Below are 447,459 nucleotides of genomic sequence, written 5' to 3' on the forward strand. Positions count from 1 at the left end.
GCATGGCCGACTGCTGCCCCGAGTACGCGCCGCTGCGCTCGCTGCTGCGTCGCGCGGCGCCTGGTCTCGCATTCGACGCCGAGACAGCCCGCGCGATGCGCGCGCGGTTGCCGCAGTTGCTCGACTCATCGCCGCGCGTCCGCCTCGCGGCCGCACTCGACACGCTCGCCGATCTCGCTGAAGCCGGCGGCGAACCGCTCGCCACCGCCCAGGCCTACGGCCGGCCCGACGCAGCCGCGTCATCGGCCGACTCGGCCGCACCCGAAGCCGAACGCCTCGACCGCGTGCTCGACGCGATCGACCGGCGCTTCCATGAGCCGCTGCGCATCGACGCGCTCGCCGCCGTCGCGCACATGTCCGAACGCACGCTGCAGCGGCTGTTCGTGCGGCACCTCGGCGAAAGTGTCGGCCGCTACGTGCAACGGCTGCGGCTCGCGCATGCGTGCCGCCACCTGGTGGGCACCGACTGGCCGATCGCGACGGTCGCCGCGCGCTGCGGCATTCCGAATGCCGCGAACTTCAACCGCCAGTTCCTCGCCGCGCGCGGGATGACGCCCGGCGCATACCGGCAGTTCTTCGCGCGGCATGGCCACGCTCCCGACGCCGGCGCGCCGCCACCGCTCGACACGCGGCCGCCGTCGCTGGAACGCCATGCCGTTCGGCCGCGCAAATGAAAACACCCCGGCGGGATGACCCACCGGGGTGTCGGGGCGTTGCGATTGCCGGACGCGAGCGGCCTTGCGGCCGTTCGCGCCGCGCACGACTCAACGTGCGTTGAGCGGCTTCGCTTCGCGCGGCGTGTCGCCGATGAACAGCTGACGCGGACGGCCGATCTTCTGTTCCGGATCCGCGATCATTTCGTTCCACTGTGCGATCCAGCCGACCGTACGTGCCATCGCGAAGATACACGTGAACATCGACGTCGGGATGCCCAGCGCGCGCTGAACGATACCCGAGTAGAAGTCGACGTTCGGGTACAGCTTGCGCGACACGAAGTATTCGTCTTCCAGCGCGATCTTCTCGAGCTGCATCGCGAGCTTGAACAGCGGGTCGTCGTGCAGGCCGAGTTCGTTCAGCACTTCGTAGCACGTTTCGCGCATCAGCTTCGCACGCGGGTCGTAGTTCTTGTACACGCGGTGACCGAAGCCCATCAGCTTCACGCCCGAATTCTTGTCCTTCACCTGCTTGATGAATTCGGGGATGTTGTCCGGCGAACCGATCTGCTCGAGCATGTTCAGCGCGGCTTCGTTCGCACCGCCGTGCGCCGGGCCCCACAGACATGCGATACCGGCTGCGATACACGCGAACGGGTTCGCGCCCGACGAGCCGGCCAGACGGACCGTCGACGTCGAAGCGTTCTGCTCGTGGTCGGCGTGCAGGATCAGGATACGGTCGAGTGCGCGGACGAGCACGTCGTTGACCTTGTACTCTTCGCACGGGTTCGAGAACATCATGTGCATGAAGTTCGCGCTGTACGACAGTTCGTTCTTCGGATAAACGAACGGCTGGCCGATGCTGAACTTGTACGCCATCGCGACGAGCGTCGGCAGCTTCGCGATCATGCGGATCGCCGACACTTCGCGGTGACGCGGATCGTTGATGTCGAGCGAGTCGTGATAGAACGCCGACAGCGCGCCGACGGCAGCCACCAGCACTGCCATCGGGTGCGCGTCGCGGCGGAAGCCACGGAAGAAGAAGTGCATCTGCTCGTGCACCATCGTGTGCTTCGTGACGGTGTCGACGAATTCCTTCTTCTGTGCTGCGTTCGGCAGTTCACCCTTCAGCAGCAGGTAGCAGCTTTCGAGGAAGTCCGCGTTTTGCGCGAGATTGTCGATCGGGTAGCCGCGGTACAGCAGTTCGCCCTTGTCGCCGTCGATGTACGTGATCGCCGAATTACAAGCTGCCGTCGACATGAAGCCCGGGTCGTAAGTGAACTTGCCGGTTTGGCCGTACAGCTTGCGGATGTCGATCACGTCCGGGCCCATCGTCCCCTTGTAGATCGGCATTTCGACGCTCGGCGAATTGTCGCTGAACGATAGCGTGGCTTTAACATCAGACGGAGTCATGGCACATCCTCAATCGAAATAAAGAAACGGGATTCGATAACGGGCGTAACGCGTTACACGTTGCGCAGCATCTCCAACAGCCGGTGAACGTCCGGGCTGTCTAGGTCGCCCTCTGGTTCCTTGCGCGCGAGGAGCAAGTCCATCAGGTCGTTGTCGCTCAGATCGAGCAGGCGCGACAACGCGCCTACGTCTGCATCGGTGAGGTCATGCTCGTATCTGCTGAAGAAACGCTCGAATACGATGTCGTTTTCCAGCAGACCCCGCCGCGCGCGCCAGCGGAGGCGCGCGCGACGGTGCGGGTCGGATTGATGCGAATCGTCGCTCATCACAAACTTTAAACCGCGCGACGGACCATCAGTTCCTTGATCTTGCCGATCGCCTTCGTCGGGTTCAGGCCCTTCGGGCAAACGTCGACGCAGTTCATGATCGTGTGGCAACGGAACAGACGGTACGGGTCTTCCAGGTTGTCGAGACGCTCGCCGGTGGCGGTGTCGCGGCTATCGGCGATGAAGCGGTAAGCCTGCAGCAGGCCGGCCGGGCCGACGAACTTGTCCGGGTTCCACCAGAAGCTCGGGCACGACGTCGAGCAGCTCGCGCACAGAATGCACTCATACACGCCGTCGAGCTCGTCGCGTTCTTCCGGCGACTGGAGACGTTCCTTCTCCGGCGGCGGCGCGTCGTTGATCAGGTACGGCTTGATCGAGTGGTACTGGTTGAAGAAGTGCGTCATGTCGACGATCAGGTCGCGCACGACGGGCAGGCCCGGCAGCGGGCGCAGCACGATCTTCTGCGGCAGGTCGTTCAGGTTCGTCAGGCACGCCAGACCGTTCTTGCCGTTGATGTTCATCGCGTCGGAACCGCACACGCCTTCACGGCACGAGCGGCGGAACGACAGCGTCTCGTCCACGGCCTTCAGCTTGACCAGTGCGTCGAGCAGCATGCGCTCATGCTGGATCTCGAGCTCGTACGTCTGCATGCGCGGCGCCGCGTCCTTGTCCGGATCGTAGCGGTAGACTTCAAAAATGCGTTTTGCCATTTCGGATTCCTTTGACTCGGCTTAGAACGTGCGCGGCTTCGGCGGCACGGAGTCGACCGTCAGCGGCTTCATTTGAACCGGCTTGTAGTCGAGGCGATCGCCTTCGCTGTACCACAGCGTGTGGCGCAGCCAGTTGTCGTCGTCGCGATGTTCGAAATCGCTGTGTGCGTGCGCGCCGCGGCTTTCCTTGCGCGCTTCCGCCGACACCATCGTCGCGCGGGCGACTTCGATCAGGTTCTCCAGCTCGAGCGCTTCGACGCGCGCGGTGTTGAACACCTTCGACTTGTCCTTCAGGTGGATGTTTTCCACGCGTGCCTTCAGGCCGGCCATCTGGTCGACGCCTTCCTTCAGCAGTGCCGACGTGCGGAACACGCCTGCGTGCTTCTGCATCGTCGCGCGGATGTCGTTGGCGACGTCCTGCGTGTACTCGCCCGAGGTCGACTTGTCGAGCTTGTTCAGACGCGCCAGCGAGAATTCGCCTGCATCGGCCGGCAGCGGCTTGTGTTCCTTCTGGTTCTTCACGTGCTCGACGATGTGGTTGCCGGCCGCACGGCCGAACACCACGAGGTCCAGCAGCGAGTTCGTGCCGAGGCGGTTCGCGCCGTGCACGGACACGCACGAGCACTCGCCCACTGCGTAGAAGCCGTTGACCGGATCCTTGTGGCCGCGCGACGTGCCGACGACCTGACCATGGATGTTGGTCGGGATGCCGCCCATCTGGTAGTGAATCGTCGGGACGACCGGGATCGGTTCCTTGATCGCATCGACGTTCGCGAACTTCAGCGCGATTTCGCGGATCGACGGCAGACGCTTCATGATCGTCTCGGCGCCGATGTGCGACAGGTCGAGCAGCACGTGGTCCTTGTTCGGACCGACGCCGCGGCCTTCCTTGATTTCCTGGTCCATCGAACGCGACACGAAGTCACGCGGCGCCAGATCCTTCAGCGTCGGTGCGTAGCGTTCCATGAAGCGCTCGCCGTTCGCGTTGCGCAGGATGCCGCCTTCGCCGCGCACGCCTTCGGTGATCAGCACGCCCGCGCCGGCCACGCCGGTCGGGTGGAACTGCCAGAACTCCATGTCCTGCAGCGCGATGCCCGAGCGAGCGGCCATGCCGAGGCCGTCGCCGGTGTTGATGAACGCGTTGGTCGACGCCGCGAAGATCCGGCCTGCGCCGCCCGTCGCGAACAGCGTCGTCTTGCCTTCCATGATGTAGACGTCGCCCGTCTCCATCTCGAGGGCCGTCACGCCGAGCACGTCGCCGTCCGCGTCGCGGATCAGGTCGAGCGCCATCCATTCGACGAAGAATTGCGTCTTCGCTTCGACGTTCTGCTGGTACAGCGTGTGCAGCAGCGCGTGACCGGTACGGTCGGCGGCCGCGCAAGCGCGCTGGACCGGCTTCTCACCGTAGTTCGCGGTATGGCCGCCGAACGGACGCTGGTAGATCGTGCCGTCCGCGTTACGGTCGAACGGCATGCCGAAGTGTTCCAGTTCGTACACGACGTTCGGTGCTTCGCGGCACATGAACTCGATCGCGTCCTGGTCGCCGAGCCAGTCGGAACCCTTGATCGTGTCGTAGAAGTGGAAGTGCCAGTTGTCTTCGCTCATGTTGCCGAGCGACGCGCCGATGCCGCCCTGTGCGGCCACCGTGTGCGAACGGGTCGGGAACACCTTCGACAGCACGCCGACCGACAGGCCCGCGCGCGACAGTTGCAGCGCTGCGCGCAAGCCCGAGCCGCCCGCGCCGACGATCACCACGTCGAACTTGCGGCGCGGCAGGGAAGTTTTGATTGCAGCCATTCTTTACACTCTCCAGAGAATCTGCGCGGCGTAGCCCGCACATGCGAGCAGCCAGACGATGGTCAGCGATTGCAGCAGCAGGCGCACACCGACGGGCTTCACGTAGTCCATCCAGATGTCGCGCACGCCGACCCATGCGTGGTAGAAGAGGGAAAGCAGCGTCACGAAGGTCGCGAGCTTCATCCATTGCGCGGAGAAGATCGATGCCCAGCCTTCGTACGAGAAGTCATGCGCGCCGAAGAACAGGACGAGCAGAATGACCGTGTAGACCGCCATGATCGTGGCGGTGACGCGCTGCGCGAGCCAGTCGCGCAGGCCGTAGTGAGCGCCGACGACGAGGCGCTTCGAGCCGATTCGGTTATTGGCTGCCATTTTCTTAGAATGCTCCGAACAGTTTGAGTGCCATGGCGATCGTCAGGGCGATCGAGACGACAAAGACGACGACGGCCGTCCGCTTGCCGCCTTCCTTCGAGACGGCGTCGTGATTGACGTCCATCAGCAGGTGGCGAATGCCGGCGCAGAAATGGTGGAGGAACGCCCAGGACAACGCGAGGACGATCAGCTTGACGACGATGTTGGAGAGGAAAGCCTTGAAGACTTCGAAGCTGAGCTCGGAGGTGAGGCTCTGATCGAAGAGGAACAGCAGGAACGGCAGGAACAGGAACAGCAGCGCGCCGCTGACTCGATGGAGGATCGACAATATCGCCGCCAAGGGCATGCGATATTTCATCGTGATATCGCCGAATCCGATGTTCCGGTATTCCGGCCTCGGCTTTCTTACTGCGTCAGTCATGCTAGACCCCTACTATGTTGTCACACTAATCCGCGATTTTAGCGCCTTTTTATATCGCGCTGCAGCGAAAGTCTGCTCTGGATCATTACGCGAACGGGAATAAAGGCGGCCCGAAACGTGCTACGCGAACATGGGAAGTGCGCGCGCACGCTGCTTGTGCCGATACGTCGTCAGCTCAAGTCATTCTGATAGTAATACCCGGTTGTGACATACCAGCCGCGTCGCACTTCCACCGGCCGGTCTCCGTATGTATAGGACACACGCTCCACAGACAGCAAAGGAAAACCCGCAGGCACGTGCAGCAGGTCGGCCACCGCCGGCTCCGCCGCCACCGCGCGGATCTTCTCCGTCGCGCGGATCATCCGCGTGCCGAATTCCGTCTCGAACATCGCGTAGAGCGGCCCCTTGTACTCGCTCAGCCGCTCGAACGTGAGCCCGCGGAACATCGCGCCCGGCAGCCAGATCTCGTCCAGCACCGTCACTTCGTTCTCGAACTCGAGCAGGCGGCGCACCTGCACGACCGGGTCGGCCGGCTTCAGGTCGAGCTGCCGCGCGATCTCGGCCGGCGCGCGCAGGCGCCGGCATTCGAGCAGGCGACTCACGTGCGGATGCTCGGCACCGTCGTCGGCCAGCAGACGCAGAAAGCGGAACTGCGCGCGATCTTCGTTGTGCGTTGCGACAAAAGTGCCCTTGCCCTGCCGCCGGACCACCAGGTTTTCGGCGGCCAGTTCGTCGATCGCCTTGCGAACGGTGCCCTGGCTGACCTTGTAACGGGCCGCGAGCTCCACTTCGCTCGGAATGATCTCGCCCGGCTTCCACTCGCCGGATTCCAGGCTTTGCGTGATCAATGACTTGATCTGCTGGTATAACGGACTGAAGGTCGGCGACGGCGAAGCGGCAGGCGCCGGCACGGAATCGGCCGCGCCCGGCTGCCCTGGGCCGCCTGCGCCGGTCGGATTCGCGTTGTTCGCCTGGTTCGATGTCATGGCGCGCATTTCATCACAAACCGCGCTTTTCCGTCCACTCAAATTCCGCAAAACATCTGTCTTATATAAGACATATGATACCGTTTGACTTTGGGTCCATCGGCTCCTACACTCCGGGGCGAGCAAGGGTTCGCGGGTGCAAAATGCGTCCCCGGCTACGTGCCACGGCCGTCTCCAGGTTCACCGCGTCTGCCTTTCGCGAGTCCTCCGCCCTGCTTCAATGCAACGCTACGCGTAACGCGCATAGAATGGCGTTTTGCCTAGCGTCCACCGCTTCACCCGTCCTGGAGATTTTCAATGGCTAAGCCCGCAAAGCGCGTTGCCGTCACCGGCGCCGCAGGTCAAATCGCTTACTCCCTGCTGTTCCGCATCGCGAACGGCGACCTGCTCGGCAAGGACCAGCCGGTCATCCTGCAACTGCTCGACCTCCCGCAAGCCCAAGCCGCCGTCAAAGGCGTCGTGATGGAACTCGACGATTGCGCGTTCCCGCTGCTCGCGGGCGTCGTGATCACCGACGATCCGAAGGTTGCATTCAAGGATGCGGACGTCGCGCTGCTGGTCGGTGCACGTCCGCGCTCGAAGGGCATGGAGCGCAAGGACCTGCTGTCGGCAAACGCCGAGATCTTCACGGTCCAGGGCGCCGCGCTGAACGAAGTCGCGAGCCGCGACGTGAAGGTGCTGGTCGTCGGCAACCCGGCGAACACCAACGCGTACATCGCGATGAAGTCGGCGCCGGATCTGCCGAAGAAGAACTTCACGGCAATGCTGCGCCTCGACCACAACCGCGCGCTGTCGCAGCTCGCGGCGAAGTCGGGCAAGCCGGTCGCATCGATCGAGAAGCTCGCCGTGTGGGGCAACCACTCGCCGACGATGTACCCCGACTTCCGCTTCGCGACCGTCGAAGGCGAGTCGCTGCTGAAGCTGATCAACGACGACGTGTGGAACCGCGACACGTTCATCCCGACCGTCGGCAAGCGCGGCGCGGCGATCATCGAAGCGCGCGGCCTGTCGTCGGCAGCGTCGGCGGCGAACGCGGCGATCGACCACGTGCGTGACTGGGTCCTCGGCACGAACGGCAAGTGGGTCACGATGGGCATCCCGTCGGACGGCTCGTACGGCATCCCCGAAGACATCATCTACGGCGTGCCCGTCACGTGTGAAAACGGCGAGTACAAGCGCGTCGAAGGCCTCGAAATCGACGCATTCTCGCGCGAGAAGATGGACGGCACGCTGGCCGAACTGCTCGAAGAGCGCGACGGCGTCGCTCACCTGCTGAAGAACTAAGCAGACTGCATGGCCGGGCCACCTCCGGGCGGTCCGGTCACGGCACGGGCGGCGGGCCGGCAGCCGGCCCCGCCGCCCGATCCGATCCGGGCACGTTTTGCCGCCCAGGCGCCCCGCGCGCCGGCCCAGAACGCGCCCGAATCCGATTTTCTCCACGTTGCCCGCCTCCTTGACGTAGAAGAGATGTCCGCGCTCACTCCTGCACAAGTGCTGTACGACGGGGCGTCCCCGCCCGCGATCCTGCCCTGCTGCGATCACTACGCGGGCAGCGAGAAGCTGATGCGCAAGTCGCTCGCGCTCCAGGCCGAACTCGGCCCCGTGTTCGACATCACGCTCGACTGCGAGGACGGCGCAGCCGTCGGCCAGGAAGCCGCGCACGCGCAGCTCGTCGCCGAACTTCTCGGCAGCGCCGAAAACCGCTTCGGGCGTGTCGGCGTCCGCATCCACGACTTTTCCCATCCCCACTGGCGCGACGACGTGCGCATCGTACTGCGCGCCGCGCGCGCGCCGGCCTACGTCACGCTGCCGAAGATCGCGAGCGCCGCGGACGCGGCCGAGATGGTCGCGTTCATCGAAGGCACGCGCCGCGAGCTCGGCCTCGCGCAGCCGATCCCGGTCGACGTGCTGGTCGAGACGCACGGCGCGCTCGCGCAGGCGGCCGCCCTCGCCGCGCTGCCGCTGGTCGGCACGCTCAGCTTCGGGCTGATGGACTTCGTGTCCGCGCATCACGGCGCGATTCCCGATGCGGCGATGCGCTCGCCCGGCCAGTTCGACCACCCGCTCGTGCGCCGTGCGAAGCTCGAAATCGCCGCCGCCTGCCACGCGCACGGCAAGACGCCGTCGCACAACGTGACGACGGAGGTGCGCGACATGGCCGTCGTCGCCGGCGACGCGCGTCGCGCGCGCGACGAGTTCGCGTTCACGCGGATGTGGAGCATCCATCCCGCGCAGATCCGCCCGATCGTCGACGCATTCGCGCCGCGCACCGATGAAGTCGCGCTGGCCGCCGAGATCCTGCTGGCCGCGCAGGCCGCCGACTGGGGCCCGACGCGCCACGGCGATACACTGCACGACCGCGCGAGCTACCGCTATTACTGGTCGGTGCTGCGCCGCGCACGGGCGACCGGCCAGCCGGTGCCGGCCGAGGCCGCGCCGCTGTTCGGCCCGGCCGCCGGAGACGCGCGGTGAGCGCGCGCCGACACACGCATTTCATCGAATCACCGGAGCGTGAACCCGAGACAGGTTTGCGAAACGACAAAAAACGTAACGGAGCCCGAAAACCTGAAATATGCGCGGCCAAATAGGTGAAAATAGCGGCCGCTGCGCGCTTCCGGGGCGCGTGCAGTTTCAAACCGGCCGACGGTGTCTGCCGCCGGCCCTTGTCAACTGATTATCGAAAGGTTCTGACTCCATGAAGAAACTCCTGATCGCTACCGCCATCGGCGCGTTGTCCGCCACGATGCTGGTGTCGGCTCCGAGCGCGTTCGCCCAGGATACGGCGACGACCGCGAAGAAGACGGCCAAGCGCCCGGCGCCGGCCAAGCGCATCGTTCCGCGCAGCAAGAAGGCGCAGGCGCGTGCCGCGGCCAAGGTCGATCCGGTACCGGACGGCGCAGTCAAGTGGGCGTGCAAGGACGGCCTGTCGTTCGACCTCGCCGGCGACATGAAGCGTGACCAGGTCGTCACGGTTCACTGGGCGAAGAAGAACTACAAGCTGCCGCGTCAGGCCACGACGACGGGCGCCGACACGTTCTACGATCCGGCCGCGGGCTTCAAGCTGGTCGTGATCCCGAGCAAGGCGATGCTGTTCAGCGACGCCAACGGCGGCGAGCGTCTCGCCGACGAATGCGTGACGCCGGAAATGGCGCAAGGCACGCCGGCTCCGACGCAATCGAACGAACTGAAGCCGGCAACGAACTAAGCGCCCGCGTCTTCACGCTCCCAGGCCCCTCGATGTCCGCCTCGGTCTCCAACGTCCGCCCCGCTCCGGATACGGTACTCGTCGATATCGTCGACTACGTGCTGAACACCGGAATCGACAGCGCGCTCGCGCTGGAGACGGCGCGTCATTGCCTGATCGACACGCTCGGATGCGGACTCGAGGCGCTGTCCTACCCGGCCTGCACCAAGCTGCTCGGCCCCGTCGTGCCCGGCACGATCGTGCCGAACGGCGCGAAGGTGCCCGGCACGTCCTTCCAGCTCGATCCCGTCCAGGCCGCTTTCGACATCGGCGCGATGATCCGCTGGCTGGATTTCAACGACACCTGGCTCGCCGCCGAATGGGGTCATCCGTCCGACAATCTCGGCGGAATCCTGGCGACGGCCGACTGGCTGTCCCGCACGGCCGTCGCGGCCGGCAGGAAGCCGCTTTCCATGCGCGACGTGCTCGTCGCGATGATCCAGGCCCACGAGATCCAGGGCTGCCTCGCACTCGAGAATTCGTTCAACGCGGTCGGGCTCGACCACGTGCTGCTCGTCAAGGTCGCGTCGACGGCCGTCGTCGGCCGCCTGCTCGGCCTCACGCGCGACGAGCTGATCAACGCGGTATCGAACGCATTCGTCGACGGCCAGGCGCTGCGCACGTACCGCCACGCGCCGAACACCGGTTCGCGCAAGTCGTGGGCGGCCGGCGACGCGACGTCCCGCGCGGTGCGCCTCGCGCTGATCGCGAAAACGGGTGAAATGGGCTACCCGTCGGCGCTCACCGCGAAAACCTGGGGCTTCTATGACGTGCTGTTCAACGGGCAGCCGTTCCGCTTCCAGCGCCCGTACGGCACGTACGTGATGGAGAACGTGCTGTTCAAGATCGCGTTCCCCGCCGAATTCCACGCGCAGACGGCCGCCGAGGCTGCGCTGCAACTGCACGCGCAGCTCACCGCGGCGGGCCGCACGACCGACGAGATCAGCCGGATCACGATCCGCACGCACGCGGCCGCGATCCGCATCATCGACAAGCAGGGTCCGCTCGCCAATCCGGCCGACCGCGATCATTGCATCCAGTACATGGTCGCCGTGCCGCTGCTGTTCGGCCGGCTGACCGCGGCCGATTACGAAGATGCGGTCGCCGCCGATCCGCGCATCGACGCGCTGCGCGCGAAAACCGTGTGCGTCGAGGATCCGCAGTTCACGAAGGATTACCATGACCCGGCCAAACGATCGATCGCGAATGCGCTGACGATCGAATTCGCGGACGGGTCGAAGCTTGCCGAAGTGGCGGTCGAATACCCGATCGGCCATCAGCGACGCCGTGCGGACGGCATCCCGCTCCTGGTCGAGAAGTTCAGGACCAACCTCGCCCGTCGCTTCCCGGCAAAGCAGCAACAAGCGATTCTCGACGTGTCGCTGGACCAGGCAAAGCTCGAAGCGATGCCGGTCGATGAGTACGTCGATCTGTACGTGATATAGCCGTCATTTACAGGACTCTTTGTTTCCTAGCCTTAAACCCAGGAAAATCACCATGGCCCACAATCTCCACAAGACCCTCAAGGAATTCGACAGCGGTTCCGGCAAAGGCAAGTTCTACTCGCTGCCGCAGCTCGGCAAGGAACTGAAGACGAAGATCGAACGCCTCCCGGTGTCGATCCGTATCGTGCTCGAGTCCGTGCTGCGCAACTACGACGGCAAGAAGATCACCGAAGAACACATCGAGCAACTCGCGAACTGGAAGCCGACCGCGAAGCGCGTCGACGAGATTCCGTTCGTGGTGTCGCGCGTCGTGCTGCAGGACTTCACGGGCGTGCCGCTGCTCGCCGACATCGCGGCCATGCGCGGTGTGGCAGAGCGTTCGGGCAAGAACCCGAAGAAGATCGAGCCGCTGGTCCCGGTCGATCTCGTCGTCGACCACTCGGTCCAGATCGACTACTTCCGCCAGAAGGACGCGCTCGACCTGAACATGAAGCTGGAATTCCAGCGCAACAACGAGCGCTACCAGTTCATGAAGTGGGGCATGCAGGCGTTCGACACGTTCAAGGTCGTGCCGCCGGGCGTCGGCATCGTCCACCAGGTGAACCTCGAATATCTCGCGCGCGGCGTCCACAAGAAGGCGGACGGCGGCGACACCGTGTACTACCCGGACACGCTCGTCGGCACGGACAGCCACACGACGATGATCAACGGCATCGGCGTGGTCGGCTGGGGCGTGGGCGGCATCGAGGCGGAAGCCGGCATGCTCGGCCAGCCGGTGTACTTCCTGACGCCGGACGTCGTCGGCGTCGAGCTGAAGGGCAAGCTGCGCGAAGGCGTAACGGCCACCGACCTGGTGCTGACGATCACCGAAATGCTGCGCAAGGAGAAGGTCGTCGGCAAGTTCGTCGAGTTCTTCGGCGAAGGCACGAAGTCGCTGTCGCTGCCGGACCGCGCAACGATCGGCAACATGGCGCCGGAATACGGCGCGACGATGGGCTTCTTCCCGGTCGACGAAAAGACGATCGACTACTTCGAAGGCACGGGCCGCACGAAGGCGGAAATCGCCGCGTTCGAAAACTACTTCAAGGCCCAGAAGCTGTTCGGCATTCCGAAGGCCGGCGACATCGACTACACGAAGACGGTGACGCTCGACCTGGCAACGGTCGCCCCGTCGCTGGCCGGCCCGAAGCGCCCGCAGGACCGCATCGAGATCGGCAACGTCAAGTCGACGTTCACCGACCTGTTCTCGAAGCCGGTCGCGGAAAACGGCTTCGCGAAGAAGGCGGACGACCTGAACGCGCAATACACGACGAGCAACGGCGTCGACGTGAAGAACGGCGACGTGCTGATCGCCGCGATCACGTCGTGCACGAACACGTCGAACCCGAGCGTGCTGCTGGCCGCCGGCCTGCTCGCGAAGAAGGCCGTCGAAGCCGGCCTGACCGTCGCGCCGCACATCAAGACGTCGCTCGCGCCGGGATCGCGCATCGTCACCGAATACCTGACGAAGACGGGCCTGCTGCCCTACCTCGCGAAGCTCGGCTTCGAAGTCGCCGCCTACGGCTGCACGACCTGTATCGGCAACGCGGGCGACCTGACGCCGGAACTGAACGAAGCGATCACGAAGAACGACATCGTCGCGGCTGCGGTGCTGTCGGGCAACCGTAACTTCGAAGCGCGCATCCACCCGAACATCCGCGCGAACTTCCTCGCGTCGCCGCCGCTGGTCGTCGCCTACGCGATCGCCGGCAACATCACGCGCGACCTGATGACCGAGCCGGTCGGCAAGGGCAAGGACGGCTACGACATCTACCTCGGCGACATCTGGCCGACCAGCGATGAAATCCACGCGCTGCTCAAGTTCGCGCTCGACCCGAAGAAGTTCGAGGACAACTACTCGAAGCTGACCAAGAAGGGCGACCTCTGGAGCAAGATCGAGGGCGAAACGGGCCAGGTCTACGACTGGCCGAAGTCGACCTACATCGCCGAGCCGCCGTTCTTCGGCAACGACTTCTCGATGGAGCCGGCAGCGTCGATCCCGACGGTCAAGGGCGCGCGCGCACTGGGCATCTTCGGTGACTCGGTCACGACCGACCACATCAGCCCGGCAGGCTCGATCAAGGAAGACTCGCCGGCAGGCAAGTGGCTGAAGGAGAACGGCGTGCAGAAGGCCGACTTCAACAGCTACGGCTCGCGCCGCGGCAACCACGACGTGATGATGCGCGGCACGTTCGCGAACGTGCGGATCAAGAACCTGATGATCCCGGCGAAGGCGGACGGCACGCGCGTCGAAGGCGGCCTGACGATCCACCAGCCGAGCGGCGAACAGCAGTCGATCTACGACGCGGCCATGCAGTACGTCGCGGCCGACACGCCGACCGTCGTGTTCGCAGGCGAAGAGTACGGCACGGGCTCGTCGCGCGACTGGGCCGCGAAGGGCACGCAACTGCTCGGCGTGAAGGCCGTGATCGCACGCAGCTTCGAGCGGATCCACCGCTCGAACCTGGTCGGCATGGGCGTGCTGCCGCTGCAGTTCAAGGGCGCGGACAGCGTCCAGTCGCTCGGCATCACCGGTGAAGAGACGTACGACATCGAGGGCCTCGGCGACGACTTCAAGCCGCAGCAGGACGTCACGCTCGTGATCCACCGCAAGAACGGCGAAGCGACCCGCGTGCCGGTGCTGCTGCGCATCGATACGCCGATCGAAGTCGACTACTACAAGCACGGCGGTATCCTGCCGTTCGTGCTGCGCTCGCTGCTCGCAGCGTAAGCGTCCTGCTTTTGCAGGTGCCGCAGCCGCCTCGCGGCGGTTGCGGCCGATTTGGATGCCCGACCTCGTGTCGGGCTTTTTTTATGCGCGCGCGGCGGGAGCGCGATGTCGGCAGTACGTCATGCGGCCTTGTCGCCGCGTGCCTTGGCCCCCGCCCGCACGTTCTTCTTCAGGTGCGCGCGGTTGTAGTCGATCGCCGCGCGAACGAGGCGCTTCAATGCCCGCTTGTCCAGCTTGTCGCCTTCGAGGAAATCGATCGCGCGCCGCGCATTGCCGTCGAGGCCGGCATTGAACAGCCCGTCGGGATCGGGCAGGTGCGCGCCGTGCATGAACGTGAGCTTCACCTTGCCCTTGTGCGCGTTCGCGACCGCGATCATCCCGTCGCACGACCACACCGGGCTGCCCATCCATTTCCATTCCTCGACGATGCCGTCTTCGGCGGCAAGGATCGTCTCGCGCAGTTCGGCGAAGGTCTTGCCTCGCCAGTCGGCGATTCCCGCGATCAGCGCGTCGATGCGTGCCGACGGCTCCAGGTCCGATGCGCTCATGCCCCGGCCTCCGGTTCTCCATCGGGCCGCGCCAGCACCTGTTCGAGCGATTCGAAGAATCGCACCCACCCGTGCTGCGCCCCGCGATACGCCTGTTCCTGATCCGCGCGGAAGCCGGCCTGCTCCATGCGCAGCAGCGTGCCGGCCGGTGTCGGCGTGAGCGTCCACGTGACGACACTTTCCAGGCCATACGCGGCCCATGTATAGGACAGCACGCGCTGCGGCTCGATCGTCAGCACCGTGCAGTCGACCGAACCCCAGTCGGCGCGGAAGCTGAATGCACGGCCCGCGACGGGTTCGAAGTCGCTCTGCATCAGCCACGCCTCGATCAGGTGCGGTTGCGTGAGCGCACGCCAGATCTTCTCCGGCGGATACGACAGTTCCCGTTCGACGACGACGGTACGCGTTTCGGTAGTGGCCTGGTTCATTGATCCATCCTTTTGAGCAGATCTTCGAGAGCGTCGAACCGGTTCTGCCAGAAGCCGGCCATCTGGCTGGTCCAGTCGATCAACGGCGTCAGCGCCTGCGGCTGCGCGCTGTAGTGCGTCTGCCGGCCTTCGTGACGGTCGCTCACGAGCCCGGCCTGCTTCAGTACGCCCAGATGCTTCGATACCGCCGGCTGCGACACGCCTGCATGGGCCGTAAGCGCGGCGACCGTCAACTCGCCCTCCTCGCACAGCCGCTCGAAGAGCGCGCGGCGCGTCGGATCGGCCAGTGTTCTGAAAAGCAGGTCGTGAGCGTCGTGCATGTTCGAATCAATAACCCGATGGTTATGGGTTGAAGCATAGCCGGCGAACGATACGCGTCAAGGAGGAATTTCGTGCGTGACGTCGTTCGATCCCGCAGTGTGCTCGTTCGCCGGCGCAGGCCGAGCGGCAACGGAACCGCTGGCGACGGACATCCGGCGCGCGCCGAATCGGCGCCATCGTTCGCATTCGAGCATTTCCTCTAATCCGCTCGCCCGACCCGTGAACCGAAAGCACGCTGCAAGACTCGGCAACGCGCTGTTCCACAGTTCGGGAAACGCTCGCGATCGACCGGCCCCGTTTCTGTGCATCCGCGCATCGCGGCATCGTCGCGTTGGCGTCATGGCGACGCTTGACCACATAGTGCAACGCGCGACGCGCCGACGCCCCATCACACGCAATGCGCTTTCGCGGCGATTCGCTCCGCAATCGCGCGCATTCCGATACCGCAACGAACGAGTCGTGCGTGCAAACGTCGTCGACCGCAGCGCGATCGCGTCGCGAACCGGTTCCCTTCGGCGGCACCGATGCCGCGTGCGTCGACGCCGCCGCGCATGCGCGCGAACCCGCCGATGTCAGAACTGACAGCTATGGAAACTGGCAGCTACCTGAACGGCATCGACGCCCTACGCTCGTCACCGCTCGCGGCCCCACAAGGGCCGGGGGCTCCAGCAACGTCGTCTCTCCTAAAAAGGACTCCCGATGAAAAGGAACGCCTGGTTTGCCCTCCCCCTTCCGTCGCCCCGCCGCCTCGCGTGCGCGTGGCCGCTCGTGCTCGCCGCCGGCGCGGCGCATGCGACGACGGACTGGGTCGACACCCACACGAAGGCCTTTCTGACCGGCCCGCAACTGATGGCGCGCAGCGCGGCGCCGTCGCTCGAACTCGCGGCCGGCGAGACGACCGACGTCGTCGTCAGCCTGAAGCTGCGCAACGCCGCGCAGCTCAAGCAGCTCGCGCACGACGTGAACCGGCCCGGCAACGCGCATTACCGCCAGTACCTGACGCACGAGCAGTTCCTCGCCAGCTACGCACCGACCGACGCCCAGGTGAAGTCGGTCGTCGACTATCTGCGCAAGAGCGGCTTCGTGAACATCGAAGTGGCGCCGAACCGGCTGCTGGTATCCGCACGCGGCACGGCCGGCACGGTGAAGACCGCGTTCAACACGTCGCTCGTGCATTTCCAGTACGCGGGCCGCTCGGGCTTCGCAAACGCGTCGACCGCGCAGGTGCCGCGCGCGCTCGGCGACGTCGTCGGCTCGGTGCTCGGGTTGCAGAACGTCGCGCGCGCACGGCCGATGCTGCGCATCGGCAACGTCGCGAAGCCGCAGGCACTCGCGGCCGGCACGGCCACCGGCCACTATCCGAAGGAATTCCCGGGCCTCTACAACGCGACCGGCGTGCCGACCGCGGCCGGCGTGACCGTCGGCATCATCACGATCGGCGGCGTGTCGCAGACGCTGCAGGACCTGAAGCAGTTCACGTCGAGCAACGGTTACGGCACGGTCACGACCCAGACCGTCAAGACCAACGGCACCGGCACGAGCGGCAGCTACAGCGACGACCAGGACGGCCAGGGCGAATGGGATCTCGATAGCCAGTCGATCGTCGGCTCGGCCGGCGGCCAGGTCGGCAAGCTGGTGTTCTACATGGCGGACCTGAACGCCGCCGGCAACACGGGGCTCACGCAGGCATTCAACCGCGCGGTGTCGGACAACACCGCGAAGGTGATCAACGTTTCGCTCGGCTGGTGCGAAACCGACGCGAATGCGGACGGCACGATCGACGCCGAGGAACAGATCTTCACAACGGCTGCCGCGCAGGGCCAGACGTTCTCGGTATCGTCGGGCGACGAAGGCGTCTACGAGTGCAACAACCGCGGCTATCCGGACGGCGCGAACTACACGGTGTCGTGGCCGGCCGCGTCGCCGCACGTGCTCGCGATCGGCGGCACGACGTTGTACACCACGTCGGCGGGCGCATTCTCGAACGAAACGGTGTGGAACGAAGGCCTCGACGGGAACGGCAAGCTGTGGGCCACGGGCGGCGGCGTCAGCACGGTCTTGCCGGCGCCGGCGTGGCAGTCGGGCAGCAATCGTCAGTTGCCCGATGTATCGTTCGACGCCGCGCAAAGCACGGGCGCATACATCTACAACTACGGCCAGTTGCAGCAGATCGGCGGCACGAGCCTCGCCGCGCCGATCTTCACCGGTTTCTGGGCGCGTCTGCTCGCGGCGAACGGTACCGGTCTCGGCTTCCCGGCCGGCAAGTTCTATGCGGACGTTCCGTCGAACCCGTCGCTCGTGCGCTATGACGTCGTGTCGGGGAACAACGGCTATCAGGGGTATGGCTACAACGCGGGCACCGGCTGGGATCTGACGACCGGCTTCGGCAGCCTGAACATCGCGAACCTCAACAAGCTGATCCAGACGGGCGGCTTCTGAGCGTGATGCGAAGGCCGGCGCGCGGCGGTCGTTCGCCGCGCGCCGGCCGGGAAACTCGCGGGCAGCGGGCGCGGACGGAACGCTACTCCGTCGCCGGCTCCTTCGCCGGCGTCGCCGCGACCGATGCGACCGGCGCACCGGCCCGATGCGACGGTGCGAAGAGCCGCAGCCCGCTCGCGACGCTCGCGGCACCGGCAAAGCCCGCACCGAGCATCAGTGCGAGCGTCGGCCCATGACGCCCGGCGATTCCGAACGACAGCGCGACGAGCGCCGCGCCGGTCGCCTGCCCGATCAGCCGCGCGGTCGCGATGATGCCGCTCGCGCCGCCACTGCGCTCGGGCGGCGCGCTCGACATCAACGCCTTCAGGTTCGGCGACTGGAAGAAACCGAAGCCCGCGCCGCACAGCATCATCCGCCAGCCGATGTCGACGACGTTCGGCGCCGCCGGCAGCGCGGCGAGCGACACCATTCCCGCGCTCAGCAGCGCGAGCCCGATCGCCCCCAGCAATCCGGGCGGATAGCGATCCGAAAGCCGGCCCGCGATCGGCGCGGCGAGCGCGACGATCGCCGACCATGGCGTCATCAGGAAGCCGGTCTCCACCGCGTCGCGATGCAGGACGGTTTCGAAGTAGAACGGCAGCGACACGAACGCGAGCCCCTGCGCGGCGAACGCGCACACGGCCGTCAGCGCGGACAGCGTGAACACCGGCCGGCGGAACAGGTCGACCGGCAGCATCGGCGCCGGGTGCCCGGCCTGGCGGCGGATCAACAACGCCCCGAACGCGAGCGCGACCGCGGCAGCCGCGAACACGACGGACAGCGGCCCGCGCTGCGCGAATTCGCCGAGCGCGAAGATCAGCGATGCGAACGTGATCACGTTGAACAGCGCGGCGAGCGGATCGAACGCATGCTTGCCGCGCGCCGTCTGCGGCAGCGACGGAATCGCCACAGCAAGCGCGAGCACGCCGAGCGGCACGTTCACCGCGAACAGCCACGGCCAGGCGGCCACCGACAGGATCAGCGACGCGATCGTCGGCCCCACGGCGAACGACACGCCGACGACCAGTGCGTTGAAGCCGACGCCGCGCCCGAGCCGGTGCGCGGGAAACAGGTTGCGGATCAGCGCGACGTTCACGCTCATGATCGCGCTCGCGCCGAAGCCCTGCACGATCCGCGCCGCCGTCAGCTGCGGCAGCGTCGCCGCGAGCGAGCAGCCGAGCGACGCGAGCGTGAACACCGCGAGGCCCGCGACATACACGCGCTTGTGACCGACGATGTCGCCGAGCGACGCGAACGGCAGCAGCGTCGCGACCATCGCGAGCTGGTAGGCGTTGATGATCCACACCGACGCGGCCGGCGACGCGTGCAGGTCGGTGGCGATCGCGGGCAGCGCGGTGTTCGCGATTGCCGTGTCGAGCGTCGCGAGCGCGACGGCCAGCAGCACGGCGGACATCGCGCGCCAGTTGACGGCCGGCTCCCGGGCGCCGGCAGGGGATGCGAATTCGGACAAGATGAGGCTCGACTGACGAGCGACGCGCAGCGTCGCGGATTGAGCGGCGCGGCACCGGGCGCCCCTGCTGCAAGAACGGAACGCGCGGCACCGCGAGCCGTATTGTTGCAGAGCCGCATCGAACGTGCAGGCGACCGCGTCGTCAGTCAGCGAAACGAAAGCTTCGGCGCGCCGCGTCGAGTGTGAGGCATCGTTGAAAACGCAACGATCGACGGTGCACCGGACGCTGCGCTTCCGGCCGTCACGACACCGCGCGCCGCGCGTTGCGCCCGCGCAGCCATTCGAGCGCGAGCAGCAGGCTCGTCGAGAAAATGATCAGGATCGTCGCGAGCGCGGCGATCGTCGGGCTGATGTTCTCGCGAATGCCGGTGAACATCTGGCGCGGCAGCGTCGTCTGATCCGCGCCCGCGAGGAACAGCGTGACGACGACTTCGTCGAACGACGTCGCGAACGCGAACAGCGCACCCGACATCACGCCCGGCGCGATCACCGGCAGCGTCACGCGGAAGAACGTCGTGACGGGATTCGCGCCGAGCGACAGGCTCGCGCGCACCAGGTTCTGGTTGAAGCCCTGCAGCGTCGCGGCCACCGTCGTCACGACGAACGGCACGCCGAGCGCCGCGTGCGCGGCGATCAGCCCCGTGTAGGTATTCGCGAGCCCGAGCGGCGCGAAGAACAGATACATGCCGACACCGACCACGACCACGGGCACGATCATCGGCGACAGCAGCACGGCCATCAGAAGCCCCTTGCCGCGGAAGTCCGCCTTCGTGAGGCCGATCGCGGCGAGCGTGCCGAGCACGGTCGCGACGACGGTCGCCGACGGCGCGACGATGAAGCTGTTCTTCGCGGCCATCCGCCACTCGTCCGACGCGATCAGGTTCTCGTACCAGCGCATCGAGAAGCCCGGGATCGGATAGACGAGGAACGTGCTCGACGAAAACGACAGCGGCACGATGGCGAGCACCGGCAGGATCAGGTACAGCAGCGTCAGCACGACGAGCACGCGCAGCGCGACGTACCACGCGCGCTCGACGAACGACATGTGCGGCGCGAACAGCGGCCTGGCGAGTTTCATGGTCGGCATCCCCTTCCCGTTTCGTTGTGCGCGGCGCTCAGCCGAGGCTCACGTTGGTGCGCGTGAAGCGCCCATATACCGCATACAGCACCAGCGTCGCCGCGAGCAGCAGCCCGCCGAGCGCGCACGCCATGCCCCAATTGATCGTCACGTTCGTGAAGTACGCGACGTAGTAGCTGACCATCTGGTCGTTCGGCCCGCCGAGCAGCGCAGGCGTGATGTAGTAGCCGATCGCGAGAATGAACACGAGCAGGGCGCCGGCGCCGACGCCCGGATAGGTCTGCGGCACATATACACGCCAGAACGCGGCGAACGGATGGCTGCCGAGCGACACGGCCGCGCGCTGGTAGGTCGGCGGGATCGACTTCATCACGCTGTAGAGCGGCAGGATCATGAACGGCAGCAGGATGTGCGTCATCGAGATGTACACCCCGACGCGGTTGAACAGCAGCGTCAGCGGATGCGAGATCAGCCCGCTGCCGATCAGCGCCGTGTTGATGAGCCCTTCGCTCTGCAGCAGCACGATCCACGCGGCGACGCGCACGAGCACCGAGGTCCAGAACGGAATCAGCACGAGGATCATCACGAGGTTCGCGCGGCGCTCCGACAGCGTCGAGATCCAGTACGCGAGCGGATAGCCGAGCAGCAGCGCGAGCAGCGTGACCGCGACGCCGATTACGAACGTGCGGCCGAAGATCGCGAGATAGATCGACTGATCGGGATCGGCCTGCACGATCCGGCCGAAGCCGTCCTGCTTGTGGTCGAGCGCGGCGAGCAGGTAGAACGGCGACATCTGGCTGCCGTTCTTCGCGATCGACTGCCAGTACGCGACGTCGCCCCAGCGCGAATCGAGATCGATCAATTTCGCGCGCGTTTGCGCGGGCGTCAGCGCCGCGTCGTTGTCGCCTTTCAGCGGCATCGCGCGCGCCGTCTTCGCGACGAGCGAGCGGTAGCCGGGAATCTCGGTGTTCAGGCGCCGCGCGAGTGCGCCCATCGCCTCGCTGTCGGCGACCTTCGTCATGTCGGCCGCGAGCGCGGCATACGCGGCGTCGGCCGGTGGCGCCTTGCGGTCCCAGCCCGACAGCGCGGCGATCGTGTTCGGCAGCGCGGTCGCGATCTCGGGGTTCTGCACCGCGCGCGTGAGCAGCGTGCCGATCGGCACGACGAAGATGAGCAGCAGGAAGATCGCGAGCGGCGCGATCAGCAGCAGCGCCATCGTGCGCTTGCGGGCCTCGGCTGCCTTCAGCTCGCGCTTGAGCGCAGCTGTCGACGGCGAGGAAGGAGCGATCGTCATCGTGTTCAACGGTTCTCTCCGGCCGGGCTCGATCCGGCGGAATGCCGCGCGACGCAGTCGATGCGCCGCGCGGCAGGTTGCATCAGGACACCTGAGTAGCGGTTACTTCGTCGCCCACGCGGCGAAACGCTGCTCGAGCTCGTCGCTGTGGTCGGTCCAGAAGCCGATGTCCTCCAGCACCGCGTTCTTGCCGTTGGCCGGCGAGTTCGGCAGGTTCGCGAGCGTCTTCGCGTCGAGCGACTTGATCGCCGCGATGTTCGCGGGGCCGTACGCGATGTGCTGCGCATACCCTTGCTGCGGCTTCGGCGTCAGCGTGTACGCGATGTACTGCTCGGCCAGCGCCTTGTTCGGCGAGCCCTTCGGAATCGCCCAGTAGTCGAGGTCGTAGATGCTGCCGTTCCACACGACCTTCAGGTTCTTGCCTTCCTTCTGCGCGGCATCGATACGGCCGTTGTACGCGGTCGACATCACGACGTCGCCGGCTACCAGGAACTGCGGCGGCTGCGCGCCCGCTTCCCACCACTGGATGTACGGCTTCAGCTCGTCGAGCTTCTTGAACGCGCGGTCCTGGCCGGCCTTCGTGCCGAGCACCTTGTACACGTCCTTCGTCGCGACGCCGTCGGCCATCAGCGCGAACTCGAGGTTGTAGCGCGCGCCCTTGCGCATGCCGCGCTTGCCGGGGAATTTCTTCACGTTCCAGAAATCGGCCCAGCCGGTCGGCGCGGTCTTCAGCTTGTCCGCGTTGTACGACAGCGCGGTCGACCACACGAAGAAGCCGACGCCGCACACCTGCGGCGATTCGGGAATCAGGTCGGACTTCTTCGCGATCTTCGACCAGTCGAGCTTTTCGTACAGCCCTTCGTCGCAGCCGCGGTTCAGGTCGCCCGATTCGACTTCGACCACGTCCCAGTTGACGTGCTTCGCCTCGACCATCGCCTTCACTTTCGCCTGCTCGCCGTTGTACTCGACGGCCGTGACCTTGTTGCCGGTCGCCTTCTCGAACGGCTGGTTGAATGCGGCCTTTTGCGCGTCGCCATTCGCGCCGCCGAAGTTGACGACCGTGAGTTCGGCCGCCGAGGCCGATGCGCCGACGACGGCGAGCGCCAGTGCGAGCGCGGTGCGACGCGCGGTAGAGCTTGCTCCGTTCATGATGGTTCCTCTCCTCTCGTGGTGGAAGTGGGCAGTTGTTGTTGACGACGTGCTGCGATAAAAGCGGGAAAACCCTGCGTCAGGCGAATACGCGCAGATGCTCGGGCGCGAATGCGAGCGATACCGGCGCGCCGGGCGAGAACGCGTCGAGCGCGCCCGTGCCGAGCGGCACCTTCACGAAGCATTCGTCCTGGCCCGGCAGCGCGCAGCGCATGCGCACGTGATCGCCGAAATAGATGAGACTGCGCGCCTCGCCGTTCACGCGGTTGGCGGTGCCGTTCGCGTGGCCGTTCGCGAGGCTCATGCGTTCGGGCCGGATACATGCGACGGCCGGCGCGCCTTCGGCCGCGTCGCCGATGCGGCGACCGACGAGCTGCGTGCCGTCGTCGAGGCGGAATTCGCAGAATTCGCCGTCGACGCGCGCGATGGTGCCGCGCAGCCGGTTGCTGTCGCCGATGAAGTTCGCGACGAATTCGTTGCACGGCGATTCGTACAGGCGGTCGACGGTATCGAGCTGCTGCACGATGCCCTTGTCGAACACCGCGACGCGATCGGACATCGTCAGCGCCTCGCCCTGGTCGTGCGTCACGTAGACGAAGGTCACGCCGAGCTTCTCGTGCAGCGCCTTCAATTCGTACTGCATGTGTTCGCGCAACTGCTTGTCGAGCGCGCCGAGCGGCTCGTCCATCAGCACGAGCTTGGGCTCGAACACGAGCGCCCGCGCGAGCGCGATGCGCTGCTGCTGGCCGCCCGACAACTGCGCCGGATAGCGTTTCGCGAAACGCTCCATCTGCACCATCTTCAGCGCATGCGCGACGCGCTCCGCGCGCTCGGCCGGCGGCAGCTTGCGCACCGACAGCGGATACGCGACGTTCTGCTCGACGGTCAGGTGCGGAAACAGCGCGTAGTTCTGGAACACCATGCCGATGTTGCGCTTGTGCGGCGGCACGGTGTTCAGCAGTTCGCCGTCGAGGCGGATCTCGCCGCCCGTCGGAAACTCGAAGCCCGCCAGCATCATCAGGCAGGTGGTCTTGCCCGAGCCGGACGGCCCGAGCAGCGTCAGGAATTCCCCTCGGTGGATGTCGAGGTCGAGCGATTTGACGACCAGCGTCTCGCCGTCATAGGTCTTCCGCACGCCGCGAAAGCTGACGATCACATCATCGGACTTCATCGTGGCTGTCCCCTTGCTGCGCGACAAACGTTTTTGAGATGGGCCCACTATACGGTGCGTACGGTTCTACAATAGGGAACCATTTCAATATTCCTAGTAGGACCACTTTGGATACCGTGATCCTGGCCGACTGGCTCTCCGCCCGTCTCGACCGCAGCTCGTCCGAGCCGATGTATCGGCAGTTGCTGCAACTGATGCAGCAAGCCATTCTTACCGGGGAATTAGGGCCAGGGACGAAGCTACCCAGTTCGCGCACCCTCGCGGCAGATCTGTCGATCGCGCGCAATACCGTGCTGCACGTGTACGACCAGTTGACGGCCGAAGGCTATGTGCTAACGACGACCGGCAGCGGCACCTATGTGGCTGACACGCGCCCGGACGCGGCCGCGATCCGCGTGCCGGGCGCCGCGCCGCCGCCGTCCGACGCCGGTGCGGCGGCGCAGCAGGACGCACAAGGCGACCTGTCGATGCGTGGCCGGCAGTTGATCGAGCATGCGGGCGTGTCGCGGCGCCAGTGGGGCGCGTTCATGCCGGGCGTGCCGGATGTGTCGGAATTCCCGAGCCGGACATGGAGCCGCCTGCAGGCGCGCCTGTGGAAAGAGGCGAATCCCGAGTTGCTGACCTATTCGCCGGGTGGTGGCTACCGGCCGCTGCGCCGTGCGCTCGCCGACTACCTGCGCGTCGCGCGCTCGGTCAAATGCTCGCCGGACCAGGTGATCATCACGACCGGCATCCACCAGTCGATCGACCTCGCGGTGCGGCTGCTGTCCGACATCGGCGATCGCGCGTGGGTCGAGGAGCCGTGCTACTGGGGCGTGCGCAGCGTGCTGCAGGCAACCGGCCTCGCGCTCACACCGGTGCCGGTCGATCAGGAAGGCATCGATCCGAGCGCGAGCGACATGCAGCATCCGCCGCGGCTCGTGCTCGTCACGCCGTCGCACCAATATCCGCTCGGAATGGTGATGAGCCTTGCACGGCGCCGGATGCTGCTCGAGTACGCGCGCCAGCACCGCTGCTGGATCATCGAGGACGACTACGACAGCGAATTCCGCTACGGCAGCCGCCCGCTTGCGTCGCTCCAGGGGCTCGACGACGGCGGCCGCGTGATCTACGTCGGCAGCCTCGGCAAGATGCTGTTCCCGGGCCTGCGAATGGGCTACATGGTCGTGCCGGAGCATCTTGTCGACACGTTCCGCACCGGGTTGTCGGAACTGTATCGCGAGGGCCAGCTGATGCAGCAGGCCGTGCTCGCCGAATTCATCATGGACGGGCACCTGACTTCACACGTCAGGCGAATGCGCACGCTGTACGGCGAGCGCCGGCAATTGCTGATCGATGCGATCCACGCGCGCTTCGGCGACGCGCTGCCCGTGATGGGCGACGAGGCCGGCCTGCATCTGGTGCTCGGCCTGCCCGACACGTGCGACGATCGCGCGGTCACGCAAAGCGCATTCGACGCGGGGGTGATCGTGCGTCCGCTGACCAGCTACTACAGCAACCTCGACACCGCGCGGCGCGGGCTGCTGCTCGGCTATGCGTGCGTCGCGCACGAAGGCATTGGCCCCGCGTTCGACACGCTCGCGGCAACCATCGAACAGCATCTGCCGCGGCACTTCACGCGCGCGGCATGACCGCGTGCGTCACTGCGCGGCAGCCGTGCCGCGGTCGAGCGACGCCGCGCGCATCGCTTCGCCGGGCTTCGTGAACATGCGCTGCCGCAGCGCAGCGATCTGCGCGTCGCGATCCTGCGGCGACAATCCGGCCGCGCCGATCTGCGCACGCTGCGCCGCATAGTCGGCGTAGCGGCTCTGCCACGATGCGTCGTCCTGCTGCATCTGCGCGACGCGCGCGGCGGCTTCCGGGCCAAGTGTCTGCGTCAATTGCGCGCGCATTGCGTCCGGCGTCGCCCCGCTCTTCTGCAACTGCGCGATCCGGTCGATCGCGGCCTGCTGCCGATCGGCCTTCTGCTGTGCCGCGCGTTCGTCGGCGGGCATCTGCTGCGCGAGCGCCGCGAGCCGCTCCGCCTTCTGCGCATCCGTCAGCGTGCGGTCCTGCGCAATCTTCAGGCGCGCGAGATCGTAGCGTTGCCGCCACTGCTCCGAGCCGAAGAACGGCTGGCTCCAATCGCCGAGCGTGCGCGACGCGATCGACGCGCGCTGATCGAGCGCGAGCTGCAGCGCACTGAGATCGGACTTGTCGACCGCGCCCGCCTCCGGCAGCTTCGCCAGCGCGTCGAGATACGCGCGATATCGATGCCAGACGTCGAGCGCCTCGGGTTGCGCCGCCGTGCCGTCGAGCTGTGCGGCGATCTCGCGCACGACGAGCGCATCGAGCGCCGCCGCGTTCAGGTCGCTGCGCGCGGTCAGGCAGTAGTCGAAGAAATCGCGCACGGCCCGCGCCTTCGCGAGATGGCCGCCGGCATCGAGCGGCAGCCTCGGCGCACTGGAACCGGCGAGCGGCGGCGGCAGGCCCGCGCTCGCGGGTAATGCGGCCTGCGGCGGTGCGACACGCGTACCGCCGAGCACTGCCGCATCGGCCGCCGCATGCGTCGCGTCGGCGCCGCGATGCGATGCCGTGCCGCTCCAGATCGCGACGCCGGCAATCGCCGCCAGCCCCACCGCGCCATAGACCGCTACGCGCCGCGCGAGCGGCGCGCGTCCTTCACGTGCCGTCATCGATCACACGCCCGCGAGCTTCAGCCGGTTCGCATGCGTGCGGATCACCGCGACCGGATCTTCCGCATTCGCGCCGCGCACGCCGAGCAACTGGTTGATCTCGTCGAGATGGTTCCACTTGTAGCTCGTGCTCAGCACCTTCCCGTACAGCGCACTGCACTTCGACACGAGCCCGTCGTTCTGGCCCGAGGCGCGATTGATCATCACCGTGCCCGTGCCGAACAACGCAAGCGTCGACAGGTCCAGCGCGTTCGCCGGGTCGATCAACGGAATCGTGCTGGTGTCCGTCGCGCCTGTCACGCCGAACGCGGAGACGGTCGGCTGGATCGCCGTGCCGGCCCACGAATACAGCAGGTGCGTATTGCCACCGACGGTTTCCGTCGGCGCACCCGTCTGGCAGCTGCCCGGCGCGCCGAGGCCCGCGCTCGGGTAATTCTGGTTGTACGTGGCGGCCTGGGAAGTCGTCAGCGTCTTCAGTGCGGCGAGCGCGTCCTGGTTGGCGTTGTTGCTGCTGCTCGTCAGGATACCGAACACATTGGCGAACGCCGCGATCACCGACGACGACAATCCGGTCGGATCGTAGGCGAGCACGCCCTGCACGAAGTCGGCGAACTCCGAGCCGCGATGCGGCGTGCCGATCGTCGTCACCGACGCGACGAGATCGGGCGCGACGGCCGCGACGTACCGCGACGTGAGGCCGCCCTGGCTATGACCGACCAGGTTCACCTTGGTCGCACCGGTCGCGGCGAGCACCGTCTTTACGTAAGCGAGCAGTTGTTCGCCGCGCCCGTTCGGCCCGTCGTCGCTCTGGAACCCCGACAGGTTCGCGACGTAGACGGTCGCGCCATGCTGCTGCAGGTCCTCCTGGATGCCGTACCAGTACTCGAGCACGCCCGCGTACTTGTCGGTGCCGGTGAGCCCGTGCACGAGGAGGATCGGATAACGCGTCGCCGCGTAGTCGTCCGCCGGCGCGGTTGCCGCCATCGCCGCGTGCGTCGTTGCGAGCGTCATCAGCGCGGTCGTCCCCGCGAACGGCGCGACGCTCATCGTGCAAGCCACTGCCCCTGCCACCACCCTGGAACGCATCGATCTGGCCATGTATGTTCTCCTGATTATTGTGCTGCCGGTGCGAATGAGATCGGATCGACGCGCACGGCAGGTCGCGAACGGGACGGTCGCGGGCAACGTGTGCGTCGAGTACAGGAGTGAATCACGAGTCGCGAACGTTTGCGCCCTGACTAGATACGGTTCTCTAATCGGTTGACGCGACCCGCCCATTCGGGCGGGGCTGCATTCACGCGTGCGCATGCTGCATCGCACACGCGCGCCGCGCGTTACAGCTTCGCACTCACACGCACCCATGCCGTGCGCCCCGGCTCCATCACCGGCGCGTTCGCCGGATAGCCGAAGCCCGCATTGCCGGCGAGGTTCAGATGCTCGGTGTAGGCCTTGTTCAGCACGTTGTCGATGCCGACCGAGATCTGCACCTTCTTGCTGACGTTGTACTGCACATGCAACGACAGCACGCCGAATCCAGCGCTCGGACCGAAGTCCTTGCCGACCACGTTGCCTTCGTTCAGGGCATAGCGATGCTGCGGTGCAACGACCCGCCACAGGCCGCCGGCCGACCATGCGCCGCGCGTGTATTCGAGCCCGAAGCGCGCCTCGAGCGGCGGCATCTGCGGCAGCGGATCGCCGCTCGTCGCGTTGCGCCCCCACGCATACGCGAGCGACGTCTCGACGCGCAGCGGTGCGACCGGCCGCCACGACACGCCGGCTTCGCCGCCCATGATCTGCGCGTTGACGTTGGTCGCCTGCGTGGTCGGACCCATCATCCCGGCCGCGTAGTTGAACAGGATGTAGTCCTGCACATATCCCGCGTAGGCCGACACCCACGCATCGAACCGGTCGCTCTTGTACTGCGCGCCGATGTCGAGCTGCGTGGTCTTCTCCGGCTGCATCGCCGAGAACGCGTTGATCGAACCGGCCGGCCCGCGCTTCGCGGAGAACAGCTCCCAGTAGTCCGGATAGCGTTCCGCGTGGCCGATCCCCGCGTACCATGTGACCGGTAGCGCGGCGAGATCGCGCTCGTACCGCACGAAGCCGCTCGGCAGCACGCGCGCGCGATCGTCGTCGAAGGTCGGGTTCGGCTTGCTCGACATCATCCCGCGCGTCGTCGCACGCTTGTCGCGCGCGCTCGCGTAGTCGACCCGCGCGCCGCCGATCACGCGCGACGCATCGCTCGCATACCACGTCAGCTCGCCGAACGCGCCGGCGTTCCACATCGTCGCCTGCGCATCCCACGGCTGGTCGCCGTAGTTCTGTCGCCCCATCGCCGAGCGGGCGTCGAGCCGGTTCGACTGCGCATCGACGCCGGTCACGAGCTTGAAATCGTCACCGAATCGGAACGTCGCGGCCGCCCGCGCACCAAGCGTGCGGCGCCGCACCTCGGATGCCATTCGCATCGGCATGCTGCTGGTCGGATCGGGTTGCCGCAGCGTGTAGTTGTCCATCACGTGGTCGGCTTCGTTGTAGTACACGCGCGCTTCGATCCGGTCGAGCACGTCGCCGAGATGCCGCTTGTCGAACGACAGGCCGAACGTCTCGCGGCGGAAATGCGCGCCGTCCATCCCGCGCCCCGCGTAGCGCGCATAACCGTCACCGGTGCCCGCCGTCAGTTCGACGCGCGTGTGATCGTCGGGCGTCCAGCCCAGCGCCGCGTCAGCGTTCCACTTGTCCCATTGCGACGGCACGGTGTTGCCGTTGCCGTCCTCGTAGTCCTGCGCATGCGCATGGTTCGCGATCACGCGGCCGTAGACGTCCGGCGTGCCGGCCGTCACGTCGACGTTCTGATCGTTGCGGCCGAACGATCCGCCGACCACGCTGCCGTCGAAGCGCATGCCGGGCCGCTCGAAGCGCGGCGTCACGCGTTCGAACAGCACGGTGCCGGCCGATGCGCCGGGGCCGTACAGCACCGTCTGCGGGCCCTTCACGACGGTGACCTTGTCATAGCTTTCCGGCGCGATGTACGAGGTCGGCGCATCCATCCGGTTCGGGCACGCGCCGAGCGTCGGCATCCCGTTCGCGAGGATGTTCAGCCGCGACCCGAACATCCCGCGCAGCACGGGGTCGCCGTTGGTCCCGCCGCTGCGGATCGACGTGAAGCCGGGAATCGTCTTCAGGTAGTCGGCACCGTCGCTCGCCGGCAGCGGCTGGCGCGGCGTCTTCGGATCCGTGACGACGACGAGCGGCGTCGTCAGCGGCGACGCTACGACTTCGACGGGCGGCAGCAGCACGGCCGCGTCGTCCGTCGGCGCACCGGCGGCCTGCGCGGATTCGGTCGCGGCCGCGGCGGCGGCCATCGCGCCGACGGCCAGCGCGGGAACGGTGAGTTTCAGCATGCGCGGCACGCGCCTCGCACGGGAATGGCGCGCCGCCCTCGGCGCGCGCAAGGAAAGAATGGTCATGGTCGAAAGCCCGAGTGACGCCCTCCACGCGGCCTCGACGGACCGCACGGATATCGGCGATGAATGGAACGGAAGACAGCGCGTCAGGCGCGCTCGGGCGGTGCGCGTGGGTACGCGCGCGGATAGCAGTCGGCGCGTGCCGCGACCGCATGCGGCGCGGCGGCGGAAACGGCATCAGGGGGGACGAAGGCGAACGATGCGGCGGCCGCGCCGCCGATCGCGTGACTGTGCGCGAAGAAGCCGCAATAGCCGCACGCATCGAGATGCAGTGCATGGTCGTGCGCGCGGCCCGCATCGGGCGCGCGGTGTGCGCCATGCTCTGCACTACAGACGATTGAGTCGGGGGCGGCCGCCTGCGCGATGCGCCACTGCGACACCAGCGGCGCCGCGATCGCGAGCCAGATCGCGAACACGCCGAGCCAGGCGGTCAGGTGACGATGTCGGTGCAGCATGCGCGGCGATGCGTAAGCGGAATGTAAAAGCAGCCGAGATGTTACAGAATGTTCGCCGCGATGGCCAGTCGCGCATCGTGGTAAACGAACCGGGGCGCATGGTTGTCGATACAACCATGCGCCCCCGGCTGCTGCGCGGCTTCAGCGCGCGGCCATCACGGTGCCATGCGTCGCAGCACGTCGTCGCGCCGGATGAAGTGATGGTAAAGCGCGGCCAGCGCATGCAGGCCGATCACGAAGTAGAACGCGTTACCGATCAGTTCGTGCGCTTCCTTGATCGTCGGCCGCAGCGCCTTGTCCGGGCCGAACAGCGTGAACGACACGCCGATCCAGTCGAGCGACACGGGCTTGCCGCCCATATTGACGAGCATGATGCCAAGCAGCGGCTGCGCGATGATGAATACATACAGCGCGAAATGCGCGAGCTTCGACAGCCACTTGAGCAGCGTCGTCTGCGGAATGGCGTCCGGCACGCGGCTGATCATGCGCCACAGCACGCGCAGCACCGACAGCACGAGCACGAAGGTACCTGCCAGCAAGTGCACGTTCATCCAGAACACGCGACTGTCGCTGCCTTTCGGGCCGCGAATCTCGATGGCCAGGTAGGCCAGCGCCACCAGCAGGAAGATGGCCCAGTGGAAGAAGATCGCGGGTGAGCTGTAACGCGTCTGTTTCGCGAGGATGTTTTTCATGCTGTGTCTCGTAATTTCTCGTGTGGTATGCGGGGCCGCCACATGCCGCGGCTGACGGCGCCCCGGCGGTTGCCCCGATTGTAGCCTCACGCGCGACCGGCGTTGTCCGGCCGGATCAAATATCCGAGGAATCCGTGCGGCCCGTCCACTGGCCCGCCATATGGAAAGTCCGAATCGCGCGTGCCCGCCGCTGTGGCAGGATGAAGCTTTGGTGCGACGTTGCGCGGGCATCATGAGCAAAGCGTTCTTCGTTGCGGCCTACCGGCTGATCGCCGCGTTGCTCGCGGTGTCGACCACGCTGCACAGCGTCGCCGGCTACTGGGGCATGCCTGCCTTCCATCTCGGCGACTACTTCAGCTACTTCACGCAACTGAGCAGCCTCTATGCCGCGGCCATGCTGGTCGTGGGGCTGTCGCGTGTCACGCGTCCCGGCTCGGCGCGCTACGAATCGATGCGCGGCGCCGCCGTGCTCTACGTGCTGATCACAGCGATCGTCTACGAACTACTGCTCGCGCGGCTCGATGCGTTGCGCCACGTCACGCCGGCCCTCAACAACTGGGTCCTGCACCGGATCGTGCCGCTCGTGGTGCTGTGCGACTGGCTGTACGTGGAACCGCGCTCGCCGATCGCGTGGCGCAGCGCGTTCGCGTGGCTCGGCTTTCCGGTCGTCTATCTTGGCTATACGCTCGTGCGCGGCGCGCTGGAGAACTGGTATCCCTATCCGTTCGTCGATCCGCGGCCGCACGGGTACGTGCCGGTCGCGATCCAGTGTTCGCTCATCGCGCTCGGCGCGGCGGGACTCGCGCTGGGCATTCGCTGGCTCGGCAATCATGCGAGGCAGTCCGGCACCGCGGAGCTCAAGGAAGGGTGAAGACGGGAACGTGTGCGCCGCGCGGCGCACACGCCTTGACGCAGCACGTCAGCCGCCGTTGCGCGGCAGGAAGTTCATCGGATCGACGACCTTGCCGTTCTGCCGGACTTCGAAGTCGAACGTCGCGCGACCGCTCGCGTCGGTGCCCATCTCGGCGACCGGCTGGCCCGCGCGCACCGCATCGCCTTCGTTGACGAGCAGCTTGCCGTTGTGCCCGTAGGCCGTGATGAGCCCGTTGTCGTGCTTCAGGATCACCAGCGGGCCGTATGCCTTGACGCCGGACCCGGCGTAGACCACTCGCCCGTTTGCCGCGGCCCGCACCGAACGGTCGGGCCCGGTCGCGGCGATCACGATGCCGCGCGTCTTGCCGGCCAGGAATGGCGCGGCGACCATGCCCGTGGCCGGCCAGGCCAGCGAGCCCGGTTGCGCGGCCGCGGCGGGCGCCTGCCCGAGCGAGGTCGCGGCAGGCGGCGGCGCGACGCGCAGCACCTGGCCGGGCGACACGGCGTCATTCGGCGACATGTGGTTCCAGCTGGCCACGTCCTGCACGCGCTGCCCGTAGGCGGCGGCGACGCCGGCAAGCGTGTCGCCCGGATTCACGCGGTAATAGCCGGCGATCACGCCCGGCGTGGCGACCGACGCCGGCGTCGACGGTCGTACCGGCTGCCAGCTGTCGGTCCACGGCGTCATCGTACAGCCCGTCAGCGCGGCGGCCGCGACGACGAGCGCCGCCTGAGGCAACCAGCGCGCAAGCGCATCGTGGATCGGAATCGTTTTTCTCAAGGGTCCTCCCGGATTTGCGTCGTTGCGCCGCCCACCGCCCTCCGGCGTGCGGCGCACGATGTCCGGCCAGAGGCCGGACCAACCAGTATCCGACCGCTCTCGCGGCCGTCAGTTTCCACAGCGGGACGTCGGCGCGAACGGGCTCACCGGCCCCTTTTTCGCGCCATTTTCGCGTCGTCCCGGCCGTCAAAGATACCATCTGTCGTGGTCAGGACCGCGACAGGCGCCCGATCCGGCAACAATCTTGCGGTCTCGCAGACGCGTGTCGGCGGGCCGCGAGCCGCATCGCGTGGGGTGTCCGGAGCGGCTTCAGGCCGCCGTTCCGCAGCCGCCAGCCGTGTCTCGCCGACAACCTCCACCGCGCCTCCGGCCGCCTCCTATACTCGGAGGTGCACCGCAGGTTCCAGCGATAACGAGGAGAAAACCATGAACAATGCGACGTTTCTGTCCGTGCAACTCAACGCCGAGGATTTCGCCGGTTCCAGCGGCCTCGTCGAACTGCTCAACCGGCACCTGCTGTTCGCAACGGACGTCGCCGAAGCCGCGGACGCACTCGTCCAGCTGGCGAGCGTCGCACACCTGAGCGGCGCCACGCGGCACAGCGTCGAGCTGCCGGTACTCGCGATCGAGCGGCTGCGCGACGCGCTCGACACGCTGAGCGGCTACGACGAGGCCTGGCTCCAGGCGCTGGAACCGGCCGACGCGCTGTTCCGGGACATCGGCCGCGGGCCGCGGCCGCTGCATTGACACGGCGGGCGCCCCCAATGAAAACAGCCCGTCGTTCCGTGATGCGGAACGACGGGCTGCGGGTACTGCGTGGGGTCACATCAGGCCGCACGTGCGGCCCGGTGATCGATGCCGATTAACGACCCTTGTAGACCGGTGCGCCATCCGACACGCGCTTGACCTGCCAGCCGGTCTTGGCGGCCGCCGGAGCGCCCGATTCCTGCTGGGCGACCGGTTGCGCACCGTAGCCGCTCGTATCGGCAGCGGCCACGTTTTGTTGCGGGTTCACGCGGGCTTCGGCTGCCTGGATGCCTGCCGGGTAGTCGGTACGGTCGCTGCCCAGCTTGTAGCCGGCCTGTTGCAGCTGGGCCAGTTCGGCCTTCACCTGCGCACGGGTGACGGGGGCGTTCTGTTGGGCGAACGAGACGGCGGGAACAGCGAGGACAGCAGCAGCAGCGAACGTTGCGATCAGCGATTTCATGATTACCTCCGGGATTTTTTTGCTCCGCCGCACACACCATGTCTGCAGCGATGGAACAAAGTTTAGTCCCGAGATCACCTAGGGAAAACCATGAAAGAACGAAAACACTGTTTCCTCGAAGCCAACAATTCCGGCATCCGGGAACGAAAAACCCTACTCAAAGAATAGAATTTCGCAACAATGCCATCCTCGCCCGCCGGTTACGACCAGTTCGCGTGGAAGCTGCCCGGCTTGTCGGTACGCTCGAACGTATGCGCGCCGAAGAAGTCGCGCTGCGCCTGCACAAGGTTCGCCGGCAGCCGCTCGGAACGGTAGCTGTCGAAGTACGCGACCGCCGACGCGAACGCCGGCACCGGCACGCCTGCCTTCACCGCGGCCACCACGACGTCGCGCAGCGCCGTCTGGTAATTCGCGGCGATGTCCTTGAAGTACGGGTCGAGCAGCAGGTTCGCGAGCGCGGGATCCTTCGCGTACGCGTCCGTGATCTTCTGCAGGAAGCGCGCGCGGATGATGCAGCCCGCGCGGAAGATCTTCGCGATCGTCCCGAGATCGAGGTTCCAGCCATACTCTTCGGACGCCGTGCGCAGTTGCGCGAAGCCCTGCGCGTACGAGATCACCTTGCTCAGGTACAGCGCGCGGCGCACCGCTTCGACGAACGCGGCGCGATCGCCGTCGAACGGCGCGGCGGCCGGACCCGACAGGATCTTGCTGGCCGCGACGCGCTCGGTCTTCAGCGACGACAGCACGCGTGCGAACACCGACTCGGTGATCAGCGGCAGCGGCACACCCAGATCCAGCGCGTTCTGGCTCGTCCACTTGCCGGTGCCCTTCTGCGCGGCGCGATCGAGGATCACGTCGACGAGGTGCTTGCCGGTTTCTTCGTCCTTCTTGCCGAAGATCTTCGACGTGATCTCGATCAGGTAGCTGTCGAGCTCGCCCTGGTTCCACTCGGTGTACACCGCACCGAGTTCGTCGTTGGTCAGGCCCGCGACGTCCTTCAGCACGGCATAGCTTTCGGCGATCAGCTGCATGTCGCCGTATTCGATGCCGTTGTGGACCATCTTCACGTAGTGGCCCGCACCGTCCGGCCCCATGTATGCGACACACGGCTCGCCGTCCGACGGGGCCTTCGCGGCGATCTGCTTGAGGATCGGCTCGACCAGGTCGTACGCGTCGCGCTGGCCGCCGGGCATGATCGACGGGCCGCGCAGCGCGCCCTCTTCGCCGCCCGACACGCCGGTGCCGATGAAATGCAGGCCCGATTGCGCGAGTTCCTGGTTGCGGCGGATCGTGTCCGTGAAATGCGTATTCCCGCCGTCGATCAGCACGTCGCCCTTCTCGAGCAGCGGCTTTAGCGATGCGATCGTCGCATCGGTCGCTTCGCCGGCCTTCACCATCATCAGGATCCGGCGCGGCGTCTCGAGCGACGCGACGAACTCTTCGAGCGTATAGGTCGGTACCAGATTACGGCCGGGGAATTCGGCGATCAGTTCGTCGGTTTTCTCGCGGCTGCGGTTGTACACCGACACCGCGTAACCGCGGCTCTCGATATTGAGTGCGAGATTGCGGCCCATCACCGCCAGCCCGATCACACCGATTGCTTGTTTGCCCATTAGTCAATTCTCCGGAAAAAACAGGGCGCGACCCGAACCGGGCCGCGCGCACAGGCGAAAGGATAGTGGAAACCCGGCTGCGATGCGCAGTTGCGTGTCATTGCTCCGCGTGCGGCAGGCGCCGGAACACGACGCTCAGGTTGTTCGCCGGCATCTCGACGACCTCGATGCAGTCGAGCCCGCGGTCGAGGCCGAGCGCGACGACCGCCTCGAGATCGCGCACGCCCCACGACGAGTCGCGGCTGCGCAACTGCTGGTCGAACGCTTCGTTGGACGGCGCGGTGTGCCGGCCTTCGCGACGATACGGGCCGTACAGAAACAGCACGCCGCCCGGACGCAGCACGCGCGACGCGCCGGCGAACAGTGCGTCGGTGCAGGCCCACGGCGAGATGTGGATCATGTTGATGCAGACGATCGCGTCGAATGCCGCGGCCGGCCACGACGCGTCGCGCACGTCGAACGCCAGCGGCTCGGCCAGGTTCGCGAGGCCGGCATGCGCGACCCACGCGGCGATCGAGCGGCGCGCGTGCGCGTCGGGATCGCTCGGCTGCCAGCGCAGCGCCGGCAGCGCCCGCGCGAAATGGACCGCATGCTGCCCGGTGCCGCTCGCGATCTCGAGCACGTCGCCGCTGGCCGGCATCACGCGACGCAGCACCTCGAGGATCGGCTCGCGATTACGCTCGGCCGCCGGCGCCGACAGCCGCGCGGACGGATCGGGCGAGGACGTCGGCCCGGTCACGATGCGTGCTCCGGCGCGTCGCCGGCGACGCCCAGCCGCACGTTCAGCGCGTCGAGCGCGGGCGCGCAACGCGCCTCGACCTTCAGCGTCAGCATCGGATCGGCGCGCGTATGGCCGAGGTTCAACGCGGCAACGGGCTTGTTCTGCGCCTGGGCCCACACGCAGAACCGGTAGCCGGAATACACCATCAGCGACGAGCCGACGACGAGCAGCGCATCGGCCGCATCGAGCGCCTGCGACGCCAGCGCGACGCGTTCGCGCGGCACGTTCTCGCCGAAGAACACCACAGCCGGCTTCAGCAACCCGCCGCAGGCCGGGCAGGCCGGAATGCGGAACGTGTCGAGCGCGGCCCATTCGAGGTGCGCGTCCCCGTCGGCGGCGGGTTCCGCCTGCGCACCGAGCAGCTCGGGGTTGTCCATTTCGAGCAAGGTCTGGATCGTCGCGCGCGCGTGATGCGCGCCGCAATCGAGGCATGTGACGCCGTTGATGCCGCCGTGCAGTTCGATCACGTCGCCGCTGCCGGCACGCTGGTGCAGCCCATCGACGTTCTGCGTGACAAGGCGCTCGATCCGGCCGGTGCCGCCGAGCCGCGCGAGCGCGACGTGCGAGCGGTTCGGCTGCGCACGGCCCACCACGGGCCAGCCGATCATGCTGCGCGCCCAGTAGCGGCGGCGCGCGGTGTCGGAACCGAGGAATTCGTGGAGCTGGATCGGCGGCGAGCGCATCCATTGACCGTTGCGGTCGCGATAGCCGGGAATGCCGGAATCCGTGCTGATGCCCGCACCGGTCAGCACGAGCAGCCGCGGATGGCGCTCGACGAAAGCGTGCAGCGCATCGAGCGCGGCCGGATCGATGCTGGCGGATGAGGGGGTGGGCAAGGCGATGTCGTTCATGTTGGCGGCGCGTGATCGGGCGCGGTGGCAAACCGTGCGGCCAGCGCGCCAGCACATGATACAGAACGCCGCGCGATCGGGCCGGCGATCCGCACGACACCGGCGCGGCAAAAAAAGACGCCCATCGACCACAAGGCGATGGGCGCTCCAACAATTGATCCATCGGGGTAGTGGATCAACTGACAGCACAATGTCGTCAGATCCACCGCGGCGCGGCCGGCGGACCTTTCCCCTGGACTACACCTTCGATTTCCTGATGTCGGGCGGATCGCCACGCGGCACCGCGTGCGGCAGGCACACGCATGCGTCGCGCTCGGCACGCGTGCGTTTCGCGCGCCGGCATGACGATCCGGAACTCATGATTGCCCATCTGCGTGCACGGGCGGTTCATCCCCGACGGCCGACCGGCACCGGTCGGCCTCGTGCGTCATGCATGCACGTCGTCGTTCGGAACGAACCCGAATTGTTCGGATGGAACGAAAGGCCGCACGCTCATGTCACCGCGATTAGCGGCGAAGCGAATTCACGGGCAGGTCGGCGATTCATGTTTGCAACACGACACGTTGCGATTCGGTCTGTTCTCATTCTCTTGTCCCCGTCTTCGATGCGTCCGACCCACTGAAGCGATGGCCGGCCCTTTACCGCGCCGGCGATCGCGCTCACGGCGCACACAGACATGCAAGGAGCGCACCATGCTTCGCGGCGCAAGGCCGCGCGGCCGGTGAAGTGACCCCGATGCAGATCGGGCGGCGACAGAAATACGTGAACGTTTCGAAAGTGAAACGACGGGAAGCGGCGTGCGCGACCGGCGGATGGACGCGACGCCAATGTTGCAGGAATGTGACGTGTGCGCCGGCGAGGCGTTTGCACGTGAACGACGCCGACGATCTGCTTACAATCGCCTGCTCCTGACCACGCATGCGGGATCGAACGCGCAGGTCGAACATGCGTGCGTCCCGGCTGCCGACGCGCCCCGGGCGTCGTCCGCAGTGCGTTCGTGCAGATTGACTGCCCGATGACCGAAGGCGCCGATCATGCCGGAACCGCCGATGCCGCCGCGCATCGCTCGCGGCGCGTCGCAAGCGTCGCGCAAACACGTTAGCATGCGAACACCGTACGGCGCGCCCGCTTCGCCCCGTCTTCAAGGAATGGACATGCCCCTGCCCGCCTCCGGCCGCGCCGACGTCGCGCAACGCGTCTTCTCGCCCGAGCGGCTGTCGATCGGCCTGACGCTGCCGCTGCTGCGTGGCGGCCGGACCGTCGCCGATTTCAACGAGCAGCTCGAACTCGCGGCGCTGGCCGATTCGCTCGGCTTTCGCGCACTGTGGGTTCGCGACGTTCCGCTGAACAGCGCCGACTATCCCGACCCGGTCGGGCACCTCGATCCGTGGGTGCTACTCGGCGCGCTCGCGTCGCGCACGCGCCGGATCGTGCTCGCCAGCGGCGCGATCGTGCTGCCGCTGCGTCATCCGCTGCATATCGCGAAGGGCGCGCTGTCGGTCGCGACGCTGTCCGGCGGACGCTTCGTCCTCGGCCTCGGTTCCGGTGACCGGCCGCCCGAATATGCGGCGTTCGGCGTCGATGCGGAAACGCGGCGCGACCGGTATCGCCGGCATTGGGACATCGTCGCGGCCGCGCTCGGCGTGCCGTCCCGCGTGCTGCCCGACGAAACACCGCCCGACGCGCCCGACTTCACGCTGCTGCCGCGCGGCGACGCCGCGGTGCCGATGCTCGCGGTCGGCTCGGGCGGACAGAGCGTCGACTGGATCGCACGGAACGCGATCGGCTGGATGACGTACCACCGCGATCCGGACACGCAGCGTTCTCGTTATTCGATGTGGCGCGCGGCCGTCGACCGGCTCGCGCAACCGGGCTTCCGCGCGTTCGGCGTGTCGATGCGGCTCGATCTCGATGCGAATCGCGATGCGCCGGCCCGCGCGTTGTCGCTCGGCTACGCGACCGGACGGAACGCGTTGATCGGCATCTTGCGGGACATGCGCGCAGCCGGCACGCACCACGTCACGCTGAATCCGGGCTCGGACCGGCCCGTGCGCGAGGTCATCGAGGAAATCGCCGAGCACGTGCTGCCGATCTTTCACGACGAGCAGGGTTGATTCATCAGGAGTCCGGAGTTCGCTGCAGGTAGCAGCAGTCGTGGTTTGCACCGAATCGATGTGCCCGGGAGCACGTTTCGTTCCTGGCCTGACCGTCACAAGAGTCGACGTGCGCGAACAAGGGCTCGCGAACACCGCCGGCACGCGAAAACAAGCCGCGCCGCCTGCCGCATGCCCGATTCGAATACTCGTCGACGGAACTATTCGGGTCCGTTCGCGATCATGTTAACTTCCGTCCATCGTCCAGACCGGCGGGCCACATTTCGATGTGCGCCCGCATGCCAACCCATGCGACATTTCCTGCTCGGCTGGCTGCTCGCCGCCGTCGTATCGATCGCTCACGCGGCTACCCCTGCACCAGCCGCCGCGTCGGCCGCCTCCGGCGCGGCGCCGACACTGACGCCGCAACAGGCGCAGCGCGCCCTCTCCGTCCTGCAAAATCCGCGCGAGCGCGAACAGGTCGAAACGACGTTGCGCGCGATCGCGGCCGTCGGCGTGCTGAGCACGCCCGTGCTTCCGGCGAGCGCCGCGGCACCAGCCAGCGCGGCATCGGCCGCCACCGCCGCGCTCACGACGAACGGCCTCGCGTCGATGCTCGTCCGGCAGGGAGCACGCTGGGCCGGCGAAATCGGCGGCGCGCTGAACGAATCGCTGCGCTCGCTGCTCGATGTCGGCTCCGTCGGCAGCTGGTGGCACGAGCGGCTGGTGCGCGCCGACGAACGTGCGGACCTCACGCGCGCGCTCCTGGTCATCCTCGCCGTGCTCGTGCCCGCGTTCGTCGTCGAATGGTTCGCGAAGCGGCTGCTGCGGCGCGCGCTGGCCGCCCTGGGCACGCGTCGGGCCGAATCGTCGCGTCTGGCCGAGCCCGAACCCGCCGAGGCGGACGATTCCAGGGCGTCAGCGCCGGCCGACGCCGACGCCAGCGCCAGTGCCGAAGGCACCGCCGCGCCCGATACGTCGTCGCAAGGCCGCGGCCATGCGCGGCGCCACACCACGCTGCTGCGCCGGATGCCGCGCGCGTTGGTCAGCCTCGCGCTGCGCGTGGTGCCGCTGCTGGTGTTCGTCGGCGTCGCGAGCCTGACGATGTCGGTGCTCGACGGCGCCGGCACGCCAACCGAAACAGCACTCGAATCGTTGATTGACATCTATGTGATCTGCCGCCTCGTGACGATCGTCAGCCGGCTGTTCTTCCAGCCCGATGCGCGGCAATTGCGGCTGCTGCACGTCAGCGACGCATGGGCCGCGATCGCGCAGCGCTCGATCGCGCGGATCGTGATCGTCGTCGGCGTCTGCACGGCCGCGGTCGAGATCGCCGCGAGCTTCGGCCTCAGCGACGCCGGTCACGTCGCGCTGCTGAAAGCGGTCGCGCTCGTCGGCCACTTGATGATCTCGGCGCTGATTCTCCGGTGCCGCCAGCCGGTCGCCGCCCGCATCCGCGCGGCCGGCGACGATCGGCCGGCCTTCGCGATGATCGGCAACGCGCTCGCCGATGCGTGGGCGCCCGTGTCGGTGTTCGTCGTGATGGCGCTGTGGTTTGTGTGGGCGCTCGACGTCCACAACGGCTACCGCGTGCTGATCGCGCTCGGCGGCCGCTCGATCGCCGCGATGATCGGCATGCGGATCGTGTCGATCGTCGTGTTCGGTGCGCTCGCGCGACTGTTCCAGCGCCGCGACGACGATCGCACGCTGGTCCACCTGCACGCGTACCGCTACTACCCGCTGGTCCGCCAGATCGTGTCGGCGGCGATCGCCGTCGTGACCGTCGTGCTGCTGCTGCAGATCTGGGGCGTGCCGATCTTCCACGCGTTCCAGACCGGCACGATCGGCCATCGGCTCGCGTCGGCGCTGATCACGATCGCGATTGCGGCCGTCATCGCGCTGATCGTGTGGGAAGCCGCGAACATCGCGATCGAGCGCCGCCTGCAGCAGTGGACGCGCGAGGGCAACCTCGTGCGCGCGGCGCGGTTGCGCACGCTGCTGCCGATGCTGCGTTCGCTGCTGTTCATCATGATCGCGCTCGTCGTCGTGCTGACGGGCCTCAGCGAAATCGGCGTGAACATCGGGCCGCTGCTCGCCGGCGCCAGCATCTTCGGCGTCGCGCTCGGCTTCGGCTCGCAGAAGCTCGTGCAGGATTTCATCACCGGGATCTTCCTGCTGATGGAGAACGCGATGCAGGTGGGCGACTGGGTCACGCTCGCCGGCGTGTCCGGCACGGTCGAATACCTGTCGATCCGCACGGTGCGACTGCGCGCGGGCGACGGGTCGCTGTATACGATCCCGTTCAGCTCGGTGACGACCGTCAACAACACGAATCGCGGGCTCGGCAATGCAGCCGTCAAGGTCAGCATCGCATACGGCCAGGACATCGATCGGGCGATCGCGACGCTGAAGGAGATCGGCGCCGCGTTGCGCGACGATCCGAATTACAAGGACGGCATCCTGTCGGATTTCAGCTACTGGGGTATCGACCAGGTCGACGGCGCGACGATTGCGCTGGCCGGACAGATCCAGTGCAAGGACTCGGCACGCTGGGGCGTGCAGCGCGAATTCAACCGGCGTATCGCGGTGCTGTTCCACGAACGCGGAATCCGGATCGCGAATCCGCAGCGCAGCCTCGTCGCGTATGACGACGGTTCGCGGCCCGTGGCGCCCGAGAACGATGCGAACGGCGCCCCTACCGCCGGCACGCCGGCCGCGGAGCAACCGCCGCCGCCCGCTTCACCAGACCGCAAGCCGGACTGACCGTGCGGATGCCGCAGGCCCGGCCACCGCGTGTCGTGCCGTGCCGTGCCGTGTCGTGCCGTGCCGTGCCGTGCCGTGCCGTGCCTGTGCCATTGAACTACCTATAGCCGCGCGCTGAACGCGCTTCGCCGCGTTCGCCAGCGCTGCCCACTTCGCGTCGGCCACCCGCTCGCCAACTTCACGGTCACAACCATCCCAATCGAAGACGACCGCGGGAGATTCGAATGATTTCTCGAATACCGTTCGTTCATTACGAATCGAATCGCGAATTATTCGGCCGACATATCTGAAATTGCATCCGGTTTCGGGTTTGAAAATTACAAAATACCCCGTGACTTTTCAAAAGCATTTCAGCCTAACCAATTTAACTTTGTTTCATATCATCAGAAAAAGTTTGACACCGAACTTTCGTTCTTGATACCGTCCGATGCAAGCAATCCGACGAATTGCAAACCACGCAAGCGTTCCCGCTCGACGCATCTCGTTTCCGCCGCACCGAAGTTCTCGCCGCCGACAATCGCTTCTTCCGTTGGCGCATGCAACATCCCGATGCACTCATTGGGCAGCCGCCATCCGGCAGCAGTCCGAAGGACCTAACCAGATGAGCAGGACACCGAAACTGTTGCTCTAGCCATCCCGCCTGCATCAGGCCTGCTGGCGCGGCCGGTCCTCATCGCGGCCCAGCGCCTTCTTTACCGAGCTTTCCAGCATTTCGCCCCCGGAGGATCATCACCCGTCCGGGTCGGGCGAAAGGCCCCGTCGCGTCCGCGCTATCCGCGCGAGCGCGACGGATATCGGCGGCGCACGATCCGCGCCGCTGTCGACCGTTGTTGTTCGTGCAGTTCGATGTTCAACCGGAGGGGTAATTCAAAATGAATCAGGTTGCAAACAAGAAACAAAAGCACATCCTCATCGTCAAGCTCGCCTTCGCCGCCGCAGCAGCCGCTTCGTTCGGCATGACGGCCGTCCAAGCCGCACCGGCCGCCGGCTGGACGGAAACGCGCACCAAGGGATTCCTGCCACTCGTCCAGCAAGGTGAAAGCAGCAGTACCGCCGGTGCGCCGGCGGCCAGCACCGCCGCCGCTGCCGCGGCTGCCACCGAGATGGCGCCCGGCGAATCGGTCGACATCGTGCTCGGGCTGAACCTGCGCAACGAGGCGCAACTCGATCAATACCTGCACGACCTGCATACGCCCGGCTCACCGCACTACAAGCAGTTCCTCACGTCGGCACAGTTCGCCGCGCAATACGCGCCGACCGACCAGCAGGTCGCCTCCGTCGTTGCGCACCTGCGCCAGGCCGGCTTCGTCAACATCGTGGTCGCGCCGAACCGCCTGCTCGTGTCCGCGTCGGGCACCGCGGCAACGGTCAAATCGGCGTTCCGCACGACACTCAAGCGCTTCACGCGCAACGGCCGCAACGTCTACGCGAACACCGATGCCGCGCAGGTGCCGAATGCAATCTCCGGCATCGTCGGTGCCGTGCTGGGCCTGCAGAACGTCGAGCTCATGCATACCGGCGCGGGCAGCAAGCCGCAAGGCAACACCAGCAACCTGACGATTCCGGCAGGCGCATCCGCGGTGCCGCACTACCCGACGGAATTCTCGTCGCTCTACGGCGGCGACGGCACGCCGACGGCCTCGCAAACCACCGTCGGCATCATCTCCGAAGGCGATCTGTCGCAGACGGTCAGCGACCTCAACACGTTCGCCGCCAACAACGGCCTCGGCACGATCAGCAGCAGCGTCGTGCCGACGGGCCCATCAGGCAGTTCGTACACCGATACATCCGGCACCGTCGAATGGAACCTCGACAGCCAGTCGATCGTCGGCGCCGCCGGCGGCAGCGTGAAGCAGGTCGTGTTCTACGTGGCGCCGTCGATGACGCTCACCGCGATCACCGCCGCGTACAACAAGGCGGTGAGCGACAACGTCGCGAAGGTCATCAACGTGTCGCTCGGCGTGTGCGAATCGTCCGCGTACAGCACCGGCTCGCAGGCGACCGACGACACCATCTTCAAGCAGGCCGTCGCGCAAGGTCAGACCTTCTCCGTATCGGCCGGCGACCACGGTGCGTACGAATGCGCGAGCGGCACGCCGTCGCGCTCGACCTACACGGTGAGCGAGCCCGCGACGTCGCCGTACGTGATCGCGGTGGGCGGCACGACGCTGTTCACCAACACGTCGACCAACGCATACAACAGTGAAATCGTGTGGAACGATCCGAGCTGGCAGCCGGGCACCGTATGGTCCACGGGCGGTGGCTACAGCAAGTACGAAGCCGCGCCGTCGTGGCAATCGTCGAGCCTCACCGGGTCGACCAAGCGCGCATTGCCGGACGTCGGCTTCGACGCCGACCTGCGCACCGGCGCGATCCTCGTGGTGAACGGCCAGACGTCCGACACGCTGTGGGGCTCCGGGTACCTGAACAACGAAGGCGGCACGAGCCTCGCCGCGCCGATCTTCACCGGTATCTGGGCGCGGCTGCAATCGGCCAACAACAACACGCTCGGCTTCCCGGCGTCGAGCATCTACAAATACTTCCCGAGCAATGCGGCGCTGGTGCACGACGTGACGTCCGGCAACAACGGCAGCGGCACGTACGGCTACAAGGCGAAGGCTGGCTGGGACGCGACGACGGGCTTCGGCAGCGTGAACATCTCGAAGCTGAACACGTTCATCCAGAGCACGTCGGATTTCGCGCGCTGATCGATCGTGCAATGAGCGGTGCGGTTCCGGGCGCGGGTCGTTTTACGCGCCCGGAGCCGTATCTGCGCCGCTGCGCGCGGCGCCTCCAGATTGACGCTGCGCGTCGGCACACACCGCCCGCAGTCGTCGCGGGCCAGCGAAATCACAGCTGCGATTCGATCGGAAACAAGCCGAGAAACCACACTTCCATGCGCCGCGCCGCCGACACTTCCGGTTCGTGATCGAGCTCGGTCACCGTCCCGTCCGCGTCGGTCTGAATCCACTTGAGCCGCCCCTTCCCGGCCGGATCGGTCCGCGATTCGACTCGCCACGCGATTCGATCGAGCCGCGGCTCCAGGTCCGTCGCAACCTCCGACGCAATTGCCGGGCTCTCGCAGTAAACGCCGATCTCGGTATTGAGGTTCAGCGAGCGCGGATCGAGATTCATCGAACCGATGAAGATACTCTTGCGATCGAACACATAAGTCTTCGCATGCAGCGAAGCACGCGACGAGCCGATGATGACCTGCTTCGCGATGCTCTTGTCGCCGGACGGCCGCCGTTCGTAAAGCCGCACGCCGGCTTCCAGCAGCGCACTCCGATAGCGCCGGTAGCCGGCATGCACGGCCGCGACGTCGGTCGATGCGAGCGAGTTGGTCAGGATCGTCACGCGCACGCCGCGTGCCGTGAGCGCGTGCAGCCGTTCGATCATGTCCTTGCCCGGCACGAAATACGGCGACACGATCAGCAGTTCCTGCTCCGGCCGCAACGCAAGTGCGCGCAGTTGCGGCATCAGGTGGCCGTCGCTGTCCTTCGGCGAGCGTGAAATCTTCGCCGGATCGTCGTACAGGACCGTCGCCTGCCCCCAGGACAACTCGGTACCCTGCCCGTGCACGATCTGGTCGAGCCTGTGTCGCGCCTCGAGCACGTACGGATTGTCCTCCATCGCGCGCAAGTAATCGCGCAACCGTTCGCGCTCCCGGTCGAGACCGCCCGGCGCTGCATCGTGCCCGACCAGCGCATCGATCGGATACGCATACGGCGAATTCCAGAACGTATCGAATTCGGTCGAGATGTCGTTCACGACGGGGCCGTGCACGACCACATCGAGATCGCCGAACTCCAGCATCGACGACGCGCCGAAATACTCGTCGCCGATGTTGCGGCCGCCGACGATCGCCGCCTGGTTGTCCGCGATCATCGCCTTGTTGTGCATGCGCCGGTTGACGCGCGAGAACTCGAGCACCGTGCCGATCTTCTTGAAGTGGCGCGTGGCGACCGGGTTGAAGAGCCGGATCTCGATGTTCGGATGCGAACTGATCTCGAGCAGCTTGCGATCGTCCGCGTTCGTCCCGAGATCGTCGAGCAGCGCACGCACGCGAACCCCGCGATCGGCCGCACGGATGATCGCGTCCGCGAGTTCGTGTCCGGTCAGGTCGTCGTGCCAGATGTAGTACTGAAGGTCCAGCGAGCGGTCCGCGCGATCGGCGAGCAGCACGCGCGCATCGAGTGCATCGACGGGATCGCGCAGCAGGTGAAACGCGTCCTGCCCCGGATGGGTGGCGGCCTGCTGGCGGAACGCGATGCCGAGGCGCGTGGTTTCGGTATCGGTGAATGCGTGCGTTGGCGCGCGACCGGCCTGCGGCGGCAGGCTGGCGCACGCGGCAAGCATCAGCAACGACAGAATCGCACTCCACGAACGCAACATGATCATGATGGCCGCCCCCACTGTCGGGCGAAGTCTGTTTGTGTTTGTTCTGGCCGCCGGACGGAACGCGACGCTGGCCTGCGGTTCGCGCGCGCGACGATTCTCGATCGTGCGCGCCGACCGCGCTACAGCATACTTCGATTGATATCGGGACGGCACGCTCCGCGCGTTTCCCCGGTGGCGGCGATGCGACACGCGACGCCGGCGTGAACGTATCCAACACGCTCGACACATTCAGGCAGCGCGCAAAAGAAAAACCCGCGAGGCCTTGCGGCGTCGCGGGTTTCGAGACTTCCCCGGATAACCTGGGAAGCGAATCTGGTGGGCCCCCCGGGAGTCGAACCCGGCACCAACGAATTATGAGTTCGCTGCTCTAACCAAGCATGAGCTAGGGGCCCAGACGAGAAGCAACGTGTGCTACACGCCACGCCGGCAACGAAGCCGGGCCGGCATTGTAACAACAAAGACACCAAAGAGGACAAACGCCACCGGCATCACGCGGATGCCGGCGGCGTTCGCAAGTAAGACGCTGGAAATCAGTTCCCTTCGAGGAACGACTTCAGCTTGTCGGAACGGCTCGGGTGACGCAGCTTGCGCAGCGCCTTCGCCTCGATCTGACGGATCCGCTCGCGGGTAACGTCGAACTGCTTGCCGACTTCCTCGAGCGTGTGATCGGTGCTCATCTCGATACCGAAACGCATCCGCAGCACCTTCGCCTCGCGCGGCGTCAGCGAATCGAGCACGTCCTTCACGACGTCGCGCATGCTTGCATGCAGCGCGGCATCCGCCGGCGCGACCGTGTTGTTGTCCTCGATGAAGTCGCCGAGATGGGAATCGTCGTCGTCGCCGATCGGCGTTTCCATCGAGATCGGCTCCTTCGCGATCTTCATGATCTTGCGGATCTTGTCTTCCGGCATCTCCATCTTCTCGGCGAGCGTTGCCGGATCCGGCTCGAGACCGGTTTCCTGCAGGATCTGCCGCGAGATGCGGTTCATCTTGTTGATCGTTTCGATCATGTGAACCGGAATACGGATCGTGCGCGCCTGGTCCGCGATCGAACGCGTGATGGCCTGGCGGATCCACCACGTCGCGTAGGTCGAGAACTTGTAGCCGCGACGGTATTCGAACTTGTCCACCGCCTTCATCAGGCCGATGTTGCCTTCCTGGATCAGGTCGAGGAACTGCAGGCCGCGGTTCGTGTACTTCTTCGCGATCGAGATCACGAGACGCAGGTTCGCCTCGGTCATTTCACGCTTCGCCTGACGCGCCTTCAGTTCGCCGGCCGCCATCTGGCGGTTGGTTTCCTTCAGGTCCTTCAGCGGCAGCACGACGCGCGCCTGCAGGTCGATCAGACGCTGCTGCTGTTCGCGGATCGCCGGAACGTTACGCGACAGGACCGCGCTGTACGGATGGCCTTCGGCCGTGATCTTCTCGGCCCAGTCGAGATCCGTCTCGCTGCCCGGGAAGCGCGCGATGAATTCCGAACGCGGCATGCCGCACTTGTCGACGACGATGTGCAGGATCTGACGCTCGACCTGACGCACTTCGTCCACTTGCGCACGCAGCGTGTCGCACAGACGCTCGACGGTACGCGCGGTGAAGCGGATCGTCATCAGCTCGGTCTGGATCGTTTCCTGCGCCTTCAGGTAGGACTTCGACTTGTAGCCTTCCTTCTCGAACGCGCGGCGCATCTTGTCGAACCACTCGCTGATCTGCGAGAACTTGTCGAGCGATGCACGCTTGAGGGCTTCGAGTTGAGCGGCGTTGGCCGACGCCTGAGCGGCACCGTCATCCTCCTCCTCTTCCTCTTCTTCCTCTTCCTCTTCGGCTTCCTCGTCCTCGTTCTCGATGGCTTCGGCTTCCTTCGCGGAGAAACCGTCCGTATCGGCGGAGTCCGAAGCATTCGGATCGAGCAGGCCGTCGACGAGTTCGTCGACGCGGATCTCTTCGTTCGCGACGCGCTCGGCCATCGCGAGGATGTCGGCGATCGTCGTCGGGCACGCGGAAATCGCCATCACCATGTGGCGCAGGCCGTCCTCGATCCGCTTCGCGATCTCGATTTCGCCTTCGCGCGTGAGCAGCTCGACCGTGCCCATCTCGCGCATGTACATCCGGACCGGATCGGTCGTGCGACCGAATTCCGAATCGACGGTCGACAGCGCGACTTCCGCTTCTTCCTCGACTTCGTCGTCCGACGATGCGGCCGGCGCGTTGTCGTTCAGGAGCAGCGTTTCCGCGTCCGGAGCCTGCTCGTAAACCGCCACGCCCATGTCGTTGAACGTGCCGATGATGCCTTCGAGGGCTTCAGTTTCGGTGAAGTTGTCCGGCAGGTGGTCGTTGATTTCGGCATACGTGAGGAAGCCGCGCTCCTTGCCGAGCTTGATCAGCGCGCGCAGCTTCACGCGGCGCTCTTCGAGCTCCTCGGCCGTGCCGGGCGTGCTCGTCGCGAACGCTTCCTTCAGCAGCGCCTTTTCCTTGGCGCGACGATCGCGCACCTTGGATTTGCCCGGGGCAGCCGCGGCTGCGGGCTGCTCGTCGCTCTGATTTGCGTCGTCATCGACGGATACTTCGTTCAGCTTTTTGGTCATGGAGTTCGCCGTACCGGCTATATCGACTCGCGGCTGCTGGACGACAGCCGGTTGAACCGTGGGTGCATGAGTAGTACGTACTGCCGTTTCGTCCGCGGCGGCAGTCGTGTCCCTTGCGCTTTTCGCACTTGCCCGCTTCGCCGCCGGCTTGGCCGGCCCGGAGTCGGGTCTGGCGGCAGCCCGTGTTCTGGCTGCCGGCGCCGGCGCAGCCTGAGCAGTGCCGGCCGCGGTTTTCTTTCCTGCAGGGGCTGACGTGGCTGAAGACGTTGTCCTGGTGGAAGAAGCAGACTTGGCCGCTGTGACCTTCGTGGTCGGCTCCGTCGAGCCCTTGCCTGTTGCTTTCTTTCCGCCTGTCGTCTTTGCCATCGCGATTCTCGCCTCTGCTTGGAAAACAAACCGCTGGAAACCTTATATTATAGCACGCTGGGGCGCCCTCTCTTGGCGCCCCGGCCGCCTACAGCCCGAGCCGACGCTTCATGTCGGTTCGCTGCTGGTTCAATTCCGTCAATTCCGCCAGTTCCTCGGGTGTGAAGGTGGACTGCCGCGCAAGCCGGTCGAGCCGGTCGCAGCAGGCGTCATAGCGCATCTTGAGCACCGCGGCCTGCAGCTCCTCCCCCGCGATCCGTTCCTGTTCACGCTGCCGCTCAGGCACCGTCTCGTCTTCCGGATTCTGTAACAGCAAATCGCGGACGTTTTCATCATAGTCCAGAATTTCGCGGAAGATTTCCTCGTAAGTCGCGCCATTCGAGGACGTCCGCAGGACATCCGACAGCAGCCGGAACTCCGCGCCGTCGCCCAGCGCACGCGCATGCTCGACGACTTCGGCGAACAGCTCGCCGATCCGCGGCAGCGCGCGCAGGGTCGCAAGCTGTTCGTCGTCGAGCTGCGACGCGATCCGCGGATGCATCACGAGCGTACGCAACGCGCGCTTTTCACTGTCGGTCACACGCCGCCGTTCGCTGCGCGGGGGCGCCTGGCGCGCCGGCGTCGCGATACGCGCATCGACGTCCGACAGCCCCGCGACTTCCTCGAACGGGATATCGAGCCGGTCGGCGAACATGTGCATGATCTGCGCGCGCAACGCGTTCGCCGGCAGCGCCTGCAGCAGCGGCTTCGCGTCGAACAGCGCCTTCGCGCGACCTTCCGGCTGGTCGAGCGCCTTGCCGGCAATTGCTTCGTTCAACAGAAATTGTGACAGCGGCATTGCGCGCTCGACCTGCTCGGAAAACGCTTCCGCGCCGAATTCGCGTACGTAGCTGTCCGGATCGTGCTCGGACGGCAGGAAAAGGAATCGGATCGTCCGGTTGTCCGCCGCATGCGGCAGGCACGCCTCGAGCGCGCGGCGCGCCGCACGCCGGCCGGCCGAGTCACCGTCGAAGCTGAAAATGACCGTGTCGGTCTGACGCAGCAACTTCTGCACGTGAATCGGCGTGCATGCCGTGCCGAGCGTCGCGACCGCGTTCGGAAAGCCGAGCTGCGCGAGCGCGACGACGTCCATGTAGCCTTCGACAACCAGCACGTACTTGCGCTCGCGGATCGCGAGACGCGCCTCGAACAGCCCGTACAGCTCACTGCCCTTGTTGAACAGCGGCGTTTCGGGCGAATTCAGATACTTCGGCTCGCCGCTGCCGAGCACGCGGCCGCCGAACCCGATCACCTGCCCCTTCACGTTGCGGATCGGGAACATGATTCGCTCGCGGAACCGGTCGTAGCGGCGCGCGACGCCCTGTGCATCGGTTTTCTCGCTGACGATCACGAGGCCCGATTCGACGAGCGAGTCGTCGCGGTAGTCCGGGAACGCTGTTTCGAGGTTTTGCCAGCCGTCCGGCGCATAACCGAGCCCGAAGCGCGCGGCGATCTCGCCGGTCAGGCCCCGGTTCTTCAGATACTGGATCGCGACCGTCGCGCCGCGCAACTGCTTGCGGTAGTAGTCGCACGCGGCGGACATCACGTCGGACAGTGCAGTGGCGACCGATTTCGACACGGGCGCCGGATAGTCGCCGCCACCCGCACCGCCCCCGCCACCCCCGCGCATCGACGGTTCGTGCGGCACGGTCAGCCCGACCGATTGCGCGAGCTCCTGCACGGCTTCCGGGAACGTGAGCCCCGCGTGCTCCATCAGGAAGCCGATCGCCGTGCCGTGCGCGCCGCAGCCGAAGCAGTGATAGAACTGCTTGGTCGGGCTGACGGTAAACGACGGGCTCTTCTCGTTGTGGAACGGGCACAACCCCATGAAGTTGGCGCCGCCCTTCTTGAGCTGCACGTACCGGCCCACCACGTCGACGATATCGACGCGGTTCAGCAAATCCTGCAGGAACGAATGCGGAATCACCGTGGGATCGAGCGAAAAAAAGACAATACGACGCCCCGGCGCACGCGAATGCGGCGCGCCGGGAAGCGGGTTTTACTTCGACAGCGCGGCCTTGACCTGCGCGGAAACGGCCGTCATGTCGGCGCGGCCGGCGAGCTTGCCCTTCAGCACGCCCATCACCTTGCCCATGTCCTGCGGGCCAGCCGCGCCCGTTGCCGCGACCGCGGCCTGGACTTCGGCAGCCACTTCAGCGTCCGACAGCTGCGCGGGCATGTATGCGCCCAGCACGGTCAGTTCGGCCTGTTCCTTCGCGACGAGATCGTCGCGGCCGGCGGCTTCGAACTGGCTGATCGAGTCCTTGCGCTGCTTGATCATCTTGTCGATCACCGCGGTGATGCCCGCGTCGTCGAGGGTGACCCGATCGTCGACCTCGCGCTGCTTGATCGCGGCCATCAGCAGGCGAATCGTCGCCAGACGCTCGCTTTCCTTCGCGCGCATCGCGGCCTTCATGTCTTCGCTGATCTGCTCTTTCAAACTCATCTTGCACCCGGGATGGAAACGTGACTTCGACGCCCGCGAACGGGCGTCAACACAAAAACCCGCTTGGGACTAAGTCTCAAGCGGGTTGCTCGAATCCGGCATCGGCGACTCGCGGCCCCGGATCGAGGCCGATCGCGCGGAGGTCGCCGGTGCGCCGCTCAGTGAATCGTGCGGCGCTCAATCGTTCAGTACAGCTTCTTCGGCAGCGTCTGGCTGCGGATCCGCTTGTAATGACGCTTCACCGCGGCAGCCTTCTTGCGCTTGCGCTCGGCGGTCGGCTTCTCGTAGAACTCCCGCGCACGAAGCTCGGTCAGCAGACCGTTCTTCTCGATCGTGCGCTTGAAGCGGCGCATGGCGACTTCGAACGGCTCGTTTTCTTTAACGCGAATGATCGTCATGATCCGACACGAATAAAGGTTTGCAGGGAAGATTTACGAGTATAGCAGAGCGCCAGGCAAAGACATAAGGGCCGGGTCCCGTCAATGGCGGGCCCGCGCAGCCGTGTCAGGCGCCCCGCGCAAACTCCGCCGCCGCCTGCCCGGCCGCCGTGCCGGATGCCCACGCCCACTGGAAGTTGTAGCCGCCGAGCCAGCCCGTCACGTCCACCGCCTCGCCGACGAAGAACAGCCCCGGCACCCGCGCGCTCATCATCGTCGCCGACGACAGTTCGCGCGTATCGACGCCACCCTTCGTCACTTCGGCCTTCTTGTAGCCCTCGGTGCCGTTAGGCGTCAGCGTCCAGCCGGACAGCGCGTCGCCGATCTGTCGCAGCGTCTTGTCGGGCAGGTCCGCGAGCCGCGCATCGGCCGCGACACGGTGCGTGTCGAGCCAGACGTGAGCGAGGCGCGACGGCACCCAGTCCGCGAGCAGCGAGCCGATCTGGCGCTTCGACGTGCGTTTCGCGTCGAGCAGGTCGGCCACCGCGTCGCGCTGCGGCAGCAGGTCGATGCGGATCGGATCGCCGGACTGCCAGTAGCTGGAAATCTGCAGGATGCCGGGGCCCGACAGGCCCCGATGGGTCAGCAGCAGGTCCTCGACGAATTCGCCGCCGCGCTTCTTGTCGCCGGTCGACACGCGCACTTCGAGCGACACGCCGGACAGCGCCGCAAACGGCTCCCAGTCCTGCTGCGCGAAGGTGAGCGGCACGAGCGCGGGCCGCGTATCGACGAGCTTGTGGCCGAACTGCTTCGCGAGCCGGTAGCCGAAGTCGGTCGCACCGATCTTCGGGATCGACAGGCCGCCAGTGGCAACGATCAGCGCGCGTGCGCGGATCGGCCCCGCCTGCTGCGTGTCGAGCGTGAAGCCATCGGCCGACGCGTGGCGCACCGCGTCGACGACCACCGGCCGGCGCCAGGCAATGCCGCCCGCGTCGCATTCGTGCTTCAGCATGTCGATGACCGCGTCGCTGCCGTGATCGCAAAAGAGCTGCCCCTTGTGCTTTTCGTGCCAGGTGACGTGATGACGCTTGAGCAGTCCGAGAAAGTCGCGCGGCGTGTAGCGCGCAAGCGCCGAGCGCGCGAAATGCGGATTCGACGACAGGTAGTTGTCGGGGCCCGCGTAGAGATTCGTGAAGTTGCAGCGGCCGCCGCCCGAGATGCGGATTTTCTCGGCAAGCCGCGGCGCGTGGTCGATCAGCACCACGCGGCGGCCGAGCTGCCCGGCGACCGCGGCGCTCATCATCCCGGCGGCGCCCGCGCCGATCACGGCGATGTCATATGTTTCCATGGCGCGGATTGTACCTGCCCGGCCGCGCACCCGGGCCGCGCCCCAGCGGCGGCAGGCCCTCGCCTGCTATAATTTGCGGTTACGTTTACCTTCCTGCGGCGCGCTCGACGCAGCTCGCCCCGCCTCTACCATGCTCGTTCTCGGCATCGAAAGCTCCTGCGACGAAACCGGCCTCGCGCTCTACGACACGCAGCGCGGCCTGCTCGCGCACGCGCTTCATTCGCAGATCGCGATGCACCGCGAATACGGCGGCGTCGTGCCCGAGCTCGCATCGCGCGACCACATCCGCCGTGCGCTGCCACTGCTCGAGGAAGTCATGGCGCAAAGCGGCACGCGCCGCGAGGACATCGACGCGATCGCATTCACGCAAGGCCCCGGCCTCGCCGGCGCGCTGCTGGTCGGCGCGAGCATCGCGAACGCGCTCGCGCTGGCATGGAACAAGCCGACCGTCGGCATCCATCACCTCGAAGGCCATCTGCTGTCCCCATTGCTCGTCGACGAGCCGCCACCGTTCCCATTCATCGCGCTGCTGGTGTCGGGCGGCCACACGCAGCTGATGCGCGTGACCGATGTCGGCGTGTACGAGACGCTCGGCGAGACGCTCGACGACGCGGCCGGCGAAGCCTTCGACAAAACGGCGAAGCTGATCGGCCTCGGCTACCCGGGCGGCCCGGAAGTGTCGAAGCTCGCGGAAACGGGCACGCCGGGCGCCGTCGTGCTGCCGCGTCCGATGCTCCATTCGGGCGACCTCGACTTCAGCTTCAGCGGCCTGAAGACGGCCGTGCTCACGCAGATGAAGAAGTTCGAGGCGGCAAAACTCGAAGGCGAAGCGCTCGAACGCGCGAAGGCCGATCTCGCGCGCGGCTTCGTCGACGCGGCCGTCGACGTGCTCGTCGCGAAGTCGCTCGCCGCACTCAAGAAGACGAAGCTCAAGCGCCTCGTCGTCGCGGGCGGCGTCGGCGCGAACCGCCAGTTGCGCGCGGCGCTGTCGGCCGCCGCGGCCAAGCGCGGCTTCGACGTGCACTATCCGGATCTCGCGCTCTGCACCGACAACGGCGCGATGATCGCGCTCGCCGGCGCGTTGCGGCTCGGCCGCTGGCCCGAGCAGGCGAACGCCGACTACGCGTTCACGGTGAAACCGCGCTGGGATCTCGCGTCGCTCGCACGCTGATTCGCACGACGCACTGGCACGTTTCGGAATACGCCAGCCAAAACACAAAGGCCGCTCGATCGAGCGGCCTTTTCCGTTGCAGCGGCAAAACGCCGCAGCGGCGCAACGTTACGCGGCGTGCCGCTTGTCGCGCTCGATCAGCGCATACGCGCTGTGATTGTGGATCGACTCGAAGTTCTCGGCTTCGAGCACGTAGGCGACCACGCGCTCGTCCGCATCGAGACGCTGCGCGACGTCGCGCACCAGATCCTCGACGAACTTCGGGTTTTCGTACGCACGCTCCGTGACGAACTTCTCGTCCGGACGCTTCAGCAAGCCCCACAGCTCGCACGACGCCTCTTCTTCCGCGATGCGGATCAGCGCCTCGACCGGCAGGTCGGCCGCGAGCTCGGCGTCGATCGTCACGTGCGAGCGCTGGTTGTGCGCGCCGTACTGCGAAATCTTCTTCGAGCACGGGCACAGGCTCGTCACCGGCACGAGCACCTTCAGGAACAGGCGCGCTTCGCCGTTGCGGCTTTCGCCCGCGAGCGTCACCTCATAGTCGAGCAGGCTCTGCACGCCCGACACCGGCGCCGTCTTGTTCACGAAGTACGGGAACGTGACCTCGATGCGGCCGGCCTCGGCTTCCAGCTTCTCGAGCATCGACGCGAGCATCGCACGGAAGCGCTCGACAGTCAGCGGCGCACGATTCTCCTCGAGCAGCGCGACGAAGCGCGACATGTGCGTGCCCTTCTGATCGGCAGGCAGGCGCACGTCGAGATTCCAGACGCCGACGGTCGGCTGCACGTCGCCGCTCTCGGTGCACACCGTCAGCGGATGCCGGACCGCCTTCACGCCCACGCGCTGAATCGGAATCTGGCGGGTATCCACCGTACTCTGCACGTCGGGCATCACGAAGGCGGGATTCATCTGGTTCATCTTGTTCAATCCTTGTAAGCCGCGCGTCCGACGACGCGCACGCCGCGTCATGCGGCAGCCGGAAAAGCAACATGGGCCCGCAGGCCCATGTTTTCCGCATCAATGTAGACCGGTTGCGCCAGTCGCACCGACGCCGCCCGCAGGCGGCGCCAGCTTATGCGACGCGCTTCGCCTGACCGGCGACATCGGCCGCCGGGCTCAGGAAGCGTTCGCGAATCGACTTCGCGATGCCCGCGCCGTCGAGGCCGCATTGCGACAGCAGCTTCGCCGGATCGCCGTGATCGATGAACTGGTCAGGGAGGCCCAATTGTATTACGGGTCGGATAACCCCACTGTCCATCAGGGCTTCGACGCAGGCCGAGCCCGCACCGCCCATCACGCAGCCTTCCTCGACCGTGACGAGGTAGTCGTGCGTCTCGGCGAGTTCACGCACGAGCGCCGCATCGACCGGCTTCACGAAGCGCATGTTCGCGACGGTTGCATCGAGCTCCTCGCCCGCCACGAGCGACGGTGCGACCATCGTGCCGAACGCGAGAATCGCAACGCGCTTGCCTTCCGGCTGCGACGTGCGGCGACGCACTTCGCCCTTGCCGAGCGGGATTTCGGTGAATTCCTTCACCGTCGCCACGCCCGTGCCCGCGCCGCGCGGATAACGCACCGCGGTCGGGTTCGGTTGCTGAAGCGCCGTGTGCAGCATCTGGCGGCACTCGTTCTCGTCGGACGCTGCCATGATCGTCATGTTCGGAATGCAGCGCATGAATGCGAGATCGTACGCGCCCGCGTGCGTCGCACCGTCCGCGCCGACGAGGCCCGCGCGGTCGATCGCGAACACGACCGGCAGGTTCTGCAGCGCGACGTCGTGGATCAGCTGGTCGTACGCACGCTGCAGGAACGTCGAGTAGATCGCGACGACGGGCTTCAGCCCTTCGGTCGCGAGGCCGCCCGCGAACGTCACCGCGTGCTGCTCGGCGATACCGACGTCGTAATAGCGATCCTTGAAACGCTTCTCGAACTCGACCATGCCCGAGCCTTCGCGCATCGCGGGCGTGATGCCGACGACGCGCGAATCGCGCTCGGCTTCATCGCACAGCCATTCGCCGAACACCTGCGTGTACGTCTTCTTCGCGGGCGTGGTCGACGGCTTGATGCCTTCTGCCGGGTTGAACTTGCCGGGGCCGTGGTAGAGCACGGGATCGGCTTCGGCGAGCTTGTAGCCCTGGCCTTTCTTCGTCACCACGTGCAGGAATTGCGGGCCGCGCAGTTCGCGGATGTTCTGCAGCGTCGGGATCAGCGAATCGAGATCGTGACCATCGATCGGGCCGATGTAGTTGAAGCCGAACTCTTCGAACAGCGTGGCCGGCACGACCATGCCCTTCGCGTGCTCCTCGAGCTTGCGCGCGAGTTCGAGCACCGGCGGCGCGACGCTCAGCACGCGCTCGACGCCCGCGCGCGCGGCCGCGTAAAAGCGGCCCGACATCAGGCGGGCGAGATGGCGGTTCAGCGCGCCGACCGGCGGCGAAATCGACATGTCGTTGTCGTTGAGGATCACGAGCAGCTTCGCATCCTCCGACACGCCCGCGTTGTTCATCGCCTCGAACGCCATGCCGGCCGTCATCGCGCCGTCGCCGATCACCGCGATCGAGAAGCGGTCGTCGCCGTTCAGCTGGCTGCCGATCGCCATCCCGAGCGCCGCCGAGATCGACGTGCTCGAGTGCGCGGTGCCGAACGTGTCGTATTCGGACTCGCTGCGGCGCGGGAAACCCGAGATGCCGTCGTACTGGCGCAGCGAATGCATCTGGTCGCGGCGGCCCGTCAGGATCTTGTGCGGGTAGGTCTGATGACCCACGTCCCAGACGATCCGGTCGTTCGGCGTGTTGAACACGTAGTGCAACGCGATCGTCAGCTCGACCGTCCCGAGGTTGGACGACAGATGGCCGCCCGTCTTCGACACGCTGTCGAGCACGAACGCGCGCAGTTCATCCGCGAGCGGTTGGAGTTGGCGACGATCGAGGCGGCGCAGATCCGCCGGGTCGTCGATGGTTTTCAGCAAGTCGTACATCGTCGTTCCATTGTAGGAAATCAAACGCGCCCGCATTCTATTGCACGCACCGTAGCGTGTGCGCAGCGGCGGGCTTCGCGTCAGCTGACCCGGTTCACCACCAGGTCGGCAAGTTCGGCGAGACGCTGTGCGCGTGCGCCGAACGGTTTCAGCGCATCGTGCGCTTCGGCGCGCAGCTGGGCCGCGAGCTCACGCGACGCGTCGAGGCCGAGGATCGATACGTACGTCGGCTTGTCGTTCGCCGCATCCTTGCCGGCGGTCTTGCCGAGCGTCGCCGAATCGGTCGTGACGTCGAGAATGTCGTCGACAACCTGGAAGGCCAGGCCCACGGCACCCGCGTAAATGTCGAGCGCGTCCATCGCTTCCGCCGACGGCGTGTCGCCGGCCAGCGCGCCCATCCGCACGGCGGCACGCAGCAGCGCGCCCGTCTTCATCCGGTGCATCGTCTCGAGCTGTTCGCGCGTCAGCTTGAGGCCGACGCTCGCCAGGTCGATCGCTTGCCCGCCGGCCATGCCGATCGAGCCGCTCGCCAGCGCCAGCTCGCGCACGAGCGCAGCCTGCTGCACCGGAGTCAGTGCCGCGGCGTCGGTCAGCGCGACGAACGCCTGCGACTGCAGCGCATCGCCGACCAGCAGGGCCGTCGGCTCGTCGTACTGCACGTGCACGGTCGGCTTGCCGCGTCGCAGCGCGTCGTCGTCCATGCACGGCATGTCGTCGTGCACGAGCGAGTAAACGTGGATCATCTCCAGCGCCGCCGCCGCTGCGTTGCGCGCCGCTTCGGTCGCGCCGGTCAGTTCGCCTGCTGCATGGCACAGCAGCGGGCGAACGCGTTTGCCGCCGCCGAGGACCGCGTAGCGCATCGCCTCGTGAAGTTGCGTGGGCACTACATTATCAGCCGGCAAATAGTGGCCGAGTGCGTCCTCGACGCGGTCGAGCACGGACCGCATCCATTGTTCGAATGTCATAGATCGTCGTCTTCGCCGTCCGTGGCGGCCGTTCCGGACGAAAGCGGCTTCAGCGTCGCGCCGTCGAGCACGCGAACCTGCTGCTCCACTTTCTCGAGCTGCTGTTGGCAAAACGCAACGAGGGTCGCACCGCGGCGATACGCCGCCAGTGAATCCTCGAGGCTCAACGCGCCGCCTTCCATCCGGGCAACCAGCGTCTCGAGTTCCGCGAGCGCCATCTCATAATTGTCCGGCAACGGTTCGGTGCCATTGCCGGGCGGCGTGGCGCCTGAGGATGCGGTTTTCGCCATGGACGAGGGTGTCAAATTTCAAAACAAGTCGGACATTCTACGGCAAAAGAGAATTCTCCGATCTGCCGACGTGGGCAGCCCGGCACATCTTCCGGCCCCATCTTCGACACACGGGGTGCGCACCCGGATTGCCTGCCGACAAAAAATTGACACAAATCAGGCACTTAATCCTAGCCTTGCGAGGCGAACCGGGTATAATTCCGCGTTTCCCTAAATCGATTTTTCGATGGTTGGGTTGTTCACTGCTTTCACGCTAACACCGGGAGTGGGAATGTCCAATCTGAGCGATGCGCTTCAGTTGAAGTCGGCTCACAGCCAGCTTCCAGTCACTGCATATTTCGATGAGGCGCTCCTTGAGCGCGAGATCGAAACCCTCTTCAAGAAAGGACCTCGTTACGTCGGGCACGAATTGATGGTGCCCGAGGCGGGGGATTATTTTGCGCTGCCGTCCGAAAAGGAAGGCCGCGTGCTGGTCCGCAACCCGGCGAACCAGATCGAACTGCTGTCGAACGTGTGCCGTCACCGGCAGGCGATCATGCTGAACGGGCGCGGCCATACGCAGAACATCGTGTGTCCGCTGCACCGCTGGACGTACGATCTGGAAGGCCAGCTGCTCGGCGCGCCGCACTTCCCCGACAAGCCGTGCCTGAACCTCGGCAAGAGCCCGCTGCAGAACTGGCAGGGGTTGCTGTTCGAGGCCGAAGGCCGCAACGTCGCGCGCGATCTCGCGAACCTCGGCACGAAGCATCACTTCGACTTCTCCGAGTATCACTTCGATCACGTCGAAGTACACGAGTGCGACTACAACTGGAAGACGTTCATCGAGGTCTACCTCGAGGATTATCACGTCGTTCCGTTCCACCCGGGCCTCGGCAGCTTCGTGTCGTGCGACGATCTCAAATGGGAGTTCGGCGACTGGTACAGCGTGCAGACGGTCGGCGTGCACAACGCTCTCGCGAAACCGGGCAGCGCGACCTACCAGAAGTGGCACGAGCAGGTGCTCAAGTTCCGCAACGGCGTGCCGCCGGAGTTCGGCGCGATCTGGATGGTCTATTACCCGGGCCTGATGATCGAGTGGTATCCGCACGTGCTCGTCGTGTCGTGGCTGATTCCGCGCGGCCCGCAGAAGACGACCAACATCGTCGAGTTCTATTACCCCGAGGAAATCGCACTGTTCGAGCGCGAGTTCGTCGAGGCCGAGCGCGCCGCCTATATGGAGACGGCCGTCGAGGACGACGAAATCGCGATGCGGATGGACGCAGGCCGTCGCGCACTGATGGCGCGCGGCGAATCGCAGGTCGGCCCGTACCAGAGCCCGATGGAAGACGGCATGCAGCACTTCCACGAGTTCCTGCGCCGCCACCTCGGCGACATCTGACCGCGCGCGGCGCGCCGGCGCCGCATGGCATTCGGCATATGAAAAGACGGGTTTCGGCCCGTCTTTTTTTGTTTAGACTTGGAGTATCAGGCCGTTTGCACTCCAGGGAGCCGTCATGCCACATACCCACTACACCACGCTCATCTCCGCAGCCAATCTCGCCGAGCGGCTGACCGCGGCGCCGGGCAGCGTCGCCGTGTTCGACTGCCGCTTCGACCTCGTCGATCCGGGCGCAGGCGAGGCCGCCTATGCGACCGGCCATATTCCCGGCGCGCACTATCTCCATCTCGACCGCGACCTGTCCGGCCGCAAGACCGGCACCAACGGCCGCCATCCGCTGCCGACCCGCGACGCATTCGCGACGCTGATCGCCAGCCGCGGCGTCAAGCAGGGCCAGCAGGTCATCGCCTATGACGCACAAGGCGGCGCCTATGCGGCGCGGCTATGGTGGCTGCTGCGCTGGCTCGGGCACGATTCCGTCGCGGTGCTCGACGGCGGCCTGCAGGCATGGGAAGCGGCCGGCCAGCCGCTGACCGCCGACGTGCCGCACCCGGCCGCCGGCGACTTCCGCGCGACGACCCCGCTCGAATCGACAGTCGACGCGGCGGCCGTGCTCGCGAACGTGACGTCGGCCAAGCGCGTCGTGATCGATGCGCGTGCACCGGATCGCTATCGCGGTGAAAACGAAACGATCGATCGTGTCGGCGGCCACATTCCCGGCGCACGCAACCGGTTCTTCAAGGACAACCTGGCCGCCGACGGCCGCTTCAAGACCGGTCATGAGCTGCGCGAGACGTTCACCACGCTGCTCGCCGGCACCGAACCGAACAGCGTGATTCTGCAATGCGGGTCCGGCGTGACCGCATGCCACAACGCGCTCGCGCTCGAAATAGCGGGGTTGCATGGCGCATCGCTGTATCCGGGCTCGTGGAGCGAATGGAGCGCCGATCCGTCGCGGCCGATCGCGACCGGCCCGAACCCATAAGCACCTGCGTGGCGCGACGACAAGGCGGCGGCATCTGCCGCCGCTGCTTCGTTTACATCACGCCGTACTTGTGGAACCACTCGATCGCGCGCTTCCAGCCGTCCTCGGCATCGCCCTTCACGTAACTCGGCCGATAATCGGCGAAGAACGCGTGACCCGCATCCGGATACACGACGATCTCCGATTGGCGCGCGAGCTTCGAGTCGCTCGTCTGGATCGCCTTGCGCATGTCCGCGAGCGACGCCTGCGTGATGTTCGTGTCCTTCTCGCCGTACAGCCCGAGCACGGGCACCTTCAGCAACGACGCATGATCGACCGGATTGAACGGCGTCATCTCGTCGGTCGTGCCCTCGACGAACCCGTACCATGCGACGGCCGCCCGCACGTGCGGATTGTGCTCCGCGTACAGCCACGCCTGGCGGCCGCCCCAGCAGAACCCCGTCACGCCGAGACGCGACAGGTCGCCGCCGTTCTTGCCGGCCCATGCGACGGTCGCATCGAGATCCTCGGTGACCTGCCGGTCGGGCACCTTGCTGATGATGTTGTCGAACAGCTCCTTCATCGTCGGATACTTCGATGCATTGCCCTGGCGCGCGAACAGGTCGGGCGCGATCGCCAGATAGCCGAGCTTCGCGAAGCGACGGCAGACGTCGGCGATATGCGCATGCACGCCGAAAATCTCGTGGATCACGATGACGACCGGCAGGTTCGTCTTGTCGACCGGCTGCGCGCGATACGCAGGGATGCTCGCGTCGCCCGAGCGGATCTCGATGGTGTCGACGTCCAGCCCGCTGCCGTCGGTCGTGATGGTCTGCGCCGACACGGGCAGCACGGCCGCCGCGAAGGTGCCGCCCAGCGCGGCCTGCATGAACTTGCGGCGCGAGAACGGAACGTGGGGAACCAGGCTGTCGACTTCGGGTTTCAACATGAATGCACTCCTCGATTGGGCGCCGCCGTCACGGCCAGGGACTCGCCCCGGCACCACGCCGGCGGACGGCGCGGATGTCGCGGCGGTTGGCACCCCGCCGCAAGCGGAAACCCGGACAAGATGCCCAATAATCCGTTGTCGCGTCAACTGTCAGATGTGTAAGACTCGATTACGACGATGCAATGCCGTAGCACCCAACGGTATCGATAACCGCGGCAACCCGGCCCGGCAAGTCCATGCGCGGCACGATGCGGCGAGCGCCGGCGCGCGCGCGAATCTCCGTGGATTGAGTCGAAATGACGCGCAATGAACAGGCCCGGTGCGCGAATCCGCGGTCAACCGCACCTGAAACGACAACGGGCAGGAATCCCTGCCCGTCGGTGCACGAACCGTGCGGTCAGTGCAGCTTGACGCGCGGCAGCGTCGTGCGACGCAGCCAGTGCGCGAACGTATCGAGCACCATGCGCGGATAGCCGTGCAGCGCCGCGATGTGCAGGCGGTACAGCGACATATACATGAAGCGTGCGAACAGCCCTTCGATCAGCATGTTGCCGCCGATCAGTCCGCCCATCAGGTTGCCGACCGCGCTGAAATGGCCGAGCGACACGAGCGAACCGAAATCGCGATACGTGAACTCGGGCAGCTGACGTCCGTCGAGCCGGCAGCCGATCGCCTTCAGCAGAAAGCTCGCCTGCTGGTGCGCGGCCTGCGCGCGCGGCGGCACGTTGCGCTCGTTGCCGGGCCATACGCATGCCGCGCAATCGCCGAGTGCGAAGACGTTGTCGTCGGTGAACGTCTGCAGTGTGCGGCGCACGTCGAGCTGGCCGAGCTTGTTGACCTGCAGGCCGTCAAGATTCGACAGCACGGACGGCGCCTTGATGCCGGCCGCCCAGACCGTGAGATCCGCGCGCACCGACTTGCCGCTCGCCGTATGCACGAAACCCGGCGCGACCTCGGTCACGCGCTCGGCAAGCATCAAGCGCACGCCGAGCTTTTCGAGCAGCTCGGCCGTTGCGGTCGAGACGCGCTCCTGCAGCGCAGGCAGAATCCGCGGCCCCGATTCGATCAGCACGATGCCGACGTCGTGCTGCGGGTCGAGCTTGTGCAGCCCATAGACGGACAGCACCTGCGCAGTGTTGCGCAGCTCGGCGGACAGCTCGACGCCCGTCGCGCCGCCGCCGACGATCACCACCTGGATGCGCGGCTCATCCGCCGCTCCCGGCGCGGGCTGCGCCGGCGCCTGGTGCTCGGCGCGCATGCACGCGGCGATCAGGCGCTTGCGGAAGCGCTCGGCCTCGCCGACCGTATCGAGCGCAATCGCGTTTTCAGCCGCGCCCTGCACGCCGAAGAAATGCGTCGTGCTGCCGATCGCGATCACGAGCGTGTCATATTCCAGGTCGCGCGCAGGCAGCAGTTCCGCGCCGTCGCTGTCGTTGACGGGCGACAGCGTGATGCGCTTCGCCGCGCGATCGAGCGCGGTCAGTTCGCCCTGCTGAAACTCGAAGCCATGCCAGCGCGCCTGCGCCGCGTATTCGAGTTCCTGCGTGAACGGGTCCATGCTGCCGGCCGCGACCTCGTGCAGCAATGGCTTCCAGATGTGGGTCGGATTGCGGTCGACGAGCGTGACGAGCGCACGCGCGGGACGATTGCCGCGCGCGCCGTAACGGTCGCCGAGCCGCGTCGCCAGTTCCAGGCCGCCCGCGCCTCCGCCTACGATGATGATCCGATGCATCCGATTCCCCCTTTGCGATTCGAAACTGCTGCCGCCGGACGATGCAGACGCGATACGTTCGCGCCGCCCGTTGGATTAACCGGTTCGGACATCATCGATGTGCAGTTCGAAACACTTCGACGCGCCGATCCCGGAACGCGGGGCGCGCTGCCCCCCCGCGACAATGACCTGACTGACATGCATTGTCCGGGAGCTTGCGCGTTGACCACAAGCAAACCATCTCGATATTCAGCATCCCTGCAACAATATGCCGCGGGACGCGGGAATCACGCGGGGGTGCGTCAGTGTGCCTCTTCCCAGTTCGCGCCGGCACCCACTTCAGCGACCAGCGGCACCTTCAGCTTCGCCACACCGCACATCATTTCCGGCAGTTTCTCGCGCACGAGCGACAGTTCGTCGTCGGGCACCTCGAGCACCAGTTCGTCGTGCACCTGCATGATCATCCGCGATGCGAGCTGGTCGCGCGTGAGCCAGTCGTCCACCGCGATCATCGACAGCTTGATCAGGTCGGCCGCCGTGCCCTGCATCGGTGCATTGATGGCCGCACGTTCAGCGGCCTGGCGGCGCGGGCCGTTGCCGCCGTTGATCTCCGGCAGCCACAGGCGGCGGCCGAAAACGGTTTCGACGTAGCCCTTCTCCTTCGCCGACGCGCGCGTGTCCTCCATGTACTGCGCGACGCCCGGGTAGCGCGCGAAATAGCGGTCGATATACAACTTCGCCGCATCGCGCGTGATGCCGAGGTTCGACGCGAGGCCGAACGCGCTCATCCCGTAGATCAGCCCGAAGTTGATCACCTTCGCGATCCGGCGCTGATCGGAGTTGACCTCCAGCGGCGTCACGCCGAACACCTCGGCGGCCGTTGCGCGGTGGATGTCCTCGCCCTGCGCGAACGCGCGCAGCAGCGACGCGTCGCCCGAAATGTGCGCCATGATCCGCAGTTCGATCTGCGAATAGTCGGCCGACACGATGCAGTGACCCGGCGACGCGATGAACGCTTCGCGGATCCGCCGGCCCTCGGCCGTGCGCACCGGAATGTTCTGAAGATTGGGATCGTTCGACGCGAGGCGGCCCGTGACCGCGACGGCCTGCGCATAGTTCGTGTGCACGCGGCCCGTTGCGGGATTCACCATGCGCGGCAGCTTGTCGGTGTAGGTCGACTTCAGCTTCGACAGCCCGCGATGCTCGAGCAGCAGCTTCGGCAGCGGGTAATCCTCGGCCAGCTTCTGCAGCACTTCTTCGTCGGTCGACGGGGCGCCGCTCGGCGTCTTCTTCACGACCGGCAACTGCAGCTTCTCGAAGAAGATTTGCCCGATCTGCTTCGGCGAGCCGAGATTGAATTCGCCGCCGGCCAGTTCGTACGCTTGGCCCTCGAGTTCGATGAGCCGCGTCGCGATCTCGCTGCTTTGCGCCTGCAGGCGTGCGTCGTCGATCAGCACGCCGGTGCGCTCCATCTTGCGCAGCACGAGCGACACCGGCATCTCGATCTCGCGATACACGCGCTCGAGGCCCGGTTCGCGCGCAACCTGCGGGTACAGCGCATGATGAAGCTGCAACGTGATGTCTGCATCTTCGGCGGCGTACGCGGCAGCCTGCTCCAGCGCCACTTCGTCGAAGCCGATCTGCTTCGCGCCCTTGCCGGCCACGTCTTCATACTTGATCGTCTTCACGCCCAGATGGCGCAGCGCGAGGCTGTCCATGTCGTGCGTGCGGTGGGATTCGAGCACGTACGATTCGAGCAGCGTGTCGTGCTCGATGCCGTTCAACGCGATGTCGTAGTTCGCGAGCACCTGCGCGTCGTACTTCAGATGCTGGCCCACCTTCTTGCGGTCGGCCGATTCGAGCCATGGCTTCAGGCGCGCGAGCACGTCGTCGATCGGCAACTGCTCGGGCAGGTCGGGGCCGCGGTGCGCGACCGGAAGATACGCGGCCTTGCCCGGCTCAACCGAGAACGACAGGCCGACGAGCCGCGCGGTCATCGGATCGAGCGAGGTGGTCTCGGTATCGAATGCGGTCAGTGCGGCCGCATCGATCTTCGCGAACCATGCGTCGAACTGTTCCCAGGTCTGGATCGTGTCGTATTCGCGGACGATGTCCGCCGCGACCACTTGCGCCGGCTCGCCTTCCGGCGCATCGGCGCCGCCGCCTTCGGCGGGCGCGCTGTCGACTTCGCGCAGCCACGTCTTGAAGCCGTATCGCGCGAAGATGTCGCGCAGCAGGTCGCGTGCTTCGCCGTCGCTCTTCAGCGACGCTTCGATCGATTCGAGATGCGGTGCGAGATCGCAGGCCGTGTCGACGGTCACGAGCTTGCGGCCGAGCGGCAGGAAGTCGAGCGCGCGGCGCAGGTTGTCGCCGACCACGCCCTTGATCTCGCCCGCGTGTTCGATCACGCCGTCGAGGCTGTCGTATTGCGACAGCCATTTCACGGCCGTCTTCGGCCCGCACTTCTCGACGCCGGGCACGTTGTCGACGGTGTCGCCGATCAGCGCGAGGTAGTCGATGATCCGCTCGGGCGGCACGCCGAACTTCTCGATCACGCCGCCGCGATCGAGCGTCTCGTTGGTCATCGTGTTGACGAGCGTGACGTGATCGGTGACGAGCTGCGCGAGGTCCTTGTCGCCGGTCGACACGATCACGTTCATCCCGTGCCGCTCGGCTTCGCGCGCGAGCGTGCCGATCACGTCGTCGGCCTCGACGCCCTCGACCATCAGCAGCGGCCAGCCGAGCGCACGGACCGCGCCGTGAATCGGCTCGACCTGCAGTGCAAGATCGGGCGGCATCGACGGACGGTTTGCCTTATAGTCGGCATAAAGGTCGTCGCGGAACGTCTTGCCCTTTGCATCGAACACGCAAGCGCTATACTCTGCACTGACTTCCTTGCGCATACGGCGCAGCATGTTGATGATTCCGTAGAGCGCTCCGGTCGGCTCCCCGCCAGGGCCACGCAAATCAGGCATCGCATGGTAAGCCCGATACAGATAGCTCGAACCGTCAACCAATAGCAGGGTCTTACCTTCCAGATTTCGTTCTTCAGGCATTATGAACAAGAGAAAAGTGATTCCGAGTCTGCGTTCGCTCGCAGATCAAGAACGCGCGACGGCCAAGAAGGCGCGCGCATCGTGGCAGATGTTCACGATTATGGCAGAGTTTATCGAGGCGACCGAGTACCTGTCGGAGATCCGCCCGGCCGTCAGCATCTACGGTTCTGCCCGTCTCAAACCGGACACGCCGCACTACAAGCTGGCCGTGCAGATCGCGCGCAAGCTGTCCGACGCCGGCTTCGCGGTGATCTCCGGCGGCGGCCCCGGCATCATGGAAGCCGCGAACAAGGGTGCGCACGCCGGCAAGGCGCCGTCGGTCGGCCTGAACATCGAGTTGCCGCACGAGCAGGCGGGCAACCACTATCAGGACATCTCGTTGCGCTTCCGCCACTTCTTCACGCGCAAGGTCACGTTCGTGAAGAACTCCGACGCGGTGATCGTGATGCCGGGCGGCTTCGGCACGCTCGACGAGTTGTCCGAGGTGCTCACGCTGATCCAGACGAAGAAGTCGCGCCTCGTGCCGATCATTCTCGTCGGTAGCACGTTCTGGCAGGGGCTGCTGCAATGGTTCCGCGACCAGCTGATTCCGATGGGCCTCATCAATCCGGAAGACATGAATCTGATGCAGGTGATCGACGATCCCGACCAGGTGCTCGACGCCGTGCTCGCGTTCTACGAGGACAGCGGCGAGGAAGAAGGTGCGGACGGCGAAGACCATCCGCCGCGGCCCGAAGAAGACCGCATGTTCTATCTGTAATTCGATCGGTGCGATGGCCTGCCTCACGGCCGGCATCCCGTCTCCCGCGCGGCAGGCACGGCAATTCCGCCACCTGCCGCGCGTCATTTTGTAACGCCGTATTAATCCCACCGTGCGGCCGAGCGCCGCCGAATGTCAGATCCGGGCAGCCTGCATCGCGCAATGCCGTCGACGCTTCCCATGCCCGGCCCGTCATTGTCAAATCATGCAGCCTGTCGTCGATCCGGCCGGCGTGCCTGGCGTCAATCCACCGTAACAAACCCGTCTCGCCTTTTTCGCGCCGCACCTGCACACTGCATCTCGTCGGCGTGGCGTCCCCCCGGTGGAACGATCCCCCTCGCGTCCATCGCGTCGCGCCGGCCTTTGACAACGACATCACGGAAAACAACATGAAACGCTCACTGATCGCCCTCGCCTTCGCCGGCCTCGGTCTTTCGCTGTCCGGCCTCGCCCATGCCGTCAACGTCGACGTCAACATCGGCACGCCCGCGCCGGTCGTCGTCGCGCCCGCGCCTGTCGTGGTCGCACCCGCGCCGGCGGTCGTGATCGGCTGGCACGGCGATCGTTACTGGGACGGCCGCCGCTACTGGGAGCGTCGTGAGTGGGAAGATCATGAGCGCCATCGCGGTCACGGCGGCTACCATTGCCCGCCGGGACACGCGAAGAAGGGCGAGTGCTGAGCACCACGGCTCGAACGTCGACGGCAAGGCCACCTGCGCGCTACGGCGCTAGGCGGCCTTGCCGCTTCTGAACGACACGCTCCGGACCGACGGGCCGCCGCCGGAGCCCGAGCCACGTCACTTCGTCACGCCGCGGCATCGGCCAATGGAAGCGGCGCCAGATCCGGATGCGCGCGGAGCCGGTCGGCAAGAAAATCCATCAGCAACCGGTTCCTGCGCGGCAGATGCGTGCGTTGCGGCATGCACAGGTAGAGGCCGTAGCGGGACGTCGCGTGCCGGGTCAGCAACGGCACGAGGCGCCCTTCGCGCACGTGTGCGTGAACCGAATAGCCGAAGAACTGGCCGATAGCCGCGCCGCTCAGCACGGTGTCGAGCTCCGCGTCGATATCGTTGGTCGCGATGAACGGATTCATCTGCCGTGTATGCACGCTGCCGTCGACGAAGAATTCCCACGGAAACGGCTTGCCGGTGCGCGGGTACAGAAACGCGGTACAGCGATGCTCGCTCAATGCGTCGATCGTCTGCGGTTCGCCATGACGACACAGATAGGCCGGCGCGGCACAGACGATCAGCTGCAGATCGGCGACGCGGCGCGCAACCAGTCCGCTGTCGGGCAGATTGCCGGTCCGAACCGCGAGGTCGATCCGCTGCTCGACGACGTCGGCCATATCGTCGCTGACGATCAGCTCGGCGGTAATGCCAGGCTGACGGTCGCAAAACTCGCCGAGCAACGGCGCGAGAAAGCGTCGGGCCAGCGAATACGGCGCCGCGACGCGGATCGTCCCCACCGCCTGCGCGCGATCGTCGTCCAGCATGCGCAGCGCACTCTCCAGCTCACCGACCGCGCCGCGACACTGGGAAAACAGGCGCTCGCCCTCGACCGTCAGCACAATCCGGCGCGTTGAGCGCTGGAACAGCCGAACGCTCAGCAATGCTTCCAGCGCGGCGATCTGCTTGCTCGCCGCCTGTGGCGTGATACCCAGCTCGCGGGCGCCCGCGCTGATGCTGCCCGCCGCCGCGACGCGGACGAATACCGTCAGCGCTTTCAAACGATCCATTCGTTACTCCGTCGAGCCCGACTCGCGCGGGCATTCATCGATGGCTTCGCAACGCGTGTCGGTCGCGTTGAAGCGGTTTCAACCGAACCGGCACTATTCGCACCGCGGCCGGCTTCGCACAATGGCGCTGTCTTCAACGCTCCGGCCCGGCAGGCCGCACGCCATGAACCAGCGCCCATTCTCCATCGTTTCCCGGACCGTTGCCGCCATCGCGCTGATTGTCACGGGTGCGTCGCAAGTCGCCGCGCAGGACGCCGCCCCGAACGTCCGCGCGATCGAAACGGTGTTGCTGCGAACCACGGATGCATGGGATGGCTCGCGATATCGCGCCTACCCGCGGCAGCAACCGGAAGTCACGGTCGTACGCTACACGATCCCGCCGCACGCGGTGCTGCCCTGGCACATGCATCCGTCCATCAACGTCGGCTACGTGCTGTCCGGGCATCTCAGCGCAGTACGCCGAAGCGACGGCAAGCGGCTCGTGCTCGGTCCCGGCGACGTGGTACCGGAAATGGTCGGCGGCGTGCACCGCGGCGAAACCGGCGACGAACCCGCCGAGCTCATCGTGTTTTATGCCGGCACGCCCGGACAACCGCTGACGGTACCGATCAGCGAAGACTGAGCACCGGTCCGCCGGCCACCCCGTTTCCCTTCATTCCGGAGTCCTCCATCATGTCCGAATCACGCATTTCGCCCGCCCCGCTCGCGCCGTTCGCCGACACGCCATCCCGCCTCGACGGCCGCGTCGCGCTCGTCACCGGCGGCGGCACCGGCATCGGCCGCGCCGCTGCACTGGCGTTCGCACGACGCGGCGCCCGCGTGGTCGTCGCCGGCCGGCGCGCGGCGCTGCTCGACGAAACCGTGCGGGCGATTACCAAACGCGGCGGCGAAGCCTTCGCGATGGCGGTCGACGTCTCCCGCGCCGAGAGCGTGCGGGCGCTCGTCGACGCGGCAATCGGGCGCTACGGCGCATTGCATGCTGCCTTCAACAATGCCGGGGCCGAAGGCACGTTCGCACCGATCGTCGAACAGACGGAGGCCGACTTCGACGACGTGATGGCGACCAATCTGAAGGGCACGTGGCTATCGATCAAATACGAAATGGAAGCGATGCTCGCGCACGGAGGCGGTGCGATCGTGAACACGTCGTCGTGGCTCGCCAAAGGCGCGCTTGCCGGCTCGTCGACCTATTCGGCGAGCAAAGGCGCGCTCGATGCGCTAGTGCGCGCAGTCGCACTCGAAGGCGGGCCGCACGGCATCCGGATCAACAACGTGAACCCGGGCATCATCGACACGCCAATGGCACGCCGCTTCGGTGACGACGAGATGTTTCGGCCGTTCGCCGCGTTCACGCCCGCGCGGCGGATCGGCACGCCCGAGGACGTCGCCGACGCGGCCGTCTGGCTCTGCAGCGATGAAGCGCGCTTCGTGACCGGCGAATCGATCCTCGTCGACGGCGGCTACACGATCGCCGGCATGCGCTGAACGGCGCCGCGGGAGATCGAACCCATGGAGTACGTGAGACTGGGAGAGTCCGGGCTGAAGGTGTCGAAGCTGTGCCTGGGCTGCATGACCTACGGCGATCCGTCGTGGCGGCCGTGGGTCACGACCGAGGACGTGGCTCGCCCGTTCATCCGCGCGGCGCTCGACGCGGGCGTGACGTTCTTCGATACGGCCGACGTCTACTCGGGCGGCGAGAGCGAGCGCATTCTCGGACGCGCGCTGCGCGACTTCACGACCCGCGACGACGTGGTGATCGTGACCAAGGCGTTCTTTCCGACCGGCGACGGACCGAATGCGCGCGTGCTGTCGCGCAAGCATCTGCTCGCGAGCATCGACGCGTCGCTGCAGCGCCTTGGAACCGACTACGTCGATCTCTACGTCATCCACAGGTTCGATCCGGAGACTCCGATCGAAGAAACGCTCGACGCGCTCGATACCATCGTGAGGAGCGGCAAGGCCCGCTATCTCGGCGCATCGTCGATGCACGCGTGGCAATTCATGAAGATGCTCGCCTTCCAGCGACATCACGGCCTCGCGCCGTTCGTGTCGATGCAGAGCCAGTACAGCCTGATCTGCCGGGAAGACGAGCGTGACATGCTGCCGCTGTGCATCGACGAAGGCATAGCGTACACGCCATGGTCGCCGCTCGGTCGCGGGCTGCTGGCCGGCTCGCGCGGCGCACGGACGACGCGGGCCGCGACCGACCAGCAGATGGTGTCGTGGTACGACGGCCGCGACGCGGTCGCCGCAACCGTGGAGACGGTCGGGCAGGTCGCGCAGGCTCGCGGCCTGCCCGCCGCCCGGATCGCCCTCGCCTGGGTGCTGCGGCAACCCGGCATCACGGCGCCGATCGTCGGGTTGTCAAAGCCGCATCACTTGACCGATGCGCTCGCGGCACTCGAGCTGACGCTCGACGATCGCGAAACCGCGTTGCTCAAGGCGGCATTCGACCGGACGATCGAACCGGCGCAATGGTAAGCGCGGCGCCGGCAATCGGATCGGGCCAGGGTATCGATGGCAAACCGGCCATAGCGGGCGCGCGACCGTCCATCGCACTCGCCTTGGACGTCCGGTCCGGCGGCTAGCCGGACCGTATGGCGCCGGTGGCAGCATTGCCCTTGCGCGAGGCCAATCCCGCCAGTCATGCCGCTCATCCGAATCCGGGTCGTCGACGATGCCCTCGCGTCCGGCATCGTCGCGCCGACCGACATGCTCACGGCGGCCAATCATCTCGCGTCGTCGACACCGCAAGGCCGCGCGACTTCACCGTTGCGCTGGCGCGTCGAATCGATCGGCGGACGGCCCGTGCGCGCGGCTTCCGGCCAGTTCATCCTGGTCGACGGCGCGATCGACGACGGCAGCGCCGCCGACGCACGGAAGGCGTAGCGGCCGACGCCGTCGCGACACGCGAGTGGGTGTTTCCGACTGAGATCGAAGGCTGCTGGGGCAGCCGCGGCACCGTGCGCCGCCTGCCTGACATCATGGCGTATTTCGGCGGCGCGACCCTGCAGGCGCTCGGAGAGCAGCGGCTGGCGGCCAAGCGGCGCACGGATGCGATCAGGATCATCGACGCGCTGCATGATTCGATGCACGAGACGGGCCTGGGCGAATCGCACGAAGCGGCCGCGCAAGCTTTGCGTTGACAGACGTTCGCAACGCGCATCGTGGCCGAACGCGCGTGTCGACGAGAGAAAGGCCGGCCGGCCCCGGTCGCCGGTACGTCGCACATCGCGACGCCCATCGTCACCGGGGTCGGCGTTCACATCACTGAAACGCCACTTCCGCAAAGCTCCGCAGCTTGCGGACACAAAATCGCATCAAATCAAGGCGCTCCGCCATTTCCTCAAACTTTTCGCGAAGATACCACTTACGATTACACGGGGATTTCAACAGCATTCTTGGAGCAAGTTAGACGACTTTTTCGGGCGGTCAAACACTGCCTTCGGAGTTTTATCGACAAGCCAAGATTCATTAAAAATCAAAACCTTGCGCAACTCGCAAAATGCAAAATGCAAAATGCAAAATGCAAAATGCAAAATGCAAAACCAAGGCTAATTTCACTGTAGTTTGCGCACAACTTCGGTCGAACAGTTCCGCACGCCATTCCCCAGGTGCTACGCATCCAATCTCTCGCAGGAGATCCTCGACCGGTGTCTACCCCGAACGCAAAAAAACATTCCAAATTGTCCAACGCGCGGCACTGCCGCAGAAGTCCGAAGAGCCGCATGCGCTTCGCCGCAACCTGTGTCACGAGAATTTCGTAGTCGTCGAATGACACAAGTTGCTCGCCGCACCAACCGATCAACCTGCAAGCCCTATTCATTTGTCATTGTACAAAAATCCCCTTTGACAAGATATTTTCTGACTTGTCATATTGACCTTGATCAAAAGACACTCGACAGTCTAACTCTATTTAATTGAGTTTCGAGACATTAGATGCATGACGAGAGAAATCGGAATATTCCCATTTTTTGCAGCCCTTCTGATTGGCTATATCGCCTAACGGTCGCCCTCGCATTACTCCTGATTGCATTTGGAGCACGTGCAGATGCTTGCTTCACGCTTTACGCACAATCAGGAGCCAGACCAGGAACGAAGACCTGCGAACTCGATGTGGTCAGCGGTACTCCTGGCGGAATGGCCAACTATGCGTGTATCAACGATCTTGCGCAGATTACGCAATGGTGCAATGCAATTGAATCTGATCCCGAGCCTGAAAATACTTGTCCGGTAGCCGACCCGGTGTTCCCCGGGAGCGGCGCAGTTACGCTTAGTGCGACCGACTTCGCTAGCGGTGACGATGTACCGTTACTGTTTACGCGGACCTATCGATCCAAGCCCCTAGCACAGAATCTGAATGCGATGGGGATAGCATGGTTCCATAACTGGCAACGTCATCTGGTGCTGGCGAGTGCCAATATTAGCAATTCATCAAAGATACTTGCGTATCGCGAGAACGGCGAACCCATCACGTTTAACTGGACGGCGGATTCTTGGCGCACTAAGGGCTTTGCCGCTTTAACGCTAGAGAAGAGCGACTCCGGCTGGACGCTTACCAATCAGATTAATGATCGGATCGAATCCTATTCGGCTGAGGGTGTTTTGTTGTCGGAAACGACGAGATCGGGCTTTGCGCGAACATTGACGTATGACAGTACTGGCCTGCTAACCACGATCACTCAGCACGCTGCAGGGACAAGCTCCTACTACGATTTGGCACTTCGCTTGGACTACGATGACCAGCGCCGTCTTTTACGCCTTAATGATCCAATGGCGGGCATGACGCAGTATGGATACGACGCGAATAACAATCTCGTTTCCGTTACTTGGCCTGATGGTAATACTCGCAGGTACATGTACGATGACCCTCGATTCAAGAACGCTTTGACAGGTGAAATCGATGAAGCGGGGACGCGAATCGCGACGTGGGAATATGACGCACTGGGGCGGGCTTCAACAGTAAGTCACCCGGATACAACGCGCAACGTGCAGCTGGTGTATGGCCACGACTCTACCTCCGTCACAGATAGCCGAGGCACGACGACACTGAATTTTTCGTCAGTTGGCGAAAAGCTGCGCGAAACCGGAAGTAACTCCGTCGGCGGCAGTGGGAATTTGAAATGGGATGCGTCCGGGCGGCTACTGAAGCGCAGTTACGCGAGCGGCAACGTCATCGAATACAGCTATGACGATTTTGGCCGTCCCATTCGAATGGCTGTTCGCAGTACTACTGGCATGGCAGTTACCTCGATACGCTACGCCGACGCGATCAGTCTGCACCCTTCGATGATCGCATCGCCACGCATGCTATTGAGTCTTGTCTACGATCGGCGGGGCAACGTAACCGGAATCAGCGAAACGCCAACGACTGATATTAGTGGTGAAAATGGATTCAACGCGTTTAGAGGCGAAGGTGTATCACGCGCCTATGGGAGGACCTATGATCAATTCAATCGTCTAATTTCGACTCGCGTTTATGAAGATGGTCGCGAGACGGGGGCGTTTAATTTTGAATACCATTACGATGGCAATATTTTTTCGGTCAAACGACTTGGAAAAAATGGTGCCGCATCGAGCCTAATAGGCAGGCGCGACAATATCCATCGCATTGATAGCGGTATTAATCAAAACCGCCTTTTTACCGTTGGATATGACCAGCGCGGTCGTCCGAACACTCTCTCGATAATAGAGCAGGCTTCTCCCGTAAATGGCGGGATAAAGCGCAGTGTGATATTGAGGTACCAGTATTCACCTGACGGACAGATCGTTTCGCGTACCGGAAAGCTATATTCAACGACTCTAGGCCATCCCCGCCTGTTAAGTAGCGATGAGATGGATCGATGGGTCGCCAGTCTTGAGGCCAATGATCCGTCGATTAGCCCGCCTATAATCGATTTGCGGCTTGGCATGGCGCCATTTGAGTCTGCGCCTGATGCCATTAAGCCGATTTGTGTCGAGTGCTTCCTCAATCCTGCGCTGTCTTGGGGGTGGGTGGCGGCGTCGAACCAAGACGATCCATTTACAATCGTCGGACTGGCCGGTGCAATCCGTGGCGCGTTGCAAGGGATAGCACAGCAGTGTAGCCCGACACAGCTGACCAATGATCAGCTGATTGCAGCGGCAACCCGCTCGTACAATCACACTGGACTATCCACGTTGTCCAGAGCATGGGGGAAACATTCAGAGCGCAATGGACAAATTAACAAATACTATCCAAGACTGACAGGAAACATTGCTCAAAAGAATGCTTTTACGGAAAAATGGGCGAGAGATCTATTGGAGAATCCTACTACCACGAGAAAAGAATTGGGCCGCGGCGGTATCGAGTATCGCGCACCGGATGGAACGGGTATGCGATTCGAGCATGATGGGTCATTTAATACAGTGCTCGATCCCACATGGGAAAAATATTGACACACCAGTGAAGAGAGAACGAAAAGTGCGATAATATACCTCCTGTCACCGTGCAGTTTCGAGCATAACAAAATTGAGGCTGTACGGTAGAGACTGAAATATGACAGGCAGTGCTTTGTCGTTTGAGCAAGGGAAACCGTCTATGCCGAGCCGGCCGATCTGTTCGCTGCTTGGCACTAAATCCCAAACCAATTTTTCGTGACCACTTAACGTTCTTGAGATGACAACTGGGCGACTACTGCAGTTTGACTGCAGGCGCTGTTCTATCATGACGGTGCCGAGCTAGCACAGTCTCAATATGGAGCAACTGTATTCAGATGAAAAAATGGAAACCAGGGGATATCGCCGCACGATCGGACGTGCCCCCGTGGCAACAGATTCTCGATCTTTTTGACAGTGACATCCACTCTTTGCCAGATGTATTCGTGGACGGCCTGACCCCAGATCAAGCGGTAGCGGTTTACGAATGGGTCATGTCACAGTGTCGAGCGTCTGAGGATTGCACCGTCTGGAATGTCAAAGAGCAGAAGGATCTTCCAATTAGCTCTTTTCCAACGCCCGCACGGGCGTACGTTGCGGGTGAAATCGAACCATTTCGACATGGTCTCGTTGGCCTTTCAATCAATGGTGTCGAGTTGCCTTACTTAACTATTTGCATGGAAAGCATCGGGAGCTTGTCGTTCGATTATCAAAAAGGGCCGAAATGGAATGAGATTACCATTAATGCCTTTCTTGAATTATTGGTCCACATCCGTAAATTGGCACCTCATGCTCTGATATGGCACGCCGAAGAAGGTCATAGCAGTAGGCCTACTCCTCAATTCGCTGAAGCGCTTCTCCAATTCGAGATTGAGCGGTAAGACGACACACCACTATTAGCATTGTGGCCGCTGATGGCGCCGCCCATCGGCGACACTATTCGCAAAGAAGCCGCAATGAAGTCAATAATCGTTGAAAATTATTCGCTCGACTGGTCTTCCATCCCATTCGAATACGATTACTTAACACTAGAGATTCGGCTTGGTATTGATCCAGTCGTTGTCGTTAATCGAGAGCATGGGCTAGACAATCTGGAAGTCGAACTCTATGGCCCAATTCCGAACGGTACGATGTGTTACAAAATTCCATTGGACCGTCTGATTGATGCTTTGATTGAGTGCCGCGATTCAATGAAAGGGGCTAAATGGCGCGATATGTCAAGTGATGACCGCAAAAATTGATATAACAGATTCCTCGCAAGAGTGCTGGGGAGCGCGTGAGACCAACAGCACACGCGGGCCTTCACGGCAGACGATCGTTGCCCGCTCCGTCAAGGACGCATCGCGATTCTCTGGACGAGTCATGGAAGCCAAGGGACATGCGGTTTTCGAAGTACGACGGAAGGGTACAGGAAGGGAATCCGTGTGCCGAAATTGCATAAGCAAGGCGCGTAAAATTGCATAAAGTAATCGGGCTGCCGAGCGCCGCGCGGCCCTTGTTGGCCAGCCCTGAGCGGCCAGCGCATGCGTGCATAAAGACCACTCGTTTTTGCGGGCAGGTGGGGCGGGGGCACAACTGCGCGCGCCGGGTCTGAATCGTCATCCCAGGGGCAGGGTTCGGCCCCTGGGATGACGCCTCCGATGCGTCAGGCGGCTCGCCACGGCCTTGCGGCGATCCGATCCGGCCTGAGGGGTGTGTCGACGCGGCGGCCGCTCAGAGGCGCCCTAATCCGCCGAGGCTACGCACTGGCGACGGACGCAAAAAAGCCGCCGACACCAAAGTGCCCGGCGGCTTTGCTTTGCCGGTTGTGGTCGGGCGTCAGCCCTTCGGCGTCTCGAAGTCCCTGAACCGCACGACCTCGATCCCGAGCCAGTCGTTCACCTCCCGGAGTCGCGCCTTCAGCGGTTTGATCTCGAGACCGTTGAATACCTCCGCCGCCTTTTCCACGTCACCGAATCCGCCCGCGTTCGACGGAATGATTCCCATAAGCTGCGGCGGCACCCGGTGCGCCGCGAGCTGATCCTCGACCGTCACCTACTTGATGTTCCAGAATTCGTCCTTCGCCGCGACCTCGCCGATCGGCAGGAGCTGGATGCCGTCCTTCTTCCCCTTCGGCGCGTACATGAACATCCGCTATCAGCAGCTCGACGCGTGGGCGAAGTACCCCGACTTCCAGGCGCGCGTGCGCGATTCCATCATCGTGCGCCAGGCACTCGATCGCATCATGATCGGCTGGAACGGAGAAAAGGTTGCGGCCGACACTGATCTCGCCACGAACCCGCTTCTGCAGGACGTGAACAGACTGCTCAACGTATCGGCGACCTTCTCGCGCTCAACTGGCAGAACGTGTCCGATGAGGGGATTTCGTTTCACCCGAGCAAGACGGTCAACAGCAGCGGCGTGCGCCTGCTGATCGAGATGACGCCCGACCTGCGAGAAACACTGGATCGAGCGCGAGGCGGCAAGATCACCGCCATCGGGCCGGTGATTTGCACACACGCCGGCGGTCGCTTCACTTATATCGGTGCGTACTCAGGGTGGAAGCGCGCTTGCGAGCGCGCACGATCGGCCTACGAGAAAGACTGCGAAGAAAAGGGAATCTCCCCGAACCCGCTTTACCTGATCGGCATGCACTTCCACGATCTGCGGGCGAAGGCGCTGACCGATCTGAAACGGCAGCGTGGGGCTGCGGCAGCGCAATCACTGGCCGGGCACACGACCGAAAGCATGACAGCGCACTACACGAAATCGCGCGAAGTCGAACGCGTGCAACCAGTTGCATTGGCACGCGCAAGTTAGACACTGACGCTCATGTTAGACGCGAAGGTTCCCCGGACCTGCCGGGGAGCCTTTTACCTCAAAGGTTTGTTACTGAAACGCCACTTCCGCGAAGCTCCGAAGTTTCCGGCTATGAAGCTTGTCGAGCCCGTTCGTGCGCAGAATCTCCATCGCCTTCACGCCGATCTGCAGATGCTGGTCGACCTGGCCGCGATAGAACGTGTCGGCCATGCCCGGCAGCTTCAGCTCGCCGTGCAGCGGCTTGTCCGATACGCACAGCAGCGTGCCGTACGGTACGCGGAAACGGAAACCGTTGGCGGCGATCGTCGCGCTTTCCATGTCGAGCGCGATCGCGCGGCTCTGCGACAGCCGCTGCACGGGCTCGCGGTGATCGCGCAGTTCCCAGTTGCGGTTGTCGACGCTTGCGACCGTGCCCGTGCGCATCACTCGCTTCAATTCGGCTCCCTCCAGACGCGTGACCTCGGCCACGCCGCGCTCGAGCGCGAGCTGCACTTCGGCGAGCGCCGGGATCGGCACCCACAGCGGCAGGTCCGCATCCAGCACGTGATCCTCGCGCACGTAACCGTGCGCGAGCACGTAGTCGCCGAGGCGCTGCGTGTTGCGCAGGCCCGCGCAGTGGCCGAGCATCACCCAGGCATGCGGACGCAGCACCGCGATGTGATCGGTGATCGTCTTCGCGTTCGACGGACCGACACCGATGTTGACCATCGTGATCCCGCTGCCGTCCGCGCGCTTCAGGTGATACGCGGGCATCTGCGGCAGCCGCGGCGGCGCGGCGCCCTCGGCCGGCTCGCTGCCGAGGTTCGCGTTGTACGTGATGACGTCGCCCGGCTCGACGAACGAACTGTACTGGCTGCGGTACGAGCGCACGTCCGGATCGGTGCTTTCCGTCATCATCGCGCGGCCGAGCTTCACGAACTCGTCTATGTAGAACTGATAGTTCGTGTAGAGCACGTAATTCTGGAAGTGCGTGGGCGACGTCGCCGTGTAGTGACGCAGCCGATGCAGCGAGAAGTCGACGCGCGCGGCGGTGAACAGCGCGAGCGGATGCGGCTCGCCGGGTGCCGGCTCGAACGTGCCGTTGACGATGCGGTCGTCGAGGTACGACAGGTCGGGTGTGTCGAAGATGTCGCGCATCGCGAGCAGGCGGTCGCGATCGAGTTCGCCTTCGAGGTGGATGCCTTCGGGAAACGCGAAGTGAACCGGAATCGGCTGCGACGACACGCCGATCTCGATCTTCACATGGTGGTTCTTCGACAGCAGGCGCAGTTGCTCGCGATAGTAGTTCGCGAACAGGTCGGGACGCGTGACGGTCGTCTCGAACACGCCGGGGCCCGCGACGAAACCGTATGAACGGCGCGAATCGACGTGCGTGTTGACGTCGGTGCGAATCCGCACGAACGGATAGCACGCGCGCACGTGCTCGGTGATCGATTCATGGCGGCGATAACGCGCGAATGCGTCGCGCAGGAAGCCCGTATTGGTGTCGTAGATGGCCGACAGCCGCGCGACGGCGGCAACGGAATCGTCGAATGCTTCGACGGGCGGGCTCTCGGGCGTCAGCACCCGATGCCGGCGGCTCAAATCGTTCTTCATTTTCATCACCTCGTCTGATCAAACGACATTACCACGGAACCCGGTCACGCTCATGGCCGCCCGCTTGCACGCCGCTTGCACGCGAGGGCCGGGCCGCGCGCAGTATTTGCTAAAATCGGAAGGTTCACTGGAGACTCATCATGAAGCCGCTCATTCTCGTCGCCGCTGCCGCCGTGCTCGCTGGCACGTTTGCCGCCGCCGGCGCCGCCTACGCCGCCGGCGGCACGCCCGACGCCGACGCGCAGGCCCGGGCCGAGGCCAACGAAGCCGCCGGCCTGCCCGATCTCCGCAAGATCAACCGGCCGGGCGCCGAAGTCACGTCGAAAGTCGACTTCGCCGACATTCGCCGCACGCCGAGCTTCCATGAAAAGAGCAAGAACGGCACCGAGGTCACCGAGTATCGCGATCGCGGCAAGCCGGTCGAGATCGACGTGAAGTCGAACTTCGGCACGCGCTACCAGATGAGCTCGACGCTCGACACGTCGCCGAAGCCGCACGACGCGGGCGTCCCGATCACGCGCCTGCCGTCGGTGAACCTCCGCTACTGATTTCCCCCCGCGCCGCGTCGATCCCGACGCGGCGCGCCGGCTTTCCCTTCACCTCCTGTCGCGCCGCACGCCGCGCGCGTGCCGACAACTGACCAGACGCATCTCGCATGGCCGTTTTCACCGCTGTTTCCGACTCCGATCTCGCGCAATGGATGCGCCACTACGAACTGGGCGACGTGCTGGCGTTCCGCGGCATTCCGTCCGGCATCGAAAACAGCAACTTCTTCCTGACGACGACGCGCGGCGAATACGTCCTGACGATCTTCGAAAAGCTGACGGCGGAGCAACTGCCGTTCTACCTCGATCTGATGCGCCATCTGGCCAGCCACGGCGTGCCGGTGCCGGATCCGATCCCGCGCGACGACGGCGCGCTGTTCGGCGAACTGCACGGCAAGCCGGCCGCGATCGTCACGAAGCTCGATGGTGCCGCCGAACTCGCACCGGGGGTCGAACACTGCATCGAGGTCGGGCAGATGCTCGCGCGCCTGCACCTCGCGGGGCGCGACTATGCGCGCCACCAGCCGAACCTGCGCAGCCTGCCGTGGTGGCAGGAAAACGTGCCGGCGATCGTCCCGTTCATTTCCGACGCGCAGCGCACGCTGCTCGAGGACGAACTCGCGCATCAGGCCGCGTTCTTCTCGTCGGACGACTACGCGGCGCTGCCGAGCGGCCCGTGTCACTGCGACCTGTTCCGCGACAACGTGCTGTTCGCGCACGCGGCGCCCGGCACCGGTCATGACGTCCGGCTCGGCGGCTTCTTCGATTTCTATTTCGCGGGCTGCGACAAATGGCTGTTCGACGTCGCAGTGACCGTCAACGACTGGTGCGTCGACCTCGCGACGGGCGTGCTCGACGTCGCGCGCGCGGATGCGCTGCTGCGCGCGTACCAGACGGTCCGGCCGTTCACGGCCGAGGAGCGCCGCCACTGGAGCGACATGCTGCGCGCGGGCGCGTACCGCTTCTGGGTGTCGCGCCTGTACGATTTCTACCTGCCGCGCGCGGCCGAAATGCTCAAACCGCACGACCCCGGTCATTTCGAACGCATCCTGCGTGAGCGTATCGCCCACACGCCCGCGCTTCCTGAGACCCATACCGCATGCAACTGATCGAAGTGCCCGCGAAAGCGGGCTATGTCTGGTTCCGTCAAGGCATCTGGCTGTTCCGCCGGAACCCGCTCGCGTTCATCACGCTGTTTTTCACGTACCTGCTGGCGATCACGCTGGTGTCGATGGTGCCGGTCATCGGCGCGGCGCTGCCGCTGCTGTTCATCCCCGGCATCGCCGTCGGCTTCATGGCCGCGTGCCGCGACACGGTGGCCGGCAAGCCGGTGATGCCGACGATCCTCATCGACGGCTTCCGCTCGTACGGCACCGTGACGACGCAGCGGCTGCTCGTGCTCGGCGTGGTCTACGTCGCGCTGATGGTGCTGGTGTTCGCCGCGTCGTCCGTCGTGGACGGCGGCGGGCTGCTCACCATGATGCTGGGCGCGACGAGCGAAACGAGTCCGACGCCGGAAGCGCTTGCCGCGCAAGGCACGCTCGGCGCGCTGCTGCTGGCGACGCTGCTCTACGCGCCGGTCGCGATGCTGTTCTGGTTCGCGCCGGTGCTCACCGCGTGGCACGACATCCCGCCCGCCAAGGCGCTGTTCTTCAGCATCGTCAGTTGCTGGCGCAATCGCGGCGCATTCGTGGTGTACGGGCTGCTGTGGTTCGGCGTCGCGCTCGGCACGTCGTTCGGCCTGTCGCTGCTGCTGCAGGCGCTCGGCGCGGGCGCCTACGTGCTGACGATCATGATGCCGGTGACGATCATCATCGTCACGATGATGTACTGCTCGTTCTACGCGACCTATCGCGGCTGCTTCGGCGTGCAGGAACCGGGAGCCGCGACGCCCGCGTCGGGCCGTTGAGTCGGGCCGCTGACGCAGACTCGGCCGGCGCACGCCGCCGGCCGCCCCTCTCCCCTCCCGGCCGACCCGGCGCCCCAACCTTCGCGCCGCCCCTGTTCAATCGAATCCGTTGCGCGCAAAATAATTTGCATGCAAATCGTTAGCGCGTCCGCCGCGCCCCCGAATCATGGACCGCCTGCCCCCGCTGCCCCAGACGCTCGACGAGCAACTGTGCTTCGCACTCTATTCGACTTCGCATGCGATGACGAAGGCGTACAAGCCGCTGCTCGACAAGCTGTCGCTGACCTATCCCCAATATCTTGCAATGCTCGTGTTGTGGGAGCGCGACGACATCGCCGTGAAGGACATCGCCGCCCGCCTCGACCTTGACCCGGCTACCGTCACGCCGCTGCTGAAGCGGCTCGAGGCGCTCGGCTACGTCGAACGCGTGCGCAGCGCGACCGACGAGCGTGTCGTCAACGTGCGCGTGACCGCGGAAGGCCGTGCGCTGAAGCTCAAGGCGCGCTCGGTGCCCGCCGATCTCTTCTGCGCGATGCAGCAAACGCCCGAGTTCCTGGTCAGGCTGCGCGCGGATCTCCAGCAATTGCGCAACGCGCTGTCGACCGCCAACGAAGGCTGACGGCACGTCGATCTCAAACAAGCCCGGCACCGCCGGGCTTTTTCTTCAAAATTTCATTTGCACACAAATCATTTGTGTTCTATATTTCGTTCGTGGCCGGCGACACCCCGTCCGACCGGACCGCTTCCTACCACTCTTCCGACAGGAGCTGCACCATGAACATTCTGTACAAGACCAGCGCCACGAGCACAGGCGGCCGCGACGGCCGCGCGGTATCCGCCGACAACAAGCTGGAAGTGAAGCTGGCCGCGCCGCGCGAGCTCGGCGGTACGGGCGCGGAAGGCACGAACCCGGAGCAGCTGTTTGCCGCAGGTTACTCGGCTTGTTTCCTGAGCGCGATGAAGTTCGTCGCCGGCCAGAACAAGCAGGCGCTGCCGGCCGACACGCAAGTGACCGCGGAAGTGGGCATCGGCCCGAACGATGCCGGTGGCTTCGGGCTCGACATCGAACTGCGCGTGTCGCTGCCGGGGCTCGACAAGGCCGACGCACAGGCGCTGGTCGACAAGGCGCACCACGTGTGCCCGTATTCGAACGCGACGCGCAACAACGTGCCGGTGCGCCTGACGGTCGTCTGACGCAACGCGCGGCGCCGAATGCAAAAAGGGCGTGTGCGGCTGCTTGCCACACACGCCCTTTTGCGTGATTCGCCGGACCGGCTGGTAAGCCGGCCCGCGCTGCGCTGCTTAACGCGAGCCGAACGAGAACGGACGGTTCATCGCCGCTTCGCGATCGATCTTGCGCATGCGGAATTCGAGATCATAGATGTCGGTTGCTTCGGACAGGTACGCATCGGCGCGCTCTTTCGCGGCCTTTTCAGCGTTCTTGGTCAGCATCAGGAAGAGGTGGCTCAGCAGGTACATGGTCGATCTCGCAATCCAAAGGTTCTTTGACTAGGGTTTTCCCGAATTATAGGGAAAACCCTAGCCTTTGGCCAGCGTCGATCAGACGGTGCGTCGTTCGGTCGCCACAGTGCGCCGATTCTCTTCGAAAAAGGACCAGATCATCGCGCTCGCATCGGGGCCGACCGCCGCATGAAACGGCACCGCTTCGTCGCCCCCCGCCCATGCATGATCGAGCCCTTTCACGTGACAGAGCCGCACGATCGACTCGCCGTCGCGACGCACATCGGTGATCTGCGCGCCTGCCTCGCGCGTTTCCACACGCTCGCCGCCGCGCAGTGCGCCGCGGCTGTCCGCGAGCCCGTTCAGGCGCATGAACTGCACCATCAACTGGTCCGCATTCTTCGGCGCGACGACATGGTCCCGGTCGCCCTGCACGATCAGCACGGGCATGCCCGGATACGCGCCAGCATCGACCACCGTGTCGACCACCGCGGCCGGATTCTGCCGGAGGCCGCGCCGCATCACGTCCATCGCACTGATCCCGGAATTCGCCTCGCCGAGCGCGGGGCCGGAGTGCAGCGCCACCGCCGCGAAGCGATCCGGGTGGTGCAGCGCGAGGAGTGCCGCCAGGCCCGCGCCGGCCGATAGCCCGGCGACGTAGACGCGCGATGCGTCGAAGCCGTGCTCGTCGACGAGCGCGTCGACGAGCGATGCGACCGCATCCGCCTCGCCGCGGCCCGCGCGGTCGGTGTCTTCGTACCAGTGCCAGCAGCCGTGCGCATGCGCACGGACCGACTGCTCCGGATACAGCACGGCGAAGCCGTACTTGTCGGCCAGCAGGTTCATCCGGGTGCCCTGCGCGAACTCGTCGACCGATTGCTGGCAACCGTGCAGCATCACGACGAGCGGTATCGCACCGCGCCGCCGGCCAGGCGGAACGTACAGCCCGTAGGCGAGCTGCTGGACCAGGCGGCCGAGCGCGGGTGCCATCGGGTGTTCGCCGCGCGTCCACTCGCCGGCCGCCCATGCAGCCGCGCGCGGCCGCACGCGCGACTCACGCGGTGGGGACAGATCGGTCACGGCGGGCGACGCCGCAGCCTCGAGCGTATCGCGCGCGATACGCTGTGCATCGCGCGCCGCACGTTTGGCGGCCGGAGACAGCATACGTTTCATGCCGCCCAGCCATACCTTCGTCAGACTTTTGGTCATCGATCGGGCTCGCAGTCAGGAAAAATAGGGGGACAACACTCGGTGCATCGTTTGACTTTGTGCAATGCACCATAACATTGTTTCTGGGATTTTTCCTGCACGCGGATAGTTCCGCCGCGGCGCAAAAAACGGGCCTCGAGCATACGCGGCGCTATACTGAGGTTTAGCCGCTTGTATCCGTTGTAGTCGTTCTTCCCGGCTCGCGCGTTGATTTAAGCATTCGTCCCGCCTCTGCTCGTTCCCCTCCCGATGTTCGACCTGCCCTCTCACCTGTGGATCATGATCACCGCGTTCGGTGGCGCCGGCCTGACCTTGCCGCTCGCGATCACGATCGCAGTGTGGCTCGCGCTCGGCTACTCGTGGCAGCGCGCGGCCGCGTGGCTCGGCGTGCTCGCCGTCGCGATCGGGGTCGTCGCGCTCACGAAGATCGCGTTCCTCGGCTGGGGCGTCGGCATCCGCGCATGGGACTTCACGGGATTCAGCGGCCACGCGATGCTGTCGACGTCGGTCTATCCCGTCGCGATCTTCCTCGCGCTGATCCGCACGCGCACGCCGGTGCGGATCGCCGGCATCGCGCTCGGGCTCGCGGCCGGCATTGCGGTCGGCGTGTCGCGCGTCGCGCTCGACGCGCATTCGCCGTCCGAATCGATCACCGGCTGCATCGTCGGCGCGATCGCCGCGCTGGCATTCATCGCCGGCTCGTGGCATGCGGTGCCGCACCGCTGGTCGGTGCCGGCGGTCGTCGTGAGCCTCGCGCTCGTCACCGTCGCGCTGCACGGCATCACCGTGCCGTCGCACCGCTGGGTCACCCGGGTCGCGCTGGAGCTGTCGGGGCACGAGCGTCCGTTCGTCCGTGCCCGCTGGAAAGCCAATCCCAATTACCGGCCGGCATCGCAGCCGTCGTCGCTGCACCGCACCGGCTCGCCGCCGCCGTCGATGCACGCGTGACGGGGCGCCCGCACATCCTTCCCGCCGCCTTCCAGATCTGAAGATTTCATGCGCGCCGGCGCATGAACGGTATGTCGAGCGTTATAACCCGCCCTATATTACGATTACGGTTTCAACCATTCCACTCGAACGACCAGACCATGCGCTCAACCGTCCACCCGCTTCGCCGCACCCTGCTCCGCCTGCTGCCGCTCGCCGCGCTTGCCGCGGGCATCGCGTTCAGCGGGCCGGCTTCCGCTGCCGATGAGCTGGTCGTGTCGGCGGCCGCAAGCCTGACGAATGCGTTCAAGGCCGTCGGCGATGCTTATCAGAAGCAGCATCCGGACACCAAGGTGCTGTTCAACTTCGGCGCGTCGGACGTGCTGATGCAGCAGATCGCCAAGGGTGCGCCGGCCGACGTGTTCGCATCGGCCGACCAAAAGGCGATGGATCGTGCCATCAGCGAAAAAGTCATCGTGCCGGGCACGCGCCGCGATTTCGCGGCGAACTCGCTGGTGCTGATCGTGCCGGCCGACAGCCACGCGGCCGCGCCGACGTCGCTGAACGACCTGACGGCGCCCGGCGTGAAGCGCATCGCGTACGGCGACCCGGCGTCGGTGCCGGTCGGCCGCTACACGGAAGGCGCGCTGCGCGCGGCCGGCGTGTGGGACGCCGTCAGCGCGAAGGGCGTGCTGGCCGCCAACGTGCGCCAGAGCCTCGATTACGTCGCGCGCGGCGAAGTCGACGCGGGCTTCGTGTTCGGCACCGACGCGGCGATCATGCCGGGCCGCGTGAAGGTCGCGCTGACCGTGCCGACGCAGACGGCCATCACCTATCCGATCGCGGTGGTCAAGGACAGCCGCCATGCCGCACTGGCGCAGTCGTTCATCGACTTCGTCGCGTCGCCGCAGGGCCAGGCCGTGCTGGCGACGTTCGGCTTCAAGCCCGCAGGCAAGTGAGCGCAGCATGATGCAGGACGCCTGGGTGCCGCTGCTGTTGTCGCTGAAGGTCGCCGGCTGGGCGACCGCGCTCGACATCGTGCTTGGCGTCACCGCCGCCTTCATGCTCGCGCGCTGGCGCTCGCCGATGCGCGACGTGGTCGATTCGCTGCTGACGCTGCCGCTCGTGCTGCCGCCGACGGTGCTCGGCTATTACCTGCTCGTGCTGCTCGGCCGACGCGGCGTGTTCGGCGCGTGGCTCGACAAGCTGGGCATCGAGCTCGTCTTCACGTGGCAGGGCGCGGTGATCGCATCGATGGTCGTCGCGTTTCCGCTGATCCTGAAATCGGCGCGCACGGCGTTCGAAAGCGTCGATCCGCATCTCGAGCGCGCGGCACGCACGCTCGGGCTCGGCGAAGCCGCGGTGTTCTTCCGCGTGACGCTGCCGCTCGCCACGCGCGGCATCCTGGCCGGCGCGCTGCTCGCCTTCGCGCGCGCACTCGGCGAATTCGGCGCGACGCTGATGATCGCCGGCAACCTGCCCGGCCGCACGCAGACGCTGTCGGTCGCGATCTATGCGGCGGTGCAGGCCGGCGACGACAGCACGGCCAACTTCCTCGTGCTGGTGACCTCGATCACCTGCGTGCTCGTGCTGCTCGCGACCGGCTGGCTCGTGCCGTCGCGCGCCGGGCGGAGCCAGCTGACATGACGCGCCGGCCGCCTCCGTACCGCCGCGCCTCACGGGCCGCGGCAAAACGCCTTCCCGTCGCGCAAGCGGCTTCCCGCACGCGCGGCGCGGCACGACGGAGGCCCGCATGAGCGTTGCCGTCGACATCCGCAAGACCTACGTGAACGCGGAGCGCCGCTTCACGCTCGACGTGTCGTTTACGGCCGCCACGCAGCGCGTCGTGCTGTTCGGGCCGTCCGGCGCGGGCAAGAGCATGACGCTGCAGGCGATCGCCGGCCTGCTGTCGCCCGACGAAGGCACGATCGCGCTGAACGGCGAACCGCTGTTCGATTCCGCGCGCGGCATCGACGTGCCGACCCGTGCGCGCCGCGTCGCGTATCTGTTCCAGGACTATGCGCTGTTTCCGCACCTGAACGTGCGCCAGAACATCGCGTTCGGGCTCACGTCGGGCCTGCGCAACCCGCGTGCGAAGACGGTGCCGCCCGAAGTCGCGTACTGGCTGCAGGCGTTCGAACTCGACACGCTCGCCGGGCAATTCCCGTCGCAGTTGTCGGGCGGACAGAAGCAGCGCGTCGCGCTTGCCCGCGCGCTCGTTGCGCAGCCGCGCATCCTGCTGCTCGACGAGCCGTTCGCGGCGCTCGACGGCGCGATGCGCCAGCGCATGCGCCACGAGCTCGCCGAACTGCAGGCGCGGCTCGATATCCCGATGGTGCTCATCACGCACGATCCCGACGACGTCGCCGCGTTCGGCGACCAGGTCGTGCAATTGAGCGAAGGACGCGTGCAGGCCACCACGCCGCACGCCGAGTGGCCGACGCGCGTCACCTGATCGCGCGAAGGCGGTGGCCCGGGCGGCCACGTTCGACCTGAGAGAAGCCGCACTGGCGGCACAAGTTGCAAACGGGATCGAAGCCGGCGCCTCGCGTACGTCGGGCGGCGCCGGTTTCGCCTCGTCCGCCCACGGTCATCGCCGGAAACGGCTCATACCGCCGTCGCGCGCGATCAGCCCGTCACCGCGAGAATCACGCTCGATGCCTTGAACAACGCGATCGCACGCCGGCCGGCGTCGAGCTGCAACGCCCCGACGCTGTCGTTCGTGACCACGGCCGTGAGCGTCCCGCCGCCGTCGAGCGCCAGCGTCACCTCGCTGTTCACCGCGCCCGCCGCGACGGCGTCGACCGTCCCGCGCAACTGGTTGCGCGCGGATACCTTCAGAGACGCTTCGGCGCCGCCTTCGTCGTCAACCGCCAGCACGACCCACGACGCCTTCACGAGCGCGCACGCATCCGCGCCCGGCTGCAGGCCGAGCGCGTCGGCGCTTTCGTGCGTGAGCACCGCGACGATCACCTGCCCGCCGGGCAGCACGAGCGTCACCTCGTCGTTTACCGTGCCGCGCACGATCGATTCGACCTTCCCGAACAACTGGTTGCGCGCGCTCGTCTTCATCCCGATCCGGCCGATCAGCGCCCAGTCGACGTCGAAACCGGACACCGCCGCGCTCGCGGCGTCGATGAAGCGGCGATGCTCGCGCTCGATCGTGCGGAACGCGGCGATCAGCGAGGTCGCGCGCGGCGTCAGCGTCGTGCCGCCGCCGCCCTTGCCGCCCGTCGCGCGCGTCACGAGCGGCTCGCCGGCCAGGTTGTTCATCGTATCGATCGCATCCCACGCGGCCTTGTAGCTAAGCCCGACGGCCTTCGCCGCGCGCGTGATCGACCCGGTGTCGCCGATCGCCGCGAGCAGCGCGATGCGGGTGGCGCCGCCGAGCGTCTGCTCGCCCGCGCGCAGCCACAGTTCGCCGCCCAGTTCGAGCGGTCCGGCGGAAGAGGAAGGAGGCGACGCGTCGCTCATCGGTCTGTCTGAAGAAAACGGGTGGCCATTATAGTGAGCGCGCGAGGCTCAGCGCGGCTTGCCATCCAGCTTCGGCGGACGCAGGCTCGCGAGCAGCGTCTCGGCGTCCCTCGCCGCGCGTTGCTCGAGCGCGGCACCGTAGCCGCGCACGAAACCCAGCTGGTAAGCGGGCGCCGCCAGTTGCTCGAGATGATGCAGCGCGACGATCGTGTCGTTCGCCTCGCCGAGCACGCTTTGCACGCGCGCGAGCGTCTTGACCGTCTCGTTGCGCGTGCGGCGCGAGGCCAGCGACGCGAAGAATTCGAGCGCATAGCGCAGCCGCTTCGCGTCGATCCGCACCTGGTGCCGCGCGGCCGTGTCGAGCGACGTGAGCGACGGCGACGCATACAGGTGACCGAACAGCCGCCGCACGCGCTTGGTTGCATGCCGCCGCAGCGACGGTGTGTCGTCCGCATCGGTCGGCGGCAGCGCGAGCCCGCACAGCCACTCGAGCCAGCCGAGCGTCAGTCGCGCATAGCGCGCCGAATGCAGCGCCTGGCGCAGTTCGACGCGCGCGGTCAGCGCCTGTACGCGCGCGGCGTCGAGCGTGCCGTCCCAGTCCGCGCTGCCGCCGTCGGCAGCGATCAGCGCGGGCAGGCTCTCGGTCGAGAACACGTCCCAGTCGCGCACTGTGCCGAGCAGGGCCGCAAGCCAGCGCAAGTCGACGCCGAACGTGTTCTGCCATTGATCGTCCGCGAAACGCGGGAAGAAGCGCATCAGCGTACGCAGCCGTCGCAGCGCGACGCGCATCTGGTGCACGAATTCGGGATCGTCGCGGTCGAGCACGCCGCGCTCGTTGCCGAGCCATTGCGCGGCGATGTCGCCCGACAGCGCGAACAGCGCGGCCCGCTGCGTGCGGATGCCGGTCAGGTCGACGAGTTGCGCCTTGACTGGCCCGGCGACGGCAGGCTCGCCCGCGCACGCGCGATCGATCACGCTGGTCAGCTGCACGAACGCGGGCCATGCGCCGCTGAGCTCGCGCGCGGCGGCAAACAGCGCGCGAAGCGCGGCCGTGCGTGCGGCGGCGGTTTCCCAGTCGGGCGCCGCGAGGCGCAGCTCGACATGGCGGCGCGGCGGTTCGGTGCCGCCGTGCAACGTGATGTCGTCGAGCGTCATCTCGACCACCACGCCGCTGTCGTCCGCCCAGCGCCCTCGCCGCCGCTCACTGACGAGCCGCGTCGGCGCCGGCGCCGACGATGCGGCGACCGCCGCTTCGTCGACGTGGCCGGGCACGACGCGGTCGCCCTCGCCCGCGGCCTCCGCCGATTCCGTATCGGCAACCGGCCCGGACGCCGGTGCGGCCACGACGATGCCCGCATGCTCGGCATCGAACAACTCCCGTTCCACGACGCCGGGCGCGAATGCCTTCGTGCGTGACGCGACGACCCGCCGCCCCTGCGCATTCGACTCGATCCACGTCCACCAGCATTCGCCGGGGTTCGGTTCGGCCTCCTCGACCTGGCACGGCTCGATCGTCACGCGCTCCTGGCCGCGCCGCATCCGCACCTGCGGACAGATCCGCCACGCACGGACGAGTTCGGCACCGAAGTCGCGCTGCTCGCCACGGGCGCGGCTTCCCGTCTTGACCGGCCAACCTTCCAGCGACAGGCACAACACGATTTCCAGCACACGCGACATGGAGGCTCCTGCACATGAAGAATCGCCGGCGCATCCTTCGCGCCGGCGTGGCCCGTGAAGCAGCTTCCATAGTACACGCCGCGAAAACGCGCGGGAAACGATCTGGCCCTGTCGCGCCTGTCGCGTGTCAAACGACGTATCAGACGACGTATTGCGCGATGCCGTTGCCGAACGACCAGTCCTCCTTCAGCACTTCGACGAGACTGATGAATACGTCCTGCGGCCGCACACCGGGCTGCCGCGCGAGGTTTTCGGCGATGGTCCGGTACAGCGCCTGCTTCTGCTCGAGCGTGCGCGTGTTGTTCGCCGTGATCTGGATCATCACGAGATCGTCGCTGCGTTCGATGTCGAGGTAATGGCGGCCGAACACGAAGTTCTCGGCCGAATGCTCGGTCACGACCATGAAGACATCGTCCTCGGGCACGTTGAACGTGTGCATCAGCGCGCGATGCACGCCGTCGACGAGCGCCGCGCGGTAGGCGGCGGGTTTGCCTTCGCGCACTGCGATACGGGTGAACGGCATGGTCTGCTCCTTTCGGTGACGTTGAAGAGTGGAAACGCCACGCCAGATTAGGCGCGCAGAACTATAATGAACAGTCATCAATCCATATTTCATTCATTTTCATTTGAAATGAAAGTCCTTGACCTTGATGCGGTGCGCGCGTTCGTGCTGGTCGCCGATCTCGCGAGCTTCACGCGCGCCGCCGACGCGCTCGGCACCACGCAATCGGCCGTCAGCCTGAAGCTGAAACGGCTCGAAGCGCACCTCGGCAGGCCGCTGCTCGCGCGCACGCCACGCGTCGTCAAGCTGGCCGCTGACGGCGAGAACTTCCTGCCGGCCGCCCGCGCGCTGCTCGACGCGCACGACCAGGCGCTCGGCGCGATTTCGGCCGGCACGCATCGCCTGTCGCTCGGCGTCAGCGAGCACGTTGCGGTGCCCGACCTGCCGGCCGTGCTGACGAGCCTGCACCGGCAGGATCCCGGGCTGTCGCTGGAAATGCATCTGGGAATGTCGGCGAGCCTGCTCGCGCAATACGACGAAAGGCGGCTCGACGCGGCGATCGTGCGGCACGAACCGGGCGAGGATCCGCCGCGCGACGACGGCACGCTGCTGTTCACCGAGCCGCTCGCGTGGCTCGCCGCGCCCGACTGGACGCCGCGCGCCGGCGAGCCGCTGCCGCTCGCGGTGCTGGCCGGGCCGTGCGGCGTGCGGGCCGCCGCGCTGCGCGCGCTCGAGCATGCTGGACGCCCGTGGCGCGAGCGCTTTACGGGCGGCGGCGTCGCGGCGGTCACGGCGGCCGCCGCGGCCGGGCTCGCGGTCTGTCCGCTGGCCCGGCGCGTCGCGCCGCGCGCGCTGGTCGACGTCGGCGCGAAATTCGGCTTGCCGCCGCTGCCGCACTCGCAGGTCGTGCTGTATTCGCGCGTGCGCGACGCCCGCGCGGCAGCCGCACTCCGAAGGTTTTCCGACAGCCTTGCAATCTCGGCGTAAACTAATCGGTTTCGCCGTTCGCAATCTTCCGAAGAATTCCGATGAAGCCCGAAGCCCGCAAGCACCTCCGCGCCAACCTGCTGATGCTCGCCGCCGCCGCGATCTGGGGCTCGGCGTTCGTCGCGCAACGACTGAGCCTCGACGTGATCGGGCCATTCCTGTTTACGGGGCTGCGTTTCCTGCTCGGCGCACTGGTGCTGATCCCGCTGCTGACGTTCAACGCGGGCTCGCGCGCGCAGCTTGCGGCGATTCGGCGCGAACCGGCGCTCCTCGCGCCGGGCCTCGCGCTCGGCGGGCTGCTCGCCGGGTCGATCTCGCTTCAGCAGTTCGGCCTGCAGTACACACGGGTCGCGAACGCAGGCTTCATCAGCTCGCTGTACGTCGTGATCGTGCCGCTGATGGGCGTGTTCGTCCGTCACCGGATCGGCGCCGGCACGTGGTTCGGCGCGCTGCTCGCGGCGATCGGCCTGTATTTCCTCAGCATCGACGAGCATTTCTCGGTGCTCTACGGCGACTGGTTCCAGCTCGTGGGCGCGGTGATCATCGCCGCGCACGTGATGACCGTCGGCCATTTCGCGAAGCGGCACGATCCGCTCGTGCTCGCGTTCCTGCAGTTCGTCGCGTGCGGCGCGCTGTGCCTCGCGGTCGGCCTCGTGATCGAGCCGGTCAGCGTCGCGATGCTGCGCAGCGCGCTGCCGACGCTGCTGTACGGCGGGCTGCTGTCGGTCGGCGTCGGCTATACGTTGCAGGTCGTCGCGCAGCGCGATGCGGCGCCCGCGCACGCGGCCGTGATCTTCAGCATGGAAGGCGTGTTCGCGGCCATCGCGGGCTGGGCCGCGCTCGGCGAGACGCTGACGCTGCGCGCGCTGGTCGGCTGCGCGCTGATGCTGGCCGGCCTGCTCGCGTGCCAGTTGCTGCCGAACGGCGACGCCCGGAAAAAGGACGAGGACGCGCTGCCGGCGTGACACGCGCGATCCCTATAATGGCGGTTCGCGTGTTTTTCATGCCAACCGCTTCCGACAGGCCAGCTCCGTGACGTCCCATCCCGTCGATCCCGCCGCCGACCTCCTGCGCGAACGCGCAGCGCACTATGCCGCCGAGGCCGCGCTGTTCCTGCGCGACCAGGCGCTGTCCACCGCATCGCACGACCTGCGCAGCCCGTTGAACGCGATGCACAGCTGGGCGTACGTGCTCGAGCGCCAGCTCGCCAGCGCCGACCCGAACCTGCAACGCGCGCTCGCGGGCATCCGCGCGGGGATCGACCAGCAGGTGGCGCTGATCGACGACGTGCTCGACGCGCCGCGCGCGGCAACGCGCACGCTCGCGATCGCCGTGCAGCCGTTCGCGCTGCGCCCGTTGCTCGACGACACGCTCGCACTGGTGCGCTTCGCGCTCGCCGACGCGAGGCGGGTGACCATCGACGCGACGCTGCCCGACGGCGAACCGTCGCTGAGCGCCGATCGCAAACGCATCGCGCAAGCGCTCTGGACGATGCTGACGACGGCCGTCGAAACCAGTGCCGCCGGCAGTCGCGTGACCTTCACATGCACGCGCGACGGCGCGCTGTGCGTCGCGCACGTCACCTGCGACGTGAGCGCCGACGCCCTCGCCGATCCCGCGCTGCCGCACGCATTCGAACCGTTCGCCCGCAGCGAAATGCTGCGCGCGCGCGACGCGAAGCGCGTCGCGTGGACGCTCGCGTTGTGCCAGCGTGTCGCGCTCGCGCACGGCGGCACCTTCACCCACACCCCGTTCGCCGACGGCTCCGCCGCCACCCTCTCGCTCTCCGTCCCCTGCGAGGCGCCGGTGTAACCGATCGGCGCCCGAATCATTACATTTCCCTTTCCGGCCCTATACTGATGGGCCTGTCATGACTGGAGCGATTCTTTGTTACAGATCTTCGCGCTCATCGGCGCGTTGTTCCTGGTGGCCCTGAACGGGTTTTTCGTCGCGGCCGAATTCGGCCTCGTCAAACTGCGCGCGACACGCGTCAAGACACTTGCCCGCAAGCACGGCCTGCGCGGCCGCATCCTCGCCGTCGTGCACGGCCGGCTCGACGCGTATCTGTCCGCCTGCCAGCTCGGCATCACGCTCGCGTCGCTCGGCCTCGGCTGGGTCGGCGAGCCGGCGTTCGCGGAACTGATCGGCCCGCTGCTCGACCTGATCGGCGTGCAGTCCGAACGTATCGTGCACCTGATCTCGCTGGTGTTCGCGTTTTCGCTGATCTCGTTCCTGCACATCGTGGTCGGCGAGCTCGCACCGAAATCGATGGCGATCCGCCAGTCGGAAAAGGTCGGCCTGTGGGTCGCGCTGCCGCTCTACGCGTTCTACTGGGCGATGTATCCGGCGATCTGGGTGCTCAACAGCAGCGCGAACGCGGTGCTGAGGCTCGCGGGCCTGTCGGCCGACCACGGCGGCGACGCGCACTACTCGACCGACGAACTGAAGCTGATCCTGCGCAGCCGCCGCAGCGCGGGCAACGCGGCCCAGCCGGCCCGCGGCACGTACACCAACGACGAGTGGAACACGCTCGCGCATTCGCTCGATTTCTCGTCGATGACGGTGTCGGACCTGATGCGTCCGGCACACGAAATGATCGGCCTGCGCCGCGACCTGCCGCTGCCCGACAACATGGAGATCGTCGCGCGGCACCGCTTCAGCCGCTATCCGCTGTTCGAGGATGCGTCGCGCGAACAGGTGAGCGGGCTGATCCACCTGAAGGACCTGCTGCTCGCGCGTCATGCCGGTGCGGCGCTCGAGGATCTGTCCGACTACGTGCGCCCGGTGCAGTACGTGAAGCCCGACATGCCCGCGCTGGAACTGTTCCGCCGCTTCCGCAAGGGCGCGCCGCACTTCGCGCTGGTCGGCAACAAGGGCGAGAAGCCGATCGGCTTCCTGACGCTCGACAACCTGCTCGGCGCGCTGGTCGGCCAGATCCACGACGAGTTCCGCCAGGGCGATGCGGACTGGAGCCGCCTCGACGACGGCACGCTGATGGGCAAGGGCAGCCTGCCCGTCGTGTCGCTCGAGCAGGCGCTCGGCATCGACATCGACGAAGGGCGCGCAGAATCGGTCGGCGGCCTCGTGATCCAGGCGCTCAGCGATTTGCCGACCGAAGGGCAGCGCGTGTCGTTCGATCGCTTCGACGTCGTCGTGAAGAAGATGAACGGGCCGCGCATCGTGCTGGTGCGCGTCTATCCGAAGATCGCGAAGGAGGCCGACGAATGACGGCCGCCGCTTGCCGCACGCGATGACGCCGACGCTGCCGCGCTGCTGCGTGATCACACCGGAGCCGGCGTCCGCGTCGGCCGCCGATTGCCGCGCATTCCTCGACAGGCTGTCGGCCGTGCTCGCACGCGGCGAGACGCTCGTGCAGTTGCGCGTGAAGTCGTTCGATGCGGACGCGTTCGCGCGGCTGGCCGCCGATGCGCTCGCGCGCTGCGACGCGGCCGGCGCGCAACTGATGCTCAACGGTCCGATCGATGCGGCCGGCGTGATGCAGCTCGACGGCGCGGGCTGGCACCTCGACGGCGCCGCCCTGCGCGCCGTCGCGCAACGGCCACTGCCGGCCGAGCGCCGCATGTCGGCCGCATGCCACGCGGCCGACGATCTCGAGCTGGCCGCGCGCGCGGGCGTGGATTTCGTCACGCTGTCGCCCGTGTTGCCGACGCTCAGCCATCCCGGCGCACCGACGCTCGGCTGGACGCGATTCGCTGCATTGGCCGCGCAGGCCGCGATGCCGGTCTATGCGCTCGGCGGCATGACACGCGCGCAACTCGACGACGCGCGCCGCCACGGCGCGTATGGCGTCGCGGGCATTCGCGGCTTCTGGTAAGTGTGCGGCCGGGCGCGCCAGCACCCGGCAATTCAAACATCATGCGCCCGGAACGGGACGCATTGCGCGCCGTGCGCTGTCGTCGAGGCGGCGCACGTCGTGCGTCAGCGCGTAGCGGTTGACGTCACCCGTCAGCCACGCGACGAGCGAATACGGCGGCAACTCCCCTTCATCGACCCGGTCGCGCGCGCGTGCCGGCGTCTCGAACACGACCTGCCCGCTCGGCGCATCGAACGGCACCGCGTCGGGCGACAGGTTCAATGCGATCGTCAACGTCTCGTCATCGGCGAGCCACCATGATGCGAGCAGCGCATCGGCATCGCCGTCACCGCTCGCCTTCAGCGCATGCGCGTCCTGCGGCCGGCAATCGGACAGCCGCGGCGCAATCAGCTTCGCGCGCACCGCGAGCGCCGACTGCACGAAATGCGCACGATCGACATCGCGCGCGGTTTCGTCGAAGATCAGCGGGATCTGCGGCGTGAGCAGCGACAGCGCAAGCGCCGCGAGGCCCGGCGTTTGCTCGTGGTCGCCATGCTCGCTCTCGCGCCATGCGCCATCGGACAGCACCAGCGACGTGAGCGACAACCCTTCCGCGCATGGACCGTCGCCCGCCGTGGCCGGCTGGAATGCCGCGCCTGCCGCGGTCAGCGCGCGCGCGAGCGTGTGGATCGACTGGTGAGGCGAAATCCCTTCGTGCGCCGACACGTCGCGCCCCGTCAGCCGATGCAGCGCGCGTTCTCCGCAACCGTTCCACTGCGCATCGAAATGCGTGTCGGCCAGATGCACCGGATGACGCTCGCTGCCGAGCACGAGATGGATCATCCGGTCGGCCGGCACGGCCGCACGCACGCGGTCGGCGATCTCGCGCAGCCACGACGTGCCGATCCGGTCAGCCTCGCGCAACCGCAAGCCGTCGCAACGGTATTCGTCGATCCAGTACAGCGCGTTGTCGCAGAAGAAGTCGCACACCTCCGGATGGTCGAGCGCGAGCGGCGGCACCTGCAGCGGATCGTCGCCCGTGTGGAAGAACGGCGCCGCGTAATGACGCAGCGCGTCGGTGCCGCTGCCGAAGCGCGCGTAGTCGAGTTCCAGCAGCACCGCGAGACCATAGCCGTGCGCATCGTCGATAAGCGCCTTCAGTGCGTCGGGGCCGCCTTCCGCCGCGAGCGGCGCGAACGGCAGGCTGTCGTGCGGCGACGCGAGCAACTCCAGCGCGGTCACGCCGAGACGGGCAAGCTGAGGCAACCGGCGGCGCACGCCGTCGAAGCCGCCCACCGCGTGCGGACGAATTGCGTACAGCGCAATGTCTTCCCACGCACGTCCGCGCCAGAACGTGTTGCGCCACGTGAACGCGCGCGGATCGACGACCTCGCTCGGGCCGTTGAGCCCGTCGGGTTGCGAACGCGACGCGGGATCGGGAATCGACGTGACGTCGTCGAGCCGATAACGGTAACGCGCGCCCGCACCGCATTCGACGAACGCTTCGAACCAGTGCGGACCGGCCGCCGTCATCGGAACGAGCGTCGGGCCCATGCCGGTATCGAGTTCGAGCTGAACATGCGTGCTGCCCGGCGCCCACACGCGGAAATGCGTGCGCGGCGACGTGCCGAGCGCGCCGCAGGGCTGCGCGCCGGACGGCAGGCAGTGAATGTAGTGCTGCGCATACGGATCGTGCGGACAATCTGACATCATGCGCTCCTCGTGCGTGCCGAGCGGCATGGCCGCGCGGTCGGCGCGGCGCATCGTGGCCCGGCATGCGACGGCCAGGCAGATGGGGAGAAAAGTATGCGCCGGTTTCACGGCCGCGATGCATCGAATCCTCACATTTTTAAATGCGAATCGACCCCGCCAATGTTTGCGCGTATCGCGCGCCGAATCGGGTAGTCCGCATACCGGAATGTCCGCTCGCCTTGTTGCGCGGCCGGCCCGAGCTTACGCTCCGTGCGATGCGCGTGGGCACCCCGTCCGCGCCCGAACCCGAGGAATCCGCCATGTCGCTCCCCGCCAGCGCCGCGAAGTTCGATCCGGCACGCGCGCACGAATACGCCGAACAATCCCGCATCGCGCTCGCCGGCTACGACGCGTGCCACGAGCTCGCCGCTTGCATGCTCGCGTCGGCGATCGATGTGCCGGAGGCACGGCTCCTCATCGTGGGTGCGGGCGGCACCGGGCAGGAAATCTGCGTACCCGCGGCGCTGGAGCCCGGCTGGCAGTTCACGGCCGTCGATCCGTCCGCGCCGATGCTCGCGCTCGCGCGTGCCAACGTCGAAGCGGCGGGTTTCGCCGCCCGCACGCAATTCGTCGAGGCCGGCGTCGACGCGCTGCCCGATGCGCCCGCCTTCGACGGTGCGACGTTGATCGGCGTGCTGCATCACGTCCCCGGCGACGCGGCGAAGGCCGCGCTGCTGGACGCGATCGCGCGCCGCCTGAAGCCCGGCGCGCCGCTCGTGATCGCGGGCAACTATCGCCGCTACGCGGACCACCCTCGCCTGCTCGACGCGTGGCAGCAGCGCTGGCGGATGAAGGGCGCATCGCCCGACGCCGTGCGTGCGCAGCTTGCGAAAATCCTGCAGGGTGCCGATCCGCCGGTTGCCGAGGAAGCCGTGTTCGCGTTGCTGCACGATGCGGGCTTCGATGCGCCGCTACGCTTTTTCTCGAGCCTCTTCTGGGGGGCGTGGATCGCGGTGCGGCGCGGCGCGTGACAACGCGAAACGCCGTGAAGCGGCGGTCTCCACGAGCCGCTCGAATTACCCGCGTCAGCTCAACAGCCCTGCCGCGACGTTGATCGATAGCCCGAGCACGGCCATGTTGAAGTAGAACGACAGGATCGACTGCGCGAGCACCGCGCGCCGAGCGGAGCGGTTTGCGAGCGACACGTCGGCCGTCTGCGACGCGACCGCGAGCGTAAACGCGAAATAGAGGAAATCCCAGTAATCGGGCTCGGGGTTGCGGTCGGGGAACCGCAGTGCGCGATCGCTGCTCGGCGAGCCGTAATAGAGCCGCGCATAGTGCAGCGTGAAGATCGTCGGAATCAGGAACCATGCGCCGAACAGCGTCGCGCCCGTGACCGCGTAATGGCCGAGCCCGGCACGAAAGCCGACGTTCTTCGCGGTGGCGAGTTCGATCGCGATCGCGGCGACGCTCGCGACCGTCGCGATGCAGATGACCGTCAGCACGGTCGTCGCGTTCTCGTCCTCGCGGATCGCGATCTCGCGCACCTGATGATGATGCGCGGTGACCATGCGCACCCACATCAGCACGAGATACAGCCAGATCGTGCAATCCCAGCCGATCAGCGCGCGCGCGGTCGGCCTCAACTGCAACGGCAGCAACACCGCGCACAGCACGCCCGCGGCGAGGGCGGCGACCATGCGCGGCCGATTGCGTAACACCTGCGGATAAAGCGTCATCGTACGATTCCGAAAGCGGATGGAAAGGATTCGGCCGGCGTGCGAGCGACCCGCTGCGCCGCGCCGGGCGGTACCGCCCCGATTATCGCCATTCCTGCATGACGTTGCGATGGGCGTGAGCGCCTAAGATATCGGGATGACTCCCGTCCTCTGCCATCATCCCGCGAACGCGGCCGGCCGCGACTTCGTCGTCGGCGATCTGCACGGTTGCGTGGATGTGCTGCGCGCGCTGCTGCACGACATCGGCTTCGACCCGGCTCGCGACCGGCTGTTTTCGGTCGGCGATCTCGTCGATCGCGGCCCCGCCTCCGAAACCGCGCTCGAGCTGCTCGACCGCCCGTGGTGCCACGTGGTGCGCGGCAATCACGAAGAAGTGCTGAGCCTGGTGTCGCGGGGCAAGCTGTCGCCCGACGCGTGGCGCGGAATCGGCGGCGACTGGGGCGCCGATCTCCCGCCGGAACGACTGCACGCGCATGCGGCACGCGTCGACGCGCTGCCGCTCGTGCGCGTGATCGGCGACGGTCCCGCGCGCTTCAACGTGCTGCATGCGGAATTCTTCGGCCCGGACGCCGAACTCGACACGGGCAGCTATTCGCCCGACGTGCGCGAGCGGCTGATCTGGGGGCGCGACCTGGTGCAGGGGCTCGCCGACCCGGCCCGGCAGGCCGGCCTGTCGCTGACCTGCACCGGCCACACGCCCGTGCGCGCGCCGCAGCGCATCGGCGCGCAATGGTTCATCGACACCGGCGCGTTCGCACCATCCGGACGCCTGACGATCGTCGAGCCGCGCACGGGCGAGACGTGGTCGCTCACCCAGGCCGACGCGCGCGCACGTCACGCGGGCGACCTGCCGCTGCCTTGAGGCCTTCACGCCGATAACGGACCTGAGGCCCGCGGCGTTCATGGCGTGCCCCACCCGCACGCGTTTGCGTTCGCGAGCACCGCGCGAGCTAGCCGACCTGGTTCAATTCGAACACCGCATCGATCGCGGAACCGTTCCAGTTGTATTCGAGGTACGCCGCGTGATGGCAGTCGCGCAGCACCGTCGTGCGGAACGCCGCGAGACACTCGCCGCGCGGGTCGCGCACCGACGGATAGACGATCCCCGCGCCGCCCGCGCTGCGCACTGCACGGCCGAACGCCTGCCCGGCGCTGTAGTCGAGCGGATCGAGCAGCCCCGGGCTGCGCTGCGGCCACGTGCGCACGTCGGCGACGTCGCCCTGCGCGAACACCGTGTACAGCCGCATCTGCTGGCGCATCGGCGCCTCCTTCGTCGCAGCCAGGAACAGCCCGCTGTGATAGCGCGTCTCGGCGATCGCCGTATCGCGCGACCGCCCGCAGTAGAACACGCCGTAGCTGCCGTCGGAAAAGCGGCTGCCCTGCGGATTCAGGTGCGTGAACGCGGCCATGATCGGCCCCCAGCCCTGGCCGTAGCGGCGCTCGGCCGGCGGCACGAGTTCGAGCGTGCCGACTTCGTTGCGGATGCGGTCGTTGGTCAGCGATTCGAGCGCATAGAGCGCGTCGAAATCCTCGGCGGACGCGACGCGGTCGAACAGGTTGATGGCCGGAAAACGGGTGGGAATCACGCGATAGGCAGGTGCCCAGTCGACGACGGTCGTGGGCCAGTGTTGGACTGCTTCGATCGGCATCGTCACGCCCAGCCACCCCGCATCGCGTCGAGATATTGACGCACGGCAACCAGGTCGCCGACGTTGCCGGCGAGCATGCGGTCGAGCGCGCGCTTGCCGCCGAACGGCGCGGCGTCGTTGGGCCGCTTGACCCAGGTGTCGGCCGCGGCCGGCTGCGGCAGCAGGATCTGCAGCGCCTTGTAGATGCCGAGCAGCAGCGATAGCCGCTCGAGCGTATCGCGCGGCAGGCGCGCCGATTCCGGCGCGGCCTTCCACTTGAAGAACGTCGAGCGGCCGGGCGACCCGAGCAGCACGATCTGTTCGTCGATCGTCAGCTCCCAGTCGCGCGCGATGTTGAAGAATGCGCGCAGGCCGGCCGCCGACATCTGCGCGACCGAGGCCTGCCGCGGGGCGGAATGCGGATCGAAGGCGGGCTGTGACATGATCGTTAGTCTCGAAACGAATTTACTAACAAGATTAGTCCATTTTCGTATTTTTGCAAGGGTCGTCCCCCACCGCGTCGGCATTCCCTCCGAAGGATCGATATTTTTTGTCCATTCTGGACTGCGATTTTATTTTCTGCGTTAATGACCGTGCGGACGGCGCACCGGGACGCGGTACGTCCCCGCAGCAACCGTGTCGCCCAGAACCGGATAGACCACGCCAAGGAACCACCATGAAGAGACTGATTGCCGCCGTTTCGATCGCCCTGCTCGCGGTATCGGCAGGCCCCGCCGTCGCGAAGGACTGGACCACGCTGCGCTTCGGCACCGACGCCAGCTACGCGCCGTTCGAATCGAAGGCGCCCGACGGCAAGCTCGTCGGCTTCGACATCGATCTCGGCAACGAGATCTGCACGCGGCTGAAGGCGAAGTGCGTGTGGCTCGAGAACGATTTCGACGGGATGATCCCCGCGCTGAAGGCGAAGAAGTTCGACGCGGTGCTGTCGTCGATGTCGATCACGCCGCAGCGCGCGGAACAGATCGGCTTCACGACGAAGATCTACAACCAGCCGACGCGGCTCGTCGTGAAGAAGGGTTCGCCGCTGCTGCCGACGGCCGAATCGCTGAAGGGCAAGTCGATCGGCGTCGAACAGGGCACGACGCAGGAAGCGTATGCGAAGGCCTACTGGGCCAAGCAGGGTGCGAACGTCGTGTCGTACCAGAACCAGGACGGCGTGTATGCGGACCTGACGTCGGGCCGCCTCGATGCCGCATTGCAGGACGAGGTGCAGGCCGCGATCGGGTTCCTGAAGTCGCCGCGCGGCGCGGGCTACCAGTTCGTCGGGCCCGAACTCGTCGACGAGAAGGTGCTCGGCATCGGCGCCGGCATCGGGCTGCGCAAGGAAGATACCGACCTGAAGGCGAAGATCGATCGCGCGATCCTCGACATGGTCAAGGACGGCACGTACAAGCGGCTCGCGTCGAAGTACTTCGACTTCGACATCTACGGCGGCTGAAGCGGTGCCGCGCGCGCACGGGTGCGATGCCCGTCGCGCGCGGCCTGACCGCCCCTCCCCTGCTCGCCGGACGGCGACGCCTCCCTGACGTTCGCCGTCGCGCCGGTTCGTCGTCCGTATTGCGCATCCGGACGCGGCACGTCATTCGCATTGCAAACGGATCGCCTGCGCTGGCGACCGCAGGCGCTCGACGTCGTCAATAAGCGAAGATCGGGCGCCGGGGGACCGGTGCCCGCGTGCACATCCCCATGCGGATCGGGTTGGCGAGCGAGAAAGTGCCGGCCCGGCGCGGATGACCGGGTATCAGCCGGATCCGCCTCGCACCGGGCGCGGAGAGGTGGCCTGTCGACGCATGCCGGCCGGCAGCAAGATGCGCGGTCGACCGGCGATGGGTCGAATCACTGCGATCGCGGCCTGCCGGCCGCGGCGTGTGGCGATCGTTCGTCATTTTTCTACCCCGTATTCGATCCGTAGCTTGTACCGGCAACCGGACAACGCCGGCGCCCCGACGATCCGTCGACGACGGCCCATGCCGTTCGGAGCAGGGCGGTGCTGCCCGTCCGTCCGGTCATCCCCCGGACTGCGTCCTTGCCGGTCCTCGCATGGTTCGCTGCCGAACCGGCCGGACGCCACGTCGTCGACTTTCGCATCTCAAACTTCGCAAGGAGCGGGCCAGCTTCGTTCCGGGCCGGCCGCGCAAGGCTTTCGTCGGACAAGCCCGCGGCCGGAACGGTCGGGGCAGGCAGGACGTTGCGAAACTGAAACATGGCGGGCGCAGGCGCGCGCGCCCGTGTGACGGCGGCGCCTTGCCGGACAAGGCGCGCGGACGATCCGGAAAATTTTCCCGGCGCGGGCGGCACGCCGCCGCGCGCGTTTGCATGGGCGATTCGGGCGGCCGCCGGCAGGAAACGTTTCACGCGCTTTACATGGCGCCGGCCGCCCGCGCACGGGACGACCGCGGACGCTTCCCGCCGCCGTTCAGCCGACTCGCTGATGGTCGGCGTCGTCCGGCGGCGCGCCGTCCTTTCCGCCGTTGTCGCCGTTGTTGTCGTGGTCGTTGAGCCCGTGCTCGATCATCATCCGGTAAAGCGTGACGCGCGAGATGCCGAGTTCGGCGGCGGCCTTGTTGATCCGGTGATCGTTGCGCAGCAACGCGTTTTCGATCGCGGTGCGCTCGGCGAGCGAACGCGCCTGCTCGAGCGTCACGGGCTCCGTTTCGCCCGGGACATCGAGCCCGAGATCGTGCGGCGTCAGGAGCCGGCTCTCGGCCATCACGATCGCGCGGCGCACCCGGTTGATCAGCTCGCGCACGTTGCCGGGCCACTCGTAGCGGCGCATCGCATCGAGCGCGGCCGACGTGAAGCCGCTGATCTTGCGGCCGCTGTCGGCCTTGTATTTCTGCAGCACGTAATGCGCGAGGATGTCGATGTCCTTGCCGCGCGCGCGTAGCGGCGGCTCGTGAATGCGCAGCACGCAGAGCCGGTGATAGAGGTCCGCGCGAAAGCGTCCGGCTTCGACCGCGCCGTCGAGATCCACGTGCGTCGCCGAGATGATCCGCACGTCGACCGGAATCGATTCCTGGCCGCCGAGCCGCTCGATCTTCCCTTCCTGCAGGAAGCGCAGCAGGCTCGCCTGGCTTTCGACCGGCATGTCGCCGATTTCGTCGAGAAACAGCGTGCCGCCGTTCGCGGATTCGATCCGGCCCGCGCGCCGCTGGTTCGCCCCGGTGAATGCGCCGCGCTCGTAGCCGAACAGTTCCGACTGCAGCAGGTGATGCGGAATCGCACCGCAGTTGATCGCGACGAACGGCCCTTTGCCGCGCACCGAGCGCTCGTGGATCGCGAGTGCCGTCAGTTCCTTGCCGGTGCCCGACTCGCCGGAGATGAACACGCTCGCGTCCGTTTTCGCGACCTTGCGGATCGTGCTGAACAGCTGCTGCATCGCTTCGCAGTTGCCGATCATCCCGTGCTCGCCGATCGACGCCGCGTACGCCGCGCCGTCGACGCGATCGAGCGCGGCCATCCCGCGCGCGTGGCCGAGCACGTGCGAAATCCATTCGTACGGCAACGGCAGCGTCACGTAATCGAAACAGTAGCTGCGGATCAGCTCGCGCACGGCAACGCCGATCGTGATGCCGGCCTGCGCGACGGAAATCCAGCCGATCGCCGGCTGGCTCAGACACGCCTTCAGCGCGGGATAGTCGCGCGACGTGAAGCCCGAGAAATCGACGAGCCCGGCGGCAACGTTCACGCCGGACGTCATGTTCTGCGCGGCGCCGGCCGTCTTCGCGACGGAGATGTCCCAGCCGAGCTCGCGCAGTTGCGCCAGCAACGGCTCGTCCGGCGAACGCATGATGACGAACAGCTTGCGTCCGGCCTCGGGAGCGGTAACGGACACGAACGGCATCTCGGACGCCGTCGTCCCGCTTGCGTCGGGTGACCTTGCAACCATCGTTGTTCCCCGCTTGGCGTTGGTATCGTGCGCCGGCTCGCCGCCGCATCCGAAGGACCTCGATCGAACTGACATATTGGCCGCATTTCCGTCCGAATAAAATCCCCCCGGGCAATAATCGCGCGCCGGGCGGATCCTTTCATGAACGGTATATCGGTGCCGCCGACGCGCGGCTAGATGGGTGATATCCCGGTGGCGCGGCGGGTGCGAAACCACGGCCGTACGGGTAGCGGGCGCGCGAAGCCGCGCCGGTGCGGGCGCGCCGGTGCGCCACGCGACGCCGGGCGCGAGGAATCGGACCGGCGGCAGGCGCCGGCACGGCCGCGGCGGCCGTACCGGCGCCTGCTCGCGCAACCGTTTTCCGCTTGACGCCAGTCAATCGTCGGAAGAACTGGGGTTGATGCACGAACGCAACACGTGCCGCGTGGCGCGGCGGCGTCAGCGCCCCGATGCGAGCGGCGCGAGTGCGTTGGCGCGGCCGCGTCCGGCCGACGCGCCGTCGTGTTCGCCGTAGGCGGCGACGAGCGCGTCGACGCGCGCGAGGTGGTGGCGGTTGTCGTGGTCCCACGGATGGAAGCCCGGCCGGAAGAAGCTCAGCCATTCACCCGCGATACGCGGGAACAGCCCGCGACGCGGCCCGTACAGGAATGCAATCATGCGCAGCATGCCGCGCACGCGATGCCTGATGTCGCGATCGCGCGACAGCAGCGTCACGTGCATCAGGAACACGGTCGGCCAGAACGTCAGCGTCGTCACCAGGTACACGCCGACGCGGATCAGATAGCGGCGCGGGCCCGGCTTCATCACGGCGTTCCACACGTCGTAGGACACGGCCTTGTGCTCGGTTTCCTCGAGCGCATGCCACAGCCACATCTGCCGGTAGCCTTCGACCGAGCCGTCGAGGCGCGTCGGGTCGCTCAGGAGCCAGTCCGCGAGCATCGCCGTGTAGTGTTCGGCGGCGACCGTGTGCGCGAGCTGCACCGAATGCGGCAGCGTGCGCTTCACGAAGCCGAGCACCGTCCATACGCGCTTGTCGAGCTTGCGCGCGGGCAGGCGGTTGGCCTGCATCAGCTCGTTGTATTCGACGTGCTCGCGCGTATGCATCGCCTCCTGGCCGATGAAGCCGAGCACCTGCCGCTTGAGCACCGGGTCGTCGATCCGGTCGCGATAATTGCGCACCGAATCCATGAAAAAGCGTTCGCCGGCCGGAAACAGCAGCGACAGCGCATTGAAGAAGTGGGTCACGTGCGGGCCGAGCCCATTCCAGTCCTTCGCGCGTTCGACCGGCAGGTCGAAGCGCAGGTCGCGGCGCACCGGCATCACCTCGGCGGCGGTGGCGGAAGCGGCTGATTTCATGTTCGTCGTTCTCCTGGTTTTCGGGCGGCCCGGCAGCCGTCGCGGCCTTGTCGGCGCGGGCCCGGGCAGCGCATCGCGCAACGCCGAAATCTTGACATCGATAGCTGTAAAGATAGGCGCCGGCCGGCGCCGCGCGCAAGCCGCGCGGTAGACGCGCGCTTCCAAACAGGGCACGGTCGGCAGCGCGGAAAAAGCGACGTTCGAGCGGCGTTCGCGCATGCCACGATTCGAACGCGCATGCCGGTAAGGGACCGCCAGCCGGGCGGCGCGCGCACGCGCCGAAATCGGCACGAAAACGCCGCGTGACGGGCGTTTCACGGGATCGCGCGATGGCGCTCGACGTGACGCCGAGCAGCCGGGTGGCGCCGATTCATACGCGCGCCCCGTTCGCGCGGTGCAACCCCGTCGCTCCGGTTCGCGAAAAATTCAAACGCGCGTTCCATTGGCGTATCGGGCGGGTTATGCGAAGACCGCCGCGACCGACCCGCGATCGGCACGCGGACGGGCGCTCGCCGCGTACGGCGGCCCCCTGCCCGCTCGCCTACAATAGCGGTTTCACCCAACCCCTTTTCAGGAGAAGTCATGTCTGTCACCACGACCGCATCGGGCCTCAAAATCGAAGACCTGACCGAAGGCACCGGCGCGCAGGCGCAAGCCGGCCAGACCGTCAGCGTCCATTACACGGGCTGGCTGACCGACGGTCAGAAATTCGACTCGAGCAAGGACCGCAACGACCCGTTCGCGTTCGTGCTCGGCGGCGGCATGGTCATCAAGGGCTGGGACGAAGGCGTGCAGGGCATGAAGGTCGGCGGCGTGCGTCGCCTGACGATCCCGCCGCAACTCGGCTACGGCCCGCGCGGCGCAGGCGGCGTGATCCCCCCGAACGCGACGCTCGTGTTCGAAGTCGAACTGCTCGCCATCTGACGACGCCGCCGGCCGACGTCCTTCCGATGGAACGCATCCCGTCTCCCGCCATCGCGCTGCGCCGTTACGACACGTGCGAAGCATCCGACGTGCACGACTTTCACCAGGTCGTGATCGGCGTCGACGGCGCGATGGTGATGGCGGTGGACGGCGTCGGCCAGCGCATCGACCGGCACGCGGCGTGGCTGATTCCGGCCGGCGCGCGCCACGATTACGCGGGCCTCGGCGACAATCGCCAGCTCGTGCTCGACTTGCCCGCCGCGTCGCTCGCGGTGCCGCGGCGGCTGTTCGACAGCGCGCGTGCCGTGTCGATCGACCCGGCGCTGACGTCGCTCGTCGCGCAGGTCGCAGCGGCGGCCGCGCAACTCGACGGGACGGCCGGCGACACGCGGCGCGCGCATCGCTTCCAGTGGCAGGCCGCCGCGCGTCTGTGCGACGCGCTGCTCGACGATGCCGGCCTCACCGCGCCCGCTGTGGGCCTGGATTTCGCGCGCATCGACCGCTGGCTGCGCGCGCGGCTCGCGGAACCGCTGCGCATCGCCGATCTCGCCGCGCACTGCGGTTACGGGATGCGCCGCTTTCATCAACTGTTCGTCGACGCATTCGGCGAAACCCCGCATCGCTACCTGCAGCGGCTGCGGCTCGACACCGCTGTCGTGCTGCTCGCCGACGGCCGCCATCCGCTCGTCGACATCGCCGGCATGGTCGGCTTCGCCGACCAGAGCACGTTCACGCACGCTTTCAAGAAACGCTTCGGCGTCGCGCCGGGGCGCTGGCGCGGCGAGCGACACTGAGCGCTCACGCACGCCGCTGCGGCCTGCCGGAAAGCCGTGTCACGGCTCGCCGAGCCTCCCGGCCCCCGTTCCCCGTTTACGCACCGGACGGCAAGCCGGTCGCATCGCGACGATATCGACGCTTCACGCCCCCCTGAAACATCACCCGCCCGTCGCACCCTACGATGGGCGCATGAATACGACCGCCACCTCCCACGCGTTTCCGCCCGCGCTCGCACGCATCGTCGCGACCGTCAGCATCGGCTTCGTCGTCACGCAACTCGACGTGACGATCGTCAACATCGCGCTCGCGCATCTGGCCGGCGATCTGCGTCTGTCCGTGGCCGGCCTGCAGTGGGTCGTCGATGCGTATACGCTCGCATTCGCCGTGCTGATGCTGTCGGGCGGCGCACTTGGCGACCGCTTCGGCACGCGTCGCATGTACGTCGTCGGCCTCGTGCTGTTCGCGCTCGCATCGCTTGCGTGCGGCGCCGCCGTCGCGCCCGCGATGCTGATCGCGGCCCGCGCGCTGCAGGGCGTCGGCGCCGCGGCGATGCTGCCGAATTCGCTCGCGCTGCTCAACGATGCCTGCCGGCATGATCCGCATCTGCGCGCCCGTGCCATCGGCTGGTGGACTGCCGCGGGCTCGATCTCGATCGCTGCCGGCCCGGTCGTGGGCGGCCTGCTGATCGCCGCATGGGGCTGGCGCGGCATCTTTCTCGTGAACCTGCCGCTGTGCGCGGCGGGGCTGGCGGCCACGTTCGCATGGGTGCCCGCGCGCCACATCGGCGTTGCATCGAAGCAACCGACGACGCCCGTGCGCTCCGTGCGGGCACTCGACCTGCGCGGCCAGCTCATCGCGATCGCGATGCTGTCCGCGCTGACCGCCGCCGTGATCGAATGGCAACCGCTCGGCTTCACGCATCCGGTCGTCGCCGGCGGCTTCGCGCTCGCGGCGCTGGCCGGGCTCGCGTTCGTCGCGGTCGAGTCGCGCACCGCGATGCCGATGCTGCCGTTGTCGCTGTTCCGCCGGCGCACGTTCAGCGCGGCTGTCCTGTTCGGAATCTGCGTGAACCTCACGTACTACGGCACCGTGTTCGTCCTTGCGCTGTATCTGCAGCGCGTGCGCGGCGAATCGGCGTGGCAGGCGGGGCTCGCGTTCCTGCCGCTGACAGGCGGCTTCCTGCTGTCGAACCTCGCGAGCGGCCGCGCGGTCGCGCGTCACGGCCCGCGCGCGCCGATGCTCGCGGGCGCGCTGGTTGCCGCGCTCGGCTACGGCGCGCTGCATTTCATCGATGCGTCGACGCCGCTGCCGCTGCTACTCGTGCCGTTCCTGCTGATTCCGACCGGCATGGGCTTCGCGGTGCCGGCGATGACGACGGCCGTGCTCGCGTCGGTCGAGCATGAGCGCGTGGGTATCGCATCAGCGGTGCTGAACACCGCACGACAGGCCGGCGGCGCGATGGGCGTCGCCGCGTTCGGCGCGCTCGCGGGCGGCGGCGGCGCGTGGCAGACCGTCGAGGGCCTTCATGTCGAAACCGGTGTGTCGGTCGGGCTGCTGGTCGCGGCCGCGCTGCTCGCGACGCGGGTCAGGCCGGATGCGCATCGCGGCGCATCCGGTGCGCGTCGTGCGGTGTCGGCAGCCGATTGAACGGAACGGTCGGCCGTCATCGGGCGCGACCAGTGCGTCGGCGCAGCGAAGCGGAAACGACGCGCTTCTTGCGTCGCGCGGCGATCGGACACTCACGCGCGCTTCCCGCCCCCCTCGTCGCCCACTTTCCGCACGACCGTCTCCGCCGCCTTCAGCGGCCGGCCGTCGTCATGCCGGAGCGCGAGCTTGCGGATCGCGCGGCCGGTCTTGCGCTCGACCAGCACCGAATGCGGCTCGCCGCGCTCGAACAGGTTCGCCTCGCCCCACTGCCGCAACATCACGATCACCGGAAACAATCCCTCGCCCTTCTTCGTCAACGCGTATTCCTGATACGCGCTGCCGTCCGACGCGGGCACGACTTCGAATACGCCTGCGTCCACCAGCATCCTGAGCCGGTCCGACAGGATGTTGCTCGCGACGCCGAGGCTCGCACGGAAATCGCCGAACCGGCGCACGCCGTCGAACGCGTCGCGCACGATCAGCAACGCCCAGCGATCGCCGACGATATCGGTCGCCCGTGCCACCGGGCACGGCGAATCCGCAAGACTTTTCTGCCTGGCCATATTGCTCTCCGCTGTCGCGCCGGCGCCTTCGCGGGCCGCCGGCCGTCCGTGCGCGGGCCCGTCGCCCGCCGTCACACAGGTTGCATTTTAAAACCACTTTTCCTACACTCACACTGATTTCAAATTGCAACCACTTGAGCAAGCGTGAGGCCCACCATGGAATCGTCCTGTTCAGGAACGGTCGCGTCGAACGCGGCATCGCGCGCCGCTCGTCCGGGCACCGTGTCACGCGTGCCGACGGCGCTCGTCGCGCTGCTAGCCGTCTGCTGCGCGGCAAGCGTCGCGAACGTGTACTACGCACAGCCGCTGCTCGACTCGATCGCACATGACTTCGGCGTATCGCAGGCGGCGGTCGGCGGCGTCATCACCGCGACGCAGCTCGGCTGCGCGCTCGCGCTGCTGTTCGTCGTGCCGCTCGGCGACCTGCTGAATCGCAAACGCCTGATCGCCGTTCAACTTCTGCTGCTGACGGCGGCATGCATCGGCGTGGCCGCCTCGTCGACGCGCATCGTATTGCTGGCGGGCATGGTCGCGGTCGGGCTGCTCGGCACCGCGATGACGCAAGGGCTGATCGCCTGCTCGGCCGCGCTTGCGGGCGCCGGTGAGCGCGGCCGCGTGGTCGGCGCGGCGCAGGGCGGCGTCGTGATCGGCCTGCTCGCCGCGCGCTCGCTTGCCGGTGTGGTCACGGATGTCGCCGGCTGGCGCGCGGTTTATCTGGTGTCGGGCGCGCTTGCGATCGCGATGCTGATCGCGCTGGCGCGGCTGTTGCCCGATGCCCACGCGCCGCGCGAGCGCATCGGCTACGCGGCGCTGCTCGGTTCGATGGTCACGCTGCTGCGCAACGAGCGCGTGCTGCGTGTGCGCGGGGCAATCGCACTGCTGATGTTCGCGGCGTTCAGCATCTTCTGGAGCGCGCTCGTGCTGCCGCTGAGCGCGCCGCCGTATGCGATGTCGCATACGCAGATCGGCGCATTCGGACTGGTCGGCGCGCTGGGTGCGGCCGCCGCCGCGCGCGCGGGCCGGCTCGCGGATCGCGGCCTCGGCGAAGCCACGACCGGCGCCGCGCTCGCGCTGCTCGCGCTCTCGTGGCTGCCGCTCGCGTTCGCCGGTACGTCGATCGCGCTGCTGGTTGTCGGCATCGTGCTGCTCGACGTCGGCGGGCAGGCCGTCCACGTCGTGAACCAGAGCATGATCCTCAGCGCGCGGCCCGATGCGCATGCCCGCCTCGTCGGTTGCTACATGCTGTTCTATTCGGTCGGCAGCGGGCTCGGCGCGATTGCGTCGACGATGATGTATGCGCACGCCGGATGGATCGGCGTCTGCGCGCTCGGCGCGGCGGTTAGCGTGGTTGCATTCGCCGTCTGGGCCGTGACGCTCAGGCGTGCATGACGCGTGGCGACGTGTCGAAGTGTCGAACGCGGAGTGCGGATCGCAAATCGCGGCGTGCCTCGCATAGAATGAAAAAACCGGCTCGCCCGGTCCGGGCGGCCGGCATGCGGACCGGACGCATGCGCATGCGCCGGCCCGACCGTCGCGGCGGCGTGCCGCGTTCGCTTACCCCGCCGCCTGGATCGCCTCTTCGTACACGCCGGCGACGCGTCGCGCGATCACCGCGTTGTCGAAATGGTCGCGCGCGTAGCGCTTGCATGCGGCCTCGTCCGGCAGCGTGATCGCGCCCGACAGCGCGCCGCCGAGCCCTTCCGCGATCGCATCCGCGCCCGTCGACGGCAGCACGAGATCGCTGGACAACCCGGCCACCGCCTCCGGCAGCCCGCCGACCGGCGTCACCAGCACCGGCGTGCCGGACGCCAGCGATTCGACCGTGATCAGCCCGAAGCCTTCGAGCGCGACCGTCGGCACCACGCTGACCGTCGCCGCGCGGTACAGCGCCGCGAGATGATTGTCGGGCACGAAGCCGAGCAGCTTCACGTTGTCCTGCAGCCCCGCGTCGTCGATGCGCTGCTGCAGTTCCTCGCCGATCTTGCCCTTGCCGGCGATCAGCAGCAGCACGTCCGGGTGACGGTGCTTGACGAGACCGATCGCGTCGATCAGGTCTTCCAGCCCCATGCGCCGCACGAGCCGGCGCACGGCCAGCACGATCGGCCGGTCCTGCGGCAGTTGCAGCTTGTGCCGCGCCTCGGCCGGCGTGAGCGGCGTATCGAACTGCGCGGTATCGACGCAGCCGGGAATCACGCGCACGCGCGACGGATCGATGCCGTAGCGGTTCGTCAGGATCTGGCCGAACGCCTGCGACAGCACGATCAGGCGCGACGAGCGCGTATAGACGGCCTGTTCGAGATAGCGCTTCGCACGCTGCCCGAGCGACGCGGCGCCCTCGACCTGGCTTTCGTCGGCCCACGGCCCCTGGAAATGCGACACCTGCGGAATCCCGCGCGTCACGTCGAGGCCCGGAAACGTGTATAGCGCGAAGTGCGACGAAATCACGTCCGGCCGCTCGCTGCGAATCTCGTCGCGCAACGCGCGGCGCGCGGCGAGCATGCGGCGCGCGAGCGGCTGCGACGCGGGTCCGAAACCCTGGATCGCACCGCCCGTGTCGTCGGCGACCTTCGGCGAACCGGCGACGAGCCCGCGCACCTCGACGCCCGCACCGGGCAGCGCGCCGACGAGCGAGTAGTACATCCGGTCGAGGCCGCCCGCGCGTTCGGGGAACCAGTGCATGCCGATCTGCAACGATTTGATCGGCCGGGAAGATTGGGACATTACGACTGCTCCTGCGTAACCGCATGCTCGACCCGCTCGAACGCGGACGGCTGCGAGGGTTGGCCGATGCGCCGGTAGAGCGCGACATACTGGGCGCCCATGTGGGCCCAGCCGAAACGGGTCATCAGTTCGCGGGCCGCGTCGCCCATCGCGCGGCAGGTGTCGCGCGACGCCGCGAGCGAGCCGATCGCCTGCGCGAGCGCGGCCGGATCGTCGGGATCCTCCAGCACGATCCCGCAGTCGCGCGTGATGATTTCCGCACCGCCGGCGGTGCGCGCGGTGACGACCGGCAGCCCGGCCGCCATCGCCTCGAGCAGCGACAGGCTCATCGCTTCGTAGCGCGACGGAAACACGTATGCGTCGACCGAGCGCATCAGCGTCGGCATGTTCTTCACGAGACCGAGGAAATGCACGCGCGAATCGATGCCGAGCGCGCGCGCCTCGTCCGGATACGGGCTGCCGGGCAGATAACCGGCCACCGCGAGATGGACGTTCGCCGGCAGCTTCGTCAGCGCCTTCAGCACGGTGCCGAGGTTCTTGCGCGGCGTGCGCAGATCGCCGACGAACAGCAGCAGGAATGCATCGTCCGGCAGCTTGAACGCCGCTCGATCGGCCTGCGCGCCCGCGAACGCGCTGCCGTCGACGCCGTTGTAGATCACGCTGATCTTGCCGCTGTCGATGCCGAGCCCGGCGATCTCGTCGGCCACCTTCTGCGACACGGCCGTGATCGCGCGCGAACGCCGGTACGCCCAGCGCTCGAGCGCCGTATTCACGCGCGTGTAGACGTACTGGTACGCCGACCACAACCCCTTCGTCAGCCCGAACGGGTAATACGGACTATTGAACCAGCCGCCGTGCACGAAGTGCGCGGTATTCACGTCGGCCTTGATCCACGAAATGAAACCGTTCACGTGCAGCACGTCGTACTCGCCGCGATGCGCGCGCAGCCACCACGCGCTCTTCAGCGCGAACACCTGCTGCTTGACGAGATTCGACGGCCAGAAGCCGCCGACCTTCACCGGCACCCAGCGCACGCGCGGGTCGGCCAGCAACTCGGGCGCGACATGCGACGCGACCAGCGTGACCTCGTAGCCTTCGGCCAGCGCCGCGCGCGCGATTTCGTAATTGACGCGGCCCTGCCCGTCGTTATGTCGCACGACGTGCGTGACGATCGCGATTCTCAATGGTCGCCTCCCCGTGAACGCGCGGCGGCCAGCAGGCGCTGTGCCTTCTGCCAGTGCGCCGCGGATAGTATTGAAAAAATGGCCGTGAACAGCAGCAGGCCGCCCGTGCCGATCAGCGAGTTCGTGAACACGAGCATCGCGAACACCGACAGGCACAGGCTCAGGCATGCGCCGACGAACTTGTCCTTGCGCAGCTTGAACGCCGCGCGCAGTGTGCGGGCGAGCAGCATCACGACGCCCGACAGGTACAGCAGCGTGCCGGGCCAGCCGAGCACGAACGGCACGTTCATCACGCCGCTGTCGAAGCTGCCGTACTTGCCGAGCTCGCCGCTGTCGCTCGACAGCTTGGTGGACGCGCCGGTCGCGCCCATCCCCTCGCCGGCGACGTCGGTGAACGCCGTTTGCGCGAAGGTCGCGTAGAACTTGTTGCGGTCGTCGTAGCTGCGGTCGTCCTTCAGGTTCGTGATCGACTGCAGGCGCGCGCCGAGGCGGTCTGCCACCGGCCCGACGGTCAGCAGCGGCACGCACAGCCCGACCAGCACGACACCGCTGATCAGGATCCGCATCCGCACACGGTTGCTCGACTGCACGAGCTGGATCGCGAGCGCGATCACCCAGCCGCCCCAGGTCGAGCGCACGAGACACAGCGCGAACGACACGAAGCCGGCGGCGCCCGCGAACCAGCGGACCTTCTGCGGCGCCGCGAACACGAACACCAGCGCGCCCATGATCGCGAACGCGAACGGCCCCGACGAGTTCATCGTGCTGAAGACGCGGACACCGTACGGCACCGGCTCGCCCTGCGAGCCCATGTCCGAGCCGATCATCCACAGCACGTCCCACTGCGGCATCACGAAGTACTGCACGACCCCGTACACGCCCATCACGAGCATGCCCCACATGAACGTGGACAACAGCACGTCGCGGTACTCGGGATAGTCGCGCGAGTTGACCATGATGTGAAAGCCGATCAGCACCGGGTACACCCAGTTCGCGAGGTCGTAGGTCGCGGCCATCACGCCGCTCGACACGATCCCGACCAGATACGCATACGTGAGCCCGAACAGCATCAGCAGCACGGGAATCCCGCGCCGCTGCGCGAGCACGCGGTAATGCCTGAGCAGCCCGAACCCGGCGATCATCGTCACCGCGAGCGGCGCGACCTGGATCAGGCTCGTCGGCGTGAACGCGCCCTTCGACCAGTCGGCGAGACGCCGCACTTCGGGGCTCAGGAACCACACCCACCACATGAAGCCGACGTAGCGCGCCGGGCTCTTGAAATACAGCCAGATGCCGACCGCGATCGCCAGCACCGGAAACGCGAGCGTCAGCACCTTGCCCTGGTGAATGGCGATCAGCGCGGCGGTAAACGTCCACAGCCCGGCCTGCCCGACCCAGTGCTTCGGTTCGGGCAATCGGCTGCGGCTGCGCGACGGTGCGCGTTCGGCGGCAATCGTACTCATCGATCCGCTCTCACCGCGACGACGGGCGCGAATCCGCGAGCGGCATCGCGAGACCGGCCGCCGCCGGCGTGCGACGCCGGCGCAGCATGTCGCGCGTGATCCGCACGTGCTGTTCGGCGAACGCCTGCGTGGTCAGGTCGCGCTCGCGCAGGCACGCGGCCGCGGCACGCGCGCATTCGAGCGCGGCGACCGGATCGGCCGCGAAGCGATCGGCGGCCTGGCGCATCGCCGCCGCATCGAACGCCGGCACGTAGGCGGCCGTGTCGTGCGGGAAGTAGTCGCTGAGCCCGCCGACGTCGGACACGATCATCGGCTTGCCGACCGCCGCCGCCTCGAGCATCACGGTGATGCCCGACGCGTGGAAGTTCGGCCGCAGCGGCACGACGATCACGTCGGCCCACGCGTACAGCTCGTGCTGCTTCGCGAGGCCCGAGGCCGAGCCGATCTTCACGTTCGGCGCATGCCACTCGCGCGGCACGCGGCGCCGCGTCGCGAGCCGCACGTCGTAGCGTTCGTCGCCGCCGAACGCGGCGAGGAACGTGCGCCAGTCGCGATCTCGGTCGTTGCCGATCGCCGCGATCCGCAGCGGCCGGTTCGGCTGCCACTGCCGCGGCTCTGTCGGCGGGAAGTCCTGCGTGTTCAGCCCGTAGTAGACGAACTCGGCTTCGCGCCCGAGAAAGCGGCGGCACAGCTCGGCGTTGTCGCGGGCGAGCGTCGTCAGCGCGTCGGCGCGCGCGAGCAGCTTGCGGTACAGCCAGCGGCGCGGGCCGCCGAACGTGTTCCACTTGTCGAACAGCCACACGCTCTGCGCGAGCAGCAGCGGACGCTTGCCCTGTGCGCCGGCGAGCTTCAGGATCAGCGCGGCGGCGAGATGCTCCTGCTCGGTGTGCGTCCAGATCACGTCGGTGCCCAACAACGCGGCGCGATTGCGCCACGCATGCACGACGTCGAAGCCGAGCGCCGCCTTCAGCGCACGGCGCGCGAGGCTCGCGACGCGGTTCTCGCGCCGGTCCTGCGAATAGGTCAGCCGGAATTCGTCGGATTCGGCGTGGTGATAGCCGTACAGGCAGCCGATGTTCTCGCCTTTCCGGTAAGTACGCGGATCGGCGCCGTAGAACAGGTGAACGTGAACCTTCGTGGAATTCATGCAAGCCTCCGCCGGGCCGCCCCAAGGAGGCTGACCGTCCCCTCGGGAGACAGCGAACAAAGTGAGCGTTGGGGTCGTACCATTTCAAGCCCTCCGGGGATGGCCGCGCGTCGTGCGCGCAGGCCGTTCAAGACGTCACCGGCGGCATCGCCGCACGATGGGGGGCAAGGTCGGCGCGGCGCGCATCGCGTGCGCCGCGGCGCACCGCGCGCCAGTGCTCGCGCACGCGCTCGCGCCGCGCGGTATGCAGCGACAGCAGCACATGTGCGAAGCCCGGATAGACGCGCGTGCCGATCAGCGTCCACCACCACCACGCGATCTCGCGCCGCACCGGCGGCAGATGCTCGCGCAGGATCAGATGCAGGTTGTACGCGCCGTTGCTGATCGCATTGAGCGATGCGGCATCGCGCCGGTCGTCGTCGAAACGCTCGGCCGGAAAATGATCGACCGCGATCGCCGGGTCGTAGACGAGCGTCCAGCCGTCACGCTGCACCTGCATGCTGAAACCCATGTCGTTGTGCACCTGCGCGCCGGCGCCGCGCAGCCGCGTGTCGAAGCGCAGACGTTCGATCGCGGCGCGGCGGTAGCTCATGTTCGCGCCCTTGAGCATGTCGACCTCGCGCGCGCCGCCGACGCCCAGATGATGGTTGCCGATGATCTTGCCGGACAGCGTGAGCTGACCGACGAGCTCGCGCGACTCGTCGAGCACGCGGCCCTTCTCGTGCACCCAGTCGCGGCCGCCGACCGCGCCCACACGCGGGTCGGCCAGGAACACGGCCTCGATGCGCGCGAGCCAGTCGGCGCGCGGCGCCGCGTCGTCGTCGGTGATCGCGACGATGTCGCCGTTCGCCGAGTCGAGCCCCTTGTTCAGCGCGGCGACCTGCCCCGGCACGTCGACCGGCACGATCCGCAGCGGCAGCATGCCGCCGACCGACGGGTCGGCGAGGCGCTCGTGCGTGGCATCGTCCTCCGGGCGCGCGACCACGATCACCTCGTCGGGCAGCCGCTGCTGACGCTGCAGCGCCAGCAGGCAGCGCGCGAGGTCGGCGGGACGCCTGTAGGTCGGAACGAGCACGGAAATTTTCATCGAGGGTTCTCCAGTCGGCCGGGCGGCGCTGCGCACGCCGGCCCGGTTTCGTGCAATGCCGTCAGGCGCTCAGGTATTCGTGGACGGCCGCATAGCCGCGGCCGTAGCCGCGCGCCTTCGGCGGCACGCCGTTGAAGATCCCGCCTTCCAGATCGACGCCCGCGGTACGCAGGCGCTTGATCGCGTCGGCGATCTCGCCTTCGGTATGCATGCCCGAGCGCAGCACCATGAAGGTCGCGCCGGCCATGCGGCCGATGATGGTCGCGTCGGTCACCGCCAGCACCGGCGGCGAGTCGATCAGCACGACGTCGTAGCGCTTGCCGAGGCCTTCGAGGTATTGCGGCAGGCGCGTCGACATCAGCAGCTCCGACGGGTTCGGCGGGCGCGTGCCGGCCGAGATGAACGACAGGCCCTGCACCGGCGTCTCGCGGATCGCCTCCTCGAGCGGCGACTGATCGCTCAGCAGTTCCGACAGGCCCGGCTGCGCGGTGAGGCCGAAGTAGCGGTCGAGCATGCCGCGGCGCATGTCGGCGTCGATCAGCAGCACGCGCTTGCCCGAATGCGCGAGCAGCACCGCGAGGTTGACCGTCAGGAAGCTCTTGCCGATGCCCGGCGTCGGACCGGTCAGCACGACCACGCGATTCTTCGCGTCCATCATCGCGAACTGCATCGCGGTGCGCAGGCTCCGCATGCTTTCGACGCTCAGGTCCTTCGGACGCAGGCTCGCGAGGATCGGCCGCGCGCGGCCGCCGCCCTTCTCGGCCATGGCGTCGAGCTTCACCTGCTCGGTGCTTTGCGGCACCAGCCCGTACAGCGGCAGGTTGAAGGTGCGCTCCACGCGATCCGGATCCTCGATGCCCTGGAACAGGTTGCGGCGCAGGAACACGACGCCGGTACCGAGAATCAGCCCGAGGAACACCGCGGCCGACAGGATCAGTACCTTCTTCGGCTTGACCGGATCGCCCGGGCGCAGCGCGGAATCGACGAGGTGGATGTTGCCGCCCGTGCCGGCCTTCTGCACCGACAGTTCCTGCACGCGGTTCAGCAGCAGCACGTAGATGTCCTCGGCGACCTTCGCGTCACGCTGGAGCTGGACGGCCTTCACTTCGGTCGCCGGCAGGCTGCGGAAGCGGTTGCTGAACTTGTCCTTCTCGCCCTGCAGCTCCGCGAGCTGCTGCTTCGCGGCGATCACCATCGGATGCGAATCGGTGAAGCGCTGCGCGAGCGACGCGAGCTGCAGGCGCTGAGCCGCGATCTGCTGCTCGTACTGCACGCTACCTTCGAGGTAGACCTTCGCCTCGTCGCTCGCGTTGATCGAGCCGGACGTGCGCTGATACTGCGTCAGCGCGGCTTCCGCGCGCTCGAGGTCGGACTTCAGCCGCGGCTCCTCGCCCTTCAGGAAGTCGAGCATCTTGGTCGCTTCGGCCTGCTTCGCGATCACGTGCTGGTTCAGGTACGACTGCGCGAGCGCGTTCGCGATCGCGGCGGTCTGGTCCGGGTCCTTGCCTTCGAGCGAGATCTGCACGACGCCCGTCTGCTTGCCCTGCTCGGACACCTGGATGCCCGACTGGAAACCGGTGATCGCATCGAGATCGTTGTAGCGGACCACGGTGAACTGCGTGCCCGGACGCGCGACCAGCTTCTGCACGAGCAGCGTCACGCCGCCGCCCTGCTCCGATTCGCCGACACGACCCGACAGCAGGCGGTTGCCGTTCGGTCCGACCAGCGTATACGTGCCGTTCGGGCCGGCCGTGAGCGTCATCTTCTTGCCTTCGAGCGCGGGCACGACGTTGATCGTGTCGACGTCGGCGACTTCGCCTCCCCATGCGTACGACCGCAGGCCGAACCACGCGCGCGACGGCTCGCCCGGCGTCGCGACGCGCGCGGACAGGCTGCCGAGCAGCGGAATCGTCTTCGGCACGACCGAGAAGTTCAGCTTGAACTGCTCGACGACCGGCGTGACGACGCCGCGGCTCTTGATGATCTCGATTTCCGCGTCGGTCTGCGCCTGCTGCGGGCCGCTGTTGATCGTCGCCCCCGTCTGCGTCTGCGTGAGCGCCTGCGACGTGTTGTCGTTGCTCTCGACCCGCACGTGCACGTCGGCCTGGTACACCGGTTTTGCGATGTAGCAATAGAGGCCGGCGAGCGCGATGACGGTCACCGCGATGCCGAGCAGCAGCCAGATGTCGTCCATCAACACCTGGAGCAGCTGGCCGAGGACGACGTCCTCTTCCTCGGTTTTCGCGGTCAGATCCGCGTAGGCGTGTTTTGCTTGCGTGTTCACCATTCGTTCCCGCTTGAGTGGTGCCGGGGCGGAGGCGCCGCCCCGGCGGGCTATCAGCGCGTGATTTGCCGCATGTAGAAGATCGTCTGGATCGTCGGCAGCACTTGCTGCAGCACACGGTTGAACTGCACCGAGCTGGCCGTGCTGACGTAGACGACGTCGAGCGGCTGGAGCGGGAAGCGGCTCGACAGCATCAGCGCGTCCGGCTGCGTCATGTCGAGACGGAACACTTCCGGCTTCGTCGGGTTGTCACGCATCCCGCGCATCACGTAGATCTTGCGCGGGTTCGCATCGGTGTCGAGGATGCCGCCGCCGGCCGTCAGCGCGTCGGCGATGGTCAGCCGGCCCTTGAGCATCGGCACCGTGACCGGCGTCTTGACCTCGCCCATGATGAACACGCGGCTGTCGCTGCGGTCCGGCACGTTGACGATGTCGCCCTGCTGCAGCATCACGTTCTGCTTCACTTCGCCGCGGTCGAGCACGCCGTTCGCGTCGAGCGTGTACAGCTTGCCGTCGCGCGTCAGGCGCACGCGCTGCAGGTCGGCCTCGGCGGTCGAGCCGCCCGAGCGCGAGATCGCGTCGACCAGCGTCAGCGGCACGTCGCTCATTGCGAGCGGGCCCGGCGTCTTCACCTCGCCCGTCACCTGCACCTTCTGGCTGCGGAACGACAGCACGCGCACGTCGAGCTGCGGATTCTTCACGTAGCGCGCGAGGCGCGTGGCCAGCTCGTCGCGCGTCTGCGCGATCGTCTTGCCCGCCACGTGGATGCGGCCGACGAACGGGAAGAAGATCGTGCCGTCGGCGGCCACCGTCTGGCCGTACGGATCGGCCTGACCCGGCAGCGACGACGAATAAGGCTGCTGCAGCGCGCCCGCGATCGTCTGCGTCGTGTTGCCGCCGCTCGAGAACGACTGGCCCTGCGGCGTCGTCAGCTCGGGGTGGTCCCACACGGTGACGCCGAGAATGTCCTGCGGGCCGATGCGGTAAACGTACTGCGACGGATCGGTGTAACGGCTCGGCGGCAGCGGGTGTTCGACCTGCTGCTTCTGCAGCTGATCCATCACCAGCTTCGCGTCGATGTAATGAACCGGATAGGTTTCGGCCTGGCCTTGCCGGCCTTCGTCCTTCAGGTTCGACGAGTCGAGATAGTTGCCGGGCGCGGTCGCGCAGGCCGACAGGAATGTCGTCATCGCGACGGCGAGCGCCAGCGGGCGCATGGGACGTTTCAGCATAGTTTTTGCAGCCATCCTTGAACCAGACGTTCGATCAATGAGTAGCTCTCGCGATAGTCGGCCTCGGGGCCGCCATGCGGATCCGCGATCTCGGCGTCCTCCCACTTGCCCAGCAGGTGGACCTTGCCGCGCGCGAACGGATCGACCGATTCGACGGCCTTGATCTGTTCGCGCTCGCTGACGAGAATCAGGTCGGCGTCGCGCACGATCCGGCGCGACAGCCGCCGCGACCGGTGCGTCGTTGCATCGACGCCGCGCTCGGCGAGCAGTTGCCGCATCACCGGATCGATGCCGTCGCCGTCGTTCGCACGCACGCCGGCGGAGTGGAACGTCACGCGCGGGCCGCCACGCGACGCCGCGTGCGACTTGAACAGCAGTTCCGCCGCCGGACTGCGGCAGACGTTCGCGTGACAGACGATCAGGATGTTCCGGAACATGGCGTCTCGATTCGGGTTACGGGTAACGGCGACGCGCGGATTACGCGCTGGCGCGCGCGGCGCCCGGCACACGGGCGGCGACGGCCTGGCGCGAGCCGGGGCGGCCGATCGGGTGGTATTCGATGCCTTGCTCGCTCATCGTCTCCGGCTCGTACAGGTTGCGGCCGTCGAAGATCACCGGCGATTTCCATTGACGGCCGAGCGCGACGAAATCCGGGCTCTTGAACACCTTCCATTCGGTAACGATCACGAGCGCGTCGGCATCGCGCGCGGCCTGGGCCTCGTCGTCGACGAAGGTGAGGCGCTCGAGCCAGCTCGGGTGATCCGCGAGATCGAGCGCGAGCACGCGGCGCGCTTCCTGCTGCGCGACCGGGTCGTACGCCGCGATGCGCGCGCCGCGCGACAGCAGCTCGGCGATCAGCTCGCGGCTCGGTGCCTCGCGCATGTCGTCGGTGTTCGGCTTGAACGCGAGACCCCAGATCGCGAACGTGCGGCCCGTCAGGTCCTCGCCGAAACGTGCGACGATCTTGTCGGCGAGCACGCGCTTTTGCGTCGCGTTGACCGACGACACGGCCTTCAGGATCTGCAGCGACTGGCCGTGCTCGTCGGCGGTGCGGATCAGCGCCTCGACGTCCTTCGGGAAGCACGAGCCGCCGTAGCCGCAGCCCGCATACAGGAAGTGATAGCCGATGCGCGGATCGGAACCGATCCCGCGGCGCACGGCCTCGATGTCGGCGCCGAAGCGGTCGGCCAGGTTCGCGAGCTCGTTCATGAACGAGATGCGCGTCGCGAGCATCGCGTTCGCCGCGTATTTCGTGAATTCGGCCGAGCGCACGTCCATGTACAGCGTGCGTTCGTGGTTGCGGTTGAACGGCGCGTAGAGCTTCTTCATCAGCTCGCGCGCGCGCTCGCCCGGCACGTCGTCGTCGCAGCCGATCACGATGCGGTCCGGCCGCGTGAAATCGTCGACCGCCGCGCCTTCCTTCAGGAATTCCGGATTCGACACGACCGAGAACATCGGGGCATCGCCGCCGCGCTTCGAGAGTTCCTCGGCCACCGCCGCGCGCACGCGCTCGGCCGTGCCGACCGGCACCGTCGACTTGTCGACGATCACCTTGAAGCCCTTCATGGTGCGGCCGATGTTGCGCGCCGCCGCGAGCACGTATTGCAGGTCGGCCGAACCGTCCTCGTCGGGCGGCGTGCCGACCGCGATGAACTGCACGTCGCCGTGCGCGACCGCGGCCTCGATGTCGGTCGAGAAGCGCAGGCGGCCGGCCGCGCGGTTGCGCGCGATGACTTCCTTGAGGCCCGGCTCGTGGATCGGCACACCGCCGCTGTTCAGGACGTCGATCTTCGCCTGATCGACGTCGAGACAGAACACGTCGTGCCCGATGTCGGCGAGACAGGCGCCGGTGACAAGACCTACGTAACCGCTGCCGATGATAGTCAGATTCATGATGTGTCGGACCTCGTGACCAATGATTCGAAATTCGTGAAACCGGAGTGTCTGCGCGGGATGAAACCGCGTCAGTACGCGTTGCTGCCGGTGAAGCCTTTCCAGAGCGTCAGCACGACGATCTTGATGTCGAGCCAGAACGACCAGTTCTGCATGTAGTACAGATCGAGCTTCACGCGTCCCATCATCTTCTCGATCTGGTCGGTCTCGCCGCGAAAGCCGTTGATCTGCGCCCAGCCGGTGATGCCCGGCTTGATCCGGTAGCGGAACATGTAGCCCTTCACCAGATCCTTGTAGATGTCGTCATGCGCGAGCGCATGGGGCCGCGGGCCGACGACCGACATCTCGCCCTTCAGCACGTTGATGAACTGCGGCAGTTCGTCGAGGCTCGTGCGACGCAGGAAGCGGCCGACCGGCGTCACGCGCGTGTCGTTCTTGGTCGCCTGCGTGACCTGCCCCGCGACTTCCTGATGCACCTTCATCGAGCGGAACTTGTAGATCTCGAACTCGTGGCCGTCGATGCCCTTGCGCTTCTGGCGGAAGAACACCGGCCCGCGCGACGTGAGCTTGATCAGGCACGCGATCAGCACCATCGCCGGCGCGAGCGCCGTGAGCGCCGCCAGCGCGAACAGCCGGTCGAACACGAACTTCGGCAGGATCCGCACGTCGGTGATCGGCGACGCCGCGAGGTTGATCGCCGGCACGCCGAGCACCTCGACCACTTCCTGGTTGAAGAACGACAGCGTGCGCACGTCCGGAATGAAACGGATATTCACGAAGTCGTGGCGGAACACCGTCACGATCTGGTGAATCCGGCGCTCCTCCGTGATCGGCAGCGTGAGCCACAGCTCGCTGATCGCGCGGCTGCGCACCAGCCACACCAGCGATTCGAACTGCCGCTCGATGCGCACGTCGTCGAGCGCGACTTCGCCCGGCACTTCGCTTTCGTCGTACACGCACACCGGGTTGAAGCCCGCTTCCGGACGCGCCCGCATCTGTGCGATCAGCCGCCGCGCCGCCGGCGTGCCGCCGACGATCGCCACCGCCTTCAGGTTGTAGCCGCCGCGGCGCAGTTGCCGGAGCACGACGTGCACGCAAGCCTTGGAGCCGGCAAGCAGCGCCATCGTCACGAGCGCCCAGTAACCGAGCCACAGTCGCGACAGGTCGCCCGACTGGTGGAAGCTGAAGCTCATCAGGATGCCCGCGAGCTCGACCACCAGCCACGCGAACGCGACGCGCCCCACCAGCCCGACGAGACGCTTGCCGCGCCACGACTGGTAAATGCCGATGGCCGGAAAGAACACGACGACCAGCAGGCAGTCGAACAGCACCGTCGTGCGCTGCAGGTCGTTGAGCCAGATGCTGCCGCCGTGCAGCGCGGCGGCGATCAATGCCCCCAACACGACCATCGCAATATCGATGACTCTCGCCAGCACGCTCAACATGTCCGCTTCCTCTTTGAACAGGCGTTTGCCGAACAGCTCCTCGTGCAGCCCGTGCCGCACCTTCGATTCAAACGTTGCATGACGCTATTGAAGCGACAAGAAAATCGCGCCTCAAGCGCTCAAGTATTTCGAAAAATAATCGGAAATTCTTGCCGCGCAATTCTTGAATTAAATCGGCACGTTTTCCCGAATCGGTCGTGAATCGGGATTTTTTCGAGAACTTTACGGACCCCGCCAACCCTTTGCAGGATGGGGCCCCAGCCAGATTCAGCGAATTATTTTTTATTTTTTTATTTGCATCGCGTGCGATAGGGGAAAAATTTCCATGACGCATGCGCGCCGAATATCGCGCATATCGCCCGGTTTTATTGTCGATTTACTTCATGCTACAAAACAGGCACTGACTTCAATCGAGGAGAGTGTCATCATGAATGCTCCGGCCGTGGCAGCCGATACGCGCCCTTCTTCTTCCGCCGCAACCGACGCCGCGACGCGTGTCGCGGTGCAGCCGGTGATCCTTGCCGGCGGTTCGGGCACGCGTCTGTGGCCGATGTCGCGCGAACACTATCCGAAACAGCTGATCGGACTGCTCGGCGATCATTCGCTGCTGCAATCCACCGCGCTGCGGCTCGACGGCCTCGCGACCGGTCATCCGCTGAACGACGACGTGCTGATCGTGTGCGGCGAGGATCACCGCTTCACGACCGCCGAACAACTGCGCCTGACCGGCAAGCGTGCATCGATCATGCTCGAGCCGCTCGGCCGCGACACCGCGCCCGCGCTGACCCTCGCCGCGCTGCGGATCGTCGCCGGCGGCGGCGATGCCGTGATGACCGTGATGCCGGCCGACCACGCGGTGGCCGACCAGCCGCGCTTTCATGCGGCCGTCGCGGCCGGCGTGCACTGCGCGGCCCAGGGCAAGATCGCGACGATGGGCATCGTGCCGGGCCGCGCCGAAACGGGCTACGGCTACATCCGCGTCGGCGCGCCGCTCGGCGACGCCGCCACCGGCAACCTCGACGTGCGCCGTCTCGACCGCTTCGTCGAGAAGCCGCATCTCGAACTCGCGCAGCAGTACGTCGCATCCGGCGAATACTGGTGGAACAGCGGGATCTTCATCGTGCGCGCGTCGGTGTGGCTGAACGCGATCCGCCAGCTCGAACCCGAGATCCTCGCGGCCTGCGAGCAGGCCGTCGCACGCGGCAAGGACGACGGCGACTTCTTCCGCGTCGATCGCGACGCGTTCGCCGCGTCGCCGTCGAATTCGATCGACTACGCGGTGATGGAGCGGCTCGTGAACCTGCCGCAGCTGTGCGAAAGCGTCGTCGTGCCGCTCGACGCGGGTTGGTCGGACGTCGGTTCCTGGGACGCGATCTGGCAGATCCTGCCGAAGGACGAAGCCGAGAACGTCGGCCGCGGCCACGTGCTGTTCGAAAACGCCGAATCGACCTTCGCGCATTCGGAAAGCCGGCTCGTCGCGTGTGTCGGCACACACAATCTCGTCGTCGTCGAAACGCCCGATGCCGTGCTCGTCGCCGACAAGTCCTGCGTGCAGGACGTGAAGAAAATCGTCGGGCGCATCAAGGCCGAACGCGGCGCCGAAGCGACCGATCACCGCAAGGTCCATCGCCCGTGGGGGCATTACGACTCGGTCGACACGGGCGAGCGCTTCCAGGTGAAACGCATCGTCGTGAAGCCGGGCGCGCGACTGTCGCTGCAGATGCACCACCATCGCGCCGAACACTGGATCGTCGTGCGCGGCACCGCGCGCATCACGCGCGGCGACGAAACCTTCCTGCTGTCCGAAAACGAATCGACGTACATCCCGCTCGGCGTGTCGCACCGTCTCGAGAACCCGGGCAAGATGCCGCTCGAACTGATCGAAGTGCAGTCGGGCGCGTATCTCGGCGAGGACGACATCGTCCGCTTCGACGATACCTACGGACGCCAGTGACGCAATGCCTGCCGGGCGCGCCGTGTCGACGGTGCGCCCGGCATCACGGAAATGACGAACACAAAAAAACGCGCGGGCGTCGTGACGGACGACGACCCGCGCGTTTTCGTTCGGACGACGATCAACCTACGCGATACGCGTATTCGCGGCGGTCCGCTTGCACCGGGTCGTTGCGGCCCTCGGACAACGCGCCCGCACGACGCTCGGCGATAAAGCGCTTGATGTCCGACTCGGCACGCGCCAGCGCGGACAGGCCGGCCAGCACCTCGCTTTGCGGCGCACGCACCGGTTCGTCGCTCGCTCCATGGCGATCGATCCACTGACGCGCCCAGTCGAGCGCGTACTGCTCCGCTTCCTCCGCATCGGTGAAGCGCGGGCCGATCAGGCCCGAGCGCTCGACGCGCCGATCGTCCTGCATGATCTCGGCCCACGCGCGGTACATCAGGTTCTGCACCGGCTGCGCGCTGCCGCGGATCGTATAGCCGCGGTATTCGTCGACTTGCGGTTCGGCCGCGGCGAAGCTCGCGGCGGACGGACGCCCGTGACGCAGCCCCGCGGGCTGCGCACCCGGCACCGCGAACGACGCACCGGACGATGCTTCGGCGGCGCCGTTCGGCATCGCGGTCAGCGAAGCGCCCTCGCCATCCCAAACGTTTGCCTGCGCGACCGGCAGTTGCCACGACTCGGGGTTCTGCCAGAACACGCCGCGCAGACGGTCGTTGTCGGGCACGGGCTCCGCACGGCATGCCGGCGCGACCGGCACCGGCGGCGGCGGCACGTACGCGAACGTGCGCCCGCTGAACTGGGTCAGCACGTCGATCATCTGCAGCAGCGTGCCGTTCGCGAGCCACTCCTCGTAGCGGCGGCGGCACGTCGGCCCGGACGGATAGCGCCCGGGTAGTTTCGACCACGCTTCACCGGTCGTCAGGATCCAGAGAACCGCGTTGGCGACGACGCGCGGTTCGGCTCGCGGACGGCCTCGACGGTTCAGCCGAATGGGTTCATCGGCGATCAGCGCTGAAAGTCGAAACCACTCTTCATCGTTAAGCTCATCGAAGAACATAGTCGATTTCTCCACGCAGCCAGGCCGGGGCTGCGATTGTCGGCGCCGTCGTCACGCATCGCGTCACGGGGCGGCCCGGTTGCACATTATGGTTATCCGATTGTTGTGCATGCCGGTGCGACACCGCACTTTCACGGTGCCGCCATTCACGGCAATGGCGCACAAACTACGGTCTCACTCCAATGTGGGAATTTTTGTGCACGAAGCATACCATCCTCAGGGTTTATCTCAATATGACAATGACTTAATGTTACGCACTGAAACAACCTGCCATGGATGCGCAATCAATTTACGCTTGAATTTTTTTACGCGATCCTTATGCGAGATGCTGGGAAGCCCCGTCTGGCGGGGCTTTGCGAGGCCCGCCAGACAGGCCTCCAGCGTTGTTCCGACCCTTGCCCGCAACCCTCCCGGGAATCGCCGCCGAAAATCGGTAAATCAGGGAAAATTTCGTAACAAGATATTCACGGATCGGTAATTCGTTCAAATTGCATTCAACTGAATTTTCCCCGCGCACAATCTTGTTATTGTTTCTCCGCGAGTAATGAAAGCGGTCTGAGGTCGAGGCACATTGTTTCTGCGCATGCAAGCGTCGACGAGTTTGTTACATCTCGGCGTAGCAGACAGCCAACGGCGGCGGGCGCGACGATCGGGCGCCGCGTTTCGGGTCGGAACAACGTGGACTCGCGCGATACGTGAAGCGGCACCCCGGCCGCGCGGATCAGCGCAGATCGCCGGCCAGCGACGCGGCGACGTCCGCGTCCACGCGTTGCGGCGGCATCGTATAGGCCGGGTGATCGCAGCCGATCGACAGCGTCGCGCCGCCCTTGAGCGCCGCGCGCATCGGCCCGTCCAGTTCGAAGCGCACGAAATGCACGGCCGAGGTCTTCTCCGCGTTGTCGCGATCGAGATCCTCGTCGGCGATCGCGTAGACGTCAGGGTGCCCGTCGACGCGCAGGTACACGCGATCCTCGACGCCGATCAGCCGCGCAAGCGCCGCCCGCCGTTCGGCCTCGTGCTCGTATTCGATCTGCAGCGTCGCCTTCAGGTTGGTGCCGTCGGGCACGAGCGGCAGATAGGCTTCCAGTTCGCCTTCGATGCCGGCCTCGTCGAAGATCTTCTCGATGTGCAGCATTTCCTGGATCTGGTAGCGGATCGTGGTCTCGTCCTCGAACAGGAGGCGCAGATGGTTGCCGAGCGCCACCGCGCGGCGGCGCTTGTACGCGACGAGCCTCGCGTGTTCGGCCTTGCGGATCTTCGCGTACGCTTCGAGCGTCAGCAGCGAGTCGCGGGTCAGCGTCATGGCGTGTCCTTGGATAGCGTCGATGTCTTCGTTGAACGGCCGGTTCAGATGCCGTACGCGCGGCGCAGTAGCGTCAGCGGATGCGCGAGCGGCGCGGCGGGCAACCCTTTCTCGTCGATGCCCTGCACGATGTGATGGCCGGCGAGCGCGCAGTCCGACGACACGACATCCGGCTTCGGCTCGGCCATCGCCTTGAACACCGGCGCACCGATCCGCATCGCGTCCGCATGGAAGGCCTTCTTCACGCCGAACGTGCCCGCATGCCCCGAGCAGCGCTCGACGACGTTCACGCGCGTATCGGGCACGAGCGACAGCGTGTCGGCCGTCTTGCGGCCGATGTTCTGCACGCGCGCGTGGCACGGCACGTGATACGACACGGTGCCGAGGCCCTGCTTGAAATCGGTCTTCAGCAAACCGTCGCGATGCCGCGCGATCACGTATTCGAACGGATCCCAGAATGCGTCGGCCACCGCGCGCACGGCGTCGTCGCCGGGAAACATCAGCGGCAGTTCGCTCTTGTACATCAGCACGCAGCTCGGGATCGCGCCGATCAGCGCGTAACCTTCGCGCGCATAACGCTCCAGCACCGGAATGTTCACGGCCTTCTTCGCGGCGACGCCCGCAAGGTTGCCCTGCTCGAGGAGCGGCATCCCGCAGCACGCTTCGCGCGTGACGAGCTCGTACGGGATCTCGTTGTGCGCGAGGATCGCGAGCAGGTCGTGGCCGATGCCCGGCTCGTTGAAGTTCACGTAGCACGTCGCGTAGATCGCGACCTTGCCCGGCGTGCGTTCGCCATCACGTGCCGGCGGGCCGTCCGAGCGCTTCGCGGCACGCCGAAACTTGCGCGGCGCGAACTCCGGCAGCCATGCGTTGCGATCGACGCCGAGCGCCGCTTCGAGCGCGTGGCGCGCGGGCGGCGTGCGATTCACCGCGTTCACCGCCTGCGTGACGATCGGAATGCCCGCGAAATGGCCGAGCGCGTCGGTGTTCGACAGCACCTTGTCGCGCAGCGGCGCCTCCCCGCGCTTGTAGCGCGCCGCCTTGCCGCGCAGCATCAGGTGCGGGAAGTCGACGTTCCATGCGTGCGGCGGCACGTACGGGCATTTCGTCATGTAGCAGAGGTCGCACAGGTAGCACTGGTCGACGACCTTGCCGAACGCGTCCTTCGGCACTTCCTCGATGTCGCCCATCGGCGTGTCGTCGACGAGATCGAACAGCGCGGGAAACGCGCCGCACAACGACACGCAGCGCCGGCACCCGGCGCAGATGTCGAACACGCGCGTCATTTCCGCATCGATCGCGGCCTGGTCGTAGAACGCTTCGGACTGCCAGTCGAGCGGATGCCGCGTCGGGGCTTCGAGACTGCCTTCCTTGTGTGGCATGGGGCGCTCCAGCGTGGCGCGCATGCGCGCGGACGCGCCGCCCGCGTGATGCGGGCAGCGATCAACGCACGGCCGGCCGCAGGATGTCGGGCCGGGCCGTGCTGCCTTGCTGCCGGACTCGCGTCAGTCGACGAGTGCGTCGAGCGCCTTCGTATAGCGGTTGGCGTGGCTGCGCTCGGCCTTCGCGAGCGTCTCGAACCAGTTCGCGATTTCGTCGAAGCCTTCGTCGCGCGCCGTCTTCGCCATGCCCGGATACATGTCGGTGTATTCGTGCGTCTCGCCGGCGATCGCCGATTCGAGGTTCAGCCGCGACGAGCCGAACGGCAGCCCCGTCGCCGGATCGCCGACTGCTTCGAGGTATTCGAGGTGGCCGTGCGCGTGGCCCGTTTCGCCTTCGGCAGTCGAGCGGAACAGCGCGGCGACGTCGTTCTGGCCTTCCACGTCGGCCTTCGAAGCGAAATACAGATAGCGCCGGTTCGCTTGCGATTCGCCCGCGAATGCGGCCTTCAGATTCTCTTCGGTCTTGCTGCCCTTGAGTTGAGCCATTTGCGCCTCCGTTCGAGTCGGCGCGGCCGCGTGCGAAGCCGGGCCGATGATGTATGTGGGGAACGAAGCGCAGGCCGGACGCGCACGCTTCGTGCCTTTTAATCTAGGCGCTGGCGTTCGCATCCCCCAATAGGCTTTTTCAATCCGCTCGATAGCGGAGGGCGGGAATGAGGGACAGTTGACGGGCGGGAGCGGATGGGTCGCGTCGTCGGGTGGGTCGGCGATATGCTCAGGACTCGGCTTCGGGCTTCGGGCTTCTGGTTTCTGGCGCGACGCCCGGTGCGCTCGCACCGGCGTCGCTCGTCACGCATCACGCATCCGTCGCGCGCTTCAACAACAATTCCCTTTCACGCTCGTTGCGGGTCAACTCCGCCGCACGACGGAACTCGACCTTCGCTTCGTCGGTGCGGCCGAGCTTCGCGAGCAGGTCGCCGCGCACGCTCGGCAACCAGTGATAGCGAGCGAGCGCCGGATCGTCGCGCAGCACGTCGACGATTTCCAGTGCCGCGGCAGGCCCGAACGCCATCCCCACCGCCACCGCGCGATTCAGCTCGACCACCGGCGACGGCGCGACTTCGGCCAGCGCGTCGTAAAGCGCGACGATCTGTGCCCAGTCCGTTTCCGACGCGTGCCGCGCGCGCGCATGGCACGCCGCCAGCGCGGCCTGCAGCGCATACGGGCCGCGCACGCCGCCGAGCTTCGTCGCCCGCTCGAGCGCGGCGAGGCCGCGCCGGATCAGCAGCGGATCCCAGCGGGAGCGATCCTGGTCGAGCAGCAGCACGGGCCGCCCCTGCGCATCGGTCCGCGCGTGCATGCGCGACGCCTGCAGTTCCATCAGCGCGACCAGCCCGAGCACCTCGCTTTCGTCCGGCACGAGCCCGGCCAGCACGCGGCCGAGACGCAGCGCCTCGTCGCACAACGCCGGGCGCGTCCAGTCGTCGCCTGCGGTCGCCGCATGGCCTTCGTTGAACACCAGGTAGATCACTTCGAGCACCGACGCGAGCCGCGCGGGCCGCGCATCCACGGCTGGCACCTCGAACGGCACGCGCGCCGCCGCGAGCGTGCGCTTCGCGCGCACGATGCGCTGCGCGATCGTCGGCTCGGGCGACAGGAACGCGCGCGCGATCTCGCTCGTGGTCAACCCACCGAGCAGCCGCAACGTCAGCGCGACGCGCGCATCGGTCGACAGCACCGGATGGCATGACGTGAAGATCAGCCGCAGCAGGTCGTCGCCGATATCGTCGTCGCTCGCATCGGCGAGCGCATCCGCGATGTCGGGGACGACGTGCGCTTCGAGCGCGTCCATTTCATGCCCGAGCTGGTCGCGCTTCGCTGCATGCAGCGACTCCTGCCGGACCCGGTCGAGCGCGCGCCGCTTCACGGCCGTCATCAACCATGCGGCCGGGTTGTCGGGAACGCCGTCGACGGGCCAGTGCTCGAGCGCCGCGACGAGCGTGTCCTGCGCGAGTTCCTCGGCCACGCCGACGTCGCGCACCACGCGCGCGGCGCGGGCAATGATCTTCGGCGCCTCGATCCGCCAGACCGCTTCGATCGCACGGTGAGTCGCCTCACGCGTCACGACGCCTGCCCCTGGGTGGCAGTATCCAGCGGCATGGCCATCAGCTCCCATGCGTGGCCGTCCGGATCGTCGAAACCGTGGCCGTACATGTTCGGATACTCGCGCCGCGCTTGCGGCGCGGACCCGCCGGCCGCGAGCGCCTTCGCGACGATCTCGTCGACCTCGGCGCGGCTGTCGCACGACAGGCACGACAGCGCCTGCACCTGCGTCGCCGGATCGACGATGGTCTTGCCGGTGAAGGTCTGGAAAAACGGCCGCACGAGCAGCATCGCGAAAATCGTGTCGCTGATCTTGATGCAGGCGGCCTGATCGTTGGTATAGGCCGGTACGACTTCGAAGCCGAGTGCCTGATAGAACGTCTTCGAGCGCGGCAGGTCGGCCACGGGCAGGTTGATGAAGACCATCTTGTGCATGACGGATGCTCCGGTGAGATTGGATTCAGGCAGATTCAGGCTTGGGTGCGGCCGACGTGGAGATCGCGGAACCGCTCGACCGCGTCGCTCGGTGTGAGGTCGTCGAGCTCGAACAGCGGCCGCACCTCGATCTCGCAGTCCATTTCGGCGCCGAACGGCGCGGGAAACCGGCGCGTCCATTCGAGCGCCTCGTCGCGCGAGCGCACCTGGATCAGCGTGTAGCCGGCAATCAGCTCCTTCGTCTCCGCGAACGGGCCGTCGACCACCGTGCCCTTGCCGCCGGTGTACTGCACGCGCCAGCCGCGCGCGCTCGGCCGCAAGCCGTTCGCGTCGAGCAGCACGCCGGCCCTGGCCAGCTCCTCGTGGTAGACCGTCATCGCCTCGACCAGCCGGTTGTCCGGCAACGCATCGGATTCGCTGACGGCGTTCGCCCGGATCATGATCATGAATCGCATCGCTCACTCCTTGTCATCGGTGAAAAGGGGCGTCCGTTCATCGGCGCCTTATCCGGACGACGGGCGGCAGACCGCCGGATCGACGGGCCGCGCGACGAATCAGGGTAAATACCGAGGCGCAGCCGTTACAGAAAGCACGGGCCGACCGCGCGCACTTCGACCGTGCACCATTGCGCGGCCGGGCACTGGCGCGCGATCTCGATCGCTTCCTCGCGCGTGTCGACGTCGACGATGAAGAAGCCGCCGACCATTTCCTTCGCCTCGGCGAACGGGCCGTCGACGAGGCGCGTCTCGCCTTCGCGCACCTGCACGCGCGTCGCGCGCTCGGAGCGCTCCAGCGACTCGACGCCGCGCAGCACGCCGCGCGCTTTCAGCGTCTCCGCGAAATCGACCATTCGCGCGTACAGCGCCTGCCCGTCTTCGAGCGTACGTTCGGCGCGCTGGCCGGTCGGTTCGACAATCAACAGCATGTAGGACATGGAAATCTCCTGTGGGGGCCGTGCGCGGACGCGTTCGGATCGCAGGCCGGAACGATGCGTCAGATGCGAAGCGTAGCAGCCCGGGCCGGCCCTGCCTTCATCGTTGGCCGTTCGGCACTGGCCTGATGGCCAATTCGATCACAACACGCGATTTTGCCGTCAGGATGCTTGCCCGGACCTTCGAATTTTCTTCCCGTGGAGCGCTCCATGTCACACCTGCCGCCGTTCATGCCGCCGCCTCGCTTCGCCGTTTTCGCCGCGCGCGTGAAGGCCGTGCATGCCTGACACACCAACGCCGCTGAGCCGATCGCGCAGCAATCCGTGCCCGATTACAAAACCCAGGCACCACGGGCCGCCTGTTACGCATCCGATGCATATCGCTCGTCGGACCACGATCCCGTCGTCATGCGCCTCGGGCTGGACGGCGCCGCCGCCTGAGGCCATCGCGGGCACAAACCCTGCTCCACGAAGAAATGGACGATTAGTGCAATTGCATCGGTATGGCACGTGCAATGGCACTATTTACCTGACGCATCGGGCGACGCCATATTTACCGGACTTTCACGTCGCGCAACGGCTCGCTAGGTCGTTTCGCCCGAAGCGCGAAATTTTTTCAACCGCCGCCGCGCCCCGTCGCGCGGGGCTTCCCGGGAAACTTGCAGACGAATTGAAAATTTGTCTCGAAACTCAATTGGCTGATGTGAATCACATTGGTTGCTGGGATTCGTCTTATCTTCAAATGGGCCTGCAAATCCGGGCTGCAAACCAAATCCAAGGAGGATAAACATCATGGCGCTCACCGACTCGATCGAACACAAGCTGGACCGCGGCCTGTCCGATATCCGTCGCACCGGCCGGCGCGTGGGACGCTCGGCACGCTCGGCCGCCCGCGACCTGCATGCGGACGTGTCCGACGATCTGCGCGGGCTGGTCGATGAACTGGAAGACCTGCTGAAGAACGACGGCGACGGCGATATCGCCGCGCTGCGCAAGCGCGTGCAGTCGCGGCTCGACGAAGCGCGCAGCACGCTCGACTACGCGTCGGGCAGCGCGGCCGCCCGGCTGCGCGATTCGGCCGAGCGCGTGTCGCAAGCCGTGCACGACAACCCATGGCAGACCGCGGGCGTCGTCGCGGGCCTCGCGTTCGTCGCGGGCCTGCTGCTTGCCCGTCGTTGAACGGGGCTGCCCGCACCGCCGCCCGCCCCATCCGTTCTCAACCCGACAACGAAGGAGAAACGCCATGCAGAAGTCTCTCGCCCTGAAGGCCGCCGCCGCCGTCATGCTCGGCAGTCTCGCCCTTGCCGGTTGCACCACCACGCCCGACAAACCCGACAACGCATCGGCCAGCGCGTCGAAACGCGAATCGATCGACGCGAGCGTGAATGCGACGCTATCGCGCCTCTATTCGACGGTGCCAGGCTCGCGTGAACTCGTCGCGAAATCGCGCGGCGTGCTCGTGTTCCCGAACGTGCTGCAGGCCGGCTTCATCGTCGGCGGTCAGTCCGGCAACGGCGCGCTGCGTGTCGGCGGCAGCACCGTCGGGTACTACAACACGTCGTCGCTGTCGGTCGGCCTGCAGGCCGGCGCGCAATCGAAGGCGATCGTGTTCCTGTTCATGACGCAGGATGCGCTCGACTCGTTCCGCAAGTCCGAAGGCTGGTCGGCCGGCGCCGACGCCTCCGTCGCGGTCGTGAAGGTCGGCGCGAACGGTGCGGTCGATTCCAACATGGCCACCGCTCCGGTCGAGGTACTGGTCCTGACCAACGCGGGCCTGATGGGCGACCTGTCGGTCAACGGCACCAAGGTCACCCGCCTCCACATCTGACGAGCCGTCACGGCCCCAGGGCCGATTTGCTTCCCGGCAACGCCGCGACTCCGGTCGCGGCGTTTTCGCGTGCGCCGCGCGCAGCGGCTATGATGGCGGCACCTTTGCGGGCATACTGCCCGTCGGGCCGCCCTGCGCGCGCTTCGCCGCGAACCCGTGACGTTCGCGAGCCGATCGCGCCCGAGGCAACGAAATTCAATCAAACCAGGCATCAATCTGCGCGAACCATCCATGGATAGCGGACACGATCACCAAAAATTCTTCTATTTCCTGCTGTTCGCGGTCACCGTCGGACTGTGCTGGATTCTCGCGCCATTCTCCGGCGCCGTCTTCTGGGGCACCATTCTCGCGATCCTGTTCCAGCCGGTGCAGCGCTGGCTCGCCGCGCGCTTCGGCAAGCGGCGCAACCTGGCCGCGCTCGTGACGATGTCGCTGATCATCCTGATCGTGATCCTGCCGCTCGTATTCGTCGCGGCGACGCTCGTGCAGGAAATCGCGTACGTGTACCAGGAACTCAAGAACGCGCAACCGAATTATTCGCAGTACTTCCATGACATCATTCACGCGCTGCCGACGTCGATCCAGAACCTGCTGCAGAAATACGGGCTGACCAACATCCCCGGCATCCAGAAGAAGCTGACCGACGGCGCCGCGCAGATCAGCCAGTTCGCGGCAACCCAGGCGCTCAGCATCGGACAGAACACGTTCCAGTTCGTCGTCAGCTTCGGCGTGATGCTGTACATGGTGTTCTTCCTGCTGCGCGACGGCGGCGAGATCGGCCGCCGCGTGCGCCGCGCGATGCCGCTCGACGAAGAGCACAAGAACCTGCTGCTTGCGAAGTTCACGACGGTGGTACGCGCAACCGTGAAGGGCAACATCGCGGTCGCGCTCGTGCAGGGCGCGCTCGGCGGCCTGATCTTCTGGATCCTCGGGATCGAGGGCGTCGTGCTGTGGGGCGCGCTGATGGCGTTCCTGTCGCTGCTGCCGGCGATCGGCGCGAGCCTCGTGTGGGTGCCCGCCGCGCTCTATTTCCTCGCGATCGGCGCGATCTGGAAATGCGTGATCCTCGTCGCGTTCTGCGTCGGCGTGATCGGCCTCGTCGACAACCTGCTGCGACCGATCCTCGTCGGCAAGGACACGAAGATGCCCGACTGGGTCGTGCTGATCTCGACGCTCGGCGGGATGGCGCTGTTCGGCATCAACGGCTTCGTGATCGGACCGCTCGTCGCCGCGCTGTTCATGGCGAGCTGGGACATCTACGCGCGCGCCGAACAAGGGGAATGACGCAACGCGTCACGGATGTTGAATCCTGATCACAACGGGCGCCACGGCGCCCGTTTCCATGTCCGGCCCCGCGACCGTCAGCTCGCCGCCATACGGGCCGACACGATGCGCACGGCCCGCTTCCAGCGGCACGATCCGATCGTCGCGCGCATCGCGCCATGTCGCGCGAACCTGCGCTTCCGCGGGCCGCGAAAGCGGCTGGCCGTCCAGTTCCACGAGCGTCACATGCGCGCCGGGCAGGCGCCGGCCATGCGCATCGAACCGGAGTGTCGCCGCGGTCGCGCTGCTGGACGCGCCGATCGACGGCGCGCCGAATCGCACGTCGTACAGATCGACGAGCGCGCCGGTGAATTGCACAATCCCATTCGCGTGAGCCTGCTCGGCCGCACCCGCGCCCGACATCGCGAACACGATGCCGAACCCGGTTGCGACGATCCGCAACCTTGTGCCAATGCGCCGCTTCGTTCGATCACGCACCGCCGCCGGTGCCGCCTGCCCCGTCTTCGTTTGCATGTTTCGCCTCCCGTTTTGCCGTGCAAATGAAAAACGGCGGCGTGACGCGCATGTCACGCCGCCGTTTGCTGGCAATTACTTTAAGGAGAGCGGCCGGAACAATATATGGGACGAGTCTTAAATTGATGCCGGACGATGCAGACTCAACGCGCGCGCGTGCCGCGGCTCAAGCATCCGGATCGACGCGCAGCACGAGCTTGCCGCGATGGTCGCCGTCGAACAGTCGATTCAGCACGTCGGGAGCGTTCTCGAGCCCGTCGGCGACGGTTTCCTCGGCCTTGAGCCGGCCGTCGCGCAGCCATCCGGCGAGCGTCTGCACCGCTTCGCGGCTCTTGCGGTAGTCGAGGATCAGGAAGCCGCGCATCGTGAGCCGCTTCGAGATCAGCACGCCGACGTCGTCCGCCGCGCGGCCGCTGTTGTAGTTCGAGATCACGCCGCACAGCGCAACGCGCCCGCCGATCACCATCCGCGACAGCACCGCGCGCATCACCTCGCCGCCGACGTTCTCGAAGTTCACGTGCACGCCGTCCGGTGTCGCTGCCTTCAGTTGCTCTCGGAAATCGTCGGCCTTGTAGTCGACGGCCGCGTCGAAGCCGAGCGTCTCGGTCAGGTAGCGGCACTTGTCCGCGCCGCCCGCGATCCCCACGACGCGCGCGCCGTGAATCTTGCCGATCTGGCCGGCGATCGAGCCGACCGACCCGGCCGCCGCCGACACGACGAGCGTCTCGCCGGGCTGCACCGGCGCGATGTCGGTCAGCCCGTAATAGGCGGTCAGGCCGCTCATCCCGCACGCGCCGAGCAGCGTCGGCAGCGGCAGGCCCGACTGCGCGGGCAGCTTCACGAGCTGCGCGGCCTGCTCGGCCGGCACGACCGCATAGTCCTGCCAGCCGACCAGCCCCTGCACGAGATCGCCCTGCGCGAAACCCGCATGGCGCGACGCGACCACGCGCCCGATGCCGAGGGCGCGCATCACTTCGCCGATCGCGACCGGCGGCAGGTATTGCGGGACGTCGCTCATCCACACGCGGTTGGTCGGATCCATCGACAGATACAGCACGCGCACGAGCACTTCGCCGTCGGCGAGCGCCGGCACCTGCGTTTCGACGAGCGAAAAGTGTTCGCGGCCGACCCGCCCTTCCGGGCGCGTCTTCAGCAGCAGCTGGCGGTTCACGGGTGTCGACACGATGTTCTCCTCCGGTTGTTGTCGTCGATGCGCGTCAGACCGCGCACATGCCGCCGTCGATCACGAGTTCGGCGGCCGTTACGAAGCGGCTTTCGTCGGATGCGAGATAGACGGCCGCATGCGCGACGTCGTCCGGATCGCCGAGCCGGCGCAGCGGAATGCCGCGTGCGAGCTTGCGCGTCGCATCGCGTTCGCCGAGCGACTGGAACAGCGGCTCGACGATCCCCGTGCGAATGAACGCCGGGTGAATCGAGTTGCAGCGCACGTCGAGCTCGCGGCGCGCGCAGTCGATCGCGACCGACTTCGTCAGCGACGCGACCGCGGCCTTCGACGCGTTGTACGCGGTGAAATCCGGTTCGACCTTGAACGCGGCCACCGACGAGATGTTGATGATCGACGCCGGGTGGCTCGCGCCCAGGTACGGCAGCGCGTGCTTGCAGCCGAGCACGATGCTCTCGACGTTGATCGCCATCACGCGCCGCCATTCGTCGAGCTCGATCTGCGCGGGCGCGCCGATCGACCCGACGCCGGCATTGTTGACGAGCACCGACAACCCGCCCATCGCTTCGTTCGCCTGCGCGAGCAGCGCCTGCCAGCGCGCCTCGTCGCGCACGTCCTGCGTGGCCGCAAACGCGACCGGCGCCGCGTGTCCCGCATTGAGTTCCTGCGCGAACGCGTCGAGCACCGCCGCGTCGGCGACGTCGGTCAGGAACACGCGCGCGCCCTGCTCGACCATCCGGCGCGCGATCGCGCGGCCGAGGCCGCCGGCGGCGCCCGTGATGTACGCGCACTTGCCTGCGAGGCGCGGGGAAACGACTGTCATGAGACCTGCTCCTATCGTGAATCGTCGTGGCGGACCGGTGCCGCGACGGCGGTTGCCGTGCGCGGGCCGACGGCCGCGCGGTTTGCGCGAGTATAGCGAGCCGACCGCACCGCGTCGGACAAATCGGGCGGGCCGCCGCTGCCGGCCACGATCGAACGAACGCCAGCGTACGCGATTGCCGCCGATCGATGAAATGAATATTCGTAATGCCCGGTCATAGACCCGGCTCATGACCTTCGCCTCTCCGAGCGACGGGACGAGCGTGTCCCGCGCGCCGGATCACCGCGAATACCGATTCAATGAACGCGGAACGCCGGATTTTGACAATGACGAGGAAAGAATTGAATGTGACTCGGCGGAGCCGCCACTGCGGGCGACCACCTCGCCTGACACCGGGACACCGACGCCCCGGGAAAAACGACCGTCAGAACCCGTTGCCGGACGTGCGCATGAATGCACAGAACTGCGGAGAATGCGTATCGATCATCTGCTGGAACGGTGCGCGATTCCCGTACGCGATGCCGGACACGAGCAGCAGGCAGACGGCCGCGATGCGCGGCGAGAACGAGCGCTTGTGCGCCCGGTCGTAGGTCCGCAGGAACACCAGCGCAACCAGCGCGCCGAGCAGCCAGCCGACAATGACTTCGGGAATCGTGTGCGAATGGTCGAACACGCGCGCGACGGCCGTCACCGCCCCGACGGCGAGGCCCGCCGCCACGCCCGGCACCTTGCCCGCACGGAAGGCCTGCCACAGCATCGACAGCGCGACGGTCCACACGGACGTCGACAGCATCGTATGGCCGCTGATCACGCGGAAGTCGAACTGCGGGATCTCGACACCGCAGCCCGCATAGAGAATCTTGGTCGCCCCGACCAGGCTCATGCCGGCCGCGAGCAGCACGATCCAGCGCACCGCGAGCCGCCAGTCGGACAGCGCGAGCCAGACCGCGCAGGTCAGCGCGACCGGCAAGGTCAGCGCGGCGTCGCCGATGTTGCTGATTTCACTCCACATAACGGACGTCGAACGGCTGGCAAAACGCGCAGTTTAACGCACGCGCGCCACGCGCCTGTTTCAGCCTGTGACAGGCTGTATCAGCCCGCGACACCCGTAATCAGCAGCAGGTTCGTGCCGGTGATGACGGCGAACAGCGTCCATGCTGCGATCTGCATCCTGCGGCCGATCGCATGCTCGCCCATCACGTCGCGATCGCTGACCGACCGGATCAGCGGCCACATCGCGAACGGCAGTTGCAGGCTCAGCAACACCTGGCTCCAGACGAGCAGTTGCCCGACCGAGTTCTCGCCGAGCCACAGCACGCCGATCAGCGCAGGCGCCAGCGCGAGCCCGCGCGTGATCAGCCGGCGCTGGTAGCACGGAATCTTCGTGTGCAGGAAGCCGTCCATGATCACCTGGCCGGCGATCGTGCCGGTCAGCGTCGAGCTTTGCCCCGACGCGAGCAGCGCAATGCCGAACAGCAGCGCGGCCGCGCCGCCCGCGATCGGCGTGATCAGCCGGTACGCCTGTTCGATGTCAGTCACGTCGTGCTGGCCGGTCGCATGGAACGCCGCGCCCGCGACGACCAGGATCGCCGCATTGACGAGCATCGCGACGAACAGCGACACGCAGGTGTCGATCCGCACCAGCGCGAGCGTGTCGCGGATCAGGCCGCGCGCGCCGCCGACGACATGGCGTGTCTGCACGACCGACGAATGCAGATACAGGTTGTGCGGCATGATCGTCGCGCCGACGATGCCGAGCGCGAGCACGATCGCGTCCTTGCGGTCGTGGCCCGGATCGCCCGGCACGAGCCCCGCCGCGACCGCATGCCAGTCGGGCGGCGTGATCGCGACCTGCGCGACGAAGCAGAACGCCATCGTCGCGATCAACCCGAGCACGATCGCCTCGATCTGCCGGACGCCCTTGCCCTGCAGCCCGAGGACGATCACGGTGTCGAGCGCGGTGAGCACGATCCCCCACGCGAGCGGCACGCCGAGCAACAGCTTGAACGCCAGCGCGCAGCCGAGCACTTCGGCGATGTCGCACGCGATGATCGACACCTCGGCGGTCACCCATTGCACGATGCGGCCCAGGCGGCCATAGCGGTCGTAGCTGGCCTGCGCGAGATCCTTGCCCGCGACGAGGCCCAGCCGCGCGGCGAGCATCTGCAGGAAGATCGCGGCGAGGCTCGAGAACGCGACGACCCACAGCAGCGAATAGCCGAACTGCGAGCCGGCCTGGATGTCGGTGGCCCAGTTGCCGGGATCCATGTAGCCGATCGCGACCAGCAGGCCCGGGCCGAAGAAGCGCTTGAGCTTCATCCAGCGCGACGCGCCGGCGTCGATCGTAATGCTGCCCTTTACTTCCGACGGGCAGAAGGGGGCTGTGGCGGTAGTGGGGAGCAAGGGCATGGAAACCGGGGATCGTGATCGCGACACGGTGATTTTACGGTTATCCGGCCCGTTTTCTCCCGCGCATCGGCGCGCGCGCCCCGGCTCGCCCGCTCGCCGCCGGATTTCGCGGGCCGCGGCACGAGTTGCGGATCGGCCGCGCCGGCGCCGTTCGTCAGGATCCGTTCGCGCTCGGCGACGCGAAATTCGGTCGGCGACACCCGCAGGCGCTGGCGAAACAGCTTCGCCAGACGCTCGCCGCTGCCGAAGCCCGTGCGCCGCGCGACCTTGTCGGCCGGCAGCGTCGTGTGGATCAGCATGTGGCATGCGCGCTCGAGCCGCACGTGCTGCACGAACTCGGTCGGCGTCACGCCGATTTCCTTCTTGAAGCGCCGCAGGAAATTGCGCTCGCTCATCGCGGCCGTCTGCGCGACTTCCGCGATCGAAATGCGGTTCGCGCTCTGCGCGCGCAGCCGTTGCGCCGACATCCTGATCGACGGGCTCGCGCTCAGCTCGCGAAACGCCCACATCGACTGTGCATAGCGCTGCTCGACCGGCCGCATCAGGTTGCTGGCGATCTCCTGCGCGGCGCTGTCGCCGAGATCGGCGCGAAACATGTCGAGCACGGCCGAGAACACGTCGGCCTCGCCGGCCTGCAGTTCGACCGTGGCCGCCGTCCGGCGCGCGCGATCGGTTCGCGCGTGACTTCCATCCGTCTGCCGCTGCGACGCGGCGAGCGTCGACAGGTCCATCGCGTCGACGATCCATCGCGCATGCCGGCGGATGTCGCTGAGCCGACGCCGCAATGCATCGTTCCAGTTGACCGACGCGCGGTCACCATGAAGATGAAAGAACGCGAGCGCACGATGGCCGTGCTCGTCACCGAGCGGATCGGCGGCGATCTGCACGCCCGACGACGACTGCAGCAATCCCCCGCTTTCCGATACGTACTTCAGCTGGTAATCCGCACTGAACGCGTGCAGGCGATTCGCCAGATTGAAGGCCTCGCCAAGGCGCGCGGCCTGCGCCAAGGAAAACCCCGTACTCAAATAGATTACGACCCACCTCTGATCTGCTGCTTCCACTGCCAAGCCCCCGGACTGTTTCGACTTCTTGTAATACCGTCGAACTGTCAGGCTTATATTTGGTTTGAACTCGTGCGACAGGGACGGCTATCTCGAAATATGAAGCGACGGCATCTTAGCCGAACGGGTCGTGTCTTTGGCATGAAATGGCTGACCGGGACAGTATGATGGCGGATTTCTACAGGCTGTCGCCGAACGCTGGTGCGACCGCACGGATATGCGCATGCCGACGGGCAGGCTCGCATCGTGCGCACGATCCGCATCGCGCATCGGATGCGCACGCTCGCATATCGGGTCGATCATCATCGACACGCATCGAACGGCATCGATCGTCTCTCTAACGCACGCACCCGCATGCCGTTGTTCGCGCATCCATTAGAATCGCCCCACCGTCCACCACGCCGACTTCGTCCGTGCCCGCCGATCATCGTCTCGACCTGAACCTGTTCCGCGTGCTCGACGCCGTCTACGTGCACGGCGGCATCGGCGCGGCCGCCCGTGCGCTGCACCTGACGCAGCCGGCCGTCACGCATGCGCTCAACCGGCTGCGCGCGCATTTCGACGACCCGCTGTTCGTTCGCCAGGGCAACCGCGTCGTGCCGACCGAGCGCACGCGCACGATCATCGCGGACGTGCAGCTTCACCTCGCCGGCCTGCAACGCGCCGCGCGCGACCCGTCGGCATTCGACCCGGCGACGCTCGACCTGAGCATCGCGGTCGGCATTCGCGACGTGCTCGAATCGATCGCGCTGCCGCAGATCGTCGCCGCGTTCGCCGACGAAGCGCCGGGCCTGCGATTCGTGAGCCGCCGCATCGCAGTGCACGACATCGAACGCGAACTCGCGTCGGGCAATCTCGACCTGGTCGTCGATCGACGCGTGCAGACCGGCCCGCGCATCGCGACCGAACATCTGCTCGACGATTCGCTCGTCGTCGCGATGCGGCACGATCATCCGTTGACCGACGGTCCGCTGCGGCGCGGCGACTATTTCGCCGCACGGCATGTCGCGGTGTCGCCGCTCGGCGAGCCGCAATCGCTCGACGTGCTGCTCGGCAACGACGGGCGCTTCCGTCACATCCAGCTCGTTTGCCAGCATTACTTCGCCGCCTGCCAGATCGCCGCGGCGGGCGACCTGCTGCTGACGCTGCCGCGCACGTATGCGCTGCGCATGGCGGCGCTGCTGCCGATCGCCGTGCAGCCGCTGCCGCTGCGGCTCAAGCCGTTTCCGCTGCTCGCGTACTGGCACGAGTCGCGCGAGACCGACCGCGCGCACCAGTGGGTACGCGAACGCGTCGCCACGCTCGTGCGCCGGAGCGCCGGCGTCGCCGGCTGACTCTGGCGAGCCGCGTCGACGCACGCAGCGCCCGCGATTTTCGTCGAGACGGTATGCTGACGGCTCGCTCGCCGCGCATCGTCGCGGCCGCCTCTTTCCCCGCTTACCGGAGTCTTGCCATGCCGCTCATCCATGCTGCCGCCACCCTCGCCGCCGACGCGCCCGACTACGTCGTCCAGCTGCAGGCCGGCACGCACGCGCTGACCGGCGACGAAGCGCCGCGCGAAGGCGGACAGGGCCTCGGGCCGGCGCCGTTCGAGTTCGTGCTGGCCGGCCTCGCGCAATGCACGGCCGCGACGCTGCGCATGTACATGCAGCGCAAGACGTGGCCGGCCGTGCGCATCGACGTGCGCACCGAACTGCACGCCGATCGCGAAGGACAGCAATACGTGCGCCGCGTCGTGACGCTCGACGGCCCGCTCGACGATGCGCAGCGCCAGCGGCTCGCGGAAATCTGCGAGAAAACGCCGGTGACGCTGTTCATCAAGCGCGGCACGCGCATCGAAACGACGCTGAACTGACGGGCGGCGCAGCGCGCCGCACACGATCGCTACGCAACAAGCAAAACGGGCGGGCCGCGCACGATGCGCGACCCGCCCGTTTGCGGATGTCGTCCGGCGTTCAGAGTCCGAGCGCGGACAGGTCCAGCTTGCCGTCCTTCACCGGCGGGCACCAGAAATACGCGCCCGTCAGCGGTCGCGTGAAACGGAACAGGCCGTCGACGATGCCGTCGTCCGCGCCGCTCATCCGGCGCATCTGCACGTCGAACGCGCGGAACGAACAGCCGAACGCGACGAAGTAGAGGCCCGCGCGACGCGCGTCGGACCACGGCGACGACCGGCGCAGCATGAACGCCTCCGGCTCGAAGCTCTCCTGCGCGGTGCGCTTCACGTGCGCGAACTCGGGCGCGTCGTCGAGCTCCTCGTTGTCCGAGCGGCGGCGGCCGACGATGTGATCCATATCGCCGGACGCAATGCGCTCCATCTGGTCGAAGTCGTGCAGCCATTGCTGAACCGCGACGAAGCTCGAACCGTCGAGACCCGCGCCCTGCCCCGTGACGATCGCCGCGGCCAGCGCGTCGTCGCCGGTCGGGTTCTCAGTGCCGTCCTCGTAACCCGACAGGTCGCGATCGTTCGAATAGCGGAATCCGTCGACCGCGTCCTGCAGCGCGAACGCCGGCGCAAGCGCCCGCTCGATCGCCCGCGCACGCAGCACGAGCTCGCCGCGATCGTCGCCGCGCAGCCAGACCCAGATGTCGGCCGGCGTGATCGGCAGCGTGCGATCGTTCACCGCGAACGCCGGATATTCGGTGAGGCCCGGGACCGGACGCCCGAGGTGTGCGGCCAGCGCGTGTCCGAAGCCCGCGACCGTGTCGCGCCCGTCAACGAGCTCGCGCAACGCCGTCAGCGCCGCTGCCACGTTGCCGTTGTTCGAAATCGTGAAAGTGAGGTATCGGGCCGCCGTGTCGATCGGAGCCAGGATGCCTTGCTGAACGTCGCTCATCGTTTCCTCAGGAATGTATCGGGGTGAATCCGCGCGGCCTCGGCGGCCGGCGCGCAACGGCAAAGTGTAATCGATGCGGCCCGCCGACCCGTGCGGCACCGCACCGCGGAACCCGCACGAAAAAGGGCCGAAACCCCGAATACTAACCGTATCGACGCTGCAACGCCGCATTCGTCAGACGTTGCGGCGACTCCGGCAGTGCTGATAAAATCCCTTCACGTCTTTTCGGCGTCCTTTCAACCGTTCACTTCAGGGAGGTGCAGATGTTCCGAATGCCAGCAGCCTTCCCGAACGTGGTCCCACGGCGCGGCTGATCCAGCCCGTCGTCCGCGCCGGCTCCCGAGTGCTCCGCTAACTCGCCGGCCCGCGCATTTTCCCGACAGTCCGTTTCGTTTCGCCCGCGTCATCCGCGCGGCCGGGCTGTTGCGTTTTCGACGTTCTCCGAACCGGAAAGTCCCGTCGCGCGATGCGCCGGGCAACGATACATGACCAGAAAAACCACCCATCTGGGCGGCCAGGCATTCCAGGCCGTCTTCGGCTTCACGTTCCGCTACTGGCGCAAGCAGCCGGTGCGCATCGCGACGATCACAACCCTGGCGCTGCTCGGCGCGCTTGCCGACGTGCTCACGCCGCTGTTCGCCGGGCGCCTCGTCGATGCGCTGTCGACCGGCCTGACCGACCGCGCCGCCGCGTGGCATTCGGCCATCGTCGCGTTCGGCACGCTGGCCGCGCTCGGCATCGGCGCGACGCTGTTGCGGCAGGGCGTCTACCTGAACATCATCACGCTCACGCTGAAGATGATGAGCGAGATCGCCGCCGCGTCGTTCCATCGCGTGCAGCGGTTCTCGACCGACTGGCACGCGAACAGCTTCGCGGGATCGACCGTGCGCAAGATCACACGCGGAATCTGGGCGCTCGACCTGTTGAACGACACCGTGCTGATCGCACTGCTGCCGTCGGTCACGATGCTCGTCGGGGCGACGGTGCTGCTCGGCACGCACTGGCCTGTCATGGGGCTCGTCGTCGGCGTGGGTTCGCTGCTGTACATCTCGGTGACGGTCGCCGTGTCGCTCGGCATCGTTGCGCCGGCCGCGCGGCTCGGCAACATGTGGGACACGCGCATGGGCGGCGCACTCGCCGACGCGGTGAGCTGCAATGCGGTCGTCAAGGCGTTCGGCGCGGAAACGCGCGAGGAAGCGCGGCTCGCGCGCGTGATCGGCAAATGGCGCCAGCGCACGCGCCGCACGTGGGTACGCGGCACGCTCAACGGCGGGCTGCAGGGTGCGATGCTCGTCGCGATGCAGGCGGCGATGATCGGCGTCGCGCTGCGGCTGTGGGCGAACGACGAAGCGAGCGTCGGCGACATCGCGTTTTCGCTGACGATGTTCTTCATGCTGCAGGGCTACCTGCGCGACGTCGGCATGCATATCCGCAACCTGCAGCGTTCGGTCAACGACATGGAAGAGCTCGTCGCGCTCGAGCGTCAGCCGCTCGGCATCGACGATCGTCCCGGCGCGCCGGCGATCCGGATCGGGCAAGGCGAGATCCGCTTCGAGCACGTGACGTTCCGCTACGGCAACCATCCGGTGCCGCTGTACGACGACTTCTCGATGCGCATCGCGCCCGGCGAGCGTGTCGGCCTCGTCGGCCATTCCGGGTCGGGCAAGACGACGTTCATCAAGCTGATCCAGCGTCTGTACGACGTGTCGGGCGGCCGCATCACGATCGACGGCCAGGATATCGCGCAGGTGCGGCAGGATTCGCTGCGCAACCAGATCGCGATCGTCCAGCAGGAACCCGTGCTGTTCCACCGCACGCTGGCGGAGAACATCGCGTATGCGCGTCCCGACGCGAGCCGTGCGGACATCGAGCGCGCCGCGCGTCTCGCCAGCGCGCACGACTTCATCGCCGCGCTGCCGGACGGCTATGACACGCTCGTCGGCGAGCGCGGGATCAAGCTGTCGGGCGGCGAACGCCAGCGCGTCGCGATCGCGCGCGCGTTCCTCGCGGATGCGCCGATCCTGATCCTCGACGAAGCGACGTCGAGCCTCGACAGCGAAAGCGAGGTGCTGATCCAGCAGGCGATGGAGCGGCTGATGGTCGGCCGCACGACGCTCGTCGTCGCGCACCGGCTGTCGACGGTGCGCTCGCTCGACCGACTGCTCGTGCTCGATCGCGGCAAGGTGATCGAGGAAGGCAACCACGACGCGCTGATCCGCATCGACGGCGGGATTTATCGCCGGCTGTTCGAGCGGCAGGCGCTGGAGCTGGCGAAGGGCCTGATCGATTCGCCGCGGCGCACGGTCAACGGCGATGCCGGCCCGCGGGGGGAGCCGGCGGAGGCTTGACGGCAACCCGGTCGGGGCCGGACGTGCGGCAACTGCCGCCGCGCGTCCGGCCCCGACGCCGCCCGCCGCGATCACTTATCATACCGGCCAGGCAATTTGCGACGAAAGGCGGATCATGTTTACAGGCATTGTTCAGGGTGTTGGCGTCATCAAGGCCATCAAGGATCACGGCGAACTGAGAACGTTCAGCATCGAATTCCCCGAGCGGTTCACCACCGACATCGAGATCGGCGCGAGCGTCTCGGTCGACGGCGTCTGCCTGACGGTGACGACCATCCACTCGCCGCTGCTGATCGACTTCGACGTGATGTTGCCGAGCCTGAGAATCACCACGCTGGCCGACCTCACGACCGGCGCCCGCGTCAACGTGGAACGGGCCGCGAAGGACGGCGCGGAAATCGGCGGGCATCCGCTGTCCGGTCACGTCGACTTCATGGGGACCATTCTGCAAATCGCGTCGTCCGAACACAACCGGATGATCCGCATTGGCGTGCCGGCCGATTTCAAACGTTATGTGTTCGCGAAGGGCTATATCGCGATCAACGGCTGCAGCCTCACCGTGTCGGACGTCGATCGCGACGAAGGCTGGTTCGACGTCTGGCTGATTCCCGAAACGCGACGCGCGACCACCTTCGACGCCAAAGGCGTCGACGACAAGGTCAATATCGAGATCGAGCGCAGCACCCAGGTCGTCGTGGATACGATCCGCGAGTCGGTCAAGGAAACGCTCGGGGAGCTGACCGGCGTCGTGACGGCCTTGCTCGCGGAGAAAGGCATCGACATCGAGGAACTGCTCGCGCGCAACGTCGCGAAACTGCCGAAGGCGTAACGGACGCCCCCCGCTCCCGGTGATCGGCGCGATCACCGGGAGCGGTTTCGGCCCACACACGGCGGTCAGCCGCCCCGCCCGCCGCCGTCACTCCACCTCCACTCGCGCCCCCTTCCCCACCGCCACCCGCTGCGATCGATAAATTCCCGCGTGCCCGGAAAACAGATAGGCGACCACGCAGGCGACGATCGCATAGACGCCGACATCCGCGCCGAACAGTTCGATCGCCATGATCGTCGACGCGATCGGCGTGTTGGCCGCGCCCGCGAACACCGCGACGAAGCCGAGCCCCGCGAGCACCGGCACCGGCAGCGCGAGCACCTGGCCGAGCGCGTTGCCGAGCGTCGCGCCGATATAGAACAGCGGCGTCACTTCGCCGCCCTTGAATCCCGACGCGAGCGTGACGACGGTAAACGCGAACTTGCCCGCAAAATCGTAAGCCGGCAGCGGCCCGTGAAACGCGGCCTCGATCGTCGGAATCCCGAGCCCGAGATACTGCGGCACGTTCAGCACGGTGGCGGCGACCGCCACCAGCGCGCCGCCGAGCACCGGTTGCAGCGGCGCGTAGCGCACGACGCGGCGGAACCATGCGGTCAGCGCGTGCGTCGCGAACGCGAACAGCCGGCCGACGACGCCGAACGCAACGCCCGCGACGACCGTCGCGGCCAGCCTCGTCGCCGACACGGCCGGCACGAACGGAATCGCATACACGGTGTGATGCACGCCCCACGCGCGGCACACGACGTCCGCGACGATCGCCGACGCGACGCAGGTCAGCAGCGCGTCGTACCGAACGCGGCCGATCGCGAGCACCTCGAGCCCGAACACGGCGCCCGCGAGCGGTGTGCCGAACACCGACGAGAAGCCGGCCGCGATGCCGCCCATCAGCAGCACGCGCCGATGCTCGCGATCGAGCCGGAACAGATGCGTGACACGATCGGCGAGCGCGCCGCCCATCTGCACGGCCGTGCCTTCACGGCCGGCCGACCCGCCGAACAGGTGCGTGACGACGGTCGCGACGAGCACGAGCGGCGCCATCCGCTTCGGCACGAGCGCCTTCGGGTCGTGAATTTCGTCGATCAGCAGGTTGTTGCCGCGCGCGACCGACTGGCCGAACCGGTGATAGACCCAGCCGGTCGCGAAACCGGCGGCCGGCAGTCCCCACAACAGCCACGGATGCGCGACACGCGTGCCGGTCGCCCAGTCGAGCGCGATCAGGAACAACGCGGAAGCCGTGCCGGCCAGCGCGCCGAGCAAGGCGGAGAGCGCGAGCCAGCGGCACACGTAGCGCACGGTCGCGAAAAAATCGGCAGAAGTCGAGAAAAACATGATTTCCAGATTCGACGGGACATCAAAACCTGGGCGGCAGAATACCGCATGGACGGCCTGCGACCTCCTGACGACCCAGGAACACGCAGGCATCATCAGCCGGGCAACCGGCGGTTGAGGGCCGAACCGCGCGCGACGCGCCGGGATCGACCGCAGGGAGGCATGCCATCTCCGCTGGCGGCAATTGTACGCGACGCCGCGCGGCGCGTGCAACGCGGCCCCGCCGGGGCCGCGCGCCGTCAGTCGAGCGGCATGCGGGTCACGCGCGAGATCAGTTGCGGCGCGATCCGCTCGAGCGGCAGGATCGCCGACGCGGCGCCGATCGCCGCGGCCGCCTTCGGCATCCCGTAGACGGCGCTCGTCGCCTCGTCCTGCGCGATCGTGTAGCAACCCTTCGCGCGCATCGCCTTCAGCCCCAGCGCCCCGTCGCGCCCCATTCCGGTCAGCAGCACGCCGAGTGCGTCGCCCTGCCAGCCGTCGGCGACGCTGTTGAAGAACACGTCGATCGACGGCCGGTACGGCGTCTCGGCCGGATGCCGCGTATAGCCGAGCACGCCGCGCGGCGACATGTACAGGTGATCGTTGGTCGCCGCGAGCAGCACCTCGCCCGCCTGCGGCACGCTGCCCTCCCGTGCGACGCGCACGGGCAGTCGCGTATAACCGTCGAGCCACTCCGCCATGCCGACCGCGAACGCCTGGTCGACGTGCTGCACGATCACGAGCGCAGCCGGAAAATCCGCCGGCAGCGCGCGCAGCAGCGCGGTGAGCGCGGTCGGCCCGCCCGCCGACGCGCCGATCGCGATCAGCGTCGGCAGGCCGCGCGCGAGGGCCGGCCCGGGCGGCACGAGCGTCACGGTCCGGCTTTCGAGCAGCCGGCCGATCTGATCGATCTTCGCGAGCAGCGGCTGCGGCCCCGCATCCGACGGCAGGCCGAGTGCGAGCGTCGGCGTGTCGACCGCGTCGAGCGCGCCGGCGCCCATCGCCTCGTAGACCGACGACGTGTTCGCGCTGACGCTCGCGGTCACGACCAGGATCGCGCACGGCGCGCGCGCCATGATCTGCCGCGTCGCGGCCACGCCGTCGAGCTTCGGCATCACGAGATCCATCAGCACGAGGTCGGGTGGATGCGCGACGCAGAAATCCACCGCCTCGTCGCCGTCGGTCGCCACCCACAGCACGCGATGATCGGTGCGTAGCGCGATCACGCGGCGCAGCGCCTCGACCGCGAGCGGCAGATCGTTGACGATGCCGATGTTCATCCGCGTGCATCCCCGATCAGGTCGTGCACCGCATCGAGCAGCGCCTCGTCGTGGAAACTGCTCTTCGCGAGGTAGTAGTCGGCGCCTGCGTCGAGCCCGCGCCGGCGATCCTCGTCGCGATCCTTGTACGACACGATCATCACCGGCACGCGCTTGAGCATCGGATCGCCCTTGATCAGCGTGACGAGTTCGATCCCGTCCATGCGCGGCATGTCGACGTCGGTGACGACCAGATCGAACGCGTCGCTGCGCACCGCGTTCCAGCCGTCCATCCCGTCGACCGCCACGGTCACGTCGTAGCCGCGCTTTTCCAGCAGCTTGCGTTCGAGCTCGCGCACCGTCAGCGAATCGTCGACGACGAGCACGCGGCGGCGCCGGTCGGCGAGCGCGAGCTGCGGATCGCGCTTGAGCTTCGCGAGCTGTCCGCCGCGCACGAGCTTGTCGACGGAGCGGATCAGGTCTTCGACATCGACGATCAACACCGGGTCGCCGTTCTCGAGCAATGCACCGGCCGCGATGTTCTGGATCTTGTTCAGGCGGCTGTCGAGCGGCTGCACGACGAGCATCCGTTCGCCGAGGAAGCGGTCGACGGCGACACCGTAGAGTTCGGGCTCGCCGCCGACGACCACGACCGCCGTGCTCGCGCGCGCGACGTTGGGTTCGCCCGCATCGAGCAGCTGATGCGCGCCGACGAGGCCCGCGCGCCGGCCGTCGAACGGAAAATGCGGCTGCCCTTCGAGCACGTCGATGTCGTCGTGCGACAGTTCGAGCGTGCGGCGCACGTGCGCGAGCGGGAACGCGTACGGCTCGCCGCCGACCTCGACCAGCAGGCTGCGGATCACCGACAGCGTGAGCGGCAGCTGCAAGACGAAGCGCATGCCCGCGCCGGGCTCGTTGAAGATGCGCACCGCGCCGCGCACGCCGCGCACCATTTCCTGCACGGCGTCGAGGCCGACGCCGCGCCCCGACACGTCGGTCACCGCGTCGCGCATCGAGAAGCCCGGCAGCAGCAGGAATTCGAGCAGTTCGGGATCGGACAGCCGCGCGGCCGTCTCGTCGTCGGTCAGGCGCTGGCGCACGACCGCCGCGCGCAATGCGTCCATGTCCACGCCCGGCCCGTCGTCGATCACGCTGACGAGCAGCGAGCCGGCGCTGTGGCGCGCCTCCAGCGTGACGCTCGCCTCGGCCGGCTTGCCGCGTGCGCGACGCGCGTCGGGCGCGTCGACGCCGTGATCGATCGCGTTGCGCAGCAAGTGGCCGAGCGGCGCGTCGAGCAGGTCGAGGATGTCGCGGTCGACCTGCGTGCCTTCGCCGACGATCGAGAAGCGCACCTGCTTGCCGAGCGAGCGCGCGAGATCGCGGACGATGCGCGGATACGCGCGCGTCGCGTCGCCGAACGGCCGCATCCGGCACTGCAGCGCCTCGTCGTACAGCTGCTCGGCGATGTGCGTGCTGCGCCGCTCGAAGCGGTCGAATTCGTCCATGCGCTCGGCGAGCGAGCGCTGCAGATCGTTGAGCATGTGCCGCACTTCGTTCACCGACGCGAGCACGCCCGCGTCGAGATCGTCGGCAAACTGTTCGTACAACAGATCGAGCGAACGGGCCGCATCGCGCTGCGCACGCTTCACGCGCAGCATCGACTCCGCGAACGGCTTGAGCCAGCGCGATTCGACGAGCGACTCGCCGGACAGGCTCAGCAGCCGGTTCAGCGTATCGGCCCGCACGCGGCGCATCGCGCCCGCGCCGGCCGCGCGGCCGGCCTGGACCGGATCGGGCACGGCCGCCGACACGGCGAGCGGCGGCACCGCGGCGCCGGCCCCCACGGATTCGCTCGCGGCGCCGTCGTGCTCGCGAAGCGGCACGACGGACGGCGGCGCCGGCGGCGGCGCGAAGGCCGAGGCCGAGACCGGCATCGCGTGCGCGCCGTCGGCGCCCGTCAGCGCCAGCGCGAACGCCTCGATCTCCGTCGATGACACGGGCTGCGCCTGCGGATCGGCGACGCGCACCAGCAGGTCGACGCCGGCGAGCAGCACGTCGACGTGCGTGGCCGTCAGCGCGATCGTGCCGGCCTGCGCGGCGACGAAGCATTCTTCCATGCGCCCCGCGATGTCGACGCCGAGCGGCACGCCGACGATGCGTGCGGCGCCCTTCAGCGAATGCGCGGCGCGCATGCACGCCTCGAGCGCGACGGAGTCGGGCTCGCCCGATTCGAGCGCGAGCAGGCGTTCGGACAGCGCCTGGGTCTGCGTGCGCGTCTCCTCGCGATACAGCTCGAGCAGCGACAGGTGGCTCAGATCGTCATCGCCGCTCATCGCATGCTCCGTGTCACGGCGTCGAACAGCCGATCGTCGTCGAGCAGGCCCACCGACTTGCCGCGCCACGACAGCACGCCGCGCGACAGGCCGGCGCTCGCGCGCCCGACCGTCGCCGGCACGGGCACCCATTCGGATGCGCTGAAGCGCAACACGCCCTCGACTTCGTCGACCGGAAACACGACCGGCTCGCCCTGGTGCGCGGCGACCAGCAGCCGCGTGAAACGGCCGTCCGTGCCGCCGTTTCCGCCCTTGCCCGCGTCGAGGCCGAGCAGCGCGCCGATCGAGATCGCGATGCGCAGCGTGCCGCGAATGTTGACCACGCCGCGCACGGCCGAATGACGGCGATACGGCAGCGAATGGATCGGCCGCGTGCCGGCGATCTCGCGCAGCACGCCGATCGGCAGCGCGAGCCATTCGTCGGCGACGCGAAACGCCAGCGCCGCCTGGCGCGTATCGTCGTCGCCATACGCGCGGGTCGCGTCGAACGCGCTGATCCGCTGCGTGGCGTCGGCCATCTCGGCGACGCCGAGCGGGCGCTCGAGCAGCTTCGCCGCGTGATACGCGTAGACCGGACAGTTCAGGCAGCGCAGGCAGTCGGCCAGCCGCTCGCACGAGCGGTCGCCGTGCGTGCCGATCCGGTTCCAGCAATCGTCGACGCCGATCGTCGTGTCGTCAGTGGCAACGGCGTCGCGGTTCATTCTTTCCTCGGTCATCCCGATATCGGCTCCCAACTCGTATTCCCGTTATCCGGCCGAGCGTCGCGCACGCTCGAGCAGCCATCGCGCGCCGGCGCCGTCGCCGCCGACGTCGAGCAAGGTCGCGAGATGCGTCAGCGCTTCGTGGTGCGTCGGCCGCAGATACAGCGCCTTCCGGTAGAAGTCGCCCGCTTCCGCGACGCGCCCGCGCGCATCCGCGATCAGCCCGTTCAGGTAGAACGCGTCGGCGTGCGGCCCGGCGTGCGCGGAGAACTGCGCGAGCACGCGCTCTGCCTCGTCGAACGCGCCCGCGTTGGCCAGCGCCTGCGCTTCCTCGAGCGTCGGTGCGGCGCTGTCGGCGACCGGTGTCGCCGGCGCGGGCGTGTCGGCCACGTTGGCCACCTTGACCACCCGGGTCGGCGAGTCAGCGTGCAGGTCGGCCCGCGGCTCGAGCGCCGTCGGGCGCTCGGCCGGCGCGAACGCGGCGCGCGACGGCGCGGCATCGCTCCACGTCGGCGGCACGACGGCCAGCAGCGGCCGCGTCGCGGCGGGCGGCGCCACCGTGAAGCGCTCGGCGCGACGGTGCGGCGCGATCGCGGGCATCGGTGCCGCCTGGCCGTCCGCCGCGGCGCCGCCGCGCACGCGATGAAACGCGAACGCCAGCGGCACGCGCGCCGAGCGCATCCCGTGCCGCATCGCGACGCCCGTTTCGGCGGGACCGACGAACAGCATCCCGTCGTCGGCGAGCGAGTTTTCGAGCGAATCGATCACGCGATCCTGTGCGTCGCGGTCGAAATAGATCAGCACGTTGCGGCAGAACACGAAGTCGTAGCGGATGCCCGTGTCGGGGCCCGGTTCGACCAGGTTCGCCTGGCGAAACTGCACGCACGCGCGCACGCGCTCGTCGAGCAGCCAGCCGTCGGCGACCGGCGTGAAGTAGCGGCCGCGAAACTCGGTCGCCGTGCCGCGAAACGCATTGCGCCCGTAGCAGCCGAGCCGCGCCTGTTCGATCGCGCGCGCGCTCAGGTCGATCGCGTCGATCGTGAAGCTGGCCGGATCGAGCCCGGCGTCGAGCAGCGCCATCGCCGCCGAATACGGTTCCTCGCCGGTCGAGCACGGCGCGCTCAGCACGCGGATCACGCGCCCGGGCATCGCGGCAAGCCGCTCGGCCGCGAGCCGCGCGAGCGTCGCGAACGCCTCGCGATCGCGGAAGAACCACGTCTCCGGCACGACGAACAGTTCGATCAGCGCGCGCCGCTCGTCGGCCGACGCGTTGAGCTGCTGCCAGTAGGCGTCGAGCGCTTCCGGCGTGACGGGCGGCCGCGCCGCCGACGGCAGCCGCTCGCCGTCGCCCTGCAGCGCCTGCACGCGCTCCGTCAGCGCGCGGCTCAGGAAATCGTTGCCGAGCGAATCGGGGTCGATGCCGGTCTCGCGCAGCAGCCAGCCACGAAATCGCGAATCGGATTCTTTCATGCGGACTCCCCTCCGTGGCCCGGCAGGCCGTCGAACAGATACAGGCGCGCGACGTCGTCGATCAGGTCGGACACCGAGACCTGCTGCACGATCCCGTCCGGCGTGTTCGCGACGCGCCCGAGCCAGCGCGTGCGCGCGGTCGACACGCCGCTGGCGCGGAACGCGGTGCGGTCGATCCGCAGCGTCTGCGTCGCGCGCTCGACGATCAGGCCGACCACGCGATCGCGGTCGGGCTGCCCGACGCGATAGCGCGCCATCACCAGCCGCGTCGACCGCAGCGCATGCGCGCGCCGCCCGAGCGCCAGCATCGGCACGTCGATCACGGGCACGGGCTGACCGCCGCGCATCAGCAGCCCGGCAATCCATTCGGGCGCGCCGGGCACGGCCTTGGCGGTTGCAAGCGGCAGCACCTCGTCGATGTCGGCCGCGTCGAGCGCATAGCGCTCGCCGTCGAGCTCGAACATCAGGAACAGCGCGTGCGCGCCGCCGTGCGACTCGGCGCGCGTCACGCGTCGACCTTGAAGCGCGACACGCTGGTGCGCAACTGGTTCGCGACGAGCGTCAGGTCGTCGATCGCCTGCGACGACTGGCGCAGCGATTCGGCCGTCTGCTGCGCGGCCTCCGACAGTTGCGACAGCGCCTGCGTGATCTGCTCGGCACCGTTCGCCTGGGTCTGCATCCCTTCGTTGACCATCTGGAAGCGCGGCGCGAGCGTCTGCACCTCGGCGATGATCTGCGACAGCTGCCCGCCGACCTGCTGCACGTCGAGCATCCCGCGGCGCACTTCCTCCGAGAACTTGTCCATCCCCATCACGCCCGCCGACACGGCCGACTGGATCTCCTTCACCGTCTGCTCGATGTCGTACGTCGCCACCGCCGTCTGGTCGGCGAGGCGGCGGATCTCGGTCGCGACGACCGCGAAGCCGCGGCCGTATTCGCCGGCCTTCTCGGCCTCGATCGCCGCGTTCAGCGACAGCAGGTTGGTCTGGTCGGCCACCTTGGTGATCGTCGCGACGACCTGGTTGATGTTCAGCGCCTTCTCGTTGAGGATCGCGAGCTTCGCGTTCACCGAACCGGCCGCGTCCATCACGCTGCGCATCGTCTCGCCCATCCGCGTGAGGCCGCTCTGGCTCACGCCGGCGAGCGTCGCCGACTGCTCGGCCACGCCGGCCACCTCGTTCATCGTGCGCAGCAGGTCGCGCGACGTCGCGAAGATCTCGCGCGAGGTCGCGCCGATCTCGGTCGTGGTCGCCGCGGTCTCGTTCGCGGTCGCCTGCTGCTCGCGCGACGTCGCCGCGATTTCGGCGACCGACGTCGTCACCTGCAGCGACGACTGCTGCGCGCGCGCGACCAGCTCGGTCAGCTCGTCGGCCATCCGGTTGAAGCCCGTCTCGAGCGTGCCGAACTCATCGCGGCGGCGCAGGTCGAGGCGGCGCGTCAGGTTGCCGGTGCGCATCACGTCGTGCACTTCGACGAGCCGCGCCATCGGCACGGTGACGGAACGGTACAGCCCGTAGCCCAGCCCCAGCGCGGACAGCAGCACGATCGCCAGCGCGGTCGCCAGGACGATCTCGGTGTCCTGCACGGATTCGCGGATCAATTTCGCGGACTGGTCGGCGAACTTGCGGTTTTCCTGCACCAGGATATTCGCGTTGCGCACGACCTCGGCCCACGCAGGCTGCACCTTCGCATAAGCGGCGACGGCCTCCTCGCGCGACGCGCGGCTCTTCTGCACCGCGTCGTTCAGCAGCGGCAGGTAGCGGTCGAAGGCGCCGCGAAAGGCCGCGAAGCGCTGACGGTCGTCATCGCGGAACGTCGTGTTCTGATAGTCGACCGACAACGACTCGATCTCCTTGAGCGTCTCGCCGATCTTCGCGAAATCACGCTGCACGAGTTCGGGATCGGTGTCGACGAACGTCGCCTGCTGCAGCGTCGCGAACGATTCGTTGACCGCCCCGCGCAGCGACGCCGCCAGATACACGCCCGGCAGGGAATCGCGTTCGATACTGACGGCCTCGGTGTTGATCGCGCGCAGGCGCTCGTAGGACACGCCGGCCGTCACCAGCATCAGCACGAACAACACGCCGAAGCTGAACAGGATACGGTTGCCGAGCGTCAGCCGGGCGGCGCCGATCGTCGGGTGCAGGCTTTCATTGGTCGCGCGAGGCGTCACGGTGGCCATGTTCGTTATGGGCTTTCTAAAATCAGCGTTGAAAAAAACCGCGCCCGCCCGCGCGCCGGACGGCGCGCCACGAGCGCATCGGGGTCTGCGGGCGGCGCGGCACCGGCCGGCCGCGCCGCGAAATCATCGCTCCGCTTGCGCCGGCAGCCGAAGCGCGACCATGAAGCCGCGCGCCGTATTGCGCATCAGGATCTGGCCGCGATGCCGCGCGGCCGTCGCGCGGACGAACGCAAGCCCGAGGCCGAAGCCGCTGCGCGCCGCGCCATGCGCGGATTCGAGCCGCACGAACGACTCGGTCGCGGCCGTGCGCTGCTCGGGCGCGATGCCGGAGCCGGCGTCCTCGACCCCGATCAGCCACGCGCCGTCGTCGTCGCTCAGCGTGCAGTGCACGTCCGTGCCGGCCGGGCCGTACTTCAGGGCGTTGTCGATCAGGTTCGCGACCGCGCGCGTGAGCATCATGCGGTCGCCCATCGTCACGCACTCGGTGCCGGGCACGTGGGCAAATACCCGGCTGCCGAATCCGGCCGCCTTCTCCCACAGCTGGTCGACGGCGTCGAGCACGATCTCGTTGAGACTCAGGACCTCGTGCGCGCGGCGTTCCGACTGCGCGCGGGTCAGGTGGATGAAGCCGTCGGCGAGCGCGAGCGCGCGCCGTGCGTGGCCGGCAATGCGCTCCATGATCGGCGGCATGTCGCCGTGCTCGCTCCGGTAGACCTCGAGCAGCGCGAGGATCGACGTCTGCGGCGAACGCATGTCGTGCGACAGGAAATCCAGCGCTTCGTCGCGCTGGCGCGACATCAGGTACGAATTCGAGTGATAGCGGATGCGCGCGGTCAGCTCCATCGCGTCCGGGAGCTTCACGAGGTAGTCGTTCGCGCCGGCGATGAACGCCTCGCGCTTGACGATCGGCTCCTCCTTCGCCGACAGCACGATGATCGGTACGCGTGCGGTGTCGGTGTCCGCGCGCCACGCGCGAACAAGGTCGAGGCCGTCGATTTCCGGCATCACGAGATCCTGCAGGATGACCGTCGGCTTCACGTCGCGCGCGACCGCCATCGCCCGATGTGCGTCCGTGCACACATGCAGGTCGATATCGTGCTCGCTGCGCAACGCGCGGCGGATCACCTCGCCGACGAACGGCTGATCGTCGACGAGCAGAACCGATAGCCCCGACTCCAGACAATCCGGCGCATTTTCACCGCTGGATTCTTTCATAAATACCGTTTCAAACGCCAAATCTCCAATTGATTCTTTCATAGGAGTTGTTTATCCGACTTGGACGCCATCTTAAAACTGGCGGCGGAGAAATCCGCCAATTGTTGCCGATCTGGCCTGTCGGCATTGCCTCACGGGGATCCGAGCGCCGAATTCACCCCGACGACGGTCGCATTACCTCCGCGCGCTTTCTCTCAATAAAGATAACCGGCTGATTCTAAATGAAATTAGAACACAGCATCTATCTCCTTCCGGTTTAGTTTTGCCAAATATGGTGAAAGAGCGGGATTCAGATAAATCAGATCATTTCCGGATGCGAAAGACGATAACGTTTGCGAAGCCGGCACCGCGAGGTTTGCATGCGCTGCAAGGCCGTCGTGTCGAGCGCTTTGGGGCCGGATTCCGATGCGGCGGAATCGGGAGAGATGGAAGGGGGAAAATCGTGCGCCGCGCCTGGACCGGCGCGACGCGAAGGCTCGCGGCGCCGCGCGACGAACACGATCGGCGCGGCCACGCGGCCGCGCGTTCATGGCCCGCGCGCGCCGCCGGCTACCCGCGCGCGTGCTGCGCGGACACTTCCTGCAGGTCGAGATCGCGCTCGAGCATGTGCAGCATCTCGTCGTGGATGCGGCCCGAACGATGCAGACGCAACAATTCCGCACGCCCGGCCTTGATCGCGGCCAGCACGACGTCGTAGTGCGCGGTGCGTACCTCCGCCGGATAAGCAGGCTCGTTCTTCGCCCGCTCGGTCAGTTCCGCGCGATACGTGTATTGCTCCAGCAGGCGCGGGTGAATCACCTTGCCGCTCTCGTCGCGCACCAGCGGCTGGATCGCCGCGAACTGCGCGGCCTCGATGTGCGCCCACGCCTGCGGCTCGGTCAGGTGATGCGCGGCGCGCTCCTCGCGCTGAGGCAGGCGCAGCAGACGGATCAGCGGCCCGATCGTCGTGCCCTGCATGAGCACGGTGACGAGGATCACCGCGAACGACGCGACCAGGATCACGTCGCGGCCCGGCATCGCCTCCGGCAACGACAGCGCGATCGCCAGCGTCACGACCCCGCGCATCCCGGCCCAGCTCATGATCGTCGCGGCCTTCCAGTCGGGTGCGGCACCACGCCGAATGATCCCGCGCACCGGCACCTTCAGCGCCTCGACCGCGTAGATCCAGACGAAGCGCGACACGATCACCGCCACCAGCACCGCGAGCACCGGCGGGACCATCGTCGCGAGCACCTGCTCGAAACCGCCGAGCCGGTGGATCGCACCGCGCAGCGACAGCCCGATCAGCACGAACACCAGCGCCTCGAGCAGGAACACGATGACCTGCCAGAACGCGGTGCCGCGCGTGCGCACGGCCGCCGAGAACACCTCGTGCTGATGCCAGCCGACGATCATGCCGGCCGTGACCGTCGCGATCACGCCCGACACCTCGACCATCTCGCCCGCGATATATGCGATCCATCCAGCGATCACCGCGACGGTGATCACCAGATAGTCATCATCGAGCAGCTTCAGGAACCACACGACGAGCTTGCCGACCAGGAAGCCGACCACGACACCGCCGAGCCCGAGTTCCGCGAAGCGCACGACCGCGTGCTCGAGGCTGAACGCACCCGTCAGCGCGGCAGCGACCGCGAAGCGGAACAGCACCAGGCCCGCCGCGTCGTTCAACAGGCTTTCCCCTTCGAGCAGCACCATCAGCCGGCGCGGCAGCGCGACGCGTTCGAGCACCGCTTTCGCGGCCACCGCGTCGGGCGGCGACACGATCGCGCCGAGCGCGAAGCACGCGGCCCACGGCAGCGACGGCACGACCCAGTGCACGGCGAAACCGACCGCGAACGTCGTGAACACCACCGCGCCGATCGCGAGCATCATGATGCCGCCGACGTTGCGCTTGAATTCCTCCCATACCGAGAAATACGCGCCGTCCATCAGCAGCGGCGGCAGGAACACGAGCAGCACGAGTTCCGGATCGAGGTTGATCGGCGGCAGGCCGGGAATGAACGCGATGCCGATGCCGCCGATCAGCAACGCGGCCGCGGGCGGCAATCGCAACCGCTTGGCGATGTATTCGAGCGCGACGATCGCGAGGAATGACAACAGAACCAGCTTGAATGCCGAGACGGGGGACATGAATCGACCTCGTGAGGAATGAATGCGCGCGCCAGCCGGTGTCGTACCCCGGTCGGCCAATTCGCGCGATTACATCACGATGCGATGCAGGCAGTCGAGCGCGTTCGGCAAGCATGGCGCGCGGTGCCGCCACGATGACGCAATGGCGGGCATCTCCGCGCCCGTCGGCGTGCGCCGAGACGAAAACGGCACGCGGGCCGGCACGATCGCCCGCCCGCGTGCCGTCAGGCCGCCGCCCGTCGCGCTAGCGGCGCCGCACGACCATCAGGCGCGGCTCGGTCATGTCCTCGATCGCGTAGCGGATCCCTTCGCGGCCGAGCCCCGAATCCTTCACGCCGCCATACGGCATGTTGTCGACGCGGAACGACGGCACGTCGTTGATCACGACACCGCCCACCTCCAGCTCGTCCCACGCGCGCTGCGCATGCGCAAGCGAATCGGTGAACACGCCGGCCTGCAGCCCGAAGTCGCTGTCGTTGACGCGCGCGAGCGCATCGTCGAAGCGCTCGAACTTTTCGAGGATCGCGACGGGACCGAATGCCTCCTTGCGGTACAGGTCCTGTTCGCGACCGACGTTTTCCAGCAGTGTCGCCTCGAACATCGCGCCGTCGACCTTGCCGCCCGCGACGATCTTCGCGCCCGCCGCGACGGCCGCGTCCATCCAGCCGGACAGCCGGCGCGATTCGGATTCGGAGATCATCGGGCCGACGAACGTCGACGGATCTTTCGGATCGCCCATCTTCAGCGAACGCGTCTTCGCGATCAGCTTGTCGCGCAGCGCGTCGTACAGATCCGCATGCACGAGGATCCGCTGCACGCCGATACAGCTCTGGCCCGACTGGTAATACGCGCCGAACGCGAGACGCTCGACCACGTAGTCGAGCTGCTCGCGCTGGTCCGCGTCGACGATCGCCGCCGCGTTGCCGCCGAGCTCCAGCACGACCTTCTTCTTCCCGGCCCTCTCCTTGAGCGCCCAGCCCACGGCCGGCGAACCGGTGAACGACAGCAGCTTGAAGCGCTCGTCGGTCGTGAACAGGTCCGCGCCGTCGCGATGCGCGGGCAGCACCGAGAATGCCCCCTTCGGCAGGTCGGTTTCGGCGAGCACCTCGCCGATGATCAGCGCGCCGATCGGCGTGCGGCTCGCGGGTTTCAGCACGAACGGACAGCCCGCGGCCAACGCGGGTGCGACCTTGTGCGCGGCGAGGTTCAGCGGGAAGTTGAACGGCGAGATGAACGAGCACGGACCGATCGGCACGCGCCGCGTATAGCCGGTATAGCCTTGCGCGCGTGCCGAGATCTCGAGGTTGATCACCTCGCCGTCGATGCGCACCGACTCCTCGGACGCGACGCGGAACGTATCGATCAGCCGCGTCACTTCGCCCTTCGAATCGTTGATCGGCTTGCCGGCCTCGATGCACAGCGCCTCGGCCAGCTCGTCGAATCGCTCGCGAAAGCGCGCGACGCAGTGATCGAGCACCGCCTGACGCTTGTACGCCGGCAACTCGCGCATCGGCTTCGCGGCGTCGACCGCCGCGCCGATGGCCGCGTCGATCGCCTTCGCGTCGGCCAGCGCGACGCGGGTCGCGACCTTGCCGCTGAACTTGTCGGTCACTTCCAGATCGGTATTCGCGTAGACGGCCTCGTTGGCCAGATAGTACGGATAGGTATCCTTCAGCATGGAACGCTCCTTCCGGTGAACTGCGGATTCAGAGTTGCGCAGACAGGCGCTTGATTTCGCGGTTGAGCACGCGTTCGTTGTCCGAATAGTCGATCGGCACGTCGATCACGTGCACGCCCGGCGTCGCGAAGCAGTCGCGCAGCAGCGGCTCGAGATCGTCGGCCGCTTCGACGCGATGCCCGTGCGCGCCGTAGCTCTGCGCATACGACACGAAATCGGGGTTCTTCAACGTCATCGCGAAATCGGGGAAGTTCATGTTCTCCTGCTTCCAGCGGATCATTCCGAACGCGTCGTCGCGCAGGATCATCACGACGATGTCGAGCTTCAGCCGCACGGCCGTTTCGAGTTCCTGCGAATTCATCATGAAGCCGCCGTCGCCGCACACGGCGATCACCTTGCGCTGCGGATGCACGATCTTCGTCGCGATCGCCGACGGCAGGCCCGCGCCCATCGACGCGAGCGCGTTGTCGAGCAGCAGCGAGTTCGGTTCATGTGCACGCCAGTAGCGCGCGAACCAGATCTTGTACATCCCGTTGTCGAGACAGACGATCCCGTCGGTCGGCAGCGCGTTGTACAGGTCGTTCACGATCCGCACCGGATACATCGGGAAGCGCGGGTCGTGCTGGCCTTTCTGCAGGTGCGCGTCGAAGTGCTCCTTGATCATCGCGAAGCGCGCGAAATCCCAATGCGGCTGCGGCGCGATCGCCTCCTTCATCTGCCACACCGCGTTCGCGATGTCGCCGACCACCTCGATCTGCGGGAAGTAGACGGGATCGACCTGCGCGCCGAGGAAGTTCACGTGGATCACGGTCTTGTCGTCCGTGCGCATGAAGAACGGCGGCTTCTCGATCACGTCGTGGCCGACGTTGATGATGCAGTCCGCATGCTCGATCGCGCGGTGCACGAAGTCGCCGTCGGACAGCGTCGCGTTGCCGAGCCACAGCGGATGCGTTTCGTCGATCACGCCCTTGCCCATCTGGGTCGTGAAGAACGGGATGCCCGTCTTGTCGACGAATTCGAGCAGCATCTTGCAGGTCGTCTTGCGATTGCCGCCCGCGCCGATCATCAACAGCGGGTGGCGCGCGGCCTGGATCGCGTCGACCGCGTGCGCGACCGCCTTCTCCTCGGCCACCGGCCGCCGGCTGTAGCTGCGCGGAATCGGCTTGCCGTCGCCCTCCTCGTGCGCGATGTCCTCCGGGAGTTCGAGGTGCGCAGCGCCCGGACGCTCCTCCTCCGCGCGACGGAACGCCTCGCGCACCGCCGACGGGATGTTGCCGATCGACACGATCTGTCGCGTGAACTTCGTGAGCGGCTGCATCATGCCGACGACGTCGACGATCTGGAAGTGCCCCTGCTTGCTGGACTTGATCGGCTTCTGCCCGGTGATCATCAGCATCGGCATGCCGCCGAGCTGCGCATACGCGGCAGCCGTCACGAAGTTGGTCGCGCCCGGCCCGAGCGTCGCGAGACACACGCCGGTGCGGCCCGTCAGCCGGCCGTAGGTGGCGGCCATGAACCCGGCCGCCTGCTCGTGCCGGGTCAGCACGAGCTTGATCTTCGATCGCCGCAGCGATTCGAGCAGATCGAGGTTTTCCTCGCCGGGGATGCCGAACACATACTCGACGCCTTCGGCTTCCAGCGCCTTCACGAACAGATCCGATGCTTTCATGGGGGACTCTCGGTTGATGCCGCTTGCCCGGCTTACGAGCGCGCGACGTTCAGAACGCGCGCCGGCCTACGGCACGCGGACGCTTACCTACTGGTGACCACGGCACTGCCCGCCGCGCAACCCACGGCGGTGCCTCCCTGTGCAGGAGGACAAACGGATCCGCCCGCGCGCGGCAAGCACGCACGGGCGGCAAGGACGTTTTTGATTGTAGACGGATTCGCGGAATTCCGACTTCGGCCGAATGGCCAGGTCCGGCCGCGCGAAAGGATCGGCCTGACGGCCAATTCGACCTCAAACGGCACGCGCGGCCCTATTGTTGGACGCACCCCGATTCCATTCACCAAACATGTGAACCATGGTTGACATAGCGCGATCCATGTCCTACAGTGCGCCTACATTCAGTATCCGGACTACCGACGTCTTCGACGCGTGGTTTGCCCGCCTGCAGGATCGCGTCGCCCGGCGGCGCATCCAGGCGCGCATCGACCGTCTGTCGATGGGCAACCCGGGCGACTGGAAATCCGCCGGCTCACCCGTCGTCGAAATGCGTGTCGACCACGGCCCCGGCTATCGCGTCTATTACGTCAGACGCGGAACGATATGGGTGATCCTGCTCTGCGGCGGCGACAAGTCGACGCAACAGGCGGACATCCGCGCCGCGCACGCGATGCTCGAGCGGCTCGACCTGGAGTGATCGATGGACAAGATCAAGACCCGGCCGTGGGATTCGGCCGAACACCTGAAAACCGACGACGACATGGCCGACTACTTCGAGGCCTGTCTGCAGGAAGCCGGCGACGACCCGGCCTTCATCGCGCATGCGCTCGGCGTGATCGCCCGCGCGCGCGGCATGTCGCAGGTCGCGCGCGATGCGGGCCTGTCGCGCGAAGGTCTGTACAAGGCGCTGTCGCACGACGGCAATCCGAGCTTCGGCACGATCCTGAAAGTGATCAAGGCCCTCGGCCTGCAACTGCACGGCGCGAAGGCACACGCTTGATTCAGCGGCGTACGGCGGCGCGCCACGTGCGCGACGGCCGCGCCCGCATCAATGCAACCACTCGGCCGCCCAGCGCGGCACCAGCGAGACCAGATACAGCCCGAGCCCGATCAGCCCGCCGACCAGCGTGCCGTTGATGCGGATGTACTGCAGGTCCTTGCCGATGTTCAACTCGATCTGCCGCGACATCTCGCGTGCATCCCAGTTGCGCACCGTATCGCGGATGTGACGCATCAGGAAATCCGCGAAATCCGGCGCCATCTCGTGCACGGCCTTCTCGATGTGCTCGTTCAGCGACGCGCGCAGCGCCGGGCTCTCCGCGAGCCGCGCGCCGAGCCAGCCGCCGAGCGTCGCGGCCTGCCGGTGCAGCGTCGAATCGGGCCGCGCAAGATCGGCCTTCAGCCATGCGCGCAACTGGTCCCACAGATCGCGTACATAGTCGTTGAACGCGTCGCCGTCGCGGATGTAGCGCTTGATTTCGTCGCCCTTCGCGATGAACACCGGGTCATGCTTCAGCCGCTCGGTGAGCCGCACGACCGTTCGGTCGAAGCGCTGTCGCAATTCGTGCTCCGGATCGGCCGCCACGCCCTCGAGCACGCGGCTCACCGCGCTCGCCAGCATGCGCGCGCCGTTCTCGCCGAACCACTGCGTCGGCATGATCTTCTCGACCTTCGGGTATTGCGTCTTCAGCCATTCGACGATGAAGCCCGCGATCACCTCACGGTTCTCTTCCTTGTCGAGCACGTCGACCACCTGCCCGATCGCGTCGTCGAGCAACGCCTGGTGACGGCCGTCCTTCGTCAGCGTGTCGAGGATCGCGCCCACCGACTGCGACAGGTCGATCCGGTCGATCACCGCGCGGAACGCGTCGTGGACGAACGACTGGATCCGCGCATCGTCGGTCATGTCGAGCGCGAAGCTCATCAGCTTCGTCACGTAGCCGCCGAGCGCGTCGGTGTTCGCGGGCTCGCCGAGCCATGCGCCGAGTTTCCGTGCGGGATCGTGCTGGCGAATCTGCGCGACGAGTGCGTCGGGGCCGAGGAATTTCTCGCGCACGAACACCGCAAGGTTGTCGGCGATCTTGTCCTTGTTCTTCGGGATGATTTCGGTGTGACGCGACACGAACGGGATCGGCACGCGGCGGAACAGCGCGACGACCGCGAACCAGTCGGCGAGCGCGCCGACCATCGCGGCCTCGGCCACCGCCTTGAAACCGTCGACCCACGGGCCGCGCGGCAGCAGGATCGTCGTGACGAATACCGCGACCGCGGCCAGCAGCAGCCATAGCGCGCGGCGCTTGCTGCGTTTCAGTTCGAGGGCTTTGTCTGGCGTCATGGGCGACCGGTGAAACGGCAATGCCGCTAATATGCACCGATCGCCGGCCCGCGACAAACCCGCGCGCGTGGCGCGAGCCGGAAAGGTTGTCCGGAACAGGTTTCCCTCGACGTTTCAGCGACTCGACGCGAACACGACCAGGCCGGCCGCGTTCGCGCACTGCCTCAGAGAAACGTCTTCAGGTTCACCGCCGGATCGGCGAGCTTCGCCGGATCGGGCACGGCGCCTGCCGCGATCAGGCGCCGCGATGCACCGATGTCGCGCCCCAGATTCGCCGCGGCCACCGCGGCGATCTTCCCGTCGTCGTCCAGCCCGAACACCGTGAACGGCCCGCTCGCGGGATCGCCACGCACGACGGTCGTTCGCTCGTCGCCGAACAGCCCGAGCATCTGCAGGTTGCAATCGTACTGATCGGACCACAGCCACGGCAGCTCGGAATAGATTTCGTCCGCACCCAGCAGGTTCGCGGCCGCGACCGCCGGCTGATTCTCCGCGACCTGCCACGACTCGATCCGCACGTGACGCCCGAGCAGCGGATTGAAGTGCATCGTCACCTCGCCCGCCGCGAAGATCGCGCGATCGGCCGTCCGGCATCCCGCATCGACACGGATGCCGTTGTCGACCGCGAGGCCTGCCGCCTGCGCGAGTTCGACGTTGGGCACGACGCCGATGCCGATCACGACGACATCGGCCGACACGTCGCCGCGATCGGTCTCGACGATCGCGCCGCCGCCCGGTGCGCGGCGAATCGCGCGCGGCAGCGTCGCCATCTGGAAGATCACGCCGCGTGCGTCATGCAGTTGCCGCGCATACGCGCCGACGACTTCCGGCAACGCACGCTGCAGCAAGCGTTGAGCCGGGTCGATCACCGTCACGTCGCAACCGAGCTGGCGTGCTGCGGCCGCCACTTCGAGGCCGATGAAGCCGCCGCCGAGCACCGCCACGCGACGCCCCGGCGCGAGCTGCGCGCGCAACGCACGCGCGTCGGCAACGGTGCGCACGTAATGCGGGACGACGCCTTCGTCGACCGGTCCACCGAACGCACGCACGCGCGAACCCGTCGCGAGCACGAGCCGGGCGTACGGCAACGTCGCGCCGTCGTCGAGCCGCACGCGCTGCGCATCGCGCTCGATCGCGTCGACGCGCGTGCCGAGCCGCAGCTCGATGCGCTGCGCGTCATACCAGGCCGCATCGCGGATGAACGCACGCTGCTCGCCGCCGTCGCTCAGCAGCGCGTCCTTCGACAGCGCGGGCCGATCGTACGGCAGCTCGCGCTCCGCGCCGATCATCACGATGCGCGCGTCGGCGTCGCGCGCGCGCAGCGCCTCGGCCGTGCGCCGCGCCGCGTGGCCGGCGCCGACGATCACGAACGGGTCAGCCGACATTGACTTCCACCTGACCGTCGACGATCCGGATCGGATACGTCCGTACCGGCTCGGTGATCGGCGCGCATTTCGGCGCACCGGTGCGAATGTCGATCAGCCCCTGGTGCAGCGGGCATTCGACGCAGCCGTCTTCCACATAGCCTTCGGACAGCCGCGCGTGACCATGCGAACAGAGATCGTGCATCGCGAACAGTTCGTCGCCGATCCGGAACACCGCGATCGGCTTCTGGCCGGCGACGCGCGCCGCCGGTTCGTCTTCGGAGAATTCGTCGAATGCGCCCAGCGGATGCCATTCGGCGAGCGTTGCTTCGGTCATGACTTTTCCTTGCGTCCGTATCAGATCGGGGTGGCGAGCAGCGTTTGCACGCGCGACGTGTCGTAGATCACGCGCTTGGTCTTGTAGCGCAGCCCGTCGGGCGTGCGCACGACCGTGTCGTAGTACTTGCCGGCCTGGTACACGTTCGATTCGCCGTTGCTGCGCGTCTGCACGACCACGTAGTTGCTCTCGGTGTCGATCTCGCCGTCGCGCTCCGCGACGATCGTGAGGCCCGACGTCATGTGCCGGTACGTGTGCTCTTCGAAGATGTTCGCGTGGCGCAGCGACACCACGCGATCACGCAGCATCCGCTGGTTCGTGCAGTGGACGATCCCGACCGGCAGCCCGAGATCCGCGTTCTCCTTCGGCACGATTTCGTACGTGCAGTCCTCGGTGAACATTTCCGGCCAGTGTTCGAGCCGGTCGTTGTCGAGGTGGCCGATGTAGCGGTTCTGGAGCATGTAAATCTCGAACCACGTCTTCATGTCTTCCGTCAGGTTTTCCATCGTTCCGCGCTCCCGCTTCAATAGCCCATCAGCTTCTGGTACCCGACCCAGAACTTGCGGATCAGGCTTTCGGTGATCACCGTGTCCTGCTGGTCCGGATTGCCGCGCGACATCTCGATCACCGACGTCGCATCCGCATCTCGCACCGTGCCGCGCTGCACCAGTTCGGTCGCCTCGGTGTCTTCCATCGAGATGTAGCCGGCCGGCCCGACCAGGTTCGCCTGCTTGATGCGCAGCGCGCGCAGTTCGGGCGTGTCGTCCGCGTAGCCGAAGAAGTGGAAGATCAGCTCGAAGTTGTCCGGCCCCTTCGGCAGGATCTGGCGCGCGACCAGCGTGTTGTGGATCTGCTGGATCACGAGTTGCGGAAAGATCGGCTGGATATGGTTCGTGCAGTCCTCGTCGTATTCCGACACGAGATCGAGGATCGATTCGTCTTCCAGATGGAAGCCCTCGTCGAACGAGCGGATGTTCTGCTGCTTGTACGCGGCCGACGTGTCGTCGCCCGTCTTCGTCACGGTGATGATGCTGTGCAGCCCGTGGTTCGCATCCGGAATCGAGCGCGCCTTCATCCCGACGCGGAAGATGTTGAAGGTCGTATGGAACAGGTGCAGCATGCTCGCGTGATACGGATCCTTCACGTTCTCCATGTACAGCTTCCAGTTCGACTTCGAATACTGGCGCGTGCAGCCGAGATACTCGATCGGCTTGTGGAAGATGCGGTCGATCCACGGACGCATCTGCTCGCCGAGATAGTCGGGCAGCGGCGCCACGTCATCGCTGAAGGTCGCGAACACGAGCCCGCGATAGCTGTCGACACGCAGCTTGCGCAGCCCGTGCTGCTTCGGGTCGAAGTCGGCCGGCATTCCGGTCATCCCCTTCTGGCCGCGCCGGAACGGCACGCCGAGCAGGTTGCCCTGGTTGTCGAAGCTCCACTGGTGGTACACGCACGTGTGCGAGCTCGCGTTGCCGCGCGACTTTCGGCACACCTGCGCGCCGCGGTGCGCGCAGCGGTTCACCCATGCGGACAGCGTGCCGTCCTCGGTGCGCGTGACGACGACCGGCGTGTCGCCGACGAACGTGCTCTTGAAGTCGCCGGCGTTCGGGATTTCCGCTTCCAGCGCGACGAAGTTCCAGGTCGGGCCGCGGAAGATGCGTTCCTGCTCGCGATCGTAGACCGCGCGCGAGCTGAACACCTTGTACGGCACGCGCGAGCCGTCGTCGTGCGGAAAGCGCACGTCGGACGCGTCGTCGCGCGCGGCGAATACGACGGGCGATTCTGTCTGCTCCATGTCGGACTCCTTCTGGTTCCGTTTCGTTGATTGCATGGAGGCGATTTTTGAAAAGCTAATATTCGGCGTCTATCCGGAAAGTGCGATTGCGGCGGCGCAATATCCACTTTCGGCGGATTTCTGCGCTAGCATGGCGACACACGCGACCCGCGCACGATCGCGACCCATTCGTCGGATCGAAGCGCCCGTCGTTCATACCAAGGCCGATGCCCATGTCCCCAACGTCGTTCGAGCCGCTTGCGCTGCGTGCGCACCGGCTGTTCGAATCCCGCGATCTCGACGAGACGCGCGAGCGGATCTCGCGCGTGATGCAGCCGCATGCGCTGCTGCCGAGCGGCCGCGTGCAAGGCGCGTCGCATATGGATTTCGTGCGGCTCGGCGGGCTCGGGATCGGCACCATCGCGTTCGGCGACGCGATGCGCGTGCAGGTCGACGCCGTCGACGGCTATTACCTGCTGATGTTCTGCCTGTCCGGGCAGGCGGAAGTCCACGCGATGGGGCGCCGGCTCGGCGTCGACGGGCAGACCGGCGTGCTGTGCGCGCCCGGCGAGCGCTTCGACGCGGTGCTGTCCGCCGATTGCGAGCAGTTCGTGCTGCGCATCGATGCCGCGACCGTCGGCTCGCTGACCGGCGACCCGCGCGCGGTGCTCGACCCCGTGCTGCACATCAGCGATGCCGCGCTCACCGCGTGGCGCCAGCAGTTGATGCTCGTCGCCCGCTCGCCGGCGCTGCTCGAACGGGCGAACGCGAACCCGCGCGTCGCGTCGCAGCTCGAGCATCTGCTGATCGATTTGCTGATCGAAGGCCACCCGCCGTCGGCGCCGAGCGCGCGCCAGGATCCCGCGCCGGGCTTCGTGCGGCGCGCGCAGGAGTTCGTGAACGCGCACTACGCGCAACCGCTGCAGCTCGCCGATATCGTCCAGGCCGCCAACGTGCCGGAGCGGACGCTGCGCGACGCCTTCCTGCAGTTCCGCGGGATGAGCCCGATGCAATACCTGCGCGCGACGCGGCTCGAGCATGCGCGGGAGTTGCTGCGCGGGTCGGTGTCCGAGCGACGGATCGCCGATATCGCGCTCGATTGCGGGTTCACGCATCTCGGGCGATTCGCGATCGCGTACCGGGAGAAGTTCGGCGAATCGCCTTCGGAAACGCTCGACGGGAAGCGGTAGGCGGTAGACGGGCGCGGGCTCCCCGCCTTGGCCGATTGCCGGCCGGGGCAGCGTGCCGGCTTGCTGCCCGCCTGCATCAGCGGCATATGACATCTGCATCGCGACGCGCGCTCCGCATTCGACCTGGCCCGCCGAAATTGACCGTTAGTTGCAGTCAATGCGGAAGCGACCGTCGCTACGCCGCCAGCGCGATCATCTCCCGCGCGATCGCGCAGAACGCCGTCGTCGCGGCGCTTTCGTCGTGCAGCCGGCGGCTCATGATGATCGGCGACGTCGCCGTGGGCTCCGGCAGCCGCCGATAGACGACGCCCTTCACGCGCACGCCTTCCACACTTTCCGGCACCAGCGACACGCCCACCTGCGCGGCGACGAGCCCGAGCGCCGTCTGCAGTTCGCGCACCTCGTGCACGGCCGCCGGCACGAGCGCGCCGTCGCGCAGCGCGGACAGTTGCTGGTCCGCGAAGCTCGGCCGCGGCGTGCTCGGATAGACGATCAGCGTCTCGTTCGCGATGTCCGCGAGCGTCAGCGGCCGGTCCGGATCGGCGAGCGGATGCCCGACCGGCAGCGCCGCGATCAGCTTTTCCTCGATCAGGGCCTCGCGCACCAGCTGGTCGTCGTCGAAGCGCAGGCGGCCGAACCCGACGTCGATCCGCCCGCCCTTCAGCGCGCCGAGTTGCTCGAGCGTGAACATTTCGATCAGCGACAGCTCGACGCCCGGATGCGCCTCGCGAAACGCGCGGATCACGTCCGGCAGCGCGCCGTAGAGCGTCGACGGCACGAAGCCGATCACGATCCGCTCCGACAACTGCGCGAGCCGCCGCGTCAGCGGGCCAAGCTCGTCGGCCTGTTCGACGACGCGCGTCGCCTGCGCATAGAACACGCGGCCCGCGTCGGTCAGTTTCAGCGGCCGCGCGCCGCGCTCGAACAGCGGCAGCCCGACCTCGTCCTCGATCGCCTGGAGCTGGCGGCTCAGCGGCGGCTGCGTCATGTGCAGCCGCTCCGCGGCCCGCGTGATGTTCATTTCCTCCGCGACGGCGATGAAGTACCGAAGCTGGCGCAATTCCATTTCATGCCTCGAAGGTATGGAAGTAGTCGGAAAGAGTGTTGGACGCCGCCGGGCGGGAATTCCTACCATGTGCACCAACAGGAGGAATCGCATGATAGCAACTACCGCCACCATCGAACGCATCGAGACGCTGCTCGTTGACGTGCCGACGATCAGACCCCACAAGCTGTCGGTCGCCACGATGAATTGCCAGACCCTCGTGCTGGTCCGCGTTCGATGCACGGACGGTATCGAAGGCGTCGGCGAGGCGACCACGATCGGCGGTCTCGCGTATGGCGAGGAAAGCCCCGAGAGCATCAAGGTCAACATCGACACCTACTTCGCGCCGCTCCTGCAAGGCATGGACGCGACGCGCCCGGGCGCCGCGATGGCGCGTGCGCGCAAACTGTTCCAGGGCAACCGGTTCGCGAAGTGCGCGATCGAGACCGCGCTGTTCGACGCGCAGGCGCGCCGCCTCGGCGTGCCGCTGTCCGAGCTGTTCGGCGGCCGCACCACCGATGCGGTCGATGTCGCGTGGACGCTCGCGAGCGGCGACACGCAGCGCGACATCGCGGAAGCCGAGGCGATGCTCGACGCGCGCCGCCATCGCGCATTCAAGCTGAAGATCGGATCGAACGCGGTCGACGACGACGTCGCGCACGTGATCGCGATCAAGCGCGCGCTCGGCGATCGCGGCGACGTCCGCGTCGACGTGAACCAGGCATGGACCGAAACCGACGCGATCCGGGCCGGCGCACGACTCGCGGAGGCCGGCGTGAGCCTCGTCGAGCAGCCGATCGCCGCGACCAATCGCGCAGGGCTCAAACGCCTCACGCAGCTCGCGCAGATTCCGATCATGGCCGACGAGGCGCTGCACGGCCCCGTCGATGCGTTCGCACTCGCGCAGGACCGCGCGGCCGACGTGTTCGCGGTGAAGATCGCGCAATCGGGCGGCCTGCTCGGTGCGGCGAGCGTCGCATCGATCGCGTCGGCCGCCGGCATCGACCTGTACGGCGGCACGATGCTCGAAGGCGCGGCCGGCACGATGGCGTCCGCGCAACTGTTCAGCACGTTCGGCTCGCTGAAATGGGGCACCGAGCTGTTCGGCCCGCTGCTGCTCACCGAGGAGATCCTCGTCGAGCCGCTGCGTTACCAGGATTTCAAGCTGCACCTGCCGGCGACGCCCGGCCTCGGCATCACCTTCGACTGGGCCCGCATCGAACGGATGCGACGCAACGCCCGCTGATCCCGCATGACACGACAACCGAAACCGGAGACACAGATGAACAAGCAAGCCATCGACGCCCTGCTGAAAACCTTCGACGACGCCGCGGAAAAGCCCGGCAACCCGCGCGTGCGCGCGATCGTCAACCGGATCGTGAAGGACATCTGCTACACGATCGAGGACTTCGACGTGCAGCCGGGCGAGTTCTGGACCGCGCTCAACTACCTGAACGAAGCCGGCCGTGAATTCGGGCTGATCGCCGCGGGCCTCGGCCTCGAGCGCTTCCTCGACGTGCGGATGGACGAGGCAGAGGAGAAGGCCGGCTTCCACGGCGGCACGCCGCGCACGATCGAAGGGCCGCTGTACGTCGCGGGCGCGCCGGAATCGGTCGGCCATGCGCGTCTCGACGACGGCACCGATCCGGGCCAGACGCTGATCATGCGCGGTCAGGTACTCGGTCAGGACGGCGCGCCGATCGCGAATGCGCTCGTCGAGGTGTGGCACGCGAACCATCTGGGCAACTATTCGTACTTCGACCAGTCGCAGCCGGCGTTCAACCTGCGCCGCTCGATCCGCACCGATGCCGAGGGCCGCTACAGCTTCCGCAGCGTGCTGCCGGTCGGCTACAGCGTGCCGCCGGGCAGCAAGACCGAGCAACTGCTCGACCAGCTCGGCCGTCACGGCCATCGTCCGGCGCACATCCACTTCTTCGTTTCCGCGGACGGATATCGTAAGCTGACGACGCAGATCAACATCGAAGGCGATCCGCACATCTGGGACGACTTCGCATTCGCGACCCGCGAGGGGCTGATCCCGAAGATCAAGCAGGCCGAGGGCGCGGAAGGCAAGCCGTATGGCGTCGACGGGCAGTTCGCGCTGATCGACTTCGATTTCTCGCTGCTCAAGGACAAGCAGGACGTGCCGGCGAGCGAAGTCGAGCGGGCGCGTGCACAGGCCTGAGCGGTCCCGTTCGACGAATCGACAACGCAAGGAGCGCAGGATGCTGTTTCATGTGGAAATGACCGTCCGTCTGCCGGCGGACATGGATCCGGTCAAGGCGGCCACGCTGAAGGCCGAAGAGAAGGCGATGTGCCAGCGGCTGATGAACGAAGGGACCTGGCGGCATCTGTGGCGGATCGCGGGGCAGTATGCGAACGTCAGTATTTTCGACGTCGAAAGCGTGCAGCAACTGCATGACGTGTTGAGTCAGCTGCCGTTGTTTCCGTATATGGAGATGGAAGTGCGGGCGCTGTGCCGGCATCCGTCTTCGGTGCGGGAGGATGATCGGTAAGCGAACGCGACGCGCGGCGTGACTGAACGGCCGCGAAGAGTACGACACGGGCGGCCGGCGATTTTCTCGCCGGTCGCCCGTGTCGTTTTGCAGCCGTCCCGTCCAGGTATCGACCCGCATCACGACGATGCGGCGACGATCATCGCTCCTGCGCCAGATGCGCCGCGAACCCCACCGTCCCCGGCGCGATCTCCGCCTTCAGCGTCAGCGCCGGAATATCGTAATCTCCCGCGTTCTGCCGCCGGAACGGAATCGGCTGCGCGGTCCACAGTTCGTCGAGACGCTTGCCGAGCGCAGCACGCGTTTCATCGAAGCGCGCATCGTCCATCCGGTGCGTCTGGTAGATCACGAACGGCGGCAGCACGTCGAAGCCGGGGTAATAGAGAATCCCGTGCTGGATCGGAAACAGCACGTCGTCGATCGGCCCGTTGATGCCGCGTGCGCTGTAATGCGACTCCCAGCCGCCCGTCGTGACGACGATCATCGCGCGCTTGCCCGCAAGCGACCCTTCGCCGTAACGGTCGCCCCAGTGCAGGTCGGAATGTTCGCCGACGCCGTATGCAAAACCATACGCATACACGCGCTCGACCCAGCCCTTCATGATCGCCGGCATCGAAAACCACCACAGCGGAAACTGCAGGATCACCGCGTCGGCCCACTTCAATTTTTCCTGTTCGCGCGCGATGTCTTCGCTTTGCGTGCCCGTCGCGAACGCGTGCTTCGAGTCGAGCGACGGATTGAAACGCGCGTCGGGCGTGCGATCCGTCACGTCGTTCGCGTCGAACGCGGCCTTCCAGTTCATCGCATACAGGTCCGTCACCTGCACGCTATGCCCCGCCGCTTCGAGCCGCTCGACGGCAAAGTCGCGCAGCGCGCCGTTCAGCGAACGCGGTTCCGGATGGGCATAAACGATCAGCACATTCATGTTCGTCACTCCGTTGATTGAATGACTGCAGGATGCCGTCGCCAAAGGTATATTTGAAATGAATTCCTGATATTCCAGGTATAGCCATGAACAATCTCAGACGACTGGATCTGAACCTGCTGGTCACGCTCGACGTGCTGCTCGCCGAGCACAACGTCACGCGTGCAGCCGAAAAACTGAACATGTCGCAGCCGTCGGTCAGCGTGCAGTTGCAGAAACTGCGCGATTTCTTTGGCGATCCGCTGTTGCTGCCCGGACCGCGCGGCATGCGGCCGACCGCGCGGGCGGAAACGTTGCGCGAGGCGCTGCGTGACGCGCTCGACGCGGTCGAACGCGCGGTGCTGACGGCCACGCCGTTCGATCCGGCAACCGCGACGAACACGTGGCGCGTGGCCGCGACCGACTACGGCGAATCGACGATCGTCCTGCCCGCGCTGAACATGCTGCGGTCGGCCGCCCCCGCGACGCGCCTCGCCGTCGTCGAGCTCGTGCCGCCGCGCATCGAGCAGGACGCGGAGCGAAACGGCATCGACCTGGCCTTCCACACGACGGAAGGTTCACCGGAAGGGATGCGGCGCCTGCCGCTATTCGTCGAGCGCTACGTGCTCGTCGGCCGCGTCGGTCATCCGAAGCTGAAGCGGCGCCCGACGCTCGCGCAGTTCGGCGCGCTGGAACACGTGATCGTATCGCCCGACGGCGGCGGCTTCTTCGGCGTGACCGATGAAACCCTCGCGAAAGCGGGCGCCGCGCGGCGTGTCGTGCTGTCCGTTCCGCATTTCCTGTTCGTGATGTCGGCCGTCGCCAGCACGGATCTCGTCGCGATGCTGCCCGAGCGTCTGGTGCGCGACGTGCCCGCGCTGCGCGTGGTGGAAGCGCCCGTTCACGTTCCCGGCTATGAAATGTCGATGTTGTGGCACGAGCGCGTGCACCGCGATCCCGCGCATCGATGGTTGCGCGAGACGATCGCGGCGTCGGTGTAAGTCGTTCGCGAAGGCCGCTCGGTGCGCGCGTCGGCCACCGTCGCCGCCGCGCTCGCCCCGGTGCCGGCAAACAGACATGCATTCAGGACTTGAAACTGCCTCGGACACTGTATATATTTACAGTGCTTTTGCACCATTTGACCCGAATTCCGTCACCCATGACGGACGGACTTTTGTGAGGCGACCATGTTCCAGTCATCCGCATTCGATCCCGAGCAACCCGGCTTCAACCCCGCCCACTTCGAACGCGCCGCGCAGCGGGCGGTCGTCGACCTGCAGCGTGTCGTCGGCGGCCCCGCCCAACGCGCGCTCGGCCTGCGGCGCCGCACCCATCCGGCCGCCGTCCGCACGATGAGCTGGCAGGCGCTGCTGAACGTCGAGGAACTCGCATTCTCGAATACCGGTTTCCTGAGCCGCAACGACCCGACGGTCGTCGACGCGTTCATCCGCCTGCGCGACAGCCGGCTGGTCGCGGCCGATGTCGAGGAACCGGTCGACTGGCGTCGCGACGACGACGACCTGCCGGCCGTCTACCTGATCGTCAAGGCGATGCTGGAAGCGGAAGAGGAAGAGCGCGCCGAAGCGGCCTGACGCACGCCGGCCGGTCGCGAATGGCGTTCTGACGGAATCGCGTCGCCACGTTGCAGGGCGACGCGGGAAGTCGCCAGCGCATCGCGCGACGCACGCCGCCGTTTCGCAACCCGGAACGACGCCCGTTACAGCCGCGCCGCGAGTCGCGATCCCTGATCGATCGCACGCTTCGCATCGAGCTCGGCCGCCAGTTCCGCGCCGCCGATCAGATGCACCGAGCGTCCGGCCGCCTGCAACGGCGCGAGCAGCGCGCGCTGCGGCTCCTGCCCCGTGCACAGCACGATCGTGTCGGCTTCGATCAGTTCATGATCGGTCCGCTGCTCGCCGTACGACACGTGCAGCCCGCGCGCATCGATCCGTTCGTAGTTCACGCCGCCGATCATCTTCACCTGCTTCATCTTCAGCGTCGCGCGGTGAATCCAGCCGGTCGTCTTGCCGAGCCCCTTGCCGAGCGGCGCGGCCTTGCGCTGCAGCAGCGTCACTTCGCGAGCCGGCGCCGCGACCTGCGCGCGCGTCACGCCGCCGCGCGTCGCGGCCGGATCGGTCACGCCCCACTCCGCTTTCCACTCTTCCAGATCGAGCGTCGGCGACTCGCCGCCCTGCACCAGATATTCGGCGACGTCGAAGCCGATGCCGCCGGCGCCGACCACCGCGACACGCCGGCCGACCGGCTGCCCGCCGGCCAGCACGTCGATGTAGCTGAGCACGTTCGGCCCGTCCTGGCCGGGAATCTTCGGGTCGCGCGGCGCCACGCCGGTCGCGAGCACGATTTCGTCGTAGCCGCCCGCGATCAGGTCGCTCGCATCGACGCGGCGGTTCAGGTGCAGGTTCACGCCGGTCAGCTCGACCTGACGGCCGAAATAACGCAGCGCTTCGTCGAACTCCTCCTTGCCCGGAATCCGCTTCGCCATGTTGAACTGGCCGCCGATCTCCGGCGCCGCGTCGAACAGATCGACGTGGTGGCCGCGCTGCGCGAGCACGGTCGAGCACGCGAGCCCGGCCGGCCCCGCGCCGACCACCGCGATGCGCTTCGGCTGCTGCACGCGCGTATAAATCAGCTCGGTCTCGTGGCATGCGCGCGGATTCAGCAGGCATGACGCGATCTGGTTCTTGAACGCGTGGTCGAGACACGCCTGGTTGCAACCGATGCAGGTGTTGATCTCGTCTGCCCGGCCCTGCGCGGCCTTGACGACGAACTCGGCATCCGCGAGCAGCGGGCGCGCCATCGACACCATGTCCGCGCAGCCGTCCGCGAGAATCTGCTCGGCCACCTCGGGCCGGTTGATCCGGTTGGTCGTCACGAGCGGGATGCCGACCTCGCCCTTCATCTTCTTCGTCACCCACGCGAACGCGCCGCGCGGCACCGACGTCGCGATCGTCGGCACGCGCGCCTCGTGCCAGCCGATCCCCGTATTGATGATGGTCGCGCCCGCGCGCTCGACGGCCTTCGCGAGCTGCACGGTTTCGCTCCAGTCGCTGCCGTCCGGGATCAGGTCGAGCATCGACAGTCGGTAGATCAGGATGAAGTCGCGCCCGACCGCCTCGCGCGTGCGCGCGACGATCTCGATCGGCAGGCGGATCCGGTTCTCGTACGAACCGCCCCATTGGTCGCCACGCTTGTTCGTATGCATCGAGATGAACTGGTTGATCAGGTAGCCCTCGGAGCCCATGATCTCGACGCCGTCGTAGCCGCCCTCGCGCGCAAGCTGCGCGCAGCGGACGAACGCGCGGATCTGCCGCTCGACGCCGCGCGCGCTGAGTTCGTGCGGCGCGAACGGCGAGATCGGCGACTTGATCTTCGACGGCGCGACCGCGAACGGGTGGTAGCCGTAGCGGCCGGTATGCAGGATCTGCAGCGCGATCTTGCCGTCGTCCGCATGCACGGCGTCGGTGATCACGCGATGGCGCCGCGCGCCGGCCGACGTCATCAGCGTGCCGCCGAACGGCTTGGTCCAGCCGGCCACGTTCGGCGCGAAGCCGCCGGTCACGATCAGGCCGACGCCGCCGCGCGCACGTTCGGCGAAATAGTCGGCGAGCCGCGGCAGCGTCTTGCGGCTGTCCTCGAGGCCCGTGTGCATCGAACCCATCAGCACGCGATTCTTCAGCGTGGTGAAGCCGAGGTCGAGCGGCGCGAGCAGGTGGGGAAAGGAAGTCGTCATGGTGAGTCTGCCGATAAGCGATACGTGCCATCGTAGGCTGCGCGCCGCCTTGAACGTGAGGGGGCAAACAGCCATAATGCTTGTCATTTCCGGCCAAATCGACATGACCTCCCCGTCACGCAAGGACCACCTCGGGCTACGCCGGCCGACGATTCCGGTCGCCTACACGCGCCTGCTGCTGCAGGCGCTGGCCGCGCGCGGCGTCGATCCGGCCGCCGTGCGCACGGGCACCGGGCTGCGCGATGCCGTATTGGCCGAACCGGACGCGCGCGTCGCGCCGTCGCAATGGGGCCGGCTCGTGCTCAACGCGATCGAGATCGGCGGCGATCCGGGCATCGGGCTCGCGTTCGGGCTGCTGTTGAAGCCAACCGTGCACGGCTTCCTCGGTTATGCGACCCTGACCGCGCGGGACATCCGCGAAGCACTGGTCGTCACGCAGCGCTACTTCCGGATGCGCAACCGCCAGTATCGGCTGACCTATGCGGAGGACGACGACGGCGCGACGCTCGAACTGCACGGCGTGCAGGCGAGCCCGGTGCTGCAGCATCACGTGATGTTCGAGTTCGTGCTGACGGGGCTCGCGCAGAACATCTCGCAGTGGTCCGGGCGCGCGTCGCCGCCGATCGCGCTGCGCTTCGCATGGCCGGAGCCCGATTACTTCGCACGCTATCGCGACCAGTTGCCACCGGTCGAATTCGGCTGCGCGGCGAACGCGCTGTGGATCGCGCACGACGTGCTGGACTGGCCGCTGCCGCTCGCCGACGAAGTCGCGCACCGGCAAGCGCTCGTGCAGGTCGAGCGCGAGTATGCGCAGGTGCGTCAGGAGGAAGGCGATCTGGTCGAGCGCGTGCGCGCGGAACTGGCGCGAACCGCCGGCAACTATTCAAGTCCGGAGGCGCTCGCCGACGCGCTGCTCGTGTCGACGCGCACATTGCGGCGCCGGCTCGAGGAAGCGGGGTCGAGCTATCGGCAACTGCTCGACGAAGCGCGGTTTCGCGATGCGAAGCTATTGCTGTCGGCGTCGGATCTCGACCTGAAGACGATCGCCGAGCGGCTGCAGTTCACCGACCCGGCGAATTTCACGCGCGCATTCCGGCGCTGGGCCGGGCAGACGCCGAGCGCCTATCGGGAAGCGGCCGCCGGAGCCACGCACGAATGACCGGAGAACGCGGGCGGCGCCACGCGCCCCGTTGATATTTCATCGTTCGGTCGAACGACGATCGGCCTCTTCGTGCAAGTACGCCGCACACCCGCTTCCTCCGAGCCGGCGAGCGCGTGACGCGTCAGCCGCCGACGTCGATCCGCGCGCCGCCGTCGCCCTCGCCTGCGTCGATTCGCACGTCGCCCGTCGCGGCGACGATCGCGTCGTACACCGCATCGGTCACGCACACCACCGGCACCGCGATCGCATACAGCTCGGCAGCAACGATCGCGCCGATCGAGATGATCAGGTCGCGCTCCTTCAGCACGATCCCGACCGGCCCCGTGCCGTTGCGCACCGCTTCCGCGAGCACGCTGCTGCTCGAACTCGAGCCCTTCGCATGCGGCATCACCATGATCCGGCCGGCCAGGCTCGCGCCCGCCTGCGGATGCCCGCGATCGACGATCCGCCCCGCGCCCGAGTCGTAGCCGCCCCAGAAGCTGAGCGGCTTGTCGAGCACGATCGTCGGCGCGCATGCGCTGCCCGACACGAGCGTATCGCCCGTCAGTTTCCGAACGCTTGCTTCAGTCATCGAATCGCACCTTTCCTTCGAACGCGGAACGCACGCACTCGCGCATGCTGCCGTACGCGACCGTGACGCCGATGTTCGCGGGCGCATACGACGCCCATTTCCCCGAGTTCGTCATCACCAGGCCCGACAGCTGTTTCATCACCGGCGTGATGTACGTGCAGGTGTCGACGACGATCTGGATGCCGCGCGCGTCGAACTTGTCGGCAAGCCCGAGTTCGCCCAGTTCCCACAAGATGAAGCGGCTCGTGTTCACGTAGAAATCGCACTTCGGCTTGCCGTCGAACTGGTCGAGCAGCGCGTCGAGCGTGCGGAATTCGGCCAGCGAGAAGTGCGGCGTGCCGAGCGCGACCGCGACGAGCGCATCGCCGGCCGCGCCGTGATTCAGCGTGCGGCGGATCTCGTCGAGATCGGCCATTGCGACATCGACCGTTCGCTGCGCCACCTGCCCGTGCAGCGCGGCGTCGAGCGTCGGCGCCTCGGGCGTGACGCCCACCGCATGGAACAGCGCGACCGCGCCGCTCGATGCGGCGGCCGCGCCGAGCGCCTTGAGTTCGTCCTCGGTGGTGTCCGCCGGCAGCCCGACGATCGCCGGCACGGTCGCGCCGGCAATCCGGCCGATCAGCAATCCGAGCGCGGCGAAATAGATGTCGCGCGACGGCCGGTGGCCGAAGTCCGGCGCGTTGAACACGATCCGCGCCGCGCGATTCGATTCGACGTGCAGCCCCGCATACGGCGCGCGCCCGGTGATCGCGGCGGCCAGATCGAGAAAGTCGCCGTAGCGGCTGGTGCGCGCGCCGAGCACCGAGTTGGCGAACACGATCGCATTGGATTCGGCCCACGCGATCTGCTCGCCCAGGCGCGGACGATTCTTCAGCTGATACGGCGCGCACGTGAAGCTCGACTCGCAGCCGAGCTGGAGATGCGCATGCATCAGGCGTTGCGCGTCGCGCTGGATCGTGCGGTCGCCGTGATACAGCTCGGGATGGATCAGGTCGAGCGACCCGACGTTCAGCGTGGTCGGCACCGCGACCTGCGCGCCGGTGTCGACGAAATACTCGACGAAGTCGAGACTGGTCTGGCCGTGGTAAAGACAGCCGTCGATATGCGCGGACGTGATGTCGATCAGGCGCGGCGCCGACATGACCTCGGCCGTGCGCGAGACGATCCGCATCGCGCGCGCGACGCCGTCGCCGAATGCGCCGCGCAACATCGCGTCGTCGCGCTCGCTCAACTGCAGCATGGGGGTGCTCCTCGTGTCTCGTCCGGTGGATCCGGATCGCTTTTGTAATACTACCGCGCGCGTCGCGCCTATCGCTGCGCCGTCAGGCTGAACAGCTCGTCGCGCAGCGCCTTGGCGCGGCCGCGGCCGAACTGCGTCTCGAACTCGTCCTGCGCGGCCTGCCACGCGACTTTCGCCTGCGCGTAGGTGCGCTCGCCGAGCTTCGTCAGGCTGAGCGCATGCGCGCGCGCGTCATGCTCGGACGCGGCCGCGGCGACGAAGCCGTCGCGCTGCAGCGGCTTCAGCGCGCGCAACAGCGTCGTGCGATCCATCACCAGCGCATCGGCGAGTTCGCTCATCACCAGGCCGGGCCGGTGCGACAGGTTCGCCATGATCGAGAACTGCGCGGGCGTGACCCCGACCGGGGCCAGATGCCGCTCGTAAAGCTGCGTGACGAAGCGCGCCGCCTGACGCAGCGCGAGGCAATTGCAGGCGTGGGCCATCTGGAGATCGTTCATGACCGGCAATTTATATGTGCATATGCATAAAGTCAATGTACACTCCGCCGTAACATGGCCGGGCCGGCCGCGTGGATCAGGCGCCCCGCCATCGCCTCGAGGAGACGGACATGGACTACATCGACAAGCTGCGGATTTTCCGGTCGGTGGTGGAAATGCGCAGCTTCACGCGCGCCGCCGACATGCACGGCCTCGCGCGGCCGGTCGTGTCGCGGGCGGTCGCGGATCTGGAGGCGCGCTTCGGCAGCCGCCTGCTGCATCGGACCACGCGCCAGGTCTCGCTGACCGAGACCGCCGAGCGCATCTACGAACGCTGCGCGGCCGTGCTCGACGAACTCGACTCGCTGGAAGCGCAGGCGCAGTCGCACACGCGCGAGCCCGAGGGGCTGCTGCGCCTCGTCGCGCACACGACGGCCGCGCTGAACCGGCTCGTGCCGCTGATCGCCGGCTTCAAAGCCGCGCATCCGAAGGTGCGCCTCGACGTCACGCTGACCGAGCGCCCGGTCGACCTCGTCGGCGAAGGCTACGACATCGGCATCGTCGTGCCGTACATGCTGACGAGCGAGACGACCATCGTGCGGCTGGTCGAACGCATTCCGGTGGTGATCGTCGCGACGCCCGCGTATCTGCGCACGCATCCGCGTCCCGAAACGCCGGCCGGCCTCGCCGGTCATGCGTTCGTGCCGCTGTCGCCGTCGCTGCGCCGGCCCGCGCTGTCGTTCCGCGTCGACGGCGACACGCTGACCGTGCCGTTGAGCTTCGACATCTCGTCGAACAGCCCCGTCTTCAACCGCGAAATGGTGATGCACGACTTCGGCATCGGCGTCGTGCCGAAAACGCTCGTCGAAGCCGAGCTCGCGTCGGGCGCGCTCGTGCAGTTGCTCGACGGGGCCGACCTCGTCGACGCGTTCGTCGAAATCAAGCTCGCGTACGCGAATCGCGCGCTGCTGCCGGCGAAGGTCAAGGCGTTCATCGACTACACGGCCGCGTACTGCGACCGCGAAGGCGGGATTGCTCCGGCCGCCGCCTGATCCGGCGCGAAAACGCGCCGTTGCACCGTCGATTGGTACAGCCACGGCACCAATCTGATCCTGCCTCGCCGCTCGCTTCAGGCTGCGCTGCCACCTAACATGTGCACATGCACAAGTCCACGCTTACCGATGACGATTGCTTCGCGGTCCGGCAAGCCGCCCGGCGGATCTCGCAGTTCTACGAGCGCTACCTGTCGCAGGCGGGCGTCACGCCGTCGCAGTACAGCATTCTCGCGCTGCTGCGGGAGCGCCCGGGTCTGACGATGGCGACGCTGTCGGCGGTACTGGTGATCGAACGCACGGCGCTGCTGCGCGCGCTCAAGCCGCTGATCGGCGCGACGCTGGTCGCGGGCCGGATCGAGCCGCGCTGCCGCCGCCAGACGTTCGCGCTGACCGCGCACGGCGAAACGAAGATCGCCGACGCGCAGGTGCACTGGCTCGCCGCGCAGGAGGCGTTCGAGCAGCGGTTCGGGTCGGCGCAGGCCGCCCGCCTCAGAGACGAATTGTTCCGGATCACACACAACCTCCCGGAACGCTGACCCCTTCCCCGATCGGCGACGCGTCGTCGGTCGTTTCAATTAGTGCATATACATAGGTGAATCGATGGACACGACCCAAGCCGCTGCCTCCCGCGAGGCAGCCACAACCGACCGGCCGGCAAGGCAGCAACGCCGCGTGCCGTGGATGCGGATCGCGGTGGCCGCCGTCGTCGTCGCGATCGCGGCCGCGGCGCTCGACTGGCTGTTCGTGCTGCGCTTCCAGGAAAGCACCGACGATGCGTATGTCGGCGGCGACGTCACGGTGCTCGCGCCGAAGGTGAACGGTTTCGTCGACAAAATACTCGTGACCGACAACCAGCGCGTGAAGGCCGGCGACGTGCTCGTGCGGCTCGATGCGCGCGACTACGATGCGAAGCTCGCACAGGCGACCGCCGAAGTCGACAGCGCGCGCGCCGCGGTGACCGAACTCGAGGCGAAGCAGCAGCTTCAATACGCGGTGATCGGCCAGCATGCGGCGGACAGGAATGCGTCGTCAGCCGAGCTCACGCGTGCGTCGTCCGATCGCGTGCGCTATCGCGAACTGGTGAAATCCGATGCGGTGTCGAACCAGATCGTCGAACGCGCGGACGCCGATTATTCGAAGGCGGATGCGGCCGTCGCGCGCAGCGACGCCGCGCTGCTCGCATCGAAGCGGCAGCTCGACGTGCTCGGCGCGCAGCTCGCCGATGCACGGGCCCGTGTGAACACGGCACTCGCCGCGCAACGCGTCGCAGCGCTCAACGTCGAGTACACGACGATCCGCTCGCCGGTCGACGGTTACGTCGGCAACCGCACGGGCCGCGTCGGGATGCTCGCGAACGTCGGCGTGCCGCTGCTGACGGTCGTGCCCGTGTCCGGGCTGTGGATCGACGCGAACTTCAAGGAAGACCAGCTGCGCAAGATGCGCGCGGGCGATCGCGTCGACGTCGCGCTCGACGCGTCGAGCACGCGCCTGCACGGCCGCGTCGACAGCCTGGCGCCCGCGACCGGTGCGACCTTCAGCGTGCTGCCGCCCGAGAACGCGACCGGCAACTTCACGAAGATCGTCCAGCGCGTGCCGGTGCGCGTGCATCTCGATCCGCAGCCGGGCATCGAGCATGTGCTGCGTCCCGGCCTCTCCGCGGTCGTGACCGTGCACACCGACCACACGAACTGAACGGGAGCCTGCGATGACCACCGCGTTTTCCGGCGACCCCGCGTCGCAACCGACGAAGCAGCGCGTCTTCGCGTTCGCGCTGATGTGCGTCGGCTTCTTCATGGCGACGCTCGACATCCAGATCGTCGCGTCGTCGCTGCGCGACATCGGCGGCGGCCTGTCCGCGAGCCAGGACGAGTTGTCCTGGGTGCAGACGGCCTACCTGATCGCCGAAATCATCGTGATCCCGATGTCGGGCTGGCTGTCGAGGGTGATGTCGACGCGCTGGCTGTTCGTCGCGTCGGCCGTCGGCTTCACGATCACGAGCATGCTGTGCGGGCTCGCGTGGGACATCAACTCGATGATCCTGTTCCGCGGGCTGCAGGGCGCGCTCGGCGCCGCGATGATCCCGACCGTGTTCACGACCGCGTTCGTGCTGTTTCCGGGCAAGCAGCGGCTGATCGCGTCGACGACGATCGGCGCGCTCGCGTCGCTCGCGCCGGCGATCGGGCCGGTGATCGGCGGCTGGATCACCGATCAATGGTCGTGGCACTGGCTGTTCTACCTGAACCTCCTGCCGGGCATCGCGGTGGCCGCGCTGGTGCCGCGCTACGTGCATATCGACGCACCCGATCTCAGCCTCATCAAGCGCGGCGACTATCGCGGCATCGCGCTGATGTCGGGCTTCCTCGGCTGCCTCGAATACGTGCTGGAAGAAGGCCCGCGCAAGAACTGGTTCAGCGACGATGCGATCGTCATCTGCGCGTGGATCTCCGGCATCTGCGGCTTCCTGTTCATCGTGCACGCATTGACTGCGGAAGACCCGATCGTCGATCTGCGCGCGCTCGCCGTGCGCAACTTCGGGATCGGCAGCCTGCTGTCGTTCGTCACGGGCATCGGGATCTTCGTGACGGTGTTCCTGACGCCGCTGTTTCTCGCGCAGGTGCGTGCGTTCAGTTCGCTGCAGATCGGCATCGCGCTGCTGTCGGTCGGTGTGTTCCAGCTGCTCGCGCTCTGCGCGTATGCGTTCGCCACGCGCTACTTCAGCATGCGCGCGCTGCTCGTGTTCGGGCTCGTCTGCTTCGGCCTCGGCTGCTACCTGTACACGCCGATCACGCACGACTGGGGCTGGCGGGAACTGCTGCTGCCGCAGGCGCTGCGCGGCATCGGCCAGCAGTTCAGCGTGCCGCCGATCGTGACGATGGCACTGGGCTCGCTGCCGCAATCGCGGCTGAAATCGGCGAGCGGCCTGTTCAACCTGATGCGCAACCTCGGCGGTGCGATCGGCATCGCGGTGAGCGCGACGATGCTCAACGACCGGCTCAACTTCCACTACCTGCGCCTGAACGAACACGTGAGCGCCGGCGAGCCGCAGGTCGCGTCGCTGCTCGATCGCCAGACCGCGTACTGGACCTCGGTGGCCGGCAACACGCTCGATACCGCGCAGGCGGGCCTCGCGAACCTGCACCGCCTGATCTATCGCGAAGCGCTGACGCTCACCTACGCGGATGCGTACTACGCGCTGTCGCTGTGCTTCGTGGTCGCGCTGCTTGCCGTCGCGTTTTCCCGTCCCATCACCCTGAACGCGCCGCCGCCGGACGCGCACTGAAGCCAAGGTCGTCATCATGAAAAAGCTACTCGTCGCGCTGGCCGTCAGCGCATTCGCCGCAGGGTGTGCGGTACAGCCCGCGCAGCACCCGGCGCTGCACGATTCCGTGCAATCGCTCGCGCCCGCCGCGTGGGACACCGACGTGCCGCGCGCGGACATCGACGCCGCCGCGTGGTGGGCGCAGTTCAACGACCCCGTGCTCGACCGGCTGATCGCGACCGTGCTCGACGGCAACCTCGATCTGCAGGCCGCGGCCGAACGCGTGAAGCAGGCGCAGGCGCTGACCGTGCAGAAGCGCGCGGCGCTGCTGCCCGAACTCGACGCGACCGCGCGTGCGTCCGACGCGCGCCAGAACACGCCGCCGCCGCTCGGCTACGTGCGGCAGGCCGGCGCGGGACTCGCGCTGAGCTGGTCGCCGGACGTGTTCGGCGGCGAACGGCTCAACCTGCTGGCGGCGCAGGCCGAGCTGGTCGGGCAAAAGCACGCGGAAGACGCGATGCGGCTCGCGCTCGCGGCCGATGCGGCCTCGGCCTATGTGGATCTGCGCTGGGCGCAGCAGGAACTGGTGATCCTGCAGGACAACGCGGCGATCCGCCGGCATGCGCTCGAACTCACGCGCAAGCGGCAGGCGTTCGGGTTGTCGACGGAGCTCGACGTCACACGCGCGCAGAACCAGCTCGATGCGCTCGAAGCGCGGATTCCGCCAACACAGGCGCAGATCGCGCATCAGCTCAACCTGATCGCCGTGTATTCGGGCCGCACGCCCGAATCGATCGACCGGCTCGTGCTCGCGCAGGCCGGCGCGATTCCGGCGCCGCCTGCCGGGTCGCCCGCCACGCTGCCGTCGCAGGCGCTGCTGCGCCGGCCGGACGTGCTCACCGCGTACGCCCAGGTCGAGCGGCGCGCGGCGCAGGTCGGCGTCGCGAAGGCCGAGCGGTATCCGAAGTTCTCGCTGAACCTGACGGACGGGATTCTGGCCGCGTCGTATCTCGGGTTGCCGACGCTGACCGACAACCTGTTCAGCGCGGCGTTGAGCGCGACGAGCCCGATCTTCAACGCGGGGCGAATCACCGCCGACATCACGCAAAGCGAAAGCCGGATGCGCGAGTCTGAACTCGGGTTGCGGCAGACGATGCTGCAGGCGCTGCGGGAAGTCGAGGACGCGCGTGCGAACCTCGTCAGCAGCGATGAAGCGACGCGGCGCCTCGATAGCGCGCTCTCGGCGTCGGACAAGGCGCTCGGGTTGGCGAACCAGCTCTACAAGGGCGGCGCGACGGATTTTCTGGACGTGCTGTCAGCGCAGGAGGTGTATCTGCGGGATTCGGATGCGCTCAATCAGGTCCGGCGCGAGCATGCGCTGGCGGCGGTCGCGTTGTATCGGTCGCTCGGCGGTGGGTGGAGCAGGAACGAGGCGGTGGGTGAAGCGCAGGCCGTCGCTGCCACCGCCGCGCGGGAGTGACCGCGGCCATGCGATGCCGGCGCCGTCGTCCGCGCACGTGAAGCCGGGCGTGCGGCGCGATCAGCCCGCGACGGGCCACCGGTATCCGATCACCTCGCTCACCGGATACGCAAGCTCGCGCACTTCCTCCAGCTGATTGCCGCCGAACAGGTGCACACGCTCGTCGTCGTGACGCAGGTAGAACCCGACGTGCCCCTTCCAGCTCGCCGGGTCGTCGCGCGTCAGGATCGCGATGCAGCCGTACACCGGACGCTCCAGAGGCCGCCCCCATTCGAGCCACGAACGCGCGAGCGCCGACCCCGTGCCGCGAATGCCCGCATGCGTCATGCACCAGTTGACGAACGACGAGCACCACGAAATCTTGTCGTCGTAGCCGACGAGATTCGTGTGGTTGTTGTATTCGACGATGCGCGGATTGATGCTGCCGGGCGGGAAGCGGCGAATGCCCAGCTCGGCCAGTGCGACGGCCATCCACGGCGGATGGCCGGCTGGCGGGTTGCCCTCGGGGTTCGATCGGATCACGACGGTCTCGATGGAATGCGGGTGGGATGTCGCTCGATCTTCGCACGAATGCGGCGGTATGGTGGTGTCGATTCGGGTCGCCCTGTTCGTATCGACGGTGCCGCGTGCACCCGTCGTCGTTGCCGGCCGCTGTCGCCGCTGCCGATTCAACACAAAGAAGCGAACAATGCGCCGGATTTTTTCCTCTCGTTCGAATTCGAAATGCGGCGCAAGTTGTTCCGCATCGACGACGATGCTCCCCCGGGCCGCGTCATCGCGAAACCGCCCCGCCTCGCGGCGGGGCGATTTCGTCGCCCCCTCCCCGTCACTCCACCGTCACCGATTTCGCGAGGTTCCTCGGCTTGTCGATATCCGCGCCGCGTAGGCAAGCCGCGTGATACGCGAGCAGCTGAAGCGGCACGACATGCAGGATCGGTGACAGCAGCCCGTAGTAATCCGGCATGCGCAGCACCGACACGCCTTCGCCGTTGTCGATCCGCGTATCGGCATCGGCGAATACGTAAAGCTGCCCGCCCCGCGCCCGCACTTCCTGCATGTTCGACTTGAGCTTCTCGAGCAACGCGTCGTTCGGCGCAATCGTCGCGACCGGCATCGCGTGCGTCACGAGCGCGAGCGGCCCGTGTTTCAGTTCGCCGGCCGGATACGCTTCCGCGTGGATGTACGAAATCTCCTTCAGCTTCAGCGCCCCTTCGAGCGCGATCGGGTAATGCAGCCCGCGCCCGAGGAACAGCGCGTTCTCGTGCCGCGAGAATTCCGCGGCCCAGCGTTCGATCTGCTGTTCGAGCGCGAGCACGTCCTCGAGCGCGTTCGGCAGCCGTCGCAACTGCGTCGTATAACGCGCGAGCTGCGCATCGTCGACGTAGCCGCGCAGCCGGCCGAGCGTCACCGCGAGTATGAACAGCGCAACGAGCTGCGTCGTGAACGCCTTGGTCGACGCGACGCCGATTTCCGGGCCGGCGCGCGTCAGGAACCGCAAGCCGGTCTGGCGCATCATCGCGCTGGTCGGCACGTTGCAGATCGCCAGCGTATCGATGTGGCCGAGCGCCTGCGCATACTTGAGCGCGGCGAGCGTGTCGGCGGTCTCGCCGGATTGCGACACGCTGACCACCAGCGTGTTCGGCAGCGCGAGCGCGTCGCTGTAACGGTATTCGCTCGCGATCTCGACCTGCGCGGGCAGGCGCGCGATCGTCTCGAGCCAGCGGCGCGCGGTGAGGCCGGAATAGTGACTCGTGCCGCACGCGAGAATCAGCACGTTGTCGATCTGTTCGAACGCGCGTGCGGCATCCGGGCCGAATATCGCCGGATCGAACAGCCCCGCATCGGGAATCGTCGCGGCGACGGCCTGCGGCTGCTCGAAAATTTCCTTCTGCATGAAATGCCGATACGGCCCGAGCTCGACCGCGGCCTGCGCCGACGAGACGGTCTGGATCGGGCGATCGACCGGCGTGCCGCCACGCTCGAGGATTCGCACGCCGCCCGGCGTCAATTCGACGATGTCGCCTTCCTCGAGAAAGATGAAGCGATCGGTGATGCCGGCGAGCGCGAGCGCGTCGGATGCGAGAAAACATTCGTCGTCCTTCAGGCCGACGACGAGCGGCGATCCGACCCGCGCGCCGATCAGCCGCTGCGGCTCATGCTTGCTGAACACCGCGATCGCGTATGCGCCGTGCAGTTGCGACGTCGCATCGCGCACGGCGGCGAGCAGATCGCCGCGATACTTGCTGTGAATCAGATGGGCGACGACCTCGGTGTCGGTCTGGCCATCGAACTGGTAGTGCTCGTCAGACAGTTGCCTGCGCAACGTTTCATGATTCTCGATGATGCCGTTGTGCACGAGCGCGATTTCGTCGCGCGAGAAGATCGGATGCGCATTGCAGGTGGCGGGCGCGCCATGCGTCGCCCATCGCGTATGCGCGATGCCGGTGCTGCCGGACAGCCCGGCGCTGCGCACGTGCGCGTCGAGATCGGCGACCCGCGACACACTGCGCTCTCGTCGCGCCTGGCCGTCGACGACGGTCGCCACGCCGCATGAATCGTAGCCGCGATATTCGAGGCGGCGCAAACCTTCAATCAGAATCGGAACGATGTTCCGTTGCGCGACCGCGCCGACGATGCCACACATGACACGTCTCCTTCCCTGTTTCCGTTCATCGACCGTGCGCCGTCGTGTCAGCGCGATCCGGTCACCGTTATCTCCGCCGTCGTGAACCCGCATTTGGCGGGCGCGAGCGGGTCGGCCATCCGGCTTTCGAATGCCAGATACAGCGCCTCCTCCAGTACGTTCCAGTGCGAGCCATGACGGTACGGGCCCGAGCGCGCATACCAGCAGGCGACGGTGCTCCAGTCGTTCATCTTGAATGCGACCAGCGCGATCAGCCCCCACGGAAAATCGGAGCCGGCCAGTTGCATCCAGGTCTTGCCGTACTTCTGCATCCACTGCGCATAGATCGTCTCGTTCGACTGGTCGGGCACCTGGATGCCGGACAGGATCGGGAAGATCTGCGCGACTTTCGCCGGATAGAAGCTCGTGTCACTGATTTTCTGCGTGCTCGCGCGAAAGCCGGATTGCGTGCCGCGCCAGAACACCTTCACGATCGCCGACGACAGCCGGTCGGCGCGCTGGCTCCACGGCCCTGCGCGCGCGTAGTCGGCGCGGCGCACGTAATACGCGGCGAGCGCCTGGAACGCGCTGTGCACCTCGACGTTATCCATCAGCAGCGCGACATGCAGCGACGACGAGATCTGATAGACGCCGCTCGCCTTGTCGAGCAGCGTGTCCAGGTGCGCGCCCGCGCGGTTCAGGCTGAGTTCCCAGGCAGCCGGCATCCCGTCGGCAGGCGCAAAGCGCGCGAGCAGTTCGATCCAGGTCGCCATCATCGCGTCGTCCGCGTCGGCTTCCGCGCACGGGCCGACCTGTCCGCTCTTCACGCAGAAGCGGTCGAATCCGCCGTCCAGCCGCTGGCGCGGCAACACCCATCCGATCCACGCGAGTGCGGCCTGATGGGCATCCATATGGGTGTCGGCGGCGGCAAGCAGCGCCTTCGCCGCGAAATAAGGATCGATGCCGGCGCCGTTCAGGCGCACGGTGATCGCGCCGTCCGGGCGTTGATACAGCCCGTTCAGCTGAAGTTCGGCGGCGCCCGCGTGCAGCACGGAGCAGCACGCGGCGACGCAACAGGCAACGCGCCATGCATGGCACAGCCTGACAAGGGCCGCCACGCACGCGCGTGCGGCCGGGAAAAGCGCGGGCCGGTTCATGATCGGGGGCTCCTGCGCGGTAGTCCTGCGCAATTCGCGCCGGGCGCGGCGTTGGCCGCGTCGCGCGCCGGCGAGTGTATCGACGTTGCGGCTCAGTGCACCTTGGCGCTGGTGAACTTGAGGCTGGTGCCGCTATTCGCGGTCACGAGCCAGTACGTCGAGTCGGTGATATTCACGCTGCCGCTGCCTTGCGTGATGATCGGCAATGCATACGCGGCCTTCGGCAACAGCCACGTCATGTTCGTCAGGCTGGTCGGGTGGCTGGCGGAGAAAGCCCAGCCGCTACCCGTGTCGGTAGCCGACCACGTGACGTTCAAACGCGCCCGGTCGAAGATCGTTATATCGCTCATCGTGTACCACCGGAACTGACCGAGCAGTTTCAGCGAATTGGCTTGCGTGAAGATCGCGGACAACGTCGACGGGTAGAACGACGCGCCGTACGGGTGCGCATAGATCAGCCGGCTCGTGCGGTTCGCGACGACGAAGTTCATCAGCGCGGCGTACCAGTTGTTCACGTCGGTCGTCGGCACTGCGTACTGCTGGAACTCCTCGAACGTCGCGTATTTGCCGAACGGCATCACCGGGTACGCCCACAGCCCCGGGTTCAGCAACGCGCCGTTGCGATATGCGCGGGTCGGCGCCGAGCCGGTGTGGCCGGTGAAGTAGTACCCGTTGAAGCCATTGCTTTCGAGCCAGTTCACCGACCAGGTCGGCGTGTTGCCTTCCGGCGCCGCGTATTCGACGTCGGGCTGGAGCGTCGCGGCCTGCACGGCCTGGTGGTTCATCACGAGGTACTGCGTGAACGTGCTCGCGTTCGTTTCACTCGCATTCGCACCCCAGTAGTCGTGAATCCAGCCGCCGTGACTGCCGACATGATGGCCCCTGCTGACGAAGTACTTGAGGAGATTCTGCGCCGTCGGGTTGTTGGCGAGATTGATGCCGTCGCCGTCGCCGAAGGTTGCCTCGTCCGGACCGGCCGTCACGACGAGCGAGAACGGTCCGTTGTTCCACACGCCGAGGCTCTTCAGGTAAAGCGCCGGCTGGATCTGGTCGCCCGCGCAGAAGTGCCAGTTGAACACGAGCCCGGCCTGCGCCTTGGGCAGCGGCGACAGCGACGGAAGATTCAGCATCTGCGTGCCGAAATAATGCAGGTAGCCGTGAATCAGCATGCCGTCGGTCTGGCCGTCGAGGTAGGCGAGCGGCAGGTTGACGAACAGCACGCCGCCGTTGCCGTACGGGTTGTAGCCCGACACCAGCCCGAACGTCGGCGAGGTCAGGATCGTCGTGCCGGAATACGTGCCCTGCGTGACGAAGCTCGGATAGGTCAGGAAGCCGTACACGTAGCCCGAAATCCCTTCGAGCGTGTCGGTGGTGGTCGCCAGCGTGGATGCAAGCGTGTTGGCCGTCGTTCCGGTCGCGGTGCTCAGCAGCGAGCCCGCGCTATACGTCGTGGTCTTCTTCAGCTTGCCGGTCACGGTGCCGGTCAGCTTCGGGAGCGTCTGGCTCAGCACGCCGCTGCCGGTGGGCGACGTCGTGTACTGGAACCATGCCTGGTGGTTGTAATTCGCGAGGCCGCCCGGGTTCGACGGGCTGGCCGCCAGGAACAGCGCGCTGCCGGACGTCGATGCCGACGTCTTCGACGAGCCGGAGCTGCTCGTCGACGCGAACGAAGTCGTGGGGCTGGCGGCCGTGGTCGCCGAAGTCGTCGTCGTCCATGCCATCGACTTGCCGGGGGGCACTTGCAGCGTGCGCAGCCAGCTGCTCATGCCGGTCACGTTGCCGAGGCCGATCATGTTGCCGCCGTATTGGTCATACAACACGTAGTCGACGCCGACCATGTTGCTGAAACGAGACTTCGGGCTCACGTAGAAGCCGGCCGAGTTCAGTACGCCGAAATCGTAGACGAGCATCACCTTGCCGCCGTTCAGCGCATAGTTCTGGATTGCCGTCACGAGCGCGTCGGCGGCCGTCGTATGCACCTGGTCCGGCAGGATCAGGCCCGGATACTGCGACAGCGACGAGCCGGCGGCCATGAACTGGCTGTCGGTCATGACGGTGATCTGCAACCCTTCTTCCTGCGCGGTATCGAGCCACGCGGACACGCGAGAATCAGGCAGCGTCAGCGTGTCGGGCACCAACAGGAGAAGCTGGTTGGTGGCCGCCCGAACGCCGCCCGGACTGAATGCGAACGCCAGCGCGAATAGCGCGAACAGTATCCGCAAGAACTTGCCTGACTTTGCCAACATGGTGTGCTCCTCGCTTAAGGAATGGGTGGCGCCACAGCAGCGATGAGCGTGCCGCCAGCTCGGCCCACCTTGCCCGGTAGATGTGTGCGGCTGCCCAGTTCGTCGAGCATCGAACGACGTCGGCCATCGGCGGCCGTGCCGTCGTCTCCGTTGGAAACGAATCGATGCGACGCAGGAAGAGAAGCGAACAACGTGCCATTGGCTCCGAAAGCCCTGTCGTGCTCGCTCGGTGCGTCGCGTGCCATGCGGTGCGGCGAAAAACGCGGCCGAATCGTTTCATCACTGATACGGCGGCGTTTAGCACGAATCGTCGGACGGATTCGTCAGCGAGCCGGGCCAGCTCGCGCAGTAGGTATAGAGCGTGACGAGCAGGCCGATCAGCAGCGGGCCGCCGAGCAGGAAATAGCAGAACGGCAGGAACAGCAGCGAGCCGTGATGGATGACGACCGCGTGCAGCAGCATCACGAACGGCAGCGCGAACACGAAGTAGCCGACCACGAGAAGCGATGCGGCGATCTTCTGAAGCGGCGTGAAATCGAGCGGGTAGTAAAGCGCGGCCATCACCAGCGGAATCAGCGCGATCGCCGCGCCGTGCAGTACGAACATGTCACGCAAATGCAGCATCGGCACGTACGGGAACGCGCCCGGCGCGAGCCAGAAATACGCGCAGATCAGTAGCTGCGTGAAGCTCGCGATACGTAACAGATATGCAACGGGCAACCAGTTCGCACGCCGGAAGAACGACGCGCCGAAGCCGATCGCGCACAGCACCGCAGTCACGGCAAGCTGCGTCCCGCTCGGCATTCGCGCGGCGAGATCGATCGACAGCAGCGGGACGCGCGGCGCATCGGGCGGATAGCCGATCACGATCACGTGCAGCGCCGGATCGATCTCGTGCGCCCCCCACGCCATGACCGCGCGCCAGTAGCGCCACGCGAGCGGCAGGCCAAGCCACAGCAACGCATAGAGCGTCGGGGTCAGCAGCACGATCGATATCAGCCAGCGCTGTGGATGCGGATGGATCCGCAGCGAACGGTCGACGGGAGGACGGACGGGATGCGTCTGCATGGCGCCCGTTCCCGTTACCAGCGATAGAACACGCTCAGCTCGCCGCCGATCCGTGAATAGTAAGGGTTATGGTAGTAGTCGAATTCGACTTGCGTACCCCACTTGCGCGTGAACCAGTAGCGCCATTTCGCGATCACTTCGTGACTGCGGAAATCGGCGATCTGCGAACCGGATCCGGTGACCTGATACGCCTCGCGGCCGAACCCGCCACGCAGCACGATCACGCTTTTCCCGACCTCGCCGTAGGTGACGGCGCCGTAGTATTGCGGCGCCTTCACCGACCCCGGCGAATCGACCGTGTAGTTCGTACCCGCCTCGAAGATCCACTTCGGCAGCGCATACCAGATCACGCCGGCGTGATACAGCTGATCCCGGTGGCCGCTGCGGTTCCATGCATAGCCGGCGCCCAGCGACACGATCAGCGACCTGTTGGACAACAGCTTGCGGTTGATCGAGAGGTCGACGCGCGCGCTCGGCAGGAGCGTCCCGGACGTCGTGCCAGAAAAGCCGATCCCGCCGAACCAGTCCGGTCCCAGGTCCTGCACGTACGTCAGTGCGCCGAGCTGCGTGTTCTCGCCGAAGCGATGCAGTTGCGCCAGCTCGCCGAGTATCGTGCGGCCGCCGTCCTGATAGACGCCGCGCACGTGCACGCCGTACCAGTCGCCATACCCGTGCGTCAGGTGTGCGCTGGACACGCCGAGCGACATCTCGGCATGCGGCTCGCTCGGCGCCTGCACGTGCGCGATCACGGCGTCGGGCAACGGCGGCCGGTTCGTATCGTCAGGCGAGAATTCGGCGAGCGGCGTGCCGTCCGGCAGGCCGTCGGCGGACACGCGCACGAACGTGGGCGCGTCCAGCGTGCGCGGCACGATGACGGGCACGACGGCGTCGGGCGACTGCGCGGGTACCGGCGCGCCGGCATCATCCGGCTGCGCCGCGAGCACCGGGAGCGGGCCGACGGCAACGCCGCACAGCACCGCCAGAGCGGCGACCGGAGCGCGCGAGCCGCGACGGCGGGAACGATCGGACATGGAGGCGCTCCTTAACGGGCTGCGTGGAACCAGCCGCTGCGGCATGCGACGAGGTCGCCGTGCACGCATGCATGGCCGACGACCGAAACGTCGCGCGCACAGGCGCTGACAGGATGACCGGCCACGCCGATGCGCGCGCCGGTCAGGCGCAGCAGGCCGCCGGCCGATACGACGCCGTCGATGCAGCTGCCGCTGGCGAGCAGCACGTCGTCCCGCGCGAACACCGAGCCGTGCAGCAACGCGTGGCGCTCGAGCTCGACGCGATGCGCCTTGACGCCACCGCGCAGCACGCAACCGTCGCCGAGCACCAGCGTGCCGTCCACGACGAGGTTCCCCTGCACGACCGTATGCGCGGGCAGACGCACGTCGCAGGGCAGCAGGTAGCGGCCGTGCACGTAGCGATGCGGCAGCGTCGAGAAGTGGCGGGTCAGCGAGATCGCACGGCGCGGTGCGACGGCCGTATCGTCGGTCGGCACCGTCGGTGCCTTGCCGAACACGATCGGCTCGCCGTACAGGCACGCGAAGCCGCCGGCGCCATGCAGGTATACCGTCCCGCCCACCACGACGCCGCGCAGCACCGCGCTGTCGACATCGATCTGCGGCGCGTGCGCGAGCATGCCGATCGTCGCGCCGGCATGAACGTCGATGCGCTGCTCGGCGAACGCATACGTGGCCCGCGCGCCGCGGTCGAGCGTGATCGCGCGATCCGCGTACAGCACATCCTCGCAATGTTCGTCGTGCACGACGCGGATCTCGTCGTCATGCCGCACCAGGAGCCCGAGCGCGTGCCACGGCGGCATCGCGGACGCATCGGCCGGCCGCGCACCGCCCGCGTGCGCGCGCAGCGCATCGCGCCAGCGCGCGGCGAGCAGCGCCTGGTCGACGAACGGTCCGTCGCCGATCGGCAGTGCCGCCACGTCGCTGCGCCGGATCAGCTCGTGCAGCAACGGCAGGAACGGCAGGCTCAGCACGCCTGCCACCGGCACCATCACATTGAAGGTCGTCATCGTTCACCGCCCCGGTTTCAGTTGCCGGCGAAAACGCTCGGTCTTGTCCCATTTCAGTTCGCGGCGCAACGCGGCGTCGAGCACAAGCCCCCAGAGCGCGGACACCACGGCCGCGATCGTCACGCAAAAGCCGACCACGTTGACCGGCACGAGCCGCAGGCGCGTCGCGCGACCGTCGAGCCGCGCGGCGACGACGATCTCGAAGAACACGCCGAAGTTGCCGAAGGTGCTGAACGCGAACAGCGCGAACAGCGACACGAGCAGGCCGAGCGCCGTCGAGTTGACGCCATTGAGCAGATAAAGCGTGATCGCGGTGCCCCACGCGATCGCGAGCAGCGCGGGCATCAGGAACACGCCGAGCAGCAGCGCGCCGTCCAGCCGGCAGCGCCGCGAGATCAGCGGATTGCGCAACACCGGACCGAGATAGCGCAGCAGCGTCTGGTTGTGCCCCTTCGCCCAGCGCGTCAGTTGCCGCGCGCGCACTGCCCAGCGCTCGGGCACTTCCTCGTAGCATTCGGCGTGATTCAGGTAGACCGTGCGCCAGTCGCTCAGCAGCAGGCGATAGGTCATGTCGGTATCCTCGGCGAGCATGTCGTCGCACCATCCGCCGACCGCATCGAGCGCGCCCTTGCGGATACCGCCGACCGTGCCGCCGTATTGCGGCACCAGGTTCAGGTTGTTGCGCGCCTGCTGGTTGACCTGATAACCGCCCGCGCGCTCGAGATCGAGCAGCCGCGCGAGCAGATTGCTGTCGGCGTTCTGCGGCACGACGCGGCCCATCACCGCGCCGACTTCCGGATCGAAGAACGGCGCGACGAGTTCCTTCAACAGCCCGGGACGCGGCAGATAGTCGGCATCGAACACCACCATGATGTCGCCGCGGATGAAGCGCAGCGCGTCCTTCAGCGCGGCTGCCTTGCCCGGCTTGCCGCTCTCGCGATGAAACGGCTTGATGAGCTCCGGCGCCAGCGCGCGCACCTCGTCGATCAGCGCGCGCGTGTTGTCGGTCGAACGGTCGTTGACCGGAATGATCGTCAGCCGGTCGTGCGGATAGGTCGTCGCGAGCAGCGCCATCAGGCAATCGACGACGACGGCTTCTTCGTTGTGCGCGGCGACGAACACCGTGAGCCGCGGCCATTCGCCGTGGGTCACCGCCCGATAAGGCGCGTGCTGCGGCTTGAACAGACGGTCGAGACTGAACACGTAATGCCGCGCCGCATAGACGCAGGTCAGAAGCGTGAACAGCCACAGGTAGGCGACACAGGGAATCAACAGCACGTCGGGATCGAATGTGGCCTGCGCGGTTCGGGCCGGCGCCGGTTCGAGCCACGAGTCCGCATCGGTCGACGCGCGCACCGCGAGCGGCGCGGCACCGGCATAGGCGGCGCTGCGCTCCGCCGCGCCTGCCGCAGGCATGCCGATGCGCACTGTGTCGGCGAACGGCCGCGATGCGGTGTCATGCACGACCTGGGAGCAGGCCAGCACGATCAACAGCAGGATGCCTTCGACGCAGAGCGACACCGTCCGACGGTTCTTCATGTCCTGCCCCCGTGCCGGCGACGGGCGGCAGCCAGGCGCTTGCGCCCGAGCCGTGAGTCGCGCGGATGACAATGGGAAGCAGCCTTACGTTCGTCGGGCTGGCGCGGGCGTCTTCCGCGCCGGACGAACGTGTCGTGCCGCTTTCCGGATTCGTTGCTTTGGCGTCCCTGTCCGTCTGCTGTCGTTGGAACACGTCGGAACGCGCCTGTCCGTCCAGAACAAGCAAGCGGCGAGCCATCGGCCGCCGCGCCCCGTGCGGCAAGGACCCACGATCAGGCGGCGGGCGCAGCCGGGGCCGCGGCCGAGTGTTTTTGATTCACCGGCGAATCAGCTTTTGGCACGGCATGTGCGGTCGGCATCGCGATCCGTTCGCGTTGCGCGACGAATCGTCTGTTCATCGCACGTATGTCGCCTCGCGCGCTTCGGCTTCGAGACGCGATCCGTCGCGAATCGCCATCGCACGGGCCATGTCCGGAAAACGTCCGCGCCAACGCTGCGGCGCGCGCTGGAAGGCCGTCATGCGTGCATGCCAGCCGCATTCCGGCCGCGCGTTACAGATACGCAACATTTCGCGCCTGTCGGCTCGAGCAGCGCGAGCGATGCGGCACGACGGGCAAATCATTTCTCCGCGACCCGATCCGGACAATCGGCGACATGCCTTTCATTGCCCAGACAAAATTCGCATATCGAAGCGATTCAATGCGCTTCGAACGATGGATGCCGTTCGAGCGGTAGTCGACGCTCGATCCACGCCGCCGTGCTTCGCATGTCGCGACCGCACTGCTCGCGCGAATGGACGCCCGTTTATCTGCATCGCGCCCTTGCGCCGATCCGGCGTCCGTAGCAGTTGTGAAACGTTCCGTAACGAACCGCGCGTGCCGCTCGAATCGGACCCGGACGCAGGGGCCGCTGGTTTGAATATTGCTGTATGGAATGCGGGATCGCCTTTCCGGTGCGCCGGCGTGCAGCGACGCGAATCGTGTGACGGAAGGACGTGGCGATCGACACAATGAGGAACGCTAATGACGTGATTGACGAGATGCAAGGGGACGTCCGTAGTCCGACGAATGCGCGGCGGAGACCGCGCGGACAAGAACGGTGCGCTCGCCCCGCCGCGCCGCTGAATGTCGTGCGGCCGACGCCGGCCGGCGTGGCCGCATGCGGGACGGGACGAGTCGCCTGCAACCAGGCTTGGCGCCAGGTGCCGGGTCTTCCGGCGCGAAGATGCTCAACGAGGATAACGATGAAGAAGATCTTGCTTGTATTCGGGACTCGGCCGGAAGCCATCAAGATGGCGCCGCTCGTTCGCGCGCTGAAGTCGCGCAAGGATGTCGACGCCCGCGTATGCGTGACCGCCCAGCATCGGGAGATGCTGGATCAGGTCCTCACGTTGTTCGACATCAAGCCAGACTACGATCTCAATCTGATGCGCCAGAGCCAGACGCTGACCGACGTGACGACCGGCATTCTTCAGGCGATCGGGATCGTCTTCGACGACTTCCGCCCCGACGTCGTCCTGGTGCACGGCGACACGACGACGACGCTGGCCGTCAGTCTCGCGGCGTTCTACCGCTATCTGCCGGTCGGGCACGTGGAGGCGGGCCTGCGCAGCGGCGATATCTGGTCGCCGTGGCCGGAGGAACTGAATCGCCGCGTGACCGATGCGGTGTCGTCATGGCATTTCGCGCCGACGGGCCAGGCGCGCGACAACCTGTTCAGCGAAGGCGTGCCGGTTGGCGCCGTCGTGATGACGGGCAACACCGTGATCGATGCGCTGCACGACGTCAAACGCATGCTCGACCACGATACCGTGCTCAACGACAAGATCGCCGCGCACTTTCCCTTTCTCGATCCGTCCCGCCGCGTCGTGCTGATCACCGGCCATCGCCGCGAAAGCTTCGGTGAGCCGTTCCGGCATTTCTGCGAGGCGCTCTGCACGCTCGCGAACCGCTATCGCGATGCGCAGTTCGTCTATCCGCTGCACCTGAATCCGAACGTGCGCGAGCCGGCGCGCGCGCTGCTCGGCAGCGTGCCGAACATTTACCTGATCGATCCCCAGGAATATCTTTCATTCGTATTCCTGATGTCGCGCTCGCATTTCATCATCACCGATTCGGGCGGCATCCAGGAGGAAGGGCCCGCGCTCGGCAAGCCGGTGCTCGTCACGCGCGAGACGACCGAGCGGCCCGAGGCGATCCAGGCCGGCACCGCGCGGCTCGTCGGCACGGACCGGGAACGAATCGTCTGGGAGGCGTCGCGGCTGTTCGACAGCGAGAGCGCGTACGAGGAAATGGCGCGCGCGAGCAATCCGTATGGCGACGGCCATGCGAGCGAGCGGATCGTTCACGCGCTGATGCATTCGCCGGGGGCGACCGCGAATGCGACGAGCTTTTCGCTGGGCGCTGCGGAGATGCCGTTCAACGCGCTCACGCTGGGACTGCAGGCGTTGCGGTCGCCTTGAATCCGGTCGGCGGGCGACAGGCCGACGGCTACCGTCCGCTACCGGACCACGGCATCGGCCATCGACTGCGCCTGCGCGATCAGCCGCGGGTAGATCCGCTGTGACACCACCTGCGTGGCGAAACACGCCTGCCGCGCGTCCTCGGGCACGCGCTCCGCGCCGCACGCCAGGATCGGGCGCAGCGTCACGCTCTTCCACTGGATATAAATCCGTTCGCCCTGCCGGACCGACACGGCCAGCGTGTTCGGCCCGTCCGGCACGCCGTCCTGGCTTTCGCCCAGCAGCCACGCCTTCACCACGCCGTCGGCCGGCTGCCGCTTGACGGGCAACTCGGCGAAGCGAAACGCCGCGGCGTCGTCGCCGAATACGTCCGTGTAAAGCGTTTCATTGTCGAGAATCGCGGCCACGTCGTCCGTCGGCTTGATGCCCGCATCCGCCGTGCTCGCCCACGCCTTCAGCAGCGGAACCGTCGTCACGACGAGATTCGTCTTGCCGTCGGCCGACTTGAAGGCCAGCCCGTCCGGCCCCGGCGGCATCCCGTCGACGGGGCCGACGCTCTGCACCGTGCCCGCCGCCTTCGCGGCAAACCCTTTCGCCCGGACCGTGCCGACGAGACTCGCGAGCCGCGCATTCACGTCGGCCGTGTACTGCTGGTCGACACGCGGTCGATCTTCCGTTCGCGCCGCGGCCACGGCCGCCGCGGCCTTCTTCCGATACGCAAGATACGAATCTGCCGGCGATGCGATCACCTTCGCCCCAACCGCGCCGAGCACCGCCGCGACCACCACCGCCCCTACCCCGACCTTCAATCTTGAAATGCGCTTCATTTTTATGACGTTGACGAATCCCGCGCCGACAGCAAGAACGTCCGCCGTCATCCCACGGCCGACGTCCCTCAGAAGCGCATCATTCTAACGTCGCGCGCGCTTCATTCATCCACCTTGAATGCCGATACCAGCTGCGTCAGTTCCGCCGCCTGCTGCTTCAGGCTTTCCGCCGCCGCCGCGCTTTCCTCCACCAGCGCCGCATTCTGCTGCGTCATCTGATCGAGCGACTGCACCGCGTCGCCGACCTGGTCGATGCCGGCGCTTTGTTCCAGGCTCGCTTCGGCGATCTCGCTCATCATCGCGCTGACGCCCTGCACCTGCGATACGACGTCGCTCATCACCTTCCCTGCCTCGCTGACGAGCCGCGACCCGGCGTCTACCGTCCCCGCGCTGTGCTCGATCAATGCCTTGATTTCCTTCGCCGCCTGCGCGCTGCGCTGCGCGAGATTGCGCACTTCCGACGCGACGACCGCGAACCCGCGGCCCTGCTCGCCGGCGCGTGCGGCCTCGACCGCCGCGTTCAGCGCGAGGATGTTCGTCTGGAACGAGATGCTGTCGATCATCACGATGATCTCGGAGATGCGCTGCGACGCATCGCTGATCTGCTCCATCGTCGTCACGACCTCGCCCACGACGTGCCCGCCGCGCATCGCCGTATCGGATGCGCCGGTGATCAGCTTCGCGGCCGTCGTCGCGGTTTCGGTGTTGTTGCGCACGACCGCCGTGATTTCCTCCATCGACGAAGCCGTTCGCTCGAGGTTGCTCGACTGCCCTTCGGTCCGTTCGCTGAGGTCTGCATTGCCCGACGCGATCTGCGCGGAGCCGGTCGCGATCGACGCGGACGCCGCGCGAATCCGGTGAACGAGCGTCGACAACGACGACACGAAGCGGTTGAACGCGTCCGACAGCTGGCCGATCTCGTCCTCGCTCTCGACCGTCATCCGGCGCGTCAGGTCGCCCTGGCCGCTCGCGATCTCCGACAGCAGCGTCGCCGCGCGGCGGATCGGCGCGGCGATCGCGCGCCCGACCAACCAGATTACGACCAGCGCGACGCCGAGGCCCGCGACCGCGGCGACCAGCGCCGCGCTGCGAATCGCACGCGTCACCGGGCCGAGCAGTTCGGCCTGCGGCACTTCGACGACCACGTACGCATTCAGCTCCGGAATGAACGACGTCGCGATGAAGCGCGCACCGCCGTCGCCGTCGTAGCTCAGGTACGCATACGGCTGGCCGGCCAGCAACGTCGACGATGCATCGCCGGGCAGCCCCGGTTCGTCCTTCAGGAAGTGCTTGCCGTCGATCAGCGACGTATCGCGATGCATCATGATCGCGCCGTCGGGCCGCACGAGGTATGCGAACCCGGTATCGCCGATCCGGTACGCGGCGATCCCCTTCGCGAGCGCGTCGACGGACAGGCTCATGCCGGTCGCGCCGACCGGCGTGCCGTCGAGTTCCACGCGGCTGTTGATGAACATCATGTAGCCGCCGGCCGTGACCTCGCGATCCATGTTCACCTCGTAGGTCTTGCCCGATGCGAGGAAGGTCGCGAGCCATCGATCGTTCTCGGTGACCTTCCGCTGCAGGCCGGCCTCGTTGTAGTAGTTGCGGCTCTTCACCGACACCCACTGCACGGACGCCGCCTTCTGCTCGTCCTTCACGTTCCTCGCCAGCTGGATCCAGTTGCGCGTGCCAGCGTCGGGCTCGCCGTCGGCTTCCCATTGCAGCAGGAACGCATCGCGCGCGAGGACGCGCGATGCGGCGATCGGCCCGGCCAACTGCCGCTGCACGTCGGCGCGAATGCCGCTCACGGCCGTCGGCAGCCCTTCGCGGACGACGCGCTCGCGCACGGCATTGCCGATCAGACGGACACTCAACCCGCTCGAGATCGCGACGAACACGAGCAGGCAGCTCGTCATGCTGAGAATCAGCTTGTTCTGAATGGACAGCTTGCGCCAGAAATGCATGGGGAACCCTCGATAACCGCTCGGTCTGAGCCAGCTTGGGTTATCGGCAGGCGTGCGCGGAATCGCATCGCCGGGTTCACATGTTCGTCATGCGAGATCGAATATGTCGTTGACGGGTAACCGTCTCGCGCGCCTGTCGAGGCTCGCACGCTCAATACGCGACGAAGATCGTCACGCGCCGGTTGCGCGCCCGCGCGGCCGCATCGTCGCCCGCGACGAGCGGTTGCGTATCGGCCCGCCCGATCGCGGCGAGCCGGTGCGGGGCGACGCCGCGATCGGCCAGATAGCGCACGACGCTGCCCGCCCGCGCGGACGACAGCTCCCAGTTCGATTCGTATTTCGCATTCGCGATCGGCACGCTGTCGGTGTGCCCTTCGACGAGAATGTCGCCGGTCGCATGTTCGCTCAGCGCCTGCGCGATCTGGCCGAGCACCGGCGTCGCATCGGGCAGCAAGCGTGCATCGCCGACGTTGAACAGAACTTTCGCGTCGATGCCGATCTCGATGCCATGCCGCGCACGCACGAGCGAGATGCGGCCGTTCGACTTCAGCGCGTCGAGCGATGCCAGCCAGGCGGGGGCACGCTCAGGCATCGCTGCGCCGGGCGCGCTGGCGGTCCCGCTGTCGTGCCGTGCAAGCGTCTGGTAGCGCGCATCGAGCGCGTTGTATTTCGCGAGCTGCAGCACGTACAGCGCGAGAAACAGCACCATCAGCGTCGTGATGAGATCCGCGTAGGAAATCAGCCAGCGTCCGGACTGCGTGCCTTCGCCTTCGTCGTCGCGATCGGCGGCGAGCGAGCCCGCCCGCGCGCCGTCAGTTCGAGCGGTCATGTCGAAGCTCCCGGTGCGTCATGCGAGGGACTCCGCCGCGCGGCCGCGCACGTCGCCGGTCAGCCGCGTCTCGATCGTATGCGGCGACTCCTTGCGCGAAATCGCGAGCAGGCCGTCGAGATACAGCTTGCGGAATCGCAACTCGCTGTCGATCTGCGCGCGCAGCTTGCCGTAGAGCGGCAGAAACACGAGGTTCGCGAACGCGAGGCCGTAGAGCGTCGCGATGAACGCGACCGCGATGCCCGGTCCGAGCTGCGCCGGTTCGAGAATATGGCTCGTCACCTGGACCAGCCCGAGCACCGAGCCGAGAATGCCGAACGTCGGCGCATAGCCGCCGGCCTGCTGCCACACGCGCGCGGCCGCGAGCCGGCTGCGCTCGTATGCGTCGAGCTCGCGGTGCAGCGCATCCTCGAGCACGGCGGTCGACACGCCGTTCGCGAGCAGTTCGAGCCCGCGCCGCGCGAACGGATGGATACCGCTCACGTCCATCGATTCGAAGGCGAGCAACCCGTCGAGCTTCGCGCGATCGCCCCACTCCAGCAGGTCGGTCAAGTGCTTGCGGTCGACTTCCTGCGCACGCACGAACGCGAGCCGCAACTGTTTCACCGCATCGAAGAACCGCGCCCACGTGTTCTGGATCATCACCGCGCCGAGCGTACCGCCGAGCACGATCACGAGCGCCTCGAACTGGAACAGCGTCGAAAAATGTCCGCCTTCCAGTGCGAAGCCGAATATGATGGCCGCGCCGCCGAGCAGCACGCCGGCCAGGGTCAACAAATCCATGGGTGTCTCCGTCGGGTTGCGCGTCACGCGTCGGATGAAGCCAGCGGCATGGGTGCCGCACCTGCCGCCGGCGCCTTGGCCGCGCGCACGGCATCGAGCACGCGCCGTTCGATCTCCTCGATCTCGATCGGGTCGAGCTTCAGCTCGCGACGCATCACCCACGACACCTCGTTGCGCCGCGCTTCCGTCATCACGGAGAACAGCTTGTCGGCCACCGCGCGATCGTCGAGGCTCGCGATCAGCTTCGCAAGATCGTACGTATCGAACGCGCTGATCACGTCGAACAGCGTGCGCTGGTCGACCCACACGATATCCTCGAGCGCGCGCACGTCGCCGCCGGCGCGCGGGCTGCGCCGCGAGAAATACGCGACGCCCTTCTGCTCGACGTAACCGAGCACCTTCGACTTGCGGAACGCAAACACCTCGTCGGCGATCTCGCCGTGCGACAGCTTGTTGAGCAGCAGCTTCCGGTCGACGCCGATCAGCGCTTCGAGATCGGCCAGCTCGATCAGTTCCAGCTCGCTGTTGATCGACAGATCGAGATCGTGATCGGCGACCTGCTGCGCGCGATCGACCACGCGCGCGGCATCGAACGTGACGACCTGGCGCGCATCCGATGACGCCGTGTAATCGGCCGCGCCGCCGGCATGGTCCGCCTGCGCGGCTTCGATCGTGACGAGATTGAGCTTCTCCATGCGGCGCAGCATCGCAAGCACGTGCGGGCGCGAATGGCCGGCGATCGCGCGACAGCGGCGAATCACGTCAGCGAGCGGAACCGATGCCTCGCCCGCTTGCGCCTGCATCGGCCGCCGCGACCACGCGTCGTCCGATCCGCGCGTGTCGGCGCCCGCCATCAGCGACAGCACATGCGCATACGACAGCACGCCCGGCATGAAATCCGCGTGCGTATAGGTCGCGAGCTGGTCGTCCTTGCGCTTCACGCGCCGGATCATCGTGCGCACGACATGACGGAGCAGCGCGGACACGTGCTCGATTTCCTCGTCGAGCAGCGTGGCCGGCACGACCGTGAGCTGACAGAACGACAGCGCCTTCGCCGTATGCGCGCGCGGCTCGGAAGCGAGCAACGCGGATTCGCCGAAGAACTCGCCGCGCCCGAGCGTCGCGACGACGACACGCTTGTCTTCGCAGCGCGTCGACAGCTCGACCTTGCCGTCGGCGATCAGAAAGATGACGGGCTCGCCGGCGAAGCCCTCCGAGTAGATGATCTCGCCGGGCGCGGCCGTACGCGTCCAAGATTGCTGACGGTTCAAGTTGGTTCCCCTGCTGCGCTGGTTGTTGCGGACTGCGCGTCGCATGTTGCATGCATGCGATCGACAGTCGTCCCCGTGCCCGTTTAACGTCATCGGCACCAGCATCCTTTAGGGAATTCGTCCTCGTTTCCAGCGAAAATCAACGTAAAACGTTTGCGAGTTGCGCAGTTGCGGCGGCGGTTCGTTTCGATGGACGTGCCGGCGTCCGATTCAACGCACGAAGGTGCGTCGCGCGTCAGAACTCCATGTCCAGTTCGTCGATGTCTTCCTGCTCCGCTTTCGCGGCATCGATCCACTCCGCGACGAACGGATGCGCGAGGACGCGCATGCAGTACTCGGCGATGTCGGGTTCGAGTTTCACGTCGTAGGTCAGGAATCGCGTGACGACCGGCGCGTACATCGCATCGGCGACGCCGATCCGCTCGCCGAACAGCCAGGGGCCGCCGTACGCGCCCAGACAATCGCGCCAGATCGTCACGATGCGCTCGATGTCGTGCTGCGCACGCGACCAGATCCGGAAACCGGGGAAGTGCGCGCGCAGGTTCATCGGCAACGCGGAGCGCAGCGCGCTGAAACCGGAATGCATCTCGCCGCAGATCGACCGGCAATGCGCGCGCGCATGCCGGTCGTCCGGCAACAGCCGCGCCTGCGGCCGGATCTCGTTCAGGTATTCGGCGATCGCGAGCGTGTCCCACACCGTGCTGCCGTCGTGCGTCAGGCACGGCACGAGGATCGACGGCGACAGCAGCAGCAGCTCCGCGCGCGATGCCGCGTCGATCGGCACGCTGACGGTCTCGAACACGAGCCCGCTCAGCCTCGCGAGCAGCCAGCCGCGCATCGACCACGACGAGTAGTTGCGGCTGCTGATGGTCAACGTCGTCCGTCCGGTAGATTCCATGTCGCTCTCCCGCTGATTGCCGTTCGTGCCCCTGCACCGAAAGCGCACGCCGCGCCATGCGAACCGCACCACGCCAGTGCGGCGCGTTCGCCGAAGTGGCGCATCGCCGCCTGGTGCAGAGGCACGGCCGTTACCCCGAACCGCAGCAGCAGCGCGCGGCGTTCGGTCGCCCGGCTGCACGGGGACCGCATGTATCGCCGTGTCCGTCGCCGCATTCGCGAACCGCGTGCAACGCGCGTGCCAGCCGCACGCTGGCACACGGCTTGCCTCGGTCCATGCAACGTGACGCAACGAGCGACGGACATGAACCTGCTTGCCTATCCGTACTACCAATGGTCTGCGGAATGCCTGCGCCCGGCGCGCGCATGGGCGGCAGTCACACGCGCGACGATGTCGCAGTGGCCGGCCGCCACGTCGACGCCGACGGGCCGCATGGTCGACGCGCTGTGCGAACTGCTCGAATGCTGCGCGTTCTCGCACCGGCGCCCGCCGTTCGGCATCGCGTCGGTCGTCGTCGACGGCGAATCGGTGCCGATCGTCGAGGAAGCCACGGCGGCCACGCCGTTCGGCACGCTGCTGCATTTCCGCAAGGCGCGGCCGGTTGCGCGCCAGCCGCGCGTGCTGATCGTTGCGCCGATGTCCGGGCATTTCGCGACGCTGCTGCGTGGTACGGTCGCCACGATGCTGGCCGATCACGACGTGTACATCACCGACTGGCACAACCCGCGCGACATCCCGCTTTCGGCCGGGCGATTCGGCTTCGACGAATACGTCTGGCACGTGATCGATTTCATTCACCAGATCGGCCCGGACGCGCACGTGCTCGCGATCTGCCAGCCGACCGTCGCCGCATTGTCGGCCGTCGCGCTGATGGCCGCCGCCGGCGATCCGACCCAACCCGCGAGCCTGACGCTGATGGCGGGGCCGATCGACTGCCGCGTGAATCCGACGAAAGTCAACGCGCTCGCCACGAGCCGGCCGATCGAATGGTTCGCGCGCAACCTGATCAGTGTCGTGCCGACCGGCTTCGTCGGCGCGCAGCGTTGCGTGTATCCGGGCTTCGTGCAGGTCGGCGCGTTCATTTCGATGAATCCCGACCGCCATGCCGCTTCGTTCGCCGACCTGTACTACGAGCGTGCGAAAGGCGACCCCGCGAAAGCGGACACGCTGCGCCACTTCTACGACGAATACTTCGCGACGGCCGATCTCACCGCGGAGTTCTATCTGGAAACGGTCGAGAAAGTATTCCAGCAATACGCGCTCGCGCGCGGCGAGCTGCTGGTCGGCGACCGGTTGGTGGAACCGGCCGCGATCCACCGCACCGCGCTGCTGACGATCGAGGGCGAGAAGGACGACATCTGCGCCGTGGGCCAGACGATGGCCGCGCAGGAGCTGTGTTCGGGATTGCCGCCGTACCTGAAAACGCACCACGTGCAGACGGGCGTGGGCCACTATGGCGTGTTCAACGGCAGTCGTTGGGAAACGCAAATCTATCCGATCGTGCGTGCGACGATCCATGACAACGAGCCGTACGATCGCACCGCCGATACGGACGGCGGCGCGAGCGGCGCGCACTACGTGACGCTGCGGTCATTGCTCGATGCCCGCGCGGCCGATCACGATGCGGCGGCGACCGCGCCGCAATCCGATCGCGTGCACTGAACCCGCGCGGTACGGCAGCAATCGACGCGGCACATCGGAGTTGAAAACGAAGCGCCCCGCACGGATGGCGGGGCGCGATGCCGGTCAGTGCGCGAGCGGCAACGCTCGCGCATGCCGTCGATATTACGAACAGGCCTTGCCGTGCGATGCGTGGTAGCCCTTCGCCTTCGCATCGGCTTCCGACATGTAGCTGCCGTGCTTCGTCTTGCCGTAGTACTTGTCGGTCGAGCAGTGGTAGACCTTCGTGCTGTCGTTGGCCCAGACCTTGCCCGCGCCGCCGCCGGGCGCCGCTGCCGCGGTCGTCGCGGGCGCGCTCTTCGCCGGTGCCGCGGCCGATGCGGCGGAAGCGGAAGCCGCGGTCGCGGGGGCTGCGGCCGGTGCGCTGGCCGCAGCTGCCGACGATGCGCCGTACCACGTCTTCACGCCCTTGTGACCGGCGCATGCGCCCTTCTTCGACGCGCCCGAGTAGAACGAGCCATCCTTGCACAGCCCGGTCGTGCCGGCCGGCGCGCTGGCCGGAACCTGTGCGAACGCACCGATCGACATGCCCATGCCCGCGACGAGCGCGGCGATCAACATCGTCTTTTTCATAGTCCTCTCCTGATTTGCCTGAATGGGAAAAACGTCCCGACGCGATGCCGGGAATACCGCGCCACGGGTCAACGAACCCAGCGGCACACGCGGTGATGGTGGTGATCGAAATGGCACACGCGGTGCGAATGGGCTTCGGCCAGCGCCGGGACGAGAGCGGCGCAAGCGACTGCCGTCACGGTCAGGATCTTCGCGATGCGGGTCATGACATTCTCCTGGGTAAGCCAGCCGGTGATCCGGCTGTTATCCCCTTAACGCCGGCCACCGATATGCCGTGCACCGCACCCGCTTCGAATTGACGATCTTTGACAGCGTGTAACGAAACGTCACGCGAGGCTGACAAACAACCGTCCGTTATTTCGATTTCCTTACATGGAGAACGCTTCGGATGTCGAATGACCGAAGGAGGGCAACGCGACTAAAGAAGGCCAATAAAAAAAACCGCCCGAAGGCGGTCTTTCCCAGGCACGTGGATGCCTCGCATGCGAAACGACGGCGGCTACGCGCCTGCGTCGCCCCACGGCGTCGGCGCAGGCACTTCGCACGGCCCTTCGACGTCGATCGACTTGAAATCGGCCGGCCCGACGATCTCCAGATACTCCATGTCGGGCGAGTAGTCGAACAGGTAATGCACGATTCCCGGTGCCTGGTGCACGCAGTCGCCGGCGTTCACCAGCGTCTCGCGCTCGCCATACATGAAGCGCGCCCAGCCCTTCAGCATGATCACGATGTGGAACTCGGCCTCGTGACGGTGCCAGCCGGTGCCCGCCGTCGGTGCATGATTCGCCCTGACGAGTTGCGCGACGACCTTGCGGTTCGTCGCGGCCGCAATGCCGAGATCGCGATACAGGAAGAAGTCGCGCAGGCCTTCGCCTTGATACGCGGTGTCCTGCGGCCTCACATGGGAAAACGCGGTAGGGGTCGGCGTGCTCATCGCGGCGCTCCTCGATCGAAAGAGTCATCCGGGACAAGCATTTAGCGTTCCAGGCCGCGGCAGCGTCCGCTTACTTGAGCCGCCCCGACAGGAACTGCCCGAGCCGCTCGCTTTTCGGATTGACGAGAATCTCCCGCGGATCGCCCTCTTCCTCGATCTTCCCCTGGTGCAGGAAGATCACGTGGTTCGACACGTTGCGCGCGAAGCCCATCTCGTGCGTGACGACGACCATCGTGCGGCCTTCCTCGGCGAGCTTCTGCATCACCTTCAGCACTTCGCCGACGAGTTCCGGGTCGAGCGCCGACGTCGGTTCGTCGAACAGCATCACTTCCGGCTCCATCGCGAGCGCACGCGCGATCGCGACGCGCTGCTGCTGGCCGCCCGACAGGTGCGACGGATACATGCCTTCGACGCGCGGCGCGAGGCCGACCTTCTCCAGATACTTGCGCGCCCGCGCGACGGCCTCTTCCTTGCCGATCCCGAGCACGGCCATCGGCGCCTCGATCACGTTCTCGAGCACCGTCATGTGCGCCCACAGGTTGAAGTGCTGGAACACCATCGACAGCTTCGTGCGCATGCGCTGCAGCTGCTTCTGGTCGGCCACGCGCAGCGAGCCGTTGCGGTCGCGCGTGGTCTCGATCGGCTCGCTGCCGATCGTGATCTGCCCCGAGCACGGCTGCTCGAGGAAGTTGATGCAGCGCAGGAACGTGCTCTTGCCGGAGCCGCTCGAGCCGATGATGCTGATCACGTCGCCGGCCTTCGCCTTCATCGACACGCCCTTCAACACCTCGTTGTCGCCGAATTTCTTGTGCAGGTTGTCAACGGTGAGCTTGTACATGCTTGGTCCTTCCTTGCGAATCTTGCGAATGCGTTAATGGCCGCGCGGCGACAGGTACGCGAGCCAGCGCGTCTCGAGCTTGCGGAACGCCCAGATGAGCGCGAACACGACGATGGCATACAGCACGGCCGCGATGCCGTAGGCCTGGAACGACATGTACGTGGCGGAGTTGACGTCGCGCGTGACCTTCAGGATGTCGGGCACGGTCGCGGTGAACGCGAGCGTCGTCGCGTGCAGCATCAGGATCACCTCGTTGCTGTAGCTCGGCAGCGAGCGGCGCAGCGCGGACGGCAGGATGATGCGCGTATAGAGCTTGAAGCGCGACATCCCGTAGGCCATCCCGGCCTCGATCTCGCCGGCCGACGTCGCCTTGATCGCGCCCGCGAAGATCTCGGTCGCATACGCGCATTCGTTCAGCACGAACGCGAGCAGCGTGCAGTTCATCGCGTTGCGGAAGAACGTGTCGAGCAGCACGTGGTTGTGCACGACCTGCAGGCTGTAGATGCCGGTGTAGCACATCAGCAGCTGCACGTAGAGCGGCGTGCCGCGGAACACGTACGTGTAGAGCCACACGGGGCCGGAGATCCAGCGGTTCGACGACGCGCGCGCGATCGCGAGCGGCACGGCCAGCGCGAAGCCGAGCGCGATCGACACGACCAGCAGCCACAGCGTGATCGCGAGGCCGCTGAAGCGGTAGCCGTCGGTGTAGAGATAGCTTTGCCAGTACTGGCTGACGAGTTCGATCACAGTGCAAGCCTCCGGACGCCCGCGGAATAACGCTTCTCGAGGTGGTGCAGCACGACGTTCGACACCGTCGTGATCGCGAGGTAGATCGCGCCCGCCGCGAGCGTGAAGAAGAAGAAATCGAGCGTGCTCTTGCCGGCGTCCTGCGACGCCTTCACGACATCGGCGAGGCCGATGATCGATACCAGCGCCGTGGCCTTCACGAGCACCTGCCAGTTGTTGCCGATGCCCGGCAGCGCGAAGCGCATCATTTGCGGGAACAGGATCCGGTGGAACACGCGCCAGCCGCTCATCCCGTATGCGAAGCCCGCTTCGAGCTGGCCGCGCGGCACCGCGAGGAACGCGCCGCGAAACGTCTCGGTGAAGTACGCGCCGTAGATGAAGCCGAGCGTCACGACGCCGGCCACGAACGGGTCGATGTCGATCTGATCCCAACCGAGCAGGTCGGTCGCGTCGTTCAGCAGGATCTGGATCCCATAGAACAGCAGCAGCATCAGCACGAGATCGGGCACCGCGCGGATCAGCGTCGTGTAGAACGTGCCGACCGACTTGAGCGCGCGGTTGGTCGACAGTTTCGCGCCCGCGCCCGCGAGGCCCAGTATGAGCGACGCGGCGAGCGACAGCACCGCGAGCTTCACGGTCTCGACCGTGCCGGCCCACAACAGCGGGCCAAATCCTTGGAAGATCATATAAGGGATCCAGAACGAAGTGGCTGGATTGTCAATAGCCATTAACCGCGCATCAAACGATATCTGCGCACTACCTGATGCGACTTGCTCATCAAGCCGGACGCATCATGCGAAGCGGGTTGCACGCGGCAACCGACGCGGCGCGCGCCACAGCCGACGCGCGCCGCATGGACGATCAGCCGCCGTAGACGTCGAATGCGAAGTACTTCTTCTCGAGCTTCTTGTACGTGCCGTCCTTGATCATGTCGGCGATCGCGTGGTCGATTTTCGCCTTCAGGTCGGCGTCGTCCTTGCGCATCCCGATGCCCGCGCCGTTGCCGAGCGTCTTCGGATCGTCGATGTCCTTGCCGGCGAATTCGAAGTTCGCGCCGCGCGGCGTCTTCAGGAAGCCGAGGTCGGCCTGCACCGCGTCCTGCAGCGCGGCGTCGAGGCGGCCGGACATCAGGTCCTGGTACACGCCGTCCTGGTTCTGGTAAGGCACGACCTGCACGCCCTTCGGCGCCCAGTAGGCCTTCGCGTAGGTCTCCTGAATCGTGCCCTGCTCGACGCCGACCGACTTGCCCTTCAGCGATTCGGCCGTCGGCTGCAGGTTCGCGCCTTTCTTCGCGACCAGGCGCGTCGGCGTGTTGAACAACTTGTCGGAGAATGCGATCTGCTCGGCGCGCGCCGGCGTCATCGACATCGACGACAGCACGCCGTCGAACTTCTTCGCCTTCAGCGCCGGGATCATCCCGTCGAAGTCGTTCTCGATCCACACGCATTTCGCCTTCAGCCGTGCGCAGATCTCGTTGCCGAGATCGACGTCGAAGCCGACGACCTTGCCGCTTGCGTCCTTCGATTCGAACGGCGGATAGCTGGCGTCGACGCCGAACCGGATCGTCGACCAATCCTTGGCGTGGGCACCGACCGCGAGGCAGGCAAGGGCAATACTGAGCGCGAGTTTCTTCATGGCGTTCCTGTCTTAGGCGAACTGGGCACGGATCCCGTCGGCGTCGCCGCCGCGAACCCTTCCAACCCGGGAGCCGCCTGTCCGGTGACTCTCGAAGTTGTACATACAACTTTGCCTTTTTCAGGTCACTGCCAGCAATCCGTGTTTATCTCTAATTGTCGGTTGATTGTTTCCATGAGCGAATTTCCCTTATATTTCAATTCGCTACAGATTACATGCAGATGAAATCCAGCTTTCTGTGTGGATTCCGTGCGTCGTCGGCGCGCCCGCATTTGTCTATACTTTTCCGTCTATCGAGCTCGCCGACGCGGCGGCCGCGGTCGGTATGGCCCTCGCGGCCCCCTCGACCGGCGCGCCGGATGCAGGCCGGAATTACCCGAATCCCGGGCCCACAGTCGGGCCCGCACCGCGTCGAACCCGGTACACTCCGCCCGGACACCGCACGAAGGCCGGCCTGCGACGGCACGCGGCCGCCGTCTCTTGAACAGCAATGCAATGACCACACCGATCTATCAGGAAATCAAGGACTTCATCCTCGCGCGCATTCATGCGGGCGAGTGGGCGGAAGGCGACCAGGTGCCGTCGGAGAACGAGCTCGCGCGCGAATTCAACGTCGCGCGGATGACGGTCAACCGCGCGCTGCGCGAGCTGACGGCCGAACAGGTGCTCACGCGCACGCGCGGCTCGGGCACGTACGTCGCGTCGCCGAAATACGAATCGACGCTGGTCGCGATCCGCAGCATCTCGGATGAAGTCGCCGCGCGCGGCCATGCGTATCGTGCGCAGGTGCTGGAGGTCGGCGCGGCCGTCGCCGACGCGAAGCTCGCCGACGAGCTGCAGCTCGACACCGGCAGCCCGATCTTCCATTCGCGCGTGCTGCACTTCGAGAACGACACGCCCGTGCAGCTCGAGGAGCGCTGGGTCAACCCGGCCTGCGCGCCCGAATACGCGTTGCAGGACTTCACGACGACGACGCCGAACCAGTACCTGACGCGCGTCGCGCCGCTGCAGCGGGTCGAATACCGCATCGAGGCCGCGATGCCCGATGCGGCAACGCGCCGCCACCTGACGACGGACGAACGCGAGCCGTGCCTGCTGCTGCATCGGCGCACGTGGTCGCAAGGGATGGTCGCGTCGGTGGCCAATCTGTGGCATCCGGGCAGCCGCTACCGGTTCACCGGACATTTCTGACGCGCGGCGGACGCGTTCAGCGCACGCCGGGGCGCCCCCAGCGCTCGATCGCGCCGACCGCCAGCCGCACCCCGTCTTCCCGCGCGATCCGCGCACCGAGTTCGGCGGCACGCGCTTGCGTGTCGGCTCGTGCCGCGAACGCGATCGCGCGTGCGAGCGCCGCGGCGTCCACACGCCGCCCCGCCACCGGCCCATCGGCCACACCGAGGCGTTGCAGCCGGCTCGCCCAGAAGAACTGATCGCCCGCGAACGGCAGGACGACCGACGGAATCCCCGCCCGCGCGGCCGAATGCGTGGTACCCGATCCGCCGTGATGGATCGCCATCGATACATGCGGAAACAACCAGTCGTGCGGCGTCTCGCCGATCACGCACACGTGCGCCGGCAGCATCGACGCATCGATGCCGCTCCAGCCCGGATGGAACAGCGCGCGCCGGCCGTCGAGCGCCTGCAGCAGCGCGTCGACCATCGCGCCCCGGTCGAACCCGGCCATGCTGCCGAAGCCGATATACACGGGGCGATCGCCCGCATCGAGGAAGCTCGACAGCGCGGGCGGCGGCGTCCACGCCGGCGCGTCGACGCGCCACTGACCGCATGCCAGCACATGCGACGGCCAGTCGGCCGGATCGGCCAGCAGCGCGGGCGACACGCCGTACAGCATCGGATGATCGGTCCATACGCGCCGGCGCGGCGGCAGTCCGCACACGCTGGCGCGCGCCGCATTGGTCGCCTTCCTGAACGCGTGCCACAGCAGCGCGTTCACGAACCTGTGGCTCGCGCGATTCAGCCAGCGCGGCACCTTGCCGGGCGGCAGAAACGGCGACGCGAACGCCGCGGTCGGCGTGATCGGGATCATCCCCGTGCCGATCGCCGGCACGCCGCGATACTCGGCGATCGACAGCCCGACGAACGACGCCAGCCCCGACACCAGGATCGCATCGCAACCGGCCGACGCGACCGCGACTTCGCGCATCCATGCCGCCGTATTCGTATTCGCGATCGCGGCGAGCGCCTTCGACGTGTCGTTGAAACCGCCGCGCCCGCGCACCGCGTCGGACAACGCGCCATCCGGCGCGATCGCCGCGCGGATGTCGCCGGACAGCGGCGCGCAAGGCACGCCGAGCGCGGCGGCCGAACCGAGCGTCGCGGCGTCGGCCAGCAACCGGACCTCATGGCCGGCATCCAGCAGCGCGCGGCCGAGCGCCGCGAGCGGGCGCGTGTCGCCTTCGGTGCCGTAGGTGGCGATGACGAGCTTCATGCGTGGCTCCTCCTGCACGATGCAGGCGAGTGGATTCATAAAAATGCACGTCGTATACTAATGCAATTCGTGCACTTTAAGTCGATACCGAACCATGCCGACGACGACCGACGATCCGGGCCGCCGCGCACGCAAGCGCATCCAGATGCTCGCGCATCTCGCCGACACCGGCGCACGCCTGTTCGATGCGCACGGCTACGATGCCGTGACGATGGAACAGATCGCCGCACAGGCCGATGTCGCGAAACGTACGCTGTACAACCACTTTCCGACGAAGGAGGCCGTGCTCGCGCACTGGCTCGAAGGCGAACTCGCGCGCGACCTCGCGCACCTGCAGCGTGACGTCGCGCGACGGCGGACCTTCGCATCGCGGATCGCCTGCGTGCTCGACGCGTCGGCCGCATGGTGCGAACAGCATCCGGTGTATCTGCTCGCATACCTGCGGCATCGGTTCCTGAGCATCGGCGTGGTGGAAGCGGAAAGCGGGAAGGACGGCGGCGGCGACATCGCGCTCGTGTGGCAGCAACTGATCGCGGCCGGACAGCAGGCGGGCGAACTGAACCCGGCGCTGGCGGCCGACCAGCTCGCCACGTGGTTTCATCACCTCTATCTCGCGGCGATGCTGCGCTGGCTGACCGTGCCGGGGCTGTCGCTGAAGCGGGAATTCCAGTCGGTCGCGAAGCTGTTCGTCGAAGGCGTGCACGCGAAAGCGTGAGCGGTCGCGCAGGCGCCGCCCGGTCAGGAACGTGCGTCCGCGTCGAACGCGCACCGCGCGCGACGACCGTTGAACGCATCGCATGATGCGGAGGGGTTTTTACAACGATCGCACGGACGGGATGCCAAATTTCCCGCGCGGCAGTATGCTGGTGTCGTACGACCGCGCACGATGCCTCGGGCAATCCCTTAGTCCGCACGTCGTCGCGCCGCCGTCGCGACCGCAATCATGCGTTGCAAGGAGGGCTTCTTGATGGCTACCACGCATCAGCACTTCCACCTCGAACTACGGCACGCCACCGCGCCGACGTATTTCATCAGCTACCTGTTTCCCGCCTTGCTGTTCGTCTACGAACTGCTGCGCGTCGGCCAATGGATCCGCGATCACGGGATGCAATTCGCCGCGTACAAGCAGATGGGTTACGAATATCTGCTGATGCTGCTGTTCGTCGGACTGCAGATCGTCGTCGAGGCGATCTTCCTGCTCGGTGCCGCGATGCGCCGCGACAATCGCGACTTCGAACACCGGCTGCCGAACGTGGTTCTCGGCATCGGCTGCTCGATCGCGATTCTCGCGATCGACCTCGCAATCCAGCTGTCGTTCTGAGCCCCGGCGGGCTCGGCCCGCCGGCCGCATCGCACGCCGGCGCGCTGGCGTTCAGGCGAGCGCGTCGCGCAGGAACGTCGCCACGGCCGCGAGAACGTCGTCGGTCCGCTCGCGATGCGGCATGTGTCCGCATCGATCGAGCAGTAGAAACGACGACGGCCCTGCGACGCGCGCGGCGATCCGTTTCGGATGCACGTCGGACCCGTATTCGTCCTGCTCGCCGTGAATCGCGAGCGTCGCGCAACGCACGCGCGGCAGGTCGTCGTCGAGACACCAGTCGCGAAACGCCGGCGACAGCCACGTATCGACCCACGCACGCAGCACCCATTCGGCCTTGTCGCCGTGATAACGCGCGAGCCGGTCGAGCTGGCCGGGCGCGTCGAACTGCTGCGCCGCCTCGCGAATGCCGTCGCGCGTGCGATCCTCGACGAACGCCTGCGCGGAGACCGTCACCAGTGCGCGGCAACGCGCGGGATACGCGGCCGCGCAGCCGACGGCCATCCCGCCGCCGACGCTGTGCCCGAACGCCACGAACGCGTCGATGCCGAACCGCTCGAGCAGTGCATGGAATCCGTGGTCGGCCTCGTCGCGCACGAACGTCATGCCGAGTTGCCCCGGATGACGATCGGACCGGCCGAAGCCCAGCCGGTCATATGCGATCACGTCGCGGCGCGTAGCGCGCGCGAGTTGCGCGGGGAAGTCGCGCCAAAGCTCGACACAGCCGAGCGAATCGTGCAGCAGCACGATCGGTGCGGCCGGCTCAGGCGCGACCGGCTCAGGCGCGGCCGGTGCCTGCGCGGGCACACCGCGCCAGCGCTTCGCGAAGAGACGCCCTTGCGGCGTCTCGACCCAGGTCTCCTCGGTCACGATGTCAGTCATGTGTGTCGTCGTCTGCATGAAGGCGGCCGCACGCGGGCGGGCCGCATCGAATGCCGACGATGGTGGCCCGGCGACGCGCGCGGCGTCAAGCAAGCCCCCACCGCCCGCACGCTCATTCGGGCTGCGGCGGCAGATACTCCATCTGCGACTCGTCGTACAGCCGGTAGATCAGCGCCTGCATCGCGCGGATGTCCTCCGATTCGTCGAGCATCCGCATGCTCATGATGATCGGCGACACGAGGTTCGGATCGTCGAGCGGCTTGTAGCTGATGTCGTCGCGCTTCAGGCCGTACACGCTGTGCGGCACGACCGACACGCCCTCGCCCATCGCAACGAGTCCGAGCGCGATCTGCAGTTCGCGCGTCTCGTAGATCTTGCGCGGCTGCAACGCGCGATCGTGAAAGGCGGCGAGCACCTGGTCCGCGTAGCTCGGCCGCGGCGCCTTCGGGAAGATGATCAGCGTGTCGTTCACGAGATCGTGCAGCGACAGCACGGGCTTCGCGCCGTCGAGCACGTGACCGACCGGCAGCGCGACGATCATCCGCTCCTCGCGCAGCACGACGCGCCGCACGCTCGGATCCTCGTGGCGGATGCGCCCGAACCCGACGTCGATGCGCCCTTCCTTCAGCGCCTTGATCTGATCCATCGTCGACATCTCGTGCAGGCTCAGCTCGACGGCCGGATATTCGCTGCGAAAGCGCCGGATGATCTTCGGCAACATCCCGTACAGCGTCGAGCCGACGAACCCGACCGACATGCTGCGCTCGATCTTGCCGACGCGCTTCGTCATCGATTCGAGTTCGGTGGTCTGCGCGAGCAGCTGCACGGCGTGCGAATAGAAGAACCGCCCCGCGTCGGTCAGCTTCAACGGCCGCGCGTTGCGCTCGAACAGCGGCACGCCGAGCGCCTCCTCGAGCTGCTGGATCTGCCGGCTGAGCGGCGGCTGCGCGATGTGCAGGCGCTCGGCCGCGCGCGTGAAATTCCGCTCCTCGGCAACCGCGACGAAGTAGCGGAGGTGTCTCAACTCCATGTTCGATCCCTCCCGGACCGGCAACGGACGTTCATTCGGCCCCGCGCGCATGCGTGCCGCGCCGGTCGTCCCGTGATCGCCTGATCCCGATGCCATGACGATACCTCAGCCCGCGCCGATACCGGCGCGAGCAGCGCGGTGCCGCCCTGGCGTCCGGCACCGCGCAAAGCAAAACGGGAAGCCGTCAGGCTTCCCGTTGCTTCATCGACGCCGCGTCGCGGCGGCGTCTCGACCGCGCGTCACGCCTCGGTCGCGTACAGCGCATCGCGCTGCGCGTCGCTCAGCGAGTCGAGCGGCACGTCCGGCAGCCGATAGCAGATCATCGCGCCGTACAGCTCGGCCAGGCAGTTGCTGCCGGCATCGAGCGCGTAGCCGTCCTCGCCGTCCGGCGCCGGCGGATACACTTCGCGCCACGCGTTGATCGCGGCTTCGATTCGCACGATGGAAACGGGTCCGGCCTTCCGCTCGGCGGGTGATGCGCTCATGGATTCCTCTGGGTTGCGCGCTCCGCAGGCCGTGCCGGCCGCGGCGGAGCGATGAAAACGCCGGGCGCCGCCGGCCGCCGCGACAGGCGCGCGCCGGATGCCCGATCCGCGCCGCGCTCGTCGCGCAGGCCGGGCCGTGGCCCGGTAGGGTCGGGCAATATAACCGGCTTTGACCCCGTGCAGGGAAAAGCGGACAAAAAAAACGGGAAGCGCGCGGCTTCCCGTTTCGTTGCGCCATCGCGCGGCCGCATGCCGCGCCGGCATCAGCCCACGGTTTCGCGGTTCTCCACGCGCTGCAGCTGCGCGCCGCGGTTCGCGGCGACCCACGGTGCGATCTCCATGTCCTCGTAGCGCACGAAGCGGCTCTTGTTCAGGAACCGGTAGCCGAGCCACACGACGAGGAACAGCGGAATGCCGACGTAGGTCGCGGCCACGCCCGCCCAGTCGATCCGGTTCGCGAGGAACGCCTGATAGTCCTGGCCGAGCGCGATCACGAGACACAGGACGAATGCAAACAGCGGGCCGAACGGAAACCACTTCGACTGGTACGGCAGCTGGTCGAGCGCGTAGCCTTGCGTCACGTAGCCCTTGCGGAACCGGTAGTGGCTGATCGCGATGCCGAGCCACGCGATGAAACCCGTCATCCCCGACGTGTTGAGCAGCCACAGGTACACCGTCTTGTCGCCGTACAACGACGTGAAGAAGCACAGCGCGCCGACGGCGGTCGTCGCATACAGCGCGTTGCGCGGCACGCCGCCCGGCGACAGCTTCGCGAACAGCTTCGGCGCGCGGCCTTCCGTCGCGAGGTTGTAGAGCATCCGCGTCGACGCGTACATGCCCGAGTTGCCGGCCGACAGCACGGCCGTCAGGATCACCGCGTTCATCACGCCGGCCGCGAACGCGAGGCCCGCGTGGCGGAACACGAGCGTGAACGGACTTACGCCGATGTCGGTCACGTCGCTCTTCAGCAGGTTCGGATCGGTATAGGGAATCAGCACGCCGATCACGAAGATCGCCAGCACGTAGAACAGCAGGATGCGCCAGAACACCTGACGCACCGCGCGCGGGATCGTCGTGCGCGGGTTCTCCGATTCGCCGGCCGCGACGCCGATCAGCTCGGTGCCCTGGAACGAGAAGCCGGCGATCATCGCGACGCCCATCAGCGCCGGCAGGCCGCCCGCGAACGGCGCGTCGCCGATCGTCAGGTTGCCCCAGCCGTTGCCCGGCGCGCCTTTCAGAATGCCGAAGATCATCAGCAGGCCGACGCCGATGAACGCAACCACGGTGACGACCTTGATCAGCGCGAACCAGTATTCGGCTTCCCCGAAGCCGCGCACGGTCAGCGCGTTGAGCAGGAACATCACGCCGAGGAACGCGGCGCTCCACCAGACGCCCGGCACGTCCGGGAACCAGTAGTGCATCACGAGCTGCGCGGCGACGAGTTCGACCGCGATCGTCACGGCCCAGTTGTACCAGTAGTTCCAGCCGAGCGCGAAGCCGAAGCCTTCGTCGACGTATTTCGCGCCGTAAGTCGCGAACGAGCCCGACACCGGCATGAACGCGGCCATTTCGCCGAGGCTCGTCATCAGGAAGTAGACCATCAGGCCGATCAGCATGTACGCGACCATCGCGCCGCCGGGGCCGGCTTGCGAGATCGACGCGCCGGACGCGACGAACAGGCCCGTGCCGATCGAGCCGCCGATGGCGATCATCGTCAGATGGCGCGCCTTCAGCGCGCGATGAAGCTTGGGTGGGTTCGCGGACGAACCGGGTTGGTCGGAATTCGGAATTGCGGACATAAACGAGACGAACGTTGAGCGGGCCGGCATCCGGAGCCGGCGCATGCGGGATCGGGGCGCGGCGCGCCGCCTGCGGCGATGCATTCGATGCGGCCCCGATACGCGTTGCGCGCCGGGCGCCTGCGGCGAAGCGCGGATTCTACCTGATTCGCCGCGCGGACAGCTGAGCGCCGGCCGCCCCGCCTCCGCACGCAGACGCAGCAGAATCAACAAGTTGGATGCGGCGCGGCGACGAGACGGCGGCACGGCCGCGGGTGGCGCGGCACAGGTCGTGCCATTCGGTGGCCATCCGCGATGGCGCACCGTGCAATGTGTAATCGCGCCGGCGCAATCGTCGGATCCTGTATTAAACCGACAAATCGAACGGCATTCATCGCCAATAATCAGACAAAATATCGGCCACCCGTGAATTGATTCAAATCAGTTTGGGCACCTGGTTCACGGTAATGACATGTAATCGCTCCAAATCGTGAACGATGCATGCATGTTTTGCATCGCGCGACGAAATTCGGGAATTCGCGAGATAATCCCGATTAATGCGAATTAATCAGTGCGCGGAATCGTCGACGACGCAAATTTCCGCCCCCCGCCCCCGAGGATGAAGCCACACACGCCGCTCGCCAAGCTGCGCGGTCATACCGCGTCGGCCGTGGCACGCATTCTGTCGCCCCGCGGCGTGCTCGTCGCGGGCATCGTGCTGCTGCTGTTCAGTTGGGGGCTCTCGACGTCGCTTTTAATCGAGGCACGCCACGACGCATACGACCATGCGGTCGAAAATGCGCGCAACCTGATGCTGCTGATCGAGCGCGATATTTCCCGCAATATCGAACTGTATGATCTGTCGCTGCAAAACGTCGTCGACGGCCTCGCCGATCCGGAACTGATGGCATTGCCGCCGCACCAGCGTCACCGGCTGCTGTTCGACCGAGCCGCGAGCGGCGCGTATCTCGGCGCCATTTTCGTGATGGATCCGCACGGCAATATCGTGATCGATTCGGCCGCATCGCCGCCGCGGCAAGGCAATTTCGCCGACCGCGAATATTTCGCCGTGCATCGCGACCGGCTCGCACAGGGCCTCTACATCAGCCGGCCCTATGCGTCCCGCCTGCGCGGCGGTGCGCTGACAATTGCGCTCAGCCGACGGATCACGCTGGCCGACGGCCGCTTCGGCGGGATCGTCGTCGGCACGCTCAGCATCGACTACTTCCGCGCGCTGCTCGACGGTCTCGCGGTCGGCAAGCACGGCAGCGCGGCGATCGTCGAGGACAACGGCGTGCTCGTATCCCGCCTGCCGTTCGATGCGCGCGTGGTCGGCCTCGACCTTCACGACTCCCCGCTCTTCATCGAGGCGCAGCGCAGCAGCGAAGGCGCGCTGACCGGCGTCGGCGCGATCGACGGCGTGCGGCGCATCTATGTTTACAAGCATCTCGCGAATCTGCCGCTGATCGTCGACGTCGCGCCCGCCGAGATCGACATCTACGCGTCGTGGCGCCATCGCACGATCTGGACCGCCGTGCTGATGGGCCTGTTTACCGTGTTCATCGCGTGGGGCTCGCTCGCGCTGTCGCGCGAACTCAGGCGCCGGCAGATCGCCGAGTCGAAGCTGTACCGGCTCGCGCACACCGATTCACTGACCGGGCTCGACAACCGCGGCACGTTCGACACGGTGCTCGCGAAGGAAGCGCAGCGCGCGTCGCGCAGCGGCCGCCCGCTGTCGGTGCTGTTCGTCGACGTCGATCATTTCAAGGCGTTCAACGACTATTACGGCCACCTCGCCGGCGACGACGTGCTGCGCCGCGTCGCGCAATCGGCGTCGCACTGCCTGCGGCGCGACAGCGACCACGTCGCGCGCTACGGCGGCGAGGAATTCGTCGTCACGCTGCCCGACACCGATGCGCGGGGCGCGGCGACCGTCGCCGAAGGGATCCGCCGCGCGATCGCCGGGCTCGACATCGCGCACGGCCGCAGCCCGTACGGGCACGTGACGGCGAGCATCGGCGCCGCGACCGCCACAGGCGGGCGCGTCAACGCCGCGACGCTGCTGCGGCAGGCCGACGAGGCGCTGTACCGCGCGAAGTCCGGCGGACGCAATCGCGTGTCGCACGCCGAGGCAAGCACGGCCGACGCGTAACGCGGCCGCCGCCGGGGCACCCGCGCCGCGCCGCCGTGGACAGCCCGCGCGCGTTCGGCTAGCGTTACGTCAGCTGCGCGTGCGGCGCGGCGCCGGCCCGCGCTGGCCGCCCGCGCGTATTCCGGCCACCCCGCCGGCCACCCCCGCACCGTCATGACCGCCCAGCTCCCTGCCCGACTGCCGCCGCTCCTGCGCCACGCCCTCCGTCCCCTGCTGGACCCTTACCGCCGCTACCGGCACGCGAAGCTGATCCATGCGGCGCGCGTCGCGCTCGCGATCCTCGTGTCGATCGCGTTGTCCACCGGGCTGCGCGTGCCGCACGGCGAATGGTCGACGATCACCGTGCTGATCGTCGTCGGCGGGCTGCAGCACCACGGCAACATCCGCAAGAAGGCGGCCGAACGCGCGCTCGGCACGTCGATCGGCGCGCTCGCGGGGCTCGGGTTGATCCTGCTCTACTCCGTCCTGCACGCGCCGCTCGCGATCTACCTGCTGATGGCGATCGCGTGCGGGGTCTGCGCCTATCACGCGATCGGCAAGGCCGGCTACATCGCGCTGCTGTCGGCGATCACGATGGTGATCGTCGCCGGGCACGGCGACAACGAGATCGTCGACGGCCTGTGGCGCGCGGTGAACGTGCTGGCCGGCATCGCGATCGCGCTGGCGTTCTCGTTCGCGCTGCCGCTCTACGCGACCTACTCGTGGCGCTACAAGCTCGCCGACGCGCTGCGCGCGTGCGCGGCCGTGCATACGCGCCTCGCGGGCGACCGCCACGTGAGCGACGACGCGCACCTGAAGGAAATGGCCGCGCTGAGCGCGCTGCTGGTGCAGCTGCGTTCGCTGATGCCGTCGGTGTCGAAGGAATGCGAGATCTCGGTCACGCACCTCGAGGCGATCCAGCGCAGCCTGCGCCTGTGCATCGGCTACCTGGAGATCCTGTCGAGCATGGTCCCGGCCCGCGACGACCTGGCTGCCCGCGAATACATGCGCAGCGACATGAAGGCCGTGAACCGGCGCATCCGCGATACGCTCGTCGGCGCGAGCCGCGCGCTCAAGTTCGGCACGCCGAGCCGGCTCGCGGCCCGCCGCCGGCCGGCCGAGCCGCCGCACGACCTGCCTCCGCCGCAGTTGTCGGGCTACGTGTCGATCACGGCCAAGCTGGCCGGCGAAGTGGATCAGTTGCGCGAGAAACTGCTCGATACCGCGCAGGCGTGGAATATCTGAAGACCGGCGGATGGCGAGAAACGTCGGCAATACTTTCAAATATCTTTCATGAAGACGGACCGGCATCCCGTCCACGGCGACCGTGCCCGTCGGCCGATCCGGCCCCGGAAACCGGGCCTGCGCGCCGCCGCGTTTCCGCCGGTTTCGACAGCCGCCCGCGGCCGGTTCCCGCCGGATTCTCCGGCCGGTTAACCGCCCGCCGGGCCCGCCGCGACAGGCCCGACGACGTATTGGCGCGAAAATCAGGTCTTGCCCCAACTTCCCGGACAGCCGATACTCGCATATTCCGCGAAATACGATCCCACCGGCTTCAATCCACGGTAATTCCTATGAGCACGATTCTCGAAAGCCTCCCGACCGGCCAGAAGGTCGGTATCGCCTTCTCCGGCGGCCTGGACACCAGCGCCGCGCTGCACTGGATGAAACTGAAGGGCGCCGTCCCGTACGCATATACGGCGAACCTCGGCCAGCCCGACGAAGACGATTACGACGCGATCCCGAAACGCGCGATCGAATACGGCGCAGCCGGCGCCCGCCTGATCGACTGCCGCGCGCAGCTCGTCGCCGAAGGCATCGCCGCGCTGCAAAGCGGCGCGTTCCACATCACGACGGCCGGCGTCACGTATTTCAACACGACGCCGATCGGCCGCGCCGTGACGGGCACGATGCTCGTCGCCGCGATGAAGGAAGACGGCGTCAACATCTGGGGCGACGGCAGCACGTACAAGGGCAACGACATCGAGCGCTTCTACCGCTACGGCCTGCTCGTGAACCCGGATCTGAAGATCTACAAGCCGTGGCTCGACCAGACGTTCATCGACGAACTCGGCGGCCGTGCCGAAATGTCCGAATTCATGAACCAGGCCGGCTTCGCATACAAGATGTCGGCCGAGAAGGCGTATTCGACCGACTCGAACCTGCTCGGCGCGACGCACGAGGCGAAGGATCTGGAAAGCCTCGAAAGCGGCATCAAGATCGTGAACCCGATCATGGGCGTCGCGTTCTGGCGCGACGACGTGAAGATCGCCGCCGAGGAAGTGACGGTGCGCTTCGAAGCGGGCCAGCCGGTCGCGCTGAACGGCGTCGAGTTCAAGGACCAGGTCGAGCTGCTGCTCGAGGCGAACCGCATCGGCGGCCGCCACGGCCTCGGCATGAGCGACCAGATCGAGAACCGCATCATCGAGGCGAAGAGCCGCGGCATCTATGAAGCCCCGGGCCTCGCGCTGCTGTACATCGCGTACGAGCGTCTCGTCACCGGCATCCACAACGAAGACACGATCGAGCAGTACCGCGAGAACGGCCGCCGTCTCGGCCGCCTGCTGTACCAGGGCCGCTGGTTCGACCCGCAGGCGATCATGCTGCGCGAAACGGCACAGCGCTGGGTCGCGCGCGCGATCACCGGCGAAGTGAAGATCGAACTGCGCCGCGGCAACGACTACTCGATCCTGAGCACGAAGTCGCCGAACCTCACGTATCAGCCGGAACGCCTGTCGATGGAGAAGGTGGCATCGACGTTCTCGCCGCGCGACCGGATCGGCCAGCTGACGATGCGCAACCTCGACATCACCGATACGCGCGACAAGCTGCGCGTGTATTCGCAAGTCGGCCTGCTGACGCCGGGCGAGGCTTCGGCGCTGCCGCAGATCAAGAGCGACAGCGGCGAGTAAGCAAGCCGTTTTCGTGAGCAGCCGGGCGGCATGAACACCGCCCGGCTGCGTGCAGCACTTCCTTCCCTCCCCCCTTCAAGCACGGCCGGATCGCGAACACGCATCGCGACGATCCTGCCGTCGCGTCATGGTCATTTCGATGCCGTGGCCGTCCCGGTCGCGGTCGCGGTCGCGGTCGTCGTCATCGTCGTGGAAGCAGTCGCCGGCGCCGGCGTGCGGGCCAGATCCTGACCGATCGTGTCCACGACCGACTTCTCGCACGACTTGATCCCTTCCACCGACTTGTCGAAATTCTTCTCGAGATCGCTGAAGCTGCCGTACGTATAAGCGAAATCGCTGTCGATGTGGACGCTGTTCGACTTGATGTCGTAGCCGCATGCGAACGTCTTGTAATAGATGTCCTGCTTCGTCTTCGCGTCGAGAATGCGCGCGCGGACGACCACCCACGGAATGTAATCGGGCTCGGTCGGCGGCGAGATATAGCCGAACGACGTGAACCAGACGTTCATGACGGCATCCGCGTCGGTCTGGATCGCGGAGTAGTCGTCCGACTTGCCGTCGTCGCTGAGCTTCACTTTCTGGCCGTCCAGCTTCACGACCTGATAGCCGTTGCTGGTGAGGCGGCCGGTGACGCCGTCCACGATGTCCGGTGCGAACACGATCTTGCCGGCCGCCACGTGATCCGTGTAGGTGCTCGAATGGCTCGCATTGACGGCGGCTTGCGCGAGCGCGCCGATCAGGCCGAACCCGCCCGCCGCGCCGCCGAGATTGACGACCGCGACACGCTTCGGCTCGTTGACCTCGAGGATCGCGATCGAATGCAGCTTCTGACGTGCTTCGGGTTTCATGTCGGTGTTCGGCAACGTGACGCAGCCGGAAAGCAGCGTCACGAGCAGGCCGCAAGCGAACAGGGTGGCTTTGGATGAGTTCTTCATGAGGTGTGTGGCTTTTTGTTGTTGACGGAACGTTTTCGCCGGGCCGTCGCACGTGGCGCGTCCAGGTGCTGCGTGCGAGTCGGCCGTACGCTTATTGTTTGATGACCTGACCGCAGGCGATGAAGCTGTAACCGGCCGCTCGCGGCACGTACGGGATCGAGCACTGGAAGCCGTGGGTTCCCGTGATCGACATGAACATGATTGCGGCGCGTCCAGACAGCGGAACGCCTGCCGGCAGTTGTCGTGCGGCTTGGTAATACTTTGGTGCGCTACCGAGAAAGGGTAACGGCGGGGCTTGATGTTTCTTTAGGGCGCGCTATCGAACAATTTTTCTAATCATTTCGATATTACAAACAGGTTTCTGCACGCGCGTTCCATGCGGCTCGTCGTCTTCGTATCGGGCGCGGTATGAACGCCGGCCCGTGCGCCCGAGTGTCTCTACGGCCGCACGGCTCCCGCGCACGGGATCCTGATGCGCGCCGAATGGGATATCCGCGACTATCTTGCGGACGGGCGCCTCGTCGTCGTGCTGCCGGATTACGAGACGCCGAGCGCGGACATCTATGCGGTGTATGCGCAGCGGCATCAGATGTCCGCGCGGATACGGGCGTTCGTGGATTTTCTGGCGGGGGAGCTGGGCGACTGAAGGCCGGTGGGCGGCGCAAGCATCGGTGCCCGAAACGCTGATATTCTGGCGAATCGACCGCTGAACGATCGGAATATTTGCGCCGCCGCGTCATCCCCCGCCGCTGCGCCAACCTTGCCGGAGCCGCCATGTTCGACCTGACCACGCTGACCACCTTCACCGCTGTCGTCCTGGGTCTGTTCCTGATTCCCGGCCCCGCCGTGCTGCTCGTGCTGAGCCGCACCGTGCAGGGCGGCCGCAAGACCGGCATCCTGACCGGGCTCGGCGTCGCAAGCGGCGACTTCGTGCACACGCTGTTCGCGGCGGTCGGGCTGTCGGCGCTGCTGATGACGTCGGCGCTCGCGTTCAACGTCGTGAAGCTGGTCGGCGCCGCGTACCTGATCTACCTCGGCGTGCGTGCGCTGCTCGACAGGCCGTCCGATCCGTCGCTGCCGAAAGTGTCGCCCGTCACACCGTTGAAGGCGTACCTGCAGGCGATTCCCGCCGAAGTGCTGAACCCGAAGACCGCGCTGTTCTTCCTCGCGTTCATGCCGCAATTCGTGCATCCGGAACGCGGCTCGACGTTCGTGCAGTTCGCGGTGCTCGGGCTGATCTTCGTCGTGCTCAGCTCGCTCTACACGACGCTGATCGCGTGCTCGATCCGCCCGCTCGGCCGCCTCGTGAAGCGGCTTGCGTGGCTCACGCGCTGGCAGGGGAAGATCATCGGTTCGATCTTCATCGCGCTCGGGCTGCGCGTCGCGGTCCAGCAACGCTGACGCGCGCGTTTCGCATGACGTCCGACGCGGCAACCGCCGGCGAAATCCTCTATACCGACCCGCGCCTCGTCGCGGTCTACGACCGGTTCAACGCAGGCGATCGCGACTTCGCGTTCTACGCATCGCGCATCGGCGCCACGCGGCAACGGATTCTCGATCTCGGCTGCGGCACCGGCACGTTCGCGCGCCGGCTTGCGGCGGCCGGGCACGACGTCGTCGCGATCGATCCCGCGCCCGCGATGATCGACCATGCGCGACACCAGCCTGGCGCCGGCGCGGTCGGCTGGCTCGCGTGCGATCTCGGCGGCCTGCCGCCCGGCGCGCCGTTCGATGCCGTCGTGATGACCGGACACGCATTCCAGTGCCTGCTGACCGACGCGGACATCGACGCGACGCTGCGCGGCGTGCGGCGCGTGCTGGCCGACGGCGGCCGCTTCCTGTTCGACACCCGCAACCCGCGTATCGAGCCGTGGCGTGACTGGACGCCGCAGGCGTCCGCGTCCCGCATCGATTCGCCCGAGTTCGGCAGCGTCGAGCTGCACCATGCGGTCACCGCGGTCGAGGGCCCGATCGTGTCGTTCGACACGGTCTACCACTTTCAGCGCGACAATACGCGGATGAAGAACGCGAGCCGGCTGCGCTTCATCGCGCAGCCCGACCTGCGGGCGCGCGTGGCGGCCGCCGGCTTCACGTCGGCGGAATGGTGCGGCGACTGGCACGGCGCGCCGTTCGACGACGCGGCCAGCGCGGAGATCATTGCAATCTGCCACGCGTGAGCGGATGAATGCCGCGCCGGACGCGAATAGTGGAATGAAGGGTGAAGCAAATGAGTAGCGACGAATTCCAGGTGATGGAATTGTCGAACGGCAAACCGGTGAAGATGTGGACGCAAGGCGTCGCGGTCGAGGACGATGCGCGCGCGCAGTTGCGCAACACCGCGCAGATGCCGTTCATCTTCAGGCACGTCGCGGTGATGCCGGACGTCCACCTCGGCAAGGGCTCGACGATCGGCAGCGTGATTCCGACGAAAGGCGCGATCATTCCGGCCGCGGTCGGCGTCGATATCGGCTGCGGGATGATGGCGGCGCGCACGACGCTCACGGCAGCAGACCTGCCGGACTCGCTCGGCGGGCTGCGCGGCGCGATCGAACGCGCGGTGCCGCACGGCCGCGTGCCGGGGCGCCGCGATCCCGGAGCATGGGGCGATCGCATGCCGCCTGCCGTGACCGAGTCTTGGAAGTCGCTGCTGCCGGGCTTTCAGCGGATCGTCGACAAGTATCCGAAGCTGGAGAAGACGAATCACCGTGCGCATCTGGGTACGCTCGGCACGGGCAACCATTTCATCGAGGTGTGCATCGACGAGGCCGGAAGCGTGTGGTTCATGCTGCACAGCGGCTCGCGCGGCGTCGGCAACGCGATCGGCAGCCTGTTCATCGAGCTCGCGCAGGCCGACATGCGGCAGCACATCGCGAACCTGCCGGATCGCAATCTGGCGTATTTCACCGAGGGCAGCCGCCACTTCGACGATTACGTCGAAGCGGTCGGCTGGGCGCAGGACTACGCGCGCCGCAACCGGCAGGCGATGATGGATGCGGTGATCGGCGCGGCGCGCGGCGTGATCGCGAAACCGTTCGCGCTCGACGAGCACGCGGTGAACTGCCACCACAACTACGTGCAGCGCGAACGTCACTTCGGCGAGGACGTGCTCGTGACCCGCAAGGGCGCGGTGTCCGCGCAGAAGGGGCAGCTCGGGATCATTCCGGGCTCGATGGGCGCGAAGAGCTTCATCGTGCGCGGGCTCGGCAATCCGGAGAGTTTCTGTTCGTGCAGCCACGGCGCCGGACGCTCGATGAGCCGAACCGAGGCGAAGCGCCGCTTCACGGTCGACGACCAGTTGAGCGCGACGCGCGGTGTCGAATGCCGGAAGGACGCGGGTGTCATCGACGAGATCCCGATGGCCTATAAGGACATCGACGCGGTGATGGCGGCGCAGCGCAGCCTCGTCGAAGTGGTGCACACGCTGCGTCAGGTGGTCTGCGTGAAAGGATAGCGCGGCGCGCGCAATGAAAGTCAATGGCCGCGACCGTATCGCGCGGCCCGCCGACGATCGCGCTGACGCATCGCCGTCACGTCACGCGCCGACGATCGAGATCGAAAACCCGTCCCAGCCGCCGAGCGTGCCGACTTCGAGAATGCTCCGTGCGCCGCGAATCGTCGCCAGCAGTTGCATCAGCTTGCCCTGGTTCGGCGCGACGTTGATCGCGGGCAGCCCGGCCGCGTCGCTCGCCGCAAGCGCGGCGGCCCCATAAGCAACCAACCATTCGTTCTAAAGGCGGCAGCGCACCTGCTCCTATAATCGCTCGACCATGACAACAACAGACGGAGCACCCATGACCGATCAGGCCACTTCGAACTGGCGACTCGAAACCATCGCCGTGCACGGCGGCTATCGCCCCGACCCGACCACGCGCGCGGTCGCGGTGCCGATCTACCAGACCGTTGCGTACGCATTCGACGACACGCAGCACGGCGCGGACCTGTTCGACCTGAAGGTCCAGGGCAACATCTACACGCGAATCATGAACCCGACGACGGACGTGCTCGAGCAGCGGATCGCCGCGCTCGAGGGCGGCATCGGCGCGCTCGCGCTGGCGTCGGGCCAGGCGGCCGTCACGTACGCGATCCAGACGATCGCCGAAGCCGGCGACAACATCGTGTCCGCCAGTTCGCTGTACGGCGGCACCTACAACCTGTTCGCGCATACGCTGCCGCAATACGGCATCACGACGCGCTTCGCCGATCCGCGCGACCCGGCGTCGTTCGAGCCGCTGATCGACGCACGCACGAAGGCGATCTTCGCGGAATCGGTCGGCAATCCGCTCGGCAACGTGACCGACATCGCCGCGCTCGCGGAAGTCGCGCATCGTCACGGGATCCCGCTGATCGTCGACAACACGGTGCCGTCGCCGTATCTGCTTCGCCCGTTCGAACACGGCGCGGATATCGTCGTGCACTCGCTGACGAAGTATCTCGGCGGCCACGGCACGAGCCTCGGCGGCGCGATCGTCGATTCGGGCAAGTTCCCGTGGGCGCAGCACGCGGACCGCTTCAAGCGGCTCAACGAGCCCGACGTCAGCTATCACGGCGTCGTGTACACCGAAGCATTCGGGCCGGCCGCCTATATCGGGCGCGCGCGGGTCGTGCCGCTGCGCAACATGGGCGCGGCGATCTCGCCGTTCAACGCGTTCCAGATCCTGCAGGGCATCGAGACGCTCGCGCTGCGCGTCGAGCGCATCAGCGACAACGCGCTGAAAATCGCGCAGCATCTCGCGCGCCACGAACACGTCGAGTGGGTGAACTACGCAGGGCTGCCCGATCACCCGGATCATCCGCTCGTCGCGCGCTACCTGTCGGGCCGCGCGCCCGGCATCCTGACGTTCGGCGTGAAGGGCGGCCGCGACGGCGGCGCGAAGTTCCAGGACGCGCTGAAGCTGTTCACGCGGCTCGTCAACATCGGCGACACCAAATCGCTCGCGACGCATCCGGCCTCGACGACGCACCGCCAACTGTCGCCGGCCGAACTCGCGAAGGCCGGCGTGAAGGAGGAAACGGTGCGGCTGTCGATCGGCATCGAGCACATCGACGACCTGCTCGCCGATCTCGACCAGGCGCTCGCGCAGCTGTGACCCGAAGCGGGCGTGCCGACACGCCCGCTTCGAATGTCTTGACCTTGAAGCGGCTTCAAGGTGTTCAATCCCCGGTTGATGCTCCACCGCCGAGGCCCACATGACACCGACCGCGAAGCTCGCGCTGCTCACGTTACCGCCGCTGCTGGCGGCTTGCTTCGGCGCCCTCGCCGCCGCATGGCGCGCACCGGGCCCGAAAACGTCGAGCGTCATCCAGCATTTCACCGGCGGCATCGTGTTCGCGGCGGCCGCGCTCGAACTGCTGCCGCAGGATCGCGCGCACGCGCTGTTTCCGGTCGTCGTCGGCTTCGTGCTCGGCCTCGCGCTGATGCTCGCGATCCGCGCGCTGTCCGGCGCGGTCGAAACGCGCTTCGAGGACGCGCGGCTGCCGGTCAGCATGATCATCGTCACCGCGATCGATCTCGTCGTCGACGGTCTCGTCCTCGGCATCGCGTTCTCCGCGAGCGACGAAAGCGGCATCATCCTGACCGTCGCGCTGACGCTCGAGGTGCTGTTCCTCGCGCTGTCGGTCAGTGCGGCGCTGGCTTCGGCAGGTGTCGGCCGCCTGCTCGCGATCGTCGTGCCCGTTGCGCTGGCCGCGTTGCTGAGCATCGCGGCCGTCGTCGGCAATGCGGTGTTCGCGGGGCTGCCGGCGAATCTCTACGCAGCGCTGCTCGGGCTCGGCACGGTCGCGCTGCTCTACCTCGTCACCGAGGAACTGCTGGTCGAGGCGCACGAAGTGCCGGAGACGCCATTTGCAACCGCCGCGTTCTTCATCGGCTTCATCGTGTTCTTCCTGATCGAAGGTTCGGTGAAGGCCGGCTGAAACGCGAGCATCACCACGTCGTCGCGGCGGTCGGATACGTCTCGACGATGCGTGTGCCGTTGACAGGCGTCACGCCTTCGTTGCGCAATGCGGCCCACAGGTCGATCGCGTGTTCGCGCGACTTGCGGCTGCCGTCGTCGGTCAGCACGTTCAGCGCGATCATTTCGTCGCGCGTGGTCAGTTGCAGTTGCTCCTTCAATTTGCGCGACTGATGCGACGCGGTACGCACCTCGCGAAGCATGATCTGCTGCTCGGCGAGCGGCGCCGGCACGGCGCCCGCCTCGGCGGGCAGGAACGTGAGCCGCCCGTTCCCGACTTCGCATTGCCCGCGCGTGAACGTCGCGCTCCACGCCCCCGCCGGCACGGCCGCGAATTCGCAGCGCATCCGTTCGCTCGCGCGGCGGCCGACGTCGTGTTCCGGCGCATGCGACAGCGCGCGCTCCGGCCAGCCGGCCGCCGTCGCGGCTGTCGCCGTCAGGCACGCAGTCAGTGCGATCGCTTTCATCATGTTGCGCATCGTCCGTTCCTCCTCGAAAAAAAATCAACGCACTGCCAGGCCGTTGTCATGCGCATCGATGACCGGCGCGGATTCGCCGCGATGCACCGTCGCGCGATGGATTTCCTGATTGCGGGCGATGGTGGCCGGGCTCGGCGGATAGTCGTGCTTCGGACTCGGGATCACGCCGTCGTGACGGGCGCGCAGCAGCTCCTGGCGCACTTCCTGCCGAGTCTTGGACTGCGCGGTGGCCGACTGCGAGAAAGCGGCGATCGACAGCGCGGCAACGGCGATCGAAATCAGGGGTCGTCGAATGTTCATGAGCTTCGCTCCTTGTCCGGAATGGGTAACGTGAGTTCCAAGATTGATCCGGCGGCGGTGCGCGATCATGAACACGGGATGACGATTTCGTCATCGCACGCCCCGCCCTGAATCGCAGTGCGAAGCAAATCGACGAGATGCTGCGACTCACATGACGCGCGGATGACATTTTTCTCATTTGTCCCTCACCGTCGCGATTCGAACGGTTCCCAGAATCGCTTGCACGTTCGCCATATTCGTCGCCCGCAAGCGGAACGCGCGGCGACACGATCGACGGACGCACGAAACGATCAACTCGAACCTCAGGGACCCAACATGAACACTCCAGCTCGGCTCGTCATGCTGTCCGGTGCGCTGCTCACGACCGCCCACGCGGTTCACGCGTCGGAAGTCAGCCTCTACGGCCTGTTCGATACGTCGCTGACGTATGTATGGAACGCCAATGCAGACGGCAAGAATCTCGTCGGCCTGGGCAACGGCAACCTGCTCGGGAACCGCTTCGGCGTGAAAGGCGCGGAAGACCTCGGCGGCGGGCTGAAGGCGATCTTCACGCTGGAGAACGGCTTCAATCCGAATACCGGCGCGCTCGGGCAAGGCAACCGAATGTTCGGCCGGCAAGCGTTCGTCGGTCTCGACAGCTTGCGCTGGGGCACGCTGACGATCGGCCGCCAGTACGACGCGCTTGCCGATGTCGCATGGCCGATTACCGGCGATTTCTACTTCGGCAGCGTGTATGCGACGCCCGGCGACGTCGACAACTACGACACGTCGTCGCGAACCGACAACGCGGTGAAGTACACGTCCCCCGTGATCGCCGGGTTCCAGTTCGTCGGTATGGTTGCGCTCGGCGGCGTGGCCGGCAAGACGAGCGCGGGACAAACCTGGTCGGCCGGACTTTCGTACAGCAACGGCCCGATCGATGTCGCGGGCGGCTATTACTACGCTGCCAACAAGTCGCCGCTTGCCGACGGTATCCGGACCGGCTGGAACGGCACCTCCGACGGCACGTTCGACGGATCGCTGGTCAACGGCGGCTACATCTCCGCGAAGTCGATCGGCATTGCACGCGGCGCGTTGCGCTACAGCTTCGCGCCCTTCGCGGTCGGCATCGACTACAGCAACGCGCAGTACAAGGCCGATGCGATGTCGGCGTTTCGCAACACGCAGAAATACGATACCGTGCGCGGCTTCTTCAACTATCAGGCGAGCGCGAGCCTGCTCGTCGGCGTCGGCTACAGCTACACGAAAGCCCACGGCGATACGCGCGCGACCTACCATCAGGTGTCAGCCGGCGCGGACTACGTGCTGTCGAAACGCACCGATCTCTATGCGGTCGGCGCGTGGCAACGCGCGAACGGCGAGCAACGCACGCTCGACGGCGGCACGCAGACGGCGCAGGCGTCGATCGGATCCTACGGCTACGGCGGCACGCGCACGCAAGGGATCGTCAATCTCGGGCTGCGCCATCGCTTCTGATCGGGGCAGCGGCAACGCGCGAGCACGCGCATGACGAAAATTTCATCTTCCGATCAGGTTCGCGATGCATCGTGTCGCTACCATCGAATGCGTGACGGGCGATGCCCGTTGCAATCCACGCAAGCGGATCGCTGTCGCACGGCACGATCACGCGTTCGGCCCGGACACTGTGAGTGCCGGGCTTTTTTTTCGTCAGTATGACGGATCAAGGCGTGACGTTGCGCTTCGGGAACAGGCACGGGTGCGTCTTCACGTGGAAGTTCGGATTGCCGCAGCGATGTCCCGCATAGTCGATCTGCTCGCCGGGCGTCAGGCCGGCGGGCACCGCATTGCGCGCGGCCTTCGGTGCGGACGATCCGACCGTTCCTGCATCGTGACGGGACGAAGCGCAACCGGCGACCAACGGGGCAATCAGAAACGCTAGCAACGACAGGCGAATGGCGGGACGATCCACTGTTTGGTCCGGAATGAAAGTCAAAACGAAGCCGGCCGCCTTCCATGCCGGTGCGGCGAACGGCGCGCATTCCGACGACACCATCGGCCGTCGGCAAGCGACATGCTCCGCTTTCCGTTCATCGCACGCATGACCCGAACATGACGATTACGTCATGTCGGCCAGGGCCCGCACGTTGGATACGCCGCCGCGCAATCTGACGGATTTTTCATCTGCCGATCACGGTCACGCTCGACTGCTTTCGCATACTGGCTCCATGGATCGCCACCCGGCGGCCTCATCAAGGAGAGCTCCATGAAAACGGTAAAACTCGCTGCCCTGTTCGCCACCGCGACCCTGTCGCTCGGCATCGCCACGCAAGCCGCATTCGCGCAAACGCAAACACAAATGCAGGGCAAGACCCGCGCGGAAGTCATCAACGAACTGAAGCAGGCGCAGCACGACGGCGTGGTGCCGACGAGCAAGACCCAGTACCCGCCGACCGGCGAGATCGTCGCGCGCAACAAGGAGCTTCACGGGATTTCGGTGCATGCCGGCGAGAAGGCGCCGCAGCCCGACAATCACGACAGCCTCGCGACCCGCTGATGCCGGTCAGGCGCGGGCGCTGCCGCGCGATCGCGGGCAGCGTGCCGCGCGCCGCCGTATCGCGGCGAACGCGCGGCCGTGCCGGCGTGCGATCTCAAGCATGGGCCGCCGGCATCGTCTTCGGCGCACCCGGCGGCCGCTGCGGAAAGCGCAGCCAGAATGTCGTGCGCCGGCCGGGAACGCTGTCGACGCCGCATTCGCCGCCATGGTTGTCCATGATCGACCGGACGATCGCGAGGCCGAGGCCCGTCCCCGACGCCGAATTGTGCCGCGACGGATCGACGCGATAGAAGCGCTCGAAAATCCGCGCGACGTGCTGCGCATCGATGCCCGGCCCCGTATCCGATACGGCGATCGTCGTCGCGCCAGCCTGTTCCGAACAATCGATCGTCACGACACTGCCGCGCGGCGCATACGCCAGCGCATTGGACAGCAGGTTGCTCAACGCGCGCTGATACAGCGTGAGATCCGCGTCGACCCATGCGTAGCCGTCGACCTTCACCGACACACCCGCGTCCTCCGCGAGCGGCTCGTAGTAGCCGGCGACTCGCGAAGCCTCCTCGGCCGCATCGAGCCGCCGCACGTCGATCGACGTGCCGGCCTGCTCCGAGCGCGCGAGGAACAGCATGTCCTCGATCATCCTCGACAGCCGCTGATACTCGTCGATGCTCGACTCGATCACGCTGCGATATTCGTCCGCGCCGCGCGGCTGCGACAGCACGACCTGCGCGGCCGCCTGCAGGTTCGTGAGCGGCGTGCGCATGTCGTGCGCGAGATTCGACGAGAACTGGCTCAACCGCGTAAACGATTCGTTCAGGCGCGCGAGCATCCCGTTGAACGCATGCTCCAGTTCCTTCAGTTCGCCTGACGTTTCGAGTTCCGGCAGCGGATGGGCCAGGCGGCTCGTCGACATCTGCTCGGCCCGCGCCGCGAAGCGCCGCAGCGGGCTCAGCCCGAGCGCCGCGATGCCGTATGCGATCGCGGTCGCCAGCACGACGCCGAACACCTCGATCACGACGATCGTATAGGCATGCGTGCGCAGCAGCAGCACGTCGGCGCTGCGATCGTACTGCACCGCGACGCGCACGACGGGCGCGCCCGCGCCGGCGAGCGGCACGGTCATCACCAGATACTGGTGCCGTACGCCGGGCGGCGCGACGAATACCGGAATACGGCCCGCGTCCGTCGACAGCAGCGGCGCGTAGGTCCGGAATCCCGGCGTGCCGACGATGCGCGTGCCGGCCGCATCGTAGATCGCCAGGTCCATGTTCGGATGCCCATGCAACTGGTCGATCCAGATATCGGGGTTGCGCGCGACGTCGGCCGTCGAACGCGCTTCCGCCAGGTGCGTGCCCAGCGCGGTCGAAATGCCGGCCATCTGCTCGGCCGCCGTCGTCTCGATGCGATTGCTCAACGCCTCGTACAGCGCGACGCCGCTCGAGGCGAGGATCACCGACGTCGACAGGATGATCAGCGCGGTCAGGCGTCCGCGCAGCGTGCGCGGCAGCAGGCGCGCGATCATTTGGCCGCGCCGTCGCGCACTTCGAGCACGTAGCCCATCCCGCGCACGGTGTGGATCAGCTTCGGTTCGTAGGCGTCGTCGATCTTCGAGCGCAGTCGCCGGATCGCGGAATCCACGACGTTCGTATCGCTGTTGAAGTTCATGTCCCACACCTGCGACGCGATCGTCGCGCGCGGCAGGATCTCGCCTTCGCGACGCATCAGCAGCCACAGCAACGCGAATTCCTTCGCGGTCAGCAGGATCGTGTCGCGCTGCCGCGTGGCCTTGCGGCGCGTCAGGTCGAGTTCGAGATCGGCCACGCGCAGCGTGTTCGAATCGCGCGGCTGGCCGCGCCGCAAAATCGACTTGATGCGCGCGGTGAGTTCGACGAAGTCGAACGGCTTGGCCAGGTAATCATCGGCGCCGAGTTCGAGGCCCTTCACGCGATCGCCGACGTCGTCGCGCGCGGTGAGGAACAGCACGGGCGTCGACTTGCTGCGACGCAGGTTCTGCAGCAACGTCCAGCCGTCCTGCCCCGGCAGCATCACGTCGAGCACGAGCAGATCGTACTCTTCGGTCTCGGCCTGGTGCTGGCCCGTGATGCCGTCCTCCACCCAGTCGACGACATAGCCGGCTTCGGTCAGGCCCTTGCGCAGATAGGCGCCGGTTTTCGGTTCATCCTCGACAATCAGAATTCGCATCACGCATTACCCTTGAAGAAACCCAGCCGGCGCAGCACGCCCGCGCCGAACCCGCCGCGCAATACCGCGCGCCACGACACCGCGTGGCTCACGCGGTACAGCACCGGCAGCACCAGCAGCGTCAGCGCCGTGGACGACAGGATACCGCCGATCACGACCGTCGCGAGCGGGCGCTGCACCTCGGCGCCGGTGCCGGTCGCGAATGCCATCGGCAGGAAGCCCAGCGACGCGACGAGCGCGGTCATCAGCACGGGCCGCAGCCGCGTGAGCGCGCCTTCACGCACGGCCGCGTCGAGCGGCATCCCGTCGTCGCGCAGGTTGCGGATGAACGAGATCATCACGAGACCGTTGAGCACCGCGACGCCGGACAGCGCGATGAAGCCGACCGCCGCGGTGATCGACAGCGGAATCCCGCGCAACCACAGCGACACCACGCCGCCGCTCAGCGCGAACGGAATGCCGGTGAAGACCAGCAGCCCGTCCTTCACGTTGTTGAACATCACGAACAGCAGCACGAACACCATGAACAGCGCGAGCGGCACGACGAGCTTCAGCCGCTCGCTCGCGCTCTGCAACTGCTCGAACTGGCCGCCCCACGACACCCAGTAGCCGGCCGGCACGCGCACATCCTGCTGCAATTGCTCGCGCGCATCGGCGACGAACGAGCCGACGTCGCGGCCGCGCACGTTCGCGCTGACGACGACGCGCCGCTTGCCGTCCTCGCGGCTGATCTGGTTCGGGCCGGGCGCGACCTCGATCGTCGCGAGTTCCGCGAGCGGCACGTACGGCGCCTGCGCGAGCGGCGCGCTGGCACCCGCGGCCGGCGCCGGCAGCGCGATCGGCAGACGCTTGATCGCCTCGATGTCGGAGCGCAGTTCGTCCGGCAGCCGCACGACAATGTCGAAGCGGCGATCGCCCTGGAACAGCGTCCCCGCCTTCTGCCCGCCGACGGCCGCGGCCACCGTATCCTGCAGGTCGGCGACCGTCACGCCGTACCGCGCGAGCTTGTCGCGGTCGAGGTTGACGGTCAGCACGGGCAGGCCGGTGGTCTGCTCGACCTTCACTTCGGATGCGCCCGGCACCTTCTGCAACGCGGCCGCGATCTGCTCGCCGGTCTGGTTCAGCACGGTCATGTCGTCGCCGAAGATCTTCACCGCGACGTCGCTGCGCACGCCCGAGATCAGCTCGTTGAAGCGCAGCTGGATCGGCTGCGAGAACTCGTACGCGTTGCCCGGCAGTTCCGCGAGCGCCGCCTCGATCTCGCGCACGAGCTGATCGCGCGGCTTGTTCGGATCGGGCCACTTGTCGGGCGACTTCAGCATGATGTAGCCGTCCGACAGGTTCGGTGGCATCGGATCGGCCGCGATCTCAGCCGTGCCGGTGCGCGCGAACACGCGCTCGATTTCCGGGAAGCGCGCCTTCAGCGTCTTCTCGATCGCCTTCTGCATCTCGACCGATTGCGACAGGCTCGTGCCGGGAATGCGCAGCGCGGCGACCGCGAGATCGCCCTCGTTCAGGCTCGGGATGAACTCGCTGCCGAGCCGCGTCGCGAGCCCGAGCGTGACCAGCACGATCGCGCCAGCGCCGAGCATCACGCGCGCGGGGCGCGACATGAACGCGGCGAGCACGGGTTCGTATGCACGCCGCGCCCAGCCCATCAGCCGGTTTTCCTTTTCCTCGACGCGCTCGCCGATGAACAGCGCGACCGCTGCCGGAATGAACGTGACGGTCAGCACCATCGCCGCCGCGAGCGCCATCACCACGGTGACGGCCATCGGATGGAACATCTTCCCTTCGACGCCGGTGAGCGCGAAGATCGGCAGGTACACGACCATGATGATCAGTTGCCCGAAGATCAGCGCGCGGCGCGCCTCCTGCGACGCGCCGAATACTTCCGCGAAGCGCTCGTCGCGCGTCAGCGGCCGGCCTGCGACGGCCTGTGCATGCGCAAGCCGTCGCACGCAGTTCTCGACGATCACGACCGCGCCGTCGACGATGATCCCGAAGTCGAGCGCGCCGAGGCTCATCAGGTTCGCGCTGACCTTCGCGTTGACCATCCCGGTGAACGTCATCAGCATCGACAGCGGGATCACGAGCGCGGTGATCAGCGCCGCGCGGATGTTGCCGAGAAACAGGAACAGCACCGCGATCACGAGGATCGCGCCCTCGAGCAGGTTTTTCTTCACCGTCGCGACGGCCTTCTCGACGAGCACGGTGCGGTCGTAGACGGGAATCGCCTTCACGCCGGCCGGCAGCGTGCGGTTCACGTCCGCCATCTTCGCGGCGACGGCTTTCGCGACCGAGCGGCTGTTCTCGCCCATCAGCATGAACACCGTGCCGAGCACGACCTCCTCGCCGTTCGACGTCGCGGCGCCGGTGCGCAACTCGCGGCCGATGTCGACCTGGCCGACCTCCTTCATCCGCACCGGCACGCCGCCGACGTTGGTCAGCACGATGTTCGCGATGTCGTCGACGGTGCGCGCCTGGCCCGGCACGCGCACCAGGTACTGCTCGCCGCGCTTCTCGATGTAGCCCGCGCCGACGTTGTCGTTGTTGCGTTCGAGCGCGCGCACGACGTCGGCGAGCGTCAGCCCGTACGACATCAGCTTCGCCGGGTTCGGCGCGACGCGGTATTCCTTCACGTAGCCGCCGATCGAATTCACCTCGGTCACGCCGCGCACGTTTCGCAGTTGCGGCCGGACGACCCAGTCCTGCAGCTCGCGCAGGTCGGCCGCCGTGTAGCGCGTGCCGTCGGGCTTGCGCGCAGCCGCGTCGGCCTCGACGGTCCACAGGTAGATCTCGCCGAGGCCGGTCGACGTCGGCCCCATCGCGGGCGCGATGCCGGCGGGCAGCTTGTCCTTCGCTTCCTGGATGCGCTCGTTGACGAGCTGCCGCGCAAAGTAGATGTCGGTCCCGTCCTTGAAGATCACAGTGACCTGCGACAGACCGTAGCGCGAAATCGAACGCGTCTGCTCCAGGCCTGGCAGGCCGGCCATCACGGTCTCGACCGGATACGTGATGCGCTGCTCGGCCTCCAGCGGCGAGTAACCGGGCGCGGCCGTGTTGATCTGGACCTGCACGTTCGTGATGTCGGGCACCGCGTCGATCGGCAGCTTCTGGTAGCTGAACACACCCAGCGCGGCCACTGCCGCGATCGCCAGCATCACGAGCCAGCGGTGCGCGATCGCAAAGCGGATCAGGCGCTCAAACATGGCGGGATTCCTCGAAGCGGGGAACGTCCACTGCGTGGGCCTTCGATACGTGACGCTCATTCATGTTCCGCGCTCCCCTTGCCGAGCTCGGCCTTCAGCACGAAGCTGTTCGCGGCCACATATTCCTGGCCCGGCTTGAGCCCCTTCAGCACTTCGGTCGCACGGTCGTCGCGCCGCCCCGTCTCGACGGCCTGTGCGACGAAGCCCTTCGGCGAGCGCACGAATACCGACGGCACGCCGTCGACGTCCTGCAGCGCGTCGCTCGTGACGGCGAGCGGCACGGCCTGCTTGCCCGCGTCGACCGACACGTTCACGAACATCCCCGGCCGCCACACGCCGTCCGGATTCGGCAGCACGACGCGCGCGGGCGCGGTGCGCGTCTGTTCGCCGAGCAGCGAGCCGACGTAAGCGATCGGGCCGCTCGAGCGCGATTCGAACGCGGTCGCGCTGACCGTCGCGTCGCGGCCGACGCGCACGTCGTTCAGCCGCTGTGCGGGCACGGCCATCTCGGCCCACACCGTCGACAGGTCGGAGATCACGAACATGCTCGCGTCTGCGGCGATCGCTTCGCCGGGCGTCGCATGCTTCTCGACGATCGTGCCCGCGAACGGCGCGCGCAACTCGTAGCGGTTCAGCGCGCCCGCGCCGGCCGGCGCGTTCAGCGCGGCCAGTTTCTGCCGCGCATTCTGCACGGCGATCTCGGCCTCGCGCAACTGAACCTGCGCCTGCTGGTAGTCCTGTTCCGCAGAGATGCGCTCCTGCCACAGCGTGCGTTCGCGTTCATAGGTCGCGCGCGCGCCCGACAACCGGCGTTCGGCGGTCAGCAGTTCGCTGCGACGGTCCGCGAGATCGGTGCTCGCGATCACGGCCAGCACCTGCCCCTTCGCGATGTTCTGTCCGAGCGACACCGACACCTGTTCGACGATGCCGGCCACGCGCGGCACGACGTGCGCGGTGCGATCCTCGTTGAATTTGATCTCGCCCGGCAGCTGGAACGGCGTGGCGATCTGCGCGGGGCCGGCCTTCGCGAGCACGATCTTCGACGTCTTCAACTGCTCATCGGTGAGCGCGATCGCGCCGTCCGCACGGGCGAACGGAAACGACGCGGCCTCGTTGCCCGCCTTGACGTCGATCGTCGCGTCGAATACGTGCGGCTTCGCGATCGATTGCGCCGACACGAACTTCTGGCCCGCCGCGTCGAATCGCATCGGTTCGTGCGAGCGGTCGTACCGCACCAGCGTGCCGGACACGGCAACGCCCTTGGTCGCAGGCTTGCCGTCGACGAACGGATAGACGACGAGCCGCGCGTCGCCGGGCTTTTCCGTCATCACGATCTCGACGGACAATGTGCCGCGCGTGAGCACGACGCCGCCGTGCGAGCCGGTGCCGACGCCGTCGGCCGCCTGCGCGGCTTCGGTTCCCGCGGGCACGGACGCGCCGCCTCGCGTGACGGCGAGCGCGCCGAGCACGATCCCGACGCCGCCGAGCACGGCCGCCGCAATGATGAAGATTCTGCTGCGTGACATGATGATCCTTCAGGTAAGAAGCGCGGCTATTGCGCGACGGCCGCGAGCGGCGTGCCGACGAGCCGGCCGATGTCGGCGCGGGCCGCATGCGCGTCGGCGAGCGCCCGCACGTATTGCGATTGCCCCTGGAACAGCGTGCGCTGCGCGTCGAGCACGTCGAGGAAGCTGAACTTGCCGAGCTCGTAGCCGCGCGACATCGCATCGAGCGCGAGCCGCGCGCCGGGCAGGATGTCGCTCTTCAGCCGCCGCGCTTCCTGCGCGGCCGCGTCGAAATTCGCGTACGCCTGCGTGAGTTCGAGCCGCAGCCGCGTGCGCTCGCGGTCGAGATCGGCATTCGCGCGCCCGGCCTTGTGCGTCGCTTCGAGCAGCGCGCCCCGGTTCGTGTCGAACAGCGGAATCGGAATCGACACGCCGACCACCGCCTGGTTGTCGGGCACGCCGCCCGTCGTCACCCGCTTCATGCCCGCGCTGACCGTCACGTCGGGAATGCGCCGCGCGCGTTCGAGCGACACGGCCGCGTTCGAGCGCAGCATCTGCGCGCGCGCGACGCGGGCGAGCGGCGCGTCGTCGAGCTGCGCGGTCAGCGCGGACAACGGCTCGACCGCAGGCACCGTTTCGAGATCGCCGAGCGCGACGCGGCGGTCGCCGCGCGCTTCACCCATCACCGCATTCAGCTTCTCGCGCGCGACGTCGACACGGCCGCGCGCGGTCGCCACCTCGATCTGGACGCCGGCCGCCGCCACCTGCGCCTTGGTCGCCTCGACCGGCGACACCTTGCCGGCCTGCGCGCGGCGGCCCGCGAGGTCAGCCGAGCGCGCGGCGATCGCGGCCGACTCTTCGGTAACCTGAAGTTGCCGCTGCACGGCAAGCAATCCGTAGAACGCCGCGATCACATCGGCGCGCACGGCGGCGCCCTGCTCGTCGAGCGACGCATTCGCGGCCTCGCGGCCGTATGACGCGACATCGAGCCGCGCGCGGCGCTTGCCCCCAAGTTCGATGGTCTGGTTGATCAGCGCAGTCGACGTGCGCTCCGCACGGCTGAAGCCTTCCTGCAGGAACGACACTTCCGGATTGGGACGCGCGCCGGCCTGCATCAGCGCGCCGGCCGATGCGTCGACGTCCGCGCGCGCGCCGCGCAACGCCGGGTTGTTGCGGGCCGCTGCCGCGAGCGCGTCGGACAGCGTTAGCGATGGGGAAAAAGCGGCGTCGGACGGCGGTGCAACAGCGGAAGCCGTCGAGGCCAAGGCCGGGGCCGCGACCTGCAGTGATTGCGCATGGGCCGTCGCGGCCGTCGCGAAGACGACGGCCACGGCGAGGGTGAGCTTGAGCATGTTCGGTTCTGCGATAACGGTTCGCACCGATGCTACGGATCGGGTGCAGTGCGAACATGAGCCGAAGATGACATTTCCGTCATGTTGGATGCGACGGCGTGCGGACGTGCGGCGTCCTGAGCGAGCAGAGTCCGCTTCGTGGATCGGATGATTTCAGTGAATGTGCGGTGCGATCGCCGCACGGAAGGAAAATGGCTTTGCCGGCTCGACGACGTCCGGCACGCAGCTTTACACGCTGCCCCGCTTCGCGCGCCGGCGTTGCACCAGCCAGTCGAGCAGTTGTCGTCCGTCGCGTTCGCCGAACCAGCGTGCGTGCCCCAGCAAGTAGCCGTCGTACGCGACGTCGACGATCGCCGGGGCCTCGATGATGCAACCGAAATACGCGACTTCCGACAGCGCGAACTCCGTATGCACGATCGGCAGCATCGCGACCAGCGCCGCATACGCGTCGTCGCTCAACGGTTCGAGCGATTCGTAGCCGTCGAGCAGCGCATCGATGTGCGCGTATTCGATGCGGCGCGCATCGGCCGGCGCCATCCAGTCGATCGTATTGCGCTCGATCGCCAGCGCGACGTCCATCACCGCACACGTGCGATCGGACAGGCCGAAGTCGAGCACGGTGCGCACCTGTGCGCCGGGGCCGGCGTTGGTCCACAGCAGGTTCGACGCATGCCAGTCGCCGTGCGTCCACAGCGGCGGCAGCGCAGGCAGCAGCGGCACGAGGTGCGCGTGATACGGGCCGATCGTATCCGCTACATCGCCACGCCAGTCGCGCGTGCCGAGCGCACGCACCAGCAGCGGCTGCGCATCGACCCAGCGTTCGAGCGCCCCCGCCAGATCGGTGGACGACAGTACGCGAAAACTCGACAACAGCGTGCGCACGGGCCGCGCCGGCGCATCGTATCCGGCCGATGCGCGATGCAGTTCGGCCAGCGCGCGGCCGGCCGCGTAGGCATGCGAAGGATCCGTGAACGGCTGCCACGACATCACGCCGCGATACGCGTCGACGCCGGGCGCGACCACGTGCACTTCATAGGTCCAGTCGCCGGATGCGATCGCGGTCCCGCCGTCGCGACCGGCGAGCACATCGGCGACCGGAACATCGCGTGCACGCAGATGCGCGATGAAGCGATGCTCTTCCTCGAGTCCGGCGACATCACGCAGGCTCACGTGATGACGCTTGACGAACAGCGTGCGCTCGTCTGTCGTGTGCACCAGCACGGCCGCCGAGAACGGCCGCGGGCTGTGCCACGTGAGCCGCGCCGGCACGCCGACGCCGTCGATCCGCGCCAGCACGCCCGCGACTTCGTCGTGCGTCATCAGCGGCCAGTCGCGTTCGGCCTGCTCGCCGTCGACGCCGAATTGCGGCGGTGCGACGTCCCACGCGTCGGCGGCGTCACGCGACGCAGGCGCGTTCGGCTCGAGAGGGAATGTCATGAACGACGCAGCTCCATAGTTGAATCGGCCCGTGAATCAGCCCGCCGGGCTCGCCGTCGCGCGCAGCGCGTCGGCCGTCCGGCTCCAGTCGCGCCAGCCGATGACGGCGAGCGCGATGAACAGCGCATAGAGTCCGGCCGTCAGATACAGTTCCTTGAGCACGAACATCCCGACGTACACGACGTTCACGACGATCCACAACCCCCACGACGCGATGTAGCGCCGCGCGGTCCAGTATTGCGCGACGAGGCTGAACGCCGTTAGCGACGCGTCGACGAACGGCAGCGCCGCGTCGGTCCAGCGCGCCATCATCCCGCCGAGCAGTGCGCTGCCGACGACGGCCGCGATCAGGTCGGGCAGCATCTGCCGCGGCCGCACGCCGGTGACGGGCGCGACATCGCCGGCCGGCGCCGCACCGCCGCTCGCCTCCAGCGTACGCTGCGCGATCCAGCGGCGCCAGCCGTACACCTGCAGCACCGCGAACGCGCCCTGCAGCAGCATGTCGGAATACAGCTTCGCGTCGAAGAAGATCCAGCCGTACAGCGCGACCGACGCGAGCCCGACCGGCCAGCACAGCATGCGCCGTTTCGCGGTCAGCCAGATCGCGAGCGCGCTGACGATCACGCCGGCGATTTCGAGTGGGGACATCGTCTGTGCTCTCCAGGTTGGCTGTCGGGGTCGCGCATCACGCGGCCGGATCCGGACGATCAGAAATCATAGGTCAACGATACGCGGGCGGTGCGCGGCGCGCCCGGGAACAGGTACGCGTCGCCCTGCTGCTCGCCCGCGTCGCGCCAGTAGAACTTGTTGAACAGGTTGTCCACCGACACGCGCAGCACCGTGCGATGGCCCGCGATCTTCGTCGTATAGCGCGCGCCGAGATTGAACACGAACCACGACGGCACGCGCGCGGTGCCTTCCTCGTTCGCGTTGCGCGCGGCGCTGTACTCGACGCCGCCGAGCACGTTCAGACCGGCGACGCCCGGCACCGCGTAGTCCGCATACAGCGATGCGCGCAGCGCCGGCACGTTGATGATCTGATGCTCTTCGTAGGCCGGCGAACCCGAATCGTACGCGCGTGCGCGAATCGCCGCGACGCTGGCCGTCAGTCCGAGCCGCTCGGTCACGCGCCCGGCCGCGCCGAGTTCGATCCCCTGGTGGCGCTGCGTGCCGCGCTGCACGAACGTATAGCTCGTGCCCGACGCATCGGGATCGGCGAACTGGAACGGCTTGCTGATCGAGAACACGGCGGCCGTGAGGCTCAGCCGGTCGAGCCAGTCGTATTTCGCGCCGAGTTCGAACTGATGCGATTCGACCGGCGGCAGGAACGCATACGCGTTGGTCGCGCGCACCGGCGCCTGGTCGCCGAGCGACAGCGCCTTGCTGTACGACGCGTACAGCGACAGCACGTTCACCGGCTTGTAGACGAGCGCGACCTGCGGCAGGAACACCGAGCGGTCGGTGTGCGTCGCGTCGCCGTCGAGGCTGCTCCAGCTGCGCTGGCGCAACAGCACTTCCTTGCCGCCCGCGAGCACCTGCCAGTGCTCGCCGATGCTGATGCGGTCGAGCCCGAACACGCCGTACTGCCACGAGTCGAGCTGCGGATACGACGGCCCGGCCGTGTTCGGCGACGGCGCGAACGCGATGTCGGGCCCGTAGATGTTTTCGCTGCCCACGTAGTCGTACACGGCATTCGCCATGTGCACGACGCGGCGCTGCACGCTCACGCCGAGCGTCAGCTCGTGGCGCAGCGGGCCCGTCGCGAACCTGCCCGTCGTCACCGCGCGCAGGTCGTCGTTGCGGCGGTATTCGCCGGGGCTGCGGAAATCGTACACGTCGTAGTCGCCGTTCGCGCCGAAGAAGAACGGCGACGTCGTGCCGGCCGCGCAACTCGGCGCATACGAGCAGCCGTACGCGAACGCGCTGTTGTCGTCGATCATCGTGCGGCTGCGGCCCGCGGCGATGTAGGCCTTCCAGTCGTCGTTGAACTGGTAGTCGAAGCGCGCGTTCAGGTTCAGCGCGTCGGTCGTCAGCGGCTTCGCCCACGGCTGCGTGCCGAGCGCCTTCGACGTGGTGTTGACGGACGGCACGACGGTGCCGCCGAGCAGTTGGTAGCCGGGCGCGGAGCGCTGGATCCACTGCTGGAATTCCGCGTTCAGCTGCAGGCTCGCGCGCGGGCTGATGTCCCAGTCGGCGGCGATCGAGCCGAACGTGCGTCGCCCGTTGGTGCCGTCGATGTACGAATGCATGTTCTCCTTCGCGGCATTGATCCGGAAGCCGAACTGATTGTCGGGGCCGAAGCGGCGGCCGAGATCGACGGCCGCCGACGTCGAGCCGCGGCTGTCGACGCCGGTCGTCACGCTCGCGACGTTCGCCGAGCGCTTCGTCACGAAGTTGATCACGCCGCCCGGCGCAACCACGCCGCTGTCGATGCCGGCCAGTCCCTTCAGGATCTCGACACGCTCCTTGTTCTCGAGCGGCACGTTCTGCTCACCGGACACCGTCAGCCCGTCGATCCGGATCGCGCTCGCGAGATCGACCGGAAAGCCGCGGATCGCGAAGCCTTCGAAGTAGCCGACCGGCGCATAATCGTTGACGACCGACGCATCGTTGCGCACCACGTCGCTCAGGCGCTTCGCCTGCTGGTCGTCGATCATCGCCCGCGTGACGACGTTGACGGAGGCCGGCGTGTCGCGCAGCGGCGCGTCGTCGAGCCCCGCGACCGACGCCTCGCGCACGCGAAACGAGCCGCCGCGCTCGCCGCTGACCGTGATCGTCGGCAGTGTCGCGGCCCCGGCCGCACCGGCGTCGGATGCCGGCGCGTCGCCCTGTGCCGCGGCGGCCTGCGCCGCGAAAAGCGTGATGCCGAGACCGACGCCAAGCCCGACCTTCGTGCGCCGCCGCCGTGCGGGAGCCGCTGTTGTTCTATTCACCGTCATTGTTCTGGATGGAAAACTCGCCACTCGACCCTGTCGAAACACTCGAAACGCGTTATGCAGCCGCGAAGCGCGACCTCGCGCAAGAACCCGCGGCGGCCCCGCGGACGCCGGGCGCGAACGTCGATACGATATTCATCAGACGAATCGGAGGATCGGGCAGCATGCGTGCCGATCGATCGGGAAAGCGCAGGATGGGACATCGGATGACGGTGACGCGCCGCGTACCGACGCAGCCGCCGACCGGTTCGTCGGGGGCGTGTCGGGCGGCCGGCTGCATCGCGCGGCTTGTCATGCGGGGGGATGCTTCGAACGCCCCGTTACGGGTGCGACGTACTTGCGCGCGCCGTTCGCTGGAACGGCGGCATGCCCGTCGCGCGCGACATCGCGGCGCGGCGCGCATTTTACCCCGGGCGGGGCCGACCGCCCTGGAATCGGGCAAATCGGGGGCGTGGGAGGCGGGAACGGACACCGCGCGATTCATGCGGCGCGGCGACGGTATCGATGTGCGCGTGACCGGCGTCGTGCTCGGCCACTTCGATGGCCGGCACGGTCACGCGGCCGGAAACCGGAGCGGGAACGTTCGCCCGCTCGCGATTCGGCGGTCGGTCAGAACCCCTGCATCGTCGCGGTCGGATCGACGACCAGATGCACCACGCCGTAGATGACCGCACCAACCAGCACCGCGAGCACGATCGCCACGAACGGCAGCAACGTGTAGTTGACGTTCGCGAGATCGGCGGCGTGCGCCTTGCTGTTGCGTACGCCGAAGAAACTCCACAGGACCAGCTTGATCATGCCGAGCAGTTTCATGGTTGTGCTCCTTTTATCGAATCGGTTGACGCTATCGTCGACCCGACCGGCATCCGAAAAAAGCAGCAGTTGCGCGCGCTTTTCGCGCAGCAGGCCATCTGCGGCGGCATGTCGCATGGTGCGTTCAGCGCTCGAGCACGAGCGGTGCCACGGCCCCTTCGGCAGGCTGCGCGACGCACAGCAGCACGCAGCCGGGTTCGACCGGCGCATCGTGCGACTGCACGTAATCGACCGCACCAGACAGCATGCGCGTCGCGCACGTCCCGCACGATCCCGACCGGCACTCGGACGGCACCGCCACGCCCTGGCCTTCGGCGAATTCGAGCAATGTACCGTCGGCGGGTGTCCAGGCAGCTTCGCGGCCCGTGCGCCGGAATACGACAGGCACGCTCGCCACTGGCGGCGCTGCTGCCGCTCGCGTCGCACTGCGCACGACGCTCGACGGCCCGAACGCCTCGAAGCGGATACGCTCGTCCGGCACGTTCAGCGCACGCAATCCGTCGTACAAGTCGCGCATGAACGCGGACGGCCCGCAGAGGTAGAAATCGTAGTCGTCGAACGGCAGGATGCGCTTCAGTTGCGCGATGTCGATGCGGCCCGGTCGCGCCGCGCCGTCGCGCTGCGGCCGGCTGTCGAACGAGTGCAGCGACACGCGTGCGTCCGCGTCGGCGATGCGCGTCAGTTCCGCCGCAAACGGCCGGTCGGCCGTGTCGCGCGCGCCGTGCACGAACACGATGCGACGCGACGCCTTGTCGTCGGCCAGCGCGCGACGCAGCATCGCGATCATCGGCGTGATGCCGATGCCGGCCGACACCAGCACGGCCGGGCGCGGGCTCGCGACGTCGAACGTGAAGCGGCCGCGCGGCATCTGCGCGTCGAGCGTCATGCCTGCCTGAGCATGATCGTGCAGCCACGCCGACACGCGTCCTTCGCGCTTCACGATGATCCGGTAACGCGGCGCGCCCGGTGCATCGGACAGCGTGTAGCTGCGGATCGTCGGCGCATCGCTGCCCGGCAGCGCGACGCGCAGCGTCAGGTGCTGCCGGGCTTCGTACGTCGGCAACGCGTCGCCATCGGCCGCTTCGAAATGAAACGAGCGGATCGCGCGTGCTTCGTCGACGATCTTCGCGATGCGCAGTGGGCGCCATGCGGGAGCCGATGCGGTTGCCGATGAAGGCGCGGAGGTGAGCGCGGACGGCACCGGCCCGCCCGCCGCAACCGCGCCCGCCGCCATCGCCGCGAACTGCGGCGCGCGTTCGACCCCCGACCACCTGAACGGCAGCACCGCGCGCATGCGCCGCACTTCCCGCACATGAAACCGCACGACCCGCTGCGCGCCATCGAACGACGCGACGAGCGGCCCGTCCCACACGATCTCCGCCCGCGCGGCGACATACAGCAGATCGCCGCTGTCGAAATCGACGAACAGCAGCCCCGCGCGCGGATCGTGCTGCAGGTTGCCGAGCGTGTTGAAGAAGCGGTTGCCGCTGAAATCCGGCGTCGTCAGCGTGTGCGCGTCGTCGACGCGCACGAAGCCCGGCATGCCGCCGCGATGCGACACGTCCGCGCCGCGCGCGGCGCCCGCGTCGGCCGACGTGTTCGCACTCGCGACGAAGAACGTATCGGCCTGCGCGAGCAGCGCGCGATCCGCGTCGCTTAGCCAGTCCGACACGTCGGACGCAACGGACGCCCCGGCTTCACGCGCGACGAACGTGGGTTTGCGGCCCTGGATGTACTTCGCACAGTTGCCGAAGCTCTGCTCGACCGCGATCGTCAGCGCGCCGCCGTCGGCCGAACGCACGACGCCGTTCACGCGATTGCGCCGGCGCGTATCGAATTCGATCCCGAGCCCGCCGAGCGGCGCCCCCGGCCGCCACGCGCCGGCCAGCGGATCGCCTGGCAGCGCATCGCCGTCGATGCGCAGCGTGCGCGCGTCCGGCGCCGTCACGAAGCCGGGCGTCCCGACCCGCAGCGTGGCCCACGGCTGGCCGTGCGCATCGACGCCGCCGAGCACGAAGAACGGCACCTGCGCAAAGAACGTCCGGTGCTGGTCCGGCATGAAGCGGCGAATCCCGCGCCGGCCGGCCGTGCCTGCGGCCTCCGTCACGCCCGCACGCTGCTGCACGGCAAGCTCGCCCGCGTGAAACGGCGCGACGTCGAGTTCCCAGCCCGGTACGGCGGCGGTCGGCGTGGTCATCGCGTTCTCCCGGTCAAGGCGCGGCTTCGTGTCAGGCGGCAAGCAGGCCGGCACGGGTCGTCGGCATCGCGACGAAGCCCGGCAGCGCCTCGACGCGCGCGAGCCACGCGCGCACGTGCGGATACGGTTCGAGCGACACGCCGCCTTCCGGCGCGTGCGCGATGTACGTGTAGGCGGCGACGTCGGCGATCGTCGGCTGCGCCCCCGCGGCGAACGGCTTGCCGGCGAGTTCCCGGTCGATCACGGCCAGCACCTTCGCGGCCGTGCGCTTGGCCGCGTCGTGATCGAGCGGCGCGCTGAACACGGTGACGAGCCGCGCGGCCGCCGGCCCCGATGCGATCGGCCCGGCCGCGTACGACAGCCAGCGCTGCACCGTCGCCGCGCCGGCGTCGTCGTCGGGCAGCCAGTGCGCGTCGCCGTAGCGCTTCGCGAGATAGACGAGGATCGCGTTCGAATCGGCGAGCACGGTGCCGTCGTCGTCGATCACCGGCACCTGGCCGAGCGGATTGAGCGCGAGGAAGGCGGGTTCGCGCTGCGCGCCGGCCGCGAGATCGACGTCGACGGTGTCGAACGGCAGCCCCAGCAGCGACAGGAACAGCCGAACGCGATGCGCATGCCCGGACAGCGGGAACGAATAGACACGAACCGGACGGGCGGGCTTGCTGGCGGCTGGCATGGAGAGGCTCCTGGATCTCGCGCCGCCGGGAATCGGCGACGAACGGCCCCAGCGTAGCGCTCGCCGTTCGCGTCCAGAAGACGGATAATCGCTGAAACATTATCCGCTTCCATAGGACAATCGACGATGGCCGATCTTCGCGACGTGAACCTGAACCGGCTGGCGATCTTCGTCGCGGTGGTCGATGCCGGCTCGCTGACGGCTGCGGCCGAGCGGCTCGGCCTCGCGAAGACGGTCGTCAGTACGCACATGCAGCGGCTCGAATCCGAGGTCGGCGCGAACCTGCTGGTGCGCACCACGCGGCGGCTGAGCGTGACCGATGCGGGGCGCGCGTTCTACGACGCGTGCCGCGACATCGTGCGCGCGACCGAAAGCGCGCTCGACGCGGTGTCGTCCGACGCGGGGCCGCTGCGCGGCACGCTGCGCGTGAGCGTGCCGATCGACTACGGCGCGCTCGTCGTCGCGCCGGCCGTCGTCGCGCTGCGCGACGCGCATCCGGGGCTCGACGTCGAACTGATCGCGAACGATCGCGTCGTCGATCTCGTCGCGGACAATCTCGACGTCGCGATCCGCATCGGCCGCCTCGCGGATTCGAACTATCGCGCGGTGCAACTCGGCGAGTACGAGAAATGGCTGGTCGCGAGCCCGGCGTTCGTCGCGCGGCACGGGCTGCCGCGCGCCCCGGATGCGCTCGCCGCGCTGCCGTTCGTGATGCTGTCGACGCTGTCGCGCCCGCATACGCTCGAACTTCTCGACGCGAGCGGCGGCCATGCGTCGGTGCGCTGCGTCGCGCCCGTCGTGTCGAACACGGCGACGGCCTGCCGTGCGATCGCGCTCGCGGGCGGAGGCTTCGGGCTCTTGACGGATTTCTCGATCGCGGAGGACGTCGCGGCCGGCCGGCTCGTCCGGCTGCTACCCGCATGGCGCTCGGCGCGGGCCGGGATTCACGCGGTGTATCCGTCGACGCGGCTGCCTTCGCCGAAGGTGCGTGCGTTCATCGATGCAATGAAGGCGAGGATCGGAGAAGCGCGATCAGCGACGCCGGCACGATCGAAACGCTCGAGGATGTGAAGCGTCGGATGGCTCCGCGACGCAACCGGATGCGAATCGCGCAAGTCCGATCGTCGCCGCATCCTAGCCCGCTTCGCGCAACGTCCCCAGCAGCACCTTCCTGCAACTCGCGACCATCTGGGCCTCCGGGTCGCGATACCCGGTGAGCAGCCACGCCGCGCCGACGTTCGTCATCGCGCCGACCAGCGCGAGCCCGACGAGCCGTTGCTCGGTGCGCTCGGCAGGCGTCACGGCCTCGCGCGCCGTGCCGATCGCCATGATCAGCTTGCCGAAGTCGATCAGTATCCGCTGGTACGTCATGTCGGTATCCGCGCTTACGCCCATCACCTCGAGCAGCAGCACGCGGGCCGCGCACGGATCGCGCAGGAATCCGAAGAACGCGGCGAGCCCCGCGTCGACGCGCTCGCGCAGATCGCCGCCGCGCGCCGCCACCGCCCGCGCGACCGCGTCGTGCAACTGCTGCGCGTGATGCAGGTAGGTGCAGCGCAGCAGATCCTCGGTACTGTCGAACGCCGCATAGAAATAGCGGTCGTTGAGCTTCGCTTCCTGGCAGATCGACCGCACGGTCGCCTTGCGGAACCCGACCGTGCCGAACACGCGCGTCGCCGCGCGGATCAGCGCATCGCGCCGCTCGGCGGCACGCACCTCGGGCGCCACGCCGCCGTACGCCCGGCCCCGTTTTTCCGTTTCGAGTGCTTTCTCCATTTCGCTATTTGACATCAGGACACCCGAAAACTAAAGTGGTGACGAATAACACCACAATAGGCGCGCCGCCGACGCAGCGCAAGCGGAACGGGAGGAACGACGAATGAAGGGGTTTTCCGGCAAGGTCGCCGCGATCACGGGCGCCGGTTCGGGCATGGGCCGCAGCCTCGCGGTCGAGCTCGCGCGGCGCGGCTGCGAGGTTGCGCTCGCCGACGTCGACGAAGTCGGGCTCGCCGGCACGGCGGCCGCGTGCGCGAAGCACGGCGTGCGCACGAGCACGCGGCGGCTCGACGTCGCCGACCGCGATGCGGTGTTCGCGTGGGCCGATTACGTGCGCGCCGAACACGGCAAGGTCAACCTGGTCTTCAACAACGCGGGCGTGTCGCTGGCCGCGAGCGCCGAGACCGCGCGCATCGCCGATCTCGAATGGATCGTCGGCATCAACTTCTGGGGTGTCGTGCACGGCACGCAGGCGTTCCTGCCGCATCTGCGCGCGTCGGGCGACGGGCACGTGATCAACACGTCGAGCCTGTTCGGACTCGTCGCGATGCCGACGCAGAGCGCCTACAACGCGACCAAATTCGCCGTGCGCGGCTTCACCGAGGCGCTGCGGATGGAGCTCGAACTCGACGGCGCGCCCGTCAGCGCGACCTGCGTGCATCCGGGCGGCGTCGCGACCAACATCGTCGACGCGAGCCGCGTCGACACCAGCATCCACGCGCTCACGGGCCAGGACGAAGCGACCCACCGCCGTCAGGCGAACCGCCTGATCAACGCGACGACAGCCGACGATGCCGCGCGGCAGATCCTCGCCGGCGTCGAGCGCAACGCGCGCCGCGTGCTGGTCGGCGCCGATGCCCGCCGCCTCGACAAGCTCGCGCGCCTGCTCGGCGCCGGCTACCAGCGGCTGGTGCTGCGCCACGTGCGCCGCGCCCGCGCGCGCAATCTCGAGCGCATCCATGCGCCGGCCGCGCTCCCGACCACCCCGACCAAGGATCCCGCATGACCTCGACGACGACCGACCGGCGCGACGTGCCGCCCGCCCGCGGCGACAGCCGCGACCTCGACGTGCTGATCGTCGGCGCCGGCCTGTCCGGCATCGGCGCCGCCTATCACCTGAAGCGGCGCTGCCCGTATGCGAGCGTGGCGATCGTCGAGGCGCGCGACGCGATCGGCGGCACCTGGGACCTGTTCCGCTATCCCGGCGTCCGTTCGGATTCCGACATGTTCACGCTCGGCTACAGCTTCCGCCCGTGGCACAGCGACAAGGCGATCTCGGACGGCCAGACGATCCTCGACTACATCCGCGACACTGCGCGCGCGTACGGCATCGACCAGACGATCCGCTACGGCCAGAAAGTGGTCGCGGCAGACTGGGATTCGAACCGCGCGCGCTGGACGGTGCACATCGAGCGCACGCGGGACGGCGCGGTCGACACGCTGGTCTACACGTGCCGCTTCCTCTACATGTGCAGCGGCTATTACGACTACGACGGCGGCTACCTGCCCGACTGGGCCGGTATGGAATCGTTCGAAGGTCGAATCGTTCATCCGCAGCAATGGCCGAAGGACCTGTCTTACGCGAACCGGCGCGTCGTCGTGATCGGCAGCGGCGCGACGGCCGTCACGCTGGTGCCGTCGATGGCGGCCAATGCGAAACACGTGACGATGCTGCAGCGCTCGCCGACTTACATCGTGTCGCTGCCCGCACGCGACAAGATCGCGAACGCGTTGCGCCGCGTGCTGCCGTCGAGCCTCGCGCACCGGATCGTGCGCATGAAGAACGTACTCCTGACGATGTACCTGTACAACGTGTCGCGCCGCAAGCCCGAGCAGACGAAACGGTTCATCATCCGCGCGGCCGGCAAGCAGCTCGGCCCCGACTTCGACGTCGCGAAGCATCTGACGCCGCGCTACATGCCGTGGGACCAGCGCGTGTGTCTCGTGCCGAACGGCGATCTGTTCAAGTCGATCCGCGCGGGCCGCGCCTCGATCGTCACCGACGAGATCGAGCGCTTCACGCCGACCGGCCTGAAGCTGAAGAGCGGCCAGCAACTCGACGCGGACGTGATCGTCACCGCGACGGGACTGAAAGTGAAGATGCTCGGCGGCGCGCGCGTCACGGTCGACGGCCGCGCGGTCGATCTGCCCCAGACCGTGTCTTACAAGGGAATGATGTACAGCGACGTGCCGAACCTCGCATCGTCGTTCGGTTACACGAACGCGTCGTGGACGCTGAAGGCCGAGCTGATCGCGCGCTACGTGTGCCGGCTGCTCAACCACATGCGCGCGAACGGCTACGACACCTGCGTGCCGCGGCTCGGCGCGGGTGATCTCGGCGACGTGCCGGCGGTGAACCTGAGCTCGGGCTACATCCAGCGCGCGGCCGGCATCCTGCCGAAGCAGGGGCATCGCAAGCCCTGGAAATTCCATCAGAACTACGTGCTCGATCTCGCGTCGCTGAAGTTCAGCGGGCTCGCCGATTCGGCGATGCAGTTCGAACGCCGCGCGAAAGCCGGCCCGGCCGCCGCGCCGGTCGCCGATCCCATACTCGAAACCCGTTGAGGCCGACATGAGCCATACGCTCCACCTGATCCAGAACGTGCTGCTCGGCGTCGTCGCGGTGCTCGCCGCGCTTGCGCTGTTTTCCGGCTACGTCGCGCGCCGCGTGACGCGCGCGTTTCCGCCCGAAGGCCGCTTCGTCGACATCGGCGGCGACCACATCCATTACGTCGAATACGGCAGCGGCCCGCCGCTCGTGTTCGTGCACGGGCTCGCCGGGCAGTGGCGCAACTTCGCGTACCTGCCGCTCACGCGGCTCGCGCAGCATCATCGCGTGATCCTCGTCGACCGGCCCGGCGCCGGCCGCTCGCTGCGCGGCGCCAACTCGCAGGCGAACGTGTTCGCGCAGGCCCGCACGATCGCCGCGTTCATCGACGCGCTGAAGCTCGATCGGCCCGTGCTCGTCGGCCACTCGCTCGGCGGCGCGATCGCGCTCGCGGTCGGTCTCAACCATCCGGAGCGCGTGAGCCGGCTTGCGCTGATCGCGCCGCTGTCGCACGAGCAGACCGAGCCGCCGGCGCCGTTCAAGCCGCTGATGCTGCCGTCGCCGCTGGTGCGCCGCTTCGTGTCGTGGACCTTCGCGATCCCGCTGACGATCCTGACCGGCCGCAAGGCCGTGAGCCAGGTGTTCGCGCCGGAAGCCGTGCCGCGCGACTTCCCGGTGAAGGGCGGCGGGCTGCTCGGGATGCGGCCGCACGTGTTCTACGCAACGGCGACGGACCTGCTGTCGGCGCCCGTCGACCTCCCCGCGATGGAGCGCCGCTACGCGGACCTCGCGTTGCCGGTCGACGTGCTGTACGGTCGCGCCGATCCGATCCTGAACTGGCGTACGCACGGCGAGGCGCTCGCGCAGAAGTCGGCGCGCGTGCGGCTGAAAGTCGTCGAAGGCGGGCACATGCTGCCCGTCACGATTCCGGACGCAACGGCGGACTGGCTGCTCGAAGTCGCCGCCGCGCCGGTCGAGACGCCAACGCAGAGCGCGCACGTCGCGCATTGATCGGCCGCGGGCCTGCCGGCCGCGACGCGCCGCGTGCCGGTCAGCCTTCGTCGTCGGGCAGCGACAGCCCGAGCTCCGTGATGACCTCGCGCGCGCTGCGGAACGCCTCGACCGCCGCCGGCGCGCCCGCGTACAACGCGCTGTGCAGCAGCACCTCGCGGATCTCGACGAGGCTCGCGCCGTTGTTGAGGGCGCCACGCACGTGGCCCTTCAGTTCCGTGCTGCGGCCGAGCGCGGCCAGCATCGCGCAGGTACAGAGGCTGCGCGTCTTCAGGTCGATCCCGCCGCGCTGCCACGTGCTGCCCCACGCGTGCTCGTTCAGCCAGTTCTGCAACGGACGCGAAAAACCGTCGAGATCGCGCATCGCACGCTCGACGAACGCGTCGCCCATCACCTCGGTGCGGCGCGCCTTGCCCTGTTCCCTGTCCTGTTCGCTCATGTCGTGTCCTGTCTGAAGTCGTGGCCGCTTCGGCGTTGCCCGCGGCCGGATGGGTGCGCTTCATGTTCGCGGCACGCGGACGTTTCGTCAAAGACCGTGTCCTCGGGTCGTGGCCGGCCGCGTCACGCGCGGAACGTCGGGTCGAACGCTACGTAACATCCGGCCCGGCGTTACGGTTCCTTACGGGAACATCACGGCGAGTGCGCCGGCACGTCCGGCGCCTCCGTCTCGCGAAAGCGCCATTCCTCCGTTTAAATCGCGTCGATATTCCCGATTCCCGCAACAAAGCGCTGTCGCGTTTCGCGAAAGGTGTCATGGCGCGGAATTTGCAGTAATGGCCCGGACACAACTTCCAATGTCGAGGCCTCCAATGCACCATTACTTAAAGAAGTCGGCGGTATCGCTGGCCGTCCTGTCGCTGCTCTCGCTGTACGGCTGCGGTTCGGTCGACGGACCGGTCACGCCGTCGATCAAACCGAGCACGTCGGGGACGTCCGGCACTTCGGGGACTTCAGGGACGTCGGGCGGCGGCTCGTCGGGCACGTCCGGCGGCGGTAGTTCGGGGACGTCGGGGACGTCGGGGACGTCGGGCACTTCCGGTACGTCGGGCACTTCCGGTACGTCGGGTACTTCCGGTACGTCGGGCACTTCCGGTACGTCGGGCACTTCCGGTACGTCGGGCACTTCCGGTACGTCGGGCACTTCCGGCACCAACGTCACCCCGCTCGGCAACGTCCTCCAGCAAACCGGCACGCTCGTCACGGCACTCGGCACGACGGTCGCGAACGGCGGTTCGCAGATCGGCGGCGTGCAAGTTCCGGGCACGAACCCGACGACGGCCACCAGCATCGGCAACGCGGTCACCAGCCTCGGCAACGGCGTGCAGTCGCTCGGCAACGGCGTCGCGGCCGGCCTCGGCTCGATCGGCGTGTCGCCGAACCCGCTCGGCCCGACGCTCACGTCGACCACCGGCCTGCTGACCGGCGCCGGCAGCGCGGTCAACAACCTCGGCAACGCGGTGACGAGCCTTGGCACCGGTCCGCTGTCGCCGCTCGCGCCGGCGACGACCCTGGTCGGCAGTCTGGTCAACACGGTCGGCACCGCGGTCAACTCGACCGCATCGGCGCTGAACACCGCGCTGAACAGCGCACCGGTCCAGCAACTCGAGACGCAGCTCGGCAGCGTGATCAACCCGATCACGAACACGCTGACCGGCGGCGCCACGACGCCTGGCGCCACGCAGATGCTCGGCGGCGCAACCCTGCTCGGCGCCCCGCTCAGCGGCCTGCTGAACACCCTCGGCAGCGGCCTCGGCCTCGCCGGTACGCAGGTCGGCAACGCGACCGGCAACCCGGTCGGCACGAGCGCCGGCAGCAGCGTGTCGCAGCTCGGCAACACGGTGTCGTCGGCTGGCGGCCTGCTGTCCAGCGGCAGCTCCAGCAGCGGCACCAACCCGCTCGCGCCGATCACCGGTCTGCTCGGTACGCTGACGGGCGGGCTCGGCGGCGGCAGCAGCTCGAGCGGCTCCGGCGGCACCAGCGGGACGAGCGGCACCAGCGGCGGCCCGCTCGCGCCGATCACGGGCCTCCTCGGCACGGTGACGGGCGCGCTCGGCGGTCTCGGTTCGAGCGGCACCAGCGGCACGAGCGGCACGAGCGGCACGAGCGGCACGAGCGGTACCACCGGCTCGGGCATCGGCGGCCTGCTGGCACCGGTCACCGGCCTCGTCAACTCGCTGACGCCGCTTGGCGCAAGCCTCACCGGCACGGTCACGACACCGGGCGGCAACCTGACCGGCAACCTCGGCGGTGCGCTGACGAGCGGCCCGGTCGGCACGCTGACGGGCTCGCTGACCTCGCCGGCCGGCGCGCTCGGTGCGCTCGGCACGGCCAGCCCGGGCGGCGCGGCCGGCACGGTAACGACGCCGTCCGGGAGCGGCACCGTCACGACCGGCCTCACCGGCACTTCGAACGGCACCACCACGGCTGGCGCGACCAACCTGCTGGCACCGGTGACGAACCTGCTCGGCGGTCTGCTCGGCGCCGTCCCGAAGAAGTAACGCTTCACCTATCAGAACCACAGGCCAGTGGCCGGGCACATACCAATCCAAAGCCCGGCCGACGGCCGGCGTCACCCGCCAGGTGGGGGCGCCGGCCCTCATCCCGACGAGGATCCGATCATGAACTCCACGCTCGACGGCATCGCCGCGGTCCAGGACCGCCCGCCCCGTTCCGCCACGCCATTCCGCGCGGGCCTGCTCGGCATCGCGGCCGGCCTCTTCGCGCTGTGGATCACGCGCGACCAGCCGAACCTCGACGCGGCCACGCGCGCGGTCATCGCGAGCCTCGCGATCATCGGCACGATCGCGCTGCACGAAATCTTCATCTCGCGCGTCTACCTGCGTCCGAGCGCGGGACTGTCGCGGCAGGCCGTGCGCCCGCTCGGGCTCGCTCGCGTCGCGACGCGGCTCGGCGCGCTGACGTCGATCTACGCCGGCATCGGCATGATCTACTGGCTGCTGCCCGAATATCACGGCGCGTTCTACCTGCCGTTCTGGTCGCTGCTGCGCTCGCTCGCGCCGTACGTGATCGTCGCCGCGCCGTTCTACTTCGCGTGGATGGATCGCCACCAGCGCGAAACCGACGACGCATACCTGCTATGGGGCCGCTACCTGTTTCGCCGCGAGAAGCCCGCGAGCTGGCAGCCGGTGCGCGAGATGCTCGCCGGCTGGGGCGTGAAGACGTTCTTCCTGCCGCTGATGACCGTCTACCTGTCGAAGGATGCCGATCACCTGAGTGCGTCGCTTGCGAACGCGCTGCACGCGCCGATGACGCTCGCGACGTTCGTATTCCTGTACGACCTGTCCTTCACGATGGACCTGATGTTCGGCACCGTCGGCTATCTGTGCACGTTCCGCATCCTCGACAGCCACGTGCGCACCGTCGAGCCGACCACGCTCGGCTGGGTCGCCGCGCTGATGTGCTACCAGCCGTTCTGGTCGCTGATCTCGAACAACTACATCCGCTACGAAGGCTCGCTGTTCTGGGACAACTGGCTGCTGTCCGCGCCGACGCTGCGCGTGATCTGGGGTGCGGCGATCATCCTGCTACTGATGACCTACGCGCTGTCGACGATCTCGTTCGGGCTGCGTTTCTCGAACCTCACGAACCGCGGGATCATCACGTCGGGCCCGTATCGTTTCACGAAGCATCCGGCGTACATCACGAAGAATCTGTCGTACTGGATGGTGTCGGTGCCGTTCGTCGAACCGCTCGGCTGGCAGGTCGCGCTCATGCACTGCGCGGGGCTCGTCGCGGTCAATCTGATTTACTACACGCGGGCGAAGACGGAGGAGCGTCATTTGATGCGTGATCCTGACTATCGCGCGTATGCCGAGTGGATCGCGCAGCATGGGTTGTTCGCGCGAATCAGGCAGGCGTTCGGGGCGCGGCAGGCGGTGTGAGGCGGCGACGGGCAGCCGGGCAGTATGTGATTTCGAGACAACCGCCGGCAAACGGCATCGACACACCCGCCCCCTTGCGACCAATTGTCGCGAAACACCGCGATTTGCCGCGTTTCGTCGCTTTTCTCCCGCAGTCCGATTGCCCGCCCCGTGCCCGTCGCGTATGGTGCTGACCGTCCGCGCGCCTGCCGCCGGACCTCCGACCGTCGTCCCGCACGACGGCCGCGCGGGCCGTGCCCGCCATCACCGTCTCCGCGGCACCGCCTTCGGCGCCGCGCGTTCATGAGGAGAGAGGCGTGATCCACAAAGTCCTGATCCTGTTCGCACTCTGCATCGCGGGCCTCGCCGCGATCGCCGCCGGTTTCCAGCACATCCCCAGCTGATTCGCGGCCCCGGCTCGCTCGCCGAGCCCGGGGGCCGCTGCCATTTCCTTTCCCCGTTTGCGATGAACCCCTTTCTCGATGCGCCCGGGACGGGCGCCTTTTGCCATGCGTATCGACGTACAGCATTCCCAGCACGACATCGACGATGAACTCGACACGCTCTACGCGCGTCTGCACCAGCCGGGCCATCGCCTGCACGGCCTGCCGGCCGTCGCGCTCGGCGACTCGGGCCTGATCGTCCGCCACCGCGAGGCCGACGGCGAATACTTCCTTTACGTCGAGGATCCGTCGGCCCGGCAGCTCGCCGGCTACACGATCTTCAACCGGCTCCCCGAACTGCCGCGCCGCGCGGACCGCTACCTGCGCGCGCCGCACACGCGGCTGCGCGGGTCCGCGCAACGCAAGGGGCTCGCGACGACGCTGTATCGATGGGGCCTCGACGCGGGCCTGTGCCTGATCAGCGGCGCGCGTCAGTCGATCGGCGCGGCGCAGCTCTGGACCGCGCTCGCGCACGACTACCGGCACGGCTTCGTCGACGTCGAAGGCCGCGCGCTGCGCTATCTCGGCGAGGCCGTCGCGGACGACGTGCACGGTGCGCTGCATACGCGCCGGCTGTTGCTCGGCAACGGATGGACACTCGGCGACCTGGCACGCGTAACCGGGATGATCGATACGCTCGCCGTGGGACGTCAGGATGTGAAGTTTCCGCGGGAAGGACGCGAGTGGCATCGCCTGCACCGCGTCGCGAACGCGCGCCACGTCGCTCACGCACCGATGCGATAATCCGTCGGATTCGCGCGGCGTCGCCGCGCAAGCCACCCTCCCCGACGCTCCTTGATGGCTTCCGAACTCCGAACCGATTCCGAACGCCGCATCGACATCGTCGCGCTGTGCGGCAGCCTTCGCGCGCAGTCGTACAACGCGGCGCTGCTGGACGCAGCCGCACGCGTCGCGCCGCGCGGGATGCGCATCACGCGTTTCGATCGTCTCGGCGAGTTTCCGCTGTTCAATCCCGATACCGAATATCCGTCGCCGGCCGCGGTGCGCGACCTGATCGAGCGGCTGAACGCGGCGGACGGCGTGCTGATCGCGAGCCCGGAATACGCGCACGGCGTGACGGGCGTGATGAAGAACGCACTGGACTGGGTCGTGGGATGCGAGGCCGTGGTGTACAAGCCAGTCGCGGTATTGAACGCGTCGCCGCGCGCGACGCATGCGGACGCGGCGCTGCGCGAAACGCTGTCGGTGATGTCGGCGTGCATCGTCGAGCGCGCGTCGATCACGTTGCCGATCCTCGGCAGCCAGCTCGACGCGGCGGGCATCGCCGCGCATCCGCCGTTCGCGTCGGCGCTGACCGACGCGTTGCACGCGCTGCGCGCGGCGATCGACGCGCAGGCGCCGGGTCGCTAGACGACAACCCGCGCGGCGGCCGGCCGAGGTCGTGCGTTATCGCGCCTTGGCGCGCGTGGTCTTCCTCGCGGGTTTCGTCGGCTTCGCGACCTTCGCGCGCGGCGCTTCCTTCTCGGGCTGAGCGCCGCCGCCGGCGAGATCCTCGAGCCACGCCAGCGCATCGATGTACGACATGAATTGCTGCAGGTATTCCGGCGACAATTCGCGCATCGTCGCGAGCGACCGATGCACGAGACTGTTCGAATTGAGCGGCCCCGCGTTGCGCGGCACCTGGTCGAGCGACTGGCGATACTGCTGTTCGGTGCGGACCTTCGACCACGTCGCGCGGAAGTAGTCGATCAGTTCGGGATCGATCCCGTTTCGATCGGCCTGCGCATCGCGCGCGAGCTGCTCGACGAGCCCGCCGAGCAGGCCGTGCGCGGGCGCCCGGGCGGCGGCTTGCGCCGTCTCGCTCGCGGCTGCCGTCTCATCGGCTCGCGCGACGATCTCCGCAAACCATTCCAGCAGCGTCGCGAGCCGCGCATCGAGCAACGCGCGCGCGTCGCCATCGAGCGCGGCCGCGCGCTTTTCGAGCGCGTCGAGCCGATGGAAGCGCACCGGATCCAGCCGGTCGGCGCCCTGCTCGCGCCACGCGTCGAGCGTCGCGCGCACGTGCGTCGCGTCGTCCGTCACTTCGCCTTCCCCCCGCTCGAGGCGGTCTTGCGCGGCACCGGCGCGATCTCCACGCGGCGGTTCTTCGCGCGGCCTTCATCGTCCGCATTCGAGCTGACCGGCTGCTCGGAGCCGAACGCGGCCGCGAACACCGACGGCGCCGGCACGCCGGCGTCGATCAGCGCACGCGTGACCGTCAGCGCGCGCTTGGCCGACAGTTCCCAGTTGTCCGCGAACTGGCGGTTGCCGGCACGCACCTGCTGGTCGTCGGCGAAGCCGCTGATCATCAGGATCTCGTCGCGCGTCTTCAGGTACGCGGCCAGCGGCGTGGCGAGCGTCTTCAGCAGATCGCGGCCCTCGGGCTGCAGCTGGTCGGAGTTCAGCGCGAACAGCACGTTGCCGCTGATGCCGATGCGTCCGTTCACGAGCGTCACGCGGCCGGCCGCGAGCGGCCCGGCGAGCGCCTCTTCGAGCGACTTGCGCTGCTGCGCCTCCTGCTGGCGCGCACGCACGGCTTCCTCGAGCTTCGACGTGAGCTGCAGCTGCATGCCGATCACGCCGACGAGGATCAGCACGAATGCACCGAGCAGCACCGACATCAGGTCGGCGAACGCGGGCCACACCGGCGCGGAAGGCGCGCCGTCGTCGATTTCGTCGTGCATGCGTTACGCTCCGACCGAGGCCCGCCGACCGGCGATCTGCTGCAGGTCCTCGACGATCTGCTTCTGCGACATCATGCTCAGATCGATCACCTCGCGCGCCTGCGCGACGTAGTACTCGAGCTGCTCGTCGCTGCGCGCGAGCGATTTCTCGAGCGCGGCCTCGATACGCTGCAGGTGGTTCAGCAGCTTGTCGTTCGATTCGCCGAACACCTGCACGGCCGCACCGAATGCATCGCCGAGGCTCGCGACCTCGACCGCCCCCGCCGTGACCTGCGCGGCCACCGAATCGAGCTTGCGCGTTTCGGCATCGACGGTGTCGTTGAAGCGCGCGCCGACGCGGTCGAGCAGGTCGGCCGACGTGCTGACGAGCGCGTCGATCGCGGTGCGCTGCTCGGTCGACGCGTGGTTGACCGCGCCGAGCAGCGTTTCGAGCGTCGCGAGCAGGCGGCTGCGCTCCTCGAGCATCGCGGTGTCGCGCACCATGCTGTCGGACAGACGCTGGCGCAGTTCGGCGACGACGTCGGCCGCGGCCTTCGGCGCTTCGGATGCGGCTTGCACGAGGCGCGAGATTTCGTTGATCGTGTCGCTCGCGTGCACCTGTGCCAGGGCGGTGATGTCGTTCGCGGTGCGGGTCAGCGTGTCGCAGATGTCCTGCTGGCGCGTCGCGGCCTGTGCGCTCGTCCGCGCCCATTCGTCACGCAACGCGGCGGCCATGGCAGCGAGCGAGTCGTTCCATGCAGCCAGGCGTGCTTCGTCGCGTTCGGCCAGTTGCGTTTGCAGGCTCGCGTGCGATTCGCGAATCGTCGACAGCAGGTCGTTCGAACGTTGTTCGAACGTGGACGCCTGTGCCGTGAGATCGCGCGTCGTTTGCGCGAGCGCATCGCAGATTTCCTGCTGACGGCCCGCGCTGTGCACGCCCGCACGTTGCCATTCGTCGCCGAGCTTCGTCGCCATCGCGGCCAGCGAAGCATTCCACGTCGCCAGACGTTCTTCGTCACGCGCGGCCAGTTGCGTTTGCAGGCCCGTGTGCGATTCGCGAATCGTCGCAAGCAGATCGGTCGAACGTTGTTCGAACGTGGACGCTTGCGCCGTGAGATCGCGCGTCGTCTGCGCCAGCGCATCGCAGATTTCCTGCTGACGGCCCGCGCTGTGCGCGCCCGCGCGCTGCCATTCGTCGCCGAGCTTCGCAGCCATCACGGCCAGCGAATCGTTCCACGCCGCCAGACGTTCTTCGTCGCGCGCGGCCAGTTGCGTTTGCAGGCCCGTGTGCGAATCGCGAATCGTCGACAACAGGTCGTTCGAACGTTGTTCGAACGTGGACGCTTGCGCAGTGAGATCGCGCGTCGTCTGCGCCAGCGCATCGCAGATTTCCTGCTGACGGCCCGCGCTATGCGCGCCCGCGCGCTGCCATTCGTCGCCGAGCTTCGCGGCCATCGCGGTCAGCGACGCATTCCACGCCGCCAGGCGTTCCTCGTCGCGCGCGGCCAGTTGCGTTTGCAGCGCCGCATGCGACTCGCGCATCGCGGCAAGCGCCGCGCCCGAATGCCGCTCGAACGTCGCGGCGGCTTCGCCGAGCGCCTGTGCATGCTGGCCGGCCAGCGTCTCGCCGACCTGCTCCTGGCGCGCGAGCGCATCGCGCCACGCGTCGGACAGCCGGCTTTCGGTCGATTCGAGGCGCGTCGCGACGCCGTCGAGCAGGGCCGTCGAACGCTGCGCGAAGGTGTCGGTGAACTGGCCGAGCGTCGTTTGCAGCTGCTGTGCGACGGCATCGCCCGCGCGGCGCTGCTCGTCGAGCGCGCGATTCCAGACGGCCGTCACGTTCCCGGTGGTCTTCTCGAAACCGTCGGTCAGCCCGTCGAGCTGACGCTGCACGGCGCCCGTCACGGTGTCGCGCAGCGCGGCCATTTCCTGCGCGAGCCCCGCCATCGTCGCCGCGACGACCGGCTGCAGCGCGGCACCGGCCACGCGCGCGCTTTCGGCCGCGCTTTCCTTCAGCGCATCGCCGACGTTTGACGCCAGGCCCGCATACGCGCGCTCGGTCCGATCGAAGAATGCCTGCTGGCTTTCGATCTGGCGATCGTGCAGCGCGACGCTGCGCGCCTCGAGCGTCGTCATCATCGTCTGGAGCCGGTCGACCAGCACCGGCATCACGTCGGCCTGGCGCTGCAGCAGCCGGAACGATTCGTCGCGCTGGTGCGCGGACGAATGCACGCGCAGCGTCGTCGCGATCTTCGCGTCGAGCTGCTGGCCCGCGTCGAGCCGTTCGCGGCGCACGAGCGCGGACAGAAGACCGAGCATCGCGGACGTCGCGACACCCGCGATCGACGTGCCGAACGCGAAGCCGAGACCCTTCACCGGCGCGATCAGCGACGCGCGGATCGCGTCGAGGTCGGTCGCGCTTTCGAGCGCGGCGCCCGTGCCCTTCAGCGTCACGACCATCCCGAGCAGCGTGCCGAGCATGCCGAGCAGCACGAGCAGGCCGACCAGATACGGCGTGAGCGATGGGCCCGGCAGCGCGACGCGCGCGCCTTCGACGCGTGCCCGCACGGCACCGCGCAGGCCCGGGGGCAGCGTATCGAGCCACGTGTCGAGCTTCGCCGGCGGTTCGGTCAGGCCGTCCACCGCGTGCGACAGCGCGGCGGTGGCCTGCCGGTAGCGCCGCAGTTCCCACGCACCGGCGACGTAGCACGCGCCGATCAGCAGCGTGACGGCCGTCGCGAGCGGGTTCGACGCGATATAGCCGACGCCGATCCAGCACACTGCGAGCAGACCGGCGATGAAGACAACGAGATCAAGACGAATTCTGGACATAGCGTAGGGATTAGCAGGTACGAAGGGCCGCGAGCAGCCCGTCTACCGTTTGAAACCGGACTTCGAGTTCGGCGAGCAGGATGCTTTGCATCTCGTTGCGGAACGTGTCGAGCCACGTGCCCGGCACGATCGCCGCGACGGACGGTGCGTCGCCCTCGGCAGCGGCGTCGGCCGCCGCTTGCGCGTCGGCGAGCGCCTGCCGTTCCGCGTCGCGCAGCCGCTCGAAGCGCGTGCCGAGCAGCGCGGGCACGGCGGACAGCAGGCTGCGCTCGCGCGCGCCGAGCACGCGCTCCATGATCGCGTCGAGCGTCGCGAGCCGCGCCATCCCGGACGAGCGTGCGGCGACCGCGACCCGCAGGCGGCCGCGCAACTGGCCGATCGCGGTCTCCATTTCCTGCTGGAGCGACAGACAGCTCTGGCGGAAATCGGCGAAGTCGGCCGTGTCGGCGGGCGGCGGCGGCAACTCGCCGGGGCGCCGCCGCGTGCGCGGGCGGTGGGCGGCCGTGATCGCCTGCGCGAGGTCGTGGCGCACGCGCGCGCAGTCACGCTCCGCGTCGTAACCACGCACGCCGGCCGCGACGCCGGGCGGGCTCGCATTCAGCGCGGACGACAGCGTGATCGCGTCGGTCCAGCCGAGCCACTGGCTCAGGCGGTCCGACAGCGTCTGCCGGGATTCCGCGACGTCGGCATCGGTCAGGCGCGCGAGCAGCCGGACGAGCGTCGGGCCGCTCAGTGCCGGGCGCGGGGGTGCTTGCACCATGCTGCAAACCGTCAAAAAAGGCAGCAGTTTACACGTCGTCGGGAGGTCGACCGCCAGAATCGGGGAAGCGGCCCAGCCCGGCATGCCGCGCAACCGGCCCGAACGCCCGCAGCACAAGGCTCGCGGGCCGATCGCCGGGGATTCCCGGTGCGCCGGCGCGGCCCTGGCCACGCATCCGGCTGCCTTCCGAAGCCGCCCCGGCGGACGCCGGTTCACGCCAGACCATAATGTTCGCCCGCATGCGTTTCCGTCACTGACGTGCGGTACCATCGCGACACCCGCCGCGCGATTCGCGCCCGATGCGGGCCCGCGCCGCTTTGCAGCCGGCGCGCGGGCCGCCGGACGCACATGGATATCCGGCCGATATCCGCGGGACGCAGGCGGCGCCCCGGGAGACGGGCGCCGCCGCCCATGACAACGACTGATAACAGACGGGCCTGCCCGACCGCTCACGATGCTTTCCGACTTTGTCGCGCGCCTGCGCGAGCGCTTCAGCAAACCGCCTACCCGGCAGGACTTCGCCGCCCGCCTGATCGCCGCGCTGCGCGCGACCGGCGACACGCGCGAGTGGCTTCACGAGGACGACAAGGGCCGTCTCGTGCAAGCGGATGTCCCGTCGAACATCATCAACCTGCACAACCTGTTCCGCGACTACGCGGACGCGAAGCCGGCCGAGCGCGAAGCGACGCTGCAGCGGCAGGCGAGCGCGATGATGCAGCACGAGATTCCGGCGAACTTCGCGGACGTCCGTGCGCGACTGCGCCCCGTGATCCGCAGCGCGACGGAGCGCGGCACGGTCGCGCTGCAACTCGCCGGACAGCCCGCCGCGTCGGAAGTCGCGTTCCGGACGCTGTGCGAGAACCTCGAGATCGGCATCGCGTACGACGGCGAATTCAGCGTCGCGCGGCTGACGAGCGCACGGCTCGCCGAATGGGGCGTCAGCTTCGACGACGCATGCGACATCGCGATCGACAACCTGCGCGGTGCGTCGTCGACGCCGTGGGCCGCATTGCGCGACGGCGTGTTCCTGTCGCAGTTCGGCGACTACTACGACGCGGCGCGGCTATTGCTGACCGATCTGCTGCACCGCCAGCCGATCTCCGGCGCGCCGGTGGTGATGGCGCCGAACCGGGCCGTGCTGCTGCTCACCGGCGACCGCAACGCGGCCGGGCTCGCGACGATGGTAGAACTCGCGGAACAGGCGCGCGCGCAGCCGCGTCCGCTGCCGCCGCTGATGCTGCGCTGGGACGGCGCCGCGTGGCGGAATTTCGTTCCGGCAGGGCTGGAAGCGAAGCTGCACGCGTTGCGCGTGGACGAGCTCGCGGGCGACTATCAGGATCAGCGGACGCTGCTGGACGACCTCCACAAGCGGGACGGCATCGACGTCTTCGTGGCGTCGTACACCGTGTACCGGCGGCAGAACGGCGAGCTCTTCAGCGTCGGCGTGTGGAGCGACGGCGTGTCGACGCTGCTGCCCGAGACGGACATCGTCGTGCTCTATCGGGAAGCGACGCGGCAGTCGGCCCACGTGCCGATGGCCGCGCTGCGGGACGCCTGCGGCGACCTGATGACGGCCACCGCGCACCGGCCGGTGCGGTATGAAGTGACGGCGTTTCCGGACGACGCGCGGTTCGCGGCCCTGCTCGAACGGTTTCCGGCGGCGTGACGCGCGCATGCGCGTCCGGGGGGCGGTGATTCGAAGCCGTGGCGCCGCCCGCGACGCCATGTGCCGGAATGACCGGCCGTGGCGGCATGCCTTTCAGGAATGCAACGGCGCCGCCGCTGCCGTCAGATCCCCGCCTTCGGCGCGTTCAGGATCAGCCGCAGGCCGAGCAGCGTGATCGCGCCGGCCGCGACGCGGTCGACCCACTTCTTCGCGCGCAGGTAGAGTTCGCGCGGCCGGCGGGTCGAGAAGCACAGCGCGACGAGCGTGTACCAGCCGAATTCGACGCCGAACACGAGCGGCGGCAGCGCCAGGTAGCACCAGAGCGGCGGATGCTGCGGCAACAGCGCCGCGAAGATGCTGCCGTACCAGATCGCCGTCTTCGGGTTGCTGAGCTGGGTCGTGAGGCCGGTCCAGAACGACTTGCGCGCGCTGCCGGCGACGACGGCCTGCGAATCGTCCATCGCGATCGGCCGGTCGGCGCCGCGCCAGATCTTCGACGCCATGTAGATCAGGTATGCGCCGCCCGCGAGCTTGAGGCCCACGTACAGCCATTCGACCGCCTGCAGCAGCGTGTAGAGCCCGGCCAGCGCGACGCCGCCGAACGCGATCCCGCCGACGCCCATGCCGAGCGCAGTCGCGAGCCCGTCGCGGCGCGACAGCCCGATCGAATTGCGGGCGACCAGCACGAAACTCGGGCCCGGAATCATCGCGCCAAGCCACAGCGCGGCCAGAATGGCGAGTACGGCAGCCGATGCAGTCATCGAAGTCTCCTTGATCAGCGACGCCGAAGCGCCGGCGCCTGCGTGTCGAATCCCGACGGTGAAGTCGACGATTCTGGCACGCTTCGCGGGCCGCCGGAAGCACCCGCGCGCTGCTATGCTGGGTGCGGTTTCCGCCATCGCGCCACGCCCCCATGATCGAGATCCGCGCCGCCCGCTATCCCGACGATGCCGCCGTCGTCGAAGCGATTTTCCGCGAGTACATCGCGAGCCCCGCGGTCAGCCTCGCGTTCCAGGACTATGAGCCCGAACTCGCCGCGCTGCCGGGAAAATACGCGGCGCCGCGCGGGCAATTGCTGCTCGCGTGGCGCGGCGAGCATGCGGTCGGCTGCGCGGCGTTTCGCGAAATCGACGCGACGACGTGCGAGATGAAGCGCGTGTACGTCCGCCCCGAAGCGCGTGGGCTGAACGTCGGCCGCCAGCTCGTCGAACGGCTGCTGCGCGACGCGAAGGCGACCGGTTATGCGCGGATGTGTCTCGACGTACTGCCCGAATTCGTCGTTGCAAGGCAACTGTATGATTCGCTCGGCTTCACGCCCGCGCCGCCCGTGGCGTTCAATCCGGTGCCCGGCACCGCGTTTCTCGGGCGGGATCTGTGATGGGCAAGACCGCGCACCGCGCCCTCCTCGCGCTGCTCGCCGCGCTGTCGTCCGGCGCATGGGCCGACGGCCTGCCGCAATCCATCGCGACTCAACTGCCGTCCGGCTACCAGCCGCTCGTCGCGCAAGCAGGGCCGGACCTCGGCGACGGACGGCGCAGCTTTCTCGTCGTCGTGCATCGCGCGGCCGATTCGCGCGGGCAGCCGTCGCCCCGCCCGCTGCTGATCTTCGAGGAGCGGCCCGATCACGCGTACCGCCTCGCCGCGCGCAACGACCACGTGGTCCTGCGCGCGAACGAAGGCGGCCAGTGCGATCCGTTCGATCCCGAAGACGCCGCCGACAGCGGCCTCTCGGTGAAAGGCCGCTATTTCACCGTGCAGAACTTCGTCGCGTGCGGCCAGCACTGGAGCGACTACGTGACGTTCCGCTACGACCCGCGCGCACACGGCTGGCTGTTCGCCAGCGAGATCTACACCGAATCGTTTCCGCTCGACGACAAGCCCGACGAAGTCACCGTCACGCGCGCCGATGCGCACCGGCCGGTGACGTTCGGCCAATGGCGGCGCAAGGACTGAAAAACCGTCGGCGGACCATGTTCCGCCGCTTGCATCAGCGCAACTCGCCTCCCCTCGCCAACCGGTCTACCATAGGCGCTCGTCGCCGTTCGGGCGCGCGCCGACGCGGCATGCGTCTTGCGCGCCCCCTTCCCACGTTGAACCAGCGCAGGAGGACGTCATGACGCAACACTTCGACGCGATCGTCATCGGCACGGGCCAGGCCGGTCCACCGCTCGCCGCGCGGCTCGCGGGCGCCGGCATGAAAGTGGCGATCATCGAGCGTGGCCGCTTCGGCGGCACCTGCGTGAACACCGGCTGCATTCCGACCAAGACGCTGATCGCGAGCGCGTACGCGGCGCAGCTTGCACGTCGTTCGGCCGAATACGGCGTGTCGGTCGGCCCCGTCAGCGTCGACATGAAGGCCGTGAAGGCGCGCAAGGACCGGATTTCCGGGCGCTCGAACCACGGCGTCGAACAATGGGTGCGCGGGCTCGAGAACACGACCGTGTTTCAGGGTCATGCCCGATTCGAGCGGGCGAACGCGGTACGCGTCGGCGACGAAGTGCTCGAAGCCGACCGCATCTTCATCAACGTCGGCGGGCGCGCGCAAATTCCGCCGATGCCGGGCCTCGACTCGGTGCCGTACCTGACCAACTCGACGATGATGGACGTCGACTTCCTGCCCGAGCATCTCGTGATCGTCGGCGGCAGCTACGTCGGGCTCGAATTCGGTCAGATGTACCGCCGCTTCGGCTCGCAGGTGACGATCGTCGAGAAAGGATCGCGTCTGATCCGGCGCGAGGACGAGGACGTCTCGCAGGCCGTGCACGAGATTCTCGCGAACGAAGGCATCGACGTGCAGCTCGATGCGAACTGCCTGACCGCGCGACGCGACGGCGACGGCGTCGCGGTCGGCCTGGACTGCACCGGCGGCCGCCGCGAGGTCGCGGGCTCGCACCTGCTGCTCGCGGTCGGCCGCGTGCCGAACACCGACGATCTCGGGCTCGAGCAGGCCGGCGTCGCGGTCGACGCGCGCGGCTACGTCACCGTCGACGATCAACTGCGCACCAACGTCCCCGGCATCTGGGCGCTCGGCGACTGCAACGGGCGCGGCGCATTCACGCACACCGCGTACAACGACTACGAGATCGTTGCGGCCAACCTGCTCGATGACGATCCGCGCAGGGTGTCCGACCGCATCACCGCGTACGCGATGTACATCGATCCGCCGCTCGGCCGCGTCGGCATGACGCTCGCGGAAGCGAGGCAAACCGGCCGCAGGCTGCTGGTCGGCACGCGGCCGATGACGCGGGTCGGGCGAGCGGTCGAAAAAGGCGAGAGCCACGGTTTCATGAAGGTGATCGTCGACGCGGACAACCATGCGATCCTCGGCGCGTCGATCCTCGGCGTGACGGGCGACGAGGTCGTGCACGGGTTGCTCGACGTGATGGCCGCCGGCGCGCCGTACACGACGATCAGCCGCGCGATGCACATCCACCCGACCGTGTCGGAGCTCGTGCCGACGCTGCTGCAGGACCTGCATCCGGTCGAATGACGCGCGACGGGCGTGCCGGCCGAAAACGACGGCACGCCCCGCGCATGCGCGCATCAGGTCTCGAAGTACCTCGGCCGGTCGATGTCGGCCAGCAATCCCGGCTGCACCGGCGCCCAGTCGAGCAGCGCGCGCGTACGCTCGCTCGTTGCGGGCGCATCCATTCCCGCGAACATCGCGAACCAGCCGAAATGCTCGCCGGCTTGCGCGGCCGATTTCGACACGACCGGCACGTTCAGCCGGCGACCGATCACGTCCGCGATCGCGCGAAACGGCACGCCCGTATCGTCGACCGCGTGATAGCGCGCGCCGGACGCGCCGCGTTCGACCGCGAGCCGGTACACGCGCGCCGCATCGAGCCGGTGCACGGCCGGCCAGCGGTTGCCGCCGTCGCCGAGATACGCCGACGCGCCCTTCTCCCTCGCGAACGCGATCAGGCGCGGCACGAAGGCGTGATCGCCGTCGCCGTGCACGGACGGCGGCAGGCGCACGACCGACGCGCACACGCCGCGCGCGGCCAGCGCGGCCGCCGTCGCTTCCGACGCGCGCGGATAGGTCGCCGACACCGGCACGTGCGGATCGTCCTCCGTCGCCGCGCGGCCGGGCGCGACGAGCGCGAGGCCCGACGTGACGATCAGCGGCCGCGCCGACCCCGCGAGCGCCGCACCGATCGTCTCGATCGCGCGCCGGTCGAGCTCGCAGTTTTCCGCGAAGCGCGAGAAGTCGTGATTGAATCCCGTGTGGATCACCGCGTCGACGGCCTCGGCGCCGCGCGTCAGGCTGTCGAGATCCTCCAGCGACCCGCGATGCACCTCGGCACCCGCTGCCGCGACCGCCTCGGCGGCCGCGTCGGAACGCGCGAGACCGAGCACCGCATGCCCGGCGGCCACGAGTTCCGCAACGACCGCGGAGCCGACGAAACCCGACGCTCCCGTTACAAAGACACGCATTTCGACACCTCCGAATGAATGAGAGGCTTACTATCTGTCGACCGTCGCGCGCGGTGAAGCCGTGACGGTTTACCGGTAAACGAACTAACAGGCTATGGCTGACGCATCCGACAACCTGCTCGGCGCGTACCTTCGGGATCGCCGCGAGAAACTCGATCCGGCCGCGCTCGGGCTGCCCGTCGCGCGCCGCCGCACGCCGGGCCTGCGGCGCGAGGAAGTCGCGCAGCGCGCGCACGTGAGCGCCGCGTGGTACACGTGGCTCGAACAGGGGCGCGGCGGCGCGCCGTCCGCCGACGTGCTCGACCGGCTCGCCCGCGCGCTGCTGCTCAACGACGCCGAACGCGAGCATCTGTTCCTGATCGGCCTCGGCCATCCGCCCGAGGTGCGCTATCACGCGAGCAGCGACGTCACGCCGCGCCTGCAGCACGTGCTCGATTCGCTCGACGCCAGCCCCGCGATCGTGCGCACGGCGACGTGGGACGTCGTCGCATGGAACGACGCGGCCGCCGCGACGCTGACCGACTATGCGACGCTGCCGCCGCCCGCGCGCAATATCCTGCGGCTGATCTTCGTCGATGCCGGGGTGCGCTACGCGCAGCAGAACTGGGAACGCGTCGCGCGGTTCGCGGTGGGCGCGTTTCGCGCCGACATCGCGCGCGGCGGGGCAACGCAGGCCGTGCAGACGTTCGTCGACGAGATGCGTGCGACGAGCGCCGAGTTCGACGCGATGTGGCGCGATCACGACATCCATTCGCATGACGAAGGAACGAAGGAGATTCGTCATCCGCAGGCCGGCCGGATCGCGCTCGAATACTCCGCGTTCTCGGTGACCGGCCGCCCGGACCTGAGCCTCGTGATCTTCACGCCGGCGACGCCGGCCGATCGTGCGCGCATCCGGACGCTCGTCGCCGCGCGTGAAAAGGCCCGCGAACGGGCCGACGAACCGCACCTGCCGGCCGCGTAGCGCGTCGAAGTTGCGCGCGGCGCCGCGCCATCGCAATCCGCACTGACACCCAGTCGAATATTTAATTTTCACCTGGGTAAGCGCGCCTTTACCCTTTCGGCATCGCATCACAGGGCCACCGGCCCGCCTGGAGCATTCCGATGACCGACCCCGGCACCGCGCAAGCCGTCCCCCGCCCGCATGCGGCTTCCGTATCCTGCGGCGCACTCGCGTTGCTGGTGCTCGCCGGCCTCAACCTGCGGCCGTTCCTGACCGCGTTCGGCCCCGTGCTCGACATCGTGCGTGCCGACACGGGCCTCGGCTTCCGCGCGGCCGCGCTGCTGACCACGCTGCCGTTCGTGCTGATGGGCGTCGTCGCCGGCGTCGGCGTCGGGCTCGCACGACGCGTCGGCGAGCAGCGCGCGCTCGCCACCGCGCTGGCGCTGATCGCCGCGGGCTGCGCCGCGCGGCTGTGGACCGGCAGCAGCATCGGGCTGGTCGTCACGGCGGTCGTCGCGGGCGCGGGGGTCGCGGTGGTCCAGTCGCTCGCGCCGGGCCTCGCCAAGCGCTGGTTCGTCGACCGGCTGCCGCTCGCGATGGGCCTCTATTCGGCCGCGCTGGTCGGCGGCGGCGCATTCGGCGCGGTCGCGAGCCCGTGGCTCGCCGCGCACGGCGGCTGGCATCTGTCGCTCGCCGTCTGGGCCGTGCCCGCGCTCGTCACGCTCGCGCTGTGGCGCGCGAAGGCGCCGCGCGACGCGGTGCATGCCGCGACGGTTTCGGCGCCCGTCACCGCGTTCGTCCGAATTCCGCGCGCATGGCAACTCGCGCTGTTCTTCGGCCTCAGCAACAGCGGCTACGCGAGCCTCGTCGCGTGGTTGCCCGCGTTCTATCGCAGCGTCGGCCTGAGCGCGCAAGCGAGCGGCAACCTGCTTGCGTGGATGGCGCTGTTCCAGGCCGCCGGCGCGCTCGCGATGCCGCTGCTCGCGAAACGCTCGCATGAGCGCCGCCCCGCACTGTGGCTCACGCTCGCGTTGCAGACGATCGGCTTCGTCGGGTTCGCGACGATGCCCGCGCTCGCGCCGTGGCTGTGGGTCGCGAGCGTCGGCGTCGGGCTCGGCGGCTTCTTCTCGATGAGTCTGATCGTCACGCTCGACCACGTGCCCGATGCGCGGCTCGCCGGCGCGCTCGCCGCGTTCGTGCAGGGCATCGGCTTCCTCATCGTCGCCGCGAGCCCCTGGCTGATCGGCTGGCTGCGCGACGCAGGCGGCAGCTTCGCGATCGCGTGGTGGCTGCATGTCGGCGTGATCGCGTCGATGGCCGCGTTGAATGCCGCGTTCTCGCCCGCCGGCTACCGCCGCAACATGGCGCGCATCGCCGGCGCCGCGCGCTGACACAGAACCACCGGATTCCCTGACCCGGACGAACGCCGGCATCTTCCGGCGCTCGTCCAGCCGCCCGCGCATGGCCGGGCGCGGGCCGTCACGCCCACCGGCCGCATTCGCTTCACCGCACACGACATCAATCGATCATGGAGACAATCATGAAAAAACTCGTCATCGCCGTCGCGCTTGCGCTGACGGCAGGCGCCGCCGCCGCGAAAGACCCGGCCGTCCTGCGCCTCGGCGTCGATCCCAGCTACGCGCCGTTCGAATCGCTCGCGCCGGACGGCAAGCTCGTCGGCTTCGACATCGATCTCGGCAACGCGATCTGCGAACGCATGAAGGTGCGCTGCGTGTGGGTCGAGAACGCCTTCGACGGGATGATCCCCGCGCTGAAGGCGCGCAAGTTCGACGGCGTGCTGTCGTCGATGAGCGTGACCGAAAAGCGCCTCGCGCAGATCGCGTTCACCGACAAGATCAACAACGTGCCGCCGCGCCTCGTCGCGCGACGCGGCTCGAATCTGCAACCGACGGCCGGGTCGCTCGCGGGCAAGAGCGTCGGCGTCGAGCAGGGGTCGACGCAGGAAACCTATGCGCGCACGTACTGGGAACCGAAGGGCGTGATCGTGCGCACGTACCAGACGCAGGATCTCGTCTATCAGGATTTGATTGCGGGGCGCCTCGACGCGTCGCTGCAATCGTCTGTGCAGGCCGATCTCGGCTTCCTGAAGACGGCGAAGGGCGCGAACTTCGAATTCGCGGGGCCGCCGCTGCACGATCCGAAGACGCTCGGCGTCGGCTCCGCGATCGGCGTGCGCAAGGATGACGACGCGCTGCGCACGCAGATCAACCAGGCGCTCGCGAGCCTGATTCAGGACGGCACGTATCAGCGGATCGCGAAGAAGTATTTCTCGTTCGATATCTACAACTGACGGAAGCGAGCGGCCGCGGCCGGTGGCACATGCGTGCCTCGGCCGTCGGCACGCCGCTCACCACGGCAACGCATCCACCCTCCACCGCCGCCCTTCTGTCGCATTCGTTCAGATTCGCGTCGCGTGCGGATAAAACCGCCGCGCCACGCCTGCCGTTAACCCGTTCGCAACCCCGGCGCCCCGCATTTCGACGCGGCGCCCCTTCGTCGTTCGTGATCCGGAATCCACATCCGCCGTTGGCCGCCCGTCGGGCCGCCGGCAAGGGAACGTCATGCGAAAACTCACCATCCGCGGCGGACTCGTCGCGACCATCGCCGGCTATACGGCGCTGCTCGTGCTGGTCGTCGGCGCGTGCATCGCCGCCCTCTACGCGGGCAACAGCTCGCTCGAAGCGATGTACCGCGACGACACCGCGTCGCTGCTGCACCTGAAAACCAGCTCGGAGCGCATGCTCGTGCTGCGCGAACGCGTGAGCGACGTCGCGCAGATCATCAGTGCCGGCCAGCCCGCGAAGGCGGAAATCGCGCAACTCCACACGCTCCTCAAGCAGAGCGACGACGAACTGGACGCGTACACGCGCCTGCACACGCGCGACGCCGACGAGCAAACGCTGTTCGACACGCTGAGCAATCGCCGTCGCACGCTGCTCGACCAGGTGTTCCTGAAGGCGATGTCGCAACTCGACCACGACAACGCATTCGACTTCCTCGACACGCACCGCACCGCGCCGCCGGCACTCTTCACCGCCTACCAGGAAGCGATCGACGCGCTCGAATCGTTCCAGGTCGCACGCCAGAAGGCGCGCTACGACGCGGCCGGCGAGCGCTTCCACCGAATCGTGTGGGCCATGGCGGCGGTCGCGCTGTTCGCGTTGATCGTCGGCTTCCTGGCGCAGCGCGTGCTCGCGAAGGCGATCATCGCGCCGATCCATCTCGCCGTCGCGCATTTCGACAGGATTTCGAAAGGCGACCTGACCGGCACGGTCGTCATTCCCGGCGAAAACGAAATGGCATATCTGCTGAATGCGTTGAAGCGGATGCAGGACGGCCTCGTCGAAACCGTGAACCAGGTGCGCTCGAGCACGGAGACGATCGTCGGCGACGTCCGCACGATCGCGAGCGGCAACGTCGACCTGTCCGCGCGCACGGAGCAGCAGGCCGTGTCGCTGCAGCAGGCGGCGGCGAGCGTGGAGCAGCTGACGGCGACCGTGCGCCAGAACGCGGACAACGCGCGCGATGCGCGCACTTACGCGCAAGGCGCGGCCGGCATCGCGTCGAAAGGCGGCGACGCGATGCAGCGCGTCATCGAAACGATGTCGGCGATCTCGCACAGCTCCACGCGGATCTCCGGCATCGTCGGCGTGATCGAAAGCATCGCATTCCAGACGAACATCCTTGCGTTGAATGCCGCGGTCGAAGCAGCGCGCGCGGGCGAACAGGGGCGTGGCTTCGCCGTGGTGGCGACCGAGGTGCGCGGGCTCGCGCAGCGCTGCGCGTCGGCGGCGAAGGAAATTCGCGAACTCATCGGCCACTCGGCGCAGCGCGTCGAAGACGGCAGCGGCCTCGTCGCGCTCGCCGGCTCGGCGATGACCGAACTCGTCGCCGCGGTCGAGCGCGTGAACGCAATCATGGGCGAGACGAGCACCGCATTCGACGAGCAGTCGGCCGGCATCGAGCAGGTGAATGCCGCGGTCATCCAGATGGAGCAGACGATGCAGCGCAATGCGGCGCTGGTGGAAGAGGCGGCCGCCGCGGCGCTGTCGCTCGAGGATCAGAGCACGCGGCTGAGCGATGCCGTCGCGCAGTTCCGTCTTCGAGAGCCGGCGGTGGCGTGATGTGACCGGCCCGACCGGCGTCGGCCGCCCGGCACGGTACGACACCCGCGCCGCGGCCCGGTGTCGTTGCCGGTAAAAATGTGGATCGTGTCGCGGGCCGCTCGCGCCTAGGCCGCCCGTGCCAGCAGGTCCATCGCGAAGGACCTCGCGTGCGCGACGGCCTCCTGCGCGTCGGGGAATACGCCGAGCTGCTCCCAGCGCTCTTCGGCCGCGTACGTTCCTTTCACGGCGAGCGCCCGCTGCACGCGCAGCTGCGCGGCGAACCCGCCGTCCTCCAAAGCGCGCGCCGTCGCGACGACCTTGTGCGGGGGACTGGCTCGCTCCGGCTGATTCAACTCGACCGGACCGCCCGGCACGCCAGCACTCGTCAACTCGTTCCTGGCCTTGCAGTCCGGGCAGTAGAAACACCACCCCGCATCCTCGTGCTCGGGCTTGACCTGACCACGAGCCAGCACGGCGCGGCATTCAACGTTTTCGCAGATGAACGGCATAGCAGTCTCCGGAGTTGTTTGACGGAAATCCTAGCATGTCCGTCGGCGACGAAACCAGAAAAAAACCCGGCCCGAGCCGGCCCCGCCTCGCCGTCCTTGCACCGCGCAAACCACTGCCGCCGCGGCGTCGTTCAGTAGCGACTGCGCCCCCACAGCGTCGTCGGCTCGTCGAGCAGGTGCCGCAACCCGCTGCGCGCGATCATCGTCTCCGCCACCGTCGTCACACGTTCGAGAATCTCGTGCTCGTCGACCGACAATACGCGACGATCCTCCATCAGCACGCGGCCGCCGACCATCGTCATGCACACGTCGGCCGCATTCGCGAAACACGTCACGCGATACACGGGCATGTTCATCGGCATCATGTGCGGGCGGAACAGGTCGACGAGGATGACATCGGCGAGCTTGCCGGCTTCGAGCGAACCGATCTCGTGATCGAGCGACAGCGCCTTCGCCGCGTCGATCGTCACCATCTCCAGCACCTTGCCGTGCGGCAGCACGTCCGGGTCGCGGAAGTGGCGGCGATGGTAGTGCATGCACTGCCACATGTGACGGAACATGTCGTAGCCGCGATCGGGCGCCGCGCCGTCCGACGCGATCGCGACGGTCACGCCCGCATCGATCAGCTCGGGCACCGGGCAGCGGCCGATGATCGACATGATCGCGCTCGGGTTGTGGACGATCGCGGTGCCGGTTTCCACGCACGCGGCGATGTCGTCGTCGGTCAGGTCGATGCTGTGCGACATGAACGACGTCGGGCCGAGCAGCCCGAGTTCGCGATGCGCGAACGCGAGCGTGCCGGCGCGATGCCCGTCCTGCGTGAACGTCAGGCCGCGTTCGCGCGCCAATGCGCCGTAGCGCACCGCCTGGTCGCGGAAGTCGCGCTCGTACCGCGCGAGTTCGGGGTCGTGCTCGGGACCGTACACGGGCAGCGTCAGCGCGATCCGGATCCGGCCGTCGGCATCGCCGTGGCACGCGTCGACGATGCGCTCGCATACGTCGTACATCGTGTCGAAATCGACGTCGCGCGTCTCGCTGCCGTTCGGCGAATGGCGCGTGTATGCACGCGGCGCGGGCGGGCGCGACGGACCGACGGCCACGATCGAGCGCGTGCCGGTACGCACGACCGCATCGCAGTGGCGCCGCGCGTAGACGGGATCGTCGACGCGCATGATCGAGTTGCCGCCGCCGAGCAGCGACACGCCCGTCGTCACGCCGGCCTTCAGCCGCTCGAGCGCCGCGAGGTGCGATTCGGTTTCCCAGAACACCTCGTCCGACGCGTGCGTGTAGATCGTCTCGGCCGCGGCCGACCACGCATCGCCGTCCGCACCGCCGATCGTGCGCAGCATCGCGTGACCGGCGTGCGCATGCGAATCGATCAGGCCCGGCAGCACGGCCTTGCGGCGCGCGTCGATCGTGCGCGCGGCACGGAAACGCGCCTGCAACTCGACGGTGTCGCCAACGGCGACGATGCGATCGCCGTTCACGGCAACTGCGCCGTTCTCGATCACGCGCCGCTGCGGGTCCATCGTGATCACGCAGCCGTTCGCGATCAGCGTATCGATTGCTTCGCGCCGGTCGTCGGCCTTATCCTCGGTCTTCATCGCCTGGTGTCCTGTTGGAATGCGAAATAGTTAAGGGGCCGCCGAGCGGAACAACCGCCGGGCGGCTGCCCGGCGGCTCGACGGCGGCATGTCGGTCGTGACGTCACGCGGAGCGGACCGGCGCCGCCACGCGCGCCTTCAGCTTGCGCTGCGCCGCGCTGATCGCGATGAACACGACGGCGTTCGCGGCGAGCGCGACCAGCCCAGGGTTGATCGACGTCAGCGTGCTCGATGCGCCGGGGAACAGCGACGCGAGCGTCACGCCGTAGTAATTCGTCATCGCGATCACGATCGCGCCGGCGACGATCCCCGCGAACGCACCTTCCCGCGTGCCGAACGGCCGCTTCAGGAAGCTCGACGCAAGCATCGGCACGAGCTGGGTCAGCAGGCTCGACGAGAAGATCGCGAGCGTGACGAAGGTGGCGCCGCCGCGCAGCACGAAGTAGACGACGACCAGCGTGAAGATCGGCAACGCGATCCGCGCGACGCGCGTCACCTCGCGATCGGTCGCATTCGGCGCGAAGCCTTCGCGGTAGATGTTGCGCGCGATCGTCGTCGATGCATTCAGCATGATCAGCGAGCCCGGCACCAGCGCGGTCAGCAGGCCCGTGCCGCCGACGATGCCGACGAACCACGCGGGGAACGTCTGCTTCACGAGGCGCAGCAGCGCGAGGTCGGTCTGCGCACCTTCGAGCCCGTGCACGGTCATCACGGCCGCGAAGCCGACGAGGAACAGGAACGCGATCAGCACCTGGTACAGCGGCATCAGGATCACGTTGCGGCGCAGCGCGCGTTCGTCCTTCGCGACGTAGATCGCGGTGAAGCCATGCGGATACAGGTAATAGCCGAGCGACGTGAGCAGGATCGTCGAGTTGTACCAGCTCAGGTTGAAGCCGTGCTCCGGCATGCGCAGCAGTTCGGGATGCGCGGCATCGATCTTCGCGAACATCTCGCCGAGGCCGCCGTAATAGTGCATCGGCAGGTACAGGCCGAGGAAGATCGCGATCGCTAGGATCAGCACGTCCTTGAAGATCGCGATGCTCGCGGAGCCGTGAATGCCCGACACGACCATGTAGACCGCCATCAGCGACGCGGCGATCCAGATCGCGGCCGATTGCGGGATCAGCCCGTACGACATCTCCGACACGATCACGCCGAGGCCGCGCAGCTGGATCATCAGCAGCGACACCATCGCGAACACGGCCACCACCGACACCAGCACGCCGATCGCGCGGCTGTCGTACTTCGCCGCGAAGTAATCGGCGAACGACACGAGCCCGCGCTCCTTCGCGTAGCGCCACACCGCGGGCAGCATCCAGTAGCCGATCACGAACGCGAGGCAGCCGTACGACAGGATGTAGAACGCGGGCACGCCCTTGCTGTAGGTCCAGCCGCTCGCGCCGAGAAACGAGAACGTCGAGAACGCCTCGCCCGCCATCAGCAGAAACGTGAGCAGCGAGCCGAAGCCGCGCCCGCCGACCGCCCACTGTTCGAGCGTGAGCTTGCGGCCGCGCCGTGCCATCACGCCGATCGCGAGCGCGAACACGGCGAACGCCGCGATGATGAGGATCGATGCGTTCATCGCGCGTCTCCCGTGCGGCCGTCGCGGGCCGAGTCGCGCTCGTCGAGGTGGAACAGGATCGCGAGGATCGCGGCGGTCGCGGCCATCCAGATCAGGTTCCATACAAGCAGGAACGGCAGGCCGAACAGCAGCGGCCGCACCTCGGCGATCGAGCCGCCGGTGTACATCCCGACGAACGGCAACGCCGCCAGCAACAGTTTGAATTTCATTGATGTCTCCTCCGGAAGACGCGCGCACGCGTCAGGGCATCAGAACTTCTGGCGAATGCCGACCACCGCCGCCACCTGCGACGTCGTCGACGACGGGCCGTCGGTGCCGTCGATCCACGCGTGTCCAACACCCGACGACGCCTTCTGGTAGAAGCCGTTCACGTACACGTCGGTGCGCTTCGACAGCAGGTACTGAACGCCGGCCGACACCTGCTGGTAGTGACCACCGTCGCCGCCGCGCGCGACCTTCGTATACGTGTAGCCGGCCGCGGCCATCAACGCGGGCGTGATCAGGTAGCGCACGCTGCCTTCGTAATTGCTGAAGCGCAGCGCGCCGCCCGTTGCCTGGCCGAAGTTCGAGCCCGTGTACAGCAGCCCGAGCGTCGCCTGCCCGATCGCATAGCTGCCGCCCGCGCCCCAGATCTGCTGGCGCACCGCGTTCCCGAGGCTCGCACCGAACACGGATGCCGACGACGAATAGTAGTTATCCGAAGCAACTGCGCCGCTCGTGCTGACCGCCGGATGGTTCACGCGCGCATACGCGGCGCCCGCGTTGAGCGGCCCGTTCACATACGTGACGCCCGCGCTCCACGTGTTGTCGTTCGAGAAGCCGGTCGAGTTCGAGAAGCCGTATACGAGGTTCGCCTGCAGGCCCGCGATCGTCGGCGACACGTACTTGACCGCATTGTTGGTGCGGAACGTGTTGTTGATGTCGTCGTTGTCGAACGGATGCGTCGAGTACTGCGCGAGGAAGCTGCTCATTTGCAGCGAGCCGAGGATGTCCTGCGTCGAGTTGTACTGGCGGCCAAGCGTCACCGCCCCCCAGCTCGCGCCGCTCAGGCCGACCCATGCCGAGCGGCCGAACATCCGACCGCCCTGCCCGAGCGCGCCGTTCGCGACGTTGAAGCCGTTCTCGAGCCGGAAGTTCGCTTTCAGGCCGCCGCCGAGATCCTCGGTGCCGATCAAGCCCCAGCGCGGGCCCGATTCGTTGCCGCCCGTGAACTGCCACAGCGCATGGCCCTTCGCGTTGTTCGTATAGGTCACGCCTGCGTCGACGATCCCGTACAGCGTCACCGTCGACTGCGCGTGCGCGGCGCCGGCGAACATCATCGCAATGGCCGCACTCATGCACGCGACGCCCGTGTTCCTGCCCATCGTTCGCACCATCTCCGTCATCTCCTCTCCAAACCGTCTTGTCGATGTTGTGTTGTGTTTTCTCGATGCTGGCCATACGCGCCGGTCGGCTTGTATAGACAGTGGCTGGATGGTATCCAGCCGCAATCACATCAAGAAATGAAATGTTCAACTGGCCGGCAGTTGAAAATCGAATGGAGACGAATGAAGCGGGGACGAGCGGGGAAAGCGGCCATCCGCAAGCAAACGGAAAGCCTCGAGGCCCGCGTGACGCGGTGCACTTTGCTCAGACGTGAATGGCGCGCGTAAGCAAGCCGACGAAACGGCGACGCGCGATGCGGCTACGCGGTTTTCCCGGATAGCCCGTGCATCGGCCGCCGCAGTGCGGCGTCGAACGGGTTCGTGCGCGGGCCGATCGCGTCAGCCTGGCGCCTGAGCAGTTCGACGACCATCGGCATCCGGTCGTCGCCGAGACGCGACGCCAGCGTGCCGACGCTCAGCGCGCCGACGGGATAACCGGTGCGGTCGAGGATCGGCACCGCGACGCCGGCCATCCCGTCGAGCACGCCGCTGTTGCGTCCTGCATAGCCGAGCTGGCGCACGCGTTCGATCTCGGTGCGCAGATACACCTCGTCGAGCACGCCGTAGCCGCGAATGCGCGGCACGTTGAAGCGGATCACCTCTTCGCGCTCGGCTTCCGGCAGGAACGCGAGGATCGCGAGGCTGCCCTGCCCGACGCCGAGCGCGATGCGCCCGCCGATGTCGCCGGTAAACGAGCGGATCGGGAACGGCCCTTCGCAAAGATCGAGACACACCGCGTCGAAGCCGCTCTTCACGAGCAGGAAGATCGTCTCGCCGAGACTCGCGCACAGCCGCAGCAGCGCGGGCCGGCACAGCGTACGCATGCTGCTCGGGTTGCCGGCCAGCGCCGCAAGCGCGAAGAAGTCGACGCTCAACCGGTACAGCTTCGACTGCTCGTCCTGCTCGACCATCCCTTCGGCGATCAGCGATTGCAGGATCCGGTGCGCGGTGCCCTGCGTCAGGCCGACGGCCTTCGCGAGGTGCGTGACGCGCACGCCGTCCTGCTGCATGCCGGCCAGTGCGCGCAGGATCGCGAACGCGCGCTGCAGCATGCCGGTGCCCGGCGTGGCGGCGGCATCGGCCGCATCGTCGGCGGCGTCCTCGTCCGGGGCCGGCACGCTTGCGGCACGCGACGTTCCGCGCGAATGAGGTTCCTGCATGCGAGTTCTCCTCGATGATTTCAGTGAACGGAATACACCAGCCGCCATTGTCGTGCCGCCGAAATGCGTCGGGCATCCGGGTGTGCACGGGATTGACGCGCGCTTTTCATCGCCTCGCCCGCCTTCACTCAACGGAACGATTTTCCGGGGATGCTCCAAACCATTCCGATCAACGGAATTTTTCAGAAATTCATCCCGCTGAGCAGAATTCGAAATTGACGCTCCCAAATATGGCTGGCTAGAGTCCGCGTCAATGACGCACCGGCCATCCGGTGTGCGAACCCGGAGTTCCCCATGTCGTTTCTCACGCTTACGGATCTGACGAAATCGTTCGGCGAGCTCACGGCCGTCGCCGACGTCAACCTGTCGGTCGAACAAGGCGAATTCGTGTCGCTGCTCGGGCCGTCGGGCTGCGGCAAGACCACGACGCTGCAGATGATCGCCGGCTTCGTCGACGTCACGCGCGGCCGCATCGCGCTCGACGGCCAGGACATCACGCACATGAAGCCGAACCGCCGCGGGCTCGGCATCGTGTTCCAGAGCTATGCGCTGTTTCCGCACATGAGCGTCGCGGAGAACGTTGGCTTCGGCCTCGACATGCGCGGCGTCGACAAGGCGGAGCGCGCCGAGCGCATCCGTGCGGCGCTCGCGCTCGTGCGTCTCGATGCGCTCGCGCACCGCTTTCCGCGCGAGCTGTCCGGCGGCCAGCGTCAGCGTGTCGCGATCGCACGTGCGGTCGTGATCGAACCGCCGGTGCTGCTGCTCGACGAGCCGATGTCGAACCTCGACGCGAAGCTGCGTGAGGAGATGCAGTTCGAACTGCGCGCGATCCAGCGCAAGATCGGCACGACGACGATCATGGTCACGCACGATCAATCGGAAGCGCTGTCGATCAGCGATCGCGTGGTCGTGATGGAAGCCGGCCGCATCACGCAGACCGACACGCCATACCGCGCGTACGAACGCCCGGAGAACCACTTCGTGTCGCAGTTCATCGGCAAGGCGAACCTGCTGCCCGGCACCATCGTCGCGCACGACGGCGACGCGATCCGCATCGACCTCGGCCACGATCTCGCGGAGACGGGCCGCACCGCGCACCTGCCGGCGCGCGAGCGCGACGTGCGCATCGGCGACGCCGTATCGGTGTGCATCCGTCCTGAAAAACTGCGCCTGTGCGCGCCGGGCGCGGGCCGCTTCGCCGCGACCGTCACGAGCCGCTTCTTCCTCGGCAGCCAGTGGCTGTACCGCGTCGACAGCGCGCTCGGCGAAGTGCTCGTCTGCTGTCAGAACGAAGGCGCGGAGCCGCTCGCGGAAGGTGCGCCGGTCGGCGTCGACTGGCACAGCGACGCGGTGCGCGTGATGCGGCGGGAGGCCTGAATGGGACAGCCTGCCCGACCGCTCCCGACCGACGGCGCGCCGGCCGCGCGCGCGCAATCGGCCGTGCCGCCACGCGCCGCCGACGGCCGCACGTTGCGCGCGTCGTGGCGCGCCCATGCGCCGCTGTGGCTGATGTGCACGCCCGCGTTCCTGCTCTTCGCCGCGCTCGTGCTCGTGCCGCTCGCGATGACCTTCGCGCTCACGTTCTACCGCTACGACCCGGCCACGGGCCCGATCGCCGCGTTCCAGTTCGGCAACTACGCGGAAGTGCTCGGCTCGTCGTACTTCCACACGATCTTCGCGCGCACGTTCGGCATCGCCGCGCTGACCACCGCGATCTGCGTCGCGATCGGCACGCCGGAAGCGTACGTGCTGTCGAAAATGCGCGACCCGTGGCGCTCGCTGTTCCTGCTCGTCATCCTTGCGCCGCTGCTCGTGTCGGTCGTCGTGCGCGCGTTCGGCTGGAGCATGCTGCTCAACACGAGCGGGCTCGTGAACCAGGCGCTCGGGCTCGTCGGTCTCGGGCCGTACAAGCTCGAATACACGACGTTCGCGATCGTGATCGCGCTGGTGCACGTGATGCTGCCGTTCATGGTGATCCCCGTGTGGACCGCGCTGCAGCGGCTCGATCCGCAGACCGAGCACGCGGCGCTGTCGCTCGGCGCGTCGCCGTTCACGACGCTGCGCCGCATCGTGGTGCCGCAACTGATGCCGGGCGTGCTGTCCGGCAGCCTGATGGTGTTCGGGCTGTCGGCGAGCGCGTTCGCGATTCCGGGCCTGCTCGGCGGACGCCGGTTGAAGGTCGCGGCAACCGCCGTCTACGACGAATTCCTCGGCTCGCTGAACTGGCCGCTCGGCGCGACGATCGCGGTGCTGCTGCTGGTCGCGAACCTCGTCGTGATGCTCACCTACTACCGCGTGCTCGAACGCCGCTATGCGCGCAGCCTCGGAGGCGCTTCCCGATGAGAAAGAACGGCCCCTTCGCCCTGGCGTTCCACACGCTCGTGATCCTGTTCGTGCTCGCACCGCTCGTGATCGTCGTGCTCGTCGCGTTCACGCCCGACGAAACGCTGACGCTGCCGACGCATGGCCTGTCGCTGCGCTGGTTCCGCGCGATCCTCGACTATCCGGACTTCGTCAGCGCATTCGCCAACAGCGTGAAGCTCGCATTCGCGTCGGCGACGCTGTCGCTCGCGATCGCATTGCCCGCCGGGCTCGCGATCGGCCGCGCGGCGTTTCCCGGCCGCGCGTTCCTGAACGGCCTGCTGCTGTCGCCGCTCGTGATCCCCGGCCTCGTGCTCGGCATCGCGCTGCTGCGGTTCTTCGCGCTGATCGGCGCGACCGGCTCGTTCGCGTGGCTGGTGCTCGCGCACATGATCGTCATCACGCCGTTCGTGATGCGGCTCGTGCTCGCGTCCGTCGCGGGCCTCGACCGCAGCATCGAACAGGCCGCATGCTCGCTCGGCGCCGATCCGTGGACGACGTTCCGCCGCATCACGCTGCCGATGATCGTGCCCGGCATCACCGGCGGCTGGCTGCTCGCGTTCATCAACAGCTTCGACGAACTGACGATGTCGATCTTCGTCACGTCCCCGCAGACGGTCACGCTGCCGGTGCGCATGTACATGTACGCGACCGAATCGATCGATCCGATGATGGCGTCGGTATCGGCGCTCGTCATCTTCATCACCGCCGGCGCGATGCTGCTGCTCGATCGCGTGTACGGCCTGAACCGCATCCTGATCGGCCAACATTGATGACGACTTCCGTTTCCCGTTCCACCGGCATCGCGGACGACGGCGCGCAGTTCGTGCGCGTCGCCGAACGCGAGCGCGCCGCCGTCGCGTTCACGCTCGACGGTCGCCCCGCGCACGCGCTCGCCGGCGACACCGTGCTCACCGCGATCCTCGTCGCGCAGCGCCGCGTGCGCGTGAGCGAATTCAGCGGCAAGCCGCGCGCGGGCTTCTGCCTGATCGGCGCGTGCCAGGACTGCTGGGTGCGCACCGAGGCCGGCGCACGCGTGCGCGCATGCTCGACGCCGATCGTCGACGGCATGCGGATTCTCACCGGCGCGCAGCCCGCCGCAGCCGGAGAGGCATCATGAACGACGCATTGCGACCGGTGATCGTCGGCGCGGGGCCGGCCGGCGTACGCGCGGCCGAGGCGCTGGTCGACGCGGGGTTGCGCCCCGTCGTGATGGACGAGAACGCGCGCTGGGGCGGGCAGATCTATCGTCAGCCGCCGGCCGACGGCGCGTTCGCGCGCGGCAAGCGCGTGCTGTACGGCTTCGAGGCCGCGAAGGCCGATGCCGTGCACCGGACCATGGCCGCGCTGCTGCCGCACGTCGATTACCGGCCGAACACGCTCGCGTGGGCGTGCGACGCGGGCCGCGTCGACACGCTGCAGGACGGCCGCGAGACGACCGTGCCGTTCTCGCACCTGATCGTCGCGAGCGGTGCGACCGATCGCATGCTGCCAGTGCCGGGATGGACGCTCGCCGGCGTCTACACGCTCGGCGGCGCGCAGGTCGCGCTGAAGGCGCAGGGCTGCGCGATCGGCAGCCGCATCGTGTTCGCGGGCACGGGACCCTTGCTGTATCTCGTCGCCTATCAATACGCGAAGGCCGGCGCGCAGGTCGCGGCGGTGCTCGACACGAGCCCGCTGCGCCAGCAAGCAGCCGCGACACCGGCCCTGCTGCGCATGCCGTCCACCTTCGCGAAGGGGCTGTACTACATCGGCTGGCTGCGCGCGCACGGCGTCGCGATCGAAACGGGCGTCACGCTCGAGCGCGTGCTCGGCGAGCAGTACGTGACGGGAATCGCATGGCGCGCAGCCGGCGGCGACGCGCCGCCGCGGATGCTCGACTGCGACGCGCTCGGCCTCGGCTTCGGGCTGCGTTCGGAAACGCAGCTCGCGGATCTCGCCGGCTGCCGGTTCCGTTTCGATCCGCTCAACCGCGCATGGCTGCCCGAACGCGACGCGGCCGGCCGCACATCGGTGCGCGGCATCTACGTCGCGGGCGACGGTGCCGGCATCGCAGGCGCCGACGCGGCCGAGGCGTCCGGGCGACGCGCGGCGCTGGCGCTACTCGACGATGCGGGCATCGAAACGCCGTCGCCCGCGCGTTCCGGCAAACCCGATGCGGCGATGCTGGAACGCAGGCTCGCCCGGCTCGGCGCGTTCCGCGCGGGCCTCGAAGCCGCATTCGCGCCGCCCGCCGCACTCGCCGCACGGTGCCCCGACGACACGATCGTGTGCCGCTGCGAGGAAATCGACGCGGGTATGCTGCGACGCTGCATTCGCGGCGGCGAAGCGACCGAGATGAATCGGTTGAAGGCGCTGACACGCGCGGGAATGGGCCGCTGCCAGGGCCGCATGTGCGGCGACGCGACCGCGCTCGTGCTCGCCGCCGAAACCGGCCGCTCGCTCGCGGATGTCGGCAGGTTGCGCGCGCAACCACCTGTGAAGCCGTTTCCGATTTCCGCCGCCCTCGCGGGCGACGAAGTCGCGGCGATTCCCGACGAGGCGCGCGATGAGTGAACTTCGCCACTACGACGTCGCGATCGTCGGCGGCGGGCTCGTCGGTGCATCGGCCGCGCTGGCGCTGACGCGGCGCGGCTTGCGCGTTGCCCTGTTCGAACGCCGCGACTGCGGCGCGCAGGCGAGCGGCGTGAACTACGGCGGCGTGCGCTGCCAGGGCCGCCCGGCCGAACAGCTGCCGCTCGCGCTGCGTGCGCGGCGCATCTGGGATCGCCTGCCCGAGCTGATCGGCATCGACGGCGAATTCGTCGTGTCGGGCCACTTACGGCTCGCGCGCAGCGACGCCGATCTCGATGCACTCGATGCCTACGCGGCGCTCGCCGGCGAGCACGGCCTGCCGCTGCAGGTGATGCGCGGCGACGCGTTCCGTCGCCGCTATCCGTGGCTCGGCCGCGCGGCGGTCGGCGGCTCGCTGTGCGCGACCGACGGACATGCGAACCCGCGCGTCGTGTCGCCCGCGTTCGCGCGCGCAGCCCGCGCGGCAGGCGCCGACGTATTCGAGCACACGCCGGTCGACGAGGTCCGGCACGACGGCACGCGCTTTCACGTTCATGCCGGCGACCGCACATGCGCCGCGACGTGGCTGATCAACTCGGCCGGCGCATGGGCGAACACGATCGCCGAACGCTTCGGCGAAGCCGTGCCGATGGAGCCGATCTACCCGAACATGTGGGTGACCGAACCGCTGCCGCCGTTCATCACGCACAATCTCGGCGTGTACGGAGGCGGCGTGTATGCGCGGCAGGTCGCGCGCGGCAACTGCGTGATCGGCGGCGGGCGCGGCCGCGGCGACGGCGAATTCGGCCAGCCGTCGGTCGATACGACACGCGCGGTGATGCGCGATGCGTGCGCACTGCTGCCCGCGTTGCGCGACGCGCTGCTGATCCGCACGTGGAGCGGCGTCGAAGGCTGCACGCCCGACCACAACCCGATCATCGGCGCGAGCCGCACCACGCCGAACCTGCTGCATGCGTTCGGTTTTTCCGGCGGCGGTTTCCTGCTCGCGCCGGGCGTCGGCGAGGTGCTCGCCGATCTCGTCACGACGGGCGAAACCGCCACGCCACTCGATGCATTCTCGATCGGCCGCTTCTTCCCCCAAGCCGCGCCGACCGCCCCTTTCCGTCAAGAGGAGACCCAACGATGAAACTGCTCGGAACGATCGCGGCGGCTGCCGCCCTCTGCATTGCAGGCGCCAGCGCGCCCGCGTGCGCGCAAACGAAGACGATCTACGTCGGCATGAACGGCGGGCCGATGGAGAAGGCCTATACGAGCCAGGTGCTGCCCGACTTCGAGAAAGCGAACAACGTGAAGGTCGTCGTCGTGCCCGGCACGTCGTCGGACGTGCTCGCGAAGCTGCTCGCGAACCGCAACAAGCCGCAGATCCACGTCGCGTTTCTCGACGACGGCGTGATGGCGCGCGCGGTCAGCCTCGGCGTATGCCAGAAGCTCGACGATTCGCCGGTGCTCAAGGAGCTGTATCCGTTCGCGCGGATGAAGGACGACGTCGGCGCGGGCGTGCAGCTCGGGATGACCGGCATCGCGTACAACAAGAAACTGTTCGCGGAAAAAGGCTGGGCGCCGCCGACGTCGTGGATGGATTTTGCCGATCCGAAATACAAGGGCAAGGTCGTGTTCCAGTCCGCGTCGAGCAGCACGTTCGGGCTGCACGGATTTCTCGCGATCAACCGGCTGCTCGGCGGCAGCGAACAGAACGTCGAGCCCGGCTTCAGCAAGTGGGCGAGCACGGTCGGGCCGAACGTCGTCGAGTACATCCCGAACTCGGCGAAGATCTCCGAGATGGTGCAGACCGGCGAAGCCGGCCTGTTCCCGCTGACGCCGACCGGCGTCGGCGATCTGCAGGACAAGGGCATTCCGGTCGCGTATGCGAACCCGAAGGAAGGCCCGGTGCTGCTGCTCGTCGACCTGTGCGTGGTCGCGAACAACCCGGATCCGCAACTGGCCCAGAAGCTCGCGCAGTTCCTTCTGTCCGCGCCCGCGCAGATGAAGGCGGCCGAGGCCGGCAAGCAGATCCCGACCAACCGCCTCGCGAAGATGCCCGCCGCGATGCAGCAAAGCCTCGGCAGCGTCGACGACCTGGTGCGCAAGGTGACGGTGGTCGACTGGACGGCGATCAACGCACGCCGCGCGCAGTGGGACACGCGCTGGAACCGGCAGATCGAGCGGTAACGGGCGCCGGCGCGCGCCGCGACCATCATGTGCGGGAGTGATGACACTCCCTATTTTCTGCGGATGTGACCGGGGCGGCGGCTACGCCGACGCCCGCAACGCGCGCTGTCCGGCCGCGAGCGCCGCGCCCGCGAACAGCGTCAGCGCCGAATACACGAGCCCGCGCGCGAGCCCGGCGCTGTCGGATACCCAGCCGATCGCGACGGGCCCGGCGATCTGCCCGAACGCGAAGATCGTCGTGAACGCGCTGATGCCCTTCGCCCAGCCTTCCGGCGGCAGGTTGTGGCGCACGAACGCGGTCGTCGACGCGACCGCCGACAGGAACGTCGCGCCGAACAGCACGCCCGACGCGAACGCGGCCGCCGGATGCACGAACAGCGCCGGCATCAGCGTAGCGACGCCGAGCAACGCATTGAGCACGGCCAGCGCCTGGCCGCCGCGCATCCGGTCGAGCAGCCCCGACCACAACCGCGCCGACACGACGGTCGCGACGCCGAGCATCACGTAGAACGCGGACACGACCGTGCTGCTCATCCCCGCACCGCGCAGCAGCGCGACGATGAACGTCATGTAGCCGATGTAGCCGACGCCGAACAGTCCGTAGCCCGCGAGCGCGAGCGCGAAGCGCGCGGGGCTCGCGGTGGCCGCCGGCGCGGCGCCGTCGCGTCGCACGGCCGGTGCCGCGTGCACCTGCTCGATGCGACGCGCCGCCGCCACGGCGACAGCCGAGAACAGCACGCACGCGACCGCGAGCGCGAACCACGCCGGTTGCCAGCCGTGCGTGCGATGCACGAGCGTCGCGGGCACGAGCAGCGACGACGCGACGATGCCCCACCCCGTGCCGCCGTAATAGAGCCCGAGTAGCAGCCCCGCATCGCGCGGCGACGCGGACGCAAGCCGCGCGGCCAGCACGCCGCCGCTGATGAAGATCAGCGCACTGCCGACGCCCGTTGCGAGCCGCTCGACGAGCAGCGCGTTCATGCCGGACGTGAACCCGCATGCGGCCATCAGCACCACGGTCAGCGCGCAGCCGGCCGCCAGCAGCGTGCCGGTGCGCCAGCGCCGCGACAGCAACGGGAAGATGAGCGCGCCGATCAGGTAGCCGGCCGCGTTCGCCGTGTTCAACGCGCCGGCCTGCGCGAAGCTCCAGCCGAGATCAGATTTCATCGGCGGAAGCAGCAATGCATATGAGAAGCGCGCGAGGCCGAGCGCGATCGCACTGCCGAGCGACAGGCAGATCGCGAGCCGCCAGGCGGCCATCCGGTCGGGTTCGGTGGCGCCTGCGTCCGGCCGTGCTCGGCCGGCGTGCTCCGGTTGCGGCGCTGCGCGCATCGCGGTGTCTCCATCGTGGTTCGAGGCCGGTACGGGCCTGAGGCGCCCGACGTCAGTGCGGCGTGGCGTCGTGTTGTCGCTGCGGCATCCGTGTCGTGGCGGGCGCCGATCCCGACTGCCGAGACCGGTGCGACGATCGGCCGATGATACTTGACCCGCCGCGAGCCCGGCATCCGTTACGCGATCCGTTACGCGCCCAGTCCGGCGGCAAAGGCCGTGAAGAGCGCGCGCCCCTCGTCCCACTCCGCCAACCCGGCGGCCGCGTTCAAATGGCCGCGCGCGCCGAGCGTCAACGGCTTCGCGCCGCGCGCCGCCGCCCAGGCAATCGCTCGCCCGGACGGATCGTAGGGATCGTCGGTACTCGCGATCGCCACCACCGGCCGGTCGCCGAAATTTCCGCCGGGCACGCGCGCGAACGCCTGTGCGGCGACCGGAAAACGCGGGCCGTCCGGATCGGGCACCGCGACGAGAAACGCCCCGTGCACCGGGCGCGTCGCGACGGCACGCCAATGCGCGAACAACAGACACCCGAGGGAATGGCAAACCACGACCGGTGGCGTCAGGGCATCGGCGACGGCCGCGTCGAGCGCCGCGATCCAGTCGATCACGTCGGGCGCATCCCACGACGCCGGCGCGATGCGCGTGGCGCGCGGCAGCGCGGTCTCCCAATGGGTCTGCCAGTGATCGGCGCCCGAGTTGCCGATCCCCGGCACGATGACGATGCTTCGATCCATTCCCGCCTCCATGAACATGAGTGCGCCCAGTCTGACCCGCCGGACTTCCACGCGGAATGGCAAGTCATCGGATATTGAGACAGAATCCCGATGAATTAACGGAACAGGAATGCAGAGATGCCCGACGGAGAACTGGATCGCCTGGATATTTCGATCATCGAAGCGCTGCAGGAGAATGCGCGCATGCCGTTGTCCGAAGTCGGCCGGCGCATCGGCCTGTCACAGCCGGCGACGTCCGAGCGCGTCAAGCGCCTGGAGGAACGCGGCATCATTGCCGGTTACACCGCGCGGATCGATCCGGCCGCGCTTGGGTTGGGGATGATGGCCATTATCCGGCTGAGGACGACGCACGAGCAGATCAAACCCGCGTTGAGTGCGTTCGCCGGGATGCCGCATGTGATCGAGGTTCACCGGATGACCGGAGAGGATTGTTTCCTGTTGAAGGTGCTCGTGCCGACGCCCGGCCAGCTCGAAACCATCGTCGACGCGATCGCCCGCTTCGGCGCGGTCACGACGTCGCTGGTGCTCCGCTCGGAGCCGGTCAAACCGCTCGGCAAGGCACTGCTGGGTTGAAGCGGCAACGATCCGGTGGCGCACGCATCGTTAGCGAGTGACGAAAATCGAAACGATCGCCGCAATTGAATTCCTGATTCAAAAAATCAAATTAGCGGATTAGCCGATCACGTCCTCGGTATTGAGAAAAATCCACCGCCTTCACGATCCGATTCATTCGCCTTCATCGCGAGATATCCCGCAAACCCGCTTGTTTAGCACGTCACAGCTAAAAACATCGCAATGCATTGCATTCGCTAAATCGTCAGACTAATATCGACGCCACTCTTCCGGTATTCAAAAAATTCCGGACGAGTGGCGGTCATCCATTTACCGCGCTTTCATGTTGAATCGCTCATGTTCACCACAGGAGAATTGACATGCAGGAAACCCGGCAGATCGAATTGCTTGACTGGATGCAGGAAGACACGCACCCCGAGGCCGTCGATATGATGGTCGAGGATGCCGTGGTGCCGTTCGGCACCGCGCTCTGGCCGGTCTGAGCGGCCAGCCCGTTCCCGCGGAAGGGCCACGGCCCTTCCGCCGCTTCCGGAGACACGCATGCTGAACCTGCACCGCGCGCTCGGCTGTCACCCGGCGCTGCGCGACAAGCTCGCACGCGGCGAAACGGGCAAACTGCTGGTCGGCTACGACACCCGCAATCGCGACATCGCGTTGCGCGCGTTTTCCGCCCTGCCCGACTCGCTCGACGCGACGACCCTCTGCCTCGAAACCACCCCGCCCGCCGACATCGCCGCCGCGCTCGCGCACGCGGATCTGTTCGTGCTGCTGTACGACTCGTCATGCCTGCCGACACCGTCGCCGAGCGGCCCGCCGTTCCTGGCCGCGATCCGTCCCGCGATCGTCGAGCACTGGAGCAAGTCGGTATTGTTCAAGGATTACGGCCCGCATCTCGACGAAGCGTTCGCCGAATCGCTCGACGACATCGCCGCGCGCAACGGCCGGCTGATCGAAGCGGCCGCGCGCGCATCGCGGATCCACTTCATCGACGAAGCCGGAAACACGCTGACCGGCTCGCTTTCACCGGACCAGAAATGGACGAGCGTGGACGGGATGGGCAATCTCGACGTCGTGCCCGGCGAAATCGCGACGCACGTCACCGACCTGCATGGCTCGATCATATTCAGCGGCACGTTCCTCGGCACCGTGCCGTTCGCGATCAAGTACCGCGTGACGGAGCGGCTCGCGACGCTGCACGTCGAAGACAGCCTGATCGTCGATTTCGACAGCGACGACGCGGGCTTCCGGCGCGACTTCGCGTCGTACCTCGACCGGCATGACAATCACCGGCGCATCGAGGAATTCGGCATCGGCACGAACCTGGGCATCCGCACGCTGTACGGCCGCAACGCCGGGTTCGAGGAGCGCCATCCGGGGCTGCATCTCGGCCTCGGCGGCGGCGCGAACGGCAGCCACCACCTCGACCTGATCTTCGCGCGCGGCACGCTCGCGTTCGACGAGCGGATCGTGTTCGACGGCGCGTTCGCCGTCTGACTTCGGAATCAGGCTTCGGCGACCGCCGCGTCGCCGAGCCACTTGAACATCACCAGGCAGTCGACGAAGCCGAGCCGCGCGTGGCGATACGCGCGCGGCAAGCGGCCGACGATCTCAAAGCCGAGCTTCTGCCACAGCGCGACCGCCACCTCGTTCGTCGCGACCACCGAATTGAACTGCATCGCGAGAAAGCCGCGTTCGCGCGCCACGTGCTGCGAGTGCTCGCACATCAGGCGCGCGACGCCCTTGCCGCGCGCGGCCTCGCTGACCATATACCCGCAGTTGCACACGTGATTGCCGGGCCCGGCCGCGTTCGCCTTCAGGTAGTACGAGCCGAGCAGCACGCCATCCTCCTCGGCGACCCACGTGCAGAGCGGTGCGTCGAGCCACAGCGCACGGGCGGCCTCCTGCGTCGCCGCCGGATCGAATGCATAGGTCTCCTGCGCGGCGACGATCGCGTGGTACGTGGGCCAGAAGCGAGGAAAATCGTCTTCGGTCATCGGGCGAAGCGTGATCATGCGGGTTCTCTCGTGAAGGGATTTTGGAGTGCGCGCGTGCGAACTGGCGCGCGTAGCGCGACACGGCGTCAGTGCGGGCCGCCGTCGCGCAGCAGGCCGCTGCGGCAAGTGCCCGGCGGCACACCATACCATCGCTTGAACGCCTGCGAGAAACTCGACAGATCGCTGAAGCCGAGCCGCTCGGCTTCTCCCCACACGGTGCGTTTCCCGTACGCGCCGGTGAAATCGGCCGTTCGGCCGAATCGCCATCGCACGCCCCGAATGAAAGAATGATCCTCGTTCGGGAAACCGGTCTCACCGCCTGAAACGCCGAACACGAAGGCACTGCAGGCAATCCCGCGCGCCGCCTTCGCGTCATGCTTCGTCTCGATTCGGCAATCGACCCGCGCGCGTTTCACTTCATCCGCCTCATCGGACAAACAGCGCAATCACCTCGATATCCATACCCTTCATGTAGCTTATAAGTTACAATGCTCTCCAAGTTCGAACTGCTTCGCTATCAGCGCGACGACGGTCGCGAGCCTTTCACCGAATGGCTGAACGCCGTGCGCGACAAGGTCGCCCAGGCGCGGATTCGCGAGCGCCTGCGCCGCATACAGACCGGAAATTTCGGCGATTGCGAGCCCGTCGGCGAAGGTGTGATCGAACTGCGCATCCACGTCGGTGCCGGCTATCGCGTGTACTTCGGCCGGTACGGCGGCGCGCTGGTGCTGCTGTTGTGCGGCGGCGACAAGCACAGCCAACCCGACGACATCAGGCATGCGAAGGAACACTGGTTGAACTGGAAACGGAGGCAAGCATGAACAAGCTTAAAGGCTCGGTATCGCACCACGACGCGGAAGTCGCCGAACTCGGCGCCGATCGCGAGCTCGCGGTGGCCTATCTGCGCGTCGCGATGGAATCGCTCGACGATCCCGACAACCGCGCGGCCGCGCTGCTCGCGCTGCGCACCGTCGCAGAAGCCTACGGCGGGCTCGGCGCGGTCGCGGCCGAAGCCGGCATCAGCCGTGAATCGCTGTATCGCACGCTGTCGCCCAACGGCAACCCGACGCTGAAAACCCTGCTCGCGGTACTCAAGACCGTCGGCCTGCGCCTGTCCGTCGTCCCCGCGCAACCGGCGCACGCCTGACGCGCCGCACGCGCTTCAAGGCTGCACCATCCACACGAGCAGCACCTCGGCCGGCGCCGCGCTCGTCCCCGCCGGCGGCCGCTCGACCGTCGGCTCGACCTGCAGCGCCTGCGCGATCGTCGCCGTATCGTCGACGGTCGTCGTGCGCACGATCGTCATCAGTCGCGCGGGCCGATGCAGCGTCTCGCGATACAGCGCGCCGTACCACAGCGGCCGCGTGCCGAGCGCATCCTGCAGCACGTACGGATAACGCCACATCCGCAATACGAGGCGGCTGTCCGGACGGGCCGGATCGACACGCACGAACACCCGGCGCGTACTTTCGCCATGCGTGTAGCGCGGCAGCACGGGCAGCGCATCGGCCGGCGCCTGCGGCAACAGCCAACGCAGTGCCGTGGCGGGCGACCACGGCGTCGCGCGCTGCCAGCCGGCCAGCGAAAGATGGCGATCGAGCGTGTCCGACGTCGCGCACCATTGCAGCGGCAGATATTCCTCGCGATCGCCGCCGATCTCGGTGCGCCGCGTCGGCACGCGCTGCCACCCGCCGCGCATCCACTGATCGACGGTCATCGCGACGACGTCGCCCACGTGCGGACGCGCCGCGCGATCGAGCTGCCATTGCGCGGGCACGGTCCAGACGCCGGTCGTCGCGAGCACGACGAGCACCGCGACCAGCGCGCCCCGCGGCTGCACATGCTCGCGCACGCGCCAGTACGCATAGGCGCCCGCCAGCATCGCGAACCACGCGAGCCCGAGGCTCCAGCCGCCGAGCAGACCCGACAGCCACGTGTCGCCGACGTACAGCCGCGCGAAGCCACCGAGCACGATCCACAGCACGACCGCCGTCACGACCGGGATGCGCCACAGCGCGGGCCGGTCGCGCGTCAGCACCCAGCCAATGCCGCTGCTCGCGAGCATCGCGAACGCCGCATCCGCGTCGGGCAGCGGCACGTGCAGCGCGCCGGGCGGCAGGCTCGCGGGCATCGTGCCGGGCGAGCCGGCGCCGAACGCCGGCACGAGCACGACCGCGATGCCGACCGTCGCGAGCCACCATGCGGACGTCACCCAGCAGCGATGGATCATCAGCCAGACGAGAAACGCGGCCGCGACGATCAGCCCGGTATCGTGTCCGTGCAGCACCGCGAGCGCGCGCATCGCGGCGTCCACGGGCGGCGTGCGCAGGTTCTGCAGGAACGCATACAGCGCGATGTCGGCGTGCATCAGCGGATCGTTCGCGACGACGTCCTGCACGATGCCGGCAAACAGCCACACGCAGCCGACGAACAACAGCGCGAACATGGGCACCGCGCCCGGCAGGCGGCGCACGCGCACGAACGTGTCGTGCACCCGCGCGCCGAACCGCGGCCAGCGGCGGATGCACGCGTACATGACCGCGACGAGCGCGCGGTGCAGCAGCGGCCAGCCGCGCCGCAGCGCGACGCGCACGCCGATCCACACGAGCGCGACCAGCGCGGCGATCACCAGCAGAATCGCGGCGACCCGCACGCTGATCGCGGCGGCCAGCACCGCCGACGCGCCGAACAAAATGCCCGGCGCGACGTGCACCGGCGCCCAGATCAGCGCCGACACGACGTTGACCGGATAGAACGACCGGCGCGGCAGCGTCGCGCACCCCACCACCACCGGCACGACCGCGCGCACCGGCGCGAGGAAGCGCGCGAGCACGATGCTCTTCATGCCGTGGCGCAGCACGAACTGCTCGCCGCGCGCATAGGCATCCGCGTAGCCCAACCGGACCCAGCCATTTCGGATCGCGCCGCGGTAGTGGCGCCCGAGCTCGTAGCTGATTCCGTCGCCGACGATCGCGCCGGCGGCTGCGACGCCGATGGCTGTCCAGCCGTCGAGCGCGCCCGCGCCGATCAGCGTGCCGGCCGCGAACATCACGGCGCCGGCCGGCACGACCGTGCCGATCAACGCGATCGCCTCGGCACAGGCGGTGGCGAACACGATCGCCAGCACCAGCGCCGGGTGTGCGCCGATCGCACTGAGCCACGTGTGGATCGTGCCGCTCATCGCGGGCCGCGCGGCGTGGCGGCGCGACGGGTCCGCACCGGGCCGGCGATGGCGTGAGGAAGGTTCATCGGAATGTGTGCGCGTTCGCGCCGGCCGGCGGCGTCAGTCGAATTCGTGCTGCCGCGCGTCGGCCTCGAGCGGCGCGTCGTGATAGCCGACCGTCGCGATCTCGTGCAGATAGCGCGCGAGAAACGCGCCGATCGACCCGGCTTCCTCGTACTGATGCACATGGCGGAATTCGTGCGTGAGCAGGCGTCGCGTGTCGTGGCCGCGCAGCACGAACACCGCATGGCCGAGCGTGAGGCCGATCGTCCCCGGCGCCAGCAGGCCGGTGTCGCGCGCGATGGCGCCCAGCGCCGGGGTGTCGGGGAACGGCAGCCGGTCGGCGACCACGACGCGGATCCGCTCCGGTTGCGCGACGCCCACGACACGCGCGTCGTCGGCCTGCGCGGGCGTCAGCGGCACGCCCCGCGCGAGCCCGTGGGCCGCCTGCGCGTCGGCCCACGCGACGGCGTCGGGCAACGCGGACGGCAGGATGTCGGCAAGATCGATCATCGTGGCGGCTCCTCGGGTCTGGACGGTGCAATCAGGCACCAGTTTATCTCCGAATCAGGGTGGTCCGCGAGGCACGCCGTCCGTCGGACCGCGACGATTCCTCGGGAATACCCTCCCCGCCTGCCCCTACCGCCCGTCCCATTTCACGACGATTATTTCGCTTCAAGACACATTCGATACCCAGATGTCTCAAAAATGTTCCGGAGGTGCACCATTTCCCGTTTCGGCGGCATATATTGGTCAGAAGAACCGCCGCGGCGACAACCGACAGAGCAGCCCGCGGCGTCATCCCGAAGAGGACCGCTAGATGATCAGGGTAATTCTGGCTGACGATCACGCAGTCATGCGAGACGGACTGCGTCACATCCTGGAAACGGCCGGCGGTTTCGAGATCGTCGGCGAGGCGAGCGACGGCGCGGCCACGCTCGCGCTGGCCGAGCGTCGCGCCGCCGACGTGCTGCTGCTCGACCTGTCGATGCCCGCGCCGACCGGTATCGAGTTGATCCGGCTGGTCAAGACACAGGCGCCATCGCTGCGCATGCTGGTGCTGACGATGCACGCGGAAACGCAGTACGCGGCGCGCACGTTCAAGGCCGGCGCGACCGGCTACCTGACGAAGGACAGCGCGACCGCCGAACTCGTCCAGGCCGTCACCAAGGTCGCGGCCGGCGGCGTGTACGTGAGCGCGTCGGCGGCCGAAAGCCTCGCGCGCACGATGCGCGCGCCGTCCGAAATGCTGCCGCACGAGCGGTTGTCCGAGCGCGAACTCGACGTGATGCGCCGTATCGTGGCGGGCCAGACGGTCACGCGGATCGCGGCGGACCTCACGCTGAGCGCGAAAACGGTCAGCACCTACAAGACGCGCATCCTCGAGAAGATGGAGCTGCCGCACGAAGCCGCGCTGGTGCGCTACGCGATGCGCCACGATCTCGACCTCGGCGTCGACGACGCATGATGCCCGCATTCCGCTTCCGCCCGGCCGAGGCCGATGACGACGACGACACGTCGGAGCCGTCGCGCCTGTTCATGTCGTCGCTGCCGCCCGAGCGGCGCGAGCGGCGGCTCGCGATTGCGACGGTCGTCGTGTCGGCCATGATCTTCGTCGCCCTCGCGCCGTTCGCGGGCATGCCGCTTGCCCGCGTGTGGGGCTTCATCCCCGTGTACCAGTCGGCGATCGTCGTCAACGACATGGTGACGGCCGGCCTGCTGCTCGGCCAGTACGCGATCCTGCGCGAGAAATCGCTCCTCGCGCTCGCCGTCGGCTACCTGTTCACGGGCTTCATGGCCGGCACGCACATGCTGACCTTTCCGGGGCTGTTCACGCCGACGGGCCTGCTCGGCGCGGGCGAACAGACCACCGCATGGCTTTATCTGTTCTGGCACGGCGGCTTTCCGCTGGCGGTCGTCGCGTACGCGCTGCTGCGCGCGGCGCCGCGCGCGCATCCGCCGTCGCTCGAGCAGCGTCGCGCCACGATTCCGCTCCTGCTCTGCATCGTCCTGACGGCCGCCGCGACCGCCGCGCTCGCGCTGCTCGCGACCGCGGGCCACGACCTGCTGCCGCGCATCATGCAGGGCAACCGGATGGCCTCGGCGATGACGAACGCGATCGCGGTCGTCTGGGCGCTGAACCTTGCCGCGCTCGTGCTGATGTGGCGGCAGCGGCGCCGTCATTCCGTGCTGGACCTATGGGTGATGATCGTGCTCGTCGCCTGGCTGTTCGACATCGCGCTGTCGTCGATGCTGAATCACGGACGCTTCGACCTGGGCTTCTACGCGGGGCGGACCTACGGCCTCGTCGCGTCGGGCGTCGTGCTGTTCGCGCTGCTGTTCGAGAACGGCCGGCTGCATGCTCAGACGGTGCGCGCGCTGGCCGGCGCGCGCTATCAGCACCTGCTCGTCGTGCAGAAGAGCGCGCAGCTCAACGAGGCGAACGAACGGCTCGAGCAGCGCGTCGCGGCGCGCACCGCGCAGTTGAGCGCGTCGAACCGCGACCTGCGGCGCGAAGTCGAGGAGCGCGTGCGTGCGGAGCGCGCGCTGCAGGCATCGCGCGAGGAGCTGCGCGAGATCGCGGCGATCAGCGCGAGCGCACGCGAGGCCGAACAGCGCCGCATCGCGCGCGAACTGCACGACGAACTCGCGCAGACGCTCGCGACGCTGAAGAACGATCTCGAATGGCTGCTCGATCACGTGCCGCAGGACGATGCGCCACTGGCGCGCAAGATCGCGGCAATGCATGCGCTCGCGCGCGGCGCGGTGACGGCCACGCGGCGCATCGCGTCGGACCTGCGCCCGCTGATGCTCGACGACCTCGGGTTCGCGGCCGCGATGCAATGGCTCGTGGAGGATTTCCGGCACCGTCACGGCATGGCGTGCGCGCTGCACGTCGAGCCGGGCGAATTGCAGCTCGACGAACCGTATGCGACAGCCGTGTTCCGCATCGCGCAGGAAGCGCTCGCGAACGTCGCGCGGCACGCGGCCGCGTCGAGCGCGACGGTGGCGCTCGTTTATCGTGACGAGACGATCGCGCTGACGATTCGAGACGACGGTGCGGGATTCGATCCCGGTGCGCCGCGCAAGTCGGGATCGTTCGGGCTGGTTGGCCTGCGCGAGCGCGCATATCTCGTCGGCGGTACGCTGCGGATCGATACGACGCTCGGTGAAGGAACGACAGTGGAGGTCGACATTCCGGTCGCGGCTGCGCATGTGGCGATCGCGCATGACGAACGGGGGGCGTCGCGCGCGGAGGGGTAAGGGTGAAGCAGCAACGGCGGAATACCGCTGCGGGGATCGGAACGGAAGCCGGGACCGCGCGGAACCGCGGCCCCGATGCGTCCCGCGCCGCTCACACCCGCACCGCCACCATCCCCCGCTCCGAACGCGTCCACGCGACCAGCGCGCCGATCCCGAGCAGCGCGAGGCATACGATCGGCACGATCATCGGACCGAACGCGGTGCCCGTCACCTTGCCCGCGAACGGCATCAGGTTCTGGCTGAAGAAACCGCCGAGGTTGCCGATCGAGTTGATCGCCGCGACGCTCGCCGCCGCACGCGCGCCGGTGAAGTAGCGCGGCGGCATCGACCAGAAGCACGGATACAGCAGCGGGATGCACGCACCGCCGAGCACGAGCGCGACGAAGCGCAGCGGCGTCGACGGCAACACGAGGCTCAGCAGGAAGCCGAGCGCGCCGAGCGCCGCGACGATCGCGATCGTGCGCAGGATGCTCTTCGCGCGGCGCAGCTTCGACGGCAGCCACAGCAGGAGCACGACCGCGAGCGCCCACGGCAGCATGCTCAGCAAACCGTTCGTACTGCTCGATACGCCGAACGATTTCACGAGCGTCGGCAGCCAGTACGTGACGCCGTACAACGACGTCGACATCAGCATGTAGGTCGCCGCGAACAGCATCACGCGCGGATCGAGCAGCGCCTTCAACGGCTGCGCATGCTCGGCCTTCGCCGGCTTCTCGCGCTCCAGCGCGGCCGCGACGATCTGCTTCTCGCGTTCGTCGAGGAACGGCGCATCGCGGAACGACGCCGGCAGCACGCGGAACACGACGATCGCGACGATCACGGCCGGGATGCCCGTCGCCACGAACACCCACTGCCAGCCCGCGAGGCCCCACACGCCGTTCAGGCTCAGCAGCACGCCGCCGACCAGCGAGCCGAGCATGTTCGCGAGCGCGCTGCCGAGCGTGAAGATGCCGAGCACCTTCGCGCGGTAGCTTTGCGGAAACCACAGCGTCAGGTAATAAATCACGCCCGGATAGAAGCCGGCCTCCGCGATCCCGAGCAGGAAGCGCAGCGAACAGAACGCGGGCATCGACGTCGTGAAGCCCATCAGCACGGTGATGAGGCCCCACGTCAGCATGATCCGCGCGAGCCATACGCGTGCGCCGTAGCGATGCAGCGCGAGCGTGCTCGGCACCTCGAACAGCAGATATCCGATGAAGAACAGCGACGACGCGAGACCGAACGCGGCCTCGGTCATCCCGAGGCTGTGCACCATCTGCAGCTTCGCGAAGCCGACGTTCTGCCGGTCGATGAACGCGATCAGGAACATCACGACGAGGATGGGCATCAGGCGCCGCGCCATCTTCGACATGACGCGCTGCTCTTCGGCGGACGCGGGGTCCAGGGTTTCGGTGGTATTCACTGCGGGCTCCTCCGTGAATCGGTTGCTTGTCGGTTGAATCGGCGCCGCGCGCGATGCACGCGCGGGCGCAGGGGTGTTCGATGAAATCGGGGTTCGGCGGCGGACAGCGACGATCAGCCGGTCCGGTAGTCGTCGAGCATCGGCGCGAACATCTCGTGCCACGCACGCGGCTTCGCCTTGATCGTGCCGGCGAGATACAGGAATTCGACGTAGTCCATCAGCTGGTTCGGCCGCACCGAGAAACGCGTGTCCGGCGCGGCGAGCATCTGCATCACGTCGTCGTGCGACACGCCGACACCCGACGAGGCCGCATACAGCGCGGCCGCCGCACGCGGGTCCTGCGCGATCAGGCGGTTCGCTTCGTCGAGTGCACCGAGAAATGCCGAGGCCAGTGCGGGTTCCGTGTCGACGAGCCGCTTCGGCGCGAACACGACGTCGAGCGTCAGCGGGCCGAGCACGTCGACCGAATTCACGACGCGATGAATGCCCGGCTGCCGCAGCTCGAGCGTCGAGAACGGCGGTGACGTGAAGTGCGCGGTGACGCCGTTCTCGCGGCGGATCAGCGCCTGCATCGCCTGCGGATGCGGCAGGTTCACGGTGATCGAATCGAGCTGCGCGAAATGCTTCGCGCCGAGCTGCCGGCTCGCGACCATCTGCAGCACGACCGCCGACAGCGACGTGCGGATGCCCGGTACGGCGATCCGGTCCGACGGCGTGAAGTCGCGCAGCGACGCGAGGCCCGGCCGATTCGCATTGAGCGACAGCGACGTCGTGGACAATCCGCTGATGCCGATCACCTCGACGTTCGGAATTCCGCGCGCCCGCGCCCATAGCTCGATGAAGCCCGGCGCGCCGGCGCCCGCGAAATCGAGCGTGCCGGCCATCATCGCGTCGTTGACGGAATTGCCGCCGTCGAGCAGCACCCAGTCGACCGCGACCTCGCGCAGGCCGTGCCGCGCCGCGTGACGCTCGAACAGGCGCTGCTTCTCCATCACGAGCAGCGGCAGGTACAGCACGCCATAGCCTTTCGAGATCCGCACCGTGCGCGGCTTCGCGCGCACCAGCGACGGGGCGGCAAGCGTGCCGAGGCCGGCGGCGAGCAACGCGCGGCGGCGTGGCGACGTGATCATGCGCATGCCTGCGTATGGGGGGCGGCAAGCGGCGACGCGGCAGCCCGCTTCAGGCTTCGCCGTGCATTCGGCCGCGCCTTCGTCGTGCCCGTGACATGCTGCATGTTGCCGTCTCCTCAGGTATTAATGCCGTCATCGCTCGTTCCGGCTGAACACAGGTTATCGAGCGAGTCTGAGAAAATGCTGACATCCCGGCCCCGGGAAAACCCCTAACTCATCTACCTGCAAACGGCACCATGCGCATTCTCGTCGTGGAGGACGATGCCGAAATCGGCGCGGCGATCCGCAGCCGCCTCACGCGGCTCGGCCATGCCGTCGATCTCGAAACCGACGGCTCGACCGCGAACGGCTTGCTGCGCGTCGAGCGCTTCGACCTCGTCGTGCTCGATGCGAACCTGCCCGGCCTCGACGGCTTCGCGGTGCTGCGCAACCTGCGCGCATCGGGCAGCACGACGCCGGTGCTGCTCGTTACCGCGCGTTCCGCGATCGACGACCGCGTGAGCGGCCTCGGCCTCGGCGCCGACGACTATCTCGTGAAGCCGTTCGACTATCGCGAGCTCGATGCGCGCGTGCAGGCGCTGCTGCGCCGCAACAGCGGCCATGCGAACGACGTGCTGACGCTCGGCGGCCTCGTGATCGACCGCAGCAGCCGGCTTGCCGAACTCGACGGCCAGCCGCTGTCGCTGTCGCGCCAGGAGTTCGCGCTGCTCGAGATTCTCGCGAGCCGCCCGCAGCGGATCTTCTCCAAGGACGAATTGCTGAACCAGCTGTTCAGCTTCGGCAACGAGCCGACCGCAAACGCGGTCGAGCAGTACGTGACACGCGTGCGCAGGAAGCTGCAGGGCAGCTCGGTCGAGATTCGCACCGCGCGCGGAATGGGGTATCAGATTGCAGCGCATTGACTGGTTCCCGAAGACGCTGTTCGGGCGCACGCTGCTGTTCATCGCGCTCGTCGTCGCGACCGGCGCACTCGCGCTTGCCGCGATCGCGCGCTACTACGCGGGCGTCGCGGCCGAACGCGCGTATGACCAGTTGCTCGCCGGCGCGTCGATCCAGGTCGCGGAGAACCTGTACGTGCAGGGCGGCGTGCTCGCGCTGAACCCGCCCGTCGCCGCGCTGTCGACGCTGTCGCGCTACGACCTCGTCTACTACAAGGTCGTCGATTCGCGCGGGGTCGTCGTGGCCGGCTACAACGACCTCGCGAGCCCCGCGACGCTCGCCGCCGCGAAGCAGGGCCCGGCATTCGCGAACGCCGTCTACCAGGGGCACCGGATCCGCACCGCGACCATCGCACGCTACATGCCCGAGGAAAGCACGCCGGGCTGGGCGCTCGTCACCGTTGCGCAGACAACCAACGCGCGGCAGCAGTTGACGAACGACATGAGCATCAAGGTGTGGACGCTGATCCTGCTGATGAGCGTGCTCGCGATCGGCGCGAGCGGCCTCGCGATCCGGCGCGGGCTGCGCCCGCTCGCGCAGATCGGCACGATCATCGCCGCGCGCGATCCGGCCGATCTGCGGCCGGTGGCCGTCGATACGCCGAGCGAGATCGACGCGATCATCGGGTCGATCAACGGACTGATGCACCGCCTCGCCGAGCGGATCAACGCGATGCAGCGCTTCATCGCCGACGCGGCGCACCAGATGCGCACGCCGCTCGCGCGCCTCGACGCACAGATCGAATTGCTCGACGGGGAAGTCGATCCCGCGCGCCATGCGGCGCGGCTCGATGCGCTGCGCGCGACCTGCTCGGACGTCGGCCGCCTGACGGGGCAGTTGCTCAATCATGCGATGGTGATTCATCGCACCGAGGTCGTGCCGCTGCAACCCGTCGACCTCGTCGCGCTCGCGAAGGACGTGCTGGGCCGCACGATTCCGCTCGCGGACGCGCGCGACGTGGCCGTCGCGTTCGCGAGCGACGCGCCGCATGCGTGGATCGACGGCGATGCGATCAGTCTGCAGGAGGCGTTGTCGAACGTGCTGCACAATGCGCTGCTGCATGGGCATGCGGACGACATCGTCGTGTCGGTCGCCAGCGTGGGCAATGCGGATCGAGCGGTGACGCTGACCGTCACCGACAACGGGCGAGGGATTCCGCGCGAGCATTGGGACGCGGCGTTGCAGCCGTTCGTCCGGATCGCGCCGGACGGCAGCGAGCGTCGAACCGGGTCGGGGCTCGGGCTCGCGATCGTGCAGGAAGTGATGAAGGCGCACGGCGGGCGTGTCGGGTTCGCGTTTCCCGATGCAGGCGGGTTCGCGGTGGTGCTGACGTTTCCGCGGGCGGTGACGAAGCGCGCAGGTTAAGCCTTGTGCGTCGACAACAAAATGCTCGTCTCCGTATTCGCGATCCCGTCGATCAACCGGATCGCGCCGAGCACGCGATCGAAATGCTCGAGCGAATCGGCGTGCAGCTCGGCGACCAGATCCCAGCGCCCGTTGGTGCTGTGGATCGACGCGACGTTCGGATGCCCGCGCAGCACCTTCACCACTTCCGCGCCGCGATTGCCCTGCACCGCGATCGACATCAGCGCGCGGATCCGGTGCCGCTCGACCGCCGGCTTGAGCCGCACCGTGTAGCCGACGATCACGCCGTTCTTCTCCAGCCGCGTCAGCCGGTTCTGCACGGTCGCGCGCGCGACGCGCAACGCCTTCGCGAGAGCGACGACGGGCATCCGCGCGTTGTCGCGCAGCAGCGCGATGAGCTGCCGGTCGACGTCGTCGAGCGTGATCATGAACGGACCTTCCTGTCGAACGTGAGACGGCTGCCAGCGTGCCGGATGGCGCGCATTTCGACCAGCCTGGATTGCACAAACTGCCGGATACGGCCAGCAATCTGCCAATTCTATCGATAAATCTGCCACTTTTGCCGTCTTTTTGTTGGCTCGACTCACGGAAATAATGACTCCATCGCCCGGCCGCACACGCCGCGACACCGCTTTTGATGGAGCCGGGGCCCGGGCCGACGCGCCCGCCCCGCTCGACCAGGACGGCAGGACACCCGTACCGGCAAAAATTGGAGACAAACCGATGACCCGCTTCCTCGACGTTCCCGCCACCGCCCGACTGATCGCCAGGACGGGCGTCACGACGTTCCTGCGCGAACTCGTCGACACGCTGCGCGCCGATTACCTGCACTGGGCCGATTTCGACAAGTCGCCGCGCGTCGCGTGCCACTCGCGCGACGGCGTGATCGAGCTGATGCCCGTCGCGAACGCATCGCTGTTCGCGTTCAAGTACGTGAACGGCCACCCCGTCAACGCCGCGCGCGGCATGCACACGGTGATGGCGTTCGGCGCGCTCGCCGAAGTCGATACCGGCTACCCGCTGCTGCTCGCCGAACTCACGCTGACCACCGCGCTGCGCACGGCCGCGACGTCGGTGCTGGCCGCGCAGGCGCTCGCCCGCCCCGGCTCGCGCACGATGGCGCTGATCGGCAACGGCGCGCAGAGCGAATTCCAGGCGATCGCGTTCCATACGCTGCTCGGCATCGAGGAAATCCGCGTGTTCGACGTCGACCCGCTCGCGACCGACAAGCTCGCGAAGAACCTCGCCGCCTACCCCGACTTGCGCGTCGTGCGCGCTGCGTCGACCGCCGACGCCGTGCGCGGCGCCGACATCGTGACGACCGTCACCGCCGACAAGGCATATGCGACGATCATCACCGCCGACATGATCGAGCCCGGCATGCACCTGAACGCGGTCGGCGGCGATTGCCCGGGCAAGACCGAGCTCGAGGCGGGCGTGCTGCAAGCGGGCCGGGTGTTCGTCGAATTCGAGCCGCAGTCGCGCATCGAGGGCGAAATCCAGCAGATGCCGACCGACTTTCCGGTGACCGAGCTGTGGCGCGTGCTGCAGGGCGAGACGGCCGGCCGCGAACGCGCGGACGAAGTCACGGTGTTCGACTCGGTCGGCTTCGCGCTCGAGGACTACTCGGCGCTGCGCTACCTGTACGCGCTCGCTCAGCAGCACAACGCGGGCGTCGAGATCGCGCTGATTCCGCCGGCCGTCGATCCGAAGAACCTGTTCGCGCTGATCGACGATCCGGCCGCGATCGCGCAGGGTCACGCGGCCTTCGTGACCGAAGCCGTCGCCGCGTTCGCGCGCTGATCGTCATCCCGGGCGGCGTGCGCGCCGCCCTGCTTCCCGCCTCTCGCCCTCACCGTTCATGAATCTCGTATCGATCCAGGCGCCGGCCGCCGTCGTGATGATCCGGCCGCACCGCTTCCTGCCGAACCCGCAGACCGCGGCCGACAACGCCTTCCAGCGCACGGCCGCCGCCGGGGCGAACGACGCGCCGTCGGTGTCGGCCGCCGCGCGCGACGAAGTCACGGCCGCGGCGCGGACGCTCGCCGATGCAGGCGTGCGCGTGCACGTGTTCGACGACCACGGCGAGCGCGACACGCCCGACTCCGTGTTCCCGAACAACTGGTTCTCGACGCATCCGGGCGGGCATGTCGCGCTGTTTCCGATGCATAGCCCGAACCGCCGCCGCGAGCGGCGCGCGGACATCGTCGAGATGCTGAAGGCGGAATACCGCGTGCAGGACGTGATCGACTACTCGGGGCTCGAATACGACGACGTGTTCCTCGAAGGCACCGGTGCGATGGTGCTCGACCACGTCGCGCGGATCGCGTACACCGCGCGTTCGCGCCGCGCCGATCCGGTCGCGCTCGAACGCTTCTGCACGCACTTCAACTTCGAGCCGATCTGCTTCGACACGGCCGACGCGAACGGGAACCCGATCTATCACACGAACGTGATGATGAGCGTCGCAACGGAGTTTGCGATGGTCGGCCTCGACCTGATCGCCGACCGCTGGCGCCGCGACGAAATCGCGCAACGCCTGACCGAAACGGGCCGCACGGTGATCGCGCTCGATCACGCGCAGATCGCGAATTTCGCGGGCAATACGCTGGAATTGTCGGGCAAGGACGGACGCGTGCTCGCGCTGTCGCGGCGCGCGTTCGACTGCCTCACGGGCGACCAGCGCGCGACGATCGAACGCTCCGCGCGGCTGCTTCCGCTCGACGTGCCGACGATCGAATTGGCCGGCGGCTCGGTGCGCTGCATGCTCGCGGGCATACACCTCGCGCGGCGGGCGGCGGCGCCGGATGCGATCGCCGTGGAATCCGCCGCGTCGCCACGCGAGACGACGCCGCAAACCTGACCGGCAGACTCACGAAGCACGAACGGCTGCCGATGCGATGCAACGGCAGCCGTTTTTTGTTCGAAGGGTATTGAATCGGCGAGCGTCAGCCCGCATCGGCAACGCCGCAGAATGCTCCGGCATCCGAACGATACCGGAGCCCGCCGCGCCGCTCACCCCGCCAGCAGCTTCAACCCGGCCGGCAGCGTTTCGCCGAACACGCGCGCCGTGTCGGCTTCGTCGAACGCGATCGCCTCGCGCACCATGTCGATCCACGCGGCCGACGCATTCGCGGCCGACAGACGCCGGATCACGGCCTCACGTGTCTCGTCCGGCAAATCGCGTTCGCGGTCGCCCGTCATCCGCGCGATTTGCGCGACCGCGAATGCCGCGGGTTCGACCTGCTTCCAGTCCAGCGCGAACAGCGCGTCGAGCCAGCGGTTCGCGACGTCGGCCGGCACGACACTGTGCGCGCTGCCGTAGAACGGCCGTCGCGCACCGATCCGCCCGAGCGCCCACGCGCACAGCGTGCGCTCGGCCGGCTTCTGCAATTGCGCGATCAAACGCTCGGCCAGTTCCACCTTGCGCTCGACCGGCAATCGTTCGAGCGACGCGGACAAGCGCGTCATGTCGGCCGGGCCGACCTTGGCCGGGTCGAACGGCAGCTTGCGGCGCTTGTCGTCGGACGGTTCGAGGAACGCGATGGCGTCGCGCACCTGCGTCTGCGCGTCGTCGTCGAGGCCACCGGCCACGCGCCGCCACAGCGTCCACCACTCGGACCACACTTGCGCGTCGTTCACGTACTGAATCCCGTCGTCGAACAGCGGCCACAGCTGTTCGATGCGCCACGCATCGAGCGGATGGCCGAAGCCGGGGCGCAGGCAATAGCCGGCGAGGTTCAGCCACGCGCGTTCGTGATCGGCCGAGCGCCGGCGGCGACGCACCCGCGCGAGCAACGCGTCGAACAGTTCGCGCGCGAGTGCGACGTCCCACTCGTCGCGCGGGCCGAGCACCTGTTCAAGTTGCGCACGCAACCGTCGCGTGTCCTTCGGCGTGACGTTCGCGGCCTTGCTGCCGAACGAGCGGTCGATCAGCTCGATCGCATGATCGAGACGCGGATGGCGTGCGAGCGCAGCGTCGTCGCCCTGCGCGGGCGCGTCGCCGCGCAACTGGAATTCGAGCCGCCAGCGCCGCGACGCGTCGTCGGTCGCGATGCAGTGCATTTCGAGCGTGCCGACTTCGGTCAGCGATGCCGTGAGTTTCACCGGCGTTTCGCGTGCGTCGCTGCCGGCTTGCCGGTCGACGACCGTCGCGATCGGCGGCAGCCGCACGAAATCGCCGCCGTCGAGTTCGATGAGATCGCCGGGCCGGTATGCCGTCTCGGCCACCGTCGACACGAGATGGAAACGCACCGGCTGCCCGAGCTGGAGCGCGAACGTGCGCTCCTCGAGCCGGATCTCGCGGCCCTCTTCCGAACCGCGCGGCAGCAGGCAGACGCCACGCGGGGCCGCGTCGCCGTCACCATCGTCGAGCACGAGGAAATAACTGCGCGCGGAGCCGCCGCCGATGCGCGGCGCATGCCCCGCCCGCGCAAGGCCGTAGGCCACCGCGCCGCGCGCGACCGCCACGTCCGGATGCGCGTTGTGCAGCACGTCGAGCGGCGCACCGCGCCACGCGCCGAGCGTCTGCGCGAGACGGCCGGCGAGCGCGCCGGCGCGAAACACGCCGCCGTTGAGCAGCAGCGTGTCGGGCAGCGGACCTTCCGCATGGCGAATCAGGAACGCGGCGACGTGGCGCGTGACGGCCGGGTCGCTCGCATACGGCAAGCCAAATTCGACGATCGCGGCCCGCGCGCGGCGCGGCAGCTCGCCGGCATCGACCTGCGGAAAGAAGCCGTCGACGACGATCTGCTCGACTTCCTGCCGCGTCAGCTCGGCCGAACGCGCGCCGCCGACGAGCTTGCTGCCCGCGCCGAGCAGCGTCACGGTGACGGACGCCGGCGCGTCGTCGCCGAGCAGCCGCTCCTTCGCCGCGCGGCAGCGTTCGACGAGCTGCGACAGGCTCGCGGCGGACAGCCGCGTGCCGGGCTCGGTCAGCCGCGTCTCGACCAGGCGCGCGAGCGCGAGGTCCATGTTGTCGCCGCCGAGCATCAGGTGATTGCCGACGCCGACGCGCGTGAAGGTGGGTTCGCCGTCGTCGCCCGGCGCGACGTCGACGAGCGTGAGATCGGTCGTGCCGCCGCCGACGTCGCAGATCAGCACGCGGCGCGCGGCGGCAAACGTGTCGCGCAACGTCTCGCGCTGGCCGTACAACCAGTCGTAGAACGCGGCCTGTGGCTCTTCCAGCAACCGCAACGCCGGCAGCTTCGCGCGTTTGGCGGCCTCGACCGTCAACGCGCGCGCGCCGTCGTCGAACGATGCCGGCACCGTCAGGATGACGTCCTGCTTCGCGAGCGGCGCGTCGGGAAAGCGTGCATCCCACGCGGCACGCACGTGCGCGAGATAGCTTGCGCTCGCGTCGACCGGCGACACCTTGTCGACGCCTTCGGCCGCGCCCCACGGCAGGATCGCCGCGAGCCGGTCGACCGATGCGTGCGACAGCCAGCTTTTCGCGCTGGTGACGAGCCGCCCCGGCACCTGCGCGCCGAGCGTGCGCGCATAGCGGCCGATCACGGCCGGCGGCGCACCGGCCGCGGCCGCGCCGGCCGTCGAATCGGACGCCCAGGGCAAGCGCAGCGCGTCCGGCGGCAGTTCGCCCGCCGCCGGGTGATAGCGCACCGACGGCAGCAGCGGCTGCGCGGCCACCGCGCCGGGGCCGACCAGCTGCTCGACGTCGAACACGCGGATCGCGTCGGAGCCGGCCTCGACGTATGCGACGACCGTGTTGCTCGTGCCGAGGTCGATGCCGACCGTATAGCGCTTCATCGCGCTCAGGCGGCGCCGCGCACGTCGAACTCGACCTTCCAGCGCTCGTTCGTGCCGCTCGGGATCGCCTCGAGTTCGAGCGTGCCGGCTTCGGTCACGCGCGCGTGCAGCTTCACCGGCACGACCTCGCCGACCGTGCGCCCTTCGGCAGGCAGCGTCGCCTGGATTTCCTCGAGCTCCTGCAGCTCTTCAGGCGACCAGTAGTCGAGCAGCGTGCCGACCTGGTCCTGACGGCGCACCGACGATCCGAAGAAGCGGAACTGCACCGGCTCGCCGACGACGAGGCCGAACTCCTGCGGCGGCAGCGCCGCATCCGAGCCTTCCTCCATCCCGAACGGCGCGACGCACAGCGCCTGCACCGGCGGCTCCAGCCCCGGCACGGCAGGCATCGCCGATTCGATCGCGACGTAATACGCACGCGCCGTGCCGCCGCGAATACGCACGCCACGGCCGCGCTTCACGTAACCGTAATAAGCCGCGCCGCGCGCGACCGCCAGATCGAGATCCGCGCCTTCGAGCAGGCGCGCGGACGGCGCGCCTTCGGCGGCCAGCCAGCTGTTGAGCGTGTCGAGCACGCGCTGCGTGAGCAGCGTCGACTTGAACACGCCGCCGTTGAACAGCACCGCGGTCGGATGCAGGAAGGTCGCGCCTTGCGGCAGCGTGCGCTGCACGCCGTCGAGCGCGTCGAGCGCCGCGACCTGGCGGCCGAGGAACGCCGCGAGATGGCGCGTGATGCCCGCGTCCTGCGCATACGGCAGGCCGAGTTGCGTCAGGCCGACGCGCGCGCGGCTCACCGGACGCGCCGCCGCATCGACTTGCGGGAAGAAGCCTTCGAGGATCGTCTGCGTGAGTTCCGCGCGCGTCAGCTCCGTGCGGATCGAGCCGCCGATCAGCTTCGAGCCGCGGCTCGGCACGACGAGCGGCACCGCGTCGGTCGTCGGGTCGGACAGCAGGGTTTCCTTCGCGGCGCGGCACGCGTAGGTCAGCGCGCGCAGCTGCCACGGATCGGCCTGCGTGCCCTGCTGCGCGAGCTTGCGCGCGACCACGTGCGCGAGCGCGAGGTCCATGTTGTCGCCGCCGAGCAGGATGTGCTCGCCGACCGCCACGCGATGCAGTTCCAGGTTGCCTTCGCGCTCGACCACCGCGATCAGCGACAGGTCGGTGGTGCCGCCGCCGACGTCCACGCACAGGATCAGGTCGCCGACCTGCACCTGCTTGCGCCAGCCGCCTTCGCTCTTCTGGATCCAGCTGTAGAGCGCCGCCTGCGGCTCCTCGAGCAGCGTCATCCGCGAATAGCCGGCGGCACGCGCGGCTTCCGCCGTCAGTTCGCGCGCGGCCGGGTCGAACGACGCGGGGATCGTGACCGTCACGTCCTGGTCGGCGAAGGGCGCGTCGGGATGCGCGTGGTCCCACGCTTCGCGCAGGTGCGTCAGGTAGCGGATCGAGCTTTCCAGCGGCGACACGCGCGACACTTCGGGCGGCGCATCGCTCGGCAGGATCGCCGCGCGGCGATCGACGCCCGGGTGGCACAGCCAGCTTTTCGCGCTCGACACGAGGCGGATCGGCGTGCCCGCGCCGCGGGTGCGCGCCATTTCGCCGACCGCGAAGCCGCGCGAGGCCGTCCACGGCAGCGTCAGGTCGCCCTGCGTCAGCTCGCTTTCATGCGGAAGATAGAGGAACGACGGCAGCAAGTCGCGCGACTCCAGCGCGCCCGGCGCGGTCAGCTGCGCGATCGGCAGCACCTGCTGCGTGATCTTTTCGCCGTCGCTCGCGGCGCTGTCGACGTACGACAGCGCGCAATGGGTCGTCCCGAGGTCGATACCGATCGAATAGCGCGGATCGCTCACAGTTCCACCTCCGCCGGTGCGACCACCGATGCGTCATGGCTGCCCGTCAGCTTCGGCAGGCGCACGTCGGCCACGCGCCAGCCGCGATGGCTGACCGTACCCGTGAACGGCGCCGAGCCGACGACGTTGCCCGTCACGCGCACGGCCGTCGCGTCGAAGCCGGCCGGCAGCGTCACGCGGCTGCCTTCGGCTTCATCGCGCACCGGCACGATCGTGAAATGCTCGCGCAGCGCGGCGCGGCAGCCGTCGTGCACGAGGCGTGCGGCGGCGCCGATGTCGGCGTCCGCATAGCCGGCGATGTCTTCCTCGACGAAGTCGATGAAGCGTGCATCGCGCTGCAGCAGGCCGAGCAGTTGCAGCGCGGCTTGCGGGCTCGCTTCGCGCAGCTCGGGGGCCGGGGCCTTCGCGGGCACGGGCGCCGGAGCCGCCGCGGGGGCCGGCGCAACCGGCGCCGGGGCGACCGGTGCCGGCGCGCCGTCGCGCACGCGCAGCACGCCGGCCGCGAACTCGCGGTTGCCGATCACGGAAAAGAACGTGCCGACGGCCAGCGACAGCCGGCCGAAGAAGGACAGGTTGGATTCGGGCATGGGGTCTGGACTCCTGTGGGCTCGCGACACGGCGAGCATCTTGCCTGGGCGCCGGGCGGCGGCGTGCGATTGCGCACTGCCTCCGCCGGGCGCGTGATTCGGGCGCACCCTCTCGGGTGCGGAAAACCCGTATTTTGCCCTGTGGCGGGCGAACCGGGCAGAAGTTGGGGGACAGAACACGGCGGCGCGCGCGTTTCGCGCGGCGCCGGATTGCGTCGGACTACCGGCTATCGGATGACGGTCGCGATGTTGCGGCGCGTCAGCGCGGCTTGCGGCGGCGCGCCGCCTTCGCCTCGAAATCGCGCGACAGCATGCCGAGCGTGACCTCCCCGAAGCGCGCAAGCAGCACCGCTTCGGCCTCCTTCAGCGTGGCCGACAGATGCGCGTTGACCGCCTGTTCGACCAGGCATTCGGGTGCATCCTCGGCGACCAGATCGGAAAACACCGGCGGCTCGCCCACCGCCCGATAGACGTCGAGCAGCGTGATGTCGTCGAGCGCGACGCTGAGCGCCCAGCCGCCGCCGTGCCCTTTCTCCGACTGCACGTAGCCGCAGTCGCGCAGCCCGCCGAGCAAACGCCGCACGACGACCGGATTCGTGCACAGCATCGCCGCGATCGCCTCCGACGTCAGCGGGCCGTCGGCCTGGTCCATGTGGATCAGCGCATGCAGCATGCGCGACAAACGGCTATCGGTTCTCATGGACGGTTGGCTCCCACTCTCGAAACTTCTGAAGTTGCGTGAATGATATCACCGACCTATCATGCAACTTCTCGCGTTTCATGACTTGACCACCATCGGAGCGCGTTCATCGCTTGATACGGATTCAGGAAAGGAGTGAACACATGCAGAGCCATCATGAGGTGATCGTGATCGGCGGCAGCTTTGCCGGGCTGTCGGCCGCGATGCAGCTCGCACGCGCGCGCCGCCGCGTGCTCGTGATCGATGCCGGGCGGCCGCGTAATCGTTTCGCCGACCATGCGCACGGATTTTTCGGGCAGGACGGCAAGCCGCCTGCGCAGATCGTCGCGGAAGCCGCCGCGCAACTCGCGGCTTATCCGACCGTGCAGCGGATCGCCGGCGAGGCGCGCACCGCCGGGCGCGATGCGAACGGCTGCTTTCACGTGACGCTCGCGGACGGCAGCCGCGCAAGCGCGGAACGGCTGATCCTCGCGACCGGCATCCGCGACGAACTGCCCGCGCTGCCGGGGCTCGCGCAACGCTGGGGCGTCAGCGTGCTGCATTGTCCGTATTGCCATGGCTACGAGGTGTCGGGCCGGCAACTCGGCGTGCTGGCGACGCATCCGCTTTCCGTGCATCAGGCGATCCTGATTCCCGACTGGGGACCGACGACGTGGTTCACGCAAGGCGTCGTCGAAGCGAACGAAGAGGAAGCCGCATTGCTCGCCGCGCGTGGCGTGCGTATCGAACGGTCGCCGGTCGTCGAGATCCTCGGCGAAGCGCCGCGAATCGACGCGCTGCGGCTCGCCGACGGGCAGGTCGTGCCGATCGATGCGCTGTTCATCGGCGCGCGCACGGAGATGGCGAGCGATCTCGCACACCAGCTCGGCTGTGCGTTCGACGACGGCCCGCTGGGTACGGCGATTCGCGTCGATCCGTGGAAGCAGACGAGCATTCCCGGGGTGTTCGCGGCCGGCGATGCGTCGAGCCTGATGACGAACGCGACGTTCGCGTCGGCGTCCGGCGTCGCGGCCGGCGTGGGTGCGCATCGATCGCTGATTTTCGGGCTCGAGACGTGAAAAGCGTGAACCCGCATGTGGACTGATGCGGTGTAACGCTCCTTTCTTCATCCGATGTGATGTTTAATGCTCGACAACATCAGCATCAAGAGACATGCAATGCTCGACCTTGACGATCTTCGGCTCGTTCGCGCGATCGGCGCGTCGCGCTCGTTGGCATCCGCCGCGCGCCTGCTCGACCTCACCCCGCCCGCGGTCACGATCCGCCTGCAGCGGATGGAGGCACGACTGAACGTCCGGCTCGCCGTGCGGCAGCCGAAAGGGATCGCGTTGACCGACGAGGGTCAGCGGCTGTACCAGGAGGCGGTCGGGATTCTCGAGCGCGTCGAGGCGCTGCCGGTCAATATCTCCGGCGATCACGGCGACGTGCAGGGCACGCTGCGCGTCGTCGCGCCGTTCGGCTTCGGACGCAAGTACGTCGCGCGGATCGTGCGTGACGTGCAACGCGCGCATCCGAAGCTCGAAATTTCGCTGCACCTGTCGGAGAGTCCGCTGACCAGCGCGTCGGGGGCCGACGTGGTCATCCATGTCGGGGGCCTGAAGTCGTCATCGTGGATCGGCTATCCGCTCGCGCCCAACGAGCGCTTCCTGTGCGCGAGCCCCGGTTACGCGCGGCGCATCAAGGAACTGAACCATCCGTCCGACCTCGCCCGCTACGACTGCCTGTGCCTGCGCGAAAACGACGAGGACGTTCCGCGCTGGCGCTTCTCGCAAACCGGCGATGGCAAGGGCGAATCCCGGCGATCGACGGTGATTCGCGTCACGGGTGCGCTTTCGTCGAACGACGGCACCGTCGTCACCGACTGGGCACTGGCCGGGCTCGGGATCGTGGAACGCTCCGAGTGGGACGTCGCGCCGCTGCTGGCCAGCGGCAAGCTGGTCAGGCTGCTGCCTGACTGGCATCTGCCGCCCGCGCCCGTGACCGCGCTACTGCCGTCGCGCACCGGCCGCTCCGCGCGGCAACGGGTCTTCCTCCAAGCCGCGACGCAATTTCTCGATCCGCCGCCGTGGCGCGGCAAGGCATGAGCGGCTTCCCGAGATTAAATCGAACTTAATGATCGATTTGGCTCACGTTAAACACACTGCTTGCCCAACACCCTACAGTGTTCGCTGTCGGCAAACCACCGAGGCAACGCATCATGGGCATCCCGCTTCCGAACACCCCCGCCGCATTGATCGACGTCGGTCGCATGCGTCATAACATCACCCGCATGCAGGCGCATCTGAACGCGCTCGGCGTCAGGTTCCGGCCGCACGTGAAGACCACCAAATGCCGGCATGTCGTCGACGCGCAGATCGCTGCCGGTGCGCAGGGCATCACGGTGTCGACGCTCAAGGAGGCCGAACAGTTCTTCGCGGTCGGGGTACGCGACATCGTCTATGCGGTCGGGATGATTCCCGCCAGGCTCGGCCACGCGCTCGCGCTGCGCCGGCAGGGTTGCGACCTGAAGATCGTCACCGACAGCCTGCAGACCGCGCGCGCCATCGCCGAATTCGGGCGCGAGCACGGCGAGCGCTTCGAAGTCTGGATCGAAGTCGACGTCGACGGTCACCGCTCGGGGATTGCACCCGACGACGACCTGCTGATCGACGTCAGCCGCGCGCTGGTCGACGGCGGAATGACGCTCGGCGGCGTGCTCGCGCATGCCGGCTCCAGCTACGACTACGACACCCGCGACGCGCTGGTCGCGCTCGCCGAACAGGAGCGTAGCCGGACCGTGCACGCCGCGGAACGCCTCAGGGCCGCCGGGTTACCCTGCCCGGTCGTGAGCATCGGTTCGACGCCGACCGCGTTGTCCGCGGAGCGTCTCGACGGCGTGACGGAAGTCCGCGCGGGCGTGTACGTGCTGTTCGACCTCGTGATGCACAACGTCGGCGTGTGCGCGCTGTCCGACATCGCCCTGTCGGTGCTGACCACCGTGATCGGACACCAGGAAGAAAAAGGCTGGGCCATTGTCGATGCGGGCTGGATGGCGATGAGCCGCGATCGCGGCACGCAGCGGCAGGCGCGGGATTTCGGCTACGGGCAGGTGTGTACCGAAGACGGTGAAGTGCTCGGCGACTACGTGATGAGCGCGGCCAATCAGGAGCACGGCATCGTGTCGCGCGCGGGGATGGCCGACACCGCGATTGCGAAGCGGTTTCCGATCGGCACCCGTTTGCGGATCCTGCCGAACCATGCATGCGCGACCGGTGCGCAACATCCGGAATATCTCGCGCTGGGCAGCGACGGCGCCGTGCAGGCCTGGCCACGCTTCTACGGGTGGTAGGACGCCTCAAGGCCATGACCGGTGCGGCGGCAGATTTCGAGCGGTGAAACTGCCGCCGCCCCCTCGCCCGAGCGAAATTGACTATTTGTCTAAATCTAGACACAATTTAAAAACCGCGATCCGCGACGCATCCGACAGACTGCGCCACCATGCCGACAGACGCCCACCTCCTTCTTCTCGACCGGGATGCCGTCGAACCGGCCCTCCAACCCGAACCGGTAATGACGGCGGTGCACGAAGCCTTCGTGCTGCACAGTCGACGTGCCGGGCGCGTGTTCCCGGTCGTGCGCGAACGGCTGCATACCGGTGGCGTATTCGGCATCAAGTCCGGCGACGTCGCGAGCCAGGGTCTGCTCGGCTTCAAGGCAGCCGGGTTCTGGCCCGGCAATCGAAACCGGGGCGGCGAGCCGCATCAGGCGACGATCGCGCTGGTCGATCCGGCCACCGGCCGTCCGCTCTGCATCATGGACGGCAATGCGATCACCACCGCCCGGACCGGCGCGGCCGGCGGCCTCGGCCTGCAGGCGCTGGCCCGCCGCGACAGTACGCGCATCTGCGTGTTCGGCACCGGCGTGCAGGCACGCGTGCAGCTCGACTACGCGCTCAGACTGCTGCCGCAACGGTGCTCGGTGCTGTATGTGAACGTCAGCGGCGAACCGGACGCGGTGTTCGAGTCGGCATTCCGCAAGCGCTGCGACATCCAAATCACACAGGACTGGAACGATGCCGTGGCCGCTAGCGACGTGGTCATCACGGCCACGCCGGGCGGCGGCCCGCTGTTCGACGCGGACGCGGTTCAGCCCGGCACCCACCTGACCTGCGTCGGCGCGGACACAGCGGGCAAGCGCGAACTTCCCGAAGGCGTATTGGCGCGCGCGCGCATTTTCGTGGACGATCACGAGCAGGCGGGTAGCATCGGCGAATGTCAATGGGCGCCCGATCTGCCGCGCGCTGAAATCGGCGACGTGCTTACCGGCACCGTGTCCGTTGATCGATCGCCGGGCGAGATCACCGTGTTCGACATGACGGGACTCGCGCTGCAGGACCTGACCGTTGCGCGTTTCCTGTACCGGCAGGCCGTCGAAAACGGCGCGGGACGTTCGATCCCGTGGCCGTGGTGAACGGCACCTGCGTGGTATCTTCCATCGTCATGCGTCTATCCAGAATTTCCGCCATCTCGTTCGATCTCGACGACACGCTGTGGCCGTTCGGACCTTCCGTCGAACGGGCCGAGGCATCGCTGCATGCGTGGCTGATCGCGCACGCGCCCGATACCGCGAACGTCGTGCCCACGTCGCAGGCACTGGGCCAGCTGCGCAACGAATACGAACGCTCGCGGCCGGACCTCGTCAGCGACTTCCGTGCGCTGCGCATCGGATCGATCCGGCTTGCGCTCGAACGCGCGAACGAAGACGTCACGCTGACCGACCGCGCATACGACGTGTTCTATTCGGCGCGAAACCGGGTCGAGTTCTTCGACGATGCGTTGCCGGCGCTCGCGTGGTTGAGCGCGCGATTTCCGCTGATCGCGGTGACGAACGGCAATGCGGACCTTCAGCTGACCGGCGGCGGCGAGTTCTTCCGCGACACGCTCAGCGCGCGCGCGTTCGGATTCGCGAAACCCGAGCCGGAAATCTTCCATGCGGCCGCCGCGAAGCTCGGCGTGCCTGCGGCGGAGTTGCTCCACGTCGGCGACGACTTTCACCTCGATGTCGTCGGCGCGTTGAATGCCGGGCTTCAAGCGGCCTGGGTGGTGCGTCACGAAGGGCCGGAAGCGGAGCACGCCGCGCATCGTGCTCCGTCCCCGCATCTGACCGTTCGCGACTTGTCGGCGCTGTGTCGTGCGCTCGGCGGCCCCGTCGAAGCGTCATAACCGCTAGCCCGCAATGCCGCGCGATCGAGGTCGATCGCCGCCATCGGCACGATCGACCACCGCTTCACGCCGCCTTGCGCGCGTCCGCGATCCGTTGCGGCGCCTTGGGCCGCGCATAAAGCCGCTCGAGATACGCGCGCAATTGCGGGAACGGTTCGATCAGGTGGCATTCGCTCGCCCAGTCGATCAGGTAGACCGTCACGCAATCGGCCACCGTCAACGAGTCGCCGACGATGAATTCGCGCCCTTCGAGATGCTTTTCGAGGATCGCGGCCATCGTCGCGAAATCCTCGCGAGCCAGCTCGATATCGGCCGGCGAGCGCTTTTCCGGCGGATAGATGAACGAATGGCGTGTAATCCGCCACAGCGGCTGTTCAAGCTCCGTCACCGCGAACATCACCCACCGATACGCCTGCGCGCGCAGCGCCAGATCGACGGGCAACAGCGCTTTCTCCGGGTACTTGTCAGCGAGATACAGCACGATCGCGGCCGACTCGGGAATGACGAGGTCGCCGTCCACCAGCACGGGCACCTTGCCGGCCGGATTGAGGCGCAGGAATTCGGGCCGCTTGTGCTCGCCCTCGAGCAGGTTGACCGACACGAACTCGAAATCAGCGTTCAGTTCCTTGAGCCCCCAGAGCGCGCGTTGCGAGCGCGTGCCTGCGAATCCGTAAAGCTTCATCGCAATGTCTCCATCGATAATGTCGGGAAAAATCGCCGCACGCAGGCGACGGCCCATCGGCCGCGACGACCGCGCGCGCAGCGCCTGTCGCCGCTCACATGCCCGGCACCGCGAGCACCGGCATCACGTCGATCGCTTCACCCGGAAACAGCGTGAAATGCGGATGACCTTCGAACAGCGCGGCAGCCGCGTCGTGCGATGTGGCGCGTACGACGGTGAAGCCGCTCATCGCATTGGCGGTGTCCGTCACGCCGCCCTTGGCGATGGTCTTGGTCTTGCCGAGCGGCCCGCCGAGCTCGACGATCGCGTCGCGATGCCGCTCGACCCACGCGTGCCACGCGGCGATCCCTTCACGCTCCCGCGTGCGCCGCTCGTCCTCCGGCAACGCCATCCACGCCTTCATGGCCGGGCTCTCCTTGCTGCCGAGGAATACCGCGAGATACAACTGCTGTTGCGCACCCATGCTTCCTCCGTCCGATGGCGGGAACGACGGGCTGCCGCTCCTCGTCCTTGACACAATAGGTTGATATCAACACAATTGCAACATGGCACGCAAAGAAATACTCCCTTTCGAAACGACGCTGATGGTGCGCGATTGCTGCCTGTGCCTGCACATGCAGCGCGCGGCGCGCAATCTCGCGCGCATCTTCGACGATGTGCTGCGTCCGCTGGATCTCACCAACGGCCAGTTTTCGCTGTTGATGTCGCTGAACCGGCCGCAGCCGGCCGCGATGAAATCGGTCGCGTCATTGCTCGCGATGGACCGCACCACGCTGACCGCCGCGCTCAAGCCGCTCGAGCGGCGCGGGCTACTCACGATCACGCAGGATCCGGACGACAAGCGCAGCCGCCTGCTCCAACTCACGCCGGCCGGCCATCGATTGCTGGCCGAAGCGTTCCCGCTGTGGCAGCAGACGCACGCCGAGATCGAACGGCCGTTCGCGGCGGGTGAAGTCGATGTGCTGCGCGGGCAGTTGCGCGCGCTGTCGGAGGATCCGGCTACGCGCGACTGACGCGGCGCGCCATGCGCGTCACTTCCGCGCCTTCTTCGGCATCAGCAGTTGCGCGAACTCCTGCAGGAAGCGCACGGGCCCGTGCGCGTGCAGCGCCTGCCCGCTGCTGAGCGCGCCGTCGATGACGGTCGCGAGCCGCAGCGCGTAGGTTTCCGGTTCGTCGATCCGCATCGCGCTGGCCAGCTCCGTCAGCCGGCGCCGCAATTCCTGCTTGTGCGCGACGGCGACCTTGCGGGCCGGATGATTGCCGTCTGCATACTCGGCGGCGATGTTGATCTGCGGACAGCCGCGATAACCGGGGCGCTCGATGCGCTCGCCGATCCACTGCAGCTGCGCATCCAGCTCCTCGCGCGGCGTGCGCCGGTATTGCGCGGCCACCGCGTCCCAGTGCGCCCAGAAATCCGCATCCTCGCGCAGCAGGAACGCCTCGATCAGGTCGTCTTTCGTCGCGAAGTGCCGATACAGGCTCGTCTTCGCGACGCCCGCCCGCGCGACGATCAGGTCCACCCCGACCGCCCGCGTCCCTTCCTGGTAGAACAGCGCGCTCGCCGTTTGCAGAATGCGTTCGCGCGTATCGGGCGCGCTCCCGTTCGTGTCCGTTCCCTTTTTCATCCAAGCCCGGCCGCCGAGGCCGCCTGTCCCGCGAAAGTGCGTTCGATGATAGCACCCGGAAGTTGACTGCGCTACAGGTCTGTACTATAAAACAGACCGATCTGTATCGGAGCTGATCATGGACGATCGAATGACGGTTGCAGTGTATGGCGCCACGGGTCACACGGGGCGGTTCGTCGTGGCCGAGCTGGAACGGCGCGGCCTCGGCGCGATCCGCATCGGGCGCGATGCCGCGCGCCTCGCGCAAGGCGGACCCGACGCGCCGCCGTGGCGCGTCGCCTCGGTCGATGATCCGGCCGCGCTCGACGCCGCATTGCGCGGCGCGCATGCGGTGATCAACTGCGCGGGCCCGTACCTCGATACCGCGCTACCGCTCGCCGATGCGGCGTTGCGGGCAGGCATCCCGTATCTCGACCTGACGGCCGAGCAGCCGTCGGTCCAGGCGCTGACCGACCAGCGCGACGCCCGCGCACGCATCGCCGGCGTGACGCTCGTGCCGGCCGCCGCGTTCTACGGCGGCCTGGCCGACCTGCTCGTCACGGCGATCGTCGAGCCACGCGAGCCGATCGAGCGCGTCGACGTCGCGACCGGTCTCGACAGCTGGCATCCGACGCGCGGCACGCGTGTGACCGGCGAGCGCAATCATGCGATCCGGCTGATCCGGAAGGACGGCAAGCCGACCGCGGTGCCGTCGACGCCACGTGAACGCAGGTGGCCGTTCCCGTCGCCGCTCGGCGACGTCGACGTCACGCTGCTGCCGTTTTCGGAAGTGATGACACTCGCGCGTCATCTGCGCATCGATACGATCGAATCCTGGCTCGCGACGCGCGCGCTGCGCGACGTGCGCGATGCCGGCACGCCGCCGCCGCGGCCGGTCGACACGCTCGGCCGCTCCGCGCAGCAATTCGCGATGGACGTGATCGTCGTGCAGAACGGCAGCACGCATCGCGCGACCGCGTCGGGACGCGACATCTATGCGGTCAGCGCACCGATCATCGTCGAGGCGACGGTCCGCTTGCTGAGCGGCAACGCGTTGACGTCGGGCGGCGTGCGCAGCCTCGGCGAACTGTTCGATGCACGCGATTTCCTCGCGGCACTCGACACGGTCGCCGTATCGTTCGATAAGAACACCGATCGAAATTTCAACCGGAGGAACGAGCATGAGCCGCAATAGCAAGGAGAAAGCCGCGTATTTCCGTTCGCTTCATCGCGCGGGCCAGCCGCTCGCGTTGTTCAACGTGTGGGACGCCGGCAGCGCGCGCACGGTGGCCGACGCGGGCGGCGTCGCGCTGGCGACCGGCAGCTGGTCGGTCGCGGCGGCCAACGGTTTCGTCGACGGCGAGCAGATGCCGAAAGCGCTCGTGATGGAAGTGCTCGCGCGGATCGCGCAGGCGACCGACCTGCCCGTCACCGTCGATCTCGAAAGCGGGTATGGCGAGCGGCTGGAGGATGTCGCGGACACGATCGCGCGCAGCATCGAGGCCGGCGCGATCGGCTGCAATCTCGAGGACAGTTTTCCGGCGACGGGCGAGCTGCGCACCGTCGACGCTGCGGCGGCGCGTCTCGCGGCGGCGCGGCAGGCGGCCGACCGCGCGGAGATCGGCTACTTCATCAACGCGCGCACCGACGTGTTCTTCAAGGCCGCGGCCGACACGCACGACGAGCGTTTGCTCGACGACGTGCTGACGCGCGCGCATGCGTACGCGGAGGCCGGCGCCGACGGCCTGTTCGTGCCGGGGCTGCAGTCGCCGGCGCTGATTCGTGCGCTGACGGCCGCGTCGCCGCTGCCCGTGAACATCATGCGCGTCGCGCAAACGCCGACGCTGGCCGAACTCGCGTCATACGGCGTCTCGCGCATCAGCCACGGGCCGTACCCTTACCTGCAGGCGATGAAGGCACTTGCGGCGGTGGTCAGGCAGGACGGCTGATCGGCCGCTGAACGTCGCATGAAGCAAACAGCGGGCGCGCCGCAACAAGCAGCGTGCCCGCGCCGATCACTTCATCCTGACACGCCGGCTTCTCGACGGTCCGAACGGCAGGCCGATCCACGCTCGCGTCGATCGGCCCGCATGCACCTCACTCGGCCAGCACCGGCGCCACGCCCACCCGCTTCGGCACGCCGGTCACGATCGTCGCGACCGCCACGGCCAGCACCGCGGCCGCGCCCAGGAACACGCCGCCCGCGCCGTTCGCGTCGAACACGACGCCGCCAGCCGCCGCGCCCGTCGCGATCGCGAGCTGAATCGCAGCGACGATCAGCCCGCCCGCGCTCTCGGCCTCATCGGGCACGGTGCGCGTGACCCACGTCGACCATGCGACCGGCACGCCGCCGAACGCCATCCCCCACAACGCGACGAGCACCGCGTCGATCATCGGTGCGCGGCCGAGCGCGACGAGCGCGACGCCGAGCACGACCATCAGCGCGGGCATCCCGATCAGCATCGGCCGCAGTCGATGCTCGAGCACGCGGCCCGCGAGCGACGTGCCGACGAAGTTCGCGATCCCGTAGCCGAGCAGGATCGCCGACAGCCCGTTCACGCCGACACCGGCAACCTGTTCGAGGAACGGCCGCAGATACGTGAAGAACGCGAAATGCCCGGTGAACACGAGGATCGTCGCAAACATCCCGAGGCCGACGGTCGGCCGGCGCAGCACGTCGACGAGCGTGCGTAGCCGCGTCGTGCCGCTCGGCGGCATCGACGGCAGCGTCATCACCTGCGACGCGAACGCGAGACCGCCGAGCCCGGCCGCGATCAGGAACACGTTGCGCCAGCCGATCAGGTGCCCGAAATAACTGCCCATCGGCGCGGACGCGATCGTCGCGACCGCCACGCCGCTGAAGATGATCGACAGCGCGCGCGGCACCATCGCGGTCGGCACGAGCCGCATCGCGGTGGCGGTCGCCATCGTCCAGAAGCCGCCGAGCGCGACGCCGAGCACGACGCGGCCGATCAGCAGCGTCGTCAGGTTGGGTGCGAACGCGACCGCGAGATTGGACGCGACGAGCAGCATCGAGAACACGAGGAGCACGCGCCGGCGGTCGATCGTGCGCGTCAGCGCCGAGATCAACAGGCTCGTGACGAGCGCGACCGTCGCGGTGGCCGTGACGGCCTGGCCGGCCACGCCTTCGGTCACGCCGAGGCTGTCGGCCATCGGCGTGAGCAGGCTCGCGGGCAGGAATTCGGCGGTGACGAGACCGAACACGCCGAATGTCATCGCGAAGACGGCGCCCCAGGCCGGCTCGCGGGGGGCCGCCGTGGTGGCGGCAGAGGAGATTCCTGGATTCATGCGTCGTTCCGAGTCGTATAGGGAAAATACTGATGACGACGTATCGTAAGGAACGGCGGCAGGACGGTCTATGACATACAATCCGTTCTTGTTGATCGATCGTCCGAATTTCGCGATGTCCGAGCCTCTGCTTCCTCCCGTCCCCGACGTGCACGACCTCGTCAGCGAACTGCTGCTGGGGATGCGCCTGAGCGGCGTGCAATATCGCCGCATCCAGGTGCCGCGGCCGTTCGGGCTGAGTTTCGGCCATGCGCCGGGCCGCGCGCAGTTCCATTTCGTCGGGCGCGGGCCCGTGCTGCTGCGCGACGCGGACGGCACGACGATGCGGCTCGAGGCGGGCGACGCGATCCTGCTGCCGCACGGCCGCACGCACGCGCTGGTGTCCGATCCGGATGCGCCGTGCCGCGAGATCGGCGGGTTCGAGGTCGCGAAGATCTGCGACACGGTCGCGTCGGTGGGCGCGACGTCGTGCGCCGCGACGGAGCCGGCCGCCGGCGACGCGCTGATCTTCAGCGCGTGCATGGAGCTCGATCTCGGCGGCATGCAGCCGCTCGTCGGGACGATGCCCGAATTCATGCACGTCGGCACGCTGCTCGCGCGCTACCCGGAAATCCGTCCGATGCTCGACGCGATGGAACGCGAATCGTGCTCCGAGCGCGCGGGCTTCGCGGGCATCCTCGCGCGGCTCGCGGACGTGGTCGCCGCGTTCATCGTGCGCGGCTGGGTCGAATGCGGATGCGGCGACGCGACGGGCTGGGTGCAGGCGCTGCGCGAGCCGAAGCTCGGCCGTGCGATCGTCGCGCTGCATCGCGATCCGGGGCGCAACTGGGGCGTCGCGGAACTCGCCGCCGAAGCGGGCGTGTCGCGCTCGGTATTCGCCGAGCGATTTCTCGCGGCCACCGGGATGACGCCGGTGCGCTACCTGACCGAGCTGCGGATGCGGCTCGCCGCGCAGTGGATCGCACGCGAGGGCGAGCCGATCGAAGCGGTGGCATACCGGCTCGGCTATGGGTCGCTCGCGGCGTTCAGCCGCGCGTTCAAGCGCGTGGTCGGCCGGCCGCCGGGTGCGGTGCGTGCCGAAGGCGACACGCACGCCGACGTGTGACGTGTAACGCTTCGCATGCAGCGCAGGGCCAAGCGAACGCCTGCCGAGTCATGCCGGCATCGCTCGATCCACCGTCGCCCGTGACGCTTACGCTCAATCGCTGTGCGCGTCGAGCTTGTCCACCAGCGCCGTCGCGCACTCCACGGCCAGTGCCGCGCACTGTTGCGCATCCACCGGCTCGCCGTTCGTCATCGCGCCCTGCACGATCCGGCCCAGCAATTCCTTCGCCAGGTCGGCGATCTCGTGTTCCCGTTCCGTCATGATGTTCCTCCCGTGCGTCGGCCGATGGCGGCGACGCGCTCACTTCCCCTCCCCGCTCAATGCCCTTTCGCCCGCACGACGATCTGCGCCTGCGTGTCGCGTTCGATGCGTTCGAGCGACGCGCGCAGCGCCGTGAACTCGTCGGGCGTGCAGACCTGGCGGCCGAATTCGGCCTTCATCCGCCGCGTGACCTGCACGACCCGCGTGGCCGCATCGAATACGTAATGCGACGCGAAGTCGACGAAGCGGTCGTGCACGGCCGCATCGGCCGGCAGGTCGGTCACCGCGACGTCGGCCGGCAGCGTGATCTGGCCGGTCTCCTCGAAACTGCCGCCGATGCACGTCCACGGCTGCGTGCGCGCGGGTTCGGCCAGCCAGCCTTCGACCTGTGTCGCGATGCCGCCCGTGAGGCTCGACAGCACGGGCACGGCAGTCGTGCCGTCGGGCCACACGACGTGATCGAGCGTGCCGGCATACGTCACGTCGAACGGGCCGCCGGTCGCGCGGCGATCGCTCGTCGTGATCCGCGCGTGACCGCGCAGCCCGCTTTGCCGCAAGCGTTCGTTCGCGAGCTGCCGGATGCGGTCGGGCGCCGCGCGGCGAAACAGCGTGCGTTCGAGCTCGGCGGTCCAGCCGTCGTCCTCGACGAGCGCGTGAAACCCCGAGGCGCCCGGTTGCGCGGCATCGATCGCCACGCGCGCGGTGCGACGCTTCGGCTGCGTGGCGGGCGTGCGCGACAGCACGCCGGTATCGACGAGCAAAGCCGGCCGATCCATCACGATCGGCGGCAGGTAGCCGAACGCAATGCCGGCCGTCGTGGTGTCGGCGTAGAGGCCGAGATCGGGCAGCCACGTGATCGCGTGATTGATCGCGCCGCCGCCGTAACCGGGCACCGACGGCAGCGTGTACACGGAGCCGAGATTGATCAGCACCGGTTCGCTGCGGATACCGACCGCCGCGAGCAACGCGCCGAACAGCGCGACGTGGTCCTTGCAGTCGCCGTAGCGGTTGCGCAGGATGTCGGTCACGCGATGCGGCGCGGCGGCCGTCTCGCCGAGAAAGAGCGCGACGTAGCGCACGTTCGCCTGCACCCAGTCGTACAGGATGCGCGCCTTGTCGTGCGGATCGGCGGCGTCGGCGGTGAGCGCGCGTGCGAGCTGCACGACAGCCGGATCGTTCGCGCCCGGGTCGACGGCCGCGTTGCGGTAGCGCGCGGCGAACGCCGCATAGTCGGGCAGCGTGGACACCACGAGCCGGTCGCCGTAGGTCGGGTAACCGACCGCGCCGCTCTCGATGCGCTCGTACGGGCCGTGCCGGTAGTCGAATTCGTAGCGCGTGCGGCCGTTCGCAGTTACCGGCGGCAGCGCGACGTAGCCGCGCGCGTCCGCGTGCAGCGTCATGTCGGCCGGCACGTCGAAGATCAGCCGCTGGTGCTCCACCGGCTCGCGCGACGGCTCGACGTAGTAGCCGAAGTAACCCGCGTTGACCGGCCTCGTGCGCGACTTGCGGAATGCGATGCGCGTGCCCGACCCGGCCTCGACACCCGGAAACACGACGGTGCGCAGCAACCCGTCCTGGAACGTCGGCGCGCCGGCCGAACGCGGCTCCTGGACGTCGCGGATGCCGTCGGAGCCGACCGGATGCGCGACGCCGTCGCGATCGATCGTCTCGGCCGCGAGCAGGTCGACCTTCTCCAGGTTCTTGTCGAACCACACGTAGCGCTGCGCGACCGCGTCGATGCCGTTCGCGTTGTTCGCGCGCAATGTCGAATCGTCGTGCTCGTCGAGCGAACCGTCGTGCTGGATCACGAATTCGTGGACATCGCTGACGAGCGTGACGGGCGCTTCGTCGGCCACGTCGTTCGCTCCGTCCACGGTTGGCCCCGCGCCCGGCGTCGCACCGCCGGCGTTCGACGCGCCGAACGCGGCGGCACATGCCAGCATCCAGCCGGCCAGGCCGGCAGAAAAGCGCACCACATCGCACCTCGTCGCGGTTCACGGACAGCACGGTCGCGCAGCGCACACGCGCGACCGCGCCCCGCTCGTGTCGGCCAGTGTGGGCGCCGCATCCGCACGCGTCAAGCCGGTGCACGCCGACCTACAATGAAACATGGAAGCGTCATCGCGTGCGGCCGCCGGCATCCGCTCGATCGCCGAACGACGGCGATGGATCGCCCGCTCGCGACGAGGAGGCACCATGGAAACCGGGATCGTGGAAGTCGTCGTGCTGCTGGCGTTCGTCGCGCTCGCCGTGCTGTTCTTCATCAAGCGTCCGGGGCGCGACCGGCTGAGGGCCAAATTCCATCATCCGCCGCTGCGGCGGCCCAACCGCCCGCATCGGCATCATCAACCCTGACGGCTGCCGCCGGCAGTCGCTCACGCGCTTTCCGCGCCGCCGCTACCCGACGTTCATCGGCAGCAGCACCATCTGCTTGCCCTCGACATGCAGGCGCGCCTGCAACTCGACCGGCGTCTGGTTGTGCAACCACGCGGTCAGGAAATTCACGCGTCGGAAGATCAGCTTGCTCGCGAAGCACACGGCGTTCGGATAGTCATCGAGCGTCGACGACGCGAGGTTCATGAATTCCACGACGGGATTCGTGCCGAACGCGATCCGGTAGTCGGCGGCGATGCCGTTGCGGCGACAGTGCGCGACGTAGTATTCGAGCGCTTCGGTGATCGAGTGACGCAGCCGTTCGAGATGTTCGTGCCCGTCGTACGCCTTAGCATCGACCTCACCGACCGCGAGGAAGATCACGTTGCGGAAATGCCCGGGAAACAGCCGGTTGACCCACAGCAGCGCGTGCATGCTCGCGCCGCGATGCTTGCCGACCAGCAGCACGGCCGTCGGTTGCGATGGATCGGGCTTGCCGGGCGCGGTCGCTTCGTCGACTTCCGGCGGCGCCCCCGAGAACAGCGCGTCCTCCTTCGCGAGCTGCGCGCGCGTGTACGCGTAGTGGCGGTTGATCATGAAGCACAGCGCGATCACCGCGCTCGTCACGAGCACCGTGAGCCAACCGCCGGCCGTGAACTTCTCGACCAGCGTAATGACGAGCACGGTCGCCGTCACGGTCAACCCGAGCGCGGACAGGAAGAAATGCTTGAACCAGCCGCGCTCGCTGCGATGGCGCCACCAATACGTGCATAGCCCGAGCAGCGACATGCTGAACGTGAGGAACACGTTGATGCTGTACAGCACGACGAGCACGTCGACGCTGCCGTGCGTCCACAGCAGGATCAGCAGACTCGACAATCCGACCACGATGATGCCGTTCTGCCGCACGAGGCGCGTCGACAGGTCGCGGAAATGGCGCGGCACCCAGGAATCCGACGCCATGTTCGACAGCACGGCCGGGCCGTCGAGAAAGCCCGCCTGCGCGCCGATCATCAGCAGCCCGGCCTCGAACGCGAGCACGGCCGCGAGCAGCGCATGCCGCGCGAACGCCGAGCCGAGCCCGAGATGGTCGATCACGCTGCCGAACACGACCGCGTTGAGCGTCTCGCCTTCGACGGGCCGCGCGTGCCACAGCATGTACAGCAGGATGATGCCGCCGGCCGTGAACGCGAGCGACGTCGACATGTACCACATCGTCACCTTGCCGTTCGGCACGCGCGGATCGGCGAGCATGTTCACGTTGTTCGACACGGCCTCGAGGCCCGTATAGGTGCCGCCGCCGAGCGAGAACGCACGCATCAGCAACGCGAGCATCACGAACACGCCGAGCGACTGCGACATCCCGTGCGCCTCGTGCACCGCATCGGGCACGATCGTCGCGAGGTTGCTGCCATGCACGGCGACGCCATACACGATCAGCCCGAAATGCAGGACAACGAAGCCGATGAAGATCGGCAGCAGCACCATGATCGATTCGCGCATCCCGCGGAAATTGAGCCCCGTCATCAGCAGGATCAGCACGATCTCGGTCGTGAGCTTGAACACCTGCGCACTGACCGGCAGCAGGCTGAAGAACGCGTCGACGCCGCTCGCGAGCGACGTCGCGACGGTCAGCACGTAGTCGACCAGCAGCGCGGCACCCGAGACGAGCCCCGGCTTCGACCCGAGCAGCGACGTCGCGACGCGATAGCCGCCGCCGCCGGTCGGGAACAGCTCGATCACCTGGTTGTAGCCGAGCGCGATGATGAACACGGTCGCCGCGGTCGCGAGCGCAAGAAACAGCGCGAGCGGCGTGTGGTGCGCGAGCGCGAGGAACGCCTCTTCCGGGCCGTAGCACGACGACGACAACCCGTCGGCGCCGAGCCCGACCCAGGCCAGCAACGGCGTCACGGCGATCGCATGGCGCGTGCGCGGATCGAGCGGGTCCAGCGGCTTTCCGATCACGAGCTGCCACATCTTCTGGAATGCGGTCATGGTCCCCTCCCGGAAGGCCCGGCGCAGCGGCGTCATCCTCTAAAGCTAGCCGACGCCCGGCCGCCGCACCAGTCCGCACATTCCATGAGACGCGACCGACGGCACCGCGCCGCTTTCAACGCGTAAGCGACCGGCATGTCGCGCCGCCCCACGGGCCGCATACGCACCGACTGCCCTCACCGCCTCCGCACACCCGGACGCGGGCCCCTTCCCCGCCTTCCCCATCGCCGTCCTCCCGCCGAGCGATCACCTCGATCGTGTCATTCGCATCGTTCGCTTGCTTAGCCCGGTTCGCGCCGAACGCGCTGCCCGCTCGCGTCCCGTTCATGCGCTTTTCCGCGCAATTCGGCTTCTATGCGCGCGCAACAATGGCGGTGCCTCGCGGCCGGCGCCGTCCGGGGGCAGGTTTCCACGACGCCGGCCGCGGCGGTTCTTGAAAACCACATCTCACGAGGACATACCATGCAACTCCAATCCCATCCGGCGTGCCGTCCGTTTTACGAAGCAGGCGAACTCACGCAGCTGACCGCGTTCTACGAAGAAGGCCGCAACGTCATGTGGATGATGCTGCGATCGGAGCCGCGGCCGTGCTTCAACCAGCAACTCGTCACCGACATCATCCATCTCGCGCGCGTCGCACGCGACTCGGGCCTGCCGTTCGACTTCTGGGTGACGGGCTCGCTCGTCCCCGAGCTGTTCAACGTCGGCGGCGACCTGAGCTTCTTCGTCGACGCGATCCGCAGCGGCCGCCGCGACCAGCTGATGGCCTACGCGCGCTCGTGCATCGACGGCGTGTTCGAGATCTACACCGGCTTCGGCACCGGGGCGATCTCGATCGCGATGGTCGAGGGCAGCGCGCTGGGCGGCGGCTTCGAGGCCGCCCTCGCGCACCACTACATGCTCGCGCAGAAGGGCGTGAAACTCGGCTTTCCCGAGATCGCGTTCAACCTGTTCCCGGGCATGGGCGGCTATTCGCTGGTCGCGCGCAAGGCGGACCGAGGGCTCGCGGAATCGCTGATCTCGTCCGGCGAGCCGCATGCGGCCGAGTGGTACGAGGATCGCGGGCTGGTCGACCAGACGTTCGACGCGGGCGACGCATACCTCGCGACGCGCACCTTCATCGACGTGATGAAGCCGAAGCTGAACGGCATCCGCGCGATGCTGCGCGCACGCGAGCGCGTGTTCCATCTCACGCGTTCCGAGCTGATGGACATCACCGAGCAATGGGTTCACGCGGCGTTCACGATCGAGCCGAAGGATCTCGCGTACATGGAACGTCTGGTGATGCTGCAGAACCGGCGCGTGTCGAAGCTGCGCACGGTGTGATGTGAGCGAAGCGCCGCCGCGAAACCGGCGGCGCCCGTCATGCGGTGGGGCTCAGGCGATCAGCCTGAGCTTTCTCGTTTCCGCGAGCCAGGCCTCGAACGCCTGGGCCGGCATCGGCCGCGCGAAGTAGAACCCTTGCGCGTGATCGACGTTGATCTGCTTCAGGAATTCGGCTTCCGCGTGCGTCTCGACGCCTTCGGCGACCACCGAGAAACTCAGCGCCTTCGCGAGGGACACGACCGAGCGCACCAGCGCCTGCGAGCGCGGGTTGCGGTCGATGCCCGTGATGAAGGTGCGATCGAGCTTGATCGAATCGAGCGGCAGCCGCGACAGTTGCGACAGCGACGAATAGCCGGTGCCGAAATCGTCGAGGTGAATCTCCGCGCCGAGCTGGCGGAACTGCTTCATCAGCTCGTGCGCCGATTCCTCGTCCTCGATGAAGCTGCTTTCGGTGAGTTCGATGTCGACGAGGCTCGGCTTCAGCCCCGCGCCGTCGAGAATCGTCGCGAACTGGTCGACGATGTTCATGTCCTGCAACTGCCGCGCCGACACGTTCACCGCGATCCGCACGCCGAGCCCCTTCGCTTTCCACGCGGCGGCCTGCGCGGCCGCGGTGCGCATCACCCAGCGGCCGAGCGGCGCGATCAGCCCCGACTCCTCCGCGAAACGGATGAACTCGATCGGCGCGACAATTCCGCGATCCGGCGACTGCCAGCGGATCAGCGCCTCGACGCTGTGCACGTCGCCGGTCGCGATGTCGATGACCGGCTGGTAATGCAGCACGAACTGCTCGTCCTCGAGCGCCTTGCGCAGGTTGGTGTCGAGCCACATGTACTTCGCGACCTTCTGGTTCATCTCCAGCGAGAACACGCGGTACGTATGCTTGCCCTCTTCCTTCGCGACGTACATCGCGGTGTCGGCGCTGCGGATCAGCGTTTCGAGCGAATCGCCATGCTGCGGATACATCGCGATGCCGATCGAGCAGCTCGTGTAGACCTCCACCAGCCCGAGGTGGATCGGCGTACGCAGCCGCTCGAGGATGATCTGCGCGGTCGCCTCGAGCAGCGGCCGCGTGCCGTGCTCGAACAGCACCAGGAATTCGTCGCCGCCGAGCCGCGCGAGCGTCGCGCCGGACGGCAGGCAGCCGCCGATGACCGCGGACACGTCCTGCAGCAGGCGGTCGCCGGTGATGTGCCCGTAGTGGTCGTTGACGCGCTTGAAGTTGTCGAGATCGAGGAACAGGATGCCGACCTGGCCGCGCACGTCGGTGCGGTCCGCGGCCAGCGCGACACGGATGCGCTCGCTGATTGCGTGACGGTTCGGCAAGCCGGTCAGCACGTCGGTATTCGCGAGCTCGGTGAGCCGCTGCTGCGCGTTGCGCTCCTCGGTGACGTCGATACCCGAGCAGATCAGGAACTGCTCGTCGACGCCGCTGCCGCTCTGCACGAACTTGTTGCGGAACTGGAACAGGCGCGGGCCGTTGACCGTGTTGATGTAGCGCTCGACCGCGAACGAACGGTTGCTCGCGAAAAAGCCGGTGATGTTGGTGCGCGACTGCGCGCCCTGCTCGGGGCTCATGAACAGCTCGAACGCGCTGCGGCCGATCACGTCGACCTCGCGCTTGCCCGTCACTTCCTCGCACAGACGGTTGAAGCGCTGCACCATGCCGTTGCGGTCGAGGATCACGACGAGCGAATTCACTTCGGACACGACTTGCTCGGCGAATGCGAGCCCGTGCGCGAGGTCGCTCGCGACGGAGGCGGTATCGGAATAGGCGGAGGCCGTGCCGGCCCAATTGGCGGTATCGACCTTCCTGCCGACCAGATGGAGGCTGACCGGATCGCCGAACAGCGAGAGTTCGAGCACGAGGTGCGACGTGACGCCGGTGAGCACGCGGATCCGCGCGGCCTGCTCGCTGGTCAGTGCCACCGCGACATTGGTCAGGCCGCGGACGGCGGCCAGTTCGAGTGCATTGCTGTCGCTGCCGAGACGCCAGCATGGGCTACGCGTACCGAGATGCGCTTCGAGCACGGCGCTATCGTTTTCGTCATCCATGGACACGCCCCGATCCAGAAAAAACGCACAGTGTAGACGGAGCCGAGCCGGCCGCCGCCGATCCCCGGGCGCGCTGCAAGCGTACCCGGCGGGGCAGTCGTGATGACTGTGCCAGCGGCCCTCGTTCCGTACTTGTTTCCAACCAATGCGAACCGGCGTTCGCGCATGTCGCGCGCAGGTTTCCAAGCGAATGATGGAAGCCATCTTATCAAATGACGAAGCGGATTGGCACTCACATTTAGAACGGAGTGTCAAGGAATCGCAACTCGATTGGCACGGAGGATTTTTCGTGATTGGCGGACCGCACGCGGGCGCCCGTAACGGCCCTGATCGGGGCCGGCGGATTCGGCGGTGCGCCTTTCCAGGCGGGCGTTTGCAGGAATCGACGGCGCCCGGCGGCGATCTGCCCCCGTCGGATTTCTGGCGGGGTCGGATCGTATTGGGCGGCACGCGGAATGGGGAATTTCCATTTCCATTCACGCCGGAATGCACGACTTTATTCCCATACTCGCTGCAATATCGGGCCGATTAGCGCGCGCGAATATATCGCCGCGTCGCGCAGGCATTGCGGCGGCATCTGATGGAACCGGTGCGATGACCCGGCCGCGACGCGCGAAAACCGTCCGGCGGGCACGCCGCCGCACCGCTTCCGCGCGTTGCATTGCACACATTCCGTTGCGTCGAGCCGCTCAGCCCGCCGCGCCGTAACCGCCGCCGCCCGGCGTTTCGACGACGAACACGTCGCCCGGCGCCATCTGCGCGCGGCCGACGTGCTCGAGCGTCTCGACCGTGCCGTCCGCCCGCTCGATCGTGTTGCGGCCGAGCGCGCCGGCCTCGCCGCCCGCCGCACCGAACGGCGCATGGATCCGGTTGTTCGACAGGATCGACGCGGTCATCGGCTCGAGGAAACGGATCCGCCGCACCGCGCCGTCGCCGCCGCGCCAGCGCCCGCCGCCGCCGGAACCCGCGCGCAGCCGATGCGAATCGAGCCGCACCGGGTAGCGCCACTCGAGCACCTCCGGATCGGTCAGCCGCGAGTTCGTCATGTGCGTCTGCACCGCGCCGACGCCCGCGAAACCGTCGCCCGCGCCGCTGCCGCCGGCGATGGTCTCGTAGTACTGGTAGCGATCGTTGCCGAATGTGAAGTTGTTCATCGTTCCCTGGCTCGATGCGACGCAGCCGAGCGCGCCGTACAGCGCGTTGGTGATCGCAGACGACGTCTCGACGTTGCCCGACACGACCGCCGCCGGATACTCGGGGTTCAGCATCGAACGCGCCGGCACGATCACCGTCAGCGGCTTCAGACAGCCGGCGTTCAACGGGATGTCGTCGCCGACCAGCGTACGGAACACGTACAGCACGGCAGCCATGCAGACGGCCTTCGGCGCGTTGAAGTTGTTGTCGAGCTGCGCGGACGTGCCGGTGAAGTCGATCTCCGCACGGCGCGCCGCGCGGTCGACGCGGATCGCGACGCGAATCTCCGCGCCGTTGTCGAGCCGATAGCGGTACGCGCCGTCCTGCAGCGCACCGATCACGCGCCGCACCGCCTCTTCCGCGTTGTCCTGCACGTGTCGCATGAACGCGAGCACGACGTCGCGGCCGAACTGCTCGACCATCCGCCGCAGTTCGTCGACGCCCTTCTGGTTCGCCGCGATCTGCGCGCGCAGGTCGGCCATGTTCTGTTCGACGTTGCGCGCCGGATAGCGGCCCGATGCGAGCAGCGCGCGCGTGTCGGCATCGCGCAGCGCGCCCGCCGACACGAGTTGCCAGTTGTCGATCAGCACGCCCTCCTCGTCGATGTGCGTCGAATCGGGCGGCATCGAGCCCGGCGTGGTGCCGCCGATGTCCGCGTGGTGGCCGCGCGAGCCGACGTAGAACAGCGGCGTGTCCGAGCCGTCCGCGAACACCGGCGTGATGACGGTCACGTCCGGCAGGTGCGTGCCGCCGTGATACGGGTCGTTCAGCATGAACACGTCGCCGTCGCGCATGCGGCCGCGGTTGCGCTCGATCACCGTGCGGATGCTCTCGCCCATCGAGCCCAGGTGCACGGGCATGTGCGGCGCGTTCGCGATCAGGTTGCCGTTTCCGTCGAAGATCGCGCACGAGAAGTCGAGCCGCTCCTTGATGTTGACCGAATACGCGGTGTTCTGCAGCCGCAGCCCCATCTGCTCGGCGATCGACATGAACAGGTTGTTGAAGATCTCGAGCCGTACCGGGTCGGCGTCGGTGCCGAGCGAGCGGCGCGTCGGCAGCGGCGTCGTGCGCGTCAGCACGAGGTTGCCCTGCGCGGTCATCCGCGCGCGCCAGCCGGGTTCGACGACGGTCGTGCCGTTCTTCTCCGCGACGATCGCGGGGCCGTCGATCGCGTCGCCGGCGAGCAGCGTGTCGCGCACGTACAGCGCCGCGTCGTGCCATTCGCCACCCGAATAGAAACGCACGGCGCTGTGCGCGTGCGGCGCCGCACCCTCGTCGCGCGGCTCGAGCGGTGCGATCTCGACCGGTGCATCGGAGCGGCCGATCGCCTCGACCGATGCGAGTTCGGCGACCAGCGGCGTGCCGGGCATCAGGAACGCGTAGCGTTGCCGGTACGCGGTTTCGAACGCCTGCTGCATCGCCGCGACGCTGCCGGCCGGCACGTCGAGCGCGGAATCCGTGCCCTGGTAGCGCAGGTGCACGCGGCGCTCGGTCGCGATGCGCGCCGGCGGCACGCCCTGTTCGAGCAACGCGCCGACCGCCTCGTCGGTCAGCCGGTCGAGCGCGGCATTCAGCGCCGGCAGCGATTCGTCGGACAACACGGCCTCCACCGCGCGCTCGCGCATCGCGGTCTGGTCGGCAAGCCCCATCCCGTAGGCGGACAGCACGCCCGCGAGCGGATGCGCGAACACCTGCGTCATCCCGAGCGCGTCGGCCACGCCGCACGCGTGCTGGCCGCCCGCGCCGCCGAACGTCGTCAGCACGTAGCGCGACACGTCGTGGCCGCGCTGCACCGAGATCTTCTTGATCGCGTTCGCCATGCTGCCGATCGCGATTTCCAGGAACCCTTCGGCCAGCGCCTCGGGCGTGTCGCGCCGCCCGGTCGCCGCGTGGATCTCGTCGGCGAGCGCCGCGAACTTCGCCGCCACACCGTCGCGGTCGAGCGGTTCGTCCGCGTGCGGGCCGAACACGCGCGGGAAGTGATCCGGCTGGATCTTGCCGAGCATCACGTTGCAGTCGGTCACCGTCAGCGGGCCGCCGCGCCGGTACGCGGCCGGCCCGGGGTTCGCGCCGGCCGATTCGGGCCCGACGCGCAGCCGCGCGCCGTCGAAACCGAGCACCGAGCCGCCGCCGGCCGCGACCGTATGGATGCTCATCATCGGCGCGCGCATCCGCACGCCGGCCACCTGCGTCTCGAACACGCGCTCGAATTCGCCGTTGTAGTGCGATACGTCGGTCGACGTGCCGCCCATGTCGAAGCCGATCACGCGCTCGAAGCCGGCCGCGCGCGCGGCGCGCACCATTCCGACGATGCCACCCGCCGGGCCGGACAGGATCGCGTCCTTGCCCTGGAACGCATCGGCGCGCGTCAGGCCGCCGCTGCTCTGCATGAACTGCAGGTTCACGCCGGGCATCTCGTGCGCGACCTGCTCGACGTAGCGGCGCAGGATCGGCGACAGGTACGCGTCGACCACGGTCGTGTCGCCGCGCGACACCATCTTCATCAGCGGCGACACCTCGTGCGACACCGACACCTGCGTGAAGCCGATCCGGCGCGCGAGGTCCGCCAGCGCGCGTTCGTGCGCGGTGTAGCGATAGCCGTGGATCAGCACGATGGCCAGCGCCTGCACACCCGAGTCGAACACGCGGCGCAACGCTGCTTCCGCGCGTTGCACGTCGAGCGGCACGACGATGTCGCCGTGCGCGCCGACCCGCTCGTCGATTTCGACGACGGTCTCGTACAGCGCATCGGGCAGCACGATGTCGAGATCGAACAGGCGCGGGCGGTTCTGGTATGCGATGCGCAGCACGTCGCGGAAGCCGCGCGTCGTCGCGAGCGCGGTGCGTTCGCCCTTGCGTTCGAGCAGCGCGTTGGTCGCGACCGTCGTGCCCATCTTCACCATGTCGACGCGTTCGGGCGTGATCGGCTCGCCGTCGGCGAGGCCGAGCAGGTGGCGGATGCCGGCCACGGCCGCATCGCGATACTGCTCGGGATTCTCCGACAGCAGCTTGTGCGTGACGAGCGAACCGTCGGGCCGGCGCGCGACGATGTCGGTGAAGGTGCCGCCGCGGTCGATCCAGAATTGCCAGCGCGCGGCGTCGGAGGAAACGGGGGAAGGTTGTCGGTCAGTCATGGCGATGAACTCGATGCGTCGTTGAAGCGAAGGACGAGCGCCGCCGCACGGCGCGCGTCGCGCGCCGCGTGAGGGCTTCGATGAAAAGGGAGCGGTAAAAAGGCGGCGGGCGGATGCCCGCTCAGGCGGCGTCGAGTTCGCGGCCGCGCGTTTCGGGCAGCGTCAGCGCGGCGACGATCACCACGCCGTATGCGGCGACCGCGAAGATGCCGATGCTCATGCCGAGCCCGTACTGCTTCGACAGCGCGCCGATCAGGAACGGAAACAGTGCGCCGATCGCGCGGCCGACGTTGTAGCAGAAGCCTTGGCCCGAGCCGCGCACGCGGGTCGGGAACAGTTCGGTGAGGAACGCGCCCATCCCGGAGAAGATGCCCGACGCGAAGAAACCGAGCGGGAAGCCGAGCCACAGCATCGACGCGTTGGTCAGGTTCAGCGACGTGTACGAGAACGCGATCACCATCGAGCCGAGCGCGAACAGGATGAAGTTCGGCTTGCGGCCGAGGCGGTCGGTCAGGTATGCGCTCGCCAGGTAGCCAACCCACGAGCCGAAGATGATCATCGCGAGATAGCCGCCGGTGCCCATCACGGTCAGGTGCCGCTCGGTCTTCAGGAACGTCGGCAGCCAGGTCGTGATCGCGTAGTAGCCGCCTTGCGCGCCGGTCGTCAGCAGCGCCGCGCGCAGCGTCGTCGACAGCAGCTTCGGCGCGAAGATTTCGGTGAGACGCGGCGCGTCGGCCACCTTCGCCTGCGTGGCCTTCTCCTTCTCGTAGACGTCGGGCTCCTTCACGTAGCGGCGGATCACGACCACCAGCAGCGCGGGCGCGAGGCCGACGAGGAACAGCGCGCGCCATGCCTGCTCGGCCGGCAGCACCGAGAACAGCAGCGCATACAGCAGCGCCGACAGCCCCCAGCCGATCGCCCAGCCCGACTGCACGAGGCCGACCGCCTTGCCGCGATCGCGCGCGCGGATCACTTCGCCGATCAGCACCGCGCCGGCCGTCCATTCGCCGCCGAAGCCGAAGCCCATCAGCGCGCGCGCCGCGAGCAGCTGGTGATAGTTCTGCGCGAGTCCGCACAGCGCGGTGAACACCGCGAACCACAGCACCGTCAGCTGCAGCGTGCGCACGCGGCCGATCCGGTCGGACAGGATCCCGGCGATCCAGCCGCCGAGCGCCGACGCGAGCAGCGTCATCGTGCCGATGAAGCCGGCGTCCGCGAGCGAGATGCCCCAGGTCGCGACGAGCGTCGGGATCACGAACGACAGCATCTGCGTGTCCATCCCGTCGAGCATGTAGCCGACCTTGCAGCTCCAGAACGCGCGGCGCTCGCGCGGTTGCGCGTCCGCATACCATCCGAACAGGCCGTTGCGCGCGGGGCCCGCGGGGTCGGCGGCGGGCGCCGCGAGGGTCTTGCTTTCCATGGTGAAGCTCCTGTCGAAATGTGCGGTCGAAACCGTGCGTGTGGTGCGTGGTGCGTGGTGCGTCGCGCTCGCGATCGTCGGGCCGCGGCTGCGCGCCGCCCTCCGGTCGGGCGGATCGTCTGCGGCGGCGGCGCGCCGCCGCGTCGGGGCCGGACCAGCGACCGCGCGGGCCGCCGGCGTCGGTCGGGTCAGAACACGGCCAGCGACGCGTTCGTGATGTCGGTCATCAGCATGTAGCCGGGCGTATGCGCGATCGCGAGCGGCAGCTTCGCTTCCATCAGCGCGGTTTGCGGCGTCACGCCGCACGCCCAGAACACCGGCAGCTCGTCGTCGCGCACCGTCACGGCGTCGCCGAAATCGGGGGCGCCGAGATCGGCGATGCCGAGTTCACGCGGATGGCCGATATGGACCGGCGCGCCATGTACGCCCGGAAACCGGCTCGTGATCTGCACCGCGCGGATCGCGTCGGCACCGCGCAGCGGCCGCATCGACACGACCAGCTGCCCGCCGAAGATCCCCGCGCGGCGATTCGGAATCGACGTGCGATACATCGGCACGTTACGACCCTCCTCGATGTGGCGCAGCCCGATCCCTTCACGCGCCAGCATGTCCTCGAACGAGAACGAGCAGCCGATCGCGAACACGACGAAATCGTCGCGCCACAGCGCCTCGAGCGATTCGACCCGCTCGGTCAGGCGGCCGTCGCGGTATACGTTGTAGCTCGGCACGTCGGTGCGGATGTCGAGATCCTCGCCGAGCACGTCAAGCCGGAACGCGCCCGGTTCGCCGACGCCCAGCAGCGGGCACGCCTTCGGATTCGCCTGGCAGAAGCGCAGGAAATCGTGCGCGTACGCGTTCGGCAGGATCGCGAGGTTCGCTTGCGCGAACGGGCCGCACTGGCCGGCCGTCGGGCTGCGGAACGCGCCGTTGCGTACGGACTGGCGGAATTCGGAAGGTGTCATGATGGTCGTTGGCGGATCGGTATGTCGTCAGGTTGACGGTTGCGTCAGCGGATACGGCGAAGAATAGAAAAGAAAAAATTTTGTCGCCAACGAGTTTTTTTGCGCCGTGTGTATAGAATTTCTTTACACGGAACCGGGTTTTCCCCAGTCCCGTTCATTTTTTCAGCGGGGGAAGCTGCGCGCCCAACGCCTTGCCGACCGCCATGAACACGCGTTTCCTCGAAACCTTCGTCACGCTCGCGAAGCTGCGCAACTTCCGCACGACGGCCGCCGCGCTGCACGCGACGCCGGCCGCGATCTCGCAGCGCCTGAAGGCGCTCGAGGACGAATTGCAGACCGTGCTCGTCGATCGCGACAGCCGCGAGTTCCGGCTCACGCCGAACGGCGAATATCTGCTCGGCTATGCGAAGGCCGTCGTCGAGGCCACGCACGAACTGCAGGCCGCCGCCGCCGGCGAAAGCGCGCTGCGCGGCAAGCTGCGGCTCGGCGTGATCGAGACGGTCGTGCACAGCTGGCTGCCGCATTACCTGCGCCGCCTCGCCGCCGACTATCCGCAACTGGAGATCGACCTGACCGTCGACGTCAGCGTCGTGCTGCAGCGCCGGCTGATGGCCGGCGAGCTCGATCTGATCATCCGCGTGGAGGGCAGCGACGAGGCATCGGTCGTCTGCGACGCGCTCGCGAACTATCCGGTGCGCTGGATCGCGCGCGCCGGGCTGCTCCCGACCGCGCGCACGGGGCTCGCGCGGCAGGTGCTGCGCCAGCCGATCCTGACTTACGGGCGCGGCACCGCGCCCCACCGTGCGCTCGAGGACATCGTGCGCACGCTGGCGCACGCGCATGGCGTGCCGCTGTCGGAGACGCGCATCACCGGCTCGCCGTCGATCTCGGTGATCGTGCAGCTGGTGCGCGACGGCTTCGGCGTGGCGGCGATTCCGGTCCTGTTCGTCGATGCGTTGATCGCCAGCGGCGAGGTCGTCGAACTGCCGCTGCAGCCGTCGCCGCCGTCGATCGTCGTGTCGATGTCGCGGCGGGCGGATGCGCCGAAATTCGTGCACGGCGCGTCGATCGCGGCGCGGGCTGCGTGTCACGAGTATTGCGAGAAGAGCAACCGGTTGCTGGTCGAGGCGCTTTGAGGCGCTTTGAGGTGCTTTGAGGCGCTTTGAGGTGCTTTGAGGCGCTTTGAGGCGCTTTGAGGTGCTTTGAGGTGGTTCGACATCGCCGCGCGAATCGCCCACAATCGCGTTCGGCGCTTGTGACGCCCGCTTCGCTTCGTGAATGCCGGCATGGCCGTCAGGCATTCATCGTTTCGCACGCCCCTGCACGACAAGAAACAAGAAGGCAGACATGCAGACTCGCACCGCTTCCAACCCGTCCCTGAAACGCGCGCGCATCGTCGTCATCGCCGTGTATGTCGCGTCGCTGCTGCTGCCCGCGTTCGCCGAGCCGCCCAATGGGGCCGGTGCGGTGAGCTGGTGGCACGGCTACACGGTGCTCGCGCTCGGCTGGCTCGGAATACTCGACCTGCAGTTCGCATGGTTCGGCAATCCGCTGCTCGTCGCCGCGCTTGTCAAGCCGAACCGGATCGTGTCAGGGCTGCTCGGCGTCGTCGTGGTGCTCGCGCTCGCGTGGCACACGCTGCCGACCGACGCACGGGTCGAAACGATCCGCGATTTCGGATTCGGGTACTACCTGTGGATCGCGGCGATGGTCGGCGCGGCGGCATTGCCGTGGGTCGGTGAGCGCAAGATGAGAGGCGCTGTCGCGACGGGCGAGGTTTCCGTCGCGGCCGAAAACGGTGCCGCCGATGCGTCGCATGCCGGCACGGTGCCGATCCGCTCGATCGGCAAGCCGGGCGGATGGACCGTCACCGCGACCGACACGCAGATCAGTGCCGTCGACCCGCAAGGCGCGATACGCGGAATCGCGCTGTCCGCACTCGGCGCGGTGGCGATCGAGACCAACGACCAGGGGCCGTTCGTATCCGACGTGTGGTGGATGCTGTTCGACACGCGAAAGCAGCTTGCCTGCGCGTTCCCGCAGGACGCGGAAGGTGCGAAGGCGGCGGTCGATCGGCTGCTCGACCTGCCCGGCATCGATCATCGCAAGGTCATCGACGCGCAGACGTCGGTCCGGAACGCGATGTTCCCGATCTGGGCGCGCGCGACGCAGACGGACGCACCGCGCGACGTCGACCCGCAACGCGCAAACTGAACGATGCGTCGTCGACGCGATCGTCCGGGAAGTGCGCCATGCCGTACTTGTTCAAGACTCAGCCGGATATCGCGTACATCAGCACGACCGTCGCGCTTCCGTAGCCGACGCGAACCCGGCGGACCGCATCACGCGAGAGCGGCAAGTGTAAGGCACGCAGCGCGCGCCGTTGCAGCAGCGCCCGCACGCATTGCACGCGAGACGATAGCGGTCTACCACGGCCGTCGCACCGAGTCCTGGTAGCGCGTCAGAATGAAATGCGCGACGTCGTCCGAGTGATACGCGGCGACGAGTTGCGCGGCCCACGGCTTCGTGCGGTCGGCGTCGCGCACGGTCAGCACGTTCGCATACGGCGAGCGTGCATCCTCGAGATTGATGCTGTCGCGCGCCGGCTGCAGTCCCGCGCGCGCGGCGTCCTCGCTGTCCATCGCGACGAACACGGCCGAGTCGAGCGCCGCATGCAGCCGGTCACGGCGCAGGGCCACGAATTTCAGCGCAAGCCGGTTGCCCGTCACGTCGCGCAGCGTCGCATGCAGGCCGGCCTTTTCGCGCAGCGTCACGAGCGTGTCGTTCTGCAGCAGCACCAGCGCACGTGCCATCCCGCGAGGATCGGCCGGGATCGCGACCGTCGCACCGGGCTGCAAATCGTTCAGATTCCTTAGCTTGCGCGAATAGAGTGCCATCGGCAACGTGACGGTCGGCGCGACAGCGGTCAGTGCATAGCCTTTCGCCGTGCGCGTCGCGGCAAGGCGCTGCGCGTCCTCGAAGCTCGCCGCATCGATCGTGCCGTCCGCGAGCACGGCATCGATGCGCGACGCGTCGTCGAATTCGACGACGTCGACACGCAGCCCGCGCTTGGCCGCGACGCGTTTCACCTCGTCGAGGATGTCCGCGTGCACGCCGCGCGTCACGCCGACACGTACCGCCGGCGCGGCGGATTCGGCGGCGGCCCCGGCCGGATGAGCGAGGCCGCACGCAACGGTCAGCGACACCGCAATGACACGCAGCGCCTGCTTCATGACGCATCCCTCGAAATCGTGCGGAACCCGATATGCGACGCGCCGAGATCGGCTTCCTGCTGTTCGCGCGACGACGCGCGATAGCGCACGCAGTAATCGCGCGAGCACAGGAACGAACCGCCCTTGATCACCATCGGCGTGTCGTGCCGCCGCGTCGGCGGCGCGACGGCCGCCGTGTCGCCGTTCGTGTGCGACTGATGCGGGCCCGTGTATGCATCTTTCGTCCATTCCCATGCGTTGCCGATCATGTCGTACAGGCGGAAGCCGTTCGCCGCGTAGCAGCCCACGGGCGCCAGCCCCGCGTGGCCGTCCTCGGCCGTATCGAGCACCGGAAACGCGCCCTGCCAGTAGTTCGCGGCCGGCTTGCCCTGCGCGTCGCGCGGCGCCGCGTCGAGCGATGCGTCGTCGCGACCGGCCTTGCCCGCATATTCCCATTCGGCTTCGGTCGGCAGATCGCGGCCGAGCCAGCGCGCATACGCGAGCGCGTCGCGCTGCGTGACAAGCGTGACGGGCAGGTTGCCGAGCCCGGCGACGCCGCTGCCGGGGCCGCGCGGCTGCCGCCACGATGCGCCCTTCACCCACGTCCACCACGCGAGGTCACGCGCGTTCAACTCGTCGCGCGTCGGCACATGAAACACCGCCGCGCCGCCTTGCTGCTCGGCCTCGGTCACGTAGCCGGTCGCCTGCACGAACGCGGCGAACTGCGCGATCGTCACGTCGGTCTGATCGATCCAGAAGCCGCCGACACGCGTCTTACCATCGCCGGCCGGACGCTCGTCCGCATAGCCGCGCGTGCTGCCGAACACGAACGCGCCGCCGCTCAGGTGCACCATCCCGGCCTTCGGGTCGTCGCGCCACTTCGCGGGCAGGCCCGAGTAGCGCTCGCACTGCCGTTCGGAGCCGAGCGGCGCGAGCGGACGGCCGCGATTCGCGTCGTCGAAGGCGCCGCCAGGCGACGCCGACGGGCTCGCATAGCCGACGGCGAACGCAGCCGCGAACAGCGTGGCCGCGAGCGCCGCGCCGAGTGTCCGGAAGCGGAACCGCATCGTGTCGCCCTCAGTAGTAACCGCGCGGACGCAGCGGCTCCACCCCGCCGACGTTGCTCATGTACGTCTTCCACTGGTCGACCAGCGTGCCGATCACCGACGGGTTTTGCGCGGACACGTCGGTCGTCTCGCCGCGGTCCGCCGCGAGGTCGTACAGCTGCCAGTGGCCATCGAGCGGCCCGAGCGGCGGCTCGGTCCACAACGCCTTCCAGCGGCCGTCGGCGCTGCGCAGGTACGCGCGGCCGTACGCTTCGTCGCCGAACGGCGTCGTATGCACTTCGCCCGTCGCCGAGCCGGTGAGCACCGGCAGCAGCGACTGCCCCGTCACCGGATAGACGTAGCGGTTGTTGTAGACGACCTTGCCCTTGTTCTGATCGACGCCCGTCAACGTGTTCACGAGCGGCGGCGCCGGCTGCGACGGCGGCGTGACGCCCGCGACCGCGAGGAAGGTCGCCGTGTTGTCGGTCACGTGCGTGAACGCACGCAGCGTCGGCAACTGCCGCGTCTGCCCCGGCAGACGCACGATCGTCGGCGTCGACACGCCGCCTTCGGCCGAATAACCCTTCGTGAGCCGGAACGGCGTCGCGCTCACTTCGGCCCAGCGCAGCCCGTACTGCAGCCGTTGCGCGTTCTGCTTGCCGTTGTCGGTGCCGAGCGTCGAATAGACCGGGTCCTGCCCGTTCGCGGTGTCGGTCGCCGTCGGGTCCGCGCCGGAGTCGATCGGCCAGCCTTCCGCGCCGTTGTCCGACTGGAACATGATGAATGTGTTGTCGTATTCGCCGATATCCTTCAAGTGCTGGATCAAGAGGCCGATGTTGTAGTCGAGGTTCTCGACCATCCCCGCATAGATCTCCATGTAGCGCGCCTGCGCACGGCGCTCGGCCGGGCTCAGGCTCGCCCACAGCTTGTCGACCTTGCCGGTGCCGTAGTCGCTGTAGCCGTCGGCGGCCGAATGCACGGCGCTGATGTACTTCGCGTTCGCGGTGCCGTTGTTCGCCGTGGCCAGCGATGCCGACGTCGTTTCCGGAAGGCCGTCAAATGGCTTGAAGTCGGTCGGGATCAGCCCGAGCGCCTTCTGTCGCGCGATCCGCGCGTTGCGGATCGCGTCGTAGCCGGCGTCGTACACGCCCGCATATTTGTGCAGCCACGGGTCCGGTACCTGCAGCGGCCAGTGCGGCGACGTGTAGGCCGCGTACGCGAAGAACGGCTTGCCGTCCCGCTTGTTCGAATCGATGTACGAGATCAGCTTCTGCGTATAGAAGTCGGTCGAATAGAACACGGCCGGACTGCCGCCCGCGCCGCCCGGTTGTCCGGGCTGGCCCGGCTGCACGTAGCTGCCGTCCTCCGTGTAGTTCGACGAGCCGGCCGGTTCGTGCGCGAAGTGGTTCGTCGCCGCGCCGGCGAGCAGCACGTAGCTGCGCTCGAAGCCCCACTGGTCCGGCGTCTGTCCGCTGCCCGTCGCGCTGCCGACGATCCCCGAACCGATGTGCCACTTGCCCGCGATATAAGTGTGATAGCCGGCGTCCTTCAGCAGTTGTGCGAACGATAGCGCGCGATCGTTCAGGTAGCCCTCGTAGCCCGGCAACCCGCGCCGCTCGTCGGTCGGCACGCCCATCGTGCCTTCGCCGACGAGGTGGTGATCGGTACCGGAAATCAGCATCGCGCGCGTGATCGCGCATACGGTGCCCGTGTGGTGGTTCGACAGAATGCGGCCCGACGCGACGAGCGCGTCAAGGTTCGGTGTACTGATCTCGCCGCCGAATGCATGGATGTCGGAATAGCCGAGATCGTCGGCCATGATGTACAGGATGTTCGGGCGCTTGGCCGCGGGCGTCGCATTGGCCTGCGGCGGCGGATCGCTGTCGACGCCGCCGCACGATGCGAGCGACAGCGCGCCGGCGATCGCGGCGCAAACGACACGGAAACGGAAGGCATGCAACGGCGACGCGGATTTTTTCATTTTGTCGAACGCACGATCTACGGATCGGCGATCTTAGCGTCGCCCGCTCGGCATCCAAAGTCGGATTCGTCACATGCTAACGGGAACGGGGAATATGCACGCCGGTCCTTGTTTTACGGCTCGCGCCGCACTGCTTGCGTTGCGTCAGCTGCGCCCGCCGAGGCTGCCGCCGCCGTCCACTGCGAGCACCTGCCCCGTGACGAACGCCGCATCGTCGGACAGCAGGAACGCGATCGCCGCGGCTACATCGTGCGGCGTGCCGAGGCGACGGGCGGGAATCGTCGCGAGTACCTTCCGCTCCGCGTCGCTCCCGACCGGACGCGTCTGGCGAAACAGCTCCGTTTCGATCGGGCCCGGCGCAACCGCGTTGACCGTCACGCCATGTTCGGCCAGTTCCAGCGCCCACGTGCGCGTGCAGCCGACGAGCGCGCTCTTCGCGGCCGAGTATGCGGTGCGATCGAGACTGCCGAAGATCGCCCGGCTGCATACGTTGACGATGCGGCCATGGCCGCGTGCCTTCATCGCGTCGGCGAAATGCTGCGTGATCTGGATCGCCGCGCGCACGTTCAGGTCGAACACCGCCTGCAGCGATGCGAAATCGACTTTGCCGAGCGGCTGCGGCAACGCGATGCCCGCATTGTTCACGATGCCGTCGACCTCGCTCGACGCGCCGATGCGTGCGAGCGTCGCGGCCGTGTGTTCGATGTCGGCGAGATCGCATGCGATCAGTTCGCCGGGAAAGTCGATGTCTTGTGCATGGCGCGCGAGACCGATGACGCGATGGCCGCGGTGCGCGAGCAGCGTGCTGGTGGCCAGGCCGATGCCGCGCGACGCGCCGGTAACGAGATAGGTACGGGATGACATGATTCGTGCCTCTGACGAAATAATCGAAGACGGCGCGATGCGCGCGCTCGCGCGGCACATTCACGATCCGCACCGATTGTGCGTCAGGTGGAGAAAACGCGTACGGTCGCCGTCGTTTGCGTCGACGACTCGATCGCGCGTCGTGGCTACGAAGCCTGAACGATACGCCGCGGCACGCGCTCGCCGTCCGCGTCGTCCGACGCCAGCATGCGCGGAATCTCGTCAACGAGCGCATCGATGACGACGCGCACCTTCATCGGCACGTTGCGCGACGCCGGGCGCACCGCGAACACTTCGGCGCCCGACACGCTGTCGCTGTCCATCACGAGCACGAGACGGCCGTCGCGCACGTACGGCGCCATCAGCCAGCACGGCAGCCACGCAAGGCCCGCGCCGGCCGCCGCCGCGTCGGCGATCGCCTGCAGGTCGTCGAATCGCAGGCGGCCTGCCGGGCGATGGTCGTGCACCGCGCCGTCCGCGCCGATGATTCGCCACGGCGTCGGCTGCCCGCCGCGCGAATACGCGATGCCGCCGTGCGACGCGAGTTCGTCGAGCCCCGACGGCCGGCCGTGACGATCGAGATAGGCAGGCGATGCGCAGATGCCCATGCGCTGCACCCCAAGCTTCCGGCCGACCAGCGCACTCGTGTCGGCCAGCGTGCCGATACGCACCGCAATGTCGAAGCCGTCGTTGACGAGATCGGCGATGCGATCGCTGAACGATACGTCGATTTCAAGCCGCGGATGACGCTCGACGAGGCGCCGCACGACGGGCGCCACGCATTGCCGGCCGAACAGCACGGGCACGCTGACCCGCACGCGGCCGGTCGGCTCGCGCCGGCCCGCGTCGAGTGCGGCTTCCGTCTCGCCGAGTTCGGCCAGCAACCGCCGACACTGCTCGTAATAGACGAGCCCCTCGTCGGTCAGGCCGAGCTGACGCGTCGTGCGCTGCAAGAGGCGCGCACCGAGCCGCTGTTCGAGCCGCGCGACGATCTTCGCAACAGCCGAGCGCGTCATGCCGAGGCGCAGCGCCGCCGCCGCGAAGCTGCCCGACTCCACGACGTCGACGAATTCGACGATGCCTCTCAATCGCTCGTCCATGCAGTTCCGCTCCGATGGAATGACAGGTTTGTGTCCGTGCCGGCGACAATCGTTGGCCGAATTCTCGCCAATGTGTCCCGCAGCGCAACACTATGATAGTCCCGTCCATCTCGAAAAAGGAGCCGACATGCACGCATGGCAAATCAAACCGGGGGACGGCATTGCCGGGCTCCGGCGCATCGACGCGACGCTTCGCCCGGTCGGGCCGACCGACGTCGTCGTGAAGATCCACTCGACCGCACTGAATTATCGCGACCTGATGTTCGCGCGCGGCGACTATCTCGGCATCGGCACCGACGCGCTGATACCCGTCGCCGACGGCGCCGGCGAAGTCGTCGAGACCGGTCGCGACGTCACGCGGTTCAAGCCGGGCGATCGCGTGATCAACACGTATTTCCCGCACTGGATCGACGGGCCGCCCACGCCGCCGAAGGTCTCGGGGTCGCCCGGCTCGCATTTCGACGGCGTGCTCGCCGCACGCTTCGTCTCCGACGAAACCGCGCTCGTCGGGATTCCTGCGCATCTCGACTACGACGAAGCGGCAACGCTGTCGTGCGCGGGCATTACCGCGTGGAATGCGCTGTTCGTCGACGGCGGGCTGAGACCGGGCGCGACGGTCGTGCTGCTCGGCACGGGCGGTGTTTCGATCATCGCGCTGCAGCTCGCGCATGCGGCCGGACTGCGCACGATCGTGACTTCGTCGAGCGATGCCAAGCTCGAACGCGTCCGCGCTCTCGGTGCGGACGCAACGATCAACTACCGCACGACGCCCGAATGGCAGCATGAAGTGCTGCGGCTCACCGACGGTGCGGGCGCGGATCTCGTCATCGAAGTCGGCGGACGCGATACGCTCGCGCGCTCGGTCGCCGCGACGAAAATGGGCGGCATCGTGTCGGTGATCGGCGGCCTCAGCAGCTTCGGCGGCCCGGAACTCGGGCTGCTGTCGCTGATTGGCGGCATTCGGAAACTGCACGGGATCATGGTCGGCAGCCGCGCAATGCTCGACGACGTCGTGCGGCTCGTCGACGCGAAACGGATCAAGCCGGTGGTCGATCGCGTGTTCGGTTTCGACGAAGCGCCGCAGGCCTATGCGTGTCTGCAGTCGGGTCAGCATTTCGGCAAGGTCGTGATTCGCGTCGCGTCGTAACGGATGAAGGCGGCGCACGCCGCCTTCTCCTCGCTGCACGCTTCGCGTCCGCCCCGCGCGCCGTCGTCAGAACATCTGGCGCAGGCCGATCGCGGCCCCGACGTTGTTGGTCCTGCCGATCTGGTCAACCTTGCCGGTGAGCCGGTTGGTGGCGCCCGGGTAGTCGGCCGCGAACGCGCCGTTGCCGCGTGCGAAATCGACCGTGCCGTATACCTCCGTGTGCTTCGACAGCGCATATTCGGCCAGCATGGTCGCCGAGTAATTGATCCCGGAGCCGAGCGTGCCGTCGAGCCGCTCCGCGTTGCGCGCGTGGCCGTAATAGCCGGCCACCGTGATCAGCAGCGGCGCGGTGGCCTGCCAGTTCGCGCCGACGTAGAACGTATCGTCGATGCGGTTCGGGCTGCCGCCGGCGAGCGTGGGCGCGCCGGCCTGCTGCATGTTGAAGTCCGTCGTGCCCGTCTTGTCCTGACCGTGCAGCCAGCCGGCCAGCAGGCGCACGGACGGCGTGACCTGATACGCGCCGCTCACGTGCAGGAAGTTCACCTTCGCGCCGTTGACCGCACTGCCGTTCACGGACGACACCGAGGTCTGCTGGTAGCCGGCGTTGATCGACGCGGGCCCTTGCGCGTAGGTCAGCTCGACACCGTATGTGCTGTCGAGGCCCATCGCGCCGGCATGATTGCCGAGCCCGTAGATCGCATCGATGCTGAAGCCGTTGTACGAGAACTTGTACTTCACCGAGTTCGGCACGGTCAGGTAATTGCCGATGCCGTTGTACGCCCAGCTGTCCTGCCAGTAGTCGCCGACGGTCATCGGATCGAACACGTCACCCATCGTGTCGTACAGCGGGGCGTACTGGTTGCCGAAGGTCAGCGAGCCGTACCGGTCGCTCGACAGGCCGACGTATGCCTGCCGGCTGAACAGCGTGTTCGCGACGTGCAGCTTGCCGTCGCCGAGCTCGAAGCCGTTCTCCAGACGAAAGATCGCCGACAGGCCGCCGCCGAGATCCTCGCTGCCGCGCAAGCCCCAGCGGCTGTGCGTTTCGGGGCCGACGGTCATTCCGATCAGGTCCTTGCCGTCGGGGCCGGCGTTCGTCTGATAACGGATCGCCGTATCGACGAGGCCATACAACGTGACGGAACTCTGCGCAAATGCGGACGACGCCGCTGTCAAGACGAATACCGCGCCGACACCACCGGATACGACGATGCGTTTCATGAAAGGCCTCCCTGAGCGATTGATTTTGTAAGCAGTCCGACAGCATTCGTGTCGGCCTGCCGGTATAGCGCTCGGGAGAATAATCGGTCATATTCGCGGCACCTATTGCTGCTTCCGGATTGGACCTTTCCAATACGCTCAACAATGATGGCGACGTGCAGTGCGCGATCGCCGGCCCGTGCAGAAACGATCGCGTCACGCGGTCGGCGGCTCAACGAAGCTGCACCATCCGGCGGCTGATCGCGAGCCATTCGCGAATCGCGCTCTCGCGCGCCGCGCCCCGCCGCCAGAGTATGCCGAAGCGCCGCGGCTCGGTCGGCTTCGGCAGCGCGAGCCGGACGATCCGCAGCCGCTCCGCGAGCGGCGACGCGATGTCCGGGACCAGCGATACGCCCAGCCCGCGCTCGACCATCATTGCGATCGCCAGCAGCGAATTGATCTCGAAGCGCTCGTGCGGATCAATCCCGTGGTCGCGCAGATAGCGGTCGGCCTGCTTGCCGCCGCCGAGACTCCGGTCGTAGCGGATCAGCGGCTCGTGGCGCAGCAAGTCGTGCGCGTCGCGCGCGGCGAGATCCTGCGGCGCCAGCACGACGAGCGGCTCGATGCGCAGCAGTTCCCACACCATGCTTTTCGGCAGCGCGAAACTCGGATGCAGGCAGACCGCCGCGTCGTGATCGCCTCGTCGCACGGACTCGTAAAGCTCCGCCGACGTACCGGACTGGATCAGCACCTTCAACCGCGGATGCCGGGTCGCGAACTGGGCCAGCACGTCGGGCAGGATGCTGTGCAACGCGGTGTTGATCGCGCCGAGGCGCAATTCCCCGGACAATTGCGCATCGTCGGCCGCGACCGATTTCAGGTCATCGAACTCGCGAACGAGCCCACGCGCACGCTCGAGCACGCGGTAGCCGGCCTCGGTCGGGCGCACCGAGCGGCCCGCGCGTGCGAGCAGCGCCACGCCCAGCTCCCGCTCCAGCACCCGCATCTGCAAGGCGACCGCGGCGGGCGTGAGATCGAGCCTGCGCGCGGCCTGCGCCATCGAGCCCGTGTCCGCGACGAGCACGAAGCTCTTGAGGAACACGATATCCATAAAGATAGTTTTTCTATCGTTTGAAGGAATCAAACCTGTATTCGTCCAGTGTAGCGGGATTTCTATACTGGCCGCATGAAAAGCAAACTGTTCGTTCCTGGCTCCCGTCCCGACCTGTTCGACAAAGCGTTGAACGGTCCCGCCGACGCCGTGTCGTTCGATCTCGAGGACGCGGTCGCCGAAGACCGCAAGGATGCCGCGCGCGCCGCGCTGCGCGCGCGGCTCGACCAGCCGCTGCCGCCGACAAAAACGATCGTGGTGCGCGTGAACGCGCTCGGCACGCGCGGCTTCGACGCCGATCTGGAAGCGGTCGCACGCCCCGGCGTCGCGATCGTCAACCTGCCGAAGCCGCGCGACGCGAACGACGTGCGCGCGGCGGCGGCCGCGCTTGAACGCGCCGAGCGCCGCAACGGCGTCACGACGCCGATCAGCCTCCTCGTCAACATCGAAACGCCGCGCGCGCTGCGGCTCGCATCCGAACTCGCGGCGGCCGATCCGCGCGTGATCGGCTTGCAGCTCGGCCTCGGCGACCTGTTCGAACCGCTCGGCATCGACCGTCGCGAAACCGCGGCGCTCGTGCCCGTGATGCTCGCGGTGCGCATCGCCGCGGGCGAGGCGGGCATCGCCGCCTACGATGCCGCGTTCGCCGACATCGGCGACGCCGACGGCTTCCGCGCCGAGGCCGCGCTATCGCGGCGGCTCGGCTTCGCCGGCAAGAGCTGCATCCATCCGACGCAGGTCGGCATCGCGAACGACGTGTTCCGGCCAACCCTCGACGAAATCCGCGCTGCGTTGCGCGTGCTCGATGCGGAGCGGCAGGCCGTCTCCGACGGCCGCGGCGCGTACGTGGTGGACGGCCGGATGATCGACGCGCCGTTCGTCGCCCGCGCCCGCGCGATCGTCGACGAAGCGATCGCATTCGGCCTGATTCCACCGTCGGACATCGCCCCGCAACCCGCACGCATCGAATCATGACTCAACCCTTCATCGACGTTCCCGCGGCGCCGCATGCGGCCGGTCTTGGCCACTCCGGCGCCGGCCCGCTCGCCGGCATCCGCGTGCTCGACCTCAGCGCCTACATCGCCGGCCCGTACGGGTGCACGTTGCTGGCCGACCAGGGCGCCGACGTGATCAAGATCGAGCCGCCGGCCGGCGACAACCTGCGCAACTATCCATCGACGCTGGACGAGCAAAGCCGCGCGTTCCTCGGTGTCAATCGCGGCAAGCGCGGAATCGTGCTCGATCTCAAGCAGCCGGCCGGGCGCGAGGTGCTGCTCGAACTCGTGCGCGACGCCGACGTGCTGGTCCACAATTTCCGGCCGTCCGTCCCCGCGCGGCTCGGCATCGATTACGCGCGGCTTCGCGAACACAATCCGCGCCTCGTCTACTGCGCTGTCACCGGCTACGGCGAATCGGGGCCGCTGAAGGACAAGGCCGGCTACGACCAGGTGCTGCAGGCGATGACCGGCATGTGCGCGCTGCAAGGCGAACCCGGTGCGCCGCCGTCGATCGTGTACGGCTCGGTCGTCGACTATTACGCGGCCTCCCTCGTCGCAGCCGGCGTCGCGTCCGCGCTGTACGAGCGGACCCATAGCGGGGCCGGGCAATACGTGGGCATCTCGCTGCTGCGCGCCGCGCTCGCGATGCAGTCGGCGCGACTGGTCTGGGCCGAAGGCGAGGCACGCGACGTCGGACGCGACATGCGATCGGGCGGCATCACGGGCCTGCATCCGACCCGTGACGGTTATCTTTACCTGTCAGCGAACACGCCGCATTTCTGGCGCGCGTTGTGCGTGAAGGTCGGACTGCCCGCACTCGCCGACGATCCGCGCTACGACACGGTGCGCAAGCGCGCGGGCGCGCACGACGAACTCGTCCCGCTGCTGCGCGCCGCGCTGCTGGCCCGCTCCGCGCGCGACTGGGAGGCCGCGTTCGGCGACGAGGTGCCTTGCGCCACGGTGCGCGAGATCGAGGACATGTTCGACGATCCGCAAGTCGACGCCGAACGGCTCGTCGCCGAATTCGACCATCCGTCGGCTGGTCGCTATCGCGGCTTCTGCCGGCCGATCGCGTTCGAGCGCACGCCGGGCCCGGATCCGCTCGGCGCGCCTGCGCTCGGCGAGCATTCGGACGACGTGCTCGCCGAGCACGGCTACGATGACGAACGGCGCGCCGAGCTGCGGCGTCGCGGCGCCATTCGCTGAAACCGCAAACTGCCGGCAGCGCGCCGGCCGAACGACACGATTCACCCGGAGACACCATGAGAAGACGTACGTTCCTCGCCTCGCTCGCCGCCGCGAGCGCGTCGCGCGCGCATGCATCCGGCCCCGCGGCGGCCGAAGCGGCGATACAGCCGGCGCACGCAGCGCCGTCGAACGCATGCGACGCACACCTTCACGTCTTCGATTCCCGCTTCAGGTCCGAGCCTGGCGCGCGGATCTTCGCGCACGCGACGGCGGACGACTACCGCCGCGCGATCCAGGCCCGGCTCGGCACGACGCGCGCCGTCGTCGTCACGCCGCGCGCGTACGCGACCGACAACAGCGTGACGCTCGATGCGATACGACAGCTCGGCGCGGACCGCACGCGCGGCGTCGGCGTCGTGCGCGAAGACGTATCGGATACCGAATTGCATGCGCTGCACGACGGAGGCATCCGCGGCATCCGGTTCACGCTGTATCGCCCCGAGCATGCGCCCACGCGCTTCGACATGGTCGAGGCGCTCTCCGCGCGCGTGCATGCGCTCGGCTGGCATGTGCAGCTGCACTGGACCGCCGACCAGATCGCCGCGCACGAGGCGCTGCTCGTGCGCCTGCCGTCGACCATCGTGTTCGACCACATGGCGCGCCTGCCACAACCGGCGGGCACGTCGCATCCCGCATACGCGATCGTGCGCCGTCTCGTCGACCAGGGCCGAACGTGGATCAAGCTGTCCGGGCCGTACCTCGATTCGCGCGTCGGCGTGTCCGGGCGATTCGCCGACGTCGACGCGGTCGCCCGCGCGTGGGCCGTCGCGGCGCCCGAGCGCCTGGTATGGGGCAGCGACTGGCCGCATGCAACGGAATCCGCCGCGCCCGACGACGCGCGGCTGTTCGATCAACTCGCGGACTGGGCACCCGACGAACGTCTGCGCGAGCGGATCCTCGTCGACAATCCGGCCCGGCTGTACGATTTCCCCGACTGACCGCCGCCCCGATGCGGCGACGCAACGTCGACACGCATCGCCGACACAACAAACACCAACAGGAGACATGCATGCGCCTCGCCGATTCCCCACCCCGTGCGGCCCGCATCCGCCTGACGGACGCGACGATTCGCGTGTTCGAGAGAACGATTCCCGATCCGTTCGTCCTCGCGCTGCTGATCACCGCGTTCGTCGCCGTGCTGGCCGTCGCGATCGCGCCGCGCGCGACGCCGGTCGCCATGATCGGTGGGTGGACCAAGGGATTCTTCGATATCCTCACGTTCACGGCGCAGATGGCGCTCGTGTTCGCGACCGGGCACGCGCTGGCCCATGCGCCGCTCGTGCAGCGTGCGTTCCGCGCGATCGTGTCGTTCGCGCGCACGCCGGCCCAGGCGGCGACGCTGGTCTTCCTGTCGGTGGCCGTCACGTCGTTCATCAACTGGGCATTCGGCCTCGTGATCAGCGCACTGCTGGCGCGCGAAGTCGCCAAGCGCCTGCGCGTCGATTTCGCGTGGATCGTCGCGTGCGGCTTTTCGGGTTGGGTAGTGTGGGCAAGCGGATTGTCCAGTTCGATCGCGCTCGCGCAATCGACGCCCGGCAGCGCGATGAACGTCGTCGAGAAACTGACCGGCCACGTGCTGCCGTTCGGCGAAACCGTGCTGACCCGCTTCAACCTGGTTCCGACGCTCGCGATGCTCGTGCTGACGCCGGCGCTGCTCGTCTGGCTCATGCCCGATCCTGCTCGCGCCGAAGCGCTGTCGCCCGACATTCAACCCGCCTCGCCACCCGCATCCGCTTCGGCCGCGCCCGGCGCCGCCGGACGCCGCTCGCCGGCGCAGTGGCTCGAGCGCTCGTGCGTGCTCAGCGTTCTGGCGGGACTGTTCGGACTGTCGGTACTGGGGCTGGCATACGCCGGCCGCGTTCCGCTGGCGGGCGTGAACGTCGTGATTCTCGCGATGCTCACGGCGGGTGTGCTGCTCCATGGCCATCCGCTCGCCTACGCACGCGCGATCAAGCAGGCGACCGCGCAGACGGGTTCGCTGCTGATTCAATATCCGCTGTACGGCGGCATCATGGGCCTGATGGACGCGACCGGCCTGCCCGGCGTCATATCGCATGGCTTCATCGCGATCGCAACCACCGACACGCTGCCGTTCTGGAGCTACGTCTGCTCGCTCGCGATCACGTTCCTGATCCCGAGCGGCGGCGGGCACTGGGCCGTACAGGGCCCCTTCGTGGTGCCGGCCGCCGTCGCGCTGCACGCGTCACTGCCCGCGACGACCATGGCCGTCGCGATGGGCGAACAGGTGTCGAACATGATGCAACCGTTCTGGGTCGCACCGGTGGTCGCGATGGCCGGCATCGGCGTGCAGCGGGTGCTCGGCTACACGGCGCTGACGTTCGTGCTGGGCGCGATCGTCTACGGCTGCGCGCTGCTGTGGCTCGTCTGACACGCACGGAGGCACGATGAAGCGCAGAACGTTTCTCGTGGCGCTCGGCGCGGCGGCCGCCTGCCCGGCCATCGCGCAGGTCGCGCCCGCGACGCCTACCCTGGCGCGCCAGCTGGCCGACTATGCCGTCGCACTGACGTGGGATGCACTCGATGCGACGACGATCGAAACCGCGAAGGCGCACCTCATCGACGCACTCGGCTGCGCACTCGTCGCCCATGATGCGCCGCCCGTCGCGATGTGCCGGCGCATCGCGACGACGGCCGCGGGGCCGGCGACGCTCATCGGCACGCGCCGCGGCTCGACGCCCGAGCTGGCCGCGTTCGCCAATGGCGCGGCCGTCCGCTACGAGGATCTCAACGATCTGTACGTGGGCGCCGAACCGGGCCATCCGAGCGACAACATCGCGCCATGCCTGGCCGTCGCCGAAGCAGCGCGCGCGAGCGGACGCGACCTGCTGCTCGCGATCGTGCTCGCCTATGAGATCGACTGCCGGCTGCTGGACGCCGCAAACATCACGAGCCGCGGCTGGGATCACCCCGTCTACAGCCTGCCCGCCGTCGCGCTGGCGGCCAGCAAGCTGATGCGGCTCGATCGCGACCGGATGGAGCAGGCGGTCAATCTGTCGCTCAGCGGTCATCTCGCGATGAACCAGACACGCGTGCAGCAACTGTCCGACTGGAAGGGTCTCGCGGATGCGTCGGCATCGCGCGACGGCGTATTCGCCGCACAACTGGCTCGTGAAGGCGTGACCGGGCCGGCACCGATCTTCGAAGGCCGGGCCGGGCTGTTTCAGCAGGTATCGGGCCCGTTCGCGCTCGACGTCGCATCGTTCGGCGGCCCACAACGCGCGTTCCGGATCGATGCGTGCGCAATCAAACCGTATCCGGCCCAGGGCTACACGCTGACCGCGATCCCCGCCGCGATCGACCTCGCGACGCGGATCGGCGATCTCGCGCGCATTCGCGCGATCCATATCGACACGACGCACATGGGCTACGTGACGGCGGGTCGCGATCCGGAGAAGTGGCGGCCCGAAACGCGCGAGACGGCGGATCACAGCCTGCCGTACATCGTCGCGCGTGCGATGCTCGAACGCGACATCACGCGCGACAGCTACGGACCGGCCGCGCTGCGCGATCCGGTCGGTCGCGCGCTGATGGCCGTCACAACGGTCGCCGAGGATGCGCGCCTCACCGCGATGCAGCCGAACGCGATTCCGAACCGGCTGACGGTGACGCTCGACGACGGCCGCACGCTCGAACGGCAAGTCGACACGTTGCCAGGCTTCCCCGGGCAGCCGACGTCGCGCGCCGATACGGAACGCAAGTTCCGGCACAACGTCGCGGGGCGTCTTCCGGAGCAGCGTGCGCGACACGCGCTCGATGCTCTGTGGGCGCTGGATGCCCGCACCGATCTGGACGGACTGCTCGCGCTACTGGCCGTCGAATCCCGGTCGTGACAGGCGCACGCGCCGGTCGATGAACACCCGCCCGTCGTGAAGAGCGGCGTTCGCGACCAGCGGCAGGCCGCGGTAAGATGAACGCCCCTTCCGTCGCTTTGCCGCCCAAGCCATGTCGACCACCATCGCCACCCTTTTGCCGCTCGCCGGCGTCCTTCTCCTGAGCGTGGCCAGCCCGGGCCCGAACTTCGTGATCGTCACGTCGACCGCCGTCGCGCAACGCCGCGCCGGCGTGATGACCGGGCTCGGCCTCGCCGCCGCATCGGGCACCTGGGCGGCGGTCGCGATTGCCGGCCTCAGCCTGCTCGTGACCCACGTCACCTGGGTGCACACCGCGCTGCGGCTCGCGGGCGCCGCGTATCTGATCTGGCTCGGCCTGAAAATGGTGCTGACCGCGCGCAAGCCGCTCGCTGTTTCCGCGCCGGCGGCGTCCTCCGACTGGCATGCCGCGAAGAAGGGCTACGTGGTCAGCATGACGAACCCGAAATCCGTCGCGTTCTACGGCAGTATCTTCGCGTTGATGGTGCCGGCCCATGCGCCGCCGTGGCTCGATCTCGCGGTCGTCGTGTTGTCGATCGGAATTTCGGGCGCGTGGTACTGCACCATGGCGCTGCTCGCGTCGCACCCGTCGGTGCGCCGGCTGCTGATTCGGCGCAAGGCCGTGCTCGACACGACGGCCGGGCTGCTGCTGATGGGGCTCGGCGGGCGGATGCTGGCCGGGCGCTGAGCGCCGTCACGCGCCGGCATCGCCACGGAAAAAGGCCGCTTGCGATACGCAGCATGCGACACACTGCACGTTGCACCGGAATCCGAAATGAAATCGCGCGCCGGGTCGAATGGCGCGCTTCGATGGAACGATGGATCGATGAACGACAGCCGACGGGCATAGCGCATCGTCGCTGCACACACTCCGTCACCGCATCAACGTACCGGATCGACCGGCACGACCGGCGCGCCGCGCGCCTCGATGTCGCGCCCCGCGAGCAAACACAGATCCTCGCGATGATGCGTGGCGACCACTTGCACGCCCACCGGCACGTCGTTGACGATCCCGGTCGTCACCGCGAGCCCCGGCAGCCCCATCGCCGGCAGCGCCCGCAGCGTGAGCTGCGCTTCCCAGACGCGCTCGAACCCTTCCGGCCCTTGCCGATCGAGATCGTCGGGAAACGGCAGCTCGGACGACACCGGCAACAACAACACCGCATATTCGTCGAGAAAGAGCCGCCATTGCCGCGTCAGCGTCGTACGCCGCACGAGCGCGCGGCTGATCACGTCGGCCGGCAGATCGCGCACCTTGCCGCGCACGGCGGCGATCACCGCGGCCGCGCCCGGATCGCCATCGCTCGCCACCGCGTTCGCCAGCGCATCGAATCCGTCGCCGAGCCAGAGCTGCTCCTGCAACAGCGCGGCCTCGCGCATCGGCGGCGTATCGTCGATTTCGTCGACGGTCCAGCCCGCGTCGACGAGCCGTCGCGCGGCATCGCGCAGCGCGGCCTCGACCTCGGGCACGACCTCCAGACCGCGCGGACGCACGCATAGCGCCGCGCGCTTCGGCACCGCGCGACCGTCGATCGGCACCGGCACGTACCACGGGTCGCGCGGGTCCGGCGCGGCGAATGCACGCAGCGCCAGCGCGAGATCGTCGATCGTGCGTGCAATCGGCCCCGTCGTCGACATCAGTTGCGCGCCGATCGCACGCTCCGGCCCTGACGCATTGAATGCCGGCACGCGCCCGAGCGACGGACGGATGCCGTGCACGCCGCACGCATAGGCCGGATAGCGCACCGAGCCGCCGATGTCGGTGCCGAGCGCGATCGGGCCGATCCCGGCGGCCACGGCAGCCGCCGCGCCGCCGCTCGAACCGCCCGGCGTCAGCGAACGGTTGCGCGGATTGTACGTATGGCCGTGCACGAGGTTCGACGTGAACCAGCGCAGCGCGAACGTCGGCGAATTGGTGCGGCCGAGCAGCACGGCGCCGGCCTTTCTCAGGTTCGACACCGACGGGCTGTCGGCGCTCGCGATCAGGTTTTCCTGCAACCGCGTGCCGTTGGTCGTCGCGAACGTCGCGACGTCGACGTTGATCTTCACCGTCACGGGCACGCCGGCGAGCGGGCCCGGATCGTCGCCGCGGGCGATCGCGCGATCGACGTCGTCGGCCTGCCGCCGCACCTCGTCGGGACGATGCTCGACCACCGCATTGATCGCCGGGTTCACCGCTTCGAGGCGCGCCAGTGTGGCATCCGCCACTTCCCGCGCGGAGACTTCACGCTGCCGCACACGTTTCGCAATTTCAGTCGCCGACAGTTGCCAGAGTTGCTGCGTCATGACTTCTCCTCGTGAAAGGACATCACAATCACCGACGGCGCCACGTCATCCGCCACGCGGCGCCGCATTCACTCACTGCGCATCCTGCTTCGCACGTTCCGCGGCCGCGATGATCGCGTCGGCCACGGCCTTCGGCTGGCTCAGCATCGCGACGTGGCTGCCGTTCACGCGCGTGACCGTCGCGCCGATCCGCTTCGCCATCGCCTCCTGCAGCTTCGGATCGATCATCCGGTCCTGCGTCGCGACGACGAACGACGACGGCTTCGCATGCCACGCGGCCTGCGCGACCTTCTCCGAAATGCAGCCACCGTACCACGGCCCTTGCGTCGCCGCGACGACGCGTTGCTGCGCGGGCGGCAGATCCGGCGCGAAATCCTGCGCGATCGCCTTGTCCGACAGCGTCGCGAAGCCGCCGCCGTCCTTGCGCAGCTCGCCGGCCCACGACGGTGCCGGCAACCCCTGCGTGACGTCGGCGATCGACTGGCCATTGTCCGGCGCGAATGCGGCGACGTAGACGAGCGACTTCACCTTGTCGTCGTTGCCGGCGTCGCTGATCACGACACCGGCCCACGAATGGCCGACCAGCACGACGGGGCCCTTCTGTTCGTCGATCGCGCGCTTCGTCGCGGCTGCGTCGTCGGCGAGCGAGCTCAGCGGGTTCTGCACCGACACGACGTGCAGGCCGCGCGCTTCGAGCAGCGGAATCACGCGGTTCCAGCTCGACCCGTCGGCGAATGCGCCGTGCACCAGCACGACGTTCGTGCCTTTCAGGTCTTCCTTCGGCGCGGCCTGCGCCGCGACCGCACCGAACAGCCCGCCGAGCACCGCCGCGGACACCAGAACCCGTTTCGTCAAACCGATCATCTTCATGCTCCTTTTCGTCGTGTCGTTCATCTGAAGTGTTGCCGATGCGGCCGCGCCCGCGTGCGGCAGGCGCGGCAATGCATCACGAATGTGCGTACAGGTCGTCGGCGTCCGTCCGCGCGTTGCGCGCGGCGCGCTGGTCGGCCGCGGCGTAGCGCGCAGCGGCAGGCGCGGACGCGGCAGCCACGTTGTCGTCCTGCGACTTCGACGGGCCGTTCTGGTCGGAGCGCGCGACCTGCTGCGCGGCGGCGACGGCGTTCTGCGCGGCGGCGATATCGTCCGGGTAACGCGCGTCACTGCCGGCCGGGTTGTAGCCGGCCTTCTCGAGCCGGATGAGGTCGGCGCGCACGTCGGCACGCGTGAGGCCGTGGCCGGTATCGGCGAACGACAATGCGGGGATCGAAGCGAGCACGGCGACTGCGAGGATTTGAGCGGCTTTCATGAGATTTCTCCTTGGCGGAAGTTGGGGGGTATCGATCACTCGGCGTCCGTTGCGACCGTCTCGCACCGAACGTTTGCTGCATGTCGACAGTAGAACCCGCTCACGTATCCGGCATGTTTCCGAAACAGGGGCGTTCTGCAATCCGATGTTTCCGCAGCGGTTCCCGATACAGTGCGATACAAATCCGGTAACCCGCACACCGCGCGCCCGCGTCCCAACATGAAAAAAGGCGTGCCTCATACGGCACGCCTTTCCGTCAAACCGGTCCGGTCAGGTCACATCAGGGCGCAAGCCGCGTGAACACGAAATCGTGATTCTTCACGCGCGCCTGATGACACGCGAAGCAGGTCTGGTGCTGACCGATATCGGCCGGCACGCCGTTGATGAAGCGCCCGAAACCCCAGCCGCCCGTCGACGCATAACGGCGCGAATCCTTGACCATCACCTGCACGGTCGTCGCCTGGCCAGGCACCGTCGCCGGCGCGAATTCGTCGGACTGCTTGCGTTTGTACGCGAGCTTCACGAGGATTGTGCCGTCCGGAAACGGCAGCGTCGACTGTTCGAGCGCGCGGATCGCGACGGGATTGCCGAGGACCACGCGCAGTTCGTCGAGCGGCGCCGCTTCCTCGGCCGGCGCGACCATTTCCCACTTCCGGTAGCCGGGCGGGATCGTCACGCCGTAGATCGGCGACGTCGCCGGCTTCGGCTGCTCCGCGAACGCGGCCGGACCGCTCGCCGACCACGCGCCCGCCAGCAGCGCGCCCGCGACGAGCGCACGGCGCGCGCCGCGGCGCGACACGATCGTGCCGGCCCGCATCACAGGTGCTCCACTTGCAGGATCGCATCGGCGAATGCCTGCGGCGCTTCCTGCGGCAGGTTGTGGCCGATGCCGCCCGTGATGGTCCGGTGCTGATACTTGCCCGTGAACTTCTTCGCATACGCGGCAGGCTCCGGATGCGGCGCGCCGTTCGCGTCGCCCTCCATCGTGATCGTCGGCACGGTGATGGCCGGGCCGGCGGCGAGCCGCCGCTCGATGTCGTCGTATTGGGCTTCGCCCTTCGCGAGCCCGAGGCGCCAGCGATAGTTGTGGATCACGACGGCCACGTGGTCGAGGTTCTGGAACGACGCGGCGCTGCGCGCGTAGGTCTCGTCGGAGAACTGCCACTTCGGCGATGCGAGTTGCCAGATCAGCTTGTTGAACGCGTCGCGATTCGCCGCGTAGCCGAGCGCGCCGCGCTCGGTCGTGAAGTAGAACTGATACCACCACTGGAATTCCGCCTGCGGCGGCAGCGGCTTGCGGTTCGCCTCCTGGCTGCCGATCAGGTAGCCGCTCACCGACACCAGCGCCTTCACGCGCTGCGGCCACAGTGCCGCGATGATGTCGGCCGTGCGCGCGCCCCAGTCGTAGCCGCCGAACACCGCGCGATCGATCTTCAGCGCATCCATCAGCGCGACGATGTCGACGGCCGTCACCGCCTGCTGGCCGTTCCGCACGGTGTCGGCCGAGCGGAACGTCGTCGATCCGTAGCCGCGCAAGTACGGCACGATCACGCGATAGCCGGCCGCCGTGAGCAGCGGCGCGACTTCCGCGTAGCTGTAGATGTCGTACGGCCAGCCGTGCAGCAGGAACACGACGGGGCCGTTCTTCGGTCCAAGATCCGCATACCCGACGTTCAGCACGCCGGCGTCGATCTGGTGGATCTTGCCGAGCGAGGCCGCGCCGGCCGTGCGCTTCGGCGTCGACGCATCGGGCGCCGACTGCGCACGTGCCAGCGCACCGAACCCGAGGTCGGCGAGGCTCAGGCTTGCGAGTGTCGTGCCCAGAATCAGGCGGCGGCGGGTGTTCACGGTATCAGGCATGACGCGTTCTCCATTGTCGATCGCTAAGGAAGTGGCCCGCGGCACGTGCGGGCGCTCTGGTATCGCCGTTCACGGCGGCGGCGCCTGACATCGCGCCGCCCGTGTGAATCGCTTCACCGGTTTTATATCCGATCCATCCGAAGGCTTTGTATCCCAACGTATCCGGGTTCGGGCACGACATACAGCGATTCAAAATCGCATGCGAAACGGCGAGTCGCGGGGCCGCGCGGTACACGTGGCCCCGTGCGCCGGCGCTTCAGAACAGCTTGACGATCGCCGGCACGCTGAGCACCGCGACGTAATACCCCATGAACTGCACGCCCGTGTTGAACGCGAACAGGCGCGACAGCATCCCGCCGAACAGGCCGATCGTGACGATCACCGCGAGCCCCGGCAACTGCCCTTCCCACATGCCGATCACGACGATCAGCCCCGCGAACGTCGCGATGATCGCCTCGTGACTCAGCTTGCGCGCGACGAACGCCGCCGCGCGGTGCGCGTGATGCATCGCGAGCGGATACGCGATCAGCGCTGCCAGCAGGATCGACAGCAGGCCGTAGCCGAGGAACTCGGGCCAGCTCATCAGCGTATGCAGGTTGTGAATTTGCCCGCTCGCCGCGTCGACCGTGAAGCGCGGCGGCGCATTGAACAGCGGCGCGGCCGGGCCTGCCGCCACCGGGCTCAGCGGCAACCCGAACGCGATCAGCGGAATCAGCGCTTCCGCGATGTAGGTCGCCTCGGTCACACCGTTGCGCGCGGCGATCACGGTCGTCAGGCGCTGATACGCATGGCGCACGCGCGCGCCGACGATCTCGCCCATCAACACCGTCATCGCGACCGGGCTGAACACGAAGGTCGCGCTCGACACGACGGCCGTCCCGACCGTCCATCCGACCTGTTCGCGGTCGAGCACCTTCAGCGGATTCGGGAAGTAACCGCGCCAGCCCTTCACGTCCGGCGCGAGCACGAACGTCGACGGCCCGTCGCGGCGCATGCGCCGCCGCTCGGCCGGCGACAGGATCGAGAACAGATCGGCAACCAACGGGCCGATCGCGATTCCGAGAAAGTAGCTGACGCTCAGCTTCACGCCGTAATGACCGGTCAGCGCCTGCAGCCCGATCACCAGCATCACGAACGGCACGAGCAGCAGCACCGACGCCCAGCGCCCCGCCGAAAAGTACGCGATGCCGACCGCCGCCGCGAGAAACACCCACGGCGCTGCCTTCGAGATCGCCGCGCCGAACGGTGCGAGCAGCGACGCGAACAGCACCGCGAGCGGCAGCGCAACGAACGCGGCGACGATCGCGCCGGAAATCATCTTGCGCAGCGCGATGTGCGGTACGCCGAGCGCGCGCAGCAGCGTCGCCTGCTGCAACAGCGGCGCGGCCATCGTGTCACCGGGAATGCCGAGCAGCGCCGTCGGGATCGAATGCGTGATGTGCTTGGCCACAGCGCCCGCGAGAAAGAACGTGAACACGCCGGCGGGCGGCACGCCGAGCAGCGCGACAAGCAGCGTGAGCGGCGCGATCGTCGTCGTTTCGTCCGTGCCGGAAATCAGGCCGATGCCCGAGAACACGATCGCGCCGAGCAGCCCCATCGCCAGCGCGGACGGCAATGCATGCATGAAGGCGTCCATTAGCGGCCTCCCGTGCGCGCCCGCGCGGACGACGCTTCATAGGAAGCGAACAGATCGAGCAGCCCGAGTTCTTCCATTTCGGCACGCGCGCTCGGTGACAGGTCGCTCACCGAGCCGAGACCGCCCGATGCTTCGGCAAGTTGCCGGAGCGCTTCGTCGCGCTCGGGGCCGCCGGCCGCGTGCTCGATCACCGTGCGCTTCGGCTTGAACAGCAACGCGCACAGCACGCCGCCCAGCAGGCAGCCGCCCAGCCCGATCAGCATGGCATAAGCCCGCGCGATGGCCGCGTCCTGCACCCACGACGCGAGGGCGAACCGGCCGGCCTCGAAAGCGCCGAGGCTGATCGCGACGCCGAGCAGGACCGACCACGCCAGGTGTTTCGTGGCGACGGTGTCGCCCCACACCTCGACGAGCGTGTCGGCGGACGCATCGACATGCGCGGAGGGCCGCCCGCGAGGCGGCACCGCCGAAACGGCGCTTGAACCGGTCTGTTGCATGTGTCTCCTCCTTGATTGATATGTCGCCGGCCGTACCGGCGCGGCATGCGGCGTGCCGCACGAGCGCCGCGGATCAGGCGTCGCTGCGTCCCGCCGCCAGCAACGCAACCGCGAAATCCGCGCGCACGTCGTTCGCCGCGACCATCCGTTGCGCGATGCGGTCGATGTCCGCGCCGGTTGCGCCGGCCGCCACCGCGATGTTGCGCGCATGCAGCGCCATGTGGCCACGCTGGATGCCTTCGGTCGCGAGCGCGCGCAGCGCCCCGAGATTCTGCGCAAGCCCGACCGCGACCGCAATCTCGCCGAGTTCCTGCGCGGACGTCACGTTCATGATCTTCAGCGCGAGACGTGCGAGCGGGTGCGTCTTCGTCGCGCCGCCGACGAGCCCGACCGGCATCGGCATCTCGATCGTGCCGACGAGGTCGCCGTTGCCGGCCTTCTCCCACGTCGTCAGCGACGTGTAGCGGCCGTTGCGGCTCGCATACGCGTGCGCGCCGGCTTCCACCGCGCGCCAGTCGTTGCCGGTCGCGACCACCACCGGATCGATGCCGTTCATGATCCCCTTGTTGTGTGTCGCGGCACGGTAAGGGTCGGTCGCCGCGAATACGTATGCATCGATCACGCGATCGATCACCGCTTCGCCCGAATAGTCGCCGGTCGCGAGCGTCTGCGCCGAGTACCGTACCTCTGCGCGCGCCAGGCGAAGATCGGCGAGGTTGGACAGTATCCGCAACCGTACCTGTCCGCCGGTGATCGCTTCGACGCGCGTCGCAACGGCTTCGGCCATCGTGTTGACCGTATTCGCGCCCATCGCGTCGCGCACGTCGACGATCAGGTGTGCGACCACCATCGGGCCGCGCGACGTGTCGGGAAACACGTGTACCTCGATGTCGCGACACCCGCCGCCGAGGCCGACGAGCACCTTGTCGCGACTGTTCGCCAGCTCGATCAGTTCGGCCGCGTGCCGCAGGATCGCGAGCCGCGCGCCGTACGGGTCGCCGAGGCCGACCACCTGCACCTGCGCGCGCATCAGCGGGCCGCTGCTCGACGTGCGGAAGCCGCCGGCCGCGCGCGACAGCTTCGCCATATACGATGCGGCCGCCACGATCGACGGTTCCTCGACGGCCATCGGCACGATCACGTCGCGGTCGTTGATCCGGAAGTACCCGGCAACCGCCATCGGCAGCTCGAACGTGCCGATCACGTTCTCGATCATCCCGTTCGCGGTTTCGAGCGGCAGCGCGCCCGGCGAAGCGAACAGCGCGTGTTCGGCATCGCCGAGCCCGACGACGCGGGCAAGATGGGACAAACGTTGTGCGGGCGTCAGCGCACGGAAATTCGGCAATGCGGAATCGATGGACATGATGTCGTTCTGTCTCGGGGTGGCGATTTGGCCTGCGACGGTTGCGGCGGGCAGCGGATAGCCGAATAATAGTCACGCTGTACCCATTGAAAAGGTACAGACGGACCAGACAGCCGGACATCCGTACCCATGACAGTGAATCTGCCCGACGGAACATCGCGATGAAACAGCGTGCAAGAGCCAGCCTGTCTGGCGCCATGGCGGACAATCTCGCCAGACAGATCGAGGAAGGCGTGTTGCCGGCCGGCGCGAAACTGCCTTCCATCAGGGAATACGCCGAGGCGTCGGGGTGTTCGAAGAACACCGTGATCAGCGCGTTCGAGCTGCTCGCCGCCGAAGGCCTGATCGAGCCGCGCCGCGGCTCCGGCTTCTTCGTCACGCGACGCGCGGCGGCCGTGCCCGACATCGACGAGCCGAGCTCGCTCGACCGCGCGATGGACATCGTGTGGCTGATGCGCGAGCAGCTTCGCGAGAAGCCCGACGTACTCAATCTGGGCGAAGGCTTCCCGCCGATCGAATGGCTCGAGGAGACGCGGCTGAACCAGTACCAGCAGCGCATCATGCGTACCGGCTCCGCGTCGCTGTTCCGCTACGGCAGCCGCTTCGGGTACCTGCCGCTGCGCCAGTCGCTGCAGCAGAAGCTCGCCGGCTACGAGATCGAGGCACCGCCCGCGCAGATCGTACTCACGCACGGCGCCAACCAGGCGATGGATCTCGTGCTGCGCTACTTCGTGCGCCCCGGCGACACCGTGCTCGTCGACGACCCGGGCTACTACCCGCTGTTCGGCAAGCTCAAGCTGAGCGGCGCGAACATCGTCGGCGTGCCGCGCGAGATCGACGGCCCCGATGTCGCGAAGCTGGCCGAGCATGTCGCCACATACCGGCCGAAGCTGTTCTTCACGCAATCGGTCGGGCACAACCCGACCGCGACCGATACCAGCGCGGCCAAGGCGCACCGGATCCTGCAGCTCGCGGAAGCGCACGACCTGATCATCGTCGAGGACGACGCGCTGGCCGACCTTCGACCACGCTCGCTCACGCGCATCTCGACACTCGATCAGTTGCGCCGCACGATCTATATCGGCAGTTTCTCGAAGTCGGTGTCGGCAGCGCTGCGCGTGGGCTTCCTCGCGTGCAATGCGGCACTCGCGAGCGATCTCGCCGACGTGAAGATGCTGACCCACGTGAGCAGCTCCGAATATTGCGAGCGCACGCTCGATGCAATCGTCAGCGACGGGCATTTTCTCAGGCATACGAATCATCTTCAGGAGAAACTACGACGGGCGACCTCCACTGCGCTCAACGCGCTCGACCGGCTCGGCGCACAGGTCTATCGGTCGTCCGATCAGAGCCTGTATCTATGGGCCGCGCTGCCCGGCTGGCCGGATTCGATGGCGCTGGCGCAGGCGATGCTGGAGCGCGGCGTGATCCTCGCACCGGGCGCGGTGTTCTCGCCGCAGGCCGATCGGCCGTCCGCGTATTGCCGGTTCAACGTCGCTTATCTGGCGGACAAGCGGTTTGCGCATGCGTTGAAGACGCTCACGCCGCAATGAACGCGGGCCGGCATCGCGACCGGTCCGCGTTCTCCCGTCAAATCCCGCTTACGCGCGACGCAACGGCCGGAACCCGGCACGCACTTCGCGAGCGAACAGTTCCGGCTCCTCCCATGCCGCGAAATGCCCGCCCTTGTCGACTTCGTTGAAGTAGATCAGGTTGTGATAGCTGCGCTCGGCCCAGCTGCGCGGCGCCTGGTAGATCTCGCCGGGGAACACCGTGATCGCCGCCGGCAGCGAGATGTCCACCGCGTTGAAGTTGTTCGAGTGATCCTCCCAGTAGATCTGCGCGGCGGACGTCGCCGTGTCGGTCAGCCAGTACAACGAAATGTCGTCGAGAATCTCGTCGCGCGGGATCGAGCGTTCGGGCACGCCGCCGCTGTAGGTCCACTGCGAGATCTTGTCGTACATCCACGCGGCCTGACCCGACGGCGAATCGGCGAGCGCATAGCCGACCGTCTGCGGGCGCGTGACCATCATCGCCGAGTAGCCGCAGTTGTCGCGATAGAACGTCGCGAGCTTCTCGTACGCGGCCTTCTCCTTCGGCGACAGCGACGCCGGTGCCGGCGCGTCGGTCTGGAGCAGCGTCGCGATGTCGGGCGGCACCGTCGCCGGCATGTTCACGTGAATTCCGGCCAGGCCCTGCACGTGCTGCATCGCCATCCGGTGCGAGATCACCGAGCCGCAGTCGCCGCCCTGCGACACGAAGCGCGTATAGCCGAGGCGCGCCATCAGCTCGCCCCATGCGCGCGCGATGTGGTCGGAGCCCCAGCCCGTCTTCGCCGGACGGCCCGAAAAACCGAAACCCGGCAGCGACGGCACGACGACGTGGAACGCATCGTCGGCACTCGCACCGTGTGCGGTCGGATCCGTCAGCGGGCCGATCGCCTTCAGCAGCTCGAAGATCGAACCCGGCCAGCCGTGCGTCATGATCATCGGCATCGCGTTCGCGTGCCGCGAGCGCACGTGGATGAAGTGAATGTCGAGCCCGTCGATTTCGGTGATGAACATCGGGAAACCGTTCAGGCGCGCCTCGCCCTTGCGCCAGTCGTAGTCGGTGCCCCAGTAGCGCAGCAGCGCCTGCATGCGCGCGAGCCGCACGCCCTGCGATTCGTCGGCGACGGTCTCGCGGCCCGGCCAGCGCGTCGCGGCAATGCGGCGGCGCAGGTCGGCCAGTGCTTCATCGGGGATATGGGCGGTGAACGGACGTATGCCGTCGCCGCCGGTTGCCGCATGCAGCGCGGTGGGCAGCATCGCGGATACGCCGGCGGCCACGGAAGTGGCCAGCAGGTGGCGACGCATCGGGGAAAACTGTGTGGAAGACATCGTTCGGCATCTCCTTTCGTGAAGTGGAAAGTGAACATGCCGCGCGGCGGAGCGCGCTTTCGCTTTCATCCGGGCGTGCGCCGGTTGCGCGGCGTTGCCCATTTGAAAGGTCTGACGTATCCCGGATGTGTCTGGTTTGTACGCGTTTGTAGCGGGGGCGCGACCGACGCCGTCAGGGTGCGATCCAGCGCCCTTCGTAGCCGTCGTCGTTCACGTCGAACACCGCGCGACGATGGCCGTCGCGGGCGAGGTCGAGCCAGTCGATGCGCGTTACCGTGACGTGGAGCAGGCAGAAGTTCCGGTAACCGTCGTCGGTGGTCGCCGTGCCCGTGTCCGGGCTTGCGGTGACATGCGCGTCTTTCGGCGATTCGATCAGCGTGCCGGGGCGCAGCGGTGCGCGATACAGCAGCAGCGTATGCGGACGGTTCGATTGCCAGACCGCGCGACGTTGCGCTTCGTCGTCGCAAATCGTCGCAACGCCTTCCGCGCGAATCTGCACGAGCGAATCGAGATCGCTCGCGACGATCGCGATACGCGGATCGCGGCGCAGCTCCACGACCTTCTCCGAGCGCGCATCGGTGTGGAACGACAGCCGACGATCGGCGCGGCTCGCCTGCCGCAGCACGATCGTGCGCACCTTGGGCGCGCCGTCGAGGCCGAGCGTCGCGGCCTGCACCATGGTGAACGGCGAGCGCTGTGCGCCGACGCCGGATTCCAGGCACGACCAGAGGCGGTCGTACGTTTCCGTGAGCGATTCGATGTCGGACATGATGACCCGGCGATCCTGCGTGGTTCGATCGCACCAGCTTAACCGTTTCGGCGGCGGGATCCCGTTGCGGGCCCCCGCCGCGCGGTTCAGTTGTAGCCGAGGACGACCGGTGCGGCGTCGCGCGTGTCGGTCGAATCCGCGCCGAAGCGGCCGAGCACGTCGGCGACGTATTGCGGCCCCGCGCTGATCTGCGACGACTTGTGTTCGACGGGACGGATGCCGGCCATGCGCGGCGTTTCGTCCATCCATGCGGTGTCGTTGACGACGATGCTCATGTGTGTCTCCTCCTCACGCGGCCAGCGCCGCACCACACGCGCGCACGAGGCGCGCCACGCCTTCCCGAATCGCGTCGACGTCGGGCGCGGCGAACGACAGCCGCAACGAAGCGGCGTCGACGTTGTCGGCAAAGAACGCCTTGCCCGGCACGAAGACGACCTTGTTCGCGATTGCCTGTTGCAGCAGCACGTCCGACGACACCGCGCCGATCCGCGCCCACACGAACATCCCGCCTTCGGGACGATGGAACGTGATCGCATCGCCGAAGCCGTCGCGCAGCGCGTCGCACATCGCATCGCACTTGCGCTTGTAGGCCGCCGTGATGCGCGGCAGATGACGCTCGAGCGCGCCGTCGGCGAGATACTCGGCGGCGGTGGCTTGCGTCCACGGCGCGCTGCACAGGTCGACCGTCTGCTTCGCGATCACGCAGCGCCGCGCGATTTCGGCCGGCGCGATCGTCCAGCCCACGCGCAGCCCCGGCGCGACGATTTTCGACAGGCTCGCGAAGTGCACGATCCAGTCGCGTGCGCCTTCGACTTCGTTCGCGAGCGCGAGCATCGACGGCACCGGTTCGCCCGCGAAACGCAGATCGCCGTAGGGATCGTCCTCGACGATCAGGAAACGGTATTGCACCGCGAGACGCAGCAGCTTCAGGCGGCGTTCGCGCGCGAGCGTCGCACCGGTCGGATTCGCGAAGGTCGGCACCGTATAGAGCAGCTTCGGCTGCACGATCGCGCCGGATGCAAGTTGCGAGGCGAGGCGGTCGACGTCGAGGCCATCGCCGTCGACGGGAATCGTCACGATGCGCGCCTGTTGCAGACGCATCGCCGACAACGTCGCCGGATACGCCGGTTGTTCGGTCAGCACGACGTCGCCCGGGGCGACCATCACGCGCAGCAGCAGATCGAGGCCCTGTTGCGAGCCGGTCGTGACGAGCAGTTCGGCCGGCGTGCACGTCACGTTGCGGCGCGCCATCAACGCGATCAGTTGCTGCTTCAGTTCGGCGAGGCCGTCGGTCGGGCCGTATTGCAGGCAGCGGACCGGCTGCGCGTACGCGCGTTCGGCAGCCGTCTTCAGGCCGTCGACGTCGAACAGGTCGCTGGCCGGGTAGCCGCCGGCGAACGAAATCATCCCCGGTTCGGAGAGGTACTTGAACAGCTCGCGGATCGGCGAACCGGCGGGATTCTGGAATGAGGGCGTGAACGCGTACATGTCGTCGTGAGCGGGGTGGCGGCGACGGCCGGGATAGCCGACAGGGCCGCCCGCCAAGGCGCTTCTGGCGCAACGGCGGGAATTCGAGCCACGATTGTCGATAGTCATTAACGCCGCGGCAAACGATATCTATGCACTAGGTCTTGCGGTTTGGTCATCAATTGGGAGAGGCAGATGCCGGCTGTCCCGGGCGAGTGCATGCGGCCGCGTGACGCCGACCGCAGCCCTGATGGCGCCCGGCGAGTTGCCGCGACGTTTCAGATCTGCAACCTAACGTGCGTTCCGGATGCCCGGGTCGCACCCGATGCGCACACGGTTCGACAAGACCGCCGATTCCCGCCATGGGCGTCGCCGGCGCCGCGCGACGAGCTGTCCGGCACGCCTGCGCCCCTTGCGCAGCAATGGTCCCGCCATCCACTTGCCTGCCGCTGCTTCACGGCTGAAACCGATCATCCCGTCTTCGCGGCCGGTGGTCAGTCGCGCCGCGATGGACGATCGACCCGATCCGACGGTTCCCGACCGTTTCAAGACCGACACATTTCCCGCGACGACCGGTATCCCGGCCTGCATCGATGTCGCCTCATCGGTCCGAACGCACGCGCCGGCGGGCGTGGCACGCTCCGTGCGTTCACGCCGAAGGCGCCGGACAGCCGTCCCGGCGCTCAATCAAATATTTCGAAAAGTCCGCGTCCGGCACACCGGTAAGACGCTTTTTCGGTGCAGGACGCATCGGGGGACACAATGAAAACAAGCACCACGATCTCGATCGCGGCGTCGCCGGGGATGAAGAGCGGCGCGGCAACGATCACACCGCGGCCGATCCGCTGCGCAAGCCGGGCATTCCCGCAAGCATCCGCGCCCGCTCGGAACCAGCGGACGCCTGCACACGCACGAGCGCCCCATACCGCCTCTCTCTTCACCGGCATGCGCGTCTGCGTACCGCTGACGATGGGCGGTATGGCAAAACGCGCGCCCTGAGCGGCCCCCTGCATCTCGCCTGAAGGCTCTCGAGCTGTCAGGGTGCAACGCGCCGCCGCCCGCGAAGCCGGGACCTCATGGTCCGTTTCGTCGCATACGGAGCGCCGGCTCACGAAATATCGTCGATAAAAGTCTTCCATTCGATCATGAATCGGACTGAGAAAAGCCCCTGTTCGGTCATCGCACTTGCGCTTTCGTTGGCCGTTCTGTTCCTGATAACGCATCCTTATACAGGCATTCGGCACGACGCGATCCTGTACACCGCGCAGGCGCTATATAACGCGCATCCCGAGCATTTCTCGCACGATCTGTTCTTTGAATTCGGTTCTCAGGATCACTGGACGATTTACGGTCGGATCTTCGCGAAGCTGATCTCGGCATTCGGGCTCCGCGCCAGCAATCTCGCGTGCCTGATCGCGATTCAGGCGCTCTGGTGGAGCGGCATGTGGCGCCTGGCGAAGAAACTGCTGCCCGCCCCGTGGCACTGGCTCGCGATGTTCCTCGTCGCCTGCATGCCGTCCGATTACGGCGCCGGCCTGGTCTTTTCGTATGACGAAGGATTTCTCACGGCCCGGCTTCCCGCCGAAGCACTCGGCCTGTGGGCGATTGCGTCGATGCTCGAAGGCCGTCATCGCATTGCCATCGTGCTGACGATCGTCGCAACCGCCGTTCACCCGCTGATCGGCGGCGCTTCGCTCGTCTTCGTCGTCCTCGGCCGGACGCCACGCGTGAAGTGGTGGCGGCTATTGCCGCTCGCGCTCATGATTTTCGCCGTCGTCGAGATGCCGCCGCTCAAGGTGTTACACCTCTATCCGTTCGATCCGGAATGGCGGTCGATCGCGCGATACAACGTGCCATTCCTGTTCCCGACGTTGTGGTCGCTCACTGAATGGAACAAGGTGTGCTGGGCGATCGCACTTCCCGCGGCACTATGCGCGAACCAGGCGCAGGATCACCGTGCGCTGTGGTCGAATCTCACGCTGATCGGCATTGCCGGCATCGCGCTGACCACGATCGCGGACCTCGCCGGACAGGACGCGATCTGGATACAGATGCAGCCGTGGCGCACGCTGTGGCTGCTGACGTTGATGCAATGGCCCGCGGCCATTTTGCTCGTGCGACGCGAACGCCACACACGGCCGACCCTAATCTGGCTGCTCGCGATCTGCTGGCTCCTGCTCGACGTCGGCGGAGGTTTCATCGCACTGGCGGTTGCCGCGACGCTCCACGCGGCAGCCCGTCGACGGGCGCCCGCCGCTGCCGGCGCGCGGCTCGCCGACCTCACCCCTGCGCTTCGCCGGATGTGGATCGGGACGACCCTCGCTGCCGCGACGATCTGGGTCGTATACCAGTGCGCGTATCAGGTCGGTCGCGTCGCGTATCCGACCGGCAGCGTGACGTTCGACATTCCGTGGCTTGAAACACTGATTCACACGCACCTGGTCATCATGCTGGTCGCTGTGCTCGCCGTGCTCAATCTGTCGCGCAATCGAATCGCGGCCATCGGCTTGCCGGTGATATTGGCCGTATTCGCCGCATACGGACTCGTCAATATCGACCAGCGGTCGGAAGCAGCCAGGATCCTGGAAGCCGGCGCCGACCGCGCCGACTTCACGCCGTTCGAAGGTACGGTCGCGCGCGGCGCCATCGTCTATTGGGACGGACCGGCGGACGAAGTCGTCTATCCGTGGCTGATGATGAAGACGTCGAGCTACTACTCGTCGACGCAGGCCGCGGGGCTGATCTTCCATCGCCGGACTACCTTCGAGGCGGTGCGACGGGTCGAGTTGATCAAGCAAGACCCGCGCGCCGCACGACCGCGCGACGGGCACGACACCGACCGAAAGTCGACCGTGTTCGTGTCCAGGTACGAATACGTACCGCTCGACCGAGCTGCCATCCGGCACATCTGTGCAGACCCCGTGCTGGATTTCATCGTGTCGCATCGGCACTACCCGGAGTTGGCAACAGGCTACGCGTGGTCGCCCGAACCCAAAAACACGGTCTGGCTGTACGACTGCCGCAGCATCAGGACGACTGCCGCAGCTCAGGATGCATCGTCCGTGCGCATTCAACCACTCGACCAGACGAACGCGATACCCGCACGACCGACCGCCCGAGGCGGCGCTTCCCCGCCGCGCCACGCGCAAGTGGGCGACGTCTGAACGGGACATCCGGATCATCGATTCGACATGGCAGTTTGCCGCCCGGCTGGAGCGGCCGATACGACAGTCAATGGACCAGCGACTTGAAACTCGGGGTGACAACATGGATCAATCGGTTGACGTACTCATCATCGGCGCCGGACCCGGCGGCCTCACCGCCGCCTATCTGCTGACCAGGCAGACCGACCTGTCGGTCGCGATCATCGAGAAGGATCCTCGGTATGTCGGCGGCATCAGTCGCACCGAACAGTTCGACGACCACTGCTTCGACATCGGAGGACACCGCTTCTTCTCCAAGTCGGCGGACGTTGTCGCACTGTGGCACGAACTGCTCCCGGACGACTTCATCGAGCGACCGCGCAGCTCGCGCATCTTCTACCGGAACAAATTCTATCGATACCCGCTCGATGGCATCGAGGCCTTGCTGAATCTCGGCATCGTCGAAAGCACTCGCTGCGTGCTTTCGTACCTCGCAGCCCGCGTCAAGCCCTGTCCAAACCCGAAGTCCTTTCATCAATGGGTCGCCAATCAATTCGGAGAACGACTGTTTTCCATCTTCTTCAAGACGTACACCGAAAAGGTCTGGGGCATGTCGTGCGACGAGATATCGGCCGACTGGGCCGCGCAGCGCATCAAGGGCCTGAGCCTGTCCACCGCCATCGTGAGCGCGGTAAAGCGCTCGCTCGGCATCCGATCGGGCAAGTCCAACGTCAAGACACTGATCGAATCCTTCCATTACCCGCGCCGCGGCCCCGGCATGTTGTGGGAAGCCGCCGCCCGCAAATTCCAGGATCAGGGCGGACAGCTGATGATGGGACAGGCGGCCGGGGCAATGCAGTACGACGGCGTCACGCGGCGCTGGCTCGTCGAAACCGTCGGCCAGGACGGACAGACGAATCGCATCAGCGCTCGCGATGTGGTGTGCACCGCGCCGCTGCGCGAAACGCTTCGCGCGATTTCGCCCCGTCCGTCATCCGCAGCTGCCGCGTCGAGACTGCAGTATCGGGACTTCATCACGGTCGCGCTGATACTCGACCGGCCCGCCACCTTCACGGACAACTGGATCTACATCCATGACCCGTCCGTCAAGGTCGGGCGAATCCAGAATTTCGCATCGTGGTCGCCCGAGATGGTGCCCGACGCGGCGACGGGTGGCTGCCTGGGGCTCGAATACTTCTGCTTCGACGGCGATTCGATGTGGGAAAGCAGCGATGCCGACATGACTGAACTCGCGATCGGTGAACTCGAGAAAATCGGCCTGGCGACGCGCGACCAGATTCGCGGTTCGCGCGTCGTTCGTCAACCGAAGGCGTACCCCGTGTACGACGACGATTATCGCGACATCGTCGACGAGATCCGTTCGGATCTGGCCGAGCACTATCCGAACCTGCATCTCGTCGGTCGCAACGGCATGCACAAGTACAACAATCAGGACCACGCAATGATGACCGCCATGCTGACCGTCGAGAACATCGTCGCCGGGCACAAGCTTCGCGACGTCTGGGCCGTCAACGAGGACGCGGAGTATCACGAGAGCGGCAGCGAACCACAAGCCGGCGCATCGGGGTTGCGCGCGGTCCCCGCCCGCACCGTTCAGTGGGGGCGGACATGATGTTTTCCGGCTACTTCGTCGTGAGCGCCGTGTCGCTCGTCGTCGACTGGGCACTGTTCCTCACGCTGGCCTCGGCCATGCAGATCGATGCCGGGATATCGGCGTCGGTCGCATACCTGGTCGGGGGTGGCGTGAATTACGTGCTTTCGCGCCGCTTCGTGTTCCGCTCGACCACGATCGGCCGCCGGCAGGTCCGCGAAGCGCTGCTGTTCGCGGCGAGTTGCGGGTTCGGCTCGCTGCTGACCGCGGGCATCGTGCATCTGGCGGCGGGACTGGTCGGCAATATTGCCGCGAAATGGCTCGCGGTAATGGTCAGCTTCATCACGCTGTACCTGGTCCGCAAGGTCGCCGTATTCAGGGTGCCAGGGGCGCGCGCGCCGGCCGCAATTCCGGCGACCGGGCGCCGGGAAGCCGGCGGGGACGCTTGTGTCGAGGCGACGGTTCGTTGAATGAGAGGGGATGGTACCGAAGCCAGTTCCGGGGCGGACCGATTGTCCGGCTGGCGTCAGGTCGATCGCGCTCGTGTGCCTGAACGACGGTGTCACCGCTTGGCCGAGCGCCGACGTGTTGCCGGAAAGGCGAGCCGCTTCCTCGGCGGCTCCGAATCGCGCCCTATTCATTCGGAGGCGATACGCCCTTCCCGACATAACTCGCAATCGCCTCCAGCACGCCGAGGTCCAGGTCTTGCACGCGCTCGGCGCCGAAATGGGACAGCCACTTGCGCCAAAGCGCAGTCTCGGCTGCCGTATATCCGGTCGCCGCACGAGGGTTCGTATCTTCCAGTGCTGAACGCTGGTCCATATCTTCTCCTTGATTGACGCGAGCCGGGGCGGTTGCCGCCGCCCCGGCATCAGAACGCCGTTAGACGGATTCCAGGGCGAGGGCGATACCCTGGCCGCCGCCGATGCACAACGTCACCATGCCGCGATTCACGCCATCGCGGCGCATCGAGTGCGCAAGGCGGGTCGTCAAAACGGCACCGGTTGCGCCGATTGCATGACCGTGCGCAATCGCGCCGCCTTCGACATTCACCCGTTCCTCGTCGATGCCGAGTTCCCGCATGACCGCGATCGGCACGGCGGCAAACGCCTCATTGATCTCGAAACGCTCGACGTCCTTCAACGACCACCCGGCACGGGCGAGCGCCATCTTGACGGCCGGCACCGGCCCGAGTCCGAACATGCCCGGCTCCACCGCCCCCACCCCATAGGAAACGAGCGTTGCGAGCGGCTCGATTCCACGCGCGTCGGCATACTGCCGATCCGCCACGATCATTGCCGCCGCACCGCTGTTCAATCCGGGCGCATTGCCCGCAGTGATGGTGCCGTCGGAGCGAAACGCGGGCTTCAGCCTGGAGAGCGACTCGACCGTCGTGTCAGGCCGCGGCTGCTCGTCGCGCTCGAATTTGACAGTCTGTTTCCGCCCCTCGATTTCGACCGCGACAAGCTCCGGGTCGAACGCCCCGCGTCCTTGCGCCTGCGCGAAGCGCTGCTGCGAACGCTCCGCCCACCGGTCCTGCTGCGCGCGCGTGATCCCCATCGCTGCAACGAGGTCCTCCGTGTGCCATCCGGAATGCTGGTTGGAAAACGCGTCGACGAGGCCGTCCCCGAGCATGCTGTCGACGATCCCGGCATGCCCCATCCGATGGCCCCATCGCCCGCTTTCCAGCAGATACGGGGCGCGGTCCATGTTTTCCATTCCGCCCGCTACCGCGACCGAGCCGAATCCAAGCCAGATTTCCTGCGCCGCATTCACGATGGCCTGGGCGCCCGAACCACACACTCGATTGACCGTAAGCGCAGGCACGGCCACCGGTACGCCGCCCCCGATGGCCGCTTGACGCGCGGGGTTCATCCTGTTTCCTGCCTGAATGACGTTGCCCATCACGACCGCCGCCAATTCCGCCGGATCGACGTTGCTGCGACGTACCGCTTCGCGGACCGCGACTGCGCCGAGCGCCGTCGCAGCAACGTCCTTCAACGTGCCGCCGAATGCGCCGATGGGCGTTCTGACGGGACTGCAGATCACTACCTGTCGTGCAACCATTTCCACACTCCATTCAAAGGTGGGTTCCGGCGGATCGGATGGCACCGCCGCCGCACGAGTCGCCTGCCGGGAAGGGATGCCGCTTCGCCTGCCCGGCACGCGTAACAACTGCGATTGCGCGGTCGAACACGAGGAAAGGCGACGCGCGCCTCTCCATCACGTCAGATCGACACCATTTCGAAATCTTCCTTGCCGACGCCGCACTCCGGACATTTCCATTTGGCCGGAATGTCTTCCCAGCGCGTTCCCGGCGCGATGCCGTCGTCCGGCGCGCCCCGTTCTTCCGAATAGATCCAGCCGCACACCAGACACATCAACGTGCGCATCTCCACCGCAGTCGTGCTCATCTCGCCAACTCTCCAAAATTCGACGTCTGTCGCATCACAAACTCGCGCACCTGCTCGCGTACCCTCGCGTCCGACAGGATCCGCCCATGCCCCGCGCCCGGGGCCGGCCACAGCGTCGCATCCTGCAGGCCGGCCACTACCCGCTGCGCCTCGCAGTACGGCACCACCGAATCGGCCGGATCGTGCACGACCAGCACCGGAACGTCGAGCGACGCGCCGCGCGCGAGAATGTCCCAGTGGCTGACCGGTACGCCGTTGCGTCGATGCAGCTCCGCAAAAATGCGCTCGACCACCGGGCGCTGGAACGCCATGTCGCGGCTCGCCCAGCGCTCCAGCACCTCGGTCAACCCGCACGTCGGGGCGATCAGCACGATGCAGCGCAACGATGCGCGGCGCGAGCGTTCCGCCAGTGCGGAAACCGCCGCGATCGAACCGAGCGAATGCGCGATCACCACGTGCGCGCCGTCGATCGCGTCGAGCACCGCGCCGGTCGCGCGGGTGAACTGCGTCATCGTCGTATGCTTGCCCGGCGAACGACCGTGAGCAGGCGCGTCGAATGACGCCACCGAGAAGCCCAGGTTCTGCATCGGCTTCACGAAGCTCAGCATGCTGCTGCTGTCGGTGCCCCAGCCGTGCACGAGCAGCACGCGCGACGCCCCGCCCTCCCAGTAATAGGCCCGGTCGATATCCGCATTGCCCTCGATCGGCGTCTCCGTGGCGCCGAGTGGCACCCGATCGCTGACAGGGAGCCCGTAGCCGCGCGTGAAGCCGAACGCGTCGGCCGCCCGCCTTCCGGCGAGGCGCGGCGCGAAGGCATTCAGCATCCCGAACGCGCGACGGCGGAGCCGCACGCGCAACGATGGCGCATTCGCCTTGCGCCGAGCGATCGGCGAGACTTCCGTATGGTTCACGGACACCATCACCGGCCCTCCGCCGCCGTACGCGCGCCGACGGGCACGGCTTCCCGGGACAGGCTCCGGTAGTAGCCCGACTCGGTGTCGTAGAAATGGCAATGACGAATGACGTGCCAAAGATCGCCGAACGTGAAATCCTTTTCGCGGATCATGCCGGGGAACGCCTCCTTGAGCGCCGCCTGGGCCTTCGGCAAGTTGTAGAACGGTACGATCGGCGCGACGTGGTGCGCCGTATGCACCGAAATGTTGTGCGTCATGAAATGCAGCCACTTCGGATACCGGTAGTCGGTCGTCACAAGCAGGCGACTGGCGTTCGGCGTCCAGTGCTGCGACGGCAGGAACGGGATGTCGTCCGACGTGTGGTGCATCAGCGTCGTGGCGCTGAACCACGCGTGAATCATGAGCCACGGCACGACGAAGTACAGGAACAGGCCCGTGATGCCCGTGAAGTAGATCAGCGCCGGGAAGTAAAGCGCCGACGCGATCAGCACGAACGCAATCGAGCGTTTCACGTCGCGCCGCATCTCGCGCTTCGGATAGAAGCCCGGACGGAATCCCGACTCCTTCCAGTAGCTGACCGTGCCCGCCCAGAACAGCCACTTGCGCGTACCGGCGTACTCGAGACGCTTCAGGAACGACATGCGATCGTAAAGCGGCGCGGGAATGGGCCGCCAGTCCGTGTCGAGTTCGAGGTTGTTGGTGTTCGCGTGATGCAGGTTGTGCGTATGGCGCCACGCGTGGAACGGATACAGCAGCGGCAGAAGCGACAAATGCCCGATCGCCAGGTTGAACCATCGAGAGCGGGAGAACGAGTTGTGCCCACAATCGTGCGCGATGCAGTGCAGCCCCCAGCCGCCCAGACCTGCGAGCAGCCACAGCGGAACGTAGAACAGCCAATGCGGTGCGTACGCGATGCCGACCAGCGCACCGATGTACGCGGCATAGCTCACCACGAAACCAAGAACGCCGCGCCACGCGCGCGGCTCGTACAACGACTTTGGAATCGCGTCGGTCAGCCGTACGCCCTCGAGCGCTTTCGACTTCTTCAGGAATTCGTCGAAACGCGCGGGCGGCGCGCTCGGGAAGGTGTATTTGCTTGTCATGTCGATCTCCCGCTTATGCAGCCTGCAAGCCGAGCTCGGTCGACAGGTGGCGCGCCAGTTCGTCGATGCTGTTGTGTTCGAACAGCAGCGCCGGGGACAGCCGCTGCTCGACGACCTTCTCCAGATCGCCCGACACCTGCACCGCGACGATCGAATCGAGGCCATATTCGTCGAAGCGCTTCGCGGGGTCGATGGCAGCCCGGTCCACCTTCAACTGCCTGGCGAGCCGGTCGATCAGCCAGCTTCGAATCGACGCTTCGGTGAGGGGGCCGATATCGGCGGCCACCGCCTTCTTGCGGCCGAACAGACCACCCAGAATTCCAGCTTGAGACATGATGAAAAATCCTTCTATACGAGGGAAATGAACGAAATGACGACGGCAATCTTCTTCAATACGGCTGCTTGGCGAGCTTGCGGATTGCGGCAGGCCCGGGTTGGCGCAGGTCCCACACGACGCCCAGCTTGCCGAGCGTCCACAACACCCACGCGCTGAGATCCGGCTCGTACCACTTCACCGAGTGGCGATATGACGCCGGGAACGCGTGGTGGTTGTTCTGCAGGCCTTCGCCGAACGTGAACACGGCGACCGTCCAGTTGTTCGCGCTGTTGTCGTCTGTCTTGAACGGCCGTCCACCGAACATGTGGCACACCGAACCCACGCACCAGGCAGCCTGGTTGGCCAGGAAAATCCGCGCGAACCCGCCGAACAGAAGGCCGTTCCACGCGCCGTGCCAGGAGCCGGCAATGGCGCCGCCGATCCCGGCGGGCAGCACGAGACCGAGCACGATCCACCAGACGTAGGTACGGTGATAGAAAAACAGACGGCGATCGCGCAACACATCGGGGGCGAAGAACGTCCAGCCCGATACGTCCGCAGCCAGCATCCACGGCATGTGCGCATACCAGAGGCCGCGCAGCTTGGCGAACAGCCCCTGTCCGACCAGGTTCGGCGAATGCGGATCGCCTTGCTGGTCGCTGTACAGATGATGACGACGATGGGTCGTCACCCAGAACATGATCGGGCCTTGGGCGGCCATCGACCCGCAGATCAGCAGCAGTCCCTCGAACCACTTCGAAGTCCGGAACGTCTTGTGAGCGAGGTACCGATGGAAGCCCATCGTGATCCCGCCCATGTGCAGAAAATAGAACACCCCGAACAGCACCAGATCGGTGACGGTGAAGTCTCCCAGCACGAGTTGGCGTGCCGCCAGCGCAAAGCCGGCGAGCGGCACCAGCATCACGGCCAGGGCGGTATAGCGCTTGATGCGCGCCCCACTGCCCTTTAGCGGCGAAACACCGGGGATCTGACCGTCGGCGGCCGACAGCCCGCCGGCGGCAGTCACGCCGGGTGCAACCTGAATCGACGAATTCATAGGATTCTCCAAACGCTAACAGGATTACGGCGAAGTTGAGTGAGCCGCCGCGCGGCGCTTCGGGGCGTAGCGCACCTCCGTGACGAGCCCCAGCGCGTCGAGCAGGCGGATGATCCAGGCGGAGGGATCGAGTTGCCAGAACGCGTGATCGTTGTTGGCGAAGGCCGGCTGCGCGTGATGGTTGTTGTGCCACGCGCCGCCCACCGAAACGATGGCGAGCAGGCCCAGATTGCGACTGTGGTCGCGCGTCGCGTGCGGACGGGTGCCGATGGTGTGGCACAGGGAATTGACCGCCCACGTCGATTGATCGAGCAGGAAGATTCGCGCGAGACCACCCCACAGGAAGCCGCCGACGGCCCCGAACAAGGCCTGCCCGGCCGGCGCGAGCAGCGCACCCGCGAGCGCGGGGATGGCGAGGCCGAGCATCACCCACCACGCGTATCGAAGATTGAGATTGACGATCAGGCGATCGCGCAGCAGGTCCGCGGCATACGCACTCCAGTTCTCGCGCCGCACCGTGAACAGCCAGCCCACGTGACCGTGCCAAAGGCCCGCCAGTCGGCTCGGCTTGCCGTGCCGGTTCGCGCGCGGGCGCGGCGAATGCGGATCGCCGTCCTGATCGGTGAACGCGTGATGCATCCGGTGCGTGGCGGCCCAGAACAGGATCGGCCCTTGGGCGGCCATGCTGCCGAGTACGCCAAGCATCACGGTGACGATCGGTCGCCCCTTGAACGAGCGGTGCGAAAAATATCGATGCATGCCGGTTTCGACGCCGATCGCGGTCGAGAAATACATCACCGCCAGCAGCACGAAGTCTGTCGCGCGCATGCCGTATATCCACGTGTAGGCGATCGCCAGCGCGAAACCGAGCGCGGGAATGCCCACGGTCAGATAAGCAAGCCGGCGTGCGCGCACGTCGGTGTCGGCTTCCGCGACAGCGGCGGTTGCCGGTGTGCGCGAAGCCAGGGAATCCGCTTCAGCCATGACTGGCTCCGAAGAAATGGAATGTGAAGATGAAGTGTTGGCGGACGGCTTACGTGCGTGCTTCGAGCACGCTCAAGCGACCTTGCTGGAACGCCTGCTTGCACGCTTGCCGGCGCACCTTGCCGCTGGTCGTGAGCGGAATCGAGCCGGTCGGTCCCAGGTGCACCACCGCCGGTGACACCCCGTGGTCTCGCGTGACCGCCAACGTAATCGCCGCGCGCACCTCGCGCATTTGCTCGGTATTCAGTCGGCGCGAGCGCTTGAGTTCCGCAACGATGACGAGCGACTCAGAAGGACCGCCGTCGATCGAGAACGCCACCACACCGTTCGTGCGAATCGCGTCGTGCGCCGATTGCACCGATCCCTCGATGTCGTTCGGATAGAGATTGCGCCCGGCGACAATCACGATGTCCTTGATCCGACCGGTCACGAACAGCTCGCCGTCGTTCAGAAAGCCGAGATCGCCCGTGCGTAGGTAGCGCACGGATCCGCCCTCGCCATCTCCGTCACCGGGCGTGGCCGCGAAAACGTCGGCGCTGTCGCCGCGGTTCAGATAGCCCGCGGCGACGTTCGGGCCACTGAACCAGATTTCACCGATGGTCCGGTCAGGCTGTACGTGCTTCGTCTCAGGGTCGACGATCAGCAGCCGATGCCCGACCGCCACCGGTCCACACCCGACCAGCGTGGTACGCCCGCGCACATCGGATTCCGGCGCGCGTAGCTCGCACCTGCCGTGAGCAAGTGCCTCCTTGTCGACATCGATCAGGGTCATCGGCGAACGCCCCACCTTGCCGGATACATAGAGCGTCGCCTCGGCCATGCCATAGCAGGGCACCACGGCGCGGCGCTCGAAGCCATACCGGCCGAAGCGCGCGAAAAAACGTTCGAGCGTCGCGTGGCTCACCGGCTCCGCGCCGCAGAATACGTGCTGCAGCGAGCCGAGATCGAGCGTGTCCGCCTCTTCTTCGCTGATGTTGTCGACGCACAGGTCGAACGCGAAATTCGGCGCGACGCTGGTGGTCACGCGATAGTCGCTGATCGCCTTGAGCCAGCGATACGGCCGCTGGACGAAATGCTGCGGCGACAGGATCACGAGCGGAAAACCGCTGAACACCGCGAGCAGCAGCGCGCCCATCAGTCCCATGTCGTGATACGGCGGCAGCCACGTGCATCCGACACGGTCGCGATCCGGCCCGATCCGTTCGGCGATCACCGCGCAATTGCTGACGAGATTCTCGTGCGTGACGACTACGCCCTTGGGCTCGCCCGTCGATCCGGACGTGTACTGAAGCAGCGCCGGCCGGTCCAGGTCGACACGCCACTCCAGCGAGCCCCCAACGCCAAATGCCGAAGCTTCGATTTCGTGGAACGCACTTTCGTCGAGCGTCAGCAACGCAGGCGCGGCACGCTGACCGCCGTAGAGCTCGTCGAGCGGTGGCTGCAGTGAGCGATGAAGCTTGCCGGCGATGACCACGTCCGGGTGAGCGTCGCGACAAATCGATGCGAAGCGGGCCACCGCGCGCGCGCCGGCCGGTGGAAACGAGGGTACCGCGGTGGCACCCGCCAGCAGAATGCCGAACAGCGCCGCGACGTAACCCAGACCGGGTTCGAGCAGAAGCAATACGCGCCGGTCGTGCAACGGGTGCTGCAGAACCATGTCCCGCACATGGACAGCAGCGGCGGCGAACTGCCCGTACGACCAGCTCACGACATCGTCCTCGCCGTCGCGAAGAAAATGAAATGCGATCCGCTCCGGCGTTTGCTCGGCACGCTCTCGAAGAATGTCGAGCAGGGACGAGCGCTCCGCTGTCGCAGCGGAGGGGAAAATACTACCGGTCATCATGAGGCCCTCGGATAATCGATGTTGTTTTTGTGAAAGCTTTGTACGCGAACCGTTGCCGGACGATCCGCGCCCCTCAGCGTGCCACCGCGGATGCAAGCGCTCGAGGTCGCGTATCCACCGGCGCGCACAGGATCGCGGTAGCCAGGCCAAGCGCAATCTGCAGATAACAGAGCGTGTGGAATTCGGCGAGGCGCGTTATCGCGTTACCGGTGATGGCGACCGTCAGCGCCACGCCGAACACGGATCCCACCTGGCGTATCGCCTGGTTGACGGCCGAGCCGACACCGAATCGCGCCGGCGGCAGATGCGCGACGGCCGCCGCGGACAGCGAAGGCATGACCATGCCGACCCCCAGCCCGGTGAGGAGCGCGCCCGGCAGCCACGCATGCACATAATCCGGATTGACCCCAGGCACCAGCGCGAACCATATGCTCGCTGCCGTCGAGATCAGGCTGCCCGTCACCAGCAGAACCCGGTGCCCCGCGCGCGCCGCGAACCGTCCGCACACGATCGCCGTCGGAACGACGAGCAGCGGCCCGGGGCTGCCGGCCAGTCCCGCACGCGTCAGCGAATACGACCAGACTCCCGTGGTGAACAGGAACGTCTGAAAGAACATCATCGCAAAGCCGATCGCGAAGCACAGCGAAGCCAGATTGATGTAGCAGTAAGTCCGATCCCGAAACAGCGAGAGATCGATTGCCGGCGACCGTACCGTGCGAGCCCATGCAACGAATGCCGCCAGCATGCCCATCCCGCCTGCGATCGCGAATGCGACTTCCGGCGAAGTCCAGCCGACCGCCTCGGATCGCACCAGACCGACCGCGATGGAACCGACGCCGAGGATCAGCAGGACGACGCCAACCAGATCGAGCGGTGCACCGCGCTCGGGATCACGCGACTCGTCGAGAATGCGCCATCCTTGCCATAGCGCGATTGCGCCAAACGGCAGGTTGAGAAAGAAAGCCCAGGGCCAACCGAAGCGATCCACCATGAACGAGCCGACGCTTGGACCCAATGCCCCGGCCACCCCGCTGACCGCGCCCCACAAGCTCACGGCCACGGACCGCTTGCCGACCGGAAACGCCGCGAGCAGGATCGACAGCGATGCAGGCAACAACAGCGCCGCCCCCGCGCCTTGCACCGCACGCATTGCCCAGAGCATCTCGACATGCGTGGCGATGCCGCAGCCGAAAGATCCTCCCAGGAACATGGCGAGTCCAAGCAGGAACGTGCGCTTGCGTCCGCGCAGGTCGGCGAGGCGGCCCGCGGGCACGAGCAACGCGGCGAAGACGAGCGTGTACGCGTTCAGAACCCACGACAGGCCGGCAGAGTCGGTATCGGGAAACGCCCGTCGCAAAGCGGGAAATGCCGCATACAGCACGGTTACGTCGATCGAGACGAGAAACACCGCGACACTGGCGATCCAGAACACCGGCCACGGCGAAATCGCGCTCGGCTGCGCCTGCGCGGCGGACACGCTGGGTCCGTTCATGGACTTATACCTCGCGAAGCTGAACGGGCGTCACGTCGTCATTCGATTCGGATTCCGATTCGGATTCCGATTCGAAATACGACCGATCGAGAAACGGGAGCGTTCGCGCCCGCATCCGCGCCTGAAACAGCGCGACGACCGGCCACGGGCGCATCGCCATTGCCATGCCCTTGACCGTGCGCGCATCTTCCCAATAGATGACGTTCGCCACTTCCAGCGGCAGCCCGCCGACCTCGCCCGTCCAGAGGCTCAGCGTCGTGGCGTTTGCCGACAGACGCGGCCCGCTCGCACGTCCGCCGTAGACCGCCATCGAATGGCCGCACACGCGCTCGACGTCGTCACGGCCGCGAATCGGTTTGCAGGCCACCGGGCTGGTCAGAAACATCTCGTCGACGATGGGGAACGGCAACTTGGCGTCCAGCACCTCGTCGGCAGGTATCGGCGGCAACGCCGTTTCGATTCCCGGCGGCAGCACCCACGCGTCTGCGTCGACGAGATCCCGGCTCGCGTCATACAGCGCCCGGCGCACCGGTGCGGGAAACGAGCCAAGGAAGATGTCGACCTGGATGCGTGTACCGGACCGGCGCGCCACCGTCACGCCGCGAATCCGGCGACCCTGGAAGAGGCCGTGCCATTCGCGCCCGCCGATGTCCGCACCGCTCCACGCGTTTTTCGACTCGACTTCGGAAAAGATGCCGGCGGCGGCCGTCGCAAGACGCTCGACGCGGTCGCGACCGACGATCTCTCCGAACGTCATGGGATGCAGCAAGCCGACTTCGTCCTGCGTCGACATTCCGAGTTCGCTGAGCAACTCGCCGACATAAAGGCTGGACTGTCCTTGGTGACGCATCGTCGCTTCCTTCTCGATCATCGTCGTTTCCTCTTCCGCGTGCGGCACGCGCTCCGTCCCGACGTGCGTCATACGGCCGCTCGAATGGATGCGTTCGCACCCATTCGCTCCAAGATCCGCCGCGCGGCGAACGCCGGGCGATCGAGCTGGATGTCGATCATCGGCGCCGTGGGGCTCCAGTTCGCCTGCAGGCTCTCCGCGACATCCTTGTCCTCCATCACGGTGGCGAACACTTCCTTCGCGGTGAACTCGGTAAACCGCTCGTTGTCGACGTCGAAATCGCGATGCATGCCCACGAACACATGAGTCGTGGTATCCGTGGCGGGCGTGAAGATCGTCGTCGTATAGACGTGGAAGACCTGGCCGCTCGAATCGTCGCAGGCGTGAGCCCTCGTTTCGACCCGCGTGTTGCCGATGGGCCAGTAGAGCACCTCCTGGAAGCGGTCGATGTAGTCGAGCTTCAGGATATGGGTGTAGAGCGGCGGCGTCTTCTCGCGGCGCAGGTAACGGCGCACCCGGACTTCATCGTCGTTGATCACGATTTCGGGCGGCGTCTCGACGATGTCGAGCGAGCCGAGCGTCTTCGCATGCACGAAGGCGGCGTGCGAAATGTCGAGGATGTTGTCGATGCCGAACAGGTAGCTACACGCGATCGTGCAATAGCTCATCTTCCCGGCAAGCTCGGGCGCCGAACAGACCCAATGGTTGGGGATCGCCGCCTCGTCGACCTTGTCGGGCTCACCGGTCCACAGCCAGATGAAGCCGTATTTCTCGACGGCGGGAAACGACCGCACACGTGCGCCCTTCGGGATCACGGTCTGGCTCGGAATGCTGACGCACGCACCGGAGCAGTCGTACCGGAGCCCGTGATACCAGCACTGGAGTTCGTCGCCGACCACGCGCCCCCGCGATAGCGGAACCTGCCGGTGCGGGCACCGATCCTCGAGCGCGACGATCTGATTCGCCTGCGTACGGTACATGACGATCTTCTGGTTCAGAATCGTCCGGGCAAAGGGCTCCCTCTGGACTTCCGCTGAAAGTGCTGCTGCGTACCACGCATTCTGGATAAACATGATTCCTCACTTTGCTACATGGGCGGCGGTGGCACACCGACGCGAGCTCGCGTCGCCGTGTGCGCTCGTGATCGGTTCTATCTGCGCGCGACGGCGACCATCCGTTCGTCGTCCCGGGCGTCGGCTCCGGCCGCTTCGCGATCGAGACGGCCGTCCGCCATCTGCTCGAGAAATTCGTCCGACGCGGACTGCAAATTCACGCAGGGATACTGAAAGCGGCCGGTCGTATAACGAAGCGCGCCAAGGAAGGACGGCTCGACCGGCGCGCCTTCCGCCTCGAACAGCCCGTGCGACGCCAGATACGTGTGAAGCGCGGGCAACCGGTAGCACGGGACGGCCGGATACTGGTGGTGTTCAAGGTGGAAGTTGCTGCCGAAGAACAGCGCCGTATAGATCGGCGACGTGTAGCTGCGACTGTCGCGATATCGCCCCGGCACGGTATCCGTGTGTTCGATGTATGCGCGAATGGTGCTGAATACGTACACCCCGATATACGGAATCAGCATGACGGTGAAACCGAGCCACAGCGAGCGATGCCAGATGAATCCATAGGCCGTTATCGCGCACAGGCTCAGCGCGATGTTGATCCGCGAGATCCAGCGCATTTCGCGCTGGCTGAACGGCAACCGCGTGTTCTCCGGCCACGGCAAACCTGCCGCCATGCGCGCGGCGTTCCGAGTGTAGATCCGCACGCCCTTGGAACGCGCGAGAAAGAAGCGCGACCAGAAGGTTCTGTACTGCGAATAGATCTGCACATCCGGATCGATGTCCTGACCGGTGAAGCGATGGTGCTTCCAGTGCGTCATGCTGAAGCCCACGATCAGGAAGCCCGGCACCAGCGACGAGCAGATGAGCGCCAGCGCGGCGCTCACGTACTTGTTGCGATGCAGGTTCGTATGCATCCCCTCGTGTCCGACGAAGGTCAGCAAATGCATGCCATGTCCGCCGATCACACCCAGGACGATGGCCAACGCAATTCGGACCGGCGTCGACATCGGGATATCGACGACGGCGAATGCCACTGCGGCCGGAATCAGGAAGAACGCGAGCGCGTGCGCCAGATAGAGGATCGTGGCGACGGCGCTGATCCGGTGGAAGTGCCGTGGCAGCTTGAGCCGCGACAATGCGACGTCACTGTCCAACGTGGCTGCGATGGTCATGGCCTCTCTCCTCGATTGATGCGATGCAGTGCCGGCGATTGGCGAACGTGCCGCGCCGTGGCTTGAAATCGCGTGGCCGCAACGACCACGCACCGCTGTTGCGCGCGTTCAAATGGATTCCCCGACCGACGCGACGTGCTCGGCGCCGGCGGCAAACGATTCCAGCTCGTCCGACTCGCGCACGCGGGACCGCCGGGCGCGCGCCTCCTCTGCGATCTGCACGCGCCGCGCCATCTCGGCGCGAATCGCCTCGCCTCGCCGGGACATGTCGATCAACGGCTGGATCACGCCCGTTTCGCCGCCGGCCATTGCCTCGTCCGCCCACTTCTTGATATCGCTCGGATCGAATACGGCAAACGGCGAGCACTGGCGATTCTGCGAAGCGAGCAAACGCGCCTGCAGTTCCGGATCGTTCGCAAGCTTGCGATAAAGGATCCGGCTGAGCGGATTGTTGTGGCCGAGTGCGCCGCGGCCGCGCGAGTATTCGAACAGGTCGATCGAGGTTGCGTCGCGCTGGCGCCAGTAGCACTCCAGCGCATGCTCATCGCCCTCGACGATGGCCTGGGCGAGCGAACGCGCATCGCGAAGTGCGTCGGTAATCCCGAATCCCGGCGACGGGTCCATGAAGAGACCCGCATCGCCCACGAGGGCCCAGCCGGGTCCTGCGGCCTGACGGAAGAAAAAGTGCAGCTTCAATGCGCCGAGCACCTTGCTGGCGGGCGCGTCGGCAACCAGCGGCGCCGTGTGAGGGTTGCCCTTCAGCGTCTCCGTGAGCTTCTCGAGCACACGGCCCTTCCATTCCGGCAACTCCATTTTCGGGAACGCCACCCCGATCAGCAGCAGGTCACGGTTGGTCGGAAAAACGAAGACGATGTCGTCGCCGAAGGTGCAGTTCATCGCTCCGCCGCGATAGCGCGGATCGGTGTCGAACCAGTCCGGCCGCGGCCAGTACGCCCAATACATTGCACGCGGGCCGTCGTAGCCGTGGTACTCCTCGGCACCGACGAGATCCGCCATCGTCGAGTGCTGGCCATCCGCGCCCACCACGACCCGCGCCCGGATCTCTTCACGCACGCCGTCATGTTCCACCACGGCGCCCGTCACCCGTTCGCCGTCGCGCAACAGACCGACCAGCCGGGTCCGCGTGCGGACCTGAGCCCCCGCCGCCCGCGCCTCCTCCAGCAACAGCGCATCGAGATCCATCCGACGCGGACAGGAGCAGCCTCCGCCGACGGGATACTCGATGCAGCCGAGCACGTCGTCGCCCCCATACATCATGCTGGGCACCGGCGGCGCGAAACGGCGAACCTTGTCGCCAAGCGCCAGTTCGTCAAGGAGCGCCATGCCGTAAGGCGAAATCCAGTGCGTGGACAATGGCTGGTCGCTCGGGAGATTGCTCGCATCGATTGCCAGAACGCGCTTGCCGGCGCGCGCCAGATGAATCGCGAGCGTGGCGCCCGCGCAGCGAGCGCCGACGATGAGGGTGTCTAACACGGAGAATTTCCTTCGGATAACGATCGGAACCGGAATGGCACGTGACGCGACCTCGCCATCGCCGTCACCATCGAGTCGATGAAGAAGCGGCGAACCATGGCACAGCGCCGGACACGGACGACACGACGTACTTGCGAAATCGGACGCGTACGCGAAGCCGGTGCGCGTTGCTCAATGCGCGCCTGCGGCGCGATCCGACGGATATCGCTTGAACAGTACCGACGCGTTCACGCCACCAAACCCGAAACCGTTGGACAGCGCGATTTCGACGGGAACGTGCCGGGCAGAGGGGCCGATCAGATCGAGTCCGGCGGCCGCCTCGTCGGGGTGCTCGAGATTCAGCGTTCCGGGCAGCACGCCATCCCGCAGCGCGAGAATGGAGAACGCCGCCTCGATCGCGCCGGCCGCCCCGAGCAAATGCCCGGTCGCCGACTTGGTCGATGAAATCGCCGGGCCGGCGCCCACGCCGAAGACCGTCTTCAGCGCCTCGATTTCTCCGGAGTCGCCGACCGGCGTCGATGTCGCATGCGCGTTGACGTAGTCGACCTGCTCCGGGGCGATGTCGCCCATCGCGAGGGCCAGTTTCATCGCGCGCATGGCGCCGGATCCGTCGTCGGGCCCGGCGGTCATGTGGTAGGCGTCCGCCGTGGTTCCATACCCGATGATCTCCGCGATCGGGCGGGCACCACGCGCGATGGCGTGGTCGAGAGACTCGACCACCAGCATGGCGGCCCCCTCGCCCATGACGAATCCATCCCGCTCGCGGTCGAACGGCCGCGACGCGCGAATCGGCTGATCGCCGAAGCCGGTCGACAGCGCTCTCGCCGCAGCGAATCCGCCCAGGCTCACCTTGTCGAATGCCGCTTCCGCGCCGCCGGCCAGCACGACATCGGCCTCGCCGTTCCGGATCAGGCGCAGTGCATCGCCGATTGCCTGCACGCTCGCCGCGCAGGCAGTCACGGGACAGCCGATCGGCCCGCGAAACTGATGCTTGATCGAAATCTGGCCGGCTGCCAGATTCGACAGAAAGAACGGAATGGTGAACGGCGACAACCGGCGCACGCCGCGCGTCTCGCCGATTCTCACCGCCTCGGCCAGGCCCGGAAATCCGCCGATGCCCGACGCGACGACGGTGGCCGTCCGCTCGCGCTGATGTTCCGCCTGTGGCGCCCATCCCGCTTCCGCGAGCGCCTCATCCGCGGCAACCATCGCCATCTGGATGAAGCGGTCCATCTTCCTCAGCTCCTTGTTCGGCACCGAGCTCTCCGGATCGAAACCGCCGTCAGGGTCGTCGGCCTTCGCCGGTACGGTCCCGCCGACCTTGGCGGGCAGATCGCCGACGATCTCGTCACCGAGCCGGCGAAGCCCCGACGATCCGCCGATCAGGCGCTGCCACACCAATTCCTTGCCGCAACCCAGCGGAGACACAATGCCGATACCGGTTACCACCACTCGAAGCGTCATTTCACATTCCTCTCGCGGACCGGGACTTGCCGAGCCACATCGTTAAGCTGTTCATCTTCATGCGCACCTTTTGAAACACTGCATGCACGCCCAATCACACGGCTTGCTCGAACGCATGCGACGCACGCAGACCGCGCGGCATGTCGAGCGGCACGCCGTACTCCGATCCGTCGAGGTCCAGCGCGGAACGCGTCTGTTCATCGATCTCGATCCAGAACGGCAGAGTCGGCTTGCCTTCGATCATTTGGGGCGGCGCGGCGCGATGCACATTGACACCCATGCGCTTCAGAAGCCGTTCGTTACCGATCACGGAAAATGCAATGAGACGGTTCGCGCCATGTGCGTGCGCGACGCGGACGATTTCGGACATGAGCGCGCGCGTGTTTTGCCACGACGCTTCGGCAGTCAACGACTCGCCGCGCGGCATGCTCATCGCGAAGCGGGACAACTCCCAAACATCGCGCGCCCGGGGAAGAGAAGCGTCGCCCATCAAATCCGAAAAAACATTACCGAGAAGATAGGGCTCGTCGGTCGGCAGCAATCGACCGCAACCGACAATTTCACTATTGCGATCGCAAGCGACAACGTAAAGCGTGTCCGCGTGATCGAAATCGTCAAATTCGATGCCATTGTCAGTCGGCAATGACCAACCGAGTTCCTGTATGAAGACCTTATGCCGAAACTTCGCGAGTCGATACATCATCTCGCGACTCAAATCAGCGCTTCGCCCCGACAATAAAGTCAACATCTGAAAGCCCTCTCTCTCATCTCAGAATTGTTAGCGCGATTGAACCCGAAATTGCCGCGACAACATAGCTGCCCGAATGGGCAGGTCACGCGCTTTGGACGAGGCTCATCGCGCCGAGTGGGCTGAAGCACGCCGGCGGGAAAACGGATTCTGGATTTAACTGGCGAGGGGAAGCGGGGCGCTTGCGAACAAACATCGCGAGCACGCCTGTCATGAACGGCTCGAAGCACGGCTCGCGTGGTGCCGTGTCACGGCATGGATAATCGTGCCGCCATCGAAACTTCGCTGAGGCCGATGAGGACGATCGGCGGAAACTGGCGGCTGCGCGGCACGAGACTTTAACGGCGAATCATTATTTACTCGCCGAGAAATAATGAGGCACCTTGAACACAGAATCAGTGATCGGCAACAATGGCCGATTCAAGTTCGCGTTGACGCATTCCCGAGCACAGCCAGTTCTGGATCAACGCCCGGCTGTATCGCGCGCCATAATCGTCGCCGTCCGTGTCGAGGAGCATGACGTTGCTGCTGACGTCGTCCGTCCCGACTTTCACGTCGGACCGCCCCGCTGCCACGTACCATACGCAGCCGACGCTCGCGGCGGGTTGCGTCTCGGTGCAGACCAGCTCGTAGTAGCCGGCATTGACGGCGCTGATCCCCTCACCCCATAAGTCATGTAGCAAATCCGGGGCTTGCTGACACATATGTTGACGGAAACGCAGCGCGTAGAACGCGGGCAGGGTCAATCGCACATATCCGTCATTCAGCTTTTTTGGCATGTTCGTTCTCACAACGTGGCACCTGTTAAAATTCGCACGGCATAGTTCTGACAAGATTAGCAGCAGAAGCCGGCCACAAGGCCTTTCAACGCTCGTAGCGCTCCTGTTACGACTTGAATATCCGCTGCCATCACGTACGGGTTATTTACAATTATTACAGACCATCCGGGGAATGCCATTGCATCACGCACGGTCACCGCGAGCGGAAATTGCCCGATGACGCATCGATCATGAAGCAATTCCAGGATTTTCGAATTTGCGACTCCCGAAATTGAAACGCTCTGTGCGATCCAGATATATACCTACCCACATGCAAGATCCCGAAATTCGATCAACGGAAAGTCCCTACGCCATCTCGAAATCGATTCAATAAGAATTTGCATTCGACGTCATGTTTGCCGCTCGATACGTCGAAGCGTGAGACCAGCCCCTGAACGACTTTTGAAGGACCGGCCAACGCCCCTGGCAACACGATTCCTTGGGGCACGATTGACCGCAAAGGTAACGATATGCATGCATGGAAAGAAAAGTATCTGAATGGATACGCCGCGGCAAAATCCGAGGCCGACGTGTTTTTGGAGTTTTCGGCGGACGTGCGCGCCCTTGGATTCGAGTACTGTTCGTTCGGTCTGCGCATTCCGTTCCCGGTGACCAATCCGCAGTTCATGCTGCAGTCCAACTATCCGGAGACGTGGGTCACGCGTTATGTGAGTCAGAACTACTTTGCCGTCGACCCGACCGTCCGACACGGGCTCAGCCAGTTGATGCCATTGATCTGGCGTGCCGACACCCAGACTCAAAGCATCGAATTCTGGAAGGAGGCGGATCATTTCGGCTTGCGCCACGGCTGGTGCATGCCGTCCGTCAGCCGAACCGGCGCGATTGGACTCGTGACCATGGTGCGGTCGAGCGAGCCGATCGACGAGTGTGAGCTCGAGCAAAAGGGATACCAGATGTCATGGCTCGCGAACACCGCCAACTGTGCGATGAGCATGCATCTGCTCGCGCAGCGCGCGCCCGAATATGCCGTCGAGTTGACCGCTCGCGAGCGGGAGTCGCTGCAATGGTCTGCCGCCGGGAAAACCTACGTCGAGATCGGCAAGATCATGCATGTCGACGAGCGCACCGTGAAGTTTCACCTCGTCAATGCGATGCGCAAGCTGAATGCGACCAACAAGACCGAGGCCGCGGTCAAGGCGACAATTCTGGGACTCCTGTTCTGACGCCATTCTCTTCACCGGCCGCGCGGAACCATGCTCGCGGGACGGAAACACCGTCAAAACGGCAACGCCGGTTGCCCGTTCCAATACCCGTCGGCCCCGCCCCCCGCCCCCGATTACCTAGGTAATTGACACGTATGGACCTAGGTAATTGGCGTCCCTACCATGGTTTTCGACGCGAATCCAAGCGCCCACATGAAGAGGACACGACCATGACCACCCAGGACGTCGATACCCGCACGCTACGACGCGTGATCGCCGCAGCGTCGATCGGCAATTTCGTCGAATGGTTCGATTTCGCCGCATACGGCTTTCTCGCCACCATCCTGACGCGCGAATTCTTCCCCAGCGGCGACCCCACGGTCGGGCTCCTGAAAACGTTCGCGGTGTTCGCGGTGGCCTTCGCGTTCCGCCCGCTGGGCGGCCTCGTCTTCGGTGTGATCGGCGACCGGATCGGACGCAAGCGCACCCTTGCGCTGACGATCCTGATGATGGCCGGCTCGACGACGTTGATCGGCCTGCTGCCGACCTACGCGAGCATCGGCTACTGGGCACCGTTGCTGCTCACGATCATTCGCTGCGTCCAGGGGTTCTCGGCAGGCGGTGAATATGCCGGCGCATGCGCGTACGTGATGGAACATGCACCGCGCCGCCGCCGCGCCTTCTTCGGCAGCTTCGTGCCGGTATCGACCTTCTCGTCGTTCGCTTGCGCGGCAGTGGTGGCCTATCTGCTCGAATCGTCGCTGTCGTCGCAGGCAATGGTCGAATGGGGCTGGCGCGTGCCGTTCCTGATCGCGGCGCCGGTCGGCCTCATCGGCGTCTACCTGCGTGTCAGCCTGAATGAAACGCCCGCGTTCCAGGCGCTCGAAGGCAAGCACGACATCGCGCATGCGCCGTTGATGGAAACGCTGCATTCGCAGTCGAAGAATATCCTGAAGCTCGGCGCGTTCGTGTCCGTGACGGCGCTGTCGTTCTACACGTTCACGACGTATTTCGCGACCTACCTTCAAGTCGCCGGGCACCTGTCTCGCGGCACGTCGCTTCTCGTGACGGTGCTCGCGCTCTTCTTCGCCGCGGCCCTGTGCCCGGTCGCCGGCTTCTTCTCCGACCTCGTCGGCCGCCGCGCGACGATCGCCACGACCGGCATCTTCATCATCGTGTCGGTTTATCCGGCGTTCTCGCTCGGCGGCTCGGGCGTGCTGTCGCAATCGCTGATCGGCGTCGCGCTGCTTGCGATCGGCGCGGTGTTCTCGGGCGTGGTGACGGCGCCGCTGATGTCGGAAGTGTTCGCGACGAAAACGCGCTACACGGCATCGGCGATCACGTACAACCTCGCCTACACGATCTTCGGCGGTACCGCGCCGCTCGTCGCCACATGGCTGATCGCCGCGACCGGCACCAACCTGTCGCCCGCGTATTACCTGATCGCCGTGTCGATCTTCGCGATGATCGGCGGCCTGGCGCTGCCGGAAACGTCGAAGACGGCGCTCGAGGAAGCCGGTCCGGCGACCGCGGGCGCCGCTCGGGCCGCCAAGCGCGGCGTCTCGGGCGCCGTTTGAGCACGGGCCACGGATGAGTTGCCTGCAGGCGCTACCGCTACAATCCGGCAGGAGCAAACCCGCCCGATAGCCTTGGTCCGAACACGGTTCGGACCCGTCGACACGATGCCGACCATGACCGACACGATGCCAAGCCTCGACTACGAAGATCTCTTCAGGCATCTGCCCGTCGCGGCCATCGTCGCCAGAGAACGCATCATGGTCGACTGCAACGAGAAGGCGCTGCAACTGTTCCGGGCCACCCGCGACGACATCGTCGACCAGTCGTTCGCGAAGCTGTATCCGCAGCGGAAGGACTTCGCGACGACGGGCCGCCGCCTCGCGCCGCTGCTCGCGAAACATGCGGGGTTCAGCGATGACCGCATCATGCGTCGCGTCGACGGCAGTCATTTCTGGGTCACCGTATGCGGCTTCGGCTACAACTCGAAGCGGCCCTTCGAGCTGGCCATCTGGACCTTCACCGACCTGTCGGAGAACGCAAAGCATCCCGACGTCGCCAGCACGTTGACCGATCGCGAGCGCGACGTCGCGGCATTCCTGGTTCACGGCCTGACCAGCAAGGAAATCGGCAAGGAACTGAGCATCAGCCCGCGCACGGTCGATATTCATCGTGCGAGCTTGTTGAGGAAGTACGAGGTACGCACGACCCACGAACTGATCACGTGCCTGCTGGCGTGAGTTGCGCGCGCAGGAACGGCGCATCCGGCATCCCGCTCCGAAAAAAAGCCCGGCAAAGCCGGGCCAATCAGATTGAGACACAAGGAGAATCCCGCCCACCCCACACCGGGCGGTCACGCCGCGCTACACGACGTTCTTTTCGACGATCGGCCGGTTTTCGAGCACACGCTCCCAGCCGAGCGACGACAGGTCGAGCGATTCATACCGCCCGCCCAGGATCAGTTCACTCACGCCACGCCCCGTCGCGGGCCCTTGCTGCAGCCCGTGTCCGCTATACCCGTTCGCGAATACGACGTTGTCGAGTTCGGGGTGATATCCGATGATCGCGTTGTGATCGAACACGTTGTACTCGTAGTACCCGGACCAGCAGTTCTCCACGCGCAGCGCTTCGAACTCCGGCACGCGATTCGCGAGCGTCGGCCAGATCACCTCGTCGAACAGGTCGTGATCGACCTCGTCGAGCGGCAGGTCGTCGGGATCGCGATCCGGGCTCGGCGACGTCCCGCAAATGTACGTGCGCCCTTCCGGCCGGAAATACACGCCCGTCGGATCGATCAGCAGCGGGCAATCGGTCAGCTTCGCCGGCGACGACACGTTGAAGATGCTGCGACGCCGCGCATACACGGGAATGTCGATGCCCATCATCGACGACAGCGTGCGCGTCCACGCGCCGGCCGCATTGACGAGCGTGTCGCATGCGTAGCGCTCGCCGTCGTTCGTCACCACGTGCGTGATCTTGCGACCGTCGCGAACGACGCCGGTCACATCGGCCGGCACATACCGCGCGCCCAGTGCTTGCGCCTTCTTGCGCAGCGCCTGCACGAGCCCGTAACCGTCGAACCACCCTTCGCCGCTCACGCCATAAGCGCCCGACACGAGATCGTCGACGTTCAGCCACGGAAACTTCGCGCGCAGCGCATCGCGATCCATCAACCGGATATCGGCGCCGAGCTTCGTCTGCAGCGCGTGGTTCTCGCGCAGCGTCGCATCGCCCGCCGGCGTCGCGAGAAACAGGTAACCGCCTTCGTGCAGATCGATCGACGGCCGCGTGCCGTCGACCTCGAGCCGTTCGCCGATCGTGCGCAGGAAGTCGATCCCGAACAGCGACATCTCGATCGACAGCGGCGTCGAGAACTGCTGGCGAATCGACGCGGCCGACAGCGCCGACGACGACTTCGCATAGGTGGGATCGCGTTCGATGACGGTCACGGACACCGTCGGATCGGTAGCGCGCAGGAAATAGGCGATCGAGCTGCCGATCACACCACCGCCGACGATGACGACTTGAGAACTCACGACTGACTCCAGTTACACGTATAAGGCGCGGCCGGCCGGCCGCGCCCGAAGGTTGTTCGTGCCGCGTCGCGCGCGGCGTCGTGCGAGCAGGCCACTCGGCGAATCGCCCCGACGTGCGCCGCGACCGCATCCGATCGCTTCGGCTATTTCAGCACGTCCTGCATCGCCGCGAAAGTCCGCGCGCGTTCGGGTATTCAGTCCGCCGTTTGCGTGGTAACGGGCTGCCACGCGGCGTTCTTTACTTCATACAGCGTCGAGCTCGGGTTCTTCAGGTCGCCCGTGCTCGTGAACGCGATCGTGCCGGTGATGCCGTCGTAGCGCGTGCCCTTCAGCGCGCCGTTGAAATCGGCCGGCTTCGTCGAGTTCGCCTTCTGCATCGCGTTGATCGCGATCCACGTCGCGTCGTACGCGAACGGCGCATACGCGAGCATGTCGACGCCGTACTTCTGCTTGAATTTCGTTTCGAACTGCTTGCCTTTCGCGAGACGCGCGAGCGGCTGCCCGTATTCCCACACGGCCGCGCCTTCGGCCGCGTTGCCGGCGAGCTTGATGAAGTTCGCGTTCATCACGCCGCCGCCGGCCAGGAACTGCGCGCGGATGCCGAGCTGACGCATGCGCTTGACCAGCATCGCGGACTGCGCGTCGAGGCCGCCGAAAAACACCAGGTCGGCATTCGTACTCTTGATCTTGGTGAGCTGCGCGCTGAAGTCGACGGCTTTGTCGTTCGTGAATTCGCGCGCGACGATCGTGCCGCCGTTCGCCTTCGCGGCCTTTTCGAATTCGTCGGCTTCGCCCTGGCCGAACGCGGTGCGGTCGTCGATGATCGCGATGCGCTTCGCCTTGGTCACGCTCGCCGCATACGCACCGGCATTGCCGGCGTTCTGCGCGTCGGTCGCGATCACGCGATAGACGGTGCCGAGGCCGGCGCGCGTGATGTCGGGATTGGTCGCCGACGGCGTGATCATCGGAATGCCGGCCTTCGCGTAGAGCTTCGACGCGGGCAGCGTCGTGCCGGAATTGAAGTGGCCGATCACGACGGCCACCTGCGCGTCGGTCAGTTGCTGCGCGGCCTGCACGCCGATGCGCGGATCGCTCTGGTCGTCCTGCGACGCGACGACGAACTTCACCGGCTTGCCGCCGATCGTCGTGTGCGCGGCGTTCGCCTCGTCGACGGCCATGCGCACGCCGTTCTCGATGTCCTTGCCGTATGCGGCGCCGCCGCCGGTCAGCGGCACGGCCACGCCGACCTTGACGACCGTCTCCTGCGCGCGGGCCGCGCCGGTCTGGAACGCGAGGATCGCGGCGGTCAGTGCAATGCCGGAAAGCGAACGAATGCGGAACGTCATCGGCCAATCCTTCTTCTGTGGGTCGGGATGCGACACGCGATCATCGCGCGCCGGCGACCTCCCGCGTGCCGGTGATTTTTCCGTCGCCGGCGTGCCGCCGATGGCGCGTCACTTGCCGGTCGATCACCGCGGTTCCGTCTCCGGGAAACCTGTCGGCGCGAAAGAGGTGAACCGATTGTGGGTAGCCAATACGCGTGCAGCAAACGAAATATCGGAACTATGTTGTGAGGAATTGTCATCAAGTGCCGACGCTACCGAGGGCACGCGGCCCGCGCGACGGCGGGCCGGGAAGAGGAAATGTCAGCGGGATGCGCGCATGCCGCGTTGCATCGGGCCTGCCCGGGTAATGCAGATGGAGCATCACCGCCGTATCGGGCAGCGGCAATGCACCGCACATCGCGCGATTCGGTCGCGGGCGCCGGGCCGGTCAATGCCTGTCGGTGCCCGTCTGCTTGCGCACCGCATCGGCCGCCTCGCCGGCCTTCTCCTGAATCTTGCCAGCCTGCTGTTCCGCCACGCCTTCCGCTTCCGTCTCGCGGTCGCCCGTCACCTTGCCGAGCGCTTCCTTGACCGAACCCTTCACCTGTTTGAGTTTGCCTTCGATGCGATTCCTGTCCATGGTCGTCTCCTGCGATGAGTTGGGGAGAGAGCCGACGGCACGGCAGCCTGCGCCGCACCGCCGAGTGGACAGGATCGCAGCCGCGCGCCGCGCGCGGCAGATGCGGATGCACCAGCCTGCATGGTGCATTCGCACCGATGGCCCGACGCCCGGCGTCAGTCCTTGCCGTTCGCGCCGCCCTTGTCGGCGCCCTTTTCGCCTCGCGCGCCGTTCGCGTCGGATGCGCCGACGATCCCGCGCTCGCGCGCCCATACGATCGCCTCGCCGCGGCTATGCACGTCGAGCTTCGCGTAGATCGTCGCGACGTGATTGCGGACCGTGTTCGGCGCGAGCCCGAGGCGCGCGGCGATCTCCTTGTCGGCGAGGCCGTGACACAACAGGTCGAACACGTCGCGCTCGCGCGCGGTGAGGTCCGACAGCTGCGCGCCCGCGTCCGGCGCATTCGCGCGGCGCACGTTCGCCAGTTTTTCGATCAACGTGCGGCTGAACCACGACGCGTCCTGCATCGCGGTCTCGATCGCGTAGACGAGTTCCATCTCGGTGCGCTTGCGATCGCTGATGTCGAGCAGCGCGATCAGCAGGCAATCCTGCCCGTGAATCGCGACCGGTTCGGCCGACACGACGCAATCGCGTACGTCGCCGTCGCGCGTGCGGATCTGCACGTCCGCGTTGCGCACGTTGCCGTCGCGCGCGAGCTGGCCGTCGATGCACTGCCGGGCGCCGCGTTCGGCCCACAGCCCGATCTCGTCCGCGGACTTGCCGAGCAGATCGTCGCGCGCATGGCCGGCCATCGCGACGAAGGCATCGTTCACGTCGAGCAGCTCGAAGCGGTCGGCCGTGACGATCGCGGTTGCGACCGGCGCCATCCGGAACGCCTTCGCGAAACGCTCTTCGCTCTGCCGCAGCGCAAGCTCGGCCTGCTTGCGCGGCTCGAGATCCATGAACGTGAACAGCATGCACGCCTCGCCGTTCATGTCGATCGGCTGACCGGCGACCACCACCGCTTTCGTGCCGCCGTCCGCGCGCTTGAGCACGGCCTCCATCTGCGGGATCGTCGCGCCCTCGCCCAGCCGCTCGATCGCGAGTTCGCGCTGCTCGGCGTGTTCGAGCACGTCGAGTTCGTAGACGGAGCGGCCGAGCACGTCGTCGCGCGCATGGCCCGTCATCTCGAGGAAGCCTTGATTGACCTTCACGTAGCGCAGGTCGTCGAGCCGGCAGATCACGGCCGGCGCCGGGTTCGCGTTGAACGTGCGCTCGAAGCGGTCCTCGGCGCTCGCCCATTCCGTCGCATCGTGCAGCACGAGCGCGAGGCAGTCGGGCTCACCGGCCGCGTTCGTCAGCACGAGGCTGCGGATGCGGTGAACCCAGCTCACGTTCTCGTCGGCGGCCGATTCGACTTCGACGGTCACGTCGCCGAATTCCTCGCCCGCGATCACGCGATCCATCGGATAGTGGCCGTCGCGCACCGGATGGTTGTTCCGGTAGCGCAGCCGGAAGCGCTCGCGATACTCGGTGACGTCCGCGCCGAGCGCGTCGAGCTCGGTGACGCCGTGCATCGCGAGCGCGGCCTCGTTCGCCCACACGATGCGCTGGTCGGGTTCGATGAGGATCACGCCCTCGGTGAGCCCCGCGATGATCTGGTGCAGCTGGCGCCGGTCGGTATGCGACTTGAGCGCCTGTTCGTTGACTCGTTCGTCCATGGGTCGGTGGTCCACGTGGTCGACAGGGTTGCCGGGTCGGTCGCGTCCGCGCCGATGCGCGCCAGCCTGCTCCGGCCGGCGCGTGCACGCGATGATCGCGTGCGGCCGACGCAAGCGACAGGCGCGGATGCACCATGCGCAATAGTACATTCGCATGCCGCACAGGCTGCGTGCGCCATCCCGCCGAGCCACGCGCGGCACGGCTTGCGCGCCGGCATCCCGCATCGCGCGCATCACCACGCACACGACGCACTTCCCGTTCCCGCTCCTTCGTTCCGTCCCCGTGCAAACGCACTAGCCGATCCGGTGAATTTGCGCGATGTCCGCGTGCATTCGCGCCGGTACGCTGGTACTGCATCGGCGCCCACGCGCCGCCCTTTCATACCGCAGAGGAGGATCACCTGATGAAGCTCCATCAGACACCCGATCCGACGCGCCCCGAGCCGGCCCCGGACAATCCGCCCGAACCCTCGCCCGGCACCGATCCGCCGGTGCCGCTGCCGCCCGACGTGCCGCGCCCCGACATGCCGCCGCGCGAGCCCGGCTACGACACGCCGATCGCGCGGTAACGCGCGGCGCGCCTGCGCAGATTCCCCATCCACCACGCCAATCGAAGGAGCACATCCATGAACAAGACCTCGAACCTGTCGGCGCTGCTCGCCGTCAGCGCGGCGTTCCTGCTTTGCGCCGCTCCGCTCACGAACGCACAGGCGGCGTCGTCGACCGACGACGGCATGAAGACCGAATCGAACCAGCCCGTCACCGACACGTGGATCACGACCAAGGTGAAGAGCGAACTCGCGACCACGGATGGCGTGAAAAGCATCCACGTCGGCGTGAAGACGGTCGACGGCGTCGTCACGCTGACGGGCGTGCTGCCGTCGAGGGTTGCGGTGAAGAAGGCCGTCGCCGTGACGCGCTCGATCAAGGGCGTGAAGCACGTCGACGCATCCGGCCTGAAGGCGAAGGCCTGAACTGTCGCGCGGCCGAGCGCCGCGCTTTTTTCCCCTTACTCCAGGAGCACACCATGAACGAAGACAAGATCAAGGGTCAATGGAAGCAGCTGACCGGCAAGCTGAAGGCCAAGTGGGGCAAGCTGACCGACGACGATCTCGCGGTCGCCGAAGGCAACCGCGACTATCTGACCGGCCGGATCCAGGAACGTTACGGGATCGCGCGCGACGAGGCCGAGAAGCAGTTGAAGGAATTCGATCGCGAGCTTTGACGCGCCGGTCGTCTCACCCCGCCGCGATGCGTCCTGCGTCGCGGCCACGCGGAGGACCACGACATGGGCAAATATCTGATCGCATGGCTGCTCGGCGTACCGCTCGGCGTGCTGGTGCTGTTCTATCTGGTCACGCACCTGTTCTGACGATCGCGGCGCCCATCCAATGCAAACGGGCCGGCGGCTGTCATCAGCCGCCGGCCCGTTCGTCTGCATGCGTCGTCGCGCTTACTTCGCCGCGTTCGCCGTCATCTTGAAGATGCCTTGCGCGTTGCCCGCGTCGAAACGCAGGTCCGTCACCCAGCGGCGCGCCGCCTGGTCGAACGTGCGGCGGCGCGTGATGAATTCGTAGAACGAGCCCGGCACGTTGCGCTTCACGGTCCCGCCGTCGCGCGTGCGGAATTCGCGCTCGACGATGTCCGCGCGATACGCGGTCTGGAACACGCGGCCCGAACGCGAGCGCTCGACTTCCGGCTTCATCGGCCGGCCCTTCGCCTTCTCGTCGTCGGACAGCTTGAACACGTCGGTCACGCGATCGGTCGCGTGGTTGAACGCGTTGCCTTCGGTCGCGATCCACGCCATCTCGGCCGATTCGAGCAGCAGCGTCTCGTAGTCGAGTTCGCTCGGCAGGTCGTGCTGGCGCGCGAACGCGCCGACGATCTCCGGCAGCAGCGCATGCGCGGCGTCGAGCGGCAGCCAGCCTTCGCGCTCGATCTCCCACAGCAACGCGACGGCCGCCGGCGACAGCGGATCGCGCGACGAGCTCACGACGTTCGTCACGGCCTGCTGGAATTCCCGGGAGAAGCGCTCCGGATGCAGTTCGCTGACGAAGAATTGCGCGATCTCGTCCGGCGCATCTTCATGCGCATACGCGCGGCCGGTCATGCCGAGCTTGTCGAGCGGATAACGGCCGTTCAGGCGGAAGCCGAGCGGACGCAGGATGCGCGTGAACGCGGCTTCGCCCGGCGGCAGCGCGCCCGTGTGCGGCCAGCGCACCGTGCGCAGCGCGCCGTGGTCGAAGTAGACCGAGCCGCCGTTTTCGATCGCGTCGGCCGTGTATGCGCGGCCGTTCGCCGAACGTTCGAGCAGCCCTTCGAACAGCGCCATGTTCATCGCCTGCGCGATCTCCGCGCGCGTGACGACGTCGGTTTCCCATTCGTCGAGGATGGCCGGCATGTTCAGGGTCGCGAACAGGGCGTCGGTCTTCGCCTGTCCCAGCAGCTTCGTCAGCAGGCTCTCGATATTCGGATTGCGCATCAGGATTCTCGTGTTCGGGGGACCGCCGGCAAGCGTGCCGGCAACTCGAATGGCCGGCCGCCCAGCGGGCGCCTGGCCTTGCGTGGGATGCATTATTCAAAGGGTTGCAGCGGGGCGTAAAGCGAGATTAAATTGACACGTGATGAGTTTTTGGAATTATCGGCCGTCTCCGCATTCGTCCTCCGGCCCGCCGCGGGCGGGTCCGTTCGTCAGACAAAACGAGCATCATGCGCAAATTCAAGATCCCCAACATGGGTGCGCTCGTGGCTTTCGAAGCCGCGGCGCGCCACGAGAGCTTCACGCACGCGGCCAAGGAGCTGTTCCTGACCGAAAGCGCGGTATCGCGGCAGATCGCGACGCTCGAGGCAAGCCTCGGCGTGCGGCTGTTCGCGCGCGTGAAGCAGCGCGTCGTGCTGACGCGCGCCGGCAAACTGTACGGCACGCAGGTGCGGCGCGCGCTGGAGGCGCTCGATCGCGACACGCTGTCGATCATCGCGCACGGCAGCGGCGGCGGCTACCTGGAGCTCGCGGTGCTGCCGACCTTCGCGTCGCACTGGCTGATCCCGCGCATCAAGAGTTTCTACGACCGCACGCCGGACGTGCGCGTGAACATGGGCAGCCGCACCGACCTGTTCTCGTTCGAGGACACGCACTTCGAGGCCGCGATCCACTACGGCAAGCCGACCTGGCCCGGCACGTCGTCCGACTACCTGTTCGGCGAGGAAGTCGTGCCGATCTGCTCTCCCGCGCTGCTCGACGGGCCGGTCGAACGCGTGGAGGATCTGCTGGCGTATCCGCTGCTGCACTCGACCACGCGTCCCGGCGCTTGGGCGCAGTGGTTCGAGACGCATGGCGTCGAGGACATCCGCACGATGCAGGGCGTGCGCTACGAGCTGCACACGATGCTGATCAGCGCGGCCGCGGCCGGGCTCGGGATCGCGCTGGTGCCGAAGTTCTTCGTCGAGGAACAGTTGCAGCAGCTCGGCCTCGTCGTGCCGTGCGACGCGGCGACGGTCGGCGATTCGGCGTACTACCTCGTGTATCCGACGGAGTTCAGTCACAGCAAGCCGCTGGAGTCGTTTCGTGCGTGGTTGCTGGAGCAGGCGAGCGCGTATGCGGCGCCGGGGCGGGAGGGGGAGGGGGAAGAGGACGGCGACGCGGAGGATGACGAGGACGTCGAGTAACAGCGCTTCCGGCTATTTACGGTACGGCGCGGCGGCATTGCATGCGTGCCGCACCGGCGGCACACCGGCCGCGACGACCCTCACCAGCCGCGCACTGTCAGGCGTTTCCAGCCCCGGGCACGCCGTATTCAGATCGCGGATCACGAGCGTCGCACCCCCGTCGAAGACGGCATATCCCGTCTGGCCGGGGGACGGGCCATCACGACGATGACCCGCATTGTCGCGCACCACATGCGTGACGTGCGTCACATGTGCCACTTCACCGTGGCGGTCAGCGTACGCGGATCGCCGGGCATGTTGTACAGGTCCGCGTTGCCGTGCGCGGCGATGAAGTAGCGGCGATTGAACAGATTGTCGAGCGTGAGCGTCACGTCAACCTTCTTGCTGCGATAGCCGGCCCCCAGGTTGAATACGGTAAACGACGGCAGCGTGACCAGATCGCTCGCCGACGTATAGCGCGCCGACTGGAACTGCATGCCGGCCGCCGCATAGAAGCCGTACGGCAGCTCGCGCTTTAGCCACAGGTTCGCGCTGTGGCGAGGCATCAGCCCCGGCGTGTTGCTCGACACCGTGAGGCCGGCCGCCGTCGATTGCGGGGAGCCGTCAACCGTGCCGTTCATATACGCGTAACCCGCATACACCGACCACTTCGGCGCAATCTCACCGGTGAAGCCGAGCTCCATCCCGCGCACGTGCTGCGTGCCGATCGGCAGCGCATAGCCCGGGTTCGCCGGGTCGCCGATCTGCTGATTGGTCTGGCGCATGTCGAACAGCGCAACGCTGGCCGTCGCCTTGCCGCCAAGGTCGAAGCGCGAGCCGACTTCATACGCGGTGGTCTTCTGCGGTGCGAGCGCGGCGCCGTTCGCGAACGCGCCGGAACTGATCAGCGTATCGGCCAGCGGCGAGAACGACTGGCTGAACGAGCCGTACAACGTCAGCCATTCGAGCGGTTCATAGATCAGGCCGACGCGCGGGCTCCACGCGTGATCGGTCCGGTCGAGATTGACGTTCGACGACGTGTAGTCATGCCGGATCTGGCTCAGGTAGTCGAAGCGCAGGCCCGCGAGCACCTTCCAGTGTTCGGTCAGCGAGATCAGGTCCTGCGCGTAGACGCCCGTGAGCCCGACCACGGTCGACGCGTTCGTCTTCGCCGGCGCGCCAGTCGGCACGCCGGGCAGGACCACCTGCTGCGGATTGAAGAGATCGTAGGTCGCGACCTTCGTCACGCTGTAGACCGTGTCGAATTTCTGCTGCTGCGAGAGTTCGAGCCCGTACAGCAGCTCGTGACGCATGCCGAACAGCGATGTCTTCTGCGTGAGCTCAAACAGCCCGTCGATGCCGTGGTCGGTGCGCTGGCGCGTCGACTGGTCGAGCGTGACGACCGGATGCGCGGACGTCCTGATCGGCTCGAACGTCACGTAGTTCTTGCGTTCGAGCGAGAAGTCATACGCACGGATCGCGCCGTGAAACGACAACGAATCGCTGATGCGACGATCGAGCGACACCGTCGCGCTCTTCGCGGAGATGTCGTTGTATGAGCTGTTCCCCCCATCGGCCGAACCGAAATACGTGTTGATCGGCACATCGACGGGCCGGCCGCGGTACGCTGGCAGCCCCTGGTCCGACGTACGGCGATCGTGCAGATAGTCGAATTCGACGTTCAGCACCGTGTCGCTGTCGAGCTTGAACTGCGCGGACGGCGCGATCGCCTGCCGGTTGAGCTGAAACTGGTCGCGGAAGCTGTTCGAGTTTTCGGCTGCGCCGGTAAGGCGAAAGCGTGCGGCGTCGTTCGCATTCCAGCCGAGGTCGAATTCGCCGCGCCGCTCGCCGCGCGTGCCGAGCGTCACGCCCACATCGTTCACCGGGTTCGCCTGCGGCCGCTTCAGCACGCGGTTCACGATACCGCCCGCCGAGCCGCGCCCGTACAGCACGGCAGCCGGCCCCTTCAGCACCTCGACGCGATCGACGTTCGACAGGTCGCGGTAGTACAGCGCATCGTCGCGAATGCCGTCGACGTACTGGTCTGTAATGCTGTTGAAGCCGCGGATCGTGATCTGGTCGCGCTGGCCGTCGCCCACCGAGAAGCCGACGCCCGGCACGTTGCGCAGCGCATCCTGCATCGACGTGGCGTTCTGGTCCTCGATCACCGCGTGCGGGACAACGTTCACCGTCTGCGGCACGTCCATCAGCGACATGTCGGTCTTGGTCGCGGCGCGCGAGCGGCCACCGTCATACGACGCGTGGTCGGCGGCCGCGTTGACGGAGATCGCGGGCAGGGTCGCGGCGGCATCGCTCGCCTGGGCAAACGAAGTGCGGGCGCCAGCCAGCGCCGTGGCGATCAGAAGCGCATGACGGGCGCTCTTGTTGAGTTTCATCGTGAACGTAGAGGTGTCGAATAAAAACGGCGAACGGGAACGTGTCCGGCCAGCGCGCGACTCGCGTGGCGAATCGACCGACGAAGCCCGTTCCTTCAGGAAGACGACGCGCGCGGAGGACCGCCCCGTCGTGCCTGCCGGGCGGCACGACCGGCACGAAAAAAGCCGTAACGTGTCATCACGGCTCGTAATGGGGCGAAATAATAAACGAGAATGATTCGTGTTTTTAGTTAATTTTCGGCGTGTCGCCTGCCCGCAACGCGAGCGCGCATTCGCGCCTCACATTCCTGACGAATGCCTTTCTGTTTTGCGCTATCGAGCCGCTTGGCTCGCATCAAAACGAAAGGATTCAATCGGCCGCAACGTGCGGTAGCCGCTATGAAAAAAGGTGGACTCGGGGAGACTGCGGCGGGGAAGGAACGCTGAAGAGGATCACGAAGGATGGGGCCAAGCAGGCGGGACGCATTCAAAGTCCGGTGCGCGCCGAGCCGGGCAACCCCGACCCGGCGCTCCGGGCAGCCGACCTCGCTTCGGCAGCGCGGCGGACCTTCTCTCTTTTCTTCACTGCGTATGTTTTCTCTCAGGTTCCGGGGCAATTTTTTCTTCGCCGCGTCGGGCCATTATCCGCCCAATCCCGCCGAAGTGAAACGTTTGCGCACGCTCTACGCCGCTTATACCCGCCATTCGGACACATTCCTTCAAATCGCTTACGTGTCGTGCGATCGCATTCGGCAAATCTTGCAATCGGTTCGGCGTTCCTTTTAAATGGAACTGGTTCCATTCCGCGTTTCGGCCATGCCGTCGCGTGACGCCACGTGACGCCGCTTCGTCCGCGCGTCATGATGCCGATTCAGGATCGAGGATCGTTCAGCTCAGGATTCCGCATCGCCCGTCCTTCCCGGACACCCCGTCAAACGAGACCGTCATGCCCGATTCCGCCTCCCTGCAGCAGCTGTTTCCCGCCTATCAAGACATCCCCGCCGAGTTTCGGCTCGCCGCGCCGATCCACCAGCGTGTGTCGCTGGTCGACGGCGAGTTGCGCCCGTGGGACGGCGCGACCAAGACCGTGCTGTCGCCCGTGTGCGTGCGCCAGCCGGACGGCAGCGTCGCGCAGATGGAGATCGGCAGCTATCCGGTGATGGGCGAGACGGAAAGCGATGCGGCGCTCGACGCTGCGGTGCGCGCGTACGACTCGGGCCGCGGCGAGTGGCCGACGATGAAAGTCGAGCAGCGCATCGCGTGCATGCAGGACTTCATCAAGCGGATGGTCGCGCAGCGCGAGCTGGTCGTGAACCTGATCATGTGGGAGATCGGCAAGAGCCTCGCCGATTCGCAGAAGGAGTTCGACCGCACCGTCACGTACATGACGCAGACGATCGACGCGCTGAAGGAGCTCGACAACGCGAACTCGCGCTTCGTGATCGCGGAAGGCACGATCGGCCAGATCCGCCGCACGCCGCTCGGCGTCGTGCTGTGCATGGGGCCGTACAACTATCCGCTGAACGAAACCTTCGCGACGCTGATCCCCGCGCTGCTGATGGGCAACACCGTGGTGTTCAAGCCGCCGCAGTACGGCACGCTGCTGTTCGAGCCGCTGCTCGAGGCGTTCCGCGACGCGTTCCCGAAAGGCGTGATCAACACGATCTACGCGCCGGGCGCGGTGGTCGTGCCGCACATGCTCGCGTCGGGCAAGATCAACGTGCTCGCGCTGATCGGCTCGAGCAAGGTCGCCGATCACCTGAAGAAGCAGCATCCGAAGTCGCACCGCCTGCGCGCGATCCTCGGCCTCGATGCGAAGAACGCGGCGATCGTGCTGCCCGACGCCGATCTCGATCTCACCGTGAAGGAGTGCCTGCTCGGCGCGCTGTCGTTCAACGGCCAGCGCTGTACCGCGCTGAAGATGCTGCTCGTGCATCGCTCGATCGTCGACGAATTCCTGAAGCGCTTCACCGCCGCGCTCGAACAGTTGAAGATCGGCATGCCGTGGGAGAAAGGCGTCAGCATCACGCCGCTGCCGGGCATGCATCGCACCGCATACATGACCGACGCGATCGACGACGCGAAGGCCAGGGGCGCGCAGGTCGTCAACCATTCGGGCGGCGAATTCAGCAAGACGCTGTTCTACCCGGCCGTCGTGTATCCGGTGTCCGAAGGGATGAAGCTGTATCGCGAGGAACAGTTCGGCCCGATCATTCCGGTCGCGCCGTTCGACGACGTGGAAACCGCGCTCGACTACGTGACGACGTCGGAGCACGGCCAGCAGGTCAGCATCTTCGGTTCCGATCCGGCGCAGATCGGCGCGCTCGTCGATCCGCTCGTGAACCAGGTGTGCCGCGTGAACATCAACTGCCAGTGCCAGCGCGGGCCGGACGTGTTCCCGTTCGCGGGGCGCAAGGATTCGGCGGAAGGCACGCTGTCGGTGACCGACGCGCTGCGCGCGTTCTCGATCCGCTCGATGGTCGCGGCGAAGCAGACCGACGGCAGCAAGCAGCTGCTCGATTCGATCGTGTCGGATCACTACTCGAAGTTCGTCAACACCGGCTTCATTTTCTGAAGCGCCGAAGCCGATCCGCCGCGTGTTCGCGCGGCGGATCGCTCGTCTGGTTGCACGCGTGCGGGCTGTCCGCTCACACGGTTCACACGATTCAAACGTTCGACGCCAGCAACCGGATCCCCGCCACGCCGAACACCACGGCGAGACACGCTTCCATCGCGCGGCGGCCGCGCACGTACAGCCGGCGTGCGCCGTCCGTCGAGAACACCAGCGCATAGCCGCCGAACACCAGGCATCCGATCGCGATGCAGCCCGGCACGACCGCGCCGTGCGACGCGCCCGCGCCGTTCGACGACAACGCGACGATCGACACCCACACCAGGATCGCTTTCGGATTCGTCAGATGCAGCATCGCGCCGCGCACGTAGAAGCGCGACAGCTTCCGGTCTGCCGTCGCCTTCGGCGTGGCCGCCGCCTTGGCCGACCACGCGGTGCGGCCCGACTTGAACGCGAGCCACAGCAGGTACACGCCGCCGAACAGCTTGATCGCGACCAGCAGTTGCGACCATGCGAGCAGCGCGGCCGACACGCCCAGCGCGGCCACCGTCGCCCAGAACATCGAACCCGAGATGACGCCGAGCGCGAACACGAGCGCCGCCTTGCGGCCGTGGTTCGCGGCGACCGACATGATCGCGAGATTGCTCGGGCCGGGGCTGGCCGTACCGACGAAATAGGCCGTGTAGGCCAGCAGCAGATTGGCCGAGAAGAAGGCGTGGACGCTCATGTCGAACCTCGCGGAGATGATGCGGTGATTGTTCGCAAACACGGCGCGGCTGCCCATGGACAGTTCTCCGGTTATTCGCTGGGCCAGTTGGGCGGCGCGCGTGACACAGGTTGCGCACGTATCCGGCATGCGGCGAACGAGACGTCTCGGATATGAAACATCCGGCGCATGCGTCGCGAACGTTCGTCGTGAGGCGGGTGACGCCGCGGCTCGCCGCGCGAGACCGTCCCGACCTCGGGCCGACGCCCGGAGCGGCACCGGCACACGCGCGACACGACATTCCCCCGATTCGTCGACGAAACACACGGCCCGTTTCAGCCCGGCGTTACGTTACATCGATGAAGCATTTCATTCGTCCGGCCCCTGCCGTGCTGCCCCGCGCGATCGCACACGGCGTATGGACGCCCTTCTCGATTTTTCGTGAAAGCCAGTATCGGCGGGACGCGATGACCGCCGCCGCGCCCCGCGTCAACATTGCTCAACACTTCGATCGCGGGGCTGGTACGGAACCTGCATTCCCATCGGATGACAATCGCGCCGCCGATCGGCGCGGACATGAACCCGGATCGGGGCCTCCATCGGACACGCCCGAACGATCCACGCAAGTTATGAGGCTCTTCATGGATGCGCTGCCCAACTCATCCGATACGTCGTTCCAGATCTTTCTCGCGAAACTGCTCGAACAGCCGCAGCCCGAATGGACGGAAAAACAGCAGATGGAACTCGAGATGGCACGCACGCTGTCGACCCAGATGGTCAACTACGCGGAAGGCATGCGCGGCGGCAACGCGGATCTCGCGCGCTGCCTCGTGCTGTTGCGCTACGCGAAGGTCCTCGACTTCATGCTGACGTCGCTCGCCGCGCACCGCGACATTCATCCGCAGACGCTGCGCACGCTGTTCCGGCTCGCGAACCTGAAGGTCGACGATGCGTATCCGGTGTGAGCGGGCATCGGGCAGCCCGACGCCGCGCCTTCGCGGCTAGCGCGCCGCCCGCCCCGCCATCCACTTGCGGTAACGCCGCGTCTGGCACTGCGCGGCGAGTTGCTGCGACACCAGCGCGCGCAGCGGCGACACGCCCGGGTGCGTGCGCCGCCCGACACTCAACCGCGCGAGCTGAAACTTCACGACGGCCATGTTCGCCAGCGCACCCAGCGCCTTGTTCTTCCAGCGGATCGGCTGCAGCGCCGGCGCGCTGTCCTTGCCGGCCTGCCAGTCGCGCGGCAGGTTCGGCTCGATCGACAGCGCGGTCGCGATGCCGACCATCGCCACGCCGCTGGCGACCACCTGCTCGGCCACCGCGCGGCGCCGGATCCCGCCCGTGACCATCAGCGGCATGGCCGCGACGGCCGCGATGTCCCGCGCGAATTCGAGGAAATACGCTTCGCGGGCCAGCGTGCGCCCGTCGCGCGCCTCGCCCTGCATCGCCGGCACTTCGTAGCTGCCGCCCGACAATTCGACGAGGTCGACGCCGAGCGGATTCAGCAGTTCGACGACGCGCTTCGCATCGTCCGCGCTGAAGCCGCCGCGCTGGAAGTCGGCCGAATTCAGCTTGACCGACACGACGAACGCCGGCGACACCGTCGCGCGCACCTCGCGCACGATGTCGAGCAGCAGCCGCGCGCGGTGCTCGATGCTGCCGCCCCACCCGTCCTGCCGGCGGTTCGTCAGCGGCGACAGGAACTGGCTCAGCAGATAACCGTGCGCCGCGTGAATCTGCACGCCGGTGAAGCCGCTCTGCTCGGCGAGCTGCGCGGTGCGCACGAAGCGCCGCCGCACGTCGACGATGTCGGCTTCCGTCATCTCCTTTGGCACCGGGAACTGCTTCGACAGCGCGCCGAGCGCGAGCGGCACGGCCGACGGCGCGAGCGTCGTCTGGCCGAGCGCCGCCTGCATCTGGCGCCCCGGGTGGTTGATCTGCATCCACGCGTGCGCGCCGCCGGAGCGCGCGACCTGCGCCCAGCGCCGGAAGCGGTCGAGATGCGCGTCGCTGTCGAGCACGACGCCGTTCGGCCCCGTCATCGCGCGGCCGTCCACCATCACGTTGCCGGTCAGGATCAGGCCTGCCCGGCCGTCCGCCCACGCCTGGTACAGGCGCAGCAACGCGTCGGACGGCGCGTGGTCCGCATCGGCCAGGTTCTCTTCCATCGCGGCCTTGGCAAGCCGGTTCGGGATCACCGCGCCATTGGGCAGCGTGAGGGGCGCAAACAGGTTCATGGTGGACATCCTCGATTGACGATGCCCAACCATAACTTTAAAGTCAGCTTCAAGGTCAAGCCCCTCTGGAGCACAGCGATGAAGATCGGCGAGCTGGCGCGAACCAGCGGCATCGCGGCGTCGCGCATCCGCTTCTATGAAGCGAGCGGCCTGCTCGAGCCGGCGCGCCGGCAGGCGAACGGTTATCGGGAATACGGGCCGGAAGCGCTGACGCGGCTTGCGATCATCGACCGCGCGCAGCGCGCGGGCTTCGCGCTCGACGAGATCCGCGCGGTGCTGCCGCCCGATCTCGGCGCGTGGCCGCGCGACGAACTGTTGCAGGCGTTGCGGCACAAGGTCGACGAAATCGCGCTGCTCGAACAGCGGCTCGCGCAGAACCGGCGCAACCTGCAGGCGCTGATCGACGAGATCGCGAACAAGCCCGCCGGCGAGGATTGCGCGGGCGCCGCGCAACGCATGCTCGACAAGCTGGGCAAGGAAGCGGCCGAGCTGGAATCGGCGCCGGCAACCGTGCCGCACCCGCGGCCGATCCGCAAGCGCGCGTGAGTGGGTCGCGCGGCACGCGAGCGGCCCGTTGAGCCTGATCGACGGCGTGGACGAACGGCACAAGGCGACGGACATCCTGCGCTGATCCGCGACGCCGGCGGCGCCCGCGATGCTTACTTCGCGTTGCGCTCCATCGGCTCGCCGACGACGAATCCGCCGCCCTGGTAGCGCTGCGCGGGATCGTCGTACTCGGCGGTCGGCGCCGTCACCGGGAACAGCCCGGCGAACTGCTCGGAGCTGTCCTGCGGCCGGTAGCCGAGGAAGCCGGTCTTCGTGTTGTCCCACCATTTCACCGGGTTGTCCGACACGCCGTAGACGATCGCGTGCCCGACGCGGTTCGTCAGCAGCGAGCAGCGCACGAGCTCGATGAAGTCGCGATAGCTGAGGAACGTCACCAGCATGCGCGGATTCTTCGGCGCCTCGAACGACGAGCCGATCCGCAGGCACACCGTCTCGATCCCGAAGCGGTCGAAGTAGTAGCGCGACAGCGACTCGCCGAAGCACTTCGTCACGCCATACAGGCTGTCCGGACGCTGCGGCGAATCGGCGTCGAGCACTTCCGTGACCGGATGAAAACCGATCGCATGGTTCGAGCTCGCGAACACGACGCGCTTCACGCCGTGCTTGCGCGCGGCTTCGTACAGGTTGTACGTGCCGGTGATGTTCGCATCGACGAGATCGTCGAACGGCGCGTCGACCGAAATGCCACCGAGGTGGACGATCGCGTCGACGCCGTCGACGAGCGCCATCACCGCCGGTCGGTCCGCCAGATCGACGACCCGGATTTCTTCATGCGGGGCCGCGTCGTCCAGCGCGGCGATGTCGCTCACGCGCACGACGTCGGCCCAGTTCGCCAGCGCGCCGCGCACCTGACGGCCAAGGTTGCCGGCCGCGCCGGTCAGCAGCAGGCGCCCGAACGGCTTGCGTGCGCCGGTGGATGTGGCGTTCATCGAATCTCCTTGAATCTGTTCTGAAGTGTCCTGGACGTCGCCCGAAACCGAGCGGAATCAGACGGAACCGGAAAACGTTTTCCAACTATACGCGGGACAAAAGCCGACCGTCAATGGTCGAATCCGCTCGCAGTCATCCGCACTTTCCCGATATCGGTCGGCGGCCGGACGCCGGCTTTTTCTGCCACAATCCGGTGCAATCGAACGAAAACGTTACCCTTCCGATGAAAAAAGTTTCCCCGACGATCCGCGACGTGGCGGCGGAAGCCGGTGTGTCGGTCGCGACGGTATCCAAGTATGTGAACGGCACGCAGCGCTTTTCGCCGACCGTCGAAGCGCGGCTCAAGGAAGCGATCGAGCGGCTCGGCTACCGTTCGAACCCGCTCGCGCGCTCGATGATCACCGGGCGCACGCGCACCATCGGCCTCGTGATCCTCGACATCAGCAACCCGCACTTCACGAACGTCGTCAAGGGCGCGAACCGCGTCGCGCTTCAGCACGACTACACGCTGCTGCTCGTCGATACCGAAGAGAACCAGGCGCGCGAACGCTCGCTGATCGAGGCGCTCGCGCAACGCGTCGACGGGCTGATCGTCAGCACGCGGATGCCCGACGACCAGGCCGGCTGGATGCTCGACCTGCACAAGCCGCTCGTGCTGCTGCGTCGCAGCCCCGGCCTGCCGATCCCGAGCGTCGGCATCGACAATCGGCTCGCCACCTACATGCTCGCGCGTCACCTGCTCAATCTCGGCCATACGCGCATCGCGTACCTCGGTTTCGGCACCGCGCGCGTGAACGACGAACGGATCCAGGGCGCGCGCGACTGTCTCGCCGAAGCGGGGCTCACGCTCGACGTGCACGACGCGCATGCGCCGACCGCCGAAGCCGGCGAGCGCGCATGTTCGCGCGTGATGCTCGGGCCGCACCGCCCGCAAGCCGTGATCTGCTACAACGACCTGATCGCGCTCGGCTTCATGAAGGAAGCCGCGTCGCTCGGGTTCCGGCTACCGCAGGACGTGTCCGTCGCCGGCGTCGACAACGTGCCGTACGGCGCATACGCGGCGCCCGCGCTGACCACCATCGACATCCAGAGCGAGAACATGGGCGAACTCGCGATGCAGAAGCTGATCGACGCGCTCGCCGGGCGCACCGACGCGAGCTATTCGACGTTCGAGCCGCGGCTGATCATGCGTGCGTCGACGGCCCCGGCCGGTTGAAGCGCGCGGTCGCGTCCGCCGCCTGCCGCCTGTTTGTCGTCAATTCGTTTCCGTAAATCGCAAATGAAAACGCGCCGCCTCCGGGGCGGCGCGTTCGTTTTCCGGCATGCGATCAAGCGTCGAGCTTCGCGGGCTTCATCTTCGGCGTGAGCATGTGCATGACCGCCAGCGCGAGCAGGTAGGCCAGCGCGCCGATCGCGAACAGCACCCAGTAATGGCCCGTGCGTTGCAGCACCTGGCCGATCACTTCCGAGAACAGCACGCCGCCGATCGAACCGGCCATCCCGCCGATGCCGACCACCGACGCGACCGCGCGGCGCGGGAACAGATCGGACGCCGTCGTGAACAGGTTCGCCGACCAGCCCTGGTGCGCGGCGGCCGCGAGGCCGACGATCAGCACCGCGATCCACAGGCTCTGCACCTGCGACACGAACGCGATCGGCAGCACGCAGCAGGCGCAGATCAGCATCGCCGTCTTGCGCGCGCCGTTCACGCTCCAGCCCGCGCGCAACAGCATCGACGACAGCCAGCCGCCGCCGATGCTGCCGACCGTCGTCAGCGCATAGATGCACACGAGCGGCAGGCCGATATGCTGCATGTCCATCCCGCGCGACTCGTTGAGCCACTTCGGCAGCCAGAACAGGTAGAACCACCACACCGGGTCGGTCAGGAACTTGCCGATCAGGAACGCCCACGTCTCGCGCTTGCGGATCAGTTCGCCCCAGCGCGGCGCGCCGGCATCCGCGTTCGCCGCGTCGAGCGCTTCGGCTTCGTCGCGCGGCTCGTCGTATTCGGCGGCGAGCGCGCGCGTGTCGGCCGTGCGATACATCACCAGCCAGACCGCGAGCCACACGATGCCGATCGCGCCGATGATCACGAACGCCGCGCGCCATCCGTAGGCCACCGCGATCGCCGGGATGATCGCCGGCGCGAACACCGCGCCGATGTTCGCGCCCGAGTTGAAGATGCCGGTGGCGAGCGCGCGCTCGCGACGCGGAAACCATTCGGCCGTCGTCTTGATCGCGGCCGGGAAGTTGCCGCCCTCGCCGATCCCGAGCAGCGCACGCACGGCCGCGAAGCCCATCACGGAGCCGACCGCCGCGTGCAGCATCGCCGCGATGCTCCACACCAGCATCGCGACCGCATACGAGATGCGCGTGCCGAGCCAGTCGACGATGCGCCCGAAGCCGAGCAGGCCGATCGCGTAGAACCCGGAAAACGCCATCACGATGCGGCCGTACTGCACCTGGCTCCAGCCGATGTCGTGCTGGAGCATCGGCGCGAGCAGGCCGAGGATCTGTCGATCCATGTAGTTGATGACGGTCGCGAAGAACAGCAGCGCACAGACGGTCCAGCGGTAGCGGCTGGCGGCCGCGCGCACCGCGCCGACGACGGCAGATTGCATGAGTGTCTCCGATGCGCGGCCGCGCCCGTCGCGCCGCTGGATGGTGTCTGTCCGTGACCGGCGACGGGCGCCGGGGCGGACGCCGGCCCGCCCCTTGCGTGGCCCGGCCGCTTGTCCGTCGAGTTCTGGAAAACGTTTTTCAAAGAATAGGGCTTGGCCCGGTGCCGTGTCAGTCGGGGATTTCGATGAGTCATCTCAAATCCAGCCACGCAAAAAGAGATGACTGTTCCGCAGAGTGGCATTAACCGTTTTTTCGGGACTTTCCTGCGTTCGAAACGGGGGCATGACGCGAGCCGGCGCGTCGAGACACATGTCCGATTCCAGCCAGAATCGGCGGAGCGGATGGTTTACAGTCGTCTCATGCACCTCGATCCAGACACCTGCTACGACGCCCTGCTTTCGCGGAACCGCCGTTTCGACGGCTGGTTCTTCGTCGGTGTGTCGACGACGGGCGTGTATTGCCGCCCCGTTTGCCCGGTGAAGCCGCCGAAGGCGCGGAACTGCAGCTATTACCCGACCGCCGCCGCGGCGGAGAAAGCCGGCTTTCGGCCGTGCATGCGGTGCCGGCCCGAGCTCGCGCCGGGCCACGGGCTGCTCGACCTGTCCGGCAATCTCGCCGACGCGGGCGCGTCGCTCATCGAGGACGGTTTCCTGAACGAGCACTCCGTCGATGCGCTCGCGCGGCGAGTCGGCGTGACCGAGCGCCATCTGCGCCGAATCTTCGCCACGCAGTTCGGCGTGTCGCCGGTCGAATTCGCGCAGACGCACCGGCTGCTGATGGCCAAGCGCCTCCTGACCGATACCGCGCTGCCGGTGGCCGTGGTTGCGTCGACTGCCGGGTTCGGCAGCGTGCGACGCTTCAACGATCTGTTCCGCCAGCGCTACGGCCTCAATCCGCTGCGCCTGCGCAAGGGCGCCGGCGCATCCGCCAATGGCGACATGACCTTCCCGCTACCGTATCGGCCGCCGTTCGCATGGCCCGAGTTGATGCGCTTTCTCGCGCAGCGCCAGATCGACGGCGTCGAGCGGATCGATGCGCACGGCTATGCGCGCGTCGTCGCACTGCCGAACGGGCACGGCGACGCCCAGGTGACGGGCTGGCTGTCCGTCACGCACGTGCCGCAGCGGTTCGCGCTCGCGGTGACGGTGTCGCCCGCGCTGACGCCCGTCGTCCCGGCCGTGCTCGCGCGCGTGCGGCGGCTGTTCGATCTCGACAGCCGCCCGGACGTGATCGACGCGCATCTGGGCGAACTCGCGGACGGCTCGCCCGGCCTGCGCGTGCCCGGCGCGTTCGACGGGCTCGAGATCGCGATGCGTGCGATCGCGGGCGAACGATTGGCGCAGACACAGGCGGGCGCGGTGCTGGCGCGCGTGGCCGAACGCTTCGGCACGCCGGTTGACCACGCACCGCAGGGGCTCACGCATGCGCTGCCTTCCGCCGCGACGCTGGCGACGGTGCCGCCGACGGCGCTCGAAGCCATCGGCGTGACACGTGACGCGGCGCGGGCGATCGTGTCGCTGGCGCGTGCAGTCGCCGACGGCACGCTCGCGCTCGAACCGATGGCGCCACTCGACGCGACGCTCGATGCGTTGCGCGCGCTGCCCGGCTTCGACGAACGCGCGGTGCAGTATGTCGCGATGCGTGCGATGGCCTGGCCGAACGCGTTCCCCGCGGACGACGCGTGGCTTGCACCGCGCGCCGCCGCCGCCGCCGAGCGTCCGCGCAGCATCGCATCATCCGCGCCGCATGCATCGCGCTGGGCGCCGTGGCGCGCATATGCCGCACTGCATGTGTGGCGCCTTCATGGAGACGCTTCGCGATGACTCCCGCTCATCTGATTCCGAGCCCGCTGGGCGACATCGCCATCCGTATCGAGGACGACGCCCTGACGGGCCTCTTCTTCGTCGGCCAGAAATACTATCCGTCGCTGGCGGTCGCACCGGATGCGGATGCACGCAACGCGTCGCCGCTCGCGCGCAAGGTTGCCGACGAAGTCGCCGAATATTTCACTGGCACGCGCGAAACCTTCTCGGTGCCGATTCATCTGCGCGGCACCGCGTTTCAGCGCAGCGTGTGGAAGGAATTGCTCGCGATTCCGTTCGGCGAACTCGTGTCGTACGGCGACATTACCGAACGCGTCGGGCTGCCGATGAGTGCCGCGCGCGCCGTCGGCGGCGCGGTCGGCCGCAATCCCGTGTCGATCATGGTGCCGTGCCATCGCGTGATCGGCGCTTCCGGCAGCCTGACCGGGTATGCAGGCGGCATCGAACGGAAACGCGCGTTGCTGTCGCTCGAAGGCGCCGGGTTCGCGCGCGGCGAGCGCCATCCGAGGCAGCAGACGTTCGCGTTCTGACATCGCTCGTGTACACGTTCGACGTGTGTCGTGCGGTCTAGTCGTCGCCGCGCTTGCGCATCGCATGCGTGACTCGCGCGTTCGCCTCGAACTTCGCGCGATGCGTCGAGAAGAACGTCCGCACGTTGCGGACGTTCGATGCGCCGGTGAACAGCCGCCGCGCGAACGCGTCGTATTCGGCGACGTCGGCCAGATCGGCCACCACCACGAAATCCGGCCCCGGCGACACGCGGTAGCACTGCGTGACCGCCGGCTCCGCGCACACGTAAGCCTCGAACGCGTCGTAGTCTTCCGCCGTCTGCCGGTCGAGGCTGATCTCGATCAAGGCCGTGACGGCCGTGCCGATCGCGACCGGGTCGAGCACCGCGACCTGGCGGCGGATCACGCCCGCTTCCGTCAGCCGCCGCACGCGGCGCATGCACGTCGGCGGCGACGACAGCGCGCGCTCGGCGAGTTGCAGGTTCGACACCGATGCGTCGTCCTGCAGGATCGCGAGAATGCGCAGGTCGAGATCGTCGAGCGTGATGCCGGCCACGGGTGGCTCCTTCCGGTCAAGGTTGTGAAATTTAATTTCAACACGATATCAGATCTATTGTCCGTTTCATTTTTTGTCGTATTTTGAAATTTAATTCCATTCAACCGCTTCTACCATCGCTGTCACGGGTCCAGACAGGACATTTACGGAGCGCGATATGTGTGGAATTGTCGGGGCGGTTGCCCAGCGGGACATCCTGCCGAACCTCGTCGACGGGCTGAAGCGGCTCGAATACCGCGGCTACGACTCGTGCGGCGTCGTGGTCTATCGCGACCGTGCGCTGGCACGGGCGCGCAGCGTCGACCGCGTCGCCAACCTGCAGCGCGAGATCGCCGCGCACGCGCTGTCCGGCTATACCGGCATCGCGCATACGCGCTGGGCAACGCATGGCGCGCCTGTCACGCTCAACGCGCACCCGCATTTCTCGCCGAGCGACGACAACGCGCGCATCGCGCTGTCGCACAACGGGATCATCGAGAACTGCGATCAATTGCGCGCGGAATTGCAGGCGCACGGTTACGTGTTCGCGAGCCAGACCGACAGCGAAGCGATCGCGCATCTGATCGACCACCTGTATGACGGCGACCTGTTCGAAGCGGTGCGCCGCGCGGTCGCGCGGCTGCGCGGCAGCTATGCGATCGCGGTGATGTGCCGCGACGAACCGCACCGGATCGTCGGCGCGCGCGACGGGATGCCGCTCGTCGTCGGCGTCGGCGACGGCGAGAATTTCCTGGCGTCGGATGCGATCGCGTTGTCGGGCATCACCGATCGCATCGCTTACCTCGAGAATGGCGACGTCGCCGATATTCAGCTGCATCGCTACTGGATCGTCGATGCGGCCGGACAGCGCGTCGAGCGCGCGGTGCAGCGCGTGGCCGCGCACAGTGGCGCGGCGGACCTCGGCGCGTATCGCTACTACATGCAGAAGGAAATCTTCGAGCAGCCGCAGGCGGTGGCCGATACGTTGCTCGATGTCGGATCGATCATGCCCGAGCTCTTCGGCGACGGCGCGTGGCGCGTGTTCAACGATGTCGATTCGGTGTTGCTGCTCGCGTGCGGCGGTAGTTATCACGCGGCGCTGACCGCGAAATACTGGATCGAGAGCATCGCGAAGCTGCCGACGAGCGTCGAGATCGCGAGCGAGTTTCGCTATCGCGACAGCGTCCCGAATCCGCGCACGCTGGTCGTCGCGGTGTCGCAGAGCGGCGAGACGGCCGACGTGCTCGGCGCCGTGCATGTCGCGAAGCAGCGCGGGATGATGCATACGCTCGCGATCTGCAACGTCGCGACGAGTGCGCTGATGCACGACTGCGCGCTGCAGTTCGTCACGCGTGCGGGAATCGAGATCGGCGTGGCTTCGACGAAGGCTTTCACGACGCAGCTCGTGGCGTTGTTCTTGCTGACTTTGTCACTGGCGCAGGTGCGCGGGCGGTTGAGCGATGACGACGAGAAGGCGCATCTGCGTGCGCTGCGGCATCTGCCCGATGCGATGTCGAAGGTGCTCGCGCTGGAACCGCAGATCATGGGCTGGTCGGAGCTGCTCGCGCGACGCGACAACATGCTGTTTCTCGGACGCGGGATGCATTATCCGATTGCGCTCGAAGGCGCGCTGAAGATGAAGGAGATTTCGTATATCCACGCGGAGGCTTATCCTGCCGGGGAGTTGAAGCATGGGCCGCTGGCGTTGGTCAGTAATGAAATGCCGGTGATCGCGGTGGCGCCGAATGACGTGTTGCTCGAAAAGCTCCGGTCGAACATGCACGAGGTCAGTGCGCGGAACGGCAGGCTTTTCGTGTTCGCCGATGTGGACTGCGGGTTGGTGCCGAGTGAAGGGATCGAGGTGATTCGGCTCAACGAGTACTACGGGCCGCTTTCGCCGATTCTGCATACGGTGCCGATGCAGTTGCTGGCTTATCACGCGGCGTTGGCAAGGGGAACGGATATCGATAAGCCGAGGAATCTCGCTAAATCGGTGACGGTGGAGTGAGGGTCCGGGCAAACCGGCATCCGATGGCAACTTTGAATAGTTTCACTTAAAGCGACGCGCGAAGTTTCACTTAACGTCCCGTGAAATCCCCGCAAACGCATGCGGGGCGGGGCTTAAGTGAAACTATTCCAACAGAGGTCACGCACGGTCAAGGCGCAGAACCCCGCGGAAAATCGAGGCTCCGCCACGCGGTCGAGAAGCCGTTTGCAAGCCAACGTCATTCGTGACTGGTGGTTAGCGACAGAGCCGCCTGTTTCCCTGTCGAAGAGCAGTACATCGAGGCCATAAGCATCAGCAACTGGTCCGAAAGGCGAAAGGCGCCCATGGCGTGCCTTCATGGCCGCATTCACCAGCAGATTCTCTCCAATGACGCCGACCTGAGTGGAGAACAAGGACATTTGCGATTCCTTGAAGAAAAGGCATCGATTCCTCTGCGCCGGCGCGCTATAGCCGAGAGCGTCGCTCGCTATACACGGTCTACAAGACTATGGAGCGAGGAATGCCACAAGCACACCCCGAACGAAACATTTTGATAGCCGCGAGCAATCTGCAGGAAGACGCCCTTCTGAATCTCGAATTCGCATGGCTATATCTGCCTGCGTCGCACGTGACGATTCTGACGTTGTTCAAGAACATACTTGAAGCCGAAGAACGAATCCGCCCTGTACTCGATGCATGGGCCGCATCGGGCGACATGAACTACGACACTTCCTGCCATCGCAGCAGACGCATCGGAGTGCGAGTATGGCTCACAGCTGCAGGAGCGTCGCACGATGAACTCCAGGTAGTCGCCGCAAACCTTGCGATAAAGGGCATACGCCCAGACTTCGTCGTAGCCAATGAGGCAGAAGCACGCGCTGTCAGCAACCTACTCGCCGCTAAGCCAAGTGCAGGTTAAGCCATCGCTCAACATCTTTAACGACGAACTCCGGTAGCGGCCGTGGTGTTGCGGTAAGAAAGGCATCGGAACGCTCAATTTCAACGTTCTTCAGAATGTCTCCGGGCTTAGGCGCAGAGCGCGGCGGCGGACGATAGCTCACGCGAAAAAACTTCACCTCTCCAGTCGGCCGAATCCACAAGTCTTCGGCCTGACGAACTGCCGAACTGTACATGAAGCGCAGCCACAGCCTTCGAGCAGGCTCAAGTACACCAGCATCTGTCCTTTGCCGTCGCCCGCTTGCAGGCGAAAAATCCGCCAAAAGCGGTAAAATATAGGGCAGATTCCGAGGTTGAAGGTCCTTGTAGGCCCATATGTTCAACCTGTTGGCTCGTGTAAGCAGTTCGATGAATTCCTTATGGGAGAACCCTGGCGCAATTTCTTGCAAGCGGGCGTAGTGCTGCTGCCACGCACCGCGGAAAAGCGCCTTCAGTTCCGTCGCTGCTTCATCATCTGGCTCAGTCGGCGTCAGCACTAAGTATGGCTCAGCGGTTTTTTCTTTGCTGGGGCACCAATCAGACTTCGGAAGATGCGCGAAGTGGCCTCCTTTTGCAGCACCAACAACCGACATTAGCTGCGAACAGAAAGGGCATCTCGCTCGGGGGCGAGTATCGACCGCTGATGAGGTCGCAACTGGCCGCCCAAACTCAAGAAAATACGCCTCAGCGGTGATTGGTTTTTCTGTGAAGGGGTGTAATGCCTCGTGCATATTTAGTCCGTCCATTTTTCGATATGCTTCAGATATCAGCATCGTCGGCGAATTCTTGACAGCCTGGGTGCTATATCGCGTTGATGAATTCGAGGTTAATCCAGCCGGACCGCATCGTGAGACTGGATAACTTGACTTCGGCATCAGGCGCGCTCTACACGGTGTCGGATAGCAGCCTCTGCTGCTACGGAGCAGGCGCGTCGGGCTTCGACTTCAACCCGGAAAATGATGAGTGCCTCGACCGCCAAAAAGCCGGGGAAACCAACCTCGACTCTTATCACCCAGACGGTCAATGTGAGGCAATGATTTTCCCGACCAAAATCAAATAAATTTTCGCTTCTTAAATCCAGGGTTCATAATATTCCGAATCGTGTCATCATTCATTTTCAGAAAATTGAATTTCTTACTTATATAAATCTCTTTAGATGACACAGCAGCTGTGTCGCCCTTGTAATTTGTTACTCGATATTCCTTTCGATGATTTGGCACCGACTCGACCAAGACATCTCCGGTTTTTGTTGTAAAAACTCGGACATCAGACTCGTACAATGCTTCCCTGACTTCATCATGTGGATGACCGTATTGATTGTCATAGTCGCTGGAACATACTGCGATAGCTGGCTTGACGGTCTGAAAGAATTTTTTCGAGTTCACATCATTGTCCGAACCGTGGTGGGCAAGGATTAGCACATCCACCTCGGTCTTAAAGGCTCGGTCTTGCCGCAACATCGACCCAATGTTGGGGTGCTCCACATCGCCCAAGCTAGCAACATTGAACATTCCCGCCCTGTATAGCTTGACTGTTGAATTGTCGTTGGAACCGGGAAAAACTTCCTTAGGATGATAAATAATATCGTTATATCCGAGTTCTTTTGCCGCGTTGAGACTTTTCACATATGGTGGGTCAACGCGTCGTGCAAGCATCGTCAACGAAGCTCTGCGGCGTGCGTCGTTATAACGCAAAATCTCTTGCAGGCACTTTTGGGCATTGTCTGAGTCATGGTCGTATCCAGGGTACTCAATCTTCTTCGGCTTCAAGGCGCTAAGAATCTCCTGTAGTTCCTTGAAGTTACAGTGGTCTTGGTCCCAACTTGTGATGTGAAGCGTATCGATTGCTGTCTTACCGCAAGCCTTTAATTCCACAGCCAAGGACGACGAGCTGCGGTTCGTGAGTTTGGCCTCAATCAGGGTGAAATGCCCGTCCGCGAAATAGGAAAACGACGACCCTGGCTCCCCGAGCTGGTATGCGCGGAATCTTGTATTGATTGATTTCAGTTCCATAATTATTTTCCAGATGTGGACGGTTGGCGCGTGCCGCTAGCATCCTTTTTTGGGGACATCATCTCCACGTTCCACTTGGCTGTCTCGTAGCCATGGCGGGCCAAAAGGTCAAAATTCGATTCGGTCAGCCGGTGAAGCGTGGTGCTGTAGGTGGCAGCACGCTTAGCGTCGGTGTCTGGCAACCAATCCCGAGTCAAAAGCCCCGCAGCGATGGTTTCACGCCCTTTGGCGAAACGCTTGATGGATGATTCCGCGGCGGCTCCAATGCCGACGTACGCGCCTGCTGTTGGATTTTTCTGCAGGAAGTTCACGAACGCTCGCACACGCAATGCGCGACTCTGGTCCAAGGCAATGTCAGCTATGCGCTTGAAACGGAAGGGATTCAACTGATGCGGGATGGTCTGGCGAGGCAGTGGCGCGCCACCATCAGAGACGAGCAGGTAGGTAATGTCTGTGCGGAGCGTGTCATCGTGCTTTAGTTCTTGCCGACCACCGTCGAACATGGGTTCAATCCCAAGATTGTCATACACTCCCCCGTCATACAGGTGCAGATGATTGAAGGGCACCGGATATGGTTCAGGTTCGCCAGTTCCCCACTCTTTGCGCTTCTTCCACTCGAATTCTGCACTCTTCACGGTGAGTGGCCCGATGCCGCCAGGAAAAGCCGCCGAGATAGCCATTGCTCTAGCAAGGCCAAAGCCATCGACGTTCGCATATCCGAGCTCGTAGTCTCCCATCGTCACTCCCTTGAACCGAAAGCGACGCCCTGTTTCTCCTGTCGTGCAGTTGATGGACCAAACTGGTGACGCTCCAATAGCACTGAGCGGCTTTCTGACGTCCCACAGAGCCTCGATAGCCTGGGCAACTACGTTTGCTCGGGATAGCAAAAAACGCCAGTTAAGTGGGTTTAGCAGGAGCCGCGCTGCAGCGGAATACTGCAGGGACTGCTTCGTCAGCGTTTGGCGAAAACGGGGAAACACGTCGCTCAGGTAGACCTGCGAATTCGGCCATCGATAATCTGCGAGGCGAAACACCATTCCGGCGAAAAGACTACCGCCCGATACAGACGAAACATGTACGACATTCTCCAGAAGCTGCTGCTCTGCCAGGTAGCGCAGAACTCCAGCGTGAAAAGCAGCAGCACGCACGCCCCCGCCAGAGAGGGCCAGTCCAATTGCCTTTTTTGAGTCGGAATGAACGTCGCTCATACGGCGGCTCCTTCCCTAAGTGAAATCGAGATGTCGGTTTCGCCGACGATGACCATCAATGCCGGCACACCGTCCATCGCCAAGGTCTCCGCGAGGTAAGCCAGCAATGCGGCATCCGCGACACTAGGCACCGCGGAGGAGTGCCTTGGATGGGAATGCCATTCCCCGAGATAGCTCACAATATTCGCGGTCAACGCCGAAGCGCGTTCAATCGCCTCTTTCATGCCCTCGGCCCCTCGAGTAAAACCCGTCCGACTCGCTTCACTATCGCTGGGCGCCGGTAGAACGTCCACGACGTGAATGGCTTTGCGCTTTTGGTCCACGTATCCGAGGACCACTCCGCCAGTCTCGTCAGGGAGCCCGTCTTCCCGTAACGCTCTAAGCTTCTTTTGCAGCCCCTCATCCCAAATGACGTCCCATTCACCGAGGCGGCATTGCAATGACGCATCCACCGGGACAATGTCGACGGACAAAGCACCGGATTCCTCGTGCACAGACCACACGCGAATCTGCGCCTCCGGACGTGCTGAAAGCAATCGGACCTGTCGCGCAAGCGTGGCGCCGTGAAGCTGAACGACTTCCTGAGACAAGACGCCGGACAGGTCTCGACAACCAGCGCCCACCCAATAGGAACCCTGGTGGCCCATCAGGTGTGCCGCGCCCCAGTCGCTGTTGAGAATCGCGCGGTAGTACTGCGCTTCCAGCGAACTAAGGCGAACGTTCCTCTCCGCATCCTCAAGCAGCAGAACGGAATCCCGACCGGATGGCGTGAGGAAAGTCGAAGCCATGCGCGGCGTGCCATCGCGGTCCGATAGGTCGCGTGGCACTTCGAGGGTCGTGGTGGCATCGACAAACAACGACGCAGCCGAAATCGCGTTATTTACTTCCGTGTTGCCGAAATCGTTAGCCTTCGCGGCGATTGCCTTCGGCTTAGCCGCCGTGGGCCAATTTAGCTCCGCCATGCTGAGTGTCACATCGACCTTCGCCCATCCGATGTGCGGGTCTTTGCCTGCGTGGCGGACGACGTTGTGCGCGTGCAATATGTCATCGTCAATATATGACCAGCTTCCCCAACCCTCGCGACTCCAAAGCTCCGCCATGCTACTGCCCAAAGCCCCGACTCCAGCAAGCACGCCCGGGAACTCGGCACCTTCGGCTCTGATTCCGGATGCTCTGCGAGCATCGCTTAATGAAAATGCAACTCTGACGTCTACCGGCTCAAGGACGAGGCCCCGCCACGCCTCGCCGCTCTCGGCAGACATGGTGGCGATACCAGCAATTCCGAGGTCGAGGCTTTCATAGGCCTTGCCATCTTTCCCGTCGAAATATGCACCACAGGCGATTCCTAGCTGCGCGAGTGATGCGTCGTGAACAATGAAACCGCTCACATCGGTACGTTCAGGCGCATCGTTCTCACTTCGTGCCGTCGGCACCCGAAGCAGCAGGAGCGTATGCTTGGCACTTCGGTCTTGAATAGGCAGCCCTGTACTCGGCAGTGCATTCTTGGCCGCATCGACGAGCGGCGACAAAAGCTCGGAGCCATACCGCGCCAACTGGTCATGCAACGCGCCCAAAGTGGCGGGATATCGCTCGATTCGCATTGAGACCATTGTGGGTGCCGTGACGATGAGGGTGTCGAGTCCTGTATCGTCACCTTGCGCCTTTGCAGCCCCCTTCGGTTGAAACACACCACGCAATACGGTGCCGTTGCTTCGTGACCGCGCGCACGCCAAGCGGAGAACCTCCGCATGGGTCGCCGCACGTTCCTTGAAATCTGCCGGCAAGACAATTTGATACGGGGAGACGAAATGCAGCCGTTCGAGCGGCTGGTCGCTGCGATGCAACGTTCCGAGGGCCGTCTCACGGACCCACCAAAGAATTCGCTGCAGATGCTTGGCCGGCGTCCACGTACGCTCAACCGCGCTCCACGGCTCGAAGTACAGACACAAAGAGGGGGGCTCACCGTCCGGAACGCTGTTCTGATGTGGCGTAGCAGGAAAGTCGGCACGAAGAGCCCGCACCTCGTGCGGGGTCAACAATCCGGGACCATGCAACAACATTAGCCGCTCTCGGTTTTTGACGCCCGCCGCATTACGGGAAGGAACCGTCCCGTCACAGCACTCGACGACAATCCCGTCAACAGCTTGTGTGACCTGGCCGGTAGCTCCCTTTCCCCCCAGGCGCCGCAATTCCACGACGTCGAATGCGGGATGCCGTTGGCATGCCGCGAGCAGCCGCCGGCTCTCTTCGTGCTCGAGCCTGCCGGCGTCGCGGTCCGGCAGCAACTCCCCCAGGGTGTAGTAGTCGGCGGCCACTCAGCCAGCCCTCGGCGCCGGCTTGGAAATAATGACGCCAACGGCTGAGGCCGCGGCCCGAGCCAGCGACAACCCTTGACTATCGACCTTGAATTCCAGAGGCTCCGGCGTGGTGGCATTGGGCTCCTCCATCGTCACGAGGAACTTGGCGCCCCCCGTCTTTTTCCGGAAAGTCTCATAGCATTTCTTTGCCTGAATATGCGGTGGCTGGGTCTGCTCCCGCCCATCCTTGGTATCGAGAATGGGACAGCTGGAACTAACAATGTAGGCGCCGTCCTTTCCCGACAGCAGGATTTCTTCGACCAGCGGCTTTGGCGTGGTTTCGAACTCGCCCTTGTCGTCGCTAAGCGACAGGTAGCTGCAGTGGTGCGGAATGTTGTACAGGTCCCACGCAAGCCGGTCCATGTTTCCGTGAGCTTTGGTCGTTTCAACGATGTCTTCGAGCACAGACCAAGTGGAATCGCCAACGGCGAGATAGTCATAGTTCTGGCCGTTCTTGCGGAAGCGCACGTTGAAAATCAACGATGCGTCGTTGCGCAGGTCGTCACCTTCATCAACATGCTTGATGAAGGGGGAATGACAGAAGAATTCAACGCCATCGATGACGATGTCGAAGTCCGGTGCAATCTGGCCTGCATCGGTAATGAGGTGGCGCCGCGATTCAAGCGTCAGCCCGTTTTCCTCCAGCCAACCCTTGAGCTTCTCCGGCTTGGAAAACACGCGAATACCTTTGCCTTCCTTGAGCCGATGCCGCGCCTCCTGGCGCCAAATCACGAATTCGGCCAACTGCTGGTCATTCGTTCCCGTCTCGAGAATCATGGCAGCCGGGACCCAGAGGGTGTCAATTTTGATACGACCGTCGCCCTGGTACTTCTCTGCATGCCGTAGCTCAAAAAACTCGGTGCTGTTCTCGATGTGGTCCTTGTCCGCGTGGGTGAATGCCACCACATCGAATGAATCGCGCCCAGCGTCGTTGAGCTCCTGCTTGAGGCGAGCCTTCAAGTTGATTTCCGGGCCCTCCCCATCTTCAGTTTTCTTCCGATGGCGATAATCCATCAGGATTCGTTTACCGTTTTCAAGAACGATTTGGCTGGTGTCACCGTTACCAACCGGGTAGAACACGATGCGATGCGGCATTTTTTCTCACTCAAGTAGGTCTCACAACACGCGCCCCAAACCTGCTACAACCAGGCGTCGGCCCATCCGAACAGTGCAGCGACATCACCCCGATGCCACCACAAGAACGACTACTTACTATACGGATACTTTTTAGACTAGCATAGTTTTTATTCGCATGCTAGCATCTAACCATGACTGATACGACCCAAGACACCTTTCTCCCAAAGACCAACGCACGCTGGGGGCAGGAGCGCCGTTTGGCGTTCATCGACTTCCGGCTACGATGGGAGGGTCGTATCAACCGCAGCGACCTCACTGATTTTTTTGGCATATCAGTGCCACAGGCTTCGCTGGATATCTCACGCTACACCGAATTGGCCCCAGAAAATCTTGTGTACGACCGCAGTTCTCGTGTCTATCAAGCAACAGCCCAATTCCACCCGGCGCATGCTGCAACTCAACCTCACCGGTACCTGAACGAACTGCTGGCATCGGCCACTGGCGTACTGGAACGAGAAGACAGTTTCATTGGGTGGCAGCCCCCAATTGACAGCGTTCCTCACCCTGGCCGAAACGTTGCATGTGACATGCTGTCGGCTCTCCTAAAGGCCATACGCGATGCCTCGGGTTTAAGAATCGTTTACCAATCGATGTCTCGACTCGAACCCAGTATTCGAGTCATTTCACCTCACGCCTTCGCTCACGACGGATTTCGGTGGCATGTGCGTGCGTTTTGCCACTCTCGCGAGAAGTTCCTTGATTTTGTGCTCGGCCGAATTCTGGAGGTCCAAGAGGTAGAGCCAGTCGGGCGCGCCGCCAGCGAAGACACCGAATGGAACACCATTCTTCAACTGGTCATCGCCCCCAATCCCGAACTATCCCCAGGCAAACGTCGGGCCATTGAACTCGACTACGGGATGAACGAAGGGCAGATGGAACTAAAATGTCGGCAAGCCTTACTCTTTTATACCCTCAGGAGGTTAGGCTTGAATCAGCAGGAAACGCAGCGGCCAGAAGCACAACACATCGTGCTAAAGAACGAAGCGGATTTGATACCCTTTTTGAGTTCCGCCACGGCTGACCGCTAAACCGCGGCGAGAGCAAACCGCCGCAATATGCTCTTCGGCGCCCCCTCGCGCTCTAAAGCCTTATCTCGCGACCGTTGCGGGTGAAAATCATCGCTCATGCAACGATATTCGTTGAATGGTTATTCAAACTGGGCGCAACAATCTCCCCGCCCGCAGTGCCCCCGTTACTGCCGGTGGGTAACTCGGAACGCTCACGGCTAGGTATTGCCAGGTAATTACGTGTTGCCTGGTCGCACCACTACCATGAAGGCGTCACTCAGGGCGGCTCGGCGTATTTGTTGAAAATTGGCCGTTGCTGGTTGTGAACGCATACAATTACCGTGACTTCAATTGCGAGACACGGTTTGTCATGCCTCCCCCCACTCAGAAGCAAATTAACTTTGCCAGAAGCATTGCCAACCAACGCAACGTACCGTTGCCGGCAGGAGTTGAGTCGGATGCGGCCGCATGTAGCGCCTACATATCGGAATTCAAGGACAGTATTCCGAAGAAGCCTCCGCAGCCACCTAGCGAAGCCCAAGAGAATTTCGCAGCATCAATCTACGAAGTATTCTCTGACTCGATAAGTGAGCAGGAGTTCAAGCACGCTCTGACGGAGTCAGGCCTCTGCAGCGCATTCATTCGACGCTATAAAGATGCATTTGACGAATTTAAGGGTGAGCAAAAGGCAGAACGGCAGCGCAAAAACTGTCTAACCTTGCTCAATAAGCTGGATTTTATTCCGAAATTTTTGCGTGATGCCTTCAACAGCGCCTCCACCATCGAGGATAAGAACGCCCTGCTGAGCGCACACCTCGAAGGCTCCGGCGGCTTCTCCGGTCTCAACCCATCTCATCTGAACACAGTTGCTGAAAAGCTGATTGGCTACTGGCTCGAAGGGATGCAGAGTAGTGCGTTCGAGGGCATGGCCAAGCTCGATAACATTCTCGGCCCGGACGTGAAAGCACAGTTCGATTTGAACGGATTGCTTCGGGCTTTGGCAGATTTCCCTATGGAGGGCGTGCAGCTCGCCGAAAGCCAGACTCCAGTACGGCATATCGTCCTAAAGCTCATCAAAGACGGGGATACACAGCAGAAACAAACAACCGTGGTTTCGGTGTTGCCTATCAGTCCCGCGCAAGACGAAAACGACCCACGTGGATACCGCTGGGTGCTCGCCGAAGAGCGAATTCCCAAATTCAACCGCAACCTTATGGGAGAAACGACGAAGCTCCCCGGCCTCGGATTCGACAATGTTGGTGCGCACGATGCTTGGGCCATGCAACAAGTCGAAGCCGAGAGCACTGGCGACGACAAACCAGTGACCGAGCTACCTGAAGCGTTTGAATTTTGGGGGGAGGCCGTTGATATCCTGTCCACACTTGGTACGGCCGACGATGGAATGGGTGAAGGCCTAGCAGGGTGGATTTCTCGCTTCATGCTTTCTCGTCGCAAGCAGTATCAGACGAAGCGACTGCTTCCAGTTTTCACCGTGGTCGACGGTTCCGTAGCCAGTGGTACGACGCGCAATGTCGTAAACGCATTCCGTCAGGTTCTGGCGGACCCGGAATGCCTGGAAGGGTCGTCGCTCGCACTTTTTCGTCAAATCGCTGGTATCGAAGAGACGTCACGAGTTCCGTACGAGCCAACTGATGAGGCCACGAACATTGGACACATCGCGCGCTATGCCGGACACATGGATGCATTCAAGAACGGAGCGCGAAAGGCGTTTCCCTTGGACCCGGCTCAGCGTGACGCACTCATTGCCCTCACGACAACAGCGCATGGCAATGTGCTCGCAGTCAACGGGCCGCCAGGCACTGGCAAGACGAGCCTTTTGCGCGCGGTCATTGCTAGCGCCTGGATTGAACCGCTACTCAGCGAGCAGCAATGGCCCGAATCTCCCTTGATTTTGGCTTGCGCTGCGACCAACCAGGCAGTTACCAACATCATCTCAAGCTTTGACGAGACGCCCGGCCTCCCTCTTTTCACCGAGGACGGTTCGCTAACCGATGATGTGAGTGTTAAGGAAGACAGTCGCTGGCTTCCCAATCTCACGTCATATGGCTGGTACGCAGCGGCTAGTCCGGAGACAGATACCAAGTATCGCAATTACCAACTAATTGGTCGCAAGCAGCCCGACCTCCAGTGGAAATTCTATGGCGCCAGCAGCGGACTGAACGAACTTGAACCGGAGCGGGCAGCCGCCCTTTTTGAGGAATGTGCCACTCGATACTTTGATAGGTCAATGTCGCTCACGACGGCTTTGGCACGACTTCGCGAATTGGTCAAGAGCGACGCAAAGTGCCTTGACGCAACCAAGCGGGCCACCGATGTTTGGATGCAGCGCCTCACTGAATGGTGCGTACTGCCGGCATGGACGCAGACTCATCAGACCCGACGCGAAACTCTACGAGGCGAACTGCTTGCTCTCGCCGGGCAAAGTGGTCGCATCGTTGCATGCCAATCGCAGACGGACCAGTGGGACAAGGCGTTGACTACTCTTGTGTCGCTGCAATCGTACACAGGCCCGATAGAGCGCCAAGTCGATGCGCTTCTGGCCGAAGCTAAAGATAATCAACAGTTGGAAGTTCAGCAGTATCGTCTGCTCAAACAGCTGGATAATGACCTCGCCGCCGTCGCAGCAGAAGTTGAGACGCATCGCCACGCCACGCTGATGCAGCGCATCAAGCGCACCGTTGCCAATATATTGACGCCAGAAGAACTGCAGCGGACCTGGTCAGACCTCCGCGAAGCAATGCGGGCATGCGGATTGACGGCATCGGGCAGCGGCCAGCCCGACTTTGTTCTCATGGCGCAGACCATCGCATTTCGCCGAGAGAAGCTTAAAGAGGAACTGGCTGCGGCCGCCGAACTGGTCCTGCGTATGCGTGCTCAAGAGCTCGTCGATTTGCCGGCAGACGGTACGTCATACGCCACCCAACCGCGCAATGACATTACACGTCGGATAGAGCACGCACGTGGTCGGCTCGCTGGGTTGGCTAACGATATGGAAACTCTAAAGGAGCGATACCACGTCGTTCATGACGAGCTTCGAGAGCTGGATGTCGCCTATGGTAGGTATTCCACCGCTCGCACAGCCGTGCATGCAGCACGGGATGCTGTCGTCGCCGCCCTTTGCGAAGGAAAAAGTGTACTACCAGATGTCCATCCGATTCTCGCCGCCCTCGACTCTGCAATTGCCGACCGCGACACCATGGCGCCAAGTGCGCTCACCATACACCAGCGCGAGTTGGTAAAGCTTTTGCAGGACTGGCTGGACCAGCATGTAAGGCCTCGGCTCTTCCATTTTAGCGCCCGATATTGGGAGGGCCGATTTGTCCAGTCCCGATTGGAAACGGTGAAGTGGCTGCGTGTCGATACCACCTACAACTTGTCTAGTGATGCACAACTAAGAGAATTGGCGATGCTTGCGCCGGTTTTCGTTGTGACGGCATATTCGGCGCCAAAGCTCATGCGACGTCAGCTTGACGACCTCGAAGGCAATGTTCCCCCGTATTTGTTCGGCGAGGCAGACCTTTTGATTGTGGACGAGGCTGGACAAGGCACACCGGAGGTTGGCGCCAGTGCCTTCCTGTTTGCAAAGCGTGCGATTGTCGTAGGGGACATTGAGCAGCTCGAGCCAGTCTGGAATCTGGACGCCGCCACGGACCGATTGCTCGCACAGCGCTTCGGTGTTAGTGCGCTTCAGACCTCGGACGGTGATGCATATGATGCTCTGCTGCCCGCAGGCGTCCTGATGGCGCGAGGAAGTGTGATGCGCATCGCTCAACGGGCGACGAGGCGTTCTGTTCCCGACGCTGCGGCTGCAGGTCTTACGCTCAGCAACCACTACCGCTGCCTCACGCCAATCATCGAAATATGCAATCAGATGGTGTACGGGGATGCATTGAAGGTTGCCACCCCGACACCTGAAAAGCTCTGGCGGCCGGAGTTCGAGCGCCTTGGATATCTCGTCGTCGATTCAGCGGCTGATACGAAGAACCCGGGCGGCTCACGCCGCAACCTAGACGAAGCCGCATGCATCGCCCGCTGGGTCAAAGAGAACGAATCGAGCCTGAGACATCACTTTGACCCGCAGGGCGAGAAGGACCTTGCTGACATCGTAGCAATCGTGACTCCCTTCAAGGGGCAAAAGGAGCACCTGGTCAACGAAATGGCGAAGGCCTATGGCGCTCCTCGACGCGCCAGCAACGACAAGACAGCTCTGTATAACCGGATGGTGATTGATACCGTGCATTCGCTGCAGGGCGCGGAGCGCCCGGTCGTTATCTTCTCCATGGTCGAGTCAACCCAGCCATCAGAAAAGCAGTTTTACGACGATGGCACCAACCTGATTAACGTCGCGGTGTCTCGCGCCAAGGAGATGTTCATTGTCGCCATGACGCAGAAGGCGGTCGAGTACGCACGCGGCCTCACTGAGAAAAAACTGCGCAAGCCCAGCGACTTCCTCTGGCGAGCCGTAGTCCAGCAGGGGACCCGCTTGAACTCGCGACACGTCGTCGTGGTTGAATCCCCTACCAAGCGTGAAACAATCCATGAGGCCCTTGGCGGGTCACTGGAATGGGAAGTTATCGACACCGCTGGACACTTTACTCAACTCGCCGACCCCAGTCAGTGGGATATCGCGAAGGCCACAGAGCCGGTCTGGACCCCGGTGCAGTCTAACGGAGAGAAGGCTCTCAGTCGTCTCCAGCAGCTTTGGTCCGGCATGGCGACGCTCTATCTCGCCACAGACCCTGACCCAGAAGGCGAAGCGATTGCGTGGCACATACTGCGCGTTCTCAACGAGCGCCAGACCCGCGGGCATCTTGTCGCAGGTACTGGTGGTACGCCTGTCGTAAAGCGCATGCGGTTCCACCGCCTAGAGCGGGATGAAATTCAGCGAGCGCAACGGGAAGCATCCGACGGGTTGGATGCCGGGCTCGTCAAGAGTGCGCTTGCTCGCAACTTCCTCGACCAAGTGATATCGACGCTCTACGCAAAGCGTCTAGGAATGTCTGACGGAACGAAGTACATCACCGGCGTTGGTCGCGTCCAGTTGGGCATCCTCGACCTTGTCAACAAAGCGGACCAGCGCCCCGCGTACAAGCGGATTCGCGTATCGATTCCTGTCGCCAATGGCGACAAGCTCACCTCATGGCTCGCAAATAGAGGTTCACAAGGTGCCGGTTCAATTACGGAGCGACCGCTAAGTGAAGATATGTGGCCGACGCTTGAAAAGCTGGAAAGGCTGCTACAGCATCCTCAAACGACAGTGAGCGCCTCGTGGACGGGCAAGCTCGACCAGCGCCCCTCATATCCTGCTGTCAACACCGCACGCGCCATGGCACTGGCCTACCGTGTGTTGGGTCTACATCCAGACGAGACCGCCCAGGAACTCCAAGCACTTTATGAAGGCACGGCCCAGCCCGCGATGGTGCGGCGCGTCCCGATGCGCTCAAAAGTCGCTAGCGCTCGCACGCAACATGAGGAGATGATTGATGAATGATTCGCGCTCGCTCGCGCATCCCATGATTGAGCCGCTCGATTATTCTCTATCGCCAGAGAAGGCACGCACAGTTCTCTCCGGAAATGCGCTCGATGTGTACAGCCTTCTGTGGAACGCTGCGCTGGCCACAATAGCAGAAGGGCCGGCAATCCGCGCGCAGAAGCTCGTTCTGACAGCGAGTAACCCCACCGAAGACTCTATTACGGCCTTCCTGCAGTCTCGCAGTCAGTGTATCGAGGTGCCGGGATGGCTGGAAATCCTGCCGTCAGAAATCAAGCCAACCGACACACTCACCGTTGCGCTTCCTGAACTAATTCAGACGACGCTGGATGCCGCACCGAAGCAACTGGAGGCTGACGGCTCTCGGTTCCGTGGTCCCGATGCGTGTGCTCCCGCAGTAGCGCTCCTCGGAGCTCCGCGAACATGGGTATGCGAAATCGTTGAGGACATGCCGCTACCGCTTAGCTACGACGCCTTGATTGAGCAGATGGCTTCAAATGGTGTGGGCAGGCCTTCAACGTTTGCGAAAGCACTCCGCAATGCCGTCAAGAATGAAGTCGTAGTCGAAAATGATGGTCGTTTGACGGTCGGCGAACACGGGCAAGCGATTTTGGAAGCACTGACGTCGGTGCCGGATGCAGATGTTGTAAATGCGCGATTCTGTTCGGACTTGGAAGCAAAGCTTGAGGAGGTCGAAATCGATGCTTCCAGCGCAGGCTCCGTGCTAGCCGAATTCAGCAAGCGAGCGCTTGGTACCAGTACTGGTCTCGCGTCGTGGCTCGACGAACTGGTCATCGAGGGTGAAAGCCTGAATGACGCGATGCGCCGTGCCGCCAATACGTTGCCACCTGCCGATAGCTGGGGGGATGCTGTGCTCCCGTTTGGCATCGACCCATTGCGCCTCGTTGCGCATCCAGAGCAGGCAGTAGCGGCGCGGTCCGAGCTCGACGCAATGCTTGCCGCTGCGGACATTCCCCGCTGGAAGGCGCTCTCATCGCGTGCCCGCGCACTCCGCCGAGTAGCGGCAATTGCATCTGCGTGTTCGACTGTTGAAGCGGTTGACTGGACAACGAGATGCAGCCGCGATATCGCCTGGCGCTGGTGGATAGACCTTGGCCCAAACGAGGTGCCATTACAGGCTCATGAGCTTTGCGCAGTAGAAAGCGAAGTGAGTGTGGTGGATGAGCAGCAGGCCGCTGAATTGGCCGAGCTGTACGAGCGGGTGATTGAGGCGATTGATTAAGAGCGGGCGACCAAATGCATTTCATATCGTATCCCCGTACCGCGGCAGAACTTGCGGACCTCGTGAAGCTTGGGATGTCGGAGGTTCTGCGACTGCTCCGAGAAAACAAACTGCGCGTAAACCTTCGCGGCTTCCTGAGCTACTTCTTCAAGACGAAAAATGACGACCCCGACTTCATCGCGAGTGCAAATGAGAGTCTCTTGAATTGGTATGACCAGCGCGTTCAAAGTGGGACAGGCCCGGCGGCGCTCGTCTATCACGCAACCGGCGTGCGCGCATTGCACGGCTTCACCGTTCAACGTATCAGCTATGTGCGCAAGCTGGACAGAGAACAGTACAAGCATGAGCGCAAGAAGGAGTTCAACGTTGTCCGCAAAGCTTGGGTCAAGGAAATTGGAGCTAAGCACGCCTCTGAACTGGAGCGCGCGGGAATCCCGAAGGCGGAAATCGCGCGCATGGTCGAGATAGGAAAGGTCCCAACTGGCTATCAGGTGCACCATCGCTTGCCCTTGGATGACGGCGGCACGAATGAGCACGACAACTTGATTCTCATCCGAGACGATGTAGAACATCGAGCGGTCCATGGCTACTACAACCCCGGTGAGCAGCGCATCGACCGTAAGCACTCGACACGTACCGTCTGTTCATGAGGGCGCGGCACCGGCAATCTGATTCCCATCAGATGTAATGGGAATCAGATTGATGAAGCCAGTGGTGCATGGAAGACAACCGGGATCGAGGAA

399 protein-coding genes, 1 tRNA gene, 8 pseudogenes and 1 riboswitch (1 of these 409 cut by a window edge) are annotated in these 447,459 nt (G+C 66.8%); of the genes and pseudogenes, 169 read left to right on the forward strand and 239 right to left on the reverse strand.

The genetic code is table 11. The features are described from left to right. Window positions 1-674 carry the 3' portion of an AraC family transcriptional regulator gene (locus tag HWX25_RS00525; RefSeq protein WP_059525641.1) on the forward strand. It extends 295 nt beyond the left edge of the window, so the window shows 674 of its 969 coding nt (coding positions 296-969); its start codon lies beyond the left edge, outside the window; its stop codon occupies window positions 672-674. A 90-nt stretch (window positions 675-764) separates the two neighbouring features. Here HWX25_RS00525 and gltA read toward each other — a convergent pair whose 3' ends face one another. The 7 genes from gltA to HWX25_RS00560 all read right to left on the reverse strand — a co-directional run bounded on the left by gltA (window position 765) and on the right by HWX25_RS00560 (window position 6,687). Beyond that, window positions 765-2,066, reverse strand: coding sequence for a citrate synthase (gene gltA / locus HWX25_RS00530; RefSeq protein ID WP_050011289.1), 1,302 nt, complete (start codon window positions 2,064-2,066; stop codon window positions 765-767). A gap of 53 nt (window positions 2,067-2,119) precedes the next feature. Next, the gene (locus tag HWX25_RS00535; RefSeq protein WP_059450790.1) at window positions 2,120-2,392 is read right to left on the reverse strand and encodes a succinate dehydrogenase assembly factor 2; all 273 of its coding nucleotides are present in this window, start codon (window positions 2,390-2,392) and stop codon (window positions 2,120-2,122) included. Between the two features lie 8 nt (window positions 2,393-2,400). Further along, on the reverse strand, window positions 2,401-3,102 hold the full coding sequence (locus HWX25_RS00540; protein WP_011658352.1) for a succinate dehydrogenase iron-sulfur subunit: 702 nt from the start codon (window positions 3,100-3,102) through the stop codon (window positions 2,401-2,403). A 21-nt stretch (window positions 3,103-3,123) separates the two neighbouring features. After that, the gene (gene sdhA, locus HWX25_RS00545) at window positions 3,124-4,899 is read right to left on the reverse strand and encodes a succinate dehydrogenase flavoprotein subunit (RefSeq protein ID WP_175906457.1); all 1,776 of its coding nucleotides are present in this window, start codon (window positions 4,897-4,899) and stop codon (window positions 3,124-3,126) included. A gap of 3 nt (window positions 4,900-4,902) precedes the next feature. Beyond that, complete coding sequence (gene sdhD / locus HWX25_RS00550; protein ID WP_006399546.1) at window positions 4,903-5,271, reverse strand: succinate dehydrogenase, hydrophobic membrane anchor protein; 369 nt, start codon at window positions 5,269-5,271, stop codon at window positions 4,903-4,905. A 4-nt stretch (window positions 5,272-5,275) separates the two neighbouring features. Further along, the gene (sdhC, locus tag HWX25_RS00555) at window positions 5,276-5,692 is read right to left on the reverse strand and encodes a succinate dehydrogenase, cytochrome b556 subunit (RefSeq protein WP_059601793.1); all 417 of its coding nucleotides are present in this window, start codon (window positions 5,690-5,692) and stop codon (window positions 5,276-5,278) included. A gap of 170 nt (window positions 5,693-5,862) precedes the next feature. Further along, window positions 5,863-6,687: a GntR family transcriptional regulator gene (locus HWX25_RS00560; protein ID WP_082721900.1), complete on the reverse strand. Its 825-nt coding sequence runs from the start codon at window positions 6,685-6,687 to the stop codon at window positions 5,863-5,865. Window positions 6,688-6,975: 288 nt separating this feature from the next. Here HWX25_RS00560 and HWX25_RS00565 point away from each other — a divergent pair, with 288 nt between their 5' ends. The 5 genes from HWX25_RS00565 to acnA all read left to right on the forward strand — a co-directional run bounded on the left by HWX25_RS00565 (window position 6,976) and on the right by acnA (window position 14,137). Then, window positions 6,976-7,962, forward strand: a complete 987-nt coding sequence (locus tag HWX25_RS00565) for a malate dehydrogenase (RefSeq protein WP_044843799.1) — start codon at window positions 6,976-6,978, stop codon at window positions 7,960-7,962. Between the two features lie 183 nt (window positions 7,963-8,145). Continuing rightward, a complete protein-coding gene (locus HWX25_RS00570; RefSeq protein ID WP_059818788.1) occupies window positions 8,146-9,150 on the forward strand; it encodes an aldolase/citrate lyase family protein in 1,005 nt (334 codons plus the stop codon). Between the two features lie 223 nt (window positions 9,151-9,373). After that, window positions 9,374-9,883 carry a hypothetical protein gene (locus HWX25_RS00575; protein WP_175906459.1) on the forward strand — a complete coding sequence of 170 codons (510 nt, stop codon included), beginning with the start codon at window positions 9,374-9,376 and terminating at the stop codon, window positions 9,881-9,883. A 32-nt stretch (window positions 9,884-9,915) separates the two neighbouring features. Continuing rightward, a complete protein-coding gene (locus HWX25_RS00580; protein ID WP_175906461.1) occupies window positions 9,916-11,367 on the forward strand; it encodes a bifunctional 2-methylcitrate dehydratase/aconitate hydratase in 1,452 nt (483 codons plus the stop codon). 52 nt (window positions 11,368-11,419) lie between these two features. Further along, window positions 11,420-14,137, forward strand: coding sequence for an aconitate hydratase AcnA (gene acnA / locus HWX25_RS00585; protein WP_059524704.1), 2,718 nt, complete (start codon window positions 11,420-11,422; stop codon window positions 14,135-14,137). 119 nt (window positions 14,138-14,256) lie between these two features. On the opposite strand, the gene HWX25_RS00590 is transcribed toward acnA, so the two are convergent. Genes HWX25_RS00590 through HWX25_RS00600 form a run of 3 tightly spaced genes read right to left on the reverse strand, consistent with a single transcriptional unit; the run spans window position 14,257 to window position 15,433 of the window. Beyond that, a complete protein-coding gene (locus HWX25_RS00590) occupies window positions 14,257-14,685 on the reverse strand; it encodes a DUF1801 domain-containing protein (RefSeq protein ID WP_175906464.1) in 429 nt (142 codons plus the stop codon). Next, on the reverse strand, window positions 14,682-15,113 hold the full coding sequence (locus HWX25_RS00595) for an SRPBCC domain-containing protein (RefSeq protein WP_175906466.1): 432 nt from the start codon (window positions 15,111-15,113) through the stop codon (window positions 14,682-14,684). The genes HWX25_RS00590 and HWX25_RS00595 overlap by 4 nt, the downstream gene beginning before the upstream one ends. Beyond that, window positions 15,110-15,433 carry a metalloregulator ArsR/SmtB family transcription factor gene (locus HWX25_RS00600; protein ID WP_059524698.1) on the reverse strand — a complete coding sequence of 108 codons (324 nt, stop codon included), beginning with the start codon at window positions 15,431-15,433 and terminating at the stop codon, window positions 15,110-15,112. Before HWX25_RS00600 ends, HWX25_RS00595 begins: the two co-directional genes overlap by 4 nt. Before the next feature lie 700 nt (window positions 15,434-16,133). On the opposite strand from HWX25_RS00600, the gene HWX25_RS00605 reads away from it, so the two are divergent. After that, window positions 16,134-17,873 carry a S53 family serine peptidase gene (locus tag HWX25_RS00605; RefSeq protein WP_175906468.1) on the forward strand — a complete coding sequence of 580 codons (1,740 nt, stop codon included), beginning with the start codon at window positions 16,134-16,136 and terminating at the stop codon, window positions 17,871-17,873. A gap of 82 nt (window positions 17,874-17,955) precedes the next feature. Here the strand turns inward: HWX25_RS00605 and HWX25_RS00610 are convergent, their stop codons facing one another. The 5 genes from HWX25_RS00610 to HWX25_RS00630 all read right to left on the reverse strand — a co-directional run bounded on the left by HWX25_RS00610 (window position 17,956) and on the right by HWX25_RS00630 (window position 24,075). Continuing rightward, on the reverse strand, window positions 17,956-19,383 hold the full coding sequence (locus tag HWX25_RS00610; RefSeq protein WP_063888579.1) for an MFS transporter: 1,428 nt from the start codon (window positions 19,381-19,383) through the stop codon (window positions 17,956-17,958). Window positions 19,384-19,624: 241 nt separating this feature from the next. Further along, window positions 19,625-20,461: an ABC transporter permease gene (locus tag HWX25_RS00615; RefSeq protein WP_059525632.1), complete on the reverse strand. Its 837-nt coding sequence runs from the start codon at window positions 20,459-20,461 to the stop codon at window positions 19,625-19,627. 37 nt (window positions 20,462-20,498) lie between these two features. Beyond that, complete coding sequence (locus HWX25_RS00620; protein ID WP_175906868.1) at window positions 20,499-21,755, reverse strand: ABC transporter permease; 1,257 nt, start codon at window positions 21,753-21,755, stop codon at window positions 20,499-20,501. Between the two features lie 102 nt (window positions 21,756-21,857). Continuing rightward, window positions 21,858-22,904: an ABC transporter substrate-binding protein gene (locus HWX25_RS00625; protein WP_175906470.1), complete on the reverse strand. Its 1,047-nt coding sequence runs from the start codon at window positions 22,902-22,904 to the stop codon at window positions 21,858-21,860. A 79-nt stretch (window positions 22,905-22,983) separates the two neighbouring features. Continuing rightward, window positions 22,984-24,075 (reverse strand): ABC transporter ATP-binding protein, encoded by a 1,092-nt coding sequence (locus HWX25_RS00630; protein ID WP_059818783.1) that lies wholly within the window; start codon window positions 24,073-24,075, stop codon window positions 22,984-22,986. Between the two features lie 107 nt (window positions 24,076-24,182). On the opposite strand from HWX25_RS00630, the gene HWX25_RS00635 reads away from it, so the two are divergent. Next, the gene (locus HWX25_RS00635; protein ID WP_059524690.1) at window positions 24,183-25,706 is read left to right on the forward strand and encodes a PLP-dependent aminotransferase family protein; all 1,524 of its coding nucleotides are present in this window, start codon (window positions 24,183-24,185) and stop codon (window positions 25,704-25,706) included. Between the two features lie 9 nt (window positions 25,707-25,715). Here the strand turns inward: HWX25_RS00635 and HWX25_RS00640 are convergent, their stop codons facing one another. The 5 genes from HWX25_RS00640 to HWX25_RS00660 all read right to left on the reverse strand — a co-directional run bounded on the left by HWX25_RS00640 (window position 25,716) and on the right by HWX25_RS00660 (window position 31,361). Then, complete coding sequence (locus HWX25_RS00640) at window positions 25,716-26,750, reverse strand: lipase secretion chaperone (RefSeq protein WP_175906472.1); 1,035 nt, start codon at window positions 26,748-26,750, stop codon at window positions 25,716-25,718. A gap of 3 nt (window positions 26,751-26,753) precedes the next feature. Further along, a complete protein-coding gene (locus HWX25_RS00645; RefSeq protein WP_175906474.1) occupies window positions 26,754-27,848 on the reverse strand; it encodes a triacylglycerol lipase in 1,095 nt (364 codons plus the stop codon). A gap of 236 nt (window positions 27,849-28,084) precedes the next feature. Next, on the reverse strand, window positions 28,085-30,217 hold the full coding sequence (locus tag HWX25_RS00650) for a TonB-dependent copper receptor (RefSeq protein ID WP_175906476.1): 2,133 nt from the start codon (window positions 30,215-30,217) through the stop codon (window positions 28,085-28,087). Between the two features lie 83 nt (window positions 30,218-30,300). After that, window positions 30,301-30,669, reverse strand: a complete 369-nt coding sequence (locus HWX25_RS00655; RefSeq protein WP_175906478.1) for a DUF2946 domain-containing protein — start codon at window positions 30,667-30,669, stop codon at window positions 30,301-30,303. Window positions 30,670-30,824: 155 nt separating this feature from the next. Further along, a complete protein-coding gene (locus HWX25_RS00660; protein ID WP_059818778.1) occupies window positions 30,825-31,361 on the reverse strand; it encodes a cytochrome b in 537 nt (178 codons plus the stop codon). A 232-nt stretch (window positions 31,362-31,593) separates the two neighbouring features. Here HWX25_RS00660 and HWX25_RS00665 point away from each other — a divergent pair, with 232 nt between their 5' ends. Then, window positions 31,594-32,232, forward strand: coding sequence for a Pr6Pr family membrane protein (locus HWX25_RS00665; protein WP_244135215.1), 639 nt, complete (start codon window positions 31,594-31,596; stop codon window positions 32,230-32,232). Between the two features lie 48 nt (window positions 32,233-32,280). Here HWX25_RS00665 and HWX25_RS00670 read toward each other — a convergent pair whose 3' ends face one another. Continuing rightward, window positions 32,281-33,015 carry a peptidoglycan DD-metalloendopeptidase family protein gene (locus tag HWX25_RS00670; RefSeq protein ID WP_175906482.1) on the reverse strand — a complete coding sequence of 245 codons (735 nt, stop codon included), beginning with the start codon at window positions 33,013-33,015 and terminating at the stop codon, window positions 32,281-32,283. Window positions 33,016-33,441: 426 nt separating this feature from the next. Here HWX25_RS00670 and HWX25_RS00675 point away from each other — a divergent pair, with 426 nt between their 5' ends. Further along, window positions 33,442-33,762 (forward strand): hypothetical protein, encoded by a 321-nt coding sequence (locus HWX25_RS00675; protein WP_006760526.1) that lies wholly within the window; start codon window positions 33,442-33,444, stop codon window positions 33,760-33,762. 115 nt (window positions 33,763-33,877) lie between these two features. On the opposite strand, the gene HWX25_RS00680 is transcribed toward HWX25_RS00675, so the two are convergent. The 4 genes from HWX25_RS00680 to HWX25_RS00695 form a co-directional block, all read right to left on the reverse strand. After that, the gene (locus HWX25_RS00680) at window positions 33,878-34,222 is read right to left on the reverse strand and encodes a DUF4148 domain-containing protein (protein ID WP_059818776.1); all 345 of its coding nucleotides are present in this window, start codon (window positions 34,220-34,222) and stop codon (window positions 33,878-33,880) included. Window positions 34,223-34,422: 200 nt separating this feature from the next. Beyond that, window positions 34,423-35,835 carry an NADP-dependent phosphogluconate dehydrogenase gene (gene gndA / locus HWX25_RS00685; RefSeq protein ID WP_059524672.1) on the reverse strand — a complete coding sequence of 471 codons (1,413 nt, stop codon included), beginning with the start codon at window positions 35,833-35,835 and terminating at the stop codon, window positions 34,423-34,425. 97 nt (window positions 35,836-35,932) lie between these two features. Further along, entirely contained in the window at window positions 35,933-36,574 is a 642-nt protein-coding gene (locus HWX25_RS00690; RefSeq protein WP_175906484.1) for a DUF938 domain-containing protein, read from the reverse strand. Continuing rightward, a complete protein-coding gene (locus HWX25_RS00695; RefSeq protein WP_175906486.1) occupies window positions 36,571-37,467 on the reverse strand; it encodes an NAD-dependent protein deacetylase in 897 nt (298 codons plus the stop codon). The genes HWX25_RS00690 and HWX25_RS00695 overlap by 4 nt, the downstream gene beginning before the upstream one ends. Window positions 37,468-38,621: 1,154 nt before the next feature. Here HWX25_RS00695 and HWX25_RS00700 point away from each other — a divergent pair. Together HWX25_RS00700 and HWX25_RS00705 are read left to right on the forward strand one after the other, a co-directional pair. Then, the gene (locus HWX25_RS00700; RefSeq protein WP_175906489.1) at window positions 38,622-39,581 is read left to right on the forward strand and encodes an LLM class oxidoreductase; all 960 of its coding nucleotides are present in this window, start codon (window positions 38,622-38,624) and stop codon (window positions 39,579-39,581) included. Between the two features lie 288 nt (window positions 39,582-39,869). Next, window positions 39,870-42,323 (forward strand): mechanosensitive ion channel domain-containing protein, encoded by a 2,454-nt coding sequence (locus HWX25_RS00705; protein ID WP_175906491.1) that lies wholly within the window; start codon window positions 39,870-39,872, stop codon window positions 42,321-42,323. A gap of 383 nt (window positions 42,324-42,706) precedes the next feature. Here HWX25_RS00705 and HWX25_RS00710 read toward each other — a convergent pair whose 3' ends face one another. Continuing rightward, a complete protein-coding gene (locus HWX25_RS00710; RefSeq protein WP_175906493.1) occupies window positions 42,707-42,868 on the reverse strand; it encodes a hypothetical protein in 162 nt (53 codons plus the stop codon). Between the two features lie 327 nt (window positions 42,869-43,195). Here HWX25_RS00710 and HWX25_RS00715 point away from each other — a divergent pair, with 327 nt between their 5' ends. Next, entirely contained in the window at window positions 43,196-45,031 is a 1,836-nt protein-coding gene (locus HWX25_RS00715) for a S53 family peptidase (protein ID WP_175906494.1), read from the forward strand. Between the two features lie 142 nt (window positions 45,032-45,173). Here the strand turns inward: HWX25_RS00715 and HWX25_RS00720 are convergent, their stop codons facing one another. Beyond that, window positions 45,174-46,724 (reverse strand): phospholipase D family protein, encoded by a 1,551-nt coding sequence (locus HWX25_RS00720; protein WP_175906496.1) that lies wholly within the window; start codon window positions 46,722-46,724, stop codon window positions 45,174-45,176. Between HWX25_RS00720 and HWX25_RS00725 the strand changes: the two genes are divergently transcribed. Continuing rightward, a complete protein-coding gene (locus HWX25_RS00725; RefSeq protein ID WP_156441335.1) occupies window positions 46,717-46,863 on the forward strand; it encodes a hypothetical protein in 147 nt (48 codons plus the stop codon). The two genes, HWX25_RS00720 and HWX25_RS00725, sit on opposite strands and share 8 nt — an antisense overlap. A gap of 174 nt (window positions 46,864-47,037) precedes the next feature. On the opposite strand, the gene HWX25_RS00730 is transcribed toward HWX25_RS00725, so the two are convergent. The 6 genes from HWX25_RS00730 to HWX25_RS00755 all read right to left on the reverse strand — a co-directional run bounded on the left by HWX25_RS00730 (window position 47,038) and on the right by HWX25_RS00755 (window position 53,891). Continuing rightward, a tRNA-Ile gene (locus tag HWX25_RS00730) sits at window positions 47,038-47,116 on the reverse strand. Between the two features lie 138 nt (window positions 47,117-47,254). Continuing rightward, window positions 47,255-49,672 (reverse strand): RNA polymerase sigma factor RpoD, encoded by a 2,418-nt coding sequence (rpoD, locus tag HWX25_RS00735; RefSeq protein ID WP_082721897.1) that lies wholly within the window; start codon window positions 49,670-49,672, stop codon window positions 47,255-47,257. An 88-nt stretch (window positions 49,673-49,760) separates the two neighbouring features. Then, window positions 49,761-51,638 (reverse strand): DNA primase, encoded by a 1,878-nt coding sequence (dnaG, locus tag HWX25_RS00740; RefSeq protein ID WP_175906498.1) that lies wholly within the window; start codon window positions 51,636-51,638, stop codon window positions 49,761-49,763. Window positions 51,639-51,710: 72 nt separating this feature from the next. Beyond that, a complete protein-coding gene (locus HWX25_RS00745; RefSeq protein ID WP_059524656.1) occupies window positions 51,711-52,157 on the reverse strand; it encodes a GatB/YqeY domain-containing protein in 447 nt (148 codons plus the stop codon). Between the two features lie 185 nt (window positions 52,158-52,342). Further along, on the reverse strand, window positions 52,343-52,555 hold the full coding sequence (rpsU, locus tag HWX25_RS00750; RefSeq protein ID WP_006479415.1) for a 30S ribosomal protein S21: 213 nt from the start codon (window positions 52,553-52,555) through the stop codon (window positions 52,343-52,345). Between the two features lie 106 nt (window positions 52,556-52,661). Further along, the gene (locus HWX25_RS00755; RefSeq protein WP_279610102.1) at window positions 52,662-53,891 is read right to left on the reverse strand and encodes an NAD(P)/FAD-dependent oxidoreductase; all 1,230 of its coding nucleotides are present in this window, start codon (window positions 53,889-53,891) and stop codon (window positions 52,662-52,664) included. 121 nt (window positions 53,892-54,012) lie between these two features. Here HWX25_RS00755 and tsaD point away from each other — a divergent pair, with 121 nt between their 5' ends. Further along, the gene (gene tsaD, locus HWX25_RS00760; RefSeq protein ID WP_059503574.1) at window positions 54,013-55,053 is read left to right on the forward strand and encodes a tRNA (adenosine(37)-N6)-threonylcarbamoyltransferase complex transferase subunit TsaD; all 1,041 of its coding nucleotides are present in this window, start codon (window positions 54,013-54,015) and stop codon (window positions 55,051-55,053) included. Window positions 55,054-55,161: 108 nt separating this feature from the next. On the opposite strand, the gene folE2 is transcribed toward tsaD, so the two are convergent. From folE2 to HWX25_RS00780, 4 genes are all read right to left on the reverse strand, one after another. Then, window positions 55,162-55,971, reverse strand: coding sequence for a GTP cyclohydrolase FolE2 (folE2, locus tag HWX25_RS00765; protein ID WP_059819618.1), 810 nt, complete (start codon window positions 55,969-55,971; stop codon window positions 55,162-55,164). 154 nt (window positions 55,972-56,125) lie between these two features. After that, a complete protein-coding gene (dxs, locus tag HWX25_RS00770) occupies window positions 56,126-58,030 on the reverse strand; it encodes a 1-deoxy-D-xylulose-5-phosphate synthase (RefSeq protein ID WP_059531480.1) in 1,905 nt (634 codons plus the stop codon). 80 nt (window positions 58,031-58,110) lie between these two features. Then, the gene (locus HWX25_RS00775; RefSeq protein ID WP_175906502.1) at window positions 58,111-58,995 is read right to left on the reverse strand and encodes a polyprenyl synthetase family protein; all 885 of its coding nucleotides are present in this window, start codon (window positions 58,993-58,995) and stop codon (window positions 58,111-58,113) included. Beyond that, the gene (locus tag HWX25_RS00780; RefSeq protein WP_175778917.1) at window positions 58,992-59,285 is read right to left on the reverse strand and encodes an exodeoxyribonuclease VII small subunit; all 294 of its coding nucleotides are present in this window, start codon (window positions 59,283-59,285) and stop codon (window positions 58,992-58,994) included. The genes HWX25_RS00775 and HWX25_RS00780 overlap by 4 nt, the downstream gene beginning before the upstream one ends. 271 nt (window positions 59,286-59,556) lie before the next feature. On the opposite strand from HWX25_RS00780, the gene HWX25_RS00785 reads away from it, so the two are divergent. Together HWX25_RS00785 and HWX25_RS00790 are read left to right on the forward strand one after the other, a co-directional pair. Continuing rightward, window positions 59,557-60,663, forward strand: coding sequence for an aromatic ring-hydroxylating dioxygenase subunit alpha (locus HWX25_RS00785; protein ID WP_059689628.1), 1,107 nt, complete (start codon window positions 59,557-59,559; stop codon window positions 60,661-60,663). A 115-nt stretch (window positions 60,664-60,778) separates the two neighbouring features. Further along, window positions 60,779-61,648 (forward strand): sulfurtransferase, encoded by an 870-nt coding sequence (locus tag HWX25_RS00790; protein ID WP_175906504.1) that lies wholly within the window; start codon window positions 60,779-60,781, stop codon window positions 61,646-61,648. 52 nt (window positions 61,649-61,700) lie between these two features. On the opposite strand, the gene HWX25_RS00795 is transcribed toward HWX25_RS00790, so the two are convergent. The 3 genes from HWX25_RS00795 to polA form a co-directional block, all read right to left on the reverse strand. Beyond that, window positions 61,701-62,576, reverse strand: a complete 876-nt coding sequence (locus HWX25_RS00795) for a dienelactone hydrolase family protein (RefSeq protein WP_175906506.1) — start codon at window positions 62,574-62,576, stop codon at window positions 61,701-61,703. A gap of 397 nt (window positions 62,577-62,973) precedes the next feature. Next, a complete protein-coding gene (locus tag HWX25_RS00800; RefSeq protein ID WP_059531493.1) occupies window positions 62,974-64,308 on the reverse strand; it encodes an NAD(P)/FAD-dependent oxidoreductase in 1,335 nt (444 codons plus the stop codon). Between the two features lie 281 nt (window positions 64,309-64,589). Next, window positions 64,590-67,343 carry a DNA polymerase I gene (gene polA, locus HWX25_RS00805; RefSeq protein ID WP_175906508.1) on the reverse strand — a complete coding sequence of 918 codons (2,754 nt, stop codon included), beginning with the start codon at window positions 67,341-67,343 and terminating at the stop codon, window positions 64,590-64,592. 1 nt (window position 67,344) lies between these two features. Here polA and HWX25_RS00810 point away from each other — a divergent pair, with 1 nt between their 5' ends. After that, window positions 67,345-68,103, forward strand: a complete 759-nt coding sequence (locus HWX25_RS00810; RefSeq protein WP_059531499.1) for a TIGR00730 family Rossman fold protein — start codon at window positions 67,345-67,347, stop codon at window positions 68,101-68,103. Between the two features lie 389 nt (window positions 68,104-68,492). Continuing rightward, window positions 68,493-68,783 carry a hypothetical protein gene (locus HWX25_RS00815; RefSeq protein WP_059531502.1) on the forward strand — a complete coding sequence of 97 codons (291 nt, stop codon included), beginning with the start codon at window positions 68,493-68,495 and terminating at the stop codon, window positions 68,781-68,783. 125 nt (window positions 68,784-68,908) lie between these two features. On the opposite strand, the gene HWX25_RS00820 is transcribed toward HWX25_RS00815, so the two are convergent. Further along, window positions 68,909-69,841: a LysR family transcriptional regulator gene (locus HWX25_RS00820; protein WP_175906510.1), complete on the reverse strand. Its 933-nt coding sequence runs from the start codon at window positions 69,839-69,841 to the stop codon at window positions 68,909-68,911. Between the two features lie 40 nt (window positions 69,842-69,881). On the opposite strand from HWX25_RS00820, the gene HWX25_RS00825 reads away from it, so the two are divergent. The 8 genes from HWX25_RS00825 (at window position 69,882) to HWX25_RS00860 (ending at window position 77,478) form a co-directional block, all read left to right on the forward strand. Continuing rightward, window positions 69,882-70,463, forward strand: a complete 582-nt coding sequence (locus HWX25_RS00825) for a cupin domain-containing protein (protein WP_244135214.1) — start codon at window positions 69,882-69,884, stop codon at window positions 70,461-70,463. 50 nt (window positions 70,464-70,513) lie between these two features. After that, window positions 70,514-71,326: a glucose 1-dehydrogenase gene (locus HWX25_RS00830; protein ID WP_175906512.1), complete on the forward strand. Its 813-nt coding sequence runs from the start codon at window positions 70,514-70,516 to the stop codon at window positions 71,324-71,326. Between the two features lie 24 nt (window positions 71,327-71,350). Then, on the forward strand, window positions 71,351-72,322 hold the full coding sequence (locus HWX25_RS00835) for an aldo/keto reductase (protein WP_175906515.1): 972 nt from the start codon (window positions 71,351-71,353) through the stop codon (window positions 72,320-72,322). 165 nt (window positions 72,323-72,487) lie between these two features. After that, on the forward strand, window positions 72,488-72,730 hold the full coding sequence (locus tag HWX25_RS00840; protein WP_244138719.1) for a hypothetical protein: 243 nt from the start codon (window positions 72,488-72,490) through the stop codon (window positions 72,728-72,730). 95 nt (window positions 72,731-72,825) lie between these two features. Continuing rightward, window positions 72,826-72,987 carry a hypothetical protein gene (locus HWX25_RS00845; RefSeq protein ID WP_175906516.1) on the forward strand — a complete coding sequence of 54 codons (162 nt, stop codon included), beginning with the start codon at window positions 72,826-72,828 and terminating at the stop codon, window positions 72,985-72,987. A 793-nt stretch (window positions 72,988-73,780) separates the two neighbouring features. Then, window positions 73,781-76,258: a DUF6531 domain-containing protein gene (locus HWX25_RS00850; RefSeq protein ID WP_175906519.1), complete on the forward strand. Its 2,478-nt coding sequence runs from the start codon at window positions 73,781-73,783 to the stop codon at window positions 76,256-76,258. Window positions 76,259-76,575: 317 nt separating this feature from the next. After that, the gene (locus HWX25_RS00855) at window positions 76,576-77,118 is read left to right on the forward strand and encodes a hypothetical protein (protein ID WP_175906521.1); all 543 of its coding nucleotides are present in this window, start codon (window positions 76,576-76,578) and stop codon (window positions 77,116-77,118) included. 33 nt (window positions 77,119-77,151) lie between these two features. Beyond that, window positions 77,152-77,478: a hypothetical protein gene (locus HWX25_RS00860; protein ID WP_208457042.1), complete on the forward strand. Its 327-nt coding sequence runs from the start codon at window positions 77,152-77,154 to the stop codon at window positions 77,476-77,478. Window positions 77,479-78,055: 577 nt separating this feature from the next. On the opposite strand, the pseudogene HWX25_RS00865 reads toward HWX25_RS00860, so the two are convergent. After that, window positions 78,056-78,367, reverse strand: a pseudogene (locus HWX25_RS00865) (Presumed portal vertex protein); the annotation flags it as partial. Between HWX25_RS00865 and HWX25_RS00870 the strand changes: the two are divergent. Together HWX25_RS00870 and HWX25_RS00875 are read left to right on the forward strand one after the other, a co-directional pair. After that, window positions 78,363-78,536, forward strand: a pseudogene (locus tag HWX25_RS00870) (P2 family phage major capsid protein); the annotation flags it as partial. The pseudogenes HWX25_RS00865 and HWX25_RS00870 overlap by 5 nt on opposite strands. Beyond that, window positions 78,536-79,005: pseudogene (locus HWX25_RS00875) on the forward strand (tyrosine-type recombinase/integrase); the annotation flags it as partial. The pseudogenes HWX25_RS00870 and HWX25_RS00875, both read left to right, overlap by 1 nt. A 100-nt stretch (window positions 79,006-79,105) precedes the next feature. Here the strand turns inward: HWX25_RS00875 and HWX25_RS00880 are convergent. Then, on the reverse strand, window positions 79,106-80,632 hold the full coding sequence (locus tag HWX25_RS00880) for an AMP nucleosidase (RefSeq protein WP_175906523.1): 1,527 nt from the start codon (window positions 80,630-80,632) through the stop codon (window positions 79,106-79,108). Between the two features lie 140 nt (window positions 80,633-80,772). Here HWX25_RS00880 and HWX25_RS00885 point away from each other — a divergent pair, with 140 nt between their 5' ends. The 5 genes from HWX25_RS00885 (at window position 80,773) to HWX25_RS00905 (ending at window position 84,280) form a co-directional block, all read left to right on the forward strand. Then, window positions 80,773-81,180, forward strand: coding sequence for a hypothetical protein (locus HWX25_RS00885; protein ID WP_059466512.1), 408 nt, complete (start codon window positions 80,773-80,775; stop codon window positions 81,178-81,180). 107 nt (window positions 81,181-81,287) lie between these two features. Beyond that, window positions 81,288-82,286 carry a homoserine kinase gene (locus HWX25_RS00890; protein ID WP_175906525.1) on the forward strand — a complete coding sequence of 333 codons (999 nt, stop codon included), beginning with the start codon at window positions 81,288-81,290 and terminating at the stop codon, window positions 82,284-82,286. Beyond that, window positions 82,277-83,086: a BPSS1780 family membrane protein gene (locus tag HWX25_RS00895; RefSeq protein WP_059531507.1), complete on the forward strand. Its 810-nt coding sequence runs from the start codon at window positions 82,277-82,279 to the stop codon at window positions 83,084-83,086. Before HWX25_RS00890 ends, HWX25_RS00895 begins: the two co-directional genes overlap by 10 nt. Before the next feature lie 166 nt (window positions 83,087-83,252). Next, the gene (locus HWX25_RS00900; protein WP_059818763.1) at window positions 83,253-83,705 is read left to right on the forward strand and encodes a MarR family transcriptional regulator; all 453 of its coding nucleotides are present in this window, start codon (window positions 83,253-83,255) and stop codon (window positions 83,703-83,705) included. Window positions 83,706-83,860: 155 nt separating this feature from the next. Then, window positions 83,861-84,280: an organic hydroperoxide resistance protein gene (locus HWX25_RS00905; RefSeq protein WP_031399791.1), complete on the forward strand. Its 420-nt coding sequence runs from the start codon at window positions 83,861-83,863 to the stop codon at window positions 84,278-84,280. A 108-nt stretch (window positions 84,281-84,388) separates the two neighbouring features. On the opposite strand, the gene HWX25_RS00910 is transcribed toward HWX25_RS00905, so the two are convergent. Beyond that, the gene (locus HWX25_RS00910; RefSeq protein ID WP_006753395.1) at window positions 84,389-84,565 is read right to left on the reverse strand and encodes a DUF3563 family protein; all 177 of its coding nucleotides are present in this window, start codon (window positions 84,563-84,565) and stop codon (window positions 84,389-84,391) included. A gap of 81 nt (window positions 84,566-84,646) precedes the next feature. Next, complete coding sequence (locus HWX25_RS00915; RefSeq protein ID WP_059818762.1) at window positions 84,647-85,756, reverse strand: PHB depolymerase family esterase; 1,110 nt, start codon at window positions 85,754-85,756, stop codon at window positions 84,647-84,649. A gap of 249 nt (window positions 85,757-86,005) precedes the next feature. Between HWX25_RS00915 and HWX25_RS00920 the strand changes: the two genes are divergently transcribed. From HWX25_RS00920 to HWX25_RS00935, 4 genes are all read left to right on the forward strand, one after another. Next, window positions 86,006-86,704, forward strand: coding sequence for a phosphatase PAP2 family protein (locus HWX25_RS00920; RefSeq protein ID WP_059818761.1), 699 nt, complete (start codon window positions 86,006-86,008; stop codon window positions 86,702-86,704). A gap of 140 nt (window positions 86,705-86,844) precedes the next feature. Continuing rightward, window positions 86,845-87,642 (forward strand): molybdate ABC transporter substrate-binding protein, encoded by a 798-nt coding sequence (gene modA / locus HWX25_RS00925; protein WP_175906527.1) that lies wholly within the window; start codon window positions 86,845-86,847, stop codon window positions 87,640-87,642. 10 nt (window positions 87,643-87,652) lie between these two features. Then, window positions 87,653-88,330, forward strand: a complete 678-nt coding sequence (gene modB / locus HWX25_RS00930) for a molybdate ABC transporter permease subunit (protein WP_059819617.1) — start codon at window positions 87,653-87,655, stop codon at window positions 88,328-88,330. A 106-nt stretch (window positions 88,331-88,436) separates the two neighbouring features. Next, the gene (locus tag HWX25_RS00935; RefSeq protein ID WP_059818759.1) at window positions 88,437-89,138 is read left to right on the forward strand and encodes an ATP-binding cassette domain-containing protein; all 702 of its coding nucleotides are present in this window, start codon (window positions 88,437-88,439) and stop codon (window positions 89,136-89,138) included. Window positions 89,139-89,311: 173 nt separating this feature from the next. Here the strand turns inward: HWX25_RS00935 and HWX25_RS00940 are convergent, their stop codons facing one another. The 3 genes from HWX25_RS00940 to HWX25_RS00950 form a co-directional block, all read right to left on the reverse strand. Beyond that, window positions 89,312-90,157, reverse strand: coding sequence for a TOBE domain-containing protein (locus HWX25_RS00940; protein ID WP_175906529.1), 846 nt, complete (start codon window positions 90,155-90,157; stop codon window positions 89,312-89,314). A 48-nt stretch (window positions 90,158-90,205) separates the two neighbouring features. Continuing rightward, window positions 90,206-91,834 carry a CHAD domain-containing protein gene (locus tag HWX25_RS00945; protein WP_175906531.1) on the reverse strand — a complete coding sequence of 543 codons (1,629 nt, stop codon included), beginning with the start codon at window positions 91,832-91,834 and terminating at the stop codon, window positions 90,206-90,208. A gap of 139 nt (window positions 91,835-91,973) precedes the next feature. After that, window positions 91,974-92,357 (reverse strand): tautomerase family protein, encoded by a 384-nt coding sequence (locus HWX25_RS00950; RefSeq protein WP_175906533.1) that lies wholly within the window; start codon window positions 92,355-92,357, stop codon window positions 91,974-91,976. 108 nt (window positions 92,358-92,465) lie between these two features. Here HWX25_RS00950 and HWX25_RS00955 point away from each other — a divergent pair, with 108 nt between their 5' ends. The 5 genes from HWX25_RS00955 (at window position 92,466) to HWX25_RS00975 (ending at window position 97,158) form a co-directional block, all read left to right on the forward strand. After that, a complete protein-coding gene (locus tag HWX25_RS00955) occupies window positions 92,466-93,323 on the forward strand; it encodes a LysR substrate-binding domain-containing protein (protein WP_175906535.1) in 858 nt (285 codons plus the stop codon). A 41-nt stretch (window positions 93,324-93,364) separates the two neighbouring features. Further along, the gene (locus tag HWX25_RS00960) at window positions 93,365-94,288 is read left to right on the forward strand and encodes a DMT family transporter (protein ID WP_175906537.1); all 924 of its coding nucleotides are present in this window, start codon (window positions 93,365-93,367) and stop codon (window positions 94,286-94,288) included. A gap of 67 nt (window positions 94,289-94,355) precedes the next feature. Continuing rightward, on the forward strand, window positions 94,356-95,135 hold the full coding sequence (locus HWX25_RS00965; protein ID WP_175906539.1) for a HAMP domain-containing sensor histidine kinase: 780 nt from the start codon (window positions 94,356-94,358) through the stop codon (window positions 95,133-95,135). A 75-nt stretch (window positions 95,136-95,210) separates the two neighbouring features. Further along, a complete protein-coding gene (locus tag HWX25_RS00970; RefSeq protein ID WP_059689595.1) occupies window positions 95,211-96,551 on the forward strand; it encodes a hemolysin family protein in 1,341 nt (446 codons plus the stop codon). 22 nt (window positions 96,552-96,573) lie between these two features. Then, complete coding sequence (locus HWX25_RS00975) at window positions 96,574-97,158, forward strand: thiamine phosphate synthase (protein ID WP_175906541.1); 585 nt, start codon at window positions 96,574-96,576, stop codon at window positions 97,156-97,158. Window positions 97,159-97,197: 39 nt separating this feature from the next. On the opposite strand, the gene HWX25_RS00980 is transcribed toward HWX25_RS00975, so the two are convergent. Next, window positions 97,198-98,847 carry a DUF3459 domain-containing protein gene (locus tag HWX25_RS00980; RefSeq protein ID WP_175906874.1) on the reverse strand — a complete coding sequence of 550 codons (1,650 nt, stop codon included), beginning with the start codon at window positions 98,845-98,847 and terminating at the stop codon, window positions 97,198-97,200. A gap of 302 nt (window positions 98,848-99,149) precedes the next feature. Between HWX25_RS00980 and HWX25_RS00985 the strand changes: the two genes are divergently transcribed. After that, complete coding sequence (locus HWX25_RS00985) at window positions 99,150-99,860, forward strand: class I SAM-dependent methyltransferase (protein WP_175906543.1); 711 nt, start codon at window positions 99,150-99,152, stop codon at window positions 99,858-99,860. Window positions 99,861-99,914: 54 nt separating this feature from the next. On the opposite strand, the gene HWX25_RS00990 is transcribed toward HWX25_RS00985, so the two are convergent. Then, entirely contained in the window at window positions 99,915-100,568 is a 654-nt protein-coding gene (locus tag HWX25_RS00990; RefSeq protein ID WP_059531549.1) for a DUF1345 domain-containing protein, read from the reverse strand. Between the two features lie 136 nt (window positions 100,569-100,704). Between HWX25_RS00990 and HWX25_RS00995 the strand changes: the two genes are divergently transcribed. Beyond that, complete coding sequence (locus tag HWX25_RS00995) at window positions 100,705-101,430, forward strand: metallophosphoesterase (RefSeq protein WP_175906545.1); 726 nt, start codon at window positions 100,705-100,707, stop codon at window positions 101,428-101,430. 88 nt (window positions 101,431-101,518) lie between these two features. On the opposite strand, the gene HWX25_RS01000 is transcribed toward HWX25_RS00995, so the two are convergent. Then, window positions 101,519-102,217, reverse strand: coding sequence for an RES family NAD+ phosphorylase (locus HWX25_RS01000; protein WP_175906548.1), 699 nt, complete (start codon window positions 102,215-102,217; stop codon window positions 101,519-101,521). A 2-nt stretch (window positions 102,218-102,219) separates the two neighbouring features. Continuing rightward, window positions 102,220-102,639, reverse strand: a complete 420-nt coding sequence (locus HWX25_RS01005) for an MbcA/ParS/Xre antitoxin family protein (protein ID WP_059531557.1) — start codon at window positions 102,637-102,639, stop codon at window positions 102,220-102,222. A gap of 233 nt (window positions 102,640-102,872) precedes the next feature. On the opposite strand from HWX25_RS01005, the gene HWX25_RS01010 reads away from it, so the two are divergent. Continuing rightward, the gene (locus HWX25_RS01010) at window positions 102,873-103,655 is read left to right on the forward strand and encodes an ABC transporter substrate-binding protein (RefSeq protein ID WP_059689542.1); all 783 of its coding nucleotides are present in this window, start codon (window positions 102,873-102,875) and stop codon (window positions 103,653-103,655) included. A gap of 978 nt (window positions 103,656-104,633) precedes the next feature. Here the strand turns inward: HWX25_RS01010 and HWX25_RS01015 are convergent. Together HWX25_RS01015 and HWX25_RS01020 are read right to left on the reverse strand one after the other, a co-directional pair. Next, the gene (locus HWX25_RS01015) at window positions 104,634-106,106 is read right to left on the reverse strand and encodes a sigma-54 dependent transcriptional regulator (protein WP_175906550.1); all 1,473 of its coding nucleotides are present in this window, start codon (window positions 106,104-106,106) and stop codon (window positions 104,634-104,636) included. Window positions 106,107-106,544: 438 nt separating this feature from the next. Further along, entirely contained in the window at window positions 106,545-107,462 is a 918-nt protein-coding gene (locus HWX25_RS01020; RefSeq protein WP_175906552.1) for a metal-dependent hydrolase, read from the reverse strand. Between the two features lie 582 nt (window positions 107,463-108,044). Here HWX25_RS01020 and HWX25_RS01025 point away from each other — a divergent pair. The 3 genes from HWX25_RS01025 (at window position 108,045) to HWX25_RS01035 (ending at window position 110,810) form a co-directional block, all read left to right on the forward strand. Then, on the forward strand, window positions 108,045-108,386 hold the full coding sequence (locus tag HWX25_RS01025) for an FKBP-type peptidyl-prolyl cis-trans isomerase (RefSeq protein WP_059531564.1): 342 nt from the start codon (window positions 108,045-108,047) through the stop codon (window positions 108,384-108,386). A 26-nt stretch (window positions 108,387-108,412) separates the two neighbouring features. Then, entirely contained in the window at window positions 108,413-109,180 is a 768-nt protein-coding gene (locus HWX25_RS01030; protein WP_175906554.1) for an AraC family transcriptional regulator, read from the forward strand. Between the two features lie 172 nt (window positions 109,181-109,352). Continuing rightward, window positions 109,353-110,810, forward strand: coding sequence for an MFS transporter (locus HWX25_RS01035; RefSeq protein WP_175906556.1), 1,458 nt, complete (start codon window positions 109,353-109,355; stop codon window positions 110,808-110,810). A gap of 92 nt (window positions 110,811-110,902) precedes the next feature. On the opposite strand, the gene HWX25_RS01040 is transcribed toward HWX25_RS01035, so the two are convergent. Next, window positions 110,903-111,373: a helix-turn-helix domain-containing protein gene (locus tag HWX25_RS01040; protein WP_059819614.1), complete on the reverse strand. Its 471-nt coding sequence runs from the start codon at window positions 111,371-111,373 to the stop codon at window positions 110,903-110,905. Window positions 111,374-111,529: 156 nt separating this feature from the next. Here HWX25_RS01040 and HWX25_RS01045 point away from each other — a divergent pair, with 156 nt between their 5' ends. Further along, the gene (locus HWX25_RS01045) at window positions 111,530-112,762 is read left to right on the forward strand and encodes an MFS transporter (protein ID WP_175906558.1); all 1,233 of its coding nucleotides are present in this window, start codon (window positions 111,530-111,532) and stop codon (window positions 112,760-112,762) included. Window positions 112,763-112,927: 165 nt separating this feature from the next. On the opposite strand, the gene HWX25_RS01050 is transcribed toward HWX25_RS01045, so the two are convergent. From HWX25_RS01050 to HWX25_RS01095, 10 genes are all read right to left on the reverse strand, one after another. After that, window positions 112,928-114,094, reverse strand: a complete 1,167-nt coding sequence (locus tag HWX25_RS01050) for a glycosyltransferase family 4 protein (RefSeq protein ID WP_059531574.1) — start codon at window positions 114,092-114,094, stop codon at window positions 112,928-112,930. Continuing rightward, window positions 114,094-115,278: a glycosyltransferase family 4 protein gene (locus HWX25_RS01055; RefSeq protein WP_175906560.1), complete on the reverse strand. Its 1,185-nt coding sequence runs from the start codon at window positions 115,276-115,278 to the stop codon at window positions 114,094-114,096. The genes HWX25_RS01050 and HWX25_RS01055 overlap by 1 nt, the downstream gene beginning before the upstream one ends. Next, a complete protein-coding gene (locus HWX25_RS01060; protein WP_059531583.1) occupies window positions 115,275-116,741 on the reverse strand; it encodes a glucose-6-phosphate isomerase in 1,467 nt (488 codons plus the stop codon). The genes HWX25_RS01055 and HWX25_RS01060 overlap by 4 nt, the downstream gene beginning before the upstream one ends. A gap of 10 nt (window positions 116,742-116,751) precedes the next feature. Then, entirely contained in the window at window positions 116,752-117,888 is a 1,137-nt protein-coding gene (locus tag HWX25_RS01065) for a glycosyltransferase family 4 protein (RefSeq protein WP_059818745.1), read from the reverse strand. Between the two features lie 127 nt (window positions 117,889-118,015). Continuing rightward, window positions 118,016-118,975: a glycosyltransferase family 2 protein gene (locus HWX25_RS01070; RefSeq protein WP_059818744.1), complete on the reverse strand. Its 960-nt coding sequence runs from the start codon at window positions 118,973-118,975 to the stop codon at window positions 118,016-118,018. A gap of 61 nt (window positions 118,976-119,036) precedes the next feature. Next, on the reverse strand, window positions 119,037-121,262 hold the full coding sequence (locus HWX25_RS01075) for a polysaccharide biosynthesis tyrosine autokinase (RefSeq protein ID WP_059531592.1): 2,226 nt from the start codon (window positions 121,260-121,262) through the stop codon (window positions 119,037-119,039). A 50-nt stretch (window positions 121,263-121,312) separates the two neighbouring features. Continuing rightward, window positions 121,313-122,491, reverse strand: a complete 1,179-nt coding sequence (locus HWX25_RS01080; protein WP_175906562.1) for a polysaccharide biosynthesis/export family protein — start codon at window positions 122,489-122,491, stop codon at window positions 121,313-121,315. Next, window positions 122,485-122,928 (reverse strand): low molecular weight protein-tyrosine-phosphatase, encoded by a 444-nt coding sequence (locus HWX25_RS01085; protein ID WP_059531598.1) that lies wholly within the window; start codon window positions 122,926-122,928, stop codon window positions 122,485-122,487. The genes HWX25_RS01080 and HWX25_RS01085 overlap by 7 nt, the downstream gene beginning before the upstream one ends. Window positions 122,929-122,968: 40 nt before the next feature. Next, entirely contained in the window at window positions 122,969-124,384 is a 1,416-nt protein-coding gene (locus HWX25_RS01090) for a UDP-glucose/GDP-mannose dehydrogenase family protein (RefSeq protein ID WP_175906564.1), read from the reverse strand. Window positions 124,385-124,455: 71 nt separating this feature from the next. After that, the gene (locus HWX25_RS01095) at window positions 124,456-125,829 is read right to left on the reverse strand and encodes an undecaprenyl-phosphate glucose phosphotransferase (RefSeq protein WP_059819613.1); all 1,374 of its coding nucleotides are present in this window, start codon (window positions 125,827-125,829) and stop codon (window positions 124,456-124,458) included. 427 nt (window positions 125,830-126,256) lie between these two features. Here HWX25_RS01095 and HWX25_RS01100 point away from each other — a divergent pair, with 427 nt between their 5' ends. Beyond that, the gene (locus HWX25_RS01100) at window positions 126,257-127,783 is read left to right on the forward strand and encodes a mannose-1-phosphate guanylyltransferase/mannose-6-phosphate isomerase (protein ID WP_175906566.1); all 1,527 of its coding nucleotides are present in this window, start codon (window positions 126,257-126,259) and stop codon (window positions 127,781-127,783) included. Window positions 127,784-127,904: 121 nt separating this feature from the next. Here the strand turns inward: HWX25_RS01100 and HWX25_RS01105 are convergent, their stop codons facing one another. The 8 genes from HWX25_RS01105 to HWX25_RS01140 all read right to left on the reverse strand — a co-directional run bounded on the left by HWX25_RS01105 (window position 127,905) and on the right by HWX25_RS01140 (window position 135,003). After that, window positions 127,905-128,846, reverse strand: coding sequence for a DUF6566 family protein (locus HWX25_RS01105; RefSeq protein WP_175906568.1), 942 nt, complete (start codon window positions 128,844-128,846; stop codon window positions 127,905-127,907). 721 nt (window positions 128,847-129,567) lie between these two features. Then, complete coding sequence (locus HWX25_RS01110; protein WP_059531610.1) at window positions 129,568-130,149, reverse strand: DUF3501 family protein; 582 nt, start codon at window positions 130,147-130,149, stop codon at window positions 129,568-129,570. A 44-nt stretch (window positions 130,150-130,193) separates the two neighbouring features. Further along, window positions 130,194-131,531 carry a heterodisulfide reductase-related iron-sulfur binding cluster gene (locus HWX25_RS01115; protein WP_175906570.1) on the reverse strand — a complete coding sequence of 446 codons (1,338 nt, stop codon included), beginning with the start codon at window positions 131,529-131,531 and terminating at the stop codon, window positions 130,194-130,196. Between the two features lie 123 nt (window positions 131,532-131,654). Further along, a complete protein-coding gene (locus HWX25_RS01120) occupies window positions 131,655-132,077 on the reverse strand; it encodes a rubrerythrin family protein (protein WP_059466550.1) in 423 nt (140 codons plus the stop codon). A 310-nt stretch (window positions 132,078-132,387) separates the two neighbouring features. Beyond that, window positions 132,388-133,656, reverse strand: coding sequence for an RNA polymerase sigma factor (locus tag HWX25_RS01125; protein WP_175906572.1), 1,269 nt, complete (start codon window positions 133,654-133,656; stop codon window positions 132,388-132,390). Continuing rightward, a complete protein-coding gene (locus HWX25_RS01130) occupies window positions 133,653-134,069 on the reverse strand; it encodes a VOC family protein (RefSeq protein ID WP_175906573.1) in 417 nt (138 codons plus the stop codon). Before HWX25_RS01130 ends, HWX25_RS01125 begins: the two co-directional genes overlap by 4 nt. 35 nt (window positions 134,070-134,104) lie before the next feature. Further along, a complete protein-coding gene (locus tag HWX25_RS01135; RefSeq protein WP_175906574.1) occupies window positions 134,105-134,524 on the reverse strand; it encodes a YciI family protein in 420 nt (139 codons plus the stop codon). Window positions 134,525-134,649: 125 nt separating this feature from the next. Then, on the reverse strand, window positions 134,650-135,003 hold the full coding sequence (locus HWX25_RS01140; protein ID WP_059689518.1) for a YciI family protein: 354 nt from the start codon (window positions 135,001-135,003) through the stop codon (window positions 134,650-134,652). 255 nt (window positions 135,004-135,258) lie between these two features. On the opposite strand from HWX25_RS01140, the pseudogene HWX25_RS33330 reads away from it, so the two are divergent. Further along, window positions 135,259-135,441, forward strand: a pseudogene (locus HWX25_RS33330) (hypothetical protein); the annotation flags it as partial. A 143-nt stretch (window positions 135,442-135,584) separates the two neighbouring features. On the opposite strand, the gene HWX25_RS01145 reads toward HWX25_RS33330, so the two are convergent. After that, the gene (locus tag HWX25_RS01145; protein WP_159085694.1) at window positions 135,585-135,794 is read right to left on the reverse strand and encodes a hypothetical protein; all 210 of its coding nucleotides are present in this window, start codon (window positions 135,792-135,794) and stop codon (window positions 135,585-135,587) included. On the opposite strand from HWX25_RS01145, the gene HWX25_RS01150 reads away from it, so the two are divergent. The 3 genes from HWX25_RS01150 to HWX25_RS01160 all read left to right on the forward strand — a co-directional run bounded on the left by HWX25_RS01150 (window position 135,793) and on the right by HWX25_RS01160 (window position 138,112). Next, a complete protein-coding gene (locus HWX25_RS01150; RefSeq protein WP_059531622.1) occupies window positions 135,793-136,179 on the forward strand; it encodes a DUF883 family protein in 387 nt (128 codons plus the stop codon). The two genes, HWX25_RS01145 and HWX25_RS01150, sit on opposite strands and share 2 nt — an antisense overlap. 64 nt (window positions 136,180-136,243) lie before the next feature. Continuing rightward, a complete protein-coding gene (locus HWX25_RS01155; RefSeq protein WP_175906575.1) occupies window positions 136,244-136,828 on the forward strand; it encodes a YSC84-related protein in 585 nt (194 codons plus the stop codon). A gap of 231 nt (window positions 136,829-137,059) precedes the next feature. Further along, window positions 137,060-138,112, forward strand: a complete 1,053-nt coding sequence (locus HWX25_RS01160) for an AI-2E family transporter (RefSeq protein ID WP_059531628.1) — start codon at window positions 137,060-137,062, stop codon at window positions 138,110-138,112. A 9-nt stretch (window positions 138,113-138,121) separates the two neighbouring features. On the opposite strand, the gene HWX25_RS01165 is transcribed toward HWX25_RS01160, so the two are convergent. From HWX25_RS01165 to HWX25_RS01190, 6 genes are all read right to left on the reverse strand, one after another. After that, a complete protein-coding gene (locus HWX25_RS01165; RefSeq protein WP_175906576.1) occupies window positions 138,122-138,625 on the reverse strand; it encodes a thioesterase in 504 nt (167 codons plus the stop codon). Window positions 138,626-138,791: 166 nt separating this feature from the next. Beyond that, window positions 138,792-139,808: an NADP-dependent oxidoreductase gene (locus HWX25_RS01170; RefSeq protein ID WP_175906577.1), complete on the reverse strand. Its 1,017-nt coding sequence runs from the start codon at window positions 139,806-139,808 to the stop codon at window positions 138,792-138,794. Between the two features lie 34 nt (window positions 139,809-139,842). Continuing rightward, complete coding sequence (locus HWX25_RS01175; RefSeq protein WP_175906578.1) at window positions 139,843-140,631, reverse strand: SDR family oxidoreductase; 789 nt, start codon at window positions 140,629-140,631, stop codon at window positions 139,843-139,845. Window positions 140,632-141,055: 424 nt separating this feature from the next. Next, entirely contained in the window at window positions 141,056-141,643 is a 588-nt protein-coding gene (locus HWX25_RS01180; RefSeq protein ID WP_175906579.1) for a phosphatase PAP2 family protein, read from the reverse strand. 80 nt (window positions 141,644-141,723) lie between these two features. After that, window positions 141,724-143,040, reverse strand: a complete 1,317-nt coding sequence (locus HWX25_RS01185; protein ID WP_175906580.1) for an Nramp family divalent metal transporter — start codon at window positions 143,038-143,040, stop codon at window positions 141,724-141,726. Then, complete coding sequence (locus HWX25_RS01190; protein WP_175906582.1) at window positions 142,989-144,050, reverse strand: helix-turn-helix domain-containing protein; 1,062 nt, start codon at window positions 144,048-144,050, stop codon at window positions 142,989-142,991. Before HWX25_RS01190 ends, HWX25_RS01185 begins: the two co-directional genes overlap by 52 nt. A 467-nt stretch (window positions 144,051-144,517) precedes the next feature. On the opposite strand from HWX25_RS01190, the gene HWX25_RS01195 reads away from it, so the two are divergent. Both HWX25_RS01195 and HWX25_RS01200 read left to right on the forward strand, forming a co-directional pair. Next, entirely contained in the window at window positions 144,518-145,438 is a 921-nt protein-coding gene (locus HWX25_RS01195; protein ID WP_059818729.1) for a LysR family transcriptional regulator, read from the forward strand. A gap of 119 nt (window positions 145,439-145,557) precedes the next feature. Then, window positions 145,558-145,959 carry an OsmC family protein gene (locus HWX25_RS01200; RefSeq protein ID WP_059466564.1) on the forward strand — a complete coding sequence of 134 codons (402 nt, stop codon included), beginning with the start codon at window positions 145,558-145,560 and terminating at the stop codon, window positions 145,957-145,959. A gap of 100 nt (window positions 145,960-146,059) precedes the next feature. On the opposite strand, the gene HWX25_RS01205 is transcribed toward HWX25_RS01200, so the two are convergent. Further along, window positions 146,060-146,941 carry a Dyp-type peroxidase gene (locus HWX25_RS01205; RefSeq protein WP_059531647.1) on the reverse strand — a complete coding sequence of 294 codons (882 nt, stop codon included), beginning with the start codon at window positions 146,939-146,941 and terminating at the stop codon, window positions 146,060-146,062. A 485-nt stretch (window positions 146,942-147,426) separates the two neighbouring features. Between HWX25_RS01205 and HWX25_RS01210 the strand changes: the two genes are divergently transcribed. Both HWX25_RS01210 and HWX25_RS01215 read left to right on the forward strand, forming a co-directional pair. Then, window positions 147,427-149,289 carry an ABC transporter ATP-binding protein gene (locus HWX25_RS01210; RefSeq protein ID WP_175906584.1) on the forward strand — a complete coding sequence of 621 codons (1,863 nt, stop codon included), beginning with the start codon at window positions 147,427-147,429 and terminating at the stop codon, window positions 149,287-149,289. Window positions 149,290-149,404: 115 nt separating this feature from the next. After that, entirely contained in the window at window positions 149,405-150,118 is a 714-nt protein-coding gene (locus HWX25_RS01215; RefSeq protein ID WP_175906586.1) for a riboflavin synthase subunit alpha, read from the forward strand. An 87-nt stretch (window positions 150,119-150,205) separates the two neighbouring features. Here HWX25_RS01215 and HWX25_RS01220 read toward each other — a convergent pair whose 3' ends face one another. From HWX25_RS01220 to HWX25_RS01275, 12 genes are all read right to left on the reverse strand, one after another. Further along, complete coding sequence (locus tag HWX25_RS01220; RefSeq protein WP_175906587.1) at window positions 150,206-151,447, reverse strand: voltage-gated chloride channel family protein; 1,242 nt, start codon at window positions 151,445-151,447, stop codon at window positions 150,206-150,208. 79 nt (window positions 151,448-151,526) lie between these two features. Continuing rightward, window positions 151,527-151,629: riboswitch (Fluoride riboswitch) on the reverse strand. Window positions 151,630-151,686: 57 nt separating this feature from the next. Further along, the gene (locus HWX25_RS01225) at window positions 151,687-152,706 is read right to left on the reverse strand and encodes a chemotaxis response regulator protein-glutamate methylesterase (RefSeq protein ID WP_175906588.1); all 1,020 of its coding nucleotides are present in this window, start codon (window positions 152,704-152,706) and stop codon (window positions 151,687-151,689) included. After that, on the reverse strand, window positions 152,703-155,018 hold the full coding sequence (locus tag HWX25_RS01230) for a hybrid sensor histidine kinase/response regulator (RefSeq protein ID WP_175906589.1): 2,316 nt from the start codon (window positions 155,016-155,018) through the stop codon (window positions 152,703-152,705). The genes HWX25_RS01225 and HWX25_RS01230 overlap by 4 nt, the downstream gene beginning before the upstream one ends. After that, complete coding sequence (locus HWX25_RS01235; RefSeq protein ID WP_175906876.1) at window positions 155,015-155,719, reverse strand: chemotaxis protein CheW; 705 nt, start codon at window positions 155,717-155,719, stop codon at window positions 155,015-155,017. The genes HWX25_RS01230 and HWX25_RS01235 overlap by 4 nt, the downstream gene beginning before the upstream one ends. 45 nt (window positions 155,720-155,764) lie before the next feature. Then, window positions 155,765-157,189, reverse strand: a complete 1,425-nt coding sequence (locus HWX25_RS01240; protein ID WP_175906590.1) for a CheR family methyltransferase — start codon at window positions 157,187-157,189, stop codon at window positions 155,765-155,767. After that, window positions 157,186-157,698, reverse strand: a complete 513-nt coding sequence (locus tag HWX25_RS01245) for a chemotaxis protein CheW (protein WP_059531672.1) — start codon at window positions 157,696-157,698, stop codon at window positions 157,186-157,188. Before HWX25_RS01245 ends, HWX25_RS01240 begins: the two co-directional genes overlap by 4 nt. Further along, a complete protein-coding gene (locus HWX25_RS01250; protein WP_059689503.1) occupies window positions 157,695-159,371 on the reverse strand; it encodes a methyl-accepting chemotaxis protein in 1,677 nt (558 codons plus the stop codon). The genes HWX25_RS01245 and HWX25_RS01250 overlap by 4 nt, the downstream gene beginning before the upstream one ends. A 123-nt stretch (window positions 159,372-159,494) precedes the next feature. Beyond that, complete coding sequence (locus tag HWX25_RS01255; protein ID WP_175906591.1) at window positions 159,495-160,628, reverse strand: hybrid sensor histidine kinase/response regulator; 1,134 nt, start codon at window positions 160,626-160,628, stop codon at window positions 159,495-159,497. A gap of 256 nt (window positions 160,629-160,884) precedes the next feature. Then, complete coding sequence (locus HWX25_RS01260; RefSeq protein WP_175906592.1) at window positions 160,885-161,100, reverse strand: hypothetical protein; 216 nt, start codon at window positions 161,098-161,100, stop codon at window positions 160,885-160,887. A gap of 35 nt (window positions 161,101-161,135) precedes the next feature. After that, window positions 161,136-162,719, reverse strand: coding sequence for a Na+/H+ antiporter (locus HWX25_RS01265; RefSeq protein WP_175906594.1), 1,584 nt, complete (start codon window positions 162,717-162,719; stop codon window positions 161,136-161,138). Between the two features lie 244 nt (window positions 162,720-162,963). Next, window positions 162,964-164,397 carry an aldehyde dehydrogenase family protein gene (locus tag HWX25_RS01270; protein WP_175906596.1) on the reverse strand — a complete coding sequence of 478 codons (1,434 nt, stop codon included), beginning with the start codon at window positions 164,395-164,397 and terminating at the stop codon, window positions 162,964-162,966. A 28-nt stretch (window positions 164,398-164,425) separates the two neighbouring features. Continuing rightward, window positions 164,426-166,066, reverse strand: a complete 1,641-nt coding sequence (locus HWX25_RS01275; RefSeq protein ID WP_059531686.1) for an acetolactate synthase large subunit — start codon at window positions 166,064-166,066, stop codon at window positions 164,426-164,428. Window positions 166,067-166,442: 376 nt separating this feature from the next. Here HWX25_RS01275 and HWX25_RS01280 point away from each other — a divergent pair, with 376 nt between their 5' ends. Then, window positions 166,443-166,760, forward strand: coding sequence for a type II toxin-antitoxin system RelE/ParE family toxin (locus HWX25_RS01280; protein ID WP_107938181.1), 318 nt, complete (start codon window positions 166,443-166,445; stop codon window positions 166,758-166,760). Between the two features lie 3 nt (window positions 166,761-166,763). Beyond that, a complete protein-coding gene (locus HWX25_RS01285; RefSeq protein WP_006750245.1) occupies window positions 166,764-167,063 on the forward strand; it encodes an addiction module antidote protein in 300 nt (99 codons plus the stop codon). A 48-nt stretch (window positions 167,064-167,111) separates the two neighbouring features. Here HWX25_RS01285 and HWX25_RS01290 read toward each other — a convergent pair whose 3' ends face one another. From HWX25_RS01290 to andAc, 5 genes are all read right to left on the reverse strand, one after another. Beyond that, complete coding sequence (locus HWX25_RS01290; RefSeq protein ID WP_175906600.1) at window positions 167,112-168,398, reverse strand: DUF445 domain-containing protein; 1,287 nt, start codon at window positions 168,396-168,398, stop codon at window positions 167,112-167,114. A gap of 164 nt (window positions 168,399-168,562) precedes the next feature. Then, window positions 168,563-169,783: an anthranilate 1,2-dioxygenase system ferredoxin--NAD(+) reductase gene (andAa, locus tag HWX25_RS01295; protein WP_175906602.1), complete on the reverse strand. Its 1,221-nt coding sequence runs from the start codon at window positions 169,781-169,783 to the stop codon at window positions 168,563-168,565. Further along, the gene (gene andAb, locus HWX25_RS01300; protein ID WP_039344765.1) at window positions 169,773-170,099 is read right to left on the reverse strand and encodes an anthranilate 1,2-dioxygenase ferredoxin subunit AndAb; all 327 of its coding nucleotides are present in this window, start codon (window positions 170,097-170,099) and stop codon (window positions 169,773-169,775) included. The genes andAa and andAb overlap by 11 nt, the downstream gene beginning before the upstream one ends. A 20-nt stretch (window positions 170,100-170,119) precedes the next feature. Beyond that, window positions 170,120-170,605, reverse strand: a complete 486-nt coding sequence (gene andAd / locus HWX25_RS01305; protein WP_059531699.1) for an anthranilate 1,2-dioxygenase small subunit AndAd — start codon at window positions 170,603-170,605, stop codon at window positions 170,120-170,122. Between the two features lie 17 nt (window positions 170,606-170,622). After that, a complete protein-coding gene (gene andAc / locus HWX25_RS01310; RefSeq protein ID WP_059448779.1) occupies window positions 170,623-171,894 on the reverse strand; it encodes an anthranilate 1,2-dioxygenase large subunit AndAc in 1,272 nt (423 codons plus the stop codon). A gap of 212 nt (window positions 171,895-172,106) precedes the next feature. Between andAc and andR the strand changes: the two genes are divergently transcribed. Further along, complete coding sequence (andR, locus tag HWX25_RS01315; RefSeq protein ID WP_175906604.1) at window positions 172,107-173,063, forward strand: anthranilate 1,2-dioxygenase regulatory protein AndR; 957 nt, start codon at window positions 172,107-172,109, stop codon at window positions 173,061-173,063. 175 nt (window positions 173,064-173,238) lie between these two features. Here the strand turns inward: andR and HWX25_RS01320 are convergent, their stop codons facing one another. Then, window positions 173,239-174,129: a LysR family transcriptional regulator gene (locus HWX25_RS01320; RefSeq protein WP_175906606.1), complete on the reverse strand. Its 891-nt coding sequence runs from the start codon at window positions 174,127-174,129 to the stop codon at window positions 173,239-173,241. A gap of 91 nt (window positions 174,130-174,220) precedes the next feature. On the opposite strand from HWX25_RS01320, the gene HWX25_RS01325 reads away from it, so the two are divergent. Genes HWX25_RS01325 through catC form a run of 3 tightly spaced genes read left to right on the forward strand, consistent with a single transcriptional unit; the run spans window position 174,221 to window position 176,624 of the window. Then, window positions 174,221-175,354: a muconate/chloromuconate family cycloisomerase gene (locus tag HWX25_RS01325; protein ID WP_059699810.1), complete on the forward strand. Its 1,134-nt coding sequence runs from the start codon at window positions 174,221-174,223 to the stop codon at window positions 175,352-175,354. A gap of 36 nt (window positions 175,355-175,390) precedes the next feature. Further along, on the forward strand, window positions 175,391-176,293 hold the full coding sequence (catA, locus tag HWX25_RS01330) for a catechol 1,2-dioxygenase (RefSeq protein ID WP_175906608.1): 903 nt from the start codon (window positions 175,391-175,393) through the stop codon (window positions 176,291-176,293). A 40-nt stretch (window positions 176,294-176,333) separates the two neighbouring features. After that, on the forward strand, window positions 176,334-176,624 hold the full coding sequence (catC, locus tag HWX25_RS01335) for a muconolactone Delta-isomerase (RefSeq protein ID WP_050017398.1): 291 nt from the start codon (window positions 176,334-176,336) through the stop codon (window positions 176,622-176,624). A gap of 139 nt (window positions 176,625-176,763) precedes the next feature. On the opposite strand, the gene HWX25_RS01340 is transcribed toward catC, so the two are convergent. Beyond that, window positions 176,764-177,549, reverse strand: a complete 786-nt coding sequence (locus HWX25_RS01340) for an NAD(P)H-dependent oxidoreductase (protein ID WP_175906609.1) — start codon at window positions 177,547-177,549, stop codon at window positions 176,764-176,766. Window positions 177,550-177,635: 86 nt separating this feature from the next. Between HWX25_RS01340 and HWX25_RS01345 the strand changes: the two genes are divergently transcribed. Further along, window positions 177,636-178,529 (forward strand): LysR family transcriptional regulator, encoded by an 894-nt coding sequence (locus HWX25_RS01345; protein ID WP_175906611.1) that lies wholly within the window; start codon window positions 177,636-177,638, stop codon window positions 178,527-178,529. Window positions 178,530-178,715: 186 nt separating this feature from the next. After that, complete coding sequence (locus HWX25_RS01350; protein WP_059601528.1) at window positions 178,716-179,120, forward strand: DUF2471 family protein; 405 nt, start codon at window positions 178,716-178,718, stop codon at window positions 179,118-179,120. Window positions 179,121-179,245: 125 nt separating this feature from the next. Here HWX25_RS01350 and HWX25_RS01355 read toward each other — a convergent pair whose 3' ends face one another. Next, entirely contained in the window at window positions 179,246-181,279 is a 2,034-nt protein-coding gene (locus tag HWX25_RS01355) for an NADPH-dependent 2,4-dienoyl-CoA reductase (RefSeq protein ID WP_175906613.1), read from the reverse strand. A gap of 76 nt (window positions 181,280-181,355) precedes the next feature. Here HWX25_RS01355 and HWX25_RS01360 point away from each other — a divergent pair, with 76 nt between their 5' ends. After that, window positions 181,356-182,438 (forward strand): AraC family transcriptional regulator, encoded by a 1,083-nt coding sequence (locus HWX25_RS01360; RefSeq protein WP_175906616.1) that lies wholly within the window; start codon window positions 181,356-181,358, stop codon window positions 182,436-182,438. A gap of 124 nt (window positions 182,439-182,562) precedes the next feature. Here HWX25_RS01360 and HWX25_RS01365 read toward each other — a convergent pair whose 3' ends face one another. The 3 genes from HWX25_RS01365 to HWX25_RS01375 all read right to left on the reverse strand — a co-directional run bounded on the left by HWX25_RS01365 (window position 182,563) and on the right by HWX25_RS01375 (window position 184,749). After that, window positions 182,563-183,012: a DUF126 domain-containing protein gene (locus tag HWX25_RS01365; RefSeq protein ID WP_175906618.1), complete on the reverse strand. Its 450-nt coding sequence runs from the start codon at window positions 183,010-183,012 to the stop codon at window positions 182,563-182,565. Beyond that, complete coding sequence (locus tag HWX25_RS01370) at window positions 183,005-184,252, reverse strand: aconitase X (protein ID WP_175906620.1); 1,248 nt, start codon at window positions 184,250-184,252, stop codon at window positions 183,005-183,007. Before HWX25_RS01370 ends, HWX25_RS01365 begins: the two co-directional genes overlap by 8 nt. Window positions 184,253-184,320: 68 nt before the next feature. Continuing rightward, complete coding sequence (locus tag HWX25_RS01375) at window positions 184,321-184,749, reverse strand: MarR family winged helix-turn-helix transcriptional regulator (RefSeq protein WP_175906622.1); 429 nt, start codon at window positions 184,747-184,749, stop codon at window positions 184,321-184,323. A 110-nt stretch (window positions 184,750-184,859) separates the two neighbouring features. Here HWX25_RS01375 and HWX25_RS01380 point away from each other — a divergent pair, with 110 nt between their 5' ends. The 5 genes from HWX25_RS01380 to HWX25_RS01400 all read left to right on the forward strand — a co-directional run bounded on the left by HWX25_RS01380 (window position 184,860) and on the right by HWX25_RS01400 (window position 190,522). After that, window positions 184,860-185,780 (forward strand): LysR family transcriptional regulator, encoded by a 921-nt coding sequence (locus HWX25_RS01380; RefSeq protein WP_175906624.1) that lies wholly within the window; start codon window positions 184,860-184,862, stop codon window positions 185,778-185,780. A 107-nt stretch (window positions 185,781-185,887) separates the two neighbouring features. After that, window positions 185,888-186,319, forward strand: a complete 432-nt coding sequence (locus HWX25_RS01385) for a MarR family winged helix-turn-helix transcriptional regulator (RefSeq protein WP_059531741.1) — start codon at window positions 185,888-185,890, stop codon at window positions 186,317-186,319. Window positions 186,320-186,383: 64 nt separating this feature from the next. Further along, a complete protein-coding gene (locus HWX25_RS01390) occupies window positions 186,384-187,475 on the forward strand; it encodes an HlyD family secretion protein (protein WP_175906625.1) in 1,092 nt (363 codons plus the stop codon). A gap of 13 nt (window positions 187,476-187,488) precedes the next feature. Continuing rightward, the gene (locus tag HWX25_RS01395) at window positions 187,489-189,063 is read left to right on the forward strand and encodes a DHA2 family efflux MFS transporter permease subunit (RefSeq protein ID WP_175906628.1); all 1,575 of its coding nucleotides are present in this window, start codon (window positions 187,489-187,491) and stop codon (window positions 189,061-189,063) included. A gap of 16 nt (window positions 189,064-189,079) precedes the next feature. Continuing rightward, window positions 189,080-190,522 (forward strand): efflux transporter outer membrane subunit, encoded by a 1,443-nt coding sequence (locus HWX25_RS01400; RefSeq protein ID WP_175906630.1) that lies wholly within the window; start codon window positions 189,080-189,082, stop codon window positions 190,520-190,522. A 60-nt stretch (window positions 190,523-190,582) separates the two neighbouring features. On the opposite strand, the gene HWX25_RS01405 is transcribed toward HWX25_RS01400, so the two are convergent. The 8 genes from HWX25_RS01405 to HWX25_RS01440 form a co-directional block, all read right to left on the reverse strand. Then, complete coding sequence (locus HWX25_RS01405; protein ID WP_175906878.1) at window positions 190,583-190,993, reverse strand: TIGR02594 family protein; 411 nt, start codon at window positions 190,991-190,993, stop codon at window positions 190,583-190,585. Between the two features lie 355 nt (window positions 190,994-191,348). Next, the gene (gene glmS, locus HWX25_RS01410; RefSeq protein WP_059531768.1) at window positions 191,349-193,166 is read right to left on the reverse strand and encodes a glutamine--fructose-6-phosphate transaminase (isomerizing); all 1,818 of its coding nucleotides are present in this window, start codon (window positions 193,164-193,166) and stop codon (window positions 191,349-191,351) included. A gap of 47 nt (window positions 193,167-193,213) precedes the next feature. Further along, complete coding sequence (locus HWX25_RS01415; RefSeq protein WP_175906632.1) at window positions 193,214-194,302, reverse strand: hypothetical protein; 1,089 nt, start codon at window positions 194,300-194,302, stop codon at window positions 193,214-193,216. Between the two features lie 92 nt (window positions 194,303-194,394). After that, window positions 194,395-196,548, reverse strand: a complete 2,154-nt coding sequence (locus tag HWX25_RS01420; RefSeq protein ID WP_175906634.1) for a hypothetical protein — start codon at window positions 196,546-196,548, stop codon at window positions 194,395-194,397. 297 nt (window positions 196,549-196,845) lie between these two features. Continuing rightward, window positions 196,846-197,616: a hypothetical protein gene (locus HWX25_RS01425; protein WP_175906636.1), complete on the reverse strand. Its 771-nt coding sequence runs from the start codon at window positions 197,614-197,616 to the stop codon at window positions 196,846-196,848. Between the two features lie 14 nt (window positions 197,617-197,630). Then, complete coding sequence (locus tag HWX25_RS01430) at window positions 197,631-198,647, reverse strand: YaiO family outer membrane beta-barrel protein (protein WP_175906638.1); 1,017 nt, start codon at window positions 198,645-198,647, stop codon at window positions 197,631-197,633. An 11-nt stretch (window positions 198,648-198,658) separates the two neighbouring features. Beyond that, on the reverse strand, window positions 198,659-199,654 hold the full coding sequence (locus tag HWX25_RS01435; RefSeq protein ID WP_175906640.1) for a polymer-forming cytoskeletal protein: 996 nt from the start codon (window positions 199,652-199,654) through the stop codon (window positions 198,659-198,661). Window positions 199,655-199,657: 3 nt separating this feature from the next. Further along, the gene (locus tag HWX25_RS01440; protein ID WP_175906642.1) at window positions 199,658-201,193 is read right to left on the reverse strand and encodes a glycosyltransferase; all 1,536 of its coding nucleotides are present in this window, start codon (window positions 201,191-201,193) and stop codon (window positions 199,658-199,660) included. Window positions 201,194-202,436: 1,243 nt separating this feature from the next. On the opposite strand from HWX25_RS01440, the gene wecB reads away from it, so the two are divergent. Further along, entirely contained in the window at window positions 202,437-203,654 is a 1,218-nt protein-coding gene (gene wecB / locus HWX25_RS01445) for a UDP-N-acetylglucosamine 2-epimerase (non-hydrolyzing) (RefSeq protein WP_059818697.1), read from the forward strand. 38 nt (window positions 203,655-203,692) lie between these two features. Here wecB and HWX25_RS01450 read toward each other — a convergent pair whose 3' ends face one another. From HWX25_RS01450 to HWX25_RS01475, 6 genes are all read right to left on the reverse strand, one after another. Next, window positions 203,693-204,481, reverse strand: coding sequence for a hypothetical protein (locus HWX25_RS01450; RefSeq protein ID WP_175906644.1), 789 nt, complete (start codon window positions 204,479-204,481; stop codon window positions 203,693-203,695). 101 nt (window positions 204,482-204,582) lie between these two features. Further along, a complete protein-coding gene (locus HWX25_RS01455; RefSeq protein WP_175906646.1) occupies window positions 204,583-206,445 on the reverse strand; it encodes a methyl-accepting chemotaxis protein in 1,863 nt (620 codons plus the stop codon). A 151-nt stretch (window positions 206,446-206,596) separates the two neighbouring features. Next, window positions 206,597-207,274: an OmpA family protein gene (locus HWX25_RS01460; RefSeq protein WP_059818694.1), complete on the reverse strand. Its 678-nt coding sequence runs from the start codon at window positions 207,272-207,274 to the stop codon at window positions 206,597-206,599. A gap of 18 nt (window positions 207,275-207,292) precedes the next feature. Beyond that, entirely contained in the window at window positions 207,293-208,057 is a 765-nt protein-coding gene (locus HWX25_RS01465; protein ID WP_175906648.1) for a flagellar motor protein, read from the reverse strand. Window positions 208,058-208,080: 23 nt separating this feature from the next. Further along, window positions 208,081-209,328 (reverse strand): cyclic nucleotide-binding domain-containing protein, encoded by a 1,248-nt coding sequence (locus HWX25_RS01470; protein WP_059819607.1) that lies wholly within the window; start codon window positions 209,326-209,328, stop codon window positions 208,081-208,083. Window positions 209,329-209,563: 235 nt separating this feature from the next. Beyond that, window positions 209,564-210,226 (reverse strand): glutathione S-transferase family protein, encoded by a 663-nt coding sequence (locus HWX25_RS01475; protein WP_175906649.1) that lies wholly within the window; start codon window positions 210,224-210,226, stop codon window positions 209,564-209,566. A 303-nt stretch (window positions 210,227-210,529) separates the two neighbouring features. On the opposite strand from HWX25_RS01475, the gene phaZ reads away from it, so the two are divergent. Further along, entirely contained in the window at window positions 210,530-211,888 is a 1,359-nt protein-coding gene (gene phaZ / locus HWX25_RS01480; protein ID WP_175906651.1) for a polyhydroxyalkanoate depolymerase, read from the forward strand. Window positions 211,889-212,011: 123 nt separating this feature from the next. Here the strand turns inward: phaZ and HWX25_RS01485 are convergent, their stop codons facing one another. The 7 genes from HWX25_RS01485 to HWX25_RS01515 all read right to left on the reverse strand — a co-directional run bounded on the left by HWX25_RS01485 (window position 212,012) and on the right by HWX25_RS01515 (window position 216,633). Continuing rightward, a complete protein-coding gene (locus tag HWX25_RS01485; protein ID WP_175906654.1) occupies window positions 212,012-212,479 on the reverse strand; it encodes a hypothetical protein in 468 nt (155 codons plus the stop codon). Between the two features lie 68 nt (window positions 212,480-212,547). Beyond that, window positions 212,548-212,685: an HHHH-motif protein gene (locus HWX25_RS01490; protein WP_167359252.1), complete on the reverse strand. Its 138-nt coding sequence runs from the start codon at window positions 212,683-212,685 to the stop codon at window positions 212,548-212,550. Between the two features lie 293 nt (window positions 212,686-212,978). Further along, window positions 212,979-213,413, reverse strand: a complete 435-nt coding sequence (locus HWX25_RS01495; RefSeq protein WP_175906656.1) for a cupin domain-containing protein — start codon at window positions 213,411-213,413, stop codon at window positions 212,979-212,981. A gap of 70 nt (window positions 213,414-213,483) precedes the next feature. Continuing rightward, on the reverse strand, window positions 213,484-214,251 hold the full coding sequence (locus HWX25_RS01500) for an ATP-binding cassette domain-containing protein (RefSeq protein ID WP_059511632.1): 768 nt from the start codon (window positions 214,249-214,251) through the stop codon (window positions 213,484-213,486). Between the two features lie 33 nt (window positions 214,252-214,284). Further along, entirely contained in the window at window positions 214,285-214,998 is a 714-nt protein-coding gene (locus tag HWX25_RS01505; RefSeq protein ID WP_059466623.1) for an ABC transporter permease, read from the reverse strand. Continuing rightward, window positions 214,995-215,684 carry a histidine ABC transporter permease HisQ gene (gene hisQ, locus HWX25_RS01510; RefSeq protein WP_059531818.1) on the reverse strand — a complete coding sequence of 230 codons (690 nt, stop codon included), beginning with the start codon at window positions 215,682-215,684 and terminating at the stop codon, window positions 214,995-214,997. The genes HWX25_RS01505 and hisQ overlap by 4 nt, the downstream gene beginning before the upstream one ends. 175 nt (window positions 215,685-215,859) lie before the next feature. Next, window positions 215,860-216,633, reverse strand: coding sequence for an ABC transporter substrate-binding protein (locus HWX25_RS01515; protein ID WP_059531821.1), 774 nt, complete (start codon window positions 216,631-216,633; stop codon window positions 215,860-215,862). A 495-nt stretch (window positions 216,634-217,128) separates the two neighbouring features. On the opposite strand from HWX25_RS01515, the gene hutC reads away from it, so the two are divergent. After that, entirely contained in the window at window positions 217,129-217,824 is a 696-nt protein-coding gene (gene hutC, locus HWX25_RS01520) for a histidine utilization repressor (RefSeq protein WP_059466626.1), read from the forward strand. A gap of 16 nt (window positions 217,825-217,840) precedes the next feature. Here the strand turns inward: hutC and HWX25_RS01525 are convergent, their stop codons facing one another. Continuing rightward, window positions 217,841-219,082 (reverse strand): glycosyltransferase, encoded by a 1,242-nt coding sequence (locus HWX25_RS01525; protein WP_175906657.1) that lies wholly within the window; start codon window positions 219,080-219,082, stop codon window positions 217,841-217,843. A 94-nt stretch (window positions 219,083-219,176) separates the two neighbouring features. Here HWX25_RS01525 and HWX25_RS01530 point away from each other — a divergent pair, with 94 nt between their 5' ends. Together HWX25_RS01530 and HWX25_RS01535 are read left to right on the forward strand one after the other, a co-directional pair. Beyond that, window positions 219,177-219,797, forward strand: a complete 621-nt coding sequence (locus HWX25_RS01530; RefSeq protein ID WP_175906660.1) for a TetR/AcrR family transcriptional regulator — start codon at window positions 219,177-219,179, stop codon at window positions 219,795-219,797. Between the two features lie 252 nt (window positions 219,798-220,049). After that, a complete protein-coding gene (locus HWX25_RS01535; RefSeq protein ID WP_059531827.1) occupies window positions 220,050-220,403 on the forward strand; it encodes a hypothetical protein in 354 nt (117 codons plus the stop codon). A gap of 51 nt (window positions 220,404-220,454) precedes the next feature. Here HWX25_RS01535 and HWX25_RS01540 read toward each other — a convergent pair whose 3' ends face one another. The 4 genes from HWX25_RS01540 to HWX25_RS01555 form a co-directional block, all read right to left on the reverse strand. Then, on the reverse strand, window positions 220,455-221,282 hold the full coding sequence (locus HWX25_RS01540) for an alpha/beta hydrolase (protein WP_175906662.1): 828 nt from the start codon (window positions 221,280-221,282) through the stop codon (window positions 220,455-220,457). Window positions 221,283-221,394: 112 nt separating this feature from the next. Then, window positions 221,395-222,312 (reverse strand): LysR family transcriptional regulator, encoded by a 918-nt coding sequence (locus HWX25_RS01545; protein ID WP_059448822.1) that lies wholly within the window; start codon window positions 222,310-222,312, stop codon window positions 221,395-221,397. 239 nt (window positions 222,313-222,551) lie between these two features. Then, window positions 222,552-222,797 (reverse strand): DUF3717 domain-containing protein, encoded by a 246-nt coding sequence (locus HWX25_RS01550; RefSeq protein WP_006761486.1) that lies wholly within the window; start codon window positions 222,795-222,797, stop codon window positions 222,552-222,554. A gap of 263 nt (window positions 222,798-223,060) precedes the next feature. After that, entirely contained in the window at window positions 223,061-224,596 is a 1,536-nt protein-coding gene (locus tag HWX25_RS01555; RefSeq protein WP_175906664.1) for an amino acid permease, read from the reverse strand. A 598-nt stretch (window positions 224,597-225,194) separates the two neighbouring features. Between HWX25_RS01555 and HWX25_RS01560 the strand changes: the two genes are divergently transcribed. The 3 genes from HWX25_RS01560 to argG all read left to right on the forward strand — a co-directional run bounded on the left by HWX25_RS01560 (window position 225,195) and on the right by argG (window position 229,618). Further along, complete coding sequence (locus HWX25_RS01560; protein WP_175906665.1) at window positions 225,195-226,727, forward strand: sensor domain-containing diguanylate cyclase; 1,533 nt, start codon at window positions 225,195-225,197, stop codon at window positions 226,725-226,727. A 153-nt stretch (window positions 226,728-226,880) separates the two neighbouring features. Beyond that, window positions 226,881-227,951, forward strand: coding sequence for an FUSC family protein (locus tag HWX25_RS01565; RefSeq protein WP_059818683.1), 1,071 nt, complete (start codon window positions 226,881-226,883; stop codon window positions 227,949-227,951). 329 nt (window positions 227,952-228,280) lie between these two features. Further along, entirely contained in the window at window positions 228,281-229,618 is a 1,338-nt protein-coding gene (argG, locus tag HWX25_RS01570) for an argininosuccinate synthase (protein WP_059531840.1), read from the forward strand. Window positions 229,619-229,749: 131 nt separating this feature from the next. Here the strand turns inward: argG and HWX25_RS01575 are convergent, their stop codons facing one another. Further along, a complete protein-coding gene (locus HWX25_RS01575; protein WP_175906667.1) occupies window positions 229,750-230,553 on the reverse strand; it encodes a hypothetical protein in 804 nt (267 codons plus the stop codon). 460 nt (window positions 230,554-231,013) lie between these two features. Here HWX25_RS01575 and HWX25_RS01580 point away from each other — a divergent pair. The 4 genes and pseudogenes from HWX25_RS01580 to HWX25_RS01595 all read left to right on the forward strand — a co-directional run. Further along, a pseudogene (locus tag HWX25_RS01580) lies at window positions 231,014-231,199 on the forward strand (LysR substrate-binding domain-containing protein); the annotation flags it as partial. Window positions 231,200-231,327: 128 nt separating this feature from the next. Next, on the forward strand, window positions 231,328-231,954 hold the full coding sequence (locus tag HWX25_RS01585; protein WP_059531846.1) for a LysE family translocator: 627 nt from the start codon (window positions 231,328-231,330) through the stop codon (window positions 231,952-231,954). A 14-nt stretch (window positions 231,955-231,968) separates the two neighbouring features. After that, complete coding sequence (locus HWX25_RS01590) at window positions 231,969-232,730, forward strand: class I SAM-dependent methyltransferase (RefSeq protein WP_175906669.1); 762 nt, start codon at window positions 231,969-231,971, stop codon at window positions 232,728-232,730. A gap of 50 nt (window positions 232,731-232,780) precedes the next feature. Then, window positions 232,781-234,004, forward strand: coding sequence for an RtcB family protein (locus tag HWX25_RS01595; RefSeq protein ID WP_175906671.1), 1,224 nt, complete (start codon window positions 232,781-232,783; stop codon window positions 234,002-234,004). A gap of 114 nt (window positions 234,005-234,118) precedes the next feature. Here HWX25_RS01595 and HWX25_RS01600 read toward each other — a convergent pair. Next, window positions 234,119-234,253, reverse strand: a pseudogene (locus HWX25_RS01600) (methyltransferase); the annotation flags it as partial. Between the two features lie 91 nt (window positions 234,254-234,344). On the opposite strand from HWX25_RS01600, the gene HWX25_RS01605 reads away from it, so the two are divergent. Continuing rightward, window positions 234,345-235,640 carry an aminotransferase class I/II-fold pyridoxal phosphate-dependent enzyme gene (locus tag HWX25_RS01605; RefSeq protein WP_175906673.1) on the forward strand — a complete coding sequence of 432 codons (1,296 nt, stop codon included), beginning with the start codon at window positions 234,345-234,347 and terminating at the stop codon, window positions 235,638-235,640. Window positions 235,641-235,740: 100 nt separating this feature from the next. Continuing rightward, window positions 235,741-236,466, forward strand: coding sequence for a hypothetical protein (locus tag HWX25_RS01610; RefSeq protein WP_175906674.1), 726 nt, complete (start codon window positions 235,741-235,743; stop codon window positions 236,464-236,466). A 10-nt stretch (window positions 236,467-236,476) separates the two neighbouring features. Here the strand turns inward: HWX25_RS01610 and HWX25_RS01615 are convergent, their stop codons facing one another. Both HWX25_RS01615 and HWX25_RS01620 read right to left on the reverse strand, forming a co-directional pair. Beyond that, window positions 236,477-236,974 carry a hypothetical protein gene (locus HWX25_RS01615; RefSeq protein ID WP_244135209.1) on the reverse strand — a complete coding sequence of 166 codons (498 nt, stop codon included), beginning with the start codon at window positions 236,972-236,974 and terminating at the stop codon, window positions 236,477-236,479. 33 nt (window positions 236,975-237,007) lie between these two features. Beyond that, on the reverse strand, window positions 237,008-237,283 hold the full coding sequence (locus tag HWX25_RS01620) for a DUF4148 domain-containing protein (RefSeq protein ID WP_175906880.1): 276 nt from the start codon (window positions 237,281-237,283) through the stop codon (window positions 237,008-237,010). A gap of 315 nt (window positions 237,284-237,598) precedes the next feature. Here HWX25_RS01620 and HWX25_RS01625 point away from each other — a divergent pair, with 315 nt between their 5' ends. Next, entirely contained in the window at window positions 237,599-238,759 is a 1,161-nt protein-coding gene (locus tag HWX25_RS01625; RefSeq protein WP_175906676.1) for a porin, read from the forward strand. 205 nt (window positions 238,760-238,964) lie between these two features. On the opposite strand, the gene HWX25_RS01630 is transcribed toward HWX25_RS01625, so the two are convergent. Then, window positions 238,965-239,213 (reverse strand): hypothetical protein, encoded by a 249-nt coding sequence (locus HWX25_RS01630; RefSeq protein ID WP_244135208.1) that lies wholly within the window; start codon window positions 239,211-239,213, stop codon window positions 238,965-238,967. A 294-nt stretch (window positions 239,214-239,507) separates the two neighbouring features. On the opposite strand from HWX25_RS01630, the gene HWX25_RS01635 reads away from it, so the two are divergent. Next, complete coding sequence (locus tag HWX25_RS01635; RefSeq protein WP_175906678.1) at window positions 239,508-239,798, forward strand: DUF4148 domain-containing protein; 291 nt, start codon at window positions 239,508-239,510, stop codon at window positions 239,796-239,798. Window positions 239,799-239,892: 94 nt separating this feature from the next. On the opposite strand, the gene HWX25_RS01640 is transcribed toward HWX25_RS01635, so the two are convergent. From HWX25_RS01640 to HWX25_RS01690, 11 genes are all read right to left on the reverse strand, one after another. Further along, window positions 239,893-241,320 carry a heavy metal sensor histidine kinase gene (locus HWX25_RS01640; protein WP_175906679.1) on the reverse strand — a complete coding sequence of 476 codons (1,428 nt, stop codon included), beginning with the start codon at window positions 241,318-241,320 and terminating at the stop codon, window positions 239,893-239,895. Continuing rightward, window positions 241,317-242,000 (reverse strand): heavy metal response regulator transcription factor IrlR, encoded by a 684-nt coding sequence (irlR, locus tag HWX25_RS01645; RefSeq protein WP_059466657.1) that lies wholly within the window; start codon window positions 241,998-242,000, stop codon window positions 241,317-241,319. The genes HWX25_RS01640 and irlR overlap by 4 nt, the downstream gene beginning before the upstream one ends. After that, entirely contained in the window at window positions 242,000-245,212 is a 3,213-nt protein-coding gene (locus HWX25_RS01650; RefSeq protein ID WP_175906680.1) for a CusA/CzcA family heavy metal efflux RND transporter, read from the reverse strand. Before HWX25_RS01650 ends, irlR begins: the two co-directional genes overlap by 1 nt. A gap of 56 nt (window positions 245,213-245,268) precedes the next feature. Continuing rightward, a complete protein-coding gene (locus HWX25_RS01655) occupies window positions 245,269-246,738 on the reverse strand; it encodes an efflux RND transporter periplasmic adaptor subunit (RefSeq protein WP_175906682.1) in 1,470 nt (489 codons plus the stop codon). A gap of 26 nt (window positions 246,739-246,764) precedes the next feature. Further along, window positions 246,765-248,069 (reverse strand): TolC family protein, encoded by a 1,305-nt coding sequence (locus tag HWX25_RS01660; protein ID WP_175906684.1) that lies wholly within the window; start codon window positions 248,067-248,069, stop codon window positions 246,765-246,767. Between the two features lie 228 nt (window positions 248,070-248,297). Beyond that, a complete protein-coding gene (locus tag HWX25_RS01665) occupies window positions 248,298-249,506 on the reverse strand; it encodes a phosphotransferase (protein WP_175906686.1) in 1,209 nt (402 codons plus the stop codon). 36 nt (window positions 249,507-249,542) lie between these two features. Next, window positions 249,543-250,154: a nicotinamide riboside transporter PnuC gene (pnuC, locus tag HWX25_RS01670; protein WP_175906688.1), complete on the reverse strand. Its 612-nt coding sequence runs from the start codon at window positions 250,152-250,154 to the stop codon at window positions 249,543-249,545. 59 nt (window positions 250,155-250,213) lie between these two features. Beyond that, the gene (locus HWX25_RS01675; RefSeq protein WP_175906689.1) at window positions 250,214-252,445 is read right to left on the reverse strand and encodes a TonB-dependent siderophore receptor; all 2,232 of its coding nucleotides are present in this window, start codon (window positions 252,443-252,445) and stop codon (window positions 250,214-250,216) included. Between the two features lie 606 nt (window positions 252,446-253,051). Beyond that, window positions 253,052-253,255 carry a DUF2970 domain-containing protein gene (locus HWX25_RS01680; RefSeq protein ID WP_059531896.1) on the reverse strand — a complete coding sequence of 68 codons (204 nt, stop codon included), beginning with the start codon at window positions 253,253-253,255 and terminating at the stop codon, window positions 253,052-253,054. Window positions 253,256-253,379: 124 nt separating this feature from the next. Then, the gene (locus HWX25_RS01685; RefSeq protein WP_175906690.1) at window positions 253,380-255,452 is read right to left on the reverse strand and encodes a pyridoxamine 5'-phosphate oxidase family protein; all 2,073 of its coding nucleotides are present in this window, start codon (window positions 255,450-255,452) and stop codon (window positions 253,380-253,382) included. Between the two features lie 31 nt (window positions 255,453-255,483). After that, window positions 255,484-256,128, reverse strand: a complete 645-nt coding sequence (locus HWX25_RS01690; protein WP_175906691.1) for a glutathione S-transferase — start codon at window positions 256,126-256,128, stop codon at window positions 255,484-255,486. A gap of 126 nt (window positions 256,129-256,254) precedes the next feature. Here HWX25_RS01690 and HWX25_RS01695 point away from each other — a divergent pair, with 126 nt between their 5' ends. Then, complete coding sequence (locus tag HWX25_RS01695; protein ID WP_175906692.1) at window positions 256,255-257,199, forward strand: LysR family transcriptional regulator; 945 nt, start codon at window positions 256,255-256,257, stop codon at window positions 257,197-257,199. Window positions 257,200-257,262: 63 nt separating this feature from the next. On the opposite strand, the gene HWX25_RS01700 is transcribed toward HWX25_RS01695, so the two are convergent. After that, complete coding sequence (locus tag HWX25_RS01700) at window positions 257,263-257,919, reverse strand: TetR/AcrR family transcriptional regulator (protein ID WP_175906693.1); 657 nt, start codon at window positions 257,917-257,919, stop codon at window positions 257,263-257,265. 88 nt (window positions 257,920-258,007) lie between these two features. On the opposite strand from HWX25_RS01700, the gene HWX25_RS01705 reads away from it, so the two are divergent. Genes HWX25_RS01705 through HWX25_RS01715 form a run of 3 tightly spaced genes read left to right on the forward strand, consistent with a single transcriptional unit; the run spans window position 258,008 to window position 261,463 of the window. Continuing rightward, window positions 258,008-258,910 carry an SDR family NAD(P)-dependent oxidoreductase gene (locus tag HWX25_RS01705; protein ID WP_059531908.1) on the forward strand — a complete coding sequence of 301 codons (903 nt, stop codon included), beginning with the start codon at window positions 258,008-258,010 and terminating at the stop codon, window positions 258,908-258,910. Continuing rightward, a complete protein-coding gene (locus tag HWX25_RS01710; RefSeq protein WP_175906694.1) occupies window positions 258,907-260,469 on the forward strand; it encodes an NAD(P)/FAD-dependent oxidoreductase in 1,563 nt (520 codons plus the stop codon). The genes HWX25_RS01705 and HWX25_RS01710 overlap by 4 nt, the downstream gene beginning before the upstream one ends. A gap of 7 nt (window positions 260,470-260,476) precedes the next feature. After that, a complete protein-coding gene (locus tag HWX25_RS01715) occupies window positions 260,477-261,463 on the forward strand; it encodes an alpha/beta hydrolase (RefSeq protein WP_059818661.1) in 987 nt (328 codons plus the stop codon). A gap of 40 nt (window positions 261,464-261,503) precedes the next feature. Here the strand turns inward: HWX25_RS01715 and HWX25_RS01720 are convergent, their stop codons facing one another. Beyond that, a complete protein-coding gene (locus tag HWX25_RS01720) occupies window positions 261,504-261,902 on the reverse strand; it encodes a carboxymuconolactone decarboxylase family protein (RefSeq protein WP_175906695.1) in 399 nt (132 codons plus the stop codon). Window positions 261,903-262,272: 370 nt separating this feature from the next. Between HWX25_RS01720 and HWX25_RS01725 the strand changes: the two genes are divergently transcribed. The 5 genes from HWX25_RS01725 (at window position 262,273) to HWX25_RS01745 (ending at window position 267,158) form a co-directional block, all read left to right on the forward strand. After that, window positions 262,273-263,961, forward strand: a complete 1,689-nt coding sequence (locus tag HWX25_RS01725; protein ID WP_244138721.1) for a collagen-like triple helix repeat-containing protein — start codon at window positions 262,273-262,275, stop codon at window positions 263,959-263,961. Window positions 263,962-264,081: 120 nt separating this feature from the next. After that, window positions 264,082-265,365: an isoprenylcysteine carboxylmethyltransferase family protein gene (locus HWX25_RS01730; protein ID WP_175906697.1), complete on the forward strand. Its 1,284-nt coding sequence runs from the start codon at window positions 264,082-264,084 to the stop codon at window positions 265,363-265,365. Between the two features lie 233 nt (window positions 265,366-265,598). Then, on the forward strand, window positions 265,599-265,748 hold the full coding sequence (locus HWX25_RS01735; RefSeq protein ID WP_156441416.1) for a hypothetical protein: 150 nt from the start codon (window positions 265,599-265,601) through the stop codon (window positions 265,746-265,748). Between the two features lie 105 nt (window positions 265,749-265,853). Continuing rightward, entirely contained in the window at window positions 265,854-266,531 is a 678-nt protein-coding gene (locus HWX25_RS01740; protein WP_175906699.1) for a histone acetyltransferase, read from the forward strand. Between the two features lie 54 nt (window positions 266,532-266,585). Continuing rightward, the gene (locus HWX25_RS01745; protein ID WP_175906701.1) at window positions 266,586-267,158 is read left to right on the forward strand and encodes an NADPH-dependent FMN reductase; all 573 of its coding nucleotides are present in this window, start codon (window positions 266,586-266,588) and stop codon (window positions 267,156-267,158) included. 36 nt (window positions 267,159-267,194) lie between these two features. On the opposite strand, the gene HWX25_RS01750 is transcribed toward HWX25_RS01745, so the two are convergent. The 4 genes from HWX25_RS01750 to HWX25_RS01765 are packed head-to-tail and all read right to left on the reverse strand — an operon-like array spanning window position 267,195 to window position 272,042. Then, window positions 267,195-267,830, reverse strand: a complete 636-nt coding sequence (locus tag HWX25_RS01750) for a DUF2894 domain-containing protein (RefSeq protein WP_175906703.1) — start codon at window positions 267,828-267,830, stop codon at window positions 267,195-267,197. After that, window positions 267,827-268,471, reverse strand: coding sequence for an OmpA family protein (locus tag HWX25_RS01755; protein WP_175906705.1), 645 nt, complete (start codon window positions 268,469-268,471; stop codon window positions 267,827-267,829). Before HWX25_RS01755 ends, HWX25_RS01750 begins: the two co-directional genes overlap by 4 nt. Before the next feature lie 3 nt (window positions 268,472-268,474). Beyond that, window positions 268,475-271,282, reverse strand: a complete 2,808-nt coding sequence (locus HWX25_RS01760) for a DUF802 domain-containing protein (protein WP_175906707.1) — start codon at window positions 271,280-271,282, stop codon at window positions 268,475-268,477. A gap of 10 nt (window positions 271,283-271,292) precedes the next feature. Further along, the gene (locus HWX25_RS01765) at window positions 271,293-272,042 is read right to left on the reverse strand and encodes a DUF3348 domain-containing protein (protein ID WP_175906708.1); all 750 of its coding nucleotides are present in this window, start codon (window positions 272,040-272,042) and stop codon (window positions 271,293-271,295) included. Between the two features lie 454 nt (window positions 272,043-272,496). Here HWX25_RS01765 and HWX25_RS01770 point away from each other — a divergent pair, with 454 nt between their 5' ends. Beyond that, window positions 272,497-273,708, forward strand: a complete 1,212-nt coding sequence (locus HWX25_RS01770; RefSeq protein WP_175906709.1) for a hypothetical protein — start codon at window positions 272,497-272,499, stop codon at window positions 273,706-273,708. A 122-nt stretch (window positions 273,709-273,830) separates the two neighbouring features. Here HWX25_RS01770 and HWX25_RS01775 read toward each other — a convergent pair whose 3' ends face one another. Further along, window positions 273,831-274,469, reverse strand: coding sequence for a LysE family translocator (locus HWX25_RS01775; protein WP_059532414.1), 639 nt, complete (start codon window positions 274,467-274,469; stop codon window positions 273,831-273,833). Window positions 274,470-274,621: 152 nt separating this feature from the next. Here HWX25_RS01775 and HWX25_RS01780 point away from each other — a divergent pair, with 152 nt between their 5' ends. The 3 genes from HWX25_RS01780 (at window position 274,622) to HWX25_RS01790 (ending at window position 277,198) form a co-directional block, all read left to right on the forward strand. Continuing rightward, on the forward strand, window positions 274,622-275,086 hold the full coding sequence (locus HWX25_RS01780; protein ID WP_175906710.1) for a GNAT family N-acetyltransferase: 465 nt from the start codon (window positions 274,622-274,624) through the stop codon (window positions 275,084-275,086). Further along, window positions 275,086-275,661 (forward strand): hypothetical protein, encoded by a 576-nt coding sequence (locus tag HWX25_RS01785; protein ID WP_175906711.1) that lies wholly within the window; start codon window positions 275,086-275,088, stop codon window positions 275,659-275,661. Before HWX25_RS01780 ends, HWX25_RS01785 begins: the two co-directional genes overlap by 1 nt. Before the next feature lie 160 nt (window positions 275,662-275,821). Beyond that, window positions 275,822-277,198, forward strand: coding sequence for an FAD-containing oxidoreductase (locus HWX25_RS01790; RefSeq protein ID WP_175906712.1), 1,377 nt, complete (start codon window positions 275,822-275,824; stop codon window positions 277,196-277,198). A gap of 53 nt (window positions 277,199-277,251) precedes the next feature. Here HWX25_RS01790 and HWX25_RS01795 read toward each other — a convergent pair whose 3' ends face one another. After that, complete coding sequence (locus tag HWX25_RS01795; RefSeq protein WP_059690309.1) at window positions 277,252-278,145, reverse strand: SDR family oxidoreductase; 894 nt, start codon at window positions 278,143-278,145, stop codon at window positions 277,252-277,254. 94 nt (window positions 278,146-278,239) lie between these two features. Between HWX25_RS01795 and HWX25_RS01800 the strand changes: the two genes are divergently transcribed. The 4 genes from HWX25_RS01800 (at window position 278,240) to HWX25_RS01815 (ending at window position 283,233) form a co-directional block, all read left to right on the forward strand. After that, the gene (locus HWX25_RS01800) at window positions 278,240-279,109 is read left to right on the forward strand and encodes a helix-turn-helix transcriptional regulator (RefSeq protein WP_059818645.1); all 870 of its coding nucleotides are present in this window, start codon (window positions 278,240-278,242) and stop codon (window positions 279,107-279,109) included. Between the two features lie 140 nt (window positions 279,110-279,249). After that, window positions 279,250-280,479, forward strand: coding sequence for a cyanate transporter (locus HWX25_RS01805; RefSeq protein WP_175906713.1), 1,230 nt, complete (start codon window positions 279,250-279,252; stop codon window positions 280,477-280,479). A gap of 149 nt (window positions 280,480-280,628) precedes the next feature. Beyond that, window positions 280,629-281,399: an ABC transporter substrate-binding protein gene (locus HWX25_RS01810; protein WP_059601335.1), complete on the forward strand. Its 771-nt coding sequence runs from the start codon at window positions 280,629-280,631 to the stop codon at window positions 281,397-281,399. Between the two features lie 271 nt (window positions 281,400-281,670). Then, window positions 281,671-283,233 (forward strand): methyl-accepting chemotaxis protein, encoded by a 1,563-nt coding sequence (locus HWX25_RS01815; protein WP_175906714.1) that lies wholly within the window; start codon window positions 281,671-281,673, stop codon window positions 283,231-283,233. 107 nt (window positions 283,234-283,340) lie between these two features. On the opposite strand, the gene HWX25_RS01820 is transcribed toward HWX25_RS01815, so the two are convergent. The 6 genes from HWX25_RS01820 to HWX25_RS01845 all read right to left on the reverse strand — a co-directional run bounded on the left by HWX25_RS01820 (window position 283,341) and on the right by HWX25_RS01845 (window position 289,494). Next, window positions 283,341-283,724, reverse strand: a complete 384-nt coding sequence (locus HWX25_RS01820; RefSeq protein WP_059531991.1) for a hypothetical protein — start codon at window positions 283,722-283,724, stop codon at window positions 283,341-283,343. 131 nt (window positions 283,725-283,855) lie between these two features. Next, the gene (locus HWX25_RS01825) at window positions 283,856-285,328 is read right to left on the reverse strand and encodes an amidohydrolase family protein (protein WP_175906715.1); all 1,473 of its coding nucleotides are present in this window, start codon (window positions 285,326-285,328) and stop codon (window positions 283,856-283,858) included. 103 nt (window positions 285,329-285,431) lie between these two features. Continuing rightward, window positions 285,432-286,910: a sodium:solute symporter gene (locus HWX25_RS01830; protein WP_175906716.1), complete on the reverse strand. Its 1,479-nt coding sequence runs from the start codon at window positions 286,908-286,910 to the stop codon at window positions 285,432-285,434. After that, window positions 286,907-287,119, reverse strand: coding sequence for a DUF3311 domain-containing protein (locus HWX25_RS01835; protein ID WP_059690319.1), 213 nt, complete (start codon window positions 287,117-287,119; stop codon window positions 286,907-286,909). Before HWX25_RS01835 ends, HWX25_RS01830 begins: the two co-directional genes overlap by 4 nt. 39 nt (window positions 287,120-287,158) lie before the next feature. Next, window positions 287,159-288,247 (reverse strand): porin, encoded by a 1,089-nt coding sequence (locus HWX25_RS01840; protein ID WP_175906886.1) that lies wholly within the window; start codon window positions 288,245-288,247, stop codon window positions 287,159-287,161. A gap of 347 nt (window positions 288,248-288,594) precedes the next feature. Further along, window positions 288,595-289,494, reverse strand: coding sequence for an IclR family transcriptional regulator (locus tag HWX25_RS01845; protein ID WP_175906718.1), 900 nt, complete (start codon window positions 289,492-289,494; stop codon window positions 288,595-288,597). Window positions 289,495-289,788: 294 nt separating this feature from the next. On the opposite strand from HWX25_RS01845, the gene HWX25_RS01850 reads away from it, so the two are divergent. Genes HWX25_RS01850 through HWX25_RS01880 form a run of 7 tightly spaced genes read left to right on the forward strand, consistent with a single transcriptional unit; the run spans window position 289,789 to window position 296,598 of the window. Next, entirely contained in the window at window positions 289,789-290,871 is a 1,083-nt protein-coding gene (locus HWX25_RS01850) for an ABC transporter ATP-binding protein (protein ID WP_059532006.1), read from the forward strand. Continuing rightward, window positions 290,872-291,837, forward strand: a complete 966-nt coding sequence (locus tag HWX25_RS01855; RefSeq protein WP_175906720.1) for an ABC transporter permease — start codon at window positions 290,872-290,874, stop codon at window positions 291,835-291,837. It abuts the gene before it with no gap. Further along, window positions 291,834-292,628: an ABC transporter permease gene (locus HWX25_RS01860; protein WP_175906722.1), complete on the forward strand. Its 795-nt coding sequence runs from the start codon at window positions 291,834-291,836 to the stop codon at window positions 292,626-292,628. The genes HWX25_RS01855 and HWX25_RS01860 overlap by 4 nt, the downstream gene beginning before the upstream one ends. Continuing rightward, window positions 292,628-292,975, forward strand: a complete 348-nt coding sequence (locus tag HWX25_RS01865) for a (2Fe-2S)-binding protein (RefSeq protein ID WP_059702776.1) — start codon at window positions 292,628-292,630, stop codon at window positions 292,973-292,975. Before HWX25_RS01860 ends, HWX25_RS01865 begins: the two co-directional genes overlap by 1 nt. Next, on the forward strand, window positions 292,972-294,411 hold the full coding sequence (locus HWX25_RS01870; protein ID WP_175906723.1) for an NAD(P)/FAD-dependent oxidoreductase: 1,440 nt from the start codon (window positions 292,972-292,974) through the stop codon (window positions 294,409-294,411). Before HWX25_RS01865 ends, HWX25_RS01870 begins: the two co-directional genes overlap by 4 nt. Next, window positions 294,404-295,555 (forward strand): FAD-binding oxidoreductase, encoded by a 1,152-nt coding sequence (locus HWX25_RS01875; RefSeq protein ID WP_175906724.1) that lies wholly within the window; start codon window positions 294,404-294,406, stop codon window positions 295,553-295,555. Before HWX25_RS01870 ends, HWX25_RS01875 begins: the two co-directional genes overlap by 8 nt. Beyond that, window positions 295,552-296,598, forward strand: a complete 1,047-nt coding sequence (locus tag HWX25_RS01880) for an ABC transporter substrate-binding protein (RefSeq protein WP_175906725.1) — start codon at window positions 295,552-295,554, stop codon at window positions 296,596-296,598. The genes HWX25_RS01875 and HWX25_RS01880 overlap by 4 nt, the downstream gene beginning before the upstream one ends. 81 nt (window positions 296,599-296,679) lie before the next feature. Here HWX25_RS01880 and HWX25_RS01885 read toward each other — a convergent pair whose 3' ends face one another. Beyond that, the gene (locus HWX25_RS01885; RefSeq protein WP_175906726.1) at window positions 296,680-297,930 is read right to left on the reverse strand and encodes a YbfB/YjiJ family MFS transporter; all 1,251 of its coding nucleotides are present in this window, start codon (window positions 297,928-297,930) and stop codon (window positions 296,680-296,682) included. 188 nt (window positions 297,931-298,118) lie between these two features. Then, complete coding sequence (locus tag HWX25_RS01890; protein WP_175906888.1) at window positions 298,119-298,664, reverse strand: alpha/beta hydrolase; 546 nt, start codon at window positions 298,662-298,664, stop codon at window positions 298,119-298,121. Between the two features lie 117 nt (window positions 298,665-298,781). On the opposite strand from HWX25_RS01890, the gene HWX25_RS01895 reads away from it, so the two are divergent. The 3 genes from HWX25_RS01895 to HWX25_RS01900 all read left to right on the forward strand — a co-directional run bounded on the left by HWX25_RS01895 (window position 298,782) and on the right by HWX25_RS01900 (window position 300,731). After that, the gene (locus HWX25_RS01895) at window positions 298,782-299,237 is read left to right on the forward strand and encodes an Lrp/AsnC family transcriptional regulator (RefSeq protein ID WP_175906727.1); all 456 of its coding nucleotides are present in this window, start codon (window positions 298,782-298,784) and stop codon (window positions 299,235-299,237) included. Window positions 299,238-299,596: 359 nt separating this feature from the next. Further along, window positions 299,597-299,719: a hypothetical protein gene (locus HWX25_RS33685; RefSeq protein WP_006752127.1), complete on the forward strand. Its 123-nt coding sequence runs from the start codon at window positions 299,597-299,599 to the stop codon at window positions 299,717-299,719. Between the two features lie 58 nt (window positions 299,720-299,777). Continuing rightward, window positions 299,778-300,731, forward strand: coding sequence for a leucyl aminopeptidase (locus tag HWX25_RS01900; protein WP_175906728.1), 954 nt, complete (start codon window positions 299,778-299,780; stop codon window positions 300,729-300,731). Window positions 300,732-300,739: 8 nt separating this feature from the next. On the opposite strand, the gene HWX25_RS01905 is transcribed toward HWX25_RS01900, so the two are convergent. Next, window positions 300,740-301,249: an N-acetyltransferase gene (locus tag HWX25_RS01905; protein WP_175906729.1), complete on the reverse strand. Its 510-nt coding sequence runs from the start codon at window positions 301,247-301,249 to the stop codon at window positions 300,740-300,742. Window positions 301,250-301,317: 68 nt separating this feature from the next. After that, window positions 301,318-301,434 (reverse strand): annotated as a pseudogene (locus tag HWX25_RS01910) (AraC family transcriptional regulator); the annotation flags it as partial. Between the two features lie 285 nt (window positions 301,435-301,719). Here HWX25_RS01910 and HWX25_RS01915 point away from each other — a divergent pair. Continuing rightward, the gene (locus HWX25_RS01915; protein WP_175906730.1) at window positions 301,720-302,052 is read left to right on the forward strand and encodes a type II toxin-antitoxin system RelE/ParE family toxin; all 333 of its coding nucleotides are present in this window, start codon (window positions 301,720-301,722) and stop codon (window positions 302,050-302,052) included. Continuing rightward, entirely contained in the window at window positions 302,049-302,378 is a 330-nt protein-coding gene (locus tag HWX25_RS01920) for an addiction module antidote protein (protein WP_059532042.1), read from the forward strand. The genes HWX25_RS01915 and HWX25_RS01920 overlap by 4 nt, the downstream gene beginning before the upstream one ends. Before the next feature lie 15 nt (window positions 302,379-302,393). Here HWX25_RS01920 and HWX25_RS01925 read toward each other — a convergent pair whose 3' ends face one another. Then, window positions 302,394-304,412: an LssY C-terminal domain-containing protein gene (locus HWX25_RS01925; RefSeq protein WP_175906732.1), complete on the reverse strand. Its 2,019-nt coding sequence runs from the start codon at window positions 304,410-304,412 to the stop codon at window positions 302,394-302,396. A gap of 102 nt (window positions 304,413-304,514) precedes the next feature. After that, window positions 304,515-304,967 (reverse strand): hypothetical protein, encoded by a 453-nt coding sequence (locus HWX25_RS01930; protein WP_059532049.1) that lies wholly within the window; start codon window positions 304,965-304,967, stop codon window positions 304,515-304,517. Window positions 304,968-305,274: 307 nt separating this feature from the next. Here HWX25_RS01930 and HWX25_RS01935 point away from each other — a divergent pair, with 307 nt between their 5' ends. Continuing rightward, entirely contained in the window at window positions 305,275-305,922 is a 648-nt protein-coding gene (locus tag HWX25_RS01935; RefSeq protein WP_059532052.1) for a response regulator transcription factor, read from the forward strand. Then, the gene (locus HWX25_RS01940) at window positions 305,919-307,718 is read left to right on the forward strand and encodes a sensor histidine kinase (RefSeq protein ID WP_175906733.1); all 1,800 of its coding nucleotides are present in this window, start codon (window positions 305,919-305,921) and stop codon (window positions 307,716-307,718) included. The genes HWX25_RS01935 and HWX25_RS01940 overlap by 4 nt, the downstream gene beginning before the upstream one ends. Window positions 307,719-307,809: 91 nt before the next feature. Here HWX25_RS01940 and HWX25_RS01945 read toward each other — a convergent pair whose 3' ends face one another. Then, window positions 307,810-309,120 (reverse strand): MFS transporter, encoded by a 1,311-nt coding sequence (locus HWX25_RS01945; RefSeq protein WP_175906734.1) that lies wholly within the window; start codon window positions 309,118-309,120, stop codon window positions 307,810-307,812. Window positions 309,121-309,233: 113 nt separating this feature from the next. Next, window positions 309,234-310,250: an ABC transporter substrate-binding protein gene (locus HWX25_RS01950; protein ID WP_175906735.1), complete on the reverse strand. Its 1,017-nt coding sequence runs from the start codon at window positions 310,248-310,250 to the stop codon at window positions 309,234-309,236. A gap of 236 nt (window positions 310,251-310,486) precedes the next feature. Between HWX25_RS01950 and HWX25_RS01955 the strand changes: the two genes are divergently transcribed. Both HWX25_RS01955 and HWX25_RS01960 read left to right on the forward strand, forming a co-directional pair. Continuing rightward, window positions 310,487-311,152: a response regulator transcription factor gene (locus HWX25_RS01955; protein WP_059532061.1), complete on the forward strand. Its 666-nt coding sequence runs from the start codon at window positions 310,487-310,489 to the stop codon at window positions 311,150-311,152. Next, on the forward strand, window positions 311,139-312,554 hold the full coding sequence (locus HWX25_RS01960; RefSeq protein WP_175906736.1) for a sensor histidine kinase: 1,416 nt from the start codon (window positions 311,139-311,141) through the stop codon (window positions 312,552-312,554). Before HWX25_RS01955 ends, HWX25_RS01960 begins: the two co-directional genes overlap by 14 nt. Here the strand turns inward: HWX25_RS01960 and HWX25_RS01965 are convergent. After that, window positions 312,551-312,982, reverse strand: coding sequence for an Lrp/AsnC family transcriptional regulator (locus HWX25_RS01965; RefSeq protein ID WP_175906737.1), 432 nt, complete (start codon window positions 312,980-312,982; stop codon window positions 312,551-312,553). The two genes, HWX25_RS01960 and HWX25_RS01965, sit on opposite strands and share 4 nt — an antisense overlap. A 295-nt stretch (window positions 312,983-313,277) precedes the next feature. On the opposite strand from HWX25_RS01965, the gene HWX25_RS01970 reads away from it, so the two are divergent. Next, entirely contained in the window at window positions 313,278-314,357 is a 1,080-nt protein-coding gene (locus tag HWX25_RS01970; RefSeq protein ID WP_059818617.1) for an ornithine cyclodeaminase, read from the forward strand. 58 nt (window positions 314,358-314,415) lie between these two features. Then, a complete protein-coding gene (locus HWX25_RS01975; protein WP_175906738.1) occupies window positions 314,416-315,417 on the forward strand; it encodes an arginine deiminase-related protein in 1,002 nt (333 codons plus the stop codon). Window positions 315,418-315,569: 152 nt separating this feature from the next. On the opposite strand, the gene HWX25_RS01980 is transcribed toward HWX25_RS01975, so the two are convergent. The 4 genes from HWX25_RS01980 to HWX25_RS01995 form a co-directional block, all read right to left on the reverse strand. Further along, window positions 315,570-318,320: an Hsp70 family protein gene (locus tag HWX25_RS01980; RefSeq protein WP_175906739.1), complete on the reverse strand. Its 2,751-nt coding sequence runs from the start codon at window positions 318,318-318,320 to the stop codon at window positions 315,570-315,572. A 5-nt stretch (window positions 318,321-318,325) separates the two neighbouring features. Next, window positions 318,326-320,167, reverse strand: coding sequence for an Hsp70 family protein (locus tag HWX25_RS01985; RefSeq protein WP_175906740.1), 1,842 nt, complete (start codon window positions 320,165-320,167; stop codon window positions 318,326-318,328). Next, window positions 320,164-320,754, reverse strand: coding sequence for a DUF2760 domain-containing protein (locus tag HWX25_RS01990; RefSeq protein ID WP_175906741.1), 591 nt, complete (start codon window positions 320,752-320,754; stop codon window positions 320,164-320,166). The genes HWX25_RS01985 and HWX25_RS01990 overlap by 4 nt, the downstream gene beginning before the upstream one ends. A 259-nt stretch (window positions 320,755-321,013) precedes the next feature. Next, entirely contained in the window at window positions 321,014-321,454 is a 441-nt protein-coding gene (locus tag HWX25_RS01995) for an Rrf2 family transcriptional regulator (protein ID WP_059601208.1), read from the reverse strand. A gap of 143 nt (window positions 321,455-321,597) precedes the next feature. Here HWX25_RS01995 and HWX25_RS02000 point away from each other — a divergent pair, with 143 nt between their 5' ends. The 5 genes from HWX25_RS02000 (at window position 321,598) to HWX25_RS02020 (ending at window position 326,655) form a co-directional block, all read left to right on the forward strand. Further along, window positions 321,598-322,512, forward strand: a complete 915-nt coding sequence (locus HWX25_RS02000; RefSeq protein ID WP_059818612.1) for an NAD(P)/FAD-dependent oxidoreductase — start codon at window positions 321,598-321,600, stop codon at window positions 322,510-322,512. A 66-nt stretch (window positions 322,513-322,578) separates the two neighbouring features. Further along, window positions 322,579-323,538 (forward strand): LysR family transcriptional regulator, encoded by a 960-nt coding sequence (locus HWX25_RS02005; RefSeq protein WP_059818611.1) that lies wholly within the window; start codon window positions 322,579-322,581, stop codon window positions 323,536-323,538. Between the two features lie 113 nt (window positions 323,539-323,651). Continuing rightward, the gene (locus HWX25_RS02010; protein WP_175906743.1) at window positions 323,652-324,782 is read left to right on the forward strand and encodes a DSD1 family PLP-dependent enzyme; all 1,131 of its coding nucleotides are present in this window, start codon (window positions 323,652-323,654) and stop codon (window positions 324,780-324,782) included. A 149-nt stretch (window positions 324,783-324,931) separates the two neighbouring features. Continuing rightward, window positions 324,932-325,903, forward strand: a complete 972-nt coding sequence (locus tag HWX25_RS02015; protein ID WP_175906744.1) for an ornithine cyclodeaminase family protein — start codon at window positions 324,932-324,934, stop codon at window positions 325,901-325,903. Window positions 325,904-325,932: 29 nt separating this feature from the next. Next, on the forward strand, window positions 325,933-326,655 hold the full coding sequence (locus HWX25_RS02020) for an HAD-IA family hydrolase (RefSeq protein ID WP_175906747.1): 723 nt from the start codon (window positions 325,933-325,935) through the stop codon (window positions 326,653-326,655). A 64-nt stretch (window positions 326,656-326,719) separates the two neighbouring features. Here the strand turns inward: HWX25_RS02020 and HWX25_RS02025 are convergent, their stop codons facing one another. Both HWX25_RS02025 and HWX25_RS02030 read right to left on the reverse strand, forming a co-directional pair. Next, on the reverse strand, window positions 326,720-327,337 hold the full coding sequence (locus tag HWX25_RS02025) for a glutathione S-transferase family protein (RefSeq protein WP_175906749.1): 618 nt from the start codon (window positions 327,335-327,337) through the stop codon (window positions 326,720-326,722). A 94-nt stretch (window positions 327,338-327,431) separates the two neighbouring features. Continuing rightward, window positions 327,432-327,800, reverse strand: a complete 369-nt coding sequence (locus HWX25_RS02030; protein WP_175906750.1) for a hypothetical protein — start codon at window positions 327,798-327,800, stop codon at window positions 327,432-327,434. A gap of 82 nt (window positions 327,801-327,882) precedes the next feature. Between HWX25_RS02030 and HWX25_RS02035 the strand changes: the two genes are divergently transcribed. Beyond that, window positions 327,883-328,350, forward strand: a complete 468-nt coding sequence (locus HWX25_RS02035) for a MarR family transcriptional regulator (protein WP_175906752.1) — start codon at window positions 327,883-327,885, stop codon at window positions 328,348-328,350. An 18-nt stretch (window positions 328,351-328,368) separates the two neighbouring features. Here the strand turns inward: HWX25_RS02035 and HWX25_RS02040 are convergent, their stop codons facing one another. Beyond that, a complete protein-coding gene (locus tag HWX25_RS02040) occupies window positions 328,369-328,962 on the reverse strand; it encodes a TetR/AcrR family transcriptional regulator (RefSeq protein WP_059702824.1) in 594 nt (197 codons plus the stop codon). Between the two features lie 118 nt (window positions 328,963-329,080). Here HWX25_RS02040 and HWX25_RS02045 point away from each other — a divergent pair, with 118 nt between their 5' ends. Both HWX25_RS02045 and HWX25_RS02050 read left to right on the forward strand, forming a co-directional pair. Further along, a complete protein-coding gene (locus HWX25_RS02045; RefSeq protein ID WP_175906754.1) occupies window positions 329,081-330,136 on the forward strand; it encodes a saccharopine dehydrogenase NADP-binding domain-containing protein in 1,056 nt (351 codons plus the stop codon). Continuing rightward, a complete protein-coding gene (locus tag HWX25_RS02050; protein ID WP_175906756.1) occupies window positions 330,123-330,890 on the forward strand; it encodes an isocitrate lyase/phosphoenolpyruvate mutase family protein in 768 nt (255 codons plus the stop codon). The genes HWX25_RS02045 and HWX25_RS02050 overlap by 14 nt, the downstream gene beginning before the upstream one ends. A gap of 148 nt (window positions 330,891-331,038) precedes the next feature. Here HWX25_RS02050 and HWX25_RS02055 read toward each other — a convergent pair whose 3' ends face one another. Then, window positions 331,039-332,250 (reverse strand): MFS transporter, encoded by a 1,212-nt coding sequence (locus tag HWX25_RS02055; RefSeq protein ID WP_175906758.1) that lies wholly within the window; start codon window positions 332,248-332,250, stop codon window positions 331,039-331,041. Between the two features lie 70 nt (window positions 332,251-332,320). On the opposite strand from HWX25_RS02055, the gene HWX25_RS02060 reads away from it, so the two are divergent. Next, entirely contained in the window at window positions 332,321-333,355 is a 1,035-nt protein-coding gene (locus HWX25_RS02060) for an AraC family transcriptional regulator (RefSeq protein ID WP_175906760.1), read from the forward strand. A gap of 93 nt (window positions 333,356-333,448) precedes the next feature. Here the strand turns inward: HWX25_RS02060 and HWX25_RS02065 are convergent, their stop codons facing one another. After that, window positions 333,449-333,616 (reverse strand): hypothetical protein, encoded by a 168-nt coding sequence (locus HWX25_RS02065; RefSeq protein ID WP_175906761.1) that lies wholly within the window; start codon window positions 333,614-333,616, stop codon window positions 333,449-333,451. A gap of 56 nt (window positions 333,617-333,672) precedes the next feature. Then, entirely contained in the window at window positions 333,673-335,592 is a 1,920-nt protein-coding gene (locus tag HWX25_RS02070) for a DUF3857 and transglutaminase domain-containing protein (RefSeq protein ID WP_175906762.1), read from the reverse strand. Window positions 335,593-335,725: 133 nt separating this feature from the next. Between HWX25_RS02070 and HWX25_RS02075 the strand changes: the two genes are divergently transcribed. Next, complete coding sequence (locus tag HWX25_RS02075; RefSeq protein WP_159085693.1) at window positions 335,726-335,971, forward strand: hypothetical protein; 246 nt, start codon at window positions 335,726-335,728, stop codon at window positions 335,969-335,971. 42 nt (window positions 335,972-336,013) lie between these two features. Here the strand turns inward: HWX25_RS02075 and HWX25_RS02080 are convergent, their stop codons facing one another. Further along, complete coding sequence (locus tag HWX25_RS02080) at window positions 336,014-337,984, reverse strand: APC family permease (protein WP_175906763.1); 1,971 nt, start codon at window positions 337,982-337,984, stop codon at window positions 336,014-336,016. A 462-nt stretch (window positions 337,985-338,446) separates the two neighbouring features. Here HWX25_RS02080 and HWX25_RS02085 point away from each other — a divergent pair, with 462 nt between their 5' ends. Continuing rightward, on the forward strand, window positions 338,447-339,310 hold the full coding sequence (locus tag HWX25_RS02085; RefSeq protein WP_059532133.1) for a crotonase/enoyl-CoA hydratase family protein: 864 nt from the start codon (window positions 338,447-338,449) through the stop codon (window positions 339,308-339,310). 51 nt (window positions 339,311-339,361) lie between these two features. Here the strand turns inward: HWX25_RS02085 and pdeR are convergent, their stop codons facing one another. The 4 genes from pdeR to HWX25_RS02105 all read right to left on the reverse strand — a co-directional run bounded on the left by pdeR (window position 339,362) and on the right by HWX25_RS02105 (window position 348,075). After that, window positions 339,362-341,365 carry a cyclic di-GMP phosphodiesterase gene (pdeR, locus tag HWX25_RS02090; RefSeq protein ID WP_059818601.1) on the reverse strand — a complete coding sequence of 668 codons (2,004 nt, stop codon included), beginning with the start codon at window positions 341,363-341,365 and terminating at the stop codon, window positions 339,362-339,364. Between the two features lie 689 nt (window positions 341,366-342,054). After that, window positions 342,055-345,693 carry a hydantoinase B/oxoprolinase family protein gene (locus HWX25_RS02095; RefSeq protein ID WP_175906764.1) on the reverse strand — a complete coding sequence of 1,213 codons (3,639 nt, stop codon included), beginning with the start codon at window positions 345,691-345,693 and terminating at the stop codon, window positions 342,055-342,057. A 121-nt stretch (window positions 345,694-345,814) separates the two neighbouring features. Further along, on the reverse strand, window positions 345,815-347,113 hold the full coding sequence (locus HWX25_RS02100; RefSeq protein ID WP_175906765.1) for an MFS transporter: 1,299 nt from the start codon (window positions 347,111-347,113) through the stop codon (window positions 345,815-345,817). Between the two features lie 188 nt (window positions 347,114-347,301). Further along, window positions 347,302-348,075 carry a putative hydro-lyase gene (locus HWX25_RS02105; protein WP_059466092.1) on the reverse strand — a complete coding sequence of 258 codons (774 nt, stop codon included), beginning with the start codon at window positions 348,073-348,075 and terminating at the stop codon, window positions 347,302-347,304. A gap of 203 nt (window positions 348,076-348,278) precedes the next feature. Here HWX25_RS02105 and HWX25_RS02110 point away from each other — a divergent pair, with 203 nt between their 5' ends. Further along, window positions 348,279-349,211, forward strand: coding sequence for a LysR family transcriptional regulator (locus HWX25_RS02110; RefSeq protein ID WP_044847290.1), 933 nt, complete (start codon window positions 348,279-348,281; stop codon window positions 349,209-349,211). Window positions 349,212-349,422: 211 nt separating this feature from the next. Beyond that, a complete protein-coding gene (locus HWX25_RS02115) occupies window positions 349,423-350,289 on the forward strand; it encodes a hypothetical protein (RefSeq protein WP_175906766.1) in 867 nt (288 codons plus the stop codon). Between the two features lie 212 nt (window positions 350,290-350,501). On the opposite strand, the gene HWX25_RS02120 is transcribed toward HWX25_RS02115, so the two are convergent. The 5 genes from HWX25_RS02120 to HWX25_RS02140 form a co-directional block, all read right to left on the reverse strand. Continuing rightward, window positions 350,502-351,308 carry a MetQ/NlpA family lipoprotein gene (locus HWX25_RS02120; RefSeq protein WP_175906768.1) on the reverse strand — a complete coding sequence of 269 codons (807 nt, stop codon included), beginning with the start codon at window positions 351,306-351,308 and terminating at the stop codon, window positions 350,502-350,504. Further along, entirely contained in the window at window positions 351,305-352,354 is a 1,050-nt protein-coding gene (locus HWX25_RS02125) for a formylglycine-generating enzyme family protein (protein WP_175906770.1), read from the reverse strand. Before HWX25_RS02125 ends, HWX25_RS02120 begins: the two co-directional genes overlap by 4 nt. Window positions 352,355-352,364: 10 nt before the next feature. Then, complete coding sequence (locus HWX25_RS02130) at window positions 352,365-354,314, reverse strand: arylsulfatase (RefSeq protein ID WP_175906771.1); 1,950 nt, start codon at window positions 354,312-354,314, stop codon at window positions 352,365-352,367. Window positions 354,315-354,458: 144 nt separating this feature from the next. Further along, window positions 354,459-355,178, reverse strand: a complete 720-nt coding sequence (locus HWX25_RS02135) for an SDR family oxidoreductase (RefSeq protein ID WP_175906773.1) — start codon at window positions 355,176-355,178, stop codon at window positions 354,459-354,461. Window positions 355,179-355,324: 146 nt separating this feature from the next. Next, window positions 355,325-356,278, reverse strand: a complete 954-nt coding sequence (locus HWX25_RS02140) for a LysR family transcriptional regulator (RefSeq protein ID WP_175906774.1) — start codon at window positions 356,276-356,278, stop codon at window positions 355,325-355,327. A 127-nt stretch (window positions 356,279-356,405) separates the two neighbouring features. Here HWX25_RS02140 and HWX25_RS02145 point away from each other — a divergent pair, with 127 nt between their 5' ends. Then, window positions 356,406-357,425, forward strand: coding sequence for an NAD(P)-dependent alcohol dehydrogenase (locus tag HWX25_RS02145; protein ID WP_175906775.1), 1,020 nt, complete (start codon window positions 356,406-356,408; stop codon window positions 357,423-357,425). 66 nt (window positions 357,426-357,491) lie between these two features. Here the strand turns inward: HWX25_RS02145 and HWX25_RS02150 are convergent, their stop codons facing one another. Both HWX25_RS02150 and HWX25_RS02155 read right to left on the reverse strand, forming a co-directional pair. Beyond that, window positions 357,492-358,643: a porin gene (locus tag HWX25_RS02150; protein ID WP_059702853.1), complete on the reverse strand. Its 1,152-nt coding sequence runs from the start codon at window positions 358,641-358,643 to the stop codon at window positions 357,492-357,494. Between the two features lie 211 nt (window positions 358,644-358,854). Next, window positions 358,855-359,733, reverse strand: coding sequence for a LysR substrate-binding domain-containing protein (locus tag HWX25_RS02155; protein ID WP_175906776.1), 879 nt, complete (start codon window positions 359,731-359,733; stop codon window positions 358,855-358,857). A gap of 75 nt (window positions 359,734-359,808) precedes the next feature. On the opposite strand from HWX25_RS02155, the gene HWX25_RS02160 reads away from it, so the two are divergent. The 6 genes from HWX25_RS02160 (at window position 359,809) to HWX25_RS02185 (ending at window position 366,557) form a co-directional block, all read left to right on the forward strand. After that, window positions 359,809-360,708 carry a CoA ester lyase gene (locus HWX25_RS02160; protein ID WP_175906777.1) on the forward strand — a complete coding sequence of 300 codons (900 nt, stop codon included), beginning with the start codon at window positions 359,809-359,811 and terminating at the stop codon, window positions 360,706-360,708. Beyond that, on the forward strand, window positions 360,705-361,937 hold the full coding sequence (locus HWX25_RS02165) for a CoA transferase (RefSeq protein ID WP_175906778.1): 1,233 nt from the start codon (window positions 360,705-360,707) through the stop codon (window positions 361,935-361,937). Before HWX25_RS02160 ends, HWX25_RS02165 begins: the two co-directional genes overlap by 4 nt. Before the next feature lie 56 nt (window positions 361,938-361,993). Next, window positions 361,994-362,917, forward strand: a complete 924-nt coding sequence (locus HWX25_RS02170; RefSeq protein ID WP_081053272.1) for an amidohydrolase family protein — start codon at window positions 361,994-361,996, stop codon at window positions 362,915-362,917. A gap of 71 nt (window positions 362,918-362,988) precedes the next feature. Then, window positions 362,989-364,368, forward strand: a complete 1,380-nt coding sequence (locus HWX25_RS02175; RefSeq protein ID WP_175906779.1) for a TIGR00366 family protein — start codon at window positions 362,989-362,991, stop codon at window positions 364,366-364,368. Between the two features lie 16 nt (window positions 364,369-364,384). Next, window positions 364,385-365,830 (forward strand): MmgE/PrpD family protein, encoded by a 1,446-nt coding sequence (locus HWX25_RS02180; RefSeq protein ID WP_175906780.1) that lies wholly within the window; start codon window positions 364,385-364,387, stop codon window positions 365,828-365,830. A gap of 112 nt (window positions 365,831-365,942) precedes the next feature. After that, window positions 365,943-366,557 carry a LysE family transporter gene (locus HWX25_RS02185; protein WP_175906782.1) on the forward strand — a complete coding sequence of 205 codons (615 nt, stop codon included), beginning with the start codon at window positions 365,943-365,945 and terminating at the stop codon, window positions 366,555-366,557. A 194-nt stretch (window positions 366,558-366,751) separates the two neighbouring features. Here HWX25_RS02185 and HWX25_RS02190 read toward each other — a convergent pair whose 3' ends face one another. From HWX25_RS02190 to HWX25_RS02225, 8 genes are all read right to left on the reverse strand, one after another. Then, on the reverse strand, window positions 366,752-368,155 hold the full coding sequence (locus tag HWX25_RS02190; RefSeq protein ID WP_175906783.1) for an amidase family protein: 1,404 nt from the start codon (window positions 368,153-368,155) through the stop codon (window positions 366,752-366,754). A gap of 72 nt (window positions 368,156-368,227) precedes the next feature. Then, entirely contained in the window at window positions 368,228-369,019 is a 792-nt protein-coding gene (locus tag HWX25_RS02195) for an alpha/beta hydrolase (protein WP_059702948.1), read from the reverse strand. Between the two features lie 82 nt (window positions 369,020-369,101). Beyond that, window positions 369,102-369,461: a DUF4148 domain-containing protein gene (locus HWX25_RS02200; protein ID WP_175906784.1), complete on the reverse strand. Its 360-nt coding sequence runs from the start codon at window positions 369,459-369,461 to the stop codon at window positions 369,102-369,104. 280 nt (window positions 369,462-369,741) lie between these two features. Continuing rightward, window positions 369,742-370,278, reverse strand: coding sequence for a cytochrome P460 family protein (locus HWX25_RS02205; protein WP_175906785.1), 537 nt, complete (start codon window positions 370,276-370,278; stop codon window positions 369,742-369,744). Beyond that, on the reverse strand, window positions 370,278-371,321 hold the full coding sequence (locus HWX25_RS02210) for an alpha/beta hydrolase (RefSeq protein WP_175906786.1): 1,044 nt from the start codon (window positions 371,319-371,321) through the stop codon (window positions 370,278-370,280). The genes HWX25_RS02205 and HWX25_RS02210 overlap by 1 nt, the downstream gene beginning before the upstream one ends. Window positions 371,322-371,577: 256 nt before the next feature. Further along, on the reverse strand, window positions 371,578-372,957 hold the full coding sequence (locus HWX25_RS02215; RefSeq protein WP_175906787.1) for a tripartite tricarboxylate transporter permease: 1,380 nt from the start codon (window positions 372,955-372,957) through the stop codon (window positions 371,578-371,580). Further along, on the reverse strand, window positions 372,957-373,454 hold the full coding sequence (locus HWX25_RS02220; RefSeq protein ID WP_175906788.1) for a hypothetical protein: 498 nt from the start codon (window positions 373,452-373,454) through the stop codon (window positions 372,957-372,959). The genes HWX25_RS02215 and HWX25_RS02220 overlap by 1 nt, the downstream gene beginning before the upstream one ends. A 73-nt stretch (window positions 373,455-373,527) precedes the next feature. Further along, the gene (locus HWX25_RS02225; protein WP_175906789.1) at window positions 373,528-374,817 is read right to left on the reverse strand and encodes a hydroxymethylglutaryl-CoA reductase, degradative; all 1,290 of its coding nucleotides are present in this window, start codon (window positions 374,815-374,817) and stop codon (window positions 373,528-373,530) included. Window positions 374,818-374,978: 161 nt separating this feature from the next. On the opposite strand from HWX25_RS02225, the gene HWX25_RS02230 reads away from it, so the two are divergent. Further along, on the forward strand, window positions 374,979-376,370 hold the full coding sequence (locus tag HWX25_RS02230; RefSeq protein WP_175906790.1) for a PLP-dependent aminotransferase family protein: 1,392 nt from the start codon (window positions 374,979-374,981) through the stop codon (window positions 376,368-376,370). A gap of 48 nt (window positions 376,371-376,418) precedes the next feature. Here the strand turns inward: HWX25_RS02230 and HWX25_RS02235 are convergent, their stop codons facing one another. The 5 genes from HWX25_RS02235 to HWX25_RS02255 form a co-directional block, all read right to left on the reverse strand. Further along, window positions 376,419-377,696, reverse strand: a complete 1,278-nt coding sequence (locus HWX25_RS02235) for an epoxide hydrolase family protein (RefSeq protein ID WP_175906792.1) — start codon at window positions 377,694-377,696, stop codon at window positions 376,419-376,421. 172 nt (window positions 377,697-377,868) lie between these two features. Then, on the reverse strand, window positions 377,869-378,465 hold the full coding sequence (locus HWX25_RS02240; RefSeq protein WP_175906794.1) for a pyridoxamine 5'-phosphate oxidase family protein: 597 nt from the start codon (window positions 378,463-378,465) through the stop codon (window positions 377,869-377,871). An 86-nt stretch (window positions 378,466-378,551) separates the two neighbouring features. Then, on the reverse strand, window positions 378,552-378,740 hold the full coding sequence (locus tag HWX25_RS02245; protein ID WP_175906796.1) for a hypothetical protein: 189 nt from the start codon (window positions 378,738-378,740) through the stop codon (window positions 378,552-378,554). Between the two features lie 13 nt (window positions 378,741-378,753). After that, complete coding sequence (locus HWX25_RS02250; RefSeq protein WP_175906890.1) at window positions 378,754-379,953, reverse strand: PLP-dependent aminotransferase family protein; 1,200 nt, start codon at window positions 379,951-379,953, stop codon at window positions 378,754-378,756. 662 nt (window positions 379,954-380,615) lie between these two features. Beyond that, complete coding sequence (locus HWX25_RS02255; RefSeq protein WP_175906798.1) at window positions 380,616-381,071, reverse strand: hypothetical protein; 456 nt, start codon at window positions 381,069-381,071, stop codon at window positions 380,616-380,618. Window positions 381,072-381,128: 57 nt separating this feature from the next. Between HWX25_RS02255 and HWX25_RS02260 the strand changes: the two genes are divergently transcribed. The 3 genes from HWX25_RS02260 (at window position 381,129) to HWX25_RS02270 (ending at window position 385,157) form a co-directional block, all read left to right on the forward strand. Beyond that, window positions 381,129-383,096, forward strand: a complete 1,968-nt coding sequence (locus tag HWX25_RS02260) for a hypothetical protein (RefSeq protein ID WP_175906800.1) — start codon at window positions 381,129-381,131, stop codon at window positions 383,094-383,096. Window positions 383,097-383,166: 70 nt separating this feature from the next. Then, window positions 383,167-384,708 carry an NAD(P)/FAD-dependent oxidoreductase gene (locus HWX25_RS02265; protein WP_244138722.1) on the forward strand — a complete coding sequence of 514 codons (1,542 nt, stop codon included), beginning with the start codon at window positions 383,167-383,169 and terminating at the stop codon, window positions 384,706-384,708. Beyond that, on the forward strand, window positions 384,708-385,157 hold the full coding sequence (locus tag HWX25_RS02270; protein WP_244138723.1) for a GtrA family protein: 450 nt from the start codon (window positions 384,708-384,710) through the stop codon (window positions 385,155-385,157). Before HWX25_RS02265 ends, HWX25_RS02270 begins: the two co-directional genes overlap by 1 nt. Before the next feature lie 163 nt (window positions 385,158-385,320). On the opposite strand, the gene HWX25_RS02275 is transcribed toward HWX25_RS02270, so the two are convergent. The 17 genes from HWX25_RS02275 to HWX25_RS02355 all read right to left on the reverse strand — a co-directional run bounded on the left by HWX25_RS02275 (window position 385,321) and on the right by HWX25_RS02355 (window position 402,378). After that, on the reverse strand, window positions 385,321-385,509 hold the full coding sequence (locus tag HWX25_RS02275; protein WP_175906802.1) for a hypothetical protein: 189 nt from the start codon (window positions 385,507-385,509) through the stop codon (window positions 385,321-385,323). Between the two features lie 60 nt (window positions 385,510-385,569). Then, on the reverse strand, window positions 385,570-386,754 hold the full coding sequence (locus HWX25_RS02280) for a thiolase family protein (RefSeq protein ID WP_175906804.1): 1,185 nt from the start codon (window positions 386,752-386,754) through the stop codon (window positions 385,570-385,572). A 161-nt stretch (window positions 386,755-386,915) separates the two neighbouring features. After that, window positions 386,916-387,101, reverse strand: coding sequence for a rubredoxin (locus HWX25_RS02285; RefSeq protein WP_059532220.1), 186 nt, complete (start codon window positions 387,099-387,101; stop codon window positions 386,916-386,918). Further along, a complete protein-coding gene (locus tag HWX25_RS02290) occupies window positions 387,098-388,021 on the reverse strand; it encodes an alpha/beta fold hydrolase (RefSeq protein ID WP_175906806.1) in 924 nt (307 codons plus the stop codon). The genes HWX25_RS02285 and HWX25_RS02290 overlap by 4 nt, the downstream gene beginning before the upstream one ends. Further along, on the reverse strand, window positions 388,021-389,118 hold the full coding sequence (locus HWX25_RS02295; RefSeq protein WP_175906808.1) for a fatty acid desaturase: 1,098 nt from the start codon (window positions 389,116-389,118) through the stop codon (window positions 388,021-388,023). Before HWX25_RS02295 ends, HWX25_RS02290 begins: the two co-directional genes overlap by 1 nt. Window positions 389,119-389,131: 13 nt before the next feature. Further along, window positions 389,132-389,452, reverse strand: coding sequence for an acyl carrier protein (locus tag HWX25_RS02300; RefSeq protein WP_059532229.1), 321 nt, complete (start codon window positions 389,450-389,452; stop codon window positions 389,132-389,134). A gap of 55 nt (window positions 389,453-389,507) precedes the next feature. Continuing rightward, window positions 389,508-390,491, reverse strand: a complete 984-nt coding sequence (locus HWX25_RS02305; RefSeq protein ID WP_059532232.1) for an acyl-CoA desaturase — start codon at window positions 390,489-390,491, stop codon at window positions 389,508-389,510. Window positions 390,492-390,515: 24 nt separating this feature from the next. Next, window positions 390,516-391,475 (reverse strand): acyl-CoA desaturase, encoded by a 960-nt coding sequence (locus HWX25_RS02310; RefSeq protein WP_175906810.1) that lies wholly within the window; start codon window positions 391,473-391,475, stop codon window positions 390,516-390,518. A 49-nt stretch (window positions 391,476-391,524) separates the two neighbouring features. Continuing rightward, entirely contained in the window at window positions 391,525-393,318 is a 1,794-nt protein-coding gene (locus HWX25_RS02315; protein WP_244138724.1) for a fatty acyl-AMP ligase, read from the reverse strand. A 73-nt stretch (window positions 393,319-393,391) separates the two neighbouring features. Further along, window positions 393,392-394,810 carry an MFS transporter gene (locus HWX25_RS02320; protein ID WP_175906812.1) on the reverse strand — a complete coding sequence of 473 codons (1,419 nt, stop codon included), beginning with the start codon at window positions 394,808-394,810 and terminating at the stop codon, window positions 393,392-393,394. A 4-nt stretch (window positions 394,811-394,814) separates the two neighbouring features. Beyond that, the gene (locus HWX25_RS02325) at window positions 394,815-395,732 is read right to left on the reverse strand and encodes a hypothetical protein (RefSeq protein WP_175906814.1); all 918 of its coding nucleotides are present in this window, start codon (window positions 395,730-395,732) and stop codon (window positions 394,815-394,817) included. Then, on the reverse strand, window positions 395,729-396,733 hold the full coding sequence (locus HWX25_RS02330) for an aromatic ring-hydroxylating dioxygenase subunit alpha (protein WP_175906816.1): 1,005 nt from the start codon (window positions 396,731-396,733) through the stop codon (window positions 395,729-395,731). Before HWX25_RS02330 ends, HWX25_RS02325 begins: the two co-directional genes overlap by 4 nt. A gap of 77 nt (window positions 396,734-396,810) precedes the next feature. After that, window positions 396,811-397,893: a fatty acid desaturase gene (locus HWX25_RS02335; RefSeq protein ID WP_175906818.1), complete on the reverse strand. Its 1,083-nt coding sequence runs from the start codon at window positions 397,891-397,893 to the stop codon at window positions 396,811-396,813. A gap of 108 nt (window positions 397,894-398,001) precedes the next feature. Next, the gene (locus HWX25_RS02340) at window positions 398,002-399,387 is read right to left on the reverse strand and encodes an NAD(P)/FAD-dependent oxidoreductase (protein ID WP_175906820.1); all 1,386 of its coding nucleotides are present in this window, start codon (window positions 399,385-399,387) and stop codon (window positions 398,002-398,004) included. A 171-nt stretch (window positions 399,388-399,558) separates the two neighbouring features. Then, window positions 399,559-400,851 (reverse strand): beta-ketoacyl-ACP synthase II, encoded by a 1,293-nt coding sequence (gene fabF, locus HWX25_RS02345; protein ID WP_175906822.1) that lies wholly within the window; start codon window positions 400,849-400,851, stop codon window positions 399,559-399,561. Window positions 400,852-400,945: 94 nt separating this feature from the next. Further along, window positions 400,946-401,554, reverse strand: coding sequence for an acyl-homoserine-lactone synthase (locus HWX25_RS02350; RefSeq protein WP_244135238.1), 609 nt, complete (start codon window positions 401,552-401,554; stop codon window positions 400,946-400,948). Between the two features lie 440 nt (window positions 401,555-401,994). Beyond that, on the reverse strand, window positions 401,995-402,378 hold the full coding sequence (locus tag HWX25_RS02355) for a DUF4902 domain-containing protein (protein ID WP_175906825.1): 384 nt from the start codon (window positions 402,376-402,378) through the stop codon (window positions 401,995-401,997). A 509-nt stretch (window positions 402,379-402,887) separates the two neighbouring features. Here HWX25_RS02355 and HWX25_RS02360 point away from each other — a divergent pair. The 3 genes from HWX25_RS02360 (at window position 402,888) to HWX25_RS02370 (ending at window position 405,835) form a co-directional block, all read left to right on the forward strand. Then, window positions 402,888-403,601 (forward strand): LuxR family transcriptional regulator, encoded by a 714-nt coding sequence (locus HWX25_RS02360; protein WP_059532258.1) that lies wholly within the window; start codon window positions 402,888-402,890, stop codon window positions 403,599-403,601. A 209-nt stretch (window positions 403,602-403,810) separates the two neighbouring features. Beyond that, window positions 403,811-405,157, forward strand: a complete 1,347-nt coding sequence (locus tag HWX25_RS02365) for an MFS transporter (protein ID WP_175906827.1) — start codon at window positions 403,811-403,813, stop codon at window positions 405,155-405,157. A 105-nt stretch (window positions 405,158-405,262) separates the two neighbouring features. Continuing rightward, complete coding sequence (locus tag HWX25_RS02370; protein ID WP_059818573.1) at window positions 405,263-405,835, forward strand: PAS and helix-turn-helix domain-containing protein; 573 nt, start codon at window positions 405,263-405,265, stop codon at window positions 405,833-405,835. Between the two features lie 123 nt (window positions 405,836-405,958). Here HWX25_RS02370 and HWX25_RS02375 read toward each other — a convergent pair whose 3' ends face one another. From HWX25_RS02375 to HWX25_RS02390, 4 genes are all read right to left on the reverse strand, one after another. Continuing rightward, complete coding sequence (locus HWX25_RS02375; protein ID WP_059819713.1) at window positions 405,959-407,131, reverse strand: FAD-binding oxidoreductase; 1,173 nt, start codon at window positions 407,129-407,131, stop codon at window positions 405,959-405,961. A 194-nt stretch (window positions 407,132-407,325) separates the two neighbouring features. After that, window positions 407,326-408,477 carry a branched-chain amino acid ABC transporter substrate-binding protein gene (locus HWX25_RS02380; protein ID WP_175906828.1) on the reverse strand — a complete coding sequence of 384 codons (1,152 nt, stop codon included), beginning with the start codon at window positions 408,475-408,477 and terminating at the stop codon, window positions 407,326-407,328. Window positions 408,478-408,904: 427 nt separating this feature from the next. Continuing rightward, on the reverse strand, window positions 408,905-409,096 hold the full coding sequence (locus HWX25_RS02385; protein WP_059532268.1) for a CsbD family protein: 192 nt from the start codon (window positions 409,094-409,096) through the stop codon (window positions 408,905-408,907). 155 nt (window positions 409,097-409,251) lie between these two features. After that, complete coding sequence (locus tag HWX25_RS02390) at window positions 409,252-410,796, reverse strand: helix-turn-helix transcriptional regulator (RefSeq protein WP_175906830.1); 1,545 nt, start codon at window positions 410,794-410,796, stop codon at window positions 409,252-409,254. Between the two features lie 404 nt (window positions 410,797-411,200). Between HWX25_RS02390 and HWX25_RS02395 the strand changes: the two genes are divergently transcribed. From HWX25_RS02395 to HWX25_RS02405, 3 genes are read left to right on the forward strand one after another with little or no spacing between them, the layout of a single operon-like run. Further along, window positions 411,201-411,365, forward strand: a complete 165-nt coding sequence (locus HWX25_RS02395; protein WP_167357956.1) for a hypothetical protein — start codon at window positions 411,201-411,203, stop codon at window positions 411,363-411,365. Window positions 411,366-411,422: 57 nt separating this feature from the next. Further along, complete coding sequence (locus HWX25_RS02400) at window positions 411,423-411,770, forward strand: BON domain-containing protein (protein ID WP_059819716.1); 348 nt, start codon at window positions 411,423-411,425, stop codon at window positions 411,768-411,770. 53 nt (window positions 411,771-411,823) lie between these two features. Then, window positions 411,824-412,021, forward strand: coding sequence for a CsbD family protein (locus tag HWX25_RS02405; protein ID WP_059819717.1), 198 nt, complete (start codon window positions 411,824-411,826; stop codon window positions 412,019-412,021). Between the two features lie 228 nt (window positions 412,022-412,249). Here HWX25_RS02405 and HWX25_RS02410 read toward each other — a convergent pair whose 3' ends face one another. After that, entirely contained in the window at window positions 412,250-413,278 is a 1,029-nt protein-coding gene (locus HWX25_RS02410) for a DUF1338 domain-containing protein (RefSeq protein WP_059690385.1), read from the reverse strand. Window positions 413,279-413,505: 227 nt separating this feature from the next. Here HWX25_RS02410 and HWX25_RS02415 point away from each other — a divergent pair, with 227 nt between their 5' ends. Next, window positions 413,506-414,462: a LysR family transcriptional regulator gene (locus HWX25_RS02415; RefSeq protein ID WP_175906832.1), complete on the forward strand. Its 957-nt coding sequence runs from the start codon at window positions 413,506-413,508 to the stop codon at window positions 414,460-414,462. A 12-nt stretch (window positions 414,463-414,474) separates the two neighbouring features. Here the strand turns inward: HWX25_RS02415 and HWX25_RS02420 are convergent, their stop codons facing one another. Next, window positions 414,475-414,711: a hypothetical protein gene (locus HWX25_RS02420; RefSeq protein ID WP_175906318.1), complete on the reverse strand. Its 237-nt coding sequence runs from the start codon at window positions 414,709-414,711 to the stop codon at window positions 414,475-414,477. Further along, window positions 414,708-416,837 carry a TonB-dependent siderophore receptor gene (locus HWX25_RS02425; RefSeq protein WP_175906834.1) on the reverse strand — a complete coding sequence of 710 codons (2,130 nt, stop codon included), beginning with the start codon at window positions 416,835-416,837 and terminating at the stop codon, window positions 414,708-414,710. Before HWX25_RS02425 ends, HWX25_RS02420 begins: the two co-directional genes overlap by 4 nt. Before the next feature lie 925 nt (window positions 416,838-417,762). On the opposite strand from HWX25_RS02425, the gene HWX25_RS02430 reads away from it, so the two are divergent. Then, window positions 417,763-419,391: an NADP-dependent glyceraldehyde-3-phosphate dehydrogenase gene (locus HWX25_RS02430; protein WP_175906836.1), complete on the forward strand. Its 1,629-nt coding sequence runs from the start codon at window positions 417,763-417,765 to the stop codon at window positions 419,389-419,391. A gap of 91 nt (window positions 419,392-419,482) precedes the next feature. Here the strand turns inward: HWX25_RS02430 and HWX25_RS02435 are convergent, their stop codons facing one another. Beyond that, on the reverse strand, window positions 419,483-420,115 hold the full coding sequence (locus HWX25_RS02435; RefSeq protein ID WP_059819738.1) for a LysE family translocator: 633 nt from the start codon (window positions 420,113-420,115) through the stop codon (window positions 419,483-419,485). A gap of 620 nt (window positions 420,116-420,735) precedes the next feature. Here HWX25_RS02435 and HWX25_RS02440 point away from each other — a divergent pair. Next, window positions 420,736-421,059: a hypothetical protein gene (locus HWX25_RS02440; RefSeq protein WP_059466123.1), complete on the forward strand. Its 324-nt coding sequence runs from the start codon at window positions 420,736-420,738 to the stop codon at window positions 421,057-421,059. A gap of 36 nt (window positions 421,060-421,095) precedes the next feature. Here HWX25_RS02440 and HWX25_RS02445 read toward each other — a convergent pair whose 3' ends face one another. Then, the gene (locus HWX25_RS02445; protein WP_175906838.1) at window positions 421,096-422,331 is read right to left on the reverse strand and encodes an NADH:flavin oxidoreductase/NADH oxidase family protein; all 1,236 of its coding nucleotides are present in this window, start codon (window positions 422,329-422,331) and stop codon (window positions 421,096-421,098) included. Window positions 422,332-422,409: 78 nt separating this feature from the next. Between HWX25_RS02445 and HWX25_RS02450 the strand changes: the two genes are divergently transcribed. Then, complete coding sequence (locus HWX25_RS02450) at window positions 422,410-422,877, forward strand: MerR family transcriptional regulator (protein WP_175906898.1); 468 nt, start codon at window positions 422,410-422,412, stop codon at window positions 422,875-422,877. A 10-nt stretch (window positions 422,878-422,887) separates the two neighbouring features. After that, window positions 422,888-422,962, forward strand: a pseudogene (locus HWX25_RS02455) (DUF1330 domain-containing protein); the annotation flags it as partial. Between the two features lie 28 nt (window positions 422,963-422,990). Here the strand turns inward: HWX25_RS02455 and HWX25_RS02460 are convergent. Further along, window positions 422,991-423,827 (reverse strand): NAD(P)-dependent oxidoreductase, encoded by an 837-nt coding sequence (locus tag HWX25_RS02460; protein WP_059819723.1) that lies wholly within the window; start codon window positions 423,825-423,827, stop codon window positions 422,991-422,993. A gap of 113 nt (window positions 423,828-423,940) precedes the next feature. Between HWX25_RS02460 and HWX25_RS02465 the strand changes: the two genes are divergently transcribed. Next, window positions 423,941-425,044 (forward strand): LacI family DNA-binding transcriptional regulator, encoded by a 1,104-nt coding sequence (locus HWX25_RS02465; RefSeq protein ID WP_175906841.1) that lies wholly within the window; start codon window positions 423,941-423,943, stop codon window positions 425,042-425,044. A 112-nt stretch (window positions 425,045-425,156) separates the two neighbouring features. Here HWX25_RS02465 and HWX25_RS02470 read toward each other — a convergent pair whose 3' ends face one another. Continuing rightward, window positions 425,157-426,449, reverse strand: coding sequence for an MFS transporter (locus tag HWX25_RS02470; RefSeq protein WP_175906843.1), 1,293 nt, complete (start codon window positions 426,447-426,449; stop codon window positions 425,157-425,159). Between the two features lie 342 nt (window positions 426,450-426,791). Between HWX25_RS02470 and HWX25_RS02475 the strand changes: the two genes are divergently transcribed. Continuing rightward, window positions 426,792-428,273, forward strand: a complete 1,482-nt coding sequence (locus tag HWX25_RS02475) for a DNA-3-methyladenine glycosylase 2 family protein (protein WP_175906845.1) — start codon at window positions 426,792-426,794, stop codon at window positions 428,271-428,273. Beyond that, a complete protein-coding gene (locus tag HWX25_RS02480; RefSeq protein ID WP_175906847.1) occupies window positions 428,270-428,803 on the forward strand; it encodes a methylated-DNA--[protein]-cysteine S-methyltransferase in 534 nt (177 codons plus the stop codon). Before HWX25_RS02475 ends, HWX25_RS02480 begins: the two co-directional genes overlap by 4 nt. Before the next feature lie 37 nt (window positions 428,804-428,840). Here HWX25_RS02480 and HWX25_RS02485 read toward each other — a convergent pair whose 3' ends face one another. Then, window positions 428,841-429,338 carry an Lrp/AsnC family transcriptional regulator gene (locus tag HWX25_RS02485; RefSeq protein ID WP_059532325.1) on the reverse strand — a complete coding sequence of 166 codons (498 nt, stop codon included), beginning with the start codon at window positions 429,336-429,338 and terminating at the stop codon, window positions 428,841-428,843. Between the two features lie 157 nt (window positions 429,339-429,495). On the opposite strand from HWX25_RS02485, the gene glmS (HWX25_RS02490) reads away from it, so the two are divergent. Then, on the forward strand, window positions 429,496-431,325 hold the full coding sequence (gene glmS / locus HWX25_RS02490; protein WP_175906848.1) for a glutamine--fructose-6-phosphate transaminase (isomerizing): 1,830 nt from the start codon (window positions 429,496-429,498) through the stop codon (window positions 431,323-431,325). A 113-nt stretch (window positions 431,326-431,438) separates the two neighbouring features. Here glmS (HWX25_RS02490) and HWX25_RS02495 read toward each other — a convergent pair whose 3' ends face one another. After that, a complete protein-coding gene (locus HWX25_RS02495; protein ID WP_175906849.1) occupies window positions 431,439-431,723 on the reverse strand; it encodes a hypothetical protein in 285 nt (94 codons plus the stop codon). Window positions 431,724-431,824: 101 nt separating this feature from the next. Here HWX25_RS02495 and HWX25_RS02500 point away from each other — a divergent pair, with 101 nt between their 5' ends. Further along, window positions 431,825-432,223, forward strand: a complete 399-nt coding sequence (locus HWX25_RS02500; RefSeq protein ID WP_175906850.1) for a hypothetical protein — start codon at window positions 431,825-431,827, stop codon at window positions 432,221-432,223. On the opposite strand, the gene HWX25_RS02505 is transcribed toward HWX25_RS02500, so the two are convergent. After that, window positions 432,204-433,013 carry a hypothetical protein gene (locus HWX25_RS02505; protein ID WP_175906851.1) on the reverse strand — a complete coding sequence of 270 codons (810 nt, stop codon included), beginning with the start codon at window positions 433,011-433,013 and terminating at the stop codon, window positions 432,204-432,206. The genes HWX25_RS02500 and HWX25_RS02505 overlap by 20 nt on opposite strands. A 74-nt stretch (window positions 433,014-433,087) precedes the next feature. On the opposite strand from HWX25_RS02505, the gene HWX25_RS02510 reads away from it, so the two are divergent. Continuing rightward, window positions 433,088-433,300, forward strand: coding sequence for a hypothetical protein (locus HWX25_RS02510; RefSeq protein WP_175906852.1), 213 nt, complete (start codon window positions 433,088-433,090; stop codon window positions 433,298-433,300). On the opposite strand, the gene HWX25_RS02515 is transcribed toward HWX25_RS02510, so the two are convergent. From HWX25_RS02515 to HWX25_RS02530, 4 genes are read right to left on the reverse strand one after another with little or no spacing between them, the layout of a single operon-like run. Further along, a complete protein-coding gene (locus HWX25_RS02515) occupies window positions 433,293-434,252 on the reverse strand; it encodes a hypothetical protein (RefSeq protein WP_175906853.1) in 960 nt (319 codons plus the stop codon). The genes HWX25_RS02510 and HWX25_RS02515 overlap by 8 nt on opposite strands. A 2-nt stretch (window positions 434,253-434,254) precedes the next feature. Then, a complete protein-coding gene (locus HWX25_RS02520; RefSeq protein ID WP_175906854.1) occupies window positions 434,255-435,460 on the reverse strand; it encodes a patatin-like phospholipase family protein in 1,206 nt (401 codons plus the stop codon). Then, on the reverse strand, window positions 435,457-437,775 hold the full coding sequence (locus HWX25_RS02525; RefSeq protein WP_175906855.1) for a Mov34/MPN/PAD-1 family protein: 2,319 nt from the start codon (window positions 437,773-437,775) through the stop codon (window positions 435,457-435,459). The genes HWX25_RS02520 and HWX25_RS02525 overlap by 4 nt, the downstream gene beginning before the upstream one ends. Next, entirely contained in the window at window positions 437,776-438,912 is a 1,137-nt protein-coding gene (locus HWX25_RS02530; protein ID WP_175906856.1) for a hypothetical protein, read from the reverse strand. Between the two features lie 173 nt (window positions 438,913-439,085). Here HWX25_RS02530 and HWX25_RS02535 point away from each other — a divergent pair, with 173 nt between their 5' ends. From HWX25_RS02535 to HWX25_RS02550, 4 genes are all read left to right on the forward strand, one after another. After that, the gene (locus HWX25_RS02535; protein ID WP_175906858.1) at window positions 439,086-439,982 is read left to right on the forward strand and encodes a WYL domain-containing protein; all 897 of its coding nucleotides are present in this window, start codon (window positions 439,086-439,088) and stop codon (window positions 439,980-439,982) included. Window positions 439,983-440,331: 349 nt separating this feature from the next. Further along, on the forward strand, window positions 440,332-445,473 hold the full coding sequence (locus tag HWX25_RS02540; RefSeq protein ID WP_175906859.1) for an AAA domain-containing protein: 5,142 nt from the start codon (window positions 440,332-440,334) through the stop codon (window positions 445,471-445,473). Next, window positions 445,466-446,716 carry a DNA topoisomerase gene (locus tag HWX25_RS02545; RefSeq protein ID WP_175906860.1) on the forward strand — a complete coding sequence of 417 codons (1,251 nt, stop codon included), beginning with the start codon at window positions 445,466-445,468 and terminating at the stop codon, window positions 446,714-446,716. The genes HWX25_RS02540 and HWX25_RS02545 overlap by 8 nt, the downstream gene beginning before the upstream one ends. A gap of 74 nt (window positions 446,717-446,790) precedes the next feature. Continuing rightward, window positions 446,791-447,366: a hypothetical protein gene (locus HWX25_RS02550; protein ID WP_244138725.1), complete on the forward strand. Its 576-nt coding sequence runs from the start codon at window positions 446,791-446,793 to the stop codon at window positions 447,364-447,366. The last annotated feature ends 93 nt before the right edge of the window (window positions 447,367-447,459 follow it).

The organism is Burkholderia sp. BCC1640 (assembly GCF_902833125.1).
In the GTDB taxonomy this organism is placed as follows: domain Bacteria; phylum Pseudomonadota; class Gammaproteobacteria; order Burkholderiales; family Burkholderiaceae; genus Burkholderia; species Burkholderia diffusa.

Coding starts and splice junctions, on each gene's coding strand:
- HWX25_RS33685 (WP_006752127.1), top strand. CDS start 299,597: ATGCAGGAAACCCGGCAGATCGAATTGCTTGACTGGATGCAGGAAGAC.
- HWX25_RS02280 (WP_175906804.1), bottom strand. CDS start 386,754: ATGGTTGCACGACAGGTAGTGATCTGCAGTCCCGTCAGAACGCCCATC.
- HWX25_RS01280 (WP_107938181.1), top strand. CDS start 166,443: ATGTCCTACAGTGCGCCTACATTCAGTATCCGGACTACCGACGTCTTC.
- catC (WP_050017398.1), top strand. CDS start 176,334: ATGCTGTTTCATGTGGAAATGACCGTCCGTCTGCCGGCGGACATGGAT.
- HWX25_RS02355 (WP_175906825.1), bottom strand. CDS start 402,378: ATGCCAAAAAAGCTGAATGACGGATATGTGCGATTGACCCTGCCCGCG.
- HWX25_RS00815 (WP_059531502.1), top strand. CDS start 68,493: ATGAAACGCTCACTGATCGCCCTCGCCTTCGCCGGCCTCGGTCTTTCG.
- HWX25_RS01765 (WP_175906708.1), bottom strand. CDS start 272,042: ATGGTGCAAGCACCCCCGCGCCCGGCACTGAGCGGCCCGACGCTCGTC.
- HWX25_RS01780 (WP_175906710.1), top strand. CDS start 274,622: ATGATCGAGATCCGCGCCGCCCGCTATCCCGACGATGCCGCCGTCGTC.
- HWX25_RS02140 (WP_175906774.1), bottom strand. CDS start 356,278: ATGGACGAGCGATTGAGAGGCATCGTCGAATTCGTCGACGTCGTGGAG.
- HWX25_RS01425 (WP_175906636.1), bottom strand. CDS start 197,616: ATGCAGACGCATCCCGTCCGTCCTCCCGTCGACCGTTCGCTGCGGATC.
- sdhD (WP_006399546.1), bottom strand. CDS start 5,271: ATGGCAGCCAATAACCGAATCGGCTCGAAGCGCCTCGTCGTCGGCGCT.
- HWX25_RS02450 (WP_175906898.1), top strand. CDS start 422,410: ATGAAGATCGGCGAGCTGGCGCGAACCAGCGGCATCGCGGCGTCGCGC.
- HWX25_RS02425 (WP_175906834.1), bottom strand. CDS start 416,837: ATGAAACTCAACAAGAGCGCCCGTCATGCGCTTCTGATCGCCACGGCG.
- HWX25_RS02135 (WP_175906773.1), bottom strand. CDS start 355,178: ATGTCATCCCGTACCTATCTCGTTACCGGCGCGTCGCGCGGCATCGGC.
- HWX25_RS02285 (WP_059532220.1), bottom strand. CDS start 387,101: ATGAGCACGACTGCGGTGGAGATGCGCACGTTGATGTGTCTGGTGTGC.
- HWX25_RS00845 (WP_175906516.1), top strand. CDS start 72,826: ATGGCGTATTTCGGCGGCGCGACCCTGCAGGCGCTCGGAGAGCAGCGG.
- HWX25_RS02225 (WP_175906789.1), bottom strand. CDS start 374,817: ATGTCCATCGATTCCGCATTGCCGAATTTCCGTGCGCTGACGCCCGCA.
- HWX25_RS02320 (WP_175906812.1), bottom strand. CDS start 394,810: ATGAACGGACCCAGCGTGTCCGCCGCGCAGGCGCAGCCGAGCGCGATT.
- HWX25_RS01120 (WP_059466550.1), bottom strand. CDS start 132,077: ATGGCTCAACTCAAGGGCAGCAAGACCGAAGAGAATCTGAAGGCCGCA.
- HWX25_RS01900 (WP_175906728.1), top strand. CDS start 299,778: ATGCTGAACCTGCACCGCGCGCTCGGCTGTCACCCGGCGCTGCGCGAC.
- HWX25_RS02165 (WP_175906778.1), top strand. CDS start 360,705: ATGACTCAACCCTTCATCGACGTTCCCGCGGCGCCGCATGCGGCCGGT.
- HWX25_RS01290 (WP_175906600.1), bottom strand. CDS start 168,398: ATGACGCCAGACAAAGCCCTCGAACTGAAACGCAGCAAGCGCCGCGCG.
- HWX25_RS01085 (WP_059531598.1), bottom strand. CDS start 122,928: ATGTTCCGGAACATCCTGATCGTCTGTCACGCGAACGTCTGCCGCAGT.
- HWX25_RS02385 (WP_059532268.1), bottom strand. CDS start 409,096: ATGGACAGGAATCGCATCGAAGGCAAACTCAAACAGGTGAAGGGTTCG.
- HWX25_RS00980 (WP_175906874.1), bottom strand. CDS start 98,847: ATGTCAGATTGTCCGCACGATCCGTATGCGCAGCACTACATTCACTGC.
- HWX25_RS02500 (WP_175906850.1), top strand. CDS start 431,825: ATGCCACAAGCACACCCCGAACGAAACATTTTGATAGCCGCGAGCAAT.
- HWX25_RS00590 (WP_175906464.1), bottom strand. CDS start 14,685: ATGAGCGCATCGGACCTGGAGCCGTCGGCACGCATCGACGCGCTGATC.
- HWX25_RS01585 (WP_059531846.1), top strand. CDS start 231,328: ATGTTCGACCTGACCACGCTGACCACCTTCACCGCTGTCGTCCTGGGT.
- HWX25_RS01160 (WP_059531628.1), top strand. CDS start 137,060: ATGGATAGCGGACACGATCACCAAAAATTCTTCTATTTCCTGCTGTTC.
- HWX25_RS01540 (WP_175906662.1), bottom strand. CDS start 221,282: ATGACTGACATCGTGACCGAGGAGACCTGGGTCGAGACGCCGCAAGGG.
- HWX25_RS00705 (WP_175906491.1), top strand. CDS start 39,870: ATGCGACATTTCCTGCTCGGCTGGCTGCTCGCCGCCGTCGTATCGATC.
- HWX25_RS01695 (WP_175906692.1), top strand. CDS start 256,255: ATGGCCGATCTTCGCGACGTGAACCTGAACCGGCTGGCGATCTTCGTC.
- HWX25_RS01895 (WP_175906727.1), top strand. CDS start 298,782: ATGCCCGACGGAGAACTGGATCGCCTGGATATTTCGATCATCGAAGCG.
- HWX25_RS00975 (WP_175906541.1), top strand. CDS start 96,574: ATGACGCCGACGCTGCCGCGCTGCTGCGTGATCACACCGGAGCCGGCG.
- hutC (WP_059466626.1), top strand. CDS start 217,129: ATGACCACACCGATCTATCAGGAAATCAAGGACTTCATCCTCGCGCGC.
- HWX25_RS01005 (WP_059531557.1), bottom strand. CDS start 102,639: ATGTCACAGCCCGCCTTCGATCCGCATTCCGCCCCGCGGCAGGCCTCG.
- HWX25_RS00615 (WP_059525632.1), bottom strand. CDS start 20,461: ATGAAACTCGCCAGGCCGCTGTTCGCGCCGCACATGTCGTTCGTCGAG.
- HWX25_RS01070 (WP_059818744.1), bottom strand. CDS start 118,975: ATGAAAATTTCCGTGCTCGTTCCGACCTACAGGCGTCCCGCCGACCTC.
- HWX25_RS00990 (WP_059531549.1), bottom strand. CDS start 100,568: ATGACGCTTTATCCGCAGGTGTTACGCAATCGGCCGCGCATGGTCGCC.
- HWX25_RS02330 (WP_175906816.1), bottom strand. CDS start 396,733: ATGTTTATCCAGAATGCGTGGTACGCAGCAGCACTTTCAGCGGAAGTC.
- HWX25_RS01725 (WP_244138721.1), top strand. CDS start 262,273: ATGCACCATTACTTAAAGAAGTCGGCGGTATCGCTGGCCGTCCTGTCG.
- gndA (WP_059524672.1), bottom strand. CDS start 35,835: ATGGGCAAACAAGCAATCGGTGTGATCGGGCTGGCGGTGATGGGCCGC.
- irlR (WP_059466657.1), bottom strand. CDS start 242,000: ATGCGAATTCTGATTGTCGAGGATGAACCGAAAACCGGCGCCTATCTG.
- HWX25_RS01515 (WP_059531821.1), bottom strand. CDS start 216,633: ATGAAGAAACTCGCGCTCAGTATTGCCCTTGCCTGCCTCGCGGTCGGT.
- HWX25_RS01775 (WP_059532414.1), bottom strand. CDS start 274,469: ATGACTGCATCGGCTGCCGTACTCGCCATTCTGGCCGCGCTGTGGCTT.
- HWX25_RS02235 (WP_175906792.1), bottom strand. CDS start 377,696: ATGTCTTCCACACAGTTTTCCCCGATGCGTCGCCACCTGCTGGCCACT.
- HWX25_RS02025 (WP_175906749.1), bottom strand. CDS start 327,337: ATGAAGCTTTACGGATTCGCAGGCACGCGCTCGCAACGCGCGCTCTGG.
- HWX25_RS00900 (WP_059818763.1), top strand. CDS start 83,253: ATGGACCGCCTGCCCCCGCTGCCCCAGACGCTCGACGAGCAACTGTGC.
- HWX25_RS01815 (WP_175906714.1), top strand. CDS start 281,671: ATGCGAAAACTCACCATCCGCGGCGGACTCGTCGCGACCATCGCCGGC.
- HWX25_RS02105 (WP_059466092.1), bottom strand. CDS start 348,075: ATGACACCTTCCGAATTCCGCCAGTCCGTACGCAACGGCGCGTTCCGC.
- HWX25_RS02215 (WP_175906787.1), bottom strand. CDS start 372,957: ATGGACGCCTTCATGCATGCATTGCCGTCCGCGCTGGCGATGGGGCTG.
- andAb (WP_039344765.1), bottom strand. CDS start 170,099: ATGACCGAAGCAACGCTCGCCGAATGGCATCCGCTGGGCGCATTCGAC.
- HWX25_RS00660 (WP_059818778.1), bottom strand. CDS start 31,361: ATGAAAAACATCCTCGCGAAACAGACGCGTTACAGCTCACCCGCGATC.
- HWX25_RS02295 (WP_175906808.1), bottom strand. CDS start 389,118: ATGACAAGCAAATACACCTTCCCGAGCGCGCCGCCCGCGCGTTTCGAC.
- HWX25_RS01075 (WP_059531592.1), bottom strand. CDS start 121,262: ATGGTGAACACGCAAGCAAAACACGCCTACGCGGATCTGACCGCGAAA.
- HWX25_RS02415 (WP_175906832.1), top strand. CDS start 413,506: ATGCGCAAATTCAAGATCCCCAACATGGGTGCGCTCGTGGCTTTCGAA.
- HWX25_RS01360 (WP_175906616.1), top strand. CDS start 181,356: ATGCTTGTCATTTCCGGCCAAATCGACATGACCTCCCCGTCACGCAAG.
- HWX25_RS01755 (WP_175906705.1), bottom strand. CDS start 268,471: ATGCACGACGAAATCGACGACGGCGCGCCTTCCGCGCCGGTGTGGCCC.
- HWX25_RS01940 (WP_175906733.1), top strand. CDS start 305,919: ATGATGCCCGCATTCCGCTTCCGCCCGGCCGAGGCCGATGACGACGAC.
- HWX25_RS02310 (WP_175906810.1), bottom strand. CDS start 391,475: ATGGCTGAAGCGGATTCCCTGGCTTCGCGCACACCGGCAACCGCCGCT.
- HWX25_RS02120 (WP_175906768.1), bottom strand. CDS start 351,308: ATGAAGCAGGCGCTGCGTGTCATTGCGGTGTCGCTGACCGTTGCGTGC.
- HWX25_RS01650 (WP_175906680.1), bottom strand. CDS start 245,212: ATGTTTGAGCGCCTGATCCGCTTTGCGATCGCGCACCGCTGGCTCGTG.
- HWX25_RS02100 (WP_175906765.1), bottom strand. CDS start 347,113: ATGGAAAGCAAGACCCTCGCGGCGCCCGCCGCCGACCCCGCGGGCCCC.
- HWX25_RS02080 (WP_175906763.1), bottom strand. CDS start 337,984: ATGACCGCATTCCAGAAGATGTGGCAGCTCGTGATCGGAAAGCCGCTG.
- HWX25_RS02005 (WP_059818611.1), top strand. CDS start 322,579: ATGCTCGACAACATCAGCATCAAGAGACATGCAATGCTCGACCTTGAC.
- HWX25_RS01105 (WP_175906568.1), bottom strand. CDS start 128,846: ATGTTCTTCGATGAGCTTAACGATGAAGAGTGGTTTCGACTTTCAGCG.
- HWX25_RS00600 (WP_059524698.1), bottom strand. CDS start 15,433: ATGCACGACGCTCACGACCTGCTTTTCAGAACACTGGCCGATCCGACG.
- HWX25_RS01655 (WP_175906682.1), bottom strand. CDS start 246,738: ATGTCACGCAGCAGAATCTTCATCATTGCGGCGGCCGTGCTCGGCGGC.
- HWX25_RS01115 (WP_175906570.1), bottom strand. CDS start 131,531: ATGCCACACAAGGAAGGCAGTCTCGAAGCCCCGACGCGGCATCCGCTC.
- HWX25_RS01530 (WP_175906660.1), top strand. CDS start 219,177: ATGCCGACGACGACCGACGATCCGGGCCGCCGCGCACGCAAGCGCATC.
- HWX25_RS01285 (WP_006750245.1), top strand. CDS start 166,764: ATGGACAAGATCAAGACCCGGCCGTGGGATTCGGCCGAACACCTGAAA.
- HWX25_RS01590 (WP_175906669.1), top strand. CDS start 231,969: ATGACGTCCGACGCGGCAACCGCCGGCGAAATCCTCTATACCGACCCG.
- HWX25_RS02350 (WP_244135238.1), bottom strand. CDS start 401,554: ATGATGTATCGACTCGCGAAGTTTCGGCATAAGGTCTTCATACAGGAA.
- HWX25_RS02520 (WP_175906854.1), bottom strand. CDS start 435,460: ATGAGCGACGTTCATTCCGACTCAAAAAAGGCAATTGGACTGGCCCTC.
- HWX25_RS02050 (WP_175906756.1), top strand. CDS start 330,123: ATGAGCCGCAATAGCAAGGAGAAAGCCGCGTATTTCCGTTCGCTTCAT.
- HWX25_RS01810 (WP_059601335.1), top strand. CDS start 280,629: ATGAAAAAACTCGTCATCGCCGTCGCGCTTGCGCTGACGGCAGGCGCC.
- HWX25_RS01025 (WP_059531564.1), top strand. CDS start 108,045: ATGTCTGTCACCACGACCGCATCGGGCCTCAAAATCGAAGACCTGACC.
- HWX25_RS01145 (WP_159085694.1), bottom strand. CDS start 135,794: ATGATGTTTATCCTCCTTGGATTTGGTTTGCAGCCCGGATTTGCAGGC.
- HWX25_RS02145 (WP_175906775.1), top strand. CDS start 356,406: ATGCACGCATGGCAAATCAAACCGGGGGACGGCATTGCCGGGCTCCGG.
- HWX25_RS02065 (WP_175906761.1), bottom strand. CDS start 333,616: ATGACGGAACGGGAACACGAGATCGCCGACCTGGCGAAGGAATTGCTG.
- HWX25_RS00880 (WP_175906523.1), bottom strand. CDS start 80,632: ATGAAGAACGATTTGAGCCGCCGGCATCGGGTGCTGACGCCCGAGAGC.
- HWX25_RS02335 (WP_175906818.1), bottom strand. CDS start 397,893: ATGACCATCGCAGCCACGTTGGACAGTGACGTCGCATTGTCGCGGCTC.
- HWX25_RS02435 (WP_059819738.1), bottom strand. CDS start 420,115: ATGAGCGTCCACGCCTTCTTCTCGGCCAATCTGCTGCTGGCCTACACG.
- HWX25_RS02240 (WP_175906794.1), bottom strand. CDS start 378,465: ATGTCCGACATCGAATCGCTCACGGAAACGTACGACCGCCTCTGGTCG.
- HWX25_RS02515 (WP_175906853.1), bottom strand. CDS start 434,252: ATGGAACTGAAATCAATCAATACAAGATTCCGCGCATACCAGCTCGGG.
- HWX25_RS01990 (WP_175906741.1), bottom strand. CDS start 320,754: ATGCCCGAATCCAACCTGTCCTTCTTCGGCCGGCTGTCGCTGGCCGTC.
- dxs (WP_059531480.1), bottom strand. CDS start 58,030: ATGTACGACTTGCTGAAAACCATCGACGACCCGGCGGATCTGCGCCGC.
- HWX25_RS01240 (WP_175906590.1), bottom strand. CDS start 157,189: ATGAAAGAATCCGATTCGCGATTTCGTGGCTGGCTGCTGCGCGAGACC.
- HWX25_RS01230 (WP_175906589.1), bottom strand. CDS start 155,018: ATGAGCGGCGATGACGATCTGAGCCACCTGTCGCTGCTCGAGCTGTAT.
- HWX25_RS01790 (WP_175906712.1), top strand. CDS start 275,822: ATGACGCAACACTTCGACGCGATCGTCATCGGCACGGGCCAGGCCGGT.
- HWX25_RS00645 (WP_175906474.1), bottom strand. CDS start 27,848: ATGGCCAGATCGATGCGTTCCAGGGTGGTGGCAGGGGCAGTGGCTTGC.
- HWX25_RS00945 (WP_175906531.1), bottom strand. CDS start 91,834: ATGTCGCGTGTGCTGGAAATCGTGTTGTGCCTGTCGCTGGAAGGTTGG.
- HWX25_RS01625 (WP_175906676.1), top strand. CDS start 237,599: ATGAACACTCCAGCTCGGCTCGTCATGCTGTCCGGTGCGCTGCTCACG.
- HWX25_RS00850 (WP_175906519.1), top strand. CDS start 73,781: ATGCATGACGAGAGAAATCGGAATATTCCCATTTTTTGCAGCCCTTCT.
- HWX25_RS02315 (WP_244138724.1), bottom strand. CDS start 393,318: ATGATGACCGGTAGTATTTTCCCCTCCGCTGCGACAGCGGAGCGCTCG.
- HWX25_RS01575 (WP_175906667.1), bottom strand. CDS start 230,553: ATGAAGAACTCATCCAAAGCCACCCTGTTCGCTTGCGGCCTGCTCGTG.
- HWX25_RS00985 (WP_175906543.1), top strand. CDS start 99,150: ATGTCGCTCCCCGCCAGCGCCGCGAAGTTCGATCCGGCACGCGCGCAC.
- HWX25_RS02075 (WP_159085693.1), top strand. CDS start 335,726: ATGGAAGCGTCATCGCGTGCGGCCGCCGGCATCCGCTCGATCGCCGAA.
- HWX25_RS01660 (WP_175906684.1), bottom strand. CDS start 248,069: ATGCTCAAGCTCACCCTCGCCGTGGCCGTCGTCTTCGCGACGGCCGCG.
- HWX25_RS01875 (WP_175906724.1), top strand. CDS start 294,404: ATGAGTGAACTTCGCCACTACGACGTCGCGATCGTCGGCGGCGGGCTC.
- HWX25_RS02255 (WP_175906798.1), bottom strand. CDS start 381,071: ATGGAAGACTTTTATCGACGATATTTCGTGAGCCGGCGCTCCGTATGC.
- HWX25_RS01465 (WP_175906648.1), bottom strand. CDS start 208,057: ATGGATTTGTTGACCCTGGCCGGCGTGCTGCTCGGCGGCGCGGCCATC.
- HWX25_RS02325 (WP_175906814.1), bottom strand. CDS start 395,732: ATGACGCACGTCGGGACGGAGCGCGTGCCGCACGCGGAAGAGGAAACG.
- HWX25_RS00890 (WP_175906525.1), top strand. CDS start 81,288: ATGGCCGTTTTCACCGCTGTTTCCGACTCCGATCTCGCGCAATGGATG.
- HWX25_RS01225 (WP_175906588.1), bottom strand. CDS start 152,706: ATGAACATCGGCATCGTCAACGATCTGCCGCTCGCGGTCGAGGCGCTG.
- HWX25_RS02465 (WP_175906841.1), top strand. CDS start 423,941: ATGGTCGAATCCGCTCGCAGTCATCCGCACTTTCCCGATATCGGTCGG.
- rpoD (WP_082721897.1), bottom strand. CDS start 49,672: ATGGCAAAGACGACAGGCGGAAAGAAAGCAACAGGCAAGGGCTCGACG.
- HWX25_RS01355 (WP_175906613.1), bottom strand. CDS start 181,279: ATGACGACTTCCTTTCCCCACCTGCTCGCGCCGCTCGACCTCGGCTTC.
- HWX25_RS01215 (WP_175906586.1), top strand. CDS start 149,405: ATGTTTACAGGCATTGTTCAGGGTGTTGGCGTCATCAAGGCCATCAAG.
- sdhA (WP_175906457.1), bottom strand. CDS start 4,899: ATGGCTGCAATCAAAACTTCCCTGCCGCGCCGCAAGTTCGACGTGGTG.
- HWX25_RS01400 (WP_175906630.1), top strand. CDS start 189,080: ATGAAAAAGCTACTCGTCGCGCTGGCCGTCAGCGCATTCGCCGCAGGG.
- HWX25_RS01255 (WP_175906591.1), bottom strand. CDS start 160,628: ATGAAAGAATCAATTGGAGATTTGGCGTTTGAAACGGTATTTATGAAA.
- HWX25_RS01460 (WP_059818694.1), bottom strand. CDS start 207,274: ATGACCGCTCGAACTGACGGCGCGCGGGCGGGCTCGCTCGCCGCCGAT.
- HWX25_RS02115 (WP_175906766.1), top strand. CDS start 349,423: ATGCAGACTCGCACCGCTTCCAACCCGTCCCTGAAACGCGCGCGCATC.
- HWX25_RS01265 (WP_175906594.1), bottom strand. CDS start 162,719: ATGTCCCCCGTCTCGGCATTCAAGCTGGTTCTGTTGTCATTCCTCGCG.
- HWX25_RS01030 (WP_175906554.1), top strand. CDS start 108,413: ATGGAACGCATCCCGTCTCCCGCCATCGCGCTGCGCCGTTACGACACG.
- HWX25_RS01100 (WP_175906566.1), top strand. CDS start 126,257: ATGAATGCTCCGGCCGTGGCAGCCGATACGCGCCCTTCTTCTTCCGCC.
- HWX25_RS01080 (WP_175906562.1), bottom strand. CDS start 122,491: ATGCTGAAACGTCCCATGCGCCCGCTGGCGCTCGCCGTCGCGATGACG.
- HWX25_RS01050 (WP_059531574.1), bottom strand. CDS start 114,094: ATGTCCCAATCTTCCCGGCCGATCAAATCGTTGCAGATCGGCATGCAC.
- HWX25_RS01845 (WP_175906718.1), bottom strand. CDS start 289,494: ATGCAGGAACCTCATTCGCGCGGAACGTCGCGTGCCGCAAGCGTGCCG.
- HWX25_RS01060 (WP_059531583.1), bottom strand. CDS start 116,741: ATGAGTACGATTGCCGCCGAACGCGCACCGTCGCGCAGCCGCAGCCGA.
- HWX25_RS01850 (WP_059532006.1), top strand. CDS start 289,789: ATGTCGTTTCTCACGCTTACGGATCTGACGAAATCGTTCGGCGAGCTC.
- pnuC (WP_175906688.1), bottom strand. CDS start 250,154: ATGTCCCCACTCGAAATCGCCGGCGTGATCGTCAGCGCGCTCGCGATC.
- HWX25_RS01675 (WP_175906689.1), bottom strand. CDS start 252,445: ATGACGGTGAATAGAACAACAGCGGCTCCCGCACGGCGGCGGCGCACG.
- HWX25_RS01975 (WP_175906738.1), top strand. CDS start 314,416: ATGAATCTCGTATCGATCCAGGCGCCGGCCGCCGTCGTGATGATCCGG.
- HWX25_RS02020 (WP_175906747.1), top strand. CDS start 325,933: ATGCGTCTATCCAGAATTTCCGCCATCTCGTTCGATCTCGACGACACG.
- argG (WP_059531840.1), top strand. CDS start 228,281: ATGAGCACGATTCTCGAAAGCCTCCCGACCGGCCAGAAGGTCGGTATC.
- HWX25_RS00565 (WP_044843799.1), top strand. CDS start 6,976: ATGGCTAAGCCCGCAAAGCGCGTTGCCGTCACCGGCGCCGCAGGTCAA.
- HWX25_RS01475 (WP_175906649.1), bottom strand. CDS start 210,226: ATGGAATCTACCGGACGGACGACGTTGACCATCAGCAGCCGCAACTAC.
- HWX25_RS02305 (WP_059532232.1), bottom strand. CDS start 390,491: ATGAATTCGTCGATTCAGGTTGCACCCGGCGTGACTGCCGCCGGCGGG.
- HWX25_RS01935 (WP_059532052.1), top strand. CDS start 305,275: ATGATCAGGGTAATTCTGGCTGACGATCACGCAGTCATGCGAGACGGA.
- HWX25_RS00720 (WP_175906496.1), bottom strand. CDS start 46,724: ATGATCATGTTGCGTTCGTGGAGTGCGATTCTGTCGTTGCTGATGCTT.
- HWX25_RS02095 (WP_175906764.1), bottom strand. CDS start 345,693: ATGACTGACCGACAACCTTCCCCCGTTTCCTCCGACGCCGCGCGCTGG.
- HWX25_RS01690 (WP_175906691.1), bottom strand. CDS start 256,128: ATGCCAGCCGCCAGCAAGCCCGCCCGTCCGGTTCGTGTCTATTCGTTC.
- modB (WP_059819617.1), top strand. CDS start 87,653: ATGCAGGACGCCTGGGTGCCGCTGCTGTTGTCGCTGAAGGTCGCCGGC.
- HWX25_RS00830 (WP_175906512.1), top strand. CDS start 70,514: ATGTCCGAATCACGCATTTCGCCCGCCCCGCTCGCGCCGTTCGCCGAC.
- HWX25_RS00795 (WP_175906506.1), bottom strand. CDS start 62,576: ATGTTGAAACCCGAAGTCGACAGCCTGGTTCCCCACGTTCCGTTCTCG.
- HWX25_RS02040 (WP_059702824.1), bottom strand. CDS start 328,962: ATGAAAAAGGGAACGGACACGAACGGGAGCGCGCCCGATACGCGCGAA.
- HWX25_RS00710 (WP_175906493.1), bottom strand. CDS start 42,868: ATGTTGCATGCGCCAACGGAAGAAGCGATTGTCGGCGGCGAGAACTTC.
- HWX25_RS02015 (WP_175906744.1), top strand. CDS start 324,932: ATGCCGACAGACGCCCACCTCCTTCTTCTCGACCGGGATGCCGTCGAA.
- HWX25_RS02045 (WP_175906754.1), top strand. CDS start 329,081: ATGGACGATCGAATGACGGTTGCAGTGTATGGCGCCACGGGTCACACG.
- acnA (WP_059524704.1), top strand. CDS start 11,420: ATGGCCCACAATCTCCACAAGACCCTCAAGGAATTCGACAGCGGTTCC.
- HWX25_RS01250 (WP_059689503.1), bottom strand. CDS start 159,371: ATGGCCACCGTGACGCCTCGCGCGACCAATGAAAGCCTGCACCCGACG.
- HWX25_RS01930 (WP_059532049.1), bottom strand. CDS start 304,967: ATGATCGATCTTGCCGACATCCTGCCGTCCGCGTTGCCCGACGCCGTC.
- HWX25_RS01375 (WP_175906622.1), bottom strand. CDS start 184,749: ATGAACGATCTCCAGATGGCCCACGCCTGCAATTGCCTCGCGCTGCGT.
- HWX25_RS00790 (WP_175906504.1), top strand. CDS start 60,779: ATGCCACATACCCACTACACCACGCTCATCTCCGCAGCCAATCTCGCC.
- HWX25_RS01620 (WP_175906880.1), bottom strand. CDS start 237,283: ATGAACATTCGACGACCCCTGATTTCGATCGCCGTTGCCGCGCTGTCG.
- HWX25_RS01820 (WP_059531991.1), bottom strand. CDS start 283,724: ATGCCGTTCATCTGCGAAAACGTTGAATGCCGCGCCGTGCTGGCTCGT.
- HWX25_RS02390 (WP_175906830.1), bottom strand. CDS start 410,796: ATGGACGAACGAGTCAACGAACAGGCGCTCAAGTCGCATACCGACCGG.
- HWX25_RS02410 (WP_059690385.1), bottom strand. CDS start 413,278: ATGCGCAATCCGAATATCGAGAGCCTGCTGACGAAGCTGCTGGGACAG.
- HWX25_RS00630 (WP_059818783.1), bottom strand. CDS start 24,075: ATGAAGTCCGATGATGTGATCGTCAGCTTTCGCGGCGTGCGGAAGACC.
- HWX25_RS01605 (WP_175906673.1), top strand. CDS start 234,345: ATGACCGATCAGGCCACTTCGAACTGGCGACTCGAAACCATCGCCGTG.
- HWX25_RS00905 (WP_031399791.1), top strand. CDS start 83,861: ATGAACATTCTGTACAAGACCAGCGCCACGAGCACAGGCGGCCGCGAC.
- HWX25_RS01740 (WP_175906699.1), top strand. CDS start 265,854: ATGCGTATCGACGTACAGCATTCCCAGCACGACATCGACGATGAACTC.
- HWX25_RS02130 (WP_175906771.1), bottom strand. CDS start 354,314: ATGAAAAAATCCGCGTCGCCGTTGCATGCCTTCCGTTTCCGTGTCGTT.
- HWX25_RS01455 (WP_175906646.1), bottom strand. CDS start 206,445: ATGCATTTCTGGCGCAAGCTGTCCATTCAGAACAAGCTGATTCTCAGC.
- HWX25_RS01135 (WP_175906574.1), bottom strand. CDS start 134,524: ATGCGATTCATGATCATGATCCGGGCGAACGCCGTCAGCGAATCCGAT.
- HWX25_RS01420 (WP_175906634.1), bottom strand. CDS start 196,548: ATGTTGGCAAAGTCAGGCAAGTTCTTGCGGATACTGTTCGCGCTATTC.
- HWX25_RS02365 (WP_175906827.1), top strand. CDS start 403,811: ATGACCACCCAGGACGTCGATACCCGCACGCTACGACGCGTGATCGCC.
- HWX25_RS02540 (WP_175906859.1), top strand. CDS start 440,332: ATGCCTCCCCCCACTCAGAAGCAAATTAACTTTGCCAGAAGCATTGCC.
- HWX25_RS01380 (WP_175906624.1), top strand. CDS start 184,860: ATGGACTACATCGACAAGCTGCGGATTTTCCGGTCGGTGGTGGAAATG.
- HWX25_RS01165 (WP_175906576.1), bottom strand. CDS start 138,625: ATGCAAACGAAGACGGGGCAGGCGGCACCGGCGGCGGTGCGTGATCGA.
- HWX25_RS01065 (WP_059818745.1), bottom strand. CDS start 117,888: ATGAATTCCACGAAGGTTCACGTTCACCTGTTCTACGGCGCCGATCCG.
- modA (WP_175906527.1), top strand. CDS start 86,845: ATGCGCTCAACCGTCCACCCGCTTCGCCGCACCCTGCTCCGCCTGCTG.
- HWX25_RS00560 (WP_082721900.1), bottom strand. CDS start 6,687: ATGCGCGCCATGACATCGAACCAGGCGAACAACGCGAATCCGACCGGC.
- HWX25_RS02535 (WP_175906858.1), top strand. CDS start 439,086: ATGACTGATACGACCCAAGACACCTTTCTCCCAAAGACCAACGCACGC.
- HWX25_RS00785 (WP_059689628.1), top strand. CDS start 59,557: ATGTCCAATCTGAGCGATGCGCTTCAGTTGAAGTCGGCTCACAGCCAG.
- HWX25_RS00835 (WP_175906515.1), top strand. CDS start 71,351: ATGGAGTACGTGAGACTGGGAGAGTCCGGGCTGAAGGTGTCGAAGCTG.
- HWX25_RS01405 (WP_175906878.1), bottom strand. CDS start 190,993: ATGGCCGTCGCACTGGCCGAGCTGGGCATTCGCCGCTTCCCGCCCGGC.
- HWX25_RS01320 (WP_175906606.1), bottom strand. CDS start 174,129: ATGGAATTGCGCCAGCTTCGGTACTTCATCGCCGTCGCGGAGGAAATG.
- HWX25_RS00960 (WP_175906537.1), top strand. CDS start 93,365: ATGAAGCCCGAAGCCCGCAAGCACCTCCGCGCCAACCTGCTGATGCTC.
- HWX25_RS00715 (WP_175906494.1), top strand. CDS start 43,196: ATGAATCAGGTTGCAAACAAGAAACAAAAGCACATCCTCATCGTCAAG.
- HWX25_RS01175 (WP_175906578.1), bottom strand. CDS start 140,631: ATGACAGTCGTTTCCCCGCGCCTCGCAGGCAAGTGCGCGTACATCACG.
- HWX25_RS01830 (WP_175906716.1), bottom strand. CDS start 286,910: ATGAACGCATCGATCCTCATCATCGCGGCGTTCGCCGTGTTCGCGCTC.
- HWX25_RS02200 (WP_175906784.1), bottom strand. CDS start 369,461: ATGAAAGCCGCTCAAATCCTCGCAGTCGCCGTGCTCGCTTCGATCCCC.
- HWX25_RS02125 (WP_175906770.1), bottom strand. CDS start 352,354: ATGCGGTTCCGCTTCCGGACACTCGGCGCGGCGCTCGCGGCCACGCTG.
- HWX25_RS00570 (WP_059818788.1), top strand. CDS start 8,146: ATGTCCGCGCTCACTCCTGCACAAGTGCTGTACGACGGGGCGTCCCCG.
- HWX25_RS01890 (WP_175906888.1), bottom strand. CDS start 298,664: ATGGATCGAAGCATCGTCATCGTGCCGGGGATCGGCAACTCGGGCGCC.
- HWX25_RS02445 (WP_175906838.1), bottom strand. CDS start 422,331: ATGAACCTGTTTGCGCCCCTCACGCTGCCCAATGGCGCGGTGATCCCG.
- HWX25_RS00595 (WP_175906466.1), bottom strand. CDS start 15,113: ATGAACCAGGCCACTACCGAAACGCGTACCGTCGTCGTCGAACGGGAA.
- HWX25_RS02545 (WP_175906860.1), top strand. CDS start 445,466: ATGAATGATTCGCGCTCGCTCGCGCATCCCATGATTGAGCCGCTCGAT.
- HWX25_RS00745 (WP_059524656.1), bottom strand. CDS start 52,157: ATGAGTTTGAAAGAGCAGATCAGCGAAGACATGAAGGCCGCGATGCGC.
- HWX25_RS00625 (WP_175906470.1), bottom strand. CDS start 22,904: ATGAACGGAGCAAGCTCTACCGCGCGTCGCACCGCGCTCGCACTGGCG.
- HWX25_RS01495 (WP_175906656.1), bottom strand. CDS start 213,413: ATGAGCACGCCGACCCCTACCGCGTTTTCCCATGTGAGGCCGCAGGAC.
- HWX25_RS01865 (WP_059702776.1), top strand. CDS start 292,628: ATGACGACTTCCGTTTCCCGTTCCACCGGCATCGCGGACGACGGCGCG.
- HWX25_RS02060 (WP_175906760.1), top strand. CDS start 332,321: ATGACATACAATCCGTTCTTGTTGATCGATCGTCCGAATTTCGCGATG.
- sdhC (WP_059601793.1), bottom strand. CDS start 5,692: ATGACTGACGCAGTAAGAAAGCCGAGGCCGGAATACCGGAACATCGGA.
- HWX25_RS01200 (WP_059466564.1), top strand. CDS start 145,558: ATGCCGCTCATCCATGCTGCCGCCACCCTCGCCGCCGACGCGCCCGAC.
- HWX25_RS01180 (WP_175906579.1), bottom strand. CDS start 141,643: ATGTGGAGTGAAATCAGCAACATCGGCGACGCCGCGCTGACCTTGCCG.
- gltA (WP_050011289.1), bottom strand. CDS start 2,066: ATGACTCCGTCTGATGTTAAAGCCACGCTATCGTTCAGCGACAATTCG.
- HWX25_RS01150 (WP_059531622.1), top strand. CDS start 135,793: ATGGCGCTCACCGACTCGATCGAACACAAGCTGGACCGCGGCCTGTCC.
- HWX25_RS02475 (WP_175906845.1), top strand. CDS start 426,792: ATGGTTTACAGTCGTCTCATGCACCTCGATCCAGACACCTGCTACGAC.
- HWX25_RS01560 (WP_175906665.1), top strand. CDS start 225,195: ATGAAGCCACACACGCCGCTCGCCAAGCTGCGCGGTCATACCGCGTCG.
- HWX25_RS01905 (WP_175906729.1), bottom strand. CDS start 301,249: ATGATCACGCTTCGCCCGATGACCGAAGACGATTTTCCTCGCTTCTGG.
- HWX25_RS01965 (WP_175906737.1), bottom strand. CDS start 312,982: ATGATCACGCTCGACGACGTCGACCGGCAGCTCATCGCGCTGCTGCGC.
- HWX25_RS00810 (WP_059531499.1), top strand. CDS start 67,345: ATGAACAAGAGAAAAGTGATTCCGAGTCTGCGTTCGCTCGCAGATCAA.
- HWX25_RS00650 (WP_175906476.1), bottom strand. CDS start 30,217: ATGACCATTCTTTCCTTGCGCGCGCCGAGGGCGGCGCGCCATTCCCGT.
- HWX25_RS01000 (WP_175906548.1), bottom strand. CDS start 102,217: ATGCCGATCGAAGCAGTCCAACACTGGCCCACGACCGTCGTCGACTGG.
- HWX25_RS02470 (WP_175906843.1), bottom strand. CDS start 426,449: ATGCAATCTGCCGTCGTCGGCGCGGTGCGCGCGGCCGCCAGCCGCTAC.
- HWX25_RS01925 (WP_175906732.1), bottom strand. CDS start 304,412: ATGAGCGGCACGATCCACACGTGGCTCAGTGCGATCGGCGCACACCCG.
- HWX25_RS01545 (WP_059448822.1), bottom strand. CDS start 222,312: ATGGAGTTGAGACACCTCCGCTACTTCGTCGCGGTTGCCGAGGAGCGG.
- HWX25_RS01525 (WP_175906657.1), bottom strand. CDS start 219,082: ATGAAGCTCGTCATCGCCACCTACGGCACCGAAGGCGACACGCGCCCG.
- hisQ (WP_059531818.1), bottom strand. CDS start 215,684: ATGATCTTCCAAGGATTTGGCCCGCTGTTGTGGGCCGGCACGGTCGAG.
- andAd (WP_059531699.1), bottom strand. CDS start 170,605: ATGGAAAACCTGACGGAAGACATGAAGACGTGGTTCGAGATTTACATG.
- HWX25_RS01370 (WP_175906620.1), bottom strand. CDS start 184,252: ATGCTGCAGTTGAGCGAGCGCGACGACGCGATGTTGCGCGGCGCATTC.
- HWX25_RS00855 (WP_175906521.1), top strand. CDS start 76,576: ATGAAAAAATGGAAACCAGGGGATATCGCCGCACGATCGGACGTGCCC.
- HWX25_RS02480 (WP_175906847.1), top strand. CDS start 428,270: ATGACTCCCGCTCATCTGATTCCGAGCCCGCTGGGCGACATCGCCATC.
- wecB (WP_059818697.1), top strand. CDS start 202,437: ATGAAGAAGATCTTGCTTGTATTCGGGACTCGGCCGGAAGCCATCAAG.
- HWX25_RS01345 (WP_175906611.1), top strand. CDS start 177,636: ATGAACAATCTCAGACGACTGGATCTGAACCTGCTGGTCACGCTCGAC.
- HWX25_RS02170 (WP_081053272.1), top strand. CDS start 361,994: ATGAGAAGACGTACGTTCCTCGCCTCGCTCGCCGCCGCGAGCGCGTCG.
- HWX25_RS01015 (WP_175906550.1), bottom strand. CDS start 106,106: ATGGTTGCAAGGTCACCCGACGCAAGCGGGACGACGGCGTCCGAGATG.
- HWX25_RS01485 (WP_175906654.1), bottom strand. CDS start 212,479: ATGAAAAAGACGATGTTGATCGCCGCGCTCGTCGCGGGCATGGGCATG.
- HWX25_RS01275 (WP_059531686.1), bottom strand. CDS start 166,066: ATGAAAGCATCGGATCTGTTCGTGAAGGCGCTGGAAGCCGAAGGCGTC.
- HWX25_RS01500 (WP_059511632.1), bottom strand. CDS start 214,251: ATGTACAAGCTCACCGTTGACAACCTGCACAAGAAATTCGGCGACAAC.
- HWX25_RS01760 (WP_175906707.1), bottom strand. CDS start 271,282: ATGTCCAGAATTCGTCTTGATCTCGTTGTCTTCATCGCCGGTCTGCTC.
- HWX25_RS01980 (WP_175906739.1), bottom strand. CDS start 318,320: ATGAAGCGCTATACGGTCGGCATCGACCTCGGCACGAGCAACACGGTC.
- HWX25_RS01715 (WP_059818661.1), top strand. CDS start 260,477: ATGAGCCATACGCTCCACCTGATCCAGAACGTGCTGCTCGGCGTCGTC.
- HWX25_RS01805 (WP_175906713.1), top strand. CDS start 279,250: ATGACCGACCCCGGCACCGCGCAAGCCGTCCCCCGCCCGCATGCGGCT.
- HWX25_RS00995 (WP_175906545.1), top strand. CDS start 100,705: ATGACTCCCGTCCTCTGCCATCATCCCGCGAACGCGGCCGGCCGCGAC.
- HWX25_RS02190 (WP_175906783.1), bottom strand. CDS start 368,155: ATGACGCAGCAACTCTGGCAACTGTCGGCGACTGAAATTGCGAAACGT.
- fabF (WP_175906822.1), bottom strand. CDS start 400,851: ATGACGCTTCGAGTGGTGGTAACCGGTATCGGCATTGTGTCTCCGCTG.
- HWX25_RS01550 (WP_006761486.1), bottom strand. CDS start 222,797: ATGAGCGCATCACCCGCCGAGCGGAAGGCCGGACCCGTTTCCATCGTG.
- HWX25_RS00775 (WP_175906502.1), bottom strand. CDS start 58,995: ATGACATTCGAACAATGGATGCGGTCCGTGCTCGACCGCGTCGAGGAC.
- HWX25_RS01700 (WP_175906693.1), bottom strand. CDS start 257,919: ATGTCAAATAGCGAAATGGAGAAAGCACTCGAAACGGAAAAACGGGGC.
- HWX25_RS00580 (WP_175906461.1), top strand. CDS start 9,916: ATGTCCGCCTCGGTCTCCAACGTCCGCCCCGCTCCGGATACGGTACTC.
- HWX25_RS01615 (WP_244135209.1), bottom strand. CDS start 236,974: ATGATGAAAGCGATCGCACTGACTGCGTGCCTGACGGCGACAGCCGCG.
- HWX25_RS01885 (WP_175906726.1), bottom strand. CDS start 297,930: ATGCGCGCAGCGCCGCAACCGGAGCACGCCGGCCGAGCACGGCCGGAC.
- HWX25_RS01095 (WP_059819613.1), bottom strand. CDS start 125,829: ATGTTGAGCGTGCTGGCGAGAGTCATCGATATTGCGATGGTCGTGTTG.
- HWX25_RS02175 (WP_175906779.1), top strand. CDS start 362,989: ATGCGCCTCGCCGATTCCCCACCCCGTGCGGCCCGCATCCGCCTGACG.
- HWX25_RS01595 (WP_175906671.1), top strand. CDS start 232,781: ATGAGTAGCGACGAATTCCAGGTGATGGAATTGTCGAACGGCAAACCG.
- HWX25_RS00950 (WP_175906533.1), bottom strand. CDS start 92,357: ATGCCGTTCACCCGTATCGCAGTGCGCGAAGGCAAACCCGCCGCCTAC.
- HWX25_RS02010 (WP_175906743.1), top strand. CDS start 323,652: ATGGGCATCCCGCTTCCGAACACCCCCGCCGCATTGATCGACGTCGGT.
- HWX25_RS02055 (WP_175906758.1), bottom strand. CDS start 332,250: ATGAATCCAGGAATCTCCTCTGCCGCCACCACGGCGGCCCCCCGCGAG.
- HWX25_RS01840 (WP_175906886.1), bottom strand. CDS start 288,247: ATGAGTGCGGCCATTGCGATGATGTTCGCCGGCGCCGCGCACGCGCAG.
- HWX25_RS01710 (WP_175906694.1), top strand. CDS start 258,907: ATGACCTCGACGACGACCGACCGGCGCGACGTGCCGCCCGCCCGCGGC.
- HWX25_RS01920 (WP_059532042.1), top strand. CDS start 302,049: ATGAACAAGCTTAAAGGCTCGGTATCGCACCACGACGCGGAAGTCGCC.
- HWX25_RS02230 (WP_175906790.1), top strand. CDS start 374,979: ATGAAACAGCGTGCAAGAGCCAGCCTGTCTGGCGCCATGGCGGACAAT.
- HWX25_RS01860 (WP_175906722.1), top strand. CDS start 291,834: ATGAGAAAGAACGGCCCCTTCGCCCTGGCGTTCCACACGCTCGTGATC.
- HWX25_RS02460 (WP_059819723.1), bottom strand. CDS start 423,827: ATGAACGCCACATCCACCGGCGCACGCAAGCCGTTCGGGCGCCTGCTG.
- HWX25_RS02180 (WP_175906780.1), top strand. CDS start 364,385: ATGAAGCGCAGAACGTTTCTCGTGGCGCTCGGCGCGGCGGCCGCCTGC.
- catA (WP_175906608.1), top strand. CDS start 175,391: ATGAACAAGCAAGCCATCGACGCCCTGCTGAAAACCTTCGACGACGCC.
- HWX25_RS01800 (WP_059818645.1), top strand. CDS start 278,240: ATGGCTGACGCATCCGACAACCTGCTCGGCGCGTACCTTCGGGATCGC.
- HWX25_RS01950 (WP_175906735.1), bottom strand. CDS start 310,250: ATGATCACGTCGCCACGCCGCCGCGCGTTGCTCGCCGCCGGCCTCGGC.
- polA (WP_175906508.1), bottom strand. CDS start 67,343: ATGCCTGAAGAACGAAATCTGGAAGGTAAGACCCTGCTATTGGTTGAC.
- HWX25_RS01155 (WP_175906575.1), top strand. CDS start 136,244: ATGCAGAAGTCTCTCGCCCTGAAGGCCGCCGCCGCCGTCATGCTCGGC.
- HWX25_RS01385 (WP_059531741.1), top strand. CDS start 185,888: ATGCACAAGTCCACGCTTACCGATGACGATTGCTTCGCGGTCCGGCAA.
- HWX25_RS00840 (WP_244138719.1), top strand. CDS start 72,488: ATGCCGCTCATCCGAATCCGGGTCGTCGACGATGCCCTCGCGTCCGGC.
- HWX25_RS01340 (WP_175906609.1), bottom strand. CDS start 177,549: ATGAATGTGCTGATCGTTTATGCCCATCCGGAACCGCGTTCGCTGAAC.
- HWX25_RS00655 (WP_175906478.1), bottom strand. CDS start 30,669: ATGCTGCACCGACATCGTCACCTGACCGCCTGGCTCGGCGTGTTCGCG.
- HWX25_RS01220 (WP_175906587.1), bottom strand. CDS start 151,447: ATGTTTTTCTCGACTTCTGCCGATTTTTTCGCGACCGTGCGCTACGTG.
- HWX25_RS00695 (WP_175906486.1), bottom strand. CDS start 37,467: ATGAACGACATCGCCTTGCCCACCCCCTCATCCGCCAGCATCGATCCG.
- HWX25_RS01555 (WP_175906664.1), bottom strand. CDS start 224,596: ATGTCCGCAATTCCGAATTCCGACCAACCCGGTTCGTCCGCGAACCCA.
- HWX25_RS01185 (WP_175906580.1), bottom strand. CDS start 143,040: ATGCCCTTGCTCCCCACTACCGCCACAGCCCCCTTCTGCCCGTCGGAA.
- HWX25_RS01040 (WP_059819614.1), bottom strand. CDS start 111,373: ATGGCCAGGCAGAAAAGTCTTGCGGATTCGCCGTGCCCGGTGGCACGG.
- HWX25_RS01610 (WP_175906674.1), top strand. CDS start 235,741: ATGACACCGACCGCGAAGCTCGCGCTGCTCACGTTACCGCCGCTGCTG.
- HWX25_RS01970 (WP_059818617.1), top strand. CDS start 313,278: ATGACCCGCTTCCTCGACGTTCCCGCCACCGCCCGACTGATCGCCAGG.
- HWX25_RS01770 (WP_175906709.1), top strand. CDS start 272,497: ATGCTTTCCGACTTTGTCGCGCGCCTGCGCGAGCGCTTCAGCAAACCG.
- HWX25_RS01995 (WP_059601208.1), bottom strand. CDS start 321,454: ATGAGAACCGATAGCCGTTTGTCGCGCATGCTGCATGCGCTGATCCAC.
- HWX25_RS00575 (WP_175906459.1), top strand. CDS start 9,374: ATGAAGAAACTCCTGATCGCTACCGCCATCGGCGCGTTGTCCGCCACG.
- HWX25_RS01685 (WP_175906690.1), bottom strand. CDS start 255,452: ATGACCACGCCGACCGCCGCCGTACCGGGCTGGGAACTCGACGTCGCG.
- HWX25_RS02405 (WP_059819717.1), top strand. CDS start 411,824: ATGAACGAAGACAAGATCAAGGGTCAATGGAAGCAGCTGACCGGCAAG.
- HWX25_RS00780 (WP_175778917.1), bottom strand. CDS start 59,285: ATGGCGAAAACCGCATCCTCAGGCGCCACGCCGCCCGGCAATGGCACC.
- HWX25_RS02210 (WP_175906786.1), bottom strand. CDS start 371,321: ATGCCTGATACCGTGAACACCCGCCGCCGCCTGATTCTGGGCACGACA.
- rpsU (WP_006479415.1), bottom strand. CDS start 52,555: ATGACGATCATTCGCGTTAAAGAAAACGAGCCGTTCGAAGTCGCCATG.
- HWX25_RS01535 (WP_059531827.1), top strand. CDS start 220,050: ATGGCTACCACGCATCAGCACTTCCACCTCGAACTACGGCACGCCACC.
- HWX25_RS00955 (WP_175906535.1), top strand. CDS start 92,466: ATGAAAGTCCTTGACCTTGATGCGGTGCGCGCGTTCGTGCTGGTCGCC.
- HWX25_RS00665 (WP_244135215.1), top strand. CDS start 31,594: ATGAGCAAAGCGTTCTTCGTTGCGGCCTACCGGCTGATCGCCGCGTTG.
- HWX25_RS01010 (WP_059689542.1), top strand. CDS start 102,873: ATGAAGAGACTGATTGCCGCCGTTTCGATCGCCCTGCTCGCGGTATCG.
- HWX25_RS00535 (WP_059450790.1), bottom strand. CDS start 2,392: ATGAGCGACGATTCGCATCAATCCGACCCGCACCGTCGCGCGCGCCTC.
- HWX25_RS00700 (WP_175906489.1), top strand. CDS start 38,622: ATGCCCCTGCCCGCCTCCGGCCGCGCCGACGTCGCGCAACGCGTCTTC.
- HWX25_RS01785 (WP_175906711.1), top strand. CDS start 275,086: ATGGGCAAGACCGCGCACCGCGCCCTCCTCGCGCTGCTCGCCGCGCTG.
- glmS (WP_175906848.1), top strand. CDS start 429,496: ATGTGTGGAATTGTCGGGGCGGTTGCCCAGCGGGACATCCTGCCGAAC.
- HWX25_RS00860 (WP_208457042.1), top strand. CDS start 77,152: ATGGCGCCGCCCATCGGCGACACTATTCGCAAAGAAGCCGCAATGAAG.
- HWX25_RS01795 (WP_059690309.1), bottom strand. CDS start 278,145: ATGCGTGTCTTTGTAACGGGAGCGTCGGGTTTCGTCGGCTCCGCGGTC.
- HWX25_RS01705 (WP_059531908.1), top strand. CDS start 258,008: ATGAAGGGGTTTTCCGGCAAGGTCGCCGCGATCACGGGCGCCGGTTCG.
- HWX25_RS02370 (WP_059818573.1), top strand. CDS start 405,263: ATGCCGACCATGACCGACACGATGCCAAGCCTCGACTACGAAGATCTC.
- HWX25_RS00680 (WP_059818776.1), bottom strand. CDS start 34,222: ATGAAATCGCTGATCGCAACGTTCGCTGCTGCTGCTGTCCTCGCTGTT.
- HWX25_RS01635 (WP_175906678.1), top strand. CDS start 239,508: ATGAAAACGGTAAAACTCGCTGCCCTGTTCGCCACCGCGACCCTGTCG.
- HWX25_RS00725 (WP_156441335.1), top strand. CDS start 46,717: ATGATCATGATGGCCGCCCCCACTGTCGGGCGAAGTCTGTTTGTGTTT.
- HWX25_RS02150 (WP_059702853.1), bottom strand. CDS start 358,643: ATGAAACGCATCGTCGTATCCGGTGGTGTCGGCGCGGTATTCGTCTTG.
- HWX25_RS01210 (WP_175906584.1), top strand. CDS start 147,427: ATGACCAGAAAAACCACCCATCTGGGCGGCCAGGCATTCCAGGCCGTC.
- HWX25_RS01395 (WP_175906628.1), top strand. CDS start 187,489: ATGACCACCGCGTTTTCCGGCGACCCCGCGTCGCAACCGACGAAGCAG.
- HWX25_RS02160 (WP_175906777.1), top strand. CDS start 359,809: ATGAAAAGCAAACTGTTCGTTCCTGGCTCCCGTCCCGACCTGTTCGAC.
- HWX25_RS01390 (WP_175906625.1), top strand. CDS start 186,384: ATGGACACGACCCAAGCCGCTGCCTCCCGCGAGGCAGCCACAACCGAC.
- HWX25_RS01430 (WP_175906638.1), bottom strand. CDS start 198,647: ATGTCCGATCGTTCCCGCCGTCGCGGCTCGCGCGCTCCGGTCGCCGCT.
- HWX25_RS02300 (WP_059532229.1), bottom strand. CDS start 389,452: ATGTCTCAAGCTGGAATTCTGGGTGGTCTGTTCGGCCGCAAGAAGGCG.
- HWX25_RS00895 (WP_059531507.1), top strand. CDS start 82,277: ATGCAACTGATCGAAGTGCCCGCGAAAGCGGGCTATGTCTGGTTCCGT.
- HWX25_RS01955 (WP_059532061.1), top strand. CDS start 310,487: ATGCGCATTCTCGTCGTGGAGGACGATGCCGAAATCGGCGCGGCGATC.
- HWX25_RS02400 (WP_059819716.1), top strand. CDS start 411,423: ATGAACAAGACCTCGAACCTGTCGGCGCTGCTCGCCGTCAGCGCGGCG.
- HWX25_RS00910 (WP_006753395.1), bottom strand. CDS start 84,565: ATGTACCTGCTGAGCCACCTCTTCCTGATGCTGACCAAGAACGCTGAA.
- HWX25_RS02440 (WP_059466123.1), top strand. CDS start 420,736: ATGGATGCGCTGCCCAACTCATCCGATACGTCGTTCCAGATCTTTCTC.
- HWX25_RS00825 (WP_244135214.1), top strand. CDS start 69,882: ATGGCTTCGCAACGCGTGTCGGTCGCGTTGAAGCGGTTTCAACCGAAC.
- HWX25_RS00800 (WP_059531493.1), bottom strand. CDS start 64,308: ATGCATCGGATCATCATCGTAGGCGGAGGCGCGGGCGGCCTGGAACTG.
- HWX25_RS00675 (WP_006760526.1), top strand. CDS start 33,442: ATGAACAATGCGACGTTTCTGTCCGTGCAACTCAACGCCGAGGATTTC.
- HWX25_RS01140 (WP_059689518.1), bottom strand. CDS start 135,003: ATGTCCTACATGCTGTTGATTGTCGAACCGACCGGCCAGCGCGCCGAA.
- HWX25_RS02360 (WP_059532258.1), top strand. CDS start 402,888: ATGCATGCATGGAAAGAAAAGTATCTGAATGGATACGCCGCGGCAAAA.
- HWX25_RS01090 (WP_175906564.1), bottom strand. CDS start 124,384: ATGAATCTGACTATCATCGGCAGCGGTTACGTAGGTCTTGTCACCGGC.
- andR (WP_175906604.1), top strand. CDS start 172,107: ATGTCCCCAACGTCGTTCGAGCCGCTTGCGCTGCGTGCGCACCGGCTG.
- HWX25_RS01365 (WP_175906618.1), bottom strand. CDS start 183,012: ATGACTGAAGCAAGCGTTCGGAAACTGACGGGCGATACGCTCGTGTCG.
- HWX25_RS02205 (WP_175906785.1), bottom strand. CDS start 370,278: ATGCGGGCCGGCACGATCGTGTCGCGCCGCGGCGCGCGCCGTGCGCTC.
- HWX25_RS02110 (WP_044847290.1), top strand. CDS start 348,279: ATGAACACGCGTTTCCTCGAAACCTTCGTCACGCTCGCGAAGCTGCGC.
- andAa (WP_175906602.1), bottom strand. CDS start 169,783: ATGTCGGCTGACCCGTTCGTGATCGTCGGCGCCGGCCACGCGGCGCGG.
- HWX25_RS01325 (WP_059699810.1), top strand. CDS start 174,221: ATGATAGCAACTACCGCCACCATCGAACGCATCGAGACGCTGCTCGTT.
- andAc (WP_059448779.1), bottom strand. CDS start 171,894: ATGGAGCAGACAGAATCGCCCGTCGTATTCGCCGCGCGCGACGACGCG.
- HWX25_RS00885 (WP_059466512.1), top strand. CDS start 80,773: ATGAAGCCGCTCATTCTCGTCGCCGCTGCCGCCGTGCTCGCTGGCACG.
- HWX25_RS01665 (WP_175906686.1), bottom strand. CDS start 249,506: ATGACATTCCCTCTCGAGCCGAACGCGCCTGCGTCGCGTGACGCCGCC.
- HWX25_RS01640 (WP_175906679.1), bottom strand. CDS start 241,320: ATGATCGCGCGCCTGCTGCCGCGCACGCTGCGCGGACGCCTGACCGCG.
- HWX25_RS01825 (WP_175906715.1), bottom strand. CDS start 285,328: ATGAAGACCGAGGATAAGGCCGACGACCGGCGCGAAGCAATCGATACG.
- HWX25_RS01915 (WP_175906730.1), top strand. CDS start 301,720: ATGCTCTCCAAGTTCGAACTGCTTCGCTATCAGCGCGACGACGGTCGC.
- HWX25_RS01205 (WP_059531647.1), bottom strand. CDS start 146,941: ATGAGCGACGTTCAGCAAGGCATCCTGGCTCCGATCGACACGGCGGCC.
- HWX25_RS01855 (WP_175906720.1), top strand. CDS start 290,872: ATGGGACAGCCTGCCCGACCGCTCCCGACCGACGGCGCGCCGGCCGCG.
- HWX25_RS02195 (WP_059702948.1), bottom strand. CDS start 369,019: ATGATCGGTTTGACGAAACGGGTTCTGGTGTCCGCGGCGGTGCTCGGC.
- HWX25_RS02085 (WP_059532133.1), top strand. CDS start 338,447: ATGCAACTCCAATCCCATCCGGCGTGCCGTCCGTTTTACGAAGCAGGC.
- HWX25_RS00640 (WP_175906472.1), bottom strand. CDS start 26,750: ATGACGGCACGTGAAGGACGCGCGCCGCTCGCGCGGCGCGTAGCGGTC.
- phaZ (WP_175906651.1), top strand. CDS start 210,530: ATGAACCTGCTTGCCTATCCGTACTACCAATGGTCTGCGGAATGCCTG.
- tsaD (WP_059503574.1), top strand. CDS start 54,013: ATGCTCGTTCTCGGCATCGAAAGCTCCTGCGACGAAACCGGCCTCGCG.
- HWX25_RS01745 (WP_175906701.1), top strand. CDS start 266,586: ATGGCTTCCGAACTCCGAACCGATTCCGAACGCCGCATCGACATCGTC.
- HWX25_RS01130 (WP_175906573.1), bottom strand. CDS start 134,069: ATGCACAAGATGGTCTTCATCAACCTGCCCGTGGCCGACCTGCCGCGC.
- HWX25_RS01235 (WP_175906876.1), bottom strand. CDS start 155,719: ATGAACCGCGACGCCGTTGCCACTGACGACACGACGATCGGCGTCGAC.
- HWX25_RS00940 (WP_175906529.1), bottom strand. CDS start 90,157: ATGAGCGACGCGTCGCCTCCTTCCTCTTCCGCCGGACCGCTCGAACTG.
- HWX25_RS02290 (WP_175906806.1), bottom strand. CDS start 388,021: ATGGTGTCCGTGAACCATACGGAAGTCTCGCCGATCGCTCGGCGCAAG.
- HWX25_RS00820 (WP_175906510.1), bottom strand. CDS start 69,841: ATGGATCGTTTGAAAGCGCTGACGGTATTCGTCCGCGTCGCGGCGGCG.
- HWX25_RS01350 (WP_059601528.1), top strand. CDS start 178,716: ATGTTCCAGTCATCCGCATTCGATCCCGAGCAACCCGGCTTCAACCCC.
- HWX25_RS01565 (WP_059818683.1), top strand. CDS start 226,881: ATGACCGCCCAGCTCCCTGCCCGACTGCCGCCGCTCCTGCGCCACGCC.
- folE2 (WP_059819618.1), bottom strand. CDS start 55,971: ATGAACCAGATGAATCCCGCCTTCGTGATGCCCGACGTGCAGAGTACG.
- HWX25_RS02395 (WP_167357956.1), top strand. CDS start 411,201: ATGAAGCTCCATCAGACACCCGATCCGACGCGCCCCGAGCCGGCCCCG.
- HWX25_RS00920 (WP_059818761.1), top strand. CDS start 86,006: ATGTTCGACCTGCCCTCTCACCTGTGGATCATGATCACCGCGTTCGGT.
- HWX25_RS02380 (WP_175906828.1), bottom strand. CDS start 408,477: ATGACGTTCCGCATTCGTTCGCTTTCCGGCATTGCACTGACCGCCGCG.
- HWX25_RS01035 (WP_175906556.1), top strand. CDS start 109,353: ATGAATACGACCGCCACCTCCCACGCGTTTCCGCCCGCGCTCGCACGC.
- HWX25_RS01680 (WP_059531896.1), bottom strand. CDS start 253,255: ATGAAACTGCTCGGCATGATCAAGCTGGTCCTGTGGAGTTTCTTCGGC.
- HWX25_RS02035 (WP_175906752.1), top strand. CDS start 327,883: ATGGCACGCAAAGAAATACTCCCTTTCGAAACGACGCTGATGGTGCGC.
- HWX25_RS01415 (WP_175906632.1), bottom strand. CDS start 194,302: ATGAACCGGCCCGCGCTTTTCCCGGCCGCACGCGCGTGCGTGGCGGCC.
- HWX25_RS00935 (WP_059818759.1), top strand. CDS start 88,437: ATGAGCGTTGCCGTCGACATCCGCAAGACCTACGTGAACGCGGAGCGC.
- HWX25_RS02220 (WP_175906788.1), bottom strand. CDS start 373,454: ATGCAACAGACCGGTTCAAGCGCCGTTTCGGCGGTGCCGCCTCGCGGG.
- HWX25_RS02250 (WP_175906890.1), bottom strand. CDS start 379,953: ATGTACGCGTTCACGCCCTCATTCCAGAATCCCGCCGGTTCGCCGATC.
- HWX25_RS01835 (WP_059690319.1), bottom strand. CDS start 287,119: ATGAAATTCAAACTGTTGCTGGCGGCGTTGCCGTTCGTCGGGATGTAC.
- HWX25_RS02000 (WP_059818612.1), top strand. CDS start 321,598: ATGCAGAGCCATCATGAGGTGATCGTGATCGGCGGCAGCTTTGCCGGG.
- HWX25_RS01270 (WP_175906596.1), bottom strand. CDS start 164,397: ATGCTGAAGGATACCTATCCGTACTATCTGGCCAACGAGGCCGTCTAC.
- HWX25_RS00605 (WP_175906468.1), top strand. CDS start 16,134: ATGAAAAGGAACGCCTGGTTTGCCCTCCCCCTTCCGTCGCCCCGCCGC.
- HWX25_RS02270 (WP_244138723.1), top strand. CDS start 384,708: ATGTTTTCCGGCTACTTCGTCGTGAGCGCCGTGTCGCTCGTCGTCGAC.
- HWX25_RS01880 (WP_175906725.1), top strand. CDS start 295,552: ATGAAACTGCTCGGAACGATCGCGGCGGCTGCCGCCCTCTGCATTGCA.
- HWX25_RS01045 (WP_175906558.1), top strand. CDS start 111,530: ATGGAATCGTCCTGTTCAGGAACGGTCGCGTCGAACGCGGCATCGCGC.
- HWX25_RS02495 (WP_175906849.1), bottom strand. CDS start 431,723: ATGTCCTTGTTCTCCACTCAGGTCGGCGTCATTGGAGAGAATCTGCTG.
- HWX25_RS02265 (WP_244138722.1), top strand. CDS start 383,167: ATGGACCAGCGACTTGAAACTCGGGGTGACAACATGGATCAATCGGTT.
- HWX25_RS01435 (WP_175906640.1), bottom strand. CDS start 199,654: ATGACGACCTTCAATGTGATGGTGCCGGTGGCAGGCGTGCTGAGCCTG.
- HWX25_RS02530 (WP_175906856.1), bottom strand. CDS start 438,912: ATGCCGCATCGCATCGTGTTCTACCCGGTTGGTAACGGTGACACCAGC.
- HWX25_RS02155 (WP_175906776.1), bottom strand. CDS start 359,733: ATGGATATCGTGTTCCTCAAGAGCTTCGTGCTCGTCGCGGACACGGGC.
- HWX25_RS00540 (WP_011658352.1), bottom strand. CDS start 3,102: ATGGCAAAACGCATTTTTGAAGTCTACCGCTACGATCCGGACAAGGAC.
- HWX25_RS02550 (WP_244138725.1), top strand. CDS start 446,791: ATGTCGGAGGTTCTGCGACTGCTCCGAGAAAACAAACTGCGCGTAAAC.
- HWX25_RS02245 (WP_175906796.1), bottom strand. CDS start 378,740: ATGAGCATCGTCGTCAACGACACCGCATGGATGGACGAAACGCCGCGC.
- HWX25_RS01440 (WP_175906642.1), bottom strand. CDS start 201,193: ATGAAGAACCGTCGGACGGTGTCGCTCTGCGTCGAAGGCATCCTGCTG.
- HWX25_RS02505 (WP_175906851.1), bottom strand. CDS start 433,013: ATGCTGATATCTGAAGCATATCGAAAAATGGACGGACTAAATATGCAC.
- HWX25_RS00620 (WP_175906868.1), bottom strand. CDS start 21,755: ATGACGATCGCTCCTTCCTCGCCGTCGACAGCTGCGCTCAAGCGCGAG.
- HWX25_RS02430 (WP_175906836.1), top strand. CDS start 417,763: ATGCCCGATTCCGCCTCCCTGCAGCAGCTGTTTCCCGCCTATCAAGAC.
- HWX25_RS02030 (WP_175906750.1), bottom strand. CDS start 327,800: ATGGGTGCGCAACAGCAGTTGTATCTCGCGGTATTCCTCGGCAGCAAG.
- HWX25_RS02185 (WP_175906782.1), top strand. CDS start 365,943: ATGTCGACCACCATCGCCACCCTTTTGCCGCTCGCCGGCGTCCTTCTC.
- glmS (WP_059531768.1), bottom strand. CDS start 193,166: ATGTGTGGCATCGTCGGCGCGGTCGCGCAACGGAACATCGTTCCGATT.
- HWX25_RS01870 (WP_175906723.1), top strand. CDS start 292,972: ATGAACGACGCATTGCGACCGGTGATCGTCGGCGCGGGGCCGGCCGGC.
- HWX25_RS02275 (WP_175906802.1), bottom strand. CDS start 385,509: ATGGACCAGCGTTCAGCACTGGAAGATACGAACCCTCGTGCGGCGACC.
- HWX25_RS01450 (WP_175906644.1), bottom strand. CDS start 204,481: ATGAAGCGCATTTCAAGATTGAAGGTCGGGGTAGGGGCGGTGGTGGTC.
- HWX25_RS01020 (WP_175906552.1), bottom strand. CDS start 107,462: ATGAAATCAGCCGCTTCCGCCACCGCCGCCGAGGTGATGCCGGTGCGC.
- HWX25_RS01720 (WP_175906695.1), bottom strand. CDS start 261,902: ATGAGCGAACAGGACAGGGAACAGGGCAAGGCGCGCCGCACCGAGGTG.
- HWX25_RS01490 (WP_167359252.1), bottom strand. CDS start 212,685: ATGACCCGCATCGCGAAGATCCTGACCGTGACGGCAGTCGCTTGCGCC.
- pdeR (WP_059818601.1), bottom strand. CDS start 341,365: ATGGATGACGAAAACGATAGCGCCGTGCTCGAAGCGCATCTCGGTACG.
- HWX25_RS00915 (WP_059818762.1), bottom strand. CDS start 85,756: ATGACCAAAAGTCTGACGAAGGTATGGCTGGGCGGCATGAAACGTATG.
- HWX25_RS01110 (WP_059531610.1), bottom strand. CDS start 130,149: ATGACGCTGACCCGCGACTCGCTGCTGACGCTCGAAGCGTACGCGAAG.
- HWX25_RS01730 (WP_175906697.1), top strand. CDS start 264,082: ATGAACTCCACGCTCGACGGCATCGCCGCGGTCCAGGACCGCCCGCCC.